Raw genomic sequence first — 420,623 nt, 5'->3', positions numbered from 1 at the left:
GTAGGCGGAAGCGGAACTGATGAACACGTACTGGCCGGTCCTGCCGGAAAACTGCTTGATGGCGGCCGCGGCATGCTCCGGGGTGAACGAAATGAAGTCCGCCACGGCGTCGAAGGTGCGGCCCCGCAGCGCCTCGCCCACGGCCGCGCTGTCCCGGATATCGGCGGTGACCACTTCTGCGCCTTCCGGCGTGGGCCGGCCGGCCGATTTCCCTCGGTTGAGGATGGTCAGCCGGTGGCCCAGCGCGACGGCGTGTTCTGCCGCCGCCGCGCTGATCACGCCGGTTCCGCCGATGAACAGGATGTCCGACGGCGGCGCCACGGTTGCCGGAAAACTCACCAGGCGTAGTCTTCCGGGGCGGTGCGGTGCCCGGGGAAGATGTCGTCGAGGCGCTTGAGCGCGTCGGCGTCCAGCGTCACGTCCAGTGCGCGGATGGCAGCGTCGAGCTGTTCCTGCGTTCGGGGGCCGACGATCGGTGCGGTGACCGCGGGCTGGTGCAGCAGCCAGGCGAGGGCAACGTCTCCGGGCTCGTGGCCCAGGTCGTCGGCCAGGTCCTCGTACTGACGGATCTGCTCCTGGTGCTTTTTCAGGGTTTCGGCCGCCCGTCCTTCGGTGCGCCGGACGCCGTCGCGCTCCTTCTTCAATACACCGCCCAGCAGGCCGCCGTGCAGCGGCGACCAGGGGATCAGCCCCAGCCCGTACTGCTGCGCGGCCGGAATGACTTCCAGTTCCAGGTCGCGGGTCAGGAGGTTATAGATGGACTGCTCGCTGACCAGGCCGGTGAAGTTGCGCCGGGCAGCGGATTCCTGCGCCTGGGCGATGTGCCAGCCGGCAAAGTTGCTGCTGCCCGCATAGAGGATCTTGCCCTGCTGGACAGCCACCTCCATGGCCTGCCAGATCTCGTCCCAGGGGGTGTTCCGGTCGATGTGGTGGAACTGGTAGATGTCGATGTAGTCGGTCTGGAGCCGCTTGAGGCTCGCGTCCAGCGCCCGCCTGATGTTCAGTGCGGACAGCTTGGATTCGTTGGGCCTGTCCGTCATGGTGCCGTAGAGCTTGGTGGCCAGCACCGTGCGCTCGCGGCGCTCGCCGCCCTGAGCGAACCAGCGGCCGATGATTTCCTCGGTCCAGCCGCGGTGGTCGGTGCCGCCGTAGACGTTGGCGGTGTCAAAGAAGTTGATGCCGGAGTCCAGGGCGGAGTCCATGATGGAGTGCGCGGCCGCTTCTTCGGTCTGGGGTCCAAAGTTCATGGTGCCCAGGCACAGGCGGGAAACCTGCAGGCCCGAACGGCCAAGGTGTGTGTACTGCATGCTGAGATGTCCTATCTGGCTGGGGTTGGTTACATCTGGCTGAAGGCGGCGACGGCGGGGTCGGCGCCCGCACGGGCACCCGACTCCAAGGCCGTGATTTCGCTAAGTTCGGCGGGGGAGAGCTCGACGGCAACGGCACCCAGGTTCTCCCGCATGCGCTGCGAATCGGCTGACTTGGGGATGACGATGGTGCCGTGGGCGAGGTGCCAGGCCAGCACGATCTGGGCCGGAGTGGCCTCGTATTTGCCGGCAAGATCCTTCACAGCCGCTGCATTCAGGTCGGCGCCCTGGCCGAGGGGGCTGTACGCCTCCACGGCAATGCCGAGTTCCCTGCACTTGGCGGCCAGTTCCTGCTGCTGGAAGGTGGGGTGGATCTCGAACTGGTTCACCGCCGGGACCACGTCCGCCGCCGGGAGGAGCGTGTCCAGGTGCTCGCCGAGGAAGTTCGAGACGCCGATGGCGCGGATCTGGCTGTTGGCGTAGAGCTTCTCCATCGCTTTCCAGGCTTCGGTGAAGAGCCCCTGGGAGGGGACTGGCCAGTGGATCAGGTAGAGGTCCACGAACTCGACGCCGAGTGCCTTGCGGCTGTTCTGGAACGCCTCGTGGGCGTTGCCCTGTTCCCCGTTGCGAAGCTTGGTGGTGATGAAGATGTCCTCGCGGGGAATGCCCGAAGCGGCGATGGCAGCCCCCACTCCGGCCTCGTTTCGGTAGGCGGCGGCGGTATCTATGTGGCGGTAGCCGGCTTCGAGCGCATCTTCGACGATGCGCTGGGTTTCTTCCGGCGGCACCTGGAACACGCCGAAGCCGAGTTGCGGGATCTGGACTCCGTTGTTGAGGGTCAACTGCGGGATGGTGTTTTGGTGCGTCTGGGACATCGTCGGTTCTTCCGGTCGAGGGATCGTCGAAGGGCAAGCGGGAAACCGCTTTCGTGCTGGCTATGTTTCGAGCCTATGCAGTTTGCCGCGAACTGTCAGTAGCCATGCCTGTTCCTGCTTTTCCTAGGACTGACAGTCCTACGTTCGTTGTAGAACGGAAGCTTCCCGGCCGTGCACAATGGAAGGCATGGGTCAGAGCGCCGAGTTTGGAAAATTCCTGAAGGCCATGAGGTCACGGCTGAAGCCGGAGGATGCCGGTTTGCCCGGAACGTCGGGCGCCCGGCGGGTTCCCGGGCTGCGCCGCGAGGAGATAGCCCGGCTGGCGGATGTGAGCACGGACTATTACACACGCCTGGAGCAGGGCCGCAACATCCACCCGTCAAGGGCGGTGCTCGATTCGGTGGCGCGGGCACTGCGCCTGGATTCCAGCGAGCAGGCGCACATGATGGACCTTCTGGAGAACTGCGCGGAATCGCAGCGCTCCCCGATCCCCGCCCAAGGCGTCCGCCCGGCCCTTCGCCAGCTCCTGGGCGCAGTGGGTGACGTTCCCGCGTTGGTCCTGGGCCGCCGGAGCGACGTGCTGGCCGGCAACCCGTTGGCCTTCCTGCTGTTTGCGGATTTCCCGGCCATGCCGGCGGGGGAGCGCAACCTCACGCGCTGGCTCTTGCTGGACCCGCGCGCCCGCGAACTGTTCCCGGAGTGGAAGGCTGTGGCAGCCGAGGCCGTCGGGGCCCTGCGCGTGGATATCGGGCGGCACCCGAACGATGCCCAGGCCAATCAGCTGGTGGGTGAACTCGCGGTCCATAGCGAACACTTCCGCCAATGGTGGGCCGGGCACCGCGTGGCCGCTCCGTCAGCGGGCAGCATACGGCTCCGGCACCCGGTGGTTGGAGACCTGGAGCTGGATTTCGAAAACCTGGTGCTGCCGGAGGACCCGGACCAGGTCCTCCGGATATTTTCCGCGAAGCCGGGTTCGGCATCGGCCGATTCACTCACCCTGCTGGGCAGTTTCGGTGCCGGAATGGAAGGTTTGGCGTCGGGGCCGGCCGCTGCGGTTGTGCAGCTGCCACACGAACCGGGCTGATTCTGGGCAAACGCCCATTGGGAGAACCCGGCCGCTTTCCTAGCCTTGGGGTAGACATTTTTTCACTACCAAGGATGGGATTCAACGATGAAGCGCATCGCACTGCTCCGGGAGCGGGTAGCCACCGCCGGCGCCACAGGAACCCACTGCCCGGCATCCGGACTGTGGGCTCCCGCGGACGCGCCGCATGATGGCCACACCTTCTTTGAAGGACACATTTTCCCGTCCTACAACGGCTCGCCCACCGTCTGGCGGCGCAAGACGTCGCGGGAAACGTCCCGCTGATATTTCAGGGTATTAGCGCTCCAGGCGGAATCCCAGTTTGATGGTCACCTGCCAGTCGGCCACCTGACCGTTTTCAAGGTGGCCGCGGATTTCCTTGACCTCGAACCAGTCCAGGTTGCGGAGGGTCTTGGCGGCCTCGGCGATCCCGTTGCGGACGGCAGCGTCCACACCCTCGTTTGAAGTTCCGACAATTTCAGAAATGCTGTAGGTGTGATTCGACAACTTCGCTCCTCATAATCTCCATTGACACCCGGAACTGCGGGCCGTCCCTGCAGATTAGCGGACGAAGCGCGGCGCGACTAGGGTTTTCCGGCGGTAAGCGGGCCGGAGGGGAAGGGGCCGTGCGCCACTCCCGGACCGAATATCGGGCCGGGTTGCGGTCGTTTGGCTTTGAGGCCCAGGTTCGCGGGCCGTTGCCTGACCCGGCGCACCACCCACGGGAAAAGGTAGTCCTTGGCCCAGACCAAGTCACTGCTTCTGGCCTCCCGCCAACTGCTGGCGGGCAGCACCTTGGGCTCCAGCGGCTTCAGGGTGTGGGGCACGTTGAGCGTCTCCAGCACCATGGCCGCAATGGTGTGGTGGCCCAGCGGGGAGAAGTGCAGACGGTCGGGATCCCACATGTGCGGAGCCGCCAACTGGCGCAGTGTCCACAGGTCGGCCACCACGCCGTCGTGCCGGGCCGCTAAGGTGCGCAGGTTTTCGTTGAAGATGGCTACCTTGCCGCGGATGCGGCCGAACACCGGAGTGTTCCCCCAGTCCGGGCCGGTGAAGAGCACCACGGTTGCCCCGGTGGCGCTGAGGAGCCCGATGGCCGGCTCCAGCCTCTCCGCCAGTTTGTCCGGATCGCTGCCGCGGAACACAATGTCGTTGCCTCCGGCCGAAAGTGTGACCAGGTCGGGCCTGAGTTCAAGTGCGGGCCCCAGTTGGTCATCCATGATCTGTTGGAGCAGGCGGCCCCTGACCGCCAGGTTTGCGTAGGCGAAGTCCTGGTGGCCCAGGCTCAGCTCTTCCGCGACCCGGTCTGCCCAGCCCCGGACACCGCCGGGGCTTTGTGGCTCCGGATCGCCGTACCCCTCAGTGAAGGAATCTCCCAGTGCCACGTATCGGTTCCAGGGGTGCGGAGCCGGAGTGGTCGCCGCGGAGGGTGTCCGCGCCGGTCCAGGAATGCTGAACGTACTCACGTTCCCATGGTGGCCCCATCCCGGGCCCGGAAACAGGGTCGAAGGGCGCAATTCCCTGTGATCCCAAGGCCCGGGCCGTTGTGACTCCAGCTACACAAGCGGCAGTCAATACCAAGGGGGGTATAAGATGGATGAAGTCCTAGAGCCACGGAGGAAGCAATGGAACTCGATCCCGCCGACATGAAGCCGGTCATCAACCGCCTGCGCCGCGCGCAGGGGCAGCTCGCGGCTGTAACCCGGATGATCGAAGAGGGCCGGGACTGCAAAAGTGTAGTCACCCAGTTGGCCGCTGTTTCCAGCGCCCTGGACCGGGCCGGTTTCTCCATCATTGCCACGGGCCTTCAGCAGTGCCTGCAGCAGGAGGACCCCAGCCTGGACAAGGCTGAACTGGAGAAGCTCTTCCTTTCGCTCGCCTAGCCGCGAGCACCCCGTTCTTCGGCCGCGCCCTCGCCGGGAGGCAAAAGCCGTCAGGCGGTTTTCGCCTCGAGCACGTATGTCTTCAGGTCATCCAGGGTCTGCTGCATGTGCGCGTCCATGGCACTGCGCGAGCGTCCGGCGTCCCGCGATTCCAGGGCGTCGGCAATCGCCTGGTGGTGCCCGATCGCGTGCTCCTGGATATCGCGGAACTTGGACGTCTGCGTCCGGCGCTTTTCCAGCACGCGGTGCAGCGGCTCGAACAGTACGGCCACAAAAACGTTCTCCGACGCGCGGAGGATAACGTCGTGGAAGGCGAGGTCGGCTTCCACGAAGCCCGCCAGGTCGTCGGTGTCATGGGCCTTGCGCATGGCTGCCACGTAGCCGTGCAGCGCCCCTATCTCGGCGTCGCTGATCCGGCTCGCCGCGAGTTCGCAGGCCCCTGTTTCCAGCATCCGGCGCAGCTCAATCAGCTGGATTGCAGCTGAGGCGTCATTCACGCCCTCCGAGGCTGCACGGAGCACGGCTTCCAGGGAGGCCCAGCGGTTGAGCGGGTTGACGAACGTGCCCCGCCCGCGCTCCACGCTCAGGATGCGCTGTGCTTCGAGGGTTTTCATGGCTTCGCGCACTGTCATGCGGCTGACCTCGTGCTTCGCGCTCAGTTCCAACTCGCCGGGAACGCTGGAGCCGGGAGGAAACTCGCCGGCAATGATCCGGTCCAGGAGCTCATCGGCCACCACGCCGACCAGTGATTTACGTGCCAATTTTCCCCCGTTCAGCGGTGAGCGACGATTTGTCCGACAAGTCTACTTGCGCGTCCCTGTGCCTTGTGCCACACTAGCATTCAAATGTTAGATGTCTGACATCTTACAAGTACCTACCCGCAACAGAGATTTCATACACAACGGAGTGCAAAGTGCCCCTTGAAGCAGATGTGCTGGCAGCCTTTCCGGCAGAGGTCCAGATTCCCGCTGAGCTGGTTGCCGACGCTGTAGCGGCGTCTTCGGCAGCCTCCCCCCGAGTGCTCGTAGTGCTCGACGACGATCCCACCGGCACCCAGTCCGTTGCGGACCTGCCTGTCCTCACCCGCTGGGACGTGGCCGATTTCACCTGGGCGTTCGCCCACATCCGCGAGAAGCAGACGAAGCCCGCGGTCTACGTGCTGACCAACACCCGTAGCCTGGACGCGGCCGAGGCTGCTGCACGGAACGAAGAAATCGTCCGCAACGCCCTGACCGCGGCACGCTCATTCGAGGCGGAAGCCGGCAGCGCCGGTTCCGGCCTCCGGCTCGGGTTCGTGAGCCGCAGCGACTCCACCCTCCGCGGCCACTACCCGCTCGAGCCGGACGTCATCGCCGCCACCGTTTCCGCTGTCAGCGGCGAGGCGACTGACGGCGTCGTCATCATTCCGGCGTTTCCCGATGCCGGCCGGGTCACCATCGGCGGCGTGCACTACATGCGCGGTACGGGGGAAGAAACCGGCACGCTGACACCGGTGGCCGCGACCGAGTTCGCCAAGGACGCCTCCTTCGGCTTCGCCAACTCCGAAATGGCCAAGTACGTGGAGGAAAAGTCGCAGGGACGCTTTGCCGCGGATTCCGTGATCGTCCTGGACCTGAACATCATCCGGGCCTCTACCGATCCTCAAATCTCCGCCAAGGCCATCGCCGACGCGATCGAGTCCGCCACCGACTCCACCCCGATCGTGGCCGACATCGTCTCCGAAAACGACCTCCGCGCCCTCTCGCTGGGCCTCGAGGAAGCCGAACGCCGCGGCAAGAAACTCCTGTACCGCGTGGGCCCGCCGTTTGTCCGCGCCCGGATCGGCCAGGAGATCCGAACCGAGCTCAGCGGCGAAGAGGCCTATGCCGGCAATACTCCGTCGGAAGCGGGCGGGCTCATCGTCGTCGGCTCCCACGTCGGCGTCACCACCCGCCAGCTCAAAGCCCTCACCGAACAGCACAGCGCGGCACGCATCGTGGAGATCGACGTCGAGAAGCTGCTTGGCGATAGCGCAGCCGGCTACCTCGACGAGATGGTGGACAAAGTGGTTGAGGCGCTGCGTGGCGGCGACGTCATCGTCCACACCAGCCGCCTGCTCATCAGGACCGACGACGCCGCCGAAAGCCTGCGGATCGCACGCACGGTGTCCGCCGCCGTCGTCGCCGTCGTGAACCGCACGCTCAAGACCTTCCCGCCGCGCTTTGTGATCGCCAAGGGCGGCATCACGTCCTCTGACGTCGCTGCGCACGGCCTGGAAATCCGCCACGCGATCGTCCGCGGCCCCATGCTCCCGGGCATCGTGAGCCTGTGGGAACCGGTGGACGGCCCCGCCAAGGGCATCCCGTACATCGTGTTCGCCGGCAATGTGGGGGACGACCAGTCCCTCGCCGACGTCACCCGCAAGCTCAGCAACACCTTCTAAGCCTCCCCACCACCGCAAGATTCAATGGAGAACACCATGACCAGCAACTACACCATCACTGTCCTGGGCCTTGGCGCCATGGGCCTGCCCATGGCCACCCGCCTCGCCAGCCAGCTCACCGTCCACGGCTTCGACATCGCCGAGCCGCGCCTGAAGCTCGCCGAAGAAGCCGGGATCCGCACCTTCGCCTCCGCCCGCGAAGCCTCCGAAGGTGCCGACGCCCTGCTCCTGGCAGTGCGCAACGGGGAGCAGCTCAACGACGTCCTCTTCGGCGAGAACGGCGTGGCCTCCGTGCTCAAGCCGGGCGCCGTTGTGATCCTCGGCAGCACCGTAGGTACCGACGCCATCCCGGCCACGGTGGACCGGCTGGCCGAATACGGCGTCGAACTGGTGGATGCGCCCCTTTCCGGCGGCCCCAAGCGCGCCGGTGAAGGCGATCTGCTGATCGTGGTGGGCGCATCGCCCGAGGCGCAGGAAAAGGCCCGCCCCGCCTTGGAGCTGCTGGCCTCCACCCTCACCGTGGTGGGCGACAAGCCCGGCGACGGCCAGGCGCTCAAGACCGTCAACCAGCTCCTTTGCGGCGTCCACATCGCCGCCGCCGCCGAAGCCCTGGCCCTGGCCGACGCGCTCGGCCTCGACCAGGAGAAGACGCTCAAGGCCCTCGAAGCCGGTGCAGCGGGTTCGTTCATGCTTTCCAACCGCGGCCCGCGCATCCTCGAGGCCTACAACGAGGAAGGTGCCGAGGTGCTGAGCCGCCTGGACATCTTCGTCAAGGACATGGGCATCGTGGGCAAGGCCACCCGTGCCGCCGGCCTGGCGGCCCCTGTCGCCGCCGCAGCCGAGCAGCTCTACCTCCTGGGCCAGGCACAGGGCCTCGCCGCGGCCGACGACTCCGCCGTCATCAAGGTTGTCGCCCCCACCAAGCGCACCGCCTAACCACCCCTCCCTCCGGAGTTTTTGTCCAGATATCGCGACTTCGGGCGCTCTTTGGCGCCATTATCTGGACAAAAACTCCAATATAACTAAAGCCCGACGACGGCGGTCCCCCCTCCGTCGTCGTCGAACCACCTCGCCGGGCGTTGCCGGCGACGTCAAAGGAGACAATCCCCAATGAATCCCCTGATCAACTCATTGATGGCGCGGGCCGCCGATGCCGCACCCATCAAGCCGGCCGTGGAACTGGGCACTCCGCTGCTGCTGACCATTGCCGCCCTCGGCATCGCACTCCTGCTGGTCATGATCATCCGCTTCAAAATCCAGGCCTTCGTGGCGCTGCTGACGGTAAGCATCCTGGTGGCCGTCGCATCGCAGATCCCCCTGAAGGATGTCTTCACGGTGGTGGCCACCGGCGTTGGCGGCACCATGGGCAAGGTCGCACTGCTGATCGCCCTGGGCGCAATTCTGGGCCGCATGATCGAGGTATCCGGCGGCGTCCAGTCGCTGGCCTCCCACTTCACCGAGAAGCTCGGCGCCAAGCGGGTGGCTGTGGCACTGACCGCCGTCGGCTTCCTGGTGGCCATTCCGGTGTTCTTCGAAGTCGGCGTGATCGTTCTGGTGCCGATCGTCTACGCATTCTCCAAGATCGCCAAGGTCCACCCGGTGAAGTTCGGCCTGCCGATGGCCGGCATCATGCTGTCCATTCACGTAGCCGTACCGCCGCACCCGGGTATTGTCGCCGGTGCGGGCGTCTTCGGAGCCGACATCGGGCTCATCACGCTGATCTCACTTCTCATCTGCATCCCCCTCGGCTTCCTGTCCTACTGGGTTGCCAGCATCATGAACCGCAAGGAATACGAACTGCTCCCCGGCGTCAAGGCACAGGTCGACGAATTCGGTTCCACATCCCTGGTGCACGTGGGCCACGACGGCCCCGGAGCACAGGCAGTTGCCCCGCCGCGCCCCGGCCTGATCATCTTCCTCATCGCCGCACCCATCGTCCAGATCCTCCTCGGCACCGTAGGCACCCTGACCATCAGCAAGGACAACTTCTGGTACGGCGTCGCGGCGTTCGTCGGCAACCCCTTCCTGGCCCTGCTCGTAGCCGTCGGCCTGTCGTTCTTCCTGCTGGCCGTCCGCCGCAACTGGTCCCTCCGCGAAACAGGCGAGATCTTCGAAGGTGCGCTGCCTCCCATCGCCTCGATCCTCATGGTGGTTGCCGCGGGCGGCGTGTTCGGTGAAGTGCTGCGCACCTCCGGCATCGGCGCGGCACTCTCGCAGACCCTGGACCACCTGGGCCTGCCGCTGATCGTCCTCGGCTTCATCATTTCCCTGGCCCTTCGTGCAGCGCAGGGTTCCGCCACCGTTGCCATTGTCACCACCGCGGGCCTGCTGACCTCGGCCGTCGCGGAAGGCGGCTACTCGCCCGCCCAGATCGCCGTGCTGGTCATCGCCATCGGCTTCGGCTCCCTGGGCCTGTCCCACGTGACCGACGCCGGCTTCTGGACAGTGGTGCGCTACTACGGGCTCACCGTGTCCGACGGCCTCCGCACCTGGACCGTCCTCACCACCATCCTGGGACTGGCCGGCTTCGCGCTGACCTTCGTCGCCTGGATCCTGGTGGGAGGCCTGAGCGCCTGATGCGTGCCCGACTCGACCACCTGGTAGTTTCAGCCCTCCAGCAGGGCGCAGCCGTCCCGGCCTTCACATGCTACGACTTCACCACCGCCCTGGCCGTGGTGGAGGCGGCGGAAGAAGCCGGCCGCGGGGCCATCCTGCTGGTGGCTCCGAAGACGGCCGGCACCCCCAACGGGCTGCGGCTTATCACGGCGCTCCGCGGCCTGGCGGACTCCGCCGCCGTCCCGATCGCCGTGCAGCTGGACCATGCGTCCGATCTCCGGGTGATTGCCGACGCCGTCGCGGCGGGGGCGGATTCGGTCCTCGCGGACGGTTCGTCGCTGCCGTACGAGGAAAACATCGCCCTGGTGCGCGAAGCGCGCGCCGTGCTGGAAGCGCAAGGCCATGCCGACGTCGTGATCGAAGCGGAACTGGGCGGGCTGGCCGGTGACGAGGACCGCGCTTTCGGCACGGACGCCACAGGGTCTTCCGCGCAAGGTTCCGCCGGGCTGACCGACTCCGCCCAGGTGGAGGACTTCGTGGCCCGCACCGGCGCCCAGCTGCTGGCCGTGGCCGTGGGCAATGTGCACGGCAAGTACAAGGGGGAACCGCAGCTGCGGTGGGACGTGCTGCAGGACATCGCAGTGCGCACCCACATCCCGCTGGTGCTGCACGGTGCCTCCGGCATTCCGGCGGAGGAGCTGGTCAAGGCCGCCGCCATGAACGTGGGCAAGGTGAACTTCAACACCGAACTCCGCACCGGCGTGCTGGCCACGCTGGAATCCGAAACCGGCCCGCATCGTGCGGACGGCGAGAACCTCCAGGGTTTGCTCGGGAAGTGGAACGCCTCGGCCAGGGAGTTCGCCGGCGGCGCCCTGTCCACCCTCACGAAGTAAGGAGTTTTTGTCCATATATCGCGAGTTGGAGGGCCGTTAGCTCGCGATAAGTGGACAAAAACTCCCGGCGGGGGAGGCTAGGATCGAGCCATGATCCCGGCCTCCCTCGTTTTTGCGTTCATCGCCGCCCTGCTGCACGTCTACATCTTCACGATGGAATCCGTCACCTGGACCCGGCCGGCGACGTGGAAGCGCTTCGGTGTCGCCTCGCAGGCCGACGCCGAGACCACCCGGCCGATGGCCTATAACCAGGGCTTCTACAACCTGTTCCTGGCCGTCGGCGCGCTGATCGGCCTCGGCGCGGTCCTTTGGGGCCAGCCGCTGGTGGGCTGGACCCTCATTTTCGCGTCCTGCGGTTCCATGCTGCTCGCTGCCGCCGTCCTGGCGCTGAGCGGACGCAAGTACCTCCGCGCGGCCGCCACGCAAGGCACGACGCCGCTTCTCGCCGTCGTGCTCGGCCTCCTGGGGCTGCTCACCGCCTGAGCGGCATGGCTTCTGGCCCTTGACGGAGGCCCGGCGGACAATGGACAGTACGCAGAGAATCGTTCCGCCTCCGTAGGAGCGCAATGGGTGTTCCGCAGCAGCAGAAGCCGCAGGCAGGCGCAGGGCAGGAGCTGCCCGCTCCGGACCGCGACGCCGTGATCGACCTTGCCCGTTTCTTCTGCCTGGCCCTGGTGGTGGTGGGCCACACCATGATGGTCAGTCCCGTGCTTCACCCCGACGGCACCGTCACCACCGAAAACACCCTCGCCCTGCAGGACTGGTTCGAGCCCGTCATCTGGATCTTCATGGTGATGCCGCTCTTCTTCGTGGCGGGCGGAATCACCGGACTGCAGTCCTGGCGGCGGCTCAAGTCCCGCGGCGGCAACGGCGTCGAGTTCGCCCAGGCCAGGCTGCTGCGGCTTGTCCGCCCGGCCGCCGCGCTGCTGGCCGTGATGTTCGCCGGGCTGTGGGCCGCGCGGCTCTCCGGCGTCAAGCCGCAGGTGGTGGAGCTGATCGTCACCGGCGCCGGGATGCCGCTATGGTTCCTGGCCGCGTACCTGGCGGCCCAGCTGAACATCCCCTGGCTTGCGGCACTCCATGACCGTGCACCCTGGCTGACACTCGCCGGCCTCACCGCCCTGGTGGTGGCCGTCGACTGCTTCCGCGGGTCCCTGCCGCTGCTGGCCTACGCCAACATCCTGTTCCTCTGGTGCGCGGTCCAGCAACTGGGGTTCCTGCTCGCCGACGCCCCGCCCGGGAAGCCCGGCGCGTCCACGCTGGTGGGTGTCATCATTGCCAGCAACCTCATCCTGGGCCTGGTGACGGGCCTGGGGCTGTACCGCGGCAACATGCTGGTGAACCTGAATCCCCCCAACCTTTGCCTGTTGCTCCTGGGCGCGGCGCAGGCGGCCGCGCTCCAGCTCTCCAGGCCGGTGCTCAGCGGTGCGGCCTCGGCACGGTGGGTCCGGACCGTGGTGGGGATGGCCGGACGGCGCGCCATGACCATCTACCTGTGGCACCTGCCCCTGCTGGCCGCGATGTCCGGGCTGCTCCTGCTCACCGATTTCCCCAAGCCGCCGGCCGGTACCGCCGCATGGTGGTGGTCGCGGCCGATGGTCCTGCTCGGCGTCATGGCGCTCCTGCTGCCTGTCCTCGCTGTGTTCGGGCGGTTGGAAGAACGGCCGACGGCGTCAGCCCACTCCCGCCGCCGGCCCGCCGCCGCGGTGGTCCTCGCCGTCGTGGCGGTCTTCATCCCGGTGGTTGACGCGGCCATCAACGGGCTGACGCTCGCCCTCCTGGGCGGAGGAGCCGCATGCTTTGCGCTGGCCGTGCTCCTGCTTGGCCGGATTCCGGTGCGTCCCGGCGGCGCGCCGGGCGCCCCCGGCGGACCATTGCCACCGGGGCCTTTAAGTGCCAATGTCGAACCATGACGGAGAACACGGTATCCACTGAAGACACGTTCAGCCCGGACGTCACCACCACCCGGAATGATGCCCTTCACCGCTACGAGCTGCGTGTCGGCGGGAAGCTGGCGGTCCAGTCGCGTTTCGTGGACAGACCAGGGCACGTGGACTTCATCCACACCGACACGGCGGAAGAGTTCAAGGGGCAGGGCCTGGCAAAGGTGCTGGCGCATTTCGCCCTCGATGACGTGGTGTCCGCCGGCAAACGGATCATCCCGCATTGCCCCTTCATTTACGGCTACCTGAAGAAGCACGACGCCTACGGCCAGTTCATCGACTGGCCCGAGCAGCCGCCCACGGACCCCGTTACCGCTTCCTAGGAGTGCGGCGCTTCCTAGGAGTGCGGCGCTTCCTCGGAGTGCGGCAATTCCCGGGAATGCGGCCGGTGGTCCCGCTGCCTATCCCTCGAAGTGCGTGGAGGGCGACCCGGGGGTGAATGATTGCACGAGCTTTTCCGCCACGACCCGGAGTTTCAAGTTCCGGCCGCTGGAAGCCTTGGTGAGGATGGCCATCGCTTCTGACTGCGAGCACCTGTTCTGGCCCATGATGATCCCGGCCGCGAGGTCTATTGCCGTGCGGGACTCCATGGCGGAGCGCAGGTCCTCAGCCAGTTGTTGCTGGACGCTGATCCTTACCGCGAGGCGAAGCGCCTTCTCTGCCTGCAAAGCGAAGAGCTCAGCCTTCTGAATCGCGGCAGTCCTAAAGACGTCCGGGGCCGGAGCGAACACGTTCAGCGCCGCGGAAGCGCCGGAGTCCAGGGTGAGGGGGACGCCCAGCATGCTCAACTGCCCCAGTGAGGCAACTGCGAGGCCGTATTCCGGCCACCGCGAGTCAGCGCGGGTATCCCGGACCAGCACCGTGGTACCCGTGGACATCGCGTGGAGGCAGGGTCCGTCGCCATAGTTCTGCTGGATCTCGTCGAAGAGGCGTGCCTCCGGGTTGCTCCAGGCCGCCGTGGTGGTCCGGTGGTGTCGGTTCAGGGTGACAGCGCAGGAAACGTCCTGGCCCAGGGTGCGTGAGAGGGAGTCGGCGGAAAGCTCACAGAACTCCGCCAGGAATCTGTTGACGTCCTGGCTGTTGATGACCAGATCCTGCACCTGTCCCGCCACTGATGTGTCCAGCGTGATCTCGTCCATATCTCAAGTCTAGATCCGGGCGAGGCCGTGGGACTCTGGCCGAAAGGTCAGCTTGTGGCGCGGGCAACAATTTCGTATGGTTTAGGTGAGTTATGAAGCTGGCTCTTGGACGTCTCATTGGGAGAACCCTTGAACCATAAGCTGCGTGTGCTGGTCCGTGTGGATGTTGATCCCGGACGGGTGACTCTGGAAGTCGCCGGATGCCTGACTCAGTCGAATTACCCCGTGCTGCTGCACATCATGCGCCGCGGGCGCAGGCTCTCGCCGGAGCAGGACATTACCGTCGACCTCCACAAAGCCTCCCATCTGGACCCCGAGGTCCTGATGTACCTGCGCCACATCGCCGACCACAAGGCCGACGGCGGCGCCGAAGCGTTCCGGCTCACCCTGGCCGAGCCCGCGGAACTTCCCATCTGCCTTGAGCACGCCGGGCTTGCGGGCGGCGAAGAGACCCTGGACGGCGAAATCAACGCCCTTTTGGATGCTGATGCCACCTCCGGGTTCGACATCGACGGCGGTCCGGCAGTTGCCGGGGAACAGCGCACCATTGACGGGCTGGAGTTGTCCGAGTACCTCGAAGGGAACCTGGATCCCGCATCAACTGTCCAGGCGTTGTCCGACGACGCCCTCGGCAAACTGGCCGACGCACTGTACCGGCACCTGGACACCCGCAGCCCCGCCTTCGGCGCGCACACGTGGTACGAACTGGCCGCCGAGGAACTCCATCAACGGCACCTGACCGAACCCGAGGGGCCATCGCAGGAGGAAGTCGCGGCCGGCTGACCCCGCACCGCGGTTCCCGGCTCACAATTCGCTCCGGGCCTTAGCCCTTTTCCGTGCCGGGCAGATAAGGTTGGACTGACTCAGGACAGTCCGCCTTTCCAGCTCCACCGGTCTCACACCGGAGCCGGATCCTCACCGGGCGGCTGACTGAACCGACGAGGATCCAGGGGGACAGCCGGGCGTGCTGGGGCGTGACGTGGTGGAATCCGGGCCGGAAGCATGGGGACTTCCGCAGGACCGGCTCAGCAGGCGTGCCCGCGCAGTGGCCGGACTGGACATTGTTGGCACCCCGCCGGAAGAGCGATTCGACCGCATCACCCGGATGGCGCGGTTGATGTTCCGGGCCCCAATAGCCACCATCACCATCTTCGACGGCGACACCGCGTGGTTTAAGTCCGCCGACGGCTTTGACGGGCGCCAGGTCCCGCTCAACCAGGTCTTCTGCAGCACCACCGCTGACACGGGTGAGCGCCTGATCGTGGAAAATGCGGCAGTGGACCGGCGGTTCCGGAATCTGCCCGGGGTCACGGGGGAAGCCCACATACGTTTCTACGCCGGAGAACCGCTGGTGGACAGGAACGGCGAAGTGGTGGGTTCCTTCTGCGTCTACGATGACCGGCCCCGGGTGTTCCAACCGGACGAACTTGAGCTGTTCGAAGAGCTCGCAGCCTGGGCGCAGGCTGAACTGATCGAGCGGACCGACCTTGCCCGGGCCAAGGAAGTGCAGGAGGCCCTGCTGCCGGGCCGCACCCCCCGCATGCCCGGCTACGAGCTGGCGGCAACGTGCACGCCGTCGTGCAGCGTCGGCGGGGACTACTATGACTGGGCCAAGACGGATTACGGGACGGCGCTGGGCGTAGCGGACGTGATGGGCAAGGGCAGCGCGGCGGCCATCATGGGCGCCACCGTGCGGGCGGGACTGCGGACTGCATCGGAACTGACCGAGCGTGACCGCGACGGCCGCTACCGGCTGGACCAGGTGATGTCCGGCATGGCCCGGATCGTCACCGGCGACCTGCTGCGGACCAACATCTTCGTCACGGTGTTCCTGGCGCATCTCGAGGAAACCACCGGCAGGGTGGATTTTGCGGACGCGGGCCACGGTTTCTGCCTGGTGGTGGAGCCCGACGGCGGCTTCCGCAGGATCGCCGGTGCCGACCTGCCGCTGGGAATCGAGCCGCGCGGCGCCTGGAGCCAGGGAAGCTTCACGCTGGCCCCGTCCGAAACGATGCTGATCTTTTCCGACGGGCTCTTCGACCTCTTTGGCGGCGCGGCCGACGCCCTGCAGCACATTGCCCTGCTGACCATCGAACACCCTGATCCAAACGATCTGGTGGACACCATTGCCGCGCTGGCCTCGGCCGCCACTGCAGTGGACGACGTAACCGCAATCGTTGTACGGAGGCAACCATGACCCCGCGCCAGCTGGCCATCAGGCTGATTGTCCTGGCCACGGCCATCCTGGGCCTGAACTACATCATTTGGCGCTGGATGGTGTCGATCAACTGGGAGGCATGGTGGATCGCGGTTCCTCTGGTCCTGGCCGAGACATACTCCCTGGTGGACTCCCTGCTGTTCGGCGTCACCATGTGGCGTTACCGGCAGCGGGACACGCCGCCACCGCCGCCCCCGGGCCTGACCGTGGACGTGTTCATCACCACCTACAACGAGCCGTTTGACCTTGTAATGGGAACGGCCCGGGCGGCGAAGAACATCGAGTACCCGCACCGGACCTGGATCCTCGATGACGGCAACCGCGCCGAGCTGCGGGCCATCGCGGAAGCGGAAGGCATCGGCTGGATCACCCGGTCCGAGGACTGGGCCAACCGCCCGCGCCATGCGAAGGCCGGCAACCTGAACAATGCGCTCCTCGCCACCGACGGCGAGTTCATGCTGATCCTTGACGCCGACCAGGTCCCGGACCCCAGGATCCTGGACCACACCCTGGGCTATTTCAACGACCGCAGGATGGCGCTGGTCCAGACGCCCCAGGTGTTTGTAAATGTCCCGCCCAATGATCCGCTGGGCAGCCAGGCGCCGCTGTTCTACGGGCCCATCCAGCAGGGCAAGGACGGGTGGAATGCTGCGTTCTTCTGCGGCTCCAACGCGATCATCCGCCGAGAAGCCCTGATGCAGCTGGGCGTGATGCGCTACGTCTCGGAAACCGAGCTGGCGCTGAACAAGGCGCTTCGGACGGCGGACAAGGTGGTGGCCAAGGCGAGGCGGCAGCTTGGTCCCGGGCAGGAACGGCTGGCTGGGGCGCTGACCACCGTGGCGACCGACCTGCGGCAGGTCCGCCGTGAGCTCAGTGACGGCCAAAGCATCGCCGACGTCACCTACCGGTTCCAGGAACGTGTGGACACCGTGGCCCGGAACCTCGTTGCTGAAGATTTCGCGGCCCTGCACGCCGAGCTGAACTCGATCGAGGGGTTGTCCCGGACGATCGACGTCGACGGCTCCCTTGCGGTCATCGACGACGTTGCGCTGGACAGGCTCTCCCAGCGCGACTGGTCTCCGCTGGGAGCGGTGGAAACCGTCCGCGTCCTGATCGAATCCGTCAACGCCGAGAAGGCCGGCGAGGCGCAGGCCGTGATGCCGCTGGCCACCATCTCCGTTACCGAGGACATGGCCACGTGCATGCGGCTGCATTCCCTCGGCTGGGAATCGGCCTACCACCACGAAAAGCTGGCCGACGGGCTGGCCCCCGAGGACCTCGATTCGATGCTCACGCAGCGGCTCCGGTGGGCGCAGGGCACCATGCAGGTTATGTTCCGGGAGAATCCGCTGCTGCAAAAAGGCCTGAGCGTGGCCCAGCGGCTGATGTACCTGGCAACCATGTGGAGCTATCTTGCCGGGTTCGCCGCGGTGGCCTACATCGCCGCCCCCGTCATCTACCTCACGCTGGGGATCCTGCCGGTGCAGTCGCTGAGTAACGAGTTCTTCCTCCGGCTCATCCCGTTCCTGGTGGTGAACCAGATCCTTTTCCTGGTGGTGGGGCGCGGCGTGAAGACGTGGCGTGGCCAGCAGTATTCCCTGGCCCTATTCCCCACCTGGATCAAGTCCGTCACGTCCGCGTTCGGGAACGTGTTCCTGGGCCGGGACCTGGACTTCCGGGTCACCCCCAAGACGCTGCAGGAACGCAACCGGCTGCCATGGCACCTGGTCCGCCCGCAGCTGATTGCCATGACTGTCCTTGTCCTGGCTGCCGCTGTGGGCGTGATCCGCCTGCTGCTGGGCCAGGGCGACGTCCTGGGCAGCTCCGTCAACTTTGTGTGGATAGCCTTCGACCTGCTGATCTTCAGCGTGGTCATCGAGGCTGTGCGATACCCCGGCTACGATGCTTGGCTGGACAGCAACAAGAAGAAAGAGGTAAGTCAATGATCGAATTCACCAACGAGACCCTGGCCAACGGAGTGGGCGTGATCCGTCCCGTGGGCCGACTCAACATGGTCTCCGCGCCGCACCTCGGCGCCAACATTGACGCGCTCATCAGCGACGGCACGGTCCGGCTGGTGGTTGACCTGGCCGGCACCGATTTCATTGACTCGTCCGGCCTGGGCGCGCTGATTACCGGGCTGAAAAAGACGCGGCAGGCCGGCGGTGACCTCCGGCTGGCCAACCCGACAGCGCAGATCACGGCGGTCCTGGAAATGACCAACCTGAACAAGGTGCTGCAGCCGGTCGCCTCGGTGGACGGGGCCTATTGATGAGCAGCCAGTTCGGCCTGCGGGCCGCCGCGGTTCCCGAAAGCCTGGAGCTGATCCATGAGCTGCTGGAGGAAGTCTGGGCGGGCGAACCCGGAATCGAGCCCATGGACCGTATCCGGTTCGAGACTGCGCTCATTGAGGTGGCGTCAAACATCATCGAGCACTCGCAGCCGGCCAGCACGGATCCCGTGCGGTTCGTCCTGGCAGTTGAGTGCGAACCGGAGCGGCTGTATGCCGAATTCACGGACAATGCCCGGCCCGCCGGCATCGACCTGTCGGCGGCCGAACTGCCGGACGACATGTCCGGGAGCGGCCGCGGACTTGCCCTCGCCAAGGTTGCCCTGGACCAGTTTTCCTACGCCAAGGAGGACGCCGGCAACCGCTGGACGCTGCTGTGCCGCCGCAAGTCAGCAGCCGCCGCCACGCATTAGGCGGCAAATTCTGCCTTAACCGCGGCATCGGGAACAGTCAATGACGCCCCATTGAGCCTCAAACACCCCGGAAAACCGCCAATTTAATAATTAGCTCACAAAAGTTTGACTAAAAGGTTTACCTAAGTAAGGCTTGCCTTGCTACGTTAGCGCGCCGCCAAACGCCTACCAAAGGAAAACCTTGTGACGCTGTTGCCCCCTGTGGACCAAAAACCCCCGGGCTTCCCCTCCCCGACTGCCGGGCACGACTTCGGCTCCCGGGTGGAGCTCGCCCTCGCCGCCACCAACCACCTGTTCAACTCCCGCAATGCGCCGCGCTACGTGGCCCAGGTCCTCCAGGGCGTCACCGCCGTGGCCACCAAACTGGAGCGGACCACCAAACCGTTCACCGGCGTCGGACCCCGCGAACTCAGGGAACGCGTCGCCGCCGTCGACCTGGGCGCACCGTTGCCGGACACCGCTGCCGCGCTGGCTGAACTTGAAGAGGTCTACCTGAAGGATGCCGTCTACTTCCACGACGCGAAGTACGCGGCCCACCTGAACTGCCCCGTGGTCATCCCGGCGCTGGTGGGAGAGAGCATCCTGTCCGCCGTGAATTCCTCCATGGACACCTGGGACCAGAGCGCCGGCGCCACCATGATCGAGCGCCGCCTCATCGACTGGACCGCGGAGCGGCTGTCCCTCGGCGGCACAGCGGACGGTGTGTTCACGTCCGGCGGTAGCCAGTCCAACTTCCAGGCGCTGCTTATTGCCCGCAACCACGCTGTCGCCGGACTGCGGAAGCTGCCCGGGAATGATTCCCTGCGGCTGCCGGGCCTCCTGGACAAGCTGCGGGTCTTCGCCTCGGAGGACAGCCACTTCAGCATCCGGAAATCGGTGTCCATGCTGGGACTGGGGTACGACGCCGTCGTGCCGGTCGCGTACGGACCTGACCACCGGATGGACCCGGCCGCGCTGGCGGCCGCACTGGCGCAGGCTACCGACGCCGGCCTGGTGCCGATGGCCGTGGTGGGAACCGCCGGAACAACCGATTTCGGCGCGGTGGATCCGCTCTCGGAGCTGGCAGCCCTCGCCAGGGCGTACGGGGCGTGGTTCCACGTGGACGCCGCCTACGGCGGCGGGCTCATGGTCTCCGGCCGCTACGGGCACCGGCTGGACGGAATCGGCCTGGCCGACTCGGTCACCGTGGACTTCCACAAGACCTTCTTCCAGCCCGTCAGCTCCAGTGCCCTGCTGGTCCGGGACCGGGCCACGCTGCAGCACGTGACCTACTATGCGGACTACCTCAATCCGGAGAGCGCCGCGCTGGCGGACATTCCCAACCAGGTGGACAAGAGCATCCAGACCACGCGGCGCTTTGACGCGCTGAAGCTCTGGCTCACGCTCCGGATCATGGGGGCGGATGCCGTGGGTGCCCTGCTGGACGAAGCGATCGACCTTGCGGCTCGCACCGGGCAGGCCCTGGCGGCGGATCCGGACTTTGAGCTGGCCGCCGAACCGCAGTTGAGCACGCTGGTTTTCCGGTACCGTCCGGTCCTTGCTGACGACAACCGGCTGGCCGAGGACTCCGCCGACACGCTTAACCCGGCCATCCGGGCCGCGGTGTTTGCCTCGGGCGACGCGGTGGTGGCCGGAACCAAGGTGGCCGGCAGGCATTACCTGAAGTTCACGCTGCTCAACGCCGAGGCCACCCCGGAGGACATCAGCGCGATCATCAACCTGCTCCGCAGCACCGGCGAAGCGCTGCTTGCCGGGCAGGAGGCCGCAGCATGAGCGCGGGCAAGCCCGACGCCGCAGCATCCGGCACCTCCAACATCAGCACCTCGGGCCCGGGCCGCATTTACGACGTCGCCGGAATCGGCGTCGGACCCTTCAACCTGGGACTCGCCGCGCTTGCGGAGCCTGTGGACGGGGTCGACGCAGTGTTCCTGGAGCGCCGCCACTCGTTCGACTGGCACCCTGGCATGATGCTGGAGCCCGCCCACCTGCAGGTCCCGTTCATGGCGGACCTCGTGACGCTGGCCGACCCCACGTCCCCCTATTCGTTCCTGAACTTCCTGAAGCAGACGGGCAGGCTCTACCGCTTCTACATCCGGGAAAACTTCTACCCACTGCGCGCCGAGTACAACCAGTACTGCCAGTGGGTGGCCGGCCAGCTCGATTCGGTGCGCTTCGGCACGGACGTCCGGGAGATCACGTACGACGACGGCGTGTACAGCCTGTCCGTGGACGGTCCCGCAGGGCCTGAGGTGCTGCGCGCCCGGCGGCTGGTGCTGGGCACCGGAACATCGCCTTACGTGCCGGCTGCCTGCGACGGAATAGTCGAGGCGGGAGCCGCCGGCGGCGGTGTGGTGCTCCACAACGCCGACTACCTGGCGCGGAAGAGCGAACTGCAGAAGCAGCGGAGCATCACCATCGTGGGCAGCGGCCAGAGCGCCGCCGAAATCTACTACGAACTGCTGCAGGAGATCGACGTCCACGGGTACCAGCTCAACTGGGTCACCCGCTCCGGCCGGTTCTTCCCGCTGGAGTACACCAAGCTCACCCTGGAGATGACGTCGCCGGAGTATGTGGACTACTTCCACGGGCTACCGGAGGAGCGGCGCGACGGCCTGATCAAGAGCCAGAAGAACCTGTACAAAGGCATCAACTCCGAGCTCATCGACGCCATCTACGACCTCCTGTATGCCAAGAGCCTCTCCGGCGCCGTGGATACGCGGCTGCTGACGCACTCGGCACTCACCGGGGCGTCCTGGGACCCGGCATCCGGTACACACACCCTGCAGCTGCGGCACGAGGAGCAGTGCGCGGATTACTCGCTGGACACCGAAGCGGTGGTGTTTGCTACCGGCTACGGCTACCGCGAGCCGGGGTTCCTGGCCGGAGTGCAGGACCGCATCGCCCGCGACGGCGCCGGCAGGTTCGCGGTGGAGCGCAACTACAGCACCGGCGTCGAGCCCGGGGAGATCTTCGTCCAGAACGCCGAACTCCATACGCACGGCTTCGTCACGCCGGACCTGGGCATGGCCGCCTACCGCAACTCGTGCATCCTGCGCGGCATCTGCGGGCGCGAGGTCTACCCCGTGGAACGGAGTATCGCCTTCCAGGAGTTTGGGGTGCCGGCCCCGGCACTGGTGCCGGCATGAGCTTCACGTTCCGCTGCTTCGATCCGGAATCCGACGCGGAGCTCCTCCACTGCTGGGTGACCCGTCCTTATGCCGCTTTCTGGGGGATGCAGTCCGCCACCGTGGCGGACGTTGTTGAGGAATACTCAACGATCCAGTCCAGCGGGCATCACCACGCGCTGCTGGGGCTCGACGACGGCGTTCCCGCCTTCCTGATGGAGGAGTACCTTCCGGCCTTCTCGCCCCTGGCCGGCCTCTACGCCGTGCAGCCGGGGGACATCGGCATGCACCTCCTGGTGGGTCCGCCGGCCGGACCGCCGCGCACCGGCTACACCGCCGCCGCGATGGAAGCGGTTTTGGACCGGCTCTTCGCCAAGGACAAAGTGGAGCGCGTGGTGGTTGAGCCGGACGCCCGGAACCACAAAATCCATGTCCTCAATGCGCGGCTGGGTTTCCAGCCCGCCGGGGAGATCGTACTGCCGGACAAGCAGGCCCTCCTCAGTTTCTGCACCCGGGGAGCTTTCCACTCCGCCCGTGCAGCCCTCCATTCTTCCCCGATCCGCCAGTCCCCGATCCGCCAGGGAGCATCACTATGACCATCGCTGACCTTGAAGCCGTCCTGACCGCGGGCAACGCGGCAACCCACCTCACCCCGCAACGCTGGGCTGCGGCCAACCGCCACCTTGTCCGCAAGGCGCTCGCCGAGTTCTCCCACGAGCGCATCCTCAGTCCGGAACGGACCAGCGCCGGGGACCCGGCCGGGGGCGGCAGGGAATCCGCAGCCCGGTCCCAGCACTACCGGGTGCTCAGTGATGACGCCACGGTTGAGTACCGCTTCTCCGCAACTATCCGGCCCCTTGAGCACTGGTCCGTGGATGCCGACTCGATCATGTGTAGCCGGGACGGGGAGGATGCGCCCCTGGACGCGCTCCGGTTCATCACCGAATTCCGCGACACCCTGGGGATTCGGCCGGAGATGCTCCCTGTCTATCTTGAGGAGATCAGCAGCACGCTCTCCAGCCATGCATACAAGCAGTGGATGGGCCAGCCGTCCTCCGCTGAGCTGGCGGCCGGCGTGACGCGCGGCGCGGATGCGGCCACGGACTTCCAGGCCATTGAGCGGAGCATGACCGAGGGACATCCCTGCTTCGTGGCCAACAACGGCCGGCTGGGCTTCGGCATCAACGATTACCGTGCCTTTGCTCCGGAAGCCGGCGCCCCTGTTCAGCTGGAATGGATCGCAGTGCACCGGAGCAAGGCCGTGTTCACCTCCAGCGAGGGACTGGACTATGCCGCCCACCTTGAAGCCGAACTGGGCGCGAACACCCTGGCCTCTTTCGAGGCCGGGCTCACTGCCCTGGGACTGGACCCGGCCCGGTACTTTCTGATGCCGGTGCACCCCTGGCAGTGGGAGAACAAGCTGACGGTCACCTTTGCCGCCGAAATCGCCCAGCATCATATTGTCCACCTCGGCATCGGGGCTGACAGTTACCAGGCGCAGCAGTCCATCAGGACATTCTTCAACACGTCCGCGCCGGAAAAGGCCTACGTCAAGACGGCCATGTCCGTCCTGAACATGGGCTTCATGCGCGGGCTCTCGCCGCTGTACATGAAGGCCACCCCGGCCATCAATGACTGGCTCCAGGAGCTGATCGGCAGCGATGAGGCCCTGCGGGGCAGGGGACTTGCCATGATCCGCGAGGTGGCCGCCATCGGATACCACAACGGCTATTACGAGGCGGCGTCCGCCAAGGATTCGCCGTACCGGAAAATGCTGTCGGCGCTGTGGCGGGAAAGCCCGCTGCCGTTGCTGAAGGACGGGCAGCAGCTGGCCACCATGGCCTCGCTGCTGCACGTTGACTCGGCCGGCAGGCCCCTGGTGTCCGCGCTGATCGAACAGTCCGGGCTCGCGCCGGGGGAGTGGCTGCGGCGGTACTTCGAGGCCTATCTCGTCCCGCTGGTGCACTGCCTGTACCGCTACGAGCTCGCGTTCATGCCGCATGGGGAGAACGTGATCCTGGTCCTGGAAAACGGCGTGCCCGTGCGCGCGGTGATGAAGGACATTGCGGAGGAAATCGTAGTGATGGGGGACCGGCTTGAGCTGCCGGACGCCGTGTCCCGGATCAAGGTGGATATTCCCGACGGTGAGAAGGTCCTGGCCATCTTCACCGATGTGTTCGACTGCATCTTCCGGTTCCTCGGTGCCCTCCTCGAGGAAGACGGGGTGCTTGGCGGCAACGAATTCTGGCGCATCGCGGCTGAAGCCATTCGCGACTACCAGGCGGAACACCCGGAGCTGGCGGACCAATTTGCCCGCCACGACCTGTTTGCGCCCGACTTCCAGTTCTCCTGCCTGAACAGGCTGCAGCTGCGCAACAACCAGCAGATGCTGGACCTGGCGGACCCGTCCGGGGGCCTGCAGATGGCAGGCCGGCTGGCGAACCCGCTCGCAACGTCCGCCCGGGAAGTCCCGGGTGAGGTGCCCGGCGCAAGGGACTAGGCTTCTGCCATGACGGAACAAGTTCCCGGAACCACAGCCCTGATCACCGGCGCCACCGCAGGCCTAGGCGCCGAGTTTGCCCGCCAGCTCGCCGAGCAGGGCCACCACATGGTCCTGGTCGCGCGGGACGCGGAGCGGCTGCGGGCCGCGGCGCACGAACTGGAAAACAACTACAGCATCACCGCGGAGGTGCTGTCCGCGGACCTGACGGACGACGCCGGGGTGGCCGCCGTCGTCGAACGCCTTTCCGACCCTGCGCGGCCGGTGGAAATCCTGGTCAACAACGCGGGGATCGGGTTGCTGAAGCCGTTCGACAAGAACAGCCTGGACGAGGAGCGCCGGCACCTGAGGTTGCATGTGCAGACGCCCATGGAACTCTGCCATGCAGCGCTGCAGGGCATGCTGGCGCGGGGTTCCGGAAGGATCATCAATGTGGCCAGCGTTGCCGCCTTCGCCAACCGGGGCAGCTACTCGGCGGCGAAGGCGTGGCAGGTGACCTTCAGCCGCTGGGCCAACCTGGCATATGCCGGGAGCGGGGTGAAGGTGACGGCGGTGTGCCCGGGATTCACCCACACCGAATTCCACGACCGCATGGGCATGGACAAGACCGTGGCCCCGCGCTGGCTGTGGCTGCACGCTGACCGCGTGGTCCGGGAAGGACTGGCGGACAACGACCGCGGCCGTGCGGTTTCCATCCCCACCAAGCGGTACAAGATCGTCGCCGCCGCCTCAAGGATGCTGCCTGCCCGCTTCACGTCCGGGCCCCCGCGCAGGCCTGCTGAGTAGCTGCTGCGATTAGCCGGTCCGGCGGCGGCGCCGGACCAGCACGATGACCAGGATGCCGATCACCGCCCCCACCACCGTTTCCACGGCACGTTCCGTGATGAGGACGTAGGGGTCGGCCGGGGCTGCAAGCTGTGTCATCAGCAGGATCACAGGGGTGAAGGACACCATGGCCAGGCCGTAGTGCCTCGTCATGAAAAGCTCGGTGGTGAACTGGAAGATGATGACCAGAAATGCCAGCACTGCGGCTTCCGCCCCGGGAAAGAACGTCAGCGGCGCCCACGGCTCAGGAAGAAGTACGACGGCGACCACCACCAGCCCGAGGAACGTCCCCATCATGCGGTGGAGGCCGCGGTGCACGCTGCTGGGCAGGTCGGCTCCGGCAAGCGGAACAGCTGCGGCGGCCATGGCCCAGTGCGGGTGGCCGCTGCCACTGAGGACGCCGATGGCGCCGGCAGTTCCGACTGCCAGCACATACCGCGCCGCGTGGATCATCGCAGCGTAGCGCCGCAGTCCCCGCAGGGGTGCCGCGGCCCGGGTCGCTCCCGGCTGCCACCTCCGGCCCCGCACCCAGCCGCCAAAGCCGATGATGATTGAAAACGCCGCTGAGGCGGCGGCGATGAAGAGCGCCGCAAACCAGGGAACGGTTGTGGGGACTGAGGCACAGGCGCCCAGCGCAAGGATGCCGAAGAAGGGGCCGTTGGGCTTCAGGTTCACCCTGTCGGAGAACACCGAACCCACGCCGGCCAGGACCGCTTCCACGCCCACGAGCCACCATGAATGCAGGTGGTTGACGGACAGGAAGATACCAACGCCAACCCCGCTGAGCAGGACCAGGGCTGCCTGGGCCTGGTGCCTGAGGCGGAGCTGGTGGGGCTCCGAACGCCCGTACATTCCGGTCAGGGCGCCAAACACGGCATAGATGATCAGCTCCGGCCGCCCGAACACGAGCAGGACCAGCGAGGGTACGGCCACGCTCACGGCAACGCGCAGGGCAGACAGGTGATCACTGTTGGCCGGGCCGAGGCTGTGCAGGTCGCGGAGATGCCGGCGCAGGGCGTTCACGCGTTCGCACCACCAATCGTTTGTTGCCGCCTTCAGGCTGTGTCTCTGGGAAGTTATCACCCGGCGTCCGGCGGCGTCACATCCCCGGTGCGGGCGGACGGACATTGGACGTCACAACGGGCGGGAACAACAGAGGCCCGCCGCCGCGGGTTTCCAGCAAGGGAAACGCGCGGCACGGGCTTCTGCATCCAAGAGCCGGCCGATCGGCGGCTAGCGAATGGTCAGGCGTTGGGCGTGCTGCACCTGGTGCCGTCCGAGGTTGCCCCAGTGATGAATCCGTACACGAAGGGAACCAAAGCGTGATCGCCGGGAGAGAGGCAGAGCAGCGTCAGGCCGCCGCCGAGGCCGGGAGGCGCTCCGGGAGTAACGAGTGACGTGACCTGGACGTAGACGTTGCTTCCGTCGTGGCTGCAATGGTTGTAGCGGGCGAGGATCCCGTCCATGTGAAATCCGCAGGGAGTGCTGCTCGAAACGGCGGCCGATGGGCTGGTCCCGGTTGCTACGGCCGGCGTTGCCCCGAATGAAACGGCGATCGCCGCAAAAGCGACGGCGAAGGCTCCGAGCTTGGTTTTGCGTTGGATTGTAGATGTCGACTTATGTGTCATGCATATCGCCCCAGACTATATGTTGAATAAATCAAACGAATTGAGTTAACAACGTAGCAGTTCGCTGCGAACGATTCGAATCAACTTATGCCGGGGTTAAAGCCGTGATGCCACGTCCGCTCGTTGAGCGGTCGTGGCATCACGGTCTTTTAGTGAAGCGGAGCAGCGGCAGGGTCAGGCCTTGACCGGAGTCTTTTCCGTAGCCTGCGTGTAGTCATCGAACGGCATGTCGTCCAGGTCGATCAGCGGATTCTCGTCCTGGGTTGCCACCAGTTCGCGGGCCTCGGCCTGGGTGTCCACGCTAGGCATGGAGCCGGGCAGCGGGCGGTTGGCGGATTCCTTCAGGAAGTAGATTCCGATCGCACCGGCCACGGAGGTCGCCATCAGGTAGTAGGCGGGCATCATGTCGTTGCCCGTGACCTTGATCAGCAGTTCCACAATGAAGGGTGTGGTGCCGCCGAAGATGGCCACCGCGAAGTTGTAGGAGATGCCCATGGCGCCGTAACGGCTGGAGGTGGGGAACTGGGCCGGCAAGGCGGACGCCAGGTTGGCCACATAGAACGTGACGGGGAAAGCGATCAGTGCCAGGCCCGCCAGCGTGGACCAGATTTCGCCGATTCCGATCAACATGAACGCCGGAATAGCCAGGACGATGGTGCTCAGCGCGCCGACCCACAGGACAGGGCGACGGCCGACGCGGTCCGAGAGGCGTCCGGTGAGCGGAATGCAGAGTGCCATGACTACCAGGACCGGGATGGTCAGCAGCGTGCCGTGGAGTTCGTCGTAACCCTTGGAGTCCGTGAGGTACGTCGGCATGTAGGACGTCAGGGCATAACCGGCGGTGTTGGCCGCGGCCACCACAACCATTGCGGTGATGATGGGGCGCCAGTACGCCTTCACGATTCCCACCGGGCCCTTGGCCGAGGCGACGTCACCGTCGGTGGCATTCTTGGCGAGTTCCTCCTGCGCGTCCAGGGTTGCCTGGAACTGCGGAGATTCCTCGATTTTGCTTCGGAAGTACACGGCGATCAGGCCCAGCGGTCCGGCCACGAGGAACGGAATGCGCCAGCCCCAGTCCTCCATGGTTTCCTGGCCCAGGGTAAGTTGCAGCACCGAAACAAGTGCCGCACCCATGGCAAAGCCCATGTAGCTGCCGAGGTCCAGGAAGCTGGCGAAGAAGCCCCTGCGCTTGTCAGCGGCATATTCACTGACGAAAGTTGTGGCACCGGCGTACTCGCCGCCGGTGGAGAAGCCCTGAATGATCTTAAGCAGGACCAACAAGCCGGCCGCCCACAGGCCGATCTGCGCGTAGCCGGGCAGCAGGCCGATGGCGAAGGTGCTCGCAGCCATGATCATGAGGGTGGTGGCCAGAATCTTCTGCCTGCCAACCTTGTCACCCAGCCAGCCGAAGATCACGCCGCCAAGGGGGCGTGCAATGAAGGTGGCGGCGAATGTTCCCAGCAGGAACAGGTTTCGCGTGGAGGGATCTGATTCCGGCAGGAAGACCGGACCCATGGTGGTGATGAGGTAGCCGAAGACTCCCACGTCGTACCACTCCATGGTGTTGCCGACGATGGTTCCACCCAGTGCTTTCTTCAGCATGGGCTGGTCCACGACATTGACGTCGGATTCCTTGAGCCTGCGGCGAGGCAGCAGCCTCGGCTTCTTGGCGCTTTGGGGCGCACCGCCCTCAGGCAAAATATTGTCGGTTCCGCGGGCGTTGTTCACGCCTGCTGAAGAGTCGGTCATGCTTCGGTCTTTGGGCATTTGGGCTTCTCCCGTGGAGGTCATTTGCTTGCGACTTGTAGCTGCCCCGCTCCGGGCAGGCTTTCAATTTTACGCGAATTCCATGGAGTTTCCGAGTTAAGTGGCGTATGATCCCCTGTTTCCGTGGCCGATACGGTGCCAAAACGAAAATTGTTTTGCGCCGTTTCACCGCGCCAGCACTGGGAACGCTGCGATGTCGCCTATCGTTACCAAAGCTTTTTCGATTACGCGGCCCAAATGGGCCCAAACGGGCCGAAAACGGGCCGCTTCATGGACCCGGCCGCCGCTTCCGGCCGGTGCCCGAAGCAGTCCGAGCCGGGGGTTCCCAACCGGCCGGATTACTGCCTAAGGTTGACCCATGGGAGGCGTACTTCCGTGTTGATCCCCAGGCCGACTCTCGTCGTCGTGACTTCTCCACCGCGATCTTGCAGCGTGTGCGTCCGCAACTCATGACCGCCACCCGATTCCGCACCACAAGGAGAACATCCGTGACTGACAAAGACACCACCCGGAACGCCGAACAGACGTCAGGCCCGAATCGCGAAGCGCAGGATGCCGAAGCGCAGGACGCCGGAGCACCGGACGCCGGCCAGGGCATCAAATCGCGGCTGACGGACGCCCAGCGGGAAATGCTGGCAAGCAAGTCCCGCGGCGGCGCAGGTTCGCAGAGCGTCTCGCACGGCCACAAGCCCACGCAGGCTAGCGGCAAGCAAGGCCCTGCCCAGAAAAAAGTCCGCTGGTAGGGCCTGCAGACAAGGAGTAACTGCAGTCCTACTATGGGTGGACACTTCATTTCAATGCGGAAAGGAAGAACACAAATGGCTGAGAAGAATCCTGGGGAACAGCTGGAGCCGGAACTCGCCAGTCACCTGACGGAATCCATGGACGAGGTACCCGCGCCGGAGACTGAGCCCGTCGCCACCCCGGCCTCGGCAAACGGGCCCAAATGGCCGGACGGCAGCGGCAAACACAAGCATCCTAAGGACCGCGGCACACTGCACGGCCGCGAACACGAGACTGCGGTGGGTGCCATCCACCGGACCAGCCGGCCGCAGATTCCGCACCACGACTAAGGGGCCGGAGCGCGCCGGCTTCCGGTGCTACGGACCCGCCAATGCCCCGGTGTCCGCCTGCAAAGGGCGGACACCGGGGCATTTCCGTGCCGTCACGCGATGACGCATCATCCCGATTCCGCCACGACGTCGTCGGCGTTTTTGTCCAGGCGCCAGCCGCGCCACACCGGGTGCCGCAGTTTCCCGCCGCCGGTCCATTCCCCGAAGGTAACTTCGCCCACCAGTCCGGGAGTCACCCAGTGCGCATCGGAGGCGTCGGCAGCGGGAACCTCGGTGAAGGGAGAGGTCTTCCTGGACAGCGTGTCCACCTGCAGCCGCAGTTCCTTCAGTTCCCGGTCGCTGAATCCGCTGCCCACGCGTCCCACGTAGCGCAGCTTGGCGCCATCGGGGATGCCTACCAGCAATGACCCCACGGAGCCTTGCCGCGACCCCTTGCCGGGGCGCCAGCCGCCCACCACCACTTCCTGGGTGCGCTCGAACTTCAGCTTCAGCCAGGACCTGCTGCGCTCCCCGCTGACATACCGGCCGTCAAGGCGTTTGGCCATGATTCCTTCGAGGCCCAGTTCCCTGGCGCTTTCGAGGATGTGCTCCACCTCGTGGTCCAGGACTTCGGACAGGTGCACGGGGCAGCCGTCCGGCCAATCCAACTGCTCCAAGCGTGCCCGGCGCTTCCGGAGCGGCATCCTGCGGAGGTCCTCGCCGGCGTCGGAGAGCAGGTCGAACACCATCAGCCGTACCGGAGTCACTGCCCGCGCATTGGCGACGTCGGCCGGCTTGGTCAGTTTCATCCGCGTCTGCAGCAGCCCGAAATCGGGCCGCCCGGAAGGCCCGACGGCGACGATCTCGCCGTCGGCGGTGAAGCTCTGCTCCGGCCAGCAGCTGCGGTCTGTCAGTTCCGGGTAGCTTGCGGTCATGTCATTGCCGTTACGGCTGATGAGCCGGATCCTGTCGGCGTCGCCGATGATAAGCGCACGGATGCCGTCCCATTTCAGTTCGAACTGCCAGTCCAGGCCGCGGAGGTCGGCCGGGGTCCCGGCGCTAGCCAGCATCGGCAGGAAATCCGGCGAGAAGTCCGGCGGGGAGTCCGGGGGCGGCTCGTCCCGCTTTTGTGCTTCTGTGGGGGCGCCGGCGGCCGGGGGAGTGCCGGAGGCTGCCGGCGCACCGTGCCGTTTGCGGTCCATCAGATGGATGAGCCACTGGGCCTGCTCCGGCGATTTCGAGGTGCCGCTGTCCCGGCTGGTCCGGATCAGCGCGAACTTCCTTGTTCCGCCAAGGCCGCCGCCGTCCGCCCCCGTGAGGGTGGCGATGACTTCCTTGCCCGCGATCCATTTGTCGCATTCGTAGTAGCCGTGGTCCCAGATGGTGACGTTCCCTGCACCGTACTGGCCTTTGGGGATGGTGCCCTCGAAATCGAGGTAGTCCATGGGGTGGTCTTCAGTCTGGACCGCAAGGTGGTTCTGCGCCCCTGATGTCGGCACGCCCTTCGGAAGAGCCCAGGACACCAGCACGCCGTCCCGCTCCAGCCGGAAGTCGTAATGCAACCGGCTGGCGTGGTGCTCCTGGATCACAAACCGCTCCCTGATGGTGCCGGCGGCGGGGTCGGCCCGGTGACGGTCGGCGCTGAACGGTTCGGGGGTCCCTTCCGGATCCCGCATGGAGCGGTACTTTTCCAGCCTCGGGTCCATGCTGCCGCCGTCGGCCGTTGCCCTGTTGCGGTGCCCGAATTCGCCGCCGGAACCGCCGCCGTCGTGGTGGGCCTGAACGTGGCCGCCGCCCGCGGTGATCGCCGCGAACGGATCCTTGCCATCTTTCACCCGCCGCATGACCTCCCGGTAGTCCAGCTGCTTCAGCGCGGGGGAGGCCAGCTCACGCCACGTCCTGGGGGCGGCCACAGTGGGGCGGAGCCGGCCGCGGAGGGAGTACGGGACGATAGTGGTCTTCGCCGCGTTGTTCTGGCTCCAGTCCACCAGCACCTTGCCCGTGCGGAGCGTCTTCTTCATGTCGCTGACAGCCAGGTCCGGGTGGTCCGATTCCAGCGCGCGGGCAAGTTCGTGGGCGAACTCGGAGATCTGGTCCGAGCTCTGTGTGCCGTCGAGGCCGGCGTAGAGGTGGATGCCCTTGCTGCCGCTGGTCACCGGGACGGGATCCAGGCCAACGTCCTTCAGGATGGCGCGGGCAAGCCGGGCCACTTCGACGCACTCGGCCAGGCCGGCGCCTTCGCCGGGATCCAGGTCCAGCACCAGCCGGTCCGGGTTCATCGGATTCCCGTGCGGGTCCACGCGCCACTGGGGGACGTGGATTTCCAGGGAACCCATCTGGGCCAGCCACGTCAGGGTGGCGGCATCATTGACAAGGGGGTACTGGTTGGTGCGCTCCTTGTGGCGGATGGATGCCCGCGGAATCCAGCCCGGGGTGGACTCGTCCAGGTTCTTCTGGAAGAACATCTGGCCCGGGGCATCCGCGGTTCCCACGCCGTTGACCCAGCGCTTGCGCGTGGCCGGCCGGTTCGCAGCGGCGGGGATCAGCACCGGCGCGGCGGCGGCGTAGTACGCCAGGACGTCCGCCTTGGTGGTGCCCGTCTCCGGGTACATCACCTTGTCCAGGTTGGTGACCACCAGTTCACGGCCCTGGACCCGGACACGTTCCCTACTGCCTGCCAAAGGTCTTCACCTCCGGGCGACTGTGATGTTCACTTGATCCATGAGAGCCATATGGAAAGGCGCTATCGCATTTGGGCTGGTCAACGTGCCGGTCAAGGTCTACAGCGCCACCGAGGACCACGACATCGGGCTCCACCAGGTCCACAACGCCGACGGCGGGCGCATCCGTTACCAGCGCCGCTGCGAGGTGTGCGGCGAGATCGTTGACTATTCGGACATCGACAAGGCCTACGAGGAAGACGGCCGCACGGTGATCCTCACCAAGGATGAGCTCAAGTCCATCCCGGCGGAGAGCAGCCACGAGATCGAAGTGGTGCAGTTTGTCCCCTCCGAGCAGCTCGACCCCATCATGTTCGAGAAGAGCTATTACCTCGAACCCGACTCCAAGTCGCCCAAGGCGTATGTGCTCCTCCGCCGTGCGCTGGAGGACACGGATCGGGTGGCCGTGGTGCAGTTCGCGCTCCGCGAGAAGACCCGGCTTGGTGCCCTGCGGATCCGGGATGACGTCCTGGTGCTGCAGTCCCTGCTGTGGGCCGACGAGGTGCGGGAAGCGGCGTTCCCCGCCCTGGAAACCACCGTCCGGATCTCCGCCCAGGAACGCGAGATGTCCGCGGCCCTGGTGGACTCCATGGCCGGGGACTTTGAGCCCGGCCAGTTCACGGATGACTACCAGGTGCAGCTCCGCAAGCTCATCGACGCCAAGATCGAGCAGGGCGAGTCCTTGGATACGGAGCAGACGTTCGGCGCCGAGGCTGCCGAAGCGGGCAGCGGCGAAGTGATCGACCTGATGGAAGCCCTCAAGCGAAGCCTGGAAAAGAAGCGGGGCGGCGGCAGTGCCGATGCGGCACAGGCCGACGACGCCGGGAAGGCTCCCGCGAAGGCCTCCCGGTCTGCTGCCTCGGGCCGGTCCGCAGCGTCGAAAGGCGCGGGTGCCAAGACGACGGCGGCCCGTTCGACGGCTTCCAAGGCAACCGCTTCCAAGGCAACCGCTTCCAAGGCCGCAGCCGCCAAGGCTCCGGCCAAGACGGCCGGCAAGGCAGCTGCGACGGAGCCGGCCGCCAAGGAGCCGGCCAAGAGCCGGCGGAAAGGGGCCTGAGGTACGGTAACCCATTGCAGCCGCGGTCAGGAGTTTCTGAGCGCTGAAATGAGCTCGCTTTTCTTCTTGCTGGAGTAACCCGTCAGTCCTATTTCCTTGGCTTTGGCCTTCAGCTGGGCCACCGTCCAATCTTCATAATCGCCGCTCTTGCCGCCCTTGCGGCCCACTGCGGAGCGCCCCCTGCTGGCGGCGGCATTGGAAATGCGGGCGGCTTTCTGCTTGGAGGCGCCGTCTTCGCGGAGCTCTTCGTACAGCTCCGGGTCCTTGAGGCCGGGGTTCTTTTTCTCGGGCATGGTCAGCTCGGATCCGATGGTTCAGCGTCGTCAATGAACGGGTCCATTCCTGCCGGACGCTGCGGCGAAGGGGTGGGCGTGTGCGGCGGCTGCGGGTGGGGTGCTTGGGCAGCGGACGCGTGTGCGTGGTGCGCCGGGGCGTTCGCCGCGAAGCCTGCCTCTTCTCTGGTTTCCTCGACTTCTCCGTTGTCTACGGCAGAACGCCAGGCGCCTGTCTCAATCCCGCGCGATTCGATGAACTGCTTGAACCGCTTGAGGTCGGCGCTGATCTGGTGGCTGTCCGCTCCCACCGCCGAGCCCGCTTTCTCCAGCAGCCCCTCGGGCTCCCATTCCAGCGCAACGGTGACCCTGGTCCGATCCGGGCCGAGGGGTTCGAAGGAGACCTCGCCGGCGTTGCGCGGCTTGTCCGTGCTGACCCAAGCGATGCGCCGGTCCGGCAGCTGCTCGGTGATCTGCGCGCTGTATTCGCGCTTGACCCCGGCGATGTCCGTCCGGAAATGCAGGGACGTCTCGTCGATCTGTTGGACGGACTCCACTCCCCGCATGAACTCCGGGAATGACTCGAACTGGGTCCATTGGTTGTAGGCGGTGGACACGGGAACATCCACCTCGATGGTTTCCTGCAGGGTAGCCACTGTCTCATCCTCTTTCCGCAGGGGAACGTGCCCCCGATTGCGGGTCTGTTGATCGGCGTGTCGCCACAATGCCACGCTAATCGGGCCGCCAGGCAAACACAAGGATTTACTAAGGCTGCTTAGTTCAGGGCCCGGGAGTCAAAAGCAGGGAGCCAAAAGCCGGCAGTCAAAAGCCGGGAGTTAAAAAGCAGCGGCCGGCCCGTGCGCCGCCCGCCCGTACACGGGAGGTGGCGCAGCGGGCCGGCCGCTGACTGCTGTACCTGAGGCGGACTGTACTAGCCCGCCGTGCCGCTACTCGGCGTCGTGATCGGTTTCCAGGATCTGGACCAGGTGGTCCAGGGCGGTGTCGGCGCCGTCGCCCTCGGCGCGGAGGACCACAACGTCGCCGTGTGAGGCGCCCAGGCTCATGAGGGACAGGATGCTGGCCGCGTCCATGGCCTCGTCGGCCGGCTCGCCCTGGCGGGCAATGGTGATCTCGTGCGGGTACTCGCCGGCCGCCTCGGCGAAGATGGCGGCGGGGCGGGCGTGCAGGCCCACGCGGCTTGCGATGGTGGCGGTGCGTTCGAACATGTGTGCTCCTTGGATATCAGGTCGGGACAGGTGGTTGGAAAGCGTCCGAACCGGGTCAGACAGTTACTGGAACCGGCTCCACGGTATCAACGGACTTGCGGACGGCCCAGCGCTTGAGGGCGATCACTGCCAGGGCGGTGATCACGGTACCGACAAGGATCGACACAACGAACATCACGAAGTTGTCGATCGCGAAGAAGACGAAGATGCCGCCGTGCGGGGCCTTCGAGCCTACGCCCGCTGCCATGGAGATGGCACCGGTCACGGCGCCGCCGAGCATGCTGGCGGGGATGACGCGGAGCGGGTCGGCCGCGGCGAACGGGATGGCGCCTTCGGAGATGAAGGATGCCCCCAGCAGCCAGGCGGCCTTGCCGTTTTCACGCTCGGCCAGGCTGAAACGCTTCTTGTCCAGGACGGTGGAGGCGAGGGCCATGGCCAGCGGCGGAACCATGCCCGAGGCCATGACGGCTGCCATGATCTGCCACGGTGCCTGGTTGTCCAGGGTTGCGGCACCCAGGCCGGCGACGGCGAACGAGTAGGCAACCTTGTTGACCGGGCCGCCGAGGTCGAAGCACATCATGAGGCCCAGGATGACGCCGAGCGCGATGGCGCTGGCACCGGTGAGTCCGGAGAGCCAACCGTTCAGGCCCTTGGTGATGGCTACGATCGGGGCGCCCAGGATCAGGAACATCAGGCCGGAAGCCACGAGCGAAGCCACCAGCGGAATGATCACCACGGGCATCAGGCCGCGCAGCCAGCGGGCCACCTGGATCTTGCCGATGGAATGGGCAATGTAACCGGCCAGGAGGCCGCCGACGATGCCGCCCAGGAAGCCTGCACCCATGAACCCTGCGACGGCGCCTGCCACGAAGCCCGGGGCGATGCCCGGGCGGTCGGCGATGCCGTAGGCGATGTAGCCGGCCAGTGCGGGGACCAGGAAGCCGAGGGACAGGGCGCCGATCTTGAAGAGCACTGCACCGAGGTAGGCGCCGAGCGGACCCCAGGCGTTTTCAGGGTATTCGGTAGGCAGGTTGAAGATGCTGTTGTCCACCACAATGGTGTCCGCGAACTGGGTAATCAGGTAGCCGCCCATCAGGAAGCCCAAGGCGATCAGGAGGCCGCCACCTGCCACGAACGGGATCATGTAGCTGACGCCGGTGAGGAGCGCCTTCTTTAGCTTCTGGCCGATGTGCTCGCCCTTTTCGGTGGCCTCGGCTTCAGCCTGCTCCTCCGCGCCGTAGTGCGGGACACGGCGGGCGTTGGGGTTGTCCGCGGCGGCCAGTGCCTCCTGGACCATCTTGTCCGGCTCGTCGATGCCGCGCTTGACCGGAGCGTTGATGACCGGCATGCCGGCGAAGCGCTCCTTGCCGCGGACGTCCACGTCCACCGCGAAGATCACGGCATCAGCGGCTGCGATCACCGCGGGGTCCAGCGGCTTGGCGCCGGAGGAGCCCTGGGTTTCCACCTGCAGGTCCACTCCGACTTCTTTGGCAGCTGCCACGAGGGAGTCGGCGGCCATGTAGGTGTGGGCGATTCCCGTGGGGCAGGCCGTCACGGCCACGAGGCGCTTGGGGCCCCCGGACCGGGAGCCGGTGGCGGCACCGGCGGACGGTGCTGCGGCTGCGCTTGCCCCGGCCGCTGCGCTTGCTGTTGCGGGTTCTGCGGCGGCTGCGGGCTTGTCGGCAAGGGCGCCCTCCACCAGTTCGACAATGTCGGCCTGGGTGGTGGCTGCCCGCAGGGAAGCGGTGAAGTCCTTCTTGATCAGCGAACGGGCCAGCTTGGACAGGAGCTTAAGGTGCTCCTGGTCCGCGCCTTCAGGGGCTGCGATGAAGAAGATGAGGTCCGCCGGGCCGTCCTTGGCGCCGAAGTCCACAGGCTGCGAGAGCCGGGCCATGGCCAGCGTGGGCACCGTCACCGCAGTGGAGCGGCAGTGCGGAATGGCAATTCCGCCGGGAACGCCGGTGGCGGTTTTGGACTCCCGGGCAAAGGCGTCCGTGAAGAGGCCTTCCGCCTCGCTGGCGCGTCCTGTGGCGGCAACCCTGCCGGCCAAATGGCGGATCACGTCCTCGGGCGAGTTGCCCAGGTTCTGGTCTAGCTCGACCAGATCAGTAGTAATGAGCTGAGTCACTGTCAGTCCTTCCGGAGGGCCGTGATGGTTACGGCATCAGGGGTGGTTTGGTGGACCGCCGGAACTGTGGAGCCCGGCAGGGAGGCGGCAGCGGCACCATGTGCCACTGCCTGACGGAGGCAGTCGGCCGGGGCGGCGCCCAGGCTGGAGGCCAGCAGGTAGCCGGCAAGGGATGAATCTCCCGCGCCGACCGTGCTGACCGCTTTGACCGGCGGATGCGTGGCCAGCCACGCGCCGTCGGCCGTCACAAGTACCGCACCCTTGGAACCGAGCGTTGCCAGCACGGCACCTACACCGGAACGCACGACGGCGGCGGCGGCTGCCGCGGCAGCCTCCGGATCCGCTTCTAGTTCGTCAGCGGTGGACGCCGTGGCGAAACCGGCTGCGGCAGCCAGTTCAGCCAGTTCTTCGGCGTTGGGCTTGAGGAGGTCCGGCATGCCTGACGCGTCGCCCGAGAGGGCGGCGGCGAGGGGAGCGCCGGACGAGTCGACGGCGATGAGCGGCGTCGACTGTTGTGTGCCGTTGCCGGCATGTGTGGAGCGTAGCCGCCGGGTGACGGTGGCATAGAAGTCCGCCGGAACTCCGGGTGGGAGCGAACCGGCGAGGACGACCCAGCTGGCACCGCGGGAACGCTCCAGCAGCAGCCCGATCAGGGCTTCCTGCTGGTCTTCGCTCAGCACCGGGCCGGGTTCGTTGATCTTGGTGGTGACCCCGTCCGGCTCCGTCAACGCCACGTTGGTGCGCAGCGGCTCGTGGATGGCAAGGGCGGCGAAGGGGACGCCGCTGTCACGAAGCCCCGCCAGCACGGGATCGGAGTCGCCGCCCGGCAGGACGGCTACGGTTTCCAGCCCGGAGGCCACCAGGGCGCGGGAGACGTTGACGCCTTTGCCGCCCGATTCCTGGCTGACGGAGATGGCCCGCTGCACTTCCCCGCGCAGCAGGGGCGAGGGGAGGCCCACGGTTCGGTCCAGGCTCGGGTTGGCGGTCAGGGTGACAATCACGCGATCACCACGTCAACGCCGGCGTCAGCAAGCGCCGCTGCTAGTTCCGGGCTGGGTTCACTGTCTGTAATCAAGGTGTCCAGATCTTTCAACGAGGCGAACTGGACCAGCGTTTCCGCATCCAGCTTGGACGAATCGGCCAGCACCACAATGCGGCGTGCCGATTGGACGAAGGCAGCTTTGACGGCTGCTTCTTCAGGATCGGGCGTGCTCAGCCCGAAGGCCGAGTGGATTCCGTTGGCGCCGATGAAGGCGATGTCCGGGCGGATCCGGTGGGCAGCGTCCACGGTGGACTGCCCCACCGCAGCCTGGGTGAGGCCGCGGACCCGGCCGCCCAGGAGGTGGAGGGCGATGCCTGGCTCGCCAGCCAGTTTCGCGGCGATGGGGACAGCATGGGTGATGACCACCAGTTCGTTCTCCGAACCTGCGGACGGCGAAGCGGAGGGGTCAGCCAGTCGCAGGGCGATCAGGTCCGCCAGGGCTTCCGTGGTGGAGCCTGCATCCACGAGGATGCTGCCGGCCGGGTTTTGCGGGATGAAAGCCAGGGCGGCCTCGGCGATGCGCAGCTTCTCCGGCTGCCGCTGGATGGTCCGCTCGAGGATGCTTTCCTCGGTGGTGCTGATCCGGTCCGGGGCGACGGCGCCGCCATGGACCCGGCGGACGGTGCCGGCTGATTCCAGGGCGGCGAGGTCGCGCCGGACGGTTTCGGTGGTGATGTTGAAGCGTTCGGCAAGGGCGGTCACGCTGGCACGGCCGCTTTCGGCGACTAGACCTGCGATCAGCTGCTGGCGCTCCTCGGCGAACACTTACCCTCCATTGCGTAAATACTGCTGGCATTTCCGGAACTGCTATCAGTGACTGCCATCACATGATGTTGAATTGCTTGACTTTATCTTTGTTCTTGTTGGTTTGTCAATGAAAACAACACGAACAAAGATCCCGCCGGGGAGTTTTTGTCCAGATCGAAGGAGTTCGAGGCCTCCGAAGTCGCGATAAGTGGACAAAAACTCCGGTGCCGCGCGGGGCGGGTCCCTCTCAAGACGGCGGAAGCCGGGCCGGACCGTGGTGGTCTGGCCCGGCTTCCGGGGTGTTCTCAATGCGGTGCGCTGGTGACCGTCGGCTTTCCGAGGACAACGGCGGCCGGAGGATCATGGCTAGATGCCGCCGTCCCGGCTCTCATTGCGGACAATGCGCTCGCCCGTGTTCGGGTCCACCACTGACCGGGTTTCACTTACCCGGCGGGTGCGCCCCGGCGATGCAAGGACCAGCGAGGCGATCAGGCCTATGACGCCAACGGCCATCAGGATGTAGCCGATCAGGGTCTGGTCCACATACGGGATCAGGCCCGGGGTAACGGCCCACGCCAGGATGGCACCGAGGGCGATAAGGAAAATGGAGGAACCGATTCTCATGACTTGCTCCTAGCTGTCCGGGGGACGTGCGGGCAAAACTTGATCAGCATGCTGTCTAGCGACACGCTACAGCCCGCCTCCGGCCGTTTCAATGAAGCGGACGCCGCGCGCCGGAGTCGTGTCACAGTCGTTATTTGCCGTGATATTGCCGGCGGCGGCGGAGTAACACCGGCGGCCCGAGGCGTGTCCCGCGTACTGTGTATTGCGTCCGCGGCAATCAGCGCGCAGCGACAACAGATCCCAGGAGCAGTGTTACCCATGTCTGAACCATTCCCCGCGGTTGTAGTCACCGGCCTGGGAGCAGTGACCCCCGTCGGCTCCACTGCCGGCGAAACATGGGACGCCCTCCTGGCCGGGCGCTCCGGGATCGTACCCCTCGACGAGGAGTGGGCCACCGGGCTGCCGGTGCGCATCGCAGGACGCGTTACGGCCGATGTCCCGTCGCTGCTCTCCACCCTGGAATACAAGAGGATGGACCGCTGCGGCCATCTGGCACTCATCGCCGCCCGCGAAGCCTGGGCGCACGCGGGCCGGCCCGGGACCGACCCGGAACGCCTCGCCGTCGTCATCGGCTCCGGCTATGGAGGACTGGATACCACCCTGGAGCAAACCCGGACCCTGGAGGTCAAGGGGCCGCGCAGGGTTTCCCCGCACACCCTTACCCGGATCATGGTCAATGGGCCCGCGGCCTGGGTCTCCATCGACGTGGGCGCCCGCGGCGGGGCGCGGACGCCAGTCAGTGCCTGCGCCTCCGGCGCTGAGGCGATTTCGCAGGCGGCCGACATGATCCGGAGCGGTGCCGCCGACGTGGTGATCGCCGGCGGGGTGGACTCCTGCATCAACGGCCTGACCATCAGCGGGTTCTCACAGATCAGGGCGCTCTCCACCCGCAACGATAGCCCGCAGGCCGCCTCCCGGCCCTTTGACCGCGACCGGGACGGCTTTGTCATGGCCGAGGGCGCCGGGATCGTTGTCCTGGAGCGCGAAGACCACGCCCGCGCCCGCGGAGCCGAGGTGCTCGGGGTCATTGCAGGCAGTGCCGTCACCTCCGACGCCGTGGACATCGTTGCGGCCGACCCCGCCATGCAGCGCCGCGTCCTGCAGAAAGCCATTGCCGCTGCCGGCCTCACCGGGGAGGACATCGGCTTCGTGCATGCCCACGCGACCTCCACCCCGGTGGGGGACCGGCTCGAAGCGGAAGCCATCGGCGCCGTCGTCGGACATTCAGTTCCGGTTACCTCCACGAAATCCCTCACCGGTCACCTGCTGGGCGGGGCCGGGGCACTCGGTGCCATCGTCACCATCCAGGCGCTCCGCACGGGCGCCATTCCGGGCACCCTCAACCTCGACAACACGGACCCGGACATCCAGCTCAACATCGTTTCGGAAACAACCCGGGGATCCGCGGCGAAGGCCGGCATCTCCAATGCGTTCGGGTTCGGGGGCCACAGCGCCTCGCTCGTGATCACCGCGGGCTGAGGGCCTTCCCTGGAAAGTTAGGCTGATGCGATGGAGACAGTCGTATGGTCCAGGCCGGAGAACCAGCGCGCCGGCACGCCGCTGCTGGTCATGATGCACGGCTACGGAACGGACGAGGTGCGCATGTCGGACCTCTTCGGCCAGCTGCCGCCCGAGTTTACTTGCGCGGCGCTGCGCGCGCCCAAGGTGATCGGCGATGACTACGGCTGGTTCCTGCTGGACTATTTCCTGACCCATGACTTCGCTGACGTCATTTCCGTCAGCAACAAGGTGTTCGACTGGATCAATTCAGTCAAGGCGCAGCACAGCAGCGTAAGCCTGCTGGGTTTTTCGCAGGGCATGGCCATGGCCAGCACGCTGCTGCGGCTGCGGCCGCACGACTTCCGCGCCGTGGTGGGACTGTCCGGATTCGTCCTGGACAACGAACTGCTGGCCATGAGCGAATCGTTCGACGCCAAGCCGCCGTTCTTTTGGGGCCGGGACAAGGCCGACCTGGTGATCAACGACGCCGCCGTGGAGCACACCGAGGAGTGGCTCAACCGGAATACCCAGCTGACTGCACGGACCTATCCGGGGATGGGGCACACAATTTCCAAGCCGGAAATGGTTGACGTGAGCGCCTTCCTGCGCCACTACGTTCTCCGCTGAGGGCGGCAAGACCGCCCTCTCTGGTCCCGGGAAACCCGCAACATTCCGCACCCGCGGAAAAAACCAGTTGCGCGCTAAATTTGTAAGCGCTTACACTCTTCTTCGGCCATGTACCGGGCCCAGGACTTCAGAGGAAGAAAGGGCTGAGCCCGTGTTGCATGGCTAGAGCACCGCGCGTGACCATCCAGGACGTTGCCGCATTGTCGGGGCTGTCCATCTGTACCGTTTCCCGTGCGCTGCGCGGGCTGCCCAACGTTTCGGAAACGGCCCAGGTGAAGGTGGCGGACGCCGCCACCAAACTCGGTTACAAAGCATCCTCGGCGGCAGCGCGCCTTGCCGGCGGCACCACCGGGTCCGTGGCCATCATCGCGCCCACCGCGACGGCTTGGTTCTTCGCCCAAGCGGTGGAGGCGGCCGAGGAAGTCTTCGCCGACAGCGGCTTCGACACCGTGCTCATCAGTCTGCGCAACACGCCCAGCGTCCACCGCAAGGTTTTCGGCGACCTGGATGCCCTGGCGCAGCGCGTGGACGGCGTCCTGCTGCTCAACATCGCCCTGAGCGACGCTGAAATCGACGCCCTGGCGTCGTCCGGACTGGCGGTCGCAAGCGTGGGCATGCACAACGTCCCCTGGGACAACGTGGGAATCGACAACGAGGACGCGGCCTGGAAGGCGACCAACCACCTGCTCGGCCTGGGGCACTGGGACCTGGCCATCCTCTCCGGGCGCGAACCGGGGGAGCGCACCGTGGCCACGGCCACGGACCGGCTCAAAGGGTTCCACCGGGCGCTTGCCGAGCACCACTTAACCGTGGACCCGGACCTGGTCATGGACGCCGGTTCGAGCATCGAAGGCGGCCGCCGGGCCATGACCGAGCTCATCGAAAACCGCCGGATGCCCTCCGCGATCTTCGCCGGATGCGACGAAACGGCCTTCGGTGCCCTCATGGCCCTGCGCGAGCTCGGTTTGTCAGCGCCGAAAAACGTGTCCATCATAGGAATAGACGATCATCAGATGAGTTGGTTCCTGGGACTGAGCACAATCGCCCAGCCGGTAGCCGATCAGGGCGCCTTCGCCGCCAACCTGCTGATCGAAGGACTCCAACGTCCGGGGCCGCTGAGTGCCCCCGCCAGCCACGTGCTGGATACCAAACTGATCGAACGCAAAACCGCGCGACGGAAACGTTGAGTGAAAACGGTCAGTAGAACGCTGAAACGCTGAGCGAAAACGCCAGCTACGGCCGCCGACGCCCGACTCCACCGGCCCGGCCCCTGGACCCGATGGTTCCGGTCCGCACCAAACCTGCAGTATCCACGCACTTCCCCTGCCGCCGTCTGAAAGGACATCGAGTACCGCATGACTGAGCTTTCCAACAGCACCACCGGTAACAGCACCACCTCCAGCTGGTCCGGCGCGTCCGCCATCCTCTTCGACCTCGACGGCGTGCTCACGCCGACGGCGATCGTCCACGAACGCGCCTGGCAGGAGCTCTTCGACGGCTACTTGCGGGACGTTCCCGAAGCGGACGGCTACCGCGAAAGCGACTACTTCGACCATATCGACGGCAAGCCCCGGTTCGACGGCGTCCGGGACTTCCTCGCCTCGCGCAGCATCGTGCTGCCCGAAGGCCCGGCGGACGACGATCCCGCCAGCGACACTGTCCACGGCCTCGGCAACCGCAAGAACAAGGTTTTCAACGACATCGTCGAAGCCGGCGGCGTAGCACCCTACGAGGGCTCCGTGCGCTTCCTGGAAGCCGTACTCTCGCTGGGACTCAAAGTCGCCGTCGTCTCCTCCTCCCGGAACGCGCCGGCCGTGCTGCAGGCGGCGGGACTGGCGCACCACTTCCCGGTGGTGGTGGACGGCGTCGCCGCCGCTGCCGCGGGACTGCCCGGAAAGCCCAGCCCGGCCACCTACGAATACGCGGCGCAACTGCTGGGCCTCCCCAGCGAGGAGTGCGTGGTGGTGGAGGACGCCGTGTCCGGCGTCCAGGCCGGTAGCGCAGGCACCTTCCATTCGGTGATTGGAGTGGACCGCGGAGCCGGCCGGCAGACGCTCCTGGACGCCGGCGCCACCCTGGTGGTTGAGGACCTGAACGAACTCCTCTAGACCGACAACACGCCCCCCAACCTGCACCAACGCCAAAAGGAACCCCAACAGCCATGGCACTCATCACCTCTGACCGTGCTCGTTTCCCTAACGACCCCTGGCAGCTCGTGGAGACAGTCCACCTTCCCGGAAACGCCGGAACCCTGGAAACCCTCTTCAGCCTGGGCAACGGCCATCTTGGCATCCGCGGCGCCCACTGGGCCTCCGCGGACGCTGACCTGCCCGGAAGCTTCATCAACGGCTTCCACGAAACCTGGGACATCAAGCACGCGGAGAACGCCTACGGCTTCGCCCGCACGGGCCAGCGGATCCTCTACATCCCGGATATCAACAACTTCACGGTGATTATCGACGGCGAGACGCTGACCCTCAGCGAATCAACGGTGCTGGACTACCGCCGCTCCGTTGACTTCGCCACCGGGATCTACGAATGCCGGATCACCTGGCAGTGCCGTTCCGGTGCCACCGTGACCACCACTGAGCGCAGGGCCGTGGGCTACCAGTCCCGCGGCACCCTGGGCATCAGCCTCGAAGTCGCCGCGGACCGGGACATCTACGCGGACGTCACATCCTCCGTCATCAACCGCCAAGACCAGCCCGTGGAGGACCACTCCACCCACGATCCGCGCCGGGCCGGACGGCACGCCGGCCGCGTCCTGCTGCCGGTACGGCTCGACGGCGGGGACGGCTCGCTGCGTCTCTCCTGGGAAGCAGCCGAGTCCCGGCAGCGGGTCGGCCTGGCCGTGGACCACTGGACGTCGGCCGACGTGCAACCGTTCGAGACCCTGGTGGACCAGGACGACAGCAGCGTCCGGTACGTCCTCGCCGTGAGCGCAGACCAGCCCTTCCGCCTCGAGAAGAGCGCCAGCTACGCCGTGGCTCGGGCCTTCCGCGAAGGAGCCGTGGACGGCGGTTCCCCGCAGGACCCGTCCGAAGCAGCGGAGGGCGCCCTGCAGCCCGTCAGCGCGATCTTCGCCGAAAGCGAGGCGCATTACCGGGACTACTGGGCCACCACGGACATTGTGGTGGGTGGCCAGCCCGAACTGCAGCAGGCCATCCGCTGGAACCTTTTCCAGCTGGCCCAGGCCACCGCCCGCGCGGACGTTGCCGGCATCCCGGCCAAGGGCGTCAGCGGCTCCGGCTACGAGGGGCACTACTTCTGGGACCAGGAAGTGTACCTGCTGCCGTACCTGACCTACACCAGCCCGGACAACGCGCGCCAGGTGCTGGAGTTCCGGCACGAGATGCTGCCGGACGCCAAGGTCCGGGCCAAGGAACTGAGCGTGGACGGCGCACTGTTCCCGTGGCGCACCATCAACGGGCTCGAAGCCAGCGCCTATTACGCCGCCGGCACCGCGCAGTTCCACATTGCTGCCGCCGTCGCCTTCGCCACCAACAGGTACATGTGGGCCAGCGGCGACGCGGAGTTCAAGCAGGGCATGGGCGCGGAGCTGCTGATCGAGACTGCCCGGATGTGGGTGTCCCTTGGCTTCTTCGGCAAGGACGGGCTGTTCCATATCCACGGCGTCACCGGCCCGGACGAGTACACGGCCGTGGTGAACGACAACCTCTACACCAACGTCATGGCGCGGTTCAACCTCCGCACCGCGGCTGCCCTGGACCACCCGGAAATTGACGACGCCGAACGCGAACTCTGGGAACAGGCCGCGCTCCGGATGCAGCTGCCCTACGACGAAGACCTCGAGGTGTATTCGCAGGACAACGACTTCATGACCCTGGAGCCGTGGGACTGGAGCACGCCCCGGTCCAAGTACCCGCTGCTGCTGAACTTCCACCCGCTGGTGATCTACCGCCACCAGGTCCTCAAGCAGGCGGACACCGTGCTGGCGATGTTCCTGCAGTGGCAGGACTTCACGGCCGAGGAAAAGCGCCGGGCGTTCGACTTCTACGATCCGATCACCACCGGCGACTCCACCCTGTCCGCCTGCGTCCAGGGGATCATGGCCGCCGAGGTGGGCTACGGGAAAGCCGCGCTGGACCACTTCACCCATGCGCTGTACATCGACCTTGACGACACCCACGGCAACACGATCGACGGCGTGCACATTGCCTCCACCGGCGGTGTCTGGAGCTCGCTGGTCAGCGGCTTCGCTGGCCTGCGCGACCAGGGCGAGGTACCGTTCTTCGATCCGCGGCTGCCGTCCGAATGGGATGGCCTGACCTTCCACCTCAAGGTGCGGGACCGCCTCCTCTTCGTGGAGCTGGACCAGGGATCGATCAGCCTCAGCATCCGGGACGGCGAACCGCTGGACGTCAACGTCCGCGGTGAGGTGCTCACCGTCGGCAACGACGTTGCCCGGGTGCCGCTGGCCCCCGTCGGCGCGCCGGAGCCCACCATCTTCCCGAGCGGACTTCCGACGGCGTCCATCCCGATTGTGCGCGCCCGCAGCTAAGCACGCAGTAGTCCCAACAGACGGGCGGGATCAACCGAACGGTTGATCCCGCCGTCGTGCTTCGGTGAAAGACTGGAGGGGTGAAAAAACTCTTCCATGCCTCTTTTGCCTATGCCATTGCCGGAGTCCTCTCCGGCCTCTATTACCGTGAGTTCACCAAGGCCTACGGCTTTACCGGGGAGTCCCAGCTGGGCCTGGTGCACACGCACTGGCTGGTGCTGGGCTTCGTCGTCCTGCTGATAGTGCTGATGCTGGAGAAGGTCTTCGCCCTCTCCGCTGCCGCGCCGAAGCTGTCGGCCTGGTTCTTCCGGACCTGGAACGCCGGCGTGGTGGTGACCGGCGGAATGATGCTGGTCAAGGGGTCGCTCGTTGTCGCCGGCGCGGACGCAGGTTCCAAAGCCCTGGCCGGGATTGCCGGCACCGGACACATCCTGCTGACCGCCGGCCTGGTGCTGCTTTTCCTGGCCCTCCGGAAGGCGCTGACAGCGGTACCCGGGACGGCGCCCCGCAGCGGGACGGCGCCCCGCAGCGCGGGGAGCGTGGCCTAGGGGCTGTCCGCCGACGCCCGGTCCGCGGCACTGCGGTCCAGCGGGTGTGCCAACTCGTCGGCCGGCATCCGGGCCACCACCATTGCCACTACCGCCATGACAGGGCACACGCCGCCGGCCACCAGGAAGATCACCCACGTGGGCACCACCTCTGCGGCGGGGCCGGCCAGCGCCATGGAGACGGGCATCAGGGCCAGCGATACAAAGAAGTCCAGGCTGGAGACGCGGCCCAGCAGGTGGGCGGGAACGCGGCGCTGCAGGAGCGTGCCCCAGATGACCATGCCGATGCCGCCGGTCGCACCGAACACGAAGAGCGCCGCGGCAACCATCCAGAAGCTGTCCATGATTCCAACGGCAGCGAGGGGAAGGCTGCCGGCACCCCACGAAACCATCATCACCGTGAGGTAGCGGCGCGGCAGCGCGAAGGACGCCGTGGCCAGGGAAGCGGCCGCCCCGCCGACGCCCATCACCGCCAGCAGGAATCCGAACATGCGCGAATCGCCGCCCAGCTGGTCGCGGACAACGAACGGCAGCAGCACCTCGATGGGTCCGATCAGGAACAGCACCGAGATGCAGGCCCAGAGCAGCGTCCACAACAGCCATGGCGTCCGGAGTGTGTAGCTGACACCTTCGCGGAGGTCGTGGAAGAAGGACGTTTTGCCCCGTTCCGCCGCGGGCCCGCCGTCGGTGCCCGGGCCGCCGTCGGTGCCGGGCGCTTCGAGGGCGTGCTGGCCGAGGAAGTTGAGGATAATGAAGGCCAGCAGGTGGCATGCGGCCACGCCCGTGACGGCGTGCGAGGGGGACAACGCTGCCACCAGGATGCCGGCGACGGCGGGACCGGCCGCCTGTTGCAGGATGGGACGCATGGTCCCCTCCATGCCATTGGCCGCCAGCAGGTCCTCTGCCGGCAGGATGCGGGGCAGGATGGCCGAGTAGGCCGGGAAGAAGAACGCCGCCCCCACACCCAGCACGAATGCGCCCACGGCAAGGTGCCAAAGCTGCAGCCAGCCCGCCAGGGCCAGTCCGCTGATGGCGGCGATCACGGCGAGGTTGGTTCCTTCCACCGCGATGATCAGGAGCCGCTGCGGCACCCGGTCTGCGGCGATGCCGCCAGCCAGGACAAACGCCACGAGCCCCACGCTGCCGGCGGTGGCAACAAGGGACAGCTGAAGCGGTCCGCCGCCCAGGTGGATCACCTGGTAAACCATGGCCACGGCCCACATGCCGGAGCCGAAAATCGAGACGGCCAGCGCCGCAATCAGCACCCGGTATTCCCGGTGCACGAAGGGTCTGAGAGCTCTGGGGGCGGGCATATGGACAGTCTAGGCCTGCTCCTCCAGCCGCGCCGCCGTGCCTGCCGGCACCATTTTCGCCACTGCCCCGTTAGGCTCAACCCATGGGGAACAGTCCGGCAGGCACGTGGCGCCGCAGCATGGCATTCATCGGCAGCAACCCGGGACTTGCACTGCATCCGGTGGACCGCGACGGCGTCCACATCCCCGGCGAACCCGCCAGCTGCTTCGCCTCCTTCTGGATGGCGGAATGGTCCAGATGGGGCACTGGAAACGCCCTGCTGATCGCCACCCGCCAGGGCTGGCGCAGCTACGGCTCCAACGGCTACTTCGCCGAGACTCTGGCCAATGAACTGACCCGCCACTTTCCGGAAGCAGCGCGGTTCCCGCTGGCTGAAATCACCCACACCCAGGACGAGTTCGACGTCGAACTCGACATCGAGCGCGGCTTCCGGGCCGTCGGGGGCAAGGCGGAACTTGAGATCAGCGGCGTCCTGGACCGCCGCCAGTTCCTGGCGCCCGACTTCCAGCTCGGCGGAAGCAGCGCAGCCCTGAGCAACGTGTACCTGCCATGCAGCACGGGACGGCTGTCGGAATTCGGGGTGGAATGGCCCGGTGCGCCCACGGTGTATCCCGGACCCCGGGGGCCGTCGTCGTCCGCATATCTTGCGGTGGCCGAGTCATGGGTCATGTAGCAAGGTGGCTTAGTGTTAAGGATGAGTGGCAGCCGCGAGCTGTCCCCGCACGGAGTGACCGCGGTTGCTCCGGCGGCTTGTTCCCGTTCCAGGAAAGGTGACGATGGCCATGCGGAAGAACCCGGCAATGAGAATTGCACAAAAAACCGCGCACAAGGCGGTGTTCGACTCCGAGGGAAAGCCAAAGCCCGGATTGCACAACATGATGCTGCGGGCGGTCGAAGTCCAGCGCCCGCTGGTGCTCGCCAACCTCCGGCGGCTGCAGCGCAGGCACCCGCGTGCCACGGCGGCGCAGCTGGCTGACAAGCTGGAACGCGACTACCTCCTGGCCGTGACCGGCGGCGGCGCTCTGGTGGGCGGATCCGCCGTCATCCCCGGCGTCGGCACCGTCGCCGCGCTGGGCCTCTCGGCCGCTGCCACGGTCGGCTTCCTGGAAGCCACCGCCCTGTACGCAACGTCCCTGGCCGAGCTGCACGGCATCCGCATGGTCGATCCCGAAAAAGCCGGCCTCATGGTCATGGCCATCATGCTGGGCGAAGAAGGCACTGCCCTCCTCGGCAGCCTCAGCGGCCAGGCCGCGGGCCGCAGCAAGGGTCCTACCGACGCCTGGGGTTCCGTGTTCGCCCGCAAGACGTCCTTCCCCGGCTTCGGGTCGGTGCGGGACCGGATCCAGCGCGCGTTCCTCCGCAACCTCCTGCAGCGGCAGGGGACCGCGCTCCTGGGCCGGGCACTGCCGTTCGGCGTCGGAGCCGTGGTGGGCGGCGTGGGCAACCGCGTAATGGGACGCGCCGTCGTCGCAAGCGCCAGGGAGGCGTTTGGCCCCATGCCGGACACGATTCCCGGCGAAGTGGCTGCCGGCACGCCCGGCAGTGGCACAACCGGCAGCGCCGGTGCTCCGGCCGCCCTTGCCTCCGCCGCGGGTGACCACGGCGCAAACACCACCGGCGGAAAAACCCCCGGTGGGGACCCAACCTTGAAAGGCGGATTCATTGGATCTGAACGCTGACCTGGGGGAGTCCTTCGGCTCCTGGACCATGGGGGACGACGCCGCAATGTTCCCGCTCATCACCAGCGCCAGCGTGGCCTGCGGCCTGCACGCCGGGGACCCCGTCACCATGCTGGACACCTGCCGGGCGGCCTATGAGCTGGACGTCCGCGTGGGCGCCCACGTCGGCTACCCGGACCTTCCCGGCTTTGGCCTGCGGTCCATTGACATGACCTTCGACGACCTTTTCGGCGCCGTGCTGTACCAGCTCGGCGCGCTCGACGGCGTGGCGCACGCCGTCGGGGCGTCCGTGGACTTCGTCAAGGCCCACGGCGCGCTGTACGACCGCACCGTGCATGACGCCGAGCAGGCCTCCGCCGTGATCGCCGCCGTCCAGGCCTACGATCCCGGGCTGCCCATCCTGGGCCAGCAGGGGTCCGCGCTCCTGTACGCTGCCGCGGAAGCCGGGCACCCCGTGTTCCACGAAGCCTTCGCCGACCGCGCCTACTTCCCGGACGGAACACTGGTGCCGCGCTCCCAGGACGGCGCGTTGCTGGAGGACGCCGGGGAGATCGCCGAGCGCGCCGTCCGCCTCGCCGTGCATGGTGAAGTGGAAGCCGTGGACGGGACCGTGATCAGGCTGCAGCCGCATTCGCTGTGCCTGCACGGCGACACTCCCGGCTCGGTGGAAACGGCATCCGCCGTGCGCAAAGCACTGGAAGCGGCCGGCGTGGAGATCGAAGCCTTCGCGTAGCCCTTACCCTGTGCGCGCTGCTTTGGCGGGGAGGGCTAGTGCCGTTCGGCCCTATCGGGGGCTTGAACCTGCCACCTAGCTTGAGGGCATGGCTTCCGGACCCCATGCGGGGTTAGATGGACCCGCATCAGATGCAATGTTGAAGCTGGGCCGATTCTTCACGAAATGGGACCAGACCGACGACGGCAGGGCGGTGTTCAGGGAGGGCGGCCGCAAGGGCGACATCTTCTACCGCGACCGGTGGAGCCATGACAAGGTGGTCCGCTCCACGCACGGGGTGAACTGCACCGGCTCGTGCTCCTGGAAGGTGTACGTCAAGGACGGCATCATCACGTGGGAATCCCAGCAGACAGACTACCCGTCCGTTGGCCCGGACAGCCCGGAGTACGAACCCAGGGGCTGCCCGCGCGGGGCGGCCTTTTCCTGGTACACCTACTCGCCCACGCGGGTCCGCTTCCCGTACGCCCGCGGCGTCCTCGTGGAGATGTACCGCGAGGCCAAGGCCCGGCTGGGGGATCCGGTGCTGGCGTTCGCCGAGATCGCCAGCGACCCGGACAGGCGGCGCCGCTACCAGCAGGCCCGCGGCAAGGGCGGCCTGGTCCGGGTCTCCTGGCAGGAAGCAATCGAGATCGCGGCCGCCGCCCACGTGAACACGATCAGGACCTACGGCCCGGACCGCTGCGCCGGCTTCTCGCCGATCCCCGCAATGTCGATGGTCTCGCACGCCGTGGGAACCCGTTTCATCCAGCTGATCGGCGGGGTGATGACGTCCTTCTACGACTGGTACGCGGACCTGCCCGTGGCCAGCCCGCAGGTTTTCGGCGACCAGACCGACGTCCCGGAATCCGGTGACTGGTGGGACGCCGGCTACCTCATGATGTGGGGCTCCAACGTCCCCGTCACGCGGACCCCGGATGCGCACTGGATGGCCGAGGTGCGGTACCGCGGCACCAAAGTGGTCACGGTCAGCCCGGATTACGCGGACAACACCAAGTTCGCCGACGAATGGCTCCCCGCCCAGGCCGGGACGGACGCTGCGCTGGCCATGGCCATGGGGCACGTCATGCTCGAGGAGTTCTTCGTGGACCGCGACGTCCCGTTCTTTTCCGACTACGTCCGGCAGTATACGGACCTGCCGTTCCTGGTCCGGCTGGAAAGGAACGACGACGGCGCGCTGACGCCGTCGAAGTTCCTCACCGCCAAGGACCTTCCCGCCGAAGCCGGGGCCGAGGACGCTGCGTTCCGCACCGTGCTGTTCGACAAGCAGACCGGGCGGGCCGCGGTGCCCAACGGCTCCATGGGATTCCGGTACTCCGGCAGCGGCGAGGGTAAGTGGAACCTGGACCTCGAAGGGATCGACCCGGCGTTGTCGCTGCGCGAGGTGTCAGGGGACAGCGCCGAGATCCTGCTGCCGTGCTTCGAGGATGCCGGCGGGGAGGGCAGCGTGCTGCGCCGCGGGGTGCCCGTCATCGAGGTCGAGGGCCAGTTGGTCACCACCGTGTTCGACCTCATGCTGGCCCAGTACGGCGTCGGCCGTGAAGGGCTCCCGGGGGAGTGGGCCGCCGGCTATGACGACGCGGCGACGCCGTACACCCCGGCATGGCAGGAGGAGATCACGTCCGTTCCGGCGCAGGCCTGCATCCGGGTGGCACGGGAGTTCGCCCGCAACGCCGAACAGTCCAAGGGCCGGTCCATGATCATCATGGGCGCCGGGATCTGCCAGTGGTTCCACGGTGACACCACCTACCGCGCCGTGCTGGCGCTGGTGATGCTGACCGGCTGCATGGGCCGCAACGGCGGCGGCTGGGCGCATTACGTGGGGCAGGAAAAGACGCGGCCGGCCACCGGCTGGGTGTCGCTGGCCAACGCGCTGGACTGGTCACGCCCGCCGCGGACCATGATCGGCACCGGCTACTGGTACATGCACACGGACCAGTGGCGGCAGGACGGCTACTCCGCGGACGCACTGAAATCCCCGCTGTCCACCGGAGCCCTGGACGGCATGCACACCGCAGACGCGCTGGCCCAGTCCGCCCGGCTCGGCTGGATGCCCTTCTACCCGCAGTTCGACCGGAATCCGCTGGACCTCGCGGACGAGGCGGAGGCCGCCGTCGCCGCCGGCACCGCGAAGGACACCCCGGGCTACATCGCGGACGCCCTGAAGAACCGCACGCTGAACCCGGCGATCGAGGACGTGGATGCCCCGGAGAACTGGCCGCGGACGCTGGTGCTGTGGCGTTCCAACTTGTTCGGTTCCTCGGCCAAAGGCAACGAGTACTTCCTGCGGAACCTGCTGGGCACCCACAACAACGTCCTGGGCAAGGACCACGCCGAAGGGCTCAAGCCCCGGGACGTGAAGTGGCACGAGCAGGCGCCGGAAGGAAAACTGGACCTGCTGGTGTCAGCCGACTTCCGGATGACCTCCACCACACTGCTCTCCGACGTCGTGTTCCCGGCCGCCACCTGGTACGAGAAGCACGACCTGTCCTCCACGGACATGCACCCGTTTGTGCACGCCTTCACGCCGGCGATCGACCCGCCGTGGGAGACCAAAACAGACTTCGAGATGTTCCACCTGCTGGCACGGGAGTTCTCCCGGATGGCAAAAACCCACCTGGGCATCCGCCGGGACCTGGTCAGCGTGCCGCTGCAGCACGACACCCCGGGCCAGCTGGCGCAGCCCGGCGGGATCGTGCGGGACTGGCGGAACACGGATATCCCCGCCGTGCCCGGGCAGAACATGCCCGTCTTTTCCGTGGTGGAGCGGGACTACACGGCCATCGCGGACAAGCTCGCCGCCGTCGGGCCGCTGGCCGACAAGCTCGGTTTCACGGTCAAGAACGTCACGTACAAACTCGCCGGTCCGTTGGAGCGGCTCAGCCGTTCCAACGGCGTGATGCTCGGCGGCGCCGCGGACGGCCGGCCGGCGATCGACACCGATGCGAAAATGGCCGAGGCCATCCTGGCCTTCTCCGGCACCACCAACGGTGCGTTGTCCGTGCAGGGCTTCAAGGACCTGGAAGTACGCACCGGAAGGAAGCTGGCTGACCTGTCCGAGGGCTCCGAGGAAAAGTTCATCACCTTCGCCCAGACCCAGGCCGGACCGGTCCCGGTCATCACCTCGCCGGAGTGGTCCGGCTCCGAAACGGGAGGCCGGCGCTACGCCCCCTTCACCATCAACGTGGAGCGGCTCAAGCCCTGGCACACCCTGACCGGCCGGATGCATTTCTTCCTGGACCACGACTGGATGATCGACATCGGCGAGGCCCTGCCGATCTACCGGCCGCCGCTGGACATGCACCGCCTCTTCGGGGAACCCAAACTCGGGCAGGACGGTGCCATGGAGGTGGTGGTCAGGTACCTGACGCCGCACTCCAAGTGGTCCATCCACTCCGAATACCAGGACAACCTGCTCATGCTCTCCCTCTCCCGCGGCGGCCCCACGGTCTGGATGAGCCCCGCCGACGCCGAGGCGATCCAGGTCAAGGACAACGACTGGGTGGAGTGCCTGAACATCAACGGGGTCCTGGTGGCCCGGGCGATCGTCAGCCACCGGATGCCGGCCGGCGTGGTCTACGTCCACCACGCGCAGGAGCGCACCATCGACGTGCCGAAGTCGGAAGCCACGGGAAGGCGCGGCGGCATCCACAACTCCGTGACCCGGTTGCTGGTCAAACCCTCGCACCTGATCGGCGGCTACGCCCAGCTGGCCTACGCGTTCAACTACCTCGGCCCCACCGGCAACCAGCGCGACATGGTGGCCACCGTCCGTCGTCGTTCCCAGGAGGTGCAGTACTGATGCGTGTCATGGCTCAAATGGGCATGGTCATGAACCTGGACAAATGCATCGGCTGCCACACCTGTTCCGTGACCTGCAAGCAGGCCTGGACCAACCGTGCGGGCACCGAATACGTCTGGTTCAACAACGTGGAAACCCGGCCCGGCCAGGGCTACCCGCGCCGCTACGAGGACCAGGAGCGGTGGCACGGCGGCTGGGTGCTGAACAAGCGCGGCAAGCTGGTGCTCAAGGCAGGCGGCCGGGTGAAGAAGCTCTTGGGGATCTTTGCCAGCCCCGTCCAGCCCGAACTCAAGGACTACTACGAGCCGTGGACCTACGACTACAAGACCCTCGTGGACGCGCCGCTGGGCGACGACTTCCCGGTGGCCCGGCCGAAGTCCCTGATCACCGGCAAGGACACGAAAATCACCTGGTCCGCGAACTGGGACGACGACCTGGGCGGATCCGTCGAGAACGGCCACCTGGACCCCATCGTGGAGAAGGTCCGGCGCGAGTCCGAGGACAAGATCAAGTTCGCGTACGAGCAGACCTTCATGTTCTACCTGCCGCGAATCTGCGAGCACTGCCTGAACCCGTCCTGCATGGCCTCCTGCCCCTCCGGCGCCATCTACAAGCGCGTGGAGGACGGGATCGTCCTGGTGGACCAGGACAAGTGCCGGGGCTGGCGGCAGTGCGTCACCGGTTGCCCGTACAAGAAGATCTACTTCAACCACAAGACGGGCAAGGCCGAGAAGTGCACCTTCTGCTACCCGCGGGTCGAGGTAGGGCTGCCGACGGTCTGCTCGGAGACCTGCGTGGGCCGGCTGCGGTACCTGGGGTTGTTCCTGTATGACGCCGACGCCGTCACCGCCGCGGCGGCCGTCACCGACCCGAAAGAACTCTACGACGCCCAGATGGACGTGCTGCTGGACCCGAACGACCCCGCCGTCCAGGCCGAGGCCCGGGCCCAGAACATCCCCGAGGACTGGATCGACGCCGCCCGGCGCTCGCCGGTATACGCCCTGGCCAAGGTCTACAAGGTGGCGCTGCCGCTTCACCCCGAATACCGGACCATGCCGATGGTCTGGTACGTGCCGCCGCTCTCACCCGTGGTGGACCTCCTGCGGGACCAGGGGCACGACGGCGAGGACACCGGCAACCTGTTCGGCGCCATTGACGCGCTGCGCATTCCGGTGGAATACCTCGCGGAACTTTTCACCGCCGGGGACGCGGACCGGGTCACCGCGGTGCTGAAGAAGCTCGCTGCCATGCGTTCGTTCATGCGCGGCATCAGCCTGGGCAACGACCCCGACGACTCCATCCCCGAATCCGTGGGCATGGACGGGCAGACGATGTACGAGATGTACCGGCTGATGGCGATCGCGAAGTATGAGGAACGCTACGTCATTCCCAAAGCGCATGTGGAACAGGCCCACGACCTGGAGGAGATGGGCTGCTCGCTGGACTTCGGCGGCGGCCCCGGCATGCAGGATTCCTCCCCGTTCGGCGAAGCCAGCGGCCGGCCCGTTCCGGTGGCGGTGGAAACCTTCAACGCCCTGAAGGACCGCCAAACTTCAGGCGAGGCTCCAGGCGAAACAACCCTGCGCGGCCGGGTGAACCTGCTCAACTGGGACGGCACCGGCGCGCCGCCGGGGCTTTTCCCCGAAAGACATACGGCGGGGGAGCAGCCGTGAGCCGGCGCCAGCAGGTGGTGTACCTTGCGGCGGCCTGGTGCCTGTCCTACCCGGACGAGGAACTGATCGGCAGGGTGCCGCTCATGCGGGACGCACTGGGAGAGTTTCCCGGAGCCGGCGCTGACTTCGCCGGGGTGCTGGACGTGCTGGAATCCACGCCCCTCATGGAGGTGCAGGCGCACTACGTCCGCGAATTCGACCTCGGCAAGCGCCACGCCCTGCACCTGAGCTATTGGACGGACGGGGACACCCGGCGCCGCGGAGAGGTGCTGGGCAACTTCAAGAAGACCTACCGGCAAAGCGACATCCTGGTGGACACCCGCGGTGAACTGCCCGACTACCTGCCGATGGTCCTGGAATTCGCCGCCGTGGTGGACCTGGCGGCCGGGCGGGAACTGCTGACCCGTTTCCGGGCGAGCCTGGAGATGCTCCGCTTCGGGCTGCTGCGGGACGAAATGCCGCACGCCCGGATCCTGCAGGCCGTCTGCGCCACGCTGCCAGGGAAATCGCCCGCGGACGAGCAGGCCGTGATGCGGATGGCCGGCTACGGCCCGCCCACCGAAGCCGTGGGCCTGGACCCCTACGATCCGCGACTCCTGCCCGTGAAGGGAACCTGACCATGCCGGCATTCGAAGCTGAGCCCGGATCCGCCGTCGAAATCTCCGCACTGGACACCGTGCTCTGGGGCGTCCTGCCGTACGTCATGGTGGTGGTGCTGGTGGGCGGCCTGGTGTGGCGCTACAAGTACGACCAGTTCGGCTGGACCACCAGGTCCTCCCAGCTGTACGAATCGAAGCTGCTCCGGATTGCCTCGCCGCTGTTCCACTTCGGGCTGCTGGCGGTGATTGCCGGGCACTTCTTCGGCCTGGTGATTCCGATGGCGTGGACGCAGGCGGTGGGAATGAGCCAGGATTTCTACCACTTCAATGCCCTGTTTGTCGGCGGCATTGCGGGAGTGGGGACGCTTGGCGGCATCATCCTGCTGATCTACCGCCGCCGCACCTCCGGGCCCGTGTTCATGGCCACCACCACGAACGACAAGGCCATGTACGTGGTGCTTACCGCCGCCATCGTGTTCGGCCTCTGGACCACCCTGGCCAGCGTTTTCGAGGGTGAGCACGGGCACAATTACCGCGAGACAGTGGCGCCCTGGTTCCGTTCGCTGTTCGTCCTCCAGCCGGATGTCGCGGCCATGGCCGGGGCGCCGTTCTCCTTCCACCTGCACACCCTGGTGGGCATGGCGCTGTTCGTCATCTGGCCGTTTACCCGGCTGGTCCACGCCTTCACCGCGCCGCTGCACTACCTTTTCCGCCCCTACATCGTGTACCGCTCGCGGGACCGGGACCGTCAGACCACGGGCGCAGGCAGCCCAGGGACCAAAGGTACGGCAGCCCGACGCGGCTGGTCCGCCGTCGGTACCCGCGACCGGGACACGAGGAACCGCTGATGGCCGGATCCGTGCCTCCCCCCACGTCCGCGCCCGCGGGCCAGACCCGGAACCTGATCCTGGCCACCGCGGCGTCCGTGGCAGGCTTCTGGGCCTGGAACTCCGTGGCCACCCTCGGTGCCTTCTATACGCAGAACCTGCAGCTCAACCCGGCCACCACGGGGGTCCTGGTGGCCATGCCGGTGTTCGTCGGCTCACTCGGGCGGATCGTCGTCGGCACGCTGACCGACAAGTACGGCGGCCGGGCAATGTTCACCTTCGTGCTGCTCGCCTCCATCCTGCCGATCCTGCTTGTGTCCCTCGGCGGCACCTTGCGCTCCTTCCCGCTGGTGCTGGGCGCCGGCCTGCTGCTGGGCGTCGCCGGAACCGTGTTCGCCGTCGGAATCCCCTTTGTGAGCGGCTGGTACGAGCCGTCCCGGCGGGGCTTCGCCACCGGCGTTTTTGGTGCCGGCATGGGCGGAACGGCGCTGGCCGCCTTCCTGAATCCCCGGCTCGTCGCCGGAATCGGATACTTCCCCACGCACCTGCTGATCGCCGGCGTCCTCGCCGTGATGGCGGCCCTGGTCTGGTTCCTGATGAAGGAATCCCCGGGCTGGAGCCGAAGCAACGCCCCCGTGCTGCCCAAGCTCCTGGACGCAGCCAAGACACCGGTCACCTGGAAGATGTGCTTCCTCTACGCGGTCGTCTTTGGCGGCTTCGTCTCCTTCGCCACGTACCTGCCCACCTACCTGCGGGACGTGTACAGCTTCGATCCCAGCGGCGCCGGCGCCCGCACGGCAGGCTTCGCCCTCGCGGCAGTCCTGGCCCGGCCGGTGGGCGGCGTGCTCGCGGACAAGCTCGGGCCCAAACCGGTGGTGATCACCTCGCTCACCGCCGTCGCCCTTCTTGCGTGGGTGGTGAACCTGCAACCCGACGGCGAGGTCCCCGCCGGCCTGACATTCGTCGCCATGGCGGCGGCCCTGGGGCTGGGGACGGGCGGGGTGTTCGCCTGGGTGGGCGTGCTGGCCCCGCACGGGAAGGTGGGCAGCATCAGCGGAGTGGTCAGTGCGGCGGGCGGACTGGGCGGCTACTTTCCGCCGCTGGTGATGGGGGCAACGTACGACGCCGCCACCCACAGCTACTCGATCGGGCTGCTTCTGCTCGTGGTCACGGCCATCGTGGCGCTGGGCTTCACGGTCTTCGCCGTGCAGGGCCGGACCAGGGCAAAGGCCGTGCCCGCGTAGCTTCGCGCTTGGGGGGTCAGCCGAAGGCCAGGTGCGCCAGCGTGAAGATGGCCAGCCCGGCCAGGGCGCCCACCACCGTGCCGTTGATCCGGATGAACTGCAGGTCCTTGCCCACCTGCAGTTCGATCTTCTGCGAGGTTTCCTCGGCATCCCAGCGCGCCACCGTATCCGTGATCACGCCGGCGATGTCCGAGCGGTACGTCTTCACCAGGTAGCCCGCGGCGTCGCCGATCCACGCGTTGACCTTGCCCGCCAGTTCGGGGTCCACCACCAGGCGTGTGCCGAAGTCGTGCACGGCCGCCTTGAACTTGACGGTCAGTTCGCTGTGCGGATCGTCGACGGCGCCAAGCAGCGCCGCTTTGATGGTGCCCCACGTGCGGGATGCCAGTTCCCGCACCTCGGGGTCGCCCAGCACCTGCGCCTTGATGCCTTCGGCCCGGGCGATCATCACCGGATCGTGCTGCAGGTCCTGCGCGAGCGACGCGAGATAGGTGTCGATTGACTGCCGCACCTGGTGCTGCGGATCTGCCTGCACGGCCTTGGTGAACTTGAGGATTTCCACGTAGACCTTGTCTCCGACAAGTCCGTCCACGAACTGCGGCACCCATTGCGGTGACCGGTCCGACACCAGCCTGCTGACGGTTTCGTGGTTGTCCCTGACCCAGTCCACGGTCCGGTCCACCAACAGGTCCACCAGGGTGTGGTGGTGCCCGTCGGCGAAAATCCGCTCGGCGAGCCTGCCCACCGGAGGCCCCCACGGCGGAGAGAGCAGGTGCTTGCGGACCATTGACTCGATCACGGCCTGGACGTCGTCGTCGTTCAATACCTTGAACGCGCCGCGGATGACGGCAGCGCCCTCCTTGGCCACGCGCTCGGGGCCGCCGGGGCCGGACAGCCACGCGCCGGCCTTCCGCGCGATGTCCACTGACGCGAGCTTTTCCTGCACAACCTGTTCGGAGAGGAAGTTCGTCTCCACGAACTCGCCCAGCGACGCACCGATCTGGTCCTTGCGGCGCGGGATGATGGCCGTGTGCGGGATCTTGATCCCCATGGGGTACTTGAACAGCGCGGTCACGGCAAACCAGTCCGCGAGGGCGCCCACCATGCCGCCTTCCGCCGCAGCCCGCACGTATTCCAGCCACGGGTACTGCTTTTGCAGGGCGAAGGCGACGACGAAAATCACCGCCATGACAATCAGGAGGCCCAGTGCCAGGAGTTTCATCTTCCGCAGCGCGGCGGCTTTTTCCGTATCACTGCCCGGACGGGCAGGTCCGACGGCGGCCCCGGCAGCGGGTGGGCCGGCGGCCTGCGCGGGCCTCGCTGCAGCGGGACGGGTGGTTTGTTCACTGTTCACCTGCATGTGCCCAGCCTAGTCCCGCATTCGTCGCGGGTGTCCGCTAACGTGTCACCATGACTACCGACGAGTCCGTGTCCTCCCGGCCGCTGGTCTACGCCCACCGGGGAGCCAGCGCCGCCTTTGCCGAGCACACCCGGGCAGCTTATCTCCAGGCCATCGCGGACGGCGCCGACGGCGTGGAATGCGACGTCCACCTCACCCGGGACCAGCACGTGGTCCTGCTGCATGACGCGAACCTGGACCGCACCTCGGACGGCACCGGCCCCGTGGCCGACCGGACGCTCGATGAACTGCGGCTGCTGGATTTCTCCTCCTGGAAGGGCGCCAGGATTCCCCTAGAGTACGGCGGGAAGTCTGATCAGCTCCTGACGCTGCCGGAGCTGCTGGACATCCTCCGCGCGGCGGGCCGGGACATCGGGCTGGCCATCGAACTCAAGCACCCCAGCCCCTACCTGCTCCAGTTGGAGGACCGGGTGCTGGAAGTGCTGGCAGCCGAGGGCTGGGATCCCGGCACCTCAAAGGTGGACAACGTCAGTGTCTCGTTCATGAGCTTCAGCCCGGACTCCGTGAAGCACCTGCTCAGGAGCGTTCCGGCCGAGTTCGTCTGCCAGCTGGTGGATGACGTCAACGCGGAGGAAATACGTGAGGAACTGGGACTGGGAGTCATCACCGGCGGGGCGTTGGCGAACGTGATGCGTGCAGCCCAGGTGGAGGGCGAACGCATCCTGAATGACTGCGAAGTACGGCTGGCCGGACCGGGTATCGACTATGTCCGCCAGCACGCCCGCACCGTGAAACGCTGGATGGATTCCGGCCGCAGGTTCAGGGTGTGGACCGTGGACTCGGATCAGGACGTGGCCCTGTGCCAGGAGCTGGGAATCCACGAGATCACCAGCAACCGGCCGGCGCAGGTGCTGGCCCGGCTGTCCGAAAGAAGTCATCCCGTCAGCTGACGGCCCGCGCCTGCGCACCGTTCATCCTGCGCCGCCGCAGCGTCGCGCCGGCGCAGCGTTCAGGCGGCAAGGTCGCGCCGCCGCCATCCCGCGAAACCCAGTGCGCCGAGCAGTGCCGCCGCCGCCGTGAGGGCCACCAGCGCCGGAATTCCCTCCGCGTCCACCGGGAGCAGCGGGGTATGCCGGAACGGCGAGAGGTCCATCAGCCATTCCGGGGCATTCCAGAGCACGCCGAATTCACCCAGTGCAATGAGTCCCAGCAGGAGCACCCAGACGGCCGCTGTCATCCGGGGTACCCAGCCGAACACCGCCAGGGCCGCACTGGTCAGCACCCACGCCGCCGGAATCTGGGCCAGGGCCGCCACGGTGCACCGGGCCACCAGTCCGGCATCGTTGACGGCGGCCGCGGCCCCGATGCCGATGGAGACTCCGGTCAGCAGTTGCAGCAGCCCGACGCCGGCCAAGGCCACGGCGTAGTGGCTGCCCGCCCAGCGGATGCGGGTGGTGGCCGTGCCCAGCAGGGCCTCGGTATGCCCCGCCGATTCCTCGCTGCGGAGATGGTTGGCGGCCGAGATGCCGTAGGCCGCCGCGAGTATCCCCATGATGCTGATCTCGGCTGCGAGGAACGCGTCGGTGAGGGCCTGCGGGCCGCCCAGCGCCCGCATCAGGTCCTGGGCGCCCGGCGACGTCAGGAAATCCGCCACGTTGCCGACGAGCGAGCCGATCACCACCCCGAAGAGGACAAACGCCACACCCCACGCCACCAGGACGCGGTACTGCAGGCGCACGGCGAGCCCCAGGACGCCGGAGAGCTTGCCGCGGGCAGGGCCGGGCCGCTCATCACGCAGTCCGGCGCCGAGGTCGCGGCGGCCCCGCAGGAAAAACGCAACAGGGACAAGGGCTGCGCAGAGGGCCAGCGGCAACGAAAGGACCCACCAGTGGTCGCCGGCGTAGGCCCGGATCTGCTGGTTCCACCCGATGGGCGAGAGCCAGGACCAGACCGACGGGCCGGGTTCGGCGAGGTCGCCAACCGCGCGCAGCCCGTAGGTCACGGCAATGACCCCGATGCTGAACCCGGTGGCCGCCCGGGCGCTTGCCGTCACCTGCGCCGCCACAGCTGCCACGGTGCTGTAGGCCATCCCGGTGGCGGCCCAGCCCAGCCCGAAGGCCAGTGATCCGCTGCCGGGCAGGCCGCCGACGGCAAGCGCGGCCGCCGAGAGCAGCCCGGTGAGGATGCTGGTTGCAAAGCTGATGGCCAGCGCGGACACCAGCGGTGCGTCCCGTCCCAGCCGTCCGCCGCCGAGGAGTTCCAGCCGCCCGCTTTCCTCGTCCCCCCGTGTGTGCCGGATGGTGAGGATGACCATGAGCACGGCCAGGATGGCTGTCATGAAGGCGGTGTATTTGATGAGCGAAAGGGCACCGAGCGAGGCAGGATCGTAGATCCGCCCGAACAGCGCCACCATGGACGCCGTGGCGTTCAGCGCGGTGGCGGCTGCCACCCGGCTGGGCTCGTCCGGGTACAGCCCTGCCCCGGCCGCTGCGGTCGAGTAGGCAATGATGGCGAAGCCCAGGATCCACAGCGGCAGCATCCACCGGTCCCGCCGGAGCGCGAGCCGGACCATAACGCCGGTGCCGGACAGCGTTCCGGTCGTTGAGGCACGGGTCGTCGCGGTGTGGGCCTCGGCGGTGCGGGTCATCGCCGTGCCGATTCGAGCGATCCGGCGGGGCCGTAGTGGCGCAGGAACAGATCCTCCAGCGTGGGAGGGTGGCTGGTCAGGGCGTGCAGCCCCGCGGCCGTCAGGGCCTGCAGGAACGGGCCCAGTGCCGCGGGGTCCACCTGGGCGCTTACACGGTGGTCCGACACCAGGACGTCGTGGACGCCGGGCAGGAGATCCAAGCCGGCTGGCACGCGCGCGACGTCGGCCGTGACCGACGTCCGGGTCAGGTGCCGCAGCTGCTCGAGCGGCCCGGACTCCACCACCCGGCCGGCGCGGATGATGCTGACCCTGTCCGAAAGCGCTTCGGCCTCACTCAGGATGTGGCTGCTCAGCAGGATCGTGCGGCCCTGCGCCCGCAGCTCACGCACGCACCCGCGGAAGGCGTCTTCCATCAACGGGTCCAGCCCGCTGGTGGGCTCGTCCAGGAGGAAGAGCTCGGCGTCGGTGGCCAAGGCCGCCACCAGGGCAACTTTTTGCCGGTTGCCCTTGGAATACGTGCGCGACTTCTTGGTGGGGTCGAGGTCGAAGGTCTGCAGCAGCCGGTCCCGCCGGCCGCGGTCCTGTCCGCCCTGGAGGCGCCCCAGCAGGTCGATCACTTCTCCGCCGGTCAGGTTCGGCCACAAGGCAACGTCCCCGGGCACGTACGCCAGCCGGCGGTGCAGCGCGGCAACATCGTGCCAGGGATCCAGGCCCAGCACCCGAATCGAGCCCGAGTTGGCACGCAGCATGCCGAGCAGAAGCCGCAGCGTGGTGGACTTGCCGGACCCGTTGGGACCCAGGAAGCCGTGAACCTCGCCCGCCGCCACGTTGAAGTCGAGCCCGTCGAGGGCAGTCACCGTTCCAAAGCGCTTGACGACGCCGGTCATTTCCACCACGCTGCTCATAGTCAACAAGCTACGCCGCGCTGTGGCTCCTGACATGGGCGGAAAGTCCCGTTTACCGGGCTGTCCGCGGCTGTGGTTGCATGGATCCATGCCATTCACCTGGTCCGCCCGGGCCACACAGAGACTCTCAGCGGCTGCCATGAGCGCCCTGCTGCTGACCAGCGCCATGAAGCATTTCCGCGACCCCGCCTTCTTCCATCAGGTGGTTCCCGATTTCCTGTGCCGTGACGACTCAGGCACCCGTCTCAACGGCCCGTGTGCCGTCATGACCCGCGATGAATGGGTAGCGCTCAGCGGGCTGCTCGAGGCTGGTGCCGCCGTCGGACTCCTGGTCCCGGCCACCCGCAAAGCCGCCGCCGGCGGCATCGCCGCGATGTTCACGGTGTTCCTTGCCGGGCACGTCGACGCCCTGCGCCGGGCGTACGGTCCGGCCGGGAGCCCGGGGCAGCGGAAGGTGCACACCGCGCGGCTGCCGCTCCAGGTGCCGCTGATCCTCTGGGCCTGGAGCCTGCGGAAAACGGCCCTGGGGAAGCCTGCCCTGGGGATGCCTGCCGGCGGACCTGTTGCCGGCCTGCCGGCATGAAGCTGCTTCAATCCCCGGCCGTGCGTGTGGGGCTGTCCATCAGCGTCGCCACGGGGCTTTACGGGGTATCCTTCGGGGCGCTGGGCGTGACGTCCGGGCTGGACTTCTGGCAGACCATGGCGCTGAGCCTGCTGCTGTTCAGCGGCGGTTCGCAGTTCGCGTTCATCGGCGTGGTGGCGGGCGGCGGGTCGGGGGTGGCCGCCATGGGGGCGGCCACGCTCCTGGGCATGCGCAACGGTATCTACGGCATGCAGCTCAACGCGCTGCTGCAGCCGCGCGGGTGGCGGAAGTATGCCGCGGCCCACGTCACCATCGACGAGTCAACCGCCACCAGCACCGGGCAAACCGACCCGGGAGAGCAAAAGCGCGGATTCTGGACGGCCGGCATCGGCATCTTCGTGCTGTGGAATGTGTTCACTGCCGTCGGGGCACTGGCAGGCGGCGCCCTGGGGGATCCCAGGCAGTGGGGGCTCGACGGCGCCGCGGTAGCAGCCTTCCTCGGCCTGCTCTGGCCGCGGCTCAAGGGCCGCGAGCCGGTGGCGATCGCCGTGGTGTGCGCCCTGGCCACGGTACTGGCGGTGCCGTTCGTGCCCGCGGGAATTCCCATCCTGATAGCAGCTTTTGTGGCCGCTGCGATCGGCTGGTTCAGCCACGGACGGAGTGACGAAGGCCTGGAGCCTGACGTGGACCCCTACGCCGAACACCACCACGGACAGCGGGACGAAGGCGCTCACCTGCGTCGGCACCCCGATACAGGAGGTGCCGCGAAATGAATCTTTGGCTGTGGCTGTTGCTGGCTTGCCTCCTTGGCTACGCCTGGAAGCTTTTGGGCTATCTGGTCCCCGCCAGCCTCCTGCGCAACCCGCGGATGTCCCGGATTGCCGGCACCATGACCATCGGGCTGCTGGCATCGCTCACCGTCGTCAACGCGGTGGCATCGGGCCAGGCGCTGGCCTTTGACGCCCGGGCGGGCGCACTGGCTGCGGCCGGAATTGCGCTCTGGTTCCGGGCGCCGTTCCTGGTGGTGGTCCTGGCCGGGGCTGGCGCAGCGGCCGGGCTAAGGATGCTGGGCTGGAGCTAACGACGGCCTTTAGGCCCTAGCAGTGCCCAGCGTGCTGTGGAAGGATGCCACCATGAGCGAAGAACAAGCGCCCTTGGTTCCTGCTGCCGAAAGAGACCCCAAATCCAGGCCCTATGTGCCATCGCCGGGATCCGAATCCACCCGTGAAATGCGTGAGATGTCCCGCCGCCGCAGGGATGCCGAGGAGAAACTGCAGCAACATCTTCAGGAAGCAGACCACCTGCACGAGGAACACATGAAGGCCCACCAAAGGGAGACGCATCCGGCCCAGGAAGGCGAGGCGCCACCCAGCGGCGAGGCGGCAACAGACGGGGAAGCCCCTGATGAAGGCCAGGCCGGCAACCGAACGACGGAGTGACGCGGGCCAAGCCGTGCCAACCGAATCTGCACCAGTGAGACGCCGGAGATGACCGGCACCCGGTTGGGCCAGTATCTGGCGGAGCGGCTGCAGGACCTGGTTCTGGAAAGCACCGACGTGCAGGACTTCCTCACGGAGCTGTCTGTCTTCTCCGCCGGCTTCATTGGCAAGACCACCGGACTGCCCGTGCTGTGCGCCGTCACGCTGGTCCGCTCGAGGCGGTCCGAGGTCTCCGCCGGAAGCGGACCCGGCGCGCGGCTGCTTGGGGAAATCCAGCGGGCCACAGGCCTCAGCCCGTCGCTGGCGGCCCTTGAAGCCGGCGCGACGGTTTCCGTACCCGATGCCCGGGCCGACTCCCGCTGGCTGCGCTACAACCGAGCCGTGGTAAAGGCGGGTCAGCTCAGCGTCCTGGCCCTCCCGCTGCAGCTGGATCAGGACGCTGCCGCATCCGTAGCGTTCTTCGCCCCCGAGGCAGGGGCGTTCGACGACGAGGCAATCGTGATTTGTGAAGCCTTCGCCGCCCGCGCCGGCAAAGCCGTGCGGCTGGCCGTGCGCATCGGCGCCTCAAAGGACCTCAACGACGACCTCCTCGAGGCGCTGAGGTCGCGCACCAGCATCAACCTCGCCTCGGGAATTGTCATGGGCCAGAGCCGCTGCACGCAGGCTGAGGCATTCGCGATCCTGAGCAAGGTTTCCAATAACCGCAACGTCAAGCTCCGGGTCGTGGCGGAGGACCTGCTGCGAAACTTCAAGACCAAGCCGGGAGCCACCCACTTCAACGGCTGACGGAGGCCCCTGCGGCTATGCTTTTAACAGTTCCAGTCAACGCGCGAAGGGCGGCATAGCAGTGGAATGGGTGCGGCCATGGCGGTGAAACTACCCCTTGCGGACGAACTGGCGGCCATTTTTGCCCGCGCCTCCGAACTCCTGCTGACGGATGAGACGGTATCCAGGGCACTCGAGCTCATCACGGCCGCCGCGGAATTGGCCGTGCCCGGCGCCGCGGGCGCGGGCGTCACCCTGATCGACGCTGACGGCCGAAAACATACAGCGAGTGCGTCCAGCCGTATGGTCCAGGTTGCCGACGAACGCCAGTACGAGCTGGGCCAGGGCCCGTGCCTTCTTGCCTGGGCCAGCGGCGAACCCGTGCTGGTCAGTGACGCACTGCACGACCGGCGCTGGCCTGAGTGGGCCTGCGCCGCGGCCGAGCTGGGACTGCGGTCTTCCGTCAGTGCTCCTTTGCTCGCCGGAGAGTCCGCCCTGGGCTCCGTGAAGATCTACGGCCGCCCGGAGAACAGCTTCGACCACACCACGGTGCGCCTACTGGAGCTCTTCGCGGCGCAGGCAACCATCTTCCTGATCAACGTGCAGGCGCGTGAGAGCGCCCGGACGCTGAGTGAGGATCTCCGAGACGCACTGGCCCACCGCGAGATCATCGCCGTGGCCAAGGGAATACTCATGGCCCGGTACGGCCTGGACGAGGACACCGCCATGCAAGACCTCCTGATGGAGTCGCGGCGGGCCCGGAGGTCGCTGCGTGACGTGTCCGCCGAGCTGGTGTCCTCCACCCAGCCGCCCCGGTGAGCGGGGGTGCGCTTTGGCCCTGGGCAAGGACGAAGATGAGCAAAGGCTTCGCTTTGAGGAGATGCTCCGGAATGCCGACATCACCGTTGAAGAACTGTGGCTTAGGTATTTCAGCATTGGCGGCATTGCCGGCCAGTTTGAAATCGAGGCCTACATCCACGGTGCCATCGCGCTGCCGGCCCTGCAGCGGGACATATTGGCCCATGCCCTGAACGAGCGCCTGGACGAGATCCATGCCCCGGACGGCCGGGCGCCGTACAGCCGCGGGTCCGAGGACGCCGGCCGGCTGCACGACGACCGGACCCATGACGACACGGACCAGCCGGAGGGCGAATCAGGCCAGGACGACTGAATCGAAGGCCGTGCCCGGCAGCGGGGACTGCGGTGGAAGGGGCCGGCGCGGGCGCTCGGTGCGGATGGCATCCTCCACCAGCGCCACGGGTCGCCTCCACGCATCGGATCCCGGTTCCATGGTGTCCACGACGCCGATCAGCATGGCCAGCAGGCGGATGACGTCCGTCATGGAGATGTCGGTCCGCAGGGTTCCCTGGGCCTGGCCGCGGCCCAGCAGGACAGCCACCGACTCAAAGAGGCTGCCGGTGATACCGGTCAGCAGCCCGCGGCGTCCGGCCACGGCTCCGAGCAGGTTGGCATCCTCGCTGGCCGCCGCCATCAGCGCATCGATCACGCGGAACAGCCCGGCGGCGGCATCAGGGCCGGCCAGGGCGTCATCGATCACGGGGTCAACCATCAGGCGGAGCTGGCGGTTGAGTGCGGCAAGGACCAGCTGCTCCTTGTCCGCAAAGTTCCGGAACAAGGTTGCGGGTCCGACGCCGGCCGTTACGGCAATGGTCTGAAGCGGCACGTCGGGGCCGTACTCACGGAAGCACTTCCGGGCGGCGGTGATGATCTTGTCCACATTGCGCGCAGCATCCGCACGAAGGGGCTTGCGTTCCACTGCGAGGTTCATTTTTCAAGGTTAGCAACGCTGGCGCTGAGCGCCCGGGTTACTGATTGGTAGCGCCGAATGTACTCCTATATGACGTTCGCCGCTGTGGCAGACTGGGTCCATGTTGCTCGCATTCTCCGTTGCACCCTCCGGCCGGCCGGCCCGCCTGGCGGGCGATTCCACCACTGACTCCACTGCGTTGGAAGACGCGGCCTCCGCAGACGCTTCAGTGCACGACGCCGTCGCTGCCGCCGTCAAGATTGTCCGGGACTCAGGCCTGCCGAACCATACGGATTCCATGTTCACCACGATCGAAGGTGAGTGGGACGAGGTGTTCGCCGTGGTCAAAGAGGCCACCGAGGCCGTGGGGCGCTTCGGCAGCCGCGTGTCGCTGGTCATCAAGGCCGACATCCGCCCCGGCTATTCCGGTGAGCTCACCGCCAAAGTGGAACGGCTGGAAACGGCCATCGCCGACGCAGGCTGACTTGCCCATCTGATTTCCGCCGCCGCCTGCCCTTCCCGCGGGCAGCGGCAACTGCCAGACTGGCCCCATGGTTGAGCACAGGCCCGAGCCCCGGTGGGTGGCGGTTGAGGAGTATCTGACGGACGTCGTGGTCCGTCCCGGCAGCCCCCTCACGCGGGCCGTCACGGCCGCCGCCGACGCCGGCATGCCGCCCATCGAAGTGGCGCCGAACGCAGGCAAGCTGCTCAAGCTGCTGGTGCAGCTTTCCGGCGCCCGGCGCGTCCTGGAGATCGGTACGCTGGCCGGCTTCAGCACCATCTGGATGGCCCAGGGACTGCCCGACGACGGCGAACTCGTCACGTGCGAATACCTCCCCAAACACGCCCGTGTGGCGCGCGCGAACGTGGACGCCGCGGGGGTGGGGCACAAGGTGGACATCCGGGTGGGGGCCGCACTGGACACACTTCCGGGGCTGAAGGACGACGGCCGCGGACCCTTCGATTTTGTGTTCATCGACGCGGACAAGGAAAACAATCCGAAGTACCTGGACTGGGCCATCAGGCTGGGCCGGCCGGGCACCGCGATCGTGATGGACAACGTGGTGTGGGAGGGGGCGCTGCTTGATCCGTCCATGGACGATGTCAACGCGCCTGGAATCATCAGCGCCCTGGAAATGATCGGCGGGGACTCGCGCCTGGACGGGACGGTCATGCAGACCGTGGGCTCGAAGGGCTGGGACGGCTTTGCGCTGGCCGTGGTGCGCTGAGTGACGCCGGACGGGATTTCCGCTGTCACCGGACCGGCCGGGTCCCGCCTAAATGCTAAGTATGCTTAGAATAAGCTAACGCGGGATGGCCCGGTCCCGCACTGCCTGCACCGGAGGAAGAAATGAAGGCTTCACCGACTCTTGCCAGCAATCTCCAGATGGTCCTGACGGACCTGATCGAGCTCCACGTCCAAGGCAAGCAGGCACACTGGAACATTGTGGGAACCAACTTCCGCGACCTCCACCTGCAGCTCGACGAAATTGTCACCAGCGTGCGGCTGTTCGCGGATGAAACCGCCGAGCGCATGCGCGCCCTGCACGCGCTGCCCGACGGCAGGAGCGCCACGGTATCAGCCGACACCCGGCTGGAACAGTTCCCCGAGGGACTCACTGCCACCAAGGACGCCGTCAAACTGATCACCGCCCGGCTGGAGCGGACCGTGAAGACCATGCGGGACGTCCATGACGAGGTGGACGAGGAAGATCCCACCAGCGCCGACCTGCTTCACGCCGGGATTTCGCGGCTGGAGCAGCTGGCGTGGATGGTCAACGCCGAGACCATGTCGGCGAAGGCCCCGGTCACAGTGCCGGACGAAGACTGAATGAAGCCAGAAGCGCGGGCAGTGCGGATCAGTTCGACGCCGCAACGGCTTGGGGCGATGGCGCCGCTGCTTGAGGCCGTGAGCCATGCAGCGGGAGATGTGCCGGCGCTGCTGGCACTGGCGCGTGACGTCGGACGGACAGCGCCCCGCCCCGGCGAAGGCGGCACGGCGCGGCTGTGGGAACTGCTGGCGTCCGTGACTGCCGTGGACGTGGCCGCGGGCCGGGTGCTCGAACCGCACCTCGACGCCGTCGCCATCCTCGCCCAGGCCGGTTTCCAAGCCGGGGAAGAGGGCCCGGCCACGCGCGGGGCTGCAGTCGAACCTGCCGACGGAGCCTGGGGCGTGTTTGCTGCGGAGGGGCCGGGGCTGCGGCTCGACGCCACGGCGGACGGCACCGGGAAATACGTCCTTAACGGTTCCAAGCCCTGGTGCTCGCTCGCTGCCCGGCTCGACGGCGCTGTGCTGACCGCACACCTCGCCGACGGCGGCCGGGCCGCCTTCGCCGTCGACCTGCATGCGCCCGGGGTTTCCTGCGAGACCCCGCAGTGGACCAGCCGGGGCCTGCGCGAAATTCCCAGCGGCACCGTGCACTTCGACGGCGTCAGCGCCGTGCCGGTGGGCGGAGCAGGCTGGTACTTCCAGCGCCCGGGCTTCGCCTGGGGCGGCATGGGCGTGGCGGCGTGCTGGTTCGGCGGAGCCGTTGCCGTGGCCCGCGACTTCAGCGCCGCGCTGGCCGCCGCGGCGGACAAGGGGCGTGAACCCGACCAGATAGCCCTGGCCCACCTGGGTGAAACCGACCGCATCATCACCTCCCTGGCCGGCTACCTGGCCCGGACGGCCGAGCGGATCGACGCCGGTGAACTGTCCGGCTCCGGCGCGTGGAGCGAAGCGCTGCGCGTGCGCGGAACCGTTGCCGCCGCCGTCGAACGCGTCCAGACGGTGGTGGCACAGAACCTGGGCCCGGGCCCCCTGGCCTTCAACGAAGCGTACGGAAAGCGCATGGCCGACCTGTCGCTGTACATCCGGCAGCACCACGCCATGCGCGATGACGCCCAGCTTGGTGCCCTGACCTTGAAAGGGGACCGCTCATGGTGACCTTCTCGCACGCGGACACCGGCACCGCCGAGTCCGAATGGGAGGCCAGCGGCCTGTCCATCCTCCCCGAGCTTCCCCTGGACCCGGGCGAACTCGCCGCCATGACCTTCATTGTGCTGGCGGCTCATCCGGACGATGAAACCCTGGGCGCCGGAGGATTCCTGTCCCGGCTGCACGCCGCCGGCGCGGCTGTGGACGTGCTGCTTTGCACGGCCGGGGAGGCATCGCACCCGGACTCCCCGACCACGACGCCGGAACAGCTGGCCGCCGTCCGGCTCAGTGAGTTCCGGGCCGCTGTGTCCGGGCTGGCCCCCGGAGCGACCCGGCAGTTCCTGCACTTCCGGGACGGCCACCTTGACGCCGACCGGGACCGCATCGCGGCCGCCGTCCGGGAGACCATCGAAGCGTCCGGCCGCCCGGCGAACCAGGTGGTGATCGTGGCGCCGTACCGCTCCGACGGCCACACGGACCACGACGTCCTGGGCGCCGTGGCCGCAGACGTGGCGGCGCAGGGCGGGCACGGGCTGCTGGAATACCCGGTCTGGTACTGGTTGTGGGCATCACCGGGCAACCCTGCCTGGCAGTCCTGGGTCCGTGTGCCGCTCACTCCGGACGAGCAGCGGGCCAAAGCCGCGGCCCTCCTGGCCCACTCCTCGCAGACACAACCGCTGTCCGACCAGCCCGGCGACGAGGCACTCCTTGCCGGGAGCTTCCTGGACCATTTCTCCCGTGCCTGGGAAACATTCGCGTGGCACCGGCCCGCCGGCGGAACCAACAGCGCCGGCGACGCCGAGCAGATCTTCGACGCCGTGCACAGCGGCAACACCGACCCCTGGAGCTACACCACCAGCTGGTACGAACGGCGGAAGCGGGCGCTCACCCTGGCCATCCTGCCGCAGGCAAACTACGAATCCGGGCTGGAAGTCGGCTGTTCCATCGGCACGCTCAGCGTGGAACTGGCGGCCCGCTGCCGGGAGTTCGTGGCGGTTGACGCCAGCAGCACCGCCCTGGCCCGGGCTGCGGATCGCCTCTCCGGCCATCCCTCCGCCCGGACCCTGCACCTCACTGTTCCGCAGCACTGGCCGGAGGGGCGCTTCGACCTGGTGGTGGTGTCAGAGACGGGGTACTACCTGACCGCGGAGGAGCTGGCGGAACTGTTCGCGCAGGTAGAAAGCTCGCTGAACCCCGGCGGGACCCTGGTGCTCTGCCATTGGCGCCATCCGGTATCCGGCTGGGAACTGGACGGGGATACTGTCCACGCACTGGCCCGGCGGCAGCTCCGCTGGCCCACCGAAGGGCTGTACCGGGAGAAGGACTTCGTCCTGGAAGTCCTGGTTGCCCCGGACGGGCCCCACGCCGGAGCCGCCGCACCGGAACCGCTTCCTGCCAGCGGTCCGGACGCACCCCGAGATGGCCAGTGACCTGAGATGGGCAGCGACCTGAGATGACCAGCGAGATGACGGAACGGGCAGGGGACCATCCTGCGGCGGAGGTCCGGTCCGGGCAGGGCATCGAGCTGGTGGTGGTGGTGATGCCGGCCCACAACGAGGACCAGCACCTTGACCGGGCGCTGGCGGCGCTCCGTGCCGCCGCCGACACGCTGCAACGTGAACGCCCCGAAGTTGAGGCGGCCATCACTGTGGTGCTCGACAGCTGCACTGACCGGTCCGCGGACATCGCTTCCGGCTACGTTGCCGCCGATCCGCGGTTCGCGGCCGTGCAGGTCAGGCTGGGAAGCACCGGGGCAAGCCGCGCCGCCGGAGTCCTGGCCGCCGGAATCACCCCGGGGCTGCGGACCGGACGCATCTGGCTGGCCAACACCGACGCCGACTCCGCCGTTCCGCGGAATTGGCTGGTGCGCCAGGTTGAACTGGCCGACGCCGGTGCCGACGCCGTCCTGGGATCCGTAGAGCCGGACCCCGCCGGCACGGAGCCCGCGATCCTGCGCCGGTGGCTGGAGCGGCACCCGTTCAGGGAGGACCATCCGCATATCTACGGCGCCAACTTCGGTGTCCGCGCCTCGGCCTACTTCGCGGCCGGCGGCTTTCCCCGCAGACGCGTCCACGAGGACCGGATCCTGGTGGAAAACCTGCGCAAACAGGCCTACACGGTGCAGGCCACGGACACCATCCGGGTGCTGACGTCGGGCCGCACGCATGCCCGCGCACCCCAGGGGTTCGGCGCCTACCTCCGGGCGCTGGCACTGGAGCTGCCGGTGCGGGACGTGCCCTCGCTGGAGCTGCCCCGCGACAGTGGTGACCTTTGACCCTAGGAGCCTGACCTCCAAGACCGCATCCTCGATCCATGGGGTTCCCCGTGAATGCCGTGGTTCCACGTGTCCGGTGCTGCCCGTGAATGGCAGGCTGCGGCTGTGATTGCCGGTGCCGGTGCCGGTGCGTTGCCGCGGCCCGCCGGACTCAGCTCCGAGGAGGCCGCCCTCCGGCTGCGGAAGGCGGGACCCAACCGGCTGCCGCAGGCCCGCGCCGTCCCGGGCTGGCGCAGGCTGCTGGCCGAGATGACCCACTTCTTTGCCATCATGCTCTGGTGCGCAGCAGTGCTGGCCTACATCGCAGGAATGCCGCAGCTGGCCGTGGCTATCGTGGTGGTGGTGGTGGTGAACGGGGTGTTCGCCTACATCCAGCAGGAGCGGGCACAGCATGCCGCCTCCAAGCTCCGCGAGCTGCTGCCGGCCATGGTGTCGGTCCGCCGCGACAACCGCATCGTCAAGGTCCACACCACCGAACTGGTGCCGGACGACGCCGTGGTGCTGGTGGCGGGTGACCGGGTCCCGGCGGATCTTCGGCTGGCGCTGGCCGCAGGGTGCTCCGTGGACGAGTCAATGCTCACCGGCGAAAGCGAACCCCTGGCCAAGGGCCCGGGGGACACCGTGTTCGGCGGGACCTTCCTGGTCAACGGTGAAGCGGAGGGCATCGTCATGGTCACCGGCGGTGACACCCGGCTCGCGGAAATCGCCGCCCTCACAGGCCAGGTCAAGGCGCCGCCCACCCCGCTGGCCCGGGAACTGCAGCGCATTGTCCGGATCACCGCCACGATGGCCCTGGGCATCGGTGTGCTGTTTTTTGTGCTCTCACTGCTGGTCGGCATTTCCTGGCGGGACGCGTTCCTGTTCGCGATCGGGGTGGCCGTGGCGCTCGTGCCCGAAGGCCTGCTGCCCACGGTCACGCTGTCCCTGGCAGTCGGGGCACAGCGGATGGCGCAGCGCAACGCCCTGGTCCGGAACCTGGAAGCGGTGGAAACCCTCGGCTCCACCACTTTCATTTGCACGGACAAGACCGGCACGCTGACCCAGAACCGGATGAACGCCGTCGAGGTCTGGACCCCGGAAGGGGTGCTCAGCGTCATCGGCGCGGGGTACGGACCCGAGGCCGAGGTCACCGGGGGCGGAGCCGGGGAGGCCCGGCACCTCAGCACTGCTGCATTGGCCGCTTCCGTAGGCCGCGCGGTGCTCCACGAGGGCAAATGGATCGCCGAGGGCGACCCGATGGAGGCCGCCATTGATGCGCTCGCCACCCGGCTGGCAGCTCCCGGGCAGAAACCCGACGAGCTCGAGGTGTCGCACCGCTTTGCCTTCGATCCGCGCCGGCTGCGGGAGTCCGCCATCGTGGGCACCACTCTTTATGTCAAGGGCGCCCCGGAGTCCGTGATTCCGCTGTGCGGCCCGGAAGGCGCGGACCGGGCCCGGCAGATGGTCGACCGGATGGCCTCCCACGGCCTGCGGGTCCTGGCCGTGGCGGAGCGGCCCCTGCCCGGCCTGCCCGGTGCCAGCTTCAAGCTGGAGGCGGTTGAGCAGGATCTGACGCTGCTGGGCCTGATCGGCCTGCATGACCCGCCCCGGGCCGAGGTCCGGCTGGCACTCGAGGCCGCCCGCGATGCGGGAATCAAGGTAGCCATGGTCACCGGCGACCACGCCTTCACCGCCGCCGCCATCGCGCGGGAAACCGGGCTGATCGGATCACCCGAGCTGGTGTTGGAGGGACACACCCTGCCGGAGGACGACGCCGTCCTGACCGCCCTGCTGGACCGCGACGGCGTGGTGGTCAGCCGGGTCACGCCCGAACAGAAACTCCGGGTGGCCCGCCTGCTCCAGCTCAGGGGCCACGTGGTGGCCATGACCGGCGACGGCGTCAACGACGGCCCGGCCCTCCAGCAGGCAGACATCGGCGTGGCCATGGGGCTGAGCGGCACGGACGTCGCCCGCGAGGCGGCGGACCTCGTGCTCCTGGATGACGACTTCGCCACCATCATCGCCGCAGTGGAGCAGGGCCGTGCCACGTACGCGAACATCCGGCGGTTCCTGACGTACCACCTGACGGACAACGTCGCCGAGCTCACCCCGTTCGTTATCTGGGCGCTCTCCGGCGGCCGCTTCCCGCTGGCGCTGAGCGTGCTGCAAATCCTGGCCCTGGACATCGGCACCGACCTGCTCCCGGCGCTGGCCCTGGGCAGCGAGGCCCCCAGCAAGGGCGCGCTCAAACGGCCGCCGGAGCGGAGGCACCTGATGGACCGGGCCCTGATGTTCCGGGTGTTTGGTCTCCTGGGGCCGGTGGAAGCCCTCTTCGAGATGACCGCGTACACCGCCGTGCTCCTGGGTGCGGGGTGGCGCCCCGGCGCGGAACTGCCGGCGTCGGATGTGCTGATGGCCGCCTCGGGTGCCGCGTTCACCACCGTGGTCCTGGCACAGCTCGCCAACGCCTTCGCCTGCCGCAGCGCCTCCGCCCCGCCGTGGCGGCTGGGCTGGTTCAGCAACCGGCTGCTGCTCTGGGCAGTGCTGGCGGAGCTGGGACTGCTGGCGGTGTTCCTGTTCATCGGTCCCGTCGCCACACTGCTGGGCCACGCGCCGCCGTCGCCCGGGGGCCTGGCCGTGGCGCTCGCCGCCATGCCCGCCCTCATCGTTGCGGACTGGATCTACAAGATGATCCGGCGCCGCGGACCTGGCCCTGCCGCTCCGGACCGGCCTCTGGTCCCGCCAGCCGGGCGGCCGGCCGTCCCGCCGGCCGTGCAGCGGCAGGTGAGGTCCAAAGCCTCTGACCCGCGGGAGACGGGCAAACGAGGATCAATCCATGGAGCAAGCGGCGGGAGCAGTCATGACTGAAAGCCACGTGGTGTGGTTCGACGAGATCGGCATGGAGCATGTGCCCCAGGTGGGCGGCAAGAACGCCTCGCTGGGGGAGATGACGCGCTCGCTGAAGTCCCGCGGAGTGCGGGTGCCGGACGGCTTCGCCACCACGGCGGCCGCCTATCGCACCTTCATCGAAGCCAACGGCATTGACGCCGCCATGCGCGCCCGGATCGCGGAGTACCGGGCGGGCGAGACGACGCTGCGGTCCACGGGCGAGGCCATCCGGGAGCTGTTCCTGGACAGCGAATTCCCGGAGGACATCGCCGAGTCCATCCGCAGCCATTACCGAACCCTCGCCGAACGGGCGGGACTGGACCGGCTCTCCGTTGCAGTCCGCAGCAGCGCCACGGCGGAGGACCTGCCGGACGCAAGCTTCGCCGGACAGCAGGAGACGTTCCTGAACATTTCCGGGGAACGCGAACTCCTGGACGCCTGCCGGCGCTGCTACGCATCGCTCTTCACGGACCGCGCCATCAGCTACCGGGAGGTCAAGGGTTTCGACCACCTGGACGTGGCCCTTTCCATCGGGGTGCAGCGGATGGTGAGGTCCGACGTCGGCGCCTCCGGTGTGATGTTTTCCATCGACACCGATTCGGGCTTCCCCCGTGCGGCCGTGATCAGCGCCGCCTGGGGCCTCGGCGAAACCGTGGTCCAGGGCAGTATCAACCCGGACAAATACGTGGTGTTCAAGCCGCTCCTGGCGGACCCCCGCCTGGCTCCGATCATCGAGAAGACCCTCGGTTCCAAAGCCCGCAAGATGGTCTACAGCCGGGGCGGCCACGCGCGGACCCGGACGGTTGAAACGTCGGCGGAGGAGCGGAGTTCGTTCGTGCTGGGCGACCCCGAAATCCTGGACCTGGCGCGCTGGGCGGTGACGGTGGAGGAGCACTACGGCCGGCCCATGGACATGGAGTGGGCCCGCGACGGCGCCACCGGGGAACTGTTCATGGTGCAGGCGCGGCCCGAAACCGTGCAGGCGCGCAAGAGCGGGACGCGCTTCACCATCCATCACCTCCGCGGCACGGGCAAAGTCCTGGCCTCCGGCGCAGCGATCGGCGATTCGATCGCGCAGGGCACGGCGTGCGTCATCCGTAGCACCCGGGACATCGACTCCTTCCGCGACGGAGCCATCCTGGTCACGGAGATGACGGACCCGGACTGGGTGCCGGTGATGAAACGGGCCTCGGGGATCGTCACGGACCACGGCGGCACCACCAGCCACGCAGCGATCGTGAGCCGCGAACTGGGCGTTCCCGCCGTCGTCGGAACCGGAAACGGAACCAGCGTCCTGGGCGAGGGCCAGGCAGTGACGCTCAGCTGCGCGGAAGGGGACCAGGGCCGGGTGTACGAAGGCACAGTCCCGTTCGATACCGAGGACGTGGACCTTGGCGCCCTTCCCGCCACCCGCACCGCCGTGATGGTGAACATCGCCAGCCCGGGGGCCTCGTTCCAGTGGTGGCGGCTGCCGGCGGCAGGGGTGGGCCTGGCCCGGATGGAGTTCATCATCAGCAACCTGATCCGGGTCCATCCGATGGCGCTGGTCCATCCGGAGCGCGTCACTGACGCTGACGAAGCCCGGCAGATCAAGGAGCTGACCAGCGGCTACGCGGACCCGCGGGAGTACTTCGTGGAGGCGCTGGCGCTGGGCATCGCCAAAATCGCGGCGCCGTACCACCCGCATCCGGTGATCGTCAGGCTCAGCGACTTCAAGACCAACGAATACGCACACCTGATCGGCGGCAGCTCCTTCGAACAGCCCGAAGAGAACCCCATGCTGGGCTTCCGCGGTGCATCCCGGTACTACGACGAACGCTACCGGGAAGGTTTCGCGCTGGAGTGCGCCGCCCTCAAACGGGTGCGGGAAACCATCGGCTTCGGCAACGTCATAGTGATGATCCCGTTCTGCCGCACACCCGGCGAAGCGGACCGCGTGCTGGCCGTCATGGCGGCGAACGGCCTGGTCCGCGGCGAAAACGGCCTGCAGGTGTACATGATGTGCGAGATCCCCTCCAACGTGGTCCTGGCCGAGAAGTTCGCCCCCAAGTTCGACGGCTTCTCCATAGGTTCCAACGACCTCACGCAACTGGTCCTGGGCGTGGACCGGGACTCCGAGCAGCTGGCAGCCCTTTTCGACGAACGCGACGAGGCCGTCACTGCCATGATCAGCGAAGCCATCCGCAAGGCGCACGCAGCCGGAATCAAGATTGGAATCTGCGGCCAGGGGCCCAGCAACCATCCGGACTTCGCGGCCTTCCTGGTAGGCGAAGGCATCGACTCCATCTCACTCAACCCGGACAGCTACCTCAAGACCGTGCGGGTGATCGCGGACGTGGAGGCGTCGGCCTGACCTGTGGGCGGTGTCGGGTGCCGGCCCGGGCTCAGCGCGCGCAGCGCATTGAGGATGGTGGCCAGGTCCACCAGTTCCTGCGACAGGGCGCCGGCGATGGCCGGCACGAAGCCCGCAGCCGCGGCCACCATGAGCCCCACGCTCAGCACGATGCCGATCCAGATGCTTTGCATCGCCACCCTGACAGTGCGCTGCCCGATCCGCACCGCGTGCGCCGCCTTGGACAGGTCGTCAAGGATGATCACGACGTCGGCAGACTCGCCGGCCGCGGTGGAACCGCGTGCACCCATGGCGATTCCGACGTCGGCCACCGCCAGGACGGGGGCGTCGTTGACGCCGTCGCCCACCATCATCACGGGACGCAGCGGAAGGGACTTCACCGCTTCCACTTTGTCCGGCGGCAGGCACTCGGCACGGACGTCCGTGAGGCCCACCTCGGCGGCGATATGTTGGGCCGTGGCCAGGGCGTCGCCGGTCAGCATCACCGTTTCGGTGACCCCCAGCGCGGTCAGCTCAGCCAGCGTCCGGCGGGCCTCGGCGCGCAGCGGGTCGCTCATGACCAGGGCCCCGACGTACACCCCGCCGACGCCGACGTAGATTGCCAGCTGGCCGCTGACCAGTTCCGTTTCCACGACGCCGGGCGCGTACTCTGCCACGAAGGCGGGCTTGCCCACCACGACTTCGCGGCCGTCGAACACGGCGCGCACCCCGTGCGTGGCATGTTCCAGCGCCTCGCTGGCCGTCTCGAACCGGAGGTCGCGTGAGGTGGCGGCCTCCATCACGGACGCGGCCAGGACGTGGGAGGAGTACTGTTCAGCGGAGCCCGCCAGCCGGAGCAGTTCGTCCTGGCCCATGGAGTCGGCCGTCACGATGGCCACCAGGGAGGGCCGGCCGTAGGTGAGGGTTCCGGTCTTGTCGAAGGCGGCGGTGCGGACCTTGCCGAGCTGCTCCAGGACTCCGGCGTACTTGACGATGATGCCGGCCTTGGCCGCCTGGCTCATGCCGCCCAGGAAAGCCACCGGCGCCGCGATGAGCAGCGGGCAGGGAGTTGCCACCACCAGCACTTCGGCGAAGCGGGTGGGGCTGCCGCTGACGATCCAGGCGATGGCGCCCAGTGCATAGGCGAACGCGGTGAACGGAATGGCGTAACGGTCGGCCAGGCGCACCATGGGGGCGCGGCTCTCCGACGCCTCCTTCACGAGTTCAACGATCCGGCTGTACTGCGAGTCCGCCATGACGGCGGTGACGCGCATCCGGACCGCGGCCTCGCCGTTGACGGAACCGCTCATGATGCCCTCGCCCGCGGTGCGTTCCACCGGCAGGCTTTCACCGGTGAGTGAGGATTCGTCGAACGTGCCGGCGTCGGAAAGCAGCACACCGTCCAGCGGGACGACCTCGCCGGGCTTGACCAGAAGGATGTCTCCCACCCGGACGTCGGTGGCCGCCACGTCCTCGTGGGCACCGTTTTCGACGACGCCGTTGCTGGCAGCGCCGTTCGCGCCGCCGTTGGGGGGCGCGCCGTTGCCGCCGCCGTTCCGCTCCCGGTGCGCTGTCTGCGGGACGCGCGCCAGCAGCGCGCTGAGTTCGCTCTTCGCCCTGCCGGCCGCGTAATCCTCAAGGGCCGTACCGCCGGCCATCATCAGCACGATGATCATGGAGGCAATGAATTCGCCCACCAGCACGGTGCTGACAATCGCCGTCACGGCCAGGATATCGATGCCCCAGTGCCCTTGGCGCAGCCGCCGCAGCATCCCGAGGGACAGATACGCGGCCACCGCGAGGGCATAGCCGCTGGCGGCAAACCGGGCGATCACCGGCTGGCCGGACGTCACCAGGACGGCGACAGCAAGCAACGCCATCACCGTGCCCGCAACGAGCGGATACCGGAGAACAAGTTTCACAGGTGGATCCCGCCTTTGTCTGGATAACTGGCACGCCACGGCACACCTGGCATGGGCACACTTGGCCTGCGCACACCCAGGGGTAACACTCCATTGAACCCGGGCTGCGAGGGTAGGGGAATAGGTCCTTGAAACGTCACGGTGTGATGCTTCCCAGGGTGGCGTGCGGTGCGCACGTTCGGCGGCTACGCCCGGGGCCGACGGTCAGCCGGTTTCGTTCCGAGCGCCACGACGACGGGTGTGGACGTGCTGTCCGGCGCGCAACCGGCGCAGCAGGATTCGCCACGCCAGGCATTGATGCCCTCCCGGACCGCGATGCCGGCGATGACCAAGGCGGCGCCGGCGTCCGCCCACCACCAGCCGAGGGCGCTGTTCAGGACCAAGCCCACCAGCAGCACGGCGGAAAGGTAGGTGCAGAGCAGCGTCTGTTTGGAATCGGCCACGGCTGTCCGGGAACCGAGTTCCCGGCCTGCGCGTCGCTGGGCCCAGGACAGCACGGGCATGATCGCCAGGCTCAGCGCCGCGATCACGATGCCCGGCGTTGAGTGCCTCGGCTCGTCCCCGCCGGTTAATGCACGGACGGCGTCTGTGGTGACGAACGCGGCGAGGGCGAAGAAGGAGACGGCGATGATCCGCAGGGTCAGGTGCTCGCGCCGTTCCGGGTCTTTGGCGGAAAACTGCCAGGACAATGCCAACGCGGAACTCACCTCGATGACTGAGTCCAGGCCGAAGCCGATCAGGGCTGAGGAGTCAGCGGCCCCGCCGGCCCAGAGCGCCACGACAGCTTCGATGAGGTTGTAGGTGATGGTCGCGGCTGCGAACAGCCGGATCCTCCGGCTCAGGACGGCGCGACGTTCCGGGCTTGGTGCGGTCAGCAGGTCCGTCATGCGAAGCACTCCCCGTCCGGGGCGCAGCAGGACGGATCAACCGCGAGGACCACGCCAATCAGGTCTTTGATCGCGTGGCCCAGCCGGGTGTCCGCGAGTTCATACCGGTTGCGTCGACCGTCAGGAATGGCAATCACCAGGCCGCAGCCGCGAAGGCATGTCAGATGGTTTGACATGCTCTGCCTGGAGACCCCGAGGGTGTCCGCCAGATCAGAGGGGTAGGCCGGGGCGCCGGAGAGGGCCAGCAGGATCCTGGCGCGGGTCGGGTCCGAGACCGCGTAGCCGAAGCGGGCGAGTACGGGTGCCTGAGCGAGCGTTTCCACAGCTTCAAAGTACATCCTTTGATGTATTCACGCCACCGCGGGCCCTTCAGCCCTAGGCGCGGCAGCGCTCCGGCTGTCATGGTTGACCATGGCTGGCGAACCACCCCTCGAACCTCCGCTCGAACCGCGCCGCCGCCGGCTGGCGGCGGTGGTCCTGCTGGCTGTTGCTGTCGTCGCCGCGGTTGTCCTGGCCCTGATCCTGGCCGGAGCGCCGCGGGGACCGGCCCCGCAAACCGGTCCTGCGCCGGAAAGCGGGGCGTCCTCCACCTTTTCCGTTTCGCCGTCTTCAAGGCCGTCCACCCCGGCCCCGGGGGTCCCGGCGTCGTCGGAGCCCCCGCCGTCCCCCTCGCCCGGAAGTCCGGGTGAAGCGACCGATCCGGGCCCTGTCGCGCCTGGCCCCACACCGCCGCCGGAGACGCTGCCCGCACCGCAGTCCCCTCCGCCGGTTGCCCCGTTTCCTGCCGGCCTGGCCGGGCAGGACGTGGAGCTGGTTCCCGGTGCCGGGCCGTCCGTTGCCTTGACGTTCGACGCGGGCGCCAACTCGGCCGGCCTGCCGTCAATCCTGCAGACCCTGGCGGGTTCCGGAGTCCGCGGGACGTTCTTCCTGACCGGGGCGTGGGCCGCGGCCAATACTGCCGGGGTGGCTGCCATCGTGGCCGGCGGCCACCGGGTGGGCAACCACTCCCAGACCCACCCGGACTTCACCGGGCTGCCGGACGCGGGGATCGGGGACCAGGTCCGCGCGGCGGAGCAGTCAATAGTGGCAGCCGGCGCGGACCCCCGTCCCTTGTTCAGGTTTCCGTTCGGTGCCCGTGACACGCGCACCATCGCAGCTGTGAACAACCTGGGCTACGTGCCGGTGCGCTGGTCCGTGGACACCCTCGGCTGGAAGGGGACCAGCGGCGGCATCACGGCACGGCTGGTGGCGGACCGCGCGCTGTCCGCCCTGCAGCCGGGCGAAATCGTCCTGATGCACATCGGATCCAACCCGGACGACGGCTCCACCCTGGACGCCGATGCCCTGCCGCAGATGATTGAGAGGATGCGCCAGGCCGGCTACGGCTTCGTCACGCTGGACAGCCTGCTTGCAGGATAGGCAGCCGCCCTGAACATGGGCCCAATGCCACTGGGCAGGCAGGGCCGATGCTGGTAGGACTGAGCCATGACTGAGTCGCCAACCGCCGCAGCCGCGCTGGCCCCGGTTGACGCCGTGGTTTTTGACCTTGACGGTGTGGTCACGGACACCGCGGACCTCCACTCGGCGGCGTGGAAGGAATTGTTCGACGACGTCCTCCAGGACCCCCGGATTCCGCCAACCGCCCGGCGCGATCCCTTCACGGACGCCGACTACCTGCGTTATGTGGACGGCCGCACCCGGGAGGACGGAGCGGCGGGGTTCCTGCACTCGCGCGGGGTGGATCTGCCGGCTGGCGGCCCGGGGGATGGCCCGGCGGAGTGGACGGCGGTGGGGCTGGGGGCGCGCAAGAACGGGATTTTCGAAAGGCTGCTGAGGCTCCGGGCCGTCCCCGTTTTCCCCGGAACGCTGGCGCTGCTCGAACGCCTCAAGGCCGGGAAGGTCCCGGTGGCGCTCGCTACTGCCAGCCGGAATGCCCGCGCGGTGCTGGCATCCGCCGGCCTTGAAGACGGTTTCGACGTCGTTGTCGACGGGAATACTGCGGCGCAGCTGGGACTGGCCGGCAAGCCGGACCCGGCGCTGTTCCTCCACGCCATCAGCGAACTGGGCGTGGCGCCGGAACGGGCCGTGGTCATCGAGGATGCCGTGGCCGGCGTGGCGGCGGGCCGCCGCGGCGGTTTCGGGCTGGTGGTGGGGATCGACCGGGCAGGACACCGTGCTGAGCTGGAAGCCGCGGGCGCCGACGTCGTGCTTGACGACGTCAGTGAACTGGACCTCGGCCTGGTCATCGCGGACCCATGGCAGCTGGTCTATGAGGGATTCGACCCCGCCCACGAAGGCCACCGGGAGGCCCTGACCACCCTTGGCAACGGCTACATGGCAACGCGGGGGGCGGCCCCCGAACACCGCAAGGACGATGTGCACTACCCGGGAACCTACCTGGCCGGCGTCTACAACCGGCTCACCAGCGTGATCCAGGGGCAGGAGACCGAGGACGAGCACATGGTGAACATGCCGGACTGGCTGCCGCTGGACCTGTGCGTGGAGGGCGGAAAGTGGTGGTCCGAGGGTGGACTGCGGCTCCGCAGCGAGCGGCGCACCCTGGACCTGAAGCGCGCGCTGCTGACGCGGGAAGCTGTTCTGGAGGACGACGCCGGGCGGCAGCTTAACGTGGTCCAGCGCCGGCTGGTCTCCATGGCGGAACCGCATCTCGCAGCGCTCGAGATGACGGTGACAGCCGTCGGCTGGGGCGGCCGGGTGGGCATCCGAAGCGGCTGCGACACAGACATCACCAACTCGAACGTGGCGGTGGAAGCGCTCCTGTCCAACCGGCACCTGGCAGATGTGACGGTCTCCGGGGCCGATGACGGGCCAGGGTCCGCCACCCAGGTTGTCCTGGTGCGCACCACCCAGAGCAGGATCGGCGTAGCGGTGGCTATCCGAACGGACGTTCCCGCCAGCCTGCATCCGGCCAGGCCCGAGGAGCTGGGCGGACTGTTCGTGCACCGCTTTGACGTGGAGCTGCGGGACGGCGAGCGGGCAACTCTCACCAAGACCGTGGCCGTGGCGACCTCCCGCGACCACGCCATTTCTTCGCCCCGGACAGCGGCCGTTGATGTCCTCAACCGCTCCGAGGGAGGCTTCGAAGTGCTGCTGGCCGGCCACGAGGCGGCATGGCGGGGACTGCTCACGCCCTTCATCATCGAGGTGGACGACTCCACCGAGTCGCAGCTGATCCTGAACCTGCATGTCTTCCACCTGCTCCAGACCATTTCGGCGCACACGGCGGAGCTGGACGCCGGAGTTCCGGCCCGGGGCCTGCACGGTGAGGGCTACCGGGGCCACATCTTCTGGGACGAACTGTTTGTCCTGCCGCTCCTGACATCCCGGCTTCCGGCCGTGACGCGGGCACTCCTTGACTACCGGTGGCGGCGGCTGGGCACGGCGCGGGATGCTGCCAGGGCGGCCGGGTTCGCGGGCGCCCTGATTCCGTGGCAGAGCGGAAGCGACGGCAGGGAGGAGACGCCCAGGCTCCTGTTCAACTCCCGTTCCGGCCGTTGGGTGCCGGACTACTCCCACCTGCAGCGCCACTCGGGCCTGACGGTCGCCTTCAACGCCTGGCAGTATTTCGAAGCGACCCAGGACCGCGCCTGGCTGACCCACCACGGCGCGGAGATCATCGTGGAGGTTGCCCGCTTGTTCGCTTCGATGGCGGAGTACGATCCCGCCGAGGACAGGTTCCATATCCGGGCTGTGGTGGGTCCGGACGAGTACCACACGGGCTACCCGGACAACCCCGGCGGCGGCCTGGACGACAACGCCTACACCAACGTCATGGCGGCCTGGGTATGCGACCAGGCCGTGTGGATCATGAGTTCCGTACGGGGTTTCGACATGGACGACTTCCGGCAACGGCTAAGGGTCACGGACGAGGAAATTGACGGCTGGGCGCGGCTCGGCCGAAGGGTGTTCGTTCCCTTCCTTGCCGACGGCATCATCAGCCAGTTCGCCGGGTACGAGAATCTCAAGGAGCTGGACTGGGAGCACTACCGCCGCACGTACCGGAACGTCCAGCGGCTGGACCTCATCCTCGAAGCCGAGGGCAGCAGCACCAACCACTACCGGCTGGCCAAGCAGGCGGACGCCCTGATGCTGCTCTACGTCCTCGGCGAAGACCAGCTCACCACCTTCCTGGGCCGTCTCGGGTACACCGTGACGGCGGAGCAGATCGCCAGGACCGTGGACTTCTACCTTGCCCGGACGGCGCACGGGTCCACGTTGAGCAGGGTGGCGCACGCCTCCGTACTGGCTCAGCTTGATCCGGAACGGGCGTGGGACACGTTCCGCGAAGCCCTCGACGCGGACCTGGACGACACCCAGGGCGGCACCACCCGGGCGGGCATCCACCTGGGTGCCATGGCCGGTTCCATCGACGTCATCCAGCGCAGCTTCGCCGGCCTGCGCATTACGAGGGACGCGCTTGATTTCTCTCCCCGCCTGCCCACGGAGCTCGGCAGGGTCACATTCAATGTGCGCTACCGGGACCAGCTGCTGGCGGTGCACCTGGAGAAGGGCCGCCTGCTGGTTTCCGCGGACCCGGGGGACGCTTCCCCCGTGCTGGTCCGGGTGGGAACCCAGCACGTCCTGCTGCACGCCGGGCGGCATCACGAATTCCGGCTCGGCGCCTGATCCCGGGCACGTAATCCTGGGACCGGGCACCTGTAGCGCCTAATCCATGTGCAGTACGGCGGCTCCGGTAATGCGGTCCGCCGCGAGGTCCTGCAGCGCACGGCCGGCATCCTCCATCCGGTAGGGGACGGTGGTGGGGCGAAGCGGTATTTCCGCGGCGACGCGAAGGAATTCCTCGCCGTCGGCCCTGGTATTTGCCGTGACGCTGCGCAGCTGCCGTTCCTGGAACAGTTCCGATCCGTAATGCAGCGGCGGGATATCGCTCAGGTGGATTCCCGCCACCGCCAGCGTGCCTCCGCGGTCCAGGGCGCGCAGCGCCTGCGGCACCAGCCAGCCCACCGGTGCGAAAAGGATGGCCGAATCGAGCGGCACGGGAGGTTCGTCGTCGGCGTCACCGGCGAAAGCCGCTCCGAGCTCCAAGGCAAGGCGCCGGGCTTCCTCCGAGCGGGTCATCACGTACACGCTGGCTCCGCGGTGTATGGCCACCTGCGCGGCCAGATGGGCGGAGCCGCCGAAACCGTAGATGCCGAGGCGGCCGCCCTCCGGAACCTGGGCGCGGGCCAGGGCCCGGTAGCCGATGATGCCCGCGCACAGCAGGGGTGCGGCCTGCTCGTCCGGGAAGACCTCCGGAATCCTGTAGGCGTAGTCCTCATTGACCGTCACGCGGTCCGCGTAGCCGCCGTCGCGGTCCCAGCCCGTGAAGGTGGGGGACAGGCACAGGTTCTCCTGGGAGCGGAGGCAGAAACGGCAGTGTCCGCAGGTGCCGCCCAGCCAGGCCACACCCACGCGTTCCCCGATCCGGAACCTGGTGGCGCGTTCGCCAAGCTCCACGACTTCGCCCACCACTTCATGGCCGGGAATGACGCCGGTCCTGCGCGGCGCGAGATCGCCTTCGGCAAGGTGGAGGTCGGTGCGGCACACTCCGCACACCCGAACAGACAGCAGGACCTCGCCCGGCCCGGGGCTTGGATCGGGGCGGTCGCCGAACACCAGGGGATGCCCCGCCACGGGACCCGGTTTGCCAACCCACCAAGCACGCACGGCACACTTCCTGTCCGGTTATTCCGCCACGGCTGTCACCGCGTGATCAGCACGTTGCACAGTGCGCGCTCCAACGCCGAGGAGACAGTACTCCCCGGATGTCCCTCGCGGTGATGCGCACCCAGCACCAGGACGTCGGCCTGGGCCGCGGCGGCCAGCAGTTCCTTTGCTACGGGGTGGCTCTCCAGCAGGATGCCCTCCACGGGGACGTCCGGGGCGAGGCTCCTGGCCAGTTCCACGGCCTGGTCCAGTAGTTCCTTGCCGTGGAGCGGTGCATGCCGCCCGTGTTGTGCCTGGTGCTGGTCCCCGGCCACATGGATCAGCTGCAGCGGGACGTTCAAGTCGGCCGCCATGCGCGCCGCCTCCGAGACCACCTTCGTGTGCCGGGGTTTTTCGTCTATTCCGGCCGCTATCGGCTGTCCGGGACGGCCCGCGTAGCGGACCACCATGAGGGGACAGGGGGAGTGGACGGCCAAGTCGAGGCAGGCGGAACCCACCAGCTGGCCCAGGAAGCGGCCCATGCCGCGGTGGCCCACGGCGAGCACGCCCGCGCGTTCCGCCGCAGCACGGAGGACCTGGGCAGGAAGCCCGGGCTCAATGACGCCGGAAATGTCCAGCGTGGCGTTCAGCCCGGCCGCAACCGAGCGGGCCAGGTCCAGGCCTTCCTGGAGGGTGGCCTCGGCAGCATGCCTCAGCCCGCTGCCTTCAACGCCTTTGACCGGACCCAGATTCTTGGTGAAGACGGGCCAGACCCACGCGTGGACCACCTTCAATGTCCGGTTCGTGGCGGCGGCGTGCCCGGCGGCCCACCGGACGGCCAGCTGTGACGGTTCGGATCCGTCATAGCCCACCGCGACCGGTCCGTCCGGATTCCGTGCTGGAGCCGGCATGGAACCTCCCCTCATAGGCGGGGCAATGTCCGCCTGGTCGCAATGTCCACCCAGTAGAGACCGGGCATGCCGTTTGCGCTAGGGGCTTTGGTCCTGTTCGCGGTCCCGGCGCTCGCGGTCGTGACGTTCGCGAAGGTCGCGTCCCCGCCGGATATCCTCTTCTTCCCGGACCTGCAGCTTGTCGCTTTGCTTGGTGTCCCGGGGCGGCAGCTGGATGGTTTCCTCGGCCTCGATGCCGGCCTGGAGCTGGCGGCCCCGCTCCATCTCGGCGTCGAACTCGGCGCCGAACAGCAGGGACATGTTCAGGATCCACAGCCACAGCAGCGCGATGATCACGCCGCCGATGGCGCCGTAGGTCTTGTTGTAGCTGTTGTAGTTGGCCACGTAGAAGCCGAACGCCAGGGACGCCAGCAGGAAGACCACGAGGGCGATGGCCGATCCCATGCTCATCCAGCGGAATTTCGGCTGCTTCACGTTGGGGGTGGCGTAGAACAGGACGGCGATCGCCACAATGACCAGCACCAGCATCACGGGCCATTTGGCGATGTTCCAGACGGCCAGGAACGCGTCGCCCAGGCCGATCACGTTCCCGACGGACTCTGCCACCGGACCGCTAAGCACGAGCATCGCGGCCAGCACGACGACGATCAGCAGGTTGACGACAGTGACGCCGAGCATGGTGCCGCGGAGCTTGAGGAACGGCCTGCCCTCATCGACCTCGTAGACCCGGTTCATGGCGCGGCCGAAGGCGCCTACGTAGCCTGACGCGGACCAGAGGGCGGTGAGGAGTCCAAGGATGAGGGTGAAGCCTGCCGCCGGGGAGCCTGCCAGGTCTTCAACCACGGGGCGGATCGTGTTTACGGTCTCGCCCGGTGCTATGCCCTGCACGATGTCTAGAAGCGCGGACGTAGTTTTCTGGGCGTCGCCGAAAATACCGAGCAGGGACACCAGTGCCAACAATGCCGGGAAGATTGAGAGGACCGAATAGTAGGTCAGGGCGGCAGCGAGGTCCGGGCACTGGTCTTTGGTGAATTCCCGGAAGGTCTTTTTCGCGATGTACTTCCACGAGGGCTTGCTGACATCGGCTGGACTGTCCGGTTTGCGGGAGTCATCCGGTGCAGGCGCAGTCCGGGCTTTGGCAGTGCTGCTCTCTTGCGTTTCGGCGTCGGGGCGGGCTGCGGTGCCGTTCTCGGTGGCAGGGTTCTTGGCCATTGGAATCTTCTTTCGTGGTAAAGCGCAGCGGCCGGCTGCCCAGCGCGTCAGCGAGGGCAACCGGCCGTCTTCCGGGGCGGGCTACACCTGTTGGACGTTGTCCTTGGCGTCTGCGGCGCGGTACTTCACGTCGTCCACTGCCCCCTGGCCTTCAGCCTTGACATGGTCAGTCGCCTCCATAGCGGTTGCCTTGACGTTCTCCATGGCGTCCTGCGCCGGGGCCTTCAGGCCCTGGGCGACGTCCTTGGCGGCTTCGGTCAGCTCCGTGGTGAGCGGCTCGGCCTTCGTCTTGAGGGCATCAGCGGCCTCACGCTCCTTCTCGCTCGCCGGGATCAACGAAGAGAACAGCATCCCGGCGCCGAATGCGATCAGCCCTGCCGCGAGCGGGTTGCCTTGCGTCTTGGTGCGTACTTGCCGTGGCGTGTCCCCGATGGCCGCGCCGGCGTCCGAAAGGTGGGCTCCCGCACTGCCGGTGCCGGAATGCACCCGGTCAGTAGCGTGCTCAGCTGTTCCCATGACCTTCTCCTTTACTCCGAACACGGCGTCCTTAACCTTGTCCGTCTGCCGGTGGACGATGTTCGACGGGGTAACTTTGTCCGCCACGGCATCGACATTGGTGCCGAGCCGCGCGCGGGTTGCTTCGATGTCGGCGCGGATGGCGTCCGGGTTTTCACTCATCGTGTGTACCTCGAGCTCTCTTTGTGCCTGGGTCTAGTGGCTGGGTTTAAGGGTGGGAGGTATTTCCTGGAGCGTCTCCGCTGTCTGCGGCATGCCCTTGATCGCGTTCAGCTGCTTACGGCCAACGGCTGCCAGGACGGCGGCGACGATTCCCCAGATAACGGCGAGGACGACGGCGGACCAGCCGAGTCCCATGATTGTCCCCAAAGCCCACCAGAGGGCCAAGGAGAGGAACAGGAGCACGAAGTGGCCAGCCACTCCGGCCCCGGCCAGCATCCCGCCGCCTTTGCCGGCCCGGGACGCCGACTGCTTCAGTTCGGCCTTGGCCAGTTCCACCTCTTGGCGCATCAGCGTGGAGATGTCCCGGGTCACGTCGCCGAGCAGGTCGCCGAGGGAGTTGTTATCCGCTTTGGCGTGCGCCGCCGAAGGAGTGGTTTCCGGATACTGACTGCTCATCGCTGCCCTCCGCGCAGGGGGTCGTCACGGTACGGATCGTCCGCGAGGGGGTCGGTTGCCAGCGGATCCTTCGCCAGCGGATCCGAAGCCCACTGGTCCCGCTGGGTTCCCTCCTCCGCCAGGGGGCTGGGCGGGTACGTGTCCTCGGAATAGCTGTCGGCGCCGGTCCGCTCGTTGGAATACGCGCTGGTGCCGGCATAAGCGCCGGTGCCTGCTCCGGCGACGGACAGCCCGGCAGTGTTGGCGTCGGGGGCCGGCATCTGCACCGGCGGCGGCGGAACCGCTGTCCCGGTGTCGGGAACGTAGCCGGGCACGCTGGAGATGGGAGGACGTGCGGTGCCGCCGCTGAGCGAGGCGCCCGTCGAGTCCGGTGCCCCGGCAGTGAGGCTGCGAGTCAGCCGGCCGGCAAGGATTCCCGCTCCGGCCGCGAGCATCAGGAACGTTCCCGGGCGCTGCCGTGCGAACGTCTTAACCTCGTCGAGCAGTGATCCGGGGTCCCGGCCTTCCAGCCACGACGCCACAGACGCGGACCGGTCCGCAGCCTGGCGGATCAGGTCGGTGGCCACACCGGGCTGATCGGAGGCGTCCGCCATGGTGCGGAGTTCGCCGGAAATCGAATGGAGGCCCTGGGCCACCTTCTGCTGCTGGGCGCCGGCCTGGTCTGTCAGGTCCGTCTTTGCCTGGTAGAGCAGATCCTTGGCGTTGGCCTTGACCTCTCCGGCGACGTTGGCGGCCTCGGCCTTGGCAGTTTCAGCCACGTGCTGGGCGGAGTCGGTTGCCTGGTGGGCAACGTCCCCGGCCTCCTGTTTGGCCGTCTCCGTCCTCGACGGCGTGCCTTGCGGTGCCGGGTAGGCGGCATCATAGGCGGCGTCGGTTTCCGGCATCGCCGGGACGGCCGTTTGCTCTGCGACCCCAGGGGTGCCGTAGCTACCGTCCTGTGGCCATCGGTTCTCTGTCATCTTCGCGCTCTCTTTCCAAGAAGGTCGGCTGCTGATCAAGAACCAGCAATAACTGGCTACTAAATAGTAAGCATGATTACTATCAAATAGTAAGCACCCTTGGTGTATTAGTTCTTGGAAACGTAATTCCTGCCGCCCGGAGGAAATTCCGGGTGGCAGTTGAAGCCCCCCGCCGGTCAACTAGGGTTGGGGCATGAGCAATACGGTGGCCGGCTAGATGGCACGTAAGGGCCGGCCTGCCGGCAGGAACGCTGAACGTTCGACGCCGGGAGTAGTGGAGGTGCCCAAGGGAACCCGCCCTGACGGTCCGGTTGAGGGCGTGTACTACATCGACACCGGGGACTGCGAGCTGATCGCGGACCAGGACAATTCGAACGGCTGGTTGCTGCGCATCAACGGCGTCATGAGCTCGCACATCGACCTGGCGGATCCGCTCTTCCTTGACTTTGAATACATGCGGTGGATGGCCGCGCTGGTCGAATCCCGGTGGCCCCGGGAGGGCAGGCCCAAGCTGCGAGCACTTCACCTGGGCGGAGGTGCGTGCTCGCTGGCGCGCTACTTCCACGCCGCGTACCCGGAAGCCCGACAAGTGGTCGTGGAACTGGACGGCAAGCTGGCGGAGTACGTCCGCGGCTGGTTCGACCTCCCCAAGGCCCCGCTGCTGCGGCTGCGTGTGGGCGAAGCGCGTGAAGTCACCGAGTCGCTCACGCCCCAGACCCGCGACGTGATCATCCGCGATGTGTTTGCCGGTGCGCTCACTCCACGGCCGCTGACCACTGCAGAGTTCAACGGGCATGCCAGGCGGGTGCTGGCCCCGGGCGGGATCTACGTGGTGAATTCCGGGGACGCTCCGGACCTGAAGAACGCCCGCGAGGATGCCGCCAGCATCGCAGCAGTATTCGAGCACACCCTGATCATCGCCGATCCCGCCATGCTCAAGGGCCGCCGGTACGGCAACATGGTGATGGCCGGCAGCGACCAGCCGTTCGATGACGACCCCCGGCTGGCCCGCAGGCTCCTGGGCGGCGGCGTACCGGCCCACATCTGGGATGACGCCAAGGTGCGTGCTTTTGCCGCCGGCGCAGCCGTCCGCCACGATCCGGCACCGGCCCCGGCACCGGAGGCGCCCGGCGCACCGGACTAGCAGCCGGCTCCTGCATTAGGACATCCGGCCCCGTTCCCGCAACAAAGGCACAAGGCGGCTGCAACATAAGGTCGCGGCAAGCGCAAAGTTGCCTCAAGAATCGGCTTTCGGAGCCATTTCTTGCTTTTGGGCCCTGAGGGCGTTGTAAGTTTGTGGAAGCTCTCCGCTTTCCCCCAAGACCGGAGGGCAGGAAGCCTCCGCGCTTGAGTCCCCTGACTCGCGCGGAGGCTTCCTTCATTCCGGCCGGATGTCCCCGCCGGGAGTTATGTCCCCGCCGGGAAGTCCGGCGCCGGAGAGGATGTCCGCGGCGATGGTGTGAAGTTTGCTGTCGCTGGCCCGCGCCGCCAGGTGTAGCAACTCCATCGCCTGGTCCCTGCTGCTGCGGTTCTGGACCATGATCAGCGAAACGGCGGCGTCGATGACGGCCCGTGATTTGAGGGCTGACCGGAGGCGCTCCGGGTAGATCTCCGCCGGATGGACACGGAGTGCCAGGCGGAGGATCCGGGAAATGGAATCCGTGTGCTCCTCGACGGAGGAAATGGTGGCAGCGTCGAAAGCGTCGGTGCTCCGGGCATAGCAGTTCAGGGCAGCAGCGGCGCCGGGGTCGGTGCGGATGGGGACCGCCAGGACGGAACGGATGCCCTCTCCCGAAACGGCCAGGGCATAGTGCTCCCACCGGCGGTCATTTCCCAGGTCCGGGACCAGTACCGTGTGCTGTTGCCGGAGGGCTGTCAGGCAAGGGCCGTCGTCGTAGGCGTACTGCTTCTCGTCCATCCGCAACGCCTCGTTGTCGCTGCTGGCCACGGTTGCCGGGCTGCCGTCGCGCTCCACGGTAATGGCGCACAGCATCGGATTGCGGCCGCCTAGGCGGGAGGCGGAGATGGTGGTCAGGCCCAGGAGGAACTCCGTGAATCCGGGGCTTTCAAGCAAGAGATCCTGGAGTTGCTCGGGGGTCGGGGCGTCGCCGGTGCCGGGAGCCATGGCGGCCTCGATCCTTCACATGCCTGACCCTTGGGGCCGGGCGGGAGCCGCGGACTCTTGAGCGCCCGCAGCCACGATGGTGGATATACACAGATTCGACGCGTTCACACCAGCGAAGGCTCTCCGACATCCCCTACTTCTGACACTACGCCGTGCCGGATGCCCTGAACATAGCCCTCAGTTCCTCCCCAGCAGGTGCTCCCGGTGCTCCACTGTCTGGTCCCGCAGCGCCTGCACCAGCGCCGCAACGGCCGGACGACGCATGGAGTCGGGCCGCAGCACCATCCAGTAGGGGAGCCGCTCGGAGAAAGCGTCCGGAAGCAGCCGGACCAGGTCCTGGTGCAGGTCGCCCATGAAGCAGGGCAGGAAGCCGATTCCCGCACCGGCGCGGGTCGCTTCCACATGGACAAACACGTTGGTGGAGCTCAGGCCGTCCTTCATGGCCGGGACAAGCCTGCGCGGGGCGTCGAGGTCGTCCACCTGAAGCATGGAGTCCACGAAATACACCAGCGGATGTTCCGTCAGTTCCTCCACAGTCGCCGGTGTCCCGTTTTCGGCCAGGTAGGCCCGCGAGGCGTACATGCCCAGCACGTATTCGCCTAGTTTGAAGGCCTCGGCGCGGTGCACCTGGGGCTCGCCCACCACCACCTCGATGTCCAGCCCGGAGCGCTGCTGCAGGGCCCGGCGGGTGACAGTCACGATCTCCACGCTGAGCCCGGGATGCTTGCGCCGCAGCTTCGCCACCGCCGGCGCGGCGATGTAGGCGCTGAAGCCGTCCGTGGCCGTCATGCGGACAACTCCCGTGATGGGGTCCGGCGCCTGGCCGGGCTTGCCCAGGCTGCGCACGGCTTGTTCCACTTGCTCGGCCACCAGCACGGCCTCGGCGCCGAGCTCCGTGAGTTCCCAGGCGCCGGCGGCCCGGGAGAGGACGCGGCCGCCCAGCGTTTTCTCCAAGGCCGCTATCCGGCGCGAGACGGTGGTGTGGTTCAAGCCCAGGGCCTGCGCCGCCGTCGTGAATTTGGCTGACCGCGAGACGGCCAACAGGACGAGGAGGTCGTCGGGATTAGCTTCCATATCTGCAATTCTGCACACAAGGAGTGCCGGTTTGGCCATTGAACCGCGGAGTTTCTGCGGCAATACTCATCTGAGCCCATTCAGTGCTGTGGATCACAGCGCGTGTCACCGTGGACACTAAGGAGAACCAACATGAGCGTAGAACAACGCTCTGCAACACCGGCCGCTCCCGCCCCAAAGGGCGCCGGCCTCAAGAAAATCGTCGCAGCCTCCATGGTTGGCACCGTAGTGGAATGGTACGAATTCTTCCTCTACGCCACTGCAGCAACCCTGGTGTTCGGAAAGTACTTCTTCCCGGCCACCGGCAATGAGCTGGACGGCATCATCCAGGCCTTCATCACCTACGCAGTCGGCTTCGTGGCCCGCCCGCTCGGCGGCATCGTCTTCGGCCAGATCGGAGACAAGCTGGGCCGCAAGCCCACCCTTCAGCTCACCATCGTGATCATCGGTGTGTCGACGTTCCTGATGGGCTGCCTCCCCGGCTTCGCCGAGATCGGCTACCTCGCCCCGGCACTCCTGGTGTTCCTGCGCTTCATCCAAGGCTTCGCACTGGGCGGCGAATGGGGCGGCGCCGTGCTGCTCGTCGCCGAGCACAGCCCCAACGAGTCCCGCGGATTCTGGTCCAGCTGGCCCCAGTCCGCCGTTCCCGTAGGCAACCTGCTGGCCACCCTGGTCCTGTTCATCATGTCCAACGTCCTCAGCAGCGCTGACTTCCTCAGCTGGGGCTGGCGCGTGGCATTCTGGCTCTCCGCGGTGATCGTATTCGTGGGCTACTACATCCGCACCAACGTCTCCGAGTCGCCGATCTTCCTGGAAGCGAAAGCACAGCTGGAGCAGGAGCAGGCCGTTAGCTACGGCGTCGGCGAGGTCATCCGCAAGTACCCCAAGGGCATCCTGCAGGCCATGGGCCTCCGGTTCGCGGAAAACATCATGTATTACCTCGTGGTCAGCTTCGCGATCGTTTACCTCAAGAGCGTCCATAAGTACGACACGTCCTCGCTCCTGCTGGCGCTGCTGATCGCCCACGTCATCCACTTCCTGGTCATCCCGCAGGTGGGACGGCTCGTGGACAGCTGGGGCCGGAAGCCCGTGTACCTGGTCGGCGCCATCACCGGTGCCACCTGGCCGTTCTTCGCCTTCCCCATGTTCGATACCAAGAACGCCGTGGTCATCGTCCTGGCAGTGACCATCGGCCTGTGCCTGCACGCGTTCATGTACGCGGGCCAGCCGGCCCTCATGGCGGAGCTCTTCCCCACTAGGATGCGCTACGCAGGTGTGTCGCTGGGCTCGCAGGTCACCTCGATCTTCGCCGGTTCGCTGGCGCCCCTCCTGGCGACGCAGTGGCTCAAGGACACCGGATCATGGGTCCCCACGGCCATTTACCTGGTGGTGGCGTGTGCCGTCACCACAGTGGCAGTGTTGAGCCTCAAGGAAACCAAAGGCATTGCCCTCGAGGAAGTTGACCGGGCCGACGCCGAGCGCGAAGGCCTGGCGGTAGCAGCCACACGCTGAGCTACTGGATTGTGGCCGGCTCCAGCCCTGCTGGAGCCGGCCGGCCCGTTGAATCATTTGAACAGAATCATTTGAACAGGAAGGCTGGTTATGGAAAACACGCTGAACGGCCGCAAGGCTCTGGTCACCGGAGGAGCCGGCGGGATCGGCGCAGCCAGTGTGCGGGCCCTCGCCGCACGGGGCGCCAAAGTGGTGATCGCGGACGTCGACGAGGCCGCCGCAGCATCGCTTGCCGATGAAGTGGGCGGTACCGTCTGGGCGGTGGACCTGCTGGATGTGGATGCCCTGGCAACCGCCAGCCTGGACTGCGACATCCTGGTCAACAACGCCGGAATCCAGCGCATCAGCCCTATTGAGGACTTCGAGCCGGCCGATTTCCGCCGGCTTATCACCCTCATGCTGGAGGCGCCCTTCCTGCTGATCCGGGCGGCGCTGCCACACATGTATGCGAACAACTTCGGCCGGATCATCAACCTCTCGTCGGTGCACGGGATCCGGGCCTCCCCGTTCAAGAGCGCCTACGTGTCCGCCAAGCACGGCCTGGAAGGGCTGAGCAAGGTGACGGCGCTGGAGGGCGGGGCTCACGGGGTCACGTCCAACTGCATCAACCCCGGCTACGTGCGCACGCCCCTGGTGGAGTCGCAGATCGCTGACCAGGCCAAGGTCCACGGCATCCCCGAATCCGAGGTGCTGGCGAAGATCATGCTCACCGAGTCCGCCATCAAGCGCCTGGTTGAGCCGGAGGAAGTCGCCTCGCTGGTCGCCTGGCTCGCCTCGAATGACGCCGGCATGGTTACCGGCGCCAGCTACACCATGGACGGCGGCTGGTCGGCGCGGTAGTTTGCTGCCGCCCGCAGTTGCGGGCGGCCCGGACATGTTCCGCGTGCTCGCTCGTTCCTCGCTTAGACGCACGCTTCCACATGCCCGATGCCGCCCGCTTCCAACTGCGGGCGGCCCTAACTAGTGCTTTGTGCCTGTCAAGGCGAGGGTGCCTCCCAGGGCGATCATCATTGCTCCGCCTGCGGCGCCGAGGGTGGAGATGCGCTTGGGGGAGCGCGCGAACCACTGGCGGGCCGTGCCTGCCGCTAGGGCCCAGACGCTGTCCGAGACAAGGGCGATCAGCAGGAACACCGCGCCGAGGCTGGCCAGCTGCAGAGGAATGCCGCCGGCGGAATACTCCACGAACTGGGGCAGCACCGCAACGAAGAACACCAGCGACTTCGGGTTGGTGGCGCCCACAATGAATCCTTGCAGGAGCACACGGAAAGTGGAGGCGGAGCGCGAAGGACCGGCCGCCGTCGTACTTGTTCCACGGTGCCGGATGGCCTGGATGCCGAGGAACACCAGGTAGGCTGCGCCGGCGAACTTGACGGTGGTGAAGAGCAGCACTGACTGTGCCAGCACAACTCCAACACCGAGCGCCACCGCGGCGATTTGCGGAACCATCCCCAGCGCGTTTCCCAGGACACTCAGCAGCCCGCCCTTGCGTCCCAGGGCCAGGCTGCGTCCGATCACAAACAGCACGCTCGGTCCGGGAACGGCGATCAGGACGGCGGCTGCCATGGCAAAAGTCAGCAGATTGCTCAGCGGAACCATGACTGATTCTAGCTCGCGCCGCCGGGCGTTACTCCGGCGTCCTCACCTGGCGGTAGTCGTAGTAGATCACCTCGGGCACCAGGTCGGGGTGGGCGTCGGCCGCCGTCCGCAGGCCGAGCGACGAGCCGCGGATCACTGCCACCACGCCCAGCCTGCGGCCGTTGAACGGGTCGTCCCCGAGTACAACGTCGCCGATCTTGAAAGGCACAGTGGCCGTACGCACTTTCTCCGCAGCGTCGCTGAGCCAAGAGATCAAACGGCGCTTGTCGCGGGGGAGGGCAGGCCGGGAAGCTGGAAGATCCTTCATCAAAACCACTCCTTTGCAATGCCTGGACCAGCAGGACGTGCAGGCGGTCCGGAAGCTGCAGCAAAGGGTTCGATTGTCCGGCCTGCGCCTGTTGTCTAACCTAAAGGCCAAACCCCACGCGTCGCATGCGTAACTCCTACCCCTTCTGTACCGTCCAACACTCGGAATCTTTTGGGGGATTACCTGCCTCCCTCCGAGGGGACCGGACAAGTGGAGAATCGGGGGCCGAACCGAGTGACAGCGCCTCAAAGACAGGTAGGCCATACGCACGCGGGTCTTTTTCGAAAACCCTATGATCAAAAAAGTCGGGTTCGGGGCTTTTGCGGCGAAGTGCATAGTCGGTATCCGAAGGGTGTTCGGCCGTCGTCCGGGCAGTGCGAACAAGAAGGGGTCTCCGTGAAAAAATTGCCGTCCAACATGCTCTTACCCGTGGGCGCGGGCGTTGCTGCCCTGATCGTGGGGGGCATCACCGTTGGATTCGCTCAGATGCCGGTTGAGAGCAGGACAGGAGGTGGTGAACCGGCCGCTGCCAGTTCACCCTCACCGTCCAACATCGTAGAAGCATCCCCGCGAGCCACCGTGTCTGGAGCGCCAGCGGAATCCGTCGAGGCCGCGGGGCCTTCGGCGGCAGCTTCCGAACCTGGTCCGCCCGCCCAGTCTTCGGGACCTGCAGCCGACTCTCCGGACGCCGCCTCTGCTGCAGCCTCGGAACCGGAGCCTGGCTCGCCCGCTTCAGTCCCCGCGTCGGCACCACAGACAGCCGTGGCTACAGAAGCTCCCGCCGATGCCGTTACGGTCCAGCGTGTCAAAGACAGCTGCAGCAGTCGCCTGGAAAGTGACGCGGCTAGTTCAAGTATCGTGGCAGGCCCTGTGGTCGGGAGGCCGTTCACGCTGGTATCGCTTGATTTCCTGAGCGTTCCACAGCGATCGACTGCCACATCCGGCCTCGCATCCTACGACGTCAGCATGACTGTCACCACCCAGATGCTCAACAGCCCGACGGAAACTAGTCAGCGAGTATGCCGGGTCTATGACTACGATTCGCACGTCGACTGGCTCCCTGCAAACTGAACACGCCCACAGTTACCCGACGGCCTTAGGGAAGGACACATTTTGCACTTCCTCGGCTCGGACTAAAGAGTCCATTCCGCGCGTCTCCGGTTGATACCAGCCTTGGCCGCGTCCAATCGAATTAAAGCCATTACTGAATCGAGCTCCAGCTGATGAGAATCCTTCCCGGAACCGAAGAAATACCACGGAAATCGCTCTCTTCCCCGCCTCGTTCCGCGTCGCTACGAGGCCATGCTGCGCGCGTTACGTGGGCCCTGGCAACGGTCGCAGCCCTGGCAATTGCCGGCCTCGCGGAGGCTCCCGTCGCACAGGCAGCCGAACCCACCGTGGTGTCCCTCACGTTCGACGACGGCAATGCTGATCAGTTGAACGCTGCACAAATCATGAACGCGCACGGACTCAAAGGAACGTTCTACATCACATCAGGCTTTACCGACCGGCCTGGCTACATGACGGTGGCAGATCTGCAGGGACTCGCGGCAAGCGGGCACGAAATCGGAGGGCACTCCGTGACGCACCCGGACCTGGTGACGCTTCCTGTGGACGAGGCAGCGCGTCAGATCTGTAATGACCGTGTAAACCTGACCAGTTGGGGCTTCCCTGTAACAAGCTTCGCCTATCCGTTTGCCTCGCAGAATCCCGCAATGGAAACAGTGGCCCAGAACTGCGGCTACAACAGTGCCCGTGGTCTGGGCGACATCAAGACCCGGTTCAGTTGCCCGACGTGTAACTTGGCAGAGACGATGCCTCCGGGCAACGCTTTCAACACGGCAGCCCCGGATCAGGTGGAAAACACATGGACCCTTGCCGACCTGCAAGACTCGGTGACGCAGGCTGAGAGCGTCGGAGGCTGGATACAACTGACTTTCCACCACATTGATGCCGCCAGTAGCGACCCCCTCAACATCACGCCGGCCTTGTTCGAACAGTTTGCCGTGTGGTTGAAGTCGCGGCCGGCAACCACGACGGTTCAGACGGTGAACCAGGCCGTCGGCGGCACAGTGAAGCCCGCCGTGTCGGGACCGGCAGTTCCCGCCCAGCCTGTTGGGGGCAACTTGGTCCAGAACCCAAGTCTGGAGACCTTAAGTAACGGTGTGCCGCAGTGCTGGCAGGCTGGCGGCTACGGAACCAACACACCGACCTTCACCACGGTCAGCCCCGGCCGGACAGGCAGCAGGGCGCAGAAGCTGGTGATGGCAGGCTATGTCGATGGCGACGCCAAATGGCTCCCATCCCTGGACTTGGGGGGCTGTTCTCCCTCGGCAACAGCTGGACACACATACAAACTTGGGGCGTGGTACACGTCTTCCGCGCCCACACAATTCGCGGTCTACTATCGAACCGGCCTCGGTGCTTGGCAGTATTGGACTTCAAGCCCCTGGTTTGCAGCAGCCACTACCTATCAAAAAGCCGCGTGGACGTCGCCAGCGCTTCCCGACGGAGCCACGGGAATCAGTTTCGGGTTGAATCTGTTCAGCAACGGAACCCTGACGACTGACGACTACGAACTATTCGATGTTGCCAGCGCTCCCGCGATAGAACCACCCGCTCCGGGCACTAACTTAGTGCAGAATGCCAGCTTGGAAACAGCAGGAACGGGGACTGCTGCGCAGTGCTGGCAGACCAGTGGTTACGGCACAAACGTAGCGACCTTCGCGTCAGTGGCGACCGCGCATAGCGGTGCAGGCGCCGGCCAGGTTGTCATCTCCGGCTATGTCGACGGTGACGCCAAACTCCTTCCCACTATGGACACCGGGAGTTGCTCGCCGCCGGCCATCGGGGGACATACGTATTCACTCCGTGCGTGGTACACCTCGACGGCGGTAACCCAGTTTTCTATCTACTACCTCAACGCCGCCGGTTCCTGGGTCTACTGGACGTCGAGCCCGTGGTTTGCGGCGGCAAGCGCCTACACCCAGGCGGAATTCACCACCCCGGAGTTGCCCGCAGGTGCCACTGCCGTCAGTTTCGGCTTGAACCTCTTCAGTGACGGAACCCTTACCACCGACGACTACGCAATGTACGACTCCGTTGGAGCGCCGGCCCTGTAGATGCACACGGCGGACTTCAGTGCTCGCTGCTGGAGTCCGCCATGTGCCTTGAGGCGTCCTCCCCGGGGCTCGACGCCGTCTCATCCACCAGTTCGGCGCGGGCGCGGCCATGGCCGCGGACCCACAGCCGGTAGGCCAGCACCAGCACGCCCAGCCACACCGCGCCCACGTAGAGCGCAACCCTGGAGTCTTCGAACGCACCCAGGATCGCGATCACCATCGCCATGAATGCGATAGTCAGGACGGAGGCCGCCGGCCACCACGGAGAAGGGAATTCCGACGCCGGCAGCCCCCTGCGGGCGATCTCCCGTTTCATGGCCACATGGGATGCCAGGATCATGACCCATACCCAGACGGTGGCGAAGGTGGCGATTGAGGCGATCAGCAGGAACACGTCCTCCGGCATGACGGCGTTCAGGACCACCCCAACCAGCAGGACGACGGCCATCATCACAACAGTCATCCACGGCACCCCGTGGCGCGAGACCTTGCCGAAGCTGGCCGGTGCGTGGCCCTGCCGGGCCAGCCCGAAGAGGATGCGGCCCGCACCAAAAATGTCGCTGTTGATGGCGGACAGGGCTGCGGTAATCACCACGGCGTTGAGGATGTGCGGGGCGGCGGGAATGCCCAGGCCGCTGAAGATCTGGACGAACGGACTGCCGTTGGTGCCCACCTCGTTCCACGGAAACAGGCTCATCAGTACGGCCAGGGTCAGCACGTAGAAGAGCAGCACGCGCACGGGCACGGTGTTGACCGCCTTGGGGATGACCTTCTTGGGGTCGGCAGCTTCACCGGCTGTGACGCCGATGGTTTCGATCCCGCCAAAGGCGAACATCACGACGGCGAACGAGGCCAGGAGCCCTTCGAAGCCGTTGGGGAACAGGCCCCCGTGCTCCACCAGGTTGCCGATCCCCGGTGCGACGGTGGCCCCGCCTGCCTGGAAACCGAAGATGATGATGGCCGCACCGCCGGCGATCATGGCGATGATGGCCACGACTTTGATCAGCGAGAACCAGAACTCCAGCTCCCCGAACACCTTGACGCTGAGCAGGTTCAGGGCAGCCAGGAAGAAGATGATGGCCAGGACCCAGATCCACCTCTCCACGTCCGGGAACCAGAAACCCATATAGATACTGAAGGCCGTGACGTCCGCAATGGCCACGATGGCCATCTCGAACACATACGTCCAGCCGGTCACGAACCCGGCCAGCGGGCCGAGGTAGCGGCTGGCATACTGGCCGAAGGAGCCGGATACGGGGTGCCGCACGGCCATCTCGCCCAGCGCCCGCATCACCATGAACACGGCGGCGCCGCCGATCATGTAGGCCAGGAGGACCGCCGGGCCGGCTTTCTGGATGGCGGAGGCTGAGCCGTAGAACAGGCCCGTGCCGATGGCCGACCCCAGGGCCATGAAGCGGATGTGGCGGACGTTGAGTCCGCGGTTCAGGACAGCGTCGACGGCGGTGCCCGCAGCGGCGCGGACAGTGCCTCCGGCGGTGCCGGGGGCCGTGGTGGTGTTTTCGGGAGCCGTTTGTTCTGCTGTTTTGGCTGCTGTTGGGGCTTGTTGCATGCGAATACCTTCTCGTCATTGGGAGGGGGATCGCCATCCAGCAGATCATTTTCGCGGCCTACGTGATGAGTCTCACGGAGGTTTGGTGTCTTTCATTTCAGACTGTTCGGCACACGTCCGCTTTTTCCCCTCCAGCGCGAACGGACAGTTGCGGCCCCGGTGCGGGGTGCGAACGGACGCTTACGGGCCGTTGCTGTGCCATCAAAGAATGTCGGTGCCTCCTGCGATGCTTTGGGTATGGAAATCAAGGCGGTCGTGGAGACGACGGAGGCGATCGGGGCTTCCGTCGCTGCGTTGGCTGCCATGTTCCGCCGCGGTACTGACGACGTGGGCTCCGCCAGCCGTGACCCGCTTCGGGACCGGGCGGATGCGTGCCTGGACGGAATGGCTGAGCTCGCCAGGATGGAATCCGGAATCGCTGCCCTGAAAGTGCACCTCGCCGCCGGATACGCTGAAACAGCCGCAGCCATCGCGCCGCCGCCAGCGTCCCCGCAGGAACACACAGTCCAGGACATGGCCGTAACTGCCGAGGTCGCGTGTGTCCTGACAGTCAGCGAACGCACCGCCGGCGCCCTCCTGGCCGAGGCCCACGCCCTGACCACTGCCTTGCCGCTGACGCTGTCCGCGCTGCAGGCCGGAAGTATTTCCTGGCAGCACGCCAGAGTCATGGTGGACGAAGCCGCCAACCTCGACCGGGCTGGAGCCGCTGGTTTGGAGGCACATTTCCTGGACGCCGACGCGCCAAACCCCGCCCGCGGGTGCCCGGCCGGGGACCTCGTCCCGTCCCGTTTCCGCGCCAAGGCCCGCACCTGGCGGGAGCGCCACCACCCGGTCAGCATCGAAGAACGCCACACCAAGAGCGCCAGGGACCGGCGGGTCGAGTACCTCCCGGACCGGGACGGCATGGCCTGGCTCTCCGCGTACCTTCCCGCCGACACCGCCGCCGCGATCTGGGACCGAACCACCAGTGCCGCCCGGGCCCTCCAAGGAGCAGACGAGGCCAGGACCCTTACCCAACTCCGCGCCGACGTCGCAGCCACTTGGCTCCTCACTGCAGGCCGCGAAACTGAAGGCAGCTCAGTGGCTGGAGAGGTGCCTTCCCCTGCAGCGCAGGTACTCATTACCGTTCCGGTGTTCTCGCTGCTGGGCTTAAGCGAGGAGCCTGCCATGCTGGACGGGTACGGGCCGGTCCCGCCGTCCATGGGGCGAGCCCTTGTCGCCGAGGGGGCTTCGTCGTTCCTGAGGGTGCTGACTGACCCCCGGAATGGTGCGCCGTTGGAGATCGGACGGACCAGCTACCGTATCCCCAAAACGTTGCGGCAATGGCTCCGGCTGAGGGACGGAAAATGTCCGTTCCCCGGCTGTAACAACCAGTCGCTGGACAATGACGCGGACCACCTCCTCGCCTGGGCTCTCGGCGGGACCACAGGGATCAGCAACCTCGGCCAACCGTGCCGCAAACACCACCGCCTCAAACACACCACCGGGTGGGCACCCTCCGGCGCCGGAACCCATGAACCGCCGGGCTGGACTTCACCCACAGGCCGCCATTACGCCAGCGAACAACCAGACTGGGAACCACCCTGCTGGCCAAGTGAGACCGTTGCCCTGGCTAACAGCCCGGAGCCGGGCGCGCCCGAGGAGTTCGACAACAGTCCGGGCCACCCCTTCCCCGCATATCCTGGGCCGGATAGTGACCGTGACTTGCCGGTAGACGACGACCCATTGCCCGATCTCGAACCGGCAGACTATCCGCATGCAGAAGACCCGTTCGTGGAATGGGAGCTCTTTCTGTCCTCAGAGAGCTACTCGGTCCGCTAATTAGGCCGCGGACGTCAGCTCGGCGGCACCCTGCCCCGCGGTTGGCCCCGGCCACCAGGCCGATTTTCCCTGCCGGTGGTTTGGTCATGGCCACGTGCTTACCGCCTTGTTCCTAGCCTTGTTGCTGCGTGCTCAGCACGATGATGGCGGCGTTGATTCCGAGCCCGATGAGCCACCACTTGTTGAAGGTCAGCAGAAGCAGCGCCGCCGAGATCGCTGCCCCGGAAACAGTGACGGGGACCCACCAGGACGTCCCGCCGATTAGCCCTATGCCGCCCGCGGCCAGCACAACGGTGGCGGCAACAGCCAGCACCACTGCAACGCGCCTGACGTTGCCGGCGAAAGGGGAGCGTCCGACGTCGAACGGTGCTTTCGGGTCCGGCTTGGGGAGCCAGATGGCGAGATGGACCAGTCCATGGGCGATAAGGAACAGCCCGGCAATCCACTGCATGGCGACCTCCCGCAACTGTCCGTGACCTCCATCCAAGCACCGAACGGGTGGCACGGCATAGGGGCGGAAGCCCCGGCCGCCCACCCGCGGGAGAATGTCTGGTATCCCGGACACCGGTGTGGTTCGATGGCATCGCCGGGCGCCCCGGAGGGGAGCACGCTTAAGTACGGGATACCGGACACCCGTGCGGGTGTCCGGCTGCGATCGATGGAGGACACATGGCGGACAGTGAGTCGCCCGTGCGGGAAGCGCCAAAAGCGACGCCAAAGACGGCGCCAAAAGCGGCGTCGACCGCGGCACTAAAGCCGGCAATGAAGGTGACGTCGAAAGTTCCGGCGGCCGAAAACACCCTGCGCATCCTCAAGCTGCTGGCCTCCAAGCGCGGCCCCATGGCGGCGTCGAACATTGCCACCGCGCTGGGCCTGCCGCGATCGAGCGTGTACCACCTGCTCGGCGTGATGGAAGCCAACGGCTTCGTGATGCATCTGCACGAGGAGCAGCGGTACGGCCTGGGCATCAGCGCCTTCGAACTCAGCTCCGCGTACTCGAGGCAGGAACCGCTGTCCCGGCTGGGGCGGCCGATGCTCGCCTCCCTGGTGGACGTCATCGGCGAAAGCGCGCATCTGGCGGTGCTCCACGGCCGCGACGTGCTGTACATCGTGGAGGAGCGTGCCAAGAACCGGCCGTCCCTGGTGACCGACGTCGGCGTCCGGCTGCCCAGCCACCTCACGGCCAGCGGCCGTGCCATCCTCGCGGCGCTGCCCAAGTCGCAGGTCCGTGCGCTGTACCCGAATGCCGCCGCCTTCACGGCCCGGCACGAGGTGGAGGGCGCCATCATGAAGTATTCGGCGCTGTCCTCGCACCTGGACCAAGTCCGGCAGCGCGGCTATGCCACCGAACACGGTGAGGTGACGCCCGGCTTCGGCTCGATTGCCGCCGCGGTGACGGACCACGTGGGATGGCCGACGGCGGCCGTCGCCGTGACCTTCCTCGAAGACAAACTCCCGGCGGACCAGTGGCCGGCCCTCGCAGCCCGCGTCCGGAAGGTGGCGGACGAGCTCTCGGTCCGCATCCACGGCCGCCCCGCGGGCTAGTCCGCACCGCAGCCCAACTAGCTCGCAGTTAACGTCGCCAAAAGCGCTTTTCGCGACGTTAACTGCCAGCCAGTTGGGCACTGGGAGCGCGTCTGGAATCCCGGACAGCACCCTTCCGAAAGCCCTGTTTCCGCACCCGCGGACAGGCTTTAGTTGATACAGAACCTCTTCCCGCGAACCACCCGAAACAATCAAGGAGCCCCCCATGGCACCCGCCGATTTCACCACCGGTGCCCGCCCGGTCAAAGCAGCCCGCGGCACCGAGCTCACCGCCAAGAGCTGGCAGACGGAAGCGCCGCTGCGCATGCTCATGAACAACTTGGACCCGGAGGTGGCCGAGCGCCCCGACGACCTCGTCGTATACGGCGGCACGGGCCGCGCCGTCCGGTCCTGGGCCGCGTTCGACGCGATCACCCGCACCCTGGAAACCATGGAAAAGGACGAGACCCTGCTGGTCCAGTCCGGCAAGCCCGTGGGTGTCTTCCGTACCAACGAATGGGCGCCGCGTGTGCTGCTGGCCAACTCCAACCTCGTCGGCGACTGGGCGAACTGGCCCGAATTCCGCCGGCTGGAGGCCGAGGGCCTGATGATGTACGGCCAGATGACCGCCGGGTCCTGGATCTACATCGGCACCCAGGGCATCCTGCAGGGCACGTTCGAAACCTTCGCCGCGATCGCCCGCAAGCTCACCGGGGACGAAAACGGCACCCTCGCTGGCACCCTGACCCTCACCGGCGGCTGCGGCGGCATGGGCGGCGCCCAGCCGCTCGCCGTCACGCTGAACGACGGCGCCTGCCTGATTGTCGACGTCGACGAGACCCGCCTGCGCCGCCGCGCCGGCAAGCGCTACCTCGACGAGGTGGAAACGGACCTCGACGCCGCGATCGCCAAGGTGCTCAAGGCCAAGGAAGAGCGCCGCGGCTGGTCCGTGGGCTACGTCGGCAACGCGGCCGAGGTCTTCCCGGAGATCCTGCGCCGCCACAACGCCGGCGAGCTCACCGTGGACATCGTCACGGACCAGACCTCCGCGCACGATCCGCTGAGCTACCTGCCCGAAGGCATCACGGTGGAGGAATGGCACACCGAGGCGGCCGCGGACCCGGAAGGCTTCACCAAGAAGGCCCAGGCGTCGATGGCCAGGCACGTCCAGGCCATGGTGGAGTTCCAGGATGCCGGCGCGGAGGTGTTCGACTACGGCAACTCCATCCGCGACGAGGCCCGCAAAGGCGGCTACAACCGCGCCTTCGAGTTCCCCGGCTTCGTCCCGGCTTACATCCGGCCGCTGTTCTGCGAGGGACTTGGCCCGTTCCGCTGGGTGGCGCTCTCCGGCGACCCGGAGGACATCCGCGTCACTGATGAGGCCATCAAGGAGCTCTTCCCGGAGAACAAGCACCTGCACCGCTGGATCGACGCCGCCCAGGAGCGGGTCGAGTTCGAAGGCCTGCCGGCCCGCATCTGCTGGCTGGGCTACGGTGAACGTGCCAAGGCCGGCCTGCTGTTCAACCAGCTCGTCAAGGAAGGCAAGGTCAAGGCACCCATCGTGATCGGCCGCGACCACCTCGACTCCGGCTCGGTCGCCTCCCCGTACCGCGAAACCGAGGCCATGGCCGACGGCTCCGACGCGATCGCCGACTGGCCGCTGCTCAACGCCCTGCTCAACACCGCCTCCGGCGCCACCTGGGTTTCCATCCACCACGGCGGCGGCGTCGGCATCGGCCGCTCCATCCACGCCGGCCAGGTCTCCGTCGCCGACGGCACCGACCTCGCCGCGGAAAAGCTCGAACGCCTCCTCACCAACGACCCCGGCATGGGCGTCATCCGCCACGCCGACGCCGGCTACGACCGCGCCCTCGAGGTCGCCAAGGAACGCGGCGTCCGCATCCCGATGAACGAAAAGTAGGAACACCCAATGACTCTCACCACCCACGAACCGCTCACCGTCACCCTCGGCTCCAGCGGCGTCACCCCCGAGGACGTCGTCGCCGTCGCCCGCCACGACGCCCGGGTGACCATCTCCCAGGAAGCCCTGGACACGGTCGCCAAGGTGCGCGCCCACATCGACGACCTCGCCCACAGCGAAGTCCCGGCCTACGGCATCTCCACCGGCTTCGGGGCGCTGGCCAACAGGCACATCCCCAATGAGCTCCGCACCCAGCTGCAGAAGTCGCTGATCCGCAGCCACGCCGCCGGCATGGGGCCGGCCGTGGAGCGCGAAGTGGTCCGCTGCATCATGTTCCTGCGCGCCAAGACCCTCGCCTCCGGCCGTACGGGCGTCCGCCCCGTGGTGCTACAGACCATGGTGGACGTGCTCAACGCCGGGATCACTCCGGTGGTCCGCGAATTCGGCTCGCTCGGCTGCTCGGGCGACCTCGCTCCGCTGTCCCATTGCGCCCTTGTCCTCATGGGCGAAGGCGAAGCCGCCGGTCCGGACGGCACGCTGTACGGGAGCAAAGGCCAAAGGCCTGTTGCCGACCTGCTGGCCGAGCACGGGATCGAACCCGTCACCCTGGCCGAGAAGGAGGGCCTGGCCCTGGTCAACGGCACCGAAGGCATGCTGGGCATGCTGCTGATGGCCATCGCGGACATCCGCCAGCTGCTCACGACGGCGGATATCACCGCCGCGCTCAGCGTGGAGGCGCTGCTCGGCACCGACCAGGTGTTCCTGCCCGAGCTGCACGCGGCCCTCCGCCCGCACCCGGGCCAGGCGGCGTCTGCGGACAACATGCTGCGGGTCCTGTCCAACTCGCCGATCGTGGCCTCGCACCGGATCAATGACACCAAGGTCCAGGACGCCTACTCGCTGCGCTGCGCACCCCAGGTGGCCGGCGCCGTCCGCGACACCGTGGACCATGCAGCCCTCGTCGCCTCGCGCGAACTCGCCGCCGCCATCGATAATCCCGTTGTCCTGCCGGACGGCCGCGTGAGTTCCAATGGCAATTTCCACGGCGCCCCGGTGGCCTACGTTTTGGATTTCCTGGCAATTACCGTGGCGGATTTGAGTTCCATTGCCGAACGCCGTACCGACCGCATGCTGGACCCGGCGCGTTCACACGGGCTGCCCGCCTTCCTGGCTGCGGATCCCGGTGTCGATTCCGGCCTGATGATCGCGCAGTACACGCAGGCCGGGCTGGTCTCGGACAACAAGCGGCTCGCCGTCCCGGCATCGGTGGACTCCATCCCCAGCTCGGCCATGCAGGAGGACCACGTGTCCATGGGCTGGCACGCGGCCCGGAAGCTCCGCAAGGCCGTGGAGAACCTCCGCCGCGTCCTGGCGATCGAGCTGGTGACGTCGGCGCGGGCCATCGACATGCGGACCCAGCTGTCCGGGGGAGAGCTCATCCCGGGGCCGGCCGGAGCAGCGGTACTCGCGGCGCTCCGCAACGTGGTGGACGGCCCGGGAACGGACAGGTTCCTGTCGCCGGAACTGGAGGCCGCGGACCGACTCGTCGCCTCGGGCGAGGTGCGCGCGGCAGCCGAATCCGCCGTCGGAATTCTGGCCTAAAAGTGAATATTATGCATCAAGAATGACAATTTCCCGGTGCCCCCGAAATACTGCGCGACACAACAGGCGGGGGCCCGGGAATTGTAGTAGAACTAAAGATGTAGTGATGAAGCCCACACCAATGATGTTGTGGCAAAAGAACATATACAAAGGGGTAGAAGTTCAATGAAAGCACGGGGGACGGTTCTGTCCAGGCGGGCGGCATTTGCTGCCACAGTTTCCGACTGGAGAACCCTCAAGGCAGGCGATCGGGTGGAAATCCTCAAGCATGCGCATGTGGTGGCCGCAGGTGAAGTCGAGGAAATTTCCGTGAGCGGAAACGTGCTTTGGCTGGTGCCTTCGGGTCCGTTGGACACACAGCTCTTTATGAAGTCGGACGGCGTCCAGGTCCGGAGGACTTGAGCCGCGGACCTGGTCCGCCGAACGTAAGCTGCGGAGTTAGGCGGCGATGTCTTCGTAGGTCTCACCGAAGGGGACGGATTCGTCCAGGGCCACAGTGAACGCGCCCGGCTCGTGGCGGGTGACGCGGATGCCGCAGTTGCCGTCCTCGACGGCAGCTTCGATGAGTTCCTTGACGGCGCTGTCCAGGCCGTCGTGGGCCTCTTCTACGGTGGAAAAGGTCAGGCGGATGGACCGTGCGTTGGTGGTCTGGGTTTCCAGGATGGCTGAGCTCATTGCAGGACTTTCTCTAAACTATGCGCCGGTTGGCCACAGTCCATTCTACCGACGCTGTCAAAATACGTAGGATGTCTGGCATTTGTCCCTTCGGGTTTCGGGTTCACCGAACCCCGGAGGGACAGCCTGTTTTAAGCCTCGCCCTTAGTGGGATCCGAAGGGTGGCGGCCCCAGGAGTGCAATCCCGCCGTTCCTGCGCGCGGACTCCTGCACCTTGCCGAAATCCATGGCGCCGCCCCCGGCCCCGGCGTCCAATGGCGTGCTCGCATCCCAGTAGAAAGCCTGGCAGCATCCCGGTGTGTGCAAACAAAGCATCCGGGCATGCGGGGACGTCACCATAAAAGCGTGGGGAACACCTCGGGGCGCGACCATCAAGCCGCCCTCGCCGACCCGGTGTTCTCTTCCGTCCATGTGAACCAGGATCTCGCCTTCCAGGATGAACATGGTTTCGTCCGAATCGGGATGTGTGTGCAGCGGCGTCATCTTGCCGCCGGACATCTCGTCTTCGAACATCATGAAGGCCCCGCCGGTCTCCTCGGCCTTGGCTTTCCAGGTGTGGACTCCGCCGCCGAAGAACCAGCGCCGTTCGCCTTCCGCCCGCCCCCGGATGATGGCTGTGGGGTTGACGGCTGCGGGGCTGATAACCGCGGGGTTGCTGGCTGCATCCATGGGACTGCCTCTTCACTGAGGAGCTTATGGGACTTATGTCCCATAACAAGACTGGAGTACCATAAGGTCCATGTCAACCCCCTATCAGGCCGGCGGGCGGACGGGCCAGAAGCAGCGGACGTTCCAGGCCCTCGTGGCGGCGGCCCGGGAGGCGGTGGCTGCCGGCCTCACTCCCACAGTGGATGACGCGGCCGCTGCTGCCGGCGTCGCCCGCAGCACCGCCTACCGCTATTTCCCGGGCCAGCGTGAGCTGTTGGCAGCCGCGCATCCGGAGACCGCGCGGACATCCCTTCTTCCGCCCGATGCCCCGGAGGATCCCGCCGCCCGGCTGGACGCCGTCGTGCTCGAATTCACGCAACTGATTGTCCGGACGGAGGCGCAACAGCGCACCATGCTGCGGCTCTCACTTGAAGAGGCCAAAGAGGATTCGCCGCTGCCGTTGCGGCAGGGGCGGGCCATCGCCTGGATCGAGGAATCCCTGCACCCGCTTCGCAGCACCTGGTCGCCGGCGGCCATGCGGGCGCTGGCGCTGACCATCCGCAGCGCGATCGGCATCGAGGCCCTGGTCTGGCTCACGGATATCGGCGGACTCACGCGGGAGCAGGCGGTGGCCTCCATGCGGTGGTCCGCGCAGGCACTGCTGCGCCAGGCGGTGGCATCGGGGCCGCCTCCGCACTGACCCTCCCACCCGGGCGGTGACTCAATCAATCGTCCGCGTCCCGCGTCCCGCCGCCTGCTCGCCGGTTACGACGCCGCCCGGTAAGTGCTCGTGGACGGCCATTGAGCCCCCGCGCCTCATCGGATATCGTCAAGTCCACAGGACCGGCCCGGGGTCAGCTGGGCGCAGTCACCAGCCACCAGAGAGCAGCCTCCCGTGTCTACCGAGCACTCCGCAACACTGCCCGCCCAAGTGTCCGCCGCCGCGGTTGCCGACCAGCGCCCGCCGCTCGAACAGCGCCTTGATCCGCAGATCCGCAAGCTCGCAGTGGGCGTCTGGACGGCGGAGCTGATCGGGGACGAACTGGCAAACATCAGCTACGGTGGCCGCCCCGTCCTCCGTGCCATCAAGGCGGTGGTGCGGGACCACGAATGGCGCACCTTTGCGCCGTCGGTCCGGGATGTCGCGGAGCTGAAGGACGACGACGGTATCAGCCTCCGGATCCACGTTGACTACGCGGCACCCGGCGCAGCGAAAGGTCCAGGGGCGCCGCGCACCGGCCCGGCGTACGAAGGCATGCTGATGCTCCGGATCACCCCGGCCACGGTCGAAGTGTCCTTCTCCGGCCGGGCGAAAACGGCGTTCCGGCGCAACCGGATCGGCCTGGTGGTCCTCCATCCCACCAGTGAAGCCGGACGGGACGTCAACGTGGTGTCCCCGGACGGCACCGCCACCAGCGGGGCCTTCCCCACGGATATCAGGCCGGACCTGGTCTTCACGGACATTTCTTCGCTGGAATGGGCCGACGCCGGCACCGCCTTTGACCTTGGCTTCTCAGGAGACATCTTCGAGACCGAGGACCAGCGGAACTGGAGCGACGGTTCCTTCAAGACGTACAGCACCCCGTCCGCGCTGCCCATCCCGGTGGACGTTGCCGCTGAGGACACCGTGCAGCAGTCGGTCAGCATCGAAGCCCTCAGCATCGAGACGCCGGACAACCCCCTCAGCGAAAGCCACGAGCAAGCGGCCTTCACGGTGGGCGAGCCCGCGGGAACCGTTCCGGCGCTGGCCCTGTCCGTTGACTCAACGGAAGCGGACTCAACGCAAGCGGCCGCCGGAAACATCGGGGAAGGATCACGGCTCCCCGGCCTCGACGCCGTCCTGGTGGAACTCTACGAGCCCCGGGAACTCTGGCCAGGCAAGCTTGCCGCCGCAACCAAGGAGGCGGACCGCCACGGCGCTGCACTGGACGTGCGGGTCGTGTCTGAATCAGCCGACGGCGTTGCGGAGGCTCTCAGGGGCGCCTTGGGAGGTCAGCTCTCGCGGATCGTCCGTCTTGCCCTGTTCCACCCCGGGACCCAGTGCACTGACCCGGCAGCGTTTGGCGCGCTGAAGGCATCGCTGGACGAGTCGGGCTTCAGCGGACAGCTTCTGGCCGGCACGCGCTCACATTTCACCGAACTCAACCGCTGGGTTGCAGGCAGCAGTGACGGCAGCCCCGTTCCGCAGGACGCCGACGCCCTGACTTTCAGCCTGGCGCCGCAGGTCCACAGCACGGAGGTTCCCCACATTGTGGAGACTGTCCCTGTGCAGCGGCTCGCCGCGGCCAACGCCCTGAAGCTGGGTGACGGGCGTCCCGTGCACGTCGGACCCATCACGTTGAAACCCAGGCTTCACGCCCCGGACCAGGAGGCCGGGGGGGACGAGCTACAGGACCACAGCTTCACCGCGGCCTGGACCCTCGCCAGCCTCGCTGCCCTCACCGTGGACGGCGTCGCCTCCGTGACGTACTTCGAAGCCGGCCGGCCGCGCGGCATCATCGGGACAGACGGCACGCTCAACCCGGCAGGGGAGCTGCTGCAGAGGCTCGCTGCCTGCAAGGGCGCCCCGGTGCTGGGCTCCGCTCCCGCACTGTCACACCGGCCCCACGGGACGAACTCCGTGACGGTCTATCCGGTGCAGTCGGCCGCCGGCCTGCAACTGTTCCTGGGCAACCTCAGTCCGCGGGAGGCCGCAGTTCGCCTCACCCTTCCCGAAGGAACTGCTTCGGCGGCGGCTGACGTGACGGTCATCGGGGCATCCGCGGGTGCCCGGGCGCAGGCGGCGCCGGCGGAGGCATCATCAGCGGACGACGGCGCCCTGGCGGTAACGCTGGGACCGTGGGCCACCGCCGTCGTCACCTTCCGGGACTGACGGCAGGCGACGCTCCTAACCCAGCAGCGTGTTGACCAGCCGCGCGGCCACCTTGGCCGTGCGCTGGTCGATGTCGAACTTCGGGTTCAGTTCGGCTACGTCCAGGTGCAGCAGTTTCCCGCTGGCAGCCACCTGGCGGCACACGGAGCTGATCACGGGCAGGGGTACCCCGAACGCCGCGGGCGCGCTGACTCCCGGGGCGACTGCTGCGGGCAGCACGTCCAGGTCGATGGTCAGGTAAAGCACGTCCACGGTGTCCAGGAAGCCGGCCACGAACTGCCGGGTTGCTTCGGCAGTGCAGTCCTCGTCGAGAAGGTACTTCACGTCCAGCCGGTGAGCGGTATTGAAGAGCACGCGGGTGTTGTTGGGCTCGGAGATCCCGACGACGGCGTAGTTCAGTGCGCGTTCGGTGGCTTCCTCCGCACGCGCCATCTGGAGGAAAGGCGTGCCCGAGGACGGTTCGGGTGCTTCCCGAAGGTCGAAGTGCGCGTCGAGGTTAAGTACCCCCAGGCGCTTCCCGCTGCGGACGGCTTCGGAACCGGCCACACCAAGGTAGCTGGCGAACGCGGTCTCATGGCCCCCGCCCAGCAGCACGGTGAGGTTGCCGGCGTCGAGCATTTCAGAAACGGCCAGCCCGGCGCGCGCTTGGCCGGCCTCCAGCGCGTTGTCCCTAACGGTGACATCACCGGCGTCGAACACCTCGCGCGGGAGGTGGAACGCGAGCGGACCGAGAGCGGCCCGGATGGCGGCGGGGGCAGCGGCGGCGCCCACCCGGCCCTTGTTGCGCAGCACGCCGGCATCGCTGCTGAAACCGAGAATGACGGCGGGACGACGGCCAGGTTCAAGGCTTTGCGCCGCGGCAGTTTCGTGGCGGTACGGCGTGACCGCCTGCCACCAGCGGCGGTGCTCGGCGGCGTCGCCGTCGAAACGGCCCCTCCACGTGAGCGGCGGGATGTCGACTGTGAGGGCTGTGCGAGGCATACTCCAAGCTCACCGCAGCGGAGCCCCGAAAACCAGCCCCGCCGCCGTCGGACTGTCCCGAATCCCGGACACCACGCCTAAACGGCGCCGAGACCTAGTGAATACCGAGCGCCTGCTCGATGGGCCCGATGCCGAAGAACAGCAGGAACGCGGCGGCAACGGCCCACATCAGCGGGTGGATGTCGCGCACCCGGCCCTGGAACGTGCGGATCAGCACGTACGCGATGAAACCGGCGCCCAGGCCGTTGGCGATGGAGTAGGTGAACGGCATCAGGGTGAAGGTCAGGAATGCGGGAATCGCGATGCCCCAGTCCTGCCAGTCGATCTTGCCCACCTGCGAAACCATCATGAAGCCCACCACCACGAGGGCGGGGGCCACGGCCTCGAACGGGACCAGGTTGATCAGCGGCGTGAAGAACATGGCCACCAGGAACAGCAGTCCGGTGACGATCGAGGCCAGGCCCGTGCGTGCGCCCTCGCCGATGCCTGCGCCGGATTCCACATAGATCTGGTTGGAGGAAACGGACGCGCCGCCGCCCACGATCGCGCCGAGGGCGTCCACCTGCAGCACGCGGTCCACGTCCGGGATGTTGCCGTCCTTGTCCACGGTGCCGGCTTCGTTGGCCAGGCCCACCATGGTGCCCATGGCGTCGAAGAAGATGCTGAGCAGGATCACGAAGGCCAGCAGCGTTGCGGCAACGAAACCGAGGTGTTCGAACGCGCCGATCGGGTTGGCCTTGCCTATCAGTGACAGGTCGGGTGCAGCCCATTCGGTGAATTTCGGTGCCACCAGGGACCAGCCCTGCGGGTTGAAGTTCTTGCCGTCGAAGCTGGGGCCGATGTGCAGGGTGAATTCAAGGATGACGGACAGAATGGTGGAGGCGATGATGCCGATGAGGATGGCGCCCTTGACCTTGCGGACCAGCAGGCCGATGGTCAGGATGAGTCCGAAGACGAACACCAGGGTGGGCCAGCCCAGGAGCTTGCCGTCGAAGCCAAGGCCCACCGGGACAGTGGTGCCGGCGGCATCCGGGATACGGCGGACGAAGCCGGCGTTGACTAGCCCGATCAGGGCGATGAACAGGCCGATGCCCACCACGATGGCCGTCTTGAGGCCATCCGGAACAGCCTTGAACACGGCGGTCCGGAAACCGGTGAGGACCAGGATCAGCATGGTGACGCCTGAGAGGACAACCAGGCCCATCATGTCCGGCCAGGTCAGGCCCGGATTCGTGGCGACAGTAACAGCCACGAAAGCGTTGACGCCCAGCCCGGTGGCCATGGCGAACGGGTGCTTTGCCCAGGCGCCCATGAGGATGGTCAGGATGCCCGCGGCAAAAGCAGTGACGGCGGCGACGGCCGGGAAGCCCAGGGTTGTGCCGCTGGAGTCGGGGCCGGAAAGGATTAGGGGATTCAGCACCACGATGTAGCTCATGGCGAAGAACGTGGCAAAGCCTCCGCGGATCTCGCGGGAGTAGTTTGACCCCCGTTCGGAAATCTTGAAGTACCGGTCCAGTGCAGAGCCCTGCTTAAGCATTAGTCCTCCGGGGGAGAGTGTTGGGGATTACTTGAATCCTAGTAGGTTGCCGGGTTGCGACCCCGCGATTTCGCCTAGTCTGTAAGGAAGCCAACACACAGGAGTAGCCCCGCATGCGTTCCATCCGCCACCTGCTGAGCGCCCTCATCGGGGCACTGTTTTTCACGGCCGCCGTGCTGGCCGCAGCTGCGCCCGCCTCAGCCCACGACGCCGCTGAGTCCAGCAGCCCGGCCCAGGGTTCCACCGTGGCCACTCCGCCGGAGAAGGTTTCCGTAACTTTCAACAGGGACCCGCTGGCCCTCGGTTCACAGTTCCAGGTGAAGGATGCGGCGGGCACCAACTGGGCAGAGGGCCCGGTGGAGATCGTGGACAACGTGGCGTCGCAGAAGCTCCGGCCCGGTGCGCCGGCCGGAGAGTTCACTGTGGTGTGGCGTGTGGTCAGCTCCGATTCGCATCCGATCGAGGGCACCTTCACCTTCACCGCCACCGCCGCTGCGCCGGGTTCCGGCGCCACCGGCTCAACGCCGGGCAGTTCGCCGGGCAGTTCGACGACGGCGGAGGTCCCTACGGCCGGCACCGCGCAGCCCGGCACCACCACGGCGCCTGAGCCGGCGCCTGACGCCTCGGAGCCGTTCCCTTGGAGCCTGGTGCTTTTCGCCGGAACAGCCTTGGGCATCCTCGTGGCCCTGGGCGTGCTGGCGAAACGAAACCTCAAGTCCACTGACGACGGGGCGGACGACGCCGCCGGGGAGCAGTAGGTCAGGACGCGCAGTTGAGGGCCGGGCAGCCGGCCCCGTGGTCGGGCGATAAACGCGGTCAGTTCAGCAGGGCCGGGGCCGGCAGTGCGGCGAAGCTTCCGGTGAGCACTGACGGGACACTGTCCGGATAGACCTTGGCGGAAATTGCCTGCCCCACAACCTTGGCCTGGCGGAGCACTTCCTTGGGTGTGGGAGTGATGAGTTCCCCGACGCCCACGAGGTACATTCCGATGGCCCGCATGGCGGCCGCCAGGTTTTGCCCCAGTGCCAGCCCCAGGTCCGCGAGCATACGGCGCAGCTGGCTGTGCGCTCCCCGGGTCAGGACAATGTGGTGTGCCAGCAGGACGCCGTCCGGCGTGTGGACGGCCCACTGGTGCACGGGAGGCTCGGAGAGGCCGGTGCCCAGCAGGTTCAATTGGACGGCGCGGGTGTTGTTGCGGATGTCCAGGTTGTGGCTGCTGGCGTAGTTCCTGAGGTGCCGCAGGATTTCGTTCCGCTCCTGCAAGGTCGCTGAGTTCGGCGCGTCACAGCGCGGCAGGGACACGGTATTGGCGGACTGGATTCCGCCCAAGGTTTCGAGCGCATCCACGGTGATTGAGTCCACGCCGCGCCGCCGGAGCTCGCTGGCGATCGCCAGACCCGGAAGCCCTGAGCCGATGATCACCGTAGTGGTCTGCTCGGTCCCACCATAAATTGGCATGCTCGACACTGCTCGTTCCTCCTCGAATGGTTCACTGTGCAGGCCTCGTTCCCCTGCACGTTCCGTAACCCCCAAAGTCCGGCCGCCGCGCGTGAAGCTGTAAGTGTGTTCTGAAACACATATCTCAGTTTCGCAACGCCTCGACAATACAGAACTTTTGGAGCTCTGGATAGCCCTTGCCGGACATTGGCTACCCCCACAATCTCACACTTGTGATTCGGCTGATCGGAGGTGGGATCTCTATGTTTCCGAGAGGTTAAAAGTGGGAGCTGGCTTGGACGTAAACCGCCTCTCCGGGAACCGTCTGGGCACTCCTTTAGGGGTGCTTGCTTACTGTCCGGCAAACGAGAATAGTGGGCTAAAAGAGCGGATTTGCAGCCAATAGCAGGCCCCGGCTTCCGGTTCACACGGCGGACGCCCACTTCTGGCAGAATAGCGGCAACATCAGGCAGTATCGCGAGGAGGCGGACCCCATGGGCCGAGATCAGGTGCACCCGTCAAGGGATGACGACGGCGGTTCTGCCGCCCCCGAGGGGATTGTGGTGGGCGTGGACGGTTCCGACCACAGCCAGTGCGCCCTCGTCTGGGCCGCCCGGGAAGCTGAGCGCCGGCATCGCCCCCTGCATATCGTGACCGCATACTCCGTGCCGATCTTCGCAGCGTCCGGCCTGGACGGCGGCTATGCCACCGTGGACGACTCGGTGATCCGCGAAGGTGCGGAGGCAATCCTCAAGCAGGCCCTGGACAAGGTGGCCCCCTACGACATCGACGTGGACGCTTCCGTGGAGAACGGCGACGCCTCCGGTGTGTTGCTGGAAATGTCCGAAACCGCCGAGCTGCTGGTATTCGGCACCCGCGGCCGGGGCGGCTTCGTCGGCAGGCTCCTTGGCTCGGTCAGCAGCGCACTCCCGGCACACGCGAAGTGCCCCACGGTCACCGTGCCGTTGATCTGCGCGGACCGCCTGGGCGAGACCACCGACGACAAGCACGTCAAAGCCGAACAGGCCAAGTCCGGGCACCAGCCGGTGGAAAACGTTGTTGTAGTGGGCGTTGACGGTTCCGAGCAGGCCCGGATTGCCGTCCTGGAGGCCGCGGACCAGGCCATACGCCTCGGAGCACCGCTTCGTGTTGTGTGCGCCGTGCCGCAATACAGCGGTTCACTGGCGTGGGTCCCTGCGCCCATGGACCGGGAGGCCCTGTTTGCCGACATCCGCGTCCAGCTCGACGCCGGTGTGGCCTGGCTGAAGAGCCACTACCCCAAGCTGAACGTGGAGACCCGCATCGTGGACGGTTCCCCCATCGACGTGCTGGTTGAAGCCAGCCGGCACGTGGAACTGGTGGTAGTGGGAACGCGCGGCCGCGGCGGCTTCACCGGAATGCTGCTGGGCTCGACGTCGGACGGAATCCTGCACCATGCCAAGGGCCCGGTACTGGTGGTTCCGGACCGGGACGACCCGCGGCTCGCGGACCGTCCCAGCTTTGGGCCCATGCTCGGCGCAGCGTAACCCCATCCTGACTTTCCAGTCAGTCCGGCCGGCGCATACCCCAGGAGGCCAGCGGTGAACCAGGCCAACAGTCCGGATTCGCCGGCGGACGGGCTGGTGCTGAACCTGGAGAACATCAACGCCGGAATGTTGCTGCGGGTGGGCGGCAAGGCCGCCAACCTGGGCGAAACCACACGCGCCGGGCTGCCCGTTCCGCCGGGCTTCTGCCTGACCACGGACGCCTACCGGCGGGCGGTGCGTCCGGCAGGGCTCGAAGACGTGCATGGCGCGTTGGCAGCCACCGGAGCCCACGAGCTGGCGGCCCTTGCCGGGCTGGCTTCCCGGGCACGGGAACTCATCCTGCGCGCGGACATTCCGCCCGAGATTGCCGGCGCCGTCCGGGAGTCCTATGCGGCGATGGGGACGGAGGTTCCGGTGGCAGTGAGGTCGTCGGCGACGGCCGAGGACCTGCCCTTCGCGAGCTTCGCCGGGCAACAGGACACGTACCTGAATGTGGTGGGCGCCGACGCCGTCCTTACGGCGGTCCGGCAGTGCTGGGCGTCGCTCTGGACGGACCGTGCGGTGACTTACCGGGCCACACACGGGATCAACCCGGCAACTGTAGCGCTCGCGGTGGTGGTCCAGCGCATGGTGGATGCCGCCGTGGCGGGCGTCCTGTTCACCGCGAACCCGGTGACGGGACGGCGCCATGAGGCCGTCATCGATGCCAGTCCCGGACTGGGCGAGGCCGTGGTTTCCGGGGCGGTGAATCCGGACCACTTCGTGGTGGACTCGGCCACCAGCGAGATCCTGGATCGGCGGCCCGGGGACAAGGGAATCGCCATCAGGCCCCTCGCCGGGGGAGGCACCGAGCGGATCACTCTCGGGCCGGATTCCGGGCCTTCCCTGAGTGATGCCCAGCTCCGGGAACTGTCCGCACTGGGCGCCCGGGTGGAACGGCATTACAAGGCGCCGCAGGACATTGAATGGGCCGTGGACGCCGCGGACAAGCTCTGGCTGGTGCAGTCCCGCCCCATCACCACGCTATATCCCCTTCCGGACCCCCGGCCCGACCTGCCGGAGCCGGAGGGAACACGCGTCTTTCTGTGCTTCAGCCTCGCCCAGGGGCTGACACGCCCCCTCACCCCGATGGGGATGGCCGGTTTCCGGCTGATCGCGTCCTCCGTCGCCCGTGCGGCCGGCTTTGACGTGCCCGAGCCGCGCAACGGTCCTGCACCCTACCGGCAGGCAGGGCAGCGTCTTTTCGTTGACCTCACTCCGGTGGTCCGCAGCAGCGTGGGCCGCGCCATTGTGCCCCGCGTCTTCGACATCATGGAGGCCAGGTCCGCCACGGTGCTCCGCAGGCTGTTCGCCGACCCGCGGTTTTCTGTGACCATCAGGTCCCCCTGGCGGCTCCTCCGGCGCGTGGTCCCGGTGGCGGCCAAGGCGAAGGTCCCGGAGTCGCTGCTCCGGGCGCTGCTTCGGCCGGAAGCGGCAATCCGCCGCGTGGACGCCTTCGGGGCACGGCACCGGGCTGCCCTCGTGGTTCCGGCCAACGCCACACCGGCGGAACGGCTGAACCATGCCGAACGCATCCTCGACGGCGGGCTCTTCCCCATCGTCCCGGCAGTGCTGCCGCTGCCGGCCCTGGGCTTCGCGCTCCTGGCGGTCGCCGGGAAGCTGACCGGGCAGGGCGGGGAGTCCGGCGCGCTGCAGGCCGTTCTCCGCGGGCTCCCCAACAACGTGACCACGGAGATGGACCTGGCCCTCTGGCAGCTCGCCACGGACATCCGCGCCCGCCCCGGGGCGGCCGCGATCTTTGAGGAAGCCTCCCCACCTGAGCTGGTGCGGCGGTACCGCGACGGCGGGCTTCCCGCCGTCGTGCAGTCAGGGCTCGCGGGCTTCCTGGGACGCTACGGACACCGGGCCGTCGCGGAGATCGACCTCGGCATGCCGCGCTGGTCCGACGACCCCGCGCACATCTTCGGAGTCCTGGCGAACTACCTCAAACTCGACGATCCGGCACTGGCGCCGGACCGCCAGTTTGCCAAAGCCGCCCGCGAGGCGGAAGCCCAGATCGAGCGGCTGGTGGAAGTAGCGGGGAGCCGGGGCGGCCCGGCAGGAAGGCTCCGCGCCCGGATGGTGCGGGGCGCGCTGAAGCGGACCCGGCTCTTTGCGGGACTGCGCGAACTGCCGAAGTACCACATCGTCGAAGGCCTGGCTTCGGTCCGGAGACAGCTCATGGCAGTGGGGGCGGAGCTCGCCGCGTCCGGCAGCATCGCCGACGCCGACGACATCTTCTTCCTCAACTTTGCCGAAGCGCACCGGGGCCTGGCCGGGGCGTCGCTACGGGAGGCAGTGGCGGAACGCCGCGGGGCCTACGACGCCGAACTCTCCCGCCGCCGCATTCCCCGGGTGCTGCTTTCGGACGGAACGGAACCCGAAGCGCTGCAGGTTGCCGCGCCGGGTGCCGCGGACGGTGTCCTGTCCGGCACGCCGGCATCGGCGGGAATCGTCACTGCCAGGGCACGCGTCATCCTGGATCCGCAGGGCGCCGCACTGGAACCGGGAGAAATCCTGGTGGCCCCGTCGACAGATCCCGGGTGGACGCCGTTGTTCCTCACGGCCGGCGGGCTCGTGATGGAAATGGGCGGCCCCAACTCCCACGGCGCGGTGGTGGCCCGGGAGTACGGAATTCCCGCCGTCGTCGGCGTCCCGGACGCCACCTCCGCCATCAGCACCGGCCAGGTGATAACGCTCGACGGCGGGGCCGGCACCGTCGCGCCGGCTGCGGGCTGACCGTCCCCGGGGCACCGCAGGACGGGCGGTCTCCCGAGGGGGTGTAACGGACGGGTCCGGAGCGTACTCTGGAATCAACAAGCTGCAATGTTGGAGCGGAGTTGTCATGACCAGAAAGTGGCTGCGGTGGATGCCTGCCGCCGCCGTGCCTGCCGTTATTGCCGCCGCTGCGCTGGCCGGGTCCCTGCCCGCAAGCGCAGGCGACCCCCTGCCCGCCAAAACGCCGGAACAAGTCCTGGCGCTGGTGGCGCAGCACGCTGCTCCGTCCCTCTCGGGGACCCTGGAGCAGACCTCCCAAATCGGCCTGCCGGAACTGCCCAAGACCGGGCCGTCCGCCGGCAGTGACGCCGCCTCGGCCTTGGAACTCCTGAGCGGCCCCCACACCGCGCGGGTCTTCATGGACGGACCACGCAACGTCCGGGTCCAGGTGCTGGACCGCCTCGCTGAACGCAATGCCGTCCGCAGCGGAGACCAGATGTGGTTGTACAGCTCCAAGGACAACACCGCCACCCACCTGACCCTCCCCGCCGATGCCGGCAAGCAGAAGGATTTCAGCCAGTTCAAGCATCCTGGTGCCGGCACCGACGGTGTGATGCCGACGCCGGAGGACCTGGCTGCACGGCTGCTTGCCGCCGCCGATCCCAGCACTGAAATTGCAGTGCTTCCGGAGGTCACCGTTGCGGGCCGGGCGGCGTACAACCTGATGATCACGCCTCGGACCGAAGGTACCCTCATCGGTTCGATTGCCATCGCCGTTGACGGCCAGAGCGGCCTGCCGCTCAGCGTCGAACTGAAGGCCCGCGGCCAGGAAGAACCCGCGTTCAAGCTGGCGTTCACCAGCCTGTCGCTCCAGGCGCCGGACGCCTCGCTGTTCGCATTCAGCCCGCCGCCGGGCGCCACCGTCAAGGAAATCGAAGTGCCGGCCCATGGCACGGAAAGCTGGCCCGGACACGCCACGGAAGGCGGCGCAGTTCCTGATGCGGCAGTTCCCGGTTCCAGGGATCCGGACACCGGACACCCGCGGCCCACAGTGACCGGTACCGGCTGGGAGAGCGTGGTTGAATTCCCTGCCAGCCCGGGGTCAGCGGAAGCCGGGGCAATGGTGTCCAGCGATCCGCTGCTTCAGCAGGCCGCTGTTGCGGTGCCGGGCGGGCGGCTGTTCAGCACCGCCGTCGTGAATGTGCTGCTGACCGATGACGGGCGCGTCTTTGCCGGGTCTGTTCCCGCGGAACGCCTGCTGACCGCTGCCGCCGCGAGGTGACAGCCTCGGGCCGGGGCGTGGAACTGGCAATAGAGACGCGCGGCCTCAGCAAAAGATTCGGCCATCAACTGGCCGTGGACGGCGTGAACCTGGCCGTCCCGAAGGGGTCCGTGTTTGGTTTCCTGGGTCCGAACGGCTCCGGGAAGACCACCACCATCCGCATGATGCTGGGCCTCGCGGCGGCCACGGATGGCTCCGTCAGTGTGCTGGGGCTCGCCATGCCGGACCGCTTCCACGAGGTCCTGCCGCGCGTGGGCGCCCTGGTGGAAGGCCCGGCGTTCTACCCGTTCCTTTCCGGGGCGGCCAATCTCCGGCGGCTCGATGCTGCAGACCCGTATGCCGCAACGTCAACACGGCGTGCCCGGGTGGAGGCCGCGCTGGAACGCGTGGGCCTGACGCACGCGGCCGGGAAGAAGGTCCGCGCGTATTCGCTCGGCATGAAACAGCGACTGGGCATCGCCAACGCGCTCCTCTCGCCCCGTGAACTGCTGGTGCTCGACGAACCCACCAACGGGCTGGACCCGCAGGGAACCCGCGAAGTGCGCTCCCTGGTTCGTTCCCTCGCGGCGGACGGTGCCACGGTTTTCGTCTCCAGCCACCTGCTGGCCGAAGTGGAGCAGATCTGCACCCACGCGGCGGTCATGAGTGCGGGGCGGCTGGTGGCGCAGGGAACGCTCGCTGAACTGCGCGACGCGGGCAAGACGCGGATCCGCCTGGTCACGCCCGACGCCGGACTGGCCGAGGGTGTGTTCACGACGCTGGGAATGTCCCCGGCAGGCGGGCGGAGCAACGGGGCGCTGGTTTACGGCGACGGCGACGGCGGGCAGTCGGGGGAGGCCGTGGAGCCTGAGGCCGTGGTAGCCGCCCTTGTGGCTGCGGGGGTGCGGGTGCGCGGCTTCGCTGTGGAACAGGGCAGCCTGGAAGACCGCTTTGTGGCGCTGACGGGGGAGGGGTTCGACATTGCCCAATAAAGGTGTGGCCGCTGGCGCCGCGACTGCCAGCGATGCGGCCCCGGGGACGCCACCGGCCAAGGCGTCCTCCGGATGGCCGTTGCTTGCCTCGGAACTGAGCGTACTTTTCCGCCGGCGCCGGACCTGGGCCATGCTGCTGGCGCTCGCCGCCGTGCCCGTGCTGATGGCCGTCGCCGTCCGGGTCTCCTCGGCCGTGCCGCCCGGCCGCGGGCCTGCCTTCCTTGACAGGATCAGCCAGAACGGGTTGTTCGTGGGGGTGACGGCGCTGCTGGTGTGTGTGCCGCTTTTCCTGCCGCTAACGGTGGGCGTGGTGGCCGGGGACACGATCGCGGGCGAAGCGGGCCTTGGGACCTTGCGTTATCTCCTCGTGGCCCCGGCCGGCCGCGTGCGGTTGCTGCTGGTCAAGTATGCGGGAGCTGCCGCGTTCTGCATCGTCGCCCCGTTGGTGGTGGCGCTGACCGGGGCGGGCATGGGAGCGGCGCTGTTTCCGGTGGGGCCGGTGACGCTGCTGTCTGGCGACGTGATCACCGCCCAGGAGGCTGTCCTGCGACTGGTCCTCGTAGCCGCCTACCTGACGGTGTCCCTGCTGGGGTTGTCCGCCGTCGGGCTCTTCCTGTCCACCCTGACGGATGTCCCGGTGGGCGCCATGGCGGCCACCATCGTGGCATCCGTGGTGTCCCAGGTGATGGGCGAGCTGCCCCAGCTGGAGTGGCTGCACCCCTGGTTGTTCAGCCACTACTGGTTCGGTTTTGCAGACCTGCTGCGTCAGCCGATTGCCTGGGATTCCTTTGCCGGGAACGCGTTGCTGCAGGCCGGCTACATCGCGGTCTTCGGGGCGCTCGCCTACGGCCGGTTCATCACCAAGGACGTCCTGTCCTAGTACGAAGCCGGCTAATACCGCGCAACGGTGGGATGGAGCTGCATTCCGGCCATCCAGGCCAGGTCCGTCACCGTGATGCCGTCGTCCGGGTTGAGGGCCTGGACCACGCGGCCGCCGCCGAGGTAGATCCCCACATGATAGAAATCGGGGGCCGATCCCCAGACCAGGAGGTCGCCGGGCTGCGCCTGGGAGAGCGGCACGTGCACCGGTGCCTGGGCGTACTGCTGGGCAGCCGTGCGCGGAAGGTATTTACCGGCAGCGGCGAACGCGTTCTGCACCAGCCCGGAACAGTCGAATCCGAGCGGGCCGGAGCCGCCGTATTTGTAGAAATAGGGTGATCCCACCTTGCTGAGTGCCACCGAGATGGCGGTCTGGTTCGAGCCGCCGGGGGACGGCGCAGGGACGGGGGCTGGCGCCGGCGCAGGGGTCGCCGGCTCGGGTGCTGCGGGTGCCGGAGGGGCAGGTGCAGGCGGTGCCGGATTCGCCGGCGCAGGGGCAGCAGGTGCCGGCGGCGCCGGGGCGGGCGCTGCGGGTGCGGCAGGGGCCGGTGCGGCAGGGGCCGGGGCCGGTGCGGCGGGCCTGGTCTGTGCAGCGGAGTCCTGCGTCGCAGCCTGGGCGGCCGCTGCGGCGGTGACGGCCGCCAGCCGTTCCTGGGCGCGCTGGCGGTCCAAGGCATCGATGCGGGCGGATTCGAGTGCCACCGTAGTGTTCTTGAGGTTTGCCAGCTGGTCCACCAGCACGGTCCGCTGGGCCTTCGCCTCGGACACGGCCTTCGCCTGGGCTTCATTGGCGCGTTCGGCTTCAACCTTGCGGTCCTCGGCCGACCTGGCCGCGTCATCGGCGGCACGGTTGGCGTCCTCCGCCGCGGCGGTCAGGGACTTGGCCGCCGAAGCGGCGTTTTCGGCCGCCTCGAACGCCCGGCTGCGGCTTGCGGAGATGGCTTCGAGGGTGGCGGCCTGCTGTAGCACTTCACCGTTTCCACTGACAAATGTGCTCAGCGCCGGGTTGAGGCCGCCGTTGCGGTACAGATCCCCGGCCAGCTGCCCTACCTGCTTGCGGGTTTTCGCCTGTTCGGCCTCGGCGGAGGCTGCCCTCGCGGAGGCGAGCGTGGCTGCATCACGGCGGATCTCTAGGGTGACCAGGGCGTCGCCGTAGGCATTGTTGGCCTGCATGGCGGCGGCAAAGCTTGCTTCCTGGGCGGCGGCCGCGTCCGCCAGGATGCGGTCGATTCTGGTGACCTGGTCCGCCGTCGCGCTTTCGCTGGCTTTGGCGGCCGCGATTTCTTCGGGAGAGGGGATTTCCGGCGAGGCCGGAACGCTCAGGGCGGGCACTGCGGTCCGCGGAAGTGGCGCAGCCCCGGCCGGCAGGGCGAGGGATCCGAGGAGTACGACGGCGGTGCACAGCACAGCCGCTTTGCGGCCGGATCCGGTCAAACCCATCAAGTAACCTCGCGACAGTCAGGCTGGAGTGAGCGAGGAGAGATTGAAGTTTCACAGGTGATTGTCACAAGTAAATGCCCCGCTGCGGAGACCCAGCACACCCGAGGCTACGTGGCTAGCTGCAACTTTGGCAACACTAGTCACATCAATAACATAAACAACAACAGTGTCATTTCGTCACATTGAGGGGCGGCGTGTCGGGGGAAAGCGTCTGACGGAGGGGCCAGAACAGGTAGTCGGCACGCTAGCGGCAGAGTGAATGCCGGACTTACCCTTTTGGGGACTGGGGGCGTGATCAGTTCGAGTAGGGGGATTTCTCGTGCAACAACGCCGTCCTCAACAGCACTTCGTCCGTCTCCGCCGTGGAACGGCGGGTGTTGCGGTCCGCCTCGCCGTGATGTTGGTAGTGCTCGGTGCTCCCGGCCCGATGGCGCGTCGACCTCCGGCTACTGGGTGTCGGCGTCGTTTCCTGCCGCCGGGAACAGCCGGTTCACGCCGTCGCTGGCGGTCGATCCGGCAGGCTCAAGGATCTACGATCCCCATCTCCTGTATATGAACCCGGGAAATGTCACGGTCCAGGACGCCGCCACCGGCGCCATCCAGGCCACCATTCCGGGCGCCATGGGCACCCTCGGCGTTGTGCTCAGCGACGACGGTTCGCGGCTCTACATCGCCAACAGCGGCAATACCCAGAACCCCCGCAACCAGGGCACGGGGCCCGGCATTGTCCAGGTGGTCGACGCCCGGACCAACACCGTGACGGCGAGCATCGAAACTGACCGGGGCGGCGGGCGCCTGACGCTCTCGCCGGACGGTCGCACGCTCTTCGGCGCCATGTACGAGGGTCGCAACGTGACGTTCATCGACACCGCCTCGAATGCGATTACCGCCAAAGTTCCGGTTCCCGGCCAGCCAGGCGGACGGGTCGCAGTCAGCCCGGACGGCGGCACGCTCTACGTCGGTGATTCGTATGCGGGCGGAGTCCAGGTCGTTTCTGTCGCGGAGCGGAGGGTCGTCAAATCCGTTGAAACCGGCTGCACGTCCAACTCAGACCTGACGCTCAACCCCTCCGGATCCCGGCTTTACATCACGGGATGCATGTACCCGGGCAGCCTGGGGATCGTCGACACCGGCACCATGGCGTCGCACACTATCCCGCTCACCGGCGCACCTGGCGCCGTTGCGTTCAGCCCGGACGGAGGCAAGGCGTACGTTGTCGACAGCAGCGAAAACGGTCACGTCCTTGTCCTCGACGCCGCCACCGAAACGGTCGCGGCGACCTTCCCGGTGGGGCGGAACCCCACGGGCATCGTGGTGACCCGCGACGGCTCAGCACTCTTCATCGTCCACGGCGGTTCCGCAGTCTCGCGTGTGGACCTGGTGGAAAACGGACGGCAGGCTTTCAGTGACGTTCCCGCGGGCGCCCCGTTCTTCCACGAGATCAGCTGGCTCTCGAACTCAGGGATCAGCACCGGCTATCCCGACGGCTCCTTCAGGCCGCTGGAATCCGTTCAACGGGACGCGATGGCCGCCTTCCTGTTCCGGAATGCGGGATCCCCGGCCTGGTTTGTTCCGCCCGCCGTCTCGCCCTTCAAGGACCTGGGCCCCGGAGACATGTTCTACAAGGAGATCACCTGGCTGGCCGGCCAAGGCATCACCACAGGCTACGACGATGGCACCTTCCGGCCCCGGGCGCCGGTTTCGCGCGAAGCCATGGCTGCGTTCCTGTACCGGTACGCCACAACGTTGGCGGGGGCGCCCGCCTATGCCGCCCCTCCAACCGCGCCGTTCACCGACGTCCGTCCCGGCGACGCCTTCCACCGTGAAGTGAGCTGGGCGGCCGCAGCAGGGATCACCACCGGCTATCCGGACGGCATCTTCCGGCCGCGGGCCGCGGTTTCCCGCGAAGCGACGGCCGCGTTCCTGTACCGGCTCACCAACCCGGACAAGCCCATGCCGCGCTAGCCCAGGAGGCGGGAACCGTGCCGGGAGCCCCGGACGGGAGGCAGCCTCCGTGGGCGCTACCGCTCAGGCGTGCTGGTGGGACTCGTGCTCGGAGTGGCTCTCGGGTTCCAGCTGGAAGGTGCAGTGTTCGGTGTCGAAGTGCGAGCCCAGGCAGGTGGCGAGCTTGTCCAGCACCTGATCCGCCCCGCGTGCGCTGAGAACGGCGTCCTCCACCACCACGTGGGCCGAGAAGACGGGCACTCCGGAGGTGATGGTCCAGATGTGGATGTCATGCACGGACACGACGCCGTCTACGGACAGGATGTGCTCCCGGATCATCTGGACTTCAACGCCTTTGGGCGTGGCCTCAAGCAGCACGTCCACCACGTCGCGGAGCAAATGCCACGCTCGCGGGATGATCATCACGGCGATGACCATGGAGGCAATGGTGTCTGCCGCCTGGAATCCGGTCACCATGATCACCACGGCGGCGGCTATGACGGCGAACGATCCCAGCAGGTCCCCGAGCACCTCAAGGTAGGCGCCCCGCACATTGAGGCTTTCCTTCTGGGCGCTGCGCAGGATCAGCAGGGACACGAGGTTGGCCACGGCGCCAAGGATGGCGGCGTAGAGCATCACGTCGGTCTGGACTTCGGGAGCCGCGCCGATCCGACGGATGGCTTCGGTGAAGATCACCACGGAAATGACAATCAGCACCAGTGCGTTGGCCAGGGCTGCGAGGACCTCGGCGCGCTGGTAGCCATAGGTCCGCTGGTCGCTCGCGGGCCGGGTGGCAATCCAGGCTGCCAGCAGGGCGATGAACACTCCGGCGGCGTCGGACAGCATGTGCCCGGCGTCGGCGAGCAGGGCCAGGGAGCCGGAAATGACGGCGCCGATGATCTGGATCAGGACCACTGCCAGGGTGATGCCGAGGACGGCGATGAGGCGCTTGCGGTGCTTGCCCGTGGCAGTGCCTGTCATGCCGTGAGAGTGGCTGTGGTCGTGTCCCATGCCTACAAGGCTAGCTAGTCCCAGCCGAGTTCGTGCAGCCGTTCGTCGCTGATGCCGAAGTGGTGGGCAATCTCATGCGTCACGGTGACTGCCACTTCCTGGATCACTTCTTCCCGGGAGGAGCAGATTTCCAGGATGGGCTGGCGGTAGATGGTGATCCGGTCCGGCAGCGACCCCGCGCCCCACCACGCGTCGCGCTCGGTCAGCGGAACGCCTTCGTAGAGCCCCAGCAGTACCGTGTCCGGGTCCTCGCCGGGCTGCGGGACGTAGTCGTCCTCGATGAACACGGCGACGTTGTCCATGGCCTTGGCCACGTCCGGCGGGATGCGCTCCAGGGCGTCGCTGACGGCCGACTCGAAATCCGCCTCGGTCATGGGGAAGGGCGCATCGTCCGCCCCGTCCGGGACGATCGGAAGGCCGGGCGGCAGGTTGGCGGGCATACCAAGACTCTAGCGGGATTTGCGCCGCGTCAGCCCCACTCCCACCAGGCAGATCACGCCGCCCACAAGGCCCCAGACAGTGGGCACTTCGCCGAGCACCAACCAGGAGATGAGGATGGTGGTGCCGGGCACCAGGTACGTGGTGGCGGCCAGCTTCCCGGCATCGATGAGGGACAGCGCATACGCCCAGGTGGTGAAGGCGATCGCCGTCGGGAAGATCCCCAGGTACACCAGCCCCAGGGTGGCCGGGAGCGGCGCCTGCTGCAGCTCGACGGCCAGCTGGCCGCTGAACGGCAGGCAGCAGACTGCACCCACCATGATGCCGAACCACGTGGCCTGGGCCGCGGGGAACTTCCTCAGCACGGGCTTCTGGATGATCACGCTGACGGCGGCGAGCACAGCGGCGAGGAGGCAGAGCAGCACGCCGGCCACATCCGCCGTCGAACGCTGTCCCGAACTGAGCGCAATCACAGCGACGCCGGTGAACGCTATCAGGCTGCCGATGATCAGCCAGCGCGGGAAGCCTTCCTTGAGCAGGAGTCCGGCCATCACTGCCACCAGGATGGGGTTGACGTTGATCAGCAGGGCGGCGGTGCCGGCGTCCAGCAGGTGCTCGGCGGCGTTGAGGGCCACGTTGTAGCCGCCGAACCACATCACGCCGTAGGCGAGGATGGGCCACCATTCCCGGCCCTTGGGCAGCATCCGCAGCTTGGGCAGCACCACCAGGCCGAGGACGACGGCGGCAATCGCCAGCCGTCCCAGGGTCAGGGAACCGGGTGAGAAGCTTGGGCCCACGGCGCGGATTCCCACGAACGCGGAGGCCCACAGGACCACGGTGACGACGACGGCGGCGACGCCCAGTTTGTTGACCGGCGCCTTCCCGGGGGAGGGATGCGGCGCGGGGGTGTTGCCGTGTGACGGTGGTTGCGGGGCAGGTGCTGGTGCGGCGTGCGAAGACCCTTCGTGGGGGCCGGCGGACGGCGTGGGGCCGGATTCGGCGGTGGTTGCCATGCTGCCAATCTAGCCCTTGCAGCCGCGGTGGGGCTGGCGGAAATCGGCCACGTCTAGTCGAGATCCTGCCAAAGTTGCCGGTGCCGGTGGCGCCGCCGGGGCGCCAAATCCAAACGGTTACGACCTAGACTCGAGCCAACATGTCGAAAACGTCCATCCCGTGGCTGGCAGGTCATGGATGCGGAAGGAGTTCCATGAATCCGATCACGCCGAGAATTGGCACGGTCTTTGTCCCGGTCAGCGATGTGGAAGCGGCCAGGGACTGGTACTGCCGGCTGCTGGGTGTACCGGCCGATGGCGAGATCCTCTTTGGTCACCTCTATGTGCTGCCGGTCGAGGGCACCGGACTCGTCCTGGACAGCAGGATTTATTCGCAGGACGTCGTTTTCAAGGTGCCCGCTTTTCATCTCGACACCCAGGACGTCCAGGCAGCGCACAACTATGCGGTTGAACTGGGCGCCGATCCGGCGGACATCCAGCACGGGCAATGGTTCAACTTCCGGGATCCTGACGGCAATGCCCTGATGGTCTGCCAGTGCTAGCGTCCCGCTCCGCGGTGGAGTGCTTTCGGGTTTGTGGCGCTCACCTCAGCACGCGTGCAGCGTCCTGGATGGCGGCGGCCACGCCGTCCAGGACTGCCGAGCCATAACGCCACTGCTGCCAGTGCAGCGGCACATCGACTAAGGACTTGGAAGCCATCAGCCGCAGCGTGCCCTGGTCGAGGTCGTCGCCGATTTCCAGCTCGGGAAGCAGGCCCCACCCCATGCCCAGCCGGATCGCCTCGCCGAACTCGTGTGCCGCCGGCACGTAATGGCGGGGCGGTTGGAGGGATTTCCGGCTGAACCGCCGCAGGTAGCGGTCCTGGAGGTCGTCCTTGCGGTCGAAGATGATGACGGGAGCCTTGGCCAGTGACTCCGCCGTGGCGCCGCCGTCGAACCACGATCCGGCGAAGGCCGGAGTGCAGACCGGGAGGTAGCGCATGACGCCGAGCCGGCGCGAAGTGCAGCCCGGGGCCGGCTTTTGGGTGGCCGTGATGGCCGCCGCCGCTGCCCCGCTGCGGAGGAGCTCCAGCGAATAGTCCTGGTCCTCGCGCAGGATCTCCAGCTGGACCGTGCCGGCCACCGCGGCCAGCCCGGCCATCGCCCAGGTGTGCAGCGAGTCGCTGTTGATCACCAGCGTCAGGCGGGTGTCCGGGTGCGGGTTCCCCGGCTGCAGTTCATCGGCGAGGTCTGCCGAGAGCATTTCGAGTTGCCGGGCGAACCGCACCACGGCCTGGCCGGACTCGGTCAGCTCGATGGGCCTCGTCCTTCTCAGCACGGGGCGGCCGACGGCCACCTCGAGTGCGCGGATGCGCTGGCTCACGGCGGAGGCAGTGACGGAAAGGTGGCTGGCGGCGGCGTCGAAACTTCCCTGCGCGACGATGGCCGCGAGAGTCCGGGCCTGGTCCGGATGGAGGTCGATCATTAGCTCATCTTATCGAATGAAAGAATCTTTAACTGGTTTCATGCGGACAGTCCTCATACCGTTGAAGGCGTGATTCTTCCCGTGCTCTCAGGACTGGCCAGCGGCCTGTCACTCGTTGTCGCCATCGGCGCCCAGAATGCCTTCGTCCTCCGCCAAGGCATCCAGCGCTCGCATGTGGCGCTGGTTGTCGCGGTCTGCGCGGTTTCAGACCTTGTGCTGATCCTGCTGGGCGTGGCCGGCATCGGCGTCGTCATTGAACGCGCCCCGGCGGTGCTCGAGGTGGTGCGCTGGGCGGGGGCCGCTTTCCTGGCGGGCTACGGAGCCATTGCCGCCTGGCGCGCCATCCGGGGGCAGGCGCTTGGTCAGCTGGAACCGGCCCGCGCTGTCAGCTGGGCAGCCGTCCTGGGGACAGGCCTCGCGTTCACGTGGCTGAACCCGCACGTCTACCTCGACACCGTGCTGCTGCTCGGGTCGCTGGCCAGTACGCACGGTCCGGACGGCCAGTGGTGGTTCGCCGCCGGCGCGGGACTGGCCAGCATCGCCTGGTTCACGGCCCTGGGCGTGGGCGCACGGTTCCTGGCGCCGGTCTTCCGGAGCCGGAGCGCGTGGCGCATCCTTGATGCCGTCATCGCCGCCGTCATGGTGACGATGGCCGTCCTGCTGGTCAGTTGAGTTCCGCCTGAACGTTCCGAGCCGGCCGTCATGTCCGGGCTGCTAGGCCCCGCGTCCGGACCACTCCAGCAGGCGGTCCAGCGGCCAGGTGTTGACAATCCGCTCGGCCGGCACGCCGTTCGATGCCGCACGTGCTGCGCCGTACTGCAGGAAATCCAGCTGGCCCGGAGCATGGGCGTCGCTGTCGATGCTGAAGAGGCAGCCGGCGTCGATGGCCAGCCGGATCAGCTCGTCCGGCGGATCCTGCCGCTCGGGGCGGGAATTTATTTCGACGGCGACCCCCTGCTCGGCGCACGCGGCGAACACTCGCTCGGCGTCGAACTCCGACTGGGGCCGCGTTCCCCGGGATCCCTGGAGCAGCCGTCCGGTGCAGTGGCCCAGGACGTTCATGTGCGGATCGCTGATGGCGCCCAACATCCGCGCGGTCATGGTGCGCCGGTCCGAACGGAGCTTGGAGTGGACGCTCGCCACCACAACGTCCAGGCGGTCCAGCATGTCCGGGGACTGGTCCAGTGTGCCATCCTCCAGGATGTCCACCTCGATGCCAGCGAGCAGGCGGAAACCGCCGCTGCCGGCGTTGACGTCCGCAACGACGTCGAGCTGTTCCCGAAGCCGTTCGGCACTCAGGCCATTGGCGATCTTGAGGCTGGGGGAGTGGTCGGTCAGGGCAAGGTACTCCCGGCCCAAGGTGCGGGCGGCATCGGCCATGAGCTCGATCGGAGACCCGCCGTCGGACCAGTCGCTGTGGCTGTGCAGGTCTCCACGCAAGGCGGCGTGCAGTTCCGTGCCGCCTTCCGCGAGCGGCTGCTGCCCGCGTTGGCGCAGGCCCTCGAGGTAGTCGGGGACGCCGCCGTCCACCGCCTGCCTGATCACCTCGAAGGTCCTGTCCCCGATTCCCTTCATGCTCTTCAGCCGGCCGTTGCGCGCCCGGGCCTCGACCTCGCCCGGGTCGAGGGCTCCGATGATCCCGGCCGCTTTCCGGAAGGCCTGGACCTTGAACGTGGGGGCCAGCTCGCGTTCCAGCCAGAAGGCGATCTCATTGAGGGCATCAACGGCATCCATGAGTCCATCTTGCACCCGCCCTGCACCGGATCCTGCGGCAGTGTGATGCCGATTTTGGATATTCCCGGGGTCTGCCCTACACTTTTATAGTCCAGTTCGGAGCAACTCGAAAGGACAAAAACGAAAGGCTTCGGCCCTTTATTTTTGCCCTGACAGAGCCGGATTGAGTTCAGGCCCCCATCGTCTAGCGGCCTAGGACACCGCCCTTTCACGGCGGCGGCACGGGTTCGAATCCCGTTGGGGGTACGCAAGGAATGTGGTCAAACCGGATGGAAAAGTCTGGTAGGCTAAAGGCCTTGAAAAATTGCAGTAGCGATACTGCAGACAGCAAGAAAATAGCAAGGCCCTGTAGCGCAGTTGGTTAGCGCGCCGCCCTGTCACGGCGGAGGTCGCGGGTTCAAGTCCCGTCAGGGTCGCTCTGATTGCCAGAAGAAATTCCGGCCGTCAAGGTGACATGTCACCTAGGCTCTGTAGCTCAGTTGGTAGAGCGTTCGACTGAAAATCGAAAGGTCACCGGATCGACGCCGGTCGGAGCCACCACTGGGAAGCATCAGTTCTTCGGAGCTGGTGCTTTTCTTCTTTAACCGCGGACTTTGCGAAGGTAGAGCCGTTCGGCCCGATGTCCGGTGCCGCGGATGGCGCTATTCTCAGGCATGGGTCCGTCACAAAGCCAAGAGAAACCTCGGATCGTTGTCGGTGTTGATGGTTCCGCGATGTCTGTCGCAGCGCTGCGCTGGGCCGCCCGGATTGCCCCTGCCCTGGACGCCACGATTACGGCCGTTGCCGCCTGGCACTTCCCGGTTGATACGGGTTTCGGCTGGTCCACGCCGCCGGACTGGGACCCGGAGGCAGGAGCCAGGGAGGTTCTCAAGGAAGCGCTCACGGCTGCCTTTGGCGATAAGCCGCCTCACGGTCTCACCCAGCGGACCGTCATGGGGCACGCTGCCTACGTCCTGATCGAGGAAAGCCGCAGTGCCCAGATGCTGGTTGTGGGTTCACGCGGCCACGGCGGCTTTGCCGGGCTCTTGCTGGGATCGGTCAGCTCGGCCTGCGCGGAGCATGCCCAGTGTCCCGTGATGGTGGTCCACGGAGCCGACCCGCAGGATGGCGCCCCCTCCTGAGGCCAGCGCCGGCTGCCTCCCGAGGCTCCCGCCCGCCGGTTTTCCCCGTCGCGTGGTCGTTTCCCCCCGTAAGCCGTGGGGGATTAGGCCATTTCGGGGGGATTTTCTGGTGGTACGAAGTGTCGCGCTGCCTCCGGCCTGGAAACCTAACTTTGTTGGCAGAACGTCGCCGTCTTGGTTCGGGCCGGCGGGCAAGCCCCGGGAACGCCGTAGCTTCACCCGCAAGGCCGGAGCCGCCGAAAATTGGTCGTTGACAGCATCCCAGTAACGCGCGTAACCTAAATCACACGCTCGAAGTAACGCGCGTTAGTAGTAGGTTTCAACTGGCCAGGGTGGCCAGCGCTGGCAAGACTTTCGGAGCATTCAATGGCGAAGAGCACACAGGCAGCGGCGTCGAAGACGGCCGCACCGGCCCGGACGGCCCCCGGCGTCTCCAAAGCCGTCTCCAAAGCCGCCTCCGTGGCCCCCGCACACCGGGGTGTCACCATGGCGGACGTGGCCAAGGCCGCCGGGGTGTCCCGCACCGCGGTGTCCTTCGTCCTGAGCAACCGCGAGAACGCCAGCATTTCGGAGGAGACCAAGCACCGCATCCTCGAAGCGGTCCAGACCCTGGGATACCGGCCCAACGCCGGTGCCCGGGCCCTCGCGTCGCAGCGCAGTGACTGGTATGGCATTGTCACGGAGATCGTCACGGCACCGTTCGCCGTCGACATCATCAAGGGCGCGCAGGACCAGGCCTGGCTGTCCCGCCGGTTCCTGCTCATCGCACCCTCCGACCAGGCCGATGCAACAGGACCAAACCGGGGCATGGAAGATGCAGCCGTTGAAAAGCTACTGGAACAGAGAGTGGAAGGACTTCTTTACGCGGCCACGTACCACCGGGCCGTGCACGTTCCTAAAAGCGCCAACGAGGTCCCCACGGTCCTCATCAACTGCTTTGACGCGGACGGGAAGCTGCCCTCGATCGTTCCGGACGAGCGCGCCGGGGGCCGCGTCGCCGTCGAGCGTCTACTGCAAGCCGGCCACACCAGAATCGGTGTCATCAACTTGGATCCGGACATTCCCGCCGCCGTCGGCCGTTTGGAAGGATGCCGCGAAGCACTCGCCAAAGCAGGGCTGGAACTGGATCCTGAACTCGTCGTCTCAGGACATGCGACGGCGGATGGCGGCTACGAGGCCGCCTGCGAAATTCTTGACAAATATCGGGCCGGGGCAGGCAGGCCAACTGCCCTGTTCTGCCTCAACGACCGGATGGCTATGGGCGCTTACGACGCCATCAAGGAGCGCGGGCTCGCCATCCCCCAAGACATCGCCGTGATCGGCTTCGACAACCAGGAACTCATTGCGGCCTACCTCAGGCCCAAGCTGACCACGGTTGCGTTGCCCTTCGAGGAGATGGGTGCGCTGGGTGTCCAGACACTCGCAAGCCTTACAGCCGGACAGCCGATCATTGCACATCAGCAAATGGTCGACTGTCCGCTGCTAGAACGCTATTCAGTCTGACGGCAAATCAACTACTGAACAGCAACCCCAACCACACCTTCACCTTCAACAGCGAAGACGAGGAAAGAGATATCCATCATGACACAAGCACGATTCCTGAGGTCTGCCCGCATCGCAGCGGCCGGCCTGGCCATGGGTGCCCTGGTGCTCACGGGCTGCTCCGCCAACGCGGGCAACACCGGCTCCGCAAAGGCTGATGCCTCGGCCCAAAGCGCCCTCCTGACGATTCCCCGCGAAGACATGGGCACGTTCGTCCGGAACTTCAACCCGTTCGCCCCCACCGTGGCACCCATGACCCAGCAGGCCATCTACGAGTCCCTGCTCATCTACAACCCGGCCAACGGCGACACCACCCCGTGGCTGGCCAGCGAATGGAAGGCCGCAGAGGACGGCAAGTCCATCACCTTCACCCTCCGCGACGGCGTCAAGTGGTCCGACGGACAGCCCCTGGTCCCTGCCGACGTGGTCACCACGTTCGCGCTGCAGAAGAAGATCAAAGGCGGCTACGACTACCTGGACACCGTCACGGCCGAGGGCGCCAACCAGGTCAAGTTCAGCTTCAAGACCGCCTGGTCCCCGGCACTGTTCGACCTCGGCCAGTTGAGCATCCTGCCGGACCACGTCTGGTCCAAGATTGCCGACCCCGAAAAGGACGCCAACGAAAAGCCGGTGGGCACGGGCCCCTACACCGAAGTGGACACCTTCCAGGCCCAGTCCTTCGTGCTGAAGAAGAACCCCAACTACTGGCAGCCGGAAAAGCAGAAGATCGCCGGTATCAAGATGCTCGCCTTCGCCGGGAACGACGGCGCCAACCTCGCCGCCGCGAACGGTGACGTGGACTGGGCGCCCCAGTACATGCCCAACATCGAGAAGACCTTCATTTCCAAGGACCCGGACCACCGCAAGTACTGGTTCCCGCCCACGGGTTCCATGATCAACTGGCAGCTCAATACCACCAAGGCCCCGTTCAACGACACGGACGTCCGCAAGGCCCTCAGCATGGCAGTGGACCGGGACCAGGTGACCAAGATCGGAATGAGCGGCTACACCAAGCCGGCGGACTGCACCGGACTTTCCGGCAACTACGAAACGTGGAAGAACAAAGAGGTCCAGGACAACTGCGAGTGGACCAAGCTCAACGTGGACGAGGCCAACAAGCTCCTGGACAAGGCCGGCTACGCCAAGGGCGCGGACGGCAAGCGCACCCTGAAGGACGGCAAGCCGTTCGAGTTCAAGATCTCCGTGGGCGCGGCGTCCTCCGACTGGCTCTCCGTGGCCAACGTGATCGCACAGAACCTCGCCGAGGTGGGCGTCACGGCCAAGGTGGATTCCCCGGACTGGGCTGCCGTGGTGGCAGGCTACGAAACCGGTGACTTCGATTCCGGCATCGTGTGGAGCGCCAACGACCCCAGCCCGTACAAGTACTTCGCGGGCATCATGGGCACCAGCACGGTCAAGCCGGTGGGGGAGAAGGCCTTCGAGAACTACCACCGCTTCGGCGATCCGAAGGCCGATGCCCTGCTGACCGAGTTCGCGGCCGCCGCTGACGAGGACACGCAGCACAGGATCGCGGACAAGCTCCAGGAGGAGTACAGCGCGGTTGCCCCGACCGTCCCGCTGTTCGCCGGCCCGGAATGGGGCGCTTACAACAACACCCGGTTCACCGGCTGGCCCACGGAAGAGAACCCTTACGCCACCCTGTCAGTCCGCGCCCCCACCACGGTGCTGGTCCTGACGTCGCTGGAACCGGCCAAGTAGCCGCGGACCCTCCGGGGCCGCTCCAGACCGCACGCCCGGCGCTGCTTCCGGCGCCGGGTGTGCGCCCCTCCCATTACCTCCCCAAACCCGCAAGCTCGCTTGGGCCCTTCGGTAACGGGGCCCCATCTCCGCAATTCCCGAATGGAGGGAACCGTGCGCTTTATCCTGCGCCGCCTTGGTTTCTACCTGATCGCCTTCTGGGTGTCCATCACGTTGAATTTCCTGCTCCCGCGCTTTATGCCGGGGGACCCCGTATCCCGCATGTTTGCCCGCACCCAGGACCGCATGCAGCCCGAACAGATCGAGGCGCTGCGCAAGCTCCTCGGCGTCGACGACCGGCCCATCTGGGAACAGTACGTCGACTACCTGCACAACATGGTCACCGGCCAGATGGGCGTCTCCATCTCCCGTTTTCCCACGCCGGTCACGGAAGTGATTGCCTCACAGGTGGGCTGGACCCTCCTGCTGGGTGGAACCGCATTGGTGATCGCCGCCGTCGTGGGTAACCTGCTGGGGATCCTGGCCGCCTGGCGGCGCGGCGGTGCCATTGACTCCGCGCTGCCTCCCGTGCTGATCTTCATCGGCTCCTTCCCGTACTTCTGGCTCGCCATGGGTGCCCTCTATTTGTTCGGCGTCACGCTGGGCTGGTTCCCCATCCGGCACGCGTTCAGCGACACCATTGAGCCCAGCTTCAGCTGGGAGTTCATGTCCGACGTCGGGATGCACCTGGTGCTGCCGGCCCTCACCATCGTGCTGGTTTCGGTGGGCGGCTGGATGCTGGGCATGCGCAACACCATGATCGCCACCAACGCCGAGGACTACATCACCATGGCCGAGGCCAAGGGCCTGCGCCCCGGCCGGATCATGTTCCGCTACGCCGCCCGCAATGCCATGCTCCCGTCCGTGACCAGCTTCGGCATGAGCCTGGGCTTCGTGGTGGGCGGTGCGCTGCTGACCGAGGTGGTGTTCGCGTACCCCGGCGTGGGATACCAGCTCCTCAACGCCGTGCAGGGGCTCGACTACCCGCTCATGCAGGGCCTCTTCCTGACCATCACCGCCGCCGTGCTGCTGGCCAACTTCCTGGTGGACATCCTCTACGTCCGCCTCGACCCGCGTGTCCGCGCCAACTAGGAAGGACGGACCATGACCACTTCGATAGCAACCACCGCCTCCACAATGCCGGGGGAGACCCTCGCCGGCGGCACCGGCACCGCCGCCGGAATGCCCGACGGCGGTGCCGGACTCCCGTCCGGAGCCTCCGTCCGCAGGCCCAACCGCACCCTGCTGCACGGGCTGCTGACCAACAAGAAGGCCATGACCGGCGCGGCCATCCTGTTCATTTTCATTGCCTTGGCGCTGCTTGCTCCGGTGCTGTACCCGGACAACCCTTCCAAGATCACCGGCATGGCCTCCCAGGAACCAGACGCCGAGTTCTGGCTGGGCACCACCGCCAAGGGACAGGACGTCCTGGCCCTGACCATCCACGGCGCGCGCAGCTCACTGCTGGTTGGCCTGACCGTCGGCTTTGCCTCCACGTTCATCGGCATCCTGGTGGGCCTGGCCTCGGCTTACTTCGGCAAGTTCATCGACGAAGCCCTCTCCCTCACCACCAACATTTTCCTGCTCCTGCCGGGACTCCCGCTCCTGGTGATCCTGGCCGCGTTCCTCCCGCCGGGACTCGGCACGGTGATCCTGGTCCTGGTGGTCACGGGCTGGGCGGGCTCGGCCCGGGTACTGCGCTCGCAGGCCCTGTCCATCCGTTCCAAGGACTTCGTGGCCGCTGCCGTGGTCACCGGCGAACGCCCGCTGCGGATCATGTTCCGCGAAATCCTGCCCAACATGGCCTCCATCGTGATGGGAACACTCCTGGCCTGCATCATTTACGGCATCGGGGCCCAGGCCGGCCTCGAATTCCTGGGCCTGGGGGACGTCAGCACGGTCTCCTGGGGCAACAACCTCTACTGGGCCGGCAACGAAGGCGCCCTGCTCACGGGCAGCTGGTGGGTGTTCGTTCCCTCCGGCCTGTGCATCGCGCTGGTGGCGTTCTCGCTGTCGCTGATCAATTACGCGGTGGACGAGGTCACAAACCCGCGCCTGCGGAAAATACGGCTGAGGAAAATACAGGTCACGAAGATCCGTAAGGCCAAGCCGGCCCGCAGGCCCGCGCAATCCGGAAAGCGAGCATCGGCATGACCGTCTCCCAGACCTCCTTTGGCACCCACGAACCTGTCCTGGAAATCAAGGACCTCACCGTGAAGTACCGCGGCGACACCCGCTCCACCACCGCCGTCGACCGTGTCTCGTTCAGCATTGGCACCGGCGAAATCTTCGGCCTGGCCGGGGAGTCGGGCTGCGGCAAATCCACCATCGCCAACGCCATCATGCGGCTGCTGCGCGATCCGGCGGAGATCGCCGGCGGCAGCATCCGCTTCGGCGGCAAGGACGTCCTGGCCATGGGGCCGGAAGAGCTGCGCCGCTTCCGCTGGCAGGACGTGGCCATGGTGTTCCAGTCCGCCATGAACTCGCTGAACCCGGTGATGACCGTCGGGGACCAGATCGTGGATATCTACACCACCCACGCGGGCTACACCCGGAAGGAGTCGCTCCGGCGGGCAGCCGAACTGCTGGAACTCGTGCGGATCGACCCCGCCCGGCTGAGGTCCTACCCGCACCAGCTCTCCGGCGGGATGCGGCAGCGCGCCGTCATTGCCATGGCGGTGGCCCTCAAACCCTCCCTGCTGATCCTGGACGAACCCACCACTGCCCTGGACGTGGTGGTCCAGCAGGAGATCATGGCTCAGATCAAGGAGCTGCAGCGCGAACTGGGCTTCTCCGTCCTGTTCATCACGCACGACATGTCCCTCATGGTGGAGCTCTCGCACCGGATGGCCGTGATGTACGGCGGCCGGATCGTGGAGACGGCCAAGGCCAAGGACATCCACGCCGCCCCGCTGCACCCCTACACCCAGGCCCTGATGGGCGCGTTCCCTCCGCTCACCGGACCCCGGGTTCCCCTGGCCGGCCTGGCCGACGGCGTGAAGTTCAGCAACATCGCCGACGTCGAGGAAGCCTCGCCCGGGCACTTCGTTTCCCCCGTTCCAGTCCTCCAAGGAGCACAGCCATGAGCACCCCGGTATCAGCACGGCCGGCACCGGCAGTCAACACGCCTGACCTCACCAACGGCGAGGCTCCCGCCCTCGAGGTGAAAGGCCTCATCAAGGACTTCCACAGCGGCGGGCTGTTCTCGCGGGCCTCGGTGCGCGCCCTCGGCGGCGTGGACCTCGCCATCAGGAAAGGCGAAATCGTGGCGCTGGTGGGAGAGTCCGGGTCCGGCAAGAGTACGCTGGCCCGCTGCATCGCACGGCTGGAGAAGCCCACTGCCGGCCGGATCCGGCTTAATGGCACAGACGTGCTAAAACGGGACCGGTTCCAGGCGTCCAGGGCATACCGTTCGCAGCTGCAGATGGTGTTCCAGGACCCTTTCGGCTCGCTCAACCCGGTCCACCGGATCGAACACTTCCTGACGCGCTCGCTGACCCTGCACGGCAAAGCCGGGACGCCGGCCCAGCTGCGCAGCCGCCTGGACGAACTGATGACCACCGTGGGCCTCACTCCGGACATGCTCAACTCCTACCCGCACGAACTCTCCGGCGGGCAGCGGCAGCGCGTGGCCATCGCCCGGGCGCTCGCGGTGGAACCCGAAGTGATCCTCGCTGACGAACCCACGTCGATGCTGGACGTTTCCGTGCGGATCGGCATCCTCAACCTGATGCGCCAGCTGCGGGACAAACAGGGGATCTCCATGCTCTACATCACCCACGACCTCGCTTCGGCACGCTACCTGGCGGACCGGATCGCCGTCATGTTCGCCGGGGAGCTGGTGGAGGAAGGCGAATCGCTGGACCTGCTGGCCAACCCCGCCCACCCCTACACCCGGCTGCTGGTCTCGGCCGTGCCGGACCCCGCCCGGACCGGGTCCTACGACCCCCGCGAGCGGGCGGCACTGCGCGCAGCGGTGATGGAATCGGCGTCGTGCGCATTCGACGGCGACGCCGGGCAGCGCTGTTCCGCCACCGAACCCGTCCGGCACCGCGTGGGCGATCCCGCCAACGAGCACTGGGTCCGCTGCCACCTGTACCGGCCGCCGGCAACTGCAGCAAGCCACGCCCTGTCCGCCGAGCCGGTGGAAAGCTCCGAACCCCTCGAGACACCGGACACGCCGCCAACGGACGGACACCGCACAGAAAACAAGGCTTCCTCATGACCGAACTGACCCATCCCCTGGCCACTGTGCCGCAGGACGAACTCGTGGCGCGGGCCGAGGCGGACCCGCTCCGCCCGCGCTTCCACTTTGTCTCGCCCGCCGGCTGGCTCAACGACCCCAACGGTGTGGGCCAGTGGAGCGGGACCTACCACCTCTTCTACCAGTACAACCCGGAGGGCGCCTTCCACCACCGCATCCTGTGGGGGCACGCCACTAGCCCGGACCTGGTCAACTGGACCGACCAGCCCGTGGCGCTGGAGCCTTCCGCCGGCCCGGATGCCGACGGCTGTTGGTCCGGTGTGTTGGTGAACGACGGCGGGACCCCCACCCTGGTGTATTCCGGACGGCACGGCGCGAGCGAACTGCCCTGCGTGGCGGTGGGCTCGCCGGACCTCCTGAGCTGGACCAAAGCCCCGGAAAACCCCGTGATTCCGGCACCGCCGGCCGGCGTTGAGATCACCGCCTACCGCGACCACTGCGTCTGGCGGGAAGGCCCACGCTGGCGCCAGCTCGTGGGATCCGGCATCCGCGGCCGCGGCGGCACGGCGTTCCTCTACGAATCCGCGGACCTCCGCCGCTGGGACTACATCGGCCCGCTGGTCATCGGCGACGCGTCCTCCGGAGACCCGGCGGCCACTGACTGGCAGGGAACCATGTGGGAGTGCGTGGACCTGTTCCGGGCAGGCGGCGGTTTTCTGGGGGACCGGGCCGTGGAATCCCGGGAGCCGGTCACGGACGTGCTCGTCTTTTCGGCCTGGCACGACGGCGATACCCGCCACCCGCTGTACTGGACCGGCAGCTACGCGGGGGATTCCTACACGCCGCGCGAACTCCACCGGCTGGACTACGGCGGCCGCTACTTCTACGCCCCGCAGTCCTTCGCGGACGAGTCCGGGCGTCGGGTCATGTTCGGCTGGCTGCAGGAGGGCCGGACGGAGGCCGCCATGGTGGAGGCCGGCTGGTCCGGTGTGATGAGCCTGCCTCGTGTGGCCACACTGGACGCCCGCGGCGGACTGGCCTTCGCTCCCGTGCCCGAGGTGGAGCTGCTGCGGCGCGACCACGTCCGGGCCGGTCCCCGCACAGTGGGCGCGAGTGAGGTCCTGGCCGGAGTGTCCGGGAACCAGCTGGACCTGGAGCTTGAGCTGGAACTGGAACCCGGGAGCGTCTTCCGGCTGGGCGTGCTTGGCTCCGGCCCGGGAAGCCCGGGAACCCCTGGCGGCCCGGGAAGCCCGGGAACCCCGGGAACCCCTGACGGTGCGCCGGCCGGGGCGGAGGAAACAGTCATCGAGGTGGGCTACGAAGCAGGCAGCGGCGGGTCCGCGCAGTCCTATGTGCTCCTGGACCGCGGGCACAGCAGCCTGGACCGGACCGTGGACGCGGAGGAAAAGTCCGGCCCGGTGCAGCTGCCCGGCGGCAAACTGCACCTCCGCGTGCTGGTGGACCGCTCGGCGCTGGAGATCTTCGCCAACGGCAAACCGCTCACGGCCCGGGCCTATCCGACGCTTGGCGGGGAAACCGTCCGTTTGTCCGCCGCGGGTACAGTCCGGCTGCTGCAGCTGGACGCCTGGCGGATGGAAGGGGTCTTCGGCGCCCCGCGCCCGCTGTTCCCGTAGGCGACGCACCGTCGATTGCTCCGTAACCCCCGTCTGCAGGCTCATAAGGGCGGTTGCGGAGCAACCGATGCGCTAAATCAATCCATCCCGAAGCATTGTCCAAGATCAAAGGCGATCTGAATGTCCAAAAGGTTAGTTGCAGGTATTACCGCGGCCGCGCTCGGCCTTGGCACCCTGGCTGCGGGGTCCGTCCTGGCCCCGGCCATGCTGGCCCCGCCCGCCCGGGCCGTTCCGGGCGGGCCTTTCCCCGCCGGCCCGGTCACGCTGGGCAGCAGCACCAGTCCCATGCCGGACGTGGTGGGCGTCAGTGGAAACTGGACCAGGCAGTCCGGCGGCGGCCAGTCCGCCGTCGCCCCGCCGGGCCATAACGCCGCCGCCATCAGTGAGCAGCGCATCAGCGGCACCGCCCGGTACACGGCCGGAGTCTCAGTCGACCCCGGCAGCCCGTATGCCGTAGGTGCCCTGGTCTTCCGCAGTGCAGCCGATGCCAGCAGCGGCTATGCGGCCACCATCGATCCCAACCTGGACAGGGTCCGGCTGTTCGACCTGGCCACCGGACAGGACGTGGCACCTCCCGCCGCCGTTCCGCTGGACACGGGGCGGAGCTACTCCGTGGACGTCCACGTGGACGGACCCCGGATCTACGTGGCGGTGGACGGCGTGGCCCGGATCGACACCTCGGACCAGCGCTACCAGAGCGGCCATGTGGGCCTCCACGCCTACAACGGCGCAGTGAACTTCAGCGAGCCCCGGGTACGCAGCATCGACGCCAACGTCAGCGGCTGGCAGGCGGACGGCGCCGGATGGGCTGCCACGGCCACCGGCTTTCGGGGGACCGCTGCGGTCGGCACCAACCTCCGGGCTGTTGCCACGGACCAGGCACCTCAGGTCACGGACTTCACCGCCGATGTGCAGGTGACGTCGCCGGATGCCGTCGGCGCGCTCCTCTTTCGCACCAACTCAGCCGGAACCGCCGGGTACGCGGCCGAAGTGGATGCCAACGCCGGCCGGCTGCGGCTGTACCGGATCGAGGACAACGCCACCCTGGGCACCTTCGCGACGGACATCACCGTCAACGCGGTGTACCGGCTGCGGGTGACGGCCGACGGCGGACAGCTCGCCGTGCACTGGCAGACGGACCTGCTGGACCCCAACGGCTACGCCCCGGCCATCACGGCAACAGACGCCGCGCACGGCTCCGGCCATGTTGGCCTTCTCGCCTTCAACGGCAGCACCGTGTTCCAGGGCATGATTCTCAAAGGCCTGGACACCTCCCTGCAGGGCTGGCGCACCGGCTCGGGCAGCTGGGAACCGGACGTCCGCGGCCTGCGCGGAGCAACCGACGGCCTGGCCGCCGGAGCGGACGCCGCACGTTTCGTCCCGGCGGTGGCGTCCGACGTCGTCGCCTCCCTGGACCTGGACGTCGCCGCTCCGGCAACGGCCGCCGTCGTGGTCCGGAGCGCGCCCGACGGCACCGGCGGTACCGAACTCAGGGTGGACCCCGGAGCAGGAACGGTGCAGCTGAAGGACCGCACCACCGGGACTGTCCTTGCCAGCGGGGCCGTACCGCCGGACAGCTTTGCCGCCGGCCAGCTCAACCGCATCCAGCTCACCGTCCGCGGCGGACAGGCCGCGGCGCTGATCAACGGCGTCCAGGCCGTTGCCGGGCCGGCCGGGCAGGCGGCAGGCGCCGGCTTCGGGCTGCGGGTCAGCGGGGGCGGCGCCTACTTCCAGAACGTCCGGGCAGACGACGTTGACAGCTACATGAACGGCCTCTACCAGCCCGGGTACCACTACAGCCAGAATTCCGGGAACAGTTCGGACCCCAACGGCCTGGTGTATTTCGACGGCGAATACCACCTGTTCCACCAGGACCGCGGCCGCTGGGCGCACGCCGTCAGTACCGACCTGCTGCACTGGAAGCAGCTGCCCATAGCACTGCCGCACCTGGCTGCGGGTGAGTCATGGTCCGGCTCCGCGGTGGTGGACGCCAACGATTCCAGCGGACTGTTCGACGGCGGGCAGGGTCTCGTCGCGTTCTACACGAGCTTCAACCACGATGCCCCCAACGGCAACCAGTCCGTGCGCGCCGCCTACAGCAAGGACCACGGCCGCACCTGGTCAATCGTGCAGGCTGCGCCCGTGGTGGAAAACCCGGGCGGCCCTACCGGCAGCTGGGACTTCCGGGACCCGAAGGTCACGTGGGACGCGGCGAGCGGCAAGTGGATCATGGTGGTGGCCGGCGGCGACCACCTGCGTTTCCACACGTCCACGGACCTGGTCCACTGGACCTTCACAAGCTCGTTCGGTTATGGCGACTGGGTCCGCGGCGGGGTCTGGGAATGTCCGGACTTCTTCGAGCTGCCGGTGGAAGGCAAGCCCGGCGTCAAACGGTGGGTGCTCTGGTGGAGCACCGGTGCCGTCAGGCCCACCAACGGCTCCTCGGCGCAATACGTCACCGGATCATGGAACGGGACATCCTTCACCGCGGATACGGGCCCGGAGCAGGTGCTGCAGGCCGACTCCGGCCGCGACTACTACGCGGCCATGAGCTTCTTCGGCGCCCCGGACGGGCGGCGGATCATGCTGGGCTGGATGAGCAATTGGGACTATGCCTTCAGTCCGCCCACCGGCCGCTGGAACGGGCAGCTGAGTGCCCCCAGGCAGTTGAGCCTGAAGGAACTTCCGGACGCCGGGCTCCGGCTGGCGCAGGAACCGGTAACCGAACTGGCCGCGCTGCGAACGGCCACGTGGCAGGCGTCCGAGGTGACGGTCACGCCCACGTCGGCCAATCCGCTGGCCGCTGCTTCCGGCCGGTCTTTTGAGCTGGAGGCCGAGGTGGCCATCCCGTCCTCCGGCGGTGCCTCGGGCTTCACCTTCGGGCTCCGCAAAGGCACGCCGGGCGGCGCGGCAACCGGCACCGCCCAGGAAACCCTGCTCCGCTACGCCGCCGGCACGGGATCATCCGCCACTGGCACCATGACCGTGGACCGCGGGCAGTCCGGCCGGGGAGACTTCACCCGGTATTTCGCAGGTGCCATGGCGGACAATTCCAGCACGGCGTGGAGTTCCGAAACAGTGACGCTGGCCGGAGGGGGGAGCGAGCGGCGGGTGAAGCTGCGGGCCCTGGTGGACTCCTCCTCCGTGGAGCTCTTCGGCGGGGACGGCACGGCAGCCATCACCTCCCTGGTTTTCCCGGACCCGTCCTCTGCCGGCCTGTCTTTCAGCACCAGCGGCGGGACCGCCCGGCTGGTGTCCGCCAAAGTACACCAGCTGGCTGACACTTCCCGCCTTACCGCGGCGCCGCCGTCGGCCGTCCTGCCGCAGGGACGCGGCACGGCCCGGCACAACCTGGATTCCTACTCCGTTGTTCCCGGCGGCCGCTGGGAAAGCACGGGAGCAGGGCTGGCCGGCACGTTCGACAAGGACTCCACGGCCATGAGCGCCGCCTCGTACTCGGATGTCCGGGTGGCTGCGACCGTTCGGTTCGGCAGCGGGCCATACGCGGGGGCCATGCTCAACAGCGACCGGGTGCCGGAGCGGGGGTACGGCGGGGCGGGTTCGGTGCTGCTGCGGGCCTCGGCCGACGGCGCCACGGGGTACTACGTCAACCTGGACCCGAACCTGCGGCTGGCACGGGTCTTCAAGCTGCAGGACGGCGTCTTCGATCCCGCCGCCAGCGTCCTGGCCAGTGTCCCTGTGCTGCTGAGCCACGGCGTCAGTTACAGCCTGGAGGCCGCGGCTGCGGGGGAGCGGCTGACGGTGAAGCTCGACGGGGTCGAAATCCTCGCCGTCAATGATGCCTCGTTGTCCTCCGGCAAGGTGGGACTGAACGTGTTCGACGGCCGGGCAGCCTATCAGGATGTGCTGGTGACAGGCTCGGGATGAGCCCCTCCCAATCCGTCGCAGAAGGTGAATTCCGGGTGGCTGCAGGGTGACATTTCACACTAAGTCTGATTTAAGATGCAACATTTGACTCGGCGAAATAGATGTGTGACGCGCGCGCAATGGGCAATGTAAGCGCTTGCACAATTGGAGCGAAACTCGGTTTTTAGCACCTTGAAACACGGCTTGATAAGCATGCTTCAACGTGCCAGCGTAGAGACCGGCGCAGGAAAGGAGTCCTTTCCGAATCGCCTCCCGGGGCCCTACCCAAGCCCCGTCCCCCTCGACACAAAGGCGTCCTCGATGACGCCTGCCGCGTCATCGGGACAACCGGAGTTTCGGGGTATGAGGGCACACGCCCGTCTTCCACGAATGGTCTCAACTCCGCGAGAAGAGCAAAAATGCACAAGCACCCCAATACCCACCGGATGCTGCGGTGGCGTCCCGCCGCCGCAGCACTGGCAACGGCCGTGGCGGCTTCGGCCTTCCTTGCCGTTCCGTCGGCCCAGGCCAACGAACCCTCGGACCCGCCCGCCACCCAGCAGATGCCGGCACCCACCCCCGGCTTCCCGCTGCCCACCGATCACAGCCAGAAGGCCTACGATCCGGCGGCGGACTTCACCTCCAAGTGGACCCGCGCCGATGCCAAGCAGATCATGGCACAGAGCGACTCCACCGTGGCTCCCGGCCAGAACTCGATGAGCCCGGACGTCACCATGCCGGAAATCCCCGAGGATTTCCCCGCGATGAACGACGACGTCTGGGTCTGGGACACGTGGTCCCTGACCGACGAAAACGCCAATCAGATCAGCTACAAGGGCTGGGACGTCATCTTCTCCCTGGTTGCCGACCGCCACGCCGGCTACGGCTTCGACCAGCGCCACTGGAACGCCCGGATCGGATACTTCTTCCGCAAGACCAACGCCGACCCGGCCAAGGATAAGTGGAACTACGGCGGACACGTCTTCGCTGACGGGGCTTCCATCGGCAACACCGAGTGGTCCGGTTCCACCCGCCTGATGCAGGGCAACCAGGTCAATGTGTTCTACACGGCCACCACGTTCTACGACGTTGCCGAACGCAACGCAGGCGGCGGCGGCATCGCCCCTGACGCGGCCATTGCCAAGGCGCTGGGCAAGATCCACGCCGACCAGAACGGTGTCACGTTCGACGGCTTCAAGCACACCAAGCTGCTGGAGCCGGACGGCAAGATGTACCAGAACAAGGCCCAGAACCCGGGCTTCGCCTTCCGCGACCCGTACACGTTCGCCGACCCCGCCCACCCGGGCAAGACCTTCATGGTCTTCGAAGGCAACACCGGCGGCACCCGCGGCGAATACGAGTGCAAGCCCGAGGACCTTGGCTACAAGGCCGGCGACCCGAACGCGGAAAGCGTCAACGAGGTCAACAGCAGCGGCGCCTACTACCAGACCGCCAACGTGGGGCTGGCAGTGGCGGACAACAAGGATCTGACCAAGTGGTCCTTCCTGCCGCCGATCCTTTCGGCCAACTGCGTCAACGACCAGACCGAACGTCCGCAGATCTTCATCCAGAATGAAGGCGGCAAGAACAAGTACTACCTGTTCACCATCAGCCACCAGTTCACCTACGCGGCCGGCATGCGCGGCCCCGACGGCGTCTACGGCTTCGTGGGCGACGGTGTCCGTTCGGACTACCAGCCGATGAACAACAGCGGCCTGGCCCTGGGCTCGCCGACGGACCTGAACCTTCCGTCCGAGTCCCCGGAGGCACCCACCCCGAACCAGAACGGCCGCCAGTTCCAGGCCTACTCGCACTACGTGCAGCCGGGCGGCCTGGTGCAGTCCTTCATTGACAACGTGAACGGCGTCCGCGGCGGCTCACTCTCGCCCACCGTGAAGATCAACTTCCGTGACGGCGTGTCCCAGGTTGACCGCACCTTCGGCAAGAACGGCCTCGGTCCGTTCGGCTACCTGCCCACCAACCTCAAGGTCGGCGGCGAGGGCCTCTACAAGTAATCCGCAGCGGGGAACTCAACCCCCCGCCGCAGCCGCAGGGACGTCCGGATCTCATCCGGGCGTCCCTGCGGTTTTTTATACCTATATATACGGACAAAATGCGGACGCCCGGCCGCCTTCGAAGGAGGGCGCCGCACCGGCCGCTTGGGATCCCGGGAGCCATCCGGGCTAGACTCGCACGCCGGGGACAGAACGCCATTGCCGCTCGAAGCCTCAACGGCATCGGGCGGCGCAATCTCGACCAGAAAAGTGACCTTTGAAAAACCTTGCACGCCCTCTGACCGCAGCAGCCCTCTTCGCCGCACTGGCACTCACCGCATGCTCCGCGCCGGAAGCCGGCGGCGCGCCGTCGTCGTCCGCTCCCGAAACCTCCGCGGCAACCGCGACGCCGAGCCCCAGCAAAAGCTCCGGGCCGTACGGGGACTTTCCCTCCGCAGCGGAGGCATGCACCACCATTTCCCAGCAGGCCACCGGCGCATCGCTGTTCCCGCTCTCGGCCGCACAGGGCAAAACCGCGGAACTGGAGCAGCTCAAAGCGGAGCTCAGCGAAACCGCTGAACGCGTCCCGGACGAGCTCAAGGCCGATTTCGCCAACCTCAATACGGTGGCCGTCGCCGGGCTGAGCGACCAGACCGTGTACTCCAGCGGAAAGTTCGACGCCGCCATGGCCCCGGTTACCGCCTGGCTCGCCGCCAACTGCAAATAGCCGGGTTCGGCTTGGCGATTTTCACTCGCGTCCGGCCGCTTGTCACGGCCAAGGGATAGGGTGGTGTTCAAGAGAAGGGGAGTGCCTGATGGAATACCAGAACCCACATCCCGCGCCGGGGGCCCACGCTGATCCAGCCGTTGCCCTGCCGGCCGGTACCGGACGCACCGTCATTTCCGAAACGGCAGTAGCCAAGGTCGCAGGCATCGCCGCCCGGGCCGTTCCGGGGGTCTATTCGCTGGGCACCGGTCCGTCCCGCGCCCTGGGGGCCATCCGGGACGCCGTCGGCAGCTCCGACCACGCCGCCGGTGTCCACGCGGAGGTCGGCGAGACGCAGGTGGCAGTGGACATCAACCTCGTGGCCGTCTACGGGACGCCGCTGCATTCCCTGGCGGACCAGGTGCGAGCCGCCGTCTATGCCGCGGTGGAAGAGCTCGTCGGCCTGCAGGTCATCGAGGTCAACGTGGAGATCAATGACGTCTACGTAGCAGGGCCGGCAAAGCCCGGCCTGCCCGTGGAAGCCCGGACTGAGAGGGAGGCCATCCAGTGAACCTGACCGTGGTGGGAATAGCAGTGGGGGCCTTCGTGGCCTTTATGTCTTTCCAGTTCGGCGTCTGGGGCTTCCTGGTCTCGCTGCTATTCATGGGGATCGGCGCCCTCCTTGGCCGGGCCGCGGAAGGGAAACTTGACCTGCGCAGCGTGTTCGATGCCATCACGGGCCGGCGCTCCTCCTCATGAGCAGCACGGCCGGAACCGTGGCCGGTGGCTCCGTGATGGCCGGGCACAACCGCATCAGTACGCAGGCGCTCACCAGCCTTGCACGGGCAGCCGCCGCTGAAGCGCTGGGCGTCCCGGCGCACGACGTCCGGGCTGACTGGTCCGACGACGACGGCTTGCTGGCTCTGTCACTCGTCCTGCCCATCAGGATCCCGCCGCTGACCACCGTGCTGCGCGACCCCGGCCGCGTGGCCGCTTTCGGCGGTTCCATCCGGGAGCGTGCCATCGCGGCCAGGCCAGTGATCCTGCACCGCGTTGGGGAACTCAGCGGGGCGCAGCTGAGCCGCGTGGACATCCGGATCAGCGGCGCCGCCATCAGCGAAGGGGGAAGGGTCCAGTGAACAACGCCACCGACGTCCGCTCAAAGGGCAGCCATGCAGCGGGAAATGGTGCCTCCGGCAGGAGCTCCGGCGTCTCAGCTGCCGGAGAACCGGATCCCCGGGGCGCCGGTATGCGCCGGATCCTCGACCGCGAAACGCGTTCCTCGCGTGCCGCAGTGTCAGGGATCGCCGCGGTCCTGGTGGTCGTGCTGTGCGGTTACGGGCTCCTTGAAGCCGCGGTGCGCGCAGTCGGGCAGCCGCCGTGGCTCATCGATCCGCAGACCGCCGCGGAACGACTTATTGCGCTTCCCCAGGGCATGCCGCCGCTGCTGCTCGGTGTCATCGGAGCGGTGACGGCCATGGCGGGGCTGTTCTTCCTGCTCAACGCCGTCCTGCCCGGCCGCCGTGCGCGGCATTTGCTTCCGGACCCCCGGGCCGGAGTGGTGGTGGACGACGAAGTCATCGCCTCCGCGCTGGCCCGCCGTGCGCGGCTGGCCGCGAACGTCACGCAGGAACAGGTGATGGTGGTGGTGTCGCAGCGCCAGGTGACTGTCAACGTGCGGCCCACCTCGGGGGTTCAGGTCAGCGAGAACGCCGTGCTGGCCGCCGTGCTCGAGGAGCTGCGGGAAATGGCTCTTGAACCGATGCCGGAAGTGCGGGTCAACGTGGCCACGTCAGGGGTGATCGGGGCATGAACAACACCCCCCGAACCCTGAACAGGATCCTGATCGGAATCCTGGGTGTGAAGCTGTTGATCATCGGGCTGCTGCTGGTCCTGCTGGCCACCGTTCCGGCGGTGGCTTCGTGGTGGCAGCAGTGGTCCGCCGGGGTGTGGAGCGGTATGAGCCAGCTCCTCCAGCGAACAGGCATCCCCGGCCGCGAGGAAAGCTGGCTATGGGCCGTGATCGCGCTGGTGCTGGCAGTGGTGATTGCCTTGATGGTCGCCTGGGTGGCCCAGCAGGGCAAGGGCCGCGCCAACTTGGTCGTTGCCGAGGACGACGCCGAGGATTTCCCCGGCAACGTGCGGATCGGCGGCGGCGTCGCCGAGCAGGCCCTGCGCGCGGCCTTGGCCGGGCGGCAGGACCTGGCCGGCGCTACTGTGGCCACCTACGAGATCCGCGGCGAGCCAGCGCTGAAGATTCGTCTGCAGCCCCGCCAGGGTGTGGCCCCGCACCTCCTCGCAGCTGATGTCTCGGCCCTCGTGCAGGCACTGGATGCCGTCGTGGGCAAGCGCATCCCTGTGCTTATCCACATCGGCTCCGGCGCCCGTTCCCGCTTCGGCCGGGCGGAACGCGTCCGCTAGCCTGACATTTGTTCAGATCACCTTTCGGACACGGACGGTGTAAACGCTTGCATTTTGTCGGTCGGGTTGCTTATTGTGATGGGCACCACGTCAATCGCACCTCTGTAACTCAGCGAGGAGTCACAAGAATGAAGAACCGCAAGTATCTGCTGCCCGTGGCAGCGACCGGAATCCTGGCATTAGCCCTGACCGCGTGCAGCGGGTCCAACAGCGGGGGTGGCCAGACGGCCAGCGCTGATTGCTCCAAATACGAGAGCTACGGAAAACACGACGGAAAGACCATCTCCGTCTACTCGACCATCGTGGACCTTGAAGCAACCAACCTCGAAAAAACGTGGGCCGCATTCGAGCAGTGCACAGGCGCGACGATCAAGTATGAAGGCAGCAAAGAATTCGAGACCCAGATCGGGGTCCGGGCAAAGGCAGGCAACGCACCCGACATCGCCATCTTCCCGCAACCGGGCCTCATGGCAGACCAAGCCCGGGCCGGCAACCTGAAGCCTGCACCAAAAGCTGTATCTGATGCGGTGGATAAGAACTGGTCAGCCGACTGGAAGAAGTACGGCACTGTTGACGGCGTCTTCTACACCGCACCCATGCTGGCCAACGTCAAGGGCTACGTCTGGTATGCACCTAAGACTTTCAAGGACAAGGGCTGGGACGTTCCAAAGACGTGGGACGAAATGATGGAGCTGTCCAAGAAGATCGCAGACGACGGCGCCATGAAGCCCTGGTGCGCAGGTTTCGAGTCCGGTGAAGCCACCGGCTGGCCAGGAACGGACTGGGTCGAGGATGTCGTTCTCCGCGCTCAAGGTCCGGAGGTTTACGACCAGTGGGTCAGCCACAAGATCCCATTTAATGATCCCAGGATCGTTGAAGCTCTGGACAAAACCGGTGAAATCCTGCTGGATGACAAGATGGTCAACGGCGGCTTCGGGGATGTGCGCTCCATCTTGACGACTGGCTTCGCCCAAGCTGGCCAGCCCGTACTTGATGGCCAGTGCGCCATGCACCATCAGGCCAACTTCCAAGCTTCCAACTGGCCGGAAGGCACCGTCATTGCTCCCGAAGGAGACGTCTGGGCGTTTATGACTCCGCCTATTGATGCAAGCAAGGGACAGACCATCACCGGTGGTGGCGAGATGGTGGGTGCTTACAAGGACACCCCCGAGGTGCAGGCATTCCAGACCTACATGGCAAGCGCGGAGTTTGCCAACGACCGGGTCAAGCTCGGCGGTGTGATTAGCGCCAACAAGGGCCTGGATCCAAACAACGCGCAGTCCGAACTGGACAAGCTCTCTATCAACCTGCTGCAGAGCAAAGAAACCGTCTTCCGCTTTGATGGGTCGGACCTGATGCCCGGCGCCGTTGGTTCCAACTCGTTCTGGAAGGGCATCGTCGCGTGGATCAACGGGACGCCTTCCAAGGAAGTTGCCGACAGTATTGAGAGCAGCTGGCCCAAGAGCTAGATCCTCCTTGCCTGCTGCGCCCCAGGTCCCGTCGGGCACAGGGCGCAGCAGGCCTTGATCTCATCACATCCACGCATACCCCGGAGGTAGAGCCTTGGACTTTATCGGAGGAAAGCTCCTTCAGGTCGTGATCGCCCTTGCAGTCTTCGCCGCGATCATCGGACTACTCATGCTCTTGGTGGATAGGGCTCCCAAGTCCGCCAAAGACAAAATAACCGTCATCGGATTCCTCGCACCGGCCGCCGTCCTCCTGCTTGTTGGGCTGGTCTATCCCGCTGTTCAGACGTCCTTCCTGGCCTTCACTGATTCCGCTGGACGACTGAATGGCCTCGATAACTTCGTCTGGATGTTTACGCAACCGGAAGCGCTGGCCACGCTGCGTAATACTGTCATCTGGACAGTCCTGGTTCCGCTGCTGTCCACCGTTTTTGGCCTTGCTTACGCTGTATTCATCGATAAGGCCCGCGGCGAGAGAATCCTCAAAGCACTTGTATTCATGCCAATGGCCATCTCCTTCGTGGGAGCGGGCATTATCTGGAAGCTGGTTTACGACTATCGCGGGCCCGGAATTGAGCAGACCGGTGTCTTGAACGCCCTACGGGTGGCGCTCGGCATGGAACCCAAACAATTCCTGTTGGACGCCCCGGAAAACACGGTCTTCCTGATCATTGTCATGGTCTGGATCCAAACCGGCTTCGCCATGGTGATACTCTCTGCCGCCATCAAGGGTGTTCCGATGGAGTTAGTGGAAGCTGCCCGACTTGACGGTGCCAACCCCTGGCAACAGTTCCGGAACGTTACAGTCCCCGGAATACGCGGATCCCTGGTGGTAGTACTGACCACCATAACCATCGCGACGTTGAAAGTCTTCGACATTGTCCGCACGATGACTGCCGGAAACTACGACACCTCGGTAGTCGCGAACGAGATGTACACGCAGGCTTTCCGTGCCGGCGAACCGGGGAGGGGCGCAGCACTGGCCCTGATCCTCTTCCTCATGGTCCTGCCCATCGTGGTTTACAACGCCCGAGTCCTCCGTCAGCAGAAGGAAATCCGATGACCGTCATGCCAGTGCCGGACGAGGCGGCGAAAAACACTCGTACCGAATCAAAGCGCGTGGGGCGTGCGGTCGATCCTGACGATGCCGCCCCCATCATGCGCAGGGTCAAAGGCAAACTGACTTCGCGCTGGGCCACGGCTGCCGCCGTCGTCATCGCCGTCGTGTGGACCGTGCCCACTTTCGGCCTGCTGGTCTCTTCCATCCGTCCGGCGGCCAAGCAGGTGGGCCCGCGCTCCGACGGCTGGTGGAATTTCTTTGCGGACTGGGATTTTACCTTCAAGAACTACGTTGACGTCACCGCAGCAGCGGGCTCTCAATCGGCCAACCTGTCGCAGTACTTCGTCAATTCGCTCGCAATCGTGGTCCCGGTGACGGTTTTTGTCCTGGTGCTGGCGTCCATGGCCGCCTACATCTTCGCATGGGGTAATTTTAAGGGCAGGGAGGCAGGATTCATCTTCGTCTTTGCCCTCCAGATCATTCCCCTGCAAATGGCCCTCATTCCCCTCCTTCAGCTCTTCACCCAGGTTCTGCAAATCCCGCCAGGTTCCTATACCCAGCTGTGGATTGCCCATACTATCTTTGGGCTTCCGCTGGGCATTTTCTTGCTCCACAATTTCATCTCCGAGATTCCCGGCGAAGTGATCGAGGCAGCCAAGGTGGACGGTGCTGGCCACACCACGATATTTTGGCGGATCATCCTTCCGCTGTCCGTGCCTGCTCTCGCTTCGCTGGCGATATTCCAGTTCCTGTGGGTCTGGAACGATCTCCTTGTGGCGCTGGTATTCTCCGGCGGAACAGCGGATGTCGCCCCAATCACGCAGCGGCTCGCGGAGATCTCGGGCACACGAGGGAGCAGGGACTACCTAAACCCGGCAGCAGCGTTTGTGTCCATCATCGTGCCGCTGGCCGTATTCTTCGGCCTGCAGCGTTATTTCGTCAGGGGCCTTCTTGCCGGGGGGCTCAAGGGCTGATTGAGATGCAGTCCCTGCGCCGACGTGCAGGTAGGCCTGGGATCGAGCAGATCGAGGTAACACAGGCTCGCAGAAGGTTTGAGAAATACTATTGGCCTTGAGGATTCGCAGGGCATCTCAGTGCCTGCGGGGAAGCCGAAGAAGGTAGACAGTTGGCACGCACAACAGACAGGGCTCAACGGGGCGGCCATTCCGGCGTCAGCATTGAGGACGTCGCCGCCGCAGCCGGGGTTTCTACAGCCACAGTCTCGCGCGCAGTCCGCGGCCTGCCCAGGGTTTCGCCGGCCACCCGGGAAAAAATTCTCGAGGTGGCCGGCGCCTTGGGTTATGTGGCATCCTCATCCGCCTCGGGCCTGGCGACGGGACGGACCAAGACCATCGGCGTGCTGGCACCATTCGTCAGCCGCTGGTTCTTCTCCAAGGCCATTGAGGGCGCGGACCGTGAACTGCACGCGCGCCAGTACAACCTTTCGCTGTTCAACCTGGGCGGCCATGGCAGCAACCGTGAACGGCTCTTCAGCAAGACCATGGTCTATAAGCAGATCGATGCCCTCCTGGTGCTGTGTATGGCTCTGACCCACGAAGAAATAGAGCATCTGCAGAAGATCGACATCCCCCTGGTGGTGGTGGGCGGCCATGTGGAGGAGTGCCCCTACATCGGCATCGACGACTACGCCGCGGCGTCCACTGCCGTCCGGCACCTGATCAGCCTCGGCCACAAGGACATCGCGCTACTTCACGGCGACGACGAAACCGACCTCAACTTCGATGTTCCCCGCGTCCGCATCAAGGCGTTCCAGGACGTCATGGCCGGATCCGGGCTGCCTGTCCGTCCGGAGTGGGACGAGTGGGGCGACTTCACGGTCCGGAGCGGGCAGGATGCATTCACCCGGATGTGGGCCCGGCCCGGTCCGAAGCCCACTGCGATCTTCTGTGCTTCGGACGAGATGGCCATGGGCGTCATTTTCGAAGCCAACAAAATGGGTGTCCGCGTGCCGGAGGAACTGTCCGTCATCGGAATCGATGACCACGATTTTTCGGATGCCATGGGACTGACCACCGTGCGGCAGCGGCCGGACGAGCAGGCTGAACTCGGCACCAAGATGCTGCTGGACGAACTGGACGGCGCCGTAGGTGCGGTCCACTCGGAAGTGGCACCCCACCAGCTCATCGTCAGAAGGACGACGGCGCCGCCTCCGTCCCACAGGCAGGCTTAGTTCCGGCGGAATAGGCCGGACGCCTTAGGATGCGCGCGCGAGCTGCCTGATGGGAATCCAGCGCGAGGCCAACCGGCGGTAGGCCGCCGCAGCGCCGGTCATGTCTCCTTCGGCCAGGCATTCGATGCCGAGCCGCACGTCCATGGGGGAATCGTCCGGATACACCTTGTCCGCGACGGCGCCGTAGTCCAGCTCCACGACTGACCCGGGGTGGAAGAGTTCCAGCCACTCGGTGAGCTGGGTCATGTCGTCCAGCATGTCCAGGTCCGGGGCGGCCAGGGCCAGGTTGGCCACGGCATAGCGGACGCGTTCCAGGGCTTCGCCGATCGGCGCCCACACGCGGACCGTAATGATCCGTCCGCCGGACTCCACTACGTCCTGGCGATCGGACTCCTTAAACAGCGAGAACCAGCTGAAGGGTATGCCCCAGGTGGATGCACGCGTGTGGACACGGCTGGTTCCTTCGCGGGCCTTCACCAGGTCGATCCGTTCCTGGTGCTTGTCCCGCTGTTCCTCCGGGATCAGCAGCTGCGCGAGCGGACCGTGGATGCCCTCCATCAGGGCGTTGGCGGCGAGGCCGGCGCGCAGCACCAGCTGGCTGGGGCAGTACAACAACGCCGGTTCCGGGCTGTCGGCGCCGGCAACGGCGTTACCCGGCCCTCCGGCGTCGGACGTTCCGGCCTCATCGGGGCCGACGGCCGGCATCTGCGTGCGCGGCTGCTCCGGTTCCGGGGGAGCCGGAATGACCCGGACCAGGTCGGTGCGCCCTGTGGGGAAGGGGTCGCCGCCGGGCCGCGTGATCCGGCCCAGGGACGCCTGCAACTCGGCGTTCTCCACGGCTGCGCGGGACGCAGACCTGGCGCCCGCGGCGCGGAGTGCGGCGCGCTGCTCTTCGGGGAACGCGGACAGCGGCTCGTAGATCCGCAGCGCGGAGGAGAAGGGCAAGCCCGCCTGGCCCCGGTAGATGTTGCCCGTCATAGCGGCCCCATCAGTCGGCCAGCTCCACGATGACCGGCGCGTGGTCCGACGCGCCCTTGCCCTTGCGTTCCTCGCGGTCGATCGAGGCGCCCGTTACGCGGGCGGCGAGGGCGGGGGAAGCGAGGACGAAGTCGATCCGCATACCTTCCTTCTTGGGGAAGCGGAGCTGCGTGTAGTCCCAGTAGGTATAGACGCCCGGGCCCGGGGTGTGCGGGCGGACCACGTCCTGGAAGCCAGCGTCTTCGAAGGCGTGGAAGGCGGCGCGCTCGGGTTCGCTGACGTGGGTCATGGCGTTGGCGCGGAAGAAGTCGATGTCCCAGACGTCGTCGTCCTGCGGGGCGATGTTCCAGTCGCCCATCAACGCGATCTGGGCCTCGGGGTTTTCAGTGACCCAGGTCTGGGCATGGGTCTTCAGCATGTCCAGCCAGCTGAGCTTGTACGGCATGTGTTCGTCGTCGAGGGCCCGGCCGTTGGGAACGTAGAGGCTCCACACCCGGACGCCGCCGCACGTGGCACCGATGGCGCGGGCCTCCTGGATGGGGTCCTTGCCGTTCTTGCCGAACACCGGCTGGTCCACGAAGGAGCGTTCCACGTCTTCAAGGCCGACGCGGGAGACGATGGCCACGCCGTTCCACTGGTTCACGCCGAAGTGGGCCACTTCGTAGCCCATGCGCTCAAAGAGTTCCCAGGGGAAATTGTCGTCCTTGCACTTGGTTTCCTGGATGGCCAGGACGTCACAGTCGCTGCGCTCGAGCCAGGCTTCCACGCGGTCGGCTCGGGCACGGAGGGAGTTCACATTCCAGGTAGCAATCTTCACAGTTCCTAACTTACCGAACTTGGGCGCCGGGGATCTGTCCAGCGCAGCTGTTTGCCGCCGTCGTGACCCTATTTCGCCCGGAACGGGACCAGACACGCGGGGCGGACGGCGGGTATGCGAACAGAAGTGGGCAAAGAAGGTCACGACGGCGGCGGGACACCAACGCACGACGGCGGCGTGGCGCCTTTTGGGAGCAGGCGCGGGCGGTCTGGAATTTAGTAGGAAGTCCGAGTATATTCAGCAGCAGGATGATGTAGGTCACATGCAAAGGAGCATTCCGCCATGGTTCGCGAGCTTTCCCATTACATAGACGGACAACGGGTCGACGGCGTCTCCGGGCGCTTCGGAGACGTCTACGATCCCTGCACCGGCGAGGTGCAGGCCAGGCTGCCGCTGGCCAGCGCCGACGAAGTCCGCAATGCCATTGCCAGCGCGGAGAAAGCCCAGGTGGAGTGGGGCGCCATGAATCCCCAGCGCCGCGGCCGGATCCTGCTGAAGTTCGTGGACCTGGTGAACGAGCACCTGGACGAACTTGCCGCGCTACTTTCCTCAGAACATGGCAAGACGCTCCCCGATGCCAAGGGGGACATCCAGCGCGGCATCGAGGTGGTGGAGTTCGCCGCCGGCGCCCCGCACCTGCTCAAAGGCGAGTTCTCGGACAACGCCGGGACCGGAATCGACGTGCATTCGCTGCGCCAGCCGCTTGGTGTGGTGGCCGGCATTACGCCGTTCAACTTCCCAGCAATGATCCCTTTGTGGAAGTCCGGACCTGCCTTGGCCGCGGGTAACGCCTTCATCCTCAAGCCCTCGGAGCGTGATCCCTCCGTGCCGCTGCGCCTCGCCGAACTCTTCACCGAGGCAGGCGTCCCCGACGGGGTGTTCAATGTGGTCAACGGGGACAAGGAAGCAGTGGACGCGCTGCTCGAGGACGATCGGGTCAAAGCCATCGGCTTTGTGGGATCCACCCCGATCGCCCAGTACATCTACGCCACCGCGGCCGCCCACGGCAAGCGCGCCCAGTGCTTCGGCGGGGCCAAGAATCACATGGTGATCATGCCGGACGCGGACCTGGACATGGCCGTTGACGCGCTGATGGGGGCAGGCTACGGCTCCGCCGGCGAACGGTGCATGGCCATCTCCGTGGCAGTACCGGTGGGTAAGGAAACGGCCGATGCCCTCGTCTCCAAGCTGGAGGAACGGGTCAAGCACCTGAAGGTGGGGCACAGCCTGGACAAGGACTCGGACTTCGGGCCAGTGGTGGCGGCGTCCGCCAAGGAGCGGATCGAAGGCTACATCCAGTCCGGCGTGGACCAGGGCGCCACCCTCGTGGCGGACGGCCGCGGCCTCACCGTGGAAGGCTACGACGGCGGGTTCTGGGTTGGCCCCACGCTCTTCGACAACGTCACCAAGGACATGAAAATCTACAAGGAGGAGATCTTCGGCCCGGTGCTCAGCGTCCTCCGCGCAGCGGACTACGACGAAGCCCTCCGGCTCTGCAGCGAGCACGAGTTCGGCAACGGCGTGGCCATCTTCACCCGCGACGGCGACGCTGCCCGTGACTTCGCCAGCCGGGTGCAGGTGGGTATGGTGGGCATCAACGTGCCCATCCCGGTGCCCATTGCCTACTACACGTTCGGCGGCTGGAAGGCCTCCGGCTTCGGGGACCTGAACCAGCACGGAGCCGACGCGTTCCGTTTCTACACCAAGACCAAGACCGTGACCACCCGCTGGCCCTCCGGCATCCGCCAGGGCGCCAGCTACGTGATGCCGGAAGGCAGCTGATGACCGCAGAAACCACCGCAGCGGGTCCCCATGAGACGCCCGCTGGTGAAGTCCTGTTTGAGCGGCGCGGGCGCCTCGGCGTCATCACGCTGAACCGGCCCAGGGCAGTGAATGCGCTCACCGCCGGCATGGCCGCGGCCATGCTGGAGCAACTCACCGCATGGGCGGACGACGACGGCGTGGCCACCGTCCTGGTGCACGGCGCCGGGGAGCGGGGCTTGTGCGCCGGCGGCGACATCGTGGCCATCTATGAGGACATACTGACGGGCGGTGAGGCCACCGCGGACTTCTGGCGCACCGAATACAGGCTGAACGCGCTGATCGCCGGGTATCCCAAGCCGTATGTGGCCTTCATGGACGGCCTGGTGCTCGGTGGCGGCGTGGGGATCTCGGCGCACGGTTCCGTCCGGATAGTCACCGAGCGCACCCGCACCGGCATGCCGGAGACCACCATCGGATTCGTGCCCGACGTCGGCGGCACCTTGCTGCTGTCCCGCTCGCCGGGGGAGACAGGCACCCATGCGGCCCTGACCGGCGCCCACCTGAGCGGCGCGGATGCCCTCTTCCTGGGCCTGGCGGACCACTTCGTGGCGTCCAAAAACCTGCCCGCGCTGGCAGCGGCGCTGGAAACCGAAACGGCGGAGGCCGCCGTCGGACGCTTCGCGGAGACGCCGCCGGCATCGGTGCTGGCCGGGCAGCGCGACTGGATCGATTCCTGCTACGCCAGCGACGACGCCGAGGACATCCTCCGCAGGCTCCGCACGTTTGCCGGGGAAGCTGCCGGTGAGGCGTCCGGCGCGGCGGACACCATCGAGTCGAAGTCGCCCACCTCTGTGAAAGTTGCGCTGGCATCACTCCGCCGCGCGCGCGGCCTGAGCCTGGCGGAAGTCCTCGCCGAGGAGTACCGCGTCGGCCTGCGGTTCCTGGCCGGTGCGGATTTCCGCGAAGGCATCCGTGCGCAGGTGGTGGACAAGGACCGGAACCCGCAGTGGAAGCCGGCCAGCCTGCGTGAGGTTTCCACCGCCGACGTCGAGAGGTTCTTTGAGCCGCTGGGGGACCGGGAGCTCAACCTGCAATCCAAGGAGGCCCGCAATGTCTGAACAATCAGGATCCGGGAAAAAGGAACACGTCGCGTTCCTCGGGCTGGGACACATGGGCGGGCCCATGGCCGTCAATCTGGTCAAGGCCGGGTACACGGTGGCGGGATTCGATGTGGTGCCCGCAGCGCTGGACGCGGCCCGCGAGCACGGCGTACCCACCGTGGCGACGCCCGCCGAAGCCGTTGCCGGAGCCGACGTGGTGCTGACCATGTTCCCCAGCGGACAGCACGTCCTGGACGCCTACCGAGGTACGGACGGACGGCCGGGACTGCTGGACGTGGCCGGGCCGGACACCATGTTCCTGGACTGCTCCACCATCAACGTGGACGAGGCCCGCGAAGCGTCCGCACTCGCGGTGGCCGCCGGCCACCGGGCGGTGGATGCGCCCGTCTCCGGCGGTGTGGTGGGGGCCGAAGCCGGCACCCTGACCTTCATGGCGGGCGCCCTGCCCGGGGACTTCGAATCCGTCCGGCCCCTGCTGGAAGTGATGGGCAAGCGCGTGGTCCACTGCGGCGGCCACGGGGCAGGCCAGGCCGCCAAGGTCTGCAACAACCTGATTCTGGGCATCTCCATGATCGCGGTGAGCGAAGCCTTCGTGCTCGGCGAGAAGCTGGGGCTGACCCACCAGGCGCTGTTCGATGTTGCGTCCGCGGCATCGGGGCAGTGCTGGGCGCTCACCACCAACTGCCCGGTTCCGGGGCCGGTGCCCACGAGTCCGGCCAACCGCGACTACCAGCCGGGCTTCGCCGGGGCACTGATGGCGAAGGACCTCAAACTGGCCCTCAACGCGCTGCAAAGCACGGGGGTGGCCGCCCGGATGGGGCCGCTGGCGTCGGAGATCTACGATACGTTTGCGGCTGAGGGCGGCGCGGGCCGGGACTTCTCCGGCATCATCACGGACATCCGGGACAAGTCCGCGCACTAGGCAGTTTTTGGGCAGTACCACTTTTGAAGCAGAACCACGTGAGGAGTCAGGCATGGCGGAACAGTACGGGAACATTCTGGTGGAACAGCGCGGACGCGTGGGGCTGGTGACGCTCAACCGCCCGGAAGCACTGAATGCGCTGAACAAGGCCACCATGGACGAACTCGTTGCTGCCGTCACGGCCATGGACTCGGATCCTGGAGTGGGTGCCGTGGTGGTCACCGGGTCCGGCAAGGCGTTTGCCGCCGGCGCGGACATCAAGGAGATGGCGGCCCAGGGCTACATGGACATGTACGCCTCGGACTGGTTCCGCGGCTGGGAAGATTTCACCCGGCTCCGGATTCCGGTGGTGGCGGCTGTCTCGGGCTTTGCCCTGGGCGGCGGCTGCGAACTGGCCATGATGTGCGATTTCATAATCGCCGGGGACAACGCCAAGTTCGGCCAGCCCGAGATCAACCTGGGCGTACTGCCGGGCATGGGCGGATCGCAGCGGCTCACCCGGGCCGTGGGCAAGGCCAAGGCCATGGACCTGATCCTCACCGGGCGGTTCATGGACGCGGAGGAGGCCGAGCGTGCCGGCCTGGTGTCCAGGGTGGTGCCGGCCGCTGACGTGGTGGACGAGGCCGTGAAAGTGGCCGAGGTGATTGCGTCCAAGTCGAAGTCGGCGGCCATGGTGGCCAAGGAGTCCGTCAACGCCGCGTTTGAAACCGGGCTGGCCCAGGGGGTGCTTTTCGAACGGCGCCTCTTCCACTCGCTGTTCGCCACCGATGACCAGAAGGAAGGCATGGCCGCCTTCACGGAGAAGCGCCAGCCCGAGTTCAAGCACCGTTAGGGGGCGGTTCCCGCGGCTTAGGCGTCCCTACTAGGGCCGGGGCGCCCGCCGGTGGGCGCGGAGCACTGAATCGGTGACGGTGACGGTGCCGCCGTCCGTGTCCTCCACGGACCGTCGCCGGGCTTCGCAGACGTCGATTTCCCACTCGTCCGGATCCAGGCCGCCCGCGATTTCCTCCGGGGTGAAGAGCAGGCCGGGCTCGCTGGGGCGTCGGATTCCCACTTCCAGGTCCGAGGGGTGGTGGCCAACAACCAGGAGCGTCCCGCCGGGTGCCACGGACGCTGCCAGCCGGTGGTACAGCTCGGTCCGCTCGGCCAGGGGCAGGTGCATGAATTGCGCGGACACCAGGTCGAAGGTGCCGGATGGCGGCGGGGAACTGGTCAGGTCGTGATGGACCCAGGTGATCCGCGCGGCAGCTTCAGCGTCCTCGGCTGCCCGCTCGGCTGCCCTGGCCAGGGCCACGGAGGAGATGTCCACCGCCGTGACGCGCCAGCCCTGGCGTGCCAGCCACAGCGAATCGGCTCCTTCGCCGCTGCCCACGTCCAGTACGGAGCCGGGGCGCAGCCCGGCAGCCTCGGCCAGCAGGTTCGGGTTCGGATTGGGGCTCCAGACCGAGCCGTGCTGGCGGTAGCGTTCATCCCAGAACGACTCGTCGAACTTCATCCGTGGTCTCCTTGCTGGCCGTCACTCAGGTCCCGGCTGCGTGCCCCCAGGGACGGCCCGCGCTCCGCCGTGACACTGCCACGATACGCCGTCGCGGCGTCCTCCAGTTCCTTGGGCTTCACAACGGGCGCCGGCGGTCCGGCTAGGCTGCGCTGATGCCGAAGAGCCCGATGATCAGGCCCATGACCACCAGCGTGACCAGTTCGTGCGCACAGTTCAGGACGGTCAGGCCGGCGGGACGGCCGTCGAAAGCGTCGTGCGTGATGAAGCGCGCGGCGGTGAAGCCGGCCCACAGGATGACGGCCGTGATCAGGGTGTTGGCCAGGAAGTTTCCGCCGTAGAAGTGCTGGGAAATGGCCGCCGATCCGGCAAGGACCAGGGCGCTGACGAAGCTGACCACCAGCGTGATCAGGATGGGTTTGATGGCGTCCCTGGCATCCCCGCTGGGCGTGACTTTCGCGAGCCTCATCCAGTAGTTGCCGAAGACCTTGGGGGTGTACCAGACCGAGCCCACCACCATGCTGGACAGGGTGGCCAGCACTACGGCCCAGATGTTGATTTCCGGAATCATTGCGTTCTCCTCAATCGGCGAAGTCGCCGGCGTTCCGGCGGAAATTTCCCAGGATCCTGATCAGCTGGTCCACGTCCTGGCCGGCGAAGCCGGACTGGCCGAACACCTCAGTGTTGAGCGCCGCCGTCGCACTTTTGGCCAGGGTGCGTCCCTCAGCGGTGAGCTCGATCAGGGTGGTACGGCCGTCCGTCGGATGCGGGGAGCGGACCACCAGGCCTGCGTCCTGGAGGCGGTCGACGGCGTTTGTCACCGAGGTGGGGTGGACCTGCAGGAGCGCGCTTGCCTTGTTCATGGGAAGCGCGCCGCTGCGGGCGAAACTCAGGAGCGCCAGGAGTTCGTAGCGGGCGAACGTCAGGCCGAAGGGCTTGAGCACTCCCTCGATCCGGGCCAGCAGGATCTGCTGGGTGCGCATGATGGCCGTGATGGCAGCCATGGGCGCGGCAACGTCGCCCCAGCCGTGCCTTTCCCAGTTGCGCTGGGCATCGGCGATGGGATCGCGCGGGAGCGGGTTTCCCATGGCACCTCCTGACAAGTGGGTTGCTCCAGCCTAGCTTTTCAAGCCCGGGAAATCCGACTCCGAGTACTCGACTCCCAAGCCCTCGGGGAGCGGTCCGCCGCCGTGCCGCAGCTCCTCGCTGTGCCGGAGCTCCACGCGCCGGATCTTGCCCGAGATGGTCTTGGGAAGTTCCGCGAATTCCAGCCTCCGGATGCGTTTGAACGGAGCCAAATGGTCGCGGCAGTAGCGCAGGATGTCCTCGGCAAGTTCGGGACCGGGCTGGTGCCCGGCGGCAAGGACCACAAACGCTTTCGGCACCGACAGCTTCAGCGCATCGGGGGAGGGAACGACGGCGGCCTCGGCCACCGCCGGGTGCTCGATCAGCACGCTTTCCAACTCGAACGGGGACAACCGGTAATCGGAGGACTTGAAGACGTCGTCGCCGCGGCCCACGTAGGTGATGATGCCGCGTTCGTCCCGGCTGGCCATGTCGCCCGTGTGGTAGTAGCCGTCGCGGAAAGCGTCGGCGGTCTTCTCCGGGTCGCCGTAGTAGGCCTTCATCAGCCCCACGGGGCGCGGGTCGAGGCGGAGGCACAGCTCGCCGTCGTCGGCCTCTTCTCCCGTTGCCGGGTCCACCAGGACCACGTCGTAACCGGGCAGGGGCCGGCCCATGGCGCCGATCTTGATCGGCTGGCCGGGCGTGTTGGCGATCTGCACGGTGGATTCGGTCTGGCCGAAGCCGTCCCGGATGGTCTGGCCCCAGGCGCGGTGCACCTGGTCGATCACCTCGGCGTTCAGCGGCTCGCCGGCGGACACCACCTTGGTGGGCGGGTTCTTGAGCAGGGTGAGGTCGGCCTGGATCAGCATGCGCCACACCGTGGGCGGGGCGCAGAAGCTGGTCACCTTCTCGCGGTCCATCTGTTCCATGAGGGCCTTGGCATCGAACCGGCTGTAGTTATAGATGAACACGCAGGCTTCGGCGATCCAGGGCGTGAAGACGTTGGACCAGGCGTGCTTGGCCCAGCCGGGGGAAGCGACGTTGAGGTGGACATCTCCGGGTCCCATCCCGATCCAGAACATGGTGGACAGGTGGCCCACGGGGTAGGACGTGTGCGTGTGCTCCACGAGCTTGGCTTTGGATGTGGTCCCGGACGTGAAGTAGAGGAGCAGGGTTTCGTCCGCTTTGGTGGGTGCGTCCGGGGTGAAGTCTGTCGGGGCACCGTCAGCGTCCGCGTACCGGGCAGCGCCTGCCGTCGTTTCGAGGGCAGCTTCGGCGGCGGTGCCGCCGTCGGCGATTTCGATCAGTTTGTAGTTGCCGGGAACGCCGGCAAACTTGCCGATGTTGGAACTTCCGACGGCGGCCCAGCCCGCCTCGCCGCGTTCCACCCGGTCCGCCAGGTCCGCCGGGCCCATCAGGGTGGTGGTGGGAATCAGCACGATGCCCAGCTTGATGCCGGCCAGCATGAGTTCCCACAGTTCCACCTGGTTGCCCAGCATGATGATCATCCGGTCGCCGCGGCGGACGCCCTGGCTCCTGAGCCAGTTGGCCACCTGGTTGGAGCGCACGGCCAGCTCCGCGAAGCTCCTCCGGGTGGCGCTGCCGTCCTGCTCCACAATCACCAGGGCGGGATTTGCGCCCTTGGCGGGGTCTGCTGCGATCTGGTCGAACCAGTCGAGGGCGAAGTTGAATTCTTCGAAACGTGGCCACTGGAACTCATCCCGTGCCTGGTCGTAGTCCTCGTGGAGGGCCAGAAGCCTGTCCCTCACGGCCCGGAAGTCGTCGGTGACTGTCATGGGGGCCCTTTCGCCTAGTGATCCATGTCACTGTGCAATATACTAGGACATCCAAGGGTTTGGAAGAGCGAAGGGATGCGTGCCGGTGCAGCCACAACGACGTGACAGCGGGGAAACCACCACAGTTCCGGAGCAGCCGCCGTTCCCGGATGCGGACCTGATGTACATCGTGGATTTGCTGCCTGCGTGGGAGCGGTCGCGGTACCTGGAAGTGCGGGAGTTCCTGCAGACCCGCATCCGGGCGGCCTCTATTGAGTACTGGAACCGTGAGGAATTTCCGTTTGGCCTGCTGGCTGAGATGGGGAAGTACGGGCTCGGCGGGCTGCAGACAGACGGAACGTCGGCGCTCTTCAAGGGCCTGATGTATGTGGAAGTTGCCCGTGCCGACGTGTCGCTGTCCGCCTTGGTGGGGATCCACAACGAACTGATCGTCGGGATGATCGACGAGCTCGGTTCTGACGCGCAGAAGCAGCGCTGGCTTCCCGGGCTGAAAGCCTTGACGCAGCTGGGGGCCTTCGCGCTGACGGAGCCGGATCACGGTTCGGACATTGCCGGCGGCCTCGAAACGTCAGCCCGGCTGGAGCACGGCGAATGGGTGATCAACGGCGCCAAGCGCTGGATCGGCGCCGGGACCATCGCCGACTTCGCGCTGGTCTGGGCCCGGGACGAGGCGGACCGGCAGATCAAGGGCTTCATTGTGGAGACGGACCGCCCCGGCTACTCCGCCACGAAGATTTCCAACAAGATCGGCCTGCGGATCATGCAGAATGCGGACATCGTTCTCGACGAGGTCCGCATTCCGGAGTCGAACCTCCTGCCGGGCGCCACGGATTTTTCGAAGGCCAACGACCTTCTGCGGGATTCGCGGGCCTGGGTGGGCTGGCAAGGCGCGGGGATCCAGTTGGCCGCGTTTGACGTGGCTCGCGCGTATGCCCTGGAACGGAAACAGTTCGGAAAGGAACTGGCGCGCTTCCAGCTGATTCAGCAGCAGCTGGCCGAAATACTGGGCAACGCCAGTGCATCCCTGGCGCTGATGGCGCAGTTGGCCCGGGTCCAGCAGGACGGCAAGCTGGAAATGGTGCAGGCGGCCATGGCCAAGTCCACCACCACCCGGTTGGCGCGGGCTTCCGTGGCGATGGGCAGGTCGCTAATGGGCGGAAACGGCATCAGCAGCGACTACGAGATGGGCAAGCTCTTCGGTGACGCGGAAATTCTCTACACCTACGAGGGCAGCTACGAGATCAACTCACTGATCGTGGCGCGCGCCGTGACGGGGAAGTCGGCGTTCGTCTGAGGGTGCTTCTTAGTCGTGGCCGCGCTAGTCCTGACCGCGCTCATAGTGGAGGAGAACCACTCCGTTGCCGAACGTGTGCGTGCCTAGCAGCTTCAGGTTCAGCCGGACGTCCGGTGACTCGAACAGCGGCCGGCCCTTGCCTTGGCCCAGGACTACGGGGTGCACGTAGATCCGGTATTCGTCGATCAGGCCGAGCCGCATGAACGTTGCGGCCAGATTGGCGCCGCTGACGGCCAGGTCGCCGCCGGGCTGCGCCTTTAGTTTGGCGATTTCTTCAGGCACGACGTCGTGCATCACCGTGGTGTTCCAGTCGGCGTCGGTGAGGGTCCGGGAGAAGACGAACTTTGGCATGTCGCGCCAGATACTGGCGAACTCGACCTCGACCGCCGTGCTGTTTGGATCCTGGTCCGCCGTGGGCCAGTAGCCGGCCATCAACTCGTAGGTGATCCTTCCGTCCAGGAACCCGCCCAGCGCCTTGCACTCATCGTTGAAGTGTTGATGCAGTTCCTCGTCCACCAGGTTCCAGCTGATGTCGCGGTCCAGCCCTTCGAAGTATCCGTCCACCGACACTGACGCCATCAGGATGATCTTCCGCACGTGGGTCCCTCTCTGGTAGGGCGGGCACCCGGGCGGGACCGCCGTCGTATCTTCCAGTGAATCACTCAAGGATGCGTTGGAACAGGATATGGTCCTGCCAGGAGCCGGCAATCCTGAGGTACGAAGGTGCCAAGCCGATCTCTTCAAAGCCGGCGCGGCCCAGTATCTTCCGGGACGCGGAGTTGTGCTTGAGCGTGGCCGCCTGGACCCGTCTGCGCGCGGTTGCCCTGCCGTTGCATTGACGTAGAGGGGGTCCTTCGTCCCTTACGCCGGACCGTACTGAGGGCCACAGTTGGTTTCAGGGGAACCGCGTGTGGGCAGCCCCGACTTGAATGCGCCGTAGAAGGAGGAGCCATGAAGATCGAATCGTGGATTTTCGGAGGCCTGGCCATATTCTTCGTACCCGTGGGTGTGGTTTATGGCTTTGTCAAAGGCTGGACCGAGCCGGTGGGCTTCCTGGCCTTGTGGCTGGTGGGAGGCCTGGCCGGACTGATCGGCGGCTACCTCGGCTACACCGGCCGGCGGGTAGGGATGCGTCCCGAGGACCGCCACGACGCGGAGATCCACGAAGGCGCAGGCGAGCAGGGTCAGTTCAGTCCCTGGAGCTGGTGGCCGGTTGCCTTGGGCATCTCCGCGGCAACCGGGTTCCTGGGCCTGGCCATTGGATTTTGGATCCTCTTCATCGGTGCAGGATTTGCGCTGGTTGCACTGATTGGCTGGGTATTTGAATACAGCCGCGGGGACCACGCCCACTAACCGCCGGGTCCCTTCAAGCCGCCACGGGTGTACGTAGTACACTCGTTGACAAGAATCGGCTAGGTAAGGTGCCCACATGACTCAGCAGGCGGAAGCCACGCGCCGGATCCCGCTGAACCGGGACCGCGTCCTGACTGCCGCCGTCGTGCTGGCCGATGACGCGGGTGTCGAGTCGCTCAGCATGAGAAGGCTGGCGCAGGAGCTAGGCGTGGTGCCGATGGCGCTGTACAAACACGTCGCCAACAAGGAGGAGCTCCTTGACGGCATGGTGGACGTAATTGTTGCCGAAATCGACCCTCCCTTCAGCGACGCCGGCTGGAAGAACGCGGTGCGGCTGAGAGTCCTGTCGGCGAGGAGGTCCTTGTTGCGGCATCCGTGGGCCCGCCAGGTGCTTGAATCCCGCACCACCAGGACGCCGGCGGTCCTTGGGTACATGGATTCGTTCATCGGCATGTTTCTGGCCGGCGGTTTTTCCGTCGATCTCACGCATCACGTGATGCATGCACTCGGCAGCCGCATGTGGGGGTTTACCCAGGAGCTGTTCGACGATTCAGCCAACGCGGTGCCGGCCGACCCGGCGCCTGAAATGCAGGCGGCCATGCTCCAGGAGATGGCACAGCGGTATCCGAACATCCTGCAGGTGGCCATGGCTGCGAATCACGACGACGGGTCAGTGGTTTCGCAGGGCTGCGACGACCAGTTCGAGTTCGAGTTCGCCCTCGACCTCCTCCTGGACGGGTTCGAGCGCTTCCACCAGCAGGGCTGGACATCGGAGCAGGCAAAGCTGGAGCGATAGCCCACCGGGTGTTAGCTTGTGGGGATGGAGGCGCTCGACTGGCTGCTTGACTCCGACCCCGCGATCCGCTGGCAGGTCCTCCGTGACCTCACGGGCGCACCGCCCGAGGAGGTGCAGGCCGAACGTGACCGCGTAGCCACCCAGGGCTGGGGCGCCCGCCTGCTGGAGCTGCAGGAGGAAAACGGCCAGTGGGACGGCGGAACGTACTTCCCGGCACAGTTCGACGAGTCGGAAAAAGGCCAGCCCTGGACGGCGACCACGTACAGCCTGTTGCTGCTGCGGGATTTCGGGCTGGACCCCCGCAGCGGCCAGGCCCGCCGCGCCGTGGAGCTCGTGCGCGAAAACAGCCGCTGGGAGGAAGGTGGCCAGCCGTTCTTCCACGGTGAAGTGGAGCCATGCATCAACGGCATGGCCGTGGCACTCGGCGCGTACTTCGGCGAAAACGTCGACGGCGTGGTAGAGCGCCTGCTGCGTGAGCAGCTCGCCGACGGCGGGTGGAACTGTGAGGCGGAACGGGGCTCGGTGCGCTCGTCGTTCGGGACCACGATCAACGTTCTGGAAGGCCTGCTGGAGTACGAGCGCGCGACCGGCGGGTCCCCGGGCTCAGCCGCCGCCAGGCAGCGCGGCGAGGAATACCTGCTGGAACGCGGACTCCTCCGGCGCAAGACCACCGGCGAGCTGATCGACCGTGACTGGCTGGAGTTCTCCTACCCGACCCGCTGGTTCTACGACGCCCTGCGCGGGCTCGACTACTTCCGCGCCGTCGGCAACCGTCCGGACGAACGCGTCTCCGAAGCAGTGGAGGTGCTCCGCTCAAAACGGCAGCCCGATAGCACCTGGCTGCTGGAAAACACCCACCCCGGCCGGATCCACTTCGCCATGGAGGACGGTGACGGACGCCCGAGCCGCTGGAACACCCTCAGGGCACTGAGGGTGCTCGACTGGTACGACGGGCAGTAGCCGTTCAGGCCGTGCCCGCCGGTGCCGGTCACAATCCGGTTCCTCGGCGTGAGTTTGTTCCGGATGCCCGGGACACGGCTACGCTGGCAACCACTACGTGCGCGTCACGTGACCTGAGAGCAGCAGGCAGGGTCGTAATGGGCTGGCATCAGTTGATGCCGGCTCATCTTCAGTGGGTCGGCGCAGGCCGCCGGGAGACACCCGGTTTCGATCCCAGGAGAGCAGCGATGAGCAATGACCAGGACATCCCGGATACCCGCGGAGAGCCCGGGACCGGAAACCTCCAGCCGGTCCGGACGTCCCGGAAGCGGACCAAGCACGAGCGGTTCCGGACCGGCGAACACGTCCGCTTCGCCGACGGGCACACGACCGGCACCGGCGTTGTGGATGACTCCACCAAGGACGGATCGGTCCTCTGGGTCTGGGCTGATGGCGGCAACGGCCGGAAGATGCTCCTGCAAGGCCGCGGTACGTCGGTTGAATCACTGACGTAAACGCCACCCGGCCGCCCCGGCCCAGGCTCAGGTCAGCAGCCTGGCCACCAGTTCGCCGCGGCTCCCGACTCCCACCTTTTCAAAGAGGGACTTCAGGTGGTCGTGCACCGTATGCGGCGAGATGTACAGGTGCTCGGCGATGTCCGCCGTCGCCGAGCCGGCGACCACCTCGAGGCAGACGTCCCGCTCCCGGGGTGTCGCGCCGTAGGCGGCGAGCAGGAGGGTAACCATTTCGTGCGTGGTGGCTGGTTCCACCGTGACCACCATCTGGCCAGGGTCGTCTCCGGTGATGAGCCGGCTGGCCTGCAGCACCACCCAGTGGTCCCCGGCGTCGCGCATCCTCATGCGGGCCGTCCCGGACGCAGCAGCCTTTGCGGCACCCACAACGGAATACAGGGTCATTCCGAAACGGCCGGGAGCCCGGTCATCCAGTTCCGCCAGCCAGGTTGCCGCGGCAGGCGTGGCGGCACGCACCTCTCCGCGCGGTCCCACCAGGACGATCACGGGACCGGCCGGGCCGCACATCGTGTGGCGCTCCACGCGCACCGCGATTCGGGTGGCGGCGGACAGGGTCGCTGCGATGGAACTCAGGAATTCCACTTCCCGGTCAGTGAAGTCCGGACCCGTCTCACGGAACAGCCCGCCCACGGCCCAGCACACGTCATCGGTCCGGAATACCGCACGCAGTTCGTGCTCCAGGCCCTGCGGGCGGAGTAGGTCGTTGAGCCGCACGCTCCTGACCACGTCGCGGTGCGGTACATCGGACAGCCGGGCGGCCGGCATCGGCCGCCGGGTGAGCTGCGCGAAGGGGTTCGGCTCCGTGCCGGCGTATTCAGTCTCGGCGAAGCGCACGCCGTATTCATCGGGCGTCGGCCAGGGCGGCCAGTTGGTGATTGAGGTCATGATCAGGGTTGCGGGGTCGACGCCGGCCCAGCAGGCCTGCTGAAAAGGTACGGTTTCATGCACGACGGCGAGCGCTGCGGCGTGCAGCTCAGCCACGCCCATGCCGGTGGCCGCCATCGCGGCGATCTCCTGCCGGGCCCGCTCTGCGCGATCTGCCCACATGCTTCCAGTATCCGCCGCCGGCGGCGGACTGCAATCCCCTGATCCGGGGATCTTCCGCACCCTGGCGGAACCCCCTCAGCCGGGGATGGGAAGGGCCTCCACCCGAGACGTACGCTTCGAGCATGAACGCAGTTGCCCAGCTGTTCGCCCTGCTTGAGGCCCTGATCTATATCGCGGTGTTTCCGCTTGAGGCCTTCTTCCTGCGCCGCCCAGCAGTGCAAAAGTTCCTGAGCACCCCGGCCGAAAACGTCCCCGCCGTCATGATGTGGGCTATTCCTGTGGGCTTCCGGAACCTTCTCATAGCCTTGGGGGTCATTGCGGGCCTGGTGTTCCTGAATACCGGGAGCGAAGTGGTCGGCCGGACGCTGGTCACTTACTGCTGCGCCTACATGGTCCTGGGCGGGGCCACCATGGCCCTGGCCGATGCCTTGGGGCACTACCCGAAGAAGGGGGACAGCATTCCCGGAACGCTCGCGGCTACTGTGCCCGCCCTGATTGCGCTGGTCGCCTCGGCGTTCTGAACAGAATCGTTCTGAACAGAATCTGGTGAGGCGTTCGGCGCATAACGAAGGTCCGCCTATGGGGGACAGACGGACCTTCGCAACTCAAACGCTACAACTTTCTAAAATAGCTATCGAGTGGACGAGCCCCGGGTCCTTGGCGGCCGCGCATCGTCCCTTGCGGTGCCCGGAATCGGCGGCGTAGGCTCCCTGCTATCAGGCCATCCGGCGGGAGGATCCATGGACGGCTATGCCGAGCTACGGGCGTTCCGGACCACCCACCCGTACCGATCGCTGAGTGTCGGCGGCGTCGAATGGAAGTACATCTCTGGACCGGTACCGCCCGGCGCGGAGGAAGCCGGGCCTGCACTTCTCGTCCTGGGCGGGGGCTTCTCATTCGGCGAGTCTGCGTTCCGCACGATCACGAATTTCGAACCCCGCTTCCGGGTAATCGCCCCCTCGTATCCCGCGGTGCGGACTATGGCCGACCTCCTGACCGGAATCGCGGCCATTCTCGACGCCGAAGGCATCCCGTCCGCGAACGTTTTCGGCCACTCCCTTGGTGCCGGCGTCGCCCATGCCTTTGCCCGCCGTTATCCGCAGCGGGTGGACAAGCTCGTCTTTTCCGGGTTCGGCCTCTACACCCGTGGCCACACGCGTTTGGTGGGGGCCTTCGTCCGCCTGTTCTCCGTGTTGCCCCAGGCAGCCCTCGCCGCTTTCTACCGTCCTAGGATCGCGCGGCTTCTCGAAGGTGCCGAAGAGGACGAGCGTGCTTTCCTCGGCGCCTATACGGAAGACCTCTTCGCAGCACACACCAAGGAATCGGCCCTCGCGCGGCTGGCAGTGCTCCTGGATCTGGCGGCGCACCCGGATACCTATGCCGCCGCATCGAGCTTCGAGCGTCCAGAGGACGTGCTGCTGATTGCTGCGTCCGACGACCGCGGGTTCACACCACGCGAACGCGAAGCCTTGCTGGCCACCTATCCCGGTGCCAGGGCCCACGTTTTCGGACAGGGCGGCCACTGGGCGGCGGTCACCCACCCGACCGAATACGACGCCGTCGTCGGCCGCTTCCTCGAAGGCCGTCCTCCGCCCCCTAGAAGAAGGGAAAGCGTCACCGCGCCGCCGCCCCGCCGCGCGTCCCACCGCCGCGGGGAAGAAAGGCCCACCGCTTCGGCTCTGGACGCCAAACTTGCCGCTTTCCGTGCCCGCCACCGGTACCGCACGCTCGACGTCGGCGGCTTGCGCTGGCGCTACCTCGCCGGCGGCTCGGGGGACCAGGTGCTACTTCTGCCCTCCGGCGGAACCAGGATGCCGGACATGTACCTGCTGCTGATCGAGGCGCTGGAACGGGACTTCCGTGTCCTTGCGCCGGCCTATCCCGCCGGCGCCGGAATCGCCGGGCTGGCGGACGGACTGGCAGCGATCCTCGACGCCGAGGGGGTCAAACAGGCGGATGTGCTGGGCTCGTCTTTCGGCGGGTTTGTGGCGCAGGTCTTCGCCCGCCGGCATCCCGAACGCGTGCGCCGCCTCGTGCTGGCGAACACCGGGGGCCCGGCCGCGGCCCCGCTCCCGGTGCTCCCGCTCCTTATCCGCTTCCTCGCCGTGCTTCCGGAAGACGCCGTGCGTTTCCTGACCGGCTGGAATTGGCGCCGCTGGTTTGTCCCGGGCGCGAATGACGACCCGAAGTTTTGGGACGCGCTGCTGGGGGACATCCTCAGCCGGCTGGGCAAGGAGGACCTGCTGTCCGCGCTGCGGGAGATGAACGACTTTGCGCATCTGCCGGCCGAGGCGGTGCAGGGGGTGCCCGCCTCCGGCACACCGCCGGCGCCGGTGCTGCTGATCGAATCCGAGCGGGACGAAGCATTCCCACCCCGGGCGCGTGCGGCCCTCCGCGCGCTCTATCCAGCGGCCGAGGTCCGGCTTTTCGCGGGCGCGGGCCACGGGGTCATGGCAACGCGGACCGCGGAGTACGTCGGGGCAGTGCGGGAGTTCCTCCGCAGGCCCTGACCTTCGCCGGCAGCTACCGCCAGCCGTTGGCCGTCAGCCTGTCCGTACTGACATGTGAGTAGCGGAAATTCAGCGTGTCTGCCGTGCGCGTTCCCACCAGATAGCCGCGGAGTATCGTCCCGCCGGAGTATTCAGCCCAGACAATAAGCCAACACACTCTCCTCCCTACTTTCAATCTATGGCACACCAGGGGGCTTGCCACAAGGCCCGGGAGGCGGCGCAGAATTGAGAGCCAAAGTGGGGGACCTGCGTTTCGTCCCCCACGTGCCCAGCCCGGAAAGGAGCTGATGACGTGCCCCTGACCACCAGTGCATTCAACCTCCCCAGCCATCTGGCGCCCAAGACGGACCCGGCGCTGATCGCCGGCGATGAGCGGCAGTTCGCGGCCATCGCCGAGAGCTTGGAACAGTCCATCGCCGACCTGGCCGGCCGTCTGGACGCCGCGCGGAAGGCACCCGGCCGCCTGGGCCAGGAGGCGATGGAGCGGGACGTGGAAGTCCGTCGGCTGACCTCGCGCCTGCGCGCCCTGCGCCGCTTCGGTCTGGACCTGTGCCTTGGCCGCATCGTCACCGCGGATAACCACGAGCCCGTGTACATCGGGCGGCTCGGCCTGACGGACAGCGGGGGCCGCAGGCTGCTTGTCGACTGGCGTTCGCCTGCCGCTGAGCCGTTCTTTGGCGCGACCTACGCCAACCCGATGGGCCTGGCGGGCCGACGCCGATATCGGTGGACCCGGGGCCGGATCAGCGACTACTGGGACGAAGCGTTCACGCCGGACGGGCTCGAAGGACACGCAGCCCTCGAGGACCTGTCCGCCTTCATCGCCAGCCTGGGGAGCAGCCGGTCTGCCCGGATGCAAGACGTTCTCGGCACGATCCAGGCAGACCAGGACGCCATCATCCGGGCGTCGTCCCGCGGCGCCCTGGTTGTCGAGGGCGGTCCGGGCACGGGCAAAACCGTCGTTGCCCTGCACCGCTCCGCCTACCTCCTGTACTCCGACCCGCGCATTGGCCGCCGGGGGAGCCACCGGCAGAGCAGCGTCCTGTTTATCGGTCCGCACCGGCCCTACCTGGCTTATGTCGCCGATGTTCTTCCCAGCCTTGGCGAGGAGGGCGTGCAGACCTGCACCCTGCGGGACCTCATCCCCGAGGGCGCCGCAGCAGGGATCGAGACCGACCCGAACGTTGCCCGCCTCAAGTCGTCGGCGGACATGGTGAAAGCGATCGAGCGTGCCGTCAGGTTCTATGAGGAGCCGCCCGCGCAGGGAATGGAGGTTGAAACGCCGTGGGCCGACGTCTGGCTCAGCGCTGAGGAATGGGCCGAGGCGTTCGAGTCGCCCGCCCCGGGCACAGCGCACAACGAGGCACGCGACGAAGTCTGGGAGGAGATACTCAAGATCCTCTCAGACAAGCACGACGACGGCGACGACGTCCCGGAGGACGTGCCCCGCAGGGCGCTTGCGCAGAACGCGGAGTTGGTCCAAGCCTTCAGCAGGGCATGGCCGCTGCTCCGGTACACCGACCTTGTTGGCGACCTCTGGACGGTACCCGCCTACCTGCGCCTGTGCGCACCCTGGCTGAGCCCGGACGAGGTCAGGATGTTGCGGCGCCAGGACCCCAAGGCCTGGACCGTGTCCGACGTGCCGCTCCTGGACGCGGCCCGGCAACGGCTCGGCGACCCCGGGACGTCACGGCGCAAGCGTCAGCAGGACGCCGCCCTGGCCGCAGAGCGTGAGCTCATGGACCGGGTGGTTGACGACCTGGTCGCCGCGGACGATTCCGAACTGCTGGTGATGTCGATGCTGCGCGGGCAGGATATGCAGGACAAACTGGCCGATGTGGACGCGCTGCCGGGCACCGACCCCGACCTGCTCGCCGGCCCGTTCGCCCACATCGTCGTCGACGAAGCGCAGGAGCTGACCGACGCGGAGTGGCAGATGCTGCTGCTCCGCTGCCCGTCCCGGAGTTTCACCGTCGTCGGAGACCGCGCCCAGGCCAGGCACGGCTTCACGGAATCCTGGCAGGAACGGCTCCGCCGGGTCGGAATGACCGACGTGAACCTGGCCACCCTCAGCATCAACTACCGGACGCCGGAGGAGGTCATGACGGAAGCCGAACCAGTCATCCGGGCCGTGATCCCTGACGCCAGCGTGCCCACGTCCATCCGCAGCAGCGGCATCCCAGTGGTCCACGGATCCGCGTCGGAGCTGGGCTCGATCCTCGACAGCTGGGTCGCCGCGCATGCCGACGGGGTTGCCTGTGTCATCGGCCCGAGCGACACCGGGAGTTCTACCCGGGCGACCGCACGCGTCCGGTCGCTGACCCCGGAGCTGTCGAAGGGACTGGAGTTTGACCTGGTGGTCCTCATCGACCCGGAGGCGTTTGGCGCGGGCATCGAAGGAGCCGTGGACCGCTACGTCGCGATGACCCGCGCGACGAGGCAACTCGTCATCCTCACAACTTCCGACGCCGGCCCGGGAGGGTGACTCTCGCCCTGCGATCGATGTGCTCCGGACACCCGCGCGCCCGCGGAGGTTTGGCCCTTGTCTTGGATAGTTCCATGCCCCATCCTTGGCCTAAACGGGGAGCCGCGGAAGGGGAACGGAATGCCCAGCATCGACTTGGAACGCGTCAGGAGGCCGGCGGCTGCGGCCCTCGTCTCGGCTGGCGTGTGGCTGGTCGGCATCAGCCCGGTGCCGGGCGTGTACCTCGAGCAGGACTCCGTTCGACGGCTCGAGATGCTCCGCAGAGGGAAGCGTTCATGGGTCCTCGGGCAGCACATCGCCGCGGCAGGCACCGCGGCCGTGCCTGCCGCCTTCGCGCGGGTGGCTCTTGCCCTTCCCCCCGGAAGGTCAAGGGTCTTTGCGGCCGCCGCCGCCGTCGCGCTCGCCGCGGGGGCGCCGTTGTTCGTGTCCCAGCTCGCCATGCGCGCTTCGGATCTTGAGCGCTTCGCCGCGCACGGCCTTCCCGGGTGGCCGTTCCTTGCCTACTCGTGGCTGCACGTGGCCGCCCTGGGTTCACTTTCCGGTACCTTGGCTTCCCTGCCCGGCAGGGGGAAGGAAGCCACCGCCGTAGGCCTCGCCGCACTCGGCTCCGGCGCCGTCCTGGCAAGGACCGGTGACATCCCGCCCTTCGTGTTCTACGTTTCAGAACAGCTCGCTGCCGCGAGCCTCCTACGCCGGGTTGATTAGGGCAGCCCGGTCATCCGTCCGGCGGGCCAGCTGGCGAGGGCGTTGAGCGCGTCTTCGGAGGGTGTCCCTGGGTCTGCTGTGTAGACGTTGATGCGCACTCCCGGGTCTGCGGGCAGTTCAAGCGCTTCGAAGCTCAAGTCAAGATCCCCCACGACCGGGTGGTGGAGCCGCTTCCGGCCGGCGCGGTGGTACTTCACATCGTGCCGTGCCCACCGGGTCCGGAACTCTTCGCTTCGGGTCGAGAGTTCACCGATCAGGTCCGTGAGGTCCTTGTCGTACGGGTTTTTGCCGGCGGTGGACCGCAGGACAGCGACGATGTCATCCGCCGCGCGTTCCCAGTCGGCGAAGAAGTCCCGCGCCTTCGGGTTCAGGAAGGTGGGCCGTTTCGGCCTCGTCTGGCGTAATCCTTGCGCGGCGGGACGTCAGGAACCTCCGAACCTCCTCACTGTGTGTCATGGCTTTCACGCTGCGCCTTCGCCCCGGGACGAGGGAGGGACTGGCGTTACCCGGAACGGTGAAAGAACTGTCAACCGATTGACTGGAGGCGTACTCTGGACGGAATTCACCTCAAGACAAGCCGGAATGGAAGGGCGGGCACGGGTATGAGCCTTAAGGACGAGTGGGACCGTCTCGATTCCGAGACCCGGACCTGGCTTCTGGAAAATCCCGGATGCCTGGTCGTGCCCCGTACTGTGTCGGCCAAAATCAGCAAAGGCGCCCACGAAGCCATTGAGCACGATCAACACGGGCAGATTGTACTTTCGCGAGACGACCACGATTTCATCCGGGGGAAGGCAGAAGCCGCTGGAACAATCCGCGTCCCCGCGACGGAATTTCAGTTCTTCGACACAGCAGCTGTGCCCGTTGTCAGGAGAGCGCCGTCCGGAAGGCATGCCGCAATGTCACCGGAGGAAGTTCAGCAGGACCAGCCAAGTGCGGGCATAGAAGAACGCGGTGACTAACCATGGCAGGGCCTCAGCGCCAGAATTCGGTGAGCTGCTCGGCAAGGGCTCTGCCTTGGCCGTAACCAGCTCGCCGTCGATATATCGGGTGTCTCCGCATCTGGTCGGCCACCGGCCCAATGGGAACGCGTCCACCGTCGGACCTGGCCGGACCAGTCCGTTGTGGGAGCACAGCAGCAAGAACGGCGGCGAGTAGCTCGGCCGGGGTCGCGCCAGCTATCTGGGCCGCCGCCGTCGAGCCTGCTGACGTCCCAATGGTGAGGTCGGCTGTGGTGACGTCCAGCCCCGTGTTGAACAGGCCGGCGATGACGCCGATCACCCACGCATTGCCTGTCGATCCGCCACCACCCAGGACCAGCGCTCGCTTACCCGCGGCGCTCATCCGTCTTGCGGTTGTGTCCATGGGAGTCGCCTTTCGGGGATTGCCTGTCGGCGCTCCCGGCGACGACTACCTCAGTCGCGCGGTGGTGGAATGCAGGGGAGCGCCCACCTGGATACTGCGTTCATGGCTCTCACCTCCTGCCGATTGACCGGAAAGCTATCAGGCAGCCGACGCTGTGTGCAACGGGACCGCCTGGGCCGAAAGCAGTTGCGGCTAGCTCGCCGGGTCATACCCGAACTCGCGGAGTTCTTGCGAGCAACGGCAGGCCACCGCGATCTTCCTTGCCCACTCGACCGCGTCGTCGCGCGTCGGGAGCTCCAACACGGTGAACCCGCCCTTGAGTTCGGAGCCTGGATAGATCTCGGGGCTCACCGACCCGTCAGCGGAGACCAGCACGGGATCGACTTCCTCGTCGATCCCACCGCCGAATACGTAGACGCCCGCAGCCTTCGCATCCTCGATCACAGCGTGGGATTCTGCGACGACGATCGGGAACTCCTCGGCGGTTAGCACCATGGCTTTGCTCGGGAAAGAGATGAGGTATTTGGTCATGTCTCGATGGTGCCCTGCGGGAGGCCCGGACAGCAACGGTTTTGGATAGTTAATGGCACACTTCCGCCCCGTCCACCCACGCCCAGAAAACTGGAAGGATCGGGGAGAGCGGGCCGGTCCGGGTGTCAGTCTTTCTTCAGTTTCTCGGCGAGCATTACGAGGATTCCGCTGGGACCGCGGAGGTACGTGAGTTTGTATTCGTCGCGGTAGGTCGCCACGCCGCGTAGCGGACGGCATCCGTGCTTCGCAGCTATCTCAAGGGCTTTGTCTATGTCGTCGACCGAGAAGGCCACGCGGTGCATGCCGATGTCGTTGGGACGAGTTGGGTTCGACTCGATCGCTTTGGGGTGGATGTATTCGAAGAGCTCAAGTTGACCATGACCGTCGGGGGTCTGCAGCATCGCAATCTTGGCGTGGTTGCCATCCAGCCCGACGGCAGTATCGGTCCACTCGCCGCTGACCGTGTCGCGCCCGACGACCGTGAGCCCAAGGTCGGTGAAAAAGGCGATTGTTGCTTCGAGGTCGCGAACGGCGATACCAACGTTCTCAAGTTTGATGGCCATGCGTTGAAGCTACCAAAGCGGACTGATTAGCTCCAGAGGCGAGCCTGGACTCGACTGAACAAGGAAGCACCATTTCCCAGTGGAACAGGCCCGCGATAGCCACTGGAATCGCCACCGTCCTCTCGACGATTATTGCAACCCTGATTTAGAGGAAATCGGCAGTTGACGTTCTTTTGATGCCACCCATTCCGCACGCTCTTCGCCGCTTTGGGATCACGACGCTATCGGAACGCGTGTGACTTGCCTTTCGGCGAACGGACCGTAGACTCAGCCCATGTCAGGTCGTGGGGGAACGAGACTAGTCCGTAGTGCTGCGGCGACAGTCCTGAGCATGCTGCTGGCAGGTGTCCTGGCAGCCTGCACCTATGAGGATGTCGGCGATCCGACGGCAACCGCGGAACGCAGCAGTCGCCCCGCTCCTTCCGTCCCAACGAAGGGTCCGGAGATACTGGATGCCGAAACGCGCAACTACGCCGAACTGGAGAAGAGCCTCGCAGTGGCCCAAGGCTCCGTGCTCCTTGAAGACTCCGGCCCTGCCGACGGACCAGGGGTTGGTTTCAGCAAGACCGTAAAAGTGCAGACCGCTGGCCGGTACACCGTCACGGCGGCTTGCGTGGGTATTCCGGACGCGCAGGTGTTCCTCTCCCGCCCCGGGTCAAAGGAGCTGTTGTCGCTCGATCTTGATTGCTCAGGCGCCTTGTCGCAGGTTGTTGAGTTGCAGGAGGGATACGTCGCCGCAATGCTGATGCGACACGACCCGACGGGTCCTTGGACTGGGGCCGTCGCCGGCGTAAGAATTACCGACGGATAAAAAGGCGCCGCGAGTCACAGGAGCCACCAATCCAGGGGATTGCTTCGCAAATCTCGAGGCCGCTTGTAGCCTCGGCACATGGCGGATCCTGAAGCCCATCAGCGATGGCAGCCCACGATGACTCGCGGTGCCTTCCGCTTCAACGAGCCCACAGCGGCCAAGAACGAGCGGTTCGAGGGAACGGAACCCCTTGTGGAACAGCGTCAATCAACCCAGTGCACAGGCCGGGCCCCCGGTTGCAGCCGTTCCGTCCGTCACCGCAGCGCGCGTAGGTACCGCCTCCGAACAAGCCGCTGTGCAATCAGGAGGAGCGGGAAGAGTCGCCGCCATGGCTGTCGTGATGCCGCTCGCGTGAGCGAGCGAACGGTGAGGTGCACTTCCTCGCCACGACGGTGAACGAAAAACGCTTCCTCTCCATCGACGGGGTGCCCAGGCATGGTGCGGTACGAAAACCCGGATCTCCCGGGTTCTTGGACCACGTCGATGACTTGGACTGGTTCGACGACGGTGAGGCCACCCAGGCGCGCAGTTACGACGACCCGGTCGCCCGGCGATACAGGGCCCGGGGGGTCTACGAGAAACCCACTCGCGGTTTTTATCTTCCAGAGGAGCACTTCCTGAGCGACACGCTGCCAAACCACGTCGCCGCTCCCGACGAAAGCCGTCACTTCTGAACGGCGGTAATTGTGGTCGCTGAGAGTCCACTGGTCAAGATGCGGGCTCGTCATGCGTCACCTCTTGGAAATCCTGAGTAGCATCAGCCTTCCAGCTTTGCCGGGCAGCAATGATTCCGTCGCGCGTCGCCGCACGGATAACCCCATACAGGACATAAAAGAAAATGGCCATAAATACGGCAGCCACGACAATATCCATAGTTCTTCCCCCAAAGATTCGCTTGTCCGAAGACATCGCAAGCCTACTGCAGGTGCAAATGCTCACCTTCAGCGAGTCATGGAACGAGAACCCCGACCGACCGAAAAATGCGCACTTCAGCACATATCGCCCATAGCGGCCAAGAATGGGCGTTCGGAGGATTGAAACGCCAACGGGGAAGCCACGACCAACGGGAAGATAGTGATTCACGCCTGGGCGGTCTGGTTTCAGTTCCAACTCTGAGCTTATCTGTAGATGGTTACGCTTCCTGTCCTCGGCAGAGACGGCCACTCGGCCGTCAGATCGTAGTACTGGGTTGCCATTCGGGACTTCAGGGGTGCCACGACAAATGTCTACGGGGTATTTAGTCCGAGTTCTCCGATGGCCGAAGGCTCCAGCGTGCCAGGGTTGAGATGCACGTACAGATCCTCGGCGTCTCCGGTCGAGAACTCAGCCAGTTCCAGTTCCACCTTCGAGGGAGTTACCGTCAGGGTGACAGTGCCGCGCGTCATGGCTGCCTGTGACACGAATTTTCCCTCAAATACCTGCGGCTGGCCGCTCTCCGGTGCGGGAGTGGAGGTTGAGGTGGGGTCGACAGGACTGTCGGTTGCCGAGTCCTCCGGTGCACCGGTGTAGGAACATCCGGTGAGGCCTGCGACAAGGGTGGCAGTCAGCATTGTTTTGATCATTTTCATGTTCCCCCCAAGGAACGAGTATGGATGCGACACCCAGCCAGGCGAGCATGGAGTTGTAGGTGCGGACCTCTTGTGAGTACCCACAAATCGAGGCTTAGGCCTCTTTCGCCTCCATCAGCGAAGTAGCAGTGGCGCCAGCGACGACGAGAAATCCAGCAGACAGAATTCCAACAAGCTTTCGTATTTTAATGCAAACTCCCCCATTATTTACAAGCTTGTCAATTTTGCTAACAGTCAACCGGATAGAATAAGTCCATGACTACTTCTAACAAGTCATTGCCGACTCGCCAGCGCCGCATCCAGAGAGCACTAGGTCTGATATTTTGCATCTCGATCGTGGGCTTACTGGCTTCAATCTTCCTTACCGGCCGCAACCCGCTCTTCCCAGGGATGTCCGGTCCGTTGCTGGTGCTGCTCTTCTTCCTGGCCGCAGCAGGAAGCGCTACCGGACTAGCAGTCACCAGGTCTCGACGGGCTGCCATGGAAAACGCAGACAAGAGATAAGTCCGAAAGGCTTGCTGCAGCGAGCTGGGGCCCACCGGAACCGAGCCGGTCAGTCGTGCCCCACACCTAATGAAACGGGCGCTTGAATATCCTTTTGAATTCATTGATGCTATGGACATCCCTGCCCAGTCAAGCCCCTTGTCCGCGCTGATAGTTTGGTCATTTTAGTTCCAGCCTCTTTCCAGAGAATCCCCGAAGTGTCGCAAGACCATTGACCGTACTAGAGCGGTGATCGCTGTCGCCGCCGGAAGCCTCGCGATTGCGGTGCCCGCGACGGCATCGCAAAACCCTGGGGATACGCGGCACTGAGGTTGTGAGACCCCGGGATGGAGCTGTCCCGTAAGGGAATCGTGAGCCGAAACCCTGGCTGGACACGACCAGCGCGCACGGGAAGCTGATCTTCGACATGTTCCCGTCTCTGGCAGAGTACGAACGCTCCCGATTGTCCGAACGCACGAGGGCAGGGTTAGCGGCCGCGAAAGCCATGGGACGACTCGGCGGACGTCCGCCGGCGATGACCCGGCGACGAAACTTGCGGCAGCCAGGGACCTGCGGCGTCAGGGAAAGAAACTGCAGGAGATCGCGGAGACTCTCAGCGTGAGCATGTCCACCCTCACCAGGCCGCTCGGGCCGCGAACAGGCAAGCCGGCGCCTGAGTCCCAATCTCTGGTTCAGAACGTTGCGTAAGTCGGTTCCGCCAGCGGCCAGTGCGACGTCGGTCTTGGAACGCTCAGCGGGACGCGGAGGAAGATATCAGCCGGTAGTCGGCTCCTCATCGTTGGCGACAGCCTCGATCCAATCCACAGCCTCGTCGGAAAGCTGGGGACCGTCTGCTGATTCGCCAGCCCACCACCCAGAATCGGTCGCGCCGCCCGTAGCCGCCATGATGTCGGCGATGACATGCGGCGGCAGCGGCTCGCCGTTGTGCTCAATGAGCCAGCCGCGTGTTTCCGCATCGACCAGAGGCCACCACTCGAGGATCTTCATCAACGCAGTGTTGCACCGAAAAAGTCGTGCGTACAGATTCCGCCGTGGGACGAGCTCCGGGCTAGACGCCGGTTAACGAGCGCAGCTTCCACGTCAGCGATGCCCCAGTGGCGTCACGCTGGGGATCGTGAGCCGAACCCTTACCGGGCGGAGGATCGGCCTTCCACCATCAGCGGCCGAAAAGGGCCAGGAACGAAGTGGCTATCATCGGTGACATGGATATGCCTCTGAGCAAGGGAACCGTGAAGACTTGGTACCGCGAGGAAGGGTGGGGTTCTATACAAATTGAGGGAGTGGCCGCAGAATGCTTCGCCCATTTTTCGAGCATCGTTCAGAGGGAGAATGAGTTTCTTGAGCTTGTCCCCGGCGAGGACGTAATGGTCAGCTGGCATGAGGCGCAGCAGGATGAATTCTCCATCGTTGCCGACCGCGTGGAGCGTCCCTAGCCAACCCTGAACGGACCTGCCTTAGAGGTGCCGCAGGTACCTTTCAGGTGAGTCCAGGAATGATCGCCAGTTGGAAACCAAATCGAGGTCCGACCATTCCTGCTGCCGAAGTCCCCAGGGGCCGACTTCGAGAATCTGTGCGCCGGGAAGTGCTGCAAGAACTGGGGAGTGTGTGGACATGATGACTTGCGAGGAGCCTTCGGCAAGAAGATCCTTTAGGACCGCCAGGAGGCTGAGGCATCCTGCGAAGGACAGGGCGGATTCCGGTTCATCGAGCACCCACAATCCGCGTCCCCGGAAGCGATCCACTGCCAGTTCCAAGAACGATTCTCCGTGTGACATGTCGTGGAACGAGATGTCCGGACCCGAGGTGCTCGGGTTTTTCTCGAGGTAGGTGAAGAAGCCGTGCATGGTTTCAGCCCGCAGGAAGTAGCCGCGTCTTGTCGCGCCGGCGTTTCGGACAAGCTGCAGGTGATCGGCGAGTACGGATTCGGTAGACCTGGTGCTGTGGCGGGCCCCTGTAGATCCGCCTTCAGGAGACAAACCATAAGCCAGCGCGATGGCTTCCACGAGAGTGGATTTTCCCGACCCATTTTCGCCTACGAAGATAGTGGCAGGAGTCAGGTCGAGCCCCTGGTCTAGAACCTGGGCGACAGGAGGCAGGACACCAGGCCACCGACCGCGGTCGAGAACGTGGGCCGGGTCTTCGGCCAGCCGTCTGATCGGAAAGTTACGCGCGTGCATGCCCCATTCTTACAGGCACCTCTCGCTGTCTTCCCCCACCCCAGGGGCCGAACCCTCACCGGGACACATCCGCCGAAATTATGCCCACGGCTAGGATCAGGGCACAACGGGTTGCAGCCGGCCCAAAATTGGGGGAGATATGAAGATGGTCATTCTTGCTATAACCGCGTGGCTCCTGACTGGCGTGATCGCTTTGCTGGGTGTGAGCGCCGGCTCCACCATCTGGTTCTACATGGAACCAGTAGTCGATACAGTGCCCGATCCGGCAAGCTACTATGTCGCCGCCGCAGCCGGATTCCTGGCCCTGTTCCTGAGCTTGTTAGTAAGTGTCGGCGTGACTGTCCACGCAGCCCGCTGCAACGCCAGCGGAAAATCCTGATCCATCTGACTACCATCACCGCTGACCGTTCGAATCGGGAATCCCCATGCGGTACAAGGGTGGTCAGGAGAGACGGGGGTTGGAGCGCTCATACGGCGACTAGGCTGACGCCATGGAATCCTTGCCCGATGCTGCCCCTGGTGAATGGCTCAAGCCATTGATGGATACCGTGTGGCATGACATGCACGCTGTCGTGCCACGGGGCTACCCCGCCTACGCCAGGATCTTCCATCAGGTGACGCGGGATCGCCCGCAGGACACCGGCACGTGGCACGGACATCCCCGGACGGACGTCTTCCCCCTCGACGAGGAACAGGTCCGCTGGTCTGTCGTGGCGGGTGCGTTCGGGACCAAGATGCACCCATTAGCCCAATTCCACCGCCTCCTTGGGCAAGCACCGAGCCGGCAGGAAATACTGGACAGCGAGGGCTGGCGTTACTCGGAACCCCTAACCGGCAACCTCGCACCGGACATACTGGCAGCAGTGGCTGCCCGCCTCTGTGAACACACCTCCACGCCTGCCAAGGGCGTGTCCGCCATATGGGAAGGATGGGGAGGCCTAACAAGTTCCATCGGCTATGCCCAGCTCACTTTTTCAAATGACTGGACTCCCCTGGAAAAAACTTCCGATTCTGCCGCGTTGGACACCGGACCTGGTTCGGGCCTTCTACCGGCAGAGGTGGTCAACGGAGAAACACTGAACTTGCCGGGGCGCGCCTACTACCTTTTCAATGCTGCGCCACAGTTTTACCGTCACCCCGGGTGGGTGAATCAAGCGCCCTGGCACCATTCCCCGCAATTCCCGCAGTCACCGAGCATCCTGTGGCCGGCGGACAGAAGCTGGGTCGTGGTGACGGAAATAGACTTCGACTCCACGGTGGTCGCCGGCAGCCATGAACTCGTATCGGCACTAGTGCGGGACCCCGCCATCGAAGCGCTGCCCGTGAACGAGGAAGCAGACCTGACATGGGACGCCGACGTTCCTAACCGTCCCGGGCAGTAGCCAAGCCTTTCACTTCAAGGCCCCGCCATGGTGCAGGCACCGTAGCAACTAAATCCGGAGTCCGCCCACCGCAGCCATCCCGAATGGGGATCCTTCACCGGGCACTCGAACCCCGTAGGAAAGTAAGCCGTGCGCCCGCCGGCATGATCATTGTCCTGCAGGCGGGCTGATCCGTCAGGCGCGTTCTACTGGGAGCCACAATTCGCAGCTCGCTGTGCTGAAGTCGGCGGCGCGATCAAGGACTGCCACGATCGAGGGGCCCGGGCGCAGTCGCCACGGGTTGGACGGGAACCAATCGGTGGCAGTGGAGGCCCAGACGGACTGCAGAACCGCCGGGTACGCCCCTTCGGCGTGGAACACCGCCCAGATGCCCGCGGGGACCTCGATCGCGTCGAGCTCCTCGGGCACCGTTGTAGTTTCGGTGACGGCGACGCCATGGAGGTAGGTCAGCTCGCTGCCCTCCGTGTAGTCCGGGTCGACGTCGGCGCTCACCTGGAGCAGGCCAGCGGGGTCTGTGTTGTTCAATTCCTTGAGCCGGGCGTGCTCTGCTGCTGGTAGTGAGGCGATGTGCGCCTGGATGTGCGGGTTTGGGCCGTGGTAGATAAGCGGCACGCGGGCCGAATGGCCGATGAGTCGGAATGCCGGCCGATCTGCGATGCGAGTGTCCATTGTGGTGTTCCCTTCTACGGTCAGGCGGAACCTGAGCTGCGGCTGCGTGCGAAGGGGGCCTCCGTCCCGGCGCACGTCGCCGGGGCCGACGCCATGCACTGATCGGAATGCCCGACTGAAAGCCTCGGTCGAGCCGTAGCCATACCGCACCGCGATTGCCAGCAGCTCGCCCTTTTCGAGAACGTCCGTTGCAGCCACCGTCATGCGGCGCCTGCGGACGTACTCGGAGAGCGGCATACCGGCCAGCGATGAGAACATTCGGCGGAGGTGGTACTCCGTTGTGCCGAGACTGACCGCCAAGTCATCAATGTCGATCTCCTCAGTGAGGTGACCGTCGATGAAATCGACGAGTTGATTGAGCGCTGAGATCACGGTTCCCCCTTCGCCTACAAGCCTGCCCGTCTGGTTCACCTCGCACCCTACTATTGCGGTCCGATTCGATCGCCGCTCACCTTGCATACCGCCCGTAAGCCGGTCGATCACCGTGCCCAGGAAACGTGCCGCAGGTCCCGTGCAGTTACTGGCCCAGGCCATGTACGTAAGACCCACACGGTCAAATGCACGGTGACGGGGGATTACTGCAACCCTGTTCCTCATGACTGGAATGAAGATCGGTTATGCCAGGGTCTCGACAAACAACCAGGACCTAACCGCCCAACAAAACGCTCTCCTTGCCCTAGGCGTTGAAGAGAAGCAGATCTTCGTTGATCACGGACTGACGGGATCTAACCGGGTGCGCCCTGGACTCCGTGAAGCGATGGCGGCATGCCGGGCCGGCGATACGCTCGTGGTGACCAAGCTCGACCGGCTGGCGCTCTCTTTCCGATGCCCGGGATATAGCCGATGAGCTGACGGCCAAGGGTGTTGTGCTTAGTCTCGGCGGCAGCACCCACGATCCGACTGACCCCGTAGGACGGCTGCTGTTCAACGTCCTGGGAATGGTGGCAGAGTTTGAGGCGGATCCAATCCGGGCGCGCACCCGCGAGGGCATGTCGGTCGCCAAAGGGAAGGGGCGGCTGAAGGGCAAGCAGCCAAAATTGTCCAAGACGCAGCGGGATCATCTCCTGACACTGCACGACGCCGGCGAGCACACGCAGGCCGAACTGGCCGAACTGTTCCGGGTCTCACGGACGACTGTTTACCGCGAGCTCCAAAGGCGCATCATGTGAGGTTTCGTTGCGGCGCCCCCTGCTGGGAGTGCCACTTAGCGCTGCAAGAAGACGGCCCGCCACCAGCAAGCCGGTGCTGAACGCGCGAGCACCACAACGTAGCCCGGAAACCACGCGCTGTCTGAAGAATCCGGTTTCCGGCCCTCGCCCAGCTAGCGCCCAGGTCTACTGCACGGACCTCACTTCGCTCGGACTGTAAAAGCATTTTTCTATTTTTGCTGCTGTCCTGCGGATCGTACGTGTCCGCTCCACCGGCTCAACCGTCCTGCGGACGGCTGCGCAGCCGATGCCTTGTGTCGGCGCTGCGCTTATTTCCTCCCACAACCCATCCGCTGCTTGCCCTTCGGGTTGCCCCGGCTCCGTCGGGCACAGCTACGCGCTGCTCCGCCAGCAGGCAAACATCCCGGGGGAGAGGGGGAGCTGGCCGGTCACCACAGCCGCCCCCGCCCACCGGATCCTCAGCAAAGGACGAGAGAAACCATGAACGATCGCATTGCACGCGCAGCCCTGACCCGACTCTTCGAACCCGGCGACCATGTCGGCCGGGCCCTCGTGGGCAGGCTCGGCGCGTACGCCGCGTTGAGGCTTGCCACCGGCGCCCAGCCCGTCCACGCCATCCCTGAAGCCACGGTCGAAGAACTGTCAGAAGCGTTGAGACGATGGGCTCCACGGGTTCCGGAGGTCGACCCGGAGAAGGACCTGGCCACCATCGAACACCTCGGCGGCGGGTTCCTCGACCCAGGAGATGAGCACTGGCCTGAAGGCTTGAACGACCTGCCCGACGCCCCGTACGGGCTTTGGTACCGGGGCAACATCGACAACGGCATCCCAGCGCCTTCGAAGTGTGTGGCCCTGACCGGATCCCGGGACTCGACCAGCTACGGCGCCTCCGTTACAGGGGATATGGCATACGGGTTGGCCCAACGTGGAATCTGCGTGATCTCCGGGCTGGCCTACGGCATCGATGCGCACGCGCACCGGGCCGCGTTGGCCGGGAGCCAGGGAGAAGGACCGGCGACCCTTGCGGTACTGGCCGGAGGCCTTGACCGTGACTACCCGTCAGGGAACGCTGACCTCGCGGCCGCGATCCGCGGCAACGGGCTGACGCTCTCAGAGCTCCCGCCCGGTTCCGCCCCGACCCGGCACCGCTTTTTGCAGAGGAACCGCATCATCGCCGCCCTCGCCGGGGTCACCTGTGTCGTGGAAGCTCGCTGGCGCTCAGGGGCGCTGAACACTGCACACCACGCCGAAACCATTGCCCGGCATGTCGCGGCCGTCCCCGGGAGCGTGCACAGCGCCAACTCGGCAGGATGCCACCGGCTCCTGAAAGAAGGCGCGGCGGTGCTGGTGTCCGATGCGGCCGAACTGGTCGAACTCCTCGCAGGCTAGTCGCTTCAGGTGGCCGTCCCATTGCCGGGGCGGTCACCGCTGGCGGTCCGCCGTTGTGGCCGGCTTGCGCTGTGGGTCGGCTGCGGCGGACCGCCGTTCGCACACTGAGTGCCGGGCGACCGGGGCGCGCGGGGCGCCGAAGCCAGGGAAGCCGAAAGAAGACCCGGGGTGCTGATGGAGGGTTCGCAGGACTCACTAGGAAAGGGCGTCCGCTGGCGCGGCCGGCTGCGGGTCCAGCGCCGGCTCCGCCGCCCCCGGCCCTGTCTTATTGAAGACGATGCTCCTATAGCTGTCAAACCTATTCGTTCTGTTCGAAGTCCTCTGGACCATGCTCCGCGACGGTACTAGCTATACGCCGACAAAATTCCGGACTGGACCTTCGGCTGCCGGTTTGGCGCCGCGCAGGATCGGCCCCGGTCGCCATGGCGCATCCGCAGGACGGCATGGGCTTGTCAATTCTAGTAACGGAGTAATTACAAAATTTCTAATGCGAAGGAAAATCCATCGATTAGGCATATGGTCGAGGTTCGATTCATTACTCATGGGGGAGAAAGATGTATCAGAGCCGAATCAGAAGAGCGAGCATTGTTCTGGCCACATGCGCTGCGCTACTGCTGGGAGGAAGCGGCGCCAACGCAGTCCCACAACGCGCCGCTAGTAACGCAACTTCGCAAGAGTCCAGGATCACAAACGCTGATCCGAAAAGTGATGCAATCGTGCGAGCGGTTGACGAAGCATTTCGAGGCGAAAACAGTAGGTTGGAAGCGTTGTTGAACGGGCCTCAGTCGGCGGCTGTTCAGCAGGAGTTGAGACGTCGCCTCGAAGCGCGGGGCGACTTCCAGAGGGTAGAGGTGCCTGGACCAACTGAGGGTTCAGATCTGACTCTGATGGCAACAGGCGAGTACGATAACTACTGCACCGCGTACAACGGTGTGACGATGGGGTGGTACGGAAAAGAGATTCTCGCCTGCCACGGCTGGCTGGATTCATACATTTCCGGACGGCATGTCGCCCACTATAGCCCCGACTTGATTCCCCGGGGATACCCTGTTTCGGTCGGCTGTGCATATGCTGCGATCGGAGTGATTGTGTCTCTTACCATGCCCGTGGGCTCCATTGGATGGGCTGCTTATGGCAGTGGCGTGCTGTATGCAGGAGGTGGCATTGTTATCTCCTGTGGATAAGAAAATCGAGCCGACTCCCTGGTCTGTCATTTTGATTACTCAACTTCTGGGAGTAGTCGGTCTGGGCGCGTTGCTGATTCGTCTTCAAGCCGAGTGGTACGACTTCCTATTGGTCGGGTTATTCCTCGTCTACGAGGTCCTTGTGATTCGCTCGCTTGTGCGCCGGGCCTCGTCGTCAGCCTCGCCAACGAATAACCGCTTGTAACCATCGGGCACCACTTCTGGAGGCCGGACTGAAGCTGCAGTCCGGCCTCCAACTGCATCTCGTTTGTGCCGAGTTCCTGCTAAATCTCATCCCAAGCACCGATGTCATAGGCGTCGGACCGCCGGGGCAGCTCATTGGTCGATACGACCTTTCTGGCCTTGACGTTTTGGCATGCCGGCAGCGCCGGCACTGTGAGGCCGGCGCAAAGGCTTGCTGTTCAGCAGTGTCCCTAAGACACCAGGCTTCCTTCGACTTCACTGCCAGCTTCCCTGGCGTGTAGATGGGCTGCCGTTTGCTGGCTGAGCCATTGGCGGTAGGTCGCGGCCAGGTCGTCATTTCGGATGTGTCCGCGTTCCAGGCGCGAAATGATTGACACCCATTGGCCGAGTTCGCCGGCTACGGTCGTGATGGTGAGCCCGAGTTCGGTCCGCATGCGTCGGAGGTCTGAGTTGTTAGGTGCTGGCCGGGGGTTGGTGATCTGGCGGTAGATTTCGCGGGCTGCGTAGCGTTTGAGGCAGCGCATGATTTCGCGTTTGCTCTTGCCCTCGGTCGTGCGTTTGGCCACGTAATCCTTGGTTCGTTGGCATGAGGCCATGCGGACCAGGACTACCTGATGCAGGGCATTGTTGGCGTTGCGGTCGCCGCCTCGGCTGAGCCGGTGGCGGGTTGTCTTGCCTGATGAGGCTGGTACGGGTGCGACTCCGACGAGCGAGGCGAATTGGGCTTCGTTTCCCAGCCGGTCCGGGTTGTCCCCGAAGGTGATCAACAGCTGGCTGGCTACTTCGGTACCGACTCCTGGGAGATCGCAGAGCATCGGGGCGTAGCTGTCCAGGATTTCCTTGAGTGCCGCGTCGGCAGCCTCGATTTCTGCTCCCAGCGCCTTGCAGCGGGCTGCCAATGCCTTGAGCGTCAGCAGGGTCACGTACTCGGGGTCAGCCATGTGTCCTGAGGGCCTGTTTCGCTGCTGGGCAGTAATGAGCGCGGAGGTGGCCAGTGCCCGGTATTTCGCCCGGATTTTGTCCGGTGCCGATACGGGGAGGGCCTTGATTTGGTTGATGGCCGCGGTGCGGGCCTTGATGGCTGATGTGCGCCCGGAACGTAGGATCCGCAGGCATTCAACGGGGCCGTCTTTGGCCTTTGGGATCGCCTTCGTCCGTCCCTCGAGTACGGACTTGGCGGCCTGGTAGGCATCCAGCGGGTCGGACTTTCCCTTGAGTCGGCGGGCGGCCCGGTTCGGGCGGTTGACCTCCAGCACGGTGATCCCTTCACCCCGGAGAGTCCTGGCGAGCTCGGCGCCGTAGGATCCTGTTCCTTCGACCCCGACGGCGATGACTGTGCCGTAGGAGGTGATGAAGTCGATGATTTTCCGGTATCCGGATCCCACGGCTAGGAATTCCCTGTCCGCGAGGGGTTTGCCGTGTTCGTTGATGACGGCTACGTGGTGTGTGTCGGCGTGGGTGTCGATACCCGCGATGATTTTTGTTGGTTCGCTTGCCACGATGGAAATTGCCCCTCAGTCGAGTTCGATACTGATCGGGCGCGGGCCAGGTGGGCAGACAAAACGGTAATGGGACTGGTCGTATCAGGCTCCTATGAGGTCATGTCCGCCTGGCTCGACACCCCTTTTAACGGACCTTGAGCCGGCAGACAGATCGTCGGGAAGACAGTGCCGCCAGGCACGTCAACTTTTGGCTGGGTCATGCCGGCTCAAGGACTGTTCCAGTATTACCGTTTTGGCTGCTGTCCTGACGGATTGTACGTGTCCGCTCCGGCCCGTCTAGCCCCTCCTTCGTCGGGGCCCGCGTGACGGGAATGTCCCTGCGGCGCTCCTTCGTCGCTGATTTCCTCCGGGAATTTTCCCGCCCCTTGCCCTGCGGGTAGACGGGCCTCCGTCGGCCACAGCTCCGCAAGCTTCGCCAGCCGCCAAAACAACGGGGGGAGAGGGGACGCTGGCCGGTCACCAAAACCGCCCCAGGCGACAACTTGGTCCGCGCCCGCGCCCGCACCCGTTTCCCGCCCGCTTGACAGACATAGAAGCGTCGGGGGGAGAGGGGAAGCTGGCCGGTCACCTGAGCCGCCCCACCCACCGGAATCCTCTGCAAAAGGAGCAACACCATGAACACCACACCCACCCTCGAAATGCTCGACCCGGCCGCCTTAACCGTGGACATCAACGTCCGCAAAGACGCCGCCCTGACCCCGGATTTCATTGCCAGCATCAAAGAGCACGGCGTGATGGAACCGGTCATCGCCCACCGCAAGGACGACGGCGTGGTGCATGTCCTGATGGGACAGCGCCGCACCCGCGCGGCTGTTGAAGCCGGGCGCACCAGCATCCCGGTGATGATCATCGAGTCCCCCGAGGAAGCCGAGCGCATCGTGACGCAGGTCGTGGAGAACATCCAGCGCGCCGAACTGACCGAAGCGGACGAGGCCGACGCCTACCACCAGCTGTCCCTGATCGGCGTGTCAGCCGCCGCGATCGCCAAGAAGACCGGGCGGACCAAGACCACCGTGGAAGGGGCATTGAAGGCCAAAGCCTCGAACGCCGGATCCGCCGCCCTGGGCAAGGGATACACCATCGATGAAGCGCTCATCATGGCCGAGTTTGAAGGGAGCCAGGACGCTACGGAGGAGTTGGAGTCCGTGATCGCGGACGAACCCGATCAGCTCTTGCACGTCGCGCAGATGCTCCGGGACCGCCGCGACCGCGCCGCCGCCCTTGCCGCCCTCATCGCCGAGCTCGAGGCGCAGGGCAAGACCATCGTGGAGGACGCCGGGCACTACGCCAACGAAGAGAACCTGTACGTCTCGGCCGCGAAGCGGGCCGACGGGGAACCGGCCACCGACGAGGACGCCAACGCCTACCTGATCAGCACCGACTACCGGGGCCAGCACAACGCTCAGCCAGTCATCATCGGCTGGAAGGATCTGGGCTTCACCCCGAAGTACGAACGCTACGACGGCGGCACGCAGGCCCAGAAAGGCCCGATGACCGAGGAACAGAAAGCCGAGCGGAAGACCCTGATCGCCAATAACCGCGAGATGGAAAGTGCCACCAAGGTCAGGCGTGAATTCGTGAAGACCCTGCTGTCGCGGAAGACCGCGCCGAAGGGCTGGCAGTACTTCACTGTCCACGCCATCACCCACGACCCCGAAACCGCCAGCGGCTACGACGGCAAGGTCGCCACCGAGATGATCGGGGCCAAGACCGGGGAGGACACCGACCGGTGGGGCTGGAACCCGTTGCGGGACCACACCGCCAAAACCACCGCCCGGCCCGAGTTCTCCCTCATCGCCCTGATCTGCGCCGGGTATGAAAAGACCATCCAGAAAGACTCATGGCGGTCCGCCGAGAAGCGGCACTTCCACTACCTGAACCAGCTCACCGTTTGGGGTTACACCGCAAGTGCCGTGGAGCAGATCATCCTCGACAAGCACACCGCCGACACCGAGTAATGTGACGGGGAACCGGGCGGCTGTACCCAGAGGCAGCCGCCCGGCCCACTCACCCAGCAGGGGCCAGGAACCTTGCAGACGTGGCGCGGTCCGCCGCCCAGGGCGAACCACAGCAGCCACTCACCAGCGACGGACCGCCATTAACCGCGACCACGCACCAGCACACCACCAACCCCGCGGGACCAGGAACAACGAGGTACCCACCCCGCGGCAGCACCACAAACCAGTTCAGCTACGCTGAACCACAGATTTCCTTTGCAGAGGGAAACAGGAAGGGCCGGCACATATGTGCCGGCCCTTCCGCATTACATCAGTGTGGCGTGGTCGGGATCGTGAACCGCGGCGCGTCAGTTAAGCCGCAGCCTCGTCCTCGTCCTCCGAATCCCCGTCCTCCGCAAACGCGCCGTTCACAAGCGCGGTGCACGCAGCGATGACGTACTCCGGAACAGCGTCGAAGTCTCTTGGATTGAGCTGCATCACATACTCGTTTTCGATGTGATAGGTCTCGTTGACGAATTTCGTAAAGACTTTGTCCCCCTTCAATGCGATGGGGTTTAGCTCGGACATGATTCTAAAAAGTTGCACCTTTTCATAGCCCACGTCCGTAGCGTCAAACTTGGCCTTTAGGGCAACGGCGTCCTTGAGCTCCGAAAGGATCCGCGCGTAGTCAAAGCCGGGGATGTGCTCTTTGACGGCTTCGGTAGCTTCGAGGATGCCTGCGTCTGTGAGTGGCGTCTGCTGGGTTCCCGTCTTTTGTGTCGGGACCTCCCGCAGATGAAGCAGGCTCGAAAGGAGGTCGTACTCACCGCCGCGGGAACCGTGCACCTCGAACCGGCGTCGCAGGTAGATGCACTTGATGGCATCATCGCTGGCTGACGCAATATTGGAGTCGCATACCTGGGAGAACGTATTGATGTCGTTGGCCTCGATGGGCTTCTCGCTCACCAGACCTAACCGGCCGCTAAGGAAGTGCACAGCAGGATCTGCCGCCGTGAACTGACCCGACGTTCCGGTCAGCACGATGTCTACGGCCGGTTCGATATCGTGAGTAAGAAGAAGCGATGTAACATCGCGGAGACTGTTCTTACCGTGGAACAGCTGGTGGAGGATTGCGAACTTCTTCGTCTTATCGAAGCTGGAGATCGGATCGTCCAGCACAACCAAGTCAGGTTGCTCCCGATTGACATGATGCATGAACAACACGAGCGCAAAGGCGTTCTTCTCGCCATAGCTCAAATGACTCGACGCAGACTCCAGATGTCCGGGAGCGTCCTTGTGTTCCAGGAGCATGCGATATGAATCCCCGGTGGCCTCAATCCGGACCGAGTACTGATAGCCCGCGGAACTGAGGAACTCATTTATCGATGCTTGATTGACCCGAATGAGGTTCGCAACCCTCCTCTTCTGTTCTGAAATGCTGCGCCGAACATCGATGATCTGGATTGCCACTTCGTCAAGCTTCGCGTTGATCAGGTCTACGACCAACGTAGTTGCGTCCGAGTTGAGTGCGTGCAGTAGGGACAGATCGACCTTGAGGTCATTTAGGACGGCCCCCACATCTTTTTCGTCTCGCAGGGCATGAAACGACAGTCCTTGCAGCGAGGAAAGCTTTAGGAGGAGCGTCTCCACCTGCCCTCTCAATGTGGCAAGGAAGAGGCCCTCCTCCGGTGTGATTTCAGTGAGGGATGTCGTCAAGGCTTCTAGCTGCTTTAGGTAGCCGGGCTCAAAGTAGCGGCCGAGCTTATCTATGGCGTTCCGCAGCGCACTCATGTTCTTGACCGCGGCGGACTCGTATTCCGCAGATACCTGGGTTGCAATGGCCTTGTCCACACTCTGGACCGAGCAGAACGGGCAGTTTTCGGAGAGTTCGAGGAAAGTCTTCCCCTTCGATTGCCAGGTGATCCAACCCGCTGGATCACTGCTTTGCAGAAAACCTGTGTAGCCCTGTAGCGGCGCGGGAATGTTCTTGAGCTTGCCGCCAACTCCCAGGGCTTTGAATCCTCGGCTGGTCTTTGCGACGACACCTGTCTTTGTAACGTTGAAAGCATCACGCAGCTCAGTGAAGCTGATCAGAGCTTCATTGAACTCTGTCTGCTGCGCAAACGTCTCCTTCAGAGACTGGAACATGGACTCGATCTTTTCGAGTCCCTGCTTGTAGTCGTCTGTGTTGATGAAAATCTCGAAGCTGTTTTTGAGTACCTCGTCAGGCTGGAACACAAACTGCGATACGTAGGCATCGTTGAAGGTCAGCACGCTGTTGATCTCTTCGGCGCCTTCTACGACCGGTCGCGGGCCGTCGGCTTTTGCCCGGTACTTGAAGGGGGTCAATTCATCCAAGTCTCCGCCCTCGGTACGTAGAGTGAGCGCTCGAGCGATCGTGCTCTTGCCGAGGCCGTTGGGCCCGTACTTGATGTTTAGAGATGACCGGCGAAGGGAGATATGCGCCTCGCCAATACTGTTGCAATCCTTGATCCTGATTTGATAATCAGCTGGCACGTTTGATTCCACTTTCACAGCAACAATCTCGGGCTCAGTCATGGCCCACCCCCTATTAGTTTCATGACGATCTGCATTGACTGCCATTACGGACACTCGGTTCAAGTCCGACGATTTGCATCGGACTTGAACCTTCTATGAACGGTACCGTTTTGCCCTAAGGGAATAGGCGGGATCGGTCGCGCCGCGGTGAATCAGTTTTCAGAAAATCAGACCTCGCTGCGAGTTCATCGGAGCAGCAGTCCTGGTCGTGAACCTGCGGCACCCGGCTAGGCCAATCATGGCTTTTCGCCCCGCGCCGTCCGCGAGTGGAGCCGTTTTCTCTGATCCGAGATACGCAGGGGTCTAGGGCTTGTCAGGGCTTCGACTCCAGCGGCCTTTCTCAAGGTTCAAGAACGGCGACCCTTCAGTTCTGGGACAGCCTTGAGAGAGTGTAGGACCTCGAGGGCCTCTTGGGTCTTATCGATGCCGATCTCCATCCAGAGTCCAATGCAAACCTTGTAGTTCCAAGCCCCACCACGTCCCACATCGGATTTAACGTAATCCACGAGTTCGCCGAGAGGGACTTCGATACATTTTCGGAGGTCCCCAGTTGTGTCGAAAATGTTGAAGATGTAGAAATCGACCAAGGGAGTGAAATCGGTTCTAGGGCCACCATTGCGAGTGTCCAACAGCTGACTGTCCGAGAAGCGGCGATCCATCTGTCTCGTTTTAACCTCACCGAGCTGGTGCTGACCGAGGACCCAAGAATCATATCGTTTTAGGGAGCTGCGTTTTAGGGGGTTGGTAAGAGCGCGCGCTTCAAGAATCTCCTTGGTTGGTGCGGTCCGGGGACCGATTGTCTCCGCTGCGATGCCCAGGGGCGTAGGACGCACCCACCCAGGTTCTGCTTGGCGGACCAAGTCATTGCCGGTGCCGGTGATTCGAGTGCTGCCAGAGACTTTAGCGGCAACTCGTTCGCCGATCTCTCCAAAGGTATTCCCAGCGCCGATGAGTTCATTGATGTGAGCTTGAGCTTTCACGATTTCGGCCAAGCATGATTTTTCGTTGACAGTCACTGTCGGTCCCCCTATGTCTGCGGGTTGAACTCGGGCATTAACCCCGTGTTTTCGGCCCAAAATAGCTTCTATGCTCTTCAGCCACTAAACCATTAGGAGCTGGCTCGTTCTACAAAGCACCTTCTACTAAGGCGGGCGACGCGGCCTGTTCCTTCAAAGAAGTGAATTGGTCAGCCAAGGGTTTCGGCTGACCGTACCCCTTTTGTGCACCCCAAAAGATGCCGTCTCTGTAGATCAGTCGAATCTGTCCGGAGCGGATGATCGTTACGACGCGCCAGTCGTCGCTATTGCCGTCCCCGGACTCACGAGATGCGGCCCCGTCGTCGTACTCGTCGCGTGCAGATTCAAGGGGTTCAAGATGCTTGATCCCATATGTCCTTCGCAGGAGTTCTTCAATGACGCGGAAATCGCTTTGGGCCGACTGGATTGCACTCACAGCCCGATGCTATCTCCACATTTCATCGGCGGGCGGCAGGCCTACGGATGAGCGGACGCGGGCGAAGGTCCAACTTGTCGCCTCCAGGCCGTTTTGTGGGCATCCGGTCGCAGTGGGAATTAGTCGGCCGAGGACCTGGGTCACAGGCAAAAACGCCCCTTTGTGGCTGTGCAGACGACTTTGGAAAATGACGTCCGTGTCAGTTTCAGAAGTCGTCTGCACTGGATCCCGCGGAAGTACGGGGCGAGTGCAGAGGACTGCTGACATCGGGATGTCAGCAGTCCTCTGCACCGTCATGCATTTTTTCAAGAGTCGTCTGCACCAAAGGCCGAGCTACGGGACTGCAACTGCTTCAGGGTTCGTCGCCGGGACCCAGCGGTACAGCGTGGGCACCGAGACCCCGAGGCTGGCGGCAACTTCCTTGGGCGGCGTTCCCTGGCTGAGAAGCTTCCGAGCTGAGCGGATCTTGGCCTCCGTCATTACACGCTTGCGTCCGCCGACCCGGCCCTGTTCGCGCGCTGCCTGGAGGCCCGCCTGGGTGCGTTCGACCATGAGCTCGCGTTCCATCTGCGCCAGGGAGGCCATCACGTTGAAGAAGAAGCGTCCGGAGGCGGTGGTGGTGTCGATCGAGTCGGTGAGGCTGACAAAACCAATTCCGCGCTCGTTCAGGCCTCCGGCGAAATCCAGGAGGTCCTTCACGCTACGGCCAAGACGGTCCAGCTTCCACACAATGAGAGTGTCTCCCTCACGGAGTGCTTCCAGCGCCTTGGCTAGACCGGGGCGGCCGGCCTTGGTGCCGCTCATTGTGTCTTCAAAGATGCGATCGCATCCTGCACTATTTAAGGCAGCCAACTGCAGATCAAGGTTCTGGTCGCGCGTGGATACTCTGGCATAGCCGATACGGTGTGCCGCCATATGGGTTTCTCTTCTCAAAACTCGATTCGGACTCCTGGGTCGACTGTACAGTTCCGAGAACTATTTGTGAGAACCGCCCGCCGGGGCGGGGCTTCTCATCAGAATGGCGGTTTCCCGCAGAACGGCGGGGTGTTCCGGCGCCTCACGGCAAGCGCCGCCATTCTCGTTTCAAGGCGTTCTTGAAATCCTTCGTTTTCAAGAACAGGACTCACCGCACCCTGGCTTGGGGGTCCGAGTTGGAGTGCCAAGTAGATTGGGCGATGAGCGGGAAACAACACCAAGGCTAGGAAAAGGGTTAAGCATGGCGGGGAAGAATACCCGGAATGAGATCTGGTCTTACTCCATCTTCGGGGCGGTAGTGCTGGCCGGAACTGTTGCCCTCATGCTATTCGGCGTGAACTCGTCGGTGTCAGCGGACATCGGGCCGCTTATTGCGGGGCTGGCTCTCAGCATCTGTGTATTCCGCTTCGGCTTGCCCTGGAAGTGGCTGAACTTCCTGTTCCTTGCGTCGTTCCTTATCGTCGGCATGCTGCTGGGGCAACCCGGACTCATGTGGATGGGCGGCTATCTTGCAGGCGCACAGTTCGGTGTTGCCTGGAGGCTCGCTGTTAAAAAGTCCGAGATGAAAGCCACATGGACTGTAAACGGGCGGGAAACCGATACCCTGACTGAGGCTCGCCAGGCTGCCAAGCAGGAGCTGGATATTTTGGACGGGGAACGCCACCACCGCTTGGTAGTGGAACATGGTCCCGCCCGTTTCGAAGTCGCCGGAAGCCTGCCATCGAACGTGGTGTGCCATCGCAATTATGATGCGGACAATGATTTTTCGTGGGCGGTCCTGCAAAGCCACGAGCAAGCAGAGGACAGGTCGGTAGAGGTCCCGATCGGACGAATCGAAGGCTTCATTCCCTCCCGCTATGTCAGCGACATTGGGACCGTTGATGAGGCGCTGAAAGAGTTCTTGAAGAATCCGACGGCAGCGTCACTCGGTCCGGAGTGGGACACGGCAGAGATTGCATTCGACCTGCGCCTCAGCGCATAACAACTGAATTGGAGTCGCAGATGACGACGGACGTAAATGCGCTGGCCCTCGATATGCTCACGTTTTCCGGGCTGCTTCGGATCATCGGTCAGCCGCAGTTGGCCGAGAACTATGAGGCACGGGCGAAGTATCTTCTATCCCATCCTGCAGCCGAAGATGTTGAGGAAACCCGTGCATGGGTTCGCCTGACACTTCAGGGAGGTGCTGGTGGCCTAGGTGACATGTACGTGCAGAAGACGGACGGGGCGGTGGATAGGGTGCTCACCCAGCAATATATGGAACTGCTGCAGAAGATGGCCGACTTCGCTAATGGCGGGCCCGAGCCGTTGTCGCCGCTGATCCAGCAGATGGGGAACACGATGTTCGCCCACGGATACACCTACCTTCGCCTGGTTGAGACCCCAGCGGGCAAGTGGCCCTTCCGGCGCGGCCGCGCCATGTACGAGGTGATGACCGCACCTGGTGTGACCCGACTAGTGGATCAGAATACTCTGGGTGGCGCCGTCGGCTACGATCCCCGCGGCTCACGACGGGACATGCAGGAGTGCCAGATGACGGCACGCCGCCTATTCGATGAGGGCCGGACCGATGACTGGGTGCACTTCTCAAGCGCACAGGTGATTCCCGGCGAGACGCTGCGGCGGGCCACTGCGTGAAGCTTCCCTCGAGCCAGGACGATAGGACCCTGTGAAACCGGTTATCTGCTCGACATCGACGGGGTCCTCAATCCGACGGTCTGCCCAGGCAGTGGCGGCGACCGGCCCCTGTTGCGGCTCTCACACGAGAAACGCGCGCTGGTCCGGCGACTGGCCCGCAGCGGGCGGATCGCCTGGGTGTCGACCTGGCCGGCAGACATGGTGGCCGGACTGGAAGCCCAGCTTGGACTCGATGTAGATCCTCTCCGAGTCACCATGGTGTTTCGCCCAGCCGACACAGAGTCCCCGACCCCGAAACTGACATCAGTGACAAGGTGGCTATACCGCATGAGCGTCACCGAGGAATCGGACTGGGACTCCGTCGTGTGGATTGACGACGTCCTCGGGACCGACGCCAGGAAGTGGGCCACGGAGCATGACCAGCTGGTGCACTTGGAACAGCCCGACCCCGAGAATGGGATCACTGAAGGGCACGTGGCGCGGATCGAGGCGTTCGTGCCGGAGGGTGAATTGGCAGAATCGCCGCATGTAAGGACGCAGTAAGTCCCTGCCTGATGAGCGCAGTGCAGACGACTTCTGACATTCAGTGCAGACGACTCCTGAAAATGACAAGCGCAAACGCAGCTTCGACAGGGCACCCCCACCGTAAGACCCGTCCGCTGAACTGCCCGGTGATGGTGGCATATCTGGTCCACCAAAAGGACGCGTGGCACACTGTTGCGCATGACCGCTTTGCTGGTCGGCTACGCGCGGGTGTCCACGGAGCAGCAGGACCTAACGGCGCAGCGCGACGCATTGTCAGCTATGGGGATCACCGCGGACCGGATCTACGTGGATCACGGGCTGACCGGCACTGACCGGAACCGTCCGGGCCTCCGGGAAGCGATGGCGGCCTGCCGGGACGGTGACACGTTCGTGGTTACCAAGTTGGACCGCCTCGCCAGGTCCGTTCGGGATGCCCACGAAATCGTCGACGAGCTCGCCCAGCGGAACGTGAAACTCAGCATCGGCGGATCGGTGCACGACCCCACGGACCCCGTTGGAAAGCTGCTGTTCAACGTCCTGGCCATGGTGGCCGAATTCGAGAGCGACCTGATCCGGGCCCGTACTCGCGAGGGCATGAAAATCGCCAAGGCCAAGGGCCGCCTGAAAGGCAAGAAACCCAAGCTGTCTCCGTCGCAGGAAGCCCACCTGGTCAAGCTGCACGACGCCGGGGAGCACACCACCGGGGAACTCGCAGAACTCTTTTCCGTGCCCAGGTCCACGGTGTACCGGGCGGTGCAACGCGCCCGCCACAAGTCAGGACCAGCCCGCTAACCGGAAGATTAGCGAAGCCAACGCAACAGCCCCTCCGGACCGGAATGGTTCGGAGGGGCTGTTGTTGGTGCAGGGTGGTCCGGCTAGATGCCGTAACCGTTACCCTAAGCCTTTAGAGAGGGCGGATGTTCTCTGCCTGAGGGCCCTTCGGACCCTGGGTCACATCGAATTCGACCTTCTGGTTTTCATCCAGTGAACGGTAACCGCTGGTTGCGATCGCCGAGTAGTGGGCGAAAACGTCAGCTGATCCGTCATCGGGGGCAATGAAGCCAAAACCCTTTTCGGCGTTGAACCATTTAACTGTGCCTGTTGCCATGGCTGCATTCCTTTATGTGACTCTGATTCTCTCTGCAGACACGTCGGCCGCAGAGCGGAGAACGTCCCCCGCTGTCCCCAACGTACGGGGCCGACGCCCTGCTTGCAAGGGTATAAGTGCCCTTGCGACACTATATGTCCCGCTCAGCTGCCATCGGCGTACATGGCAAGCAGGTCCCGGCCGAACTGATGCGGTGACGTTTCCGAGGGGCTGTGCCCGCCCTGGTACACCAAAATTCGGGCGCCAATAGACTGTGCGAACTGCCGGTGCAGGCTCAGCGGCCAGAGATCATGCTCGCCCACGGCCACGAATTTCGGCACAGTCGCGGACGCAAGCGTCTGCCGCAGGTCGGGGACATTCTTCATCAGCACGTAGATGTCCCGCACGGACTGGCGCCGCGTAAACCTGAACCGGTTCCGGACAAACCGCAGCCGGTTGGGGGAGACCTTGTTGACGTTCCGGCGGATGCCCCAGATCATGAGCGCAGCACCCAGCCGGCCGTTAGCCCAGCCGGTGAACCGCCCGAACCCGCTGATTCCCCGGAAGCACTGCCCAGCCAGGGGCGGGCAGCTTAGGAGGGTAAAGCTGCGGAACAGCTCCGGACGCTTCGAATAGGCAATCTGCGCCACGATGGCGGCGAAGGAGTACCCCACCACATGGGCAGGAACTTCGCCCGACTCGAGGACGGCGATGAAATCGTTCACGAAGAGCTCGTAGTCGTAATGCCTGCGGGGCGGGACGAGGTTCTCCGGGCCGGCACCTGCCGATTCGTACTGGCCGGCCAGATCGTAACTCAGCACATAGAACCCGGCTTCGGAAAGTTCCGGCATCATCACGGCGAAATCCTCTTTGGAGCCCGTGGCACCGGGAACCAGCACCACCCGCGGGTTCTGAGGCTTTCCCATGGCCACCATCGCAAGGCTCCCGCTCGGCGCCGCAAAACGGGTGCTCACCGAGCCTTTGGGAAGGACGGCCCAGTTCCAGTCGCGGATCTCCGCATCCTTCAGCGTCGCGTCATCCATTACCACGTCACGGTTCCGGCCGCACCGTCCACGGTGACCGTCTGCCCGTCGCGCAGCCGCACGGTGGCATCAGCGACACCCACCACGGCGGGGATGCCGTACTCCCGGGCCACCACCGCGCCATGGGAAATGACGCCGCCCATCTCCATCACCAGGGCACCCGCGGTGAGGAAGAGCGGCGTCCAGCCGGGATCAGTGGAGGGGGCCACCAGAATTTCGCCTGGTTCTACGTGGGCACCCACCGGATCCATGACCACCCTGACCTTCCCGGTGGCGGTGCCGGCCGAGGCCGGAGTTCCCGTGAGGCGGTCCGCGGCAGCCGACTGGGGCAGCGCGGCGGCCGCCGCCATCATGGCGGCTTCGACGTCGGTGCCGTCCGAGAGCAAAAGGCGCGGAACGCGCCGCCGCCGCAGTTCGACGTCGTACATCCGACGGCGGACGGCGACCACTTCCTTCAGGTCCGCACCGCGGAGGGCAACACGCAGCTCTTCAAAGTCCAGGAAGAAAACGTCGCCGGCTGCCGCGATGGTGCCGGTCCGCGTCAGTTCCTCGCCGACGGCGGTGAGCTGCCGGTGCATCTCCGCCAGCACCATCACGATGTAGAACTTGGGCAGTTCCCGCAGTCCGGACAGCTGCCGTGCCCGGCGCAGGCACAGCGCCACCAGCCGCCCCCGCAGCCGGCTCCTGGCTGCCGCCCGTTCCACGAGCTCGCTGACCCGCGCTTCCGCATGATCGGCGGCGCGGGCAAACTGGCGGTCCGGGGCCTGCTCCGCATCCTCGACCCGGAGATAGTTCGAGATCATCCCCAGCAGGTGGTCCGGTTCCTCGGCCCACCGCGGCATCCCCAGGTCGATCTCCGCCACAGCACGGTGGCCGTACTTGGACAGGAACTTCCGCAGGCCGGCCTGTGCAACGCCGGGCAAAGTGGCCGCCTTGTAGAGCGCCGCAAGCTCATCCGGCCCCAGCTCCGTGAACACCCTGCGGGCCTCCGGGTCCCGGCCAAACGACACCGCCAGCTGCCACAGTTCCAGGTCCATAATGGTGGTCACGTTGTGGGGAAGCCCCCGCAGGACCGCCTCAAGCTCGCGCGGTTTGGCAATACCGCGCAACAGCCTGCGGGCCGCGGCCAGCATGAGGTATCCCGCGGACGGAGCGGGCATGGTTGCCTGGATGATCCCGTTGACCGTGCTTCCCAGGACGTCCTCCGCGTGCTGCAGCCGCCGTGCCGGGGTCGCAGGCAGGGGGAGCGCCAGCTGGGCTTCGAGGCGGTCCTGGTAGCGCCGCGCCCGGCGCAGTTCCACGTCCGGCCACAACAGCGTCCTGACCATGGCCGGAAGGAGCCCCGCCATCAGGCCCAGGCTCTGGGCTCCCTCAGTGCCCTTCGCTTCTGTCCCGGCGCGGCGCTGCGTGCGCTTCCGGCCCGGCTTCCTCCGGGCCGGCCGGACAATGCTGAACCGCGGGTCCTCCAGGAGCGCGGGGAAGACCGCTGCCGACCTCCCGTCAGCCAGCGGCAGCAACCTCAACAGCGCCTTGCGGCCGGACTTGCTGCGGACGATAGGAGTCAGGTCCACGTACATCCGCAACCCCGGGTTCACGTATTTCCACGGCCCCTTGCTGTTCCGCATGAGGCCCAGCACGGAGAGGCCCATCGGCGTGAGGGGGCGGGTAAGTCCCTGGAGCAGCGTGCCGCACAGGTAGACGCGTGTGTCCCCGCCGGCTGCGCGGTCCGCGCCGCCGGGGCCCGGTGATTCGTCCTCCGGCAGCGGATACAGCGTGGTGATGGGCCGCGACTGGGTCAGCCAGGCCTTGCCGTCGGCGTCGATCACCCATTCCACGTCCTGGGGCGCACCAAACAGCCGCTGGGCAGCATCACCGAGGGAAGTCAGTTCGCGCACCTGGGCCGGGTCCAAACTGGTCCCGTTGCCCTGCGGCCCCTTCAGGATCCGGGCAGTGGCCGTGTGCACAACGAAGTGGTCCGGATTAACCGCACCGGACACCACCGCCTGTCCCGGCCCGGGGCTGGCGTCGATGACGCTCTCGGTCCGCGTGCCCGTCACCGGGTTGGCGGTGAACAGCACTCCCGCCGTGCCGGCGTGGACCATGTGTTGAACGACGACGGCGAGGCCCGCGTCCCGGTTGCTGATCCCGTTCGCTGTACGGTAGGCCACCGCGCGGTCCGTCCACAGCGACGCCCAGCAGCGCCTGACGGCCTCGACGACGGCGTCGGCACCGACGACGTCCATGAAGGAGTCCTGCTGCCCAGCGAAGCTGGCAAAGGGCAGGTCCTCCGCGGTGGCGGAAGACCGCACCGCCACAGGAGCGTTGCCCATCGAGGCATAGGCGCCGCGGACGGCGGCCTCGACGTCGGGCGGAACCGGCGCTGCGGCCATCGCCTCGCGGGCCTGCCGCGCGAGCCCGTCCCGCTGGTCGTCCGGCAACCCGGGCGCGCCGTCGAACTCCGCCCTGTCCGGGCCGTGCACACCGTCCAGGCGGGCGGCGATGGAGTCCAGTTCCGCAGGCGCGGCCAACCGGTAGCCCGTTGTGGTCAGGCAGAATCCCGCCGGCACCGGGAAGCCCGCGGCGGCGAGCTTTCCGAGGTTCAGGGCCTTGCCGCCCACCAGCGCCAGCGATCCTGATGCCAGCCGGCCAAGATCAACCACCAGGCTGTTCCCGTCGCCGCCAACTGGCTCCGGGGCGGGGCTTACAAGGGCCATGTCCGGCTCCTAGACGTTTTCCGCGCCCTCTCCGGTGTCTTCCCACATGACGTCCAGGTTGCGGAAGATCAGTGGCCCGTCGCATAGTGCCGTCATTTTCGCGGCAAATTCCGACGTCTCCGGCCGGTTGGAATTCTCCATCGCCGATTCATAGGAATCGAAGTCGACGATGGTGAAGTAGGTCCCGGGGCGGTCCCTGTCCGCCGTGGCCACGATGCGGCGGAACGTGGACGGGGTGCCTCCCTCGGTCCGTGACGGCCGGCCCAGCTGTTCTATCTCCTCGATGCGGGAGGTCTGGAATTCGATGATCTGCACAAAACCGGCCATGACGGCTCCTCGACGGCGGTGGATGCTGATGCGGATCACGCTAGACCCGGCCGCGGGTGAGCGCAAAGGGGAGAAATGCCCTACTTTGCGGACTAGTTCCTGTGCGGACTACGGAGTATGGATCCCGCGGACCGTGCGGTTGCGGCCCAGCGATTTGGCCCGGTACAAGGCGGCGTCCGCCGTCGCGATCAGCTCATCAAGGCCGGACGTTCCTTTGCCGATAGGTGCGATGCCGTAACTGACCGTGGGCATCCGGGAACCGTCCGGGCCCCGAACCGCTTGGAGCTGCTTGTTGATCTCCGCGGTGATGGCCTCTGCCCGGTCCGCGCTCACGCCGGGCAGCAGGAAGATGAATTCCTCTCCGCCGTAGCGTCCCACAAGGTCGGTTGAGCGGACCGTCTCGTTGCAGGCGGAGGCGAAAGACTGCAGCGCAGCGTCGCCGGCCGCGTGGCCGTAGGTATCGTTGACGGCCTTGAAGTGGTCCAGGTCGGCCAGGACCAGGGTGCCGTGCGCCCGGGTGTGCCGCAGCCGCAGCAGCTCCTCGGCGGCGAGGTCCAGGAATGCCGCCCGGTTGAGAAGCCCCGTGAGGCCGTCCTGGGTGGCCACCGCCCGGAGTGCTCGTGTTTGCTGTTCGCTGCTGAGCGCCGCCATGCTGAAGGACACCACCACCAGCAGCACCATGGTCACCAAGGTGGTCACCGCAGAGCCAAAGTAGGTGACGAAGACGAGGCCGTTCGGGCCTTCTCCCAGGTAAACGGTCAGGCGGCAGAAGTAGAACGCCGAGAAGAAAGCCGCCGCGATGGCCAGCGGAATCCGGACCCTGGAGTAACCGGGCTCCAACCGCCAGAGCTCGCGGGACGCCAGGCCCAGCATCAGGCTCATGAGGGCAAGGAACACTGCACCTCCGGCCCAGATGTTCACCCCCGGGTTTTCAAGGGCTGATGACACCGTCACCACGGCGGGACCGGCCGCCAGTTGCCAGGAACGCGGCCGTGCTGCCCGCAGGGACCGGGCACCGGCCCAGACGCACGCTCCGCCGGCAACCAGCAGGCAGTTCCCCAGCGGATTGGCCCACACCTGGTGCGGTGTTCCGTTGAAGAGGTAGGCCGCTGACCCGGCAAGGAATAACGTCAGGGCCACGCACCACCAGGCGCTGTAAGGGGACCGCGTGCTCCGGTACGCAGCGAAATAGAACAAGAGCGCCAACGTGAACGCCACAATGGCGAAGGCAACCCGGAGGGTCAAGGTGTCAAGTTGCATTCAGTTCCCCCACTTCGCAACCAAGCGAAAACCCGGACCGTTCGCGGACCGGGTCCCGCAGACTTAGTATCGCACCCGGAGGCGCCGGCCGGGTCAGGGCGTGAGCAGCACCTTGATGGCGCGGCGTTCATCCATGGCCTTGTAGGCTTCCGGCGCTTCCTCCAGCGGCATGACGGAGTCGAAAACGCGGCCGGGGTGGATGGTACCTGCCAGCACATCCTCCAGCAGTTCGGGGATATAGGTCCGCGCGGGCGCCATGCCCCCGGCGATGGAAACGTTGGAGTCGAAAAGGTACCGCAGCGGGACCTCGCCCCCGCCGGTGGGGACGCCCACAAAACCGAGCGCGCCGCCCGGACGGACGCAGTGCAAAGCCTGCTCCATGGATTCCTTGGTGCCCACGCATTCCAGGACCGAGTCGGCCAGCACGCCGCCCAGCAACGCGCGGACCTTGGCCACGCCGTCGTCGCCCCGTTCCTCCACGATGTCCGTGGCGCCGAACTCCCGGGCCAGCGCCTGCCGGTCGGCGTGGCGGGACATGGCAATGATCCGCTCGGCCCCGAGCCGCTTGGCCGCAAGGACACCGCAAAGCCCGACGGCGCCGTCGCCCACCACTACGACGGTGCGGCCGGGCGCCACTTTAGCGGCCAGCGCCGCGTGGTGGCCGGTGGCCATGACGTCGGACAGCGTCAGCAGGTTGGCGGTCAGTTCAGCGTCCGGTTCGGTGACGCCCGGAACCTTGACCAGGGTGCTCTCGGCCATCGGAACCCGGACAGCCTGGCCCTGGCCGCCGTCGATCTTGTGGCCGGTGTCGTCCCGGCCGCCCCAGCCGGCCAGGTGGTCGCAGGCAACGGTGACGCCGTTGAGGCACTGCGGGCACTCGCCGCAGCTGACCACGAACGGTGCGATGACGAAATCACCTACCGCCAGCTCAGTCACGCCTTCGCCGACGCTCTCCACCACGCCGACGAATTCGTGGCCGATGGCTGTGGGCCTGCGTGTGGGCCTGACGCCGCGGTAGGGCCACAGGTCCGAGCCGCAGACGCAGGATGCCGTCACCTTGACCACCACGTCCGTGGGCAGCTGGATGGTGGGATAGTCCCGGTCTTCAACCCGGATGTCTCCAGGGCCGTGGATGATGGTGGCACGCATGGGGGGCTCCTTCGAACGAGTGCTGGGCTAGGACTGAGTCTAAACCCGGCTCCGGGCGGCCGGTCATTCCATCGGCTCCGTCCCTTCCCGGCCGCGAAGCAGCCCCAGGGCACCTGCGACTGCCTCCCTCCGACGGGTCGAGGCGAGCCCCAGGTGATAAAGGTGAAGCTCGGTGCAGCCCTCGTCCAGTAGTGCCTTCCATTCCTGCCAGAGGGCACGGCTGTCTGCGGACTTTGGCGGCAGCGCGAGCACGTAGGCGCCGGTTGCAGCCGCCGGCGCATCGCTCCGGAAGGACCTCAGCGCTGCGGCGCTGTCCGTTGCGGCACCCCAGCACGGGAGCACCGCCGTCACGCCCGGAAAGCTGTCCCACAGTTTGCTGCGCTCCAGCGCGCGCAGGGACGCGAACGGCCCGGTGGACCAAGGGTCCGGGGAGGCATGGATCGAAAGCCGGACCTCCGGCCGTGCTGCTGCCACCGCCAGGACACCGTTCAGCAGCCTGGCGGTGGCATCCCACCGGCATTCCAGGAGCGGGACGAACTCGTCTGCCTTACCGCCTGCTCCCAACTGCAGACGGTGATCCCCGCCGGTCTCCAGGGAATCTGACAGCACCGCGGACCTGACTTTCACCGCCATGCCGCCGGCATCCATGCCGCGGCGTCCGTACCAGCTGCGGCAGGCATCGCAGAAGCAAAGGGAAAGCAGGGCCTGGACCCATGGCGAGTAATCCGCACCCTCGGTCTTTTCATGCTGGTTCTGGTGGCTGAAGCCCAGGGGCCCGGCAGCCTCGAGCACCAGGCCGTCCGGATGTCCGTGCCGCAGTACCTGGCCCACGACCATGCGCGAGTAATTCCGGACCGCCTCGTTCGAGGGGCACAAGGCATGGAGGTATGTTTCCCCAAAGGCGTTGCGGACGCACAACTGCGGATGCCTTGCACCCAGGAAGCTGGAGTGGGTCAGCACAGTCCAGGCATCCACCGGAACACCTGCGGACCGAAGCTCCCGGGCAGCTTCGCCAAAGGCATCACTGGTTCCGGTCCAGCCTGTGCCCTCCGTGGGTACCAGGTCCTGGCCCGACCATGCGTCGGTCACCGGGACGTACAGGGCCGCCGTGCGGGCGTCCACAACGCGGCGTCGGGGGTGGCGGGGTGTTGCCGCCCGCACCGAATGGTAGGAAGCAGCCAGGGCAACCCGGTCCACGCCCAGTGCCGCGACATCCGCTGCGGCGCCGGGATCACCCAAAACGTCCCAGGGGTAGAGGTAGCCGGTGACGCTGGCTCTCGCATCATTCACCAGCGCGGAAGGTCCGCGGTGTAGTCCGGGACGAACCTCTGCATGTAGCCGGTGTCGTCCCTCGCCGTCATGCTGGCGTCAAGGTATTGCTGGTGGAGTTCTGCCAGCTTCTCCCGGTCCAGCTGAACGCCCAGTCCGGGACCGGCCGGGACCTTGACGCTGCCGTCAACAAACCGCAGGGCGCCCGGTTTCACGACGTCGTTGTGGCCGTTCCACGGATAGTGGGTGTCGCAGGCGTAGGTGAGCGCCGGGGTCGAGGCGGCGACATGAACCATCGCCGCCAGGCTGATTCCCAGGTGCGAGTTGGAATGCATCGACAGGCCGATCCCGAACGTCTGGCAGATCGCTCCGAGTTCACGGGTGTGCCGCAGCCCTCCCCAGTAGTGATGGTCGCCGAGGATCACCTGCACCGAGCCAAGTTCCACGCTGCGCTTGATGTGGTCGAAAGCCACCACGCACATGTTGGTGGCCAGCGGCATGCCGGCGGTCGCAGCCACCTCCGCCATGCCGTCAAGGCCCGGAGTGGGGTCCTCGAGGTATTCAAGCAGCCCTGACGTTTCCTGGGCTACCCAGCGCGAGGTCTCCACGGTCCAGGCTGTGTTGGGGTCGAGCCGCAGCGGCAGGCCGGGGAAGGCCCGGCGGAGCGCCTTGATTGCTTCAATCTCCTGGGCTGGCGGAAATACGCCGCCCTTGAGCTTGATTGATTTGAAGCCGTACTCGGAGATCATCTTGCGGGCCTGCCGGACGATGCCCTCCGGGTCCAGGGCTTCACCCCATTCATCGGAAATGGCGGGCTTTCCGTCCCAAGCCGGGTGTTCCGCCCACTTGTAGAAAAGGTAGGCGCTGAACGGAACCTCGTCCCGGACCGTTCCGCCCAGCAGTTCGCTGACGCTCCGGCCCGTTGCATGGCCCTGGATGTCCAGCGCTGCCACTTCGAAGGCTGAGAACACGGCTGCCCGCTCAAATACTGAGGGCTCGCCAGCGAGCGCTTCATTGATGAGCAGCTCCATCAGGGTGGTGTCGAAGACGCTCACGCCCGTGACGGCCCGGGCCCCGACGGCCAGGTTCGCCAGCCGGCTTTGCCCGCCGGCGCATTCGCCCAGGCCGAGCAGGCCGTTTGCGGTGCGGATCTCGATCACCACCCGGTGGACCAGCGGTTCATGGACGCCGACGGCGTTGAGCAGCGGGGGGTCGGAGAAGGCGATGGGGGTGATGGTGATGTCAGTGATCTTGAGGTCCGCGGCAGTGGGAGTGCTGATGGCCTGGAAGGTGGTGCTGGTGTTCATTGAGCTTCTTTCGGGGAAGGTAGGGAAGGGGGCTGCCGCGCCGGCGTGCCTTATCCCTTGGTGGCGCCGGAGGTAATGCCGCGGATCATGGAACGTTGCAGGAAGAGGTACACCAGCAGGCTGGGGATCATGGCCATCACTGCGCCGGCAACCAGGACTCCGGGACCAACCGTTGTGTCGTTGCGGAGCACGGAAAGTGCCACAGTGAGTGTGTAGTCGCTGGGATCGTTGGCCGCGATCAGGGGGAGCAGGTACTGGTCCCACACCATCATGAAGCCGAAGATTCCGATCACGCCCAGTGCGGGCTTGCAGAGCGGCAGGATGATGGTGAAAAGCATCCGGAATTCGCCCACCCCGTCCAGCCTGGCGGCCTCCTCGATTTCACCGGGGATCTCCTTCATGAACTCGCTCATGATGAAGATGGAGAATCCCCAGATGCCCACCGGCAGGATGACGGCCAGGACGCTGCCCTTCAGGCTGATGCCGAGCAGCGGCAGGTCGCCAAGAACGAGGGACAGCGGAATGCCGATCACTTCTTCCGGCAGCATCATGGTCATGAGGACCAGCAGCAGCACCAGGGCCTGGCCGCGGAACTTCTTCCGGCTCAGGCTGTAGGCCGCGAACACCGAGACCGTCATCTGAAGCAGCAGTCCGCCGCCCGCGATGACCAGCGAATTCAGCAGATAGCCCCAGAGGCCCTGCTGCTGCGCCACCTCGAAGTTCTGCAGGGTGAAGGTCTTCGGCAGCAGTGAAATTTCCGTGGGGCTGGAGTTCCGGTCGAACGCCGCCGAGATGATTGCCACGAACGGCAGTGCGAAGATGCAGAACACCAGAACGCAGAGGGCGATTCGCAGGACCATGTTGGCGCCGAACTGCGGCGACCAGCCAAGTGCCGTATCAAACCGGGCTGACGGGGAAGGACGGCGCCGGGGAGCGGTTGTTGTGCGGGGCGGGGTCATCGGTCGGCCTTCCGTTTGGCAAGGTACTGGGTTCCGACTGTCAGCAGCAGAGTGACAACCAGCAGAAGCACGGCGGCCGCTGATGCGACGCCGATGTCGTTGCGCTGGAACCCGAGCGAGTACATCCGGGTCATCCAGACTTCGGTGGAGCCGGCCGGTCCGCCGCCGGTGAGCACGTACACTTCCGTGAAGCTGCGCAGGCTCCGGATCGCGGCCAGGGTGAGGACGATGACCAGCGAGGGACGCAGCGCAGGCAGGGTGATGTAACGCAGCCTCTGCCAGACAGTGGCTCCGTCAACCCCTGCTGATTCGTAGAGGGAGCGGTCCACCCCGGTCAGCCCTGCCAGGATGATCACCATGTTGTACGGCGCGCCGCTCCAGATTCCCACAACGGCGATGGACCACAGTGCAGTGTCGGTGCCGTTGAGGAACTGCAGCGGGCCCAGGCCCAGCCAGCCGAGGATGGAGTTCAGCGGCCCGTCGGCCGTGGGAAAGTACAAGATCCGCCAGATCTCGCCCACCACGGCCAGGGCGGTGACGACGGGAAGGAAGATGGCCGTCCGGAGGAACCAGAGTGAACGCGCCTGGCCCTCCAGCAGCAGTGCCAGGACGAACCCCACCAGCAATGCGCCCAGGGTCTGGGTGACGCCGAGGAATACGGTGTGTCCCAGCGCCTCCATGAACCGCTGGTCGCCGATGACCTTGGCATAGTTCTCGAAGCCCACGAAGACGTCCCCGAGGAACGGCTGGACCTTGAAGAGGCTCAGCCGGACGCCCTCGAACATGGGGATGAACTTGAAATACAGGCCTAGCACTGCCGCCGGGAGCAGGAACATCCAGACGGCGAGCGACTGTTTGCTGCCCCTGCGTTTCCGGGCGCCTCCCGCCGGTTTGGGGGTGGGAGGCGCCGGCCGTGAGACCGTGGTTTTCGTTGGAGTTGCTGTCATGACTTGGCGTTCTGGCTGTTCAGTTCGTCATTGATCGCGGTGTCCAGGGCCTGCAGGCCGGAGGCCACGTTGTCCGCAGGGCAGTCGGCCACGATCTTGTTCAGCGCTTCAGCCGCGGCCTGCCGGAATGGAACGAAGTTGATGGCGGACGCGAAGGCCTTGGACGACGACTTCAGTGCCTCCTGCACCACAGACCATCGTGGATCCTTGTAGACGGCGGCAGCATCGACGTCGGAATTCACCGGTACGCGGACGATCGGCTGCTTGCCGGCGGTCATGCCGGCCTTCTGGCCGTCCTCGGACACCAGGTAGTCGATGACCTGCTTGGTCTGGTCCTTCTTGCCGTTGCTTGCCGTGACGTAGATGTTCTCGCCCTCGGCCAGCACGGTGTTGTCCTTGGAGCCCTTGGGCGCTTCAATGACCTCGTAGACGTCCTTGCCCGGAGTCTTGTCGAACGACGAGAAGTTGTAGGGGCCGGTGAGGATGATGCCGGCCTTCCCGGTCTGGAAGAACGGGGAGGCCACGCTGGTGGCTGCGGTCAGGGCACCCGGCTGCGTATTTCCCGGAGTACAGAACTGCTGCTTGACCCAGTTGACGCCTGCCTGGGTTTCCTGGGAGGAAGCGTTGGACGAGTACTTTCCGTTGCCCTCATCCTTCAGGTAGCTGCCGCCGTCCTGCCAGATGTACGAGGAAGCCCACCAGCCCAGGTATCCGCGTTCGGTGGAGCCGGGAACGGCCATGCCGTAGGTGTCTGCCTGGCCGTTGCCGTCCGGGTCCTGGGTGGCGAAGGCCGTGGCGAGCTTCGCCAGGTCCTCAAGCGTCTTGGGGATGGGAAGCCCCAGCTTTTCGCGCCAGTCCTTGCGGATCATGGTGACCATGGTCTGGCGGGAGAACGGAACTCCGTAGCTCGCTCCGTCCAGGCCTTCAGTCTCCTTCCACAGCGAATCGGAAATCCGGTCATTGCCGGTCACCGAGGACTTGTCGATTTTTTGGAGGTAGCCCTGCGCCGTGTAGTTGCCCAGTGCGGCGGAGTCGTTGATGACAATGTCCGGCAGCTTCTTGGATGCCGCGCGGGTCTGCAGTTGCTGGTCCAGGTCCGGAACCCCCTGGAAATTGACCTGCACGCCGGTCTTCGCCGTGAATTCCTTGAACATGGCGGCGTAGGTGGTGGCGGCGTCGGTGCCGGCGCGTGCCCACACTTCGATGGGCTGGCCGTCGTCCGTGGCGGCCGGGGCGGACGACCCGCCCCCGCAGCCGGTCAGTGCGGCCGCTGAGGCTATGGACAGGGCCACGGCAACCCGTGCTCGGAACCTGATCTTGGAATCCACTTTGATTCTCCCTTTTTACATATGTAAATGACTGTTACTATGTGAAACGTACTTCATGAGAGTATGATCGGGATCACAGGGTGTCAATATCGGGAGGAAGAAATGTCAGCAGAGTCGAAGCCGGTCACCATTGCCGTGACCGGTGGCGCCGGAATGATGGCCACCCTGCTGCGCCCGCACCTGATGGACGCCGGCTACGCGGTGCGGCTGATCGACATTGCCGAGCCCGCCAGCCCGGCCGCTAACGAATCCGTGCTGATTGGCTCCGTGGATGACAGCGCCTTCATGACAGCGGCCCTGGCGGATGTGGATGCTGTGGTTCATCTCGGCGGAATCCACCGGGAAAAGGCTTGGGGCGATATTGTCCGAACGAACATCACCGGGACCCAGGTGACACTGGAAGCGGCGCGGAGCAACGGCGTCAGCAGGGTCCTGCTCGCAAGTTCCACCCACGCCGTAGGGTTCACTCCGACGGCGGAGGCCGCGCGGGACCATGCGCTGCCGCCGCGGCCGGACACGTATTACGGCGTGAGCAAGGCGGCCATGGAAGCCTTGGGGGGCCTCTATGCGGACAAGTTCGGCATGAAGGTGGTCAGCGCGCGGATCGGAACCGGGGGCGAGCGGCCGGGCAATATCAGGAGCCTGTCCTCGTGGCTTTCGCCCGGGGACTCGTTCCGCCTCGTGGAGGCCACCCTCAGCGAAAAAGGGGCGCCGGGCCACCATGTTGTCTGGGCGGTTTCAAACAACACGAGGGGCTGGGCGGACCTGTCTGCGGGAAAACGCATCGGCTTCGAGCCTCTTGACGATGCGGAGGACTATGCTGACCAGATTCCCGAGGCTTCGGTGTCAGCAGGATGGGACGGCCTGCTGGGCGGCTTCTGGGCCAGTTCAAGCCACCGTCTCGGTGTGGACAATTATCCTGAGCTTGAGCCGAAGTGAACGGACCAGGTTAGCGGAGTGGGGGACATGAACGCAGTGATCAATCCGGCACAGGCCGCGCCAGCCGGGGCGGCAGGAGACGTGAAGCTGGTCAAATCGGCCGAAAGAACGATCGCCATTTTGGAAATGCTTGCGTCGGCACCGAAACCGCTGACCACAGCCGAAATCTACAAGGAGACCGGCTATCCGAGGTCGAGCCTGCACTGGCTGCTGCTGACCTTGCTTGAACTGAACTGGATCGAGCAGAGTCCCGAAGGCGGGTACCGGATCGGCACGCACGCCCTGCTGTGCGGAACGGCGTACCTGGACAGGGACCCGGTCATGGAACACGTCTCCGGCGTGCTCGAAAAGGTTCGGAACGCCACCACGTTCACAACGCACTATGCGCGGCTGGACCGTTCGGACGTCATCTACCTGGCCACACGGCAAGCCGTGGACCGCCGGCGCCTTTCGTCCCGTGTGGGACGCAAGCTGCCAGCGCAGGTGACAGCCCTGGGCAAGGCCATCCTGGCCGAACTGACTGACGCTGAAGTGCGCGACAGGCTCGGTGAGGGACCCTATCCTCTGCTCACCCCGAACTCGGTGCCGGACTTCGCCGCGCTCCAAACCGAGCTCGCAGACTTCCGCAAGGCGGGCTATTCACTCGAGCGCGAGCAAAACACGGTGGGACTCTGCTGCGTTGGAATCGTCGTTCCGTATCGGATCCCCGGAACGGATGCGATTAGTTGCTCCATACCCACGGAGCTGGCAACCGAGCAAGTGCTCAGCGACGTCGTCGACACCCTGAAGGGTGCCGCGGCCGAACTGGCGGCGACGCTCCGGGCGGCCGGAATCCGCTAGCGCATCCCCTCGCGCCGGATTGCCGTGGCGATCGCGGCGGCCCGGGTTTCCACGCCGAGCTTGGCGTAGATGTGCGCCAGATGGGTCTTTACGGTGGCCTCGGAGATGAACAGCCGCTGGCCGAGCTCCCGGTTGCTGAGGCCTTCTGTCAGCAGGCTCAGCAGCTCCGCCTCACGCGGAGTCAGGATCTCGTCCGGGTTCCGCAGCTGCTGGAAGAGCCGCGAGGCCACCGGTGCGCTCATCACGCTCCTGCCCTGCACCGCGCCGCGGATCGCGGCGAAAATCTCCTCCGGCGCCGCGTCCTTGAGCAGGTAGCCCATGGCTCCCGCGTCGACGGCCCGGACAATGTCGGCGTCCGAATCGTAGGTGGTGAACACCAGCACGGCCTGCCTGCTGTTTTGGCGCCGCAGCCGCTTGATGGCCTCGATGCCGTCCATCCCCGCGCCCATGGCCAGGTCCATTACCACCACGTCCGGGCTGAGCTGCTCAGTAAGGTCCAGCGCGTCCTCCCCGGATGCCGCCTCCGCCACCACCTCAATGTCCGGCTGCGTTCCCAGCAGTGCGTTGAGCCCGCTGCGGACCACCAGATGATCATCCACCAGCAGCACGGTAATGGGCCTCACTGTTCCTCCCCTGTGGGCAGTTGCGCGGCCACGATCGTCCCTTCCCCGGGCCTGCTTTCCACTGAGAATACGCCGCCCAGCTGTTCCACCCTCTGGCGCATGGCCCGGAGCCCGTAGCCTCCCGCGTCCGACGGCGGTGCCAGCGACTGCGGGTCGAAGCCGGCGCCGTCGTCGTACACATCCAGGGTGACGGCTCCCGGCAGGAAGCCCAGCGTCACATTGGCGTTCGCCGCCCCCGCATGCAGCTGCGTGTTCGCGGCGGCGCTCTGGACCACGCGCAGCAGCGCATGCCGGACATCGGCCGGGACGGGCCGCGGTTCGCCGGTGACCAGCAGGCGCATGCCCGGAACGTACTGGGACGCTGCCTGCAGCAGCGCATCCGGCAGGGGCGCGGTGTCCAGCCCGGGGGAGGCGAGTTCGTGGACCAGGCTGCGGGTGTCCGCAAGGTTGCGGCGCAGCATCCCGCTGGCGTTGAGCACGTCCTCCCGCGCGGCCTCGGCGGGCCAGGACCGGTTCGCGGCTTCCAGCAGGAGGAGGCTGCTGGCCAATCCCTGCGTTACGGTGTCGTGGATTTCCCGGGACACCCGCTCGCGCTCCTCAATGGTGCCGGCCCGGCGCTCGCTGGCCGCCAGCCGCCCCTGCGCGAGCGACACCTCGGCGTGGAGGCGGCGCTGCTCCGCGGCGTCCTGCTCAATCCGGTCGTAAATCAGCGTCAGCATGACGCCCACCGCCAACGGCCCCAGGAGCATGGCAACATCGCTGCCGCCGCTCAGCCGGAACAGCCCGACGGCGGTGGCCGCCGCCGTCGCGCCTCCCGCCAGGTACCCCACCCAGCCGCTGAAGGCGGTGCGGCACAGGAAGAACAGCGCGAACGAGCACCACGCAAAGCTGGGCGCGGCGATCACCAGCACTGCCCACAGGGCCACCAGGACGAACATCCACACAGCCCACGGCCGGCGCCGCTGGGACAGCACGGCGATCACGGCGTAGAGCGAACACACGGCAGCCGCCAGGGCCAGCACCCACAGGTTGTCCGCGGGGCTGTGCCGCATGACGTACCGGACAGCCGACGCCACCAGCAGCACGGCAAAACCAAGATGGACGACGGCGTCAATGCGGCCGAGCGGCGTCGGCGGGGCTGGCGGGGAGGAGGGCATGGGGGGTCCGGTTCCTGTGGAGGAGTTCTCCTCACAATGCTAGGGCCCGCGCCGTTGCTGGTCTCTCAGCCTTTTGGCTGATACCTCCAGCCCGATGGGGGAGGCTGCAGCAGACCAATGCCCGATGCCGGCGGGGTCCGGCGCGGCAAGGATGGTTTGCAGCCCCGGTAAGTGCTTCCGGGAAGCCCGGAAAGTTCAAGTCCAAGGAGAACCCGTGAAGAAGTCCAACAAGATCGCCGCCGTTGCCGCCGCCGGAGCACTGCTCCTGACCGGAGGGCTGACGGCTGCCGCCAACGCCGGGACCTCAGCTGTGGCTGTTCCCGCGGCCGAGGCCGCCGCCGTGCCCGCCGTCGATATCCAGCCGGCCCCGGAAACCGTGGTGGCCCAAAACCGGATCAGCGTCGGTGCCTCCGCGGACGCGGTCAAGGCTGCCCTCGCCAAGTGCCAGGCGGACAAGCTGCCGTTCGTCACCGTGGCCCTGGTGGACAGGTTCGGAACCGTGCAGGCGCTCCTCCGCGGCGACAACGCTGCCGAGCACACCATTGAAGCGGCGCAGCAGAAGGCCTACACCGCAGCCGCTTTCGGTACGCCCACCAGCGAGCTGGCCAAGCGCATCAATGGCAACGGCCCCAGCATCGCGGACCTCCCCGGCACCCTCTTCCTCGCCGGCGGCGTCCCGCTCAAGGTCAACGGGGTGTCCGTCGCGGGCATCGGCGTGGGCGGAGCCCCGGACGGCGCCCTGGACGAGGCCTGCGCAACAGCCGGTGCCGAGGCCATCGCTGCCGGGACTGCGAAGTAGGCTCAGGTTCATGGTGCGGTTCAGGACGTGGCACAGGTGGGGGCTGCTTCCGGCGGCCGTCTGCGTGGCTGGTTGCCTGGCTGCCTGCCAGGCGGGCCCGGGGCAGCCGGAGCCGCTGGACTCCCCGCCGTCGACCGTTCACGTCAGTACCGCACCGGTGACGGAAACGGCCACCGCGACACGTCCGTCGTTATCCCCCGAGGCCCAGGCTGAGCTCGACCAGCGGCTGATCCTTGCCGCGAAAGCCAATGATGCCGGCGCGGTGGCGGAACTGATCAGCGCCGGCGGCGACGTCAATGCCAAGGACGCCATGCAGGATTCGGCATTCCTCTATGCCGGGGCCGAGGGGTTCAACGAGGTGCTTCAGCTGACGCTGTCTGCCGGCGCGGACGTTCGAAGCACCAACCGCTTCGGCGGTACGGCGCTCATCCCTGCAAGCGAACACGGCCACGTGGAGACTGTGCGGATCCTCATCGCCGCCGGCGTGCCGGTGAACCATGTCAACAACCTGGGCTGGACCGCCCTGCAGGAAGCCATCCTGCTCAACGACGGCGGGCCAAGTCAGCAGGACGTGGTCCGGTTGCTGCTCGAAGCCGGCGCCGAACCCGGCATCCGCGATCCGCAGGGCCGCACCGCCCTGGAGAACGCGGATCGGCTGGGGTTCAGCGGGATCGCGGCCCTGATCCGGGCTAACGGCTGACGGGGCAGCTGCACTGGCCCGCTTTGGCCGTGCCGCCGTCTTGACCTTCATTCGCAGCCCTCACGAGCCGACACGCTGGCACGTTCGCGTGTCGCGCATGTCGGAGGACAAAAGAAGGTCAGGACGGGCGGCTTCCCGGTTAGACTGCCTCGAGCACACTGACGTAGTTGGCGATGCCCACTCCGCCCATGTTCTGGACGGCTGCGCGGCGCGGACTGGCGAGCTGCATGTCGCCAGCTGTGCCGGTGAGCTGCATCGCGGCGATGACGTGCTGGGATACCCCGGTGGCGCCGACCGGGTGGCCCTTCGCCTTGAGTCCGCCGGAGACGTTGACTGGCAGCCTGCCGTCCTTGAACACCCAGCCTTCCTCGATGGCGCGGGATCCCTGGCCCGGCTCGGTCAGTCCCATGGCCTCATACATGAGCAGCTCGGCAATGGTGAAGCAGTCGTGCACTTCGGCAAAGTCCAGGTCGTCAAGCCCGGCGCCGGCCATCCCCAGCGCCCGCTGCCAGGACATCCGCGTCGCCGCGAATGCGGTGGGGTCGCGGCGTTCGGTGGGGAAGAAGTCGTTCGCGTGGCCGAAGCCGGCGAGCCGTACCGGGGCGGTGGCCCCGCCGGTGGGCGAGACGGAAAGCACGACGGCGGCGGCGCCGTCGGACACGGGGGAGCAGTCGGTGCGGCGCAGCGGGTCCGCCACCATCGGGTTCTTGTCCGAGACGGTGCGGCAGAACTCCTCGCCGAGGTCCTTGCGGAGCTGGGCGTAGGGGTTGTCCACGCCGTTGCGGTGGTTCTTCGCCGCGATGCTGCCGAGGACATCGGAGAGGTTCCCTGCGCCAGCGCCATAGCGCTTCTCGTAGTGCTTGGCCACCTCGGCGAACAGGCCGGTGAAGCCGGTGGTGGAAGCTTTGCCGGCCATGTCGTAGTCGGCGCCCAGGAGGGCGGCTCCGACGACGTCGGCGCCTGCCTGGGTCATCTTCTCGGCCCCGATCACCAGGACGGTCTTCGCGGTTCCGGCCAGCAGCGACTTGGTGCCCTGCTGGAACGCGGCCGAGCCGGATGCGCAGGCGTTCTCCACACGGGTGGACGGGACGTTGGCCAGCTGCTCCGAGACCTGCAGGGCCAGCGAGGACGGGAACGCCAGCGGCATCATGCCGGAGTTGAACTGGCCCAGGTAGATCTCATCGATCTGGCCCGGTTCGATCCCGGCGTTGCCGATCGCCTCCGTGGCGACCTGGACGATCAGGGACTCGAGGGTCTCGTCCGTGAGCTTGCCGAAGCGGCTGTGGCCCCAGCCGGTGAGCAGGACATCCTTGCCGAACTGGTCTTTGAGGCTCATGCTGTGGCTCCTTCAAGGGTGCTGGCTTCAATGGTCGTGGTTGCGTCGAGGGAGGGGGCGACGCCGAAGGCGGCTTCGGTCTTCCCGCGGATCTCCTCGACGGTAACGCCGGGGGCGAGGCGGGTCAGCGTGAGCCGCCGGCCGCCGTCGTCCGTCTTTTCAAGATCAAAAACGGCGAGATCGCTGATGATCCGGTCCACGCAGCTCAAACCGGTGAGGGGCAGGGTGCATTCCTTCACGATCTTGGCGGTGCCGTCCTTGGCGTTGTGTTCGGTGAGGACCACCACGCGCGGGGTCCCGGCCACGAGGTCCATGGCGCCGCCCATGCCCTTGACCATCTTGCCGGGGATGGTCCAGTTGGCGAGGTCGCCGCCGCCGGAGACCTGCATGGCGCCGAGGATGGCGACTTTCACGTGCCCGCCGCGGATCATGCCGAAGGACGTGGCGGAATCGAAGATGCTGCCGCCGGGGAGGACCGTGACTGTCTGCTTGCCGGCGTTGATGAGGTCGGCGTCCTCCTCGCCCTCGAAGGGGAAGGGGCCCATGCCGAGAAGGCCGTTCTCGCTCTGCAGGACAACGCGGACGCCGTCGGGCAGGTTGTTGGCCACCAGCGTGGGAATGCCGATCCCGAGGTTCACATAGTCGCCGTCGTGCAGTTCTTCGGCCGCGATGGCAGCCATTTCATCCCTGGTCCAGGCCATGGGGTTCTCCTTGGGTCTTGAAGTCTCTGGGGCTTAAGTGTTTGTTCGCGCTGTGGCGCCGGGCGGGGGTGTCAGGCGGGGACAGGCTCGGTGGTGCGGGAGCGCACCGTGCGCTGCTCGATGTCCTTGGCCCTGCCGCTGGCCTGCACCAGGCGCTGGACGAAAACGCCGGGGGTGATGATGTGGTTCGGGTCCAGCCGGCCGGGCTCCACAATCACCTCGGCCTCGGCCACCGTGACGGCTCCGGCCGTAGCCACCACCGGGTTGAAGTTCTGGGCCGTGTAGCGGTAGATCAGGTTGCCGTCGGTATCGGCCGTGTGCGCGTGGACCAGCGCGACGTCGGCCTTGATGGCGCGTTCCTGGACGTACGTCTCGCCGTCGAACTCCGCGAGCGGCTTGCCTTCAGCAACAAGGGTCCCGACGCCGGTTTTGGTGAAGAACGCGGGGATGCCGGCGCCGCCGGCGCGGAGGCGTTCGGCGAGGGTGCCCTGCGGGGTGAACTCCACCTCCAGCTTGCCGGCAAGGTACTGCTCGGCGAAAAGTTTGTTCTCGCCCACATAGGAGGCGATGACCTTGCGGACCTGTCCGGCTTCGATCAGGATGCCGAGGCCTTTGCCGTCCACGCCCATGTTGTTGGATACGACGGTGAGGTCTTTGACGCCGGAATCGCGGACGGCCTCGATCAGGTCCGCCGGGATGCCGCTGAGGCCAAAGCCTCCGACGGCGAGGGTCATGCCGTCCCGCAACACGTCCTGCAGCGCGGCGGCCGCACCGGATTTCACCTTTGACATTGCATCTCCTCATTGAGCTGGCAGTCCGGCGCGGACAGTGGGCTGCGACGCCGGCAATCCACTTTGTGGACTGTTGTTCTGGAAAAGGAGCGTACGGGGCGCTCAAAGAGGCTGTCAAGGCGGTATTTTGCCCGAATGTAGGGCGTATTTACAGTGTGGACGGTAAGCTTGGATGTGTCCATATTGTGGATAATTAACAGCGTTTCGAAGGGAAAAGATGAATTCCGTGCCGGTCCAGGGCGCCCAGGTGGTCAGCAGGGTTGCCGCCCTGCTGCGGATCGTGGGACGGCAGCCCCAAGGCAGTCCGCTCGTTGAACTGGTCCGGGAATCGGGCCTTACCCGGCCTACGGTTCACCGGCTGCTGAGCTCGCTGGCCTCAGAGGGCCTGCTGGATCAGGACCCCCAGAGCGGCAACTGGGTGCTTGGCCCGGAGATCCTGCTGATGGGTTCCGTGGCCTCCGCCCGTTTCCCGCTGGAGGATATCGCCCGGCCCAGCCTCCGCCGGCTGGCCGAGGAGAGCGGGGAGAGCGCCTTCTTCTCCGTCCGCCGCGGATCGGAAACGGTGTGCCTGCTCCGCGAAGAAGGCAGCTTCCCGGTGCGCTCCTTTGTGCTGCACGAAGGCGTCCGGTTCCCGCTGGGGGTAGCGTCCGCCGGAACCGCGATCATGGCGTTCCTTCCCGAGGCGGAGCAGGAGGAGCTTCTGGCGGACTGGCCCAAGCACGCGGGCGGTTTTGCGGCCGCGCACACCGAGGCGCTGGTCCGGGAGAACCTGGCCAGGACCCGGCAGGCCGGCTACTCAGTCAACCCCGGGCTGGTGCTGGAAGGCAGCTGGGGCATGGGTGCAGCGGTTTTCGACCAGCGCGGACGCCCGGCCTGGGCCTTGTCGCTGACCGGGATTGAGCCCCGATTCAAGGGGGAGCGGCAGGAGATGCTGGGCCGCCTCCTGCTGGAAGAAGCGCACCGGATCTCCACGCTGCTGACCCGTTCGCCGGCTGGCGCCTGACGTTGCGCTGGAGTATCGACAAATCCCAGGGCCCGGAGCACGATTGGACTGTATCGTCGGCTCCGAGTGCGGTAGCTGCGAACTAGTAGGACCTCTGAAATTCACAGGAACCGCGTCACGCCTCATAACGGGTGGCGCGTCGGATCCTCATCACTTCTTTCCCGCCTTGAGCCTGGGTAGCCGCGGGGGAGGAGGCACGTGGCCGGCGCATGCCGGGCGGGCACCGGGCCGACGTCGTTGACGACAGCCGGAACCGTCAGACCGGTCTCCCGGCCTCAAACGAGAACACAGGGAAACATACAGAAGGAATGAGTCTTATGGCTCTCCAAAAAGAAAGCCGCCGAATGGTGCGCGCGCTCCTGGCGGCGTTAATCTCGCTGCTTATGCCGGTGGCACTTAGCGGCACCGCCGTCGCGGATGGCGGAAAATCACCCAGGACCTGGACTGTCCAGGTCGGTTCCGAGTCATCGGACCAGGCGATCCAGGGGATGTCCTTCCTCCCGGAAAATATCTACATCAATGCCGGCGACAAGATCACCTGGGAAGCGAACGCGGCAGAAATCCATACCGTGACGTTCCTTGCCGAAGGCCAGTCGCTGGAGTCCACGCAGCCGTTCAACCCGGGCAATCCCCAGTACGTTGAAGCGCAGGGCGGTAAGTCCTACGACGGAAAGTCGTACTACAACTCAGGTGTCATGACGAACGTGTCAGACAGCGGCTTCAATGAAGTGGGACGCTACACGCTGAAATTCCCGGACACGGGCGAGTTCACCTACTACTGCCTGGTTCATGGCATGGCCATGAAGGGGACCGTTCACGTGCGGGATGCCGGCACTGACTACCCCTACACCCAGTCGCAGTACGACCGTCAGTCGAACAAACAGGAGCGGAAGATCCTGCGCGACGGCTACGAGCAGTGGGACGCAGCGCGGGCCAAAGCCGATGACCATACCGTCATCGCAGGCACCGACAATGAGACGGCCATGCTGATGCGGTTCGTCCGCTCCCATATCGTGGTCCATGTTGGCGACGAAGTGACCTTCGTAAATGACGGCATGGGAGCCCCGCACACCGTAACCTTCGGCGAGGAACCGGCCGACGAGTTTGCATCCGTGGGCGATCCTGCCGACTTCACCGGCGGTGACCTCAGTTCCGGCCTGATGCTGCCGAAGAGCACCTTCACCGTGAAGTTCAACAAGGCCGGGGAGTTCGATTACATCTGTGCCCTCCACGACTTCATGGGGATGAAGGGCACCGTGGAAGTCCGGGACTGACCGGGACCGGAAGACGCTAGTGAATGAATCCGGCGGCCGGGAGTTGGTCCGGCCCGGCCGCCGCGGGGCACTTCGACACGGACACGCCGGCAATTGAGGCCGAAACGGGCCAACCAAGGCTCAAAGTGCCCCGTTTCGGCCTACAGGCCTACAGGCCTACAGGCCTACCCGGGCTCCCAGAGTCAGGCTACTTCCACCAGGTGTCGAAGATGGTGACCGGGACGGTGCGCTTGTGGCGGGTGCGGAGGTATTTCTGCTCGATCGATTCGGCGACGGCGTCCGGGACGTCGCGGCCCTCGAGGTAATCGTCGATCTGGTCGTAGCTCAGGCCCAGTTCTTCTTCGTCCGTGCGGCCGGGCTTGCCGTCAAGGAGATCGGCCGTGGGGACCTTCTCCCAGATCCGTGCCGGGGCGCCGAGTTCCGCGAGGAGTGCCCTGTTCTGGCGTTTGTTCAAGCCGAACAGCGGCAGGATGTCCGCGCCGCCGTCGCCGTATTTCGTGAAGAAGCCGGTGACGGATTCAGCGCCGTGGTCCGTGCCGATGACCAGGTAGTTGTGCTCGCCCGCGAGGGCGTACTGTGCGATCATGCGGGTGCGGGCCTTGGTGTTGCCCTTGTGGAAATCGGAGATGCCGTTACCCACGGTCTTCTCGAACTCGTCCTCGAAACCGTCCACCGCGGCGGAGATGTTGAACGTCCACTCGGTCTTGGCCTGGATGAAGTCCAGGGCCGCCTGGGCGTCGTCCTCATCGTGCTGCACGCCGTACGGAAGACGGACCGCCACGAAGTTGGCTTCCGTCCCTTCCGCGGTCAGCTCTTCGACGGCAAGCTGGGCAAGCCGGCCCGCGAGCGAGGAATCAAGGCCTCCGGAGATGCCCAGGACGAAGCCCTTGGTGTGCGTTGCCTTGAGGTATTCCTTCAGGAACGTGACGCGTTTGCGCACCTCCCCGGCGGGGTCGATCCGGGGCTGGACGCCCATTTCTTCAATGATCCTGGCCTGGAGTTCGCGCATGTGATCCAGACTAGCCAGCAGTGTCAACCATGCTCAACTGTGTCCGCCTGGATCCGGCCGGGAACTACCGCGCGCCGGGCTCCGGCGCAGGCCCCGTGGAGCCGCGGACCGTGAGGTGGGTGGGCATCACGGCCAGGCGCCGGGTGGTTCCACCGTGGAGCGGATTCAACTGTGAAAGGAGCATCGAAACCGCAACGCGGCCAGCCTGCTCGATCGGTGAAGAGATGGTTGTCAGCGGAGGGTTGCAGAAATCAGCGCCGAAAATATCGTCGCATCCCACAATGCTCATGTCCTCGGGCACGCGGATGCCCCTCTCGCGCAATCGCTGCAGCATGCCTATGGCCAGCAGGTCATTGAAGACGATGCATGCCGTGGCCCCGGTGCGCACGGCGGCGTCAGCGGCTGCCGCTCCGGACGTGGTTTTCGGTGTGAAGGGGCCGATCCTGTGCGTTTCGAGTCCTCTTTGGGCGGAGTCCTCCTCGAAGATTTTCCAGCGCCGCAAGTTGGACCACGAAGTCGGCGGGCCGCTCACGTAGCAGATCCGGTGATGGCCGAGAGAGACGAGGTGTTCCAGTGCCTGGATCATGGCGGACGGCGTATCGATCACCACGGTGGGCGCGTTCGCTGAGGCGCGATTGATGGTAACCAGTGGCTGCGAACCGGACACCTCGGCAAGCTGCGCGTCCGTCAGGCGCGATGCCGCCAGGATAAATCCGTCCGCTGACCGCCGCATTTTGTGAAGTGCCTCAAGCTCCATCTCGCTGGACTCTTCGGTGTCTACCAGGAGCTGGGTAAGGCCGGCGGCCTTGAGCTGGTGCTGCGTCCCCCGGATGATGTCGAAATAGAAGGGGTTGGTGATGTCCGGCACCAGGACCGCTACGGTGTCGGTGCGACCCGAACTGAGTCCCCTCGCCTGCGAGCTGGGCACGTAGTTGAGCCGGGCCGCGGCCTCTTCGATCCGTTCCCGGGTGTGCCGGTTTACGCGGTCCGGCTTGGACAATGCGCGCGAAACCGTGGAGGTGGCCACTCCGGCCAGCTCGGCTACGTCCTTGATTGTCGGCATTCTTTCGGCGGGGGGCCTGCGGTCAGCCGACCCGTTCTCCCCTGCATCCACCACCGCAGAGCTCATGGATAAGTCCTTTCATGGGGCCGACGCATCGCCCCGGGCAGTGTGCGCGGCGGGCTTGGGTGCCGTGCCTATGGCTATCATCTCAACACTTTTGGCAACTTTTGGCAATCGCTTGCTGCAATGTTGCCCCGTCTCTAGACTGGGTTCCGAATCGCCTGCAGTGATGTGCGCCACATGACGTTGTGGCCATGTGGGTGTCCTAGAGGAGAAAACAATGAGGTTTAGATCGTCTTCCGGGCTTGCGGCAATCGTTACGGCTGCGGCCTTGGCAATGACCGGCTGCGGCGCGGGCTCAGGCACTACTGGCAGTTCAACAAACGCCGACGGAAAGGTGGATGGCACGGGTAAGACCCTCAACGTCCTGGTCGGCGTCCTGAGCCAGTACCCGGAGCAGCAGAAGAAGTGGCAAAGCGATATCGCAGCCAAGTTCAAAGCAGAGACCGGGGCCGACGTGAAGTTTGAAACCTTCGCCTCGGCCAATGACGAGCTGACTCGCATCCAGACCTCCGTTGTTTCAGGGCAGGGCCCGGACGTCTACGGGCTCGGCACCACGTTCACGCCGACCGCCTTCGCCACCAAAGCCTTTGTGACCTTGTCCGACGACGACTGGAAGAAGGTCGGCGGCAAGGACCGCTTCAACCCTGCAGCCTTGGGCATCTCCGGCCCGGACGAGGGGCACCAGGCCGGCATCCCCTTCGTCAGCCGCCCCTTCGTGATGGCGTACAACAAGGAGCTGTTGGCGGCTGCAGGCATTGAGAAGCCTGCCACCAGCTGGGACGAGCTTGCCGAACAGGCGAAGAAAATGACCAAGGACGGCACGTTCGGCATTGCCACCGGTTACAAGGACTCCTATGACCCGTGGAAGTTCATCTGGGCCATGTCAGTCCAAGCCGGCAATCCGCTGGTGGACGGCAACAACCTCAAGATGGATGATCCCACCGTCAAGAAGGCTTACGAGACTTACTTCGGCTGGCTGACCGACGACAAAGTCGTGGACCCTGCCTCCGTCGGGTGGAGCAACAGCAACGCCGTTGCTGCCTTTGCCAGCGGAAAAGCCGGATATCTGATGATGACGACGTCGAGCTCCATTCCGACGCTGGATAAGTCGGCCGTGGCAGGGAAGTACGAATACGCACTGATGCCCACGACCGCTCCGGGTGAATCCAGCCCCAAGAGTGACGGCGGGGAAGCCGCAAGCATCCTCTCCGGGGATAACCTCGTGGTGGCTGACTACTCGAAGGAGAAGGATCTCGCCTTCGCCTACATCAAGCTGATCACCTCGAAAGAGGAGCAGCTGAACTATCAAAAGACCTTCGGCGACCTGCCGGCAAACGCCGAGGCGTTGGCCAGCCTCACTGATCCCAAGCTGAAGCCAATCGCCGATGCCGCCGCAAAGTCCAAGGCCACCCCGTTTACAGGTGCCTGGGGCGACATCCAGCTCGGCCTGCTCAACGTCACTGTTCAGTCGATTCCGGATCTTTCCAGCGGCAGGCTCGACGACTCAGCCCTCGAGGCTCGGATCAAGGACGCCCAGACCAAGGGCCGGGCGTCCCTTGACCGGGCTGCCAAGGGATAAGTTCTGATGTCTACAGACGCTTCCAATGAAGTCCGGGTTGCGGCGGACTCCGCCGCAACCCGGGCCTCCCGGACCACCTCTTCCGTGGCTGGTCCGCCGCCTGCCGGCGAGAGCAAGGGCCGCCGCAAGGGCCTGAGTGAACGCAACCGCCCGCTGTGGATGCTCATCCCGGGCGGGGCACTGATGTTCATCATCATCGTGGTGCCGCTTGTGCTGGGCATCTACATGTCCACCCTCAACCTGGACCAGTACACGCTGCGGCGCTGGATCAGTTCACCGTTCATCGGCGTGGAGAACTTCGTCGAAGCGCTCACTTCGTCGCCGCTCCTCCACGCGACCTGGCTGAGCGTCAGCTATTCCCTGCTGGCCATGGTGGTCACACTTCCGCTCGGAATCGCGGCTGCCGTGGCAACCCAGAATGCTTTCAGGGGACGCGCCGTGGTCCGGTCCATCTTCCTGATCCCGTACGTGCTCCCGTCCTTTGTGGTCGCGACGATCTGGCGCACCATGTTCCAGCCGGACGGCATCGTGGACAAGGCCCTGGGAACCGTGGGCATCGAAACAGGGCTGTGGCTCAACGGGCCCCAGACCTTCTGGACGCTGGTTCTGGTCCAGATCTGGGCCTCCTGGCCGTTTATCTACTTGCTTGCGCTGTCCGGACTGCAATCCGTGGACCACGAGGTCCATGAGGCATCAGCACTGGACGGAGCCCTGTGGTGGAACAAGCTTCGATTCGTCATCTTCCCGTACCTTAAGGGACCGCTTGCCCTCGCCTTCCTGATCGGCATGCTGCACCACATCAACAATTTCACTCTTCCCTTCGTGCTGTTCGGAGTCCCGGCTCCAGCGGACGTCGAAGTGCTCCCCATCCTTACCTACGTCACCAGCTTCCAAAGCTTCCGCTTCGGCCTGAGCGCCGCCATGGCTTTCGTCTCCCTGGTGCTGATCGCCATTCCGCTGTTTGTTTATCTTCGCGCCGTCAAGCTCGACGACGCCGAGTCACCTGGAGCCAAGAAATGAGCACCTCCACCGCCGGCAGGGTCCGTAAAGCCGGTAACACCAGTGCCGCCGTTCTCCGGCCCGGGTCGTCCCGGCAGCATGAAGTGACACGCTTGCTGCCCCGTCCGCTCCTCGCATTTATTCTGGTGTTCCTTGGTGCCCTTGTCCTGATCCCTGTGCTGTACATCTTCCTTGCCTCGGTGAACTCGGACATCGGTGTAGCCAACGGTGAGTTCTGGCCCTCAAGCTTCACCCTTGAGAACTACTCGAAGATCTGGACCAGCGTGGGCCTGGCGACGGGACTGGCGAACAGTGTCCTCGTGGCCGGCGCAACGGCGGTTGTCTCGGCCGCCATGTCCGTGTCAACCGCATTCGTACTGGTGCGCTACACCTTCCGGGGCCGTCTCGCGATCCTCCGCGGGCTCCTTGCCCTGCAGTCGGTGCCCGGAACCCTGATGGTGCTCCCCGTGTTTGTGCTGTTCTCCTCGGCTGCAACGTACCTCGGCATCCAAGTGATCGGAACGCAGTGGGGGTTGTTCGTCACGTACCTGACGTTCGCCATGCCGTTCTCCACCTGGGTCATGGTCACCTACCTTCGCGGGCTTCCCCGCGAACTCGAGGAAGCGGCCCGGATCGACGGCGCCAGCAACCTCGGCGTCCTGTTCAGGATCATCCTGCCCCTGAGCTGGCCAGGCATCGTAGTTTCGGGCATCTTTGCGTTCCTCCTGGGGTGGAACGACGTCCTGTTTGCATCCGTGATGACCCGGCCGGAAAGCCAGACGGCCGCCGTTGCCCTGCAGATTTTCGGAGCCTCCCAAGAAGGAGGCGCTATCCCGTACTACGGCCAGATGATGGCCGCCGCACTTGTCTGCGCGGCACCCGTGGTCATTCTGTACCTGATTTTCCAGCGTTATCTAGTTGGCGGCCTGACCGCCGGAGGAGTTAAGTAACCATGGTTTCAACCACTCAGGCCTCGTGGCCCCTGTCGGGCTTCGGGGATGAGATCGACGACGACCCCGCCGTCCAGATCGCCGTGCTGCAGGCGCTGGGCGCCAACCACATCGAAGTGCGCAGCGCTTGGGGCACGAACATCGTGGACCTGTCCGATGACCAGCTCCGTTCACTTGCCGACCTGCTGACGGCAAAGGGAATGAAGGTGTCGGCGATTGCCTCGCCGATCGGCAAGGTCGATGTCAGCCTTCCGGTGGAGCACGAAGTGGAGCGCCTGCGCCGGGCTGCCAACGCAGCCAAGGTCCTGGACGCGAAGTACATCCGCATCTTCTCCTTCTACTACGGCGAATCCGTGCCGGTGGACAGCATCCGCGATGCCGTCCTGGAGCGGATGCGTGCGCTGGCCGACGTGGCCGAGAAAGAAGGGGTGATCCTCCTGCATGAGAACGAGAAGGACATCTTCGGGGATGTTCCGGACCGTGTGCTCGACATCATCGAATCCGTGAACTCGCCGGCGTTGAAGGTGGCCTGGGATGCGGCCAACTTCGTGCAGGTAGGTGTGAAGCCCTTTGACGAGGCTTACGAGAAGTTGCGCCCGCATCTGGAGTACCTGCAGGTCAAGGACGCGCTCTTTTCAAACGGGCATGTTGTTCCCGCAGGCGAGGGTGATGGCGACGTGCAGCGCACCGTGGAGGCTCTTAAAGCTGACGGGTTCAACGGCTTCGCTTCCCTTGAACCGCATCTTGCCGGCGCTCACGGCCTCGGCGGATTTTCCGGCCCCACGGCGTTCGGCATTGCCGCCCGGGCGTTTGCCAAAGTCACAGCAGAAGCAGGAGTCCAGACGGTATGAGTCAGACATTGAAGGTGGCCATCACCGGGTGCGGCGTCATCGGCCGCACCCACGCGGTTGCCCTGCAGGAATTCCCCGGAACCAGCATCGTGGCGCTGGTTGACGCCATCCCCGATGCGGCCGAGTCGCTGGCGGACTTCATCGAGTCGAGCGGAAGGCCAAGGCCCTCCGTGCACACCTCCCTAGAGGGCGCCTTCGCAGCGGCCGACATTGACCTGGTGGCCCTTGCAACTCCCAGCGGACTGCACATCCAGCAGGGCCTCGAAGTCCTTGCGGCCGGCAAGCATGTGGTCATCGAAAAGCCGCTGGACGTCGATCTGAGCCGCGCCCAGGAGATCGAGGCGGCGGCCACCGAAGCAGCGCGGCAGGGCGTCGTTGCTTCGGTGATCAGCCAGCACCGCTTTGACCAGGCCAGCGTGGCCGTTGCGGACGCAGTCGCAAAGGGCCGTTTTGGCCGGCTGACCTCGGCCATCGCTTCCGTTGCGTGGTGGCGCGGGCAGGGCTACTACGATTCCGGCGACTGGCGCGGTACGTGGTCCATGGACGGCGGGGGAGCCCTGATGAACCAAGGCGTCCACACGGTTGACTTGCTGCTCTGGTTCATGGGCCGGCCGGTGGAGATCCACGCCCACACGGCCCGGCTGGCACACGAGCGGATCGAGGTGGAGGACACCGCCGTTGCCACTGTCACGTTCGAGAACGGCGGCCTGGCAGTCCTGCATGCCACCACGGCCGCGTACCCGGGGCTGACAGTGCGGGTCCAGCTGATGGGCTCGGAAGGCTCCGCGGTGGTGGACAACGACCAGTTGCAGTATTTCCACGCCAGGGACGCCGGCGGCGCTTCGGCCGACATGGGGCTGCAGGGCGGCGGGAACCAGGCCCGGGAAGAACTGTCCAAGTACCCGGCGGAGGACTATGAGGCCAAGGATCCCACGGTGTATCCGGCCGGGCATGTCCGTCAGTACCGCGACATCCTGGGAGCCATCGCCGAGGGCCGCCAGCCTGGCGTGACCGTGAGCGATGCAGTCAATGCCCTGGCCACCGTGCGCGCCGTCTATGTGTCGGCCACCCTGAACCAGGCGGTCCTCTTCGAAGACGTCCTGGCGGGCAAGTACAACGACCTTGAAGTCCGTACAGGATCCACTTCGACAGAAAGCGCCTGACGCGATGAAATTCTCAGTATTCACGGCCTCCACGCCTGACTGGACTCCGGAGGAAGCCGTCACCAACCTGGCCGCGCAGGGTTGGGACGGGATCGAATGGCGGATCACGGACCAGGCAGAGGCGCCCGAGCCCGGTTTCTGGGCCGGCAACAAAGCCACCATCCCCATGACCGGCCTTGAAGGCAACCTGGAGCGGATCGCCTCCATCACCCGCGATGCCGGCCTGGAGTTCTCCGGTATCGGTGGCTATGCGCGGTGTGACAACCACGACGACGTCGAACGCATGCTGGCGGCCACCGCCGCGTTGGGTGCGGGCCAGGTTCGTGTGACAACCCTGCCGCTGGGATCTGCCGGTTGGGGGAACGAAGAGCCGAGCGGCATCCCCTACCCTGTCCTGTTTGACGCGGCCCGCCGGGATTTCGAATGGGTAGCGGAACGTGCTGCCCACCACGGGGTGAAGGCGCTGGTTGAACTGCACCACCGCACCATTACGGCGTCAGCTTCATCGGCCCGGCGTCTGCTGGAAGGCCTGGATCCCCGGCACGTGGGAGTAATCCACGACCTGGGCAACCTGCTGATCGAGGGGCAGGAAGACTACCTGCCGGCTTTCGAACTGCTGGGGGAGTACCTGGCGCATATCCACGTCAAGAACGCCGTCTGGGTCCGCCGGGATGAGAGGGATGCCTCCGGTGCCGCAGTGTTCCAGAACGAATGGGCACCGCTGCAGTCCGGACAGGGCAGCGTCCTTGAATACTTCAAGGCGTTGGCAGCCCATGGCTACGACGGCTGGGTCACGGTGGAAGACTTCTCCACGGAACTTCCCCTGGCTGAACGTACTGCCGGGAACCTTGACTATCTGCGGCGCACGGCGGCTCTCGCCGGGCTTACCGCAGGGGCAGGGGCACGCTGAGACCATGGTGCACTCTATGGCAGCCCACCCGGACCGGCTCCTTCCTGCGGAGCCCGGCGTCCGGGACATAGCCCGCTCGCTGTACAACCTGGTGGAGGGTCTTCCGATCATCTCCCCGCACGGACACGTAGACGCTGCGGTGATTGAACAGAACCTGCCCTTCCCCGATCCCGCGGCCCTGCTGGTCACACCTGACCACTACGTGACCAGGTTGATCCACGCAGGGGGTGTCCCGATGGACCAGCTGGGCCTCGGCGAATCCGCTGCGGGCTCGCGCCAGGTCTGGCGCAACTTCTGTGCCGCGTGGCCTGACTTTGAGGGCACGGCCTCCGGGTATTGGATCCGGCAGGAATTCGAGCACGTCTTCGGCCTGCACGACGAACCGACCGCGGAGAATGCCGACAGGATCTTCGACGCTATTTCGGCCAAACTTTCCGAACCGGGATTCCGGCCACGGCAGCTGTTCAAAGAGTTCAACATTGAGGTGCTGGCCACCACGGACGATCCGCTGGACTCCCTGGACAGCCATGCAGCTCTGGCCGCGGACCCCGCCTTCGCCGGCCGCGTCCTGCCAACCTTCCGTCCGGACCCTTACGTGAACATCGCCCATCCGGAATGGCAGGACAACGTGGAACGCCTCATCGGCGTCGGCGGTTCGGGTGCGTCCGGATATGCGGGCTACATCAGTGCACTGGAATCAAGACGGCGCCACTTCGTGGAAAACGGTGCGGTGTCCGCTGACCACGGCGTCCGAACGCCCGCAACCCTGAAGCTGGACGCTGCCGACGCGGAGCGGCTGTTTGAGCGCGCCCGGGCGGGCAAAGCCAGCCCGGAGGACCGCGAGGCATTCGAGGCCCACATGATGTACCAGATGGCCAGGATGTCCGTGGAAGACGGACTGGTCATGACAATCCACCCCGGCTCGTACCGCAACCATCACGGCCCCACCTTCGAGGCCTTTGGCGCGGATACGGGTCACGACATTCCGTTCGCAGTGAACTACACCGAGGCTATCCGGCCCCTGCTGCAGGACTTCGGCACCGCCAAGGACTTCCACCTGGTGCTGTTCACCCTCGACGAGACCGTGTTCTCACGGGAACTGGCGCCTTTGGCGGGTTTCTATCCGTCCGTGTACATAGGCGCTCCGTGGTGGTTCCTGGACGCGCCGGATGCGATGCTGCGCTTCCGGGCGGCGGTGACGGAAACGGCCGGCTTCTCCCGGTCCTCCGGGTTCATCGACGATACCCGCGCGTTCTGCTCCATCCCGGCCCGCCACGACACCTCGCGCAGGATCGAGTCCTCATTTTTGGCGCGGCTTGTGGCCGAGCACCGGATCAGCGAAGAACGCGCCCGCGAGCTGATCGTGGACATCGTGGATGCCTCTCCGCGCAGGGTGTTCAAGCTGTGAGCGCCAACAAAGTGCCGGTGCTGAACCGTGCGCTGATGCCGCTGCCCAAGGCCCCGGTGCGGATCGTACATCTGGGCCTCGGAGCATTCCACCGTTCGCACGAGGCCTGGTACACGCAACATGCCGGCGACGGTGCCGAATGGGGCATCGCGGCGTTCACCGGCCGGCGGCCCGACGCAGCCGTGGCGCTGGCCGCGCAGGACGGGCTGTTCACGCTGATCGAGCGTTCCGGCAGCGGGGACAGTTTCGAAGTCATCGGAAGCATTGCCGAAGCCGTGGACGGAGCCGACGTCGGCCGCCTCCGCGAACTCGTCTCCGAGCCGGCGACCGCCATAGTGACGCTGACCATCACGGAGGCGGCGTACGGCCTGGCTTCGGACGGCAGCTTCGACGCAGGTGTTGCCGGCGTTGCCGGCGATCTGGCCCTGCTGGCTGATGCTGCCGGTGAAGGGGGGAAACCCATGACGCCGCTGGGCCGGCTGGTCTCAGCCCTCGCCGGCCGCAGGGACGCCGGGGCGGGACCGATCGCCGTCGTCAGTTGCGATAACCTCTCAGGCAACGGAGACGTTGCCCGCCGCGCCGTCACGGGAATGGCGGAGGCCTGGGATGGCGAGCTTGCACGCTGGATCGTGGAGAACGTCAGTTTTGTCAGCACGTCCGTGGACCGGATCACTCCGCGGACCACCGATGCGGACATCGCCGAGGTGGAGCAGGCGTGCGGCTACCTGGACAGCTCGCCTGTGGTCGCGGAACCATTCCGGGACTGGGTCATCAGCGGGGATTTCCCGAAGGGCAGGCCCCGCTGGGAGGACGCCGGCGCCGTTTTGGTGGACGATATTGAACCCTACGAGAACCGCAAGCTGTGGCTCCTGAACGGTGCCCATTCGCTCCTGGCATATGCCGGTCTGCTCCGGGGGCACACCACGGTGGCCCAGGCACTCGAAGATCCAGAGTGCCGGAAGGCTGTGGAAGCCTTTTGGGACGAGGCGGCGGCGCATCTTCAGGGCGACGATCTTCACATCCCGGAATATCGGGATGCACTCCGCGGCAGGTTCGGCAACGGCCGCATCGCGCATCATCTGTCGCAAATTGCCGCCGACGGCACCACGAAACTCCGCATGCGGGCACTCCCGGTCCTCGCCGCCGAGAGATCCGAGGGCCGCTCCGGTGCCGGGAGCGCCCTTATGCTGGCCGCCTGGATCGACTTCGTGGCCGTACGCAACGAGATTCAGGACCCGTTCTCCGCGGCAATCGGCGCGGCAAACGGGGGCCGCGGCCCTGAGAGGGTGGCCGCCCTCCTCAACCTCATCAGCCCGCAACTGGGCGAAGACCCGCAGGTCGTTGCTTTGGTAGCCGGTCTGAGCGGAACTTTCACCACGGACACGTCGTCCAAGACCGTCACACCTGCCCACCTGATTCCTGGAAGGAACAGCTGAAGTTCATGAAGATCGTTGCAGCAGAAGTTTTCGTCACCAGCCCGTCCCGCAACTTCGTGACCCTCCGGATCACCACGGAGGACGGCGTGACCGGTATCGGTGACGCCACCCTGAACGGCCGCGAGCTCGCAGTGGCCGCCTACCTCAAGGAACACGTTGCGCAGCTGCTGATCGGCAAGGACCCACACCGGATCGAGGACACCTGGCAGTTCCTGTACCGCAGCTCCTACTGGCGCCGCGGCCCGGTGACCATGGCCGCGATCGCAGCCGTGGACATGGCGCTCTGGGACATCAAGGGCAAAATGGCCGGCATGCCGGTCTACCAGCTCCTCGGCGGGGCTTCCCGCAACGGCCTGCGGGCGTACGGGCACGCCTCCGGCGCGGACATCCCCTCGCTGTTCGACTCCGTCCGCGAGCACCTGGAACTCGGCTACAAGTCGGTCCGCATCCAGACCGCCGTTCCCGGCATCAAGGCCGTCTACGGTGTGGCCGCCCAGGCACAGGCCTCCGGTGAGCGCTACGACTACGAGCCCGCCGGCCGCGGCGCGTTCCCGGTGGAAGAGGACTGGGACACCCGCGCGTACCTGCGCCACCTGCCCACCGTGTTCGAAGCCGTCCGGAACGAGTTCGGCCCGGAACTGCCGCTGCTGCACGACGGACACCACCGCATGACCCCGATCCAGGCCGCCAAGCTGGGCAAGGCGCTGGAACCCTATGACTTGTTCTGGCTCGAGGACTGCACCCCGGCCGAGAACCAGGAGGCGCTGCGCCTGGTCCGCCAGCACACCACCACCCCGCTGGCCATCGGTGAAGTCTTCAACACCGTGTATGACTACCAGACCATCATCAAGGAACAGCTGATCGACTACGTCCGGGCAGCCTCCACGCACTTCGGCGGCATCTCCCCGCTGAAGAAGGTCATGGACTTCGCCGCGCAGTACCAGATCAAGTCCGGCTTCCACGGCCCCACCGACATCTCCCCGGTCGGCTTCGCCGCGCAGCTTCATGTGGGCCTGGCCATCCACAACTACGGCATCCAGGAATACATGCAGCACTCGGACAAGACCAACGAGGTCTTCGAGCAGTCCATGACGTTCGTGGACGGCTACCTGCACCCGGGGGACAAGCCCGGCATCGGCGTCGAATTCAACGAGGAAGCCGCGGCCGCGTTCCCGTACCAGCAGGCTTACCTCCCGTACAACCGCCTTGTTGACGGCACCGTCCATGACTGGTGAGGCCCGGGCTGTGTCACCGCACGGCACTGCAAAGCACCGCATCATCGTCATGGGGGTCTCCGGCTGCGGCAAGACCACCATCGGCGACCTCGTGGCCCGAGAATTGGGCGTACCGTTCCTCGACGGCGACTCCCTCCACCCAGTGGAAAACGTGGCCAAGATGGCGGCCGGCACGCCGCTGACCGACGAGGACCGGTGGCCCTGGCTGGCCACCGTGGGCGCCGAGCTCGCCAACGCCGGCGACGGCGGCCTGGTGCTCGCGTGCTCTGCCCTGCGGCGCAGCTACCGCGACGCCATCCGGGAGCAGGCACCGGACACCGTGTTCCTGCACCTGCACGGCAGCAAAGAAGTGCTCCGGGCACGCACTGAAGGGCGCACCGGCCACTTCATGCCGCCCGCCCTCCTTGATTCGCAGCTCGCAACGCTGGAACCGCTCGACGCCGACGAAGCCGGCATCGTGGTCGACATCGCGGCCCCTGTCAGCCAGGTGGTGACCGAAGCGCTCGCAGGCATTGCGGCCGCCGTCGTAACTCCCGCCCGGAGCAGCGAAGGCGTGGCGGGCACCCAGCCGCGCCGGTTCGACGTCGACCTCCATGCCGCGCCGTTCAACCTCGACGACGACGCCGTGGCGTGGGTGGATTCCACGATCGCCGGGATGAGCCTCGAGGAAAAGATCGGGCAGCTGTTCATCAACCACAACAACGACTACTCCCCGGAGTACCTGGACGGCGTCCTGGAGAGCTACCACGTGGGCGGCATGCGCTACCGGCCGGGCCCCTCTGCCGCGGTGCAGGAACATATCCGCTACGCGCAGTCCAGGACCCGCATCCCATTGCTGGTGGCCTCGAACCCGGAAATGGGGGGAGCCGGAAGCTGCGACGACGGCACGTTTGTGTCCACGCACCTGCAGGCCGGCTCGCATCCGGACAAGTCCATCGCCCGGCAGATGGGGCAGGTTGCCGGCGTGGAAACCGCGGCGCTGGGCTGTAACTGGGCGTTCGCGCCGATCGTGGACATCCACTACAACTGGCGGAACACGGTGATCTCCACCCGGGCCTTCGGCAACACACCGGAGATCGTGGTGGAGCGCGCCAAGGAGTACTTCGACGGCATCAGCGAGTCGCCCACCGCCTGCGCCATGAAGCACTTCCCGGGCGACGGCGTGGACGAACGCGACCAGCACGTGGTCACGTCCTACAACACCCTCGGTTACGAGGAGTGGAACCGGAGCTACGGGCACGTGTACCGGGAAATGATCGGCCACGGCGTGCAGTCCATCATGATCGGGCACATCGGTGCGCCGGAACTTTCCCGCCACTTCCGTCCCGGCCTGGCGGACAAGGACATCCGGCCGGCCACGCTGGCGCCCGAACTGCTCCAGGACCTGCTCCGCGGCGAACTTGGCTTCAACGGCCTGATCCTCACCGACGCTTCGCAGATGATCGGCCTGACCCAGGCCATGAAGCGCAAAGACCTGGTGCCGGCCACCATTGCCGCCGGCTGCGACATGTTCCTGTTCTTCCGCAACCCCGCGGAAGATTTCCAATACATGATGGACGGCTACAAATCCGGCGTCATCACCGAGCAGCGCCTGCACGATGCGCTCCGCCGGATCCTGGCCCTCAAAGCAAGCCTGGGGCTGCACCGGAAGGCACGCAACGGGCTGGTGCCGCCGGCGGAAGCACTCGGCGTGATCGGAAGCGACGCGCACCGCGCCATTGCCGCAGAGATCGCGGACAAGACCGTCACCCTGGTCAAGGACACCGCCCACAACCTGCCCATCACGCCGGAGACGCACAAACGGATCCGCCTCTACGGCATCTCCGGCGGTGCGGACTTCACCCGCGCCGACCCGCTGGCCTACCTGGACACCGTCAAAGCGGAACTGGAAAACGCCGGCTTCGAGGTCCACTTGTTCAAGACGGCGGACCAGCGCGAGGCGGCGGGGGAAACCGGCGTGAACTTCATGTCGGTCATCTCGGAGGAAGCCACCGGCGACTACGCGGACAAGTATGATGCCGCCTTCGTGTTCGCCAATGTGAAGGGTTTTGCCCAGGAAGCCGCAATCCGGATCAAATGGTCCACCCCGATGGCCGCGGAGATCCCGTGGTACGTCACCGAGGTCCCCACAGTGTTCGTCTCGCTCAACCAGCCCAACCACCTGATTGACGTGCCGATGGTCAAGACCGCCATCCACGCCCACGCGGGAACCCCGGAAGCCATCCGGGCGACCATCGAGAAAATCATGGGCACCTCGGAATTCCAGGGAACGTTCAACGAGAACGTCTTCTGCGATTCCTTCGACACCCGGCTCTGACCCTGCTCCGGCAGCACGCTAAAAGCCGCACGCGCAGCAATTGTGCGTGCGGCTTTTGTGCGTCCGGCGTAGCGTGGGTGCATGGAGCGAACGGGGTGCGCTGTTGTCGGGGGAGGCCCGGCGGGCATGATGCTGGGACTGCTGCTGGCCCGGGCCGGGGTGGAGGTCACGGTCCTCGAAAAACACGGCGACTTCCTCCGGGACTTCCGCGGCGACACCGTGCACGCCTCCACCATCAGGCTGATCGACGAGCTCGGGCTGGGCGACGGATTCCGCAAGCTCCCGCAGAGCAAACTGAACAACGTCGCCTTCCCCATCCCGGGCGTCGGACTGGTCACGCTGGGCGATTTCGCGACCCTGAAGCCCCCGTACAACTACATCGCCATGATGCCGCAGTGGGACTTCCTGAACTTCCTGGCCACCGAGGCCGCGAGCGAACCCACGTTCACGCTCCTGATGGAGCATGAAGCCACGTCGCTAATGTTCGACGGCGGCCGCGTCACCGGCGTCCGCTACCGGACGCGGGGAGGTACTAAAGGGCAGGGTACTGAGGGGGCGCTGCATGCGGACCTCGTGGTGGCCACCGACGGCCGCCATTCCGTGCTGCGCCGGGCCGCCGGCCTGCAGCCGAAGGACTATCCGGTTCCCTTCGACACCTGGTGGTTCAAGCTCCCGCGCCATGCTTCGGAGAAAGGCGCAGTGGCGGGCATCGTCCCGGCGTTCCGGGACCGCGAAGCCATGATCGCGCTGTTCCGCGACGACTACTACCAGATGGGGTACCTCGGCCCCAAGGGAGCGGACGCGCGGATACGCTCCGAGGGCGTTGAACGGTTCAGGGAACGCGTCGCCGCCCTGCGTCCGGACCTGGCGGACCGGGTGGACTCCATCCGTTCGCTCGAGGACCTTCATTGGCTGGATGTGCGGCTGGACCGGCTGCGGCGCTGGTACGTGGACGGGCTGCTGTGCATCGGCGACGCCGCCCATGCCATGTCCCCAGCGGGCGGGGTGGGCATCAACCTGGCCATCCAGGATGCCGTGGCGGCAGCGGCACTCCTGGCACCGGCCCTGGTCCGGGGCAACGTGTCGATCAAGGACCTCGCGGCGGTGGAACGGCGGCGCCGGATGCCCACCGTCATTGTCCAGACCGTCCAAAGGGTTATGCACCGGGCGGTTTTCGTTCCGCTGTTCGCCGGACAAAGGCCGGGTGCTCCGCCGGTCCTGCTGTTTTTTGTCCGGCATGCCCCGGTGGTGCGGCGGCTCTTGCCGCGGCTCATCGCCTTCGGACCCAGGCCGGAACATGCGCCCGCTTTTGCCCGCCGTGCTCAGCCGCGGGCAGCGAGGTAATCGATCATGCCCTTGACGGTGGCCACTGCCGTGTAGTCACGTTCCGGAATGTCCACGCCGGTGGCCTCGTTGATGGTTTCCACAAGCCTGAGGAAATCCAGTGAATCAAGTTCAAGGTCCTGCCTCAGCCGCGAGCCCTCGTCGAGGCCGTCAAAGTCCACGTCCGGCGCTACCTGGCCGATGGCCGTGTGCACGGCCTCGCGTGCGTCCTGCTCGTTCATAGCTCCTCCGGTTTTTGCAGCAGTTCGTCGATGCGGGCCAGGAAGCGGCCGCCCCGGAGCCCGTCGCTGACCCGGTGGTCGGCGGACAGGGTGGCGGTGACGGCGGGCCGCACACCGAGCATGCCGTCGTGTGCCCAGGGCTGCTCCACCAGCTTGCCCAGGCCCACCATGGCCACCTGCGGCGGATAAATGACACCGTAAACGGCCTCCACGCCCAGGTCGCCCAGATTCGTCACCGTGAGGGTGGGATCGGCCATTTCCGCGCGCTGCAGCCGCCCGGCACGCGCCCGGCTGACGAGGTCCCGCAATTGCTGCATCAACACGTCCAGGGCCAAGGTGTCGGCGTCGTGGATGGCAGGCGCCACCAGGCCGCCGTGCCGCAGAGCCACCGCAACGCCCAGGTGCACGGAGCTGCTGGGCCGGAACACTCCGTCGGTGAAGAATCCGTTGACTTCCGGGACCTCACGGGCGGCAAGGGCCGTCGCCTTGAGCAGCAGGGCAGACGGAACCAGCCGCGAGGCCACCGGGCGCTGTTCGTTGACTTGCTGCATCCACGCGATGGCGGCGCGCAGGTCCAGTGTGGTGCTGACGTAGTAATGCGGGATGGATTTCTTGGACCGGCTCATGAGCGCGCCGATGGCGCGCCGCAGGCTGGACAAGCGGTCCTGCGCTTCCGACGGCGGCGTCTCTTTCGGGGGCAGCGCCTCCGCCCCGGGAAGGGCGGCTTCTTCCGCTGGCGCCTCTTCTGCCGGAACCGCCGCCCTGTGCCCGCTTACGGCCCGCTGGATATCAGCTTCGGTGACGGCGCCATCGGGCCCCGTGCCGGGCACACTCCCGATGTCGACGCCGAGCTGGTCCGCGAGCCGCCGGGCCCGCGGCGAGGACCGCACCCTGGCTCCGTGGGGCACACGCGCAGCGTGGACCGCCGCAGCTGCCGGGACTGCCGGAGCCGCCGGACGGGGCCGGGCAGCTGCGGCGTGTTCCACATCGGCGCGGGTGACGGCGCCGTGCCGGCCCGTGCCGCGGATCCCTGCCGTCTCCACGCCAAGCTGGTGCGCCAGGTGCCGGACCGGGGGCGGAACCTGCGCCGCGGCAGCGGCCGCGCCTGCCGGCTCCACGGCACCTGCCGTGACTGCTGCCTCTGCCGTTCCTGACGCCGCCTTCGCGAGCGGACCCGCAGGCCGCCCGCCTGCCTGGCCGGCGCCGTCGTCGGGAGTCTGGGTGATCCGGGCCAACGGAGTGCCGATGGGAACGGTGGTGCCCACATCCACCAGCAGTTCTGCCACCACGCCCTCTTCGAAGGACTCCACGTCCATCACGGTCTTGTCTGTGTCCACAACGGCCACCACATCGCCGCGGTGCACGTAGTCGCCAGGCTTGATGAGCCACTCCACCATCTTGCCGTGCTCCATGTCCGCGCCAAGGGACGGCATCCTGAAATCACCCACGCGCCCCAACCGCCTCCCGGGCAGCGGCGACGATGCGTTCCACCGTGGGCAGCGCCGCCAGTTCCAGGTGTTTGGCATAGGGCAGCGGCACTTCCGCGCTGCAGACCCGGCCCACGGGCGCATCCAGGTCGAAGAAGGCATTTTCGGTGATCCGTGCGCTCAGTTCGGCCGAGATGCTGCCGCTCCGCCAGCCCTCGTCCACCACCACGGCACGGTGGGTCTTGGCCACGCTCCCCAGGATGGCGGCGTCGTCGAGCGGACGCAGTACGCGCAAATCGAGCACCTCGGCGTCGATGCCCTCAGCTGCCAGCCGGGCAGCGGCGTCGAGCACTGCCGGCAAGGTTCCGCCATAGGTGATGAGCGAAATGTCCTGGCCGGGCCGTCGGACGGCCGCTGTGCTGATGTCCACGGGGCCGGCGTCGTCGGCGAGTTCCCCGGCGACGTTGTACAGGGTGCCGTGCTCGAAGATCAACACCGGATCCGGGTCCTCCAATGCGGTCCACAGCATCCCGCGGGCATCCTCAAGGGTTGCCGGGGTGAGGATCCGCAGGCCCGGGATGTGCGCCAGCCAGCCCTCCAGGCTGTGCGAGTGCTGGGCACCCAGCTGCCGGCCGGCACCCGTGGTCATCCGGACCACCAGAGGCACGTTGAACTGCCCGCCGGACATGTGCAGCAGGGTGGCGGCATTGTTCACCAGCTGGTCCAGCGCCAGCAGGCTGAAGTTCACGGTCATGATCTCAACAATGGGCCGCATCCCGCCGAGGGCCGCCCCGATGCCTGCGCCCACGAAGCCGGCTTCGGACAGCGGAGTGTCCCGGATCCGTTCCGGACCGAACTCCTCGAACAGGCCCAGGCTCACGGCGAAGCAGCCGCCGTACGCACCAACATCCTCACCCATGAGGAACACCCGTTCGTCGCGCTGGATGGCATCCCGGATGGCTGCCCGCATGGCCTCGCGGTAGGTGGTCTTCATTCCGGGCTCCGCTCGCTGTAGACAAACCGGGTCAGGTCTTCAAGCGGCTCCGGAGTCCCGGCCTCGGCGAATTCCACCGCGGCTTTCACTTCGTCCTCCACCTCGCGCTGGATGGATTTCCAGTCCTTCTCCGACAGTTTCCCGGCCGTTTCCAAGGCCTTCCGCAGCGTGTCGATGGGATCGCGCTCCATCCAGCGGGAGACCTCCTTCTTGTCCCGGTACCGTTCCGGATCGAACATGGAGTGGGCCCTGAAGCGGTAGGTCCGCAGCTCGAGGAAGTGCGGTCCGCCGCCGGCCCGGACGGCGTCCACGGCGCGCCGGGCCGCCTCTTCGACGGCGAGCACATCCATCCCGTCCGCGGACCACGAGGCGATCTCGTAGCCGGCGGCCTTCAGGGCAATATCGGTCTGTGATTCGGAACGGGCAAGCGCGGTGCCCATCGCGTAGAGGTTGTTTTCGCAGCAGAACAGCACGGGCAGCTGCCAGAGTGCGGCGAGGTTCAGGCTCTCGTGGAATGCGCCCTCGGCGACGGCGCCTTCGCCGAAGAAGCAGACGGTCACCCGTGAGCGTCCGGACATTTTGTCGGCGAGCGCCAGGCCCACGGCCAGCGGCAGCCCGCCCGCCACGATGGCGTTGCCGCCGAAGAAGCGGGTGCCGGCGTCGAAGAGGTGCATGGAGCCGCCGCGGCCGCGGCAGCAGCCCTCCACATGGCCGTACATTTCGGCCAGGATGGCTCCTGCGGGCACGCCGCGCAGCAACGCGTGGCCGTGTTCCCGGTACGTTGCCACCACGGCGTCGTCCGGAGCGAGGGTGCTCATCACACCCGCGGCCACCGCTTCCTCGCCGATGTAGACGTGCAGGAATCCGCGGATCTTGGCGGCGCTGTAGAGCTCCACGCATTGTTCCTCGAGCCGCCGCACCCGGAGCATCTGATGGAGCAGGTGGCGTGCATGGTCGGAGTCCGCTTTTCCCATGCCGCGCGCTGATGTGCCGGTCACGCGGGCGCTCCGGGATAGCGGCCGGGAGGTGACTCGATGGTTGAGGTGTCGCCCTCGGGGAGGCCGAGTTCGCGGGCCTTGAGGAGCCGCCGGAGGATCTTGCCGCTCCGTGTCTTGGGCAGCGCCTCGGTGAAGTCCAGCAGCCGGGGAGCCACCGCGGGGCCCAGCCGTTTGCGGGCGAAGCCGATGATGTCCAGCTTGAGTGCCTCCGAGGGCTGCCACCCGGTGCGGAGTTCCACGAAGGCCTTGACCACTTCGCCGGCAACGGGATCAGGGACGCCGATCACGCCTGCCTCGGCCACTGCTTCGTGCTCCATCAGCGAGCTCTCCACCTCGAACGGGCCGATCAGGTGGCCCGAGGACTTGATGACGTCATCGCCCCGGCCGACGAACCAGAAGTACCCGTCGGCGTCCATCTTCGCCAGGTCCCCGGTGAGGTACCAGCCGCCGGCAAAGCATCGCCGGTACCGTTCGTCTTCGTGGAGGTAGCCGCGGAACATCGAAGGCCAGCCTGGACGGAGGGCCAGTTCGCCCACCCCCTCCGGTTCGGTCACGAGGACGGCTTCGCCGTTCCGGACCACCGCTTTGCCGTCCTGGTCCCGGGCAACGATCGCAGCTTCAACGCCGGGGAGCGGCCGGCCCATGGAGCCGGGCCGGATCTCCATGGCGGGATAGTTCGAAATCATGATGCCCCCGGTTTCGGTCTGCCACCAGTTGTCGTGGACAGGCTGGCCGAAGGCTTCCCGGCCCCACACCACCACTTCGGGGTTGAGCGGTTCCCCCACGCTGGCCACAAACCGGAGTGCGGACAGATCGTGTCCTGCCGCGTGCCCGACACCGGCCTTCATCAGCATGCGCAGTGCGGTGGGGGCGGTGTACCAGACGGTGACGTGCTGCTCGGCGAGGATCCGGTACCACCTGTCCGCGTCCATCTCCTCTTCGTCCACAATGGTGGTCACGCCGTGGGTGAGGGGAGCGATCACGCCGTAGGAGGTGCCGGTGACCCAGCCGGGATCGGCCGTGCACCAGTAGACGTCGTCCGGGTGCAGGTCCAGCGCGAAGAAGCCGGTGGCGTGGTGCGCCGTGACGGCGTCGTGAACGTGGATGGCACCTTTGGGGGTGCCGGTGGTGCCGCTGGTGAAGTGCAGCAGGGCCATCTCCTCGGCGCGGGTCGGGACGGTGTCCAGCGGCTGCGCGTCCCGCATCAGGTCGGCCAGATCCAGGGTTCCGGGGTCCGGACGTCCCTCGGCATCGATCAGGAGCACGTGCTCCAGCTCCGGCAGCTGGTCGCGCATCTGGGCAACCTTCCGCCGGTACAGCGCCCGTGTGGTGACCAGGGCGCGGCCGGACCCCAAATGAAGGCGCTGACGGACGGGCTCCGGGCCGAAGGCGGAAAACAGGGGGCAGAACACGCTGGCATTCTTGAGCGTTCCCAACACCGCGACATACAGCTCGGGGCTGCGGCCCATAAGCGAAAAGACCCGTTCCCCGCGGCCGATACCCAGCCCGTGCAGGACGCCGGCAAACCGTCCTGTCTGCTCCGCCAGCTCTGCGTACGTCAAGGAACGGGCGCTTCCGTCGGCGCGGATGAAGCGCAGGGCCTCGTGGGTTGCCCGTTCGCCCGCGGCGTGGCGGTCCACCGCCTCGTACGCAATGTTGACGCCGCCGCCGGGAAGTCCGGCCAGCGCCTGCCGCTCCCGATCCCAGGAGAACCCGGCGCGGCTGGCATCGTAGTCCACCATATTCGGGCGGACGGCGAGGCCGCTGATGTCCTTGGGGATTGCGGGCCAGCGGGTCGATGGAGCGGTTCCGGCCGTCATGATTCAATCGGACTCCTCGCCGGGAGAGCTGCATAGAGTAGAAAGTCCTGTGGCCCCTCTCCGGGCGGTCTTCGTCCCGTTCCGCGGCCCGTTCCCCGGCACCGCGGGCACGGGCCGTCACAAACCGCGGAGCCACTAAACTGGACCCCATGACTGCCTCCAGTGCCCCTGCAGCAGATGCTGCCGCCGCCCGTGCCCGCCTGCTCGAACTCATCAAAGAACTCGCCGTGGTCCGCGGCAAGGTGATCCTGTCCAGCGGAGCCGAGGCCGACTACTACATCGACCTCCGCCGCATCACGCTGCACCACGAGGCGTCCAAGCTGGTAGGCCAGGTCATGCTGTCGCTGATCGACGACGCCGGCATCGACTTTGAATGTGCCGGCGGGCTCACCATGGGAGCCGACCCCGTGGGCACCGCCGTGATGCACGCCGCCGGGGACGCCGGCCGCACTGTCGACGCGTTCGTTGTCCGCAAGGCGCAGAAGTCCTACGGCATGGGCCGCCAGGTGGAAGGGCCCTCGGTGGAGGGCCGCAAGGTCCTGGTGCTCGAGGACACGTCCACCACGGGCGGTTCCGCGCTGACCGCCGTGGAGGGTGTCCGCAAGGCCGGCGGCAACGTGGTGGCTGTCGCCGTGATCGTGGACCGCGACACCGGCGCCAAGGAAAAGATCGAAGCCGAGACCGGTGTTCCCTACCTGTTTGCCTTCGGCAAGGATGAACTCGGCCTGAACTAGGGGTATGGCGGCAGCGTAACGGCACGATTCAGCCGGAAGCTAACTCCGCTTGGATGGCCGCAAGGCGTGACCCTACAATTTGTGTAGCTCAATTACAAGTCACGCACCTGGAGAGAACGCGCCATGCTCCCGTCCAACCCAGCACCCACCACGGTGGACCAGATCCAGAACCTCATCCTGGAGAGTGCCGATTTCGAGGACTTCCTCAACGAACTGGCGCGCTTTTCCGCGCACCAGATGGCGGGCGACGGTGATGACGCACTCTGCGGCATCACACTGCTCCGGGACCGCAAGGCTGCCACCATCGGCTGGAGCAGCGATTCGGCGCGCGAGGTGGACGAGATCCAGTACAGGCTCTCCCAGGGGCCCTGCCTGACCGCAGCGCAGGAGGAACGCGAGGTCCACGTCCCGGATCTCTTCGAGGAGGACCGGTGGGGTCCCGACTACGCCAACGCCGTCGCCTCCCACGGGCTGCGGTCGGTGCTGTCGCTGCCTTTCAGCCTGCAGGGAGACGCCAAAGCGGCGCTGAACCTCTACTCGGATGTTCCGCACAAGTTTGATGGGACGGCGGCGGCACGTGCCCGGGAATACACCCGGGAAATCTCGCAGGCCCTCCGCCTGGCCGTCAGGTTCTCGCTGCACACGGACAGTGCCACGAACCTCCGTGCCACGCTGGAATCACGGACCACCATCGACATCGCCATAGGCATCGTCATGGCGCAGAACCGCTGCAGCCAGGAGGCGGCGGTGCAGATCCTGACTGATGCGTCCAGTAACAGCAACGTCAAGCTGCGGGACATCGCCAAGTCACTGGTGGATTCCGTCGGCGGGGCGGGCACGCGGACCCACTTCGAGGAGCCCGGACAGGGTCAGGACCGCGGACAGGGCCGAAGCCAGGACCGCAACCAGGACCGCCGCGAAGACCGCAGCCAGGCCGGGTAGCAGGGCCAGGCGGCAGGGCCGCCCCCGGCCGCGAGGCCAGCGCCCCTGCCCCGAACTTCGGGCTTGTGGTGCCGCCCGGCGGAGGATACGCTGTCCAAGGTTGAGCCGTCGGCCATAGACACCCTTTTTTGGAGTACCTATGGACCGCAAACTTCACGCCCTCGTTAAGCTGGACGTCGCCGCCGACGTTGTTCGGATCGAAGTCCGGGGCAGCCTCAACCAGGAATCCCGACCCGCCCTGGTGCACGTCATCCGGCGTATCCGCCGGATGGGCATTACTGCCCACATCCGCGTGGATTTCTCCCAGGCGGCGTGTGTGGAATCACCCGCTTTGGTGGGGCTCCGCAACGACCTCAACTCGATCGACAGCGGTGCCTCCGACGGCGACACCCCCACCGCTTCCGGTGTTTCACTCGAGTTCATGCCGCGCCCGGACGCCCTGGCCGTTGACGCCGGACCCGGTTCGAAAACCCTGGAAATCACCGGCGAATTCGCCGCTTCCATCGACCCTTCGGGATACGGCCCGCTGACGCAATATTCCGACGACGAACTCCTGGCGGCCAGCGATTCCGTCTTCGGTCTCCTGGATGATCCCGCCGCGATTGCCGGTACGGAGCTGCTGGCGCAGTACGACGCGATCGGGATGGAAATTTCACGGCGGGAAAGCGCCGTAGCGGGCCGGAAGATCTCAACAGGCGAACTGCCGGCGCGTCCGGCCGAGCCCGTGATCTAGCTGGTTTAGCGGGTTTCATTTCCGGGTTCCGCTGTGGCTACGGTAGAGGTGTGCCGCGTGTCCAGGAGCCATTACAGCCCGAGGGCGGCCCCGGATCAGCCGAGGGCCGCCTCCTCAGGCATGCCGCCGAGCTCAGGCGGTTTTCCCGGCGCAATTTCCTGTTGGGAACGGGCGCGGCGTCGCTGCTGGCTGCGGATATGTTCTTCACCCGCTACGTCCAGGCGGAACGCCGCACCAACAGAATCCTGACTGTGGGCGATGATTTCGCGGAAAGCTACTACCCGCACTCCAGCTGGATCCTGTTTCCCGGTTATAAAACCAGCTGGGAGGAGGCGCAGTGGATCCTCAACTCCCTGCGCGGCGCCCTGCGCCAGCGCGGCCAGCTGGCCGCCGTCGGCTATTCCAACGAAGGGCTGGACATTGACCAGATCGTGATCGCGGTCATTGAACACGTCCGGGCCAAACAGCTGACAAGCCTGTACTTCTACGGTCACAGCTTCGGCGGCATGGTGGCCACCCAGGTCGCTGCCCGGCTGCGCGAACTGCACGGGGTGGAGGTTGAATTCATCCTCTTGGACTCCAGCCCGTACAGCAAGTTCAATGTCCTGGACCAGAGTTGGTTCGAAGGCGTGGTGGTGCTCTACGAGGGCGGCTTCCGGGTTCCCACCGTGCTCCGCGGCGGGTATGAGCTGGGCGAGCGCATCGTGCACAAGGACGAACGGTCCTGGCGGCAGGTGCTGGACCAGAGCCTGGAGCAGTTGTCACCGATTGCCCCGTCCAGCGTGCTGATCCAGTCCGAATCCGCCTACATCTACCACTTCGACGCCACACGCTTCGCCGGCATGCTGGGCGGGACCCGGATGGCCTTCATCGGCAACCCCCGTGACGGCACCGTGAACTACGAGACGGCCCGCCAATCGTGGGCACAGACATTTGCCGCCAACATGGTGTCCAATGACCGCCGCACCGAAGATGCGCTGCCGGCGCATGCCAGCCCGCAGTGGAACCCGTTCGTCTACCGGCCCATCATTGAGGAACTGCAGGATGAGATCTTCCCGCTGCCTTCCGGCGGGCACAGGATGACCGCGTTCTGAGCCGGCCCGCCGGATCCGGGCCTAGATCTGGCTCTTGAGGTCTGCCACCGAGTTCAGGATCTGGTTGGGACGGAACGGGTAGGCGGCAATGTCGTCCTTGTGGGTGATTCCGCTGAGGACCAGCACGGTGTGCAGCCCGGCCTCCATGCCGGCGATGATGTCCGTGTCCATCCGGTCGCCGATCATGGCGGTGGTCTCGGAGTGGGCATCGATCTGGTTCATGGCCGAGCGGAACATCATGGGGTTCGGCTTGCCCACGATGTAGGGCTCGCGGCCGGTGGCCTTGGTAATCAGCGCCGCGATGGCTCCGGTGGCCGGCATGGGCCCGTCCTTGGACGGGCCGGTGGCATCCGGGTTGGTGGCGATGAAGCGGGCGCCCGCCAGGATCAACCGGATGGCCATCGTAATGGCCTCGAAGGAGTAGGTGCGTGTCTCGCCAAGCACCACAAAGTCCGGGTTCTGGTCGGTGAGGATGAAGCCGGCCTCGTGCAGCGCCGTCGTAAGTCCTGCTTCACCGATGGTGTAGGCGCGATTCCCGGATTCCGAGCCGCGCACCTGGTCCTTGAGGAACTGGGCGGTGGCCAGGGCCGACGTCCAGATGTTCTCCTCGGGGATCTCCAGGCCGGAGGAACGCAGCCGCGCGGCCAGGTCGCGGGGCGTGAAGATGGAGTTGTTGGTGAGCACCAGGAAGCGCTTGGAGGTGTCCACCCAGCGCTGGATCAGTTCTGCTGCTCCCGGGATCGGCTGGTTTTCGTGGACCAGGACGCCGTCCATGTCAGTCAGCCAGCACTCGATTTCCTGGCCGCTTCGGTAAACCGCTGCCGATGAACGTACTTCGTCTGACTCTGCCATGCTGATCCTCCAACGCTGATGTGCCGGTTCCGGCTCCCAGTCTGTCATTTTTCGGACGGCGGAACATCCGGGGGCTCAAGAATGACGGACGAGCCGCGGCGTTCCGGGACGGTGCCACTCCGTTAGGCTCGTAGCTGGCACCAGGTGCCAGCGGCCACGGATCGGGGGATATCCGCGGCGGTTTGTTGTGCCGGCATGCGCCGGCAGACCCCCGCCGCCGGACATCAGCAGGCATCCCGGGAACCGCAGGATGCCCGCAAGCACCTGAAAGGGCCCGCCATGAGCAACAACTACAGTGCACCGCCGCCCGGAGACAACCGGACCGGAGATACCGAGAGGTACCCCGAGGTGCCCCGCCCGCCGCAGGGCCAGCAGGCTCCTCCATACCCGCCGCAGCAGTTCCAGCAGCACCCTTACGCGCCCCCGCCCTACGCGGCGGAGCCCCAGCGGAACAACAAGAACCTGTTCATTGTGCTGGCCGCCGTTGCCGCCGCCGTGATCGTTGCGCTGGTCGCCGTTTTCGTCTGGGTCATTCCGGCGTTCAGCAAGCCGCAGGCGGAGGAGAATCCCGGGCCCGTGGCCACGTCCGCCGAATCCGCGTCCCCGGAAGCGGCCGAGGACAGCGCAGCCCCCGAAGGATCCGTGGCGCCGTCCGAAGACGCGGGCGCGGATGAGATGCCGGCCGGGGCCTTTCCGCTTCCGGCCGGGTGGGATGACCTGCAGGGCCCCGCCAACATTCCGGCCAGCGACGACCCGCTGTACAACCGGTTTGTCACCGGGGAATCCTCGTTCTCCTACCTGTCCGCCTGGAGCAGCGACGACACGTTCGGGATCACCAAGGATCCGTCCACCGGCGCCCCCATGCAGCAGGTCGCCAAGGGCACCGAAGAGCGCGATGGTGACGGCATCTCCACGGCCTTCTCGTTCTTCGCCGAAGCGGAGGAAGGCAAGTACGGCAAGGAGCCTGAAAAGGTCCAGGCAGCCATCAAGGAGGTCGAGGCAAAGCTCAAGGCCATCCCCGCCACCGAACTGCCGCAGCACCTGGTCGGCCACAAATGCGCCAGCGACTTTGAGGCGTCGACGCCGGAAATCCGGGAGTTCCGCCGCGCGGCCGCCGTTGTGGTCGGCTTCACCTGCACCAACGCCGGGGGAGACGCCATCCGCGCGGTCAACCTGTTCACCGTTACTCCGTGGGGGACACCGCAGATGATGGGCGTCAGCGGGCACGAGAGCTACTGGACCGCCAACCCGGAGGCGCTGGAGAAGATCGGCAACTCGTTCCGGGCCAACCGCTGGAAGCTGGACGGCTAAGCCGCCGCTAAAGTTGAAGCGTGACTGACCCCCAGACCCCAGCAGCGCCCGCCTCCCCGCCTGATTCCCCCTCTGGCGAGGAACCGGAACCCAAGGCGGAGGTCGGCGTCGGGCCCTGGGTAGGCGAGCTTCCCGAGGGTGAGCACTGGGACCCGGACCTCCTGGCCGACGGCGACCGCCGCAATGTGGTGGACAAGTACCGCTACTGGAAGCACGAGGCCATCGTGGCGGACCTCGACTCCAAGCGCCACGACTTCCACATCGCGATCGAAAACTGGCAGCACGACCTCAACATCGGCACCGTGGTGCGCACTGCCAACGCCTTCCTCGCCAAGGAAGTGCACATCATCGGACGACGCCGGTGGAACCGCCGCGGAGCCATGGTCACCGACCGTTACCAGCACGTCCGCCACCACCCCACTGTGGAGGACTTCGTGGCGTGGGCGCAGGGGGAGGGGCTGGCGATCATCGGCATCGACATCTTCCCTGATTCCGTGCCCCTGGAAACCTACGACCTCCCGAAAAACTGCGTCCTGGTGTTCGGCCAGGAAGGCCCGGGCCTCACCCCCGAGGTCCACGAGGCCGCCCTGGACACCCTGTCGATTGAACAGTTCGGCTCCACCCGGTCCATCAACGCCGCGTCCGCGGCAGCCATCGCCATGCACGCCTGGATCCGCCGGCACGTGTTCAGCCAGCACGTCTAGCTCCCGCCGGGATGGCACGCCGGGCGGGCGGAGCGCAAAGTGTTACCCGGCCAGTGACCCGAAACACTGCCCCCGCGCAGAAATGGCTAGGATGGGTGCTAGCCGACGAGGTTCACTCCAGGGTCAACACAACCCGTAGACGAAATTCACTTTAGGAGTCAGCATGCCCATTGCAACCCCAGAGATCTACTCCGAGATGATCGACCGCGCAAAGGCGGGCGGCTTCGCTTTCCCGGCAGTCAACGTCACGTCCTCGCAGACGCTGAACGCGGCCCTGCGCGGCTTCGCCGAGGCAGAGTCCGACGGCATCGTCCAGGTTTCCACCGGCGGCGCAGCGTACTGGTCCGGTGCCTCCACCAAGGACATGGTTGCCGGCTCCCTGGGCTTCGCCGCATTCGCCCGCGAAGTAGCCAAGAACTACGGCGTCAACATCGCGCTGCACACCGACCACTGCCCCAAGGACAAGCTGGACGGCTTTGTCCTGCCGCTGCTGGCCGCATCCGAGGCCGAGGTCAAGGCCGGACGCAACCCGATCTTCAACTCGCACATGTGGGACGGCTCCGCCGAGACCCTGCAGGAAAACCTGCGCATCGCCCGTGAACTGCTGGAGCGCACCGCCGCTGCCAAGATGATCCTCGAGGTCGAGATCGGCACGGTCGGCGGCGAGGAAGACGGAGTCGAAAACGAGATCAACGAGAAGCTCTACACCACGGTGGAAGACGCCCTGGCCACCATCGAAGCCCTCGGCGCCGGCGAGAACGGCCGCTACATCACCGCCCTGACCTTCGGCAACGTGCACGGCGTGTACAAGCCCGGCGGCGTGAAGCTGCGCCCGGAGATCCTCAAGGACATCCAGGCCCAGGTCGGCGCGAAGATCGGCAAGGACAGCCCGTTCGACCTCGTCTTCCACGGCGGTTCCGGCTCCTCGGACCAGGAAATCGCGGACGCCGTTTCCTACGGCACCATCAAGATGAACATCGACACCGACACCCAGTACGCCTACACGCGTCCGGTGGCAGACCACATGTTCAAGAACTACGACGGCGTGCTGAAGGTTGACGGCGAGGTCGGCAACAAGAAGACCTACGACCCGCGCGTCTGGGGTGCCTCCGCTGAAGCCGGGCTGGCCGCCCGCGTCGTTGAGGCTACCAAGCAGCTCGGCTCGGCCGGAAAGACGTTCTAATGTCCGACGAGTTCCGCAGGAACCTGATGGGCCCGGAGCCCACGCTCCTGCCCGCGGAGTCCGAGATCTACCAGCACCTGGCCCTCGGCCAGGAGGCGCTGGATCTTGTGGCGAAGCACCCCACGTCCTCGCTTCTGTGGGCCATCCTGGCCGAGGAAGCCTGGAACGAGGGCCGGATTGTCGATTCGTACGCGTACGCCCGCGTTGGCTACCACCGGGGCCTGGACTCGCTGCGGCGCAACGGCTGGCGCGGCGTGGGGCCCATCCCGTGGGAGCACGAGCCCAACCGCGGCTTCCTGCGCGCCCTGTACGCGCTGGGCCGTGCATCGTCGGCCATCGGCGAGGCAGAGGAACCGGAGCGCATTGAGAAGTTCCTCAATGACTCCGACCCCACCGCCAAGGCGGCCCTCGAAGGCAAGTAACTGAATTAACGACGGCGGCTCCCCACCTTCCCGGTGGGGAGCCGCCGTCGTATGTGCTTCAAGCTGTTAGTTAGCCTTCGTGAGGCCGGTGCGGGCCATGGCGTCAGCGTACACAACGTGCATTTCGTCGAGGTACTGCTGCTGGCGGGCTTCGGTTCCGGCGAAGGCGCGGCCGCTGAGCGAGCGGACCTTGTAGGTCTTCAGGCCGCGGCGCCACAGCAGCGGCACTTCGGTCTTCAGGAGCAGCTGGGCCAGGCGGTTGGCTTCGGTGCCGTGGGCCACGATCACGGAGGCGCGGGGAACCAGCGCGAGGAACTTCAGCAGCGGCTTGAGGCCGGCGGAAATCTGGTCCGGCGTGAATTTGCCGTTCGGCTCGCCGGGGATGTGCCACGGGTGGACGTTCCAGGGCATGACGAACTCGGGGCGGAGGCCCAGCTTCCACTGCACGCCGAGCATGCGGGTGGCAGCTTCGCTGTCGCCGGCGGTGATGAAACCGGATTCATCGGCGGTGCCGATGTTGGAGTACAGGCTGATGATGCGGCACTCGTCGACGTCGTGCATCGGGTCCACGTAGGGGACCACGGTGTCCGGCTTGAGGCTCTGGAAGGTGTCGCACAGCTCATTGACAACTGCGACGTTGGGTTCGTAACGGCGGCTCAGAAGCTGCTCGCGGAAAGATTCAGTAGCCAGGGCTGTCATGTATTGCTGTGTCTCCTGCGGGATCGGTGACGCTGCCACACCGGATGCGGGCATGCCAATTACCGGCACGCCAGATACGGTGTGGTGTGAAAATGTGGTGAGTGGACCGATTCCTGATCGATCCTTATCAGTCTATCAAGCCCAGCGAAATGAAACGCCGGGCTGAGCCGATGATCACCGGCCCGCTGAGGGGCGAAAGCGGTGCTTGCCACTCATATCGGCTAAACTTGGGTGGTAAGAGCCCCGGAACTCTTGCGTTGTGCGTGACGGTCAGTTGGCCGGACAGGTACGGCAGTGGAATTCGGGGCATTCTCATGAACGGCGCTGTACCTGGCTGGTCACTTCGGTGAACCGGCTGCGGTCCGGCCCGAACGAATGGGGGAGGATCCCATGCCAGCAATCGTGATCGTCGGAGCCCAGTGGGGCGACGAAGGCAAAGGTAAAGCCACTGACCTGCTTGGCGGCCGCGTCGACTACGTGGTCAAGCCGAACGGCGGCAACAACGCCGGGCACACCGTCGTCGTGGGCGGTGAGAAGTATGAGCTCAAGCTCCTTCCTGCCGGCATCCTGAGCCCGAACGCGGTTCCGATCATCGGCAACGGCTGCGTGGTGAACCTCGAGGCACTGTTCCAGGAAATCGACGGCCTGGAGGCCCGCGGCGCGGACACGTCCAAGCTCCGCGTCTCCGCCAACGCCCACCTTGTGGCGCCCTACCACCAGGTGCTGGACAAGGTCACCGAGCGGTTCCTGGGCAGCCGGGCCATCGGCACCACCGGCCGCGGCATCGGCCCGGCGTACATGGACAAGGTGGCCCGCCTGGGCATCCGCGTCCAGGACGTCTTTGACGAGTCCATCCTCCGCCAGAAGGTGGAAGGCTCGCTGCGCCAGAAGAACGAACTCCTGGTCAAGGTCTACAACCGCCGTGACATCGAAGTGGAGGAGATCGTCAGCTACTTCCTCTCCTTCGCCAACCGCCTGCGCCCACTGGTCATCGACAGCACGTATGTCCTGAACACGGCACTGGACGAGGGCAAGGTGGTCCTCATGGAGGGCGGCCAGGCCACCTTCCTGGACGTGGACCACGGCACCTACCCGTTCGTGACCTCCTCCAACCCGACCGCCGGCGGCGCTTCGGTGGGTTCCGGCATCGGTCCCACCCGGATCTCGCGCTCCATCGGCATCATCAAGGCCTACACCACGCGTGTGGGTGCCGGACCGTTCCCCACGGAACTGTTCGACGAGATGGGCATGTACCTGCAGAAGACCGGCGGCGAGTTCGGCGTCAACACCGGCCGGCCGCGCCGCTGCGGCTGGTATGACGCCGTCCTGGCCCGCCACGCTTCACGCGTCAACGGCTTCACGGACTACTTCGTCACCAAGCTGGACGTGCTGACGGGCATCGAGCAGATCCCGGTCTGCGTGGCCTACGACGTTGACGGCGTCCGGCACGATGAAATGCCCATGACGCAGACTGAGTTCCACCACGCCAAGCCGATCTTCGAGTACTTCGAAGGCTGGACCGAGGACATCACCGGTGCGCGCACCTTGGAGGACCTCCCGGAGAACGCCAGGAACTACGTACTGGCCCTCGAGAAGCTCTCCGGCACGCGTTTCTCGGCGATCGGCGTCGGTCCGGACCGCGACCAGACCATCGTGGTCAACGACCTCATCAACGACTGATACCGACTAACTGACGTCCGACGGCGGCGGGTCACCTGGCAAGGTGGCCCGCCGCCGTCGTGGTTAATGCCGGGATGGATACCGCCTAGGCGGGGGACTGCCTGCTGCGGGTCTGCAGCAGGTGCTGCTGCAGTTTCGCCTCGGCATCGCGGCGGCGGCGTGCCTGTTCGCGCATGGCCCGTGTTGAGGCCGAACCCCGGGAGTTGATCAGTCCGGTCACATGTTTGGGGGTCGCTGCCGGACCGGCGGCAGGGACGGCCATCACTTCCTCAATCATGCCCGTATCCTGACATTCCTGCCTGCCGCACGTAACCCCCGTGGGCGGAGCGTTACAGGATCGGGATCTGCACGGCGGCCGTGGCGCCGGTACGTAGTGATGCGCATGATTCAGGTGATAGCGGGTGTGATTCGGGTACTGGCCACTCGTGACCGGCCGGTCAGCCCTCCCTATGTTGGATCCACCGGCACTGCGCTGGGAGTACGGCTCCTACAGGCAAGTCGCCGGACCGCTAACGGGAGGGGATGGGCGTCATGGGTCTCAGCTTGAAGTCAGGTAAGAACAAGACCGGTCCGGAGCCTGGGCTGCCGGAGCGGACCGCAGCCCTCGAACAGGGGCCGCGCCGGTACCGTGCCCGGATTAACCGGGCCCCGGTCCTCGACCGCATGCGCGTGCAGGAGCTCGCCGGGAACATTCATGCCCAAAGCCGGCTTCTTGAATTCCTGAACCTCTTCCTGGTGCTTCTCCCGTCCAGGGTCAACAACGTCATCGGGGCCCTGGCCAGCGGGGACCTTGAAGCTGCGAGCGCGGCAGCCCAGAGCCTCGCGTCGTCTGCGGCCATGGCGGGGGCCTCCCGGCTGGAGCTCGTGGCCTTGCTGGTCGATACGGATCTCCGTACCGGCCGGATGGACCGGGCGCGCGAAACAGGACGGCGCCTCGGACCGGACGCCGCCGAATTGGCCTCAGCCCTCTCCCGTCTGCTGGCGGGCCGCTGAGAGCCAATATCCCGGGCTGCCTATTCGAAGCGTGTTGCCGTGATCGCGGTGTGCCCCCGGATGAGGCTAAAAGTTGCGGTGACCGCGCCGAGGGCCAGTAGCAGGCTGAGGCCCAGGGCCATGAAGTAGTCGGAAGCCGGCCACGTCACCCGGTAAGTGTCGTCGATGAACGTCACCATCAACCAGGCCACGAGGAACCCGAGTCCGATCGAAAGCAGCAACACGGTCAGGAGCGGGACGGCGGATTCGCGGGTGATAATCCGGCGCAGGACGGACACCGGCATTCCCATTAATCGCATGAGGCCGAGTACCCTCTTCCGGTCCAGGACAGCGGACGCGGTGGCGACGGCCAATGAAAGCCCTGCGATTGCGATCGCGGCGAACATGCCCAGGTAGGCGAGCACGGCCAGGCCCTGAATCAGGCGGGTGGTGGACTGCAACCCGATGTCCATTGGTGAGGTGGCCGGGATCGCAGTGACGCCTGAGCCGTTCAGCGCCGTCCGGGCTCGGTCCATGGCCGCGGGGGTCCCGTCGGTGCCGAGTATCATCACCACCGGTACCAGTCCGTCCAGGGATGCCCCGGGCGCAGGCGTCAGTGCCAGGGGCCGGGTTGTCCCGTAGTGGAGGAACGACGCATCAACGCTGACGGTCTCCGTTGCCGGGATGTCTTCAAAGCCCAGTCCGGGGGCATCCGTAGACCGAAGATAGATGTCAGGGCCTGCATCCGTTTCGGAGAGGGCTGCCGGGCCGTAACCGATGGTGGCGCTCCGGATTCCGGGCAGTTCACTGGCCTGGCGTGCGGCGTCCGAGACCTGGGCCGGTGTGGCCGTCGTTCCCACCGTGGCGTACAGGCTGGCGGGCGGGAGCAGACCTGGCCTGGCCGTGGGCGCCTCTGTTGATTCGACGATGCTGGATGCTCCGGCGAAGACGGTGACGACGAACACCGCGACGACGAGCCCTGATACGGAACGGAAGGTCGCCACGGGGGTTCTTTGGATCCGGCTGGCGGCAATGACTGCCGCGGCGCTTCGCGCCCGGCGCAGCCCCGTCCTGCTGACCAGTAAGGTCAGCCAGGGGCCGATCACCACGATGCCCGCAAGGATCAGGATAAAGCCGCCGATGAGGAGCGGTGATTCAATCCATGGCAGCCTAGTTTTCACGACCCGGATAATGACGACCGCCGTGATCATGGCACCCAGTCCGGTCAGCAGGGGCACCGTCCGCCATGCAGTGGGTGTCTTTTCGTGGACGGCGCGCGTCACCCCCAGGGGCCCAACGTCCGCCTTGGCCGTGCGGAAGCCGGCCACCCCGGCCGAGGCCGCAACCACCGCGGCGACGACGGCGGCGGAAGCCACCCAGCCGGTGGCCAGATCAGCTTCGAACATCCGGGTGCCATTTACCGGGATGTGCGCGGCAGCAGGCCTCAACAGGGCGGCCAATCCGACACCCAGCACCGCACCGGCCAGGCTGGGTACGGCGGTTTCGGCGGCGGCCATCCGCGAGACCACGTTCGGTGATGCGCCGATGAGCCGCAGGGTTGCGAAGCGTTCCCGGCGCCGGGCTGCACCGAGGCCGGTGACGATGCTGATGAGCAGCAGGACCGGGAAGAACACCGAAATGGCACCGATGAGCAGCACGGTGCTGTAGGCGGCCGCGCTGCCTCCATAAGGGTTGGCAGTGAACCCGGAAACGAGGGACGCCCTCCCGCTCTGGCGGAGTTCGGCTTCCGTGGCGCCGGTGACAACGATCAGGGAATCCGGACCGGGCAGGGCAGCCTCGTCGATCGTGCCGGCGAATTCCCCGAAACGATCGCCAAGCTGGTCCCGGGGTGTCGACTCGATCAGATGCTGGAGGGCCGGCGATGCGTAATACCGGCCCGGCTCCGGAGGGCTGCCGATCCCCGGAATTCTTACGGTGGTCGGGATCAGGGCCGCGACATCCCGGCGGTTGATCAGCTGGTTGCGGAAGACTTCCACCGGGTTGGCCGTCATGAGGATCGTATCCGCGGTCAAAGGTACGGGTGTTGCCGGTCCTGACGCGGCCGGATCGTCCGTCGTCACGGGAACGGCCAAGGAAGGTTGGCCGGTTTCGCGCAACCAGGCGCCGCGGTCATCGCGGGCGCCAAGGCCGTTGGCGCCACCCCAGAGCAACAGCAGCAGGCACACTCCGACGGCGACCCCTCCGGCGATGCCTGCCAGCCGCCCGTAGGCGGACCGGCTGCCGGCGACTGCCAGTTTGAGCAACCCCGGATTCATCGGGATGCCCGGTAGCCGGCGCCGATTGCACCGTCGCGCACGATGACTTCCCGGTCAGCGTACGCGGCGGTGCGTGCGTCGTGGGTGATGATTACCACGGTCGTTCCTACCTCCCGGACAAGCTCCAGCATGAGAGTGAGGACGTTCTCGGACGCGAGCGAATCCAGGGACCCCGTGGGCTCGTCGGCGAACAACACGGCAGGGGAGCTCACCAGTGCCCTGGCGACGGCGACACGCTGGGCCTGGCCGCCCGACAAGTCGCCGGGCAGCTTGCCGCCGAGGCCGTCGAGTCCCAGTCGGTCCAGCAGGTCAGCGGACCGCCGCGTGGCCTCCAGGCGTTTGGCCCCGCCCAGGAGGAGGGGGAGGCTGACGTTATCCACTGCGGTGAGCTCAGGCAGGAGCTGGCCGAACTGGAAGACGAATCCGAAATCGGTCAGCCGAAGCCGGGCCCGTTTCGGTTCTGCGAGGGCGCTGATCACCACCGGTGTCTGCCTTTGTGGCGGAGTGTAGGCCACCGTGCCGCTAGTCGGCACGAGCACGCCGGCCAGGCAGTGGAGCAGCGTTGACTTGCCCGATCCGGAGGGGCCCATGATGGCGAGCACTTCGCCGCGTTGGACGTCGAGGTCGATTCCGCGCAGGGCCCGTGTCTGTCCGAAGGAGTGGTGCAGCCCGCGGGCACTGAGGATGGGTGACAGGGTGTCGATCGTACTCATGCGCTCAGGAGCTCCTTCTTGAGTCGGGTCAGGCGGGCGCTGGTGAGTTCGATCCAGCGAAGATCGGCTTCGATGTGGAACAGTCCGTGGTCGCACATCAGCACGTGCAGCAAGTCCGAATCCTGCTTGAGGCGGGTGAGCTCCCGCATTCGGGCCATGTGCTCCGCGCGCTGGATGTCGAGCAAGCGGTCGGCGTCGTCATCGACGAGCAAAGCGATCACGGTCTTGGCGAAGAGGTTGCTTTGCAGCGTCTCTGACGGAACATCCGGGGTGAATAGCCACTCACGGACCTTGCCGCGGCCGGCAGCGGTGATCTCGTACTTTTTGCGGTCCGGGCCGCCGCCGGTTTCCTCGCCCAGGGCGCGGATCAAGTCGTCCCGGACCAGGCGGGCCAGTGTGGAATAGACCTGGCCGAAGGCCAAGGCCTTCTGGGTCCCGAAGTAGCGGTCGTATGAGTGCTTGAGGTCGTAGCCATAGCTTGGCTTGCGGCTCAGAAGGCCCAACAGGGTAAGTGAGTTGTTCACGCCTCCATCTATACACTGAGTGAATAGCAGGACGCCGGCATTGCGTACGACGCATCTGACTGTGTCGTCGGAGCGGCGGCAGAAGCGGCGGAGACGGGCCGCGAAAACTTTTTTTTGAACTTTTTTTGATTCCGCGTAACCCTGGCCGCCCCCGTGACGATTACCACTATGAAAGCGCCGGGTTCGAAGTTGTCCCCCATCAGGTTCGAACCCGGCGCTTGACTGCAAAAAGAGAGCCGGGCTGGAACTGTCCCCCATCATGTTCCGGCCCGGCCCTTTTTTGTCCGAAGCCGGTTCAGCAGGAAGCCGGCCGAGGAGTGCGCGGTCTCCGACGGTTTTCCCTGGTTACCCGGGGTAAAGTTGCGGAGCGGGATACAGCCCGGCCGCCACATGATGGCCATACAATGATGTAGCCATCTCCCTTGAACGAAAGCCATCCGTCCGTGACCGACGCACTGACCGACGCCTCATTGCAGGCCCTCAAGGGCCGCGATGGCGAGTTGTTCAATCTGGTCTATCGGAGCTATGCGTCGCAGGTGCTGGGATACCTGACTGCCCGTGGCGTCGAGGACCCGGAGGCCACTATGCAGGATGTCTTCCTGGCCGTCCTTCCCCGGATAGAAACCATCAGCGGGGGTGCCAGCGGGCTTCGGACCTTTCTTTTCTCGGTGGCCCATGCGCGAATGGTCGACGATCACCGAAGGCAAAGCCGGACGCCCGCGAAGCAACCGTTCGAACCCGGGCTTGACCGGCGGGAAGCCGCCTCGGCTGAAGCGGCGGCCATGCTGCTGATGGCACCCGGGGAAGTGCTGCAGCTGCTTGACATCCTGGGAGAGGACCAAAAAGAGGTCCTGACGCTGCGGATCATCGCAGATCTCACGGTGGAGCAAGTGGCCGAAATTATGGGGAAAAGCGCCGGAGCCGTCAAACAGCTTCAGCGCCGTGCTTTGGACAGACTCCGTGAACATTCGGCCGTAAAGGACTACGTAGCGCCATGACAACCAGGGATGACGTTTCTGGTGGGACCGTTGACCGGCTTCTGCTCGACGCCGGCCACACGGACGTGCCTGAGCTGAGGGCCGCACTTCTGTCCATAGCTTCGCTGGGGCACATGCAGGTTCCCGCCCCGGGCGCCGAGCTTGCGGCCATGCTGGCAGGGTCTCGGGATGAACTGACGAAGAAACGCTGGCTGCGCCGGCACCGCCCCACGGTGGCGGGCCTTGCAGTCCTGGCCGGCATGAGTCTCGGGGTCAGCGGGGTTGCCGCCACCAGCGAAGTATCGACAACGGGCTCGGGGCCCTGGTCCATACAGGAGCTGACGACAGGCTGGACCCCGGATTGGATGCTTCCCCTCAAGCCGGCCGCAACTGACCCGGGCGGACCGAGAGCGTCGGTCTCGCCGCTCTTCCTGCAGCTTGACCCGGTGGGCCGTGCAGATGCAGACGAGCCGGCAGGCCCGGACATACAGAGCGCCGTCGCGGGCCGCGCCAACGATCAGGCGCCGGAAACACAGCCGGGTGCGCCGGTGCATCAGCCTGCCAAGGTATCCGACCGGGCAAACGGGGCGGCCTCCGGCAACAGCCACGCAGGGAAGCCGGGCGCTGAGGACGCCGGCGTAAGCGAGGCGGATTCCGCCGTGGAGGAACAGTCCGCACCAGGCTCCCCGGAAAACGCCGGCGAGCCTTCCGATAGGGCTACCCCGGCGCCGGAAGCAAACAGCTCGGAGCTCCGCGGAAACAACCCGAAGAAGCACAAATCCGGCACGGGTCTGCTCGGTTCCGCCGTTGAGTCCGCCATCGATCCCGTCAGCAGCTGGCTGAAGAAGTTCCGGCCGTAGCGCCGGCCTCCCCGCAATGCTCGAACGGACGCTGTAGGGCCCGCACGGCGGCCCTTAAGCGTCCGTTCGCGCTGACACGGCCTGGTTAGGCCAGGACCTGCCGCTTGGAGGAGATGACCCCGGTGTCGAAGCCGGCAAGGTGGAGTCCACCATGGAAGCGGGCGTGCTCGATCTTGACGCACCGGTCCATTACGACGTCGAGCCCGGCGGCTTCCGCTTCCTTCGCCACGTCCTCATGCCAGGAACCGAGCTGCAGCCACAGCGTCTTGGCACCGGCTGCGATTGCCTCGTCCAGAACGCCGGGCAGGTCATCATGCTTGCGGAACACATCCACGATGTCGGGGCTCTCGGGGAGGTCGGCAAGCGACGCGTAGGTGGGCTGTCCCAGGATTTCCTTGACTACCGGGTTCACGAAGTACACCTTGTAGCGGGTGGAGGACTGCAGGTAGGTTGCCACGAAGTAACTTGCCCGCGAGGGCTTGTCCGAGGCGCCCACAATGGCGATGGACTTAGCCTGCCGGAGCAGGTTCAGGCGGTCGGGCGCTGACGGGCCTTCCCAGGTCCTGGATTCTGCTGCGCTCATGCGATTGCTCCGATCGTGCAGGCATCGGCGGCGACGGTTTCGACAGGTTCAACCACCGACGAGGAGGCAGCGTCCAGCGCCTGGTCCAGGTCCCACAGGATGTCCTCGATGTCCTCGAGCCCGATCGAGATCCGGACCAGGTCCTCGGGGACGCCCGCGGATTCCAGCTGGGCCGGACTCAGCTGCTGGTGGGTCGTGGAGCCGGGGTGGATCACCAGGGTCCGGGAGTCGCCAACGTTGGCCAGGTGCGAGGCCAGCTGGAGTGACTCGATGAATTTCTGCCCGGCAGCGCGGCCGCCCTTGACGCCGAACGAGAACACCGAACCCGGTCCCAGGGGCAGGTACTTCTTCGCCCGCTCAAAGTGCGGGTGGGAGGGCAGGCCGGAGAAGTTCACGTAGGCGACGCGCTCGTCCGCTTCAAGCCACTCGGCCACGGCCTGGGCGTTCTTCAGGTGCTCGTCCAGGCGCTGCGGAAGGGTTTCCACGCCCTGCAGCAGCTGGAACGCGGACTGCGGAGAGAGCGCGGGGCCGATATCCCGCAACTGCTCGCAGCGGAGCTTGGTCAGGAAGCCGTACTCGCCGAAGTTGCCCCACCAGGAGACGTTGCCGTAGGAGGCCACGGGCTCGGTCATGGTGGGGAACTTACCGTTGCCCCAGTTGAACCGGCCGCTCTCCACGATCACGCCGCCCAGGGTGGTGCCGTGTCCGCCGAGGAACTTGGTGGCGGAGTGGATCACGATGTCCGCCCCGTGCTCGATCGGCCGCACCAGGTACGGCGTGCTCAAGGTGGCGTCGACGACCAGGGGGATGCCGGCGTCGCGCGCCACCTTTGCCAGACCCTCAAGGTCCTGGACTTCGGACGACGGGTTGGCCACCACCTCAACGAAGATCGCCTTGGTGTTCTCCCGGACCGCGGCGGCGTAGTCCGCCGGATCGGTGCCGGGGACGAACGTGGTGTCCACCCCGAAGCGGCGCAGCGTGACGTCCAGCTGGGTGACGGTGCCGCCGTAGAGCTGGGAGGCCGCCACGATGTGGTCGCCCGCCTGGGTGAGCGCGGCGAAGGTAATGAATTCCGCGGCCATGCCCGACGACGTCGCAACGGCGCCGATGCCGCCCTCCAAGGAGGCAATGCGCTCTTCGAACGCCGCCACCGTGGGGTTGCCGATCCGGGAGTAGATGTTGCCGTACTTCTGCAGGGCGAAGAGGTTGGCGGCGTCCTGGGTGTCCTTGAAGACGAAGGACGTGGTCTGGTAGATCGGGACGGCCCGCGCGCCGTGCTCGGCGTCGGGTGTGCCGCCGGCGTGCAGGGCGCGGGTGCGGAAGCCGAACTTGCGGTCCGCCATTACGCGTTCACCAGCCCGGTGGTTTTTGACGCGTCGGCGGCTACGGGCGTGCCGGACAGGTCCAGTTCGGTGCCGTTCCTGCGGGCGAGGTCAGCCTCGAGTTCGCGGACGATCGGCAGGATGTCCTGGCCGAACGCGGCGACTTCCTCCTGGAAGTGCAGGTAGCCGGTGAGGAAAAGGTTCACGCCGATCTTCTTGTACTCGACGATCCGCTCGGCGATCTGTTCCGGGGTGCCGATCAGCTGGGTCTTGAAGCCGTCGTTGTACTGGACCAGGTCCTCGAAGCTTGAGTCGGCCCACATGCCCTTGCCGTCCTTGGTGGAAGGACCGGCTTCCTGGACCGCGGCCCGGAATCCCTCGACGGCGGGCTTGTGCGCCTTCTCCACGATTTCACGCAGGGTGTCGCGGGCTTCCTTTTCGGAGTCGCGGGCAATGACGAAGCCGTTGAGGCCGAACCTCGGAGAGGGCAAAGCGGCCGGGAGTGAGCCATCCGTGCCGCGGCCGCTTTCTCCTGCGGCAGCAACCACGCCGGCGATGTTCTCCTTGAAGCCTTCCAGGTCCTTGCCGTTGGAGAAGTACCAGTCCGCCACGCGGCCGGCGGTGGCCTGTGCCGCGGTGGAGTTGCCGCCGAAGAAGATTTCCGGATGCGCGCGGCCCGGAACGTCCACCGGGGCAGGGTTCAGGGTGAAGTCGGTGATGTTGTAGTACTTGCCGGACTGGCTGTACTCCTGCTCGGTCCACAGGCCCCGCAGGACCTTGATGAATTCCTCCGTGCGCACGTAGCGTTCGTCGTGTTCCAGCCACTCCAGGCCGAAGTTGGTGAACTCGTTCTTGAGCCAGCCGGAGACGATGTTGACGGCGGCGCGGCCGTTGGAGATGTGGTCCGCGGTGATGATGAACTTGGCCAGCACGCCGGGGTGCCACATGCCGGGGTGGACGGCGGAGATCACCTTGAGGCGCTCGGTGGCGGCCAGCAGGGCCAGGCTGAAGGATGTGGCTTCATGCTGCTTGTCCGCGCCGTAGGAGGCGGCGTAGCGGGTCTGGGTCAGGGCGTACTCGAAGCCGGAGTCCTCGGCGATCCGGGCCAGCTTCTTGTTGTAGTCGAAGTCCCAGCCGGTGCGCTGTTCGATGGTGGAGACCACCAGGCCTCCGGAAACGTTCGGCACCCAGTAGGCGAACTTGAGCGGTTCGGAAAGACGGGCAACGCTGCTGATGTCGTTCATGATTGTTCCTTTACTTCTGTCCGTTGAGGGGAGACTGCTTCTGCCCAATGAGGGAGGCGGCGTAGCCGGCCAGGGCTTCCTGGATTCCGGCGATTGCCGGTTCGTTCTGGAGTGATGTGGTGTCGCCGAGGGTGGTCCCCTCGAAAAGCTGGGTGAGGAGCCTGCGCATGATCTTGCCGCTGCGGGTCTTGGGCACGTCGGGAACCACGACGACGTCGCGCGGCTTCGCGATCGGTCCGATCTCCTTCGCCACGTGGTTCCGGAGTTCGGCGGCCACTTCCGTCGGAACCCCGCCCTTCAGCACGACGAACGCGACGATGGCGTGCCCGGTATTGGGGTCAGCCACCGGGCAGACGCCGGCTTCCACTACGTCCGGGTGGGTGACGAGGGCCGATTCGATTTCGATCGTGGACAGCAGGTGGCCTGAGACGTTGAGGGTGTCATCCACCCGCCCCAGGATCCAGATGTCGCCGTCGTCGTCGTATTTGGCGCCGTCACCGGCGAGGAACCAGCCCTGCTCCGCGTACTTGCGCCAGTACGAATCGAAGTAGCGCTGCGGATTGCCCCAGACGGTACGGGCAATCGCGGGTCCGGGGGAGTCCACCACAATGAATCCCTGGACGCCCGGTGGAACGGTGTTGCCGGCGTCGTCCACGATCCGGGTGCTGACCCCGGGAAGCGGGCGGGCCGCGCAGCCCGGCTTGAACTCGGTGTCCGTCGGTGCGGGGGAGAGGATGGTGGCGCCGGTCTCGGACTGCCACCAGGTGTCCACCACGGGTGCGGTGCCGGCACCGACGTTCTGGCGGAGCCAGCGCCAGGCCTCAGGGTTGACGGCTTCGCCCACGGTGCCGAGCATCCGGATGGAGGACAAATCGTAGCTGTCCGGTACTCCGTCCGGGAACCAGCCCATGAGCGAGCGCACCAGGGTGGGTGCTGTGTAGTACTGCGTCACGCCGTAGCGCTCGATGATCTCGAAGTGCCGGCCCGGATGCGGCGTGTTCGGCGTGCCCTCGAAGATCACCTGGGTGACGCCGTTGGAGAGCGGGCCGTAGATCTCGTAGGTGTGCGCGGTGACCCAGGCGAGGTCCGCGGTGCACCAGTGCACGTCCTGGTCACGGAGCGCCGGGTCCGGGTTGCTGAACAGGTGCTCGAAGCTCCACGACGCCTGCGTCAGGTAGCCGCCGGAGGTGTGCACCAGGCCCTTGGGCTTGCCCGTGGTTCCGGAGGTGTACATGATGAAGAGGGGAGTCTCGGCGTCGAACGCTTCCGGTTCGTGCACGTCGGAGGCCTGCCCGACGGCGTCGTGCCACCAGACGTCCCGGCCTTCAGCCATGGGGACCGTTGCCAGCTGGTCGGCAGGGGTGGTGCGGTTGACCACCAGCACGTGTTCGATGGCGTTGTCCCCGGCAACTGCGGCATCCGCATTGTCCTTGACCGGCACTGCCACCCCGCGGCGGAACTGGCCGTCCGTGGTGACCAGGAGTTTGGCCCCCGTGTCCTCCACCCGGAACTTCAGCGCCTCGGCGGAGAAGCCGCCGAACACCAGGGAATGGATGGCGCCGATACGCGCCACGGCAAGGGTGATGATGACGGTTTCGGGGATGACCGGGAGGTAGATGACCACGCGGTCGCCCTCGGTGATGCCGAGTGCGAGGAGCGCGTTCGCGGCCTTGGACACTTCGCGCTGAAGCTCGGCGTACGTGACGGCACGGCGGTCGCCGGGTTCGCCTTCGAAGTGCAGCGCCACCTTGCTCCCGCGGCCGGCGGCAACGTGGCGGTCCACGCAGTTGTAGGCGACGTTGAGCTTGCCGCCCTCAAACCAGGTGATGTCCGGTCCGGTGCCGGCATCCAGGTTTGCCGGAACGCGCCGGTGCGCGGTATGCCAGGGCTTGCCGCTGGCATATCCGCTGAGGGCTCCGCCGGACGGTGCCGCCCAGTCGAGGCGGAGGGCTCGTTCTTCCCAGAACGCTACGTTGGGGTTACTGCGGTGACGCGCCGGTCCGTCAGTGGGGACGCCGTGCACTGCGCCGTCCGTGGGCTCGGTCAGGGACCATCCCGAAGAGCCGCGAGAGGAGCCGGGCGCGTCACGCAGCCCTGCTTCGTTCGCCGTCGCGTCCGAAGTGGTTTGTGGAGTTGCCTCGGACGGAATCCGGGCAAGGGTGGGCAGGGCAGAAGAACTATCAGGGGTCATTACAGCACTCCATCGGTCCTGGCAGTAGCACCCCTCGTTCCAAAAATTCCTCGAAAGAGGAGGAACAGTTTCGTGGGAATGGTCGTCTCACGTCACCGGGGTTGCTGCGGCTTCATCGATCCAGGTCTCTCGGCCGCTCGGGATGGTCATTACCTACTAGAACCGAGATGCACGATTTCACAAAATCCGCGCGTTCAGCGCCGTCATATTCGGTCATCACCGGTGCGCAGGCACTGTTTCATTCACTTATTCGGGAATTGTCCGAAAAGTCCGCAGGAGTAAGGTTGATGCATGTCCCATATTAACGATCCGGCAGTCATTGACCGACTCATGCGAACCAAAGGCACATGGGCAATCGTCGGCCTGACCACCAACCAGTGGCGCTCGGCGTACGACGTCTCCCTCTACATCCGTGACCGGATGGGCATGGACATCATTCCGGTCAACCTCCCCGGCGATGACGTTCACGGGGAGAAGGGATACCGGTCCCTGGCGGACATCCCCGCGGAAAAGCACCCGATCGACGTCGTGGACTGTTTTGTTAACTCCCAGAAGGTGGGTGCTGTCATCGACCAGGCCATCGCGGTGGGCGCCAAGGCGGTGTGGCTGCAGCTCGGTGTCTTCGACGACGCTGCCGTTGAGCGTGCCAAGGCCGCCGGACTGGACGTGGTGGTCAACTCGTGCCCGGCCCGCGAAGGCTGGCGCGTGGGCATCTAGCACCTGCGGTTTGTCCCTGCCGCCGGATAGGCTCGTGCCATGGACGTTGACACCCTCCGGAAGATCTGCCTGAGCTTCCCCGGCGCCTTCGAAGATTTTCCGTTCGGCCCGGAAACCTCCGTTTTCAAGGTGCGGGCAGCCGTGGCGGGCGGTTCGCGGCAGGAGGCCAAGATGTTCGCCGCATCCGCGATGGATTCTGAAGATTGGTCCGTGAGCCTCAAGTGCGAGCCTGCGCTGGCAGAACAGCTCCGGGCCATCCATCCGGAAATTACCGGCGCCTGGCATATGAACAAGACGCACTGGAACGGGGTCCGGCTGGACGGATCGCTGCCGGATGACATGATCCGGGACATGGTGGAGGACTCCTACGACCTGGTGGTGGCCACACTGAGCCGGAAGCAGCGCGAACAGCTGGGATGGGCCGGGCTCGCCCGGGGTGAAGGCGCATGAAGAGCCGTCGCGGTGCCGGCCGTGTCAGCCGCGTCGCCAGGGGCAACCTGAATTACCCTGGCGTTGGTTCCACTGAACACGGACGGCCGCCGGACGGCATCCCCTGGCTGGTGACCCAGGCGTACCTCGGCGAGGGTGCGGCACTCTACCGGCGGGTGGCCCACGGGATCCTGGCCTGGCAGCTGCAGAAACGGTCCGGGCTGCGGGTCCGCTCCGACTCCGACGTCGTGGTGCCCGGCGCCCGCGTAGTGAGCGGATTCGGCGTCGGGCCTTTCCGGATCAACGCGCCCTGCGAGGTGGTGTGGGTGCGCCGGCCGGTGCCCGGCGACGGCCCGCAAAGCGCCGGTTTCGGGTACGGCACGCTGCCCGGCCATCCGGTGCGGGGCGAGGAAGCCTTTGAAGTGGAACTGGACGGCCAGGGGCGCGTGTTCCTGAAGATCACTGCCTTCAGCCGGCCCTCCAACTGGTTTTACGCGGCCGGCAGCGCCGTCACGGCACGCGCACAAAGACACGTCACTTCCCGATACATTGGGAGTGCGCACGAACTGGCCGCAGGTGAAAGCTGATCAGGAGCAGGTGGATGCTGGAACAGAAAACCCTTGACCAATTGTGGAACTTCGACGACCCCGCAGGATCGGAAGCCCGTTTCCGGACGGCTGCCACAGACGAAAATTACGACGCCGATGAACGGGCCGAGCTCGCCACCCAGGTGGGGCGGGCCATCGGACTGCAGGGCCGCTACGAGGAAGCCGACGCACTCCTGGACGCGATCGACGCCGACGAGCCCACCGTGGCCGTCCGCGTGCTCCTGGAGCGAGGCCGCCTGCTGAACTCCAGCGGGCACGCCGCGATGGCCGTGCCGCTGTTTGAACAGGCCGCCGAACTGGCGGACCACCTCAGTGAGGAATTCCTGGCCGTCGACGCGCTGCACATGCTGGCGATCGCGGACCCTGAGCACGCCGAGTCCTGGACCCGCAGTGCCCTCGAGTATGCTTCCACGGTGCACGATCCTCGGACCAGGCGGTGGATGGTCTCGCTGCACAACAACCTGGGCTGGACGCTGCACCAGGGCGGCCGCTTCACCGAGGCCCTGGTCGAGTTCCAGCTTGCCGAACAGTGGGCGGAACGTGTCGGCACACCCCAGCAGCAGGAATGGGCCCGTGAGGCGATCGAGGAGTGCCAGCATTCCCTCGCCGCCGGCCGGCCGTAGCAAGACAACGAGCCGTAGAAAAACAACGAAAGGCATAACCCCGTGATCTTCATTGTCGTCAAGTTCAAGGTCAAGCCGGACTGGTCGGATAAGTGGCTGGGCCTGGTGGAGGACTTCACCCAGGCGACGCGTCAGGAGCCCGGCAACCTGTGGTTCGACTGGTCCCGCAGCGTGGAGGACCCCAACGAGTTTGTCCTCGTGGAAGCCTTCAAGGACGATGCCGCCGGCGACCACGTCAATAGCGCACACTTCCAGAAGGCGATGGCGGACATGCCCCAGGCCCTCGCTGAGACGCCCCGCATCATCAGCCGCCAGCTCGACGGCGACGGCTGGGACCGCATGGGCGAACTCACCATCGCCTAGCCCGCCCGGGAAGGACCGCCCCATGTGGATCGGATGGATTGAGTTCGACATTCTCCTGGGCGACGTTCACAGCCTCAAGGAGAAGCGTTCCGTGGTGCGGCCGCTGCTGGCGGAGCTGAAGCGCCGCTTTGAGGTTTCCGTGGCCGAGGTGGGGGACCACGAACAGTACCGGCGCACGCAGCTTGGCGCCGGGCTGGTTGCAGCAGACCGGACGCACCTCGTGGAGGTGCTCACCGCCGTCGAACGCTTCGTTGCCAACCGCCCCGAACTGGAACTCCTCAGCGCCAGGCAACGCGAGCTCCGCAGCGACGACTGATTCATCGATTGCTCCGCACGGGCCATTTTGGCATCCCAAAACGGCGGCTACGGAGCAGTCGATAGGTCTTGTGGATAACTTCTGCGGACTCGGGCGGCATTCTGCTCTCATGAACCCATGAAGACTGCACGCCCGCTTCCCGTTGAATTCCAGGATCGACCCTTCACCGCGGTGGACGCGGCGCGCGCCGGAGTATCACCCAAACGGCTGCGGCACAGCTCCCTGAAGCGCCTTGGGAAGGGAATACGCGTGGAGAGCGCGACGGCGGAGCTCCCCTTGCGTATCAGGGTGCGGCCCTTCATTGAGGTCAACGAGCGATGCGCCGCGTCGCACCTCACTGCGGCGGAACTGCTCGCGCTGCCGCGACGTCAGCAGCAGGGATCGCAGGATATGTTTCATGTCATCAGGCCTGAGGGCGAGGCCTATCTGAACCGGCCGCATGTCATTGTGCACCGGATGAAGCTGTTCAGCGACGAGGTCACCACAGTCGACGGGATTTCCGTGACCACTCCGGAGCGGACCTGGCTGGACATGGCGGAGATGCTGTCAGTGGACGAGCTTGTAGCCATGGGCGACAGCTGTGTTCGGGTGCCGCGGGCGGGCCTGGAGGACAGGAACGTGCCGCTCTGTAGTGTGGCTGACCTTCAGCGGATGATTGACAGGCACAAGGGAAAGCGCGGCCTGCGCAAGGCAAAGGAAGCCATCAAGCTCATCAGGGTGGGCTCTGACTCGCCGCAGGAGACGCTCCTTCGGCTGGCCATCGTCAGGGTCGGCCTGCCGGAACCGGAGTTGAACGTGCCCATCATCGGCCATGATGGTCGCCGCCACCATGAGCCGGACCTTTCCTACCGGAAATACAAAGTCGGGATCGAGTACGAGGGCGAGCACCACGGTGAGGAGGGCCAGGTGGTCCGGGATATCGCCCGTTCCGAGCGCTACGCGGCCCTTGGCTGGACCGAAGTCCGGATCTCCAACCGCCACATGTTCAACGAAGCAAAGCCGGCAGTATCCAAAATACGCACAGCGCTAGTGCAAGCGGGTTGGCGGCCGGACCGTTAACGAGCGATTGCTCCGTAACTGCCGTTCTGAGGGTTCAAAACGGCAGTTACGGAGCAATCGACGGGGACGGAGTGCCTAGCCGAAGTACTTCGGCAGGGTGGCCTCGTGGGCTTCGCGGAGGGCGTCGAGGTTCATGGTCTCGACGCCGTTGATCTCCAGCTGGCCGCTTGCTGCGTCCACCACGCCGATGCGGGTGTGGGCGAAGCCGCGGGCGGTGCACATGTCCGTGAAGCGGACTTCCTCGGAGCGCGGCACGCCAACAATGGCGCGGCCCTGGGTCTCGGAGAACAGTGCCGTGAAGAGGTCCACGCCGTCACGGTCCATGACGTCTTGCAGGGCAATCCGTGCACCCACGCCGTAGCGCAGCGCGGACTCAACCAGGGCTGCCGCGAGGCCGCCCTCGGAGAGGTCGTGCGCGGAGTCCACCATGCCGTCGCGGGAGGCGTTGATCAGGATTTCACCCAGCGCGCGTTCGGCAGCGAGGTCAACCTTCGGCGGCTGCCCGCCAAGGTGGCCGCGCAGGTTGGCCCACTCGGAACCGTCCAGTTCTGCCGCCGTGGTGCCCAGGAGGTAGATGGCCTGGCCGTCTTCCTTCCAGCCCGACGGCGTGCGGCGGGCGACGTCGTCGAGCTTGCCCAGCACTGCCACCACGGGGGAGGGGTGAATGGGCGTGGTCCCGGTCTGGTTGTACAGCGAGACGTTGCCGCCGGTGACCGGGATGCCCAGCACCATGCAGGCGTCGGACAGGCCGCGGATGGCCTCGGCGAGCTGCCACATGACGTCCGGGTCCTCGGGGGAACCGAAGTTCAGGCAGTCGCTGACGGCCATCGGCACTGCGCCGGAGGTGGCGACGTTGCGGTACGCCTCGGCCAGCGCGAGCTGTGCGCCGTGGTACGGGTCGAGGTAGGTGTAGCGGCCGTTGGCGTCGGTGGCCAAGGCCACGCCCAGGCCGGTTTCCTCGTCAACGCGGACCACGCCGGCGTCGTCCGGGAACGCCATGGCGGTGTTGCCGCCGACGTAGCGGTCGTACTGGTTGGTGATCCAGGATTTGTCGCACATGTTCGGCGAAGAAATGAGCTCGGTGACGGCGGCGGCCAGTTCCTTGGGAGCGGAAGGGCGGCCGGCATCCTGGACGGATCCGGTGAAAACGTCGGCCTGAACGGCGTCCTGCCATTCCGGGCGGGCAAACGGGCGGTCATAGACCGGACCGTCGTGGGCCACGGTGCGCGGGTCGACGTCGACAATGACCTCGCCTTCCCACGTGATGATCAGGCGGCCGGTGTCGGTCACCTCGCCCAGCCAGGAGTACTCCACTGCCCACTTGTCCATGACGGCTTCGAAGGCGGCGACGTTCTCGGGGGTCACCACCGCCATCATGCGTTCCTGCGACTCGGACATGAGGATTTCGCCCGGGGTCAGTGTGGGATCGCGCAGCAGCACGGAGGTCAGCTCGACTTCCATGCCGCCGTCGCCGTTGGAGGCGAGCTCGGAGGTGGCGCAGGAAATGCCCGCGGCGCCGAGGTCCTGGATGCCCTCAACGAGGGAACCCTTGAACAGTTCGAGGCAGCACTCGATCAGGACCTTCTCGGCGAACGGGTCGCCCACCTGGACGGCGGGACGCTTGGACGGCTTGGTGTCGTCGAAGGACTCGGAGGCCAGCACGGAGGCGCCGCCGATGCCGTCGCCGCCGGTGCGTGCACCGAACAGCACTACCTTGTTGCCCTTGCCGGAGGCGTTGGCCAGGCGGATGTCCTCGTGGCGCATAACGCCGACGGCCAGCGCGTTCACCAGCGGGTTGCCCTGGTACACGGAGTCGAAGACCATTTCGCCGCCGATGTTGGGCAGGCCCAGGGAGTTGCCGTAGCCGCCGATACCGGCCACGGCACCGTGCATGACGCGTGCGGTGTCCGGGTGGTCGATGGCGCCGAACCGCAGCGGATCCATCACGGCCACCGGGCGGGCACCCATGGAGATGATGTCGCGGACGATGCCGCCGATGCCCGTTGCGGCGCCCTGGTAGGGCTCAACGAACGACGGAGAGTTGTGGGACTCGATCTTGAACGTCACGGCCCAGCCGTCGCCCAGGTTGGTGACACCGGCGTTTTCGCCGATGCCCACCAGCATGTCTTTCTTCATCTCGTCCGTCACCTTGTCGCCGAACTGGCGCAGGTGGTTCTTGGAGGACTTGTAGGAGCAGTGCTCGCTCCACATCACGGAGTACATGGCGAGCTCGGCGCCGGTCGGGCGGCGGCCCAGGACCTTGACGACCTCGTCGAACTCGTTCTGCTTCAGGCCCAGTTCGGCCCAGGGGAGTTCGACGTCGGGGGTCTTGGCCGCGTTCTCCACGGTGTCGATGTTGAACTTCTTGCTGACGGTTTCAGCTGAGGTACTCACTTTGCGCCTCCCACAATCTTGTTCAATACGGAGGTGAAGAAACCGAGGCCGTCGGTGTCGGAACCGCCGACACCGTCCAGGGACTCGGGGCCGAAGCCGACCTCCACGGCGTGCTCCGGGTGGGGCATGAGGCCCACCACGTTGCCGGCGGCGTTGGAGATGCCGGCGATGTCGCGGCGGGAGCCGTTCGGGTTGAAGCCCACGTAGCGGAACACCACGCGGCCTTCGGCCTCAAGGGCGTCCAGGACCTTCTCATCGGCGATGTACTGCCCGTCCTGGTTCTTCAACGGAACGGTGATTTCCTGGCCGGCGGCGTAGTCGCTGGTCCAGGCGGTGGTGTTGTTTTCCACGCGCAGGACCTGGTCGCGGCACATGAACTTCAGGTGGTCGTTCTTGATCATCGAGCCCGGCAGCAGGTGCGACTCGGTGAGGATCTGGAAGCCGTTGCAGATGCCCAGTACCGGCAGCTTGGCTTCCGAGTTTGCGGCGTCGATGATTTTTGCCATCAGCGGCGCGAAGCGTGCAATGGCGCCGGCGCGGAGGTAGTCGCCGTAGGAGAAACCGCCGGGAATCACGACGGCGTCAACGTCGCCAAGGGTGGTGTCTGCGTGCCAGAGTTCCACCGGGGTGGCGCCTGCCAGTCGGACCGCGCGGGCGGCGTCGCGGTCATCCAGGGTTCCGGGGAAGGTGACGACGCCGATTCGGGCGCCGGCGAGGCGCGGGTTGGCCGCAACGGCTACCGCCTCGCTAATCAGGGGGAGTTCAGTCATTTCAGGCCTCGACGACCTCGACGTTGACGACATCCTCGATGACGGGGTTGGACAGCAGGGTTTCTGCGGCGTTCCGTGCCTGGGCCAGGATCTCCTCGGTCACCTCGCCGTCGACAGTGAGTTCAAAGCGCTTGCCCTGGCGGACAGAGCTAAAGGCAGTGAAGCCCAGCCGGGGGAGTGCACCCACGATGGCCTTCCCCTGCGGGTCCAGAATCTCGGGCTTGGGCATGACGTCGACAACGATCCGGGGCATCCGGCAACTCCTGTGCGTGAGCGTTGGGTAAGGGCGCAGCGGAGTGGTGCCGTCTCACGCTGGTCTGCTGCTGTATTTACAGCCACTGCGGACTCCAAACATAAGACAGCGGGAACGAGCGCTCCGCGAGCTTGCTTGCCCATTCTACCGGGCGGAATGCGTCAGGCCGCATTCGCGGGTTGACTGTGAAATGGGGCACTCGCCGGAGGGTGAAGCGCGACGCCGGCTCTGGTGGCGCGCTGGCACGCTCAGTAGGATTGCGGCATGGCTCAGAAACCCAAATCCGTACTACTTCCGGTCATGGCCGCCGCAGTGTTTGCTGGGCTGGGTCGAATGGTGATGCAGAAGATCAAAGCCGATCGTGCCGCCAGGGAAACAAATGTGGCCGGCCCCATTGATGAGAAGACCCGCGCCTGGATCAGCGAAGTGGTCCGTACGCCCCGCCAGTAGCCGCATGCCCGGCACCATGAGGGCCGCAAGATAGTCACCTGACACCTCTGGTCAATGTGATTCACTGCACTCTAAGGTTGTAGGACGTTGTATGTGGCATGTGGGACAAGCCAACATGACCCGTACGTTTCCGCACTGCTGCCCTAGGGCGGCGACCTGAAAGGACAGTGGATTTGAAATTCAAAAAGAGGCGGCCGGCCGGCAAGGCGGGCTCCGTGGGCCGGGTGGCCGCCGCAGGGCTACTTGGGATGGCGCTGATCGCGGGGCCCGGGTTGCCGGCCAGGGCCGAGCCGGCTCCACCCTCCAATCCGGCAGTCGCCCCGGGCACGTTCGCCGAAGCGAACATTGCCGCAGACCGGACGGCCGACAATTTCTTCTACCGTATTCCCGCGCTCACCTACCTCGGGAACGACGTTGTACTTGCAGCGTGGGACGGCAGGCCCGGGAGCTCGGCCGACGCGCCGAACCCGAACTCCATCGTGCAGCGCCGCAGCATCGACGGCGGCGCAACGTGGGGTCCTTTGACCGTCATCGCTGCCGGCCATGTGGCTGACGCCAGCGGCCCCAAATACGGGTTCAGTGATCCGTCGTACATTTACGACGCTGAGGCGGGCAAAGTGTTCGCCCTGTTCGTCTACTCAAAGGACGCCGGCTTCTCTGCCAGCACCTACGGCAACGACGACGCCGACAGGAATGTCATTTCGTCTGCCGTGGTGGAGTCCACCGACGAAGGCCGCACCTGGAGCCAGCCCCGGTTCATCACTAGCGTCACAAAACCCGGAAGCAGTAAGACCAACCCGCAGCCGGGTGACGTACGCACCAACTTCGCGGCATCCGGTGAGGGGATCCAGCTCAAATACGGCGCTCACAAAGGCCGGTTGATTCAGCAGTACTCGGGTTACGTGCGTCAAGCCAACGGTTCAGAACTCTTCCAGGCCTACAGCGTCTACTCGGATGACCATGGCGCAACGTGGCACAAAGGGGCCCCGATCGGCGACCGCATGGACGAGAACAAGACCGTGGAACTCTCTGACGGCAGGGTGCTGCTGAATTCGAGGGACAGCGCGAACGGCGGCTACCGCAAAGTGGCCGTGTCAACCGACGGCGGCGCCAGCTACGGACCGGTCACGCAGGACACTGAACTGCCGGACCCTGCCAACAACGGGTCAATCTCCCGGATATACCCGGCCGCACCGGAGGGCTCTGCCGAGGCAAGGAAGCTGATCTTCACCAATTCCAACTCCAAGACCGCCAGGGAAAACGTCTCGGCGCGCGTGTCCTGTGACGACGGAGCAACGTGGCCCGGTGTCCGCACCATCCGTCCAGGCTTCTCCGCGTATTCAACCATTACCCGCCTGGCCGACGGCAAGTTCGGCGTCCTGTACGAGGCGAACTACACGGACAACATGCAGTTCGCCAGTTTCGACGACGCATGGCTGAACTATGTCTGCGCTCCTGTGAACGTGCCCGCACAAACCATTGCGCCCGGTGTTGCGCAGCAGGTTCCGGTGACGGTTACCAACCAGGAAGCCCATGTCCTGTCCGGCGCCCGTGCCAGTATCTATACGCCAACGGGATGGTCCGCCGCCACGGTGGACGTTCCTGACCTCGCACCGGGTAGCTCTGCCACGGTGAACATCCAGCTCACGCCGCCGGCCGGAGCTTCGGGTCCAACATCCCTCAATGCGGCTTTCACCACGGCCGACGGAAAGGTGTCCCAGTACACGTTCGTTGCCAACAGCCCGGTAGCCCCCCAGGTTGGCCTGACCGTCGCCGGCTCAGCGCCGGCACGGGACGTGGCGGCGAACCCGTATAAGGAAGGCGAGGTGCTGTCTTACACCTTCGCGGTCAAGAGCACGTCGAACGTCACGTCCAATGCAGTCCCCGTTTCCGGGACCTTCGAGACCGGGTTCCTGCCGCCGTCGGCCCCCAACTGCCGGTACAACAACCTTGCCGCCGGTGCCAGCTACAACTGCACCACGCCGAAGCACACGCTCACTCCTGAAGACATAGCGCGCGGCTACCTCGTCCCGGTGGCTGAGTTCACCGTCACGGCCTCCGGCAATACGGCACTGACGAAGGCAATGTCCTTCAAGGGAGCGGCCGAACCGTTGAGGGATGGCCTGCTGGCCGGATCGATCACCGGTGCCCGGAATGATGCCGGACGTGACCTCGCCGCGCAGCCGTACGCCGCCGGCGAGCAGGTGCCCTACACGTTTACCGTCAGCAACACCGGCCCCCTGGCCGCGGACTTTGTGCCGACTGCCGGCAATTTCTCACCCCTCGTACCCCCGGGTTCGGGAAACTGCCGATGGCTCAACCTTGCCGCGGCAGGATCCTACGCATGCTCCACACCGCGGCACGCCGTGACCCGGGAAGAGGCGGAGGAAGGATTCTTCCGTGCCGACTCAACCTGGACAGTTGCTGCGTCCGGGCAGAGCAGCCGGGAATACCGTGTGGACGGCGGCGAAGTGGACCTCGCGGTCCGGACCCCGAAGCTGGACGGCACGGTCTCGGCTGAATGGACCGATGCCGACGGCGACCGCTACGCGAGTGCCGGGGATTCCGTCACCTACACCTATGGCGTGGGAAACGCCGGCAACGTCGCGCTGACCGGCGTCACGGCTCCGGATGCCGGCATTTCAGTGGACAGGCTGGGCATCGGGGAAACAGCAACAGCAACCCGGGTGCACATCCTGACCCCCGCAGATATCGCGGCCGGCCAGTTGCCGGCCTCTCCGTTTGCCGCCTCTGCATCCAACGGGTCGCGGAACGTGCGCGTTGACGTGCAGGCCGAAGCGGTGGCCTTGCGGCTCCAGCCGGCCAAACCGGCGGCCGTTCCGGCGTTGACGGTCCAGGATTTCGACGGGCAGGTTCCGCCCGTCGACCTGGGCACCAACGAAAAATACCGTAACGGCGAGAAGGTGACGCTCCGCGGCCTTCCCTACGGCCAGTGGTATTACGTCTACCTGAACAAGCACGGCTTCCGCCTCGGATGGATCTTTCCCACCACGGCGGACACCGTGGAGTTCCTCCTGCCATCCACCGTGCAGAACGGGCGGGACGACGTGGTGGTCCTGGATTCCGAAGGGAAGCAGGTTTCCTTTGACCGACTGCAGGTCACGCCCAAAGGGTCCATCGGCTGACGTGGAGCAAGCATAGTGACCGCGTCGTGAACCGTGGCGGCGGGCCGGCGGGGAACCGCCCGCCCGCCGCCACGGTTTTCCCTTCCAGGGCTTCTGGCTGTGCCCGGCCCGAGCCTCGAATGACAAAAGTACAACGACTGTTGTGTCCTATGTCATATTCGGCTCTCACTCTGTACTGTTTGACACGGCTGGTCTCGCCGGATGACAGGAACTGTCAGTCCGGCTGCCTCTTTCCCAGCTGACCGAGACCGGCCGCACCGCCGGACCCGTACCTCATGAAAGGTTTCAGTCGCTCGTGAAATCAAAAGGAACAAGCCTTGTCCGGGTCGGGGGACTCCGGAAGGCGGCAGCGCTGGCTGTTGGCCTCCCGCTGCTTCTCTCCTCCGTCGCAGTGGGTCCCGCTACCGCGGCGCCCACCGAAACCGGCGGAGTCGAACAGGCCAAAAACGTCAACCCGACAGACTACAAAGACGGCCGCTATATCGTGGTCCTCGCCGAGAAGGCTGCGGCGGCGTACGACGGCGGAACGGCCGGCATCGCGGCAACCAAGCCGCAACAGGGCCGCAAACTTGATCCCGGCAGCCAGAACTACAAGGCCTACGACGCGCACCTCCGCAAGGCCCAGCGGGACGTCGCGGCCAGGCAGGGCGTCGCCCCGTCCAAGCAGTTCACGGGCGCGCTCAACGGCTTCGTGGCCGAGCTCACCGCGGTGCAGGCTGCCGAGCTTGCCAAGGACAGCAACGTGCTGGTGGTGGCACCGGACGTGGAGAACGCACCGGATTACACCACCACCGACTTCCTGAAGCTCACAGGCAGCGACGGCGCCTGGGCAAAGCAGTTCGGCGGCGAATCCGGCGCCGGCAAGGGTGTGGTGGTCGGCGTGATCGACTCCGGCTACGCCCCGGACAACCCCTTCCTGCAGGGGGACCCAGTGCAGCCGCTCAAGGGCAAGGCACAGGTGGGCGTCCCGTATCCCACCGCGGACGGCAAGATCGCCATGCTCAAGTCGGACGGCACGACCTTCCAGGGCGAATGCCAGAAGGGCATCGAATCAGGGGCCTCCTTCGACGGAACCCTCTGCAACTCCAAGGTGGTCAGCGCCCGCTACTTCGCCGACTCCTTCCGTCAGTACGTGACACCCGAACACCGCGCCCCGGAGGAACTGATCTCCCCGGTGGACGTGGGCAGCCACGGCACACACACGGCCACCACCGCCGCCGGCAACGCCAACGTGGAACAGGTGATCGACGGCGCCAGCTTCGGCACGAGCTCCGGCGTTGCCCCCGCCGCCAAGGTCGCCGTCTACAAGGTCTGCTGGGAAGACGATAATCCCAACACCGGCGGCTGCTACTCCTCCGCCTCGGTCGAAGCCGTTGACGCGGCCATCAAGGACGGCGTGGATGTCCTGAACTACTCCATTTCCGGCAACACCAACAGCACGACGGATCCCGTGGCCCTGGCCTTCCTGAACGCGGCTGCCGCAGGCGTGTTCGTTTCGGCATCGGCAGGCAACTCCGGCCCCGCCGTGTCCACCGTGAACCACGCCTCGCCGTGGCTGACCACCGTCGCGGCATCGACTTTCCCCAGCGACCTGCTCGGCACGGTGAAGGTATCCGACGGCAGCATGTTCCGGGGCGCGTCCATCATGAAGTCTGAAGTCAAGGACGCAGCCGTGGTAGTGGCCGCCGACGCAGCTGCCCCGGATGCGCCTTCTGCCGCGAACCTTTGCGGCCCGGGAACGCTGGACGCCGCCAAGGTCACCGGCAAGGTGGTGGTCTGTGACCGCGGTGTTGTGGACCGGACGGCGAAGAGCCTTGAGGTCCAGGCGAAGGGCGGCGTTGGCATGATCCTGGTCAACCTGACCTCCAGCTCCGAGGACGCGGACAACCACGTCGTGCCCACCGTGCACGTCAATGCCCCCAAGAGCCTGGAACTGAAGTCCAAGCTTTCTGCCAACCCGGCGCTTACGGTGAGCCTCGTCAAGGGCGACCTCACCGGCGAGCCATTGCCGCCGGCACCCCAGGTGGCCGGCTTCTCCTCCCGAGGCCCGAGCCTGGCCTCCGGCGGGGACCTCCTGAAGCCGGACATCTCCGCTCCCGGCGTGAACGTCCTCGCGGGCGTTTCCACCATCGGCAACAACGGCGCACAGTTCGGCTTCATGTCCGGAACCTCCATGGCTGCCCCGCACATTGCGGGATTCGGAGCCCTGGTGCTCAGCAAGCAGCCCACATGGTCGCCTGCCATGGTCAAGTCCGCCATGATGACCACCGCCTACCCGCTGGTCAACGCGGACGGCACTCCGAACCGGAACCCGTTCGAGGGCGGCGCAGGGCACATTGACGCCACGCGCGTGCTGGATCCGGGGCTTGTCTACAACTCGAACATCAAGCAGTGGCTGGCCTTCCTGAACGGCCAGGGCGTGGCGACCGGAGCACCCCAGGCCGGCAGCATTGCCGCTCGCGACCTCAACCTGCCCTCCATTGCCCTGGGCAGCCTCGTGGGCGAGATCCAGGTCAAGCGCCAGCTCACCGCGCTGGTCCCGGGCAGCTACCGGCCCGCAGTGGACATGCCCGGTGTCAGTGTCCATGTGGAGCCGCAGGTGCTTAACTTCGCCAAGGCGGGGCAGACCCGTGAGGTCACCATCACCATCAAGAATGTCAGCGCTCCGGTGGGCAAGTTCACCACGGGCACGCTGACGTGGAAGGGGCCGCGCACCGTCAGCTCGCCCATTGCGGTCCGCCCGGTGGACGCCCAGATTGCGCCGTCGTTCTCCTTCAGTTCCGCTACCGGCACGGGCAGCGGAACCATGGACCTGGTCTCCGGCTCGGATTCGCCCATAGCGGTGGGTGTTGAAGGGCTTGCGCCGCTGTCCGAGACGGCCATCACCAAGACACCCGGCGCCTACGCCGCAAAGAATGACGAACACAACGCCGTCGTTAAAGTGGAGGTGCCGGCGGGCGCGACCTTCGCGCGTCTGGGCATCCAGGCCGAAACGGACGACGTCGACTGGGACATGGTGGTTTACGCACCCAACGGAAACGGAGGCCTCGTGGCAACCCAGGTGGCAACGGCATCGGCCAGCGAGTTCCTGGACCTGGAATCGCCCCGCGCAGGCACTTACTACCTCGTGGCGAACCTGTACTCCACCCCGGACAACGGGCCCACCTCCGCGCATGTCCAGGCTGCCTCGTTCCTCGGCAATTCCGGGAACCTGACTGTCACCCCGAACCCGATCGTTGCCCCCAACGGCACGGCCACCACGGCCACAGCCAACTGGACCGGCCTGGCATCGGGATCCTACCTGGGCCGGCTGAGCCTGGGGGAAAACGGGATCAGGACGTGGATCAACGTCAAGGTGGGCACCGACACGGCGCCCGCCCCGGCCGGTGCCCCGGCGGTCACCGCCGTTGACGCGGTACCGGGAACCTAGTCCGGAACACCATCAGTAAACAGCGTCACCAGGAACGTCCCGGCAGCCGCAAGGCTCCCGGGACGTTCCTGTGTTGTGGCTGGCCGGTCAGGTCTGACCGGTGGATCCGGGCGTGCCGCCGAACAGCGGGGCGAGCGATCGCCACCGCGCAATCTCACAGCCGTCGGTCAGGCTGAACCGGCTGTGGACAGGACGGCCGTGGAATGTCCCCGTAACTATGGCCACCTGCGGGCCGCCGTACTGCTGGGTGCACATCATGTCCCGCCGCCGGGGCACGAAGAACACTTCGTCGCCGAAACGCTCGACGGCGGCCAGCGCCGCAGCAGGGTCCGGCAGGGTTGACCCTTTCATTGCGGCGGCCTGTGGCACTACTCCGTGGCGCACAACAAGGCGGAACTCGTGCTCCGGGGCACCCGGCGCCTCGGTCAACCGGACGGTCAGATCCACGTCGGCGGTCATCAGCTGCCCCGGACCTGGTCGATCAGTGGTGCCAAGGCCTCGAGCAACCGCCCCCGCAGCACCTGCGCCTCCATGGAGAACGCCCGCTGGTGTTCAACGTACTCCGCCTTGCCGGCGGCCGTTTCGATCGGGATGGGCGGGTAACCCCACTCCTCGAGGTCGTACGGCGAGGCCTGCATGTCCATGGCGCGGACCCGCCAGGACAGTTCGAAGCAATCCATAACAAGTTCACTGGGCAGGGCCGGCGCCAGCTTGTACGCCCATTTATAGAGGTCCATGTTGGCGTGCAGGCACCCCGGCTGCTCCATGGCGCGCTGATTGTCCCGGCTCGGAGTGAGTTCGTTCAGGGGCGTGGCATCCGGCGTGTAGAAGCGGAAGGCGTCAAAGTGCGAGCACCGGATCCGGTTGTCCTCCACCACACGGTCAGTGCCCTGTGACCCGAGGCGCAGCTGCAGGTATTCGTGGCGCAGCTCAAACTTGTCCTGGTGGTACACCATCGCCCACTCGTGCAGGCCGAAGCAGCCAAACTGGGCAGGCCGCGATGCCGTGCCGCGCAGGATGATTTCGGCGAACTGCAGTGCCTCCTTGCGTTCGGCCAGAAAGGCTGTGAGGTCAACGGTTGCCGCGGTGGTCCCGGGAGACAGGCCAGCGGCGGCGAGGTCGCCGTCGTCGAGCATCCGGTAATACTTCCAATCGGCGCGGGCGGCGGCCCCAGCCCCCATAAGGACCACTCCGGCACCCGGGTGCCAGCGCATGAGCTGGCCCGGCTTTTGCGTGTAGTAAGTGAAGAGGAAATCCTCAACGGGGTGTTTCCTGCCGGCGGAGCGGCGGGCAAGGTAGGGGTCGGCATAGCGCCTGACCCGGGCCTGGTGGTCCGCTTCGTGCTGTTTCCAGGTGTCCGCCGGCAGCACCGTTTGCCGCCCGTGCTTCAAAATCTGCATCAGCCTAGGAAGCTCCGCCCGCGGACCCCAGGATGTCCTTGGCCGCATTCCACAGGCCGATCTCGCAGCCATCCCTGCGGGCAAAGGACGAATCCACCGGGGAATCATCCACGATCCCGGTGACGGTGGCCTCCTGCGGGCCGCCGTACTGCTGAGTGCAGGCCTGGTCCGTGCCCCGGGGTGCAGGGCTCAGCACGGCAGGGTTCTCCTTCAGCGCGGTGCAGGCCGCCGCGGCCGAGGGATGGCTGCTTTCAGCCGTCGGAACGCCGTCCTTGCATACCAGGGTGTAGTTCAGGACCGCTTCCGATTCCGACGGCTTGACCATGATGGCGAGCTCGGCGTTTCCCTTGCCCGGACCGGACGTTGCTGGCGCCGCGGTCGGCGGCGGCGAGGGGGCCGGGACAGTTGTTTCAGTGTCAGGCGACGGCGTGGCCGTGGGACCGGCGGTGCTCGAAGTGGCCGAGGGCGAAGGAGCCGGGCCGCCCCCGCCGCCCGGCGAACATGCGGCGAGACCGGCAACGGATAGCAGAACGAGTGCGTGAATCCATGCCTTACGCATTGCCGGTCCTCCTCATTTTGGTCCATTCTATCGCCGGAGGCCCACGGTGAACCCTGCCGTTCGGCCCGGGGTCCGGGCTGCGGCCGTCTGAGGAACCCGGGACTGGCGGGCGCGGAGATTAAATCTGTCCGGAAGACCTCGATTCCGCAGCCCCACTCCGGTATGTTTCTCCCATCACTGGATGTATGGCCTCACGCCCACGTTGCGCCGATGTGGACGGATACATCCGGGAGGTGGGACCGGTTTACGCCACCGGTCCGGCAACCTAGGAGGCAGTTTGTCATGACTTACCCGCCTGTCGGCTCCCGCGTTCACAGCAGGAATCCTGCCATCCGCCTCGCTGCCGTCGTCGCTTTGGGTGTTTCCCTGATGATCGGCCAGGGACTGGCGGCTCCCGCCTGGGCGGCCGCCGATCCGGTGGCGGAAGAAACGCCATCCTTGGACGCGGGCCGCTACATCGTCATGCTGAAGGACAGGCCCCTGGCGGCCTACACCGGCGGCGTCGAGGGCATTCCGGGGACCGCAGCGTCCAACGGCAGGAAGCTCGACGCGGACAGCGCTGAGTCCCGGCGCTACTCGGCACACCTGGAGTCAGAGCAGAGCAGGCTGGCCGCGGCGGAAGGCGTGGCCATCGACGACAGTTACACGCTGGCGGTGAACGGCTTCAGTGCGGAGCTGACCGCGGAGCAGGCAAACGCACTAACCAAGGACGGAATCGTCCTTGCTGTCGTTAAGGACAGCCAGTACAAAATCGACTACTCGAGCACCGAATTCCTGGGCCTGCCGGGTCCCGGGGGAGTCTGGGCCGAACAGTTTGGCGGCGACGCCAACGCGGGCAAGGGCACGGTGGTGGGCGTACTCGATACGGGCTACACGCCGGGCAATCCCTTCTTTGCCGGAGAGCAGGTGAAGCCGCTGTCCGGAGCCCCTCACGTGGGCGAACCGTACCTGTCGGCCGGAAACCAGATCACCATGCTGAAGGCGGACGGAAGCACATTCGCAGGCGTCTGTCAGGCGGGCGACCAATTCGCCGGAACAGAATGCAACAGCAAGGTCATTGGTGCCCGCTACTACGATGCAGCGTTCAAGGCCGCCGTCCCTCCGGGCCTGCGCTCGCCGAAGGAAACGTACTCGCCCGTGGACATCAACAACCACGGTTCCCATACCGCCAGCACCGCAGCGGGCAACAGCGATGTCAGCCAGGCAGTGGGCGGCAGGGACTTCGGCAAGGGATCGGGTGTTGCTCCCGCGGCGAAGCTCGCCATCTACAAGGTCTGCTGGGAGGGTGTCAGCCCGGCAACCACCGGCTGTTTCGCTTCCAGCGGCGTGGAGGCCATCGAGGATGCCATCAGGGACGGCGTCGACGTCCTGAGCTACTCCATCTCCGGCACCAACAACTCGACGGTGGACCCGGTGTCCGTCGCCTTCCTGAATGCCGCGGCGGCAGGAATCTTCGTGGCCGCGTCGGCCGGCAATTCCGGCCCGGCGGCCAGTACCGTGAACCATGCCGCTCCCTGGATGACCAGCGTGGCGGCCTCCACCCACAGCAGCAGCCTCCGCGGCGCGGTGGAGTTGTCCAGCGGCGAGAAGTTCGCCGGTGCCAGCATCATGTCCACTGAAGTCGCGAACGCGCCCATCGCGCTCGCCGCGACTCTCAAGACGGCAGACGCCGTCGATGCCAACGCAGCCCTGTGCGCGCCCGGCACCCTGGACCCGGCCAAAACCGCCGGCAAGATCGTGGTCTGCGACCGCGGTGTGGTGGACCGGACGGCCAAGAGCATGACCGTGGCCCAGGCGGGCGGCGTAGGCATGGTCCTGGTCAACCTGACGCCCAATTCACTGGACGTGGACCTGCACAGCGTTCCAACGGTCCACCTCGACGACCCCGCCATTAAGGACGCGGTGGGGGCGGACGCGGCGTTGACGGCGAGCCTCGTGGCCACGGACACTACCGGCTTGGACCCGCCACCGGTCCCGCAGATCGCAGGGTTCTCCTCCCGCGGGCCCACCCTCGCAGCCAACGGCGACCTCCTGAAACCGGACATTGCAGCTCCGGGGGTAGGCGTGCTGGCGGCTGTCTCGCCTGCCGGCCACGACGGTGGCCAGAACTTCGGGTTCCTGTCCGGAACCTCCATGGCAGCGCCGCATATTGCCGGATTCGGGGCACTGTTGCTGGGCAAGTACCCCTTGTGGTCCGCGGCGACGGTGAAATCAGCGATGATGACCACGGCCTATGATCTGGTGGATGCCGAAGGAACCCCGGTCCACGACGTCTTCGCCCAAGGCGCCGGACAGATCGATCCGGCCCGGATCGCAATGCCCGGGCTGGTGTACGACGCGGGCCCGAGCGACTGGCTGGGTTTCCTGCAGGGTCAGGGCTATCAGCTGGGCGTTGCTCCGGTGGCCGCCAAGGACGTCAACCTGCCGTCCATCGCCCTCGGCGGCCTCACCGGCACCGAAACCGTCACCAGGACGGTGACGGCGTTGACGGCCGGAAGCTACCGTGCGGAAGTCGATGTTTCCGGGATCACGGCTGAGGTGACGCCGGACGTGCTGACCCTGGCAGAAGGGGAGAAAGCCACGTTCACGGTGCAGTTCACGAACTCCGGTGCCGCGCTCGACGCCTTTGTTGGCGGCTCACTTACCTGGAGCTCGGATGCGGCCACCGTCCGCTCACCGGTTGCGGTCCGTTCGGTGACGGCGGTTGCACCGGCCGTCGTCAACGCCTCGTCCGCCGGCGGAAGCGGCAGCATCGTCATTCCGGTAACGTCCGGAAGTCCGGAGCCCATCGATGTGACCGTGAAGGGCCTTGCCAAGGCGAATTCGACGGCGATCAGCCTGGTTCCCGGGCCGTATACCGGTGTCAAGGACGCCGCGAACGACGTGCAGATCGTGAACGTGCCGGCAGGTTCTTCCCTGGCGAGGTTTGCGGTCACCTCCGCCAACCCGGCAGCGGACTTCGACCTTTACGTGGTTTCGCCTGCCGGCCTGCTCTATCCGGGGGCTACGCCTGCAGCCAACGAGGCAGTCTCCATCCCCGATCCGGTGGCGGGCGACTGGAAGGTGACCACCAACCTGTTCGCCAGCCCCGGCGGCGCAGCAACGGCAGCTTCGGTTGAAGCGATGATTCTCGCCGGCGATGCCGGTAACCTCACGGTCAGTCCCAACCCGCTCTCTATTGAAAACGGCGCCACCGGCGAGCTCACTGCCAGCTGGACCGGACTAGCGGCGGGCAACTGGGTGGGCCTGATCAAATACGGTACGGGACCGTCCACCCAACTGAACGTGTCCGTGCCGGCGCCGTGAGTGGTGCAGTGAGTCCCTGCCACGGGGTCACTGCGGGTCCGGGCTAGGCGCCGGCGGCGTCCCGTCCGGCGGCATCGCGTTCGGCCGCGGCCTTGGTGGCAGCGATCAGGTCAGTCATTGCCTGGTGGAGTGCGCCCACCTGGTCGCGGGTCAGGCCAAGGCGCTCCATCATGGTGCCCGGAACCGCCGTGGCCCGCTGCCGGAGCGCTGCGCCGCTCGGGGTGAGCCCGACGGCAAGGGCCCGCTCGTTTCCGGCAGCGCGGCCGCGGGTGATGTAGCCGGCCGCTTCGAGGCGGCGCAACAGCGGCGAGATGGTGGCCGGCTCCTGGGCCAGTGCATCGCTGATGTCCCGGACCGAGCGCGGGCTGGACTCCCAAAGGCAGAGCATCACAAGGTACTGCGGGTGCGTCAGCCCGAGGGTGTCCAGCACCGGCTTGTAGGCGCCCACGACGCTGCGGGACGCAACCGTCAGGGCGAAGCAGAGCTGGTGTTCCAGCAGGAGGTCTTCGTCAGACGCTTCGATGGCCGCAGCCGAGCGCTGATTCATCGTCTTCTCCTCAATCGTTAGTGGGCTAATGATTAGCGTACACTGGATTGGACGAGACCGTTCTGAAGGGAATCCACCATGGCCAACAAGGAAAACGCCGCCCAAAGGTTCATGCGCGCAACAGGCAAGCTCCGGGCCATCTTCGGGCCGGCCAACCGCAGTTCCTTGGGCCATGAGATGACCGACGAGAATAAGGCCCTCCTTGCCCGGCGCGAAGCGGAGACCCAGCAGTGGGAAACCATGCGCAGGCCGGATGGCAGCACTTACGTGGTGCCCAGGAACCCGGACGACAAGTCCCTGCGCTAGGCCGGAGACGGCCCTGCCGCCCGGGGCCTTTTTCACTTCCCGGGCGTAAAATATGGGCACAGGTACCAACCGGCCAATGCATCGCTGCTTGACCCGAAAAAGGGAAAGGGGGTGGGAATTGTGGCAAAGGCGATACAGCGCTTCATGAGCAAGACCGACAAGCTGCGGTTCTTCTTCGGGCCCGCCACGCGGGGTGATCCGACCGTGCCCGTTGTTCACAGGCACGACGACTTTGAGGCCGCTTCCGAAGAGGACCTGGCCCACTTCGAAGTGGAGACGGATTCCGAGGGACACCACTACGCGGTCCGCAAGGAAGACATTAAATAGCCTGTTGCAGTGGAAGGAACGGCAAAACAGGAAAGGCACAGCGGCTTAGGCCACTGTGCCTTTCTCTATGAAGCTGTGCAGTTCCTGCAGCGACGTCCCGGGTGGGCCGGCCTTAGCGGCCGGTGCCGCCGTAAACCGTTGCTTCGTCTTCGCTGTCCAGGTCGAAGGCCCTGTGGATTGCCCGGACTGCGTCATCGAGCAGGTCGGCGTGCGTTACGACCGAGATGCGGATTTCGGAGGTCGAGATCATGTTGATGTTGATGCCGGCGTCGGAAAGTGCCTTGAAGAAGGTGGCCGAGACGCCCGGGTGCGAGCGCATGCCCGCCCCGATCAGCGAGAGCTTGCCGATCTGCTCGTTGTACTCGATGCTTTCAAAGCCGATTTCGGGCTGGGCCGCACGGAGGGCAGCGAGGGCGTCCGCACCTTCCACGATGGGGAGCGTGAAGGAGATGTCCGTCCGGCCCGTGCCGTGAGTGGAAACGTTCTGCACGATCATGTCGATGTTGGAGTGTGCGTCGGCGATGACCTGGAAGATCGCTGCGGCCTTGCCCGGAATGTCGGGCACACCCACAACCGTGACCTTGGCTTCGGAACGGTCGTGCGCAACGCCGGAGATGATTGGCTGCTCCAAGGCAACTCCCTCTTGAGTCGTAATCTTGTCGTCGGCTCCGGGCATGACCCAGGTGCCTTCGTTCTGGCTGAATGATGAACGCACGTGCAGCGGCACGCCGAAGCGCCGCGCGTATTCCACGCAGCGCAGGTGCAGGATCTTGGCGCCGGACGCAGCCAGTTCCAGCATTTCTTCGCTGGAGATGCGGTCGATCTTCTGGGCGGAGGGCACCACGCGGGGATCCGCCGTGTAAATACCGTCCACATCCGTGTAGATCTCGCAGACGTCGGCGTCAAGGGCGGCGGCCAGGGCCACCGCAGTGGTATCGGATCCGCCACGGCCCAGGGTGGTGATCTCGTTGGTGGTGCGGCTCATGCCCTGGAAGCCGGCAACGATGGCGATGTGTCCCTTGTCGAGTGCGGTGCGGATCCGGTGGGGATCGACGTCGATAATGCGCGCCTTGCCGTGAATGCCGTCGGTGATCATGCCCGCCTGGGAGCCCGTGAAGGACTGGGCTGAAGCGCCGAGCTTGTTGATGGCCATGGCTACCAGGGCCATGGAGATCCGCTCACCCGAGGACAGGAGCATATCCATCTCACGCGCGGGGGCAGAGTCGGTGACCTGGGCGGCGAGGTCCAGCAGTTCGTCGGTGGTGTCGCCCATTGCGGAGACCACCACAACCACTTCGTTTCCCGCCCTTTGGGCGTCGACGACGCGCTTGGCGACCCGTTTGATGCCGTCCGCGTCGGAAACGGAGGAGCCGCCGAACTTCTGCACGATGAGCTGCTTGGTGCGGGCAGTAGCGACGGGCAGCACGTAGGGCTGGTTCTCTGTCTTCACTTCGGTAGTGGGCATACTCATGCGCGCACCCTCACTGCATCAAATCGGGGTTCCGGGGCCAAGCAACCAAAACGGCGCGACGGCGTAACTGATGTGCCCAGTTTATCGCCGGGAACCGCGCGGCGCTGAATTGTGACCGCATGGTGGCCTCCCGTTAGTCATCTCGGGCTAGTCACTGCCGGCAAGGGTCCATGCCGTCCGGTCCAGGCGGTATCGCCAGGATGCCAGCGCTTTGCCGTGTGTGTCCTGGCTGGCCGTGAAGTAGTGATCCCGGGCGAACCCCAGACCTTCGAGGAGGCGCCGTGAGGCAGTGTTGGGTTCGTAGACCCCCGCGTAGACGGTGTGGGTTCCGCGTTCAGTAAAGAGCCAGCGGACAAGAGCTCCGGCGGCCTCGCGGCCGTATCCATTGCCGTGATAGTCGGGGTGGAGCAGGTAGCCGAGGCTGGCGCAGCGGGCCGGCAGGCTACCCGGCAGCGGTGGTTCGGCTGTGTTCCACGTGCGGCCATCGCCGATTACCACGCCCGTTGAGCGGAGAACCACTGCCCAGCCAAAGTGGAACCACTCGGGTGTTGAGCGTTCCGCGCGGCTCAGCAGATCAGCGAGGAGCCGGTCCGTTTGTCCCGCGGTCAGTGGCTGGTGCGAGAGGTAGCGGACGGCATCTGCGTCTCCACGGAATCCCCGCAGTGCGGCGGCGTCGGCCTGCGCCAGAAGGCGCAGTTCCAAGCGTTGCGTGATGATGGAGGCGGGCGGTTCCATGGATTGCCGTCGGTGCCCGGTCAGCTCAGGGCGTTGCGGCGGCCCTCGAACGCGCGCCCCAGGGTGACCTCGTCCGCGTATTCCAGGTCGCCGCCCACCGGCAGCCCCGAGGCAAGCCTGGTGACCGTGATGCCGATGGACTTAAGCATCCTGGCCAGATAAGTGGCCGTGGCTTCACCCTCGAGGTTGGGGTCCGTGGCGATGATGATTTCCTGGATGGCACCGTCGTTCAGCCGGGTAAGGAGCTCCCTGATCCGCAGCTGCTCGGGGCCCACGCCGGCGATGGGGTTAATCGCCCCGCCCAGGACGTGGTAGCGGCCACGGAAGGAACGGGTGCGCTCCACTGCCAGGACGTCCTTGGATTCCTCCACAACGCAAATGACTGAGGGGTCACGGCGCGGGTCGCGGCAGATGTTGCACAGTTCCTGCTCCGTGACGTTGCCGCACACCGTGCAGAACTTCACGCGCTCCTTCACGGTGGTGATGGCCTCGACAAGCCGCTTCATGTCCTGCGGGTCCGCCTCGAGGATATGGAACGCCAGCCGCTGGGCGGACTTGGGCCCCACGCCGGGAAGGCGGCCAAGCTCGTCGATCAGCTCTTGAACTGCACCTTCGTACACAATGTCCTCGTTCGTTTGAATCGTTTGTTGGGTTCGTAGATCGATGGGCCGGCGGACGCAGGCGCGCCGTTCCCTGCCGGGAACCCGGGAGGGTCAGCCCGCTGCGACGGAGTCCCGTTAGTGGCTGTCCGGGTCAAGGGTGCTTTTCCGGCGGGGCAGGCTAGAAGCGGGGTGCGATCGGGCTCCCGTCCAAGGACCGTTCCTCCACCAGCTTTCCGCCCAGAATACGCTCGACGGCGGCGCGTCCAAAGACGTTCGATTCCTCAATCGTTTCGTCGTCCGGACTGGGTGTGTCCTGGACGTACGTCTTGACGGCCTCGGCCTGTCGCGCGGGGGCTTTGGCCCGGCCGGCTTCGGCCTCGGGGCTGTTGGACAGCCGCTGGTACAGGCTCTGCTTCACTGTCCCGCCGGGAGCGGCTGCCGGGGCAGCGGCAGGCTGGGCCTGCGGTGATGCGTAAGCCGCAGGTGCAGGTGACGCAATGCTCCTGACGTCCGGGCCGGACATTGCCGGCGACGGGTCCGCTGCCGTGGCAGGACCATACTGCGCGGACGTTGCCCAGCCTGCGCCAGCGGAACTGCCGGCACCGGAGAGTGCACCCACTGGCTGCCGGACTTCGGCCGGGTGCGGGGTATCACCGGTGTGGAGGGCGGGGGCTTCCCGCGTCTCCACGGACCGGGGGAGCTGTGCCGCCGCCGGCTCGTAGTGCGGCGCCTGGGGCTCGGGAACCACAGGCAGGCCTGCTCGGTCCGGATCTTCCACGGACTTGCCAACGTTCGACTCCGCACCCACGGTCCAGACACCGGGCGCATCTTCCGTGGCGCGGGACCATGGATCGTCGTTGGCGGTAACGCCTGCGGCCCGCGAAGAGCCGGCGGAAGCGGGGATGCCGGCCGGCTGGTCGGACGAGACACGGCTTGCCGGTGCCGGACGGTCCGGTGCCGGACGAGCCGGTGCGCCGGAAGAGGCAGCAGCTGCCTGGATCGGCCGTGACTGCGCAGGAACGGACGGAGTCCAGTCCATCGGAGGCTCTTCATCCAGCGGGGGAGCATCTTCGTCCAGCGGCGGCCCCCAGTCGTCGTCCGGGTAGCTGTAGGAACCGGACGCGTCGTCGTGCTGCCGCGGCGCCGGCGGCGCTTGCGGGGCTTGCGCGGGCTCAGCTTGCACGGCCTTCCGCCCAGCGTCAGCACCGGCGGCGGCAGCGGTGGCCGTGTGTGCCGCGTCGGCGGCCTGGACAGGCATGGCGTCCGTGTCTGGACGCTCGGCCGGGGTGGCCACGGTGGCGGCGGCGGCCGCCGTGGTAGCGGCCGGGTGTGCACCCGCCGGGCTCACGTCGGGATCTGCGACCGTTGCGGCGGACGCAGGGGCAAGGCCCCAGGCAACGTCAGCGGGCGTCGCCGGGGTTTCCGGGCTAGCGGCCTTCGCCGGCGCTGGCGGGCCAGCGCGCGTCTCCGGCGACGCCGGGCTAGCCGGTGCTTTTGGGTTTGGCTCAGAGCTCACTGAGCTGCTGGCGCCGCCGGACACTGCATGGATCTGGCAGTCAATACCCACGGTCTTGTGGATTGCCTGCCGAAGATTTTCCGAGTGGTCGGCCCGGCCGAAAGCGCCAGCCAGTCCGGAGGTGGTGAACGCCAGGGTGAGCACCTGGCCGTCGAACTGGCCCACCTGGGCATTCGGTTCCACGAGCGCCCACGTGCTGCGCTTGATCTTGCTTAGCGTTTGCAGGACCTCGGGCCAGGCACGGCGGAGCACTTCGACGTCACCGCCGGCATTCGGCGCCGGAACGTTGCGCTCCGACGCCGGCTGGCCCGCTTCGGGCCGCTGGGCTGTCCGCGCTGCCGCTACGGGTTCGACGGGAGCCGGCGTTGCGGGTTCCGATCCGGCGGCAGGTGCCGCCGGAGCCTGCGGACCGGCAGGCTGCGGGGCGGCAGTCTGCTGGCCGGCCGGACGCGACGGGGCAGAGCCGGACGCACCCCGGGTCGCCGGCTGTGACTCGTCGACCGGCCAATCGGTGGTGGAGACGCGCGGCGGAGTGAGGGATTCGCGGGCGGGAGCTTCGGGAGCGGGAGCCGCGGGCTGCTGTGGCGCGGTGGGTTGTGTTGCGGATGGCTGCTGCGCGGGTGCTGCGGGAACCGGAGCCGCTGCCGGGGACGCGGCCGGAGCCGCCACGGGAACCGGAGCCGCTGCCGGTGCGGAAGGCGCCGCTGCAGCAGCGGCGGGAGTTCCGACGTCGTTCCCGCCGTAATTCAGGCGCCGCTCCACGCGGTCGATCCGGGCGGCGATGCCGCGTTCGGTCTGTTCGGACGTGGGAAGGAGGATGCGGGCGCAGAGCAGCTCAAGGTGGAGCCTCGGCGACGTTGCCCCCGTCATCTCGGTGAGGGCCGTGTTGGTCACGTCCGCCGCCCGGCTCAGCTCGGCTGCGCCAAGGTTGTGGGCCTGGTTTTGCAGGCGGGCTATCTGGTCGGCCGGCATCCCGCGCAGGATGGACTGGGCGCTCTCCGGCATCGCCTGGACGATGATGAGGTCGCGGAAGCGCTCCAGGAGATCCTCCACGAAGCGTCGCGGATCGTGGCCCGTCTGGATCACCCGGTCCACCGCCCGGAAGACGGTGGCGGCATCCGACGCCGCCACGGCTTCAACGACGTCGTCCAGCAGGGACGCGTGGGTGTAGCCCAGCAGTGCGACGGCGAGCTCGTAGTCCAGTCCGGTGGGACCGGCGCCCGCCATGAGCTGGTCCAGGACCGAGAGCGAGTCCCGGACGGAGCCGCCGCCGGCCCGGATGACCAGGGACAGCACTCCGGGTGCCACCGGAACGTTTTCCTGGTTGCAGAGCAGCTCAAGGTAGGCCATGAGGGGCTCGGGCGGGACAAGCCGGAACGGGTAGTGATGGGTCCGGGAACGGATGGTGCCGATCACCTTGTCCGGCTCCGTGGTGGCGAAGATGAACTTGATGTGTTCCGGCGGCTCTTCCACGATCTTGAGCAGGGCGTTGAAGCCCGCCGAGGTGACCATGTGGGCTTCGTCGATGATGAAGATCTTGTACCGGTCCCGGACGGGAGCGTACGTGGCGCGTTCGCGGAGGTCCCGGGCGTCATCCACGCCGCCGTGGCTCGCGGCGTCGATCTCGATCACATCGAGGGAGCCGGAGCCGCCGCGTGCAAGCTCGACGCAGCTGGGGCACTTGCCGCAGGGAGTGTCGGTGGGGCCCTCGGCACAGTTGAGGCAGCGGGCCAGGATGCGGGCCGAAGTGGTCTTTCCGCAACCGCGGGGACCGGAAAACAGGTAGGCGTGGTTGACGCGGTTCTTTCGCAGCGCCGTCATCAACGGCTCCGTGACGTGTTCCTGCCCGATAACGTCAGCAAAGGAATCTGGACGGTATCTGCGGTAAAGGGCGGTTGTAACACTCACAGAGAAAACCCTACCAATCCGGGCTGACAGTTTGCCGCCCTGTGGGGGAATAGTAAAGACCCCCCATGCACCCGCCAGAGCCCATTTACCCTTGCTACCTTCCGGTCCTGGGGGAGTTCAACAGGATGACGCCACATGAGGGGCCGTCAATGAGTTTACCCGATGATTTCGTGTGCCCCGAATCGGCAGCCGGCGGCCCGTTTAGGGCACGCTCGACTACGCTTCGCGGCCGTCCAATGGCGGCGGGGACAGGCGGTGTCCGTCGACTGCCCAGCTCATCAGAGCGGGCTCCTCGTAAGGGTGGGCGGCGCGAAGCGCGGCCACCACGGACTCGAGCACTTCTTCCTCAACGACGCATTCGATCCTTACCTCCGGCAGCTGTTCGCTGCGGCCTTCCGAACCGATGAACGGCCGGGATCCGGCGAGGGGCGTGAACCGGCCGGTGCCTGGGGCTGTGAAGGCGCAGTGCGAATAGTTGCCGATCCGTCCGGCGCCCGCGTCACCCACGGCGGCCAGTACAGCCTCCGCGTGGTCCGCGGGAACATAGGTCACCAGGGCGTGAAGTTGCGTCATGTGCCCATTTTGGCAGTACTTCGGCAAGCGGGTCAGGCAGGCGATTAGCGGCACAAGACGGTAACGGTCCGCCGATAACGGCGAGGAACCCCTTGCTTATCACCGGTACAAAGCGGACCATGGATATGTACACCGATTGGGGCAATCTCAAGTTGAACTCAAGGTTGTGAGCTGCAGGGCCTGGCGCGAGGGCCGGACCCGGCAGCTCAACGGTGTTCCGGAAGAGTGGGCGCATTGGGGGCGTCCATTTTTACGTTAAGGACACTTTCGGCCGCCGGATCTGGCCGCAAATGCGCGGTCCGGGGACGGCCCCTGAATGTGCTGCCGTAACGCTCGGTTAGGCCCAATTGGGTGATGCCGAAAAGTTCAGGTATTCTAGTATCTGCTTTTGATTCAGAAGCTACTGGAGAATTCGCCTAGCGGCCTATGGCGCACGCCTGGAACGCGTGTTGGGTTAACGCCCTCGGGGGTTCAAATCCCCCATTCTCCGCGTTTGGCCCCGGTCCTCGGACCGGGGCCTTTTTGCGTCCTAAGGACCTAGGCCGCAAATCCAAGGCGGCGCAGGCGTCGCCGTGCAGCCTGCTCACTCGGGCCGACCCTGCCGCCGCGACCGGCACCGCCAAGCGCCAATTGGACGACGCCGAGAGTCACTTTGGTGCCAAACCGCACCGGCAGCGGCAAAGGCCCCAGCCGTGGCGGACGGAGTCCCAGTATGTCCCGGTATTTCGGTTCGAGGCTGGAAACAGCTGCGGCAAACAGCATCCGGTAGCCGGGGCGCAGTGAGGGATGAAGCGGCGGGTTGCGGATGAAGGCCACAATTTCGGCCACCCTTTCGTCGGAGCGCAGGTCGCCGTCGTCGTACCACTTGTCCAGCTGTTGCCGCATTTCCGGCTCGCTCAGCGGCGGTGAGTCCACGCCCATCAGCAGTCCGGCGTGCGCCCACTCGCGGACGTAGGCATCCGGGCCGCCCGGGATGGGGCGCCCCCAGATCTTGTGGGCGGAGAGGAATGCGTCGGTGAACGCGATGTGCACCCAACGGAGCAGCTCGGGATCGTTGGCTGCGTAGCTTCTTTTGACACCGTGAGCGTCCACGTACTCGCCCCGCACCGATTCATGCAGCCGCAGGACCCAGCCGGATGCTGTACGCGCCGCGGACGTGGAACCGTAGGACACGGTGAAGATCCAGCGGATGGTTCCGGCAAGCCGCCCCAGCGGATCCTCCCGGAACCGTGAATGGTCGTGCACGCCGGCAAGGGCGCCGGGGTGGAGTGCCTGCATCAAGAGCGCACGGATTCCCGCCACAATAGTGGTCATTGACCCGTGTACCGCCCAGACTGCGGACCCCGGGAGGTGATAACCGGCGTCGTCACCCTCTTCGAGCAGGGGAACCCAGCCCGGCACGGCCCCCCGTGATCCTGTGAATGTTTGCCTAAGCTCGGCCCGCCACTCCCTGAGGACATTGCGCATGGTCCATTGTCGCGCACTCTGCCGCGGGCCGCCGCCGGAGGAACATCCGGCCGAGGGAGTTTCCAGTTCCGGGACCCGGTGGCTGTGAGCCAGCTGGGAATTTTGGCGTGAAAGGGCGGAATCCCGCGGGAGTCTATCAAGGTGCTCCGTGATGGGGGTTCACAGAGGCGGTGGGCTGTGGTCCCATAGGATTCGTAAGTCCGTCGAGATTGGGGTCTGGCGGGCCTATCGCAGGAGTCAGCACGTGGGAAATCACTGGGGATACGGACGCGACGAACATCCAGGCAGGCCCTGCCTAACCGCTGCGCGCATACTTGGCGTTTGCGCTGTTTCAACGCTTGGCGTGATTGCACTTAGTCTCCAGGCACCAGCCTCACCGCCGGCGGCTGTGGTTGCCGCCACCTCGCAGCAGGCCGGGATGGGTGGCCCGGGCACCGCACCCTCGTGGCCGGGCGCCTTCATGAAACCGCTGGGCATTGCACCGGGGGCTGTTGCCGCCAACGCCAATGCCCTCGTTTCCTTCAGTCGCAGCGATATCCGGACCATTTCCAAAAGCGGCAAGCGCGAACTGAACGTTGCGTCCGAAGAACTGAGGCGGCCGCCTGCGGGATCGCTCATGGCGCCCCTCGAAATGCTGACCGAAACTTCCGGCTTCGGGCTCAGGGTCAGCCCTTTGACCGGCACCGCCGGGGAATTCCACTGGGGCCAGGACTTCGCAGCCGCGTGTGGCACCCGGGTCTACGCGGCCGACGCCGGAGTGGTCAGGGCCGTCGGCTGGCACCCCTGGGGCGGCGGCAACCGGGTGGAGATCGATCACGGCAACGGGCTGATCACCACGTACAACCACCTGGAAGGGATCGCCGTCAAGAAAGGGGACTCCGTCCAGGTGGGCGAGGTCATCGCGAAAGTTGGCACCACGGGTTCGTCCACAGGATGCCATCTGCATTTTGAAACCATCCTCGACGGCGTCCATGTCAACCCGCTGCAATGGAAGCTCCTGCCTACCAAGCAGGTGGACGAGCTCGGGACCATTGACATGATCAGTTACGTCCCTGGAGTGGACGCCCCCAAGGGCGACCCCACCTGGGCAATCCCTGTCGCCGCCGACAACTCGCATATGGTGGCGGGCGGGGAGACCGAGGGGCCCGTGCAGGGAACGCCTTCCGCCACCGCGACCGGAACACCGTCGGCCCCGGCGACGGCCACCACTGCGTCTCCGACGCCGAGTACTTCCGCTACCGCCACGGCGCCGGGGAGTTCGACGACGAGCGCGCCGCCGCCCACCGGCACCTCAACTGCCACGCCGACACCCTCACCATCTCTGACCGAGACGCCAACGCCGTCGCCGACCACGACCGGGCAGGCCACTGCGGCAGCGTCGCCGACGGAAACCGTCACCGGCATGCCCACAACAGAGTCTGCGGCCGGGCCCACGGTCACTGACACGCCGGAACCCACGTTCACGGCCACCGGGAACCCTTCGCCGGAACCCACGGCCACATCGGAACCGACGACCGCCCCCGAACCGACAATGACAGCGGAACCGGCTCCGACCGGGACCTCCACCCCGACGCCAACGCCCTGACAGGATCCCGCCACCCGAATTCACCCGGGCACCAACCCATACACTTGGCCGTTGTCAACGAATAGCAGCCATGACCAGTTTCTTAAGGAAGCCCACCGTGAATTCGATCCACTCCATTCCGCTGACCCTCAACGACGGCACCGAAACCGATTTTGGCCGCTTCAAGGGGCGCGTGGTGATGGTAGTCAACGTAGCTTCCCAATGCGGCTTCACTCCGCAGTACGGCGGCCTTGAGTTGCTCTACGGGAAGTTCAAGGACCAGGGGTTCGAAATCCTGGGGGTTCCGTGCAACCAGTTCGCCGGGCAGGAACCGGGCAGTGACGACGAAATCGCCGAATTCTGCGAGCGCAATTTCGGCGTGACATTCCCCCTGACTGCGAAGGCCGATGTTCGCGGCAAGAACCAGCACCCGCTGTACGCGGAGCTCACCCGCTTCAAGAACGGGTTGCTCCCGGGTCTCGTTAAGTGGAACTTTGAAAAGTTCCTGGTAAACCGCGACGGCGTTGTGGTGGCCCGTTTTGCTCCCACCGTGGAACCGGACTCGCCGGAGGTCATCGCTGCCATTGAGGAAGCCCTCGCCTGACGCGCGCGCGGATGATTCACGACGGCGGCAGCTAGGGCCCAACGGCCCCTATCCCTAAGTATGCTTACCGCCTAGACTGGCCGAACCCTCCAATCTGTCCTGCACAGCCGTGGCGTTTCCAGCTGCAGCATCGCCGGACGATACGGGCCGGTCCATGCCTGCCCCGGAGGGCGCATCAGAACTTCGTGAATGACACTGGGCGCCTGTTTCGGTGCCCGTGAAACCAGGAGGAAAGAGATGACAGGGAACAAAGCCGTTGCCTATAAGGGGCCGGGAAAAGTCGAACTGATAGACATCGACTACCCCACCTTCGAGCTCAAGGACGGCCCGGGCGTCAACCCCGCCAACGTGGGCCGTTCGGTCCGCCATGGCGTAATCCTTAAGACCGTGGCCACCAACATCTGCGGTTCGGACCAGCACATGGTCCGCGGCCGCACCACAGCGCCCCCGGACCTCGTCCTGGGCCACGAAATCACCGGTGAGGTAGTGGAAGTCGGGCCCGACGTCGAATTCATCAAGGTGGGGGACGTCTGCTCCGTTCCGTTCAACATTGCCTGCGGCCGCTGCCGGAACTGCAAGGAACGCAAGACCGGCATCTGCCTCAACGTCAATCCCGACAGGCCGGGAAGCGCTTACGGCTACGTCGACATGGGCGGCTGGGTGGGTGGCCAGGCCAACTACGTCCTGGTGCCGTACGCGGACTGGAACCTGCTGAAGTTCCCGGACAAGGACCAGGCCATGGAAAAAATCCTCGACCTGGCCATGCTGTCGGACATCTTCCCCACGGGATTCCACGGCGCCGTCACCGCCGGCGTCGGCGTTGGCTCCACCGTCTACATCGCGGGGGCCGGCCCTGTGGGCCTGGCTGCGGCCACGAGTGCCCACTTGCTTGGCGCCGCTGCAGTGATCGTGGGCGACATGAACGAGGACCGGCTGAGGCAGGCGCGCAGCTTCGGCTGCGAGACCGTCGACCTGTCCCAGGGCGGCCCGGCAGAGCAGATCGAGCAGATACTCGGGGTCCCCGAAGTGGACTGTGCCGTGGACGCCGTCGGCTTCGAGGCCAAGGGGCATGGCCACGATGCCAAGGAGGCTCCGGCCACGGTGCTGAATTCGCTGATGGAACTCACGGCGGCCGGCGGGGCGCTCGGCATTCCCGGGCTCTACGTCACCGGCGACCCGGGCGGCATTGATGAGGCGGCCAAGAAGGGTGCCCTCTCGCTCAGCCTGGGCACCGGCTGGGCGAAGTCGCTGAGCTTCACCACGGGGCAGTGCCCGGTGATGAAGTACAACCGCGGGCTGATGATGGCGATCCTGCACGACAAGGTGCACATCGCCAAGAACGTCAATGCCAAGGCCATCAGCCTGGAAGACGCGCCCAAGGGCTACGCCGAGTTCGACGCCGGTGCCGCCACGAAGTACGTCCTCAACCCCAACGGCTACCTGAGCTAGCTGCAAAGTACTTGAGTAGTCAGGTTCGGCGGTCACTTCCATAGTCGGGTATGTGGCCGCCGAACTACTTGTTCTTGCCGTTTTTCCAAATATGAATACTGGAGTTTGCACACTATTTGCCGAATGTCTGGTTGGATAGACATTACTGAGAGGGAAGTTGGGGGCTACAGTCTCCACCCAACCAGGAAGGCAGTAATGGAGCTCATCGAGGCCGAACATCCGCGGCCACGTCATTTTCTACTCCACCTGAGCGACCCCCACCTGTTGGGAGGTCCGGATCATCTCTATGGCGCAGTGGACAGCGAAGCCCGCCTTAAACAATTGTTTGAGGAAGTCAAGGCCTCAGGGGCCCGTCCGGAAGCCGTGATTTTCACCGGCGACCTGGCCGACCGCGGTGAAAAGGAGGCCTACGCAAAGCTCCGGGCCATCGTCGAACCCGCCTGCAAATCGATGAACGCGCAGGTCATCTGGGCCATGGGAAACCATGACGACCGTAACAACTTCCGTTCCGGCCTGCTCGACCAGCCCGGAAACGACGCGCCGGTGGACCACAGCTACTTCATCAACGGCCTAAGGGTGATCACCCTGGATACTTCGGTGCCGGGTTTCCATCATGGTGAACTGAGCGAGTCGCAGCTGGAATGGCTCGCCGCCGAACTCGCCACACCTGCACCGGACGGCACCATCCTGGCGCTGCACCATCCGCCGGTACCCTCCATCCTGGACCTTGCGGTCCTCGTGGAGTTGCGCGGCCAGCAGGCGCTGGCTGCGGTGCTCCGTAACTCGGATGTCCGCACCATCCTTGCCGGGCACCTGCATTACTCCACCACCGCCAGCTTCGCCGGCATCCCGGTATCGGTGGCCTCAGCCACCTGTTACACCCAGGACCTGAACGTGCCAGTCGGCGGTACCCGGCCCATCGACGGCGGCCAGGCGTTCAACCTCGTGCACGTTTATGAACACACAATCGTGCATTCCGTGGTTCCTATCGGCAGCGCAGCTGCGGTGGGCGAGGTTGTGAGCGCGGCCGAGACACAACGGCGACTGGCGGCCGCAGGCATCCGAATTCCGCGGCAGGCAAAGACGCAGGGACACCCGCCCACCCAGAGCATCCCGATGATCAGCGCGTCCCGATGATCAGCCCGGGCTCCGGACGCTGACCGGCGCTGGTGGGTGAACCCTCCCCTTGGCGGGGGAGCCCTACTTTTCCCAGGGTGCCTTGATCGGGTAGTACTTCTCCAGGAAGTCAGTGACCAATTGGGCACGTTCCTCGGCTTCCACTTCGGGGAAGCTGCCGTCATTCAGGCAGAAGAAGTCCATGTTTCGCTTGGACAGCAGCTTGGGCAGGTAATTGAGGCCGGACCGCATCGTGGTGTCGATGTACCTCACCTTTGCTGCCGTCTGGGTCACCGCCCGCCCGGTCAGCAGTGCGTAGTAGTGGTAGAAGGAATTCGTCACGGAGATGTTGTCCGCTGCCCGGAAACGGCTGGCCGCGGTCTTGGCGAACTCCTGCGGGAATTCCTGCTCCATGGTGGCTGCAACGCTCCGCCGCAACGGGGCGGCGGTGTGCTCCAGGTGGCGGGTGGTGATCCGGCCGAACCGGTCCCACAGGAGCTTCCGGTTCACCCTCGCGGCATTCTCGAAACCGCTGCGTTCCGCGTCGTTGTCGCCCAGCCCGATGCGGGTTTCCGCCTCAATGAACTTGGTGACCCCGCCGGGTGTGAAGAACATGTCCGGTCCCACCGCACGGCCGAAGAACATGTCGTCGTTGGAATACAGGAAGTGCTCAGAGAGCCCTTCGATGTGGTGCAGCTGGCACTCGACCGCCTGGGAGTTGTGCGTGGGCAGCACTGAGGGGTCCGCGAAGAATTCCTCACTGCGCACGATGGTCACCGAGGGGTGGTCGGCCAGCCAGGCGGGCGCCGGGGAGTCCGTGGCAATGAAGATCCGCCGCACCCAGGGAGCGAACATGTACACCGAGCGCAGGGCGTACTTCAGTTCGTCGATCTGGCGGTAGCGGGCCTCGTGGTCATCGCCTTCGCCGACAACGATGCCGGTCATCCTGGCGCGCCGCGCCGCGATGTACTCCGGGGAACTGCCGTCCACCCAGGAAAACACCATGTCGATGTCAAAGCTGATGTCGCTGGCGTGGTCCGCGAACATGTTCTCGATGGTGGGCCAGGTGTGGCCGTAACGCTCCACGGTGCCGCGCACGGCGTCGGTGGTGAGCATGGTCCGGCGGGTAAGGGAGTTTTCAATCGGCAGGATCAGCTGGTTGCCTTCGAAGCTCCACAGCTCGATCTGCACGCCGGCCGAGGAACCGAATTCGAAACCGCCATTGGGCTCAACACGCGGCCGGTAGAGCCGGAAGATCCGGGCCTGGCGGTTCGGGGAGAGCTCGCCGTCGGCCACCAGGACAGAGGACTTCTTCTTGGCATCAACGGTCATGGAATAGACGGGTTCGTCGCGGCAGGCTTCCACCAGCGCGGCCCGGAGCTTCTTCCGGTTCTCCCAGTCCAGGGCAATGACCGGCCGGTGGTTGTTGCCGCGCACCAGGAGGTAGTCGAGGCCCGCGTTGGCGAGGACATTGCGGATGAACAGCAGGTCCTCCACCATGGCCTGGTAGGGCGTGCGGGTGTCGTTGATCAGCGCGTAGCGCCCTCGGTGGCGGACCACATCGGGGCGGTTTTTCAGCCGTGCGACAGCCGCCGGCGACGTTACTTCGGCGTGGCTCCTGCCGTCGTCGGAAGCCTGACCGCCGTAGTAGATCTCATCCTGAACGAGTGCGTCTGTAATGGTGTTTCTCCGAGCTGTTGTCTATAGAGGTCCTACCTGCATGATAACCCGCGTAAAAAAACTCGACTAATCCGGAGTTAGCCGGCCAGAGCCTCCCGCCAGCTGCGCAGGAATGCGCCGCCGGCGTCGTCGTGGATCACGTCTTCAGCGAGCCCCAGGTCTGCGGCCGTCAGGACTGCATAGGGCTTGACGGGAACCCCGTCCGCGGGGCGGACGTCCACGTGCTTCACCTCGTGGTCGTTGTGGTGCAGCCAGTCGGCCATGGCGTAGTCGGTGCGTGAATCACCCACCGTACGCCAGGCCAGGGGGCGGACGCCCTGCGCCGCGAGCAGTTCCACGGCCCGGCTGGCACCCAGATCCTTGCCGAGGCGCACTGACTCGATGTCCGTGGAAATGATGGTGGGATCCACCCGGTAGTCGATCTGGTCGTCCGAATCGGGAGCATGGTGGTCCAACCGGACCACGCCCAGGCCATGGCGGGCCATAAGCACCATGGCGTCGGCGTCGAACAGTTTTTGTTCATCGAGGTAGTCCCCGCTGGGCACGTCGATATGCTGCTCCACGGACACCATGGCGCGCTTGGTCTCGTCGTAGAACATGTGTTGGGCGTAGTCCTCGGACACCAGCCGGCGGACGTCATCGCCGTAGGCGCGGGGGACGGCGAGATCGTGGTCCACATGCACCGGTCCGGGCCCGGCAGCCGTGTAGCTGAACCAGACGGCACCCTTCTCGCAGATGGCATGGATGATGGTTCCCGCGGGCATGCCGGCGGCGATCATGGGCTCCATCACCTGTTCGCGGATGAACGCGTCCGAGCGGCCGGTGTTGAAGATGACGGGAATCCCGGCGGTGGCCAGGGCCACCATGTCCGCGATGATCTCCGGCTTGACGTTCCGGGTGACGGGGCTCGCCACCGGGCCGTCGACGTCGAGCAGGAGGGCAAGGGGAGGAGCCGACGGCGACGCGGCGGCCTGGTTCTCGGATGCAGTCATGGCTCCATTCTCTCAGTCCGGGCAGGTCCGGCGCAGAATGTTGCTTGCGTCCCGCGGGCAGCCAATGGTCACTGTTTGGCTACAACCTTGGAACTGTGTGGGGTCATTCGTTCCCTTGGGCGGGCAACATCCTTAGGCTTGCAGGGTGATATTCAAAGCTGTGGGCGAGGGACGCCCTTACCCCGACCATGGTTACAACACCCCGAAGGAATGGGCTGCCCTTCCGCCGCGTCCCGTCCGGCTCGACGAGCTCGTGACCACCAAGCGCACCCTCGACCTCGAGGCTCTCCTGGCGGAGGACTCCACGTTCTTCGGCGACCTCTTTCCCCACGTGGTGCAGTACCGCGGAACCCTGTACCTCGAGGACGGGCTGCACCGTGCCGTCCGGACCGCACTGCATCAGCGCACCGCCATCCACGCCCGTGTGCTGGTGATAGATGGCTAGGAAACCCAAGGACATCACGGTCCTGCACGGGCACCGCGTCGTCTCCGGATCGGAGCTCAGGGCCACGTTCGTGGAGCCGGACGACACCGCGGAAGACCCCGTCCGGCTGCGCCGGCGAATCCTGCACGGCGTGGTGCTGGTTCTGCTGTTGGGGCTGATCATCTCCGCGATCATCGTGGCGCTGGCCATCATGAACGGACAGATCAAGATCCCGACGGCGGAGCGTAGCCAGTCTGCCGCTTCCGCGTGTCCCACAACCACGTTCGATTACACCCCGAACGAGAAGGTCAGCCTCAACGTCTACAACGCCACCAACCGGCCGGGCCTGGCCCGTTCCGTGGCCGACGAGTTCCTGGCCAGGAAATTCGCGGTGGCCGCCGTGGACAACACCCAGTCCGGTTACAGGGGCGTGGCCGCGGTGGTGTCCGGGGCGGCGGGCCAGTCGGCCGCTTTCAGTGTCCAGCGGAACCTTCCCAAATCGGACTACTTCCAGGACGGCCGTTCGGACGGCAGCGTGGATGTGATCCTGACCAGTGAATTCAAGGAATTAGTCGCTCCGGGCCTCGTGGACCAGACGCCCGGCCAGCTCAGCTGCCCCCGCGAGAGCCGCCGGATCGTGGACAGCGCCAAGTGGCCGGTGATCCCCAAAGCAGGCTGAGCCGGGCCGCGGCCTGGTGGCTGGATCCGGATGGGCCGCCTACGGCTGGCTGAGCCTGACAGGACGGCCGTCGTCGTCAAACCGTGCGCCCGCGCCCAGCTGGATGAAACGGACGGTGCGGAGCACCGCTTCGGGTGTGCCGTCGCCGCGCGCGGCACTGGAGGACAGCGTGCCATGGATGAGCTGGGCCAATTGCGCAATGTCAGCCGGGGGCAGGTAGCCCTCTGCCATCGCATCGCGCAGGATGTCCTGCAGGAGGAGGCTCAGTTCGCCCACGTGGTCCGCGAGCTTGGAAAAGGACGACGGCGAGAGCACGGCGGCCATGGCCGGACCCGGCGGCAGGTGGCGGCGGCTGAGGTCCTCCACCTGCGCGCGGACGTAGAGCGCCAGGCGTTCCACCGGGTTCTCCAATGACTGCAGGGACTCCCGCAGACCGTCGAGGAAGCGCTCGGTTTCATCCAGCGCGTAGGCGATCAGCAGCTCTTCGATGTCCGCGTAGTAGTTGTACACGGCGGTGCGGCCGATGCCGGCATGGCGGGCGACATCCGTCATTGTCAGCCCGGGCAGGCCGTGGGTGAAGAGGAGTTCGCCGAAGCCGGTCAGGATGCGGCGTTGGGTCTCGGCTCGTTGGGCAGCATTCGTGGCGGCCGAAATCCTAGGCATACAGACACTTTACAGTGATCTGTCAGCAAACCTATTCGAGTTTTTGTCCAGATAACGCGAGCCAGACGTGGGTTGGCCACATTATCTGGACAAAAACCCGGGGTTACCCAGGGGCGCGTCAGACCGAGCAGCCGTCCGGGCCGCACGCTCCCGCGGTGCCTTCGCTTCCCTCGCTGCCCGGGGCGCCGGTGCCGGCCATGACGAGGGGCTGTTTCTCCTGCCACGCCTGGTTGAGCGCCTGGCTGAACATCGCCGACGGCTGGGCGCCGGAGAGCCCGAACTTCCGGTCGATCACGAAGAACGGCACGCCGCTGATGCCGAGGGCGCGGCCTTCTTCGAAGTCGAACCGGACGTCCTCGGCGTACTTGTCCGTGGTGAACAGCTCAGCCAGCTCCCCGGCGTCGATTCCCAGATCCTGGCCCAAGGAGGTGAGGTACTCCCGGCTGCCGATATCCTTGCCGTGCTCAAAGTGATCGCTGAGGAGGCGCTCCTTGGCGGCGTCCTGCTTGCCGTGCGCGGCGGCCAGGTGGATCAGCCGGTGTGCCGTGAAGCTGTTGGCGACCACTACGGTGTCGAACCGGTAGTTGAGCCCTTCGCCCCTGGCCTGCTCCGCCACATGTTCGAACATCTGTGAGACCTGCGCCGGGGCCATGCCCTTGCGGGTGCTGAGGTAGTCCAGTTCCGTGCCGTCGTAGTGCTCGGGCAGGCCGGGATCGAGCTGGTAGCTGCGCCACTGCACCTCCACGGAATCGCGGTGCGGGAATTCGGCCAGGGCTGCTTCGAAACGGCGCTTGCCGATGTAGCACCAGGGGCAGGCGACGTCGGACCAGATCTCAATCTTCATGCTGGCAACAACCCTGCTCCCGCCGGTTCCATTCCCCTTGCGGCATGTCATGTGGCTCACCCTGTGGCGGGCGGGGCCTCAACTGTCCGTTCGCGTTTCGGAGCGGGGGACTGCCCTCTCCATGACGAAGTCGTGTTCCACCGTGGTTCCCAGGGTGAACGACTTGGTGCCGACTTTCCGGAAACCTGACTTCTCGTAGAAACGGATGGCTTTGGCGTTCTGGCTGTTGACCCCCAGCCACATCCCGCGGGCACCTGAAGCTGCGGCCGCGTCCAAGCTGGCGTACATCAGCTCTGCTGCGGCACCCAGCCCGTGGTGGTCCGGGTGGACGTAGCATTTGCTGAGCTCGGCCGACGGCAGGATGGTCAGTGCGGCCGCAACGTCCCGGTCGCCGGCCGGACGGTCCACGAGCATGCTGTAGCCGCGGAGGTCGCCGCCGGAATCGATTACGAGGACCGTAATGTCCGGGTCGGCCAGGTAGCCGTGGAACTTTGCCTCGCTAAGGGTGTTCGCCAGGTGCGCGGCGATATCGTCCGGGGAGGATTCCGGCGGGCAGGCCAGCGGGAAGGTGACAGCGGCGAGCGCGGCCAGCTGCCCGGCGTCGTCCGCTGTCGCTTTGCGGATGGTGTGCGTCATGCCCAAAACTCTAGTTCCCCGGCCGCCGTCAGCTGACGGGGTACGCGACGTACGCGAAACGGGCGGAGTCCGGCGACCAACTGTTGACGTTCAGCGTTCCCTGGCCGCCGAACAGCGGCCACGTCTGCAGCGGTGCGGTCCAGTCGCCGGTGGAGACCAGCACGACGTCGACCGGCAGGTCCGCGGGATGGCCTTCGGTCCCGCCGGGGAAACGGATGTAGCTCGCCAGCTCTCCATCGGGGGAGAGGTGCGGGAACCAGTCGACGGTGGCGGACTCGAGGAGCCGTTCGAACCCGGTCCCGTCAACCTGCACCCGGGCAAGCTGGGCATGGCCGGGACGCGACGTGAAGGACTCCGTGTTGAGGTACAGCCACTGTCCGTCCGGCGAATATTCGGGACCGTCGCAGTGGCCGGGGCCGACATCAACCGCGGCGGTTGTGCCGCCGTCGGACGGTATTGTCATGAGCCGGCCGGGCTGCGTAAAGTCGCCTGACTGGATGCCGACGTAGGCCAGCTCCTTACCGTCCGGGCTGACGCCGTGGAGGAAGTGGAAGGAGCCGTCGTCCTCGGTGAGGCGGGTGGCCCGGCCTCCGGAAAGAGCGGCACGATAGATGTGGCCGTCGTTGGCCGAGAGGAAGATGTTGTTTCCGTCCGGGGCAAGGACGTGATCGTTGTTGAGGTCCGGGATGCCGATGAGCGGGACTTGGCTGAGTGTCCGGCTGCCCAGGTCGAACCGCCACAGTGCACCGTCCCCGTTGAGGACCAGTAAACGGCCGTCGAGGGTCCAGTTGGGCGCTTCCAGGAGTACATCGTTGGATGTGAACACCAGCTCGCGCTCGCCGGTGACGGACGCAATCCAGACCTCGCAGCGCTGGCCGGGCCGGAAGGTTCGCAGCATGCTCAGAGCTCCGGCCAGGCTCGCGCCGTCGAACAGCGGACGAAACCGTTCTTGCCGTCAGCGCTGTTCAGTGGCTTGTGCATCTGTCGATTCCTTTGCTGTTCCTTGGAGTTTTTGTCCAGATAACGTCCCCAAAAGGCACTTTTGCTCGCGTTATCTGGACAAAAACTCCTCGGGGTGGGTCAGTCCTTGCTGCTGAAGGCGGCGTCGAAGGAGGTGTTCGACGGCGGGAAGTCGAATTTCTTCAGGGCGGCGAGGGCTTCGGGGGCGCCGTGGAGGCGGTCCATGCCGGCGTCTTCCCATTCGACGGAGATGGGGCCGTTGTAGCCGATCGCGGTGAGGGCCCGGAAGGACGATTCCCAGGGCACATCGCCGCGGCCTGCGGAGACGAAGTCCCAGCCCCGGCGCGGGTCGCCCCAGGGCAGGTGGGAGCCCATGACGGTGTTCCGGCCGGTGGGGCGGAGCTTGGTGTCCTTGCAGTCCACGTGGTAGATCCGGTCCTTGAAGTCCCAGATGAAGGAGACGGGATCGATGCCCTGCCACATGAAGTGGGACGGATCCCAGTTCAGCCCGAACGCGGGCCGGTGGCCGATCGCTTCGAGGGTGCGGACGGTGGTCCAGTAGTCGTAGGCGATCTCGGAGGGGTGGACTTCGTGGGCGAAGCGGACGCCGCATTCGTCGAAGACGTCCAGGATGGGGTTCCACCTGTCCGCGAAGTCCTGGTAGCCGGCCTCGATGACCTTTTCGGGGACGGGCGGGAACATCGCGACGTACTGCCAGATGGAGGAGCCGGTGAATCCGACGACGGTGTCCACACCGAGGGCTTTGGCGAGCCGGGCGGTGTGTTTCATTTCTTCGGCGGCGCGGGTGCGGACGCCTTCGGGGTCGCCGTCGCCCCAGACCTTGGATCCGACGATCGCTTCGTGGCGGAAGTCGATGGGGTCATCGCAGACGGCCTGGCCCTTGAGGTGGTTGGAGATGGCCCAGACCTTCAGGTTGTACTTCTCCAGGACGGCGAGCTTGGACTCGACGTAGCCGGGTTCGTCCCAGCGCCAGGCGTCGAGGTGGTCCCCGGAGACGGCGATTTCGAGGCCGTCGTAGCCCCAGCCGGAGGCCAGGCGGGCGACTTCCTCGAAAGGGAGGTCGGCCCACTGGCCGGTGAACAGGGTGTACGGGCGGGGCATGTCAGGCTCCTTCGGTAACGGGGACAGGGGAAGTGGCGAGCTGGATGATGGAGGATTTGGCGTTGGCGGATTCTTCGATGGCGGCCAGCACGCGCTGGACGGCCAGTCCGTCCTCGAACGACGGCGACGGCGGGGTGCCGCCGTCGATTGCGGCCAGGAAGTCCCGGATCTCGTGGGTGAAAGTGTGTTCCCAGCCGATCACGTGGCCTTGCGGCCACCAGGCGGCCATGTACGGGTGCTCAGGTTCATTGACCAGGATGCGCCGGAACCCCTGCTCCCGGACGGGGACGGTGGCGTCCAGGAAGCCTAGTTCGTTGATGGCTTCAAGGTCGAAGAGCAGGGAGCCCTTGTCCCCGTAGATCTCCAGTTTGAGCGAGTTCTTTTGCCCGGTGGCCATGCGGGAGACCTCCACCGAGGCGATGGTCCCGGTGTCCAGGGTCAGCGTGGCCCAGGCGGCGTCGTCGACCGTTACCTCTTCCGGCCCGCCCGCTCCGGGGCGGTGGGAAACGAAGGTGTGCAGCCGGCCGGACACCTCGGTGACCGTGCCGCCGAGCAGGAACATGACCTGGTCAATCGCGTGTGAGGCGATGTCGCCCAGCGCCCCGGACCCGGCGGTTTCCTTGTTCAGCCGCCACGTCATGGGGGAGTCGGCGTCCACCAGCCAGTCCTGCAGGTAGGCGGCGCGGACGTGCCGGACCGTCCCGAGCCGGCCTTCGGTGATGAGTTCCTTCGCGAGGGCCAGGGCCGGGACCCGCCGGTAGTTGAAACCGATCATCGACTGCACGCCGCGATCCCGGGCGGACCGGGCAGCGTCCGCCATGGTTTCGGCTTCGGCGAGGGTGTTGGCCAGCGGCTTCTCGACCAGGACGTGCTTGCCGGCCTCGAGTGCCGCGATGGCAATCTCGGCATGCATCCAGCCCGGCGCGCAGATATCCACGATGTGGATGTCGTCCCGGTCAAGGACCGAGCGCCAGTCCGTCGCGGACTCGGCCCAGCCGTACTTCTGCGCGGCCGCCGCGACCTGCCCGGCGTCCCGGCCCACGAGCACTTTTTGCTCGAAGGCCGGGACGTCGAAGTAGGAGGCCACGTTGCGCCAGGCGTTCGAGTGGGCCTTGCCCATGAACGCGTAGCCGATCATCGCGACACCCAGCGGCGGGTTGTCCGGGTTGGTGCCGTCCGTGCTTTCGGGGGAGTTCATTGCGTGATTCCTAGAGAGTGGAAGCGGTGGGGTTCCAGTCCTCGGGGAGGGCCGGGGACGCGGGCGCGGAGCTTTCGACGTTGACAAACGTGCCGGATTCCACGGATTCGGAAATCGAGACCATGGTGTCCAGCACGTGGTAGGCGAGGTTGCCGGTGGCGCGGTGCGGAACCCCGGCCCGGATGGACCGGGCCATGTCCAGCACACCCATGCCGCGGCCGTTGGACGGGCCGGTGGCGGGAATGACGGTCCACTCTTCATCCCCGGCGCGCCAGAGCCGCACGTCGCCGTCGAAATAGTTGGGATCCGGGAGGGAGATGGTGGCTTCCGTGCCGGTGATCTCCACGAAGCCCATCCGCTGCCGCGGCGACTCGAAGGAGAAGACGCTGTGCGAGGACTGGCCGCCCTCGAACTGGGCCATCGCGGACACATGGGTGGGGACCTCGACCGTGAATACCTCGCCCAGTTTGGGGCCGGAACCGATGACCCGGACTTCCTTGGACTTGGAACCGATCGCCGCCACCTTGCGGACGGACCCGAAGGTCTGGACCAGCGCGGTGAGGTAATACGGGCCCATGTCGAACAGGGGACCGGCGCCGTACTGGAAGAGGAACGCCGGGTTCGGGTGCCAGGACTCCGGGCCGGGGGTCTGGAACGTGGTCATGGCGGTCAGCGGGGTGCCGATGTCGCCGCGTTCGATGATCCGCCGGGCGGTCTGCAGCCCCGCGCCGAGGAACGTGTCCGGGGCGCAGCCGAGCCGCAGCCCCGCGGCGTCGGCGGCCTTGAGCAGCCCCAGCCCGGATTCGCGGTCCAGCGAGAACGGCTTCTCGGTCCAGACGTGCTTGCCGGCGTTGACGGCCGCGGTGGCTACCTCCACGTGCGCGGCCGGGATGGTCAGGTTGACGATGATTTCGACGTCGGGATGGTTCAGGGCGGCTTCCACCCCGCCGGACTCGGCGATTCCGTATTCCTTTGCCCGGGCGGCCGCGGCGTCCTCGAACAGGTCGGCGATGACGTGGACCTTCAGGTCCGGGAACACCGTCAGGTTGTCCAGGTACTGCTTGCTGATGTTGCCGGCGCCGATGACGGCGACGCCCACCGGGCCTCTCTTCGTGGAGGTGCTCATGCCCGCGCTCCTTCGCTTGTCTCGGTGTTCAGGAACGCCAGGCTCTGGGCGATGCCGTCGAAGATGTCTCCGGAGTAGTCGTCAAACTCCACCACGCCCACTTCCAGGTACTTGGCGGCGCCGATGACATCCCAGACCGCGATCTTGCCTTGGCCGGCGGGCTGCTGCGCCTTGGTGTCGGTGTTGAGCGGGCCGTCCTTGATGTGGATGAACTTCACCCGATCCCCGAGTTTTGTCAGGATGTCCACGGGGTCCTGGCCGCCGACGGCAACCCAGTAGGTGTCCACTTCCAGGACCAGTTCGGGGTCGAGGAGGTCGGCGAAGTATTCGAGCGCCGTGCGGCCCTCGATGCCGGACTCCAGTTCCCAGGCGTGGTTGTGGTATCCGACGCGGATGCCGTATTCGGCGCCCTTCTTCGCTGCCGCGTTGAGTTTCTCGGCGGTGGCCTGGATGTCCTCTGCCTTCTGCCAGTGCTCGGCCGGCAGGAACGGGTCGATGACGGTGCTGATGCCCAGTTCCTTGGCTGCGGCAAAGATCTCGTCCTGGTCCTGGCTGAGCAGGGGAGCATGGCCGGACGGTGCGGTGAGGCCGTTCTCCTTCAGGGCGGCGCCGAGCTCCTTGGCCGTGGCCACAAAGTTGTAGGGCTCAACCTGGGTGAAGCCGATCTCAGCTACCTTCCGGATGGTGCCGGGCAGGTCCTCCTGGATGGCATTGCGCAGGGTATAGAGCTGGAGTGAATAAGACATTTCGTTCCTTTGCGGTTGTTCTAAAAGAGGGGTGCGGCGCTGGTTAGCGGCCGGCGAGGGATCCGCCGATGCCGCCGACGCTGAAGTATTTGTTCAGGGTGGCGAAGACGATGACGGGCGGGAGCATCATGACCACGGCGAGGGCCATGACGGAGGTCCAGTCCGTGGCGTTTTGCTGGAAGAAGGACTGGACACCCATGGGGAGGGTGAAGATCTCGTTGGAGCGCAGGAAGACGATGGCCACGAGGTAGTCGTTCCAGGCCAGCAGGAAGGCGAAGATCGCTGTGGAGAGGATTCCGGGGAGGCTGTTGCGGAGCACTACTTTGGTGAAGGATCCGAACACTGAGCAGCCGTCGATCCAGGAGGCTTCCTCGAGGCTGATGGGGATGGAGTCGAAGTAGGCGGCCATCATCCAGGTGGCTACGGTCATGGTGGAGCCGACGTAGATGATGGTGATGCCCAGCAGGTTGTCTACCAGTCCCATGCCGGCGAAGAGGATGAACAGGGGGACCACTGAGGTGATGATGGGCAGGGACTGCATGACGAACAGCAGCAGGGAGTATCCGGAGACGGCCTTGCTGCGGCCGCGGGAGAGGACGTAGCCGGCGGGGGCGGCGACGGCCACGGAGACCAGCACGGTGGAGAGGGTGGTGATGAGGCTGTTCTGCAGCCAGGTGGCGGCCAGGGTTCCGGAGAACACGTTGGCGAGGTTTTCGAAGGTCAGGCCCGTGGCGGTGCTGGTCGGTCCCGGGGTGAAGGCGAGCACCACGGTGACCATGATGGGGACGAGGACGATTGCGGTGATGGCCAGGATCGCGACAAACCTCCACCACTGGCCGCGGTGGCCGGCTTCGGAGAGGACGCGTAGGTTTTTGGCCGGGCCGGCGACGCCGAGGACCGGGCCGGACTCGGGATGGGCGTGGACTGCTGCGCTCATTATTCGACGCTCGACTTTCGGATCTGGCGGTACAGGAGGACGGAGATGACCACCAGGGTCATGGTCATCAGGAAGGCGATGGCCACGCCGGGCCCGGTGGCGAAGTCCTGGAAGACCGTGCGGTAGGCAAGGACCACCAGGGAGGTGGTGGCGCTGACCGGCCCGCCGCCGGTGAGCAGGTAGATGGTGGGGAAGTCGTTGACGCAGAAGATGGTCATCAGGATCCAGCTGATGTAGGTGGAGCGGGCGATCAGCGGGAGGGTGATCTGGCTGAACTGCTGCCAGCGGGTGGCGCCGTCCATGCTGGCGGCTTCGTAGACGGTGGTGTCGACGGAGGCCAGGGCAGCGGAAATCATCATCATCATGAACGGGAAGCTGACCCAGACTTTGAAGACCATCACGGTTATGGCAGCGAGGTTCGGGTCGGCGAGGAACAGCGGCGTTCCCAGGCCGAGGTTCCGGAACAGGGACGGGATCAGGCTGTCCGGGGTGGCCACCAGCCAGTTCCACGCGGTGGAGGAGACCACGATCGGGACGACCCAGGGCAGGAGCAGCAGGACTTTGAAGGTCCCGCCCGCGGGAATCTTGGTGCGGAGCAGCAGGGCGAGTCCCAGGCCGACGAGCCACGAGCCGAACACGCCCACGATGGTGAACATCAGGGTGAACTGTGCCGCTTTCCAGAACGCGGGTGAGGACAGGACGGTGGCAAAGTTCTCTCCGCCGACGAAGTTGCCGGTCTGGATCAGGGAACCGTCGTGCGTGGCTTGCACACCGGCGTGAATGAGGGGATAGCCGTGGATTAGGACGAGCAGGACAACTGAGGGCAGCAGGAGCCAGAAGAAAGTCCGGCTGGTCTGCGCGCTTAGCTTGCTCTTGCGGTTGGCGGGGCCGCCGGCCCCGCCGGGGGCAACTCCCCGGCGGGCCCGGCTGAGGCCGGATTGGGCTGTAGTCAGTGCCATGGAAAGGTCCGTTTACTTCTTCAGGACCGATTCGAGGCCGGACTGGAAGGTCTGCAGGGCAGTCTTGGCGTCCGCCTTGCCGGTCAGGATCGTCTGGCTGAACTGGTTAAGGGCCTGGCCGCCGTCCAGAGCCGCGAGGTTCGCGTTCAGGGTTTTGCCCTGGGCAGCAAAGGTCTTGGCGATCGGCTGCCAGTCCTTGACGATCTTGACGTTGTTGGGGTCATTGGCAAATTCGGGCATTTCCGTAATCGACTTGAAGACCGGGAGGGCAGACATCAGCTTCTGGCGCCACAGTTCCTTGAGCTGGCCCAGGTAGTACACCAGGAACGCTTCGGATGCCTCCTGCGACGGGGTGTTCGTGTACATCATGATGTTGTTCGGGAAGACGATGGTGGCCTTGTCGCCGTGCGGTCCGGTGATGGGGTCCGCAACGAGCAAATCTCCGGAAGTGTCGCCCACGCGCTGCGGGACGTTGACCTGGAACAGGCCGTACCCGGCCTTGCCGTCTTTCCACTGCGCGGACATGTTGTCCGTGGTGTAGCTGACGGCGGCCGGATCGACGATTCCGTTGGACACCAGCTCAAGGACGAATTCCATGGCTTCCACGTTGCGGTCGTTCATCAGGTCCAGTTCGCCGTCCTTGTTCCAGACGCCGCCGCCATTGTTGACCATCATCATGATCATGGAGTGGTTGCCGTAGTTGTTGCCAGCACCTGCACCGGTGGTGAAGCCGAAGGCTCCGACCTTCTTCAGCGCCTTGCCGGCCTCCAGAAGGGACGGCCAGTCGGTGGGAAGTCCTACCCCCGCCTTCTCGAACAACGACTTGCGGTACCAGAACACGCGCATGTCCAGCTGCCACGGGACAGCGACATAGCCCTTGTCGGACTTGAAGGGGTCGAGGACGCCCGGAAGGAAGTCATCGAACTGGCCGTTCTCCTTCAGCTTGTCGATCACCTTGTCCGCGTACGCGATCTGGCCTTGCTGCTCGAACTGGAAGGCCTGGAAGCCGCCGCCGGTGGACACCGCGGGGCCGGTCTTCGACGCGATGGCCGAGGAGAACGTCTGGTAGAAGTTGTTCCACTGGATGATCTGGTAGCTGGCTTTGCTGCCGGATCCGGAGAACCCTTCTGCGAGCTTCTTGGCCGCGTCGTTGTAGGCAGGGGTGGCCCACGGCATGTCCCAGAACTTGATCGTACCGCCCGCGCCGCCACCGCCCTGCGAAGCGGAACCGCCGCCGCAGGCGGCCAGAAGGGGAGCGGAGGCCGCGGCGGCTGCGAAGCCCAGGAACCCCCGCCGGGAGAAGGCGGAAGAGGCGATGGAGGGTTTGGTAGACACGGTTGTTTCCTTTCAGGGCCCGGAGTGACTGAATGCCCGGGCCCTTCTCGACAATGAGTGGATACTGACTTGAGGAACTGGAACTGCTGGTGGTTCGGTGGGGCTGTCTAGCTGGTGAGTTGGCTGAGGAGTGACATAACGGCGGTGAACTTCGCCAGGTCGTTGGCAGGAGTCCCGGAAGAGATATGCGAGTGGACCCGCGACCAGCTGGTCCGGTGGGACGATTCGTACAGCGTGGGGAGCGTCGTCGCTCCTTCTGTGGTTACCGCACGGACTTCGGCCGGCCAGGCTGCTGCGGGGTCGGGCAGTACGACGTCGGCACGGCCGGTTGACGTCAGAATCGTGAGGCTTGCGGTGGCCGGCAGCGCCGAGGTGAGGATGCCCTGCAGGGCGACGGGAACGCCGTCCGCGATGACGCCTGAAACCGTGTAGCCGTTGCCGTTGCGCTGGACCATCCGCACCTTGCGGACCTCGATCCCGCACTGCACCAGGACGGCCAACTGATCCGTCAGCAGGTGCAGCGGATCCGTGCCCGGAGCGGCGATGGCCACCGAGTCCAGCAGGACGGCGTCCTCAAGGGCCGCGGCGATGGCGCCATGCACGTTTTCACTCGTGGAGTCGACGGCCAAATTTCCGGCCCACTGGAGGTCAAGCACCACCACTGCGCCGGCGTCGTCTGCGACGGCGGTGAGCCGGGCAGGGTCTTCGGCCACCGGCGCGGACACCACAACGCCTTTGGCTCCGTTGCGGATCGCAGCGGATGCCCGGTCGGTCCAGCCGGCATGGCCGGCGATGGCGGTGACATCCGGCGCGGACACAGCGGAACCAAAGGAGAGGGGAAGGGAAGCAACGACGGCGGACACTGCACCTGCCGCCTCGGCCTGCGGATCCGCGTACACGGACAGCTGCGTCGTCATGCGTTGACCCCCTGGCCTGCGGCCGCTTCGGCGATCGCCAGCGCGAACTCAAGGTCATGGATCAGCGTTTCGGCCGACGGCGGCTGGCCTGCGCCGCCGGCCAGCTCGGCCAGTTCGCGCCACTCGCCCTCGTAGCCGTTATGGCCGAAAGGGCCCAGGACGGTGGTACGCCGGGCCGTCCGGATCCGGGCGGTTGCCGAACCGGCGTGGACGTAGGACGGCGTGAAGTCGATTTCCAGGGCGGCGTCGTCGCCGATGGCCTCAAATTTCCAGCACGGTTCCCAGGTCCCGTTCATCGCGGCGCGGAGTTCGATGGTCACGTTTCCTGCCCGGAGGGAGATGACGTAACCGAAAGGTCGGACGATTTGAGCATGCAGGACCTCCACTGCCGCGAAGTCCGGGGTGAAGCGGCGGACCAGCGGAAGGTCGTGGATGGCCAGGCCCATCACCCCGCCCGTGAGCATGGCCATGATGACCTCCGGGTCGGTCGGGTCACTGGCCGGCCCCGGAACGCGGCCCACGATCTCGGTGGCGAAGTCCTCGAAGCGCGGGTTCGGCGGAAGGACGATGGAGGACCGGACGGTGTGCACCTGCTCCGGCAGGTCGCCCCAGGCTTCCTCCGCCGCGAGCCATCCCGGATCGAAGGTGTGCATGGCGCCCACGATGATGGGCACGCCGGTTTCGGCTGACACAGCGGAGATTGCGGCGGCCTCCTCGCCGTTCATGGCGAACGGCTTTTCGCACAGCACAGCCTTCTTGCCGGCACGGCAGGCCGCGATGACCTGGGCTGCGTGGAACTGGTGCGGGCTGCAGATGGCCACAATGTCCACTGCCGGGTCCGCGAGGAGCTCTTCCATACTGGTGCTGAACTTCGCGCCAACCCTGCCGGCCACGGCTTCCGCCACGGCCGGGTCGACGTCCATGATGTGGCGGACTTCGAGAATATTGCCCAACCGTGCCAGGGAGGGCAGATGGATTGCCTGGGTAACAGGCCCCGCGCCCAGAATGCCGACGCCGAGGAGGGCCGGTGATGCCTGTTCTTGGCTCGACAAGATGCTTACCTCTTTGTAGTAGCTGGAGCGTGTGCATTATCTGAAACTTTTCGGCGTCTCAGTGACACCGCTCACACATCAAGCTAGAACTACTTTTGTCGATCGTCAAGCAAAAGTTGAAGACTTATCGACAATCTTTCGACGGCGTGACATGCATAAGAGCTTCGTGCTATCACTGACTCATGAGTCCAACGTCTGGAAAAGAGCCCGGAGCCGAGCCCGGAACCGACACTGCTGCCGACGGTGCCGGGAGCCTTTCCCGGGCCGGCGACCTCTTCCAGCTCCTCCGCGACGGGAAGGCCCGCACCCGGGCCGAACTGGCCCTGACCACAGGCCTGGCGCGGTCCACGGTGGCCGCCCGCATAGACGCGCTCATCTCCTCCGGACTGGTGGGCCCGGCCGGTGAGGCCAGTTCCAGCGGCGGCAGGCCGCCGTCGCGCTTTGCCTTCAACCCGGCCGCCCGCGCAGTCCTGGCAGTCGACGTCGGCGCCACGCACGTGATCGTTGCCGTCACCGACTTGGGCGGCAAGGTCCTCGCCGAGCACCGCCTCGTCCAGGACGTTGCCGACGGTCCGGAAGCGGTCCTGGGCCGCGTCGTCGAAGAGGGCAAAACACTCCTCGGTGAGGCAGGCCGGACTGCCGCGGACCTCGCCGGCATCGGCATCGGACTGCCCGGGCCGGTGGAGCATGCCACCGGCATGCCGGTGAAGCCGCCGATCATGCCCGGTTGGGACGGGTTCGACGTGGTGCGTTACGTCCGGCGCTCGCTGCCGGTTCCCGTGCTGGTGGACAACGACGTCAACATCATGGCGCTCGGCGAACGCACGGCGTACTGGCCCGAGCACGACAACTTCCTTTTCATCAAGGTGGCCACCGGCATCGGCGCAGGCATCATCAGCAGCGGCGAACTCCAGCGCGGCGCCAACGGAACGGCCGGGGACCTTGGCCACGTGCGGGTCCCGCGCGGCGACGAAGTCCTTTGCCGCTGCGGCAACTACGGCTGCCTCGAGGCACTGGCTTCGGGCCCCGCCGTCGCCCGGGAACTGGCCCGCCACGGGCTTCCGGCGGAGAAGGGAAGCGATGTGCTGCGCCTCGTCGCCGAGGGAAATCTGCAGGCGATCCAGGCGCTCCGCCAGGCCGGCCGTGACGTCGGGGATGTGCTGGCCACGGTGGTCAACCTGCTGAATCCGTCGGTGATCGTGATCGGCGGCAGCCTCGGCCAGGCGGGCGAGCACCTGATGGCGGGAGTGCGCGAAGTGGTTTACCGGCGGTCGCTGCCGCTGGCTACGTCACATCTTCGGATAGCCCTTTCGATGGCCGGGGACCAGGCCGCCATCCTTGGCGCCAGCCAGATGGTCACGCAACATGTGCTGTCTCCTGCCGTGATAGAAGCCACCCTGCAGGCAACGGGGTAACGTCCGTTATGTTGCCGCGGGCATGATAGCAATGACTTGATGACACGGATTTCCAGCTCCCGCACCAAGCCGCAGCCCGCCTCATGACGGCGAACATCCTCGCCAAGATTCCGCGCGGCTGGATCCTGCTGGCGAGCATCGGACTCATCGCGCTGAACATGCGCGGCCCGTTCGTGGCGGTGGCCCCGGTAGTGGGGCCGATGCAGCAGGACCTCGGGTTCTCACCCGTGGAACTGGGGCTGCTGACCGGTATTCCGGTGCTGTGCTTTTCGCTGGCGGCTCCGCTCGCGTCGTTTGCAGGCCGAAAATTCGGGGCGGAATTTGCCATCACGCTTACGCTTCTGGGCGTGCTGGCCGGCGTGATTGTCCGCTCGGCCGGAAACGGCGGCCTGGTGCTGTTCGGCACCGCGATCATCGGCGTGGCCATCACCATCGGCAACATCGCCGTGCCGCTGATCATCCGGCGGGACTTTTCGCCGCAGCGGCAGGGGACCGCCATGGGTATTTACACCGCGGCCCTTAACATCGGGTCCTTCCTCACTTCGGTGGTCACCGCGCCCCTGGCCGAGGTGGCCGGCTGGCGGCTCGCGCTGGCGGCCAGCGGGGTCTTCGCCGTGGCTGCCACAGTCTTCTGGGTCATGGCAGTGGGCCGGCATGCCTTCGTTCCCTCCCCCGTCGAAGAGTCCGATCCCCGCCCCGCCGGGGTTCGGCCGGCGTCCCGCTGGATCACGGCCGGGCTGACAGCGGGCTTTGCCGGGCAGGCTTTCTCCTACTACGGCGTCACCGCGTGGCTGCCCACCTTCCTGATCGACGAACTGGGCATGGCGCCCTCCGCTGCCGGGGCCGGGTCCTCGCTCTTCCAGATCCTCGCCATTGTGGGCGGCCTCGGGGTGCCGATGGTGGCCAGGTTTGCCAGTACGACGGCGGTGGCGGTCACCCTGGGCCTGATGTGGCTGACCGTTCCCCTTGGCCTGCTGCTGGCCCCGGAACTGTGGTGGCTCTGGTCCTCCGTGGGCGGCGCGGCGCAGGGCGGCGGCATCACGGTCATCTTCATTGCCATCATCAAGCTGGCCCGCGACCAGGCATCGGCGGGCCGGATGTCCGCCGTCGTCCAGGGCGTGGGCTACTCGGTAGGCGCGGTGGCCCCGACACTCCTGGGCTACGTCCACGGGCTGTCCGGATCCTGGACCAACCCGCTGCTGCTGATCCTTGCATCGGTGGCGGCGTTCATCCTGGGCACCACCCTCTCCGTGCGGAAGGTGCCGAAGACCCGCTGACGCGTCCCGCCGTCGTCGTACTTTCACGCACAAAAAAGCGCGGACTGGCAGCTAAGGCCCTCAACCTTGGGTTTTCGGGTCATTAGCTGCCAGTTCGCGCTCAATGGTTCTTCCGTTGCCGGGCCGCCGCCCCGGATTTCGGGGTGCCTGTTGCGGAGGGCGTGGCAGCCCGGCGAACGGAAATCTTCCCGGTTACCGCGGGTCAGGCTCGACTACCGCAGGTCAGGCGGCAACGAGCTCCGCGTCCTCCACCGGTTCCTCGGAACGGTCCCGGGCCTCGTGCAGGAAGCGGGCGTAGGCCGGCAGCGTCAGGAACGTGGGGAATGCCTCGGCCAGGGTGACTTCCTCGAAGATGTCCCGTGCGTCGGCAAAGCGGTCGCCCTCGAAGCGTTCCAGCCGGGCGAATTCCTCGTCCAGGAGGTCCTCCACCCACTCACGGGTAATGATTTCGCCGTGGTCGGTGATGGCGCGGGAGAAGATCCACTGCCACAGCTGCGAACGGGAGATTTCCGCGGTGGCGGCATCCTCCATCAGGTTGTGGATGGCCACGGCACCATTGCCGCGCAGCCAGGATTCGATGTAGCGGATGCCCACCTCGATGTTGTTCCGGATGCCCTGCTCGGTGATGGTGCCCTTTGTGGAGGCAATGTCCAGCAGCGCGCGGTCGTCCGGGGTGACGTCTTCGCGGAGGCGGTCCAGCTGGTTCGGCTTTTCGCCGAGAACGGCGTCGAACACTTCCCGGCAGACGGGCACCAGGTCCGGGTGCGCCACCCAGGAGCCGTCAAAGCCGTCGTTGGCCTCGCGGGTCTTGTCCGCGCGGACCTTTTCGAAGGCGATCGCGTTGGCTTCCTCGTCCTTGCGGTTGGGGACGGCTGCGGCCATGCCGCCGATCGCCATGGCGCCGCGCTTGTGGCAGGCGCGGACCAGCTGCTCCGTGTAAGCGCGCATGAAGGGGGCCGTCATGGTCACCTGCACCCGGTCGGGCAGGACAAAGCGGGGGCCGCGGGTGCGGAAGTTCTTGATCATGGAGAAGATGTAGTCCCAGCGGCCGGCGTTCAGGCCCGCCGCGTGGTCGCGCAGCTCGTAGAGGATCTCTTCCATTTCGAAGGAGGCCGTGATGGTCTCGATCAGCACGGTGGCGCGGATGGTGCCCTGCGGGATGCCCAGCAGGTCCTGGGCCAGGATGAAGATGTCGTTCCACAGGCGTGCTTCGAGGTGGTTCTCGATCTTCGGCAGGTAGAAGTACGGTCCCTTGCCCTGGGCCAGCAGGCGGCGGGCATTGTGGAAGAAGTACAGGCCGAAGTCCACGATGCCGCCGGCGATCGGTTCGCCGTCGATGAGCATGTGCTTTTCCGGCAGGTGCCAGCCGCGGGGGCGGACCACGATGGTGGGCAGTTCGCCGGCCGGGCGGAGCTTGTAGTCCTTGCCCTCGGGGGAGGTGAAGTCGATCCGGCGTTCCAGTGCGTCCGTCAGGTTGAGCTGGCCCTGGATGACGTTGCGCCACGACGGCGTGGAGGAGTCTTCCATGTCCGCCAGCCACACCTTGGCGCCGGAGTTCAGTGCGTTGATGGTCATCTTCTTGTCCACCGGGCCGGTGATTTCGACACGGCGGTCCTCCAGTCCCGGAGCGGGCGGAGCAACGCGCCAGTTCGGATCATTGCGCACGGACTCGGTCTCGCGGAGGAACCGCGGATCCTGGCCCTTGGCGATCTCGGCCCGACGGTTGCGGCGGCCCTTGAGAAGCTCCTGTCGCCGTTCCGTGGTGGCCCGGTGCAGCTTGGCCACAAACGCCAAAGCATCCGGAGTAAGAACCTCGCCCTGCCGGCAAATAGGCTGCGCGGTCAAAGTGATCCCGTTGATGGTGAAGTTGTCAGTGAAGCTGTTCATTTCAGTCTCCTTAAAGACGAAAGGGAAGTTCGACGGCGTATAGCGGCACTGCGGTGACCGAGGCACAAGGCCGAAGGAGCCGGTATCGCGGCAGCCTGCGTAAAAGGGGCCCTGCGTCCCGGTCCGTCCTCGCTCAGCGAGGTCGAACCGGGACGTGGGGAATAGCAGGCCGAGCGATGCCGGTCCGAAGGCCGGAAGTGACCAGTCCGCCGTCGAACGGGAAGTATTAGTGGAACTGGCCCTCTTCGGTCGATCCGACCAGGGCGAGGGTGGATGCGTTCGGGTTGAGCGCAGTGGCGATGTCGTCGAAGTAGCCGGTGCCGACTTCGCGCTGGTGCTTGGTCGCGGTGTAGCCGCGGGACTCGGAGGCGAATTCCTTTTCCTGCAGCTCGACGTAGGCGCTCATGCCTTCACGGGCGTAGCCGTGGGCGAGGTCGAACATCGAGTAGTTCAGGGCGTGGAATCCTGCCAGGGTGATGAACTGGAACGTGAAGCCCATGGCGCCAAGTTCACGCTGGAACTTGGCGATGGTGGCGTCGTCCAGGTGCTTGCGCCAGTTGAACGACGGCGAGCAGTTGTAGGAGAGCATCTGGTCCGGGAACTCGGCCTTGACGGCTTCGGCGAACTTGCGGGCAAGTTCGAGGTCCGGGGTGCCCGTCTCCATCCAGATGAGGTCGGAGTACGGGGCATAGGCCTTGGCGCGGGCGATGCAGGGTTCGATGCCGTTGCGGACCTTGTAGAAGCCTTCCGGGGTGCGGACCGGCTGTCCGCCTTCGCGGAGGATGAATTCCTGGTCGCGCTCGTCGACGTCGGAGGTGATCAGGGTTGCGGCCTCGGCGTCGGTGCGTGCGATGACCACGGACGGCGTGCCGGCGACGTCGGCGGCCAGGCGGGCCGCGTTCAGGGTGCGGACGTGCTGCTGGGTGGGGATGAGCACCTTGCCGCCGAGGTGGCCGCACTTCTTCTCCGAAGCGAGCTGGTCCTCCCAGTGAACGCCTGAGGCGCCGGCCTGGATCATGGATTTCATGAGCTCGTAGGCGTTCAGCGGGCCGCCGAAGCCGGCCTCAGCGTCAGCGACGATCGGCACCATCCAGTCCTCGACGGTCTGGATGCCTTCGGAGAACTCGATCTGGTCGGCGCGGAGGAGGGCGTTGTTGATGCGGCGGACCACCGTGGGAACGGAGTTGGCCGGGTACAGCGACTGGTCCGGGTACGTGTGGCCGGAGTTGTTGGCGTCCGCGGCAACCTGCCAGCCGGAGAGGTAGATGGCGCGGAGTCCGGCCTTGACCTGCTGCACGGCCTGGTTGCCGGTCAGGGCGCCGAGGGCGTTGGTGTAGCCGCCGGTCTTGTGCTCTTCGGTCAGCTGCTTCCACAGCTTCTCGGAGCCGCGACGGGCCAGCGTGTGTTCTTCGGAGACGCGGCCGCGGAGTCGGACGACGTCCGTTGCCTTGTAGTCACGGGTCACACCTTCCCAGCGGGGGTTGGCGGCCCACTCGAGCTCCAGTGCGGCGGCCTGCTGCTCGGGCGTCTGCTGGGTGGGCTCAAATGCTGCAGTCATCTTTGTCTCCTTGTTTGTGCTCCGGGTGTCCTGGCCGGCCCCGCCCTGCGCCTTTGCAGTGGGGGACCGGCTGGACCGGTGCGGTGTTTCTTTCCGTGAGATCTACTTTTCTGCACTTTCAAGAGGGTTACTAGATGAAATCCATGGAAAGAAATGCGTTTCTTCGCGTATGCTCAATAAATGTCGCCTACGAGCTGGAACCGCAAAGCCGCCACCCCGCCGTCGTCCCCTGCCACCCCCGAACTGGACGTCATCAGCCTGGGCCGCCGCGTCCGCCACCTGCGCAAAGCGGCGGCCATGACACTCGATGACCTCAGTGCCGCCGTCGGGACCGCACCGAGCCAGCTGAGCCTGATCGAGAACGGGAAGCGGGAGCCCAAACTGGGGCTGCTGCAGCAGCTGGCAGCCGCGCTGAATGTCAGCATCGATCAGCTGCTCGGGGCAGAGCCGCCCAACCGGCGGGCGGCCCTGGAGATCGAGCTGGAGCGATACCAGCGCAGCCCCCTCTACGAGTCCCTGAACCTGCCCAAAATCCGCATCAGCTCGCGGCTTCCCATGGATGTGCTGGAGTCCATGGTGGGCCTGCAGCATGAGCTGGAGCGCAGGCTTAACGAACAGGTGGCGACGCCGGAGGAGGCCCGCCGCGCCAACGCAGAGCTGCGGGCCATGATGCGCGAACGCAACAACTACTTCCCTGAATATGAGGCGGAGGCGCAGAAGGTCCTGGCATCGGTGGGGCACAAGAACGGCCCGCTGTCCCATCACGTCATTGCCGACATCGCCGGGCACCTCGGTTTCAGCCTCCACCATGTGGGCGATCTGCCGCATTCCACCCGCTCCGTGACGGATCTTAAGAACCGCCGAATTTACCTCACGCAAAACCAGCGCTCGGATCATGACCCCCGTTCGGTGCTGCTGCAGGCATTGGGCCACTATGTCCTGGGCCATCAGACGCCGTCGAACTACGGGGACTTCCTGATGCAGCGCGTGGCCACGAACTACTTCGCCGCCGCGCTGATGCTGCCCGAGCAGGTCACCGTGGAGTTCCTGCAGAAAGCCAAGCAGGCCAAGGAAATCGCCGTGGAGGACATCCGCGACGCCTTTGCGGTGTCCTACGAGACCGCGGCACACCGGTTCACCAACCTGGCCACGCAGCACCTGGACATCCGCACGCACTTCCAGAAGACGCACAAGAGCGGCATCATCTACAAGGCGTACGAGAACGACGGCGTGACGTTCCCGCAGGATCATACCGGTGCCATTGAGGGCCAGCCGTCGTGCAAGAACTGGACGTCGCGGGTGGTGTTCGATGTGCCGGACAAGTTCAGCGCGTACAACCAGTACACGGATACACCGGCGGGAACCTACTGGTGCACGGCACGGACCGAACGCTCGGCCAACGGCGAATTTTCACTCTCCGTAGGCGTCCCCTACGCGCAGGTGAAGTGGTTCCGCGGCCGGGATACGACGGAACGGTCCAAGTCCACCTGCCCGGACGAGAATTGCTGCCGCCGTCCGCCGGTGTCGCTGACGTCCGAGTGGGCGGGCAACGCCTGGCCGTCGGCGCGGGCGCACTCGCACCTGCTCGCCGCGATGCCGCCGGGCGCCTTCCCCGGCGTGGACGAGACCGAGGTCTACTCGTTCCTGCAGGCGCACTCGGGGAGCTGAACGCTCTCTCACTTCCTGCGGGTTTTTCCGAAACGCTCTCTCACTTCCTGCGGGTTTTTCCGAAACGCTCTCTCACTCCCTTGGCGATAGTGAGAGAGCGATTCGGTATGTGCTGCCGGAAGTGAGAGAGCGTCCTCCGTTACCCGTGCAGTTCCCGGTAGGCGGCAGCGGCTGCCGGGTGCAACGGCAGGCCGGCCGTGTTGATCAGCGATTCCGGGCTCAGGAACTGGACCCCCAGGCTGGAACGGGGGATCAGTTCCTCGGCATGGTCCACCAGCAGTTCCACCGTCCTCTTCACCGTCCGCTCATTCAGGTCACTGCGGCACAGGAGCAGATTCGCCACGCCCACGGCCCAGACAGCAGGGATGCCCTCGTAGGCGCCTTCCGGGATCAGCACCCGGTCGTAGAAAGCGCCGTACTTGGTCCGAAGCGCCGGCAGCAGCGGGGAGAGGTCCAGGAGTCCGAGTCCGACCTCATGGTGGGTGGCGGAAATGGCGGCCGTGGGCACGCCGCCGGACCAGAACAGCGCATCCACTGACCCGTTCTGCAGCGCCGCAAGCCCCGCATTGAGACCGAGGTTCATTACCGTGACCGTCTTTTCGACCCTGGCGGCGGGAGTAGCTCCCACAGCCACGGAAGCCAGCCCGGCGGCCTCAAGCAGGCGCGGGGTAGTGAGTGACGTTCCTGAACCGGGCTCGCCCACAGCCACGGTCCTGCCGGCCAGTTCCGTGAGTTTACTGATGCCGCCGTCCTTCCGGACCACGCAGTGGACGTAGTTTTCGTACACTCTTCCGATGGCCGCGATTCCCACGTTCGACGGGCTGCCCGCCGGCATTTTCCGGGCTGCGGCATCCGCCAGCGCGACGGCGAACGTGGCCCGACCGCTCAGAAGCTGTTCCAGGTTGTCGAGGCTGCCACCGGTTGTCAGGGCTGAAGCACTGCCGGCCACGCCATGGCGCTGGATGGAGTCCGCCAGCAGCGCTGCAAATTCAAGATAGAAGCCTCCCGGCTCACCCCCGGCCACGGTCACGGTGCCTGGCTTATCATCTGCAGTGCAGGCGTTGAGGGCCGGGATGAGCAGTCCGGCCAGGCCGGCGGCCAGTCCGGCCTTGAGGGCCGCCCTCCGTGGCGGAAGGCTTCCGGCCAGGTCAGTCACGCCGGTCATGAAAAGGCCTCCGGCCCCGGCAGAGCCATGGCGCGCGGAAACTCGATGCGCGCGGTCAGGCCGTGCGGCGAGGTTTCGCTCAGCAGCAGGCGGCCCCCGTTGGCTCCCGCCAGTTTGTCCACAATGGTCATGCCCAGTCCGTTGCCGCGGATCGCCCGGTGCTGCGGGGAGCGCCAAAACCGGCTGGTGGCAGCAGCCCGTTCCTCAGCGGAAAGCCCTGGGCCGGCGTCGGAGACCTCTACGGCAACCGCGTCCGGCCGTACGCGGACGGCCACGGATATCCGGGCGCCGGCGGCGTATTTGATGGCGTTGTTGATCAGTTCCCCCACCATCTGTGCCAGTTCTGCGGCATTGCAGGCGATATGCACCGCCGGGTCCGGCGGATCCTCCAGCAGGATCGATGAGCTGCTGCGCCGCGCCGCAGGTCCTGCCCGTTCGGTTTCTTCCTGCAGGACAGGGTACGGATCAATGACGGTACGGAACCCGCGCGGAGGGGTCCCTTGCGGGCCTCCGGCCGAGTCTTCGAAGGCCCTGTGCTCGGCCGTCGCCAGCTTCAACACCCCGTCAAGGATCTCTTCCACACGCTCGAGTTCCGCCAGGACTCCGGCCGCCGCGTTGTGTTCCCGGGCTGTCTGCAGTTCAAGCTGCAGCAGGTCGATCCTCAAGCGCAGGGCGCCCACGGGATTGCGCAGCTGGTGGGAGGTGTCGGCAATCAACTGGCGCTGGGAATCGATGCTGTCGCTGACCGTCCGGGCCATCCTGGTAAAGGAACGGCTCAGTTCCCGAAGCTCCGGTGGCCCGTCCTCCGGGAGCTGCCCGGCCCGGCCTGTTGCCTCGAGCTCCGTCACCGCCGAATTCAGGCGGTGCACCGGGCGCAGCACCCATCGTGTCACCCGGGCCGCGCCGAGGAGGAGCACTGCGGCGAGGGCGGCCGCCGCCACTCCGACGAGGAGCCACCGTTCCCGGAGTTTCTGCCGGGCCGCATCCAGATTGACCTCCAGGACCGCCTCGCCAAGAACCTGGCTTGCGCTGCCGAAGGAGCGTGAGATCAGCTCGGAACCGGCTCCAAACGGCTGAATCGGACTGAGGGTGGTGTCGCTAAGGTTCAGCTTTGCCCGGGCAACAGCATCGCGGACGTCCGCCCTGTCCTCGCTCAGGCCGCCTGAGCGCAGAGTGCCCCGCTGGAGGCGGATCAGCACCCCCTCACCGTACAGTTCCGAGTACCTGTCCATCTCTGCCTGCAGTTGGATGGATTCACCGTCGTTCGCGGCGTCGAACGCCACCTGCGCGAGCCTGTTGAGCGCAGCCGCCCGGTTGATCTGGAGCTCCTGGGTGAGCTCCCGGCTGGCCGAAGTCAGGAGGGCGGTGGAGGCGAAGATGACGATGAGGACGGACAGCACACTCAGGATTCCGAGGACACGCAGCTTCACGCGGGATCCGCCTCAACCCGATAGCCCACTCCGCGCACGTTGATGATGAAACCAGGGAGCTGGAGCTTTGCCCGGAGACCCGTCAGATGCACGTCGAGGGAACGCGAGGACGCCAGGAAGGCGTCCCCCCACAGTGCATCCAGGATCTGCTCCCGGGTGACCACTGATCCTGCATGGCCGGCCAGGAGTGCGAGCAGGTCGAATTCAGTGGCGGTCAGAGGCAGGACCCTGGGACCGACCGCGGCGACGCGGCGTTCGAGGTCCACCTCAAGTTCCCCCAGCACGATGCTCCGCTGCCTGCTGTCCTTTGCGCGGCCTGCACGCCTTGTCACGGCTTCGATGCGGGCCAGCAGTTCAACCAGTTTCACCGGCTTGACGAGGTAGTCATCGGCTCCCGACCGCAGGCCAAGGACCACGCTGCGCTCGTCGTCGCGGGCGGTGAGGATCAGGATGGGGACCGCGGTGACCTGGCGGAGCTTCCGGAGCACGTCGAGGCCGTCCATGTCCGGAAGTCCCAGGTCCAGGAGGATGACCTCGAACCGGCGGTGCTCAAGGAGCGCGTCAGCACCGCGGGCAACCCGGGAGGCCGTGTGTCCGGCGGAAACCACCGCCGCGTCGAGGGCGGACGCCATCGCGTCGTCGTCCTCGACGATGAGCACATCCATTGCCTGGTCCTGTTCGTTGACGGGGCATCTTCGATCTGCCCGCTGTGGAGATTATCCCTTGTACCAGCGAAACCTAAGGAAGTGTTAGGAATTCCCCCTCCACGTTGGTTGTGGGTTGGATCACCAATAGCTTGGATGGGTCCTCGGCTTTCGGAGGACCGTCAATGTCGAGGAGGAACCATGAGCAATGTTGCCATGGACAGCACAGAAGTAGGCCCGGAACGGTTCCCGGGAGCACAGTCAAGCGAGGTTCAGCGATGAGCACCCAGCAAGCCGAAATCCAGAGTGAGTCAGCCCAGACCCGCCGCGCCGTGAGCAACATCCTCAAAGGCTCGGCCGGCAACCTGGTGGAGTGGTATGACCTCTACGTCTACACAGTCTTTGCCGCCTACTTCCAGTCCCACTTCTTCAACTCCAAGGACGAGCTGCAGGCCGGCCTGGAAGCGATGGCGGTGTTCTCGACGTCGTTCCTGATGCGCCCCATTGGCGCCTGGTTCTTCGGCCGTTACGCGGACCGCAAGGGCCGCAAGGCCGCGCTGACGCTCAGCGTCACGCTGATGTCCGCGGGCTCCTTCGCGATCGCGCTGCTGCCCACAACGCAGCAGGTCGGCGTCTGGGCACTCGTGCTGCTGATCCTCATCCGCCTGGTCCAGGGCTTCTCCGTGGGCGGCGAATACGGCACCAGCGCCACGTACATGTCCGAGGCCGCCACGTCCAAGCGCCGCGGTTTCTTCTCCAGCTTCCAGTACGTCACCCTGATCGGCGGCCAGATGATGGCCCTGCTGGTCCTCGTCATCCTGCAGAACGTCATGCCCAAGGGCGACCTGACCGAGTGGGGCTGGCGTATCCCGTTCGCCATCGGCGGCGTAGCTGCCCTGGTGGTCCTGTGGCTGCGGCGCTCGATGGAGGAAACCGTCTCGGCGGAGCAAGTCGAAGCTGCCAAGATCCCGGCTGTTGCGGGTGTGGCACAGCCTGGCACCATGAAGCTGCTGTTCACGCAGTACTGGAAGCCGCTGCTCATCTGCATCGGCGTCACCCTCGGCGGCACGGTGGCGTTCTACACCTACACCAACTTCATCCTGAAGTTCATGAACGATACGTCCGGTATCGCCAAGACCGACACCTCGGTCATCAACTTCTGGGCATTGTTCATCTTCATGCTGCTGCAGCCCGTCTACGGCATCATCTCGGACAAGGTGGGCCGCAAGCCGCTGCTGCTGTGGTTCGGCATCACCGGTGTCCTGTTCACCTGGCCGCTGCTCTCCACCCTGGCCGGCACCAAGGACCCGTTCACCGCGTTCCTGCTCATGATGGGCGGCCTGCTGATCGTCGGCGGCTACACCTCGATCAACGCCCTGGTGAAGGCGGAGCTGTTCCCCGCGTCCATCCGCGCGCTCGGCGTCGGGCTGGGCTACGCGATCGCCAACTCGCTCTTCGGCGGAACCGTCCCGCTGATCGGCGCCGCGTTCCAGAAGGCCGAGCGGGTGGACCTGTTCTTCACCTACGTCACCGTGGCCATCGCCATCTCGCTCGTGGTGTACATCTTCGCGCTCAGGAACAAGAAGGCCACGCACCTGGACCGCGAACAGGGCCACGCCTGGTCCCAGAACCGCGCGGATGACAGCAAGGACAAGGACCTCCTCAACGTCTGATCCGCTTGGAGTTCGGCGGTGAAAGCCCATGCGGCAGCGAAAGCGCGGCATCGGTGAAAGTACGACGGCGGGTGCCCACCCGCCGTCGCCCCCTCACCGCCCCAGGACGCTCTCTCAGATCCTGTGGCAAATCCCGGGACGCTCTCTCACTTTCTTCGGGAAAGTGAGAGAGCGTGCCGGGATTTCTTGCATTTAGTGAGAGAGCGTTCGGCCGGGAGAGGCCCGGGGCGGGCGGGCCGCCGTCGTCGTCCTCGTCCAAAACCTGGGAGGCGCCCCAAGGCGGGCCGACTATATTGGCCCTGTCAGCTCATCAAACCTGATCGCGGGAGTGTGCACTCATGGCCAAGGAACTCGCCAGCCAGCTCATTGAACAACTCCAGGCTGCCGGTGTGCAGCGAATCTACGGCATCGTGGGCGACAGCCTCAACCCGATTGTCGACGCCGTCCGCAAGACGGGCGGCTCCGAGCAAGGCGGCATCGACTGGATCCACGTCCGGCACGAGGAAGCAGCCGCCTTCGCCGCTGCAGCGGAAGCACAGCTGACCGGAAAGCTCGCCGTTTGTGCCGGATCGTGCGGACCCGGCAACCTGCACCTGATCAACGGCCTGTACGATGCCAACCGCTCGGGCGCGCCGGTGCTGGCCATCGCCTCGCACATTCCGAGCAAGCAGATCGGCAGCGGCTACTTCCAGGAAACCCATCCGGACCGGCTCTTCAATGAATGCTCGGTGTACTCGGAACTCGTCAGCACGGCAGAGCAGGCACCGCGCGTGATGCACAGCGCCATCCAGCACGCCGTCGGGCTCGGGGGAGTCGCCGTCGTGACCCTGCCCGGCGATATCGCCGGCCTGGAGGCCACCGGCGAAACGCCGTTGCCCGCGACGTTCCGGCGCGCCACGCTCACTCCGGATGCCGCGAGCGTCCGGGAGCTTGCGGATGCCATCAACGCGGCGGAGAAGGTCGCCATCTTTGCCGGCGCGGGAACGCAGGGCGCCCACGATGAAGTGGTGGCCCTCGCGGAACTCATCGGCGCCCCGATCGGCCACTCGCTGCGGGGTAAGGACTTCATGCAGTACGACAACCCGTACGACATCGGCATGACGGGCCTGCTCGGTTACGGCGCCGCGGCGGAGGGCATCGAGGACGCAGACCTGCTGATCCTGCTCGGCACCGACTTTCCGTACGACCAGTTCCTTCCCGGCACCCGGACGGCCCAGGTGGACAGCGCCGCCCACAAGCTGGGGAGGCGGACCGACGTCGACATCGCCGTCCATGGCGACGTGCTGCCCACGCTCTCGGCGCTCATGCCCTTGCTAGCGCGGAAGAAGAGCCGCCGGTTCCTGGACCAGATGCTCAAGAAGCACGACCGGCTGATGAACAAGGCCGTGGGCGCCTACACCCGCAAGGTGGAGAAGAAGCAGCCCATCCACCCGGAATACGCGGCCTCGCTGCTGGACCAGATAGCTGCGGAGGACGCGATCTTCACCGCGGACACGGGCATGTGCAACGTCTGGACGGCCCGCTACATCAACCCGCTGGGCACGCGGCGGCTGATTGGGTCTTTCCTGCACGGCTCCATGGCCAACGCCCTGCCGCACGCCATCGGCGCACAGCTGGCGTACCCCGGCCGGCAGGTCATCTCGGTGTCCGGGGACGGCGGCCTGTCCATGCTGTTGGGCGAACTCGTCACCGTTGCGGCACACCGGCTGCCGGTGAACGTGGTGGTCTTCAACAACTCCACGCTGGGCATGGTCAAACTTGAGATGCTTGTGGACGGGCTTCCCGATTTCGGCGTTGACGTGCCCGACGCCGATTACGCCGCCGTCGCCCGCGCGCTTGGCTTCCACGCTGTCCGGGTGACCGATCCTGCCCGGATCGAGGACGCCTACCGGGAGGCCTTCGCCCACCCCGGACCGTCTCTGGTGGAGCTCATCACGGATCCGAAGGCGCTGTCGATCCCGCCGAAAATCACCGGCTCGCAGGTCCTTGGCTTCGCGACCGCCATGTCGAAGGTGGTCCTGAACCGCGGCGCCGGCGAGGCCGTGAGCATGGCCCGGAGCAACCTGCGCAACATCCCGCGGCGGTAGGTTTGCGGCGCCAGGTTCCGTAAGCGGTAGGTTACGGGACCGGCTTGCCCAGAAGGAAGTGTTCCCTTGGCTGCCCGGTACGGCGCGATCGCCGCTTCGAAGGCCTCGTCTCGCCGGACTCCGGGACGGCCTCATGGCACCTGCGCCGGATTTCCTGAAGTGCGCCCTGTACCTCGGCCGGAAACGACGCAATGTACTCGTCAACGTTGTCGAAATGCTGTGCCATTCACCGCTCCTTCGTCATCTCACGAGGGTACGCCGGTGCCCGCAGTGAGAGAGCGTTGCTGAAAACGTTGCGACAAGTGGGAGAGCGTCGCCGTGCGAGACCAAAACGACGGCAAACCGTAACCCTGCGGGCATCGTTCTGCGGCGGGCAGGCTGGTTGACTGAAAGAGGCAGGACGAGCTCGGCAGAAGCCGGCGTGCCAAGGGGCCTGCACGGCCCGTCCAAGGGGCAGTCCAAGGGGGAAACATGAAAACGTACCGCGTGGCCCGGCTGGCGACGGCAGGTGCCCTGGTGGCGCTCACCGCATGTTCGGCGTCCTCTCCGGAGCTCCTGAAGGCCGACGGCGTGGAACGGGTTTCGGTGGACGGCGCAGCATATGCCGCTGAACTGCGCTCCTTCCGGGCCTCCGCTTTCGGGCTCGGCGAAGCCCTGCTGGCCGACGGCGGCGACGGCTCCAAAGGCAACGTGGTGTCCTCGCCCGGGAGCCTGCTGATTGCCCTCGCCATGCTCCGCGCCGGGGCATCCGGCGAGACGGCCGCTGAGATGGACAGCGTCCTGATGCTTCCCGCGGAACATCGCGACGAAGCCATGAACGCGCTGCTCAGCTCACTCGGGAAGTTCGACGGCGACCCCGGCTCCGTGGATGAGGACAACCCGCCGCGGAAGCCCGTGATGCACGCCGCCAACGGCCTGTTTGTGGACAAGGGGGTCCCCACAGGGAAGCCCTTCCTGGACACACTGGCCCGGCACTATGGAACCGGCGTCTATCCCGTGGATTTCAGCAACGAAGGTGCAACGAAGCCGGCCATCGATGCCTGGGTGAACAGGAACACGGGTGGCCGGATCAAGGAGGCCCCCGCAAAGTACGATCGCGACAATACGTTCAGCCTGCTCAACTCCCTGTACTTCGCGTCCGCCTGGAGCGTGCCGTTTGATCCGAACGACACCTCGGACCTGCCCTTCACGACGGCCGCCGGCGAGAAGATCGACGCCCTGGCAATGCACAACGAGCTGGAGATGAAATACGCGCAAGGGGCTGGCTGGCAGGGCGTGGACCTGCCTTACGCCGACGGTTTCCTCATGCGGCTGGTCCTTCCGGACGCAGGCGCGGACATCGCATTCGGTGCTGAGGAGCTCACGGACATCGCGGACACGCTGGACAGCGCACCGCTGGAGACCGTGCAGATCCAGCTGCCGCGCTGGGACCACAAATGCAGTTTCGACCTGGTGAAGGTCTTCGAATCACTCGGGCTACGGAAGACCCTCACCACCACGGAGGATTTCAACAACATTCAGCCCAGGATGATGATCACCCAGGCCGCCCAGGCTGCCAACATCACGGTCGCGGAAAAGGGCACGGTTGCCGCGGCTGTCACGCAGATCAACGGAGCTGTCACCAGTGCGCCGCCGCAGCCTGAACGGACCATCACGTTCGACCGGCCGTTCCACTATGAGATTGTGCACGTCGACACCGGGCTGCCGCTCTTCATGGGGACGGTGGCCGACCCCCGTTCCTAGCCGGAAGCTCTCTCAGATCCTGCCGCTTACAACAGGACGCTCTCTCACTTTCTTGAGGAAAGTGAGAGAGCGTCCTGGATTTTCGCGCCAGAAGTGAGAGAGCGTCGTGAGCGCGGGCGGGGGTTAGCGCGGGCCGCCCTGCCAGAGGGCGTCGAACGGGGCGCCCGAGGCCACGCGGTTGTGGATCCCGGCCGTCACAAAAGCCTTCGCCGTGCGGGCAGCCTCAAGCGGGGTGGCGCCCTTGGCCAGCTCGGCGGTCACTGCGGCGGCAAGGGAACAGCCGGCACCGGATACGGCTACTTCGCCCACCTTGGGGGCGGAGAGGATTTCCAGGATGTCGCCGTCGTAAAAGACGTCGACGGCGTCGGGCCCGGCCAGGCGCACGCCGCCCTTGGCCAGCACTGCGGCTCCGCTCAGCTCATGGATGCGGATGGCTGCCGCTTTGAGGGATTCGACGTCGGTGATTTCCAGGCCGGACAGCGACTCGGCTTCGAAATGGTTGGGCGTGACAAAGGTGGCCAGCGGCAGGATCTGTGCCTTCAGTGCCTCGTCCGTGTCCAGCGCGTGGCCCGGTTCCTGGCCCTTGCAGATCAGCACCGGGTCCAACACCACGTTGGCAAACCCGCCGGCAGCCAGCGCGGACGCCACGGTCGAAATCGTGGCGGGGCTGCCCAGCATGCCGATCTTTACGGTGTCCAGCACGGAAGGTGCGCCGGACGCGGCGCCGTACGCCGCCGTCGTCGCCTCCAGCTGGTCCGCGATAACCTGCTGGTCCACCGGTACAAAACGGTGGTTCCAGTTGTCGTTCGGGTTGAAGGAAACGATGCAGGTCAGGTTGGCGATGCCAAAGACACCCAGTTCCTGGAAAGTCTTCAGGTCAGCCTGTGCACCGGCACCGCCCGTCGCCTCGGAACCGGCAATGGTCAGGGCGACGGCGGGATACGTGTCAACAGCAACAGAAGTCATCCACCCATACTGCCACCGCGCCTAAAAACACCGCATTGTGCGTATGACCAATATGACTGAACGGCTGGCTACGGGACGTCGGGTGCGTGTGCCGGCGACCCGCTGTCGTCGGACTGCCGGGCAAGCTTCCAAACAGCAAGGCGGCCCACCGCAGCCGACGTTCCCATCGCAGCCGCTGCGAACAAGTCCGGCGGAGAGTTGAACCCTCCAAAAGGCATGCCCAGGGCAAGGCCCAGGATGCCGAAGGCAGCGACATGCAGCCACTGCCTTGCGACCGGCCGCATTAGCAGGCCCAGGGGCAGGGCCAGGCCCCAGCCGACGACTACCGCAGGGATTGCACCGACGAACAGGGCCATTACCGCGAACCAGACGCCGGACACCGCACCGGAATTGAGCAGATGCACACGTGCGCCGAGAACCAGGCAGAACGTCACATGCGTCACGAGGATGCCGAGCCACACCGCGCCGGCGCCAAGCACCACACGCCGCGGCCGGCTCATGCCCGGCGCCCGGTGATGTCCTGCAGTGCCCTGCCCAGCTCGGCGTGCCGGAAGATGAAGCCGGCGTCCAGCAGTTTCCGCGGCTGGACCCAGCGGCTTTTGAGGACCAGCTCGGTCTCGGTGCGGATCATCACGGCGCCGAGCTCTAGCAGCCAGCCGGGCGTGGGCAGGCCGAACGGGACGCCATGGGCCCGGCGTACCAGGCGCATCAGCTCCCGGTTGTCCACGACGTCGGGCGAAGCCACATTCACCGGCCCAGTGAGGTCGGTCCGCTGGTGTACAAACAGCGCGCTGCGGTAGAGGTCTTCCACATGGACCCAGCTGAACTTCTGGCTGCCGCCGCCCATGTGCCCGCCGAGGCCGACCCTGGCGAGAGCCGCGAAAGGCCGCATCACCCCGCCTCCCGGACCGAGCACGATGGAGATCCGGAGCGGGACCCTGCGCGTGAGGGGCGTTTCGGCGGCGGCCAGGGCGGACTCCCAGGCCCGGGCGACCTCAACGGAGAACCCGTGGCCCAGCTCGCCGTCGTGCTCCGACTGGGGCGAGTCTTCCGCGTGGCGGTAGATGGTGCCGGTGCTGGCGTTGAGCCAGGTCGCCGGGGGAGCGGAACAGCGGGCCACCGCGCGGCCAAGTTCCGCCGTCGTGGACACCCGGGAGTCCAGGATTCGCGCCTTGTTCCGTTGGCTGTAGCGGCAGTCCACCGAACGTCCGGCGAGGTTCACCAGCAGTTCGGCACCGTCAAGTGCCCGGGTGAGTCCGTCGTCGTCGCCCCAGCGGACTGTGTCAGCGCAGGTGCGGCCGACGGTCCGCACCCGCCAGCCGTCCTGCTCGAAGCGCGTCCGGAAATAGCCGCCGATGAAGCCGGATGCGCCGGCCAGGACCACGGTCTTTCTGTTGTTCATGATTCCCCCAATGATCGTTGCTGGCTCTGGTTGCCGCCGTTGTTGGTGCCCGGCTAGTCCCGGACGATGCGGCTCAGGCTGAGGACATCGTCCAGGACCTTGCTGACGCCCGGGATCCTCGCGAGGGAAAGCCCGCGTGCAATCAGCGGCGCCACGCCGTCGACCAGCTTCCGGGTGCGGCGCCGGTCCGCCGACGTGTCGTAGACCCAGAAGAGCGCCACACCCATGTAGCCGAGCCACAGCAGTTCCGGAAGGTCCGCGCGGAATTTCCTCGGAACCGCCGGGCTTGCGCCGTCCACGATGTTCCGGAAGATGGCCAGCGAGGCGTCGCGGGCGGCCGTGGACTCGCCGGAGAACGGGTTAACGGGCGACGTCGGCCGGATGGCCGTGGCAATGAATTCGGCGCCGAAGCGGTGGTACGGCTCCATTGCGTCGAGTCCGGCGTGCAGCGTCGCCTTGAGCCTGCCGCTGAGGTCCTTGATGCCCTCGACGGCTTCGGCAGCCTTCGCCGCGTGCTCGGCCTGGACCTGGACGTAGAGCTCCTGGACCAGTTCGTCCTTGGATGCGAAGTAGTAATAGGCGTTCCCCACGGACACTCCGGCCTCGGTGGCGATGGCGCGCATGGTGGTCTTCTCGAAGCCGTTCTCGCGGAACATGCGCAGGGCCACGTCCGCCACCAACTGCCGGGTCTGCTCGCTCTTGCTTGACATGGGATAGCCGTCTTTCATTTTTTGAACGTGTTCAAGAAGTGTGGCACGGAAACTGAACGTGTTCAAATGCGCTGTCGAATGCGCAACAGTCGCACCTCGCCCACCCGGTGGTGCGACAATGGAACACGGTTCCGGCGGCAGGGCGCTGCGGGAACCCTTCCAGTGCTAATACAGCCGGCCGCCGCGGCGGATCTCCTCCGCTACTTTCCCGGGCAGCCGCGCGAACCACTCCGAATGGATCACCCATGACTTCCGCCAAGACTTTCCCCGCCTCCGCGGCGCCGAAATTCGCCTCGATCGGTTCCCCCTATTTCGGCATCCTGCTGGCCGTCATGGCGGTGGTGCTGATCCTGTCCAACATCGGGGCATCAAAGGGCGTGGCGATCGGCCCGATCATCACCGACGGCGGCTTCTTCCTCTTTCCGCTGGCCTACATCCTGGGCGACGTCATCAGCGAGGTCTACGGGTTCAAGGTGGCGCGCAAGGCAATCGTCACCACGTTTGCCCTGTCGGTGTTCGCCTCCGCCTGCTACTGGGTGATCATTGCGCTGCCCGGCTTCGACGACGAGTTCGGTGCCTCCAAGCAGGCCGCACTCGAGGGCGCGCTGGGGCCGGTTCCGCAGATCGTCCTGGCTTCGCTGCTGGCGTTCCTGGCCGGCCAGACCATCAACTCCTGGATCCTGGTGAAGATGAAGGCCCGCACGGGCGAGAAATCCCTGTGGGCGCGGATCATGGGCTCCTCAGTGGCCGGTGAGTTCGTGGACACGCTCATCTTCTGCAGCATTGCGGCGTCCGTCATCGGCATCACCGACGCAGGAAGCTTCGTGAACTATGTGCTGGTGGGCTTCCTCTACAAGACCCTGGTGGAGTTCCTTTTTGTGCCCGTGACTGCGTCAGCCATCGGCTGGATCAAGAAGCGCGAACCGAGCTACGGCGCGTAGGGCCCGAAGCCGCCAGCCCCGCTCGGCCAGCGCCGCCGAAGTCGCCGGAAACCTGCGAGTTCGCCGGAAGGCTCCGGCGAGTTCGCGCGTTTCCGGCGAACTCGATGCGGCGGGCCCTTGGCTCAGGACGTGCGAGGCCGGCCGGACAACGCCCGGAGCACACGGTTCTTGAATTCCTGTTCCCGGAAGAGGTCCTTCCACTCGACCCGGAGAAAGAGCCATCCCTCCTCCGTCAAGGCCTTTTCGCGCCGCCGTTCCTCGAAAAGCACTTCGTCGGTGGGCTGGAAGTCGAAGTATTTGACCTTGCCGTCGAACTCCAAAGCCACCTTTTCTTCCTTCCAGGCGAAGTCCAGGCGGTGCCGCCCGATCCGGCTCGTGACTTCAACCTGCGATACGGGCGCCTTGATCTTCAGCCGGAGGATCAGCTCGCGGGTCAGTGTTTCGCCGGGAGATTCCGAACGAATGTCCGCCGTGTCGAGCACTCGACGGAAGGTCCGGATACCGCGCCGCCCGTCCAGTGAATCCGCCATCTTTTGCAGAAGCGATCGATCCGCCCCAAGGCGCAGCGCATGGTCCATGACGATGAGTGCCTGCCGGTAGCTCAGCATCATGGCGCAATCCGCGGCCGTCCTCTCCAGCGAAGTCGTTCGCAGACCGCCCACCTGCGTCACCTCATTGTCGGAGAACGGACTCGTATGGCACCGCACATCCTTGCCATGGCGCTCACTCGACGGGCGCACCCGCTGCAGGACGTGGACTAGGTCGTCCACGTTCCAGAGATAGAGGCGGTGCAGGCGAGCTGCGGAAGTGTGGCTGTAGACGAAGGCGCCGGTCGACGTCGTGCGTGTTCCGTGAGCATGCGCATAGATCAACTGCCGGCTCCGGACGCGAACGGACTGGGCGTTCCATACGCTGGCGCGGAGATAGCAGCCGTAGCGCAGGCGAACGAGGGAACCGGAATCCAGCAACGACTTGATGGATCGAGAGCCGTAACCAAGGTCGATTAGCTGGTCAGTGCGCCAGAGGGTTCCCGTCGTCGGGAGCGCGGGGGAGTTGAGATGCGGCATGGGACCAGCTTCCGGTGCCGTCAATGCGGCCGCGAGGCTCCGCCGTCGTTATGTGGAAACCGCGACGTCGCCGGAATCCTGCGAGAACGCCGTAGCCTTCCGGCGAATTGGCGCGCTTCCGGCGATTTCGACGGCCACTAGGAGTAGTAGCGCCCCAGGGTCTCGGCCTTGAAGTCGAAGAAGTTGCCGGCCTCGATGGCGAGCCGGGCGTCGTCTACCATCTTCACCACGAATCGTTCGTTGTGGATCGAGATCAGCGTGGCGGAGACCATTTCCTTGGCCTTGAACAGGTGGTGGATGTAGGCCCGGGAGTAGTTCAGGCAGGCGTAGCAGTCGCAGCCTTCCTGCAGCGGGCCGAAGTCGCGCTTGTACCTGGCGCCGGAGAGGTTGAACCGTCCCTCCGGGTGGTAGAACGCCGAGTTCCGGGCCACGCGTGTGGGGGAGACACAGTCGAAGGTGTCCGCGCCGTTCTCGATCGCGGTGAAGATGTCGTCCGGCTCGGAGATGCCGAGCAGGTGCCGGGGCTTGTTTTCCGGCAGCTCCTCGTTGCACCAGCGCACGATCGTGCCCAGGTTTTCCTTCTCCAGAGCCCCGCCGATGCCGAAGCCGTCGAAGTTCATCGCGCCGAGGTCGCGGCAGGCCTTGCGGCGCAGGTCCTCGTACTGGGCGCCCTGGATCACACCGAACAGCGCCTGGTACGGCTTCCCCGCGCGGGACGCGGTCAGCCGGAAGTGCTCGGTGATGCAGCGCTCGGCCCACCGCCGGGTGCGTTCCAGCGACTCCTCCTGGTAGCCGCGGGAGTTCTGCAGAGTGGTGAGCTCGTCGAAGGCGAACATGATGTCCGCACCGATCTGGTGCTGGACGTTCATGGAGATCTCGGGGCTGAAGCGGTGCCGGTCGCCGTTGAGGTGGCTCTTGAACCACACGCCGTCCTCATCCACGTGCGCCAGGCGTTCCTTACCCGGCGCGACGGCATCGTCGGGGCCAGAGGAGTCAACAGACTTCATGTCAATGACCTTCTTGAACCCCGAACCCAGGCTCATCACCTGGAAGCCGCCGGAGTCCGTGAACGTGGGCCCGTGCCAGTTCATGAAGGCTCCCAGGCCGCCGGCTTCATCCAGGATGTCCGCGCCGGGCTGCAGGTACAGGTGGTAGGCGTTGGCCAGCACGGCCTGCGCGCCGAGTTCGGCGACGGACTCCGGCAACACTGATTTCACCGTGGCCTTGGTGCCGACGGCGATGAACGCCGGCGTCTGGATCTCGCCGTGCGGGGTGCTGATGGTGCCGGTTCGGCCCAGGAACTCTCCGCCGTTGGCGGCCACCTGCTCCGGTGTCGGTGAGCACGTCTCGCTCAGCCGTTTGCCGACGGTGAAGGAAAACTCGGACTGCAGGGCTGCGGCACCCGGCTCGAGAGGCGGGAGTGAAGGTTCAGTATTGGCTGGCACGGTTCAAGTGTGCCAGCTTGGCACCGGGAAACTTAGCCGGCGGTCAGTGCACGGGGTCCGATGTGGGATAGTTCTCAGCCCGCCAGCTGTCCCAGTTGTTGCGGATTTCCTCCAGCCGGTGGGCGCCGAGGTCGTAGGTGGACACGATCACCATGGACCCGCCGTCGGGCCTTATTTCGGCAATGGGCGGCTGGTCGGCCACGACCAGCAGGCCGTCGCCGTGCTCGGCGTAACTGTGCACGGTGAGCCCCACCTGGTGGTTGGTCCGGTACCAGACCTTGCCGGAGATCTCCTCCCCGGTCGCAAGGGTCAGCGAGTACGGCTCACCCGGCCTGGGGACGTCCCTCAGTCCCAGCTTGTCGATGGCCGAACCGTCCCCGCCCGGAACCGAGAAGAATGCCGTGCGGCGTTTGCCGTGCGGGTGGTGTTCCAGTGCGAAACGGAGCTGCTGGAGGAACGTCAGCCAACTTTGGGTGATGTCCTCGTCCCAGGCGGCCCACTCGGAATTGTGGTCCAGGGCGGCCCGGGTCACGCTCACTTCGGTGCCGGCGGGAACGGGTTTCAGGGTGAACTCGTCCCCGCCGTCCACGGTCAGGCTGGTGTGGTCCGGGGCTTCCACCACGGTGTCCTTGAAGTAGATCTCGTTGATCTCGGCGGCCAGGTCGTCGGCCTCCCAGCCGTGCCACTGGGCCACCTTGGCGGGTTCACGCAGCATTGTCCAAACCTGCTGCGCATCGGAGTTGATCACAACGCTCAGATTGTTCGTCATGGGGCGAATCTACAACTCCCGGCGCCGCCCGGGTAGGGCCTAACGGGAATGGGAATGGGAACGGGAACGGGTCAACGGCCAGGGCCAACGAGCCTCAGGCCCGCACGGACTCCAGCTCGTTGCCAATCCGGCGTTCCAGTTCCTTCAGCCCGATGGTTTCGGAGCCCCCGTGCGCCCGCAGGAACATCAGGGCCTCCAGGCGCAGCAGCCGCCATTCGCGTTCGGCGTCCGGGTTCGAGTTGTCGATGGCCCGGAAGATTTCCTTGTCATACAGATTCGGTTCGTTCAGGGAGCGCTGGCGGACCTTGGCATTCATCCGGGCCTTGAACGGGTCGGTTTCCATCGCGTCCGGGGCGCGGAGGAGCTTCTCATACACCTCAGCGCGTTCCTCCTGCCCGGTCTGCCGGCAGATGTAGCTGGAGAGGGCCAGTGCCGCCTCCACGGACGTCCAGCGGCCCGGGTTGCCGTCAAAGGGCAGCACGTTGAGCAGGTCTGCGACGGCAAGGGCGCCGTCGGCATCCTTGAGTGCGACGAACAGTTCGTGGGCGAGGTCGTTGAGGTCCTTGAGGCAGCTTCCGGACTTGGTGTTGATGCCCTTGGCCAGGCGGTCGCTTAGCAGCATCACGCCCATCGCGTCGGGATGGGCGGAGGCAACCGCCTCCACCACCGACTCGGGCGTTCCCGCGGGCTCCGGGATCAGCGCCAGCTCTTCCTCGCTCGGGCCGGCCGCCGCGGCGGCTGCAGCCGGTGTGGTGGCGGGAAGGGGAGGTACGACGACGGCGGGAGCCGCCGGGGCGGTGTCCTCACCGGCGTCGGGGTGATCCAGCAGCTGAAGCGGGGCGGCGGCGTCGGACGCTACGGAAACGGTGGCTTCCATGCCCGTGCCGGCGCCCGCCACCAGGACTGTGGAGCCGGCCGCGATGCGAAGGATCCCGCCGCCGGTGAGCGTTGCGAGGACTACGGCCGGGGTGCCGAAGTCATCGTCCTCAACGAGTACGCTCTGGACTTCGGCGGACCGTTCGCCGTCGGGCAGCAGCAGCAGGTGGCCGGTCTGCAGAGAGCCAGCCTGGAGCTCGTTGTAGTGCTGGGCGGCTGGGCGGTGGGTCATCGGGAGTCCTTAAGTTCTCTTGCGGTCCGCCCTACAGTCTACAAAGGAGCCAGCCCGAATCCGGGGACGCCCGGGTTCCTTCGAGCGTCCCCGCTGTAGCCCCGGAGCTTAGCTGCCGACGCCCGCGAACGCGAGTGCCTGCCGGACCAGTACCCCGCGGCCGCCGCTGAATTCCAGCTGCACGTCCGGGCTCAGGACCTCTTCGGGGGTCATCCAGGTGAGCTCGAGCGCGTCCTGCCGGGGCTCGCATTCACCGGTGACCGGAATGATGTAGGCGAGCGAGACGGCATGCTGGCGGTCGTCTGTGAACCCCGTGTGGGACGGTGCCGGGAAGTACTCGGCCACCGTGAACGGCACCGGGCTGATGGGCAGCTGCGGAAACGCCAGCGGGCCGAGGTCTTTCTCCATGTGCCGGAGCAGCGCCGCGCGGATGGTTTCGCGGTAGAGGACGCGGCCGGACACGAGGGAGCGGATCATGGTGCCGTCCTCGTCGGCCTGCAGCAGGGTGCCCACTTCGTTCACGAACCCCAGCGGATCAAGGCGGACGGGTACCGCTTCCACGTAAACCATGGGAAGCCGGCCCCGGGCTTCGAAGAGGTCCTCGTCGGACAGCCAGCCGGGATTCGGGTCAGGAGTGCGCACGTTCATGCTTAAGTTCTACCCCATCCCTGCCCGAACCCCGCGCCGGACCGCCCGTCAGTGGCGCGAAGAGACCCAAAGGGCCGGGACGTCCCGGCCTGCCGCGTCAGGGCTGGCCACATGCAGGGTGCGCCCGAACGCCTCTTCCGTCATGGTCACGTTGATGCCCGCTGCGGCCAGCCGGTCCCGCAGGACCGACAGCTCGCCCGTGTACTCAAAGCCCAGCCCAGGCCTGGCGGCGCCGTCCACGGGGCGCACCATCAGCACGCCGCCGTTCTTGGCGGTGAAATCAGCGGTTTCGTCGTCATCCGGCACCGGCCGGAGCCGGGCGCCCATGTTTCGCAGGGTCTGTGCCGCGGCAGCGGCGTCCGGCGTGAACCAGACCTCGACGACGGCGAGTCCCGGATCGGCGTCCGCGCACTGGGCGCCGTGGGCGGCTTTGTCCGCGAAGAAGCTGAAACCGTCCTCGCCGGTGATCCGGCAGGAAGCCCCGTGGTCCGCGTCGACCAGTTCGGCCGGTGTGGTCCCGTCCTCCACGGAGGCCAGGTTGGTCCGCCGGGCGAATTCGGCGAGATCGCCCACTTCGACGCCGAACGCCGTCGTGCCGTCTTCGGCGGAACCGGCTTCGGCGGAATGCAGCGCCAGGCGGCCCGAACCGGCGTCGTACTCCTTCCAGGGACCGTCATCGACGGTCTTCACCATTCCCAGCTTCGTGAGGAGCTGCTCCCACTGGTCCGGGCGGGAGGTGAAATGGACGGGTCGGACACGCAGCATTGGATCTCCCGGAGTAGGAATGACGGTGACAATGCCATGATGCCACGCCTTGATTAAGGAATCCCGGGTAGCAGAATGGTGCCATGGCCATCGAACTCGAGGAACTGCTGGTAAAGGACGCCGCCGAATGGCGCAGCTGGCTGGAACAGCACCACACCACCAGCCCGGGCGTTTGGCTGGTGCTGCACAAGAAGGGCGGCAACACCACCGAGCTGGACTACGAGGCCGCGCTGCAGGAGGCGCTGTGCTTCGGGTGGATCGACGGCCAGGGCAGAAGGCGCGACGACGACAGCTCCTTCCAACGGATGACGCGCCGGGGCCCCAAAAGCGTGTGGTCGGCCCGGAACGTTGACCGCATCGAAAAGCTCGAGGCAGCCGGCAGGATGACCGCGACCGGCCGGGCCGCCGTCGAAGCCGCCAAAGCGGACGGACGCTGGGAGGCGGCGTATTCCGGGGCGGCCTCCGCCGAAGTGCCTGCGGACCTGGCGGCCGCCATCGCCGCCGAACCGCGGGCACAGGCCATGTTCGACGTGCTGACGTCGGTGAACCGCTTCGCCCTGATATACCGCACCAACTCGGTCAGGCAGGCGGCCACCAGGGAACGCAAGATCGCAGGATTCGTCGAGATGCTGGCACGCGGCGAAACCCCGTACCCGCAGAAAAAGCGCCCCGCGGAGTAAACGCCCGTGCGGGCGGGCGCCCCGCGGAGTAGCAAGCGTCAGGCGCTGGCGTCCTCGTCAACTGGGAAGGCCACGGCCTCGCCCACTACGCGCAGGCAGAGCTCCATGCCCGGCCGCGCGATGGAGGCGTTCCAGTGCCGGATGGTGATCACTTCGCCGCCGCCCGGGAAACGGTGGTCCGGGATGGCGCCGGCTGCCAGTTCCGGGGGCACGGCCAGCTTCAGCCGAACGGTGGTTTCCGGGCCGAAGTAGTCCGTGTCCACCACCACGCCGCGGATGGGGCCGTCTTCGGCAATGCGGATCTGCTCGGGCCGCAGCATGAGCTGCACGCGGCCCTGGGCCGGGGGCCTGCGCACCGGGATGCCGCCCAACGAACACGTGGCCAGCGAACCCTCCATCCAGGCGTCCAGGATGACAGCGTCGCCCAGGAACTCCGCCGTTGCCCGGTCCGCGGGGCGGGTGTAGACCACGAACGGGTTGCCGATCTGGGCCAGCCTGCCACCGCGCATCACGGCAACCTGGTCCGCGAAAGAGAGCGCCTCGGCCTGGTCGTGCGTGACAAGGATGGTGGTCACGCCGGCTTCGCTGAGGACCTTGGCCACCGCGCGGCGGGTGGCCACACGGAGGCCCGCGTCCAGCGCGGAGAAGGGCTCGTCCAGCAGCATCAGCTCCGGTTCGCGGGCCAGGGCCCGGGCCAGTGCCACCCGCTGCTGCTGACCGCCGGAGAGCTGGTGCGGCCGGCGCTTGGCCATGGACGGATCGAGGGAGACCATCTCCAGGAGCTCGCCCACCCGGGCCGCGACCTCGCGCCGCCCGCCGGAAAGGTGGCCGGCACTGAGGCCGAAGGAGACGTTCTGGCCCACCGTGAGGTGCGGGAACAGGGCGCCGTCCTGGGCGACGTAGCCGACGTGGCGTTTGTGCGCCGGCACCCAGAAGCCCTCACCGGCCACCTTGGCGCCGTTGAGCGAAATGCTGCCGGTATCGGGATGCTCGAAGCCCGCGATCAGGCGCAGCAGGGTGGTCTTCCCGGAGCCGGAGGGCCCAACGATCGCGGTGGTCCCGCCCTTGGCCACGGACAGGTTGACGCCCTTGAGGACCGCCTGCGAACCGAAGTTCTTGGTGACGGACTCAATCTCCAGATGGCTGTTGGTGCTGGTCGCCACGGACGGCGCGATCCGCGGCTCCGGAAGCCTGGAGGGGGCATCAGGGGAAGTGTAGGAATCTGTCACTGTCCGGCCACTTTCTTGGACTGCTGGAAGAGGAGGTAGGTCATGGGGGCGGAGATCAGGATCATCAGCAGCGCATACGGTGCCGCGCCGGCGTAGTCGATCTCGCTGCTCTTGCTCCAGAATTCTGTGGCAAGGGTGCGGGTGCCGTTGGGGGAGAGCAGCAGGGTGGCCGTGAGCTCGTTGACGATGGCAAGGAATACGAGGGCGGCCCCGCCTGCCGCGGCGGGCGCCGTGAGCCGCAGCGTGACGCGGATGAAGGACACCAGCGGCGGCTTGCCCAGCGCCTGCGCGGCTTCGTCGAGTTCCTTGGGCGCCTGGGCCAGCCCTGCCCGGATGTTCACCAGCGCGCGGGGCAGGAACAGCAGCACATAGGCCGCGATAAGCAGCACGGTGGTCTGGTAGAAGCCGGGGGCAACCCTGATACTCACGGTCACGAAGGCCAGGCCCACCACGATGCCCGGCATGGAGCTGGTCACGTAGTTGGACAGCTCCAGCGCCTTGCTGAACCAGCTGGGGTACCGCACGGCGAGGTACGCCATGGGGAACGCCACCACGGTGGTGGCCACCGCACCGGCCAGGCCGTAGCCCATGGTCTGCATCAGGGCGGGAAGGAATTCGTCGGCCACCCAGATATCGGCTCCGCCTGCGACGATCCACCGCAGAACAAATGTCAGCGGAAGGCCAAAGGCCAGGGCCGTGAGGCTGGCCAGGAAGAGCTGTGCCGGACCCTGGTAGGCGTGGAGCGGCAGCCGGAGCGCCCTGGCCTGCGCGCCGGAGCCCACCCGGGCGTAGCGTGCGGTGCCGCGGCTCCGCACCTCCACCAGGAGCAGGATGAGGCAGAAGAACACCAGCACGCTGGCCAGCATGTTCCCGGCGGTGCCGTTGAAGGTGGACTGGTACTGCACCATGATCGCGGTGGTGAACGTGTCGAAGCGGATCATCGCGAACGCGCCGTATTCGGCAAGCAGGTGCAGCGAGACCAGGAGCGCCCCGCCGGTCATGGCGATGCGGAGCTGCGGGAGGACCACCCGGAAGAACGTGCGCCACGCGCCCAGGCCCAGCGACGCCGCGGACTGTTCGATCGCCGGGTCAAGCCGGCTGAGCGTGGCTGCGGCGGGGATGTAAACCAGCGGGAAGTAGGACAGCGTGGCGATCAGGACACCGGACCAGAGCCCGCCCAGGGACGGCACGGCCGAAACCCAGGCGTAGCTGTTGACGAAGGCCGGGATGGCCAGCGGCGCGGCCAGCAGGACGGCCCACCATTTGTGACCCCGCAGTGTGGTCCGTTCCACCAGCCAGGCCCCGCCCACGCCCAGAACCACGCAGAGCGGCACGGTGACGGCCATCAGCAGAACCGTGTTGAGGAGAAGCTCCCCGACGCGCTCGCGGAAGATCAGTCCGACGGCGGTGTCCCAACCCGTGGCGGCCGTCATCACGATGACGTACCCCAGCGGGACCAAGGAAAACAGGGCAATGAGGACGGCAATGACGGATATCGCGGAAACGCCGAAAGGCGGGCGGGGGCGCTTGCCCCTGCCCGCCGTCGTCGTGCTTCCGGAAGTGTCCGGAGCCGCTAGGTCAGTTGGCACTGATTTACCATTTGGCACTGATTTACAGGAGTCCTGCCTTGGTCATCAGCTCGGTGACCTTTTCGGAGTTGAGCTTGGCCGGGTCAACGGTGGGTGCCTGGAGTTCCGTCAGCGGAACCAGCTTGTCGTTGGCCGGCACGTCGGAGGCGATGGCGTACTCGAAGGAGGTGCCCTTCTGGAGGACTTCCTGGCCCTTCTTGCCGGTGACGAACTTCAGGAAGGCCTGGGCTGCAGCCGCGTTCTTGGAGGAGTTCAGCACTCCGCCGCCGGAGACGGAGACGAATGCGCCCGGGTCCTGGTTCTTGAAGTAGTACGGCGTGACGTTCTTGGAGTTCTCGCCGGTCTTGGCCTGGTCGCCGTAGTAGTAGTAGTGGTAGATCAGCGCGGCGTCGACTTCGCCGGCGTTGACGGCCTTCATGGCCGTGCTGTTGCCCTTGTAGGCCTTGAAGTTTTCCTTCATGCCCTTGAGCCATTCCTCGGCTGCCGCTTCGCCCTTGAGCTCAAGGAGGGCCGAAACGATCGCCTGGAAGTCAGCGCCGGACGGTGAAGCGGCCCACTTGCCCTTCCACTCCGGCTTGGCCAGGTCCAGCATGGACTTGGGCAGCTGGTCTTCGGTCAGCTTGGTCTTGTCGTAAACCAGGACCGTGGAGCGCGCGGCGATGCCGGTCCACTTGCCGGTGGAGGGACGGAACTCGGCGGGCACCTGGTCGATGGTGGCTTTGTCCACGTCCGCGAACAGTCCGGCGTTCTCAACCTGCGCCATTGCGGGGGAGTTCTCGGTCAGGAAAACGTCGGCCGGGGAGGCTGCGCCTTCCTGGATGATCTGGTTGGACATCTCGGTGTCCGAGCCTTGGCGAAGGGTGACCTTGACGCCGGTTTCCGCGGTGAAAGCGTCAACCCATTCCTTGGTCAGGCTTTCGTGCTGGGCGTTGTAGACGGTGATTTCGCCGGACACCTTGCCGTCGGCCGCGGCGGAGCTTGCAGCGGGGGTGGAGCTTCCGGAGCCGCAGGCGGCGAGGCCGAGGGCTGCGGTGGCGGCGAGTGCGATTCCTGCCAGCGCGTTGGTGCGGATCTTCATTGGGGGCTTCTTTCTGGAAAAAACTCTCGGTGGACCGGAGTCCGCGTGAGGGGAAGTTAGGGCATGCTCACTGCAAAAAACTGTAGGTTAGCCAAACCTAAGGAACCAAGCTGAGGCGGCCTTAAGTGATCAGGATCACATCAATTACGGTACTTTTACGTGACTTAATTAGCCGCCGTCAGGAAGGAGAGGGCGTCCGGGAGTCAGTTTGGCGCGTCGGGCCGGGTTGCCTGGCCGGCGGCCTGGACTGCTGCGGCGGCCTCCAGCATCATCCAGGCCTGCAGCTGGGTGGAAAGTTCGACGGCGGCACCCGCCGGATATGAGCCGCCCGCGGGTGTCTCGGGGAACACCGGGAACACCAGGTGCGCGTCATAGCCCGCCAGCGGTTCCTCCGGATCCACGGCGCGGCGGCCTTCCCACAGTGCCTGCGCGGTCTCCGCAACCAGGGCGGCCGCAATGGCGCGGGTCCGGTCGGGCAGCCGTCCGTCCACTGCCGCGAGCGCAAGGTAGCGCGCCAGGATCCCGGTGAACAGGCCGCCGTCGCCCGTTCCATCGCAGCGGAGCACGGCGGCTGTCCTGCCGGACTTGAGGGTAGTGGGGCGGGTCAGGTTGCGGGACACGGCGTCCACCAGGGCGGCGGCCCGGTCAAGGTTCCCCTGGCCGCCGAGCTCCAGCAGCGCCCCCAGGACCGGGCCCTGGTTGTAGGTGTAGATGGCGGCTTCCAGTACCACTTCGCCGCCGGCGCCGATCCGCAGTCCGTCCTGGTACATGCCCTGGGCGGGGTTGAACAGCTTGGCGTGGAGCCAGTCCACCAGGGCCTGGGCCTTGGCCGGATTCCCGGTGCGGGCATAGTAGAGCGCCACCGGAGCCGTGGCGGGCGTGTTCTTGAAGTCCCTTTTCTTACTCCAGAAGGTGCCGCCGCCCAGGTCGTCCGTGGAGGCGGAATCGAACTGCAGCGTGAGGCTTCGCCGGATCCGGGCGTGGCGCCGGCTGCCCGGCTTTCGCGTCTCTTCTGCGAGTTTCTCCAGCCGGAGGGTGGACAGTGCGAGCCAGGCCATGTCGTCGTAGTAGTTGTTGACGAAGGTGAGGAAGTTGCGCAGCCGGATGCCGGTGACCAGCTGCGAAGCCAGCCTTCCGGCGCTGGGCCGGCTCCCGCCGTCGAACCTTGCCCCCCGTGCCAGCTCACGGCGGCTGGCGTCCACGAGGCAGTCCACATAGTGCGCCTGCCACCAGTAGTGCCAGGGCCGACTCAGGTTCTTCAGCCGGCTGGACGGACGTTCGATCGCCGCGATATGCGTTCCGGGCAGGAAGAACAGCCGCTGCCCGAACATCCTGGTCACGGAACGGGCGGCCTCGTCGGCCCTGGCAGACCAGTCCGCGGGTGCGGCGGCGTCTGGAGAGGTCATGGTGCCAGCCTAGCGGGGAGTCCGGCGACCGTTCCTCGAGGGCTGCCGCCGAACGTGCGGTTTGCGCACATTCCAGTTAACATTCATTAACTAGCGTTACGCCGGGTTCGGTTCCACATCAAGGAGGATGCATGGACATCAAAGGTACTGTCGCGCTCATCACAGGCGGGGCCTCCGGGCTGGGCGCCGCAACGGCACGGCGCCTGTTCGACGCCGGGGCATCGGTGGTGCTGGTGGACCTGCCGTCGTCGCCCGGCGAAGCGTACGCGACGGAGCTGAACGCTGCCGGCGCGGCCGGCCCCGGCGCGGCCGGTCCCGGCGGGTCCGGGGCTGCCACCGGCGAGGCGGGCGCGTCCGCCGTGTTTGTCCCTGCCGACGTGACCAGTGAAGACCAGGTGCAGGCCGCCGTCGACGCCGCCGTCGCCCTGGGACCGCTGCGCATCGTGGTGAACTGTGCCGGCATCGCCACCCCGGGGAAGGTCCTTGGCCGCGAAGGCGTGCTGCCGCTGGACACCTTCAGCCGCGTCATCCAGATCAACCTCGTGGGCACCTTCAACGTAATCCGCCTCGCGGCCGCCGCTATGGCCGCCACTGAGCCCGCCGTGACCGAACTTGGCGGCCCCGAGCGCGGCGTCATCATCAACACCGCATCCGTGGCCGCGTTCGACGGGCAGATCGGCCAGCCCGCCTACGCCGCCTCCAAGGGTGCCGTGGCGGCCATGACCCTGCCGATCGCCCGTGAGCTGGCCCGCTCCCTGATCCGCGTGGTCACCATCGCGCCGGGCATTTTCGAGACCCCCATGATGGCCGGGCTGCCGCAGGAAGCCCAGGATTCGCTGGGGCGGCAAGTCCCGCATCCGTCCCGGCTGGGCCGGCCCGCTGAATACGCCAACCTGGCCGCGCACATCGTGAACAACGCCATGCTCAATGGCGAAACCATCCGCCTCGACGGCGCCATCCGGATGGGGCCGAAGTGACCCCGGCGCCGATCCCGGTGCAACCGGCGACGTCCGCGAGCTCTGTGCATTCGCTGCCCACGGCCGACTTCTTCGGGTTCGAGTCTCTGCTCAGCGACAGGGAGCGCCGGAAGCTGGAGGAGCTGCGCGAATTCCTGGCGGCCGAGATCGCGCCGTTCGCCACGGAGTGGTGGAACAACGCCGAATTTCCCGCCCATATCCTGCCCAAACTTGCCGCCCTCGAGCTGAGCGCCCCCGCCCAGCGCGGCTACAGCCACCTGTTCGCGGGCCTGGTGATTGCCGAAATCACCAGGGTGGACACGTCAATCGCCACCTTCTTCCTCGTGCACCATGACCTCTTCGTGGAATCCCTGTACGGGTTCGGCTCCGATGAGCAGAAAGCCCGCCTGCTCGAGGACGCCGCCAGCCTCCGCACCACCGGCGCCTTCGCGCTGACCGAGCCGGAGCACGGCTCCGATGTAGCCGGCGGAATGGAAACACGGGCGCGGCGGGTTCCCGGGGGAGCGGACGACGGCGGCGACTGCTGGATCCTCAACGGAGCCAAACGCTGGATCGGCAACGGGACGTTCTGCGACTACATGCTCGTGTGGGCCCGGGACGAGGCCGACGGCGCCATCCGGGGATTCATCTTGGACGCGGCCCTCCCGGGAGTCAGCCGGAGCCGGATCGAAAACAAGATCGCCCTGCGCACAGTGCAGAACGCGGACATTGTCTTCCGGGACGTGCGGGTGGCGGAGACGGACCGCTTCGCCGGCATCAGCAGTTTCGAGGACACCAACGAACTGCTCCGCGGGTCCCGGATCATGGTGGCGTGGCAGGCTGTGGGCCAGCAGTTGGCGGCGTTCGACGTTGCCCGGCAGCACGCCGTCGAACGCCAGCAGTTTGGCCGTCCGCTGGCCAAATTCCAGCTCATCCAGCAGCAGCTGGTAAACATGCTCGGCAATGCCGTGGCCAGCATGGGCATGATGGTCCGGATCGCCCAGCTGCAGCAGGACGGGGCGGCAGATATGGCCCAGGTGGCACTGGCGAAGTCGTACACGAGTGCACGGATGCGCGAAACCGTGGCCATGGGGCGGGCCATCCTGGGCGGAAACGGGATCGTATCGGATTTCCGGATGGCCAAGATCTTCGCCGACGCCGAGGCCATCTACACCTATGAGGGCTCGTTCGAGATCAACACGCTGATCGTGGGCCGCGCCGTCACCGGGGTGTCCGCGATCGTCTAGGGCCAGGAGGAGCGCGAACGCACTCAGCCGGCGATCATCGGGTCCTTCTCGCCGGCTTCGATCCGGTAGTCCAGGCTGTTGTTCTTCACCGGCATTGGGCAGGTCCCGTACGGGGTGAACGCGCTTGGGTAGTTGATGGCGCGGTTGAAGTCCAGGACCACTGAGCCGTCCGGCCGTGGCCTGGCCGTGGACACCTTGCGCCACTCATCCGTCGAGTCCCCGTTGGTTTCGTCGTGGAACGTGACGGTCAGGGCTCCGAGCTTTTCCTCTTCCGCCTGCAGGTGGAACTCATGGTCCTTGCCGGGCAGCCGGAACACCAGCTCGCCGACGGTGCGGTGCACGCCGTCCACCAGCGGGTTCGCGGTGCCGATGGGAACATCCACGGGCTCCGGATAGGGGCGGAACTGGGCGTCGACCACCAGGTCGGGGCGGTACTCAAAGGAGGGCACGCCGTCGAACTCCGTAAACACCGGCGAGCGGGAATCGCGGGTACGGATGGCGTACTTGTCCGCGCGCATGGCCAGTTCCACCACCACCTGCCTGCCGTCGTCGCCGCCGAACTGCACCCACATCAGCGACTCCTCGTCCGCCAGCACGGCGGAAATGGTGCCGTCGACAGGCTGCCCGGAATCCACCAGGGTCAGTCCATCGGCCGCCGCCGCGGTGAGGAATGCCGTCGTCCCGTCCGTTGACCAGAGCCCAGGGGCGAGGTCGACGGCGGCGGGCCGGCTTTCCAGCCACTGGAACGATGTGAGGGTCAGCCAGCCGTGCTCGCTGGCCAGCGCCTTGTTGCGGTTGGAGCGGAACCGGTTCCAGCGCTCCAGTTGTGCGTCAGTGGAAGTGTTCATGGTTCCTCGTTCGTTGTTCCTGGTCCTGATTACTGAGGCGGGGTCTGGTTGCTCCGGGTGCCCAGGCTGGCGGCTATCAGCTGGGAGGCAGCCTCCCGGGCGGTGACGGCGGCTTCCGGGTCGCCGTCCAGTACGCCGCTGGCCAGGCCACCGTCCAGAATTAGCGAGAGGCTTCGTGCCAGACGGTCCGGCCGTGCGGCGCCGGCCTCGGCAGCCAGCCCCTCCATCCACGCCAGCACGGCCTTCTTATGGGCAACGGTGCGCGCATGGACCCTCGTCCCGGATGCTGACTCGGCGGCGGCGTTGATAAATGCGCAGCCCCGGTAGCCGTCGCGGCGGCACGCGGAAGCGAGGGCATCGAACAGCCCTGCAAGCTGCGCAGCAGGGTCCGGGCCCGCGGCCTCCGCTGCAGCGTGGAGCTGTCCCGTCCAGATGGCATCCACCTTGTCCAGGTAGGCGAGGATCAGTTCGTCCTTGGCGGGAAAGTACTTGTAGAACGTGGCCTTGGAGATTTCGGATTCGGCGATGATGGTGTCGATGCCGGCAGCGCGCAGGCCGTGGGCGTAGAAGAGCCTGAAGGCGGTGGCCAGGATCTTCTCCCTGGCGGGTCCGGCCGGCGTTCGGACAGCCTGCTGTACGGGTGCTGGCGTCGTCATGACTCCATGGTACACAGACAAGTCTGTCTGCGCCTGAGCTGGCTTACTTCTCGGCGTTATTGTCAGCCGATATCTCAACTCAGGGTGAGCCTTGCCGTAGACAGATCTGTCTGATAGCGTCTTTTTCACCAGTAGACGGACCTGTCTACCCGAGCGCCTCAATTGCTGCGACGCAACCATAGACGCACCCGTTGAGACGCACTATTGAGACCAGAATGAGGACGCCATGAAAATTGCTGTACTGGGAACCGGCACGGTCGGCAGGGCCATGGCCGGGGCGTTGGCAGATCTCGGCCATGAAGTAGCCATCGGGACCCGCGATCCGAAAGCCACGCTGGCACGCACGGAGCCGGACGCCATGGGTGCAGCGCCCTTCAGCCAGTGGCTTCCGGAGCACCCCCACGTGCACCTGGCTGCGTTCGCAGATGCGGCAGCAGGCGCAGAGTTGGTGGTCAACGCCACCGAAGGGGCGAGTTCCCTCTCCGCCCTCACCGCGGCCGGAACGGAAAATCTTGCCGGGAAGATCCTGGTGGATATCGCCAATCCGCTCGACTTCTCGCACGGTATGCCCCCTACGCTCAACCCTGTCAACACGGACAGCCTGGGAGAGCAGATCCAGCGGACGTTCCCGGAAACGAAGGTTGTCAAGACCCTCAACACCATGAACGCGAGCCTGATGGTCGACCCCGGGCGTGCCGCGGGAGGTGACCACTCCGTGTTCGTCTCAGGCAACGACGCTGCGGCAAAAGCCGAGGTGACCACGCTCCTCAAGAGCCTCGGACACCAGGACGTCATTGACTTGGGCGATATCACCACGGCACGCGGCTCGGAGATGCTCTTGCCGATCTGGCTGCGGCTCTGGGGCGCACTGGGAACGGCAAACTTCAACTTCAAGATCGCCCGCTAGGCCGCCGTTCCTCCCGATAAGGCCGACGGCGGCCCCTACTAAAACAGGGGGCCGCCGCGGACGTCAAGGGCACGAACACTATCTGAGACAAATTCCCACGCCGCAAGAGTGCCGGGTAACATCCCATAGGAACACGTAACCCGGCTCACAGTATCCAGCGCAGTGTACGAGCCAAGTCCGAACCCTCGAAAGATAGTTTCCATGGCTAACACTGCAGTAAATCCAGGCGCTCATCTCGCGGCAGGAACTGATCCTGCCGGCTCCGATTCCAGCGCTGATCTCGCGTCCGAGCTCCGGGCGGATGTCCGGCGCGTCTCCACCCTGCTGGGCGAATCGCTGGTCCGCCAGCACGGCCCCGAGCTCCTCGACCTCGTCGAGCAGGTCCGCCTCCTGACCAAGGAATCCAAGGAGGCCGCCCGCGGAGGCGCGGACGCCACCGGCCCCTGGAGCTCGCACGACGTCGTCGCCCAGGTCCGCGAACTGCTCGGCTCCCTGCCCATCGACCAGGCCACCGACCTGGTTCGTGCTTTTGCGTTCTACTTCCACCTGGCCAACGCTGCCGAACAGGTCCACCGGGTACGGGGCCTGCGGACCCGGCAGGAAAAGGACGGCTGGCTGGCCAAGGCCGTGGAGGAAATCTCCGGCCAGGCCGGACCGGCAGTCCTCCAGGAAGTGGTCAACGAGCTGGATGTCCGCCCCATCTTCACAGCCCACCCCACGGAAGCCTCCCGCCGCTCCGTCCTGGACAAGATCCGCCGGCTTTCCGACGTCCTGGCAGTTTCCACGGAGGAAGGCACCTCGGCCCGCCGCCGCCAGGACCGCCAGCTCGCCGAAGTAATTGACCAGATGTGGCAGACGGACGAGCTCCGCCAGGTCAGGCCCACCCCCGTGGACGAGGCCCGCAACGCCATCTATTACCTGAACAGCATCCTCACCGATGCCATGCCTGAAATGCTTTCGGACCTCTCCGAGCTGTTGGGCGAGCACGGCGTGACGCTGCCGTCGCAGAAGGCCCCCATCCGCTTCGGCTCGTGGATCGGCGGCGACCGAGACGGCAACCCGAACGTCACTGCCGGCGTCACCCGCGAGATCCTGCAGATCCAGAACCAGCATGCCGTCCGGATCAGCATTGCCATGATCGACGAACTCATCGCCATCCTGTCCAACTCCACGGCGCTGGCCGGGGCGGACCAGGAGCTGCTGGACTCGATCGACACGGACCTCAAAAACCTCCCGGGCCTGGACCGCCGGGTCCTGGAACTCAACGCCCAGGAGCCCTACCGGCTTAAGCTCACCTGCATCAAGGCAAAGCTCCTCAACACGGCCAAGCGCGTGGCGGCCGGCTCCTCCCACGAGCCCGGCCGGGACTACACCTCAACCGCAGGCGTCCTCGCCGAGCTCGGGCTGCTGGAGAAATCACTCCGCAACCACCACGCCGGCCTGGCCGCGGACGGTGCGCTTGCACGGGTCCGCCGCGCCATCGCCTCCTTCGGGCTGCACCTGGCCACCCTGGACATCCGCGAGCACGCCGACCACCACCACGACGCCGTCGGGCAGCTCATGGACCGCCTGGGCGGTCCCGGCGTGCGGTATTCCGAACTCAGCCGCGCCGAGCGGCTGGAGGTGCTGGGGGCGGAACTCGGGTCCCGCCGTCCGCTGTCCGGCCACCCGATCAAGCTCGACGGCGTGGCTGACGGCACGTACGACGTCTTCCGTGAAATCCGGCGCGCCCTCAAGACGTACGGCCCGGACGTCATCGAGACGTACATCATTTCCATGACCCGCGGCGCCGACGACGTCCTTGCCGCTGCCGTACTGGCCCGCGAAGCAGGGCTCGTCAGCCTCTTTGGTGACGCGCCATACGCCAAGATCGGCTTTGCTCCGTTGCTGGAAACGGTGGAGGAGCTGCGGGCCTCGGCCGAGATCGTGGACCAGCTGCTGTCCGATCCGTCCTACCGGGAACTCGTCCGGCTGCGCGGTGACGTACAGGAAATCATGCTTGGCTACTCGGACTCCAACAAGGAATCCGGCGTGATGACCAGCCAGTGGGAAATCCACAAAACCCAGCGGAAGCTGCGCGATGTCGCGGCCAAGCACGGCGTCCGGGTCAGGCTCTTCCACGGCCGCGGCGGCTCCGTGGGCCGTGGCGGCGGACCCACGTACGACGCGATCATGGCGCAGCCCAACGGCGTCCTCGAAGGCGAAATCAAGTTCACCGAGCAGGGTGAAGTCATCTCGGACAAGTACTCCCTGCCGGAGCTGGCGCGCGAGAACCTGGAGCTTTCCCTCGCTGCCGTGATGCAGGGTTCCGCCCTGCACCGCACCCCGCGTACGTCCGAGGACCAGCGCGAGCGCTACGGCCACGTCATGGAGACCATTTCCGATGCCGCGTTCGCACGGTACCGCTCGCTCATCGACGATCCGGACCTGCCGGCGTACTTCATGGCATCCACTCCCGTGGAACAGCTCGGCTCCCTCAACATCGGCTCCCGTCCGTCCAAGCGTCCGGACTCCGGCGCCGGTCTGGGCGGGCTGCGCGCCATCCCGTGGGTCTTCGGCTGGACCCAGTCGCGTCAGATCGTGCCGGGCTGGTTCGGCGTGGGCTCCGGACTGAAGGCTGCCCGTGAAGCCGGCAACACGGAACAGCTCACGGAAATGATGGACGGCTGGCACTTCTTCCGCTCGGTCCTGTCCAACGTGGAAATGACGCTGGCCAAAACGGATATGGACATTGCCGGCTACTACGTCTCGACGCTGGTCCCTGAAGAGCTGCACCATTTGTTCCGGGCCATCCGGGAGGAATACGACCTCACCGTCGCCGAGATCCAGAAGCTCACCGGCGAGCACGTGCTCCTCGACGCGCAGCCCACCCTCAAGCGCTCCCTGGAGATCCGCGACCAGTACCTCGACCCCATCAGCTACCTCCAGGTGGAACTGATGCGTCGTATGCGGGCCGAAGATTCCGAGGGCGAGAGCATTTCCGGGGCCGAGATTGATGAACGCCTACAGCGGGCCATGCTCATCACGGTCAACGGCGTAGCAGCGGGCCTCCGCAACACCGGATAACCAACGCTCTCTCACTTCCGGCGGGAAATCTCCAAACGCTCTCTCACCTCTGAGGGAGCGTTTGGAGTTTGGCGGCCAAAAGTGAGAGAGCGTTTGAATAACAGCGGCGAAAAGTGAGAGAGCGTCCTGACGCTAGGGTTGATTTCATGCCTTCGTTCCAGACCAGACTCAAGATCACCGGGCTGAAGCCCGGCAATCCTCCCGAGGCCGTGATGGCCGCCGCAGTCGAAGCGCTCGGCACGAGGCACCACGTGGAGTCGAACCAGCTGCAGATTGCCGCCGGTGTTCCTGAACTGAACCTCCGCTTCCTGGTGGAGCCGACAGAGTACACCGGTGAGAACAACCAGGCGCGGGAGTCGGCAGCGATGATGCGCGACGCCGTCGAGCGCGTTGCGGTGACGGGCGCACTTTTGGTGCTCCGCCGCAGCCGCGGCCGCTGGGCTCCCGTCTAAGCCGGATCGCCGGGTTCGTCCACGGGGGACCGGCTGCCGCGGCGCCGGGTGGCAATCATGCCCACGACGGCGCCGATCACCAGCCCGACGGCGACGCCGATCAGCGAGCTCGCCCAGAACGGCAGCTTGGTGGCGGACCCGGTGAAATAGCCGAGACCCGTGAGCCAGGTGCCCCAGAGAACTCCGCCCAGCGCGGCGCAGAAGCTGAATGCGCGGGTGGTGACGTCGGCAATGCCGGCGGCAGCCGACGTCGCCAGCCGTCCGCCCGGAATGAACCGCACACCGATGATGGCGCCGTACGTGGTGGAACGGCCCGCTTTGGCGATGGCGGCGTGGATGCCGCTGTGGAACTTGCGGCCCCACCCCCACCGGTCCAGGACATGGCTGAGGCGGCGCTTGAACAGCTGGAACACCATAACATCGCCGACCCACGACGCAAACGCGGCAAGGAGTCCCACCAGCAGGAAGTTGGCGCGGCCTTCCGCGGCGAGCGCCCCGCCCGTGATCACCACCATTTCGGAGGGGACGGGCGGGAAAATGGCGTCGCCAAGGACGATGGGGATGATCCAGAAATAGATCGCGGCGCCCCAGGTGTCAGCGTTGGCGAGGTCCATGGGCACAAGGTACCTCATTTTCGTGACGCGGGACGGCGGGCATGGTCCGGTCCCGGGCTGGTCCTAGGCCGGGGCCTCGCTGAGCTGAAGCCGGCTGCGGTACTCCACGGGCTGCCCGGTGATGGGGTCGATAAACCGGATTCCGCGGGCCAGGAGCTGCAGGGGCCTGGTGTAGTCGTCCGGTGCCTTGTCCAGCAGCTCGGGGTAGAAGGCATCATTAGCGATCCCCAGTCCCAGCGACGCCATGTGCACCCTGAGCTGGTGGGTCTTTCCGGAGTGCGGCTCAAGGCGGTACAGGCCCCGGCGCGCCGGTTCACTTGCGTGAGTGCCGGCGTCGAACGTTTTCATCAGTTCAATGCGGGTTTCCGCATTGGGTTCGCCGTCCACCACCTCGGCCAGCAGGTAGCTGCGGGACTTGGTCATGCGGTTCCGGACCACCATGGGGAAGTCGACGGCGGGGTACCCGGCGGCCGGTTCCGCGGCGGACACGCACTCGTACTCCTTCTGGACCTGGCGCTTCTCGAAGAGCACCTGGTACTTGCCGCGGGTCTCGGGGTTGGTGGAGAGCAGGAGGATGCCGGCCGTCATCCGGTCCAGGCGATGCATGGGGATCAAGTCCGGGAGGTCCAGCTGGTTCCGAAGCCGCACCAGGGCCGACTCCTGGATATAAGTGCCGCCCGGAGTGGTGGGCAGGAAGTGGGGCTTGTCCACCACAAGGATGTGGTCGTCCTGGTGCAGGATGCTGAGTTCAACGGGAAGCCGCGTCTCCGGCGGGAGGGTGCGGTAGTACCAGATGAACGTGTGGTCCTCGAGCCTGGTGCGCCTGTCCAGCGGAACGCCGCCCTCGCCCACGATCTCGCCGGCGTCGAAACGGTCCTCGATGCCCTGCGGGTCGATGTGGCCCCAGCGGTGCATCATGTAGTCCATCGCGGTGTCCCACGGCCCCTCGTCCGGGAGGCGCAGGCGGGTCGCGTTCACGCCGTCGCGCACGGGGAGGGGGGATTGCATCACCGGTCCATTCTACTTTGCGCGGGTGCCGCGCCCTTTCCGCGAAGCCAACACGATTCCGCCGAACCGCTACCGACGGTAAAAAAGTTCTTGACAAATAAAATTGTCGGTACCGATACTTAAATCATGTTGGACATTGAAGTGATCGAGGACCCTGCCGCGGCGGAAGCCTCGCTGGACCCCATCCGCACCCGCATCCTCCGGGAGCTGGCGGAGCCCGGGTCCGCTACGCAGCTCGCTGCCAAGGTGGGGCTGCCGCGGCAGAAGGTGAACTACCACCTCAAGGCGCTGGAGCGTCATGGCCTGGTGGAGCTTGTGGAGGAGCGGCGCAAGGGCAACGTCACCGAGCGCGTGCTGCAGGCCACTGCGGCGTCCTACCTCATTTCACCCGTGGCCCTTGCCTCCGTGGCGCCGGATCCGCACCGTTTCGCGGACCGGTTCTCCGCTTTCTGGCTGCTGGCGCTCGCCGGGCGCATGGTCCAGGAAGTCGGCAAGCTCATCGCAGGGGCAGCCGCCGCGCGGCAGAAACTCGCCACATTCGCGATCGACGGCGAGATCACCTTCCGCACCGCCGCGGACCGTGCCGCCTTTGCCGAAGAGCTCGGCATTGCGGTTATCCGTCTCGTGGACAAATACCACGACGACGACGGCGGCGCGGGCGGGCGGAAGCACCGGCTGGTCGTCGCGCTTCATCCGGCACTCAAGGAACCGGCACTCAAGGAACCAGACAAAACCACCACCCCGATCGGGGAAAAGGAACAGGAGCAGGGCAATGACTGACAACCGGAAATTCGAGATCGTTTACGACACCGACCTGCCGGGCACCCCGGAGCGGGTCTGGGAAGCCGTCACCAAGGGCACGCCGGGCTGGATGTTCCCTACGGACCAGTGGCCGGATGTGAAGACGGTTGAGGAGTATCCGCGGCACCTGGTGTCCCGCATGGACGGTCCGGACGGCTGGTTCAACCAGCTCGAGCACGTCCTGGAACCGCTCGACGGCGGCCGGGCCAGGCTGCATTACGTGCACAGCGGCATCTTCGCGGACAACTGGGACGAGCAGTACGACGGCGCCAGCAAGCACACGGAGTTCTACCTCCACACCCTGGGCCAGTACCTGCAGTACTTCGACGGCCGCCCGGTGGTCTTCACAGACATCCAGGGCCCGGCGGCCTCGCAGGTGCCGGACGGCTTCGTGCGGCTGAAGAAGGCCCTCGGCGTCGACGCCGCGTCGCAGGGCGACACCTTTGATGTGGAGCTCGACGGCGTGGGGCGGCTGACGGGGCAGGTGGACTTCTCCAACGAGAACTTCCTGGGCCTGCGGACAGCGGACACCATGTACCGCTTCTTTGGCCGCAACGCCTTCGGTGCACCGGTGGGCATGACCGTCCACGACTTCAGCGGCGGCGGGGATTCTGAAGCCACGGCGAAGGCCTGGGGCGACTACCTCGGGAAGGTCTACGCCTAGGATTCCGCGGGCCGGGTGGGCCGGACCGGACCGGACCGGACCGGGTCCGTCCTGCTCAGCGACGCGCAACATGCCTGGCGCTACGCAAAATGCCTGGCGCTACCGGAATACCGGCGCGTCAGGTATTTTGCGCGTCATAAATGGCTGTCCGCAGCGCTCCGGGTTGGCGGCTGCCGAACCTCGTCCAGCGCCGACCCTGGTCCAGGGCGCGGCCGCGGTCAGGCGATGGCGACGGCAGGTGTATGCCGGAGGCTGCGGCGGAGCCGGGGTGCGCCGTCGAGTTTGTCCTGGGCTGACCGCAGGGCACGCACCGCCGTCTCCAATTGCCCGGGCGGAAGCGTGTAGGGGATGCGCAGGTAGTGCTCGAAAGCCCCGCCCAGGCCGAACCTTGGGCCGGCTGCCAGCCTCACGCCGAAGTCGGGGCCGAGGACCGTCAGCGCGGTGCTGATCGGTGCGGGGAGCCGGCACCAGACGCTCAGCCCGCCGTCGGGCCGCTCCGGCTCCCAGCCGGGTAGGATCCCGCCGAGCAGCTCAAGCAGTGCTGCCCGGTTCTCGCGGAGGGCCGCCAGCCGGGCTGGAAGCGGCTCGTCGAGCGACCGGACCAGGTGTGCTGCCGCCAACTGTTCCACCACCGGTCCGCCCAGGTCCATGGTGGTCCGGGCAGCTGCGAAGCGCTGAATCAGTGAACTGCCGGCCCTTATCCAGCCAGTCCGCAGGCCGGCCCAATGCGACTTGCTGAGGGAGCCGATGGTGACCACCGCCGGACTGAAGGCCGCCAGCGGGGCCGCGTCCACGGCGTCGAGGTTCAATTCCCGCAGTGTCTCGTCCACCACCAGCACTGTTCCCGCGGCGGCCGCCGCCCGCACGAGCCGGCGGCGCTGGGGATCGGACATCAGCCGGCCCGTCGGGTTGTGGAAGTCCGGCACCACGTAAGCCATCTTGGGCCGCTGCTGCATCATGGCGGATTCCATGCCGGCCACGTCCCAGCCGCGCCCGTGCGGGAGGGCGACCGGCACGGGCCGGCAACCGCTGGCGCGGATGGCATCAAGCGCGTGCGGGTACGTGGGGTGGTCCACGAGGACTTTGTCCTGCCGGCCGGCAAGGGTGCGGAGCACGATGTTCAGTGCGTGCTGCGCGCCTGATGTCACAAGGATCTGGTCCGCCGTGGTGGGGGCCCCGGCCGCCGTGTACCGCGCAGCGATCGCCTCCCGCAGCGGTGCGATGCCGACGGCGTCATAGCCGAACCCCGGAAGCAGTGCAGGGAGCTCCGTCAGCGCGGCGGCAAAGGCCCGGTGCACCACTTCGCCGCTGGCCGGCAGGGATGCGTAGGCGAGGTCGAGCAGGCCCGGCGGCGCTGCCAGTCCCGGCGCGCCGGCCAGCGCGTTAGGGCTGATCAGCTCGGCGGCTGCCGGGCCCCCTGCGCCCGCGGGCAGCTGGCGGGGAATGCAGGTCCTGCCGCGGCTGCCCTGCCGGCTGGTCAGGAAACCCTGCTCGCGGAGGCTGGCATAGGCAGCCGTTACCGTGGTCCGGCTGACACCCAGGGTTTCAGCCAGGGCGCGCTCGCTGGGCAGGGCCATGTCCAGCGGGACGCGTCCGTCCAGGATGAGGAGGCGTACGACGTCGGCCAGCTCACGGTAGGCGGGGCCCGCGCCGCGGTGCCACCCGCCCAGGAGGCGCACCAAGGCAGTGGGGTTAAGGGAGCCGGACATGTAGCCAGTATCTCAAACTGGATATGGATTACAAGGCCAGTTTTGGCGGAGGATGATTCCCATGATGACCCGAAGACTCCTTCAACTGTTCACAGGCCTGGCCATGTACGGCATTTCGCTGGCCATGTTCATCCGTGCCGGGCTTGGCCTTGACCCCTGGGATGTTTTCCATCAGGGCGTGGCCGGGAAGACAGGCCTTTCCATCGGAGCGGTGGTGGTGATCGTGAGCTTCCTCGTCCTGCTTCTCTGGATTCCGTTGCGGCAGTGGCCCGGCTTCGGCACCTTGTGCAACGCCGTGCTGGTGGGTGTGTTCGCCGATGTGGGGCTTGCGCTGATTCCGGAGTTCTCGCACCTTGGCGGCCAGATCGGCATGCTGGCGGGGGCTGTGCTGCTGAACGGCATCGCGTCGGCCTGCTACATTGGCGCCCGCTTCGGCCCCGGCGCCCGCGACGGGCTGATGACCGGCCTGGCGCGGCGGACTGGGTGGTCGGTGCGGACGTCCCGGACGGGCATCGAAATCGTGGTCCTGGCTACCGGATGGCTGCTGGGCGGATCCGTGGGTGTGGGCACAGTGGTGTATGCCCTGGCTATCGGCCCGCTGGTGCAGTTGTTGTTGCCGCGGTTCACGGTGCCGGAGGCGCCGCGCCCGGTCGCGCTTCCGCTGGAGTCAGGCGCCGATCATGCAGTTCCTGCCGGCGGCGGCTGGCAGCTCGGACAGAAGTAGATGTCGCGCTCCTCGGTGCCCGCACCCTTGGCGAGGACACCGTGGCGGATGGGCGTACCGCATTTAAGGCACGGCTGGTGCTCGCGGCGGTATACCCAGTATCCAGGTCTTCCGGCCATCCGTCCGACCGGCATTCCGCGCGGGTTCAGGACGGTGGTTCGGCGGCCCGGCCCGAGATTGGCCTCCAGTAGCTGCTTGGCCGTGGCCATCATGGCGGGCAGGTCCGTCACGTCGGCGACCGGTGCTGCGGGATGGATGCCGGACAGGAAGCAGGCCTCGCAGCGGTAGATGTTGCCGATGCCGGCCAGGTTGCGCTGGTCCAGCAGGGCCACGCCGATGGGAACGTCAGGGGCAGCGAGCAGCCGCCGTTCGGCCTCGGCCATGTCCCAGTCCGGACCCAGCAGGTCGGGCCCGAGGTGGCCGACAACGGAATCCTCGTCAGCGGTGCGGACCACTTCCAGGATGCCGAGGGAAAACCCGACGGCGTCCGCCGTGGCGGTGCGCAGCACGCACCGGGCGGTGAACCCCGGTTTCCGCCAGCGGCCGCCGGGCGGGTAGACCTGCCAGGCGCCTTCCATCTTCAAGTGGGAGTGGATGGTCAGCCGTTCCTCCGCCGGACCACGAAGCCGCATGAGGAGGTGCTTGCCGCGGGGCACCACCTCGTCCACGGTCCAGCCCGCCAGCTTCAGGGTGGCGAACCGGGGCACCCGGAAGTCGGAGGCTGTGAGCTGGTGCCCGGCCAGGGCGGCATGCAACTGGGCGGCCGCCCGCCAGACGGAATCGCCTTCAGGCACGGATTCTCAGTCCCTTCGGAGTCGAATAGGCGCCGGCGTGGGTCAGGGCGGCGGCAGCGGGAGTATCCAGGATGCCGTGGCCGTTGACCTTCTCCATGATGAGCTTGTCCACGGCGCCGCGCTTGACCACGCCGACCAGGGCTTCCGCCGCGGCGGCCAGCACCTCCGGATCTTCATCGAAGGCGAGCAGCGTCTTGCCGCCGCGCTCCACATAAAGGGTCAACGCGCCGTCGACCATCACCACCAGGGCTCCGGCCTTCCTGCCCGGACGGTGGCCGCTGCCGGCTTCAACACTCAGCGCGGGCCAGGGCAGGGCCGCGCCGTACGGGTTGGCGGGGTCCGTCGCGGCAAGCGCCAGGGCAACGGGCTCCGGCTTCGCCAGCTGGGCGTCTTCCGAGTACGACCGCAGCCGGTCCACCGTGGCCGGAACCGCAAACTGCGCGGCGCCGAGGTGTTCAATGAAGTAACCCCGGCGGCATCGCCCGGCCTCTTCCAGCCTGGCGAGGACTTTGTACATCAGGCCGAATCCGCCCAGGATGTTCTCCGCCATGACGGAGCCGCGGGTCACCACACCGTAGCGGTCCAGCAGAAGCTCCGCCGTGGCGCGGGCATGGATGGTGGGGTCCAGTTCCGGCAACGGCAGTGCGGACCACCGGCCGGCCGCCAGCGGCGGGGTAGGGGCGCCGCCGGTCACCGAGCCGTAGCGTCCGCCGGTCAGCCCGGCAGATCCCATCAGGCCCGTTCCGTGCGCCCGTCCCAGCCTGCTCATGCGGGGTGCGCGTGCCCGCGGGGCCCGGGCAACCTGCCGGTGCGCCGTGTGGCCGCCGGCGATCATGGCCCGGACCGGAGCGAAGGTGTCGCCGGTGATGCGGCCGGCCCACGCCAGGTCCCACAAAGCGGACACCACATCCTGGTCGCTCAGCACGGAGTCCATGCCGCCGGCAATGTCGGTCAGCTGGCGGAAGAAGTACCCGCCGCCGTTGTTCTGCAGGTGCTCCAGCAGCCGCTGCTGCGCGTCCCCGGGCTGGTAGTCCGGCGCGGGGTTCAGCGTGAGTTCGGCCGAGTCCGCGAGGTGCAGGCTCACCCAGCCGTCATTGCCGGGCAGCGCACCGGCGCCGGACCAGAGGACCTCGCCTGCGGCCATCAGCTCGTCCAGCATGGCCGGCTGGTAGTCGCTGACGCGGCTGGCGAGGACCAGTGGTTCCCATGCGGAAGCTGGAACCGGCACGCCGGAAAGCTGGTCGACGGCGGTGATGATGCCGTCCAGCCCGCGCAGGGCGGACTGGCCCCGGCTTCGCCCGGGGGTCCGGACGTTCTGCCAGGCTGGGAGGAACCGTCCGTAGGCGCCGGCATCCACGGGTTCCACTTCGGCCCGCAGCGCCGCCAGCGACCGGCGTCGCAGCTTTCGCAGTACCTCGGCGTCGCACCATTCACTGGTGCCGGCCAAGGTGATGGTGGAGGCGGCCGGCAACGCCGGCACATCGTCCTCGCCGGGTTCCGGTATCCCGGGCACCTGATGGGGCGGCGTGGCGTGCGGGCGGAATTCGCCTTCCACCACGCGGCCATCCGCGGCGAGCCGTTTCAGCGCGGTGCTGACGACGGCGACCCCGAGTCCCAGCCGGGCCGCGGCTTCCGCTGCGGTGAAGGGCCCGTGCGTGCGGGCGTAGCGGGAGACAAGGTCACCGAGGGGGTCGGCGACTGGTTCGATGAACGCGAGCGGTACGCCCATGGGCAGGGGGACCCCGATGGCGTCCCGCAGGCGGGCCGCGTCCTCAACGGCCGCAAAACGCTCGACGCCGCCGATGTTCACCCGGAGCGCGCGGTTGGCGCGCTGCAGGGCGGCGAGGTGGGCGACGGCGTCGGCCAGGAGCGTTTCGGCAGGCTCAACCGCCGGGGCGGACTCATCGCCCGGCGCAGGCTCGACCAAAGGCGCAGGCTCAACCGCCGGGGCGGTTTCCAGGCGTTCGGCCACTTCCCCCGGGGTCAGCGGACCGAGCAGCCTGAGCAGGTCCGCGACGCCTTCCATTCCGCGCACCCGTCGGTCCGGAGCGAGGCGCTGCAGTTCCCGCTCGGTGGCTTCAATGACCTTGGCGTCCAGAAGCTCGCGCAGCTCAACACGGCCCAGGAGCTCATTGAGCAGGGTTGAATCCAGGGCCAGTGCGGCGGCCCGTCGCTCGGCCAGCGGCGAGTCACCCTCGTAGAGGAACTGGGCCACGTAGCCGAAGAGCAGGGACTTGGCGAATGGCGAAGGCTGCTGCGTGGTGGTCTGTAGGATCCGCAGTTCACGCCGCTCGATGGACGCCGCGATGTCCTTCAGCGCCGGGAGGTCGTAAACGTCCTGCAGGCACTCACGCACCGTTTCCAGCACGATGGGGAACGTGGGGTATTTCCGGGCCACGTCCAGCAACTGCGCGGACCGCTGGCGCTGTTGCCACAGGGGCTGGCGCTTCCCAGGGTTCTGCCGGGGCAGCAGCAGGGCGCGGGCGGCGCACTCGCGGAAGCGCGAGGCGAAGAGGGCGCTCCCGCCCACCTCGGCCGTCACGATCTGTTCGAGTTCCTCCGGATCGAAGAGGAACAGTTCGGCTCCGGGCGGCTCGTCCTCCATCATGGGCACCCGCAGCACAATGCCGTCGTCCGCGGCCATGGCGGAGCCGTCCATCCCGTAACGCTGGTGCAGCCGCTGCCCCACCGCGAGGGCCCAGGGTGCGTGCACGGGCATGCCGAACGGGCTGTGCAGGACCACGCGCCAGTCGCCCAGTTCGTCATGGAACCGCTCCACCACCAGGGTGGTGTCGCTGGGGACAACTTCGGTGGCCAGCTTCTGTTCGGCGAGGTATTGGATCAGGTTGTTCGCGGCGAAATCATCGAGTCCGCTGGCCTTGCACCGTTCCGTGGCGGGTCCGACGTCGGACGCTGAGAGTTCACGCACAAAAGCGCCCAGCGCGCGGCCCAGGTCCACGGGCCGGCCCAGCGAATCGCCCTTCCAGAAGGGGAGTTTGCCGGGCTGGCCGAACGCCGGGGAAACGAGCACGCGGTCGTGCGTGATGTCCTCGATCTTCCAGCTGGTCGCGCCCAGGGCGAAGACGTCCCCCACGCGGGATTCGTAGACCATTTCCTCGTCGAGCTCACCCACGCGCCGGCCCCCCTTGGCTGCGGAGGCGGCGGGACTGGCGGCCTTGCCGTCGCCGGACGGCGACGCCGAGCCTTCCACCTCGGTGCCGATGATGTAGACGCCGAAAAGCCCGCGGTCCGGGATGGTGCCGCCGGATGTCACGGCCAGCCGCTGCGCCCCGGGGCGGCCTTCGATGGTGCCGGCATTGCGGTCCCAGATGATCCTGGGCCGGAGCTCGGCAAATTCGTCCGACGGGTAGCGGCCGGCCAGCAGGTCCAGTGTGGCCTCGAACGCAGAGCGGGGGAGGGACGCAAACGGGGCGGACCGGCGGACCGTGGTGAACCATTCCTCCACATCGATAGAGCCCAGCGCGGTGGCGGCCACGGTCTGCTGCGCCAGGATGTCCAGCGGGTTGGCGGGAACGCTGAGCCGTTCGATCTTGCCGCCCAGCATGCGCTCCACGGTGATGGCCGTATGCACGAGGTCGGCACGGTGCTTGGGGAACAGGACACCCTGCGACACTTCCCCCACTTGGTGCCCGGCCCGGCCCACCCGCTGCAGGCCGCTGGCAACGGACGGCGGCGACTCCACCTGGACCACCAGGTCCACGGCGCCCATATCGATGCCAAGCTCAAGGGAGGACGTGGCAACAACGCACCGCAGCCGGCCCGACTTGAGGTCGTCCTCGATCAGCGCCCGCTGGTCCTTCGAGACGGAGCCGTGGTGTGCCCGGGCCAGCACCGGGTCGGCACCTGCGGTGCTGCCGGCCTGTGCCATCATGTGCGCCGGGGTTGCCGTGGACGTCAGGGTTCCGGCGCCCGGGGACGCCGCCGTTCCTCCGGCAGGCGGCGCTCCGAAGTCCGGCGCGCCGGCGCCGAGCTCTCCCCAGCCGCCGCCCGCGGCCACCAGTTGGCGTTCGGCATATATTTCATTGAGGCGTGCGGTGAGGCGTTCTGCGAGACGGCGCGAGTTGGCGAACACAATGGTGGACTGGTTGGCCATCACCAGGTCGACGATCTTCTCTTCCACATGCGGCCAAATGGAGGCCTGCGGCTGGAGCCCTGAGGCAGGCCCGGAGTCGAAGGCGCCGGCAGCCCCTTGGAGGTCGGACATGTCCTCCACCGGCACGGAAACTGTCAGGTCCCAGTTCTTCTTTGACGGCGGGGCCACGATTTCCACCGGCGCGGAGCCGGCCAGGAACTGGGCCACGAGTTCGCGGGGCTCCACAGTGGCCGAGAGGCCGATCCGCTGCGCCGGCTTGGGCAGGAGGGCGTCCAAGCGTTCCAGTGATACGGCCAGATGCGCGCCGCGCTTCGTGCCGGCGACGGCGTGGACCTCGTCCACGATGATGGTGTCCACCTCCGCCAGCGTTTCGCGGGCTTTGGACGTGAGCATCAGGAAGAGGGATTCGGGCGTGGTGATAAGAATATCCGGCGGGTGGCTGAGCAGGGCGCGGCGGTCCGCCGTCGTCGTATCTCCCGATCGGACGCCCACTGTGATCAGCGGCGCGGGCAGTCCCAGCCGCTTTGCTGTCTGGGTGATGCCGATGAGCGGTGCGCGGAGGTTGCGTTCGACGTCGACGCCCAGCGCCTTGAGCGGCGAGATGTACAGGACGCGGGTTTTCCGCTTGGGCGTCTTAGGCTTCCTGCCTTTGGCGGCCGGGTCCAGGCCCGGCAATGCCTCCGGCTCGGCGGGAGCCGATGACTGGAGTCGGTCCAGCGCCCAGAGGAACGCCGCGAGCGTTTTGCCGGAGCCGGTCGGTGCGACCACCAGTGCATGGGACCCGGACGAAATAGCGTTCCAGGCGCCGTTTTGTGCGGGCGTGGGCGCGGAGAACGCACCGAGGAACCACTCCCTGGTGGCCTGGCTGAACCGGTCCATGGTCCGCGCGGAAGAACGCCCGCCGGCTGGCGTCGCTGATGGTGTGTAGCCTGGCGGCATGCCGCTGGCGGACTCCTTCCCCTGCATTCCTCCATCATGCCCTACGGCACCGACACTCTTGGCGGCACCCCTGACGGGGCTGGCGGCCCGGCCGCCCGGCGGCGGCCGGGCCGCCCCTGACGGCTCAGTCAAGCTGTCGCAGATTGCGGACGGCAGGTCCTTCCAGCACGGTGCCGTCGCTGCTGAAGCGGGAGCCGTGCAGCGGGCAGTCCCATGATTTTTCGCTGTCGTTCCAGCGCACAATGCCACCCAGGTGGGTGCAGACGGCGGACAGCGTGCAGCGGGTGCCGTCCACAGTGGACACCGCTACGGGTTTCCGGCCGCGGCGGGACACAATCCCTGTCCCTTCCGGCGGTTGCTCCCGGGACTCGTCGAGGCGCTTGAGTCCCACCTGACCCCAGTCCTTGGCCGCCGTAGCCGCGATGGCTGCGTTGAGGGAGACGGCGGACAGGGCCCCGGGAGGGGACGTGACCCTGTGGTGGATGATGCTGGCCCAGGGGAGCCGGGTGCCGAGGATGTCCGCCGTGATGTCCAGGGCGGCGGCCACGGAGTTGGTCATGCCCCATTTGTTGTAGCCGGTGGCGAAATAGACGCGGCCCCGCCCCCGAGGCAGTTTGCCGAAGAACGGCATCAGATTTGTGGCCTGGTAGTCCTGTGCCGACCACGAATGGGTGAGGCTGGCGCCCGGGAACTGGGCCGTTGTCCACGCGACCAGGGTGTCGAGGTAGGCCTGCGCTGACCTGGCATGGCCCACGGGGTGCCCGTTGCCTCCCACCAGGAGGAGCCGCCGGCCGTTGCCGGGGTAATCGCGAAGGGACCGGATCGGCCGCTCAACGGAAAGGAAGATGCCGTCCGGCACGGCAGTCGTCCCGGGTACTTCGAACGCCGCCGCGTAGGAACGGAGCGGCTTGAGTTTGGCAAAGTACAGACCGCGGTCCAGGACCGGTGTCCCGGTTGCCAGCACCACGTCCCCTGCGCGGACCGGCCCGTGGTCGGTCTGGATTTCCATGGGGTCCCGCCCGCGGCCCGGGCGCAGCCCACGGAGCCCGTTCAGCCGTGCGCCTGAGACGATCTGCCCGCCGTGCGAGCGGACATCCTCCACGAGGGAATCGATGACTTCCATCGGGTTGATCTGTGCCTGCCCGGCGAGGCGGATGGCACCGCTGACGGGAAAGGGCAGCCCGGGGTCGTTCACGGACTCCGCCTCGAGCCCTGCGGCCCGGGCTGCGGCCAGCTCCCGTCGGAGGGTTTCGGTCCCGTCCGCGGAGGTGGCGTAGGTGTAGGCGTCGCGGTGCTGGAAAGGCACTCCCCGGTCTGCCAGGTACCGCAGCAGCCAGGCCTGACCCTCGCGGTTCATCTCGACGTAGGCACCCACTACTTTCTCTGAATACTGCTGGCGCAGCGCTGAAAGCACGGTTCCCTGAAGGAGTGAAACCTTCGCGGTGGTGTTGCCGGTGGTCACGGCTCCCGGGCTCCGGGCTTCGACAACCAGCACCCTCTTGCCGGCGCGGGCCAGGAGCAGCGCGGCCACGAGTCCGGTCAGTCCGGCCCCTGCCACCACGGTGTCAAAGGTGCTGCGGGGGTGGAACTGGTCGCTGCGGAAGGCGTGGTTGCGGTCCAACCAGAGCGAGGTCATGATCCTGCCTGCCTTTCCCGGTGCCGCGAATGCCGTTTCCGGAACGTCATCGGCGGGACTCCGACGGACTTCATAAGTAGACTTATCATGTCATGAGCAGCGTGACCGGGGAACAGGAGCGGCACCATGAAAACAACCGAAGCCGCCAGTGCCCGATTTGGCTTTCGGAAGAACGTCCAGAAGTCGTCCCTCATTGCCGGGGCGGCCCTTTTTATTGTGGGAGTGCTGGGATTCATTCCGGGCGTCACTGAGAACTATGGCGCGCTGGCCTTTGCCGGGCACGGCTCGGAGGCGATGCTCCTTGGCGTCTTCCAGGTGTCCGTGGTGCACAACCTCATCCACCTGCTGTCCGGAATCGCGGGAGTGCTGATGTCGCGGCGTCCGCTGCCTGCCCGGAACTTCCTGATCGGCGCAGGGGTGTCGTACATGGTTCTGTGGACCCTCGGACAGTTCCTGGCACAGGATTCCCCTGTGAACATCCTCCCCGTTAACAGCGCCGACAACTGGTTGCACCTGATTCTGGGCATGGCACTGATCGGGTGCGGGGTGGCGTTCTCCCGCGACGCGCCCGCAAGGTTACGCGAATCCCGCGCATAAGTTCCTGCCGCGCCTAGATTCCTGCCGAGGCTAAGTGCCTACCGGGCGTGGAAGGCCCCGATAGTCAGCAGCTCGATAGCTTCGTTGCTGCAGGCGGTCCGGGGTTCCGCGAGGAAAAGCGAAGCAGTCTCCTCCGGCGGATAGATCCGGTAGCCGGCAGCCTGCGTAGCGTTGCAGTCGGTGTAATTCCCCGCCTGCGTGTAGCGCATGTCCGCGGCTCCCGCCTGTCCCGGGGCAAGGAGTACGTCGGCAACGGGCGAGGACCCGTCCTGCCGGGCCGGGGCACCGATAGGGGCGCCGTTGGCGTCCGCGGTGAGGGACACCCCGGGGAAACCCCGCAGGAGGCAGGGCTCGGTGCCTGAGTTCGTAAGGATCAGTTTGGAATAGATGCTGCCGGCGGCGCCGCCGCCGGTGGAATCCGAGGATACGGTCAGGTTGGCGGCCTTGCACAGCCCTTGCTGCGCGGACGCCGGAGACGACGGCGACGGCGACGGCGCCGCCGGAGTGCTGGGCGGCTGGCTCGCGGACGGGGCCGACGAGGCGGCGGGGGTGCTGGATGTGGAAGCAGCCCCGGAAGTTCCCTGGGGCTGCGGCTGGCTGGGCCCGCAGGCGGTGAGCAGGAAGGCGGCGGCTGCAACCGCCGTCGTGATGGCAAACCCGTTTTTGATTGGCTGAGACCTCATGGCTCAAACTTTATGCCTGCGGTTGCCTGAGTCAACGATGCCACGACCGCTGCCGCGGATTGATGCCCGGATTGTGATTTCCGGGCATCAATCCCGCGCGTTACTTCTTCGGTACCGAAGCGGCTCCAGGAACGGGGGCTTCTGCGGGTTTCCGGGTCCGGCTGCGCATCAGCGCCACTCCGCCCAGGGCGAGTCCGCCGAAGCCGGCCACGAGGCCTGCCCAGCTCCGCGCCTGTGCGCCGTCGTCCGTGGTGGCCGAGACGGAGGAGGCCTGGGCAGCGTCCGTCCCTGTTTCGGTGGACGCCGATGCATGGCTGCCGTGTCCGTCCGCCGAGGCCGCGGCCGTGACGGTGAGGGAAGGCGCGGGTGCTTTGAGCGAGTGCGGGTCCTGACCGTCCTTGGCGATCTCGGACCAGTCCGTCTGGCCCTGTTCGCAGTTCTGCAGGGTGGGGAAATGGAGGGTCGTGCCGGCGGCGTCGGGAAGCTTGACGGAGAGGACCAGGGCGTCCCGGAGCTCCGGGTTCAGGGGTGCTTTGGCGGTGTAAACGATCTGGCTGGTCCGCTTGGTGATGGTGGCACCGTCCGCCAGCTTCTTCGGTTCCGGGAGCTGCTCCACGACCTTCTCCACGGTCCAGTTCGGGTTCACCGTGGGCTGGGCGTCGTTGAGTTCCTCGGGCAGCGTGATGGTCACCTTGGTGGTGCCGGAGTCGTCGCAGCCGTGCGGGATGCCGAAGGTGAGCAGTGCGTAGGAGTTGGCGTCGGTCTTATCCGGCGTGACACCTACGTGCGCGGAGGCAGCCGTGACGCCGGCCAGCATGAGGGCTGCGGTGCCGCCGGCCACTGCCGTTGCGGAGAGGGTACGACGGAAGGACAGGGGTGAGGACTTTTTCAAAGGAAGGGCCTTTCAAGGGTGCACGACGCGCCAAAGGCGGTGCACAAGAACATGGAGTGGTGTCCGGCGCCGGGCGGGGACCGCCGGGAACGGCGGATCAGCAGGCGGGCGGGGCCGGGACGGTGTCAGGAAAGTACGACGGCGGCGGGCGGGCCCCGCGGGCAGTCGGCCCTGAGGTTGCGCCAGGGGAGGGGAGCTGCATTCTCAGGCCAGCCGGCGGCGGCGGGCGCCGCGGCGACGTCGGGCATTGCCGCCCGGGGGAGTCGGACGAGCGGCCGGAGCCATGCCGCGAGGGACCAGAGCGCAGCTTCGCCCTTGGCCAGCAGCAGCGCACACGCGAGGGTGGCCAGGGCGTGTCCGCCCAGCATCAGTCCGGCAGCCCAGCCTGATTCGTAATGGTGCAGGTGGCTGGCGGCGCTGGCGGCGTCCAGCGGAAGGCCGGAGAACGCTGCTGAGGCGGGGTGGTGCCCCGTCGGTTCTGCCGGTCCTGCTCCGGCCGGAGAGCTTAAGGCGCTGAAAGCCTCGTGGAGGACCAGTTGTCCGGCACCCAGGAGCGCAGCCATCGCCGGGAAATTCAGTTTGCGCCGGGTGGCCGCAGTGGCCGCCATGCCGGTGAGGGCGAGGAACGCCGCCATGATGCCGGGCGCCGGCAGGTCACCGCCGCCAACCACGTGCGCTGCTGCTGCAAGGGTCACGATCATCGCGGCGACCATGGCCGCGCGGAGGGAATGGAAAGGAGTCCGGGCATGGTGAGTGCGCACGGAGTCCTCCCTTGGGGTCGGTTCGTTGCCGGCTTCGTTCCGCGCGTCCTGGCCGTAACGCTGGCGCGGGACAAGACGCGGGATCCCTGTCATTCTAGCCGGGAAACAGCGGCCGCCCGGCTAGTCCGTTTCCGGCCCCGAGCAGTAGTGGCAGTCATCCTCACAGAGGGTTGTGCCGGAGGTGGCCTGCTGCGCTGCGTCGGCTGTGGCGGTCACAGGCTGGTCCCGGCCAGCTGGTAGCCGTCGCCCACATGGAAAAGCCGCCTGCGGCCAAGGCTGGTCTTGATCCAGACAACGGCACCGTCCGCAGTGCGGTCGTCCACCTGCCCGGTGTACTCGATCCGGCCGTTGCGGCTCAGCTGGACGCTGTCGCCCACCTGGACGTCGTCCCAGCCCGTATTGCTGATCACCGATTTGTTCTGCGAAGTCACGTGTCGTCCCCGTTGCCGTTCCCTGAAGCCTGCTTGATTCCCGGTGCCGGCAGCTGGTGGTCAGCGCCGACACGATCCATCTAAGCCGTCGGGCGGGGGCGCGTTCAATGGATGAAGTGCCGATGCTGGCCGGAGGGAACTGTGCAGGCGCCCAGCAGTCCCTATACCGCGTCCGGAGCCCGGCCTAGACTGCTGGCATCAGCAGCCACCAATCCAAGGAGACAACCATGGACTACGCAGGTACGGGCAACGAGAAAGCCGTTGCGGCGGGTGAGCTTAACCGAACGCACATCGGGCACACGGTCAGCTTCCAGCCGGACGAGTTCACGCTGGTGTTCGGCAGGATCGGTGCCATTGCGCGCAAGGAGGGCGGAGTAACCATCGCACTGGACGGGGTTGACGGGGCCGGAGGGCTGCAGTCGCACTACAGCCTGCCCCCGACACAGGATGTGTACGTCCAGCCGGACATGCTGACCAACACGGAATCCACCATCAAGGATCTCTTCGGCAAGGTCCAGGAGAACCTGCGGGGTGGCGGCCACAAGGGCGACCAGCGCCCGGACGTGCCGTAAGGTCCGCTCCGTAAGGCCCGGGCGCTCCGTATGGGCAGCCGCGCGTTAACGCGTTATAGAGGACCGTCCATGGCATCGGGGAACGAGGTGCGGAGTGCCGCAAGCAGCCTGTCGAAGACCTCATCCTCGCGTCCAGTGCCTTCCACGCTCAGGAGGATCCCGCGCTCTGAGTAGGCCGCGGCCACCGGCTCGGTCTCGCGGTAGTAGAGCTTGAGGCGGTGCCGGATGACCTCCTCGGTATCGTCGGTGCGTCCTGTCACGGTGGCGCGGTGAAGCAGGCGGCGGGCAAGTTCGGCGTCGTCAACCGTTAGTTGGAGTGCGGCGTCCAGGGCACGTCCGTCCGCGGCAAGCATGATGTCGAGTTCTGCCAGTTGCGAGGTGTTGCGCGGATAGCCGTCCAGGAGGAAGCCGTCCGCGACGTCGGCCTGGGCAAGGCGGTCACGGACCATGCGGTTCGTGAGGTCGTCGGGGACGAAGTTGCCCGCGTCCAGGTGAGCCTTGACGTCCCGGCCCAGCGGCGGCAGGTCTTTCACATGATCGCGGAAGACTTCGCCGGTGGACACTCCGTTAATGCCGAGGCGCTTCGACAACCGTTCGGCCTGAGTTCCCTTGCCGCACCCCGGAGGGCCCATGATCAGAATTCGCATCGTTGAGACCGCTCCCCGGGTGCCGTTGAAAGGTGTCCCCCTATGGTGTCCGCCCGGAGGCGGCAGCACAAGGGAGCGGGGGCGCCGCGCTTCCGGGTCATCAGTCAGTCTTCTGACCCAGCTCCAGGAGATCAATGTCGACGTTGCCGGCTCCAGGTTTCGGGGAGCCGCGGCGTTTCCGGAGCTGGGTGGCTCGATACTCGTCCCGGGACAGCGTGTAGGCGTAGTAGGTGAAGGCTCCCGACAGGGCAGTGAGGAACAGCCCGCCCCAGAACGGGCTCTCTCCACGTCCGAGTGGGCCCAGGAAAAGCACTACGGAGAAGGCGGTCAACAGTCCGGCAAAGACGGCAAGAATCCCCATGCCCCACCAGGTGCGGACCTGGGCGTGGCCACGGCCGGGCGTGAAGCCGATCTCATCGCCGGGATAGCTGTGCAGCTCCCCGGTGCTGGTCTTGCGGAGAACCCGCTTCTCACCGGCTGCGACGGCTCTCTTGTGTTCTGCGTACACGGTATCGTTGCGCCGCTCCCGCTCACGGTCGTAAACCATGGGTGGTCCTTTCCGGTGCAATGAATGGTTCTGGACACATAGCCCTCAGACTAACGAAAAATGAGGCAACAGCATGTCCGGCAAAGGAAAAGCTGACAGTAGGGAGGGCCCGATTTGGGCTGGGCGTAGGGTGGAAGTCAGACGAAAGGAGCACTTCATGAAGAAAATCCTCATGGTACTGACCAGCGTTTCCGAGATCGGCGATACCGGCGAGAAGACCGGCTACAACGTGGCCGAGGCCGCACATCCCTGGAAGGTCTTCAAGGATTCCGGGCATTTCGTCGACTTTGCGTCCATCAAAGGCGGACAGCCCCCGCGCGACGAGGTGGACTCGAAAGATCCCATCCAGGTCGCCTTCACGGAGGACGAGACCACGCGCGCCGGTCTCTACAACACGGCCCGCGTCGACGTCGTTGATCCCGACCAGTACGACGCCGTCTTCCTCGTGGGCGGCCACGGCACCATGTGGGACTTCCCGGACAGCGAAGGCTTGCAGAACCTGGTGGCCAGCGTCTACAACGCCGGCGGTTTGGTGGGCGCGGTCTGCCATGGACCGGCCGGCCTGCTGAACGTGGAACTGGAGAACGGGTTCCGCCTCGTCGAGGGCCGGAAGGTGGCCGCCTTCACCAACGACGAGGAGGTTGCCGCAGGGAAGGACAAGGTCATCCCGTTCTTCTTGGCAGACCGCCTTGAGGAACAGGGCGCCACCCACGTCTTTGCGGATGTCTTTGAGGAGAAGGTCGTGGTTGACGAGCGCCTGGTGACCGGCCAGAACCCGGCCTCAGCCGCTGGCGTGGCCAAGGAAATGGAGAAGCTCTTCGCGCAGGTCATCCACCAGGAAAAAGCCGAGGAACAGCAAGAGACGGAAACTCTGCGCGCCGAGAAGGACGCCGAGAAGAACGCCAAGAAGGCTGCTGCAGAAGCAGAGCACTAACGCCGGCAGCCCCTGACGAGAGAGACCAAATGCCTACGAGCTTCGCTGCCGCCCAGCCCGCGCATCCGCTCGATTACTGGCTCTCGCCCGAACTGGCCCGGGTTAGCCCGCCAACTGCGCCTTCCCGGTTGCGGCAATTAGCCGACGCCCAAGGCGCCATGGCGGCGGCCTGGAGCAGCGCGATCGGCTGCGGCCCCGTCATGATCCTGGCTGGCGTGTTCATCAATGCCATGTCAGGGAACCCTGGCTGGGTCCTGGTCCTAGGTTTGACGGGTGCTGCTCTGGTGGTGCTGGGCCGGTCTTCCTGGAAGCGGGTACGTGCTTCACTGCCCAATACAAACAGACTCCTCATCGCGAGGGGCCCTGGCACGGCCCGCGGCGGCGTAGTGATGGTGTCCTTCCTGGCCGCCGTCCTAGGCGGGATCCTGGCCACGGCATTGCCTGCCAGCGCCGCCAGGGGCACCGCTACGATCGTCGCCGTGGTCGGCGCTTACGTGCTCACTGTGGCTCTGCTGGTGGTCTGCATCCTGGTACCTTCGGCGGTGATGGGCCGGGCCCGGGAGCCCTTCCGACGACGGGTCCGGTCGGACGCCACTCTCCGTACGGCTGTGGAAGACAATCTGGCCACCTGGCGCGACCCCTACGGCAACGCGGCTTACGGCCCTCTCTAGATGTAAATGACCGTCCTGCTGCGCAGGAGGACTGCAGCGGAGTTAGCTGACGCGGCGATAGCGGATGTGGGTGGCCAGCGGCGAGTGGAGCACTTCGGCCGGTTCGAAGCCGAAGGATTCAACGCCGTCGAAGATGCGCTCGCCCGAGCCGAGCAGGACCGGTGCGATGTCGAGGGTGAGCTCGTCGATCACGCCGGCCATCAGTGCCTGTCGGACGGTCGATGCCCCACCGGCGATGTCCACGCCTTTGTCCCCGGCGGCCTGGCAGGCTGCGGAGTAGGCCGCGTCGAAGCCCTCGGTGACGAAGTGGAAGGTCGTCCCGCCGTCCATCTGGATCGGGTCATGTGCATGATGGGTCAGCACGAACACCGGCGCATGATACGGCGGTTCGGCTCCCCACCAGCCGGTCCATTCCTCATCCCAGTCCCCGCGGATCGGGCCGAACATGTTCCGACCCATCACATACGCGCCCCGCGGGCGCATGAGCCACTCGTTCGCGACCTTGTCGGATTGGTTGGCTCGCGGGTCGCCGATATGCCAGCGGTGCAGCTCCAGCCCCCGCTTGCCCAGCGGGTCCTCGCGGCTCTGGCCCGGCCCGGCGACGAAGCCGTCCAGCGAGATCGACATGTGGCAGGTTGTGTCCGGCACCGCGAACCTCCTGAGTGAATGCGGCCTGCATGCGGTCGCGTGTGGGTTCTGGGGATCGTAGCACGTGCAGAGGTCAGGCACCCGGTGGGCTGTGCGGCGGGAAGAAGTCGCGTACAGGGGTCACGAGCCCGATCAACGAGAGGGCAATGAAGACGACCTGGTGGATGTGATCCGTGCCCGGAGGGAGGTTTCCGAGCAGGTGGGCCGTCCAGGAAGTGACTGGACCCGTTCCCCGGACTGTTAGGGATCGGCCTGCGAGCGGGACCAATGTGCGGCGAACGCGAACGCCAAGGGCCGTAGTTGGGCCTGTAGGCTCTGGTTCGTGATTGCTCAGATCCTGGGAGAAGGCCAACCGCTCGTCGTCATCCACGGATTCGGCGTCGATCATCGGATCATGCTCCCTTTGGAGGACGCCCTTGACGGGTCCGGATGGCAGCGCATCTATATCGACCTACCGTGGGCCGCGGGGAATGCTGACGTCGATGTCAGCAGCGCAGACCAGATCGCCCAAGGGGTCCTGGACGACATCCGTGAGTATCTTGGAGACCGGTCCTTCGCGGTGATCGGCAACTCGTTCGGAGGCATGATTGCCCGGCATGTCGCTCATGAGCTTCGAGATCGAGTCCTGGGGCTGGCTACTCTTGCGGGCGTGTTCGAGCCGGCTCATGAGGCGCGTTGCCTTCCTCGTCGGCAGGTTGTCCGGGAGGACCCCTCCATCCTGGCCATGGCCGGCGAGGTGAGGGACGACTACGAGGAGATGACCGTCGTTCAGACCGAGGCCACACTCAATGCATTCATCCGGTATGCACTTCCTGGTCTTCGCACAGCGAACCAAACGGTTCTCGATCGGGTGGCCGCGGAGTATGCGCTCTCTGTAGAGCCGGAGGTCGCGCACCCGGCTCCCGTCGAGGCCCCGTCGTTGCACCTTTTCGGGCGTCAGGACCACGTCACTGGCTACGAAGACGGGTGGAAACGCCGCAACCACTATGTCCGGGGCACCTACGCGGTGCTCGACGCCGCTGGCCATAACGCTCATCTCGAGCGCCCGGATCTTACTGCCGCGCTAGTAAGAGATTGGCTCATACGGACCAGCGCATCTGCCCTGTGAGGGACCGGCCCGCAGGCGTGGCGGCAAGTCTCTGACCGGTCCTTTGACTGTGCGTAGTTGCGCGTGACGATGTTGCCGCTCGTAGAGTGAGACACCGACCTGCAGCAGGCAATCACCTCGAGGAGACTCATGCCAGACATAGCTCGTGTCGAACGACTTGAAGTACGCGTCGGGGGGCTTTCCCGCTCTCAGCTGTTGAGCAAGCTGAGTTCGCGCGGCATCCTTGTCAACGGTCACGCAGAAACCCTGCTCAAGGACGTCGTCTTCGACGACCAGGCCGCTCGTCCCGTGGCGGTCACCGAGCGTACGGTCGCCGAACTAGGGCTTGACTGTGGGGCGACCCTTCCGCAGATCTTCGAGGTTGCACGGCAACAGGGCCTGCTGCTGTGCCCAATGGATACCGGTCCCTATCTGCGCATGGCTCTTAACGAGCAGGTGACGTCTTCCGACTCGGTGATGTCTTCAGGGCGGGCACCCGACGGCGCCCTGACAGTGGCCTCCGAAGCGCTTAGCAGAGACGACGACTATCCGAAGGGCTTCTATCTTCGCGTCGTAGACGGTCAGGCGTGGCTGCGTGGTTACCGATGCGATGACGAGCACACTTGGTCGCCCGACGACCGGTTCATCTTTCAGCTTCCGCCGCTGCCCGCTTGAATTCAGCCGGGCGCTGAGTTCGCCGAGAAGCGCCTGCCGGCCAGTCGCGCAGTGGAAAGAGAAATGGCGGGCACTTCTTCTCGAATGAGCAAGGCCCGCCATTTCTAAGCTTCTTTGCTTCCCAACGTAGCCACTGCGCTACATGTCGTGCACGGCTGCCTCGGGTCTGACAGGCCAGCAGCCTGTCACCTCGCGGAATTCAATGGCCCGCAGCAACGGCGTCATGTCGTAAGCACTCATGTTCAGGCTGAGCCGGACGCCGTGAATGGATTTCACTGTCAGGAACTGCTGACCTCTCAACGTCCCCGCGTTGTAGTGCGCGATGTCGCTGTAGGCAATCAGGTGTTCCTTGCCGAGCACGCTGCGGAAGGCCACTTCATAGGCGCCCGGAGCCACGTAAAAGTTGCGGTACATCGCGACGAATGCCATCCCGCCCAGGAGAATCGCCACAGAAGCAATACGGGCACCAAGAGGTGCGCGGGCTGTGGTGAAGGCGAACAGGCCCATGAGGAGCCCCACGGAAACGCAGAGCCAGCCAAAGAACAACAGCACCTTGGGCATACGAACTTGTTCCGGATACTCCTTGGACCGGTTGGGGTGCTTCCGCGCCCACCAGGCAATCGCGGCAATGGTCACGGTCGTGAATACCGTGATGGAGATGTTTATGATCTGCGCTGTCGACATTCTTCAGCTACATGCCCTGGTCGCGGAATGCCAACGTGGCTGCGAGTATGAGCAAAGACGCGCTGATGGTACGACGAAGCATATTTCCCCCAGTATGTGATCGGCTGTTCGGCCCTATCCCGGCAAAGTCTAAACGCAAATTCGTCTTCGGATTTGAACCACATCTTCCGGGCGCCTCGCCTGGGCACGGGCTGGTGGGGACAAGTCTCTGAATGTTTCAGATGCGGTAATTTTGCCAACGAGTACGGTCCGGGCAAAGCAAAGGCCCCGGGTTTCCTTTCAAACGAAAGGAAACCCGGGGCCTCGCTACTTGGCGGTGACGGTGGGATTTGAACCCACGTTGGCTTTGACACCAAACAACATTTCGAGTGTTGCACCTTCGGCCGCTCGGACACGTCACCAACCTGAATAGGTTACCGGAGCATGGCTCGCTTCCCCAAAACGAGGGCGCGCCGCGGGCGGAAGTCTTCCCCGCACCCGGTGCGGGGACTAGATTCGTAAGCAAGATGATCAACTCCCAGCAGCAATCCGAACACCGTCCCCAAGCCCGGGCCTATTGGACTGTCGGCCACGAAAAAGGCGAGCTCCGCACGGAAGAGCTGCCCGCACCGGGCCCCGGCGACGCTCTGGTCCGCGCCCTGTATTCAGGAATCAGCAAAGGCACCGAAACCGTGGTCCACTGCGGCAAAGTACCGCCACGGGTTGCCGAACAAATGCGGGCGCCCCTGCAGGAGGGGTCCTTCCCGTCGCCGGTAAAGTTCGGTTACCTCTCCGTGGGAATCGTGGAGAACGGTCCGGAGGGCTGGGAGGGCCGCACCGTGTTCTGCCTGCACCCGCACCAGGACCGCTACATCGTTCCGGTCGAGTCCCTGACCGTTGTCCCGGAGAACGTCCCGGCCCGGAGGGCGGTCCTCACCGGAACCGTCGAAACGGCCGTCAACGCCCTGTGGGAAGCCGGCCCACGGCTGGGTGACCGCGTCGCGGTCGTCGGCGCGGGCCTGGTGGGCGGCATGGTGGCCACCCTCCTTCGGACGTTCCCGCTGCAACGGCTCCAGCTGGTGGACGTCGATCCGGCGAAGCGCGCCTTCGCCGATGCCCTCGGCGTCGAATTCAGCCATCCAGACGACGCCCTGGCCGACTGCGACATCGTGTTCCACTGTTCGGCTTCCCAGGAGGGCCTCGAACGCAGCCTCCAGCTGGTGGGCGACGAAGGGGACGTCATCGAAATGTCCTGGTACGCCGACCGCAAGGTCACCATCCCGCTGGGAGAGGACTTCCACGCACGCCGGCTGTCCATCCGCGCCAGCCAGGTGGGAATTGTGGCACGCGCCCGCCGCCACCGCCGGACCAACGCCGACCGGCTGGCGCTCGCCGTGTCCCTGCTCAGCGATCCCGTCTACGACACGTTCCTGACGGGGGAGTCGCCGTTTGCGGACCTGCCCGCCGTCGTGCACGCGCTGGCCGAGGGGCGCTTGGACGCCCTTTGCCACGTCATCGAATACCCTTCCGAACACCCCGCCGAAGACAAGAGGTAGCCCTTGTTCAGCCTGACCGTCCGCCGCCACTTCATGATTGCCCACAGCCTTCCCCGGGAAGCCTTCGGACCGGCCCAAGGCCTGCACGGTGCCACCTTCGTGGCCGAGGTGACCTTCCGCCGTCGTGCGCTGAACGACGACGCAATCGTCCTGGACATCGGCGCCGCCGGCGGACTCATCGAAGAAGTGCTGGCCGGCCTGAACTACAAGAACCTGGACGAGCACCCCGATTTTGCCGGGAAGCTGAGCACCACCGAGGCATTGGCGCAATACATCGCAGAGGCCGTTGCCGCCAAGGTCCGTGGCAGCGATGACGGGCGTGAGCTTGCCGGACTGGCTGTCACCCTGCGGGAGAACCCGGACGCCTGGGCATCGTTCTCACTCGACTTCGACGCCGAGTAGCGCCTTCCATGACTAAGCCGGGCAGCCCGGCGGTCCGGCTGATCGTTCCGGGCAATGTGCTGCACAATTCAGGCGGCAACGCCTACAACGCCGCACTGGCCCGCGGGCTCACCGCCCTCGGGGCGGACGTGGACATCTGCCGTATTGACGGCACCTGGCCGGTGGGCAGCGAGGAAGAACGACGGCGGCTGGCAGAGTTGCTGCTCGATGGCGCGGACGACGGCGGTTCCGCCGGCCGTGCGACGACCGTACCGCCGGTGACCATCGTGGACGGGCTGGTGGCGCTGGGTGCGCCGAGCGCTCTGGAAGAGGCCGCGGCCGCGGGGCGGCCCGCCTGGATCCTGGTTCACATGCAGTTGGCGGAGCACCCGGACCTGGAAGGGCGGGCCCTGGCTGCCGCGGCCGGCGTCGTCTGCGCCAGTTCGACGGCGGCCTCCGAGCTCCAGGCCCGGCACTCTTCACTACGGCTCAATTCGGCCGGGCGCAGCACAACGCCGATCCACGTGGCGCTGCCGGGCACCTCTGCCGCGCCAATGGCCGCCGGATCCAACCCGCCGCACTTCCTGGCCGTGGCAGCCCTCCTGCCGAACAAGGACCAGCTCCTGCTACTCAATGCGCTCGCCGGGCTCAGGGACCTGCCCTGGACCGCGTCACTGGTGGGCTCCGACGCCGCCGACCCGGCCTACGCGGAGGCCGTCAGGAGCGCAATCACCGCGCTGGGGCTGCGGGACCGGGTCTCAGTCGATGGCGAGCTCAGGGGGCCGGCCCTTGAGGCGGAATGGGACCGTGCGGATCTCAGCCTGCTGATCTCGCAGGCCGAAACCTACGGGATGGTGGTCACTGAGTCACTCGCCCGCGGCATCCCGGTGGTGGTGCGGGACGGTACCGGCGCCGTCGAGGCGCTCGCGGCCGGGTCACCGGGTGCGGCGGAAGCTCCCGACGGCGGCGGCGGGGCATCCGCACTGCCGGGCGCCGCCGTCGTTCTCGGCACGGACCCTGCCCCGCTGGAAAGGGCACTGCGCCGCTGGCTCAGCACGCCGGAGCTGCGTCTGCGCTGGCGCGAAGCGGCATTGGCCGCGCGGAACCGGCTTCCCGGCTGGGACGTCACTGCCGGGAGCGTGCTGGACCTCATTGCAGCGGCTGGCTGACCTGCCGATGACCGGCGAAGAACTCCCTGAGCAGCGCGGCGCACTCCTGCTCGCGGACTCCGGCGTAGACCTCCACCCAGTGGTTGAGGCGGCGTTCGCGGAGAATGTCGAACACCGAACCGGCCGCCCCCGCCTTCTCGTCCCATGCTCCGAACACCACACGGGGAATGCGGGCCAGGACAACGGCGCCTGCGCACATGGCACAGGGCTCCAACGTCACCACCAGGGTGCAGTCCGCCAGCCTCCAGCCGTCACCTGGGTCGCCATTCGCATGTCCCAGCGACTGCAGCCGGGCGGCCGCTTCACGGATTGCCACCATCTCGGCGTGCGCGGTGGGATCACCGTGCGCCTCCCGTTCGTTCCTCCCGGTACCGAGGACGTCGCCGTCGGGCCCGATGACGACGGCGCCGATGGGCACGTCCCCGGTGTCCAGGGCACGCCGCGCCTCGGCGAGGGCAAGGCCCATCCAATCGGCATGGCGGGGCTCCGGGGAAGTCATGGCTCAATGATAGTTTCGAAGATACGGAAGGCGCAGGCGACGGATGAGCCCGGGAGACGACGTGAAGACCTTGACTGACCGCATTACCGACCGGTGGGGGCGGTGGGTGGTGCCTTACGCCGCCCTCTGGATCACCATGCTGATTGGCGGTGTGGTCGTCGTGACACTGGCGTTCCTCGGCGCCGAAGTCTACGACAACGTGGTGGACGAAGCCGGCCTCGCCAACCTCGACAAGCCCGCGCTTGCGCTGTCCGAAGACCTTCGGACCCCCTGGCTCAATTCCGCCGTCACCGCCTTCACGAACATTGGCGGCGGGATCGGCATGCCCATCGTCGGCAGCATACTGACGGCCTGGCTGACATGGGCGGGGCGCACCTGGCGGCCCCTCATCCTGGTGGGCGGCGCCGCTGCTGCTTCGGTCACTGCAACCACCTTCGGCAAAAAGCTCTTTGGCCGCACCCGTCCGGACCATGCGGACGCTGTTCCGCCCTACGAGGATTCGCCGTCGTTCCCCAGCGGGCACACGCTCAACACCACCGTCGTCATCGGGCTGGTGGTCTATCTGGCTTGCCTGCAGATCCAGCGAACCGTTGCGCGGGTGTCCATGATCACGGCCGGTTTGCTCTTCATCATCGCCATGGGCCTGAGCAGGGTGTTCCTCGGCCACCACTGGCTGACGGACGTCATCGCCGGGTGGCTCCTTGGCCTCGCCTGGGTGGGAATCGTGATCCTGGCCCACAGGCTCTTCCACGTGATGCGGCACCGCGAGCACGCCGGTCCTGCCCCGACGTTCGACCACCCCGTGCTCCGGGAAGAACTTGCGGCCCACCATGCCGCACACCGTGCCGAGGACCACCCGGAGGGCACGGACAGCTCCGGGCAGGCCCGCGGCCGTCGGGGCGGGGACACCACCTCCGGGTGATAGTTTTGACCCATGCGCACACTCGTCGTGGACCACCCGCTGGTCGCTCACAAGCTCACCGTTCTGCGGGACAAGAACACTCCTTCCCCGGTCTTCCGGCAGCTCACCGAGGAGCTCGTCACACTCCTCGCCTATGAGGCCACGCGGGACGTCCGCACCGAGCCCGTCACCATCGAAACACCGGTCAGCACCACCATCGGTACCGCGTTCACCAAGCCCACGCCGCTGGTGGTTCCCATCCTCCGCGCCGGACTGGGCATGCTCGAAGGCATGACCAAGCTGGTACCCACGGCCGAGGTCGGCTTCCTGGGAATGGCCCGGGACGAGGAAACCCTGGACATCATCACCTACGCTGAACGCCTCCCCGAGGACCTGACGGACCGGCAGATCTTCGTCCTGGATCCCATGCTTGCTACCGGCGGCACGCTGCGCGAAGCCATCAAGTTCCTGTTCAAGCGCGGTGCCTCGGATGTGACATGCATCTGCCTCCTGGCTGCCCCCGAGGGCCTGGCCAAGCTGGAGGAAGAACTCTCGGACGCCAACGTGACCATCGTCCTGGCCTCCATTGACGAGAAGCTCAACGAGAAGTCCTACATCGTTCCCGGACTTGGCGACGCCGGGGACCGCCTCTACGGCATCGCAGGCTAGCTGCCGGGCTGAATCTTCAAGCCGTGGCTGCGGGCCGGGGACTGCGTTCCGGAACGCAGTCCCCGGCCCGCACCCGCGTTCTCGGGAAGCGGTTGCCCTCTTCCGGATTCCGGTGGCCGCGGCTAGCCTGTGGCCCATGGACTGGAAACTTGAACTGGTGTTTGTGCCTGTGTCCGACGTGGACCGTGCCAAGGATTTTTACGTCAACAAGGTGGGCTTCAACGCGGACCACGATGAACGTCCCATGGAGGGCATCCGTTTCGTCCAGCTGACCCCGCCGGGCTCCGGCTGTTCGATCGCCATCGGCGAGGGCCTCAACGACGCTCCGCCGGGTACCGCTCCCGGCCTGCAACTTGTGGTGAGCGACATCCAAGCCGCGCACAAGCAGCTGAAGGACAACGGCGTTGACGTCAGCGACGTCGACGTCCAGGACTGGGGCCACTTCGTCCACTTCGCCGACCCCGATGGCAACAAATGGGCCGTCCAGTACATCCCCCACCGCCCGAACAGCTAGGTCACGGAATCCTGCTGCTGCCCCGGGTGGGGCAGGATGGAAGGATGAGCTTTCGCCCCGATGCCCCCGCCCCGGTTTCCGCGGGACTATCCGCCAGCACCATCATCACCCGTGCCGTCCTTTTCGACATGAACGGCACCCTGGTCGATTCCACAGCTGTTGTGGAGCAGGTGTGGGGCGAATTTGCCGCCCGTTACGGCCTGGACATTGCCGAGATCCTCCGCACCTCACACGGCGTCCAGGCGGGGGACACAGTGCGGCGGTTTGCGCCCGCCGGCACTGACGTTGCGGCCCTGACCGCGGAACTGGGCGCCATGGAGCGGGTGCGGACCGAGGGCATTGTGGCGTTGCCCGGGGCGGCCGAACTGCTGCGCAGCCTCCCGGCGGATGCCGTGGCGCTGGTGACTTCCGCCGACCGGATCCTGGCCGATATCCGGATGGGCGCAGCGAAACTTGCCATGCCGGCCACAGCCGTCACGGCCGACCTCGTCACCCGGGGCAAGCCGCACCCGGAAGGTTACCTCCGCGCCGCCGAACTGCTTGGCGTGGAGCCGGCCGATGCCCTGGTCTTTGAGGATGCCCCGGCAGGCATTGCGGCCGGAGTCGCCGCCGGGATCCGGACTGTTGCCATCGGGCCCAACACCGGTCCGCTGCCGGACGGCGTTATGCACATTGCCGACTACTCCGCTGTGTCCGTCACAACGGACGTGGACGACGCCGGCATCAGGACGATTTCCTTCCGGTTCTGACCCCCAGCCCGGTTCCCGGTCCAGTAGTGTCGTTCGGGACGGCTGACTCTATCTCGGGGGGATAGGATGACCGAGATTCCGATTGACGGTGCCAGGGGCACTGTCGAGCTGCGCAACGGCGTCTTGCATGTGCGTTGGATTCCAGGCCTGGCCATTTGCGAAGAAGCCGCGGTGGCCGTGATGTCCGCGGTCAATGAGCTGAGCCGCGGGCGTCCGTTTCCGATGCTGGTGGACATGGCTGCGACGGAGTCCATGAGCCGCGGCGCCCGGCGCGTTTTTGCCCGTCCCAGCACGGTGGCCAGGGTGGCGCTCCTAGGGGCGTCCCCGGTGGACCGGGCATTGGCCAATTTCTTCCTCAGCATTCATTCTCCTGCCGCTCCGACGCGGTATTTCACCTGCCCGGAGGAAGCCATGGGGTGGCTCCCGGCACTTTAACCGTCATCGCGGCGGTTTAACCGTCATCGCGGCGGTGGAACACCCGGCGCGAGTTGGGCCCGCAGTTCCGGAACCGGAATACGGCCGGCCGCCAGGTCGCGGCTGAGGCGGACCATGCCGCGAAGATCGGCGAGCGCGGTCTGGAAAAGGTCCACACCGGCGTCGCCACCGTCGGTCCAGTCCACCGGGACCTCGTGTACGCGGAGTCCGCATCTTTCGGCCAGGACCAGCAGTTCGGTGTCAAAGAACCATGCGGTGTCAGCCGTATGCGGCAGGATGTGCCGGGCAACATCTGCGCGGATAGCCTTGAAGCCGCACTGCGCGTCGCTGAAACGCGCACCCATCAGCGCATGCAGCAGAACGTTGTACCCGCGGGAGATGAACCCCCGCCACGGTCCGCGGACAACGCGGGAAGTTCGTGCCAGCCGCGATCCGATCGCCAGGTCCGAGTGCCCGGAAAGAAGCGGGGCGACCAAGGGGGCGAGCGCAGCGAGGTCGCTGGAAAGACTCACGTCCATGTAGGCCAGCACGGGTGACGGCGAGGCCAGCCACACGGTGCGGAGCGCGTTGCCGCGGCCTTTGGAGGTGAGCCGGACCACGGTGACCTCGCGTAGTTCCCGGGCCACACGCTCGGCGGTCTTGAGCGTGCCGTCGGTGCTGGAATTGTCCGCCACCGTAATCCGGAACGGGTAGGGAAACGTATCGGCCAGGTACAAGTGGAGCTGCCGCAGGGATTGCTCCAGACCCTGTTCCTCGTTATAGACCGGGATGACTACATCCAGCACCGGCGCAGCGGTTCCTGTGGTGCCGGTCATGTGCGTATCAACGGGCGCCCGACGGACGCGACCCTGCCGGGGGAACGTCGGGGCGGGAGGACCCGGCCGGGCGTCGACGGCGGCCCGCGGTTGCGGGTGCAGCAGGGTTCCCGTGGCCAGGTCTGTGGGCGTCATGGTTCAACTATGGCGCCGCAGCATATGAAGGATTTAGGCCAAAGCTGTGCAGCTGCTGTGGGCTCTGTCAGGACCGGAACAGGAACGGAAGCGGCAGCGGTGCTCCCGCCGTCATTGGTGGGAGCACCGCAGCCGCGGTTTATGCGTCAGGGGCGAGTAGCGAACAGATGTTCGTGGCAGTGCCGGATCCTGAGAATCTCCGCAATTCGTTGCCTTTGGAATCCACAGAGAAGTTGACATTACCCCGTGTGAGGAATAGCCCGTCAGGAGACGGGAGCTGAAGGAGGCTATTGCCCGTAGCCTTCACCTCGACCACGTTCTCGCTCGGGAACGAAAAGAAAAGGACGCCCGTGATGACGTAACTGGCGGTCTTTCCGTCTGGCCCCGTCAGCGTTATCTTCAGCCTCGGGGAAGTGCTGATGATGTCCCCGGAGGGAGTCGTGATGTTCTTGGCCTTGCCGGTGACTTCACCGGTGACAGGAAATCCACAGCTCGTGAAGGTGGCGGGTCCGTCCACGGTGATCGGCGGGCCCGAAGGGGCGGCGGCGGCCGGAGCGGCGGCTGCGAAGATTGAGGCCAGGACGGCCGTCGGAACTAACCATTTTTTCATTGTTGTGCTCCCTGCATCTTGATGACGGCGCTGGGCCGGCAGCCGCTGGGAAGACGATTGAAAGCGGCGGCGACCCAGAGTCACTCCTCGACCTTGTGAAAACCTTGTGGCTCCGTAACGGAGAGAAGGTCCCGTCCAACAAGAAGCACCACGCCAATACGGCCGGAGGCCCCGAACCCAAGCATGGATTCGGGGCCTCCGGTGTTGCGAGCCAAGATGGCTTCGTGTGCCGGTTTAGTACCAGTTGTTGGCGTAGTGGAAGTCCAGGGCGCCGCAAGGGGAGCCGTACCGTTCCTTTACGTAATTCAGGCCCCAGTTGATCTGGGTGCGGAAGTTGGTCAGATAGTCGGACCCGGCGCTGGCCATCTTTTCCGCCGGCAGCGACTGGACGATGCCGTACGCGCCACTGCTGGCGTTCGTGGCAGTGGTCTTCCAATCCGATTCCTTGGTCCAGAGCGTGGTGAGGCACTGCATCTGGTCAGCCGCCCAGCCGTACGTTCCGAGCTGCGAGGCGGCATACGCCTGGGCAGCTGCGGGATCGTCAACAGCTACGGGCGGTGCCGGGGCCGGAGCCGGTTCGGGGGCCGCGGCAGGTGCAGGAGCGGCGGCGGCCGCAGGCGCTTCCGGTGCCTTCTCCTCCGACGGCTTCTCCCCGGAGGACTGCGCGTTCACGCTGACAGAGGACGGAGCGGGCATGGCGGAAACGAGGATTTTTTCGAACGCGAGCTTCGATTCGGCGTCGGCAGTGGTTGCGGCACTTCCCGCGCCCGTTGCCGATGTTGCGGGGGCGGCGGGTTCGGAAGCCTGGCCGGCGGCGCCGACGCCAATCAGCACCGCGCAGGCGGTGGTTACTACTGCGGCCCGGCGGCCGGAGCCCTGCAGGCTGGCCGCGAACCGGGACAACGGGGACGTCTTGGCGGCTGGTTCGGCGCGGTGGCGTGAGCGGTGCGCAGGCGCTGCGGACGTGCGGGAAGCGGGCTCAGGACGTACTTCTGGCGTGGATTTAGTCATGGTTGCCTCTCGATGCCGGCGGAGTTAGCTGTCGGGTTCGGATGAGGTCATCCGGCCGCACGGAACTTCACGTGTCGGCTTCACCCCAAGGGCGGCAATGCAGAATGCCCGGAGACCTGGGTCCCCCGCCTCTGCCTGATCATGAGGAAACCCGGGTAGCGGCAGAGTTTGGCGTCCATCCGGATATGCGGCCGGAACGGTGGCCGCACTCCAAAAACGGTACAGGAATCTTGCGATTAAGTCACATTTCGGTAACGAGGATCACGACGGCGGCGCGTTGGCTTGCGTAACTGCCTGCACTGCAGGCCGGGCTTCCGGTGCGGCTACGCTTCCGGTGCTTCTCCCGGGAGGCGCAGCGCAAACTCTGTGCGTCCCGGGCGGGAAGTGACCTCGACGGTTCCACCATGCGCCTCCACAATCGACTGCACGATCGACAGCCCCAGCCCGCTCGTGCCCTCGGCAGCCGCAGCGCCCGCGCCGCCGGAACCCGACGCGGAACCTGCAGGACTGGTTCGCGCGGCGTCAGCCCGGGCAAAGCGGGCGAAAACCCGGTCCACAAATTCCGGCGGGATCCCGGCACCGTTGTCCGTTACGGTCACCACAGCGCTGCCGTCGGCCGACCGCATCACTCCGGTGACCACGGTGGTGCCCGGTTCCGTGTGCTTGCGGGCATTGGAGAGCAGGTTGGCCATCACCTGGTGCAGCTGCTTGGCATCCCCGCGGACCACCACGGGCTCTTCCGGGAGCTCCAGCTGCCAGATGCGGTCCGGTGCCATGACCTTCTCGTCGCTGACGGTTTCCACCGCAAGCTGCGTCAGGTCCACATCGCTGATCTTGAGCGGCTGGCCTTCGTCCAACCTGGCCAACAGCAGGAGGTCCTCCACCAGGGTGGTCATCCGTTCGGACTGGCTCTGCACCCTGGCCAGCGATTTCTGGCCGTCCGGGGTGAAGTCCTCGGTCATCCGCATGAGTTCCGTGTAGCCGCGGATAGCGGTGAGCGGCGTGCGCAGCTCGTGCGAGGCATCGGCCACGAACTGGCGCACCTTGGTTTCGCTCTGTTGCCGGGCCTCAAGCGCCTTGGAGACGTTATCCAGCATGAGGTTGAGGGCGTGCCCCACACTGCCCACTTCGGTTCCGGGATGCGCGTTCGACGGCGGCACGCGGACTGCGAGGGCCACCTCGCCGGCGTCGAGCGGCAGTTTCGAAACCTGCGTGGCGACCTCGGACAGTTGCTCGAGGGGTTTCATGGTGCGTCGGATCAGCACCGTTCCGGCAAGGCCGATCAGTACCAGGCCGCCCATCGACACGATCACCATCGTCCATACCAAGGAGTTGAGCGTGTTCTGTTTCTCGTTGAGGGGGAGCCCGGTGACAATCACGTCCCCGTATGGCGCCGCCACCGCCACCAGGCGGTAGGAGCCGGTGGACAGTGCCCGATCGACGGGCGTTCCGTCGTGCTGGAGTGCCAAAAGAACCTGGTTATCCTCGGGGGAGAGGGACGCCACGGTGGCGTCTTTGGCGAGGAACCCGGCGCTGCTGACATTCCCGTCATCTATGCGCGCGATGAGCGTCCCGACACCTTGGCCCGGGCCTTCGAACCCGTCCTGCCTGCCGGACGGGTTGCTGGGGCGTGGCCGTCCCGCCTCGTTCGATAGCCGTGAGGCCTGCCCCAGTCGTTCATCAAGCTGCCTGGTCAGGAAGGAATCCATGGAGGCATAGCTGAACAGGCCGATCGCGCCGCAGATCGCCACAAGGAGTGCCATGGCCACGAGTACCAGCCGGGTGCGGAGGTGCCAGGTCGAAGGATCAAGCCAGCGGCGGCGGTCTTTGCGGGTTTCGCCGGAGAGTGTGGGCACCGCTCAATCCGCCGGTTTGATGACGTAGCCCGCGCCGCGGACAGTGTGGATCATGGGCGGGTGCGTGGCATCCACCTTCTTGCGCAGGTAGGAAATGTAGAGTTCCACGATGTTGGCCTGGCCGCCGAAGTCGTAGTCCCATACGCGGTCCAGGATCTGGGCCTTGCTGACCACCCGCTTGGGGTTCTCCATGAGGTAGCGGAGGAGCTCGAACTGGGTGGCGGTCAGCTGCAGTTCCTCCCCGGCCCGGGTCACTTCGCGCGTGTCAATGTTGAGGACGAGGTCGCCCACCACCAGTTCCGCGGTGTCCATGGCGGCCACTCCGGAGCGCTGGACCAGCCGGTGCAGGCGAAGGAGCACCTCTTCCATGCTGAAGGGCTTGGTGACGTAGTCGTCGCCGCCGGCCGCCAGGCCGAGGATGCGGTCCTGGACGGCGTCCTTGGCCGTCAGGAAGAGGGCAGGCACCTCCGGCGCGAAGGCGCGGATCCTGGTGAGCAGCTCAACGCCGTCGAACCCCGGGAGCATCACGTCCAGCACCAGCACGTCCGGGCGGAACTCCTTGGCAAGTTTTACGGCTTCCGGGCCGTCTCCGGCGACGGCAACGGACCAGCCTGCCATCCGCAGGCCCATGCTCATGAGCTCGGAGAGGCTGGGTTCGTCGTCAACCACCAGGGCACGGATGGGGGAGCCGTCCGGGTGGGTGAGCTGGGGAAGGTTGTTAGTCATGGAGTGCGAAGTGGCCATGGGACAACTCTCCGATCTGCGGTTTAGCCGGCCCTATGGGGATCCTGTGGGCCAGCTGTGAATCCCAGCCTAGCGAGCTGAACGCAACGCCGGGCCCTCCGTGGGCTGCCCGGCGAGGATCGGCTGCATTCCCGGGGTGAAACCAGCTTCGGAAAGGTCACAGCTTGACCTCTTGCCCCGCACAGGCTCCGCACAGGAACGCTTCGGAGTCTGGGTGGACAAAGCCCCAGGCCCAAGGAGTACGCCATGAACAACCACCACAGCACGCCGGTTCCGGACAACGATTCCGACGGGACCCCGGAAGACCGGCCGGTCCCTGCAGGCGGTCGTGTGAACATCCCCGTGAGCAGCCCCGCCAACGGCGGGCAGGCGTCCGGGTGGGGAGTGCCGCCGTCGGCCGCTGCTTCCGGTTCGCTGCCCGAGGCGGGATGGGGATCATCCCGGCCGTCCGCTAGCTGGGGTACCCCGCCGCCGGAGCGGCGGCTGTTCTCGCAGGCGGGGCCGGCGTGGGCATCTATGCGCTGACCTCCAGCTCTGCGGCGGCTGACGGCACGGGCGGCGCAGGTGCAGGTGGACTGCAGGAAACATCGCCGGGCGGCCGCGGCGGCGCGCAGGGCGGTTTTGCCGACGGCGGGATGCCGCCCCAGGGCGGCCCCGGCAACTTCGCCCCGGATGGATTGGGCGGAATGGGCGCCGGAGTGTCCGCCGCAGTTCACGCCGAGTACGTGGCCCTCGAGGACGGCGCCTACGTGACCAGGGTGGAGCAGCAGGGAACGGTCACCGAGGTGAACTCGGGCTCCGTGACAGTCAAGAGCACGGACGGCTTCAGCCGCACCTATTCACTCGGTTCGGACGTGACGGTGAGCAATCAGCAACGAAGGCGTCAACAGTCCGGCGCTACGGGCACCAGCCAGCTCACTGTGGCTGACATCGTGTCCGGGGCGATGGTACGAGTCGTTGCGGGAAAGGATGGTGACAGCTTCCCGGCGGAGTCCGTCCAGCTGGTAGTAGCGACGCTCACCGGACAGTCCAACTGAGCCGGCCGGCGGGACGGCGGGGCTACGGGGGACGGAATTTTTCTGTGTAGCCCGGCCGGGGGCTGGACATGTGCAAAGCGCGTCCTCCGTATTTCAGCAATTCCAAGCTGACTGAATTTTCGCACCGAAAAGACGGGTTCCGGAGAAGAAAATTCGGCTATGGAGAGAATCCGATCGATCGTTCTGAAAACACCTGTTATATTATTGGCATTTCAGAATCGTGATTTGGACCACAATGCGGGATTTTGTCTCACGATGCGGACCATAGTGTCCATTGTTACTTGCAAGTTTTCATTGTTACGTTGCACACTTCAATTGTGAACAAGAACTCAACAGCACCTGCAGCCGCAGAATCCTGGACCAGCCCACCCGCTGGCGAAGACATGCGCTGTTGTCGAATGCACGCCTAACTTCCCCACCCCGAGAAGTTTTTAGGCATTCGCCCCTAGCCCAGCGTCGGGCGCCCCTCCCCAGATCTCATTGCGGGGAAAGACAGCATTCGAGCCGCGATGACGGCCATTCACATTGAGGTAAGCATTCCATGTCAGTTGCATCTGGATACGTCCACATCTCCGTCCGAAACGCCAACAAGGGCGGCCAGCCCTCAGGCCTCCGCCAAGGATTCGGCGCCCGTCCGGCGTTCGCCCCGGCAGCCCCCGGCAACAGCTTCCCAGCCCCCGGCTACGCGCCCCAGGGCTACAACCCGAACTCCTACGGCCAGCTTCGCGCTGTCCCGGCCGCCGAAGCCGCCCCGCAGACGGCCCCCACCCCTGTGATTGCACCGGCCAACGGCAGCGCCGTCCGCCCCGTCGCAAACGAAAACGTAGCCCGTGGATTTGTCCTCTACATGGGCATCGACGAGGAGACTGCGGCAGCAGCCGGAACCTCCATCGCGAAACTTGCCCAGGAAATCCGCGCCTACGCCCAGTCGCTCGTCTCCGGTGCGGAGAGCTACGCCGCGGTGGCTGTAGCCCCCGCCAGCGCCCCGGGTTCCGCGCTCGACGTCGTACGGTCCACCTTCGGCGACCCCACCGTCAACTCCCGGCAGCGCACCGAGACCACCCGGCTTCCCCAGCCGCAGGATCCCCGGCCGTCCGGCGTCCTCATCGACCTGGCCCGCCGCGAAGTCCACCTCGACGGCGACTCCCTGAACCTCACGTTCAAGGAGTTCGAACTCCTCAACTACCTCGTCGAAAACGGCACCCGCACCGTGGGCCGCGACGAACTGCTCGAGGGCCTGTGGCGCAACGCCGAAGAGGTCCCCAACGAGCGCACCATCGACGTCCACATCCGCCGCCTCCGCTCCAAGCTGGGCCGCCTCGCCAACACCGTCCGCACGGTACGCGGCCAGGGCTACCGGTTCTACGAGCACCCGGAGGTCGTCGTCTGGGCCGCTCCGGAATACTCCATCTAGTCTTAGACCTGTTCGAAAGCGCCCGTTCCCTGCCTAGGGGGACGGGCGCTTTCGCTTTCGCGGCGCAATCCCTCGGCGCCTGCGCTCGTTCCTCACGCAACAACGGCGCTTTCGGGATGTGCCGCTACGCTTCAGCGCCCTTGACCCAGCTGAAAGGGCCGCCTTCCCGCGGGTGGGCTCGCGGAGCATTGTGCCTCCGCGGCTTAGTTCCTATGGCCCTGTTGGTGCTGGGTGGTGCGGCGTAGTCTCTGATCGTCCATCCGACCATCAGGAGGAACTATGTCTGTTGCACGCATTACAACCCTGAGCTCTAATTCAAAAACCTCGTTCGATGCAGCCATCAAAGAGGGCATCGAGCGCGCCAACAAGACGCTTCGGGGCGTCACGGGGGCGTGGGTGAAAGAGCAGAAAGTCGAAATCGCGGACGGCGCCGTCGTCGCGTGGCACGTTGTGCTTGAAGTGACCTTCGTACTGGAGGACTGAACCCTGTGCAGGGCGGCCGTGACCTGAGGGGCAGGGCCGCCGCACTAGGATTGGGGCATGAGCGAGCATCACATCAGGCGTTTGATCCTCATGCGGCACTCCAAGGCAGACTGGCCCGGAGGAGTGCCCGATCATGAGCGCCCGCTGGAGGAACGCGGGCACCGTGAGGCTCCCCTGGCCGGGAAATGGCTGCTCAAGCACGGGGTGGTTCCCGATTTCATCCTCTGCTCCAGTTCGCTGCGTACGCGGCAGACGTGCACCTGGGTGTGCGCGGAATTAGGCGACAAAGCCCCGACGCCGAAACTTGAGGACGGACTCTACGGCGCGTCGGCGCTGCGCATGCTGAAGGTCATCAACCACGTCCCGGATACCGTGACGACGCTGATGGTGATCTCCCATATGCCCGGCGTCCAGGATCTTGCCATGCACCTGGCGTCGCGCGATTCCAACCACGACGCCTATATGGACGCCGCCACCCGGTTTCCCACCAGCGGCCTGACTGTGCTGGAAACCGACAAAACCTGGGCAGAACTGGACGGCCAGGATGCCCGGCTCACGCACTTCAAGGTGCCCCGGGCGCACTAAGGGCGCTGGGGGGACCGCGGCAGCCCCTTGCACCTGACTCCTGCCCCATCTGCCGCCGTGTTCATGGTCAGCACGGGGTTTGTGATGTTTACTGGAGATATTCGTCAGCGGCCCCGGTTAGAAGGAGATCATCGTGGACTCAGGACAGCTTGTGGGGATCATTATCGGCGTCGTTGTGGTGATTGCGATCGTAGCAGCGGTGCTCTTCTTCAACCGGCGGCGCAAGGTGGAAGCGGACAGGAACCGGGCCGCCGAAATGCGTGAAAAAGCCAAAGCCGACGAGCTCGGAGCGCGGGATCGCGAGGCCAAAGCGGCCCGCGCCGAAGCCGATGCCAAGCAGGCCGAGGTCGAGGCAGAGCGCCTGCGCCGCGACGCCCGCGAAAAGCAGGCGGAAGCCGAGCGCGTGCGGGCCGCGTCGCAGGAGCAGCTCCGCAAGGCCGATGAGGTTGATCCGGACGTCGTCACAGCCGACCGCCATGACGCCGACCGGCACGAGGCTGATCGCCACGACGCCGACCGGCACGACGAAACCGTTCCTGCGCAGCCGCAGACGCGCGCAGAAGCTGGAACCCGCGGTCGCGGGGACAACGTGCCGGCGACAGCCCCTGGCACCGCAGCCCCGGGCACGGCAGTCCCAAACACCGCAGAACCCGGCCATACCGGACCAGCCGCGACTGAACCGGGCGCACCACGCCCGCAGGACGTCACCGACCGCGACGCTGCCCAGCGTGACGTCACCGACCGCGACGCCATCAAGCACGACCCCTTGCCTGATCGCGGCGCGGACGGGACGCCGGGAGAGCGCCCGCGGAATCTTTGAAACCTCATCCTTTGACGTCCCAGCACTGAACCGGCAGCACGGAGCATGAACCTTCGCCATTCCGCCCTCGCGGTCCTTGTGGCTGTTCTGTGGGGCGCCAACTTCGTTGCGATCGACCTTGGCCTGCACGCCAACGGCACGGAGGTGCCGCCGCTGCTCTTTGTTGCCATGCGCTTCGTTCTGGTCGTCTTTCCGTGGATCTTCTTCATCCGCAGGCCGGACGTCAGTTGGCGGGCCATCGTCGGCGTCGGCCTCTTCATGAGCGCCGGACAATTCGGCCTCCTCTACCTGGCCATGGCGCTAGGCATGCCCGCAGGGCTCGCCTCGCTTGTCCTGCAAGCCCAGGTGCTGCTGACTGTTCTCCTTGCGGCGGGAATCCTGGGTGAGCGTCCCAGCGTGAGGCAGTTTGCCGGCGTCGTCCTCGGAGTGGTCGGACTCGCGGTGGTGGCGGTCGGCCGCAGCATGGTCGCCCCGGTCCTTCCCCTGCTCATCGTCCTGGCTGCTGCACTGTCCTGGGCGGCCGGCAATATCGTCGCCCGGCAGGCCAAAGCGTCGTCCGGCCTGGGCCTTGTGGTGTGGTCCGGTGCAGTGGTTCCGCTACCGCTGATCGGCCTGTCCCTGTTGATCGACGGGCCGGCCGCCGTGGGCGGCACCCTCGCAGGCTTGCAGGCGGTCACCATCCTGAGTGCGATCTACACGGCCGTCCTGGGGTCCCTGGTGGGCTATGGAATCTGGAACTGGCTCCTGGGAATCTATCCGTCGTCCGCCGTGGTTCCGTTTACGCTGCTTGTCCCTGTGGTGGGAATGACGACGGCGTGGCTGGTCCTGGGCGAGGTGCCTTCACCGGCCGAAGTGGCAGGCGGACTCCTGCTGCTGGGCGGGGTGGAAATCGCCGTCCTCCTGCCGGGCCGGCAGGGCGCCACACCCGGCCAAAGGCGATGGCATGCTCAGCGACGCGATGTAGCCTTCGCCGGGGACGCGGGCGAGGGTTTGGCCGCCGGCTTTGGCACGGATTTGGGTGCGGCGGACTTGGGTGCCGGCCGGGCCGCACGAGGGACCGCGGACTTGGCCGAGGACGACGCGGGCCGCTTGGCCGCGGGGGTACGGACCGCTCCGGATCGCGACGCCGGAACACGCCCGTAGGTGGTCCCTGCGGCAGGGCGGGGCGTCGGTCTGGCCGCCGGCCGCCTCGCTGCCGCGGGCTTGCGCCGTCCGGATTGACTGCGTCCGGACGGGCTGCGTCCGGACTGGAGCCGCTTTCCGGCCGGCCATACCGCCCCGGCGAACAGAACCATGAGCGTCCCCGCGCCGGACACTGCAGCAAGGTAGAAGTAGATATCGGAGTCCCGGGTTGTCACCGCCGCACCCAGTGAATCCGCCTCCGCGGTGAACGCCAAGCCCCACATGCGCAGGAACGCGATGGTGAACCCGATGAACAGGCTGGTGCCGATCCCGCCCGTCAGCAGGGCAAGGTGGCGTCCCCGTGCCACCACCTGGATGACGCAAGCAAGGTAGCCCACGGCCACCGCCCCGAGGAACGTGAACAGCACGGCCTCTTCGAGCGTTATCGCGGTCAGCACCAGGAGCCCCGCGGCGGCACAGGCCGCTGCGATAGCTATCCGTCCGCTGTTACCCATGTGGCGCATGTGACTTATCTTCCCCGATGCGGGCTACTTCCGGACGTAGCCACGCATGATTGCCATAATGGCCGCGACGCTTTGTTCGCGGGTGCGTTCAGGGTTGTAGGTCTGGCGGTCCAGGCCCACCACGAAGCACGCGCCGAAGATGGCAGTCTCCAGGCTGCCCCGGGAGATGGACTCGTCGACGGGGTACCGTGCGGCGACGCCCTCGATCGCGCCGCCGATCACTGCGAGCAGGCGGCCCCGGAGCTCCGCAAAGGTATCCTGCCATTCGCTGGGGGTCCGCCAGTTTTCGCTGACCCAGAGCCTGGCGAAGGACGGGTACTCCGCCATGAAGTCCATCGCCTGGCCGATCATCTCGTCCATGGCGGCCAGCGGATCGGCGGAGGAGTCCTGCACGCTCAACAGCCGGGCGTGCAGGATGTCCACCCCGTGGCGCAGGAGCTGGGCGATCAGGTCGGACTTGCTGCCGAAGTTGTAATACACGGTCCCCTTTGAGACGCCGGCCGCGGCGGCGATCTCATCCACGGTGACGCCGGCCGCGCCGCGCTCGCCGATCAGCTCCATGGAAGCGTCGAACAGCTTCTGCTTGGTGGCATTGGTACGTGCCGGGCGGAGCTTCTTTTCGCCGGCTTCCTGCATGCTCATACGGCGATCTCCGGTTTCAGGGACTTCAGGGTCCAGAACTTGTGCTTGCGGACGGCCAGCGTTGACAGCGCGGCCCCCAGCACAGTGTAGCCAAGCAGGCCCGCCGCGATAGGCAGGATCATGGACAGGTCCGCGCCGTAGATCAGGTGCCGCATGCCGGTCACCACGTAGCCCATGGGGAGGATTTCATGCACCACGTGCAGGGGCTGGGGTGTGGTCTGCCAGGGGAACGTGCCGCCTGAGGACACCAGCTGGAGCACCAGCAGGATCAGCACCACCAGCTTTCCGGGGGAGCCAAGCAAGGCAACGATGCCCTGGATGATGGAACTGAAGGCCATTGCGGCCGCCAGCATGAACAGCCACATCAGCACCGGATGCGCCGGGTTGAGGCCCAGCGCCACATCCACCACCAGGGTGAGCAGGCTCGCCTGGACAACGGAGACAGCCAGGAACGGCAGCCAGCCGCCCAGGGCGATCTTCCACGACGGCGCGTTGGAAGCCAACGCCCGCTGGGTGACGGGACGCATGGCCTGGATCAGCATGAAGATGCCGATCCAGAGCGCCAGAGTCAGGAAGAACGGTGCCAGGCCGGCTCCGTAGGACCCTGCCTTGGCCTGTGAGACGTTGCTGACAGCCACGGGATCGGCCATGACCTTCGACAGGCTGTTCTTCTGGGCGTCATCGGGATTGGGCACCTGGCCGGCGCCCTTGCCGAGCTCCGAGGCCAGGGTGCCGGCTCCGCCCGCGGCCGTAGCGGCGCCGTCCTCAAGCCGCGCCGCACCGCCGTCGAGCGCTCTGGCACCTTCGGCGAGCTTCGCGGTGCCGTCCACGGCGCTTTGCTCGCCGGCGGCCAAAGCGGCAGTCCCGGTGTGCAGCTGGTCTGCGCCCGCGGACGCCTGGGCGATGGCGCCGGTCAGGGCAGGTATGGCCGCAGCGAGCCTGGCGGCACCGGCGCTCACCGCGGCCGAACCGTCCGCGAGCTGCTGGATCTGCGCGGCGTCGGACTGGATTTTTGCCTTGGCGTCCGCCACCGGCCCGGCTGCCGCAGCTGCGTCAAAGTCCTTGAGGATGCTGTCCGCCTGCGCCTGGGTAATGATGCCCGCGGCCATCAGCCTGCCGTTGGACTCCACCACGCGGTTCCGCAATCCCTGGTCCGCAGCATTCAATTGCCCGACGACGCCCTGCACCTTGGTATTCAGCGTGGCGTTTCCGGCCGCAACCTGTGCGGCGCCGTCGGCCAGTTTCTGGGAATCGGCCGGCAGGGACGCCGTCTTGTCCTGCAACTGGCCGAGTCCGTCGCTGAGCTGTGCCGCGCCGTCGTTCAGCTGGTTGGCGCCGTCGCGCAGCTTGAGCTGGCCGCTGTAGAGCTCGCCGGCACCGCTGCTGAGCTGCGAGGTGCCCTCGTGCAGGGCCACGGTGCCGTCGTGGAGCTTGCTGACGCCATCGGAAAGCTGGCCTGCGCCGTCAGCCGCCTTGACCATCTGCGTGTGGATGGTGCCCAAGCCGGTGAGCAGCTGGTTGGCGGTTTCCTCGCCCACTTCCTTGGCCACGCTCGAGTGGACGGCAGTGGTCAGCTTGTCCACGATGGTGCTTAGCAAGTAGTTATTGGCGTCGTTGGTGGTCACGTTCAGCATGGCCTGGTTGGCGGCGTCGAAGCTGCCGGGGGACACCAGGTTGGCGGAGAAATCCTTCGGGATCTTCAGGGCGAAGGCGTATTTGCCGCTGCTGACTCCCTGGTCGGCCTGTTCGGCGGAATCCACGGACTGCCAGTTGAACACGTGACCTTCGATGAGGCTGTCCGCCACCTTCCGGCCCGCCTGCAGCTGCGTGCCATCGCTGGAGGTTGCCCCGGTGTCCTCCACCACCAGCGCGGCGTCGATCTGGTCCAGGTTGCTGTACGGATCCCAGTTGGCGTACAGGTACACCGCCCCGTACAGCAGGGGCACCATGGTCAGGGCAAGGATGGTCAGCTTGGGCAGCAGCCCGCCGGTCATGCGCTTGAGTTCGGAGCGGGCCAGCCGCAGCACAGTCACTTTGCGTCCTCTGTTTCGGTTTCGGGGCTGGAGTTTTTGTCCACATCAAGGGACTTCTGGGCCGTTTTGCCCACGTTATCTGGACAAAAACTCTTGTCGAGGGGAGGGCGGGGGACGGCGTTGCCGATCTCGGCGGCCGGGCCCGTCCAGTGGTCCGGGAGGGCAGCGACGGTGGCGACGACGGCGAGGGGCCGGCCGCCGTCGTACGCCAGCTCCTGGAGCCGCGGCAGCCAGTCCGCGGTAACCGCGCTGTGGCGGTCGGGGGAGTCGACCACGAGAAGGTCGGTGTGCGGGTTGGCGAGCGAGAGGGCGGTAAGCAGTTCAATGCGCCTGGCCGGGGCCAGCTGTTCCGCCCACAGGCCGGCGATGTCCTCGAAGCGGTTGACCTTGAGCCACGGCGTGCTGAGCAGGGCGCCGCGGTAGCGCCGCGGGATCAGGGCGAGGTCCTCCGTGACGAGGTCCCGCACGCTCAGGTGCTGTTCGGGCTCGTTGACCCCGGGGGAGTCCACGAGCGAGCTGGCAGAGCGAAGGCGCTTCGTTTTCGCCTCGCCGTCCCAGAGAAGCTCACCGGAAGACGGTTTCATCCGCCCGCTCAGGGTCAGTGCCAGAGCGGTCCTCTGGTCCTGGCGGGCCCCGGAAACCAGTACCAGCTCGCCGCGCCGTGCCCGGAGTGAAGTGGGCGGGAGCAAATCATCACGCCGGCCTTTCACATGAAGCTGTCGAACCGAGAGCATGGAAGCCTTTCGCAGTGGGTGTCTGCATCAAGGCTAACTAAACTGACTGGTCAGTTCAAATAGACCGGGTCGAATGTGATCAACCAGTCAGAGGCCGTACTCCTCGAGCAGCCGCAGCCACACCTCGCTGACGGTGGGGTAGGACGGCACCGCGTGCCACAGCCGGTCCAGGGGCACCTCGCCCACCACTGCGATGGTGGCGGCGTGGAGGAGTTCGGCAACGTCCGGCCCCGCGAAGGTGGCGCCGAGAACCACCTTCCTGTCCTCGTCCACCACCAGCTGGGCCCAGCCCTCGTAATGTTCGGAATGCAGCGAGGACCCGGCCACGCTGATGGGAAGCTCCACCGAGGACACGTTATAGCCGTCCTTCCGTGCCTGCTCCGCCGACCGGCCCACGCTGGCCAGCTCAGGATCCGTGAACACCACGTTGGGCACGGCGTGATCGTTGGCCGTCTGGGCGAAGCGGCTCCACGGCTTCGGTGAACCCCGCAGCTCTCCTTTGGCCCGCGCTGCGATGGCATCCCCGGTGGCACGCGCCGAGTACTTGCCTTGATGCGTCAGCATGACTTTGCCTGCGGCGTCCCCCACCGCGTAGAGCCAGTTCCCGTCGTCGCCCTGGCCGGTGCCGTCCATGCCCTCAACCAAGCCGGTGGTATCCGTGCGGAGCGGCGGCACTTTGCCGTCCGCGGCGCCAAGTCCCACGGTTTCCAGCCCCAGCCCGTCCAGTGCGGGATGGCGGCCGGTGGCGACGAGGAGCCGCTCAGCCCTGATGCTGTCACCGTCGGCCAGGGCCACCGTGAACGAGCCGTCCCCGTTCCTGCTGACCCGCTCCGTGCCGGTGTTGAGGCGGACGTCCACGCCGTCGGCCCGGAGGCCGGCCAGCACCAGACTCGTGGCGTCCTTCGGGTACATACTGAGTAGCCCGCCGCGGGCCACGAGTGTCACGGCGGAACCCAGGCGGGCAAAGGCCTGCGCCAGTTCGGTGCCGGCCACCCCGCCGCCGAGGACCGCCAGGCTCTGCGGGACGCTTCGTGCGGACGTGGCCTCGCGGGTGGTCCAGTAGTCCAGCCCCGCCAGGCCTGCAACCGGCGGCGCCGTGGGTGCCGAACCGGTGGAAAGCACGACGGCGTGCCTCGCCGAGAGCAGGTAGCTGACGCCGTCCCGCCCGGCTACTTCGACGGCCCGCGGGCCGGTGAGACGGCCGCGGCCGCGGATCAGTTCGATTCCGGTGTCCTTCACCCATTTGACCTGGCTGTCATCCTGCCAGTTGGACGTGAAGTAGTCCCGGCGTTTTAGGACCGCCGCGGCATCCAGGGTGCGCGTGACCGCCTCCTCGGCGCCGGGGACCGTTTGCGCGCCGTGGAGGGCGGTCCCGGGTCGGAGCAGGGCCTTGGACGGCATGCAGGCCCAGTAGGAGCACTCGCCGCCCACCAGCTCCGCCTCGATCAGGACCGCGGTGAGCCCGCCCTGGACCACCCGGTCCGCGACGTTTTCCCCCACGGCTCCGGCACCGATCACAATGACATCGAATTCGCGTTCAACTCTGGCCGTCATGGCACCAGACTACGCCCGGCGGCGGCACGGCCTGCGGCAAGAAACCACAGGAGGCGGCCCAAGGAATCGGGGCCGTGTTTGGCGCGGGCGCTTAACAGAAGGTGGGACATCCAATATTGTTTGCTGTGACCCACTCCGTACGGTGGTTCAGGACTCTCGGTTAGGGGAACCCATGACAACACCAGGCGTTGCTTCGCAGGCGCGCTTCAGCGCGCAGGCGCGGCTCCGCGCTCTCCAGGCGGACATCATGGAGCTCATCCTGGAGCGTGAACTTGAAGCGGGCGATCCGCTCCCCACGGAAAACGAACTGGCTCTGGCCCTGGGCGTGGGACGCAATACCCTCCGGGAATCGCTCAAAGTCCTCCAAGCGCTCGGTGTTGTGGAGATCCGGCACGGGTTCGGCATGTTTGTGGCGCCCAGCAACTTTGATGCCCTGGCCGACGGCCTGACCTTCCGCGGTAGGCTCTCGCTGCGCCACAAGGGAGGGGAAGCGCTGGAACTGGTGGATGTCAGGCAGGCGCTCGAATCAGGCCTGATCGGGAGCGCCATGGACACCATGACGTCCGGCCAACTGGCCGCCATTGAGGAATCCGTGGTCCGGATGGAGGAGCTGGCAGCCGCGGGGGAGACGTTCGTGGAAGCGGATGCAGAGTTTCACCGGCGCTTGTTCGAACCGCTCAATAACGCCCTGCTGATCAGCCTGCTTGCCGTTTTCTGGAAGGTGTACCGGCAGATCCACCTGGAAGTCGGTGCAGGCACCGAGGACCTCACGGAGACGGCCGCTGTCCACCGCCGCATCTACGAAGCCGTGGCGGACGGGGACAAGGCGCTGGCTGCTGAACGGCTCAACCGCCATTTCGACGGCATCCGCCGCCGCATCTACGACGCAATAAACGAGTAGGTCCGGCTGAGGGCTGGCAGCCCGCACCGGGGCAGCCCGCCCCGGGGTCGCCCGCCCAGGCCAGGCCGGGCCGGAGGCGGACCCGGCCGGAGACGGGCGCACGCGTACCAAATTGAAACAAAAAAGATCCGCACCGGCGAACCGGTGCGGATCTTTTCTTCTTTGTGCGCCCAAAGGGATTCGAACCCCTGACCTTCTGTTCCGTAGACAGACGCTCTATCCAGCTGAGCTATGGGCGCATTCTCGGCTCCGGGAGTTTTTCGTTCACCCCTGAACCTCGAATTACTTTACGCGAGTTGCCGCCGAGTTCCAAATTGAAAGGCGTGTAATGTGCATGACTAGACCGGTCTATGTGACCTTACTCACAAAAAGACCTGATTTGCTTCATCCACTTCCTTGATTTTCCGCGGTTTTTGCTTTTTCGCCGCCGGGACATCCCACGTCTGACCCAAAAAGTGCAGTGGTCTAGAGCCCTAGCATTTAGGACACACCACTGAACCCGAGGAAGGGAACCGCAATGGGCGATCTCGCACGACTGCCGCTGCTTGAGAAAGCACCCACAACACATGCTGGCCTGCTGGCATGGGTCGAAGAGGTTGCAGAACTTACCCAGCCGGACCGGATCCACTGGGTCGACGGTACGGAAGAGGAATACACCCGCCTCACGGGCGAGCTGGTCGAAGCCGGAACGCTGACCAGGCTGAACCCGGAGCTGTTCCCGAACTCCTTCGCCGCATTCTCCGATCCCGCGGACGTGGCGCGCGTTGAAGAGCAGACCTTCATCTGCTCCGAGAACGAGCGGGATGCCGGCTTCACCAATAACTGGATGGCGCCGGCCGAGATGAAGCAGAAGCTTCGCGGCCTGTTCGCCGGTTCCATGCGCGGCCGCACCATGTACGTCATCCCGTTCGTCATGGGCCACCTTGACGCGGAGGATCCCAAGTTCGGCGTGGAGATCACAGACAGCGCCTACGTGGTTGCCTCCATGCGAATCATGGCCAACATCGGCACCGAAGTGCTGGACAAGATCACCGCCACGAACGCATTCTTCGTTCCCGCCCTGCACTCCCTGGGCGCCCCCTTGGCCCCCGGCCAGGCCGACGTCGCATGGCCGTGCAACCCGGACAAGTGGATTGTCCACTTCCCGGAGGAGCGTTCCATCTGGTCGTTCGGCTCCGGCTACGGTGGAAACGCACTCCTGGGCAAGAAGTGCTACGCCCTGCGCATCGCCTCTGTGATGGCCCGGGACGAGGGCTGGCTTGCGGAGCACATGCTTATCCTCAAGCTCACCTCGCCGGAGAAGAAGTCGTACTACATGTCCGCCGCATTCCCCTCGGCCTGCGGCAAGACCAACCTCGCCCTGCTTGACCCCACCATCGAGGGCTGGGAGGTTGAAACCCTTGGTGACGACATCACCTGGATGCGGATCGGCAAGGAAGGCGAGCTGCGTGCCACCAACCCGGAGGCCGGCCTGTTCGGCGTCGCCCCGGGCACCGGCTGGGGCACCAACCCCAACGCCATGCGCGCCATCGCCAAGGGCCACAGCATCTTCACCAACGTCGCCCTCACGGACGACGGCGGCGTCTGGTGGGAGGGTATGACCGAGGAAACCCCGGCGCACCTGACCGACTGGCAGGGCAACTCCTGGACGCCGGATTCGGACAAGCCGGCCGCCCACCCGAATTCCCGCTTCTGCACCCCGATCTCGCAGATCGACATGCTGGCCGAGGAATACTACAGCCCCGAAGGCGTGGAGCTTTCAGCCATCCTCTTCGGCGGCCGCCGCAAGACCACGGTTCCGCTGGTGACCCAGGCCCGGAGCTGGACCAACGGCATCTTCATGGGCTCCACGCTTTCCTCCGAGACCACGGCGGCCGCCGCCGGTCAGGTCGGCGTGCTGCGCCGTGACCCGATGGCCATGCTGCCGTTCATCGGCTACGACGCAGGGGACTACCTGAAGCACTGGATCAGCGTCTCAGGCAAGGCCAACCCGGAGCGCCTGCCGCACATCTTCCTGGTCAACTGGTTCCGCCGCACGGCGGACGGCGGCTTCGCGTGGCCCGGTTTCGGCGACAACGCCCGTGTCCTCAAGTGGGCCATCGAGCGCCTCGAAGGCAAGGCTGACGCCATTGAGACCCCGATCGGCTTCGTGCCGGCGGGCCATTCGCTGGACCTGACCGGCCTGGACCTGACCCACGCCCACGTGGAAGACGCCGTCCGCGTCGACCGCGAGGAATGGGACGCCGAGCTGGCCTCCATCGAGGAGTGGTACGCGAAGTTCGGTGACTCCCTGCCCGAGGCGCTGCGCTCCGAGCTGGAAGCACTGAAGGAACGCATGGCGGACCACAGCTAGCCAGCTGGACAAAAACATAACGACGGCGGCGCCGCACCTTCCCAGAGAAGGTGCGGCGCCGCCGTCGTGCATCAAGGCCCTGCCATGTTGCGAGTTTTTGTCCAGATAACGGGAGCAAATAGCCCCTCAAGTCGCTCTATCTGGACAAAAACTCAGGGGAGGGGCGGACTAGGAAGCTAGCCAGATGTCCGGGCCGAAGACTTCGTAGTGGATCTTCGTGGCGGGGATCCCGGCGTTGATGGCCTCGTTGCGGATGTGCTTCATGAACGGCAGCGGACCGCACAGGTACAGCGAGGCGTTGGCCGGCAGGTCCACTTCGCGCAGCGACATGAAGCCCTCCTTGGTTCCGGCGACCGGCCGTTCGAGCCAGACCTGGAGGTCGGCGCCGTCGAGGCGTTCGACGTCGTCCGTCATCTGGCCGCGCAGGGCCCAGCTGTCGAGGTCGCTTTCCGCGTGCAGGACCAGGACCTGGCGGTCCGAGCCGGAGTCGGCGAGGGAGCGCAGGATTGAGGCGGTGGGTGTGCAGCCAATGCCGGCGGAGGCCAGTACGACGGGGCCGTCACCTTCCTTGAGGGTGATTTCACCGTAAGGGTTGGAGATTTCCAGGATGTCGCCCACCTGGACGTTGTTGTGCAGGACGGGGGATACTTCGCCGCCGTCGTCCTTCTTGGTGGTGAAAATCCGGCTCATGCCGGCCTCGCCGGACAGCGAGTACTGGCGGACCTGGCGCAGTCCGTCCGGGAGCTTGACCTTCACGCTCACATACTGTCCCGCGAGAGCCCGAGTAATGGGGGTGTCGTCGGCGGGTTCCAGGGTGAACGTCATGGAACCGGTGCCGGCGGCAGTCTTGGCGGCAACCCGCCACGGGCTCCACATCACGCCGTTGGCCTGTGCGGCGTAGAGGCCTTTTTCGAGCTTGATCAGCGCATCCGCCATGAGCCAGTAGACCTCGGTCCATGCTTCGGCGATTTCCGGGGTGATGACCTCGGCAAGGTCCTCGGCGATGGCGGCGAAGAGGTGCTCGTAGACCACCTGGTACTGCGGTTCGGTGATGCCGAGGGAGGCGTGGCGGTGGGCGATGCGCGCGAGCACGGTCTCCGGGAGAGTGCCGGGGTTGTTCACCAGGTGGGTGGCGAAAGCGGCGATGCTTCCGGCCAGGGCCTGCTGCTGGTTGCCGTTGCGCTGGTTGGAGCGGCTGAAGAGCCCGTCCAGCAGCTCCGGGTGTGCTGCGAAGAGTCGGGCGTAAAACTTGGGGGTGATTTCACCGATCCGGGAAGCGACCAGCGGGAGGGTGGCCTCGATGACGGGGAAGGACTTGTCCGAGAGCATGTTGACTCCTGAGATAGTGGCCCGGGGTCTTCAACCGGACCGATAAGAAATACAGGTATTTGAAATACGAGTATTTATACCTAAGTTCTACACGTCGTAGAAAAGATATCCAAATCGGTACGGGCCTCAGAGCCCGGGTCGGAGGCCGATCGCCTGGAAGACCGGCGCCATCTGGCGCGTGCCCGGAAGCGTGGACACCACAATGTCGTCAAGCTCGCGGTAAAAAGCCTCCCGCGCACGCGCGAGGGCGCCGCGAAGCCGGCATTCATTGATGAGCGGGCAGTCGCCATTCAGTGAGTGGCAGTCAGCCGGATCTGCGCGGGTGTTCAGCTGCCGCAGGAGCTGGCCCACGGTGGCCCGGCGCCCGGCCTCGTTGAGCCGGGAACCGCCGTTGCGGCCCCGCTCGACGTCGATCACGCCGAGTTCGCGGAGCTTGGCCATGGCCTTGCTGACATGGTTGTAGGGAGTGCCTACGGCGTCGGCGATGCTCTGCGTGGTGAGCAGAATGCCATCGGGGGCGGCCGCGAGCACCATCATGGCTCGCAGGCTTACGTCCGCGAAAGCGTTGATCTTCATGTCAGCAACCCACTGGAGGTCTAGTCCACCCAGATGGAGGGCTCGTTGGCATCAGCTGCGAGCTGCCCGAACTCCCATTCGTGGGACTCGGCATTGGGTTCGTAAGGCAGTACCGCGGCGAAAACGGAACCGTCACGGTGCTCGGCCGCGACGTGGATGGCGTCGGTATCCTCTTCCAGCAGGGTGATGTCGCAGACCACCGCGGCGGCACGGAAGTCGTCCCGGTGCTGCCGGAGCAGCTCGGTGAGGTCGCTGATCATGGCGTCGGCATCGAAGCCGTCCTCCGAGCCGTCCTCGGCGTCAGCCGGAGTGACGGCGACGAGGCGCACCTCGCCGTCGTTCTCCACCACCAGCGCGAACGGGAGGAAGCCGCCGTTGCGTCCCAGCTGCTCCTGCGCCGCCCCGACACCGGTGCCCAACAGGTTTTCCAGGTCGGTGGCCGTGGCTTCGGGCACCGAGTCCCGCCAGGACGTTCCGGAAAGTTCAGTCATGCGGGCCGCCTAGCCGTTGACCAGGGCCAGCACGCGGTCGCGGATGCGTTCCATGGTGGCCCGGTCCGTGGCCTCGGTGTTCAGGCGGAGGAACGGTTCGGTGTTGGACGGACGCAGGTTGAACCACCAGCTGCCGTCGCGGGCCGTGAACGTGCTGCCGTCCAGCGTGTCGATCTCGACGTCTTCGCCGGCAAAATCGGCGCGAACCCGCTCCACGGCGCCCGCTTTGTCTTCGATTTCGGAGTTGATTTCCCCGGAGGAGACGTACGGCTCGTACTCGTGGCCGAGCTCGGACAATGGGAGGTCCTGTTCGCCGAGGGCGGCCAGGACATGCATTGCGGCCAGCATGCCGGTGTCTGCATTCCAGAAATCGCGGAAGTAGAAGTGCGCCGAGTGCTCGCCGCCGAAGACGGCGCCTTCCTCGGCCATCTCGGCCTTGATGAACGAGTGGCCCACGCGCGTGCGCACCGCGCGGCCGCCGTCGTGCGCCACAAGTTCCGGGACGGCCCTGGAGGTCAGCAGGTTGTGGATGATGGTGGGGGTTTCCTCGCCTTGCGACTTCGCGCGCGCGATTTCGCGGCGGGCCACCATTCCGGTGATGGCCGACGGCGACACGGGGTTGCCCTTCTCGTCGATGACGAAGCAGCGGTCGGCGTCGCCGTCGAACGCGAGCCCGATGTCCGCGCCGTGTTCCACCACAGCCGCCTGCAGGTCAAGCAGGTTTTCCGGCTCGAGCGGATTGGCAGGGTGGTTCGGGAAGGAACCGTCGAGCTCGAAGTACAGGGGAATGATGTCGAACGGCAGCTTGGGCAGGATCGCATCGCCGAGTACCGCAGGGGTGGTCAGGCCGGCCATGCCGTTGCCGGCGTCGACAACCACTTTCAGGGGGCGGGATCCCCGGAGGTCAACGAGCTTGCGGAGGTATTCGGAGTAGTCCTTCAGGACATCGTGGACTCCGATGAGGCCGCGCTTGGCAGCGGCCGGGATGGATCCGGCGTGGAGGTAGTCCTCCGCGCGGGCCTGGATTTCCTTCAGTCCTGACTCCGAGGAGATGGGCTGGGCGCCGGCCTTGGACATCTTGATGCCGTTGTACTCGGCCGGATTGTGGCTGGCGGTGAACGTGGCACCTGCCGCGTTGAGCGCACCACAGGCGTAGTAGAGCTCGTCGGTGGAAATGAGGTCCAGCAGCTGGACGTTGGCCCCGCGGGTGGCGGCGCCGTTGGCGAATGCCTTGCTGAACTCAGGGGAGGAGGGACGCATGTCGCCGCCCACCAGGACCGTCTGGCCCTCGAGCTTCAGGACGTCCACGAATGCGGCGCCTACGGCTTCGACGATTTCGGCGGTAATGGAGTCGCCCACAATGCCACGCACGTCGTAGGCCTTGAACGATGCCGAAAGGTCAAAAGTCTTTGTCTGGTCGCTAGTCACGCGTTCCATCTTACGTGGAAGCGCCAAGCGGCTGTGGAGGAGTGGTTGCGTTACGGAGGCGCGCCGGGCAGCGTGCCGTCAGGGCGGTGCCGGCCGGGACGCGGGCGCGTCTGTCCACATGGCCGGGCGCCTGGCTTCGCCGCTGTCGGAGGGGGCTGGGATACTGAATCAATGGCCAATAACCAGAATGCTGCTGTCCTTCCCGCTACCGCTGACCTCCCCGCCGGTGGAATGGGGACCCGTGACCAGGCCCTGGAAGTGCTGCGGGGGCTGGTGGGGCACCCGGAAGCCAGCTTCCATGACGGCCAGTTCGAGGCTATCGAGGCACTGGTCGACGGCGGCCGCCGCGCCTTGGTGGTCCAGCGGACAGGCTGGGGAAAGTCGGCTGTCTACTTTGTGGCGTCCCTGCTGCTCCGGCGCCGCGGTGCCGGCCCCACACTCATCGTGTCGCCGTTGCTGGCGCTGATGCGGGACCAGGTGGCGGCGGCAGCCAGGGCAGGAGTCCGCGCTGTTGCCATCAACTCCGCCAACCAGCTCGAGTGGGACACTGTCCGCGAGCAGCTGGCCGCGGACGAGGTGGACGTGCTGCTCGTGTCCCCGGAGCGGCTTACCAATCCGTCCTTCCGGGAAAACCAGCTTCCGGAACTGATCCGCCGCACCGGTCTCCTGGTGATTGACGAGGCACACTGCATCTCCGACTGGGGCCATGACTTCCGCCCGGACTACCGGCGCATCGCGGACCTCATCACCCAACTGCCGGACACCGTGCCCGTGCTTGCGACCACTGCCACCGCCAACTCCAGGGTGGTCCACGACATCGAGGAGCAGCTGGGCGAGGGCGTGCTGACCATCCGCGGAGCCCTGGGCCGTGAATCACTCCGGCTCGGCGTACTGCGCCTGCAGGACTCCCGCGACCGGCTGGGCTGGCTCCTGACCCACCTGGCGGACCTGCCCGGCAGCGGCATCATCTACACCCTGACAGTGTCCGCTGCCGAGGACACTGCGCGGTTGCTCGCCGAAGCCGGCCATGAGGTCCTGGCCTACACAGGCCGGACTGATCCCGCGGACCGGGAACGGGCGGAACAGTTGCTCAAGGACAACCAGGTCAAGGCACTGGTGGCCACCTCGGCCCTGGGCATGGGCTTCGACAAACCTGACCTGGGCTTTGTGGTGCACCTCGGGGCTCCTTCCTCGCCGGTGGCCTACTACCAGCAGGTGGGCCGTGCCGGGCGTGGCGCTGCAAACGCCGATGTCCTGCTGCTGCCCGGCTCGGAGGACCGGGACATCTGGCAGTACTTCGCCACGGCGTCCATGCCATCGGAGGAAAAGGCTGCGGCAGTCCTGACCGCACTGGCCGAGGCCGGCGCCGCCGTGTCCACTGTGGCACTTGAAGCCCGCGTGGACCTCCGCCGCACACCGCTGGAACTGCTGCTCAAGGTCCTGTCGGTGGACGGTGCCGTGGAACGGGTGGGCGGCGGGTGGCGCTCCACCGGCCAGCCCTGGATTTACGACGCCGAACGGTACAGCCGCATTGCGGAGGCCAGGGTGGACGAGCAGGATTCCATGGTGATCTACCAGGACACGGCAGGGTGCCGGATGGAGTACATCACGTCGGTCCTGGACGATGAAACGGCCCGTGCCTGCGGCCGCTGCGACAACTGCGCCGGGCGCTGGTTCCCGGCAGACATCTCAGCGTCGGCCACGGAAGCAGCCGGGCAGACGCTCAGCCGCGCCGGCGTGGCACTGGAACCGCGGCTGCAGTGGCCCAGCGGCATGGACAGGCTCGGCGTGACCGTCAAGGGCAAGATCAAGCCGGATGAGAGCCTCGCCGAAGGACGGGCGCTGGCCCGCCTGACGGACCTCGGCTGGGGCGGGGCCCTGCGGGAAATCTTCGCCTCCGGTGCAGCGGACCGTGAGGTGGACCCGGCCATGCTCCAGGCCTGCGTGCAGGTGCTCCGGGAATGGGGCGCCGGGAACGGACGCGACGCCGGCTGGAGCGGGGCAGGACGGCCAGCAGCCATCGTCAGTATCCCGTCACGCAGCAAGCCCGCCCTGGTCGACTCCCTGGCGCGCGGCATTTCCGGCATTGGCCGCATACCGTACCTGGGCCAGCTCCAGCTGGAACACGGCGGACCCACCGGCGGGCGCGGCGGCAACAGCGCCTACCGGCTGGCCGGAGTCTGGGACCGTCTCGTTGTGGGACCTGAGCTGGAAGCTGCTTTGGCCGGCATCCAGGGGCAGAGCGTCATGCTGATTGACGACCTCACGGACAGCCGCTGGACGGTCACAGTTGCCGGCCGGGCCCTGCGCCGTGCCGGTGCGGGAGCCGTCCTTCCCCTCGTGCTGGGACAGGCCGGGTAGGGGCCTCCGGGTGCGCCGCGTAAGGGGCGGACTTATTCTGGCACCGCGCCTGGCACGCCCATAGGATCGGCGAATGAGTCCAGGCCAGGAGCCATGAGCGAACCCCAGAGCAGCGCCGCTTCGGCGGTCCGCCAGGAGTGGCAGCCCCGGCTGGCCCTGCTGGTGGCTGCGACCTTCTTTATGGAATTCCTGGACGGCACGGTGCTGACCACGGCCATCCCCAGCATCGCGGGAGATTTCGCCGTGGCTCCGGCGGACGTCAACATCACCATGACGGCCTACCTCATGACGGTGGCCATGGGCATTCCGGTCAGCGGCTGGCTGGCGGAGCGCGTGGGTGCCCGCCGCGTATTCTGCGCCGCCATCGCCGTGTTCACCATTGCCTCGCTGCTGTGCGCACTGAGCCAGGACCTGACCATGCTCACGGTCAGCCGCGTCCTGCAGGGCGCCGGCGGCGCGATGATGGTGCCGGTGGGGACCCTGGTAGTGCTTCGCCGGACACCCAAGGAGGACCTGCTCCGGGCCACGGCGTATCTTGTGTGGCCCGGACTGCTGGCACCGGTCCTTGCGCCGCTGGTGGGCGGCGCGCTGACCACGTTCCTGTCGTGGCACTGGATCTTCCTGATCAACGTTCCATTGGGCCTGGCCGCGTTCATAGCAGCCCTTCGCCTTGTTCCCCAGGGTGCCGGAGACCAGTCCCGGCGCCTTGACTGGGTGGGGCTGCTGCTGACAACGGCCGGCGTGGGCGCCCTGGTGGCGGGGCTCGAACTTGCCACGGCTCACCCCTCCGGACCCTTCGGGGCAATCAGCGTGGCCGCCGGCTTCGTATCCATCGCCGCTGCGGTTCTGTGGCTGCGGCGCACCAGCAACCCGCTCTTCCAGCTGAATGTCTTTGGCACCCGTACGTTCCGCGCAACCTCCACCGGCGGGTTCGTGTACCGACTGACCATCAGCGCGGTTCCGTTCCTGCTGCCGCTGATGTTCCAGGACGGTTTTGGCTGGGATCCGCTCCATGCCGGCGCCATGGTGGCAGCGGTCTTCATCGGCAACATCGGCATCAAACCGGCAACCACCCCGCTCATCCGCAGGTTCGGCTTCAAACCTGTCCTCGTCTTCGCTTCGCTCGCCTCGGCTGCCACTTTTGCCCTGTGCTCCCTGATCGACGCCGGAACCCCGGAACCGCTGATCTTCGCCCTGCTGGTCTGCAGCGGAGCGTTCCGCTCCATCGGATTCTCGGCCTACGCTTCGATCCAGTACGCCGACATCGTCCCGGGACAGCTGCCATCCGCCAACGCGATCTCGGCCACCCTCGTCCAGTTGGCGGCCGGGGCGGGCATCGCCGTCGGCGCCCTGTTCCTTAGGCTCTTCGCCGCCCCCGGCGCTTTCGGTGCCGACCCCGTTGCGCCCTACCGCGGGGCATTCCTGGCCATCACAGTGCTGATGCTGCTCAGCGCCGCTGACAGCCTGGCGCTGCACCGGCAGGCGGGCGCCGAAGTCAGCCGCGGGCGTTCGGCAGCGCCGAAAGCCGCCAACCCCTAGGGCGCCCGGCCCGGGACCCCGCGGCCCGGGGCCCCGTCGGCGCCTAGGACCCCGTCGGCGCCTAGGACTCCAGCACCGCCATGGCAGCATTGTGGCCGCCTAAGGCGCTCACCGCTCCGCCGCGCCGCGCTCCGGAGCCGCACAGCAGGATCCGGGGATCGTCGGTGGCCACACCCCAGCGCCGGGCGGGAGTGTCCAGCGGGTCCTCGTCCTCCGCGAAAGGCCAGTCGAGTCCGCCGTGGAAGATGTTGCCGCGGGGCATGCCCACGGCGCGCTGGATGTCCAGCGTGGTCTTGGTTTCGATACACGGGGTTCCGCCGGGACCGGTCAGCAGCAGGTCCTCGATCGGCTCCGCCAGCACCGAGTTGAGGGACTTCACGACGGCGGCCTGCAGCCGTTCCCGCATTGCCTCGTTGTTCTCCGCGGTGATAAGCCTGTCCGGCACATGCAGTCCGAAAACGGTCAGGGTGTGGGCGCCGGAAGCCTGCAGTTCCGGCGAGAGGATGCTGGGATCGGTCAACGAATGGCAGTAGATTTCGCAGGGCAGCGGGTCCGGAACCATTCCCCGTTCGGCGGCCAGGTAAGCGTCGTCCAGCTGTGTCCAGGTCTCGTTGATGTGGAAAGTGCCGCCGAAGGCCGCCTCCGGCGTGACGCTGCGGTCCAGCAACCGCGGCAGGCGTTTTAGCAGGATGTTCACCTTGACCTGTGAGCCCTCGCGCCGGTGGTTCGGGTTCGAAGGATCCCCGGCGCCGCCGTTCCGCAGGCTGTGTAACACCGCGGGAGCGACGTTGGACAGCACCCAATCAGCGGCTGCCGAGCGTTCCCTGCCTTCGTGGCGGTAGCCCACCGAGCCACCGGGACGGATGCCTGTGACCTCGGCGGACGTCAGGATGGTGGCGCCGGCCTCGCGGGCTGCCCGCTCCAGTTCGCCGGAAACGGCCCCCATGCCGCCGATGGGGACATCCCAGTCGCCGGTTCCGCCACCCAGGAGGTGGTACAGGAAACAGATGTTCTGCTGCAGGTCCGCGCTGCCGGCCCGGGCAAACGTGCCGATCAGGGCATCCGTCAGCACCACGCCGCGCACCAGGTCGCTGTGCAGCCCGCGGGTGATGGCTTCGCCGACGGGCCGTTCGACCACCGATTCCCACGCGTCACCGGCCCCGGCGGCCTCAGCGAGTTGCTTGGCCGCCGAACGGGTGGGCAACGGCGACGTCATCGTGGGCCATAGCGCACCGGTGAGCTTTCGGCACTCCGCATAGAAGCGTTCAAAGGCCGCTGCCTCAGTGGCGGGGGCACCAACTGAAGCAAATGACGCCGTCGTGGCCGCCGCGTCCCCGTTGTCGATCAGGAGGCCGCGGCCGGGGCTGGCCGGGTCCGGCGTGTAGGAGGAGTAGCGGCGCCGGGCCAGCCTGATGCGCAGCCCCAGGTCATCAATGATCTCCTGCGGCAGCAGGCTCACCAGGTAGGAGTACCGCGAAAGCCGGGCATCGACGCCGTCGAACGGCTGGGCGGATACGGCCGCGCCGCCAGCGTGGTCAAGCTTTTCCAGCAGGAGGACATCACGTCCGGCCCGGGCCAGATAGGCCGCCGCCGCCAGCCCGTTGTGTCCGCCACCGACAATGACCGCGTCAAAGTTGCTGCTGTTCGCCATGGGCCCATCCTGCCACCCCGGAAACACGCCGGGAACGCAAAAGGCCCCGGTCCAGGGACCGGGGCCAAACGCGGAGACGGGGGGATTTGAACCCCCGGTGGAGTTGTGCCCCACACTTCATTAGCAGTGAAGCCCATTCGGCCGCTCTGGCACGTCTCCAATTGCTATTCCTAGCCCACCAAGGATACGCAGAACGGGCCATTCAGTGCAAAACGGCCGCACACCGTGAGGATAGCCGCCCTGAACAGGGCT

The 420,623-nt window shown here is 66.2% G+C and carries 393 protein-coding genes, 7 tRNA genes, 1 other RNA gene, 3 pseudogenes and 1 riboswitch; of the genes and pseudogenes, 215 read left to right on the top strand and 189 right to left on the bottom strand.

From position 1 onward, the window contains the following. The 3 genes from JOE31_RS21395 to JOE31_RS21385 all read right to left on the bottom strand — a co-directional run. The coding region (locus JOE31_RS21395) for an NAD-dependent epimerase/dehydratase family protein (protein WP_209748017.1) at positions 1–339 on the bottom strand (339 nt) is incomplete at its 3' end. Beyond that, complete coding sequence (locus tag JOE31_RS21390) at positions 336–1,307, bottom strand: aldo/keto reductase (RefSeq protein WP_209748015.1); 972 nt, start codon at positions 1,305–1,307, stop codon at positions 336–338. The genes JOE31_RS21395 and JOE31_RS21390, both read right to left, overlap by 4 nt. 29 nt (positions 1,308–1,336) lie before the next feature. Then, entirely contained in the window at positions 1,337–2,182 is an 846-nt protein-coding gene (locus JOE31_RS21385; RefSeq protein ID WP_209748014.1) for an aldo/keto reductase, read from the bottom strand. 187 nt (positions 2,183–2,369) lie between these two features. Between JOE31_RS21385 and JOE31_RS21380 the strand changes: the two genes are divergently transcribed. Together JOE31_RS21380 and JOE31_RS21375 are read left to right on the top strand one after the other, a co-directional pair. Further along, positions 2,370–3,266: a helix-turn-helix transcriptional regulator gene (locus tag JOE31_RS21380; protein WP_245199290.1), complete on the top strand. Its 897-nt coding sequence runs from the start codon at positions 2,370–2,372 to the stop codon at positions 3,264–3,266. Between the two features lie 87 nt (positions 3,267–3,353). Next, positions 3,354–3,551: a hypothetical protein gene (locus tag JOE31_RS21375; protein ID WP_209748010.1), complete on the top strand. Its 198-nt coding sequence runs from the start codon at positions 3,354–3,356 to the stop codon at positions 3,549–3,551. 12 nt (positions 3,552–3,563) lie between these two features. Here the strand turns inward: JOE31_RS21375 and JOE31_RS21370 are convergent, their stop codons facing one another. Together JOE31_RS21370 and JOE31_RS21365 are read right to left on the bottom strand one after the other, a co-directional pair. Beyond that, the gene (locus JOE31_RS21370) at positions 3,564–3,773 is read right to left on the bottom strand and encodes a dodecin (RefSeq protein WP_011690139.1); all 210 of its coding nucleotides are present in this window, start codon (positions 3,771–3,773) and stop codon (positions 3,564–3,566) included. A 77-nt stretch (positions 3,774–3,850) separates the two neighbouring features. Continuing rightward, the gene (locus tag JOE31_RS21365) at positions 3,851–4,732 is read right to left on the bottom strand and encodes an SGNH/GDSL hydrolase family protein (RefSeq protein WP_374100874.1); all 882 of its coding nucleotides are present in this window, start codon (positions 4,730–4,732) and stop codon (positions 3,851–3,853) included. A gap of 159 nt (positions 4,733–4,891) precedes the next feature. Here JOE31_RS21365 and JOE31_RS21360 point away from each other — a divergent pair, with 159 nt between their 5' ends. Further along, positions 4,892–5,149: a metal-sensitive transcriptional regulator gene (locus JOE31_RS21360; RefSeq protein ID WP_011690141.1), complete on the top strand. Its 258-nt coding sequence runs from the start codon at positions 4,892–4,894 to the stop codon at positions 5,147–5,149. 50 nt (positions 5,150–5,199) lie between these two features. On the opposite strand, the gene JOE31_RS21355 is transcribed toward JOE31_RS21360, so the two are convergent. After that, on the bottom strand, positions 5,200–5,910 hold the full coding sequence (locus JOE31_RS21355; protein WP_209748008.1) for a FadR/GntR family transcriptional regulator: 711 nt from the start codon (positions 5,908–5,910) through the stop codon (positions 5,200–5,202). Positions 5,911–6,062: 152 nt separating this feature from the next. Here JOE31_RS21355 and JOE31_RS21350 point away from each other — a divergent pair, with 152 nt between their 5' ends. The 7 genes from JOE31_RS21350 (at position 6,063) to JOE31_RS21320 (ending at position 13,286) form a co-directional block, all read left to right on the top strand. Then, complete coding sequence (locus tag JOE31_RS21350; protein WP_209748006.1) at positions 6,063–7,571, top strand: four-carbon acid sugar kinase family protein; 1,509 nt, start codon at positions 6,063–6,065, stop codon at positions 7,569–7,571. A gap of 36 nt (positions 7,572–7,607) precedes the next feature. Continuing rightward, complete coding sequence (locus JOE31_RS21345) at positions 7,608–8,507, top strand: NAD(P)-dependent oxidoreductase (protein WP_209748004.1); 900 nt, start codon at positions 7,608–7,610, stop codon at positions 8,505–8,507. 174 nt (positions 8,508–8,681) lie between these two features. Beyond that, entirely contained in the window at positions 8,682–10,148 is a 1,467-nt protein-coding gene (locus tag JOE31_RS21340; protein ID WP_209748002.1) for a GntP family transporter, read from the top strand. Next, the gene (locus JOE31_RS21335; protein ID WP_209748000.1) at positions 10,148–11,020 is read left to right on the top strand and encodes a class II fructose-bisphosphate aldolase; all 873 of its coding nucleotides are present in this window, start codon (positions 10,148–10,150) and stop codon (positions 11,018–11,020) included. Before JOE31_RS21340 ends, JOE31_RS21335 begins: the two co-directional genes overlap by 1 nt. Before the next feature lie 90 nt (positions 11,021–11,110). Beyond that, entirely contained in the window at positions 11,111–11,503 is a 393-nt protein-coding gene (locus JOE31_RS21330) for a DUF1304 domain-containing protein (RefSeq protein ID WP_209747998.1), read from the top strand. Positions 11,504–11,586: 83 nt separating this feature from the next. After that, a complete protein-coding gene (locus JOE31_RS21325) occupies positions 11,587–12,933 on the top strand; it encodes an acyltransferase (protein WP_209747997.1) in 1,347 nt (448 codons plus the stop codon). Next, a complete protein-coding gene (locus tag JOE31_RS21320) occupies positions 12,930–13,286 on the top strand; it encodes a GNAT family N-acetyltransferase (protein WP_209747995.1) in 357 nt (118 codons plus the stop codon). The genes JOE31_RS21325 and JOE31_RS21320 overlap by 4 nt, the downstream gene beginning before the upstream one ends. A gap of 78 nt (positions 13,287–13,364) precedes the next feature. Here the strand turns inward: JOE31_RS21320 and JOE31_RS21315 are convergent, their stop codons facing one another. Further along, a complete protein-coding gene (locus tag JOE31_RS21315; protein ID WP_209747993.1) occupies positions 13,365–14,102 on the bottom strand; it encodes a GAF and ANTAR domain-containing protein in 738 nt (245 codons plus the stop codon). Between the two features lie 129 nt (positions 14,103–14,231). Between JOE31_RS21315 and JOE31_RS21310 the strand changes: the two genes are divergently transcribed. From JOE31_RS21310 to JOE31_RS21265, 10 genes are all read left to right on the top strand, one after another. Then, positions 14,232–14,885: a hypothetical protein gene (locus JOE31_RS21310; protein WP_209747991.1), complete on the top strand. Its 654-nt coding sequence runs from the start codon at positions 14,232–14,234 to the stop codon at positions 14,883–14,885. Positions 14,886–15,066: 181 nt separating this feature from the next. Continuing rightward, on the top strand, positions 15,067–16,299 hold the full coding sequence (locus JOE31_RS21305) for a PP2C family protein-serine/threonine phosphatase (RefSeq protein WP_209747990.1): 1,233 nt from the start codon (positions 15,067–15,069) through the stop codon (positions 16,297–16,299). Further along, a complete protein-coding gene (locus tag JOE31_RS21300) occupies positions 16,296–18,266 on the top strand; it encodes a glycosyltransferase family 2 protein (protein WP_209747988.1) in 1,971 nt (656 codons plus the stop codon). The genes JOE31_RS21305 and JOE31_RS21300 overlap by 4 nt, the downstream gene beginning before the upstream one ends. Further along, on the top strand, positions 18,263–18,592 hold the full coding sequence (locus JOE31_RS21295; protein ID WP_209747986.1) for an STAS domain-containing protein: 330 nt from the start codon (positions 18,263–18,265) through the stop codon (positions 18,590–18,592). The genes JOE31_RS21300 and JOE31_RS21295 overlap by 4 nt, the downstream gene beginning before the upstream one ends. Then, on the top strand, positions 18,592–19,023 hold the full coding sequence (locus tag JOE31_RS21290; protein ID WP_209747984.1) for an ATP-binding protein: 432 nt from the start codon (positions 18,592–18,594) through the stop codon (positions 19,021–19,023). Before JOE31_RS21295 ends, JOE31_RS21290 begins: the two co-directional genes overlap by 1 nt. Before the next feature lie 189 nt (positions 19,024–19,212). Further along, positions 19,213–20,796, top strand: a complete 1,584-nt coding sequence (locus JOE31_RS21285; protein ID WP_280873219.1) for an aspartate aminotransferase family protein — start codon at positions 19,213–19,215, stop codon at positions 20,794–20,796. Between the two features lie 41 nt (positions 20,797–20,837). Then, positions 20,838–22,169 (top strand): lysine N(6)-hydroxylase/L-ornithine N(5)-oxygenase family protein, encoded by a 1,332-nt coding sequence (locus tag JOE31_RS21280; RefSeq protein ID WP_209748690.1) that lies wholly within the window; start codon positions 20,838–20,840, stop codon positions 22,167–22,169. Then, complete coding sequence (locus JOE31_RS21275) at positions 22,166–22,744, top strand: GNAT family N-acetyltransferase (RefSeq protein ID WP_209747982.1); 579 nt, start codon at positions 22,166–22,168, stop codon at positions 22,742–22,744. Before JOE31_RS21280 ends, JOE31_RS21275 begins: the two co-directional genes overlap by 4 nt. Next, positions 22,741–24,648 carry an IucA/IucC family siderophore biosynthesis protein gene (locus JOE31_RS21270; RefSeq protein WP_280873069.1) on the top strand — a complete coding sequence of 636 codons (1,908 nt, stop codon included), beginning with the start codon at positions 22,741–22,743 and terminating at the stop codon, positions 24,646–24,648. Before JOE31_RS21275 ends, JOE31_RS21270 begins: the two co-directional genes overlap by 4 nt. Before the next feature lie 9 nt (positions 24,649–24,657). Further along, complete coding sequence (locus JOE31_RS21265) at positions 24,658–25,434, top strand: SDR family oxidoreductase (RefSeq protein WP_209747981.1); 777 nt, start codon at positions 24,658–24,660, stop codon at positions 25,432–25,434. A gap of 9 nt (positions 25,435–25,443) precedes the next feature. Here the strand turns inward: JOE31_RS21265 and JOE31_RS21260 are convergent, their stop codons facing one another. From JOE31_RS21260 to JOE31_RS21250, 3 genes are all read right to left on the bottom strand, one after another. Next, entirely contained in the window at positions 25,444–26,496 is a 1,053-nt protein-coding gene (locus JOE31_RS21260) for an FUSC family protein (protein ID WP_209747979.1), read from the bottom strand. A gap of 221 nt (positions 26,497–26,717) precedes the next feature. Further along, positions 26,718–27,101, bottom strand: coding sequence for a DUF6355 family natural product biosynthesis protein (locus JOE31_RS22000; RefSeq protein WP_354298621.1), 384 nt, complete (start codon positions 27,099–27,101; stop codon positions 26,718–26,720). A 174-nt stretch (positions 27,102–27,275) separates the two neighbouring features. Next, a complete protein-coding gene (locus tag JOE31_RS21250) occupies positions 27,276–28,868 on the bottom strand; it encodes an MFS transporter (protein ID WP_209747975.1) in 1,593 nt (530 codons plus the stop codon). A gap of 488 nt (positions 28,869–29,356) precedes the next feature. On the opposite strand from JOE31_RS21250, the gene JOE31_RS21245 reads away from it, so the two are divergent. Both JOE31_RS21245 and JOE31_RS21240 read left to right on the top strand, forming a co-directional pair. Further along, positions 29,357–29,611 (top strand): hypothetical protein, encoded by a 255-nt coding sequence (locus JOE31_RS21245; RefSeq protein WP_209748713.1) that lies wholly within the window; start codon positions 29,357–29,359, stop codon positions 29,609–29,611. 75 nt (positions 29,612–29,686) lie between these two features. Then, entirely contained in the window at positions 29,687–29,941 is a 255-nt protein-coding gene (locus tag JOE31_RS21240; RefSeq protein ID WP_245199288.1) for a hypothetical protein, read from the top strand. Between the two features lie 107 nt (positions 29,942–30,048). Here JOE31_RS21240 and JOE31_RS21235 read toward each other — a convergent pair whose 3' ends face one another. Then, entirely contained in the window at positions 30,049–32,601 is a 2,553-nt protein-coding gene (locus JOE31_RS21235; protein ID WP_209747972.1) for an ATP-dependent DNA ligase, read from the bottom strand. Between the two features lie 40 nt (positions 32,602–32,641). On the opposite strand from JOE31_RS21235, the gene JOE31_RS21230 reads away from it, so the two are divergent. Beyond that, positions 32,642–33,697 (top strand): Ku protein, encoded by a 1,056-nt coding sequence (locus JOE31_RS21230; RefSeq protein WP_209747970.1) that lies wholly within the window; start codon positions 32,642–32,644, stop codon positions 33,695–33,697. A gap of 26 nt (positions 33,698–33,723) precedes the next feature. Here the strand turns inward: JOE31_RS21230 and JOE31_RS21225 are convergent, their stop codons facing one another. The 7 genes from JOE31_RS21225 to JOE31_RS21195 form a co-directional block, all read right to left on the bottom strand. Next, complete coding sequence (locus tag JOE31_RS21225) at positions 33,724–33,990, bottom strand: Rho termination factor N-terminal domain-containing protein (RefSeq protein ID WP_209747968.1); 267 nt, start codon at positions 33,988–33,990, stop codon at positions 33,724–33,726. Positions 33,991–33,992: 2 nt separating this feature from the next. Then, positions 33,993–34,625 (bottom strand): SRPBCC family protein, encoded by a 633-nt coding sequence (locus JOE31_RS21220; RefSeq protein WP_209747966.1) that lies wholly within the window; start codon positions 34,623–34,625, stop codon positions 33,993–33,995. Positions 34,626–34,916: 291 nt separating this feature from the next. Continuing rightward, positions 34,917–35,195, bottom strand: a complete 279-nt coding sequence (locus JOE31_RS21215; RefSeq protein WP_028270626.1) for an HPr family phosphocarrier protein — start codon at positions 35,193–35,195, stop codon at positions 34,917–34,919. A gap of 55 nt (positions 35,196–35,250) precedes the next feature. Continuing rightward, the gene (locus tag JOE31_RS21210; protein WP_209747964.1) at positions 35,251–37,323 is read right to left on the bottom strand and encodes a fructose-specific PTS transporter subunit EIIC; all 2,073 of its coding nucleotides are present in this window, start codon (positions 37,321–37,323) and stop codon (positions 35,251–35,253) included. 2 nt (positions 37,324–37,325) lie between these two features. Further along, positions 37,326–38,324, bottom strand: coding sequence for a 1-phosphofructokinase family hexose kinase (locus tag JOE31_RS21205; RefSeq protein WP_209747962.1), 999 nt, complete (start codon positions 38,322–38,324; stop codon positions 37,326–37,328). Next, positions 38,321–39,130 carry a DeoR/GlpR family DNA-binding transcription regulator gene (locus tag JOE31_RS21200; RefSeq protein WP_209747960.1) on the bottom strand — a complete coding sequence of 270 codons (810 nt, stop codon included), beginning with the start codon at positions 39,128–39,130 and terminating at the stop codon, positions 38,321–38,323. Before JOE31_RS21200 ends, JOE31_RS21205 begins: the two co-directional genes overlap by 4 nt. A gap of 348 nt (positions 39,131–39,478) precedes the next feature. Further along, entirely contained in the window at positions 39,479–39,736 is a 258-nt protein-coding gene (locus tag JOE31_RS21195) for a DUF6458 family protein (RefSeq protein WP_209747958.1), read from the bottom strand. Positions 39,737–39,994: 258 nt separating this feature from the next. Between JOE31_RS21195 and JOE31_RS21190 the strand changes: the two genes are divergently transcribed. The 6 genes from JOE31_RS21190 to JOE31_RS21165 all read left to right on the top strand — a co-directional run bounded on the left by JOE31_RS21190 (position 39,995) and on the right by JOE31_RS21165 (position 46,933). After that, positions 39,995–41,215, top strand: a complete 1,221-nt coding sequence (locus JOE31_RS21190) for a beta-ketoacyl synthase (RefSeq protein WP_209747957.1) — start codon at positions 39,995–39,997, stop codon at positions 41,213–41,215. A 30-nt stretch (positions 41,216–41,245) separates the two neighbouring features. Then, on the top strand, positions 41,246–41,863 hold the full coding sequence (locus tag JOE31_RS21185) for an alpha/beta hydrolase (RefSeq protein WP_209747955.1): 618 nt from the start codon (positions 41,246–41,248) through the stop codon (positions 41,861–41,863). Between the two features lie 176 nt (positions 41,864–42,039). Then, complete coding sequence (locus JOE31_RS21180; protein ID WP_307864460.1) at positions 42,040–43,050, top strand: LacI family DNA-binding transcriptional regulator; 1,011 nt, start codon at positions 42,040–42,042, stop codon at positions 43,048–43,050. A gap of 168 nt (positions 43,051–43,218) precedes the next feature. Beyond that, positions 43,219–43,971 carry an HAD family phosphatase gene (locus JOE31_RS21175; RefSeq protein WP_209747951.1) on the top strand — a complete coding sequence of 251 codons (753 nt, stop codon included), beginning with the start codon at positions 43,219–43,221 and terminating at the stop codon, positions 43,969–43,971. A gap of 53 nt (positions 43,972–44,024) precedes the next feature. Then, positions 44,025–46,385 carry a glycoside hydrolase family 65 protein gene (locus tag JOE31_RS21170; protein ID WP_209747949.1) on the top strand — a complete coding sequence of 787 codons (2,361 nt, stop codon included), beginning with the start codon at positions 44,025–44,027 and terminating at the stop codon, positions 46,383–46,385. A gap of 80 nt (positions 46,386–46,465) precedes the next feature. Further along, entirely contained in the window at positions 46,466–46,933 is a 468-nt protein-coding gene (locus JOE31_RS21165; protein ID WP_209747947.1) for a DUF2871 domain-containing protein, read from the top strand. Here JOE31_RS21165 and JOE31_RS21160 read toward each other — a convergent pair. Continuing rightward, positions 46,930–48,246, bottom strand: coding sequence for an MFS transporter (locus JOE31_RS21160; protein WP_209747945.1), 1,317 nt, complete (start codon positions 48,244–48,246; stop codon positions 46,930–46,932). The two genes, JOE31_RS21165 and JOE31_RS21160, sit on opposite strands and share 4 nt — an antisense overlap. A gap of 83 nt (positions 48,247–48,329) precedes the next feature. Between JOE31_RS21160 and JOE31_RS21155 the strand changes: the two genes are divergently transcribed. The 8 genes from JOE31_RS21155 to JOE31_RS21120 all read left to right on the top strand — a co-directional run bounded on the left by JOE31_RS21155 (position 48,330) and on the right by JOE31_RS21120 (position 58,801). Further along, positions 48,330–48,920: a hypothetical protein gene (locus JOE31_RS21155; RefSeq protein WP_209747943.1), complete on the top strand. Its 591-nt coding sequence runs from the start codon at positions 48,330–48,332 to the stop codon at positions 48,918–48,920. 103 nt (positions 48,921–49,023) lie between these two features. Then, positions 49,024–49,926: a hypothetical protein gene (locus JOE31_RS21150; RefSeq protein ID WP_209747941.1), complete on the top strand. Its 903-nt coding sequence runs from the start codon at positions 49,024–49,026 to the stop codon at positions 49,924–49,926. After that, a complete protein-coding gene (locus tag JOE31_RS21145; protein WP_209747940.1) occupies positions 49,910–50,659 on the top strand; it encodes a LamB/YcsF family protein in 750 nt (249 codons plus the stop codon). The genes JOE31_RS21150 and JOE31_RS21145 overlap by 17 nt, the downstream gene beginning before the upstream one ends. Before the next feature lie 88 nt (positions 50,660–50,747). Next, positions 50,748–54,458, top strand: coding sequence for a nitrate reductase subunit alpha (locus tag JOE31_RS21140; RefSeq protein ID WP_209747938.1), 3,711 nt, complete (start codon positions 50,748–50,750; stop codon positions 54,456–54,458). Continuing rightward, on the top strand, positions 54,458–56,131 hold the full coding sequence (narH, locus tag JOE31_RS21135; protein ID WP_209747935.1) for a nitrate reductase subunit beta: 1,674 nt from the start codon (positions 54,458–54,460) through the stop codon (positions 56,129–56,131). The genes JOE31_RS21140 and narH overlap by 1 nt, the downstream gene beginning before the upstream one ends. Continuing rightward, a complete protein-coding gene (gene narJ, locus JOE31_RS21130; protein WP_209747933.1) occupies positions 56,128–56,748 on the top strand; it encodes a nitrate reductase molybdenum cofactor assembly chaperone in 621 nt (206 codons plus the stop codon). The genes narH and narJ overlap by 4 nt, the downstream gene beginning before the upstream one ends. A gap of 2 nt (positions 56,749–56,750) precedes the next feature. Beyond that, positions 56,751–57,578: a respiratory nitrate reductase subunit gamma gene (narI, locus tag JOE31_RS21125; protein ID WP_209747931.1), complete on the top strand. Its 828-nt coding sequence runs from the start codon at positions 56,751–56,753 to the stop codon at positions 57,576–57,578. Then, positions 57,578–58,801: a nitrate/nitrite transporter gene (locus JOE31_RS21120; RefSeq protein ID WP_209747929.1), complete on the top strand. Its 1,224-nt coding sequence runs from the start codon at positions 57,578–57,580 to the stop codon at positions 58,799–58,801. The genes narI and JOE31_RS21120 overlap by 1 nt, the downstream gene beginning before the upstream one ends. Before the next feature lie 16 nt (positions 58,802–58,817). Here JOE31_RS21120 and JOE31_RS21115 read toward each other — a convergent pair whose 3' ends face one another. Continuing rightward, positions 58,818–60,161 carry a DUF445 domain-containing protein gene (locus JOE31_RS21115; RefSeq protein ID WP_209747927.1) on the bottom strand — a complete coding sequence of 448 codons (1,344 nt, stop codon included), beginning with the start codon at positions 60,159–60,161 and terminating at the stop codon, positions 58,818–58,820. Between the two features lie 50 nt (positions 60,162–60,211). Between JOE31_RS21115 and JOE31_RS21110 the strand changes: the two genes are divergently transcribed. Further along, the gene (locus JOE31_RS21110) at positions 60,212–61,111 is read left to right on the top strand and encodes a glycerophosphodiester phosphodiesterase family protein (protein WP_209747925.1); all 900 of its coding nucleotides are present in this window, start codon (positions 60,212–60,214) and stop codon (positions 61,109–61,111) included. A gap of 59 nt (positions 61,112–61,170) precedes the next feature. Here the strand turns inward: JOE31_RS21110 and JOE31_RS21105 are convergent, their stop codons facing one another. Both JOE31_RS21105 and JOE31_RS21100 read right to left on the bottom strand, forming a co-directional pair. Beyond that, a complete protein-coding gene (locus JOE31_RS21105; RefSeq protein ID WP_209747923.1) occupies positions 61,171–62,808 on the bottom strand; it encodes an ABC transporter permease in 1,638 nt (545 codons plus the stop codon). Then, positions 62,805–63,713: an ABC transporter ATP-binding protein gene (locus JOE31_RS21100; RefSeq protein ID WP_209747921.1), complete on the bottom strand. Its 909-nt coding sequence runs from the start codon at positions 63,711–63,713 to the stop codon at positions 62,805–62,807. Before JOE31_RS21100 ends, JOE31_RS21105 begins: the two co-directional genes overlap by 4 nt. Positions 63,714–63,801: 88 nt before the next feature. Here JOE31_RS21100 and JOE31_RS21095 point away from each other — a divergent pair, with 88 nt between their 5' ends. From JOE31_RS21095 to JOE31_RS21065, 7 genes are all read left to right on the top strand, one after another. Next, entirely contained in the window at positions 63,802–64,296 is a 495-nt protein-coding gene (locus tag JOE31_RS21095; RefSeq protein ID WP_209747919.1) for a hypothetical protein, read from the top strand. Further along, complete coding sequence (locus tag JOE31_RS21090; protein ID WP_209747918.1) at positions 64,293–65,069, top strand: AzlC family ABC transporter permease; 777 nt, start codon at positions 64,293–64,295, stop codon at positions 65,067–65,069. The genes JOE31_RS21095 and JOE31_RS21090 overlap by 4 nt, the downstream gene beginning before the upstream one ends. Then, on the top strand, positions 65,066–65,377 hold the full coding sequence (locus JOE31_RS21085) for an AzlD domain-containing protein (protein WP_209747916.1): 312 nt from the start codon (positions 65,066–65,068) through the stop codon (positions 65,375–65,377). The genes JOE31_RS21090 and JOE31_RS21085 overlap by 4 nt, the downstream gene beginning before the upstream one ends. 52 nt (positions 65,378–65,429) lie before the next feature. After that, on the top strand, positions 65,430–65,735 hold the full coding sequence (locus JOE31_RS21080; RefSeq protein WP_209747914.1) for a hypothetical protein: 306 nt from the start codon (positions 65,430–65,432) through the stop codon (positions 65,733–65,735). Between the two features lie 48 nt (positions 65,736–65,783). Continuing rightward, a complete protein-coding gene (locus JOE31_RS21075) occupies positions 65,784–66,521 on the top strand; it encodes an ANTAR domain-containing protein (RefSeq protein ID WP_209747912.1) in 738 nt (245 codons plus the stop codon). 78 nt (positions 66,522–66,599) lie between these two features. After that, entirely contained in the window at positions 66,600–67,319 is a 720-nt protein-coding gene (locus JOE31_RS21070; protein ID WP_209747910.1) for a GAF and ANTAR domain-containing protein, read from the top strand. A 13-nt stretch (positions 67,320–67,332) separates the two neighbouring features. Then, a complete protein-coding gene (locus JOE31_RS21065) occupies positions 67,333–67,671 on the top strand; it encodes a hypothetical protein (RefSeq protein ID WP_209747908.1) in 339 nt (112 codons plus the stop codon). Here the strand turns inward: JOE31_RS21065 and JOE31_RS21060 are convergent. Then, the gene (locus tag JOE31_RS21060; protein ID WP_043477316.1) at positions 67,654–68,289 is read right to left on the bottom strand and encodes a TetR/AcrR family transcriptional regulator; all 636 of its coding nucleotides are present in this window, start codon (positions 68,287–68,289) and stop codon (positions 67,654–67,656) included. The genes JOE31_RS21065 and JOE31_RS21060 overlap by 18 nt on opposite strands. Positions 68,290–68,389: 100 nt before the next feature. On the opposite strand from JOE31_RS21060, the gene JOE31_RS21055 reads away from it, so the two are divergent. The 8 genes from JOE31_RS21055 (at position 68,390) to ppsA (ending at position 78,681) form a co-directional block, all read left to right on the top strand. After that, positions 68,390–68,752, top strand: coding sequence for a thiamine-binding protein (locus JOE31_RS21055; RefSeq protein ID WP_209747906.1), 363 nt, complete (start codon positions 68,390–68,392; stop codon positions 68,750–68,752). Positions 68,753–68,819: 67 nt separating this feature from the next. Next, on the top strand, positions 68,820–69,497 hold the full coding sequence (locus JOE31_RS21050) for an O-methyltransferase (protein WP_209747904.1): 678 nt from the start codon (positions 68,820–68,822) through the stop codon (positions 69,495–69,497). 122 nt (positions 69,498–69,619) lie between these two features. Continuing rightward, positions 69,620–70,099, top strand: coding sequence for a Dps family protein (locus tag JOE31_RS21045; protein ID WP_209747902.1), 480 nt, complete (start codon positions 69,620–69,622; stop codon positions 70,097–70,099). After that, positions 70,100–71,194, top strand: coding sequence for an acyl-CoA dehydrogenase family protein (locus JOE31_RS21040; protein WP_209747900.1), 1,095 nt, complete (start codon positions 70,100–70,102; stop codon positions 71,192–71,194). Beyond that, the gene (locus tag JOE31_RS21035) at positions 71,188–72,615 is read left to right on the top strand and encodes a bifunctional PIG-L family deacetylase/class I SAM-dependent methyltransferase (RefSeq protein ID WP_209747897.1); all 1,428 of its coding nucleotides are present in this window, start codon (positions 71,188–71,190) and stop codon (positions 72,613–72,615) included. The genes JOE31_RS21040 and JOE31_RS21035 overlap by 7 nt, the downstream gene beginning before the upstream one ends. A 23-nt stretch (positions 72,616–72,638) precedes the next feature. Continuing rightward, entirely contained in the window at positions 72,639–73,460 is an 822-nt protein-coding gene (locus JOE31_RS21030) for a glycosyltransferase family 2 protein (RefSeq protein WP_209747896.1), read from the top strand. 54 nt (positions 73,461–73,514) lie between these two features. Next, on the top strand, positions 73,515–76,307 hold the full coding sequence (locus tag JOE31_RS21025; RefSeq protein WP_209747894.1) for a cation-transporting P-type ATPase: 2,793 nt from the start codon (positions 73,515–73,517) through the stop codon (positions 76,305–76,307). Further along, entirely contained in the window at positions 76,300–78,681 is a 2,382-nt protein-coding gene (gene ppsA / locus JOE31_RS21020; protein ID WP_209747892.1) for a phosphoenolpyruvate synthase, read from the top strand. Before JOE31_RS21025 ends, ppsA begins: the two co-directional genes overlap by 8 nt. Here the strand turns inward: ppsA and JOE31_RS21015 are convergent. The 3 genes from JOE31_RS21015 to JOE31_RS21005 all read right to left on the bottom strand — a co-directional run bounded on the left by JOE31_RS21015 (position 78,633) and on the right by JOE31_RS21005 (position 81,807). Beyond that, positions 78,633–80,540, bottom strand: a complete 1,908-nt coding sequence (locus tag JOE31_RS21015) for a heavy metal translocating P-type ATPase (protein WP_245199926.1) — start codon at positions 80,538–80,540, stop codon at positions 78,633–78,635. The genes ppsA and JOE31_RS21015 overlap by 49 nt on opposite strands. Before the next feature lie 227 nt (positions 80,541–80,767). Further along, positions 80,768–81,469: a cation diffusion facilitator family transporter gene (locus tag JOE31_RS21010; RefSeq protein ID WP_209747888.1), complete on the bottom strand. Its 702-nt coding sequence runs from the start codon at positions 81,467–81,469 to the stop codon at positions 80,768–80,770. Continuing rightward, on the bottom strand, positions 81,466–81,807 hold the full coding sequence (locus JOE31_RS21005; RefSeq protein WP_209747886.1) for a helix-turn-helix transcriptional regulator: 342 nt from the start codon (positions 81,805–81,807) through the stop codon (positions 81,466–81,468). The genes JOE31_RS21010 and JOE31_RS21005 overlap by 4 nt, the downstream gene beginning before the upstream one ends. A gap of 73 nt (positions 81,808–81,880) precedes the next feature. On the opposite strand from JOE31_RS21005, the gene JOE31_RS21000 reads away from it, so the two are divergent. Further along, complete coding sequence (locus JOE31_RS21000; RefSeq protein ID WP_209747884.1) at positions 81,881–82,888, top strand: polysaccharide deacetylase family protein; 1,008 nt, start codon at positions 81,881–81,883, stop codon at positions 82,886–82,888. 66 nt (positions 82,889–82,954) lie between these two features. Beyond that, on the top strand, positions 82,955–86,116 hold the full coding sequence (locus tag JOE31_RS20995) for a beta-phosphoglucomutase family hydrolase (RefSeq protein ID WP_209747882.1): 3,162 nt from the start codon (positions 82,955–82,957) through the stop codon (positions 86,114–86,116). 39 nt (positions 86,117–86,155) lie between these two features. On the opposite strand, the gene JOE31_RS20990 is transcribed toward JOE31_RS20995, so the two are convergent. From JOE31_RS20990 to JOE31_RS20965, 6 genes are all read right to left on the bottom strand, one after another. After that, on the bottom strand, positions 86,156–87,157 hold the full coding sequence (locus tag JOE31_RS20990) for a zinc-dependent alcohol dehydrogenase family protein (protein ID WP_209747880.1): 1,002 nt from the start codon (positions 87,155–87,157) through the stop codon (positions 86,156–86,158). A 35-nt stretch (positions 87,158–87,192) separates the two neighbouring features. Beyond that, complete coding sequence (locus JOE31_RS20985; RefSeq protein WP_209747879.1) at positions 87,193–88,047, bottom strand: universal stress protein; 855 nt, start codon at positions 88,045–88,047, stop codon at positions 87,193–87,195. A gap of 78 nt (positions 88,048–88,125) precedes the next feature. Beyond that, positions 88,126–89,259: a YihY/virulence factor BrkB family protein gene (locus JOE31_RS20980; protein ID WP_209747877.1), complete on the bottom strand. Its 1,134-nt coding sequence runs from the start codon at positions 89,257–89,259 to the stop codon at positions 88,126–88,128. Positions 89,260–89,340: 81 nt separating this feature from the next. Then, positions 89,341–89,937 carry a DUF3618 domain-containing protein gene (locus JOE31_RS20975; protein ID WP_209747876.1) on the bottom strand — a complete coding sequence of 199 codons (597 nt, stop codon included), beginning with the start codon at positions 89,935–89,937 and terminating at the stop codon, positions 89,341–89,343. Positions 89,938–89,970: 33 nt separating this feature from the next. Next, a complete protein-coding gene (locus JOE31_RS20970; protein WP_209747874.1) occupies positions 89,971–90,393 on the bottom strand; it encodes a phage holin family protein in 423 nt (140 codons plus the stop codon). Continuing rightward, positions 90,390–91,352: a hypothetical protein gene (locus JOE31_RS20965; RefSeq protein WP_209747872.1), complete on the bottom strand. Its 963-nt coding sequence runs from the start codon at positions 91,350–91,352 to the stop codon at positions 90,390–90,392. The genes JOE31_RS20970 and JOE31_RS20965 overlap by 4 nt, the downstream gene beginning before the upstream one ends. A 217-nt stretch (positions 91,353–91,569) precedes the next feature. Here JOE31_RS20965 and JOE31_RS20960 point away from each other — a divergent pair, with 217 nt between their 5' ends. Next, a complete protein-coding gene (locus tag JOE31_RS20960) occupies positions 91,570–92,496 on the top strand; it encodes a spermidine synthase (RefSeq protein WP_209747870.1) in 927 nt (308 codons plus the stop codon). Between the two features lie 234 nt (positions 92,497–92,730). On the opposite strand, the gene JOE31_RS20955 is transcribed toward JOE31_RS20960, so the two are convergent. Then, positions 92,731–93,477 (bottom strand): GAF and ANTAR domain-containing protein, encoded by a 747-nt coding sequence (locus JOE31_RS20955; protein WP_209747868.1) that lies wholly within the window; start codon positions 93,475–93,477, stop codon positions 92,731–92,733. 177 nt (positions 93,478–93,654) lie between these two features. After that, positions 93,655–94,551, bottom strand: coding sequence for a LysR family transcriptional regulator (locus JOE31_RS20950; RefSeq protein ID WP_209747866.1), 897 nt, complete (start codon positions 94,549–94,551; stop codon positions 93,655–93,657). Between the two features lie 132 nt (positions 94,552–94,683). On the opposite strand from JOE31_RS20950, the gene JOE31_RS20945 reads away from it, so the two are divergent. Further along, entirely contained in the window at positions 94,684–96,063 is a 1,380-nt protein-coding gene (locus JOE31_RS20945) for an MFS transporter (RefSeq protein ID WP_209747865.1), read from the top strand. A 90-nt stretch (positions 96,064–96,153) separates the two neighbouring features. Continuing rightward, positions 96,154–96,903: a 3-hydroxybutyrate dehydrogenase gene (locus tag JOE31_RS20940; RefSeq protein WP_209747863.1), complete on the top strand. Its 750-nt coding sequence runs from the start codon at positions 96,154–96,156 to the stop codon at positions 96,901–96,903. A gap of 120 nt (positions 96,904–97,023) precedes the next feature. Here JOE31_RS20940 and JOE31_RS20935 read toward each other — a convergent pair whose 3' ends face one another. Continuing rightward, entirely contained in the window at positions 97,024–97,659 is a 636-nt protein-coding gene (locus tag JOE31_RS20935; RefSeq protein ID WP_209747861.1) for a LysE family translocator, read from the bottom strand. Positions 97,660–97,687: 28 nt separating this feature from the next. Continuing rightward, positions 97,688–97,966, bottom strand: coding sequence for a hypothetical protein (locus tag JOE31_RS20930; RefSeq protein WP_209747859.1), 279 nt, complete (start codon positions 97,964–97,966; stop codon positions 97,688–97,690). A gap of 1,223 nt (positions 97,967–99,189) precedes the next feature. On the opposite strand from JOE31_RS20930, the gene JOE31_RS20925 reads away from it, so the two are divergent. Beyond that, complete coding sequence (locus JOE31_RS20925; protein ID WP_209747858.1) at positions 99,190–101,088, top strand: polysaccharide deacetylase family protein; 1,899 nt, start codon at positions 99,190–99,192, stop codon at positions 101,086–101,088. Between the two features lie 16 nt (positions 101,089–101,104). Here the strand turns inward: JOE31_RS20925 and JOE31_RS20920 are convergent, their stop codons facing one another. Beyond that, a complete protein-coding gene (locus JOE31_RS20920) occupies positions 101,105–102,658 on the bottom strand; it encodes an amino acid permease (protein WP_209747856.1) in 1,554 nt (517 codons plus the stop codon). 237 nt (positions 102,659–102,895) lie between these two features. On the opposite strand from JOE31_RS20920, the gene JOE31_RS20915 reads away from it, so the two are divergent. Beyond that, positions 102,896–104,479 (top strand): HNH endonuclease signature motif containing protein, encoded by a 1,584-nt coding sequence (locus tag JOE31_RS20915; protein WP_209747854.1) that lies wholly within the window; start codon positions 102,896–102,898, stop codon positions 104,477–104,479. Between the two features lie 112 nt (positions 104,480–104,591). Here JOE31_RS20915 and JOE31_RS20910 read toward each other — a convergent pair whose 3' ends face one another. Further along, entirely contained in the window at positions 104,592–104,930 is a 339-nt protein-coding gene (locus tag JOE31_RS20910) for a hypothetical protein (RefSeq protein WP_209747853.1), read from the bottom strand. A gap of 311 nt (positions 104,931–105,241) precedes the next feature. Between JOE31_RS20910 and JOE31_RS20905 the strand changes: the two genes are divergently transcribed. The 4 genes from JOE31_RS20905 to JOE31_RS21660 all read left to right on the top strand — a co-directional run bounded on the left by JOE31_RS20905 (position 105,242) and on the right by JOE31_RS21660 (position 109,928). Then, positions 105,242–106,024 carry an IclR family transcriptional regulator gene (locus JOE31_RS20905; protein WP_209748686.1) on the top strand — a complete coding sequence of 261 codons (783 nt, stop codon included), beginning with the start codon at positions 105,242–105,244 and terminating at the stop codon, positions 106,022–106,024. Between the two features lie 205 nt (positions 106,025–106,229). Further along, the gene (locus tag JOE31_RS20900) at positions 106,230–107,924 is read left to right on the top strand and encodes a urocanate hydratase (protein WP_209747851.1); all 1,695 of its coding nucleotides are present in this window, start codon (positions 106,230–106,232) and stop codon (positions 107,922–107,924) included. Between the two features lie 9 nt (positions 107,925–107,933). Beyond that, positions 107,934–109,526, top strand: coding sequence for a histidine ammonia-lyase (gene hutH, locus JOE31_RS20895; protein ID WP_209747849.1), 1,593 nt, complete (start codon positions 107,934–107,936; stop codon positions 109,524–109,526). 165 nt (positions 109,527–109,691) lie between these two features. After that, a complete protein-coding gene (locus tag JOE31_RS21660; protein WP_245199287.1) occupies positions 109,692–109,928 on the top strand; it encodes a hypothetical protein in 237 nt (78 codons plus the stop codon). Between the two features lie 36 nt (positions 109,929–109,964). Here the strand turns inward: JOE31_RS21660 and JOE31_RS20890 are convergent, their stop codons facing one another. After that, positions 109,965–110,201 carry a hypothetical protein gene (locus JOE31_RS20890; RefSeq protein ID WP_209747847.1) on the bottom strand — a complete coding sequence of 79 codons (237 nt, stop codon included), beginning with the start codon at positions 110,199–110,201 and terminating at the stop codon, positions 109,965–109,967. A gap of 144 nt (positions 110,202–110,345) precedes the next feature. Then, the gene (locus JOE31_RS20885) at positions 110,346–110,870 is read right to left on the bottom strand and encodes a cupin domain-containing protein (RefSeq protein ID WP_209747846.1); all 525 of its coding nucleotides are present in this window, start codon (positions 110,868–110,870) and stop codon (positions 110,346–110,348) included. Between the two features lie 70 nt (positions 110,871–110,940). Between JOE31_RS20885 and JOE31_RS20880 the strand changes: the two genes are divergently transcribed. Both JOE31_RS20880 and JOE31_RS20875 read left to right on the top strand, forming a co-directional pair. Further along, positions 110,941–111,549, top strand: coding sequence for a TetR family transcriptional regulator (locus JOE31_RS20880; protein WP_209747844.1), 609 nt, complete (start codon positions 110,941–110,943; stop codon positions 111,547–111,549). 195 nt (positions 111,550–111,744) lie between these two features. Next, positions 111,745–113,721 (top strand): hypothetical protein, encoded by a 1,977-nt coding sequence (locus JOE31_RS20875; protein ID WP_209747842.1) that lies wholly within the window; start codon positions 111,745–111,747, stop codon positions 113,719–113,721. Between the two features lie 15 nt (positions 113,722–113,736). On the opposite strand, the gene hutG is transcribed toward JOE31_RS20875, so the two are convergent. Both hutG and JOE31_RS20865 read right to left on the bottom strand, forming a co-directional pair. Next, on the bottom strand, positions 113,737–114,702 hold the full coding sequence (gene hutG / locus JOE31_RS20870; RefSeq protein ID WP_209747840.1) for a formimidoylglutamase: 966 nt from the start codon (positions 114,700–114,702) through the stop codon (positions 113,737–113,739). Positions 114,703–114,796: 94 nt separating this feature from the next. Further along, the gene (locus tag JOE31_RS20865) at positions 114,797–116,239 is read right to left on the bottom strand and encodes an NCS2 family permease (RefSeq protein WP_209747838.1); all 1,443 of its coding nucleotides are present in this window, start codon (positions 116,237–116,239) and stop codon (positions 114,797–114,799) included. A 113-nt stretch (positions 116,240–116,352) separates the two neighbouring features. Between JOE31_RS20865 and JOE31_RS20860 the strand changes: the two genes are divergently transcribed. Continuing rightward, a complete protein-coding gene (locus JOE31_RS20860; protein WP_209747836.1) occupies positions 116,353–116,997 on the top strand; it encodes a copper resistance CopC family protein in 645 nt (214 codons plus the stop codon). A gap of 58 nt (positions 116,998–117,055) precedes the next feature. On the opposite strand, the gene JOE31_RS20855 is transcribed toward JOE31_RS20860, so the two are convergent. Continuing rightward, positions 117,056–117,697 carry an NAD(P)-binding protein gene (locus JOE31_RS20855; protein WP_209748684.1) on the bottom strand — a complete coding sequence of 214 codons (642 nt, stop codon included), beginning with the start codon at positions 117,695–117,697 and terminating at the stop codon, positions 117,056–117,058. 473 nt (positions 117,698–118,170) lie between these two features. On the opposite strand from JOE31_RS20855, the gene JOE31_RS20850 reads away from it, so the two are divergent. The 5 genes from JOE31_RS20850 (at position 118,171) to JOE31_RS20830 (ending at position 125,092) form a co-directional block, all read left to right on the top strand. Further along, a complete protein-coding gene (locus JOE31_RS20850; RefSeq protein WP_209747834.1) occupies positions 118,171–119,202 on the top strand; it encodes a universal stress protein in 1,032 nt (343 codons plus the stop codon). Between the two features lie 54 nt (positions 119,203–119,256). After that, a complete protein-coding gene (locus tag JOE31_RS20845) occupies positions 119,257–121,980 on the top strand; it encodes a PEP/pyruvate-binding domain-containing protein (protein ID WP_209747832.1) in 2,724 nt (907 codons plus the stop codon). 106 nt (positions 121,981–122,086) lie between these two features. Further along, on the top strand, positions 122,087–123,241 hold the full coding sequence (locus JOE31_RS20840) for a hypothetical protein (RefSeq protein ID WP_209747831.1): 1,155 nt from the start codon (positions 122,087–122,089) through the stop codon (positions 123,239–123,241). After that, on the top strand, positions 123,238–124,212 hold the full coding sequence (locus JOE31_RS20835; protein ID WP_209747829.1) for an ATP-binding cassette domain-containing protein: 975 nt from the start codon (positions 123,238–123,240) through the stop codon (positions 124,210–124,212). Before JOE31_RS20840 ends, JOE31_RS20835 begins: the two co-directional genes overlap by 4 nt. Continuing rightward, positions 124,202–125,092: an ABC transporter permease gene (locus JOE31_RS20830; protein WP_245199286.1), complete on the top strand. Its 891-nt coding sequence runs from the start codon at positions 124,202–124,204 to the stop codon at positions 125,090–125,092. Before JOE31_RS20835 ends, JOE31_RS20830 begins: the two co-directional genes overlap by 11 nt. Before the next feature lie 11 nt (positions 125,093–125,103). Here the strand turns inward: JOE31_RS20830 and JOE31_RS20825 are convergent, their stop codons facing one another. Next, positions 125,104–126,531 carry a C40 family peptidase gene (locus JOE31_RS20825; RefSeq protein ID WP_209747827.1) on the bottom strand — a complete coding sequence of 476 codons (1,428 nt, stop codon included), beginning with the start codon at positions 126,529–126,531 and terminating at the stop codon, positions 125,104–125,106. Positions 126,532–126,984: 453 nt separating this feature from the next. Between JOE31_RS20825 and JOE31_RS21885 the strand changes: the two genes are divergently transcribed. Further along, entirely contained in the window at positions 126,985–128,496 is a 1,512-nt protein-coding gene (locus tag JOE31_RS21885; RefSeq protein ID WP_209747826.1) for an S-layer homology domain-containing protein, read from the top strand. A gap of 63 nt (positions 128,497–128,559) precedes the next feature. Here the strand turns inward: JOE31_RS21885 and JOE31_RS20815 are convergent, their stop codons facing one another. Genes JOE31_RS20815 through JOE31_RS20805 form a run of 3 tightly spaced genes read right to left on the bottom strand, consistent with a single transcriptional unit; the run spans position 128,560 to position 130,937 of the window. Next, a complete protein-coding gene (locus JOE31_RS20815; RefSeq protein WP_209747824.1) occupies positions 128,560–129,486 on the bottom strand; it encodes a cation diffusion facilitator family transporter in 927 nt (308 codons plus the stop codon). Between the two features lie 14 nt (positions 129,487–129,500). Continuing rightward, the gene (locus JOE31_RS20810; protein ID WP_209747823.1) at positions 129,501–129,926 is read right to left on the bottom strand and encodes a metallopeptidase family protein; all 426 of its coding nucleotides are present in this window, start codon (positions 129,924–129,926) and stop codon (positions 129,501–129,503) included. 9 nt (positions 129,927–129,935) lie between these two features. Continuing rightward, entirely contained in the window at positions 129,936–130,937 is a 1,002-nt protein-coding gene (locus tag JOE31_RS20805; protein ID WP_209747821.1) for a DMT family transporter, read from the bottom strand. 194 nt (positions 130,938–131,131) lie between these two features. Between JOE31_RS20805 and JOE31_RS20800 the strand changes: the two genes are divergently transcribed. Beyond that, complete coding sequence (locus JOE31_RS20800) at positions 131,132–131,479, top strand: VOC family protein (RefSeq protein ID WP_209747819.1); 348 nt, start codon at positions 131,132–131,134, stop codon at positions 131,477–131,479. A gap of 40 nt (positions 131,480–131,519) precedes the next feature. Here the strand turns inward: JOE31_RS20800 and JOE31_RS20795 are convergent, their stop codons facing one another. Continuing rightward, the gene (locus JOE31_RS20795; RefSeq protein WP_209747817.1) at positions 131,520–132,401 is read right to left on the bottom strand and encodes an ArgP/LysG family DNA-binding transcriptional regulator; all 882 of its coding nucleotides are present in this window, start codon (positions 132,399–132,401) and stop codon (positions 131,520–131,522) included. 69 nt (positions 132,402–132,470) lie between these two features. Here JOE31_RS20795 and JOE31_RS20790 point away from each other — a divergent pair, with 69 nt between their 5' ends. Beyond that, on the top strand, positions 132,471–133,073 hold the full coding sequence (locus tag JOE31_RS20790) for a LysE/ArgO family amino acid transporter (protein ID WP_209747815.1): 603 nt from the start codon (positions 132,471–132,473) through the stop codon (positions 133,071–133,073). A 42-nt stretch (positions 133,074–133,115) separates the two neighbouring features. Here the strand turns inward: JOE31_RS20790 and JOE31_RS20785 are convergent, their stop codons facing one another. Next, the gene (locus JOE31_RS20785; protein ID WP_209747814.1) at positions 133,116–134,135 is read right to left on the bottom strand and encodes a PHP domain-containing protein; all 1,020 of its coding nucleotides are present in this window, start codon (positions 134,133–134,135) and stop codon (positions 133,116–133,118) included. A 173-nt stretch (positions 134,136–134,308) separates the two neighbouring features. Here JOE31_RS20785 and JOE31_RS20780 point away from each other — a divergent pair. From JOE31_RS20780 to JOE31_RS20670, 23 genes are all read left to right on the top strand, one after another. Further along, positions 134,309–134,381: transfer RNA gene (locus JOE31_RS20780), tRNA-Glu, on the top strand. A gap of 96 nt (positions 134,382–134,477) precedes the next feature. Then, positions 134,478–134,551, top strand: a tRNA-Asp gene (locus JOE31_RS20775). A gap of 48 nt (positions 134,552–134,599) precedes the next feature. After that, a tRNA-Phe gene (locus JOE31_RS20770) sits at positions 134,600–134,675 on the top strand. Between the two features lie 95 nt (positions 134,676–134,770). Continuing rightward, positions 134,771–135,256, top strand: coding sequence for a universal stress protein (locus tag JOE31_RS20765; protein WP_307864459.1), 486 nt, complete (start codon positions 134,771–134,773; stop codon positions 135,254–135,256). Positions 135,257–135,622: 366 nt separating this feature from the next. Continuing rightward, positions 135,623–136,759: a LacI family DNA-binding transcriptional regulator gene (locus JOE31_RS20760; RefSeq protein ID WP_245199284.1), complete on the top strand. Its 1,137-nt coding sequence runs from the start codon at positions 135,623–135,625 to the stop codon at positions 136,757–136,759. A gap of 78 nt (positions 136,760–136,837) precedes the next feature. Continuing rightward, a complete protein-coding gene (locus JOE31_RS20755; RefSeq protein WP_209747810.1) occupies positions 136,838–138,517 on the top strand; it encodes an ABC transporter substrate-binding protein in 1,680 nt (559 codons plus the stop codon). A gap of 153 nt (positions 138,518–138,670) precedes the next feature. Beyond that, positions 138,671–139,648 carry an ABC transporter permease gene (locus JOE31_RS20750; RefSeq protein ID WP_043477504.1) on the top strand — a complete coding sequence of 326 codons (978 nt, stop codon included), beginning with the start codon at positions 138,671–138,673 and terminating at the stop codon, positions 139,646–139,648. Between the two features lie 90 nt (positions 139,649–139,738). Further along, positions 139,739–140,710, top strand: a complete 972-nt coding sequence (locus JOE31_RS20745) for an ABC transporter permease (protein WP_245199920.1) — start codon at positions 139,739–139,741, stop codon at positions 140,708–140,710. After that, on the top strand, positions 140,707–141,642 hold the full coding sequence (locus tag JOE31_RS20740; RefSeq protein WP_209747806.1) for an ABC transporter ATP-binding protein: 936 nt from the start codon (positions 140,707–140,709) through the stop codon (positions 141,640–141,642). Before JOE31_RS20745 ends, JOE31_RS20740 begins: the two co-directional genes overlap by 4 nt. Then, positions 141,639–142,781 (top strand): ABC transporter ATP-binding protein, encoded by a 1,143-nt coding sequence (locus JOE31_RS20735; protein WP_209747804.1) that lies wholly within the window; start codon positions 141,639–141,641, stop codon positions 142,779–142,781. Before JOE31_RS20740 ends, JOE31_RS20735 begins: the two co-directional genes overlap by 4 nt. Continuing rightward, positions 142,778–144,394 (top strand): glycoside hydrolase family 32 protein, encoded by a 1,617-nt coding sequence (locus JOE31_RS20730; protein ID WP_209747802.1) that lies wholly within the window; start codon positions 142,778–142,780, stop codon positions 144,392–144,394. Before JOE31_RS20735 ends, JOE31_RS20730 begins: the two co-directional genes overlap by 4 nt. Positions 144,395–144,514: 120 nt before the next feature. Then, on the top strand, positions 144,515–148,282 hold the full coding sequence (locus tag JOE31_RS20725) for a glycoside hydrolase family 32 protein (RefSeq protein ID WP_209747800.1): 3,768 nt from the start codon (positions 144,515–144,517) through the stop codon (positions 148,280–148,282). A 398-nt stretch (positions 148,283–148,680) separates the two neighbouring features. Then, positions 148,681–150,276 carry a glycoside hydrolase family 68 protein gene (locus tag JOE31_RS20720; protein ID WP_209747798.1) on the top strand — a complete coding sequence of 532 codons (1,596 nt, stop codon included), beginning with the start codon at positions 148,681–148,683 and terminating at the stop codon, positions 150,274–150,276. Positions 150,277–150,532: 256 nt separating this feature from the next. Continuing rightward, positions 150,533–150,982: a hypothetical protein gene (locus JOE31_RS20715; RefSeq protein ID WP_209747796.1), complete on the top strand. Its 450-nt coding sequence runs from the start codon at positions 150,533–150,535 to the stop codon at positions 150,980–150,982. A gap of 88 nt (positions 150,983–151,070) precedes the next feature. Continuing rightward, positions 151,071–151,532 carry an Asp23/Gls24 family envelope stress response protein gene (locus JOE31_RS20710; protein WP_209747794.1) on the top strand — a complete coding sequence of 154 codons (462 nt, stop codon included), beginning with the start codon at positions 151,071–151,073 and terminating at the stop codon, positions 151,530–151,532. Beyond that, entirely contained in the window at positions 151,529–151,720 is a 192-nt protein-coding gene (locus JOE31_RS20705) for a hypothetical protein (RefSeq protein ID WP_104173701.1), read from the top strand. Before JOE31_RS20710 ends, JOE31_RS20705 begins: the two co-directional genes overlap by 4 nt. Beyond that, a complete protein-coding gene (locus tag JOE31_RS20700) occupies positions 151,717–152,100 on the top strand; it encodes a hypothetical protein (RefSeq protein ID WP_209747793.1) in 384 nt (127 codons plus the stop codon). Before JOE31_RS20705 ends, JOE31_RS20700 begins: the two co-directional genes overlap by 4 nt. Further along, positions 152,097–152,774 carry a DUF6286 domain-containing protein gene (locus JOE31_RS20695; RefSeq protein WP_209747791.1) on the top strand — a complete coding sequence of 226 codons (678 nt, stop codon included), beginning with the start codon at positions 152,097–152,099 and terminating at the stop codon, positions 152,772–152,774. The genes JOE31_RS20700 and JOE31_RS20695 overlap by 4 nt, the downstream gene beginning before the upstream one ends. After that, on the top strand, positions 152,771–153,382 hold the full coding sequence (locus tag JOE31_RS20690) for a hypothetical protein (protein ID WP_209747789.1): 612 nt from the start codon (positions 152,771–152,773) through the stop codon (positions 153,380–153,382). The genes JOE31_RS20695 and JOE31_RS20690 overlap by 4 nt, the downstream gene beginning before the upstream one ends. Before the next feature lie 128 nt (positions 153,383–153,510). Continuing rightward, positions 153,511–154,851 carry an ABC transporter substrate-binding protein gene (locus tag JOE31_RS20685; protein ID WP_209747787.1) on the top strand — a complete coding sequence of 447 codons (1,341 nt, stop codon included), beginning with the start codon at positions 153,511–153,513 and terminating at the stop codon, positions 154,849–154,851. 94 nt (positions 154,852–154,945) lie between these two features. After that, positions 154,946–155,911 (top strand): carbohydrate ABC transporter permease, encoded by a 966-nt coding sequence (locus JOE31_RS20680; protein ID WP_209747785.1) that lies wholly within the window; start codon positions 154,946–154,948, stop codon positions 155,909–155,911. After that, entirely contained in the window at positions 155,908–156,882 is a 975-nt protein-coding gene (locus JOE31_RS20675; protein WP_209747783.1) for a carbohydrate ABC transporter permease, read from the top strand. The genes JOE31_RS20680 and JOE31_RS20675 overlap by 4 nt, the downstream gene beginning before the upstream one ends. A 152-nt stretch (positions 156,883–157,034) precedes the next feature. Further along, the gene (locus JOE31_RS20670; RefSeq protein ID WP_209747781.1) at positions 157,035–158,099 is read left to right on the top strand and encodes a LacI family DNA-binding transcriptional regulator; all 1,065 of its coding nucleotides are present in this window, start codon (positions 157,035–157,037) and stop codon (positions 158,097–158,099) included. A gap of 24 nt (positions 158,100–158,123) precedes the next feature. Here the strand turns inward: JOE31_RS20670 and JOE31_RS20665 are convergent, their stop codons facing one another. Both JOE31_RS20665 and JOE31_RS20660 read right to left on the bottom strand, forming a co-directional pair. Continuing rightward, entirely contained in the window at positions 158,124–159,077 is a 954-nt protein-coding gene (locus JOE31_RS20665; protein WP_209747779.1) for a hypothetical protein, read from the bottom strand. A gap of 10 nt (positions 159,078–159,087) precedes the next feature. Next, positions 159,088–159,894: an exodeoxyribonuclease III gene (locus tag JOE31_RS20660; RefSeq protein WP_209747777.1), complete on the bottom strand. Its 807-nt coding sequence runs from the start codon at positions 159,892–159,894 to the stop codon at positions 159,088–159,090. 282 nt (positions 159,895–160,176) lie between these two features. Here JOE31_RS20660 and JOE31_RS20655 point away from each other — a divergent pair, with 282 nt between their 5' ends. From JOE31_RS20655 to JOE31_RS20640, 4 genes are read left to right on the top strand one after another with little or no spacing between them, the layout of a single operon-like run. Next, positions 160,177–161,676 (top strand): CoA-acylating methylmalonate-semialdehyde dehydrogenase, encoded by a 1,500-nt coding sequence (locus JOE31_RS20655; RefSeq protein WP_209747775.1) that lies wholly within the window; start codon positions 160,177–160,179, stop codon positions 161,674–161,676. Beyond that, the gene (locus tag JOE31_RS20650) at positions 161,676–162,776 is read left to right on the top strand and encodes an enoyl-CoA hydratase/isomerase family protein (RefSeq protein ID WP_209747773.1); all 1,101 of its coding nucleotides are present in this window, start codon (positions 161,676–161,678) and stop codon (positions 162,774–162,776) included. Before JOE31_RS20655 ends, JOE31_RS20650 begins: the two co-directional genes overlap by 1 nt. After that, the gene (gene mmsB / locus JOE31_RS20645) at positions 162,769–163,701 is read left to right on the top strand and encodes a 3-hydroxyisobutyrate dehydrogenase (protein ID WP_209747772.1); all 933 of its coding nucleotides are present in this window, start codon (positions 162,769–162,771) and stop codon (positions 163,699–163,701) included. The genes JOE31_RS20650 and mmsB overlap by 8 nt, the downstream gene beginning before the upstream one ends. A 52-nt stretch (positions 163,702–163,753) precedes the next feature. Then, entirely contained in the window at positions 163,754–164,533 is a 780-nt protein-coding gene (locus JOE31_RS20640) for an enoyl-CoA hydratase (RefSeq protein WP_209747769.1), read from the top strand. A gap of 30 nt (positions 164,534–164,563) precedes the next feature. Here JOE31_RS20640 and JOE31_RS20635 read toward each other — a convergent pair whose 3' ends face one another. The 4 genes from JOE31_RS20635 to JOE31_RS20620 form a co-directional block, all read right to left on the bottom strand. Continuing rightward, complete coding sequence (locus JOE31_RS20635) at positions 164,564–165,196, bottom strand: bifunctional 2-polyprenyl-6-hydroxyphenol methylase/3-demethylubiquinol 3-O-methyltransferase UbiG (protein ID WP_209747767.1); 633 nt, start codon at positions 165,194–165,196, stop codon at positions 164,564–164,566. Between the two features lie 142 nt (positions 165,197–165,338). Next, positions 165,339–165,767, bottom strand: coding sequence for a DUF1761 domain-containing protein (locus tag JOE31_RS20630; protein ID WP_209747766.1), 429 nt, complete (start codon positions 165,765–165,767; stop codon positions 165,339–165,341). A gap of 10 nt (positions 165,768–165,777) precedes the next feature. Then, positions 165,778–166,284 carry a MarR family winged helix-turn-helix transcriptional regulator gene (locus tag JOE31_RS20625; protein ID WP_209747764.1) on the bottom strand — a complete coding sequence of 169 codons (507 nt, stop codon included), beginning with the start codon at positions 166,282–166,284 and terminating at the stop codon, positions 165,778–165,780. Positions 166,285–166,314: 30 nt separating this feature from the next. Beyond that, on the bottom strand, positions 166,315–168,057 hold the full coding sequence (locus JOE31_RS20620; RefSeq protein WP_209747762.1) for an AMP-binding protein: 1,743 nt from the start codon (positions 168,055–168,057) through the stop codon (positions 166,315–166,317). 160 nt (positions 168,058–168,217) lie between these two features. Here JOE31_RS20620 and JOE31_RS20615 point away from each other — a divergent pair, with 160 nt between their 5' ends. After that, on the top strand, positions 168,218–169,351 hold the full coding sequence (locus JOE31_RS20615; protein WP_245199916.1) for an acyl-CoA dehydrogenase family protein: 1,134 nt from the start codon (positions 168,218–168,220) through the stop codon (positions 169,349–169,351). A 24-nt stretch (positions 169,352–169,375) separates the two neighbouring features. On the opposite strand, the gene JOE31_RS20610 is transcribed toward JOE31_RS20615, so the two are convergent. Both JOE31_RS20610 and JOE31_RS21650 read right to left on the bottom strand, forming a co-directional pair. Beyond that, entirely contained in the window at positions 169,376–169,948 is a 573-nt protein-coding gene (locus tag JOE31_RS20610; protein ID WP_209747759.1) for a dihydrofolate reductase family protein, read from the bottom strand. Between the two features lie 61 nt (positions 169,949–170,009). After that, positions 170,010–170,159: pseudogene (locus tag JOE31_RS21650) on the bottom strand (GNAT family N-acetyltransferase); the annotation flags it as partial. Between the two features lie 143 nt (positions 170,160–170,302). Here JOE31_RS21650 and JOE31_RS20605 point away from each other — a divergent pair. The 4 genes from JOE31_RS20605 to JOE31_RS20590 all read left to right on the top strand — a co-directional run bounded on the left by JOE31_RS20605 (position 170,303) and on the right by JOE31_RS20590 (position 172,954). Next, the gene (locus tag JOE31_RS20605) at positions 170,303–170,704 is read left to right on the top strand and encodes a cytochrome c oxidase subunit 4 (RefSeq protein ID WP_209747757.1); all 402 of its coding nucleotides are present in this window, start codon (positions 170,303–170,305) and stop codon (positions 170,702–170,704) included. 76 nt (positions 170,705–170,780) lie between these two features. After that, the gene (locus tag JOE31_RS20600) at positions 170,781–171,500 is read left to right on the top strand and encodes a TetR/AcrR family transcriptional regulator (RefSeq protein ID WP_209747755.1); all 720 of its coding nucleotides are present in this window, start codon (positions 170,781–170,783) and stop codon (positions 171,498–171,500) included. Between the two features lie 24 nt (positions 171,501–171,524). Continuing rightward, on the top strand, positions 171,525–172,460 hold the full coding sequence (locus JOE31_RS20595) for a hypothetical protein (protein WP_209747753.1): 936 nt from the start codon (positions 171,525–171,527) through the stop codon (positions 172,458–172,460). A 227-nt stretch (positions 172,461–172,687) separates the two neighbouring features. Continuing rightward, positions 172,688–172,954: a hypothetical protein gene (locus tag JOE31_RS20590; protein WP_209747751.1), complete on the top strand. Its 267-nt coding sequence runs from the start codon at positions 172,688–172,690 to the stop codon at positions 172,952–172,954. Between the two features lie 27 nt (positions 172,955–172,981). Here JOE31_RS20590 and JOE31_RS20585 read toward each other — a convergent pair whose 3' ends face one another. Next, positions 172,982–174,019 carry a helix-turn-helix transcriptional regulator gene (locus JOE31_RS20585; RefSeq protein WP_209747749.1) on the bottom strand — a complete coding sequence of 346 codons (1,038 nt, stop codon included), beginning with the start codon at positions 174,017–174,019 and terminating at the stop codon, positions 172,982–172,984. Positions 174,020–174,141: 122 nt separating this feature from the next. Here JOE31_RS20585 and JOE31_RS20580 point away from each other — a divergent pair, with 122 nt between their 5' ends. The 4 genes from JOE31_RS20580 to JOE31_RS20565 all read left to right on the top strand — a co-directional run bounded on the left by JOE31_RS20580 (position 174,142) and on the right by JOE31_RS20565 (position 179,719). Further along, entirely contained in the window at positions 174,142–174,540 is a 399-nt protein-coding gene (locus JOE31_RS20580; RefSeq protein ID WP_209747747.1) for a DUF1304 domain-containing protein, read from the top strand. Between the two features lie 117 nt (positions 174,541–174,657). Beyond that, positions 174,658–176,529 carry an alpha/beta fold hydrolase gene (locus JOE31_RS20575; RefSeq protein ID WP_209747746.1) on the top strand — a complete coding sequence of 624 codons (1,872 nt, stop codon included), beginning with the start codon at positions 174,658–174,660 and terminating at the stop codon, positions 176,527–176,529. 292 nt (positions 176,530–176,821) lie between these two features. Continuing rightward, positions 176,822–179,014, top strand: coding sequence for an RNA polymerase recycling motor ATPase HelR (gene helR, locus JOE31_RS20570; protein WP_209747744.1), 2,193 nt, complete (start codon positions 176,822–176,824; stop codon positions 179,012–179,014). Between the two features lie 120 nt (positions 179,015–179,134). Then, positions 179,135–179,719 (top strand): hypothetical protein, encoded by a 585-nt coding sequence (locus JOE31_RS20565; RefSeq protein ID WP_209747742.1) that lies wholly within the window; start codon positions 179,135–179,137, stop codon positions 179,717–179,719. On the opposite strand, the pseudogene JOE31_RS20560 reads toward JOE31_RS20565, so the two are convergent. After that, positions 179,716–180,102: pseudogene (locus JOE31_RS20560) on the bottom strand (transcriptional regulator); the annotation flags it as partial. The gene JOE31_RS20565 and the pseudogene JOE31_RS20560 sit on opposite strands and share 4 nt — an antisense overlap. A gap of 219 nt (positions 180,103–180,321) precedes the next feature. Here JOE31_RS20560 and JOE31_RS20555 point away from each other — a divergent pair. Next, entirely contained in the window at positions 180,322–180,681 is a 360-nt protein-coding gene (locus tag JOE31_RS20555) for a hypothetical protein (protein WP_209747740.1), read from the top strand. 13 nt (positions 180,682–180,694) lie between these two features. Here the strand turns inward: JOE31_RS20555 and JOE31_RS21995 are convergent, their stop codons facing one another. The 3 genes from JOE31_RS21995 to JOE31_RS20540 all read right to left on the bottom strand — a co-directional run bounded on the left by JOE31_RS21995 (position 180,695) and on the right by JOE31_RS20540 (position 182,178). After that, on the bottom strand, positions 180,695–181,084 hold the full coding sequence (locus JOE31_RS21995; protein ID WP_374100872.1) for a patatin-like phospholipase family protein: 390 nt from the start codon (positions 181,082–181,084) through the stop codon (positions 180,695–180,697). A gap of 192 nt (positions 181,085–181,276) precedes the next feature. Beyond that, positions 181,277–181,615 carry a YciI family protein gene (locus JOE31_RS20545; protein WP_209747739.1) on the bottom strand — a complete coding sequence of 113 codons (339 nt, stop codon included), beginning with the start codon at positions 181,613–181,615 and terminating at the stop codon, positions 181,277–181,279. A gap of 125 nt (positions 181,616–181,740) precedes the next feature. After that, positions 181,741–182,178, bottom strand: a complete 438-nt coding sequence (locus JOE31_RS20540) for a VOC family protein (protein WP_209747737.1) — start codon at positions 182,176–182,178, stop codon at positions 181,741–181,743. Between the two features lie 331 nt (positions 182,179–182,509). On the opposite strand from JOE31_RS20540, the gene JOE31_RS20535 reads away from it, so the two are divergent. Next, positions 182,510–182,989 carry a hypothetical protein gene (locus JOE31_RS20535; protein ID WP_245199282.1) on the top strand — a complete coding sequence of 160 codons (480 nt, stop codon included), beginning with the start codon at positions 182,510–182,512 and terminating at the stop codon, positions 182,987–182,989. A gap of 254 nt (positions 182,990–183,243) precedes the next feature. Here the strand turns inward: JOE31_RS20535 and JOE31_RS20530 are convergent, their stop codons facing one another. From JOE31_RS20530 to JOE31_RS20520, 3 genes are all read right to left on the bottom strand, one after another. After that, a complete protein-coding gene (locus tag JOE31_RS20530; RefSeq protein WP_209747733.1) occupies positions 183,244–183,717 on the bottom strand; it encodes a DUF1990 family protein in 474 nt (157 codons plus the stop codon). Further along, a complete protein-coding gene (locus tag JOE31_RS20525) occupies positions 183,698–183,862 on the bottom strand; it encodes a hypothetical protein (RefSeq protein ID WP_209747731.1) in 165 nt (54 codons plus the stop codon). Before JOE31_RS20525 ends, JOE31_RS20530 begins: the two co-directional genes overlap by 20 nt. A gap of 353 nt (positions 183,863–184,215) precedes the next feature. Continuing rightward, a complete protein-coding gene (locus tag JOE31_RS20520) occupies positions 184,216–184,551 on the bottom strand; it encodes a hypothetical protein (protein WP_209747729.1) in 336 nt (111 codons plus the stop codon). A gap of 261 nt (positions 184,552–184,812) precedes the next feature. On the opposite strand from JOE31_RS20520, the gene JOE31_RS20515 reads away from it, so the two are divergent. Both JOE31_RS20515 and JOE31_RS21990 read left to right on the top strand, forming a co-directional pair. Next, on the top strand, positions 184,813–185,061 hold the full coding sequence (locus JOE31_RS20515; protein WP_209747727.1) for a hypothetical protein: 249 nt from the start codon (positions 184,813–184,815) through the stop codon (positions 185,059–185,061). 406 nt (positions 185,062–185,467) lie between these two features. Beyond that, positions 185,468–185,662 carry a recombinase family protein gene (locus JOE31_RS21990; RefSeq protein WP_374100871.1) on the top strand — a complete coding sequence of 65 codons (195 nt, stop codon included), beginning with the start codon at positions 185,468–185,470 and terminating at the stop codon, positions 185,660–185,662. A gap of 152 nt (positions 185,663–185,814) precedes the next feature. Here JOE31_RS21990 and JOE31_RS20505 read toward each other — a convergent pair whose 3' ends face one another. After that, on the bottom strand, positions 185,815–186,048 hold the full coding sequence (locus JOE31_RS20505) for a hypothetical protein (protein WP_209747725.1): 234 nt from the start codon (positions 186,046–186,048) through the stop codon (positions 185,815–185,817). Between the two features lie 197 nt (positions 186,049–186,245). Between JOE31_RS20505 and JOE31_RS20500 the strand changes: the two genes are divergently transcribed. Continuing rightward, on the top strand, positions 186,246–186,494 hold the full coding sequence (locus JOE31_RS20500; RefSeq protein ID WP_209747723.1) for a cold shock domain-containing protein: 249 nt from the start codon (positions 186,246–186,248) through the stop codon (positions 186,492–186,494). A 21-nt stretch (positions 186,495–186,515) separates the two neighbouring features. Here the strand turns inward: JOE31_RS20500 and JOE31_RS20495 are convergent, their stop codons facing one another. After that, on the bottom strand, positions 186,516–187,238 hold the full coding sequence (locus tag JOE31_RS20495; protein WP_209747721.1) for an AAA family ATPase: 723 nt from the start codon (positions 187,236–187,238) through the stop codon (positions 186,516–186,518). Positions 187,239–187,377: 139 nt separating this feature from the next. Between JOE31_RS20495 and JOE31_RS20490 the strand changes: the two genes are divergently transcribed. Both JOE31_RS20490 and JOE31_RS20485 read left to right on the top strand, forming a co-directional pair. Continuing rightward, positions 187,378–187,617 carry a hypothetical protein gene (locus JOE31_RS20490; RefSeq protein ID WP_209747719.1) on the top strand — a complete coding sequence of 80 codons (240 nt, stop codon included), beginning with the start codon at positions 187,378–187,380 and terminating at the stop codon, positions 187,615–187,617. Between the two features lie 112 nt (positions 187,618–187,729). Beyond that, on the top strand, positions 187,730–188,620 hold the full coding sequence (locus JOE31_RS20485; RefSeq protein ID WP_209747718.1) for a hypothetical protein: 891 nt from the start codon (positions 187,730–187,732) through the stop codon (positions 188,618–188,620). 174 nt (positions 188,621–188,794) lie between these two features. Here JOE31_RS20485 and JOE31_RS20480 read toward each other — a convergent pair whose 3' ends face one another. Then, positions 188,795–189,661, bottom strand: a complete 867-nt coding sequence (locus JOE31_RS20480; protein ID WP_209747716.1) for an AraC family transcriptional regulator — start codon at positions 189,659–189,661, stop codon at positions 188,795–188,797. A 223-nt stretch (positions 189,662–189,884) separates the two neighbouring features. On the opposite strand from JOE31_RS20480, the pseudogene JOE31_RS20475 reads away from it, so the two are divergent. Together JOE31_RS20475 and dprA are read left to right on the top strand one after the other, a co-directional pair. After that, positions 189,885–190,458: pseudogene (locus tag JOE31_RS20475) on the top strand (recombinase family protein). A gap of 480 nt (positions 190,459–190,938) precedes the next feature. Beyond that, positions 190,939–191,847: a DNA-processing protein DprA gene (gene dprA / locus JOE31_RS20470; protein WP_209747714.1), complete on the top strand. Its 909-nt coding sequence runs from the start codon at positions 190,939–190,941 to the stop codon at positions 191,845–191,847. A gap of 1,618 nt (positions 191,848–193,465) precedes the next feature. Here dprA and JOE31_RS20465 read toward each other — a convergent pair. Continuing rightward, positions 193,466–194,734, bottom strand: a complete 1,269-nt coding sequence (locus JOE31_RS20465) for an IS110 family transposase (protein ID WP_209747712.1) — start codon at positions 194,732–194,734, stop codon at positions 193,466–193,468. Between the two features lie 617 nt (positions 194,735–195,351). Between JOE31_RS20465 and JOE31_RS20460 the strand changes: the two genes are divergently transcribed. Continuing rightward, the gene (locus JOE31_RS20460; protein WP_209747710.1) at positions 195,352–196,695 is read left to right on the top strand and encodes a ParB/RepB/Spo0J family partition protein; all 1,344 of its coding nucleotides are present in this window, start codon (positions 195,352–195,354) and stop codon (positions 196,693–196,695) included. A gap of 351 nt (positions 196,696–197,046) precedes the next feature. Here JOE31_RS20460 and JOE31_RS20455 read toward each other — a convergent pair whose 3' ends face one another. From JOE31_RS20455 to JOE31_RS20440, 4 genes are all read right to left on the bottom strand, one after another. After that, positions 197,047–199,233, bottom strand: a complete 2,187-nt coding sequence (locus JOE31_RS20455; protein ID WP_209747708.1) for an AAA family ATPase — start codon at positions 199,231–199,233, stop codon at positions 197,047–197,049. 347 nt (positions 199,234–199,580) lie between these two features. Continuing rightward, positions 199,581–200,249 (bottom strand): hypothetical protein, encoded by a 669-nt coding sequence (locus JOE31_RS20450; RefSeq protein ID WP_209747706.1) that lies wholly within the window; start codon positions 200,247–200,249, stop codon positions 199,581–199,583. A gap of 109 nt (positions 200,250–200,358) precedes the next feature. Continuing rightward, entirely contained in the window at positions 200,359–200,685 is a 327-nt protein-coding gene (locus JOE31_RS20445; protein WP_209747704.1) for a hypothetical protein, read from the bottom strand. 333 nt (positions 200,686–201,018) lie between these two features. After that, on the bottom strand, positions 201,019–201,600 hold the full coding sequence (locus tag JOE31_RS20440) for a recombinase family protein (protein ID WP_209747702.1): 582 nt from the start codon (positions 201,598–201,600) through the stop codon (positions 201,019–201,021). Positions 201,601–201,901: 301 nt separating this feature from the next. Here JOE31_RS20440 and JOE31_RS20435 point away from each other — a divergent pair, with 301 nt between their 5' ends. The 4 genes from JOE31_RS20435 (at position 201,902) to JOE31_RS20420 (ending at position 204,615) form a co-directional block, all read left to right on the top strand. Continuing rightward, positions 201,902–202,642, top strand: a complete 741-nt coding sequence (locus tag JOE31_RS20435; RefSeq protein WP_209747700.1) for a hypothetical protein — start codon at positions 201,902–201,904, stop codon at positions 202,640–202,642. 20 nt (positions 202,643–202,662) lie between these two features. Then, complete coding sequence (locus JOE31_RS20430; RefSeq protein ID WP_209747699.1) at positions 202,663–203,298, top strand: hypothetical protein; 636 nt, start codon at positions 202,663–202,665, stop codon at positions 203,296–203,298. A 21-nt stretch (positions 203,299–203,319) separates the two neighbouring features. Then, positions 203,320–203,841, top strand: coding sequence for an HAD domain-containing protein (locus JOE31_RS20425; protein WP_209748678.1), 522 nt, complete (start codon positions 203,320–203,322; stop codon positions 203,839–203,841). 180 nt (positions 203,842–204,021) lie between these two features. After that, on the top strand, positions 204,022–204,615 hold the full coding sequence (locus JOE31_RS20420) for a recombinase family protein (protein WP_209747697.1): 594 nt from the start codon (positions 204,022–204,024) through the stop codon (positions 204,613–204,615). Between the two features lie 112 nt (positions 204,616–204,727). Here the strand turns inward: JOE31_RS20420 and JOE31_RS20415 are convergent, their stop codons facing one another. From JOE31_RS20415 to JOE31_RS20365, 11 genes are all read right to left on the bottom strand, one after another. Then, a complete protein-coding gene (locus tag JOE31_RS20415) occupies positions 204,728–204,931 on the bottom strand; it encodes a cold-shock protein (protein WP_009357211.1) in 204 nt (67 codons plus the stop codon). Positions 204,932–205,074: 143 nt separating this feature from the next. Then, positions 205,075–205,953, bottom strand: coding sequence for an alpha/beta fold hydrolase (locus JOE31_RS20410; RefSeq protein ID WP_209747695.1), 879 nt, complete (start codon positions 205,951–205,953; stop codon positions 205,075–205,077). Then, positions 205,953–208,667: a PEP/pyruvate-binding domain-containing protein gene (locus JOE31_RS20405; RefSeq protein WP_209747693.1), complete on the bottom strand. Its 2,715-nt coding sequence runs from the start codon at positions 208,665–208,667 to the stop codon at positions 205,953–205,955. Before JOE31_RS20405 ends, JOE31_RS20410 begins: the two co-directional genes overlap by 1 nt. 9 nt (positions 208,668–208,676) lie before the next feature. After that, entirely contained in the window at positions 208,677–208,994 is a 318-nt protein-coding gene (locus JOE31_RS20400; protein WP_209747691.1) for a hypothetical protein, read from the bottom strand. A 108-nt stretch (positions 208,995–209,102) separates the two neighbouring features. Continuing rightward, positions 209,103–210,254: a diguanylate cyclase gene (locus tag JOE31_RS20395; protein WP_209747689.1), complete on the bottom strand. Its 1,152-nt coding sequence runs from the start codon at positions 210,252–210,254 to the stop codon at positions 209,103–209,105. 93 nt (positions 210,255–210,347) lie between these two features. Then, on the bottom strand, positions 210,348–211,403 hold the full coding sequence (locus JOE31_RS20390; RefSeq protein WP_209747687.1) for a zinc-dependent alcohol dehydrogenase family protein: 1,056 nt from the start codon (positions 211,401–211,403) through the stop codon (positions 210,348–210,350). 63 nt (positions 211,404–211,466) lie between these two features. Continuing rightward, the gene (locus tag JOE31_RS20385) at positions 211,467–212,693 is read right to left on the bottom strand and encodes a hypothetical protein (protein ID WP_209747685.1); all 1,227 of its coding nucleotides are present in this window, start codon (positions 212,691–212,693) and stop codon (positions 211,467–211,469) included. After that, a complete protein-coding gene (locus JOE31_RS20380) occupies positions 212,690–213,979 on the bottom strand; it encodes a glucarate dehydratase family protein (RefSeq protein ID WP_209747683.1) in 1,290 nt (429 codons plus the stop codon). The genes JOE31_RS20385 and JOE31_RS20380 overlap by 4 nt, the downstream gene beginning before the upstream one ends. Positions 213,980–214,029: 50 nt before the next feature. Then, entirely contained in the window at positions 214,030–214,938 is a 909-nt protein-coding gene (locus JOE31_RS20375) for a carbohydrate ABC transporter permease (RefSeq protein ID WP_209747681.1), read from the bottom strand. After that, positions 214,935–215,885, bottom strand: coding sequence for a carbohydrate ABC transporter permease (locus JOE31_RS20370; protein WP_209747679.1), 951 nt, complete (start codon positions 215,883–215,885; stop codon positions 214,935–214,937). Before JOE31_RS20370 ends, JOE31_RS20375 begins: the two co-directional genes overlap by 4 nt. Further along, positions 215,882–217,213 (bottom strand): extracellular solute-binding protein, encoded by a 1,332-nt coding sequence (locus tag JOE31_RS20365; protein ID WP_209747678.1) that lies wholly within the window; start codon positions 217,211–217,213, stop codon positions 215,882–215,884. Before JOE31_RS20365 ends, JOE31_RS20370 begins: the two co-directional genes overlap by 4 nt. Positions 217,214–217,315: 102 nt before the next feature. Here JOE31_RS20365 and JOE31_RS20360 point away from each other — a divergent pair, with 102 nt between their 5' ends. Together JOE31_RS20360 and JOE31_RS20355 are read left to right on the top strand one after the other, a co-directional pair. Next, positions 217,316–218,152, top strand: coding sequence for an NAD(P)-dependent oxidoreductase (locus JOE31_RS20360; RefSeq protein WP_209747676.1), 837 nt, complete (start codon positions 217,316–217,318; stop codon positions 218,150–218,152). A gap of 27 nt (positions 218,153–218,179) precedes the next feature. Continuing rightward, positions 218,180–218,992: an IclR family transcriptional regulator gene (locus JOE31_RS20355; protein WP_209747674.1), complete on the top strand. Its 813-nt coding sequence runs from the start codon at positions 218,180–218,182 to the stop codon at positions 218,990–218,992. On the opposite strand, the gene JOE31_RS20350 is transcribed toward JOE31_RS20355, so the two are convergent. After that, entirely contained in the window at positions 218,989–219,615 is a 627-nt protein-coding gene (locus tag JOE31_RS20350; protein WP_209747672.1) for a response regulator transcription factor, read from the bottom strand. The genes JOE31_RS20355 and JOE31_RS20350 overlap by 4 nt on opposite strands. Then, complete coding sequence (locus tag JOE31_RS20345; RefSeq protein WP_209747670.1) at positions 219,612–220,772, bottom strand: sensor histidine kinase; 1,161 nt, start codon at positions 220,770–220,772, stop codon at positions 219,612–219,614. The genes JOE31_RS20350 and JOE31_RS20345 overlap by 4 nt, the downstream gene beginning before the upstream one ends. 214 nt (positions 220,773–220,986) lie before the next feature. On the opposite strand from JOE31_RS20345, the gene JOE31_RS20340 reads away from it, so the two are divergent. Both JOE31_RS20340 and JOE31_RS20335 read left to right on the top strand, forming a co-directional pair. Next, positions 220,987–221,571 (top strand): heme-binding protein, encoded by a 585-nt coding sequence (locus JOE31_RS20340; RefSeq protein WP_209747668.1) that lies wholly within the window; start codon positions 220,987–220,989, stop codon positions 221,569–221,571. 10 nt (positions 221,572–221,581) lie between these two features. Further along, complete coding sequence (locus tag JOE31_RS20335) at positions 221,582–222,271, top strand: ankyrin repeat domain-containing protein (protein ID WP_209747666.1); 690 nt, start codon at positions 221,582–221,584, stop codon at positions 222,269–222,271. 139 nt (positions 222,272–222,410) lie between these two features. On the opposite strand, the gene JOE31_RS20330 is transcribed toward JOE31_RS20335, so the two are convergent. From JOE31_RS20330 to JOE31_RS20320, 3 genes are all read right to left on the bottom strand, one after another. Beyond that, the gene (locus JOE31_RS20330; RefSeq protein WP_209747664.1) at positions 222,411–223,607 is read right to left on the bottom strand and encodes an acetyl-CoA acetyltransferase; all 1,197 of its coding nucleotides are present in this window, start codon (positions 223,605–223,607) and stop codon (positions 222,411–222,413) included. Continuing rightward, the gene (locus tag JOE31_RS20325; RefSeq protein WP_209747662.1) at positions 223,604–224,308 is read right to left on the bottom strand and encodes a CoA transferase subunit B; all 705 of its coding nucleotides are present in this window, start codon (positions 224,306–224,308) and stop codon (positions 223,604–223,606) included. The genes JOE31_RS20330 and JOE31_RS20325 overlap by 4 nt, the downstream gene beginning before the upstream one ends. 71 nt (positions 224,309–224,379) lie before the next feature. Next, positions 224,380–225,099 carry a CoA transferase subunit A gene (locus JOE31_RS20320; protein WP_209747661.1) on the bottom strand — a complete coding sequence of 240 codons (720 nt, stop codon included), beginning with the start codon at positions 225,097–225,099 and terminating at the stop codon, positions 224,380–224,382. 217 nt (positions 225,100–225,316) lie between these two features. On the opposite strand from JOE31_RS20320, the gene JOE31_RS20315 reads away from it, so the two are divergent. Next, positions 225,317–226,102, top strand: a complete 786-nt coding sequence (locus JOE31_RS20315) for an IclR family transcriptional regulator (RefSeq protein WP_209747659.1) — start codon at positions 225,317–225,319, stop codon at positions 226,100–226,102. Between the two features lie 317 nt (positions 226,103–226,419). Next, positions 226,420–227,376 carry a plastocyanin/azurin family copper-binding protein gene (locus tag JOE31_RS20310; protein ID WP_209747657.1) on the top strand — a complete coding sequence of 319 codons (957 nt, stop codon included), beginning with the start codon at positions 226,420–226,422 and terminating at the stop codon, positions 227,374–227,376. Between the two features lie 187 nt (positions 227,377–227,563). Here the strand turns inward: JOE31_RS20310 and nadE are convergent, their stop codons facing one another. Continuing rightward, complete coding sequence (gene nadE / locus JOE31_RS20305; RefSeq protein WP_209747655.1) at positions 227,564–228,385, bottom strand: ammonia-dependent NAD(+) synthetase; 822 nt, start codon at positions 228,383–228,385, stop codon at positions 227,564–227,566. Positions 228,386–228,449: 64 nt separating this feature from the next. Continuing rightward, positions 228,450–229,514, bottom strand: a complete 1,065-nt coding sequence (locus JOE31_RS20300; RefSeq protein ID WP_209747653.1) for a LacI family DNA-binding transcriptional regulator — start codon at positions 229,512–229,514, stop codon at positions 228,450–228,452. A gap of 214 nt (positions 229,515–229,728) precedes the next feature. Here JOE31_RS20300 and JOE31_RS20295 point away from each other — a divergent pair, with 214 nt between their 5' ends. From JOE31_RS20295 to JOE31_RS20245, 11 genes are all read left to right on the top strand, one after another. Next, positions 229,729–231,090, top strand: a complete 1,362-nt coding sequence (locus tag JOE31_RS20295) for an ABC transporter substrate-binding protein (RefSeq protein WP_209747651.1) — start codon at positions 229,729–229,731, stop codon at positions 231,088–231,090. A 6-nt stretch (positions 231,091–231,096) separates the two neighbouring features. Further along, entirely contained in the window at positions 231,097–232,110 is a 1,014-nt protein-coding gene (locus tag JOE31_RS20290; RefSeq protein WP_209747649.1) for a carbohydrate ABC transporter permease, read from the top strand. After that, positions 232,107–233,039 carry a carbohydrate ABC transporter permease gene (locus tag JOE31_RS20285; protein ID WP_209747647.1) on the top strand — a complete coding sequence of 311 codons (933 nt, stop codon included), beginning with the start codon at positions 232,107–232,109 and terminating at the stop codon, positions 233,037–233,039. The genes JOE31_RS20290 and JOE31_RS20285 overlap by 4 nt, the downstream gene beginning before the upstream one ends. Positions 233,040–233,041: 2 nt before the next feature. Then, the gene (locus JOE31_RS20280; RefSeq protein WP_209747645.1) at positions 233,042–233,890 is read left to right on the top strand and encodes a sugar phosphate isomerase/epimerase; all 849 of its coding nucleotides are present in this window, start codon (positions 233,042–233,044) and stop codon (positions 233,888–233,890) included. Next, on the top strand, positions 233,887–235,053 hold the full coding sequence (locus JOE31_RS20275; RefSeq protein ID WP_209747643.1) for a Gfo/Idh/MocA family protein: 1,167 nt from the start codon (positions 233,887–233,889) through the stop codon (positions 235,051–235,053). Before JOE31_RS20280 ends, JOE31_RS20275 begins: the two co-directional genes overlap by 4 nt. 4 nt (positions 235,054–235,057) lie before the next feature. Next, positions 235,058–235,963, top strand: coding sequence for a sugar phosphate isomerase/epimerase (locus JOE31_RS20270; RefSeq protein ID WP_209747642.1), 906 nt, complete (start codon positions 235,058–235,060; stop codon positions 235,961–235,963). A 4-nt stretch (positions 235,964–235,967) separates the two neighbouring features. After that, positions 235,968–237,371: a glucuronate isomerase gene (uxaC, locus tag JOE31_RS20265; RefSeq protein ID WP_209747640.1), complete on the top strand. Its 1,404-nt coding sequence runs from the start codon at positions 235,968–235,970 to the stop codon at positions 237,369–237,371. Between the two features lie 35 nt (positions 237,372–237,406). After that, the gene (locus JOE31_RS20260) at positions 237,407–238,807 is read left to right on the top strand and encodes a mannitol dehydrogenase family protein (protein ID WP_209748676.1); all 1,401 of its coding nucleotides are present in this window, start codon (positions 237,407–237,409) and stop codon (positions 238,805–238,807) included. Between the two features lie 5 nt (positions 238,808–238,812). After that, positions 238,813–240,042 carry a D-mannonate dehydratase ManD gene (gene manD / locus JOE31_RS20255; RefSeq protein ID WP_209747638.1) on the top strand — a complete coding sequence of 410 codons (1,230 nt, stop codon included), beginning with the start codon at positions 238,813–238,815 and terminating at the stop codon, positions 240,040–240,042. After that, on the top strand, positions 240,032–242,359 hold the full coding sequence (locus JOE31_RS20250; protein WP_209747636.1) for a gluconokinase, GntK/IdnK-type: 2,328 nt from the start codon (positions 240,032–240,034) through the stop codon (positions 242,357–242,359). Before manD ends, JOE31_RS20250 begins: the two co-directional genes overlap by 11 nt. Before the next feature lie 81 nt (positions 242,360–242,440). Further along, positions 242,441–243,703 carry an FAD-dependent oxidoreductase gene (locus tag JOE31_RS20245; protein WP_209747634.1) on the top strand — a complete coding sequence of 421 codons (1,263 nt, stop codon included), beginning with the start codon at positions 242,441–242,443 and terminating at the stop codon, positions 243,701–243,703. On the opposite strand, the gene JOE31_RS20240 is transcribed toward JOE31_RS20245, so the two are convergent. The 5 genes from JOE31_RS20240 to acsA are packed head-to-tail and all read right to left on the bottom strand — an operon-like array spanning position 243,682 to position 249,163. Further along, on the bottom strand, positions 243,682–243,924 hold the full coding sequence (locus JOE31_RS20240) for an acyl carrier protein (RefSeq protein ID WP_209747632.1): 243 nt from the start codon (positions 243,922–243,924) through the stop codon (positions 243,682–243,684). The two genes, JOE31_RS20245 and JOE31_RS20240, sit on opposite strands and share 22 nt — an antisense overlap. Next, positions 243,921–245,372, bottom strand: coding sequence for a 2-oxo acid dehydrogenase subunit E2 (locus JOE31_RS20235; RefSeq protein WP_307864457.1), 1,452 nt, complete (start codon positions 245,370–245,372; stop codon positions 243,921–243,923). Before JOE31_RS20235 ends, JOE31_RS20240 begins: the two co-directional genes overlap by 4 nt. Further along, positions 245,365–246,345 (bottom strand): alpha-ketoacid dehydrogenase subunit beta, encoded by a 981-nt coding sequence (locus tag JOE31_RS20230; protein ID WP_209747630.1) that lies wholly within the window; start codon positions 246,343–246,345, stop codon positions 245,365–245,367. Before JOE31_RS20230 ends, JOE31_RS20235 begins: the two co-directional genes overlap by 8 nt. Beyond that, on the bottom strand, positions 246,342–247,319 hold the full coding sequence (gene pdhA, locus JOE31_RS20225) for a pyruvate dehydrogenase (acetyl-transferring) E1 component subunit alpha (RefSeq protein WP_209748672.1): 978 nt from the start codon (positions 247,317–247,319) through the stop codon (positions 246,342–246,344). Before pdhA ends, JOE31_RS20230 begins: the two co-directional genes overlap by 4 nt. A gap of 20 nt (positions 247,320–247,339) precedes the next feature. Continuing rightward, complete coding sequence (acsA, locus tag JOE31_RS20220; protein ID WP_209747628.1) at positions 247,340–249,163, bottom strand: acetate--CoA ligase; 1,824 nt, start codon at positions 249,161–249,163, stop codon at positions 247,340–247,342. Positions 249,164–249,312: 149 nt separating this feature from the next. On the opposite strand from acsA, the gene pyrE reads away from it, so the two are divergent. From pyrE to JOE31_RS20200, 4 genes are all read left to right on the top strand, one after another. Next, positions 249,313–249,897: an orotate phosphoribosyltransferase gene (pyrE, locus tag JOE31_RS20215; protein ID WP_209747626.1), complete on the top strand. Its 585-nt coding sequence runs from the start codon at positions 249,313–249,315 to the stop codon at positions 249,895–249,897. A gap of 123 nt (positions 249,898–250,020) precedes the next feature. Next, complete coding sequence (locus JOE31_RS20210) at positions 250,021–250,839, top strand: GAF and ANTAR domain-containing protein (RefSeq protein WP_209747624.1); 819 nt, start codon at positions 250,021–250,023, stop codon at positions 250,837–250,839. A gap of 139 nt (positions 250,840–250,978) precedes the next feature. Next, complete coding sequence (locus JOE31_RS20205; protein WP_209747622.1) at positions 250,979–251,572, top strand: hypothetical protein; 594 nt, start codon at positions 250,979–250,981, stop codon at positions 251,570–251,572. 50 nt (positions 251,573–251,622) lie between these two features. Next, entirely contained in the window at positions 251,623–252,666 is a 1,044-nt protein-coding gene (locus tag JOE31_RS20200; RefSeq protein ID WP_209747620.1) for a thioesterase domain-containing protein, read from the top strand. A 21-nt stretch (positions 252,667–252,687) separates the two neighbouring features. On the opposite strand, the gene JOE31_RS20195 is transcribed toward JOE31_RS20200, so the two are convergent. Next, positions 252,688–253,518: an HAD-IIA family hydrolase gene (locus JOE31_RS20195; RefSeq protein ID WP_209747618.1), complete on the bottom strand. Its 831-nt coding sequence runs from the start codon at positions 253,516–253,518 to the stop codon at positions 252,688–252,690. A gap of 195 nt (positions 253,519–253,713) precedes the next feature. Here JOE31_RS20195 and JOE31_RS20190 point away from each other — a divergent pair, with 195 nt between their 5' ends. The 4 genes from JOE31_RS20190 (at position 253,714) to JOE31_RS20175 (ending at position 257,138) form a co-directional block, all read left to right on the top strand. After that, a complete protein-coding gene (locus tag JOE31_RS20190) occupies positions 253,714–254,829 on the top strand; it encodes a hypothetical protein (protein WP_209747616.1) in 1,116 nt (371 codons plus the stop codon). Between the two features lie 20 nt (positions 254,830–254,849). Next, positions 254,850–255,533, top strand: a complete 684-nt coding sequence (locus JOE31_RS20185; protein ID WP_209747614.1) for a TrmH family RNA methyltransferase — start codon at positions 254,850–254,852, stop codon at positions 255,531–255,533. Positions 255,534–255,696: 163 nt separating this feature from the next. Further along, a complete protein-coding gene (fbaA, locus tag JOE31_RS20180; RefSeq protein ID WP_028272257.1) occupies positions 255,697–256,716 on the top strand; it encodes a class II fructose-bisphosphate aldolase in 1,020 nt (339 codons plus the stop codon). Next, on the top strand, positions 256,716–257,138 hold the full coding sequence (locus JOE31_RS20175; protein ID WP_209747612.1) for a DUF3151 domain-containing protein: 423 nt from the start codon (positions 256,716–256,718) through the stop codon (positions 257,136–257,138). Before fbaA ends, JOE31_RS20175 begins: the two co-directional genes overlap by 1 nt. A gap of 66 nt (positions 257,139–257,204) precedes the next feature. Here JOE31_RS20175 and JOE31_RS20170 read toward each other — a convergent pair whose 3' ends face one another. Further along, positions 257,205–257,837 carry a uracil-DNA glycosylase gene (locus tag JOE31_RS20170; RefSeq protein ID WP_011690388.1) on the bottom strand — a complete coding sequence of 211 codons (633 nt, stop codon included), beginning with the start codon at positions 257,835–257,837 and terminating at the stop codon, positions 257,205–257,207. A gap of 390 nt (positions 257,838–258,227) precedes the next feature. On the opposite strand from JOE31_RS20170, the gene JOE31_RS20165 reads away from it, so the two are divergent. Further along, positions 258,228–259,517 carry an adenylosuccinate synthase gene (locus tag JOE31_RS20165; protein ID WP_209747610.1) on the top strand — a complete coding sequence of 430 codons (1,290 nt, stop codon included), beginning with the start codon at positions 258,228–258,230 and terminating at the stop codon, positions 259,515–259,517. 85 nt (positions 259,518–259,602) lie between these two features. Here the strand turns inward: JOE31_RS20165 and JOE31_RS20160 are convergent, their stop codons facing one another. Further along, entirely contained in the window at positions 259,603–259,794 is a 192-nt protein-coding gene (locus JOE31_RS20160; RefSeq protein ID WP_209747608.1) for a hypothetical protein, read from the bottom strand. A gap of 254 nt (positions 259,795–260,048) precedes the next feature. On the opposite strand from JOE31_RS20160, the gene JOE31_RS20155 reads away from it, so the two are divergent. Continuing rightward, positions 260,049–260,510 carry an Hpt domain-containing protein gene (locus JOE31_RS20155; protein WP_209747607.1) on the top strand — a complete coding sequence of 154 codons (462 nt, stop codon included), beginning with the start codon at positions 260,049–260,051 and terminating at the stop codon, positions 260,508–260,510. 20 nt (positions 260,511–260,530) lie between these two features. Here the strand turns inward: JOE31_RS20155 and JOE31_RS20150 are convergent, their stop codons facing one another. The 3 genes from JOE31_RS20150 to JOE31_RS20140 are packed head-to-tail and all read right to left on the bottom strand — an operon-like array spanning position 260,531 to position 264,002. After that, positions 260,531–262,753, bottom strand: a complete 2,223-nt coding sequence (locus JOE31_RS20150; RefSeq protein WP_245199280.1) for an FtsX-like permease family protein — start codon at positions 262,751–262,753, stop codon at positions 260,531–260,533. Positions 262,754–262,761: 8 nt separating this feature from the next. Continuing rightward, positions 262,762–263,478 (bottom strand): ABC transporter ATP-binding protein, encoded by a 717-nt coding sequence (locus JOE31_RS20145; RefSeq protein WP_209747603.1) that lies wholly within the window; start codon positions 263,476–263,478, stop codon positions 262,762–262,764. Next, the gene (locus tag JOE31_RS20140; RefSeq protein WP_209747601.1) at positions 263,475–264,002 is read right to left on the bottom strand and encodes a PadR family transcriptional regulator; all 528 of its coding nucleotides are present in this window, start codon (positions 264,000–264,002) and stop codon (positions 263,475–263,477) included. Before JOE31_RS20140 ends, JOE31_RS20145 begins: the two co-directional genes overlap by 4 nt. Before the next feature lie 443 nt (positions 264,003–264,445). Between JOE31_RS20140 and JOE31_RS20135 the strand changes: the two genes are divergently transcribed. After that, entirely contained in the window at positions 264,446–265,000 is a 555-nt protein-coding gene (locus JOE31_RS20135; RefSeq protein ID WP_209748670.1) for an RNA polymerase sigma factor, read from the top strand. Beyond that, positions 264,997–265,839 (top strand): hypothetical protein, encoded by an 843-nt coding sequence (locus tag JOE31_RS20130; RefSeq protein WP_209747599.1) that lies wholly within the window; start codon positions 264,997–264,999, stop codon positions 265,837–265,839. Before JOE31_RS20135 ends, JOE31_RS20130 begins: the two co-directional genes overlap by 4 nt. A gap of 85 nt (positions 265,840–265,924) precedes the next feature. Here JOE31_RS20130 and JOE31_RS20125 read toward each other — a convergent pair whose 3' ends face one another. From JOE31_RS20125 to acs, 4 genes are read right to left on the bottom strand one after another with little or no spacing between them, the layout of a single operon-like run. Continuing rightward, the gene (locus JOE31_RS20125; protein ID WP_209747598.1) at positions 265,925–266,422 is read right to left on the bottom strand and encodes a CoA-binding protein; all 498 of its coding nucleotides are present in this window, start codon (positions 266,420–266,422) and stop codon (positions 265,925–265,927) included. Next, the gene (locus tag JOE31_RS20120) at positions 266,419–267,765 is read right to left on the bottom strand and encodes an O-acetylhomoserine aminocarboxypropyltransferase/cysteine synthase family protein (RefSeq protein ID WP_209747595.1); all 1,347 of its coding nucleotides are present in this window, start codon (positions 267,763–267,765) and stop codon (positions 266,419–266,421) included. The genes JOE31_RS20125 and JOE31_RS20120 overlap by 4 nt, the downstream gene beginning before the upstream one ends. Continuing rightward, positions 267,765–268,988, bottom strand: coding sequence for a dimethylsulfone monooxygenase SfnG (gene sfnG / locus JOE31_RS20115; protein ID WP_209747593.1), 1,224 nt, complete (start codon positions 268,986–268,988; stop codon positions 267,765–267,767). The genes JOE31_RS20120 and sfnG overlap by 1 nt, the downstream gene beginning before the upstream one ends. Before the next feature lie 10 nt (positions 268,989–268,998). After that, the gene (gene acs / locus JOE31_RS20110; protein ID WP_245199278.1) at positions 268,999–271,179 is read right to left on the bottom strand and encodes an acetate--CoA ligase; all 2,181 of its coding nucleotides are present in this window, start codon (positions 271,177–271,179) and stop codon (positions 268,999–269,001) included. Between the two features lie 291 nt (positions 271,180–271,470). Here acs and JOE31_RS20105 point away from each other — a divergent pair, with 291 nt between their 5' ends. The 7 genes from JOE31_RS20105 (at position 271,471) to JOE31_RS20075 (ending at position 275,294) form a co-directional block, all read left to right on the top strand. Then, on the top strand, positions 271,471–271,896 hold the full coding sequence (locus JOE31_RS20105) for a CoA-binding protein (RefSeq protein WP_209747591.1): 426 nt from the start codon (positions 271,471–271,473) through the stop codon (positions 271,894–271,896). 39 nt (positions 271,897–271,935) lie between these two features. Continuing rightward, positions 271,936–272,346, top strand: a complete 411-nt coding sequence (locus JOE31_RS20100) for an MmcQ/YjbR family DNA-binding protein (protein ID WP_209747589.1) — start codon at positions 271,936–271,938, stop codon at positions 272,344–272,346. Then, positions 272,343–272,912 carry a DUF1990 family protein gene (locus JOE31_RS20095; RefSeq protein ID WP_209747587.1) on the top strand — a complete coding sequence of 190 codons (570 nt, stop codon included), beginning with the start codon at positions 272,343–272,345 and terminating at the stop codon, positions 272,910–272,912. Before JOE31_RS20100 ends, JOE31_RS20095 begins: the two co-directional genes overlap by 4 nt. 14 nt (positions 272,913–272,926) lie before the next feature. Then, entirely contained in the window at positions 272,927–273,556 is a 630-nt protein-coding gene (locus tag JOE31_RS20090) for a hypothetical protein (protein ID WP_209747585.1), read from the top strand. Positions 273,557–273,598: 42 nt separating this feature from the next. Then, positions 273,599–273,919, top strand: a complete 321-nt coding sequence (locus JOE31_RS20085) for a putative quinol monooxygenase (RefSeq protein ID WP_011690406.1) — start codon at positions 273,599–273,601, stop codon at positions 273,917–273,919. Positions 273,920–273,941: 22 nt separating this feature from the next. Next, positions 273,942–274,235, top strand: a complete 294-nt coding sequence (locus tag JOE31_RS20080) for a DUF503 domain-containing protein (protein ID WP_209747583.1) — start codon at positions 273,942–273,944, stop codon at positions 274,233–274,235. A gap of 117 nt (positions 274,236–274,352) precedes the next feature. Continuing rightward, positions 274,353–275,294, top strand: coding sequence for a hypothetical protein (locus JOE31_RS20075; RefSeq protein ID WP_245199277.1), 942 nt, complete (start codon positions 274,353–274,355; stop codon positions 275,292–275,294). 75 nt (positions 275,295–275,369) lie between these two features. On the opposite strand, the gene purL is transcribed toward JOE31_RS20075, so the two are convergent. From purL to purS, 3 genes are read right to left on the bottom strand one after another with little or no spacing between them, the layout of a single operon-like run. Continuing rightward, positions 275,370–277,688, bottom strand: a complete 2,319-nt coding sequence (purL, locus tag JOE31_RS20070) for a phosphoribosylformylglycinamidine synthase subunit PurL (RefSeq protein ID WP_209747581.1) — start codon at positions 277,686–277,688, stop codon at positions 275,370–275,372. Beyond that, positions 277,685–278,458, bottom strand: a complete 774-nt coding sequence (gene purQ / locus JOE31_RS20065; RefSeq protein ID WP_209747579.1) for a phosphoribosylformylglycinamidine synthase subunit PurQ — start codon at positions 278,456–278,458, stop codon at positions 277,685–277,687. Before purQ ends, purL begins: the two co-directional genes overlap by 4 nt. Before the next feature lies 1 nt (position 278,459). After that, positions 278,460–278,711, bottom strand: a complete 252-nt coding sequence (gene purS, locus JOE31_RS20060; RefSeq protein ID WP_011690410.1) for a phosphoribosylformylglycinamidine synthase subunit PurS — start codon at positions 278,709–278,711, stop codon at positions 278,460–278,462. A gap of 264 nt (positions 278,712–278,975) precedes the next feature. Between purS and JOE31_RS20055 the strand changes: the two genes are divergently transcribed. The 3 genes from JOE31_RS20055 to JOE31_RS20045 all read left to right on the top strand — a co-directional run bounded on the left by JOE31_RS20055 (position 278,976) and on the right by JOE31_RS20045 (position 285,737). Continuing rightward, the gene (locus tag JOE31_RS20055; protein ID WP_209747577.1) at positions 278,976–279,161 is read left to right on the top strand and encodes a hypothetical protein; all 186 of its coding nucleotides are present in this window, start codon (positions 278,976–278,978) and stop codon (positions 279,159–279,161) included. 248 nt (positions 279,162–279,409) lie between these two features. Continuing rightward, positions 279,410–282,307: an exo-alpha-sialidase gene (locus tag JOE31_RS20050; protein WP_209748664.1), complete on the top strand. Its 2,898-nt coding sequence runs from the start codon at positions 279,410–279,412 to the stop codon at positions 282,305–282,307. A 295-nt stretch (positions 282,308–282,602) separates the two neighbouring features. Further along, a complete protein-coding gene (locus tag JOE31_RS20045; protein WP_209747575.1) occupies positions 282,603–285,737 on the top strand; it encodes a S8 family serine peptidase in 3,135 nt (1,044 codons plus the stop codon). Positions 285,738–285,824: 87 nt separating this feature from the next. Here the strand turns inward: JOE31_RS20045 and JOE31_RS20040 are convergent, their stop codons facing one another. From JOE31_RS20040 to JOE31_RS20030, 3 genes are read right to left on the bottom strand one after another with little or no spacing between them, the layout of a single operon-like run. Further along, positions 285,825–286,196, bottom strand: a complete 372-nt coding sequence (locus JOE31_RS20040; RefSeq protein WP_209747573.1) for a serine protease inhibitor — start codon at positions 286,194–286,196, stop codon at positions 285,825–285,827. Further along, positions 286,196–287,137 carry a 3-methyladenine DNA glycosylase gene (locus JOE31_RS20035; RefSeq protein ID WP_209747571.1) on the bottom strand — a complete coding sequence of 314 codons (942 nt, stop codon included), beginning with the start codon at positions 287,135–287,137 and terminating at the stop codon, positions 286,196–286,198. The genes JOE31_RS20040 and JOE31_RS20035 overlap by 1 nt, the downstream gene beginning before the upstream one ends. Positions 287,138–287,141: 4 nt before the next feature. Further along, positions 287,142–287,696 (bottom strand): SSI family serine proteinase inhibitor, encoded by a 555-nt coding sequence (locus JOE31_RS20030; protein ID WP_209747569.1) that lies wholly within the window; start codon positions 287,694–287,696, stop codon positions 287,142–287,144. Between the two features lie 282 nt (positions 287,697–287,978). On the opposite strand from JOE31_RS20030, the gene JOE31_RS20025 reads away from it, so the two are divergent. Then, complete coding sequence (locus JOE31_RS20025; RefSeq protein WP_209747567.1) at positions 287,979–291,002, top strand: S8 family serine peptidase; 3,024 nt, start codon at positions 287,979–287,981, stop codon at positions 291,000–291,002. Between the two features lie 43 nt (positions 291,003–291,045). On the opposite strand, the gene JOE31_RS20020 is transcribed toward JOE31_RS20025, so the two are convergent. Then, positions 291,046–291,549 (bottom strand): MarR family winged helix-turn-helix transcriptional regulator, encoded by a 504-nt coding sequence (locus JOE31_RS20020; protein ID WP_209747566.1) that lies wholly within the window; start codon positions 291,547–291,549, stop codon positions 291,046–291,048. A gap of 78 nt (positions 291,550–291,627) precedes the next feature. Between JOE31_RS20020 and JOE31_RS20015 the strand changes: the two genes are divergently transcribed. Both JOE31_RS20015 and JOE31_RS20010 read left to right on the top strand, forming a co-directional pair. Then, entirely contained in the window at positions 291,628–291,855 is a 228-nt protein-coding gene (locus JOE31_RS20015) for a hypothetical protein (RefSeq protein ID WP_209747564.1), read from the top strand. Positions 291,856–291,999: 144 nt separating this feature from the next. Beyond that, positions 292,000–292,182 carry a hypothetical protein gene (locus tag JOE31_RS20010; protein WP_209747562.1) on the top strand — a complete coding sequence of 61 codons (183 nt, stop codon included), beginning with the start codon at positions 292,000–292,002 and terminating at the stop codon, positions 292,180–292,182. A gap of 112 nt (positions 292,183–292,294) precedes the next feature. Here JOE31_RS20010 and JOE31_RS20005 read toward each other — a convergent pair whose 3' ends face one another. The 6 genes from JOE31_RS20005 to JOE31_RS19980 form a co-directional block, all read right to left on the bottom strand. Next, positions 292,295–293,653, bottom strand: a complete 1,359-nt coding sequence (locus JOE31_RS20005) for an aspartate kinase (protein ID WP_209747560.1) — start codon at positions 293,651–293,653, stop codon at positions 292,295–292,297. A 147-nt stretch (positions 293,654–293,800) separates the two neighbouring features. Then, positions 293,801–294,388: a GNAT family N-acetyltransferase gene (locus tag JOE31_RS20000; protein WP_209747558.1), complete on the bottom strand. Its 588-nt coding sequence runs from the start codon at positions 294,386–294,388 to the stop codon at positions 293,801–293,803. Positions 294,389–294,408: 20 nt separating this feature from the next. Next, on the bottom strand, positions 294,409–295,008 hold the full coding sequence (gene recR / locus JOE31_RS19995; protein ID WP_028272227.1) for a recombination mediator RecR: 600 nt from the start codon (positions 295,006–295,008) through the stop codon (positions 294,409–294,411). A gap of 160 nt (positions 295,009–295,168) precedes the next feature. Next, entirely contained in the window at positions 295,169–298,414 is a 3,246-nt protein-coding gene (locus JOE31_RS19990; protein WP_209747556.1) for a DNA polymerase III subunit gamma and tau, read from the bottom strand. Between the two features lie 51 nt (positions 298,415–298,465). Beyond that, an RNA gene (ffs, locus tag JOE31_RS19985) (signal recognition particle sRNA small type) lies at positions 298,466–298,562 on the bottom strand. A gap of 68 nt (positions 298,563–298,630) precedes the next feature. Beyond that, a complete protein-coding gene (locus JOE31_RS19980) occupies positions 298,631–298,987 on the bottom strand; it encodes a hypothetical protein (protein WP_209747554.1) in 357 nt (118 codons plus the stop codon). A gap of 405 nt (positions 298,988–299,392) precedes the next feature. Here JOE31_RS19980 and JOE31_RS19975 point away from each other — a divergent pair. Continuing rightward, positions 299,393–299,477 (top strand) — tRNA-Ser (locus JOE31_RS19975). A gap of 47 nt (positions 299,478–299,524) precedes the next feature. On the opposite strand, the gene JOE31_RS19970 is transcribed toward JOE31_RS19975, so the two are convergent. After that, positions 299,525–300,454 carry an oxygenase MpaB family protein gene (locus JOE31_RS19970; protein WP_209747553.1) on the bottom strand — a complete coding sequence of 310 codons (930 nt, stop codon included), beginning with the start codon at positions 300,452–300,454 and terminating at the stop codon, positions 299,525–299,527. A gap of 343 nt (positions 300,455–300,797) precedes the next feature. Between JOE31_RS19970 and JOE31_RS19965 the strand changes: the two genes are divergently transcribed. The 4 genes from JOE31_RS19965 to JOE31_RS19950 all read left to right on the top strand — a co-directional run bounded on the left by JOE31_RS19965 (position 300,798) and on the right by JOE31_RS19950 (position 305,208). After that, on the top strand, positions 300,798–302,039 hold the full coding sequence (locus JOE31_RS19965; RefSeq protein WP_307864456.1) for a peptidoglycan DD-metalloendopeptidase family protein: 1,242 nt from the start codon (positions 300,798–300,800) through the stop codon (positions 302,037–302,039). Positions 302,040–302,136: 97 nt separating this feature from the next. Then, a complete protein-coding gene (locus JOE31_RS19960; RefSeq protein ID WP_307864455.1) occupies positions 302,137–302,622 on the top strand; it encodes a glutathione peroxidase in 486 nt (161 codons plus the stop codon). A 237-nt stretch (positions 302,623–302,859) separates the two neighbouring features. After that, positions 302,860–304,071, top strand: coding sequence for a formaldehyde dehydrogenase, glutathione-independent (gene fdhA, locus JOE31_RS19955; protein WP_209747550.1), 1,212 nt, complete (start codon positions 302,860–302,862; stop codon positions 304,069–304,071). Positions 304,072–304,266: 195 nt separating this feature from the next. Continuing rightward, entirely contained in the window at positions 304,267–305,208 is a 942-nt protein-coding gene (locus tag JOE31_RS19950; protein WP_209747548.1) for a phosphodiesterase, read from the top strand. A gap of 63 nt (positions 305,209–305,271) precedes the next feature. Here JOE31_RS19950 and JOE31_RS19945 read toward each other — a convergent pair whose 3' ends face one another. Together JOE31_RS19945 and JOE31_RS19940 are read right to left on the bottom strand one after the other, a co-directional pair. Beyond that, positions 305,272–306,747, bottom strand: a complete 1,476-nt coding sequence (locus JOE31_RS19945; RefSeq protein WP_374100867.1) for a stealth family protein — start codon at positions 306,745–306,747, stop codon at positions 305,272–305,274. A 197-nt stretch (positions 306,748–306,944) separates the two neighbouring features. Next, positions 306,945–307,859, bottom strand: a complete 915-nt coding sequence (locus JOE31_RS19940; RefSeq protein WP_209747547.1) for a hypothetical protein — start codon at positions 307,857–307,859, stop codon at positions 306,945–306,947. Between the two features lie 145 nt (positions 307,860–308,004). Between JOE31_RS19940 and JOE31_RS19935 the strand changes: the two genes are divergently transcribed. Beyond that, positions 308,005–308,304 carry a type II toxin-antitoxin system VapB family antitoxin gene (locus tag JOE31_RS19935; protein ID WP_028272925.1) on the top strand — a complete coding sequence of 100 codons (300 nt, stop codon included), beginning with the start codon at positions 308,005–308,007 and terminating at the stop codon, positions 308,302–308,304. After that, complete coding sequence (locus JOE31_RS19930) at positions 308,297–308,962, top strand: LytR C-terminal domain-containing protein (RefSeq protein ID WP_209747544.1); 666 nt, start codon at positions 308,297–308,299, stop codon at positions 308,960–308,962. Before JOE31_RS19935 ends, JOE31_RS19930 begins: the two co-directional genes overlap by 8 nt. A gap of 39 nt (positions 308,963–309,001) precedes the next feature. Here the strand turns inward: JOE31_RS19930 and JOE31_RS19925 are convergent, their stop codons facing one another. From JOE31_RS19925 to JOE31_RS19865, 13 genes are all read right to left on the bottom strand, one after another. Next, positions 309,002–309,625: a TetR/AcrR family transcriptional regulator gene (locus tag JOE31_RS19925; protein ID WP_209747542.1), complete on the bottom strand. Its 624-nt coding sequence runs from the start codon at positions 309,623–309,625 to the stop codon at positions 309,002–309,004. Between the two features lie 118 nt (positions 309,626–309,743). Continuing rightward, entirely contained in the window at positions 309,744–310,469 is a 726-nt protein-coding gene (locus JOE31_RS19920; protein ID WP_209747540.1) for a DsbA family oxidoreductase, read from the bottom strand. A gap of 78 nt (positions 310,470–310,547) precedes the next feature. Beyond that, a complete protein-coding gene (locus tag JOE31_RS19915; protein ID WP_209747538.1) occupies positions 310,548–311,105 on the bottom strand; it encodes a GNAT family N-acetyltransferase in 558 nt (185 codons plus the stop codon). Positions 311,106–311,133: 28 nt separating this feature from the next. Continuing rightward, a complete protein-coding gene (locus tag JOE31_RS19910; protein ID WP_209747536.1) occupies positions 311,134–312,003 on the bottom strand; it encodes a biopolymer transporter Tol in 870 nt (289 codons plus the stop codon). A 182-nt stretch (positions 312,004–312,185) separates the two neighbouring features. After that, positions 312,186–313,187, bottom strand: coding sequence for a sugar phosphate isomerase/epimerase (locus tag JOE31_RS19905; protein ID WP_209747534.1), 1,002 nt, complete (start codon positions 313,185–313,187; stop codon positions 312,186–312,188). 1 nt (position 313,188) lies between these two features. After that, positions 313,189–314,385, bottom strand: a complete 1,197-nt coding sequence (locus JOE31_RS19900; protein ID WP_209747532.1) for a Gfo/Idh/MocA family protein — start codon at positions 314,383–314,385, stop codon at positions 313,189–313,191. 10 nt (positions 314,386–314,395) lie between these two features. Next, positions 314,396–315,511 (bottom strand): Gfo/Idh/MocA family protein, encoded by a 1,116-nt coding sequence (locus tag JOE31_RS19895; RefSeq protein ID WP_209747530.1) that lies wholly within the window; start codon positions 315,509–315,511, stop codon positions 314,396–314,398. Then, positions 315,508–316,257: a sugar phosphate isomerase/epimerase gene (locus JOE31_RS19890; protein ID WP_209747528.1), complete on the bottom strand. Its 750-nt coding sequence runs from the start codon at positions 316,255–316,257 to the stop codon at positions 315,508–315,510. Before JOE31_RS19890 ends, JOE31_RS19895 begins: the two co-directional genes overlap by 4 nt. A gap of 43 nt (positions 316,258–316,300) precedes the next feature. Beyond that, positions 316,301–317,194 (bottom strand): carbohydrate ABC transporter permease, encoded by an 894-nt coding sequence (locus JOE31_RS19885; RefSeq protein WP_209747526.1) that lies wholly within the window; start codon positions 317,192–317,194, stop codon positions 316,301–316,303. Next, complete coding sequence (locus tag JOE31_RS19880) at positions 317,194–318,153, bottom strand: carbohydrate ABC transporter permease (protein WP_209747525.1); 960 nt, start codon at positions 318,151–318,153, stop codon at positions 317,194–317,196. The genes JOE31_RS19885 and JOE31_RS19880 overlap by 1 nt, the downstream gene beginning before the upstream one ends. Positions 318,154–318,165: 12 nt before the next feature. Continuing rightward, a complete protein-coding gene (locus tag JOE31_RS19875) occupies positions 318,166–319,488 on the bottom strand; it encodes an extracellular solute-binding protein (RefSeq protein WP_209747523.1) in 1,323 nt (440 codons plus the stop codon). Positions 319,489–319,595: 107 nt separating this feature from the next. After that, positions 319,596–320,405, bottom strand: coding sequence for a hypothetical protein (locus tag JOE31_RS19870; protein WP_209747522.1), 810 nt, complete (start codon positions 320,403–320,405; stop codon positions 319,596–319,598). Further along, positions 320,402–321,457, bottom strand: coding sequence for a Gfo/Idh/MocA family protein (locus JOE31_RS19865; RefSeq protein ID WP_209747520.1), 1,056 nt, complete (start codon positions 321,455–321,457; stop codon positions 320,402–320,404). The genes JOE31_RS19870 and JOE31_RS19865 overlap by 4 nt, the downstream gene beginning before the upstream one ends. Before the next feature lie 182 nt (positions 321,458–321,639). Between JOE31_RS19865 and JOE31_RS19860 the strand changes: the two genes are divergently transcribed. Further along, positions 321,640–322,872: an ROK family transcriptional regulator gene (locus JOE31_RS19860; RefSeq protein WP_209747518.1), complete on the top strand. Its 1,233-nt coding sequence runs from the start codon at positions 321,640–321,642 to the stop codon at positions 322,870–322,872. Positions 322,873–322,955: 83 nt separating this feature from the next. Further along, a complete protein-coding gene (locus JOE31_RS19855; protein ID WP_209747516.1) occupies positions 322,956–324,149 on the top strand; it encodes a CynX/NimT family MFS transporter in 1,194 nt (397 codons plus the stop codon). 222 nt (positions 324,150–324,371) lie between these two features. Here the strand turns inward: JOE31_RS19855 and aceB are convergent, their stop codons facing one another. Continuing rightward, entirely contained in the window at positions 324,372–326,036 is a 1,665-nt protein-coding gene (gene aceB, locus JOE31_RS19850) for a malate synthase A (RefSeq protein ID WP_209747514.1), read from the bottom strand. 226 nt (positions 326,037–326,262) lie between these two features. Continuing rightward, positions 326,263–327,594, bottom strand: coding sequence for an isocitrate lyase (aceA, locus tag JOE31_RS19845; protein ID WP_209747512.1), 1,332 nt, complete (start codon positions 327,592–327,594; stop codon positions 326,263–326,265). A 180-nt stretch (positions 327,595–327,774) separates the two neighbouring features. On the opposite strand from aceA, the gene JOE31_RS19840 reads away from it, so the two are divergent. Next, positions 327,775–329,262: a helix-turn-helix transcriptional regulator gene (locus JOE31_RS19840; protein ID WP_209747510.1), complete on the top strand. Its 1,488-nt coding sequence runs from the start codon at positions 327,775–327,777 to the stop codon at positions 329,260–329,262. A gap of 139 nt (positions 329,263–329,401) precedes the next feature. Here the strand turns inward: JOE31_RS19840 and JOE31_RS19835 are convergent, their stop codons facing one another. The 3 genes from JOE31_RS19835 to JOE31_RS19825 are packed head-to-tail and all read right to left on the bottom strand — an operon-like array spanning position 329,402 to position 332,522. Further along, on the bottom strand, positions 329,402–330,427 hold the full coding sequence (locus JOE31_RS19835; RefSeq protein WP_209747508.1) for a TAXI family TRAP transporter solute-binding subunit: 1,026 nt from the start codon (positions 330,425–330,427) through the stop codon (positions 329,402–329,404). Beyond that, on the bottom strand, positions 330,424–331,857 hold the full coding sequence (locus JOE31_RS19830) for a HAMP domain-containing sensor histidine kinase (protein ID WP_209747506.1): 1,434 nt from the start codon (positions 331,855–331,857) through the stop codon (positions 330,424–330,426). Before JOE31_RS19830 ends, JOE31_RS19835 begins: the two co-directional genes overlap by 4 nt. Beyond that, positions 331,854–332,522, bottom strand: a complete 669-nt coding sequence (locus JOE31_RS19825; RefSeq protein ID WP_209747504.1) for a response regulator transcription factor — start codon at positions 332,520–332,522, stop codon at positions 331,854–331,856. The genes JOE31_RS19830 and JOE31_RS19825 overlap by 4 nt, the downstream gene beginning before the upstream one ends. Positions 332,523–332,779: 257 nt before the next feature. Here JOE31_RS19825 and JOE31_RS19820 point away from each other — a divergent pair, with 257 nt between their 5' ends. Both JOE31_RS19820 and JOE31_RS19815 read left to right on the top strand, forming a co-directional pair. Then, positions 332,780–334,174, top strand: coding sequence for an MFS transporter (locus JOE31_RS19820; protein ID WP_209747502.1), 1,395 nt, complete (start codon positions 332,780–332,782; stop codon positions 334,172–334,174). Between the two features lie 338 nt (positions 334,175–334,512). Beyond that, on the top strand, positions 334,513–336,261 hold the full coding sequence (locus tag JOE31_RS19815; RefSeq protein ID WP_209747501.1) for a pyruvate dehydrogenase: 1,749 nt from the start codon (positions 334,513–334,515) through the stop codon (positions 336,259–336,261). A 31-nt stretch (positions 336,262–336,292) separates the two neighbouring features. Here JOE31_RS19815 and JOE31_RS19810 read toward each other — a convergent pair whose 3' ends face one another. After that, positions 336,293–336,487: a hypothetical protein gene (locus tag JOE31_RS19810; protein WP_209748711.1), complete on the bottom strand. Its 195-nt coding sequence runs from the start codon at positions 336,485–336,487 to the stop codon at positions 336,293–336,295. A 245-nt stretch (positions 336,488–336,732) separates the two neighbouring features. Between JOE31_RS19810 and JOE31_RS19805 the strand changes: the two genes are divergently transcribed. Then, entirely contained in the window at positions 336,733–338,004 is a 1,272-nt protein-coding gene (locus JOE31_RS19805) for a serpin family protein (protein WP_209747499.1), read from the top strand. Between the two features lie 123 nt (positions 338,005–338,127). Here JOE31_RS19805 and JOE31_RS19800 read toward each other — a convergent pair whose 3' ends face one another. From JOE31_RS19800 to JOE31_RS19785, 4 genes are all read right to left on the bottom strand, one after another. Next, complete coding sequence (locus JOE31_RS19800; protein WP_209747497.1) at positions 338,128–338,970, bottom strand: hydroxymethylpyrimidine/phosphomethylpyrimidine kinase; 843 nt, start codon at positions 338,968–338,970, stop codon at positions 338,128–338,130. A 68-nt stretch (positions 338,971–339,038) separates the two neighbouring features. Continuing rightward, on the bottom strand, positions 339,039–339,470 hold the full coding sequence (locus JOE31_RS19795) for a hypothetical protein (protein WP_209747495.1): 432 nt from the start codon (positions 339,468–339,470) through the stop codon (positions 339,039–339,041). Beyond that, positions 339,467–340,372, bottom strand: coding sequence for a TIGR01777 family oxidoreductase (locus JOE31_RS19790; RefSeq protein WP_209747493.1), 906 nt, complete (start codon positions 340,370–340,372; stop codon positions 339,467–339,469). Before JOE31_RS19790 ends, JOE31_RS19795 begins: the two co-directional genes overlap by 4 nt. A gap of 53 nt (positions 340,373–340,425) precedes the next feature. Further along, on the bottom strand, positions 340,426–341,082 hold the full coding sequence (locus JOE31_RS19785; protein WP_209747491.1) for a TetR/AcrR family transcriptional regulator: 657 nt from the start codon (positions 341,080–341,082) through the stop codon (positions 340,426–340,428). 245 nt (positions 341,083–341,327) lie between these two features. Between JOE31_RS19785 and JOE31_RS19780 the strand changes: the two genes are divergently transcribed. Beyond that, positions 341,328–342,023, top strand: a complete 696-nt coding sequence (locus JOE31_RS19780) for a queuosine precursor transporter (RefSeq protein ID WP_209747489.1) — start codon at positions 341,328–341,330, stop codon at positions 342,021–342,023. Positions 342,024–342,145: 122 nt separating this feature from the next. Here JOE31_RS19780 and JOE31_RS19775 read toward each other — a convergent pair whose 3' ends face one another. From JOE31_RS19775 to JOE31_RS19750, 6 genes are all read right to left on the bottom strand, one after another. After that, complete coding sequence (locus tag JOE31_RS19775) at positions 342,146–343,090, bottom strand: type IV toxin-antitoxin system AbiEi family antitoxin domain-containing protein (protein ID WP_209747488.1); 945 nt, start codon at positions 343,088–343,090, stop codon at positions 342,146–342,148. A 137-nt stretch (positions 343,091–343,227) separates the two neighbouring features. Beyond that, positions 343,228–344,535: a tRNA guanosine(34) transglycosylase Tgt gene (gene tgt / locus JOE31_RS19770; protein WP_209747486.1), complete on the bottom strand. Its 1,308-nt coding sequence runs from the start codon at positions 344,533–344,535 to the stop codon at positions 343,228–343,230. Between the two features lie 43 nt (positions 344,536–344,578). Then, entirely contained in the window at positions 344,579–345,304 is a 726-nt protein-coding gene (locus tag JOE31_RS19765) for an SRPBCC domain-containing protein (RefSeq protein ID WP_209747485.1), read from the bottom strand. Between the two features lie 94 nt (positions 345,305–345,398). Next, entirely contained in the window at positions 345,399–346,412 is a 1,014-nt protein-coding gene (locus JOE31_RS19760; protein WP_209747483.1) for a DUF6707 family protein, read from the bottom strand. 108 nt (positions 346,413–346,520) lie between these two features. Then, a complete protein-coding gene (locus tag JOE31_RS19755; RefSeq protein WP_011690469.1) occupies positions 346,521–347,060 on the bottom strand; it encodes an NUDIX hydrolase family protein in 540 nt (179 codons plus the stop codon). A 48-nt stretch (positions 347,061–347,108) separates the two neighbouring features. Then, positions 347,109–347,825, bottom strand: a complete 717-nt coding sequence (locus tag JOE31_RS19750) for a VOC family protein (RefSeq protein WP_209747481.1) — start codon at positions 347,823–347,825, stop codon at positions 347,109–347,111. An 83-nt stretch (positions 347,826–347,908) separates the two neighbouring features. Here JOE31_RS19750 and JOE31_RS19745 point away from each other — a divergent pair, with 83 nt between their 5' ends. Beyond that, positions 347,909–348,505 carry a YdeI family protein gene (locus JOE31_RS19745; protein ID WP_209747479.1) on the top strand — a complete coding sequence of 199 codons (597 nt, stop codon included), beginning with the start codon at positions 347,909–347,911 and terminating at the stop codon, positions 348,503–348,505. Between the two features lie 38 nt (positions 348,506–348,543). On the opposite strand, the gene JOE31_RS19740 is transcribed toward JOE31_RS19745, so the two are convergent. The 4 genes from JOE31_RS19740 to JOE31_RS19725 form a co-directional block, all read right to left on the bottom strand. Then, the gene (locus tag JOE31_RS19740) at positions 348,544–349,734 is read right to left on the bottom strand and encodes an ABC transporter ATP-binding protein (protein WP_307864454.1); all 1,191 of its coding nucleotides are present in this window, start codon (positions 349,732–349,734) and stop codon (positions 348,544–348,546) included. Then, entirely contained in the window at positions 349,731–351,323 is a 1,593-nt protein-coding gene (locus tag JOE31_RS19735) for an iron ABC transporter permease (protein ID WP_209747477.1), read from the bottom strand. Before JOE31_RS19735 ends, JOE31_RS19740 begins: the two co-directional genes overlap by 4 nt. Positions 351,324–351,345: 22 nt before the next feature. Next, on the bottom strand, positions 351,346–352,401 hold the full coding sequence (locus JOE31_RS19730; RefSeq protein ID WP_209747475.1) for an iron ABC transporter substrate-binding protein: 1,056 nt from the start codon (positions 352,399–352,401) through the stop codon (positions 351,346–351,348). 203 nt (positions 352,402–352,604) lie between these two features. Further along, on the bottom strand, positions 352,605–353,807 hold the full coding sequence (locus JOE31_RS19725; protein ID WP_209747473.1) for a glycoside hydrolase family 76 protein: 1,203 nt from the start codon (positions 353,805–353,807) through the stop codon (positions 352,605–352,607). 131 nt (positions 353,808–353,938) lie between these two features. Between JOE31_RS19725 and JOE31_RS19720 the strand changes: the two genes are divergently transcribed. Both JOE31_RS19720 and JOE31_RS19715 read left to right on the top strand, forming a co-directional pair. Beyond that, complete coding sequence (locus JOE31_RS19720; RefSeq protein WP_209747471.1) at positions 353,939–354,784, top strand: SDR family NAD(P)-dependent oxidoreductase; 846 nt, start codon at positions 353,939–353,941, stop codon at positions 354,782–354,784. Next, on the top strand, positions 354,781–356,010 hold the full coding sequence (locus tag JOE31_RS19715) for an acyl-CoA dehydrogenase family protein (RefSeq protein ID WP_209747469.1): 1,230 nt from the start codon (positions 354,781–354,783) through the stop codon (positions 356,008–356,010). The genes JOE31_RS19720 and JOE31_RS19715 overlap by 4 nt, the downstream gene beginning before the upstream one ends. Positions 356,011–356,033: 23 nt before the next feature. Here JOE31_RS19715 and JOE31_RS19710 read toward each other — a convergent pair whose 3' ends face one another. After that, positions 356,034–356,858 (bottom strand): DUF1684 domain-containing protein, encoded by an 825-nt coding sequence (locus JOE31_RS19710; RefSeq protein WP_209747467.1) that lies wholly within the window; start codon positions 356,856–356,858, stop codon positions 356,034–356,036. 29 nt (positions 356,859–356,887) lie between these two features. Then, complete coding sequence (locus JOE31_RS19705; protein ID WP_209747465.1) at positions 356,888–357,514, bottom strand: TetR/AcrR family transcriptional regulator; 627 nt, start codon at positions 357,512–357,514, stop codon at positions 356,888–356,890. 226 nt (positions 357,515–357,740) lie between these two features. Here JOE31_RS19705 and JOE31_RS19700 point away from each other — a divergent pair, with 226 nt between their 5' ends. The 3 genes from JOE31_RS19700 to JOE31_RS19690 all read left to right on the top strand — a co-directional run bounded on the left by JOE31_RS19700 (position 357,741) and on the right by JOE31_RS19690 (position 361,939). Beyond that, positions 357,741–358,421: an NADPH-dependent F420 reductase gene (locus JOE31_RS19700; RefSeq protein WP_209747463.1), complete on the top strand. Its 681-nt coding sequence runs from the start codon at positions 357,741–357,743 to the stop codon at positions 358,419–358,421. 201 nt (positions 358,422–358,622) lie between these two features. Beyond that, positions 358,623–361,487: a phosphoenolpyruvate carboxylase gene (gene ppc / locus JOE31_RS19695; RefSeq protein ID WP_209747462.1), complete on the top strand. Its 2,865-nt coding sequence runs from the start codon at positions 358,623–358,625 to the stop codon at positions 361,485–361,487. Between the two features lie 146 nt (positions 361,488–361,633). Further along, entirely contained in the window at positions 361,634–361,939 is a 306-nt protein-coding gene (locus tag JOE31_RS19690; protein WP_011690482.1) for a hypothetical protein, read from the top strand. Here JOE31_RS19690 and JOE31_RS19685 read toward each other — a convergent pair. Together JOE31_RS19685 and JOE31_RS19680 are read right to left on the bottom strand one after the other, a co-directional pair. Further along, positions 361,936–362,553 (bottom strand): DedA family protein, encoded by a 618-nt coding sequence (locus JOE31_RS19685; protein WP_209747461.1) that lies wholly within the window; start codon positions 362,551–362,553, stop codon positions 361,936–361,938. The two genes, JOE31_RS19690 and JOE31_RS19685, sit on opposite strands and share 4 nt — an antisense overlap. 63 nt (positions 362,554–362,616) lie before the next feature. Next, positions 362,617–363,561, bottom strand: a complete 945-nt coding sequence (locus JOE31_RS19680; protein WP_209748654.1) for an RluA family pseudouridine synthase — start codon at positions 363,559–363,561, stop codon at positions 362,617–362,619. Positions 363,562–363,687: 126 nt separating this feature from the next. Here JOE31_RS19680 and JOE31_RS19675 point away from each other — a divergent pair, with 126 nt between their 5' ends. Together JOE31_RS19675 and JOE31_RS19670 are read left to right on the top strand one after the other, a co-directional pair. Next, the gene (locus JOE31_RS19675) at positions 363,688–364,341 is read left to right on the top strand and encodes a helix-turn-helix domain-containing protein (RefSeq protein WP_209747458.1); all 654 of its coding nucleotides are present in this window, start codon (positions 363,688–363,690) and stop codon (positions 364,339–364,341) included. After that, positions 364,334–365,026: an SRPBCC domain-containing protein gene (locus tag JOE31_RS19670; RefSeq protein ID WP_209747456.1), complete on the top strand. Its 693-nt coding sequence runs from the start codon at positions 364,334–364,336 to the stop codon at positions 365,024–365,026. Before JOE31_RS19675 ends, JOE31_RS19670 begins: the two co-directional genes overlap by 8 nt. A gap of 218 nt (positions 365,027–365,244) precedes the next feature. Here the strand turns inward: JOE31_RS19670 and JOE31_RS19665 are convergent, their stop codons facing one another. After that, on the bottom strand, positions 365,245–366,735 hold the full coding sequence (locus JOE31_RS19665) for a PLP-dependent aminotransferase family protein (RefSeq protein WP_209747454.1): 1,491 nt from the start codon (positions 366,733–366,735) through the stop codon (positions 365,245–365,247). Positions 366,736–366,796: 61 nt separating this feature from the next. On the opposite strand from JOE31_RS19665, the gene JOE31_RS19660 reads away from it, so the two are divergent. Continuing rightward, positions 366,797–367,459 (top strand): YitT family protein, encoded by a 663-nt coding sequence (locus JOE31_RS19660; RefSeq protein ID WP_209747452.1) that lies wholly within the window; start codon positions 366,797–366,799, stop codon positions 367,457–367,459. Here the strand turns inward: JOE31_RS19660 and JOE31_RS19655 are convergent. From JOE31_RS19655 to JOE31_RS19645, 3 genes are all read right to left on the bottom strand, one after another. Further along, entirely contained in the window at positions 367,414–368,253 is an 840-nt protein-coding gene (locus JOE31_RS19655; RefSeq protein WP_209747450.1) for an Fpg/Nei family DNA glycosylase, read from the bottom strand. The genes JOE31_RS19660 and JOE31_RS19655 overlap by 46 nt on opposite strands. Beyond that, a complete protein-coding gene (locus JOE31_RS19650; protein WP_209748652.1) occupies positions 368,246–373,246 on the bottom strand; it encodes a DNA glycosylase AlkZ-like family protein in 5,001 nt (1,666 codons plus the stop codon). Before JOE31_RS19650 ends, JOE31_RS19655 begins: the two co-directional genes overlap by 8 nt. A gap of 184 nt (positions 373,247–373,430) precedes the next feature. Beyond that, a complete protein-coding gene (locus tag JOE31_RS19645; RefSeq protein WP_209747448.1) occupies positions 373,431–374,942 on the bottom strand; it encodes an FAD-dependent oxidoreductase in 1,512 nt (503 codons plus the stop codon). Positions 374,943–375,068: 126 nt separating this feature from the next. Here JOE31_RS19645 and JOE31_RS19640 point away from each other — a divergent pair, with 126 nt between their 5' ends. Then, positions 375,069–375,539 (top strand): DUF4383 domain-containing protein, encoded by a 471-nt coding sequence (locus JOE31_RS19640; RefSeq protein ID WP_209747446.1) that lies wholly within the window; start codon positions 375,069–375,071, stop codon positions 375,537–375,539. Between the two features lie 38 nt (positions 375,540–375,577). On the opposite strand, the gene JOE31_RS19635 is transcribed toward JOE31_RS19640, so the two are convergent. The 4 genes from JOE31_RS19635 to JOE31_RS19620 form a co-directional block, all read right to left on the bottom strand. Further along, a complete protein-coding gene (locus JOE31_RS19635) occupies positions 375,578–376,222 on the bottom strand; it encodes a DUF4232 domain-containing protein (RefSeq protein WP_209747444.1) in 645 nt (214 codons plus the stop codon). A gap of 100 nt (positions 376,223–376,322) precedes the next feature. Beyond that, positions 376,323–377,114, bottom strand: a complete 792-nt coding sequence (locus JOE31_RS19630; protein ID WP_209747443.1) for a YcnI family protein — start codon at positions 377,112–377,114, stop codon at positions 376,323–376,325. 125 nt (positions 377,115–377,239) lie between these two features. Continuing rightward, positions 377,240–377,875 (bottom strand): hypothetical protein, encoded by a 636-nt coding sequence (locus JOE31_RS19625; protein WP_209747441.1) that lies wholly within the window; start codon positions 377,873–377,875, stop codon positions 377,240–377,242. A 212-nt stretch (positions 377,876–378,087) separates the two neighbouring features. Next, a complete protein-coding gene (locus JOE31_RS19620) occupies positions 378,088–378,306 on the bottom strand; it encodes a hypothetical protein (protein WP_209747439.1) in 219 nt (72 codons plus the stop codon). Between the two features lie 227 nt (positions 378,307–378,533). Between JOE31_RS19620 and JOE31_RS19615 the strand changes: the two genes are divergently transcribed. Next, entirely contained in the window at positions 378,534–378,878 is a 345-nt protein-coding gene (locus tag JOE31_RS19615; RefSeq protein WP_209747437.1) for a hypothetical protein, read from the top strand. Positions 378,879–378,931: 53 nt separating this feature from the next. Here JOE31_RS19615 and JOE31_RS19610 read toward each other — a convergent pair whose 3' ends face one another. Together JOE31_RS19610 and JOE31_RS19605 are read right to left on the bottom strand one after the other, a co-directional pair. After that, positions 378,932–379,525 carry an adenylate kinase gene (locus JOE31_RS19610; RefSeq protein ID WP_209747435.1) on the bottom strand — a complete coding sequence of 198 codons (594 nt, stop codon included), beginning with the start codon at positions 379,523–379,525 and terminating at the stop codon, positions 378,932–378,934. Between the two features lie 100 nt (positions 379,526–379,625). Further along, positions 379,626–380,072, bottom strand: coding sequence for a hypothetical protein (locus JOE31_RS19605; RefSeq protein WP_209747433.1), 447 nt, complete (start codon positions 380,070–380,072; stop codon positions 379,626–379,628). A 157-nt stretch (positions 380,073–380,229) separates the two neighbouring features. Between JOE31_RS19605 and JOE31_RS19600 the strand changes: the two genes are divergently transcribed. Beyond that, positions 380,230–381,006 (top strand): type 1 glutamine amidotransferase domain-containing protein, encoded by a 777-nt coding sequence (locus JOE31_RS19600; protein ID WP_209747431.1) that lies wholly within the window; start codon positions 380,230–380,232, stop codon positions 381,004–381,006. A 29-nt stretch (positions 381,007–381,035) separates the two neighbouring features. Then, on the top strand, positions 381,036–381,677 hold the full coding sequence (locus tag JOE31_RS19595; protein WP_209747430.1) for a hypothetical protein: 642 nt from the start codon (positions 381,036–381,038) through the stop codon (positions 381,675–381,677). Between the two features lie 42 nt (positions 381,678–381,719). Here the strand turns inward: JOE31_RS19595 and JOE31_RS19590 are convergent, their stop codons facing one another. After that, positions 381,720–382,304, bottom strand: a complete 585-nt coding sequence (locus JOE31_RS19590; RefSeq protein WP_209747429.1) for a dihydrofolate reductase family protein — start codon at positions 382,302–382,304, stop codon at positions 381,720–381,722. 343 nt (positions 382,305–382,647) lie between these two features. Here JOE31_RS19590 and JOE31_RS19585 point away from each other — a divergent pair, with 343 nt between their 5' ends. Beyond that, positions 382,648–383,433: an alpha/beta fold hydrolase gene (locus JOE31_RS19585; protein WP_209747427.1), complete on the top strand. Its 786-nt coding sequence runs from the start codon at positions 382,648–382,650 to the stop codon at positions 383,431–383,433. Positions 383,434–383,562: 129 nt separating this feature from the next. After that, entirely contained in the window at positions 383,563–384,087 is a 525-nt protein-coding gene (locus JOE31_RS19580; RefSeq protein WP_209747425.1) for a hypothetical protein, read from the top strand. Between the two features lie 138 nt (positions 384,088–384,225). Here the strand turns inward: JOE31_RS19580 and JOE31_RS19575 are convergent, their stop codons facing one another. Continuing rightward, positions 384,226–384,771 (bottom strand): hypothetical protein, encoded by a 546-nt coding sequence (locus tag JOE31_RS19575; RefSeq protein ID WP_245199275.1) that lies wholly within the window; start codon positions 384,769–384,771, stop codon positions 384,226–384,228. Between the two features lie 311 nt (positions 384,772–385,082). Continuing rightward, positions 385,083–385,172, bottom strand: a tRNA-Ser gene (locus JOE31_RS19570). Between the two features lie 105 nt (positions 385,173–385,277). Between JOE31_RS19570 and JOE31_RS19565 the strand changes: the two genes are divergently transcribed. Genes JOE31_RS19565 through JOE31_RS19555 form a run of 3 tightly spaced genes read left to right on the top strand, consistent with a single transcriptional unit; the run spans position 385,278 to position 387,856 of the window. Further along, on the top strand, positions 385,278–386,306 hold the full coding sequence (locus JOE31_RS19565; protein ID WP_209747423.1) for a zinc-binding alcohol dehydrogenase: 1,029 nt from the start codon (positions 385,278–385,280) through the stop codon (positions 386,304–386,306). Between the two features lie 3 nt (positions 386,307–386,309). Then, complete coding sequence (locus JOE31_RS19560) at positions 386,310–386,708, top strand: 6-carboxytetrahydropterin synthase (RefSeq protein WP_209747421.1); 399 nt, start codon at positions 386,310–386,312, stop codon at positions 386,706–386,708. Positions 386,709–386,716: 8 nt separating this feature from the next. Further along, positions 386,717–387,856 carry a glycosyltransferase gene (locus tag JOE31_RS19555; protein ID WP_209747419.1) on the top strand — a complete coding sequence of 380 codons (1,140 nt, stop codon included), beginning with the start codon at positions 386,717–386,719 and terminating at the stop codon, positions 387,854–387,856. On the opposite strand, the gene tadA is transcribed toward JOE31_RS19555, so the two are convergent. After that, positions 387,837–388,355 (bottom strand): tRNA adenosine(34) deaminase TadA, encoded by a 519-nt coding sequence (gene tadA / locus JOE31_RS19550; protein ID WP_209747417.1) that lies wholly within the window; start codon positions 388,353–388,355, stop codon positions 387,837–387,839. The two genes, JOE31_RS19555 and tadA, sit on opposite strands and share 20 nt — an antisense overlap. A gap of 43 nt (positions 388,356–388,398) precedes the next feature. Between tadA and JOE31_RS19545 the strand changes: the two genes are divergently transcribed. The 5 genes from JOE31_RS19545 (at position 388,399) to JOE31_RS19525 (ending at position 391,623) form a co-directional block, all read left to right on the top strand. Next, complete coding sequence (locus tag JOE31_RS19545) at positions 388,399–389,277, top strand: phosphatase PAP2 family protein (protein ID WP_307864453.1); 879 nt, start codon at positions 388,399–388,401, stop codon at positions 389,275–389,277. Positions 389,278–389,289: 12 nt separating this feature from the next. Then, positions 389,290–389,925 (top strand): uracil phosphoribosyltransferase, encoded by a 636-nt coding sequence (gene upp, locus JOE31_RS19540; protein WP_043478170.1) that lies wholly within the window; start codon positions 389,290–389,292, stop codon positions 389,923–389,925. 136 nt (positions 389,926–390,061) lie between these two features. Continuing rightward, positions 390,062–390,439 carry a VOC family protein gene (locus tag JOE31_RS19535; RefSeq protein WP_209747415.1) on the top strand — a complete coding sequence of 126 codons (378 nt, stop codon included), beginning with the start codon at positions 390,062–390,064 and terminating at the stop codon, positions 390,437–390,439. Between the two features lie 44 nt (positions 390,440–390,483). After that, positions 390,484–391,188 (top strand): HAD-IA family hydrolase, encoded by a 705-nt coding sequence (locus JOE31_RS19530; protein ID WP_209747413.1) that lies wholly within the window; start codon positions 390,484–390,486, stop codon positions 391,186–391,188. Between the two features lie 66 nt (positions 391,189–391,254). Further along, positions 391,255–391,623 carry an STAS/SEC14 domain-containing protein gene (locus JOE31_RS19525; RefSeq protein ID WP_245199274.1) on the top strand — a complete coding sequence of 123 codons (369 nt, stop codon included), beginning with the start codon at positions 391,255–391,257 and terminating at the stop codon, positions 391,621–391,623. A gap of 23 nt (positions 391,624–391,646) precedes the next feature. Here JOE31_RS19525 and JOE31_RS19520 read toward each other — a convergent pair whose 3' ends face one another. The 5 genes from JOE31_RS19520 to JOE31_RS19500 form a co-directional block, all read right to left on the bottom strand. Next, complete coding sequence (locus JOE31_RS19520; RefSeq protein WP_209747411.1) at positions 391,647–392,573, bottom strand: dolichyl-phosphate beta-glucosyltransferase; 927 nt, start codon at positions 392,571–392,573, stop codon at positions 391,647–391,649. A gap of 139 nt (positions 392,574–392,712) precedes the next feature. Continuing rightward, on the bottom strand, positions 392,713–393,267 hold the full coding sequence (locus JOE31_RS19515; RefSeq protein WP_209747409.1) for a hypothetical protein: 555 nt from the start codon (positions 393,265–393,267) through the stop codon (positions 392,713–392,715). 150 nt (positions 393,268–393,417) lie between these two features. Further along, complete coding sequence (locus JOE31_RS19510) at positions 393,418–394,194, bottom strand: hypothetical protein (protein WP_209747407.1); 777 nt, start codon at positions 394,192–394,194, stop codon at positions 393,418–393,420. Continuing rightward, a riboswitch (cyclic di-AMP (ydaO/yuaA leader) is annotated at positions 394,194–394,378 on the bottom strand. Its footprint overlaps the gene before it by 1 nt. 139 nt (positions 394,379–394,517) lie before the next feature. After that, positions 394,518–396,050: a HAMP domain-containing sensor histidine kinase gene (locus JOE31_RS19505; RefSeq protein WP_209747405.1), complete on the bottom strand. Its 1,533-nt coding sequence runs from the start codon at positions 396,048–396,050 to the stop codon at positions 394,518–394,520. 3 nt (positions 396,051–396,053) lie between these two features. Further along, positions 396,054–396,794, bottom strand: a complete 741-nt coding sequence (locus JOE31_RS19500) for a response regulator transcription factor (protein WP_028271072.1) — start codon at positions 396,792–396,794, stop codon at positions 396,054–396,056. A gap of 246 nt (positions 396,795–397,040) precedes the next feature. On the opposite strand from JOE31_RS19500, the gene JOE31_RS19495 reads away from it, so the two are divergent. From JOE31_RS19495 to JOE31_RS19465, 7 genes are all read left to right on the top strand, one after another. Further along, a complete protein-coding gene (locus JOE31_RS19495) occupies positions 397,041–397,319 on the top strand; it encodes a hypothetical protein (RefSeq protein ID WP_209747403.1) in 279 nt (92 codons plus the stop codon). Next, on the top strand, positions 397,301–397,831 hold the full coding sequence (locus tag JOE31_RS19490; RefSeq protein WP_209747401.1) for a hypothetical protein: 531 nt from the start codon (positions 397,301–397,303) through the stop codon (positions 397,829–397,831). Before JOE31_RS19495 ends, JOE31_RS19490 begins: the two co-directional genes overlap by 19 nt. A gap of 541 nt (positions 397,832–398,372) precedes the next feature. Beyond that, positions 398,373–399,245: a winged helix-turn-helix domain-containing protein gene (locus tag JOE31_RS19485; protein ID WP_011690524.1), complete on the top strand. Its 873-nt coding sequence runs from the start codon at positions 398,373–398,375 to the stop codon at positions 399,243–399,245. A gap of 279 nt (positions 399,246–399,524) precedes the next feature. Further along, complete coding sequence (locus JOE31_RS19480) at positions 399,525–399,728, top strand: dodecin family protein (protein ID WP_011690525.1); 204 nt, start codon at positions 399,525–399,527, stop codon at positions 399,726–399,728. Positions 399,729–399,785: 57 nt separating this feature from the next. After that, positions 399,786–400,313 (top strand): histidine phosphatase family protein, encoded by a 528-nt coding sequence (locus JOE31_RS19475; RefSeq protein ID WP_209747399.1) that lies wholly within the window; start codon positions 399,786–399,788, stop codon positions 400,311–400,313. A gap of 133 nt (positions 400,314–400,446) precedes the next feature. Further along, a complete protein-coding gene (locus tag JOE31_RS19470; protein ID WP_245199273.1) occupies positions 400,447–401,133 on the top strand; it encodes a hypothetical protein in 687 nt (228 codons plus the stop codon). Between the two features lie 45 nt (positions 401,134–401,178). Then, positions 401,179–402,276 carry an EamA family transporter gene (locus JOE31_RS19465; protein WP_209747397.1) on the top strand — a complete coding sequence of 366 codons (1,098 nt, stop codon included), beginning with the start codon at positions 401,179–401,181 and terminating at the stop codon, positions 402,274–402,276. Positions 402,277–402,803: 527 nt separating this feature from the next. On the opposite strand, the gene JOE31_RS19460 is transcribed toward JOE31_RS19465, so the two are convergent. From JOE31_RS19460 to JOE31_RS19445, 4 genes are all read right to left on the bottom strand, one after another. After that, the gene (locus JOE31_RS19460; protein ID WP_209747396.1) at positions 402,804–403,421 is read right to left on the bottom strand and encodes a TetR/AcrR family transcriptional regulator; all 618 of its coding nucleotides are present in this window, start codon (positions 403,419–403,421) and stop codon (positions 402,804–402,806) included. Then, complete coding sequence (locus JOE31_RS19455; RefSeq protein WP_209747394.1) at positions 403,418–405,454, bottom strand: YhgE/Pip family protein; 2,037 nt, start codon at positions 405,452–405,454, stop codon at positions 403,418–403,420. Before JOE31_RS19455 ends, JOE31_RS19460 begins: the two co-directional genes overlap by 4 nt. Further along, positions 405,451–406,188, bottom strand: coding sequence for an ABC transporter ATP-binding protein (locus JOE31_RS19450; RefSeq protein WP_209747392.1), 738 nt, complete (start codon positions 406,186–406,188; stop codon positions 405,451–405,453). The genes JOE31_RS19455 and JOE31_RS19450 overlap by 4 nt, the downstream gene beginning before the upstream one ends. An 87-nt stretch (positions 406,189–406,275) precedes the next feature. Further along, the gene (locus tag JOE31_RS19445; protein ID WP_209747390.1) at positions 406,276–407,742 is read right to left on the bottom strand and encodes an NAD(P)/FAD-dependent oxidoreductase; all 1,467 of its coding nucleotides are present in this window, start codon (positions 407,740–407,742) and stop codon (positions 406,276–406,278) included. A gap of 172 nt (positions 407,743–407,914) precedes the next feature. Between JOE31_RS19445 and JOE31_RS19440 the strand changes: the two genes are divergently transcribed. Beyond that, entirely contained in the window at positions 407,915–408,643 is a 729-nt protein-coding gene (locus JOE31_RS19440) for a FadR/GntR family transcriptional regulator (RefSeq protein ID WP_209747374.1), read from the top strand. Positions 408,644–408,808: 165 nt separating this feature from the next. Here JOE31_RS19440 and JOE31_RS19435 read toward each other — a convergent pair. Further along, positions 408,809–408,882 (bottom strand) — tRNA-Arg (locus JOE31_RS19435). A gap of 278 nt (positions 408,883–409,160) precedes the next feature. Here JOE31_RS19435 and JOE31_RS19430 point away from each other — a divergent pair. Further along, entirely contained in the window at positions 409,161–410,996 is a 1,836-nt protein-coding gene (locus tag JOE31_RS19430; RefSeq protein WP_209747372.1) for a phosphoenolpyruvate carboxykinase (GTP), read from the top strand. A 168-nt stretch (positions 410,997–411,164) separates the two neighbouring features. Here JOE31_RS19430 and JOE31_RS19425 read toward each other — a convergent pair whose 3' ends face one another. From JOE31_RS19425 to JOE31_RS19410, 4 genes are all read right to left on the bottom strand, one after another. Then, on the bottom strand, positions 411,165–412,325 hold the full coding sequence (locus JOE31_RS19425; RefSeq protein ID WP_209747370.1) for a globin domain-containing protein: 1,161 nt from the start codon (positions 412,323–412,325) through the stop codon (positions 411,165–411,167). A gap of 126 nt (positions 412,326–412,451) precedes the next feature. After that, complete coding sequence (locus JOE31_RS19420; protein ID WP_209747368.1) at positions 412,452–412,901, bottom strand: Rrf2 family transcriptional regulator; 450 nt, start codon at positions 412,899–412,901, stop codon at positions 412,452–412,454. A gap of 20 nt (positions 412,902–412,921) precedes the next feature. Then, on the bottom strand, positions 412,922–413,392 hold the full coding sequence (locus tag JOE31_RS19415) for a hypothetical protein (RefSeq protein ID WP_209747366.1): 471 nt from the start codon (positions 413,390–413,392) through the stop codon (positions 412,922–412,924). Between the two features lie 9 nt (positions 413,393–413,401). Beyond that, positions 413,402–414,820 (bottom strand): phosphomannomutase/phosphoglucomutase, encoded by a 1,419-nt coding sequence (locus JOE31_RS19410; protein ID WP_209747364.1) that lies wholly within the window; start codon positions 414,818–414,820, stop codon positions 413,402–413,404. 171 nt (positions 414,821–414,991) lie between these two features. Here JOE31_RS19410 and JOE31_RS19405 point away from each other — a divergent pair, with 171 nt between their 5' ends. Further along, positions 414,992–417,181, top strand: coding sequence for a RecQ family ATP-dependent DNA helicase (locus JOE31_RS19405; protein WP_374100866.1), 2,190 nt, complete (start codon positions 414,992–414,994; stop codon positions 417,179–417,181). 93 nt (positions 417,182–417,274) lie between these two features. Next, positions 417,275–418,720 carry an MFS transporter gene (locus JOE31_RS19400; RefSeq protein ID WP_209747362.1) on the top strand — a complete coding sequence of 482 codons (1,446 nt, stop codon included), beginning with the start codon at positions 417,275–417,277 and terminating at the stop codon, positions 418,718–418,720. A gap of 61 nt (positions 418,721–418,781) precedes the next feature. On the opposite strand, the gene JOE31_RS19395 is transcribed toward JOE31_RS19400, so the two are convergent. Next, entirely contained in the window at positions 418,782–420,371 is a 1,590-nt protein-coding gene (locus JOE31_RS19395) for an NAD(P)/FAD-dependent oxidoreductase (protein ID WP_209747360.1), read from the bottom strand. A gap of 71 nt (positions 420,372–420,442) precedes the next feature. Further along, positions 420,443–420,530: transfer RNA gene (locus JOE31_RS19390), tRNA-Ser, on the bottom strand. Positions 420,531–420,623: the final 93 nt, after the last annotated feature.

It is taken from the genome of Arthrobacter sp. PvP023, assembly GCF_017832975.1.
Lineage (GTDB): Bacteria > Actinomycetota > Actinomycetes > Actinomycetales > Micrococcaceae > Arthrobacter.
This window is presented reverse-complemented; position numbering and strand designations above follow the sequence as displayed.

Bases quoted from the DNA above. Each gene is read 5' to 3' on its own strand.
- JOE31_RS19880 (WP_209747525.1), bottom strand. From the start codon at position 318,153: ATGGCACTGACTACAGCCCAATCCGGCCTCAGCCGGGCCCGCCGGGGA.
- JOE31_RS20745 (WP_245199920.1), top strand. From the start codon at position 139,739: ATGCCCGACGGCGGTGCCGGACTCCCGTCCGGAGCCTCCGTCCGCAGG.
- narH (WP_209747935.1), top strand. From the start codon at position 54,458: ATGCGTGTCATGGCTCAAATGGGCATGGTCATGAACCTGGACAAATGC.
- JOE31_RS19820 (WP_209747502.1), top strand. From the start codon at position 332,780: ATGAGCACCCAGCAAGCCGAAATCCAGAGTGAGTCAGCCCAGACCCGC.
- JOE31_RS20635 (WP_209747767.1), bottom strand. From the start codon at position 165,196: ATGAAGTTCGACGAGTCGTTCTGGGATGAACGCTACCGCCAGCACGGC.
- JOE31_RS20355 (WP_209747674.1), top strand. From the start codon at position 218,180: ATGAACGCAGTGATCAATCCGGCACAGGCCGCGCCAGCCGGGGCGGCA.
- JOE31_RS19750 (WP_209747481.1), bottom strand. From the start codon at position 347,825: ATGCTGCGTGTCCGACCCGTCCATTTCACCTCCCGCCCGGACCAGTGG.
- JOE31_RS21340 (WP_209748002.1), top strand. From the start codon at position 8,682: ATGAATCCCCTGATCAACTCATTGATGGCGCGGGCCGCCGATGCCGCA.
- JOE31_RS21175 (WP_209747951.1), top strand. From the start codon at position 43,219: ATGACTGAGCTTTCCAACAGCACCACCGGTAACAGCACCACCTCCAGC.
- JOE31_RS21010 (WP_209747888.1), bottom strand. From the start codon at position 81,469: ATGACGGACCTGCTGACCGCACCAAGCCCGGAACGTCGCGCCGTCCTG.
- JOE31_RS21275 (WP_209747982.1), top strand. From the start codon at position 22,166: ATGAGCTTCACGTTCCGCTGCTTCGATCCGGAATCCGACGCGGAGCTC.
- JOE31_RS19700 (WP_209747463.1), top strand. From the start codon at position 357,741: ATGAAAATTGCTGTACTGGGAACCGGCACGGTCGGCAGGGCCATGGCC.
- JOE31_RS21185 (WP_209747955.1), top strand. From the start codon at position 41,246: ATGGAGACAGTCGTATGGTCCAGGCCGGAGAACCAGCGCGCCGGCACG.
- JOE31_RS19465 (WP_209747397.1), top strand. From the start codon at position 401,179: ATGAACCTTCGCCATTCCGCCCTCGCGGTCCTTGTGGCTGTTCTGTGG.
- JOE31_RS20485 (WP_209747718.1), top strand. From the start codon at position 187,730: ATGGAATCCTTGCCCGATGCTGCCCCTGGTGAATGGCTCAAGCCATTG.
- JOE31_RS20630 (WP_209747766.1), bottom strand. From the start codon at position 165,767: ATGATTCCGGAAATCAACATCTGGGCCGTAGTGCTGGCCACCCTGTCC.
- JOE31_RS19590 (WP_209747429.1), bottom strand. From the start codon at position 382,304: ATGTCGATCTCGCTGGACGGCTTCGTCGCCGGGCCGGGCCAGAGCCGC.
- JOE31_RS19810 (WP_209748711.1), bottom strand. From the start codon at position 336,487: ATGGCACAGCATTTCGACAACGTTGACGAGTACATTGCGTCGTTTCCG.
- JOE31_RS19815 (WP_209747501.1), top strand. From the start codon at position 334,513: ATGGCCAAGGAACTCGCCAGCCAGCTCATTGAACAACTCCAGGCTGCC.
- JOE31_RS19475 (WP_209747399.1), top strand. From the start codon at position 399,786: ATGAGCGAGCATCACATCAGGCGTTTGATCCTCATGCGGCACTCCAAG.
- JOE31_RS20805 (WP_209747821.1), bottom strand. From the start codon at position 130,937: ATGGCAACCACCGCCGAATCCGGCCCCACGCCGTCCGCCGGCCCCCAC.
- JOE31_RS19485 (WP_011690524.1), top strand. From the start codon at position 398,373: ATGTCAGTTGCATCTGGATACGTCCACATCTCCGTCCGAAACGCCAAC.
- JOE31_RS19450 (WP_209747392.1), bottom strand. From the start codon at position 406,188: ATGCTCTCGGTTCGACAGCTTCATGTGAAAGGCCGGCGTGATGATTTG.
- JOE31_RS20030 (WP_209747569.1), bottom strand. From the start codon at position 287,696: ATGCGTAAGGCATGGATTCACGCACTCGTTCTGCTATCCGTTGCCGGT.
- manD (WP_209747638.1), top strand. From the start codon at position 238,813: ATGAAGATCGTTGCAGCAGAAGTTTTCGTCACCAGCCCGTCCCGCAAC.
- ppc (WP_209747462.1), top strand. From the start codon at position 358,623: ATGGCTAACACTGCAGTAAATCCAGGCGCTCATCTCGCGGCAGGAACT.
- JOE31_RS21150 (WP_209747941.1), top strand. From the start codon at position 49,024: ATGGCCATGCGGAAGAACCCGGCAATGAGAATTGCACAAAAAACCGCG.
- JOE31_RS20270 (WP_209747642.1), top strand. From the start codon at position 235,058: ATGAAATTCTCAGTATTCACGGCCTCCACGCCTGACTGGACTCCGGAG.
- JOE31_RS20580 (WP_209747747.1), top strand. From the start codon at position 174,142: ATGAACGCAGTTGCCCAGCTGTTCGCCCTGCTTGAGGCCCTGATCTAT.
- JOE31_RS21995 (WP_374100872.1), bottom strand. From the start codon at position 181,084: ATGGACACAACCGCAAGACGGATGAGCGCCGCGGGTAAGCGAGCGCTG.
- JOE31_RS19660 (WP_209747452.1), top strand. From the start codon at position 366,797: ATGATGACCCGAAGACTCCTTCAACTGTTCACAGGCCTGGCCATGTAC.
- JOE31_RS20590 (WP_209747751.1), top strand. From the start codon at position 172,688: ATGAGCAATGACCAGGACATCCCGGATACCCGCGGAGAGCCCGGGACC.
- JOE31_RS21080 (WP_209747914.1), top strand. From the start codon at position 65,430: ATGAGCGAAGAACAAGCGCCCTTGGTTCCTGCTGCCGAAAGAGACCCC.
- JOE31_RS21225 (WP_209747968.1), bottom strand. From the start codon at position 33,990: ATGCCCGAGAAAAAGAACCCCGGCCTCAAGGACCCGGAGCTGTACGAA.
- JOE31_RS20965 (WP_209747872.1), bottom strand. From the start codon at position 91,352: ATGACAGAGAACCGATGGCCACAGGACGGTAGCTACGGCACCCCTGGG.
- JOE31_RS20935 (WP_209747861.1), bottom strand. From the start codon at position 97,659: ATGGTTCCGCTGAGCAATCTGCTGACTTTTGCCATGGCAGCCGCCGTC.
- JOE31_RS20100 (WP_209747589.1), top strand. From the start codon at position 271,936: ATGGACGTTGACACCCTCCGGAAGATCTGCCTGAGCTTCCCCGGCGCC.
- JOE31_RS20825 (WP_209747827.1), bottom strand. From the start codon at position 126,531: ATGGGTTTGACCGGATCCGGCCGCAAAGCGGCTGTGCTGTGCACCGCC.
- JOE31_RS19885 (WP_209747526.1), bottom strand. From the start codon at position 317,194: ATGAGCGCAGCAGTCCACGCCCATCCCGAGTCCGGCCCGGTCCTCGGC.
- JOE31_RS20090 (WP_209747585.1), top strand. From the start codon at position 272,927: ATGCTGGAACAGAAAACCCTTGACCAATTGTGGAACTTCGACGACCCC.
- JOE31_RS20375 (WP_209747681.1), bottom strand. From the start codon at position 214,938: ATGACCCCGCCCCGCACAACAACCGCTCCCCGGCGCCGTCCTTCCCCG.
- JOE31_RS19425 (WP_209747370.1), bottom strand. From the start codon at position 412,325: ATGCTCTCGGACAAGTCCTTCCCCGTCATCGAGGCCACCCTCCCGCTG.
- JOE31_RS21320 (WP_209747995.1), top strand. From the start codon at position 12,930: ATGACGGAGAACACGGTATCCACTGAAGACACGTTCAGCCCGGACGTC.
- JOE31_RS19440 (WP_209747374.1), top strand. From the start codon at position 407,915: ATGACAACACCAGGCGTTGCTTCGCAGGCGCGCTTCAGCGCGCAGGCG.
- JOE31_RS19600 (WP_209747431.1), top strand. From the start codon at position 380,230: ATGAAGAAAATCCTCATGGTACTGACCAGCGTTTCCGAGATCGGCGAT.
- JOE31_RS19745 (WP_209747479.1), top strand. From the start codon at position 347,909: ATGGCCATCGAACTCGAGGAACTGCTGGTAAAGGACGCCGCCGAATGG.
- JOE31_RS19895 (WP_209747530.1), bottom strand. From the start codon at position 315,511: ATGAGCACCTCCACGAAGAGAGGCCCGGTGGGCGTCGCCGTCATCGGC.
- JOE31_RS19580 (WP_209747425.1), top strand. From the start codon at position 383,563: ATGCCAGACATAGCTCGTGTCGAACGACTTGAAGTACGCGTCGGGGGG.
- JOE31_RS20380 (WP_209747683.1), bottom strand. From the start codon at position 213,979: ATGAACACCAGCACCACCTTCCAGGCCATCAGCACTCCCACTGCCGCG.
- JOE31_RS20370 (WP_209747679.1), bottom strand. From the start codon at position 215,885: ATGACAGCAACTCCAACGAAAACCACGGTCTCACGGCCGGCGCCTCCC.
- JOE31_RS20700 (WP_209747793.1), top strand. From the start codon at position 151,717: ATGAGCAGCACGGCCGGAACCGTGGCCGGTGGCTCCGTGATGGCCGGG.
- JOE31_RS20735 (WP_209747804.1), top strand. From the start codon at position 141,639: ATGAGCACCCCGGTATCAGCACGGCCGGCACCGGCAGTCAACACGCCT.
- JOE31_RS19775 (WP_209747488.1), bottom strand. From the start codon at position 343,090: ATGCCGCATCTCAACTCCCCCGCGCTCCCGACGACGGGAACCCTCTGG.
- JOE31_RS21025 (WP_209747894.1), top strand. From the start codon at position 73,515: ATGCCGTGGTTCCACGTGTCCGGTGCTGCCCGTGAATGGCAGGCTGCG.
- JOE31_RS20955 (WP_209747868.1), bottom strand. From the start codon at position 93,477: ATGGCTCCCGGCACCGGCGACGCCCCGACCCCCGAGCAACTCCAGGAT.
- JOE31_RS20755 (WP_209747810.1), top strand. From the start codon at position 136,838: ATGACACAAGCACGATTCCTGAGGTCTGCCCGCATCGCAGCGGCCGGC.
- JOE31_RS20605 (WP_209747757.1), top strand. From the start codon at position 170,303: ATGAAGATCGAATCGTGGATTTTCGGAGGCCTGGCCATATTCTTCGTA.
- JOE31_RS19910 (WP_209747536.1), bottom strand. From the start codon at position 312,003: ATGCTGCGAACCTTCCGGCCCGGCCAGCGCTGCGAGGTCTGGATTGCG.
- JOE31_RS21270 (WP_280873069.1), top strand. From the start codon at position 22,741: ATGACCATCGCTGACCTTGAAGCCGTCCTGACCGCGGGCAACGCGGCA.
- hutH (WP_209747849.1), top strand. From the start codon at position 107,934: ATGACTCTCACCACCCACGAACCGCTCACCGTCACCCTCGGCTCCAGC.
- JOE31_RS20950 (WP_209747866.1), bottom strand. From the start codon at position 94,551: ATGGAAGCTAATCCCGACGACCTCCTCGTCCTGTTGGCCGTCTCGCGG.
- JOE31_RS20650 (WP_209747773.1), top strand. From the start codon at position 161,676: ATGACCGCAGAAACCACCGCAGCGGGTCCCCATGAGACGCCCGCTGGT.
- JOE31_RS20995 (WP_209747882.1), top strand. From the start codon at position 82,955: ATGACTGAGTCGCCAACCGCCGCAGCCGCGCTGGCCCCGGTTGACGCC.
- JOE31_RS20230 (WP_209747630.1), bottom strand. From the start codon at position 246,345: ATGAAGACCACCTACCGCGAGGCCATGCGGGCAGCCATCCGGGATGCC.
- JOE31_RS20515 (WP_209747727.1), top strand. From the start codon at position 184,813: ATGACTACTTCTAACAAGTCATTGCCGACTCGCCAGCGCCGCATCCAG.
- JOE31_RS21250 (WP_209747975.1), bottom strand. From the start codon at position 28,868: ATGCCCAAAGACCGAAGCATGACCGACTCTTCAGCAGGCGTGAACAAC.
- JOE31_RS20530 (WP_209747733.1), bottom strand. From the start codon at position 183,717: ATGACGAGCCCGCATCTTGACCAGTGGACTCTCAGCGACCACAATTAC.
- JOE31_RS20290 (WP_209747649.1), top strand. From the start codon at position 231,097: ATGTCTACAGACGCTTCCAATGAAGTCCGGGTTGCGGCGGACTCCGCC.
- JOE31_RS21170 (WP_209747949.1), top strand. From the start codon at position 44,025: ATGGCACTCATCACCTCTGACCGTGCTCGTTTCCCTAACGACCCCTGG.
- JOE31_RS19415 (WP_209747366.1), bottom strand. From the start codon at position 413,392: ATGACTGAACTTTCCGGAACGTCCTGGCGGGACTCGGTGCCCGAAGCC.
- JOE31_RS20160 (WP_209747608.1), bottom strand. From the start codon at position 259,794: ATGATTGAGGAAGTGATGGCCGTCCCTGCCGCCGGTCCGGCAGCGACC.
- JOE31_RS21100 (WP_209747921.1), bottom strand. From the start codon at position 63,713: ATGAGCAGCGTGGTGGAAATGACCGGCGTCGTCAAGCGCTTTGGAACG.
- JOE31_RS21390 (WP_209748015.1), bottom strand. From the start codon at position 1,307: ATGCAGTACACACACCTTGGCCGTTCGGGCCTGCAGGTTTCCCGCCTG.
- JOE31_RS19925 (WP_209747542.1), bottom strand. From the start codon at position 309,625: ATGCCTAGGATTTCGGCCGCCACGAATGCTGCCCAACGAGCCGAGACC.
- JOE31_RS20315 (WP_209747659.1), top strand. From the start codon at position 225,317: ATGAATTCCGTGCCGGTCCAGGGCGCCCAGGTGGTCAGCAGGGTTGCC.
- JOE31_RS19555 (WP_209747419.1), top strand. From the start codon at position 386,717: ATGACTAAGCCGGGCAGCCCGGCGGTCCGGCTGATCGTTCCGGGCAAT.
- JOE31_RS20165 (WP_209747610.1), top strand. From the start codon at position 258,228: ATGCCAGCAATCGTGATCGTCGGAGCCCAGTGGGGCGACGAAGGCAAA.
- JOE31_RS20105 (WP_209747591.1), top strand. From the start codon at position 271,471: ATGTCCCATATTAACGATCCGGCAGTCATTGACCGACTCATGCGAACC.
- JOE31_RS20205 (WP_209747622.1), top strand. From the start codon at position 250,979: ATGGACCGCAAACTTCACGCCCTCGTTAAGCTGGACGTCGCCGCCGAC.
- JOE31_RS19665 (WP_209747454.1), bottom strand. From the start codon at position 366,735: ATGTCCGGCTCCCTTAACCCCACTGCCTTGGTGCGCCTCCTGGGCGGG.
- JOE31_RS20740 (WP_209747806.1), top strand. From the start codon at position 140,707: ATGACCGTCTCCCAGACCTCCTTTGGCACCCACGAACCTGTCCTGGAA.
- JOE31_RS19780 (WP_209747489.1), top strand. From the start codon at position 341,328: ATGACTTCCGCCAAGACTTTCCCCGCCTCCGCGGCGCCGAAATTCGCC.
- JOE31_RS20970 (WP_209747874.1), bottom strand. From the start codon at position 90,393: ATGAGCAGTCAGTATCCGGAAACCACTCCTTCGGCGGCGCACGCCAAA.
- JOE31_RS20850 (WP_209747834.1), top strand. From the start codon at position 118,171: ATGGGCCGAGATCAGGTGCACCCGTCAAGGGATGACGACGGCGGTTCT.
- JOE31_RS19650 (WP_209748652.1), bottom strand. From the start codon at position 373,246: ATGGACCGGTTCAGCCAGGCCACCAGGGAGTGGTTCCTCGGTGCGTTC.
- JOE31_RS20345 (WP_209747670.1), bottom strand. From the start codon at position 220,772: ATGCCCTCCTCCCCGCCAGCCCCGCCGACGCCGCTCGGCCGCATTGAC.
- JOE31_RS19395 (WP_209747360.1), bottom strand. From the start codon at position 420,371: ATGGCGAACAGCAGCAACTTTGACGCGGTCATTGTCGGTGGCGGACAC.
- JOE31_RS20405 (WP_209747693.1), bottom strand. From the start codon at position 208,667: ATGGCCCTTGTAAGCCCCGCCCCGGAGCCAGTTGGCGGCGACGGGAAC.
- JOE31_RS21040 (WP_209747900.1), top strand. From the start codon at position 70,100: ATGAAGCCAGAAGCGCGGGCAGTGCGGATCAGTTCGACGCCGCAACGG.
- JOE31_RS21120 (WP_209747929.1), top strand. From the start codon at position 57,578: ATGGCCGGATCCGTGCCTCCCCCCACGTCCGCGCCCGCGGGCCAGACC.
- JOE31_RS20925 (WP_209747858.1), top strand. From the start codon at position 99,190: ATGAGAATCCTTCCCGGAACCGAAGAAATACCACGGAAATCGCTCTCT.
- JOE31_RS21375 (WP_209748010.1), top strand. From the start codon at position 3,354: ATGAAGCGCATCGCACTGCTCCGGGAGCGGGTAGCCACCGCCGGCGCC.
- JOE31_RS19705 (WP_209747465.1), bottom strand. From the start codon at position 357,514: ATGACGACGCCAGCACCCGTACAGCAGGCTGTCCGAACGCCGGCCGGA.
- JOE31_RS19635 (WP_209747444.1), bottom strand. From the start codon at position 376,222: ATGAGGTCTCAGCCAATCAAAAACGGGTTTGCCATCACGACGGCGGTT.
- JOE31_RS22000 (WP_354298621.1), bottom strand. From the start codon at position 27,101: ATGACACATAAGTCGACATCTACAATCCAACGCAAAACCAAGCTCGGA.
- JOE31_RS20585 (WP_209747749.1), bottom strand. From the start codon at position 174,019: ATGTGGGCAGATCGCGCAGAGCGGGCCCGGCAGGAGATCGCCGCGATG.
- JOE31_RS19595 (WP_209747430.1), top strand. From the start codon at position 381,036: ATGCCTACGAGCTTCGCTGCCGCCCAGCCCGCGCATCCGCTCGATTAC.
- JOE31_RS19835 (WP_209747508.1), bottom strand. From the start codon at position 330,427: ATGACCGGCGTGACTGACCTGGCCGGAAGCCTTCCGCCACGGAGGGCG.
- JOE31_RS21070 (WP_209747910.1), top strand. From the start codon at position 66,600: ATGGCGGTGAAACTACCCCTTGCGGACGAACTGGCGGCCATTTTTGCC.
- JOE31_RS19765 (WP_209747485.1), bottom strand. From the start codon at position 345,304: ATGACGAACAATCTGAGCGTTGTGATCAACTCCGATGCGCAGCAGGTT.
- JOE31_RS20005 (WP_209747560.1), bottom strand. From the start codon at position 293,653: ATGAGTATGCCCACTACCGAAGTGAAGACAGAGAACCAGCCCTACGTG.
- JOE31_RS19530 (WP_209747413.1), top strand. From the start codon at position 390,484: ATGAGCTTTCGCCCCGATGCCCCCGCCCCGGTTTCCGCGGGACTATCC.
- JOE31_RS20325 (WP_209747662.1), bottom strand. From the start codon at position 224,308: ATGGCCTGGACCAGGGATGAAATGGCTGCCATCGCGGCCGAAGAACTG.
- tadA (WP_209747417.1), bottom strand. From the start codon at position 388,355: ATGACTTCCCCGGAGCCCCGCCATGCCGATTGGATGGGCCTTGCCCTC.
- JOE31_RS20765 (WP_307864459.1), top strand. From the start codon at position 134,771: ATGGCGCTATTCTCAGGCATGGGTCCGTCACAAAGCCAAGAGAAACCT.
- acsA (WP_209747628.1), bottom strand. From the start codon at position 249,163: ATGACGGCCGGAACCGCTCCATCGACCCGCTGGCCCGCAATCCCCAAG.
- JOE31_RS21990 (WP_374100871.1), top strand. From the start codon at position 185,468: ATGTTCCCGTCTCTGGCAGAGTACGAACGCTCCCGATTGTCCGAACGC.
- JOE31_RS20310 (WP_209747657.1), top strand. From the start codon at position 226,420: ATGGCTCTCCAAAAAGAAAGCCGCCGAATGGTGCGCGCGCTCCTGGCG.
- JOE31_RS20035 (WP_209747571.1), bottom strand. From the start codon at position 287,137: ATGCAGATTTTGAAGCACGGGCGGCAAACGGTGCTGCCGGCGGACACC.
- JOE31_RS20625 (WP_209747764.1), bottom strand. From the start codon at position 166,284: ATGGGAAACCCGCTCCCGCGCGATCCCATCGCCGATGCCCAGCGCAAC.
- JOE31_RS19460 (WP_209747396.1), bottom strand. From the start codon at position 403,421: ATGAGCATGCAGGAAGCCGGCGAAAAGAAGCTCCGCCCGGCACGTACC.
- JOE31_RS19790 (WP_209747493.1), bottom strand. From the start codon at position 340,372: ATGAACAACAGAAAGACCGTGGTCCTGGCCGGCGCATCCGGCTTCATC.
- JOE31_RS19760 (WP_209747483.1), bottom strand. From the start codon at position 346,412: ATGACCCACCGCCCAGCCGCCCAGCACTACAACGAGCTCCAGGCTGGC.
- JOE31_RS21300 (WP_209747988.1), top strand. From the start codon at position 16,296: ATGACCCCGCGCCAGCTGGCCATCAGGCTGATTGTCCTGGCCACGGCC.
- JOE31_RS20920 (WP_209747856.1), bottom strand. From the start codon at position 102,658: ATGCAACAAGCCCCAACAGCAGCCAAAACAGCAGAACAAACGGCTCCC.
- JOE31_RS20915 (WP_209747854.1), top strand. From the start codon at position 102,896: ATGGAAATCAAGGCGGTCGTGGAGACGACGGAGGCGATCGGGGCTTCC.
- JOE31_RS20905 (WP_209748686.1), top strand. From the start codon at position 105,242: ATGAAGGTGACGTCGAAAGTTCCGGCGGCCGAAAACACCCTGCGCATC.
- JOE31_RS19755 (WP_011690469.1), bottom strand. From the start codon at position 347,060: ATGAACGTGCGCACTCCTGACCCGAATCCCGGCTGGCTGTCCGACGAG.
- JOE31_RS19710 (WP_209747467.1), bottom strand. From the start codon at position 356,858: ATGAACACTTCCACTGACGCACAACTGGAGCGCTGGAACCGGTTCCGC.
- JOE31_RS20320 (WP_209747661.1), bottom strand. From the start codon at position 225,099: ATGTCAAAGGTGAAATCCGGTGCGGCCGCCGCGCTGCAGGACGTGTTG.
- JOE31_RS20815 (WP_209747824.1), bottom strand. From the start codon at position 129,486: ATGGGACACGACCACAGCCACTCTCACGGCATGACAGGCACTGCCACG.
- JOE31_RS21105 (WP_209747923.1), bottom strand. From the start codon at position 62,808: ATGACCCGCACCGCCGAGGCCCACACCGCGACGACCCGTGCCTCAACG.
- JOE31_RS21085 (WP_209747916.1), top strand. From the start codon at position 65,066: ATGAATCTTTGGCTGTGGCTGTTGCTGGCTTGCCTCCTTGGCTACGCC.
- JOE31_RS20890 (WP_209747847.1), bottom strand. From the start codon at position 110,201: ATGAGCTCAGCCATCCTGGAAACCCAGACCACCAACGCACGGTCCATC.
- JOE31_RS21190 (WP_209747957.1), top strand. From the start codon at position 39,995: ATGTCTGAACCATTCCCCGCGGTTGTAGTCACCGGCCTGGGAGCAGTG.
- JOE31_RS20940 (WP_209747863.1), top strand. From the start codon at position 96,154: ATGGAAAACACGCTGAACGGCCGCAAGGCTCTGGTCACCGGAGGAGCC.
- JOE31_RS20860 (WP_209747836.1), top strand. From the start codon at position 116,353: ATGCGTTCCATCCGCCACCTGCTGAGCGCCCTCATCGGGGCACTGTTT.
- JOE31_RS21110 (WP_209747925.1), top strand. From the start codon at position 60,212: ATGACTACCGACGAGTCCGTGTCCTCCCGGCCGCTGGTCTACGCCCAC.
- JOE31_RS19890 (WP_209747528.1), bottom strand. From the start codon at position 316,257: ATGTCTTATTCACTCCAGCTCTATACCCTGCGCAATGCCATCCAGGAG.
- JOE31_RS20390 (WP_209747687.1), bottom strand. From the start codon at position 211,403: ATGCGTGCCACCATCATCCACGGCCCTGGAGACATCCGGGTTGAAGAC.
- JOE31_RS19510 (WP_209747407.1), bottom strand. From the start codon at position 394,194: ATGACTAAATCCACGCCAGAAGTACGTCCTGAGCCCGCTTCCCGCACG.
- JOE31_RS20945 (WP_209747865.1), top strand. From the start codon at position 94,684: ATGAGCGTAGAACAACGCTCTGCAACACCGGCCGCTCCCGCCCCAAAG.
- JOE31_RS19905 (WP_209747534.1), bottom strand. From the start codon at position 313,187: ATGCCCCGCCCGTACACCCTGTTCACCGGCCAGTGGGCCGACCTCCCT.
- JOE31_RS20960 (WP_209747870.1), top strand. From the start codon at position 91,570: ATGGCACGTAAGGGCCGGCCTGCCGGCAGGAACGCTGAACGTTCGACG.
- JOE31_RS21295 (WP_209747986.1), top strand. From the start codon at position 18,263: ATGATCGAATTCACCAACGAGACCCTGGCCAACGGAGTGGGCGTGATC.
- JOE31_RS21015 (WP_245199926.1), bottom strand. From the start codon at position 80,540: ATGGCGTTGCTTGCTGTCGCCGTCCTGGTGACGTCCGGCCAGCCGGTG.
- JOE31_RS20900 (WP_209747851.1), top strand. From the start codon at position 106,230: ATGGCACCCGCCGATTTCACCACCGGTGCCCGCCCGGTCAAAGCAGCC.
- JOE31_RS20975 (WP_209747876.1), bottom strand. From the start codon at position 89,937: ATGAGTGAAAACCCGGACGCCATCCGCGCCGACATCGAAGCAACCCGC.
- JOE31_RS20785 (WP_209747814.1), bottom strand. From the start codon at position 134,135: ATGGATGCCGTTGATGCCCTCAATGAGATCGCCTTCTGGCTGGAACGC.
- JOE31_RS20615 (WP_245199916.1), top strand. From the start codon at position 168,218: ATGTACATCGTGGATTTGCTGCCTGCGTGGGAGCGGTCGCGGTACCTG.
- JOE31_RS20760 (WP_245199284.1), top strand. From the start codon at position 135,623: ATGGCGAAGAGCACACAGGCAGCGGCGTCGAAGACGGCCGCACCGGCC.
- pyrE (WP_209747626.1), top strand. From the start codon at position 249,313: ATGACTGCCTCCAGTGCCCCTGCAGCAGATGCTGCCGCCGCCCGTGCC.
- JOE31_RS20980 (WP_209747877.1), bottom strand. From the start codon at position 89,259: ATGGCCAAGAACCCTGCCACCGAGAACGGCACCGCAGCCCGCCCCGAC.
- JOE31_RS19615 (WP_209747437.1), top strand. From the start codon at position 378,534: ATGGACTACGCAGGTACGGGCAACGAGAAAGCCGTTGCGGCGGGTGAG.
- JOE31_RS20885 (WP_209747846.1), bottom strand. From the start codon at position 110,870: ATGGATGCAGCCAGCAACCCCGCGGTTATCAGCCCCGCAGCCGTCAAC.
- acs (WP_245199278.1), bottom strand. From the start codon at position 271,179: ATGACCCCTGATAGTTCTTCTGCCCTGCCCACCCTTGCCCGGATTCCG.
- JOE31_RS20810 (WP_209747823.1), bottom strand. From the start codon at position 129,926: ATGCCCGCCAACCTGCCGCCCGGCCTTCCGATCGTCCCGGACGGGGCG.
- JOE31_RS20545 (WP_209747739.1), bottom strand. From the start codon at position 181,615: ATGACCAAATACCTCATCTCTTTCCCGAGCAAAGCCATGGTGCTAACC.
- JOE31_RS19675 (WP_209747458.1), top strand. From the start codon at position 363,688: ATGTTGGACATTGAAGTGATCGAGGACCCTGCCGCGGCGGAAGCCTCG.
- JOE31_RS19940 (WP_209747547.1), bottom strand. From the start codon at position 307,859: ATGACTGCATCCGAGAACCAGGCCGCCGCGTCGCCGTCGGCTCCTCCC.
- JOE31_RS19670 (WP_209747456.1), top strand. From the start codon at position 364,334: ATGACTGACAACCGGAAATTCGAGATCGTTTACGACACCGACCTGCCG.
- JOE31_RS19480 (WP_011690525.1), top strand. From the start codon at position 399,525: ATGTCTGTTGCACGCATTACAACCCTGAGCTCTAATTCAAAAACCTCG.
- pdhA (WP_209748672.1), bottom strand. From the start codon at position 247,319: ATGGGAAAAGCGGACTCCGACCATGCACGCCACCTGCTCCATCAGATG.
- JOE31_RS20880 (WP_209747844.1), top strand. From the start codon at position 110,941: ATGTCAACCCCCTATCAGGCCGGCGGGCGGACGGGCCAGAAGCAGCGG.
- JOE31_RS20800 (WP_209747819.1), top strand. From the start codon at position 131,132: ATGAATCCGATCACGCCGAGAATTGGCACGGTCTTTGTCCCGGTCAGC.
- JOE31_RS19500 (WP_028271072.1), bottom strand. From the start codon at position 396,794: ATGGCCACTTCGCACTCCATGACTAACAACCTTCCCCAGCTCACCCAC.
- fdhA (WP_209747550.1), top strand. From the start codon at position 302,860: ATGACAGGGAACAAAGCCGTTGCCTATAAGGGGCCGGGAAAAGTCGAA.
- JOE31_RS21075 (WP_209747912.1), top strand. From the start codon at position 65,784: ATGACCGGCACCCGGTTGGGCCAGTATCTGGCGGAGCGGCTGCAGGAC.
- JOE31_RS20565 (WP_209747742.1), top strand. From the start codon at position 179,135: ATGCCCAGCATCGACTTGGAACGCGTCAGGAGGCCGGCGGCTGCGGCC.
- JOE31_RS19840 (WP_209747510.1), top strand. From the start codon at position 327,775: ATGTCGCCTACGAGCTGGAACCGCAAAGCCGCCACCCCGCCGTCGTCC.
- JOE31_RS20250 (WP_209747636.1), top strand. From the start codon at position 240,032: ATGACTGGTGAGGCCCGGGCTGTGTCACCGCACGGCACTGCAAAGCAC.
- JOE31_RS20095 (WP_209747587.1), top strand. From the start codon at position 272,343: ATGAAGAGCCGTCGCGGTGCCGGCCGTGTCAGCCGCGTCGCCAGGGGC.
- JOE31_RS19860 (WP_209747518.1), top strand. From the start codon at position 321,640: ATGAGTCCAACGTCTGGAAAAGAGCCCGGAGCCGAGCCCGGAACCGAC.
- JOE31_RS20000 (WP_209747558.1), bottom strand. From the start codon at position 294,388: ATGGAACCGCCCGCCTCCATCATCACGCAACGCTTGGAACTGCGCCTT.
- JOE31_RS20330 (WP_209747664.1), bottom strand. From the start codon at position 223,607: ATGAGCCTCAAAGACCAGTTCGGCAAGGATGTCCTGCTCACCGGCTGG.
- JOE31_RS21215 (WP_028270626.1), bottom strand. From the start codon at position 35,195: ATGTTCGAACGCACCGCCACCATCGCAAGCCGCGTGGGCCTGCACGCC.
- JOE31_RS20040 (WP_209747573.1), bottom strand. From the start codon at position 286,196: ATGACCGCCGACGTGGATCTGACCGTCCGGTTGACCGAGGCGCCGGGT.
- JOE31_RS20460 (WP_209747710.1), top strand. From the start codon at position 195,352: ATGAACACCACACCCACCCTCGAAATGCTCGACCCGGCCGCCTTAACC.
- JOE31_RS21385 (WP_209748014.1), bottom strand. From the start codon at position 2,182: ATGTCCCAGACGCACCAAAACACCATCCCGCAGTTGACCCTCAACAAC.
- JOE31_RS21155 (WP_209747943.1), top strand. From the start codon at position 48,330: ATGGGGAACAGTCCGGCAGGCACGTGGCGCCGCAGCATGGCATTCATC.
- JOE31_RS19565 (WP_209747423.1), top strand. From the start codon at position 385,278: ATGATCAACTCCCAGCAGCAATCCGAACACCGTCCCCAAGCCCGGGCC.
- JOE31_RS21240 (WP_245199288.1), top strand. From the start codon at position 29,687: ATGGCTGAGAAGAATCCTGGGGAACAGCTGGAGCCGGAACTCGCCAGT.
- JOE31_RS19605 (WP_209747433.1), bottom strand. From the start codon at position 380,072: ATGGTTTACGACCGTGAGCGGGAGCGGCGCAACGATACCGTGTACGCA.
- JOE31_RS20505 (WP_209747725.1), bottom strand. From the start codon at position 186,048: ATGAAGATCCTCGAGTGGTGGCCTCTGGTCGATGCGGAAACACGCGGC.
- JOE31_RS20010 (WP_209747562.1), top strand. From the start codon at position 292,000: ATGAGCAAGACCGACAAGCTGCGGTTCTTCTTCGGGCCCGCCACGCGG.
- JOE31_RS19610 (WP_209747435.1), bottom strand. From the start codon at position 379,525: ATGCGAATTCTGATCATGGGCCCTCCGGGGTGCGGCAAGGGAACTCAG.
- JOE31_RS19690 (WP_011690482.1), top strand. From the start codon at position 361,634: ATGCCTTCGTTCCAGACCAGACTCAAGATCACCGGGCTGAAGCCCGGC.
- JOE31_RS19545 (WP_307864453.1), top strand. From the start codon at position 388,399: ATGAGCCCGGGAGACGACGTGAAGACCTTGACTGACCGCATTACCGAC.
- purS (WP_011690410.1), bottom strand. From the start codon at position 278,711: ATGCCCCGGATCGTTGTCGACGTCATGCCCAAGCCCGAGATTCTGGAC.
- JOE31_RS20435 (WP_209747700.1), top strand. From the start codon at position 201,902: ATGGCGGGGAAGAATACCCGGAATGAGATCTGGTCTTACTCCATCTTC.
- JOE31_RS19825 (WP_209747504.1), bottom strand. From the start codon at position 332,522: ATGGATGTGCTCATCGTCGAGGACGACGACGCGATGGCGTCCGCCCTC.
- JOE31_RS19520 (WP_209747411.1), bottom strand. From the start codon at position 392,573: ATGACGCCCACAGACCTGGCCACGGGAACCCTGCTGCACCCGCAACCG.
- JOE31_RS20665 (WP_209747779.1), bottom strand. From the start codon at position 159,077: ATGACGGGCAACATCTACCGGGGCCAGGCGGGCTTGCCCTTCTCCTCC.
- JOE31_RS20245 (WP_209747634.1), top strand. From the start codon at position 242,441: ATGGAGCGAACGGGGTGCGCTGTTGTCGGGGGAGGCCCGGCGGGCATG.
- dprA (WP_209747714.1), top strand. From the start codon at position 190,939: ATGAACGATCGCATTGCACGCGCAGCCCTGACCCGACTCTTCGAACCC.
- JOE31_RS19920 (WP_209747540.1), bottom strand. From the start codon at position 310,469: ATGAAGATTGAGATCTGGTCCGACGTCGCCTGCCCCTGGTGCTACATC.
- JOE31_RS20295 (WP_209747651.1), top strand. From the start codon at position 229,729: ATGAGGTTTAGATCGTCTTCCGGGCTTGCGGCAATCGTTACGGCTGCG.
- JOE31_RS19680 (WP_209748654.1), bottom strand. From the start codon at position 363,561: ATGCAATCCCCCCTCCCCGTGCGCGACGGCGTGAACGCGACCCGCCTG.
- JOE31_RS19915 (WP_209747538.1), bottom strand. From the start codon at position 311,105: ATGACGCACACCATCCGCAAAGCGACAGCGGACGACGCCGGGCAGCTG.
- JOE31_RS19795 (WP_209747495.1), bottom strand. From the start codon at position 339,470: ATGAGCCGGCCGCGGCGTGTGGTGCTTGGCGCCGGCGCGGTGTGGCTC.
- JOE31_RS19420 (WP_209747368.1), bottom strand. From the start codon at position 412,901: ATGAAGATCAACGCTTTCGCGGACGTAAGCCTGCGAGCCATGATGGTG.
- JOE31_RS20050 (WP_209748664.1), top strand. From the start codon at position 279,410: ATGGCGCTGATCGCGGGGCCCGGGTTGCCGGCCAGGGCCGAGCCGGCT.
- JOE31_RS19405 (WP_374100866.1), top strand. From the start codon at position 414,992: ATGGCCAATAACCAGAATGCTGCTGTCCTTCCCGCTACCGCTGACCTC.
- JOE31_RS21115 (WP_209747927.1), bottom strand. From the start codon at position 60,161: ATGCAGGTGAACAGTGAACAAACCACCCGTCCCGCTGCAGCGAGGCCC.
- JOE31_RS21095 (WP_209747919.1), top strand. From the start codon at position 63,802: ATGCCATTCACCTGGTCCGCCCGGGCCACACAGAGACTCTCAGCGGCT.
- JOE31_RS21345 (WP_209748004.1), top strand. From the start codon at position 7,608: ATGACCAGCAACTACACCATCACTGTCCTGGGCCTTGGCGCCATGGGC.
- JOE31_RS20170 (WP_011690388.1), bottom strand. From the start codon at position 257,837: ATGACAGCCCTGGCTACTGAATCTTTCCGCGAGCAGCTTCTGAGCCGC.
- JOE31_RS21335 (WP_209748000.1), top strand. From the start codon at position 10,148: ATGCGTGCCCGACTCGACCACCTGGTAGTTTCAGCCCTCCAGCAGGGC.
- JOE31_RS20190 (WP_209747616.1), top strand. From the start codon at position 253,714: ATGCGCCGGCAGACCCCCGCCGCCGGACATCAGCAGGCATCCCGGGAA.
- JOE31_RS20730 (WP_209747802.1), top strand. From the start codon at position 142,778: ATGACCGAACTGACCCATCCCCTGGCCACTGTGCCGCAGGACGAACTC.
- JOE31_RS19575 (WP_245199275.1), bottom strand. From the start codon at position 384,771: ATGTCGACAGCGCAGATCATAAACATCTCCATCACGGTATTCACGACC.
- JOE31_RS20490 (WP_209747719.1), top strand. From the start codon at position 187,378: ATGAAGATGGTCATTCTTGCTATAACCGCGTGGCTCCTGACTGGCGTG.
- JOE31_RS19495 (WP_209747403.1), top strand. From the start codon at position 397,041: ATGAACAACCACCACAGCACGCCGGTTCCGGACAACGATTCCGACGGG.
- JOE31_RS19980 (WP_209747554.1), bottom strand. From the start codon at position 298,987: ATGACGCAACTTCACGCCCTGGTGACCTATGTTCCCGCGGACCACGCG.
- JOE31_RS19800 (WP_209747497.1), bottom strand. From the start codon at position 338,970: ATGACTTCTGTTGCTGTTGACACGTATCCCGCCGTCGCCCTGACCATT.
- JOE31_RS21030 (WP_209747896.1), top strand. From the start codon at position 72,639: ATGACCAGCGAGATGACGGAACGGGCAGGGGACCATCCTGCGGCGGAG.
- JOE31_RS20410 (WP_209747695.1), bottom strand. From the start codon at position 205,953: ATGGATGACGCGACGCTGAAGGATGCGGAGATCCGCGACTGGAACTGG.
- narI (WP_209747931.1), top strand. From the start codon at position 56,751: ATGCCGGCATTCGAAGCTGAGCCCGGATCCGCCGTCGAAATCTCCGCA.
- JOE31_RS20080 (WP_209747583.1), top strand. From the start codon at position 273,942: ATGTGGATCGGATGGATTGAGTTCGACATTCTCCTGGGCGACGTTCAC.
- JOE31_RS20910 (WP_209747853.1), bottom strand. From the start codon at position 104,930: ATGCAGTGGATTGCCGGGCTGTTCCTTATCGCCCATGGACTGGTCCAT.
- JOE31_RS19645 (WP_209747448.1), bottom strand. From the start codon at position 374,942: ATGACCTCGCTCTGGTTGGACCGCAACCACGCCTTCCGCAGCGACCAG.
- JOE31_RS19900 (WP_209747532.1), bottom strand. From the start codon at position 314,385: ATGAACTCCCCCGAAAGCACGGACGGCACCAACCCGGACAACCCGCCG.
- JOE31_RS20710 (WP_209747794.1), top strand. From the start codon at position 151,071: ATGGAATACCAGAACCCACATCCCGCGCCGGGGGCCCACGCTGATCCA.
- JOE31_RS19950 (WP_209747548.1), top strand. From the start codon at position 304,267: ATGGAGCTCATCGAGGCCGAACATCCGCGGCCACGTCATTTTCTACTC.
- JOE31_RS20535 (WP_245199282.1), top strand. From the start codon at position 182,510: ATGCTGCTGGCAGGTGTCCTGGCAGCCTGCACCTATGAGGATGTCGGC.
- JOE31_RS20155 (WP_209747607.1), top strand. From the start codon at position 260,049: ATGGGTCTCAGCTTGAAGTCAGGTAAGAACAAGACCGGTCCGGAGCCT.
- JOE31_RS20015 (WP_209747564.1), top strand. From the start codon at position 291,628: ATGGCCAACAAGGAAAACGCCGCCCAAAGGTTCATGCGCGCAACAGGC.
- mmsB (WP_209747772.1), top strand. From the start codon at position 162,769: ATGTCTGAACAATCAGGATCCGGGAAAAAGGAACACGTCGCGTTCCTC.
- JOE31_RS20865 (WP_209747838.1), bottom strand. From the start codon at position 116,239: ATGCTTAAGCAGGGCTCTGCACTGGACCGGTACTTCAAGATTTCCGAA.
- JOE31_RS20025 (WP_209747567.1), top strand. From the start codon at position 287,979: ATGACTTACCCGCCTGTCGGCTCCCGCGTTCACAGCAGGAATCCTGCC.
- JOE31_RS20125 (WP_209747598.1), bottom strand. From the start codon at position 266,422: ATGAGCGCAGCAGAATCCAGGACCTGGGAAGGCCCGTCAGCGCCCGAC.
- JOE31_RS20430 (WP_209747699.1), top strand. From the start codon at position 202,663: ATGACGACGGACGTAAATGCGCTGGCCCTCGATATGCTCACGTTTTCC.
- JOE31_RS19400 (WP_209747362.1), top strand. From the start codon at position 417,275: ATGAGCGAACCCCAGAGCAGCGCCGCTTCGGCGGTCCGCCAGGAGTGG.
- JOE31_RS20855 (WP_209748684.1), bottom strand. From the start codon at position 117,697: ATGCCAATTTATGGTGGGACCGAGCAGACCACTACGGTGATCATCGGC.
- JOE31_RS19855 (WP_209747516.1), top strand. From the start codon at position 322,956: ATGACGGCGAACATCCTCGCCAAGATTCCGCGCGGCTGGATCCTGCTG.
- JOE31_RS21290 (WP_209747984.1), top strand. From the start codon at position 18,592: ATGAGCAGCCAGTTCGGCCTGCGGGCCGCCGCGGTTCCCGAAAGCCTG.
- JOE31_RS20520 (WP_209747729.1), bottom strand. From the start codon at position 184,551: ATGATCAAAACAATGCTGACTGCCACCCTTGTCGCAGGCCTCACCGGA.
- JOE31_RS20495 (WP_209747721.1), bottom strand. From the start codon at position 187,238: ATGCACGCGCGTAACTTTCCGATCAGACGGCTGGCCGAAGACCCGGCC.
- JOE31_RS20210 (WP_209747624.1), top strand. From the start codon at position 250,021: ATGCTCCCGTCCAACCCAGCACCCACCACGGTGGACCAGATCCAGAAC.
- JOE31_RS20415 (WP_009357211.1), bottom strand. From the start codon at position 204,931: ATGGCAACAGGCACAGTTAAATGGTTCAACGCCGAAAAGGGTTTTGGC.
- JOE31_RS20795 (WP_209747817.1), bottom strand. From the start codon at position 132,401: ATGATCGACCTCCATCCGGACCAGGCCCGGACTCTCGCGGCCATCGTC.
- JOE31_RS21005 (WP_209747886.1), bottom strand. From the start codon at position 81,807: ATGTACTTTGAAGCTGTGGAAACGCTCGCTCAGGCACCCGTACTCGCC.
- JOE31_RS20275 (WP_209747643.1), top strand. From the start codon at position 233,887: ATGAGTCAGACATTGAAGGTGGCCATCACCGGGTGCGGCGTCATCGGC.
- JOE31_RS21050 (WP_209747904.1), top strand. From the start codon at position 68,820: ATGGTTGAGCACAGGCCCGAGCCCCGGTGGGTGGCGGTTGAGGAGTAT.
- JOE31_RS20440 (WP_209747702.1), bottom strand. From the start codon at position 201,600: ATGGCGGCACACCGTATCGGCTATGCCAGAGTATCCACGCGCGACCAG.
- JOE31_RS19805 (WP_209747499.1), top strand. From the start codon at position 336,733: ATGAAAACGTACCGCGTGGCCCGGCTGGCGACGGCAGGTGCCCTGGTG.
- JOE31_RS20175 (WP_209747612.1), top strand. From the start codon at position 256,716: ATGTCCGACGAGTTCCGCAGGAACCTGATGGGCCCGGAGCCCACGCTC.
- JOE31_RS21660 (WP_245199287.1), top strand. From the start codon at position 109,692: ATGAAAGCACGGGGGACGGTTCTGTCCAGGCGGGCGGCATTTGCTGCC.
- JOE31_RS20690 (WP_209747789.1), top strand. From the start codon at position 152,771: ATGAACAACACCCCCCGAACCCTGAACAGGATCCTGATCGGAATCCTG.
- aceA (WP_209747512.1), bottom strand. From the start codon at position 327,594: ATGACTGCAGCATTTGAGCCCACCCAGCAGACGCCCGAGCAGCAGGCC.
- JOE31_RS20335 (WP_209747666.1), top strand. From the start codon at position 221,582: ATGGTGCGGTTCAGGACGTGGCACAGGTGGGGGCTGCTTCCGGCGGCC.
- JOE31_RS20455 (WP_209747708.1), bottom strand. From the start codon at position 199,233: ATGACTGAGCCCGAGATTGTTGCTGTGAAAGTGGAATCAAACGTGCCA.
- JOE31_RS21380 (WP_245199290.1), top strand. From the start codon at position 2,370: ATGGGTCAGAGCGCCGAGTTTGGAAAATTCCTGAAGGCCATGAGGTCA.
- JOE31_RS21160 (WP_209747945.1), bottom strand. From the start codon at position 48,246: ATGCCCGCCCCCAGAGCTCTCAGACCCTTCGTGCACCGGGAATACCGG.
- JOE31_RS19445 (WP_209747390.1), bottom strand. From the start codon at position 407,742: ATGACGGCCAGAGTTGAACGCGAATTCGATGTCATTGTGATCGGTGCC.
- JOE31_RS21360 (WP_011690141.1), top strand. From the start codon at position 4,892: ATGGAACTCGATCCCGCCGACATGAAGCCGGTCATCAACCGCCTGCGC.
- JOE31_RS19720 (WP_209747471.1), top strand. From the start codon at position 353,939: ATGGACATCAAAGGTACTGTCGCGCTCATCACAGGCGGGGCCTCCGGG.
- JOE31_RS20525 (WP_209747731.1), bottom strand. From the start codon at position 183,862: ATGGATATTGTCGTGGCTGCCGTATTTATGGCCATTTTCTTTTATGTC.
- JOE31_RS21090 (WP_209747918.1), top strand. From the start codon at position 64,293: ATGAAGCTGCTTCAATCCCCGGCCGTGCGTGTGGGGCTGTCCATCAGC.
- JOE31_RS20685 (WP_209747787.1), top strand. From the start codon at position 153,511: ATGAAGAACCGCAAGTATCTGCTGCCCGTGGCAGCGACCGGAATCCTG.
- JOE31_RS20240 (WP_209747632.1), bottom strand. From the start codon at position 243,924: ATGAACGAGCAGGACGCACGCGAGGCCGTGCACACGGCCATCGGCCAG.
- JOE31_RS20280 (WP_209747645.1), top strand. From the start codon at position 233,042: ATGGTTTCAACCACTCAGGCCTCGTGGCCCCTGTCGGGCTTCGGGGAT.
- JOE31_RS20400 (WP_209747691.1), bottom strand. From the start codon at position 208,994: ATGGCCGGTTTTGTGCAGATCATCGAATTCCAGACCTCCCGCATCGAG.
- ppsA (WP_209747892.1), top strand. From the start codon at position 76,300: ATGACTGAAAGCCACGTGGTGTGGTTCGACGAGATCGGCATGGAGCAT.
- JOE31_RS20055 (WP_209747577.1), top strand. From the start codon at position 278,976: ATGGCTCAGAAACCCAAATCCGTACTACTTCCGGTCATGGCCGCCGCA.
- JOE31_RS19785 (WP_209747491.1), bottom strand. From the start codon at position 341,082: ATGTCAAGCAAGAGCGAGCAGACCCGGCAGTTGGTGGCGGACGTGGCC.
- JOE31_RS20840 (WP_209747831.1), top strand. From the start codon at position 122,087: ATGACCAGAAAGTGGCTGCGGTGGATGCCTGCCGCCGCCGTGCCTGCC.
- JOE31_RS20725 (WP_209747800.1), top strand. From the start codon at position 144,515: ATGTCCAAAAGGTTAGTTGCAGGTATTACCGCGGCCGCGCTCGGCCTT.
- JOE31_RS20640 (WP_209747769.1), top strand. From the start codon at position 163,754: ATGGCGGAACAGTACGGGAACATTCTGGTGGAACAGCGCGGACGCGTG.
- JOE31_RS20300 (WP_209747653.1), bottom strand. From the start codon at position 229,514: ATGAGCTCTGCGGTGGTGGATGCAGGGGAGAACGGGTCGGCTGACCGC.
- JOE31_RS21195 (WP_209747958.1), bottom strand. From the start codon at position 39,736: ATGAGAATCGGTTCCTCCATTTTCCTTATCGCCCTCGGTGCCATCCTG.
- JOE31_RS20540 (WP_209747737.1), bottom strand. From the start codon at position 182,178: ATGGCCATCAAACTTGAGAACGTTGGTATCGCCGTTCGCGACCTCGAA.
- hutG (WP_209747840.1), bottom strand. From the start codon at position 114,702: ATGCCTCGCACAGCCCTCACAGTCGACATCCCGCCGCTCACGTGGAGG.
- JOE31_RS20655 (WP_209747775.1), top strand. From the start codon at position 160,177: ATGGTTCGCGAGCTTTCCCATTACATAGACGGACAACGGGTCGACGGC.
- nadE (WP_209747655.1), bottom strand. From the start codon at position 228,385: ATGCGCGAACTCCAGGCCAGGATCATTGAAGAAATGGGCGTCCAGCCC.
- JOE31_RS21045 (WP_209747902.1), top strand. From the start codon at position 69,620: ATGAAGGCTTCACCGACTCTTGCCAGCAATCTCCAGATGGTCCTGACG.
- JOE31_RS20675 (WP_209747783.1), top strand. From the start codon at position 155,908: ATGACCGTCATGCCAGTGCCGGACGAGGCGGCGAAAAACACTCGTACC.
- JOE31_RS20555 (WP_209747740.1), top strand. From the start codon at position 180,322: ATGAGCCTTAAGGACGAGTGGGACCGTCTCGATTCCGAGACCCGGACC.
- JOE31_RS19525 (WP_245199274.1), top strand. From the start codon at position 391,255: ATGACCGAGATTCCGATTGACGGTGCCAGGGGCACTGTCGAGCTGCGC.
- JOE31_RS20360 (WP_209747676.1), top strand. From the start codon at position 217,316: ATGTCAGCAGAGTCGAAGCCGGTCACCATTGCCGTGACCGGTGGCGCC.
- JOE31_RS19870 (WP_209747522.1), bottom strand. From the start codon at position 320,405: ATGACGACGCAGCTGTCCGTGTACGCGGATCCGCAGGCCGAGGCGGCA.
- JOE31_RS20130 (WP_209747599.1), top strand. From the start codon at position 264,997: ATGACAACCAGGGATGACGTTTCTGGTGGGACCGTTGACCGGCTTCTG.
- JOE31_RS20285 (WP_209747647.1), top strand. From the start codon at position 232,107: ATGAGCACCTCCACCGCCGGCAGGGTCCGTAAAGCCGGTAACACCAGT.
- JOE31_RS21315 (WP_209747993.1), bottom strand. From the start codon at position 14,102: ATGGACGAGATCACGCTGGACACATCAGTGGCGGGACAGGTGCAGGAT.
- JOE31_RS20620 (WP_209747762.1), bottom strand. From the start codon at position 168,057: ATGACAGTCACCGACGACTTCCGGGCCGTGAGGGACAGGCTTCTGGCC.
- JOE31_RS20930 (WP_209747859.1), bottom strand. From the start codon at position 97,966: ATGAAGGATCTTCCAGCTTCCCGGCCTGCCCTCCCCCGCGACAAGCGC.
- aceB (WP_209747514.1), bottom strand. From the start codon at position 326,036: ATGAACAGCTTCACTGACAACTTCACCATCAACGGGATCACTTTGACC.
- JOE31_RS21060 (WP_043477316.1), bottom strand. From the start codon at position 68,289: ATGAACCTCGCAGTGGAACGCAAGCCCCTTCGTGCGGATGCTGCGCGC.
- JOE31_RS19725 (WP_209747473.1), bottom strand. From the start codon at position 353,807: ATGACCTCTCCAGACGCCGCCGCACCCGCGGACTGGTCTGCCAGGGCC.
- JOE31_RS19685 (WP_209747461.1), bottom strand. From the start codon at position 362,553: ATGGACCTCGCCAACGCTGACACCTGGGGCGCCGCGATCTATTTCTGG.
- JOE31_RS19430 (WP_209747372.1), top strand. From the start codon at position 409,161: ATGGGCGATCTCGCACGACTGCCGCTGCTTGAGAAAGCACCCACAACA.
- JOE31_RS20195 (WP_209747618.1), bottom strand. From the start codon at position 253,518: ATGGCAGAGTCAGACGAAGTACGTTCATCGGCAGCGGTTTACCGAAGC.
- uxaC (WP_209747640.1), top strand. From the start codon at position 235,968: ATGGTGCACTCTATGGCAGCCCACCCGGACCGGCTCCTTCCTGCGGAG.
- JOE31_RS20020 (WP_209747566.1), bottom strand. From the start codon at position 291,549: ATGAATCAGCGCTCGGCTGCGGCCATCGAAGCGTCTGACGAAGACCTC.
- JOE31_RS21265 (WP_209747981.1), top strand. From the start codon at position 24,658: ATGACGGAACAAGTTCCCGGAACCACAGCCCTGATCACCGGCGCCACC.
- JOE31_RS20145 (WP_209747603.1), bottom strand. From the start codon at position 263,478: ATGAGTACGATCGACACCCTGTCACCCATCCTCAGTGCCCGCGGGCTG.
- upp (WP_043478170.1), top strand. From the start codon at position 389,290: ATGCGCACACTCGTCGTGGACCACCCGCTGGTCGCTCACAAGCTCACC.
- purQ (WP_209747579.1), bottom strand. From the start codon at position 278,458: ATGACTGAACTCCCCCTGATTAGCGAGGCGGTAGCCGTTGCGGCCAAC.
- JOE31_RS21000 (WP_209747884.1), top strand. From the start codon at position 81,881: ATGGCTGGCGAACCACCCCTCGAACCTCCGCTCGAACCGCGCCGCCGC.
- JOE31_RS21055 (WP_209747906.1), top strand. From the start codon at position 68,390: ATGTTGCTCGCATTCTCCGTTGCACCCTCCGGCCGGCCGGCCCGCCTG.
- JOE31_RS19930 (WP_209747544.1), top strand. From the start codon at position 308,297: ATGGCTAGGAAACCCAAGGACATCACGGTCCTGCACGGGCACCGCGTC.
- JOE31_RS20420 (WP_209747697.1), top strand. From the start codon at position 204,022: ATGACCGCTTTGCTGGTCGGCTACGCGCGGGTGTCCACGGAGCAGCAG.
- JOE31_RS21230 (WP_209747970.1), top strand. From the start codon at position 32,642: ATGAGAGCCATATGGAAAGGCGCTATCGCATTTGGGCTGGTCAACGTG.
- JOE31_RS19640 (WP_209747446.1), top strand. From the start codon at position 375,069: ATGAAAACAACCGAAGCCGCCAGTGCCCGATTTGGCTTTCGGAAGAAC.
- JOE31_RS21140 (WP_209747938.1), top strand. From the start codon at position 50,748: ATGGCTTCCGGACCCCATGCGGGGTTAGATGGACCCGCATCAGATGCA.
- JOE31_RS20120 (WP_209747595.1), bottom strand. From the start codon at position 267,765: ATGGCGGACCGCAAGTTCGGCTTCCGCACCCGCGCCCTGCACGCCGGC.
- JOE31_RS20260 (WP_209748676.1), top strand. From the start codon at position 237,407: ATGCCGCTGCCCAAGGCCCCGGTGCGGATCGTACATCTGGGCCTCGGA.
- JOE31_RS19970 (WP_209747553.1), bottom strand. From the start codon at position 300,454: ATGCGCAATGTCCTCAGGGAGTGGCGGGCCGAGCTTAGGCAAACATTC.
- JOE31_RS21035 (WP_209747897.1), top strand. From the start codon at position 71,188: ATGGTGACCTTCTCGCACGCGGACACCGGCACCGCCGAGTCCGAATGG.
- JOE31_RS21325 (WP_209747997.1), top strand. From the start codon at position 11,587: ATGGGTGTTCCGCAGCAGCAGAAGCCGCAGGCAGGCGCAGGGCAGGAG.
- JOE31_RS20985 (WP_209747879.1), bottom strand. From the start codon at position 88,047: ATGCCGGCTCCAGCACGGAATCCGGACGGACCGGTCGCGGTGGGCTAT.
- JOE31_RS20595 (WP_209747753.1), top strand. From the start codon at position 171,525: ATGGAGGCGCTCGACTGGCTGCTTGACTCCGACCCCGCGATCCGCTGG.
- JOE31_RS20600 (WP_209747755.1), top strand. From the start codon at position 170,781: ATGACTCAGCAGGCGGAAGCCACGCGCCGGATCCCGCTGAACCGGGAC.
- JOE31_RS20395 (WP_209747689.1), bottom strand. From the start codon at position 210,254: ATGCAACTTGACACCTTGACCCTCCGGGTTGCCTTCGCCATTGTGGCG.
- JOE31_RS21330 (WP_209747998.1), top strand. From the start codon at position 11,111: ATGATCCCGGCCTCCCTCGTTTTTGCGTTCATCGCCGCCCTGCTGCAC.
- JOE31_RS20075 (WP_245199277.1), top strand. From the start codon at position 274,353: ATGAAGACTGCACGCCCGCTTCCCGTTGAATTCCAGGATCGACCCTTC.
- sfnG (WP_209747593.1), bottom strand. From the start codon at position 268,988: ATGAACGACATCAGCAGCGTTGCCCGTCTTTCCGAACCGCTCAAGTTC.
- fbaA (WP_028272257.1), top strand. From the start codon at position 255,697: ATGCCCATTGCAACCCCAGAGATCTACTCCGAGATGATCGACCGCGCA.
- JOE31_RS20720 (WP_209747798.1), top strand. From the start codon at position 148,681: ATGCACAAGCACCCCAATACCCACCGGATGCTGCGGTGGCGTCCCGCC.
- JOE31_RS19730 (WP_209747475.1), bottom strand. From the start codon at position 352,401: ATGAAGATCCGCACCAACGCGCTGGCAGGAATCGCACTCGCCGCCACC.
- JOE31_RS19535 (WP_209747415.1), top strand. From the start codon at position 390,062: ATGGACTGGAAACTTGAACTGGTGTTTGTGCCTGTGTCCGACGTGGAC.